The organism is Maritalea sp. YIW29, from assembly GCF_057219265.1.
In genome coordinates, this window is the sequence record NZ_JBXVVF010000002.1 from 905840 (window position 1) to 1260325 (window position 354486).

The following is a 354486-nucleotide window of genomic DNA, read 5'->3' on the forward strand; positions in this document are numbered from 1 at the left end:
CAATCTTTGCCAATGAGTCTGGTCAACGCCAAGTGTTGATGGATGCCACTCAGCGTGTGTTCCTTGAGAACCAGTCTCCTGAAGACGCTGTTGGTGTTGCTGCTGAAGAAGAGCAGAAGATCCTTGATGGATACTATAACTAAAATTTGAATGGAGCGGCCCCGATTGTGGGGCCGCTTTTTTTGCGCCATATGTCGCAAATGGGAGTTGCAAATGGGTTGGTATCAGTCCCTCACAATTAAGCAAAAGCAAGTGGTTTGGGCTTGGGCATTTCTTTCCCTCCCTGTCGTATTTTATTCTGTTATACGGTTTTATCCCACGTTCAACGCGATCACCTTGTCTTTTCAAGAGTGGAACCTTTTAGGTTCGCGGACCTGGGCGGGCTTGGACAATTATTTCAAATTGTTTGCCGACCCCGTGTTTTGGAAAGTCTTCAAAAACACCTTTGTCTATCTACTGATCGGCACACCAATCAGCTTGCTCATTTCGTTCATCGTCGCATACAATTTGGACAAAGTCCGGTTTATGCACGGCACGATTAGAGCGCTGTATTTCTTACCCTTTATGACGTCAACCGTCGCTATGGCATGGCTTTGGCGCTGGTTCTACCAGCCTGTGCCTATCGGCTTGTTCAACAACGCATTGGCAACAGTTGGCATTCCCCAGTTCCCGTTTTTAGGCTCAACAACTTGGGCGCTGCCTTCCATTTTGGCGCCGGCCGTTTGGGCGGGCCTCGGGTTTCAAATTATTATTTTTATGGCCGGTTTGCGTGCCATCCCCCAAACCTATTACGAAGCGGCGCGCATTGATGGCGTCGGCGCGTGGACAATTTTGTGGCGGATCACACTGCCTCTGTTGAAGCCGACAATTGTCTTTTTGGTTGTGCTCTCGTCAATCGGGTTCCTAAGGATTTTTGATCAGGTCTTTAACATGACCTCGAACAATCCGGGCGGGCCGCTCAACTCAACTAAGCCCCTCGTGCTGATGATCTATGAAACCGCGTTTAATGCGTTTGATATGGGCTATGCGGCCGCTCAAACCGTTGTGTTGTTTGCCGTGTTGCTGGTTGTCAGCCTGACCCAACTTTACATTATGAGGGACAAGTAAAATGGCCAATGTTTCGGAAATTAAAGCCTCCTCAAACTCCCTAGACGCCGTCAGCACATCCCACCGGCGCAAGAGCGGCGACCTTGGGCAAATGGCCCGATGGATCTTGCTCATGGCTGGTGGTGTGTTGATGGTGTTGCCCATCATTTACATGCTTTCGACGTCCCTAAAATGGCCGCACGAAATCTACAACCTGTCGATCATTCCGGATGAGCCGACTCTTGATAACTACATCTATGTGCTTGAGGATGGACGGTTTTATACGTGGTTCCTCAATTCACTGATCATTGCGATAGCGACGACAGTATCGGCAGTACTGTTCGATGCACTGGTTGGCTATGTGCTGTGTAAGTTTGAATTTCGCGGTCGTTTGATTGTGTTTGTCGCCATCCTTTCCACACTGATGATCCCAACGGAGATGTTGATTATTCCGTGGTATTTGATGGCCAAGAACTTTGGCTGGTTGGATAGCTATTGGGGCATCATGTTCCCAGGCATGATGACGGCGTTCGGCACCTTTTTGATGAAACAATTCTTTGAAAGCGTACCTGATGACTTCCTTGAAGCAGCGCGTATTGATGGTCTGAATGAACTTGAGATCTGGTGGCGCGTTGCCATGCCCATGGTGACGCCTGCACTCGCGGCCTTGGCGATCTTTGTTTTCTTGGGCAATTGGACTGCCTTTATCTGGCCGTTGATTGTGACCAACAGCCCAGAACTCTACACGTTGCCAGTTGGTCTAACGACTTTCAGTGTTGAACAGTCGGTTGAGTGGGAATTGATCATGACGGGTGCTGCGTTGGCGACCATTCCAACATTGGTCGTGTTCCTCGTGTTCCAACGTTACATCATTCGTGGTGTGGTCATGGCGGGCCTAAAAGGATGACGGATAACACAGTTTTTCCGGACCCTTATTATAAATCAACGGTGCTTGCGCCGTTGTTTGAAGGGGCCAAAGCACATTTCGTGGGTTCGATCCGTGCAATCAATCAATCGCATTTGCTGATGTTGGTAGAGACTGGCATTTTGGAAAAGGACGTTGCATCTGACATTGCCAACGCGCTTGTCGATATCGACAAGAATGTTGACGTGGATGCACTCACCTATACTGGCGAATATGAAGACTATTTCTTTCTGGTCGAAGCTGAGCTGAAGAAACGCGTCGGGCCTGATATTGCAGGGGCGTTGCATACAGCGCGCAGTCGTAATGACATGGATCACACAGTGTTCAAGTTGGTTCTGCAACAGCGATGCAATGACCTAATCAAACTTGGCACAGACCTGTGTTCAGCGATGATTGAAACGGCTAAGCGTGAGAGCGATACACTCATTGTGGCGTATACCCATGGGCAGCCTGCTCAGCCAAGCACTTTTGGGCACTATTTGGGTGCGGCGATTGAAGTGTTGTTGCGTGACCTTGACCGTTTAACCCGTGCTCGAGCTGCTTTGAATAAATGTCCCATGGGTGCGGCAGCGATTACCACAAGTGGGTTTGAAATCGACCGCCATGCGGTGGCGACATCACTGGGGTTTGAAGCGCCGCTTGAAAATAGCTATGGGTGCATCGCTTCGGTTGACTATGTCACGGGCCTATATTCAGCGATGAAGCTGACTTTTTTGCATTTAGGGCGTCTTGTTCAAGACTTTCAGTTCTGGAGCGCCTTTGAAGTCGGTCAGCTTTATGTGCCCAACAGTTTCGTCCAAATCAGTTCCATCATGCCACAAAAGCGCAATCCAGTTCCGATCGAGCATTTGCGGCTATTATCGTCCCTTACGGTGGGCCGCTGTGACATGATGGTCAACAACATGCACAACACGCCGTTTACCGACATGAATGATAGTGAAGGCGAAGTGCAGCAGGCCGGATATGCCGCCTTTGAAAGTGGCTCGCGGGTGTTGCAACTGCTTGGCGCATTTATTCCAGCTTTGAAGATTAACGCAGATCGCGTTCGCCAGAACACCGATGCCTCCTGCATCACAATTACCGAACTGGCGGATAGTTTGGTGCGCGAGGACGGCTTGTCATTCCGACAGGCGCATGAAGTTGCGGCTTCAACAGCAAAAGCGGTAATCGCTCAAGGGGCTGGTCTTGCAAGTGGATTTGAGGCGTTTCAATCAGCGTTTGAAAGCGATGTTGGGCATGTTTCTAAGCTTGACGAAAATGCATATCTGAAAGCTGTTTCACCTGAGCAATTCGTCGCGGTTCGAGATCGTTTCGGTGGACCTGCGCCACGTGCGCTGAATGCAGCGCTTTCTGGCTATCAAGAACAATTGGACCAACTTTTGGTTCAGCATAATCAAAATATTGAACGAACATCAAATGCGACGAAGGCTCGAAATTCGGCTTTCGCTCAGCTTACAAAACATAGGGAGAATTGAGGTGGCAACTGTCTCACTCAAAAACCTGACAAAGGTTTATGGCAAGGTCGAAGTTTTGCACGGGATCAATCTCGATGTTGAAGACGGCGAGTTTGTTGTTTTTGTAGGCCCATCGGGTTGTGGCAAATCCACCACCTTGCGCATGCTTGCGGGCTTGGAAGAAGTCAGTGCGGGCGACGTGCTTATCGGTGACAAGGTTGTCAATAATTTGGAACCAAAAGACCGCGATATCGCGATGGTTTTCCAAAATTACGCGATCTATCCGCACATGACCGTGCGCAAGAATATCGGGTTTGGATTGCACACGTCAGGTCTTTCGAAACCAGATAAAGAAAAACGCATCGACGAAGTCGCTCAGATCTTGAGTATGACTGAACTGCTTGATCGTAAACCGTCACAACTGTCTGGCGGTCAACGTCAGCGGGTCGCCATTGGGCGCGCGATGGTTCGCAATCCAGCGGTGTTTTTGTTTGATGAGCCACTCTCAAACTTGGATGCGCAATTGCGTACGCAAATGCGTTTAGAGATCAAAAAACTGCACCAACGTGTTGGCACAACCATTATTTTTGTGACCCACGACCAAGTTGAAGCCATGACATTGGCGGACCGCATTGTGATTATGAAGGATGGGCATATTCAGCAAGTGGGGACCCCATCAGAAGTATTCCAACGGCCCAAAAACATGTTTGTCGCCCAATTTATCGGTGCGCCCTCAATGAACATGCTGCCTGGTTCACAGGTGAAGGGCGGGGTTCAAGTTGATGGTGGGCCATTGCTGCCGGTTGTGGCGCAAAATGAAGCGGCTAAAATTACCGTTGGCATTCGCCCAAGCGATTTGCACATTGCCCAAGATGGACAGACAGTCTTGATGGAAGGGTCGGTAACGGTTGTCGAGCCACTTGGCACGGAAACATTGCTTTATGTGCAAGTGGGTGATCATGAAGTTATTGCGAGCGCGTCAGCACGTTACGAGGCAAGTCCGGGAGATAAAGTGAAGCTGACGGCTTCTACCGACGAAATTCATCTGTTTGATACAGCGACTGAAGAGGCTATTTAGTGACGCTTGAAACTAGCCTCAATGTCCTTTCAGTAGGCCGCGTATATAGTGATCTTGTGTTCGCGCAAATTCCCAAAATGCCGGTTTTGGGAGAGGAAATCTATGCGCAGGAGTTTGGCGCCCACGCGGGCGGTGGGGCGTTCATTACTGCATCACATTTCCGCTCTGTGGGTATGGATGCGGCTCTATGCGCCGTATTGCCGTCCGGCGCATTTGGTGAGTTGCTCAATGATGCATTTGTGAAATCTGGTGTTGATCTTTCGCCCAGCGTCAAAGCGGATGATAGTTGGGGGCATCAAATCACTGTTGCCATGGCCCATGATGATGACCGCGCTTTTTTGACAAAGCGAGGTGGGGAAGCAATCCCGCATAATTGTGAGCAGGTGATCCGCACCGGTCACTATAGGCATCTTCACATCGCAGAATTGGCAACGCTTTTAGAACGTCCACAATTGATCGAGTGGGCCCGTGCGGCAAGTATGAGCATATCACTTGATTGTTCTTGGGACGTGGACGCAATGCGGCATCCGGATGCGATCGGGTTGATTGCACAGACAGATGTCTTTTTGCCAAATCTCGCGGAAATTCAATTTGTGATGAATGGTAAGCTTGAGGATCAAGCCGAGTTGATTTCAAAACGGTTAGGCAATTGCGCAATTGTTGTAAAATGCGGTGCAGACGGTGCCAAGCAGATCAAAAATGGTGCAACCATTCACGTGTCGGCGGTGCCCGCAACTGTGGTCGACGCCACTGGCGCTGGGGATGCCTTTAATGCTGGATACCTAGCGGCGTGGCTGCAAGGTAAGACAGTTGAATTGTGTTTGCACGCAGGGCACGATCAAGCGCTTGGAGCCATTTCGCAAGTCGGCGGTGCCGCCAACAACTTGCATGGGGGCGAAGATTTTCGTCTGAAAGCGCAGGCAAACTAGACTTCGCTACAACCCAAGCTGCAGCGAGGTGTCGCGATATCTAGCCATTGGCCGTTGCTTGTTCATTCTCAAAATCACCGATTGCTTCAACATCAATTTGCTGCGCAAAGTTTTTCATAACGAAAGAGGCGAGCTCATCTTTGGGCATTGGCTTGCCATATAGATACCCTTGGAAATGGTCGCATTTAAGGTTTGCTAGTGCATTTGCCTGGGCAGTGGTCTCAATACCTTCTGCGGTTACCGTCATGTCCAGTTTGTGGCCGAGCATGATTATGGTGTCGAGAATTTCGTGTACCTTTTTCGGGTCAGCGTCTAGCCCGGCGATGAAAGATTTATCGATTTTGATTTTGTTGAAGCCAAACTGCCATAGGTAGGCAAGGCTAGAATATCCTGTGCCAAAATCATCCATCGCCAGAGAAATACCCGTTTCGCCAATTTGGGCGAGTTGGGCGGAAACGGACTCTGTATTTTCGATCAACAAACCTTCAGTTATCTCGAGTTCCAACCGAGATGGATCGACGCCAGTGCGGTCTAGCACGTCTTTGATTTGGCTAACGAGGGTGCCGTCGTCAAACTGGCGCGCTGATAAGTTCACCGCAACAAACACGCCGTCCGGCCATTGGCTTGCCGCAAGGGCAGCTTGTTCAATAACCCAATTGCCAATGTCTTTAATGGCACCCATTTTTTCAGCGATGGGGATGAACTCCAGTGGCGGAATGTTTTCACCGTTGCGGTCTTTCAGTCGTAAAAGCGCCTCAAAACCAGCAATCTGTTCGTTGTTGCGGTGCAAGAGCGGTTGGTAGTTGATCTGCATTCGACCCTCGTCGATCGCATTTGTGATCGCGATTTCGATTTTACGGCGGCGCTCAAGATGGCTTTCTAGTGACTTCTCATAAAATGTGCAGGTATTGCGACCATCCAATTTGGACTGATAAAGCGCAACATCCGCTTTTTGCAACCGCTCATCAAATCTGAGTGTGGGGTTGCATACGTCGTGATGGACACCAACTGAAATTGTGCCTTTGATCGTGGCGCCGTCGACAATAATTGGCTTATTGGCCTGATGGTGAATTTTTTCCACAACATCCCGCATGGCTTTGTGGCCGACTTTTTCGGCTACGGCAACGAATTCGTCACCGCCAATACGACCGACCATGCCATGCTCACCAATTTCATTTTCAATGGTTTCGCCTACATGCCTTAAATATGCATCGCCTGCTTTGTGGCCAAAAGTGTCATTTATCAATTTGAAATTATCGATATCAATGAACGCAACGCCCAATTGGCCGCGTTCAATATCACTTCTGATAAACCGGTCCTTGAATATTGCAAGCAAGCTGCTCCGTGTTAAAAGGCCTGTGGTGACATCATATTTGGATAAATATTCTGCCCGCTTGGTCGCGCTGCTCGCCTGCCCGGACTTTAGGATGAAAGCGATATAGGGGAAACCAAACGCGAAGGCCAACAATGCGGCCAACGTCATGATGACGGCGTTGAACGAGGCTTCTAGGGTCGAAGCTACGAATGTTTGGTTGAGGTAAATCTCAACGACACCAATTACTTCGTTATTCTGTCCAATGGCTGGCACATAGGCTTCGACATAAAGATCGGGGCGACCTTCTTTCTGCGTTCCGTCGTTCAATGAGATATTGGGGACCCTTGTTTCTAACACTTCAGCTGCGCTGCTGCTAAAATTGCCCAACAGGCTCATTTCGGGCTTAGCCGTTAGGTCGTCAGAAATTAGGATGAGATTGCCTTTCTCGTTGAAAAGCTTAAAGCGAAAAACATTGCCTACATTTGCAGCAAGTTCGATCCGTTCCAATTGCTCTGGCGTTAGCTGACCGTCATTGAGTAGCTTGGGAAGCCCTTCAGTGTTCGTGATGAAATAGTCAGCCCACAGTTCGGCTTTTCGTTTTGCGTCAACGGACACAAAATGATCAACCGCAGTACCGATTAGTATATGTGTGCACCCCACCAGTATAAATAGTGCGAAAATGGCGACAGCGGCCAAACCTGATTTTTTGAGCATGTAATCCCCGAATATTATATGCATCCATCAATGTATCGATCCAACATAAAGTAGGCGGTTTATGAAAATATTTATGCTCCTGTTGTTTCAGCGGTTTTGGTTTAACTGTCATGCTCTTGGGTTATGAACTATCGAATTTGGTGGGATGTGCATTGCCTAAGCATTTGAATTGGTTGGCGTTAATACTCTGTTGTGGATGTTTTGAAGTTTGTGGCGGAGTGAGGCAAATGCGTGTGCCAATGCGGTGGCTGTATCTTCAAAGACACCCGTGGATTAACAAGTTGGATCGCACAGTGCTTGACATAGTTGCATTTGAAACTAATCTACTTCCATCACATAACCAATCAGAATAACAAGTGATACGCGCTTGACGGTTGCAAATTTGGCGTGCCGAAAAGGTACGCAGCTTTGAGGTTGTATTATTTGTTTAAATGAAAAGGATAGCCACCCATGGCAAAGGCATTTGCGTCCACTGGTGATATGGCAGACAAAAAGATTTCTTTTACTGAAGTGGGGAAAGATCTTTACGCCTTTACCGCTGAGGGTGATCCAAATACCGGCGTTATTATTGGTGATGATAGCGTGATGATTGTTGATGCGCAGGCCACGCCGCGGCTTGCTGACATGGTGGTGGAAAAGGTCCGCACCGTTACCGACAAGCCGATCAAATATGTTGTGTTGACGCACTACCATGCAGTTCGGGTGTTGGGCGCTCAGGCCTATGGCGCGGAGCAAATTATAGGTTCTGAAAAATGCCGCTCGATGGTTGCCGAGCGCGGGCAAGAAGATTGGGACAGTGAGTTTGGACGTTTCCCTCGCCTGTTTCAGGGCCATGAATCTATTTCAGGGCTAACTTGGCCCACCATGACGTTTAAAGACAAGATGACTGTTTATCTTGGCAAACGTCGGGTGGACTTAATGCATCTTGGGCGTGCCCACACTGCAGGCGATATTGTCGCTTGGGTTGGTGACGAGGAAGTGATGTTCACTGGCGACATCGTTGAATATCATTCAGCTTGTTATTGCGGTGACGGTCATTTCAATGATTGGTCCGCAACGCTAGATCGCATCAAAGCCTATCAGCCAAGATCGATTGCGCCGGGTCGAGGGGACGCGCTAGTTGGCTCCAAAATGGTGAATGCGGCGATTGAGAACACCAGAGATTTTGTGTTGTCGACTTATCGCCCCGCAGCAGCTGTTGCAGCTCGAGGTGGCACCTTGAAAGAAGCATGGGATGCTGTGCGCGCAGAATGTGATCCAAAATTTGGCGAGTACGCGATTTACGAACATTGCCTGCCGTTCAATGTGGCGCGCGCATATGACGAAGCTTTGGGCATGGATACACCACGTATTTGGACCGCTGAGCGTGACATAGATATGTGGAACCAGTTGCAAGGCTAAACCAAGGCACTTTCATTCGCTGAGACGCAATCATTCTTTGAGGAGTAAGAATGACCAAGATTTTCGAAACACCGCTGTACCCCTACAAACGGTCAGCGGATCAGGATGCTGAGCAAACTGTCCGGCATCCGGTAATTGTGATTGGTGCAGGGCCAATCGGCTTGGGTGCCGCGATCGACCTTGCCATGCAAGATGTGCCGGTTGTTGTGATCGATGACAATGACAAGGTGAGTTGGGGTTCGCGCGCTGTTTGCTATGCCAAGCGGCCCCTGGAAATATTGGATCGTTTAGGGTGCGGCGACGAGTTCGTCGACAAGGGTGTGATCTGGAATTTGGGCAAAGTCTTCTTTGATGAACGGCAGGTCTATGACTTTGATCTGTTGCCAGAGGATGGCCATAAGCGGCCAGCGTTCATCAATTTGCAGCAATATTATTTTGAGCAATATCTGGTGGAACGTGCCTTCGAGCTGCAGCGCCAAGGCAAAGTGATTGAAATACGCGGATTGAACAAGGTCGTTGATGTTGAGCAAAAAGCGGATTGCGCACGCGTATCAATTGAAACGCCGGATGGCCCTTATCAGCTTGAAACGGACTGGTTGATTGTCTGCGACGGTGCGGGTTCTCCAGTTCGTCAAATGCTCAATCTAGATTTTGATGGGCGGGTCTTTGAAGATAACTTTCTGATTGCTGATGTCATTATGGAAGCTGACTTTCCTGTGGAACGTTGGTTTTGGTTTGATCCCCCGTTTAATCGCGGGCAGTCGGCTTTGTTGCATTCTCAGCCGGACAATGTTTGGCGCATTGATTTGCAGCTGGGTTGGGACATCGACAAAGCGGAAGAGAAAAAGCCGGAAAATGTCATCCCCCGTCTGAAGGCGATGTTGGGGGAAGATGCGAAGTTTGAACTCGAGTGGGTCTCGATTTACACGTTCCAATGTCGTCGGATGGAAAAGTTCCGGCATGGACATGTTTTGTTTGCCGGCGACGCGGCGCACCAAGTTTCGCCTTTTGGCGCACGTGGCGCGAATTCAGGCCTGCAGGATACGGACAATCTTTGTTGGAAACTCAAACTCGTGATGGACGGTGTCGCGCCAGAAAACCTGCTCGATAGTTATGATTGGGAACGGGTTTATGGTGCGAATGAAAACATTCTCAACTCAACCCGATCCACTGATTTCATCACCCCAAAATCTGATGTGAGCCGTTCATTCCGCAACGCGGTTTTAGACTTGGCCGAGCATTATGACTTTGCGCGTCCATTGGTCAATTCGGGTCGTTTATCGGTGCCTGCTGTTTATGATGGTTCGCCGCTTAATGGCGCGGATGATGCTAACTTGCCAACGCGTACCCGCCCGGGCGCGCCATTTGTTGATGCACCGATTGGTGACCAGTGGCTTGGTGACAAATTGGGTAATAAGTTCCAATTGTTGGCGATAAACGCGCAGGTTGATCCAATAAAGTTCGTTGAAAATGTTGAGGTTGAAATCCATTCAATCGACACGTCCAAATTGCCAGATAGTGCATTTAAAGAAAGGTATTTGGGCGATGAAAAATCGGCGATCTATCTGATGCGCCCGGACCAGCATGTGGCAGCGCGGTGGGCGACATATGACGCTGAGAAAGTCAAAAACGCGTTGCTCAAAGCAATCGGGCGAGGGTGAGGAAGCAGATGCTGAACACAAAACCAAATATTACCGGTGCTGATGATTTTTACGCGGAACTTCTGGCGTTGCACGACGGCAAAACGACAGAGCAAAGTGCGGATATCAATGCACGGCTGATCTTGCTGCTTGCCAACCATATTGGTGACCGAGATGTTTTACGCGAAGCAATTTCTATCGCGAGCGCTCCCGGAAGATAGTCAAATAAACGATTTGAGGAGATAGTTTTGTTGCGTCGCACGCATCAAACTTGACTCAATTCGCGAATCTATTCTAGTACTAGAATATGGATCGGAAAAACCTCACAGATGCTGAATTGTTGCTGCTTGGACTAACAGCGGAAATGCCGCGTCATGGGTATGAACTTGAGCAAATAATTGAGGAGCGCGGCATGCGAAATTGGACCTCAATTGGGTTTTCTTCAATTTATTTCGTGCTGGGCAAACTCGAAAAACGCGAACTTGTGAAAGCGGCAAAACCAAAGGGCGCGAAGGCCAAGAAGCTGTTTAGGCTTACAGCTGAGGGTCAACAATTGCTGATCGCCCAGTCTTTACACGCATTGGAAGTTATCGCGCCAGGTCAGTCTGGTTTGATGTTGGGCATGTTACATTGGCCGTTTTTGCCTAAACCTGCAGCGCTTAAGGCTTTAGCCCTCAGAAAGAAAAAGCTGACGGCAGAAATTTCCCGCTTAGAGGGCGAACGGTTTAAGCGCCAACCTTTGCCCGACTATGTGGATGCCATGTTTGATTATTCTGAAGCTCAATTAGCTGCTGAACAAATTTGGCTCGACAGAACATATCTCTATTTCGAAAATCGAATTGAACTTGAAGGAAAATAGAATGAAAGAGATTGATTGGAAAGAAAAGTTGAAGGAATTGTATTTGCCTGAAGCAACTGACTTTTCGAGCGTAATCGTGCCCAACTTGCCTTTCGCCATGATTGACGGCGCTGGCGACCCAACGGGCGAATCCTATCAAGCTGCCTTGAAATGGTTGTTTGCAGCGGTACAACCCATCCGGCGTTTGGGGCGAGAAAAAATGGGCAAGGATTTTGTTGAAGCGCCTCTGGAAACATTGTGGTGGGCGGACGATATGGGTGACCTAGTGGCGGGCAATCGCGACAAGTTTAAGTGGCGCTTGATGATCCACCTGCCGCACTGGCTTGAACAAACCCAGTTTGACGCAGCACTCGCCGAAGCGGCTAAAAAGCTGAAGGCAGAAGCGCCAAAAAATTTACGGTTTGAATGGTTTGAAGGGGGTGAAGTGGTGCAAATTATGCATATCGGCCCCAATGAAGAAGTTCGGCCAACCCTTGACCGTCTTTATCAAGAATATCTACCCCAAAACGGGTTGGAAGCTGCGGGCTATTATCACGAGATTTATCTCAATGATCCAAAGCGGGTCGCGCCTGAAAAGCGTAAAACGGTCCTTCGCCAGCCGGTGAAACGGGTCGACAGTTAAGTCCTTTCAACCGTCCCCTGATGAAATCTCATGACCCAATGATCGTCCGTTTTCTGCCAAATGGATGTTCGTTGGGTCCGACTTTCTCGAATGCGATAGTGGACGATCCAAGTGCTACCTTCCAAATTCGTTGCGGAAAAGTCTTCAATCGTGCGAGCGCCGTCAAATCCGGGTGCCTTAGCCAAATGTGCGATAATATCGGCAAGCGTAAACCGTCGCCCAGAGGCCCCAATTTCGATAAAATCTGGCGCAAGGCTGCGCGTTAGAAAATCCGCATCGGCACGATTGTTTGGATGCAAAAGTGCTTCTTCTTTTTGACGCAGAATTTGTGAAATTGAATCAGTCATAATCCTATTTATCACTCAAAGCAGGTGAATAAACCAGATGCAGATGAAAAGATTTGGCTTCGTGATTGACTAATCAGTCATTTGTGCCTAAATACACAAAATCGGAATTGAAATGACGGAAATGTTTACTTGCAATTGAGTGCCTTAGCGGGACATCAATTTGTGAATTCTTACGGAAACTGCTTGTGATAAATGTTCAAACCGCACATGGCGAAACAGCACTTGGCGAAAAGGCAGAGCCAACAAAACGAGACCTGTTGATTGAAGCAGCGATTGATCTGTTTGGGCGGCAGGGTTTTTGGAATACTTCAACCGCATCCGTGGCTAAACATGCTGGCGTTGCAACTGGGACTTTGTTCAATTATTTCGCGTCAAAAGAAGAACTCATCTCTGAGATTTTGATTTATCTGAAACGGGAAATGCTTTTGGCCGCGACGGTTGGATTTAACCCGAACGCTGGTTTGCGCGAACAGTTGAATTCGTTTTGGCACAATGGCTTGCGCTGGGTGATGCTTCATTGCGAGCGGTTCCACCTATTGGAGCAAATTAAAGTTTCTGAACGTATTTCGAAATATGATCTTGATGCGGTTGGCAGTGATTATGCTGAGTTTATGAGCTTACTAAAAGAGGGCGTAGATAGCGGTCAATTGCAACCGCTCGCCACCGAATTAATCGTCGAAATAATGTCTAGGCAGGGCCAAGCAACTGTTGAATATTTGCTGCAACACGAAAATCTAACTGACACCGAAATTGGTACGCATCTAGAAGCCGGGTTTATGGTTTTTTGGCGCGGCATCAGTTTGCATCAAACGTAAATCAAGGACACCAGTCAGTCTTTATCGTCTTGATTGTGACTGACTAATCAATCATTGAATTGGAGAAAACATGCCAGATTATGAATTGCCTTTTGGCTCACATGGTTGGGATTATGATCGGATGCCAGACCTCACCGGCAAGACAGCTATTGTCACCGGCGGAAACTCGGGCATCGGCTTTGAAGCGGCGAAGAAATTCGTGTCAAAAAATGCTCATGTCACTATTTTCTGCCGCAATGAAGAAAAAGCGAAAGCGGCGGTTGCAGACATTGCGACAGAGGCTGGCCCGACCGGTAAGGTCGACTATGTCTTAATGGACCTCTCGGACCTATCCAGCGTTCGCAAAGCTGCTGAGCAATATCTTGCTCAACATGAGAAGTTGGATATCTTGTTGAACAATGCGGGATTAATGATGATCCCAACGCGAACGCTGACCAAAGACGGTTTTGAAACCCAATTTGGCGTGAATCATCTTGGACACTTTGTGTTTGCACAGATGCTTTTCCCATTGGTTGAAAAAGCTGACGGCCGCATTATCGCCGTCTCTTCGATCGCCCATAACTGGGGCCTGAAGCGGATCAATTTTGAAGATCTGAATTTTGAAGAGGGCTACACATCCATGGTCAGCTATGGCCAAAGCAAATTGGCCAATATGTTGTTCATCCAGGAGCTGCAGCGTCGATTGCAGGCTGCGAATAGCAAGGTAAACGCCTATGTTGTTCACCCTGGCTACGCGGACACGAATTTGCAACGCACGGGGCCGGGTGGTCTTGAAAAATGGATGATGGTTGTGTTTGGTCGTTTCTTCTCGCACCCACCAATTCACGGTGCAAAGTCTTTGGTGCTGGCATCAACAGACCCAGAAGCAAAGCCAGCGACATTTTATGGCCCAGTAAAACGGGGCGGGCTTGGTGGCGCGGTCGGCATATCGCCCATTGCACCACATGGCAAAGACATGGAAGCTGCCGCAAAATTGTGGGATGTTTCTGAAGAATTGACCAAGGTGAAATGGTCTATCTAGGATATCGATGAACCTGAACGCGCGGTGCATGTGCGCCGCGCGTTTGACCAATTACTCTGCTTCAATCAGTTTTGTAAGTTCTCCAACTTTTTGACCAACCAAAGCCTTGTCGCCACGCGTTTCCACATTGACACGCAACAGCGGTTCGGTGTTTGACGAGCGCACGTTGAAGCGCCAATCGTCATATTCAACGCTTAAGCCATCAATATGTTCAACTTTGAGCGCGTTGGGCGCATAGGTTGCTTCAATGTTAGCGATGATTTTTGGCGCATCATTGACCGTAAAGTTGATCTCACCGGAACACGGGAATTTTTCAATCCGCTCTTGCACCATTTCCTTCAGCGTTTTGCCGCTTGCAGAAATCTCCGAGACGATGGCCAACCATGGCAACATGCCCGTATCGCAAAAACTGAAATCGTCGAAATAGTGATGGGCACTCATTTCGCCACCATATATGGCTTTTTCTTCGCGCATGATCTGCTTGAAGAAGGCGTGACCGGTGCGCGAAACCATTGGAATTCCGCCAGCGGCTTCCACCACATCGACTGTGTTCCAGGTCAGGCGTGGGTCATAGATGATTTTGCCGCCAGGGTTTGAGCGCAGCAATGTCTGCGCAATTAGGCCAACCAAATAGTAGCCTTCCACGAATTCACCGGTATGGTCATAGAAGAAACAGCGATCAAAATCCCCGTCCCATGCAATGCCCAAATCCGCACCATGTTCCTTCACAGCGTTCGCAGCTTTCGCCCGTTTGTCAGGCAGAAGCGGATTGGGAATGCCGTTTGGTAAATTGCCGTCAGCCTCGTGATCAATCTTGATGAAGGTGAAGGGCAAATGTTCTTCCAACGCGTCGATCACTGCACCCGCGCAACCGTTGCCTGCATGGCAAACAATTTTGAGTGGTTTCAGGTCGGCGTCTTTTACTTGATCTAAAAGTCGTGCAACATATTTGGAGCGATCAAGAGTAGCCAGCATTTTGCCGCGATTTTCATACGGAACATTTTTGAAAACGATATCGCTCATCACGGCGTCTTCCAGTGGCTTTAGCGCGTTGTCACGGGTCGCCGCTTGTGCGCCCTTTAACACCATTTTGATGCCATTATAGTTTTGTGGGTTGTGACTGGCCGTCACCATTAGCCCGCCATCCGCGCCGCTATTGTCGGTGTGGAAATAGACTTCCTCGGTGCCGCATTGTCCGACAGGCAAAACATTTACGCCGCTATCCAATAGGCCTTGAATAATCGCGCTGGCGAATGGTGCGCTATCTAGGCGCATATCATGGCCAACCACGATGGTTTTGGCGTTGAGGTGATGGGCAACAGCTTGGCCAAATCGATAGGCAAACGGCACATTGATTTGATCAGGAATGAGGCCACGAACGTCATAGGCCTTAAAAGGAGAATTCGACATTTCCACTCGCTTTGTTTTCTTGCGCTGTTGTTTTATGCACGATTTGGTTATTCGAACATAAAGGCCAAATAGTTTAGGTGCCAAATAGGGCAAAAAGGCTCGTCATGCAATGTTGGGCCTAGTCTGAAAATCGCCGTTCAATTGCATCAAGCGCCTTTAAGAGAAGCTGCGCGTCAGCGTCACCTATTGATTCAGTGAAACTTGTCTCAAACATCTTGGCTGTATTCACCAAATCTTTATAGGCGGTTTGGCCAACTGTGGTGAGTTCAAGATGCTCCAAGCGCCGGTCTTGTGGGTCTTGTGTGCGTTTGACCCATCGGCGTTTCTCGAGAGAGAAAACCGCACGCGATACCTTGGTTTTATGCATTGGTGAATGGTCGCAGATCTCTCTGGCGGTGATGACGCCAAATTGGCCAATGGTCGCAAATGTTCGCCATTCGGGTCTCGTCAGACCATACCGCCGCTTATATTCCTGTGCGAAGCGTTGGCTAACGCGTTCTGCTGCTCTATTCAGTCGATAGGGCAGGAATTTTTCCAGCGCTAGAATGTCAACTGGATTAGGTTTTTGATCGTTCATTTTGCTCTCCCCTGTTTGATAGTTACATAATGGATGGTTACATGTGCAACCACAATTTTGCCTTTGGAAAAAATAGATAGGGTCCAACGGTGTTCTTATGAGCAAAAACGATCTCGATTACATGCCGGGTTTCGGCAATGATTTTGAAACTGAGGCATTGCCGGGCGCGCTGCCTCAGGGGCAAAATAGTCCGCAAAAATGCGCCTATGGCCTATATGCAGAACAATTGTCTGGTTCGCCATTTACCGCGCCACGCGGCACGAATGAGCGGTCATGGCTTTACCGCATTCGCCCCAGCGTTCGGCATACGACGCGGTTCAAACCATTTGATTTGCCAATGTGGAAAACCGCCCCACACCAAATGGACGGCGAAATGCCAATTGGGCAAACGCGCTGGGATCCGGTGCCCATGCCAGAAGAAAGGACGGATTTCTTGGCTGGCGTTAAAACCATAACCACAGCCGGTGATGTTTTCACCCAAGTTGGCATGGCCAGCCACGTCTACGCGTTTAACGCGTCGATGGAAGACGATCATTTTTTCAACGCGGATGCAGAACTATTGCTGGTGCCAGAAATGGGCAGCCTTCACATCTTTACCGAGATGGGCAAGTTCGATGTCGCCCCGGGCGAGATCGTTGTCATCCCCCGTGGCATGGTTTTCAAAGTGAGCGTTGAAGGCCCATGTCGGGGTTATATGTGCGAGAATTATGGCGCGAAATTTACGCTGCCAGACCGGGGACCAATCGGCGCAAACTGTCTCGCCAATCCGCGTGATTTCAAAACACCTGTTGCCGCATTCGAAGAAAAAGACACGCCGTGCCGAGTGATCGTAAAGTGGTGTGGCAAGTTTTACGAAACGCAAATTCCGCATTCTCCCTTGGATGTGGTTGCGTGGCACGGCAATTACACGCCGTATAAATATGATTTGGCGACCTATTCGCCTGTTGGCTCAATTCTGTTTGATCATCCTGATCCGTCGATCTTTACGGTGTTGACCGCGCCGTCGGGCGAAGACGGCACGGCGAACATTGATTTTGTGATTTTCCCGCCGCGCTGGTTGGTGGCAGAGCATACGTTCCGCCCGCCATGGTATCATCGCAATATTATGTCTGAATTTATGGGGCTGATCCATGGGCAGTATGACGCGAAAGAAGAGGGCTTTGTGCCCGGCGGCATGAGCTTGCACAATATGATGTTGCCCCACGGTCCCGATTCTGGCGGCTTTTACAAAGCGTCAACAAATGAGTTGAAGCCGCACAAACTTAAGGACACAATGGCCTTTATGTTTGAAACGCGTTTCCCTCAGCTCTTGACTGAATATGCGGCGACGCTAGAAACACAACAGACAGATTATATCGATTGCTGGGCCGATCTAAAAAGCCACTTTGATGGCACCCCTGAAGGAAATTGGGACTGATTTATGAAACTTGCAACTCTTTCAAATGGTTCGCGCTATGGCGAACTTGTTGTCGTTAGCACCGATTTGAAGCGCTATGTTTCAGCGAGCGATGTGGCAAACACCATGCGGGACGCGATTGATAATTGGTCCATGGTTGAGGCTGGATTGCAGGCGCGTTCTGATAAAATCAATGGCGATGCAAGCGTCGGCGAAGCGTTTGATGTGAGCAAAGCCATGGCGCCGCTGCCGAACCCAAGCCAGTGGGCAGATGGGTCTGCCTATGTCAACCATGTGGAACTTGTGCGCAAAGCGCGTGGGGCTGAAATGCCCGCCAGTTTTTGGGAAGACCCATTAATGTATATGGGTGCGCCAGATGCGATGCTTGGCTGTAACCAGGATGTTGATGTTGGCTCTGAGAGTTGGGGCATCGACATGGAAGCCGAAATCGGCGTGATTTGTGATGATTTGCCCATGGGCATTTCGACAGAAGACGCCGCAGACAAGATCAAATTGATCGTGCTGCTCAACGATGTGAGCTATCGCGCATTGATCCCGGGCGAGCTTGCAAAAGGCTTTGGCTTTTTCCAATCAAAAGGCGCAACGGCCTTTGCCCCAGTGGCAATAACGCCGGACGAATTGGGTGAGCATTGGGCAGGCGGCAAAGTGCATCGGGACATGTTGGTGCACTATAATGGAGATGCATTTGGCAAGGCGAATGCCGGCGTCGACATGACCTTTAATTTCCCCAAACTCGTTTCCCATGCAGCCAAAACACGGCACATTGGAGCTGGCGCGATTATTGGCTCGGGCACAGTATCAAACAAGGATAGCGACGGCACACCGGGCAAGCCTGTCCGTGATGGTGGTTTAGGCTATTCTTGCATTGCTGAAATCCGCATGATTGAGACGATCAATGATGGTGCGCCGAAAACTGAATTTATGAAATTCGGTGATCAAGTGCGTATTGAAATGCTCAATGATGATGGGTCCACAATCTTTGGCGCTATTGACCAAGAAATCGTCAAATTCGGATAGGTGGATCGGGGCGCGAATATGACAAAGCCTGTGCTTTATGACTATTGGCGCTCATCCGCGTCCTACCGTGTGCGGATCGCTTTAGATCTTTGTGGCATTGAGTATGAGGCCGTCACCGTCAATTTGCTTGAAGGTGCGCATAAAGGGGAGTCATATAAGTCCCTCAACCCGCAAGGCTTGGTGCCAACCATTGAGCTGGATGGCATGTTGTTCACCCAATCCCTCGCGATTATCGAATATTTGGCCGAAAAACACCCCGAAGCAGGCCTAGTGCCCGGCGATGCCGTTGACCGCCAACGGGTGCGGGCACTTTCCCACGCAATTGCCATGGATATTCACCCGGTGTGCAATTTGGGTGTCGTGAAATATGCGATGGCATTGGGCGATGATGGCGATAAAATCCGTAAAGGTTGGTTCCATCACTTTATCGGCCAAGGCCTTGAAGCCTATGAAGGTATGCTGAGCCACCAAATGGAAAGCAAATTTTCTTTCGGCGATGCACCAACAATGGCCGACACATGCCTGATGCCGCAGCTCTACAATGCCCGACGCTGGGAAATGGACATTTCGCACTTGGAACGCATCTTGGTGATTGAAGAGAATTGCAACGCCTTGCCCGCATTCCAGGCTGCGCATCCGGATAATTTTGAGCCAAAGTAATGCCCGACCAAGCGGCTAGGCATCACTTTGAGATCAGCTCTGAATTCGGTGCGAGTTAAGCTGTTGTTGGTCGACCAAGGATCGTAGAAATTTGCTCGCGGTGCAGGTAAAGAATGGCTGTACACATCAAGCCGAGTACGATCGCTAGTACCGGCGATGCATTCATAGCGAACACATTCGCAAATGTAGCACCGACCATGGTGCCGCCAAGAACTGAGGCACCGATCACCTGACGGTTCGGCCACCAAAGAAGCGCTGCGCCTACGATTTCAATTGTACCGGTCATATATCGAAACCATTGGCCAAACCCAATGGTATCAAAACCTTCCACCATTGCTTCAACGCCTGCTAGTTTGGCGCCTCCGGCAGCAACAAATACAAGTGTGAGGAGTGCGCGTAGTCCGATAGATAGATAAGTCATTTCATTCATCCCAAATAACTGTTGTGATTGTTGCTCACCAACATGTATGCTGCAGAAAAGTAATTCAATGCGCTAATTTCAACATTGAGTGCGCGAAAAAAGAGCAGGTGTCTTATGGAGCGTTGGTCGGAGCTTCGAACCGCTTATCAGGTGGCCAAACTTGGCACAGTAAGTGCTGCAGCGCGAACACTTGGTGTGCATCGTGCCACCGTTAATCGTCATATTGATGCGCTTGAAGAGGAACTCGGTGCGCCGATATTTATCCGAAACCTCAAAGGCTACACCTTAACGGAGCTCGGGGAAGAACTTCTCAAAGTTGCTCGAAAAACGGATGAGCTCTTCAATGATTTACTCGGTCGCGCCATGGCGCGCGACGGATCGCATGAAGGTGAGATTAAAATCACCGCGATCCCAACATTTACCAATATGTTGATGCCGCCGATTGCGAACTTTCGCGCAAGAAACCCAATTTGTCAGGTTACGATCGTTTCGTCTGAAGGGTTGCAGCGCCTCGAATATGGCGAAGCGCATATTGCTCTGCGGGCTGGGCGAAAACCTGAGCACCCGGACTATGTCGTTCAGAGCTTTGGATATGTCTCCCTAAACCTTTATGCTCACGATAGTTACTTTTCAAATGGCGGCACAACCAATGGCGTAAAAGACTTGGAGATTGATCAGTTTCTCCGACCGCCAAGCCAAAACGACTATATGCAAGTTTGGAGGAACTCTTCAGAGCAAACGTCGGGGCTAAAAGTTGCCGTTGCCACTGAAGATCCAGTTGTTGCGCGCGAAGCGATTATGGCGGGACTGGGCCTAGGCATTCTAACCGAGTTTGAGGTTGCAGGGCGTGATGATGTTCGTGCGGTTTTGCCGCGCAATGAGGATTGGGATATCCCGCTTTGGTTGGTCACACATGTCGATTTGCATCACACTGAAAAGGTACAAGAGATGTTGGCACATATAAAGGCGCTCAGACCTTGAGGTGGCTTATACTCCGATAAGTTGGTGATCGGCGATTGATGCAGATCGAACAGAGGGCTACGGCAGTTGGGCTGCCTCATAGTTAGCCTCACCCTGAGCTTGTCGAAGGGCGAGCAATGGATAAGGAGCATTGTGGTTTTATCCTTCGACAAGCTCAGGATGAGGGTGGTGTAAATCCGAAAAATAATCCCCGCCCTTTCGACCCGCCTTATAATCCTCACCAACTTTCTTGAAGACCTTGCGGACAGCGGACGCGTTGTTGGGGTCGTGAAATGGGTCTTCTTGCGTGCCGCCGTTGCAGGCTTTGCCTGCTACCTCGGCATCCCCGCCGATTGGTGCAACACATATGCACCGAGCAAGCGAGGCACGAAAACACCTTCATAAAGAAAGTTGAGCCAAATGGAGGGCAAGACGTTTGCTTTTCGCTTGGTGACAACTTGTCCAGTCTGACACCGAAGGCAGGCATAAACCATCGAGCAGCATGTTGAAGCTGTTCAAGGAGTTTTTTTGCTCACGGTGCGCATCGCAATTCAGCGTGACGGACTAAAACCGTCCTACTTGAATTGCTGCACCTGCGAGGAGCGGCGGAAAAATCCGCCAGGGTCCTCGCCAGTGACTCGTCCGTCTTTGTCCTTGACTTGCTCAGTGCAGGTGTTGGACTTCAATCGGCGACGGAAAACCTCCTGATGACCGATCAATGGGTCATGATGTAGCTTAGGGGATAAAAGGGTTAAGCACCTCGGGGCAATTTGTTGACCATGCAGCGTTTGGTTGAGCGCGAGACGATGATTGTCTCTATTTTTTTAAGCGCAATTTCTGAGCCATTCTTTGTCTCGCGCTGTCGCAATTTGCTTCGCTTCGCACGGGAAACCGTGACGGAGAAGTTGGTGTTACTTTTTAGCCCAGTTCCAGTTCAACTCTGGGCATGACGCTTAGGCCGAGGCCACGGTATGGCGTTCGTCAGCACTTGATATGGAAACCAACGGACGTTGACATTTGATTTATCGTGAGGTGCATGCCCAAACGGCGACCCGGCAGTTGCGATCATTGGGTACGCAATATGCGATTGCGCTGCTTTGTGCTTCTTCGTTATCGACGTGCCATGCCCAGCCCCAGCCGCCATTGTCGCCTTGTGCAATGGCCCCGCAAGCATTGTAGAAGGTTTTGATGGTTGTGCAATTTCCACCGCATCGGCTTTGCACGCTGTTTGCCGCGGCATTTTGGCTGGGAAGGTCATATGCTGCTCCCCACGCGCCGTTTGCACCAACGCCAACTGCGCCCCAGCATCGACCATTTGCACATTCTGCAAGGGCAACATCCGACATGGCCGTGATAAGCATTGTAGCAAAGGCAACAATGTATCCCAATTTGCGCAAATTCATGATGTTCCACTCAAAAAAACCGTCATGTGCACGGTTCCAAAAGGAAAGGTGTGAGTCAAGCCGTCCGTCACTTTTGGGCAATGGGTGGAGCGGCCTTTAAGCGAAGAGTAACGTGTTCAAGGTCTATTGACATTAACATCCATGGATACTAAATACATGGATGTTAATTGAGTTTGGAGAAAATGCTTGGAAGAGCTTGCTTTAAAATTTTTGCGGACGGCGACACAACTTCAAGGGCAAGTTGATGCGAAACTTGGCGTGCACGATTTAAGCTTGCAACAGCTCAAAGTGCTTTCTGTTTTGCGGGCTAGCCACAAAAATCGAGCGCAAGTCAGTTACATTCGCAGCCAAATGATTGATCCAAATTCAAATGTCTCGCGCTTGCTGAACAAGCTCATGGAAAAAGGCTTGATTGAAAAACAACGTGATCGTGATGATCAGCGGGTTGTCCATATTCATCTGACCGAGCAGGGCATGAAGGCGATGGGGGCTGGTCGAGAGATCATGACCAAAGAATTCGAAGTTTTGAACACCCTTTCATCAGACCAGCGCGCGCAGTTGGCTGTGATTTTACAAAAGCTAAATAGCTAAAATTTATCAAAATATATTCCATGGATTATAAATCCATGAAGGAGAAATAACAATGCACCAAACAGCAATGATTACCGGGTCCTATTCAGGCATTGGCAACGAACTGGTCAATCTATTGGCCGCAGATGGTTTTGAACTGTTCTTGGTGAACAGAGATCATGTGAAAACAGAAATACAAAAGGTCCACCTTCAAACCAAGTTTCCCGATATTCGCATTCAAAGTTGGGTCTGCGACTTGGCAGACGAAGAGCAGGTAAAAAGCACAGCGATTGCCATAGCTGCGCAGCATAAGGAAATCCATCAGGCCTATTTCAACGCCGGTTGGATTGGCACAACGTTTCAGCGTTCGCCGCAAGGACACGACATGAATTTGCAGGTAAATGCGTTAGCAAACCTAATTTTCATCGCGTTGCTTGAGCCTAGCCTTAGGCGAGGTCAAGCACGTGTTGTTGCTTCAGGTTCTGGTGCGCGGCGAATGGTCAAGAAGACGGAAATTCAACATGTCATGAATGTTGATGAAAAGTCTGGAATGGCCGCATATGCGCAATCAAAACAGACATTGGCCGACCTGTTTATGGCTCTGGAGGCAGAGCGAACAGGCATAGCGTTCAAAGTTGTGGACCTGCCGCCAACCAAAACCGAGATGGCTAAAAACAAAGCAGTGCCGGGAATTATGCGCGCATTTTCATTTCTATTCGCAACGCCGAAGAAAGTAGCTAAGAAACTTTACGGTGCGGGGCAGTCAACAGAGGGGGCTACGGCCGATAGCCGAGCAAACCCAACGGATGCGCAGCTGGAATTATTGCAGCACGCCCGCGAATTGGTGTCGTTCAAGTTGGTTGATGATGTGCCATTAAAGCGGCAAGCTTGATGTGTCCTTCAATGTTTCCAAAACAATAGAGGTTTTCACGTTCTGCACGGACTCGTGGGGCAACAGCACATCATTGACGAATTCGCGCAGCCCGTTAAGGTCTTTGGCCACCACCTTGATGAAATAGTCCATCTCGCCAGTTAGGGCATGGGCTTCCTGCACTTCGGGCAAGTTTGAAATGAGGGCGGCGAAGCGTTTTGAATTGTTTGGATTGTGGGTGGCGAGGGTCACATTGATGATGGTGACAATGCCAAGTCCGACTTTTTCCCGGTTGAGCTTGGCGTGATAGCCCGCGATTAACCCATCATCTTCCAAACGTGATCGACGCCTTGAACATTGGGAGGCGGAAAGGTTCACTTTCTCGGATAATTCGTTGTTGGTTAGTCGCGCGTCGTTCTGCAGTAGCGCGAGGACTGCGCGGTCGAATTGATCAAGAGTGCTCATGGTGTGTATAGATTGCCTTAAAACTGCATGTATCGTGCATATAATTTCTGTTTAAGTGAAATTTTGCAAGCCTCTTGCATGTTTTTTGCGCGATACTTCTTCTCATACAATGATAGGGAGAGTTTGAAATGGGTCCATTTCCTCACGACGCACCGGTGGCAACAATTACGGAAAAAAATCCAGCAGGCACTGATGGGTTTGAATTTGTTGAGTTTGCGCATGACGAGCCAGAAAAGCTTGCAGAGCTATTCACAAAGATGGGTTATGTCGCGGTTGCTAGACATAAAACCAAGAATATTTCTTTGTGGCGTCAAGGCGACGTCAACTACATCCTAAACGGCGAAAAAGACAGCTTTGGCGGTCGTTTTGTTGGCCTTCATGGGCCTTGTGCACCTTCAATGGCTTGGCGTGTTGTGGATGCGCAGCATGCATTTGATCACGCGGTGAAAAATGGCGCAGAGCCGTATACTGGCGACGGTAAATGCATCGATGCGCCTGCGGTTTTGGGCATCGGCGGTTCACTTCTATATTTCGTTGATACATATGGTGAAAAAGGTTCCGCCTATGATGCGGACTTTGAGTGGGTCGGAGAAGTTAATCCAAGCCCCGAAGGCGTTGGCTTCTATTATCTTGATCACCTGACCCACAATGTTTTCCGTGGCAACATGGACAAATGGTGGCACTTTTATCGCGATCTGTTCAATTTCGAACAAATTCACTTCTTCGATATTGATGGCAAGTATACAGGGTTGGTTAGCCGTGCGATCACTTCGCCATGTGGTAAAATCCGTATTCCGTTGAACGAGTCGAAAGACGATACCAGCCAAATTGAAGAGTATTTGCGCAAGTATAAGGGCGAAGGCATTCAGCACATCGCAGTTGGATGCGATCATATTTATGACAGCACCGACAAATTGGCAGAGAACGAACTCAAGTTCATGCCGGGTCCACCAAAGACTTATTATGAAATGTCACATGACCGAGTTAACGGCCATGACGAGCCGCTTGATCGTATGATGAAGCACGGCATTTTGATTGACGGCGAAGGTGTCATCAATGGCGGCATGACGAAAATTTTGTTGCAAATCTTTTCTAAAACGGTCATCGGTCCGATCTTCTTTGAGTTTATTCAACGCAAAGGCGATGAAGGATTTGGCGAAGGCAATTTCCGTGCGCTGTTTGAATCGATCGAACGTGAGCAAGTGGAACGCGGCATCGTTGGAACAGACGCAGCCGAGTAAAAATAGCAGAACAAAATGCCTCCCATTTTGAACGGCTAATAGGGCATCTTTGGTTTTCCAAAGGTGCCCTTATTTTTGAGTATTTCAATTTTTTTGACTTTCTTGGGAATAAACCCCGCTGAATTTTGTTGTCTAAGTATCGAAGCAAGAATAACGGGAGACAATTATGTCAGTAATTTCAAAAATTTCAGTAGCCGCTCTTTTGGTCGCAAGCATTGGTGGCGCCGCAATCGCTGCAGGTCACATTCCAGTGCAAAAATACAAAACCGAGCTTGGCGAAGTGTTGGCCGACAAAAACAACATGACGCTTTATACGTTCGATAAAGACAGCGATGGTGTTTCAAACTGCTATGATCAGTGCGCTCAAAACTGGCCGCCTTTATTTGCTGATGAAGATGAGCATGAAGGCGACTACTCAGTTGTTGCGCGAACTGATGGCACCAAAGTTTGGGCCTATAAAGGTCAGCCGCTTTATTTGTGGGTCGGCGATAGCGAGCCAGGTGACGTTAGCGGTGACGGCGTTGGTGGCGTTTGGCACGTCGCGAAACCATCAATGTATTAATTGTCAGCATCCTTTATGATATGTTGGTAATAGATGCCTCGCCAATTTATGGCGGGGCATGTTTTAGCGAGGCTTGTTTAAGCAAGGCTTGTTTAAGCAAGGCATCGGAGATCAAAGTTTGAATTTTCGGCTGGAAGATCAGTTTGTGGTTCACATTCCTGCGCTGCAGAGATTTGCGCGGACTCTTACTGGTGCGCCGGAGCGGGCAGACGATTTGGTTCAAGATTGTCTTGAACGAGCGATCCGCAAAAAATCGCTGTTTCGCAAACCCAGCAATCCGCGCGCGTGGTTGTTTAAAATCATGCATAATGTCCATCGCAATCAGGTTGTGAAGGTTCGCCCTACGGCAGATGTTGACGAACTTGAAAATATTGCCGAAGCGCCGCGCCAAGAAAGCGCGGCTGAGCTGACAGATGTCCGCACGGCAATGCAATTGCTGTCCAAAGAACATCAAGAGATATTGATGTTGGTGGCCGTTGAAGGGCTTAGTTATGCTGAAGCGGCGGAAATTTTGAATGTACAAAAGGGTACAATCATGTCGCGGCTTGGCAGGGCTAGGGACCATCTTCGAGCGATTATGAATGGTGAGCGTCAACAAAAAGGTGAAGTGAAATGAACATTTCTGACGATATGTTGGTTGCCTATGTTGATGGGGAATTGCCAGACGGTGCGCGAAAACAAGTTGAAGCCTATTTGGCTGAAAACCCTGAAGCAAAGCAGCGGGTTGAAGAATGGCAACAAAATGATGCGGCCCTTCGGGATGCATTTGATTTGGGTGTAGATTCGTTCGACCCTGCGCCACCAAAGGCCCAGAATGACAATCAACGTTGGCAGCAGCTAACAAGATACGCGCTTGCCGCGTGCATTTTGTTGGCCATCGGGTTTGGGGGCGGGCTTTCGCTTTCTCAGCTGCCGTTTGTGCCAAAAGACAAATTTCAACTGCAAGTGGCGGCTTGGGCCAATGAAGCACATGACGTGTTTGCAATAGATGAAAATCGACCCGGTGAATTCGATGCTGGCAATACGGAGCAGGCGACAAATTGGTTGCGCAAACGCGTTGGCGTAGATGTGGCTATTCCCGACTTGAGCGCCAACAATTTGGCGTTTGTTGGGGCGAGGTTGGTCGGGCAAGGTGGCGCACCGGCGGCGTTGATGACCTATGAAAGCGCCGACGCAACGCGGGTATCTGTTTATGTGCAGGCACACGAACAAGAGCTCGACGAATTGGGCTACTGGTTTTTTCATTCAGAAGATAAAACGACGTGTGTTTGGCTTAATCAAAAGGTCGCTTTCTCTATCACCGGTGATCTGCCAGATGACGAGTTAAAGAACATTGCTGAGGAAATGGCTGGCCGCCTTGGCATGGCTTATAGCGGCAGAAACGTCTAGGCCTTGCCTCTGATCCGTCCATAGAACTTAGCTTTGTCTCTTTGTCATAGAACTGTCATCAAGGCGCATTAGAGCATCCCAAATTACGTGTTTTGGGTGTGATATGTATAACCGTTCTCAAACTATACTGGCAGAGTTCTTGGGCACTGCGTTTCTTCTGGCGACAGTGGTCGGTTCCAGCATCATGGCCGAGCGGTTGGCAGGTGGAAACATTGCGATTGCGTTGCTTGGAAATACCATTCCAACAGGGGCAATTCTATTTGTCCTGATCACCATATTTGGGCCGGTCTCTGGGGCACACTTCAACCCAGCGGTTAGTTTGGTGATGATGTTGAGCGGTGCGCTAAAGCGCGTTGAGGCGCTGGCATATATTGCTGTACAAATTGTTGGCGGGCTCGTCGGTGTGTGGTGCGCCCACATGATGTTTGACGAGCAATTGGTACAGATTTCGCTAAAGGCCCGGTTTGGGCAAGGGCAATGGTTTTCCGAATTTGTTGCAACGTTTGGACTTGTTCTGGTGATCCTTTTGGCCGTGAAGTTTAAAGAAGATGCGGTAGCCGCAAGCGTCGGTCTATACATCACCGCCGCCTATTGGTTCACGGCAAGTACTTCATTTGCTAATCCGGCTGTCACAATTGCCCGATCTGTTTCAGATAGTTTTGCTGGCATCGCGCCTATGTCTGTATTGCCATTCATTGCCTTTCAGCTCATCGGCGCGGTTATTGGGTGGTTGACGTTTAAGTTTCTTGCTTTTCCGACTAAGCAGGTGGTATCAAATAAAATCGTTAAATAACAACATCTTAACATGACAAGGTTAAATTCTCAGTTACACAATTGTAACAATCAGATGATCTAGTGCCCATCAATGAATTTTTGCGGGGTTTTATGAGTCGGTTCGGCTTTCTGGGTTCATTTGTACTGATTTTATCGGCATTTTTGATGTTGGTATTTGCCTCTGCATTTCTTGCACCATCCATTGTTCAAAATTTGTCGTCACTTGATGCAAGGCTACTTGCGCGCGAGTGGCTGGTGTCATTAGAAGCGCAATTTGACCTGCCCGGCGAACCTATCCCGTTTGAAGTGAGCGTTGCTGATACGGTTGCCGCGTCGATTTTGCAGCGGAATAATACTCAATCTGGCGAAGTGGATTTGTTTCGACCGGTGGAGTTTCAATCGCTAGATCATTTTGGGCAAATAAATGGCTATGTGGTTTTTACCAATTTCGGCGAGGTGTTTATTGCAGGCGGAAAACCTCGGCTTAGATCGCGCGAAAATGTGGATTTTGACGCTGCCGTTCAAGAGGCGATGCAGCATTCAAAAACAATAGTATTCACCCATGATCATGATGTTCTAGCCGGCCATTCGTCACTAATTGTCATTATTCCGATGACCAAGTTCGGCGCATCACGAGGGGTTGTCAGTATTGAGGTGGATCGCCATCAAATCGAGGGCATTATGGAGCGGGGTGTTCAGTTCACCAGCTTTGTTACCGCAATAATATTGGCATTGTTGGCACTGATCGTTATGGCAACGCTGTTCTATTGGGGTCGTCAACGGCGGTTGGCGGAAAAGGAAGCTGTCCAGCTTGCATTTTTTGATCCTTTGACCGGTTTTCCTAACCGTCGTCGCTTCCATTTGGATTTACCACAAATGATAAAAGCCGCCTCTGCGCAGGGGCGGGAACTTGGCTTGTTGAGCGTCGACGTGGACAAGTTTAAGCAGATTAACGATCTCTACGGACATAATGCAGGCGACGCCGTGTTAAAGCAGATCGGTGAGCGGCTCGTTGAACAGGTTGGTGCTGAAGATCGTGTTTATCGTCTGTCGGGGGATGAATTTGTCATCATTTTGCGCGACCAGTTTACCCGCGGGCGTCTCGACCATTTGTGTGCCAATTTAATCAGCACGATGGATGTTCCATTTTTGGTTGAGCAGAACAATATTATATCAAGCATTTCAATGGGGATCGCGGCTTTTCCATTTCATGCCTCGGATGGCGAGCATTTGCTCAAGCGAAGTCAGTTGGCGCTTGGCGCTGCCAAAGAAAACGGGCGGGGCGACTGGGTCGAGTTTTCACCAACATTGGAAAAAGACCAGAAGCACAAAACGCGGCTGGAACGCGATTTGCGCGCGGCAATAGCTGAAGGTGAATTGCAATTATATTTCCAACCTCAAGTCACAGCTCAAACCGGCGAACTAATGGGATTTGAGGCTTTGGCCCGATGGACACATGCAGAGTTGGGGCCCATCTCCCCAGAAGAGTTCATCACTATTGCGGAGCAAAGTGGGTTAATTCACCCACTTGGGGCATGGGCACTAGAGGCCGCATGTTTTGAAGCTGTGTGTTGGAGCGGGGATCTAACCATTGCGGTCAATCTGTCCCCTGTTCAGTTGCGAGATGCTCAGATCGTTGATTGTGTGCGCCAAGCACTCGAAAAAAGCGGGCTTGAACCGCATCGTTTGGAACTTGAGATTACTGAGAGCGTATTGATCTTGGACACAATAAAGGTCAGCGAAACGCTAAACGAGCTACGTCAACTAGGTGTTGGCATAGCAATGGATGATTTTGGTACGGGTTATTCTTCACTCAGTTATCTGACCCGCATGCCGTTGACCAAATTGAAAATTGACCGTTCGTTCATCACCAATTTTATGCTTGGCGAAGCTGACGACGCTGTGGTCCATTGTGTTATTGGTCTATCTAAATCACTCCAGCTCAAAGTCGTCGCCGAAGGCGTGGAAACAAAAGCGCACGTACAGGCATTACAATTGGCGGGATGTGATATTTTGCAGGGCTACCATTTTGGCCGGCCAACGGGATCTCCGTTGAAGGTCATTGACGAATTCGCGCAGCAGAAATTGCAAAAGCCAGCGTGAGCTAAACCCCGGACAACCCGTTGGCAATGACGTATCTGGTTAGTCCTGCCGTTGTTGAAATGCCGAGCTTCTTCTTGATGTTTTTGCGGTGGGTTTCAACCGTGCGGATGGAGATATCCAGCTTCACCGCAACATCTTTGTTGGCGAGCCCTTCGGCGACCAACAATAATACCGCTTGTTCGCGGGTCGTGAGGAGAGAACTGACACCTTGCGTTGCATCTTCGCCCATCAAGACTTGAGAAACCCCAGTTGAAAAATAGGTGCCGCCGGCGGCAACTTTTTCAATCGCGGTAACAATTTCTGACGTTGAGACGTCTTTAAGCACATAGCCCGATGCACCATACATGGTGGAGGTCGAAATATATTCGCGACTATCGTGCATTGAAAGCATGAGCAGTTTGGTGTTTGGAAGCTGATCTTTGAACAGTTCGATCGCGTCGATACCATTCATATCTGGCATATTGATATCCATCAGAACGACATCAGGTAATGTTTTTCGGGCCATTTCCAATCCGGTTTTGGCTGACGATTGTGCACCGACAACTTCAATATGGTCATAGGTTTCTAAAACCGAACGAATGCCTTCTAGCACCAGCGGATGGTCGTCAATCAGCATCACTTTAATTGGGGTGGTCATGCGTCTTGCATCTCCGAGTTTTCTTTCGTGGTGGTGAGATAGATGGAACGGGGCAAACGTGCAACGAGCCGCGTGCCCTTTGGCGTGCTTATTACATCAAGGTTGCCGCCAAAATGTTCCATCCGCTCTTGCATATTGCGCAATCCAAGACCGCCGGATGGCCCGACGGTTTTGTCTCTTGGGTTTAAGTGCGGGACAAATCCTCGACCATCGTCGATGATTTTCATTTCCAGCCCGGCATTGTTGCTTCTTAGCGTTAGTTTTACGTGGCCCGCGCCTGAATGCCGCTCGATGTTGCTCAGGGCTTCTTGGGCGATGCGATAGATGGCGGTTTTGGCGTCGAACGGAAGGACGTTTTTAAAGGCGACACTTTCAAAATCAACGACAGTATCGGTGCGCTCTTCAAAATTGCTTATCAGCGATTCCAATGCAGCACTGAGCCCCAAATCATCCAACTGTCCGGGGCGTAAATCATGGGAAATGCGGCGCACTTCCTTAATGGCGGTATTGAGTGCTCCCGCGCCACGTTCAATGGTTTCTAGGGCCGTGCTTTTGCCTTCCCTTACCTGTCGTTCTGCGAGGTCGAGCACATACCGAACACCAACCATATTTTGGCTAATACCGTCATGTAGTTCGCGGGCGATCCGGGAGCGTTCTTCTTCCTGGGTATCAACGATACGTTGGGTTAGTTCTTTGAGTTTGCTGTCGGCCAGCCGGCGCTCGCGCAAGTTCATGATAATGCCAGTGCCAAACACTGCGAAAACGGCAGGTACGGTAATGAGGGCCACCAGCCAAAATGTTTGATTGACGGTATTGCTTAGGGACTGGTTGGCAGCTTCGGTTTGAGCCAAAATATCATCAATATAGGCGCCTGTGCCGATCATCCATTGCCATTTTTCAAGCCCAACAGCATAGCCCAGCTTATCAGAACTTTCGTTGGATGAGGGTTTTTCCCAAACATAGCGGTGGTAGCCGCCGCCGTTGCGCGCATAATCTAGCAGCGCTGCAACATCTGGATGATCTGCCCAATTTTTACCAACACGGAAGGGCTGCCGAGGATGGACAACATTTGTGCCATCATAGTGATAGACATAAAAGTATCCGTCCTCACCAAAGCTCAGTCTCTTTAGAATAAGTTTGACTTGTTCCTTGGCAATTTCATCATTGGCGCCGGCATTCAAATATACAGGGTTAATCGCGGTTAGCGCCATTTCAATATAGTTTTGAAGCTCGACCTGTTTGGCGTTGAGCATAGATTGCTCAAACGTTTGAATGCCTTCTTTTGACAATTGGCTGGACTGCCATGTCACCAAAGTCGTAATGGCAAGAATAGCCAGCAAAAGCGGGATCGTTGTGAGCGCTAGAATTTGTTGCCGAAAGGTCATTTTGCATTCTTCTCAAGAACAGTTGGGTACCAATTTAGCACTTTTTGGCGCGGCGATCTCCGTATTTGTGGGTAATTTCCTGATCTTGGCGAATTCATCTACCCAGAAATCCGTAATAGGAGCCGTTTCTGCTTGAAAGTTGCACAAAATAGGATTGCACTAAGCATCAAGGTGCACGCGGAATGTGGCTGGGCCTTGTTTACCTTTGCGCGGGTCAAATACCGCAGCAACAAAATTGGATGATTTGGGAGGAACGAATGAAAAGACGTGAATTTTTCAAAAAGGCAGGTGCAAGTGTCGCCGGTGTGGCAGGTGCTGCAACATTGGCTTCACCAGCACTGTCGCAGGGTCGTCAGCAGTGGGTCGGTGTTTCGGCTTTCGGTAAAGCTGGCTTGTTGGGCGCGGCGCTTGAGAATTTCGGCAAGACAGTCAATACGCTCACAGAGGGCACTCTTGAGATCAAGATGTATCACTCTGGCGAACTAGTTGGGGGTCTTGAGGCTTTGGATGCTGTGCAGTCTGGCACCGCGCAAATGGGCTTTGGTGCACCATATTATTGGGGCGGTAAGTCTGACGCGATTTCATTCGTTGCGGCATTGCCATACGGTTTGAACGCACAAGAGCAAAATGCTTGGTTCTACTATGGCGGCGGCATCGAGATGGCTGACGAAACCAGCTATAATCCACTTGGTCTAAAGTTCTTGCCAATGGGCAATACTGGCAACCAAATGGGTGGCTGGTACGCAAAAGACATCAACAATGTTGGTGATTTGGACGGCCTTAAGTTCCGTATGCCGGGTCTTGGCGGCGAAGTGCTGAAAACATTTGGCGTGAACGTTGTTTTGCTACCAGGTTCTGATGTGCTTCCGGCGCTAACATCTGGCGCAATTGATGGCACAGAGTGGATCGGCCCTGCGGCTGATCTGGGTGCTGGCTTCTTTAAAGTTGTGAAGAACTATTATTACCCTGGTTGGCACGAGCCAGCTACTGTTCTTGACTCATTCTTTGATAAAGCGGCTTGGGATGGCCTTAGCGACACTCAACGTTCTGCGATTGAGCAAGCTGCAATGGCTACAAACTTGGGCATTCTGTCTCGCTTCCAAGCGGTGAACAATGCGTCATTGAAAAAACTTGTGAATGAGCATGGCGTTCAGTTGAAGCCATATTCTGACGAGTTGCTGCAAGCTATTGGCGAGCGTACACCAGAAGTTACGGCTGAATTGGCGAAGAAGTCACCAGAAGCAACAAAACTTTACAACTCAATCGTTGAGTGGCGTGAAGGCATGGTGCAATGGTCAGGCATTTCTGAAGGTAAATTCATGAATGCGCGAACTTCTGCGAACTTCAAAACCGTCTAATTTGTAACGGTTGAAACCTATTGGCGGGGTCGTTTGGCCCCGCCTTTATTATACCCTATAGTGGGGAAAATATCCTTTGGGGGGAGTGCAATGTCTGGGCTGATAAGTGGCATCAGATTTGTGGCTGGGTTCATTGATCGGATCAATGAGATGGTTGGCCAAGTGTTGTCTTGGCTGGCGCTGCTGCTGGTTATAAATGTCTTTTTAGTTGTTGTTTTGCGATATGTTTTTTCATATGGCGACGTGTGGATGCAGGAAACCTACATCTGGATGCACGCATTTGTTTTCATGTTGGGCGCTGGGTACACGCTTTTGCATGATGGGCATGTACGGATTGATTTGATCTATTCGGGTGCATCGGATCGCTACAAAGCATTCGTGAATTTTTTCGGTTCAATCTTTTTGGCCGCACCGGTTTTGTGGTTGATTTATGGCCGCGGGATGGACTTCTTTTATAGATCATTTTCTCGACTTGAGACATCACCAGAAGCGGGTGGATTGCCTGCACTTTACGTCTTGAAAGGTGCAATTCCGGCGTTGGCCATTCTCTTGAGCCTGCAGGTTTTGTCCATGGCGCTAAGATCGTTAGACACAATCATTACCGGCGAACGTGTTCGTTTGGTTGAAGATGAAGATGAGCCGTTAACATGACACCAGAAATTTTAGCTTTTGTAATGTTTGGGGTAACAATTTTTGTGTTGCTCCTTGGTTTTCCTGTGGCGTTGTCGCTTGCTGGAACGGCCATCATATTCGCCTTTATTGGCGATCAACTCGACTTGTTCCATTTCGCATTTTTGAATCTTTCGCCGACGCGGATTTTCTCATTGATGAAAAATGAGCCATTGGTCGCGGTGCCGCTATTTGTCTATATGGGCGTTATTTTGCAGCGATCAGATATTGCTGGCCAATTGCTTGAATCAATGGGCCAATTGTTTGGCAAGGTTCGCGGTGGTTTGGGATATTCCGTTATCATTGTTGGCGCACTGCTTGCCGCTTCAACAGGCATTGTTGGTGCAACTGTTGTGACCATGGGTCTGATGAGTTTGCCGGTGATGCTTAAGGCCGGATATAACCCAAAAGTTGCTGGCGGCATCATTTGCGCATCTGGCACTTTGGGGCAGATCATCCCGCCGTCAATCGTTCTGGTTTTGCTGGCTAGTATTTTGCAGGGGGTGAACGAAGAAGCGGCAGCGCTTACTGGCAATTTGGCACCCGAACCGGTAACCGCAATTGACTTGTTCGCAGGCGCGCTATTTCCCGGTTTAATGCTTGTCGGACTTTATTTGCTTTGGATATTCATCCTTACAATCGTCCGACCAAACGACGTGCCATCGATGAAGGATGAAAGTGTAACCGCACCAAGTGTCGGCACACTCATTCAAGCAGTAGCACCGCCACTTATTTTGATCATCTTGGTGCTTGGTTCAATCCTTGCAGGCATTGCAACGCCAACGGAATCTGCTGCCGTGGGTGCAGCCGGCGCTGCTGTATTGGCGTGGCGCGCGAAGAAATTTAACTTCAAGCTGTTTAAAGAAGTCGGCTTGGAAACGGTGAAGGTTTCGTCGATGGTCTTTTTGATCATCATCGGTGCGGGTCTGTTTTCAACAGTCTTTAAAGGCTTTGGCGGCGACGATGTTATTGCTGAATTCTTGCGCAATTTGCCAGGTGGTGCATTTACGGCGCTTCTGCTCGTTATGGTATTGATGTTCTTTCTAGGGTTTTTCCTAGACTTCATCGAGATCATTTATGTGGTTGTCCCGATCGTTGGACCCATTTTGATTGCCCTTGGATATGATCCATTATGGCTTGGGGTTATGATTGCGATTAACTTGCAAACAAGTTTCTTAACGCCGCCCTTTGGGTTTGCGCTGTTCTATTTGCGCGGGGTCGCCCCCGCCGATTTCAAGACCAGCGACCTTTATGCAGGGGTGATGCCGTTTATTCTCATCCAATTGATTGCATTGGCTTTGCTTTGGACGTTCCCAAACATCGTGACTTGGTTGCCAAGAACGCTTTTCTAACGAAAGTACAATTGATTTGATTTTGAGGCTGCGCGGAACTTCCGGGCAGTCTTTTTTGTTCACACGCTTGTGACCAATGGTTAGCAGCACCTATGGATTTGATGTTGTAAGAAAACATATATCGAATTGAAAGAGGATTGCAGTGCTGGACTTTGTGTTTGCCTATTTGGCGGGTTTGCTGACGCTGATCAATCCTTGCGTGCTGCCACTGTTGCCTATTGTGCTGGCGGGGTCCGTTTCCAAAAACCGGCTCGGGCCCGTTGCGATGGCGCTCGGCCTTGCCGTATCATTCACTGTTGTTGGCTTTCTCGTCTATACCGTCGCGCAATCCGTAGGTTTGGATCAAGATGCTATTTCGCGGTTTGGCGCTGGCATTATGATTGCGTTTGGGGTGATTTTGGTTGTGCCGCAATTTGAACGGCAGTTCTCAAAAGTGACCGGTGGCTTGGCGGCTGGTGGCAACAAGACAATCAATCAATTGGATGATAGCAATTTAACCGGGCAAGCCATCACTGGTGTGCTGCTGGGTGTCGCGTGGTCACCCTGTATCGGGCCAACTTTGGGTGGTGCGATTGGGTTGGCAAGCCAAGGCGAAAGCTATTTTTATGCGCTGGCTATTATGGCTGTGTTCTCCATGGGGGCTGCGACAATTGTGTTGGCGCTAAGCTATGGGTCTCGTGAGTTAATCGGTCAGCGCCGGGATGTACTCAATTCAATTTCCCAATATGCCAAACCTATTTTGGGCACCGCTTTATTGTTGGTTGGCTTGGCGATTTGGTTTCATCTTGATCGAGTTATCGAGATTTGGGCATTGGACAATTTGCCGCTTTGGTTGGTCAATTTGTCTGTAAGTTTGTAAAGTTAGGAGGTCGTGATGCGACAGATTTTGATTAAATGTTCGGTTGTTTTGGCACTTTTGTTTTCTACCATTGGTGGTGCGATTGCCGCCGACCATGTGGACTATTCTCCCTCTGTTTTGGCAAAGGCTGAGCAAAGTGGAAAACCTTATCTGCTCGACTTCTATGCTGCTTGGTGTAGTACCTGCCGGGCGCAAGATAGCGTGATTGGTCAATTGCAATCCGAGGATGCAAAATATCGCAGCATTCAAATCATTCGCGTGGATTGGGATGAAGCGGCATCGCGTGATGTGATCAAAGCCAACAAAATTCCCCGACGTTCAACGCTTGTGATCTTTAATGGAGGTCAAGAACTTGGCCGGGTTGTTGCGCAAACGAGCAAGTCAAAAATCCAAGCTCTGCTTGATAAAGGCCTTTAAGCAAATTTGACACCAACGCCGCCGCGTGAATAATCAACTCAAAGGGGAGATTATCATGCAGCGTCGGTTTTTGTTTCTAATCGCATTGGCCGTTATTGGCATTGGGGTCGCAGGTTATTTCCTGTGGCCGATAAATGGACCTGCACGAAATTTCAATCTCACCGGTGATGTCGTGCGCGGCAAATATGTGATGCGCACAGGTGGCTGCGTTGCCTGTCACACAGATATTGAAGGTGGGGGGGCGTATTTGGCTGGTGGATTACCGCTTAAGACGCCATTCGGTGATTTTGTTCCGCCTAACATCACCTCAGACACGCTCGCAGGCATCGGCAGTTGGAGCGTAGAAGAATTCTCCAACGCCATGAGCAACGGCGTTTCGCCGGGTGGTAAGCACCTTTATCCATCCTTCCCATTCGATAGTTATACAAGAATGTCAGATCAGGACATGGTGGACTTGTACGCGGCTTTGATGGCGAGCGAACCGGTATCCGAAAAGGCAGCAGATCACTCCATCGCCTTTCCGTTTAACATCCGGCTTTCAATGCAGGGTTGGAAACGCCTATTTTTTCAACCGGAACGGTTTACCCCAGACCCATCTAAATCCGGACTTTGGAACCGCGGCGCATATTTAGCAACTGGCCCAGCGCATTGTGGCGCATGCCATACGCCAAGAAATATTTTTGGCGCAGCGCAAACAGATCAACATTTCAAGGGCACACCAAGTGGATCAAAACCATTTTTCCCGGCGATCGACCCAGCAACGCTTAATGAACGCGGGTATGATGCTGAAACGCTTGTTGGTGCTTTAACTGGTGGGTTTGACCCGGACTTTGATACGTTGGGCGGGGCCATGGGTGAAGTAATCAATGAGAGTTTAAACCATTGGACGCCCGAAGATTTGGCAGCTCTTGCGGCCTATTTGCTTGATGAAGATTGATAGAGTTGGCGCCATCCCTTTTTTATGGGGTTGAGTTTGCACGTGGATATCTGCATTAGTTCTTCAAATTGAATTAGATAGGCGGAAAGATAAATGGAAAGTCTTCTCTCACTTGAGAATTGGTTTACGCTTTTAATGTTGTTTGGATTGCTGGCCGTTCTTGGTTTTGACAATCTTTTATACATTTCACTTGAGTCTCAACGGGTCGAAAAAAGCAAACAACAATATGTGCGTCGCATGGGCATTGGCCTTGCGATTGTCTTCCGGATTGTATTGCTGTTCTTGTTGCTGCAGTTGATCGAATTTTTTCAGGATCCATTCCTTATTTTGAATTGGACCGGTTTCATTGAGACTGAAATGAACGTGCATGCCTTTATCGTTTTAGTCGGCGGCGGGTTCATTATTTACACAGCCATTCAAGAGATTTTTCATATGATCTCGGTGCATGATTTGCACGACGCCAACGACAATAAGCGCAAGCGAAGCGTTGGCATGACGATTTTTTGGCTGGTGGCGATGAACTTGGTGTTCTCGTTTGACAGCGTTCTGTCTTCAATCGCGTTGACTGATCAATTCTGGGTGATGGCGGTGGCGATTGTGCTGTCCGGCATCATGATGATTGTGTTGAGCGATTATGTGTCTGAGTTTTTGCAACGCAATCGTATGTATCAGGTGCTTGGTCTGTTCATTTTGCTGCTGGTGGGTATTTTGCTGCTCAGCGAAGGCGGGCACCTTGCGCATCTGAAATTGTTCAGCTTCCCTGTTTTGCCAATGGCAAAATCAACATTCTACTTCGTCCTGTTTGTCATGGTCGCGGTAGATGTGGTGCAAAGCCGATATCAAAAGAAGCTCATGCTTGAGCGCGAGCATCGTGAAGGTCTCATCCGCGATGTGATCAAGAAAGAAGGCGCGGCTGAAGACCACGCCTAACTTGAAAATCAAAGTTAAGCCGACGCGCGAATTTTAAGCGCGTCGGTTAAGGTCATCGTTGTATGATCTTTAAATGCTGGGTCTTTTTCTGGGTAATCTGTTCTGAAATGCCCACCACGACTTTCCGTGCGTGTCAGCGCTGCTGCAGCCACTAGAGTTGCAGATGTGGTCATGTTGAGGAATGACCGCGTAACGTCTTTGGCTGTTTCTTCCAGAACCTTGATTTCGCGCAAAGCTTGTTTAAGCCCAGCCTCATTGCGTTCCACACCAACATGATTGGTCATAACGTGCCGCAGTTTTTGCACGGCGTCGAGATTGCGAAGGACCCGTTCTGCTTCTTCGCCCTCAGCTTCATCCCATTCAATGCCGAGATAAGGCGCCATGCTCGTGTTGATTGGCTCCAGACCTGAAATATCTTCAGCAATACGTGCGCCAAACACCACAGCTTCGAGCAAGGAGTTGGACGCCAAACGGTTGGCCCCATGCAGCCCGGTGCAGGAGGCTTCGCCGCAAACCCATAGACCAGCCAACGAAGAACGCCCGCGCTCATCAACCTTGACGCCACCCATATGGAAGTGTGTGGCCGGGGTGACGGGTATCATATCGGCAACCGGGTCGATGCCAGCTTCTTTGCAGTAATTTGCGACCGTTGGAAAAGCCGTTAAAATGCGCTCGCCCAGGACTTTTCTGGTGTCCAAAAAGATTTTGCGCCCAGCTTGTATTTGCCTGAAATTGGCGCGTGCGACCACGTCGCGCGGGGCCAGCTCTGCATCTTCATGCACATCCAGCATAAAGCGCTCGCCCAAATCATTTAGCAAAATGGCGCCTTCACCGCGCAGCGCTTCGGTTGCTAACGGGGCAGGGTCTTGCCCAACGGCCATGGCGGTTGGGTGAAATTGAACGAATTCGCTATCGGCGATTTGCGCGCCCGCACGGGCCGCCATGCCCATCGCGTGGCCACGAACGCCAGGCGGGTTGGTTGTAACCGCATAAAGGCCACCAAGCCCGCCAGCAGCCAACACAGTTGCGCGCGCGCGGATAAGCACTGGCTCTGCATAGCGATCGCCAAGTTTACGGGCATAGACACCAATTACGCGCCCATTTGAACGGGCCAAGTCTACAGCGGTAATGCCTTCGACAATTCGAATAGATGGGGTGTTGCGCACTTCTTCGATTAGGGCGGCCATAATTTCACGGCCAGCGCGGTCACCTGAAACCCGAACCACGCGATTTACAGAGTGGGCGGCTTCTTTGGACAGCACAAAACTACCATCCTCAGCGCGATCAAAGGGCGTGCCCCACTTGGCCAAATCGTCGATACGTTCTGCCGCCTCTGCGGCAACAGATTGGGCGACTTCAAAGTCAACAATGCCCGCGCCGGCAATATCAGTGTCTCGGGCATGCGCTTCGGCGCTATCGCCTTTGCCAACTGCCGCGGCAACGCCGCCCTGTGCCCATGTTGAAGAAGCGCCAAGACCCAAAGGTTTGGGCGACAATACGGTGACCGGACGCGGTGCCAATTTGAGTGCGCAGAACAACCCCGCAAGACCAGCACCGACAATCAGCGCGCCTTCTGCATTCAACACATTGTCATAAATGGTCATAGATATTTCTCAATCGCAATTTAGGGATGTTGGCAGGCCGTAGGCGCGCTTTGCTTGTCCAATTATTGGCAGATTCGTTTTGCTGGAGTGAAAGATACATATATTGCTAGATCAATGAAAGTGCTACCATACTGGCTTGTGAGGGATTTAACGGAGATGAGGGAACTATGATCAAAGTGTTGGGAGCCGCAATTGGCGGTTGGGTGAGTGTTTTCGCGTTTTCTGGGACGGCGTTCGCAATGAGCGAGGCGTTGCCCGCGGGAACGCTTTATGTTTGCGACGAGGGTACGCCTTATGTGCAGGTGCTTGTGCCGCACGACATGAATAAAAATGCAGTTTTGATGCTTGAAAATGAGCAAATTGAGATGGCACCCACACCGGTCGCTTCTGGGTTTGGCGCAGATGTTATTTTAGGACCCCATCATTGGATGGTGCAAGGCAAAGGCCCCGAGCAGCTGATGTTGTTTAAGGATGACGATGCGCCGAAAAATTGCACGGTCAGCAATGTCGATAAGGCAAATGACACAATGGCGAACGCGGGTTCGAATGACGGTGTTGTTTCGCTGATGGGCAATTATTCGCTCGGCGGCATTGTGCGGTCGGGGCCGGGTATGGACTATGACAGGATTGATAGCCTGCCCTATGGCGAGCCTGTTGTTCTAAGTGAGCGTTCGAACGTCATGATGAACGGATATGAATGGTTCAAAATTGAATATAGCGAAGGGCTGGTCGGCTATCAGTGGGGCGGCATTATGTGTTCCAACGCGCTGCACATTGTTGGCCTTTATGAAGAATGCCCAGCCGACCTAAACTAATTTCATTGGCAAAATTCAATTTGGTTGACGGCTTGTAATTCAAACCGTCACATCCCAATTTAAAGGCAATGAAACCAAATTGGGTTTGAAAGATGAAAAAGATTCTCGCCGCCATCGCTCTAACATGCGCATCCATATTTGTATTGCCAGCACATGCTGAAGAAGTGGGCAAAATCGGTGTCGATTGGGTCGGCAACGACATATTGGTTGAAGCCGTGCATGATCATGAAATTGAAGGGGTCACCTGCCACCTTGCGTATTTTGATCGGGGATTTTTCGATCGGCTTTCAAAGGGCAATTGGTTTGAAGACCCTTCAAATTCATCCATCGCTTGTCGTGTGACCGGTCCTGTAATTGTCGGCGATATCGAATTGGATAAAGATGGCGAGGAAGTCTTTAAAGAAGGCCGTTCGTTCCTTTGGAAGAAGCTTGTTGTTAAACGCATTTATGACAAGCAAAACGATACGTTGATTTATCTGTCGCACACCCGTGAAGTATCTGAAGGGTCCGCCAAAATGTCGATCTCGACCGTGCCGCTTTATAGTGCGGATGTATCTTGGAGCGACAAATATTGGCCCAATGGTCGTCCTGAATAGGAATTTGCGCGACAATATTGGATAAGTGGTTTATGCCTCGCTCAACATTTTGAGCGAGGTTTTTTGATGAGTGTACGTGATTGCAATGGCGCAGAACTTGAAGATGGCGACAATGTTCAGGTCAACAAAGACCTCAAGGTCAAAGGCATGTCCAAAACGCTGAAGCGCGGTACCGCGATCAAAAATATTCGCACAACCAACAAAGACACCGAAGTTGAATGCCGGATTGGTAAGGCGACCATTGTGCTCAAAACCGAGTTTTTGAAGAAATCTTAATCTATGGTTTTCAGATTGACCGATCTAGTTGCATTCACTTTCTTATCCAAGTCGGCAATTTTAGGCTTAGGGATGTAAGCGGCGCATAACAAGCGCTGCCCCAAAAGTGAAATTATTCACTTGTATTATGTAATGTTATAACATAGCAATCGGGGATGTTATAACTTAACAGGTGAAAATTGAATGAAACATATATTGGGTATTGGCATTTTGGGCGCCAGCCTTTTGACTGGATTGGGTGTTGCACAGGCGGACGAGACAGTGTGGCGATTCTTTGTTGCAGATCATGAAAAAGCTCAAATTAGTGTTGTTGAACGAGGGCATGAAACCATCGTTTGGGATCAGCTATCACAACCGGCTAGACTAACACTTAGTGAGGATGGTTCTCACTTGTTTGCGGTGCAACGTGATGAGGGTCGAATTGACTTTGCAAAAACGGGTTTCGTTTTTGAATCCCACGGTGACCATGACGATCTCGTAGTTGATGACCCTGAATGGCAGGGGCTTTTTTTAACGGGTGCCAAGCCAACACACTTTGTGGTTCATGGAGAACATATCGCCGCGTTTATGGACGGAACGGGTAGCGTTGCCCAAGTTAATTTAGATAATTTGGATAGGCCATATTCGGCTTCATATTTTGTCAGTGAAGAAGGACATCATGGTGTAGCGGTACCTTTGCATGATCACATGTTGATCACAGTGCCAGCTGTTGAAAGTGAAAGCAGTTTGCCCGACCATGTACAGGTTTTAAATGCTGACAAAGAACAAGTTGGTGAATTGCATCAATGTGCCGGTTTGCATGGCGAGGCTGCGTCTCAAAAGAAGATTGCATTCGCTTGTAAGGACGGCATTTTGGTTTTTGATGAAACGGACCTAATGACAACCAAATTCCTTCCGTATCCAATGGAACTAGGCGAGGGACGTTCGGGTCGTTTGGATGGTGGCCACAATTTCCAATATTTCGCAGGTAATTTTGGTCATGATCAAATGATTTTTGTTGATGTTGAAGGCGAAGGTAAATTTTCAACGCTCAAGTTTGATGACAAGTTAGTTAGTGGGTATTTTGATCCAAGCAACTCAGCTGTCGCTTTCGCTCACACGGCTGATGGCCAGTTACACAAAATTGATACCCTTGCTGCAAAGATCATCATGTCGGTAAAAGTGACTGGTCCGATTGACATGGATGCGCCTTGGCATTCTGCTCGACCGAACTTTACATTTGCGGGAGACCATATTGCGTTAGTTGACCCTCACAAAAGCAATCTATCTCTAATTACAAAAGCTGACCTATCGGTTGCAAACATTATTGAGGTGCCAGGAAAGCCTTTCTCAATTGTTGCGGTTGGCGGCGCCGTTGCTGATCACTAAAATAAGCCAAGTGCCGTGGTTTTTGCCTCGCTCAACATTTTGAGCGAGGCTTTTCGATGAGTGTACGTGATTGCAACGGTGCAGAACTTGAAAGATGGTGGTAATGTTCAGGTCAATAAAGACCTCAAAGTTAAGAGCATCCGCACAACGCATAAAGACAGCGAGGTTGAATGCTGGATCGGCAAAGTGACTATTGTGCTCAAGACCGAGTTTTTGAAAAAGGCTTAGGGCATTGACCTTAGTTTGCCTTGTCGATTATTGGAGCGGTGAGTAGCCCATATTGCTCGATCTCGTCGTCTGTCATTTCATGAATACCCTCGCCAGGAGCGGCGTAGATCGTGAACCAATAAAACTCGTCTTTGCCTAACATCTCTTCGATATATTTTCGGTTTTGCTCGTGTTCGGGCGCGTCCTTGGGATAATCAGCGGCATCTCTTGTGCCATCGCGCCAAGAATGTACACCAACAATGGCGCCCCGCTCCATAGTGCGTTCAACCCCAGCGAGAAACAGATCGACGCCACCAGAGAAAATCTCAGACGTTGAAAGTAGCTTGGTGTTCAAACCTTGTGCTCGAACATAATAGGCAAGCTTAATCATGGTATCGTCGTCAAGCGATCCGCCAACCGAGTGTTCAACCAACGTCTTTATATCAGGGTTGGCTTTATGCACGGCCACAAACTGATCATAGGTTTTTGAGTTGATCTCATTGTGCATATGCACTTCGTCGCCGATCACCTCAAATTTGGTGATTTCGGTCATGTTGAGCGCAATAATTTGCGCCATCTCGCACCCGGCAAGAAACAGGCCCGCACAAAAGGCTGCGCTGAGTTTCATTGAGGAGACGAGTTTGGATACGATCATGGCCGTAACTACTTTTTCTTGGTGGCTTTTTTGTCCTTTCCAAATTCAATCATACGTTCAACTGCGCCACGTGCCTTTTCGGCAATAGCAGGATCAACAGTCACTTCTTCGGTGCCGGTATGTAGCGACCAAAGAATGTTCTCCAAGTTGATGCGTTTCATGTGTGGGCAGATGTTACAGCCCTTTAGGAACTGAACACCCGGCGTTTCAGCCGCCACATTGTCTGACATGGAACACTCGGTGACCATGACCACATTTTTCGGCTTTTTGGTTTTTACCCAATTGATCATGCCTGCAGTTGAGCCAGAAAAGTCACATGCATCAATAACGTCGGTCGGGCATTCTGGGTGCGCGATAATTTTAGCTTTCGGGTAAGCTTCGCGCAGTTCAGCGATATCCGCAGCGGAAAATGTTTCATGCACTTCACATGCGCCAGCCCAAGTGATGATTTTCTTCTTGGTTTTCTTCGCGGTGTTTTGCGCCAGATATTGATCAGGGATCATGATGATCGTGTCGCTATCAAGCCCTTCGACAATGTCGAGAGCATTTGAAGACGTGCAACAAACATCCGTTACAGCTTTTACTTCAGCTGATGTATTCACATAGGTGACCACGGGTACGCCGGGATATTGTTCGCGCATGGCCAAAACGTCTTCAGCGGTTATGGAGGAAGCGAGAGAACAGCCAGCCCGTGCATCTGGGATAAGGACAGTTTTTTGCGGGTTCAGCAGTTTTGACGTTTCTGCCATGAAATGCACACCACATTGGATGATGGTGGACTGATCAACTTTTGTTGCTTCAATAGCCAGTTGCAAACTGTCGCCAACAACGTCCGCAACACCATGATAAATTTGTGGCGTTTGGTAGTTGTGCGCCAGAATGACCGCATCTTTTTCGCGCTTGAGCTGATTGATTTGGCGAATCAATGGGGCGTAGAACTGCCATTCAATCTCTGGGATTTGGCCTTTGATACGTTCATAGATCGGGGCGGTTTCTTTTTCGACAGCCTTGGTGAATTTAAGGTCAAACAGACCTTTCAAAACATCGCGTGCCTCATCAAGCTGAGTTACCGAGTTGATCAATTGCGCCATAAAATCGCCCTTTCAGAAGCATCATCGAAGCGGAACTTAGGTATTTTTGTTGTGTATTTCAATTGACCCTTTGTGCTAAAGCCCAAACCAATGTCGATTTTCCCGCAAATTATGTGCGGTGACCCTTTGGAGAAAGGCAGAATATGGCCCAGAATGTAGCTCAACTGACCCCCATCTTAACCGCAGCACCCGTAGTGCCGGTTATTGTTCTAGATGATCTAGAAGCAGCGTTGCCGCTTGCACAAGCATTGGTGAAAGGTGGGTTACCCGCTTTGGAGGTGACTTTGCGCACACCAAATGCCTTGGCCATTATCAAAGAAATGGCAAAAGTTGAGGGCGCGTTTGTCGGCTCTGGAACCGTGCGTGACAAAAACCATATCGAACAGTCAATCGAAGCGGGCGCTCAATTCATGGTTTCTCCAGGTGCGCCTACAAAACTGCTTGCAGATGCGCTTGAATATGACGTGCCCTTGCTTCCCGGCGTTTCAACAGCAACCGAAGCGATGGCCGCATCAGAGGCTGGATATTCTTACTTAAAATTGTTCCCAGCAGAAGCTGTGGGCGGCGCAAAATTGCTGAAGAGCTTTTCGTCGCCACTGCCAGATCTCAAATTCTGCCCAACAGGTGGCGTTAGTCCGCAAAATGCGATGGACTATTTGAGCTTGCCAAATGTGATTTGCGTTGGCGGTTCTTGGATTGTGCCAAGCGATGCGATCAAGGCGCGTGACTTTGACAAAATCGAAGCCTTGGCACGTGAAGCCTCTCAAATCGGCAAGTAATGAACATGTTGCGGCAATTGATATTTGGATTTTTGGTATGGGCGGTGTTTGTATCGCCCATCATGGCCAAATCCAATATCTTTGTCGCGGCAAGTTTAAGCGATGTTGTTCAAGCGTTGGTTGATGCCTCAAACGTTGACGGCTTGGTGGTCGTTACCGGGGGAAGCTCCAGTTTAGCGCGTCAGATCAAAGCAGGTGCTCCTGCTGAAATGTTCATTTCGGCCAACAAGGAGTGGGCCGAATTTGTCGCGGGCGATCAGAAATTGACCAGCTTGTTTTCGAACAGGCTTGTGCTGATTGCATCTGAGCAAAAAACGGTTGAAGATATTGAAGAATTGTCCTCAATATTCGGCAAAGGGCGGTTGGCGCTCGCCGATCCAAACCATGTGCCTGCGGGGATTTATGCCCAGCAGGCGTTGGCGCATTTTGGTTTATGGCATGCACTTTCAAATAGATTAGCGCCGACGGACAATGTGCGCTTGGCGGCGCGGCTGGTCCAAAGTGGTGCTGCGCCGTTCGGCATTGTTTATGCTTCGGATGCTCAGCTATTGGATTTGAACGTTGCCTTTGATTTTCCGGAGAAAAGCCACGCCGCAATTCGTTATTGGTCGGTGTCGTTAGGCTTAGATAAACCGGACATTGAAGCATTTGAGCAGTTCCTTGGCAGCGACGAAGCGCGTGCTATAGTTGTTCAATATGGGTTTGTTCCAAACAAGAATGTTCCAATTGAGGGTGAATAGTGTCGGCTGAGATTTGGGCAATCATCTTTCTTTCCCTCAAAGTTGCCTTTTTCGCACTGCTATGGGCTGTACCTGTGGCATTTTGCCTTGCCTATATTCTTGCGAGAAAACAGTTCTTTGGCCGTGAGTTGCTCAGTGCCGTTTTGATGCTGCCGCTGGTTATGCCGCCCGTGGTAACCGGGTTGGTACTCCTGTTTATTTTCGGACCAGCGGGGCCAATCGGTCGTTTGTTGGAACCGTTTGGTGTTTCTTTCGCTTTTAACGCTGCTGGGGCCAGTTTGGCTGCCGGTTTGGTGGCACTGCCGTTGATTGTGCGGCCGATACGACTGTCGCTAGAGGGCGTGAATGTGGAATTGGATGAAGCACTTGCCGTCGCTGGGAAAACGCGCTGGCAGCGGTTTACAATACTCTATTTACCCATGTCATTGCCCGGCGTCATTGCCGGCGGCATTCTAGGATTTGCGAAGGCCCTTGGGGAATTTGGCGCGACGATCACGTTCGTTGCGAACATTCCGGGTGAAACGCAGACCTTCTCGCTCGCAATCCATTCGGCCTTGCAACGTTTTGATGGTGGACAAACTGTTTTATTGTTGAGTGTGATTTCGATTGGCATTTCAGTGATTGCTGTATTGGCATCAGAATATTTGCTCAAATGGTTGCAGGTGCGTTTGATGGGCGAACGGAAGTTGGGCCATGCTTGAAGTTGATATTCAGGGCACGCGCGGCAATCCAAATGCGCGATATCATTTTGTTGCCAAGACGGGGATCACGGCAATTGTTGGTCCGTCTGGCGCAGGCAAGACATCTCTTTTGCGTGCGATAGCTGGTCTTGATGTGGTTGATGGCGGCGGGGTCAAATTGAACGGAGCCGCTCTTCCGCTCATGCCGGAAACGCGTCAACTTGGGATGGTGTTTCAAGAACCTCGTCTATTGCCGCACCTGAACATATTGCAGAATATCGAACTTGGTCGAAAGGGCGACAAGTCCGCAGCAGAGATTGCCGGTCAGCTTGGCATCAGCCAATTGGTGGACCGATCGCCTCGGCATCTTTCAGGCGGTGAGAAACAACGGGTGATGATTGCCCGTGCACTATTTGGTGCACCAAAAATAATATTATTTGATGAGCCCCTCAGTGCGATTGACCCGCATCTAAAAAGTGAGTTGGTTGATCTTATTCGGGATCAATTTGCCCTGGCCGATATGCCTGTTCTCTATGTCACGCACCAAATTGAAGAGGCCGCACAATTGGCCCACAGTTTGATTGCAATTGAGGATGCGCAAATTGTTGCACAGGGGCCACTGGCCGCGACAATGGCCAAACTGGACGGTCCTTCATTTTTTGAAAATGGCATCACTAGCATTTTGTCCGGTGTGGTTTCAGGCATCGACCCGCGGTTTGGTGTTGCGACCATTTCAGTGGGGCAACAGCATGTGGATGTGGCTCAAAGATCACTGCGGCTTGGTGATAAGATACAATTGCGAATTTGGGCGCGCGATATCCTGTTGGCCAAAGAACGGTTGGTTGGCGTGAGCGCGCGCAATCAGTTGGAAGGCGAAGTTTTGTCCATCGACAGAGTTGATGTCGCTCATTCGGATATTTTGGTTCGTGTCGAAGGCGAATTGGTGAGAGCGCGCATCATGAACAAGACCGCCGCAGAATTAGACGTGTCTGCGGGCCAGAAAATCTTTGTGGTCTTTAAATCCGTATCAATTGAATAAGGCGTAAGTTTCCCAAGAACTAGTATTCGCGCCCCTCACGGGGTTTGTAACGCGGAATTTGCCAGCCAAATTGAATGGCACCTGCGCGCAGTAAGAAGCCGAAAAACGTGCCTGCAAGCGCCGCGTAAAACGGATCAATGCCCAAATAGATGAGGGCGATATATCCTCCTGCTGCCAAAAGGGCCGCGGTTGCGTAAATTTCATCCTGCAAAATCAATGTGTTTTCATCGCAAACAACATCACGGATCATGCCGCCAAATGTTGCCGTCATCATGCCAAGGGCGATGGCGACGAAAAATCCGGTGCCATTTTGGTGGGCAATATGAGCGCCCAAAACGCCATAGGCAGCCAGCCCAACGGCATCTAGCCACAATAGGGCGACATATCGGCGTTGGATAAGGTGGGATGTGAAAAACGCAATGAAGGCGATGGCCAAACAGGTGGCAAGGTAGGTCTGATCCACAATCCAAAATACCGGTCGATCCAAAATCAAATCTCTCAGTGTGCCGCCGCCTACGCCGGTGAGGGTGGCCAATAATCCAAAGCTGATAATGTCTAGCTGCTTTCGGCTGGCCACCAACGCGCCAGTGGTCGCGAATATGGCGACGCCGAACAGGTCTAAATAGTAAATGGGCAGGCTGAACATGAAGGTCTCCACCAAATCAGTTGTTCAAGTCTAGCGCGTTGGCAAAGCCGGTAAAAGCATAATCATAATTTGCGTTGAGCCAGATTTGGGCTACCATAAAGTCAACATATTGGGGGATCCCTGAGCTAGGGGAGGGGCTATATTTGACATTTTCGCAGCGTTTCAGCGCTCACTTATTTCATCGATCAAATTGGTGGTTGTTGTGCTTTGTCGCTTGGATTTCCATCCTGTGGAAATTTGGCAGCGGGACAGGAATTTATGCGCAAGATGCAAATGGGTTCCCGACACTCGCGCTGATTTTTACCTACTTTGCCGTTTCTCCGGCGTTCTTTTTTGCGCTGGCTGGGGTCAACCCAAAGGTTGCGTCGCGCAGCTGGGGGTATTTGGTCGAGGCAACATGGCCGGTCTATGTGTTGGACCATATCGTAAATTTGACGACGATCTCGGTCCTTTACTGGCTTATAGGTGCGCCCATGGGTTGGGGTGTGTTCTTGCCGGTTACCCAATCAGTGTATTTGGCGTTCTATGCAGCTCGTGGCTATGTGCGGCGCGTTGGCTACAATCAGTTTGATGATGAAAAAGATGAAGTTTAGCGTGTCGTCCAGCTCAAAAACTGTCCGCTAATTTGTGCAAAGCTTTTTTGAGTTTTTTGCGTTTCTTTGTTGGAAGTTGGCCGCGCAGCTGTCGATCTAAGGTCCGCCAATGGTGATCAAGCGCTTCGACTAAACGAAGACCGCCGTCACTTAAAATGACGTCCAAATCTTCGCCTGATTGAGAAGGAGTACAATTGACGAGGCCGGCATTTTGAAAACGAAACAAAATGGTGCGCAGGGTTTCTTTGTCTAATCCCAATTCGAAGAGCATTTCAGAAAACTCAGTTTCCCGATTGCCATTTAGCCAAAGCAAAATCGCATCATCGCCGGGCACCAATCCAAGGTCGCGCAAAGGTGCTAACGCGGCCTGTCGGCTCAGGGCGCCTGTTTCTATCAGTGCAAAAAGCAATGTGTTTTCGGTTTTTTTGGCCATAACTTCTTTTAGCCCATTTGTTCAGGCATTGGAAAACTCAGGCTAAGACTATCGTTAATCGGTTAATTTGGACTGACCCGCTTTGCAAAGCGATGAAAATGCTGCAAAAAACGGACGAGTTGTGACCAAGGGACATCATATGCCATTTTTGCGTGCCGCTTTTCTAATGTTGTTGATGGGTGCTGGTATGGTCGTGCCGGCGGTGGCCCACCCGCACATATTCATCGACGCGCAAGTTGTCGTTGCCTTTAATGATGAGGGCAAAGTTTCAGGATTGCGCCAAGCATGGACGTTTGACGCGCTTTATTCGGCTTGGGCCATTCAAGGGCTGGACGAAAACGGTGATGGCCGAGTTTCAAGTGATGAATTGCAGCCGCTTGCTGACGACAATATGTTGGGGCTTAAGGACTTTAATTATTATTCGGTTGTTGGTCTTGCAGGCGGTGCTGACCAAGAATTTATGACCGGTTATGATGCACGTATGGAATATGATGGGACCAACCTGAAACTAGCATTTGCAGTTGATTTGGTTTCGCCCATTGCCCCGGAAGGGACCGTCGAAATTGAAGTTGCGGACCCCGAATACTATTCAGCATTTCAGTTTGCTCAAGGCGATGCGGTTTTCTTTGATAATGCGCCAGACACCTGCGCAGCCGAGATGAACGGCCCCAAGCCCATTGACCCGACAATTGAGGAACAATTGTTTGCGCTGGGCACGGATGTGCTCGAGTTGCCCGCCGAGTTGGCTCAAGCGGTTAAAGACCTTTCAAATGTGATTATTGTGCGCTGTGACGCAGAGGCGTTGGGTGAAATTGCAACGCCGACTGTTCAGGAGAAACCAAAAGGGTCTCCGTTTGTTGCCCCACCACAGGAGCCGAACTTGGGCGGTCAACAGTCTGGAATTTTGGGGTGGATCAACACACAACAAAAAGCTTTTTACCGTTCATTGACTGACACGATGGCGCGGATGCGCGAAGATGGCAGCGCCTTTTGGGTGCTGGGTGGGTTGAGCTTCCTTTATGGCATTTTTCATGCGGCAGGGCCGGGGCACGGCAAGGTCGTGATTTCTTCGTATATGTTGGCAAATGAAAGCGAGTTACGCCAAGGCATATTGCTCAGTTTCGCCACAGCGATGATGCAATCTGTTGTTGCAATTGTCTTTGTGTTGGTCGCGGCTAGCCTTTTGAGATTGACCAGTTTTGCCATGTCCGATGCGGCCCATTGGATGGCCGTCGGATCATATTTTTTGGTGATGTTGTTGGGCGCTTGGCTGATTTGGCGCAAATTGTTCAATAAAGGTCATAGCCACGGCCACTCTGGCCATCATCACCAGCATAGTCGTGATCACCATGAACACGATCACCATGAGCATGGTCCAGATTGTGGATGTAATCATGCACCAGATGTTGATCAGTTCCGTGGCCGCAACTTCAAAGAACAATTGGGGTTGATCGTTTCCGTCGGGCTGAGACCATGTTCTGGAGCACTTGTTGTATTGGCATTTGCACTTAGCCAGCAATTATTGTTGGCGGGGATTGTCGCCACATTTTTGATGGGTCTTGGCACGGCGATCACGGTTTCTGCCTTGGCTGCACTTGCTGTTTACGCAAAGGCATTTGCGCAAAAACAGGCGAGCGGTGGCGGTAAGTTTTGGGGCGAAATATTAGCAACCGGGGAGCTGGTAGGCGCTTTCGTTGTATTTGGCTTCGGCGCGCTTTTACTCTTTGCTTCAATTTAAAGAACAAATTTGTCCATTTGGTAAAATTTTTTGCTGGCCAGCGTCATAAATCTGTCATAAAGTTGACAGGATTGCCAGTGTCTGTGGGAGGAATGGCGCGCCAAAATTTGGTCGCATATTGTCAAAAATATGCAATAGAATGCGTTCTATAAGATACTGGTTTGGATTAATTTGGAGGCTCATAAAATGAAGAAAAAACTACTCGCGCTTGCGCTCGGTGCCGTGATGGCCAGCGCTTCAGTGCCAGCGTTTGCTGATTATACGCTCAGCATTCTACATATCAACGATGTGCATTCTCGCATTCAGCCAATTAACCGATTTGATTCCGGTTGTCGCCCTTCAGACAATGCAGCAGGCAAATGCTTTGGCGGCATGGCTCGCGTGGCCACCGCGATCGATACGCGCCGTTCTGCACTTGAAGGCGCTGGCAACAATGTTTTGACATTGGATGCAGGCGATCAGTTCCAAGGCTCACTTTTCTACACCACCTATAAAGGTGCGCTGGCAGTCAAATTGATGAATATGATCGGCTTTGACGCGATGGCTGTTGGAAATCATGAATTTGATGATGGCCCGCAAAAACTTGCTGACTTTGTTGATGCGGCAGAATTTCCAGTGCTATTTGCCAATGCAAACTTGGCCAATGAGCCAGCTTTGGCCGGCAAAATTCCGTCACATATCGTGAAGGAAATTGGCGGCGAGAAAGTTGCGATTATTGGTGTGTTGGCAGAAGACACCGCTGAAACTTCTTCTCCAGGCGATAATGTAGCTTTTGTGCAAGCTGAAGATGTCTTGAAAAAGCTTGTTACCCAACTTGAAGCAGATGGCGTGAATAAAATCATCTTGCTATCTCACGTGGGCATTAACCGCGATATGAGCATTGCGGCGGCCGTTGACGGCATCGACGTGATCGTAGGTGGTCACTCACATACATTGCTTGATGAATATCCAACAGTTGTAAATGCGCCAAATGGCAAGCCAGTTCAAATCGTTCAGGCTTATGCTTATTCAAAATATTTGGGTGAGCTTACTGTCACTTGGGATGACAATGGCGATGTGACCAGTGCTAAAGGTCAGCCATGGTTGTTGGATGCACGTGTGCCTGAAGACAAAGAAATGGTAGCTTTGATTGCAGAACAAGCTGCACCTTTGGAAGAGATTAAAGCCAAAGTTGTTGGCGAATCGACTGCAGCCATTGATGGTGACCGCAGCGTTTGCCGGGCTCAGGCTTGTGAGATGGGTGTGTTGGTCGCAGAAGCGATGCTTGATCGTGTAAAAGACCAAGGCGTTCAGATTGTCATCCAAAATGGTGGCGGATTGCGTGCGTCAATCGACGCGGGTGAGATCACCATGGGTGAAGTTCTAACTGTGTTGCCTTTCCAAAATACATTGGCAACATTTGAACTTAAGGGTGCTGACGTGATCGCGGCGCTTGAAAATGGCCTAAGCCAAGTTGAAGACGGCGCGGGCCGTTTCCCACAAGTTGCAGGTATCAAATATACTTGGAACGCGTCTGCTGATGCAGGTAGCCGAGTTGTTTCAGTTGAAGTGCAAGGCGCCGATGGCTCATTTGCACCGATCGACAATGAAGCGACTTATGGTCTTGCGTCTAACAACTATATGCGCGGCGGTGGTGACGGATACAAAGTATTCTCAACCAACGGCATGAACGCATATGATTATGGTCCAGGCCTTGAAGATGTTGTTGCAGCCTATATTGCCAAGCTTGGCGGCGCATACACACCAATGGTTGATGACCGGATTACTAAAGTCGAGTAGTCCATATTCATCAAAAAAATGAGTTGAGGGCGATCCAATGGGTCGCCCTTTTCGTATTTGCAATTACGAATGTACTCACTATGCTAATCGACTAAGGTTAGGGGACCCATGCGACAATTCGGACACTGCAATTTGTGGTGCCGATCTTTAAGTTGTGGCAATCCCTTGGATGTCGCAACTAGGGTCCATACCCAAAGAAAAATATCGAGGCAAAATGTCGTCGCATCTCCCTAAAGACCATCCCATGGTTTATACCAAGAAAATTGGTGTCCTGCTGCTCAATCTCGGCACACCTGATGCGACAGACTATTGGTCCATGCGTCGTTATTTGAAAGAATTCCTGTCCGATCAGCGGGTCATCGAAATCCCAAAGTGGAAATGGTGGCCGATTTTAAACGGCATTGTTTTGACTTTCCGTCCGAAAAAATCTGGCGCCGCGTATGACAAAATTTGGGATTATGAAAATGGGGACAGCCCGTTGCGGGTTATCTCTGAAGGGCAAGTGAAAGCGCTTCGTTCGGCATTGGCGGACCATGACAACATCGTGGTCGATTATGCGATGCGCTATGGCAATCCTTCGACCCAAATGAAACTTGAGGCCTTGCAAAAACAAGGGTGTGATAGGATTTTGCTTCTACCGCTTTACCCGCAATATTCTGCCGCTACCACGGCGACGGCCAACGACAAAGCGTTTGAAGCGTTTCAACAAATGCGTTGGCAACCCGCTGTGCGCACAGCGCCAGCATATTTTGAAACAGACGCCTATGTCAGTGCGATCGCACAATCCATTGAAGAGGGATTGGCAAAGCTGGATTTTGAGCCGGACTTGGTGATCACATCCTATCATGGAGTGCCCAAGAGCTACCTGGTGAAGGGCGACCCTTATCATTGCCAATGTATCAAATCGACCAGATTGGTGCGGGAGAAGCTTGGATGGGCGGATGACAAGTTGATGGTGACGTTCCAGTCGCGCTTTGGACCAGAAGAATGGTTGCAACCCTATACCGACAAAACACTTGAGGCGTTGCCCGAAAAAGGGATTAAGAAGATCGCTATCCTTACACCTGGCTTTTCTGTGGATTGCCTTGAGACGCTTGAAGAGATTGCGATGGAAGGCAAAGAAGAATTCATGGATGCTGGCGGCGAGCAGTTTGCCTATATCCCATGTCTTAATGACGGCGAATTGGGCATGAACGTGATCGAAGACGTTGTGCGTCGTGAGCTATCTGGCTGGGTCTAATCGCCAAGCGAATTCGTCTTTAACAATGTGACTTCGTTTCGCGAATTCGATTGAGTTTCTTGTTAATCCGGCCCATTGTCCCTACATATTTGTTAATTGTAGAATTTGGAGGGTGATATGGACGGATTTTCAATTTCCATCATCGTGGGCGCCGTTTTGGTTATTTTGGTGCTGTTGGCGGGTGTCAAAGTCGTGCCGCAAGGTTTCAACTTTACGGTTGAACGTTTTGGTCGTTACACAAGAACACTTAGGCCAGGGCTTAACTTGATCATCCCCTTTGTCGACGGTATTGGGCGCAAGCTCAATATGATGGAGCAGGTGCTAGATGTTGCCCACCAAGAAGTTATTACAAAAGACAATGCTTCGGTTACCGCAAACGGGGTGACGTTCTTCCAGGTCATGGATGCGCCCGCCGCGGCCTATGAAGTAAACAATCTAGAAAATGCTATCCTGAACCTCACCATGACCAATATTCGGACGGTGATGGGATCGATGGATCTGGATGAGCTTTTGTCCAACCGCGACGGCATTAACTCGCGGCTTTTAAGTGTGGTTGATGCAGCTGTATCGCCGTGGGGCGTGAAGATCACCCGCATTGAGATTAAAGATATCGATCCGCCAAAGGATTTGATTGAATCAATGGGCCGCCAGATGAAAGCTGAGCGGGAAAAGCGGGCCACCATTTTGGAATCAGAGGGCCGTCGCCAAAGCGCGATCCTTGAGGCAGAAGGTGAAAAAGAAGCACAGGTGCTTGAAGCCGAGGGCCGCAAAGAAGCTGCGTTTCGAGATGCGGAAGCACGTGAGCGTGCTGCGGAAGCTGAAGCGAAAGCGACGCAGATGGTTTCGGAGGCTATTGCCCAGGGTGACGTACAGGCAGTGAACTATTTCGTGGCCAACAACTACATCAAAGCGCTTGAAGCTATCGCGAAGTCGCCAAACCAAAAAGTCCTTATGATGCCACTTGAGGCCGCAAATGTTATTGGGGCTGTTGGCGGTATCGCTGAGATCGCCAAAGAAGCTTTCGGCGGGGATAAGCCGAAGCGTAAAACAGGGCGCGTTCCGAATTCGGAGGGTTAGAAAATGGATATAATTGGCCTCATTATTGAATATGGCGGCTGGTCATGGGTCATTGGCGGGTTCATTCTCTTAGGAATTGAACTCGCGGTACCTGGTGGCATATTTGTTTGGTTTGGAGTTTCTGCCGTTCTTGTCGGGATTGCTACATTAACGCAATCCTTCAACTGGCAACTGCAATGGATCCTGTTTGCGGTTCTTTCTGTATCAAGCGTTGCCATTTGGACGCGGTACTTTAAGGGGCGAAATGACGTTTCGGATCGACCATTTCTAAATGCCCGCAATCAAAAACTTGTTGGCGAAAGCTTTGTTCTTGATGAACCAATTGTCGGTGGGGCTGGCCGATTGAAGATCGACGATAGTTTTTGGCGGATTACAGGACCGGATGCGAGCAAAGGCCAAACGGTAAGTGTTACTTCTGTTGAGGCGACGATTCTGCATGTGGAATTGAAAGACTAGGGTCATTAAGTGATGCAGAACGCCTCTGTGCCGATAGGTGCAGCAACCAAAGCGTTGCTGCTAACTGCACACATCCAAGAAACAATAGCGCATGCCAAGGCGATATAGCGGCTGCGACCCAAGCGACGATCCCCAGTGCTGCCGTTTTAAGCGCCAACATTATTGTTTGATAAAACGACATTGTCCGCGAAATGTGGGACGCGGGGACTTCTTCCATCAGCCAGGCATTGCGGCCAACACGAATGGCCGAATTTGAAAATCCCGCTAAGCAGGCAAGCCAGATGACAGTGATGGTGCTGGGCCAAATGATCTGCGCCAACATCCAAAACGTGAAGATTAACATGGCGAAATTGATGATCAACGGCGCGCTGAACCTGTCCATGATTTTTGATGCTAGGACACCGACGAAAATCGCGCCGATGGCAAATGAAACTTCATAAACTGCCATATCCAAAATTGTGCCGCCAAGCATTTTAAGCACCAATACTGGCACCAAGAAGTTGCCGGTTTGGATGGCGATGTAGGGCCAGTAGCTTAAGGTGGAAATGGCGTTGAGTTTTGGTCTCGTCCTTAGATATTTCGCGCCGTCGATGATGGATTTCACGATTGATGTCGGGGCTGTTTCTGGCGTCAGTGTTGCTGTTTGAACCAGCAGCATGGCGATTGTTGAGACCGCAAACAAGGCGGCAAGACCCAACACGATTTGTATTAAGGATAGTTGGGTAACGACGATTGCGAGCAGCGCACCAACAAGCAAATGAGCGAATTGGGTTTGCATTTCCATTGCGGTGCTTAAGGCACGGTATTTCGACTTTGCGAACACGGCTTGGACATAAGCAGATCGTGCGGATTGATCCAATGTGACGAGCAGATTGGCGAGGGCAAAGACCCCAACAAGTACATAGCTGCTTTCAAATCCGACACCGGCCAAAATGGCCAAGCTGAACAGGCTCAGTGTGACGAACATTCGTAACACGATGAGCATAGATTTTCTGGAATGTTGATCCATCCACGCGCCAAGGGCGGGTGCAGCAAAGAATATGATGAGGTTTATGGTGAAAGATGCAACACCCAGAATTTGAGTGCCGCCTTCCTGTTTGAGCAGCAGCCACGGTATGCCGACAAACATAAAACCCTGACCAATCGACGTGATCAAAATTGAGAAAATGAGAAAGATGGCGGTTCGTTTGTTTGACTTTGACATACATGCTCCAATTGCATGTCGGTGATATAATTTCCTTTTTGGCTAGACAATTGTGCAATTTTGAACATTATTAGTGCCGTTAAGGAACTAATGGGGCTTTTATGTCTAGACGCACAGATCAAATGCAGCAAATGCGTGTTTTCTCGATGGTTGCAGCGCAAGGCAATTTTGCGCGTGCTGCCAATGCCCTTTCTTTGCCAGCCTCGTCTGTCAGCAAAACCATTGCTCAATTGGAAGCAAGGTTGGAAACCGTTCTTATTCGGCGCACGACAAGGGCAATTCAGCTAACTGATGACGGTAAAGAATATCTGCGGGCCGTCAAAATTGCGCTATTTGAAATTGACCGGGTTGAAGATCGTGTCCGTGCAGGAGACAAGCCAAAGGGCAAGTTGCATGTCACTGTGCCGGTGGCGTTTGGCGAGAGTTTCCTGAGCCCTAAGCTGCCGGAATTCTGCGCAAAATACCCAGATTTGTTGATTGATTTCGACACAGACAGGCGCTATTTGGATATGGTGAGCCACAACATTGATGTGGCGGTGCGCACCGTGAAACCTGAAGACGATTCTGCATTTATTGCGCTTAATCTGTTGCCCCATGTTAATTTTTTGGTTGCTTCGCCTGATTATCTCAACCGCTTTGGGATGCCAAAGACGATGGATGATTTGAACCATCATCGCTTGATGTATTTTGATTGGCCAAAGCGGCAGGGTCAGTGGCAAATGCAGGTGGACGGAAAACCTTTCACTATTCACAGCGAGGCGGTGTTTCGTACCAACAGCTATCACACCCTTAAACATGGCGCGGTTTCTGGCATGGGTATCGCAAACTTGCCGGCAGATTATGCTGTTGATCACCTTAAATCTGGTGAGTTGGTGCGCGTGCTGCCCGAATTTTTGGATGATCGCGGGCATCGTGTTGCGCTCTATCATGAACGCCGCGCGCAGTCGCCAAAGACCGATGTGTTTTTGGAATTCTTGGTTGAGGCGACGGCCAAGCACAAAAAGAACTTGGCCGAACTAGGGTTTGTCTAAGGCTGCAATTCAATCGGAACTGGCGGGCTTTCTTGCATCACCAAAATTGAAATGCGGCGATTGGCCGAAAGGTAAGGGTCGTTGGGGAATAAGGGTTCCACATCGCCCTTGCCAACCACCGAGAATATGCGTTCAGACGGCAGTCCATATTCTTCCATAAGACGGCGCACAACATTTGCGCGATCGGTAGACAGTTCCCACGCGCCATAAGATGCTGTTTGATAAGTCGCACCTGCGGCCGTGTGGCCCGTTACCCGAATTTGGTTTGGCAGCTTTTTAAGGATTGGCGCCATCACAGAAAGCGCTTCACGTGTCGCCTCGTATGGGTATTTTGACCCTTCAGGGAACATTGAGCGGCCTTCTTGGTCAACAATTTGAATGTGCAAACCTTCTTCGGTTTCCTCGATCAACAAATTATCAGCCACGAATGTGATTTCTGGCAATTCCTGCCATGCTTGGCGCAAGGTTGTTGTAGCTAAAGCAAACTGTCTTGGCGTTTCAACTTCAGACTTCTCAATATCGTGCGTATTTGCTTCTGGGCCTTGTTTGGTGCGTTCATTATGTTGCTCTTCAGCAAATTCAGTTTGGGTCGTTTCCTCTTCAAGCGATATTGATTTTACGAAGTCGCGCTGTGGGTTGCCATCGCGTTCAATAATACCGGCACGTGCTTCAACTTGAATAACCCCGAATGCGTCTTTCAAAGAACCGGCAACAACCTGCAGCTTCTCGTCATCTTGAATAGAAAATGACACGATGAGAACAAAGAACGCCACCAAGATGGACATGAGATCAGAAAAGGTGACAAGCCATTCTGGGATCTCACTTCCGCCTTGTTTTTTCTTTCTTGCCATATTGATCCCCGAACCTTGTTACTGGCTACGCAGCTTCATCAACAATTTCGCGTTGTTTTTCTGGTAGATAGGCGGTTAGCATTTCTTTGATCAGTGCCGGGCTTTTGCCATCACGAATGGACATAATGCCGTCGATAATCAACGTTTGATTGATGTCTTCAAGTTCAAGCTTGGACAGCAACTTGTCGGATAATGGCAGGCAAACAAGGTTGGCCAAAACCGCACCATACATGGTGGTCAAAAGCGCGACCGCCATCGCAGGACCAATCGCTGCTGGGTCTGACATGTTCGCCAACATTTGCACCAGACCAACCAACGTGCCAATCATTCCAAATGCTGGGGCCGCGTCACCTAGTGACTTAAAGACCCGTTGGCCTTCAGACAGACGCGTGATGAACTGGTCACGTTCCAGTTCCATGGTTTCACGAATGAAGGCAGCGTCATATCCATCAGCGATATATTGCGCGCCTTTTTTGAGATTCACATCTTGGGCTTCGACATTTTCAAGGCCAAGCGGGCCGTTCTTGCGTACAATGTCACCCATCTCCGCTAGCTGCTCGATGAGTTCTTTTGGATCGACCTTTTTGTGGGTAAACGCCACTTTTCCGCCGGTGGAAAAGGCGGTCAGCACGCCTGATAGTGGAAATCGAATGAGGGTAGCAGCCACACCACCTCCAACAACGATCATTATTGAGGGATAGTCGACAAACTGAGCAAATGACCCGCCCATAAAAATGGCAAGCGCAATAAATGCAGCACCAGCAATCATGCCGATAATTGTGGCTAAATCCATGTGACCTTACTCCTAACTGCAACCCAAAAACGCGGGTGCTAGGTCAATTTTCTTGGATGCAGTGTACCGCGTTAAGGCTAATCAGCTGTTAATATGAAGGTGGGATTTAACCCCCATTGTGGTTGCCGCCAATTCGTCAAGTCCTTGAATCATGATGATTTTTTGTAAAATGGCACTTGAAATATTATCGGTTCATTAACCATAATAAAGCATGTTCAAGTCAAAGGTTCCTTGAACAGACGGCGCAACAATTGTCAGCAAAACCTAGAGCATATTTGCAGTTTAGCGTTTGTATTGGCTTAGCGACATCGTTCGGCTTTTCGACGCTTCCTGCCTATGGCGAAGAAATATTTGGCGGCTGGGATCTGCAAAGTAGCGTTACTTTGCGCGGTGGATATGAGGACCAAGATGGCGCGCGGGCACACATTTTTGTTGTCGCGCCCGAGTTTAGTTTGCAGCGCCAAGAAGATGATTTGACTTTGGGCATAACGGGCGGAGCACAGCTCGACCAGTCGGGCACCAACCGGTTTACGCCACGTTCCGCAAACCTTGGCGCAAATGGAACATTGCAGCTTAGTCGAAGAGGTTCGGCCAATTTTGCGGCAGACTACACCATTGATCAACCACGCAGCACAGACCCCGAATTGGCGACAGACATAAAGACGCCAGGTCACACCCAGCAATTCGCAATAAGCGGGGGTTATAGCCATCAATTTGCCAAAACACAGATTGATCTACGCGGCAGTTTTGGTCGAAGCCAAACCGCCGATTCGATTTTGAATGATAAGAGCGTTCAATCTAATGCAGACCAGAACGCTTGGCGTGCAGGTGTTGGGGCGCGAGCAATTCGCGAGCTTGGCCCCACGGTAAGTGCATTTCTGGACGTTCAGGTAAATCGAGAGCTTTACGATAGTGCGTCAGCCGCTCTCAGCGCGAGCCGCAACAATTGGTCATACGAAGCGCAAGTGGGTGCTGTTGTTAATTTTAATGAACGGCTGCAAGGTGAAGTTGCGTTTGGACAATTGCGTCAAACATTTGACGATGCGAGCATAGATGCGGTTCAAACATTCACTTACAATGCGGGCTTGGCGTGGCAGGTCTCAGATTTGTCCACATTGCAGCTGGATGTTGGCACGAATGTGAGCCCAACAAGCGTTGCAGGCGAAGCAATGCGGATTGTTGATGTTGGGCGACTGACCTTCAATCAGCAAGTGAATAGCCAAATTTCGTTTTCAGCATTTGGCGAACTGTCGCGCGAACATTACCAAAATAGTGATGATGAGATAAAATCGAGCCAAGTCGGGTTTGGCGCGCAATATTTAATAAATGAGCAAATGTCGACCTTCGCTAATTACTCATTTTCTTTGCGCGAGCCAACGGGCAGCGATCCAGGTCGCCGCCATTTCATCGAAGCTGGTGTGCGTTTTAATCGGCAATAGAAACGTCGTTGAACAATTCCTTGGCAACACGGCGCAGTTCGCGGGTGAATTCGTCTGCAATGTCTTCTCTATCCATCGCAAATACTACATTTGCGGTTAGAAAGCCCACTTTAGAACCGCAATCAAAGCTCTGCCCGTCATACTTTACACCTGTAAAGCGGTCATGTTCCATTAGCTTGACCATAGCGTCAGTGATTTGAATTTCGCCGCCTGCGCCTTTTGACTGTTTGCTCAACAGATCAAAAATTTCTGGTTGTAAAATGTAGCGGCCAGAAATGATTAGGTTGGAAGGTGCTTTCTCAATTTCAGGCTTTTCAATCATCTCTGTGATGTTGAATGACTTATCATCCCCATCACCGCGGCCAACAACGCCGTAAGAGCTGATTTCTGCAGGATCGACTTCTTCTACAGCAATGACATTGCCGCCATGTTGGTTGTAGCTTTCCATCATTTGGCTCAAGACGCCGGGTTTTGAACGCATCAACATATCAGGCAAGAGCAACGCAAATGGCTCATTGCCCACAATATCACGAGCGCACCAAACGGCATGGCCCAAGCCTAACGGTTCTTGCTGACGGGTGAAGCTTGTTTGACCTGGTTTGGGCAGCCCCTCACTCAACATCTGCAACATGTCGTTTTTCTGGCGCTGATGTAGTGTAATCTCGAGTTCAACTTGACGGTCGAAATGGTCTTCAATCACGCCCTTGTTGCGTCCGGTTACGAAAACGAAATGTTCAATGCCAGCTTCGCGGGCTTCGTCGACTGCATATTGAATGAGTGGTCTATCAACCACAGGCAACATTTCCTTGGGCATGGCTTTGGTAGCAGGCAAAAAGCGAGTGCCTAGACCGGCGACGGGAAAAACGGCTGTGCGAACTTTTTTGGTCAACATGTCATCCTTTGGCAGCATCCCAAATTATATATTATTTGGCCTCAATTATGACGCCATAATTTGGAAATAATTCTATAACACCTAGTCATTGTGTAATGTAATCGCAACCCTTCAGGTGTTAGATGAGATTACGTTAAAATTGATTAAGGACGTGTGATGAGCATATTGGTAACAGGTGGCGCAGGCTATATTGGTGGACATACAGTTTTGCAATTGGCAGATGCTGGAGAAAAGGTCACCGTTCTTGATAACTTGACGACCGGATTTCAATGGTCAATTGACCAACGTGTTGACTTTGTTGAAGGAAATGCGGGTGACGTTGAATTTGTTACTGCACTTCTACAAGAACGTGGCATTAAATCCATAATGCATTTTGCAGGTTCGATCGTTGTGCCAGAATCGGTGGAAAATCCACTTAAATATTATCAGAATAACACCTCAACCACACGCAACTTGATAGAAGCGGCGGTGAATGCGGGTGTGAAACATTTCATATTCTCTTCAACCGCTGCAGTTTACGGGATGGCAGGTTCTGAGCCTGTGAGTGAAGATAATCCCCTCAATCCACAATCGCCTTATGGACGTTCGAAATTGATGAGCGAAATGATGCTTGAGGATGTGGCGGCAGCGCACGATATCAAATATGGGGTGCTGCGTTATTTCAATGTTGCTGGCGCAGACCCACAGGGGCGCACCGGGCAATCTACACCCTTGGCTACGCATTTGATCAAGGTGGCTTGTCAAACGGCGCTTGGGCAACGTGACAGAATGAAAATTTTCGGCACAGATTATGACACCCAAGACGGCACATGTGTGCGCGATTATATTCATGTGACGGATTTAGCCAAGGCTCATGCTTTATTGCTCGACTATTTGAAAAATGGCGGCGAGAGCACCACCATGAATTGTGGTTACGGACGTGGCTATAGCGTGCGCGAGGTGGTTTCTGCAGTGAAAAAAGTAACCGGCGTTGATTTCGCGGCAGACGAAACAGGCCGCCGTGCAGGCGACCCGGCAGCAATCGTTGCAAGTGCGGACCGTGTGCGCACTGTGCTTGGTTGGGAGCCAAAACATGACGATCTTCGTGGGATCATCGAGCATGCTTATAGCTGGGAGCAATATCTGCTGACCCGCAATGACCGCCCCGAAATGGGCCAACTTTAATGGCTCAATTTCCCTGTATTTCAAATTGGGGATAGCAATGCGAATATTTGCGGCAATTTTGATTGTTTTATTCTCTGCGATGTCTGGTTCGGCTATGGCCGCACCGCAGCAAAGTTTTGCCCAATTTTTGCGCTCGTTTGAAGCTAAGGCATTGGCCGCAGGGATTTCGAAATCAACGTATCGCAATGCGACAAAAGGGCTAGCCTCTGATCCGGCGATTAAAGTGGCCCAGGGCACCCAGCCTGAGTTTGAGCGACCAATTTGGGACTATCTTGAAAAGCGCGTCACCGCGGATCGCATAAAACGTGGTCGGCAGGCGTTTGCTAAAAACAAGGCTCTGTTTGAGCGTATCGGGCAGGCATATGGCGTTGACCCATACATGTTGGCGGCCATTTGGGGCGTTGAGACGGATTTTGGCGCGATCATGGGCAATAAGCGCTATTTCAAACCCGTATTGCGGTCTTTGTTCAGTTTGGTGCATCAAAGGCGTGGCCGTGTGGCGCTGGATGAAGCGGAACTGATTGCCGCGCTTCGGATCGTGCAGCAAAATGAAGCGCCAAAAGGAGGTCTGAAAGGGTCTTGGGCTGGCGCATTGGGGCATTTACAGATCATGCCTTCAGCGTTTTTGACCCATGGCACAGATTTTGATGGTGACGGGCGACGTGATCCACACAATTCCTTGGCTGATGCTTTGGCATCAAGTGCGAAATGGTTGTTGGGTGTGAACTACCAACCCGGTCATGATTGGGGATATGAAGTTCAACTGCCCGACGGGTTTGACTATCTGCTTGCGGGCAGAACCAAATTTCGACCTATTTCGTTTTTTGCTGGAAAAGGCGTCGTGCGCGTTAAGGGGCGTCAATTTGGCGATCCGAATGAGCAAGTATTTCTTTATGTGCCTGCTGGCGCAAGGGGCCCAAAATTCTTGATGACGCAGAATTATCTCGCCCTAAAGGGCTATAATTTTGCAGATTCTTATGCATTGGCAGTTGCGCACCTCACGGATCGGATTAAAGGCGCTGGCCCATTTGTTCAAAGTTGGCCCAAAAGCGCGAAGTTCTTAAACCGACAGCAGCGCGTCAATTTGCAGACCAAACTCAAAGCGCTTGGTTATTATGATGACAAGCTGGATGGTCGGTTTGGACCCATAAGCCAGGATGCATTGCGCGCATGGCAAGCCGCGAACAGCAAATTGGCAGATGGTTTTGCCACAATTGATGTTTATAATGCGGTTATGAAATCAAATTAGGCGCGATGAGCAAGATGCGACGTTGGACGACAAAAATATTGATGGCTGTGGTGTTGATGCTGGTGTTCGCGCCTGCAACAATCGTCAATGTTGGCTTCGCACAAGAACGTATTGAAATCGCGCAGGCTGAAAAGAAGAAGCGAACGCTGTTTGATGTTCTGTTTGGTCGGAATAAGCCGGAGAAAAAGGCGCCCGTAAAGAAGACGACAAAGCGTAAATCTTCCCTGAGTATTACCAACGTGCCGAAAATAAAAATGATTGAAAAGGCACCGGACGCACGTACACTTCTGGTGGTGGGCGACAGTTTAGCGATTGATTTGGCAAAGGCACTTGATCGTCATTATGCCAAAGACACCCAATTGGCTATCGTCAGTAAAGGTGTTGGCTCTTCCGGGTTTGTGCGTGACGATTATTTCGACTGGAACAAGGCGATTGAAACCTACCTCACCAGCGAAGAGTTTGACATGGTTGTTGTTGCGGTGGGCATCAATGACAGGCAAGAAATTAGAAGCAGTAATGGACGACACAAGGCACTAACCGACGAGTGGCGCACAGAATATGATCAGCGTTTGAATGCATTTTTGCAGGTATTAGCTGGCGCAGAGAAGCCAGTTGTTTGGATGGGCCTGCCTCCAATGAGCAAGAACTCATATTCAAAAGCAATGAGCCAAATAACCTCCATGCATCGCCTCGCGGCTTTTGCGAACGGCGCTGAATATGTCGATATTTATGAGCGCTTTGCCGATGAAGACGGGAACTACACGGCTTATGGGCCGGACTTGAATGGGCAAAACAAATTGATGCGCAAGGGCGACGGTATTCACCTTTCCTCAGCCGGTAGCGACAAGGCCGCGTTCTTTATTGATAAAGTGATCAAGCAGTTCTATCGCGGTGGCGAGATAACAGTCGCCATTGTTGACCCGCTCGCAGGAACAGATGTCGCTGGCATGCTGCGCCCGCCCTTTCAGGGCATTGCGCAAGTGAGAAAACTGGAACTTGCAGGCGCGGTGCGCGAATTGGGTGAAAAGGCTAAATCTTCTGGCGAATTGGTGTTAGCGCAAAAGCAAGACAAGCCCAACCTGTCGCTTACCCAATTGTTTGCTGTTCAACCCGGCCGCGCAGATGGATTTGGAATTGAACCGGTGGTGGTAGAAGCGGCAGAAACAGACCCCTTGGCCCGATAAATAAAGCCGACATCGATGATTTCATCGACGCCGGCTTTGCAAATCTAACGTGCAGATTGTGGGGTCAGCGCGGTAGACTTGTTTTTCCCATAAGATCGAAATCGATTGAACGAGCGGCTTGGCGGCCCTCGCGGATCGCCCAAACCACAAGTGATTGACCCCGCCGCATATCGCCTGCAGCATAAACGCCGTCAACACTGGTTTTGTAAGACATGGTGTCCGCAAATAGGTTTTTGCGCGGATCAAGATCCGCACCAAGTTCTTCCAGCATGCCCTCAAATGTCGGGTGGGCAAAGCCAATGGCCATCAGCACCAGATCAGCTTTGAGAACGAAATCTTCGCCGTCAATTGGGGTGCGGCTTTTATCCACACGTGAGCATTTCACGCCCTTTACATGACCGATTTTGTCGCTGATGATTTCAAGGGTCGCTGCTTGGAATTCGCGGTTCGCGCCTTCAGCCTGAGATGATGATGTGCGCATCTTAATGGCCCAGTTTGGCCATGATGTCAGCTTATCTTCTTTTTCCGGTGGTTGAGGGCGGATATCCATTTGCGTAACTGAAACAGCGCCTTGGCGGAACGCTGTGCCCACACAATCAGATGCAGTATCACCGCCGCCGATGACGACAACTTTTTTACCCGTTGCCAAGATCGGATCGGCATCGCCGATATCTTCGCCGCCATTGCGCTTATTTTGCTGCACCAGATAAGGCATTGCATAGTGAACGCCCGCAAATTCAGTGCCTTCGCAGCCCGGGTCACGAGGATGTTCTGAACCACCGGTTAGCAATACGGCATCATGGTTTTTTTGCAGGCTTTCAAGCTTGCGCGTTACGCCAATATTCTCATTGTAGTGGAAGGTAACGCCTTCGGCTTCCATCTGCTCAACACGGAAATCAATATGGCTTTTTTCCATTTTGAAATCAGGAATGCCATAGCGCAGCAAGCCGCCAGCTTTCGCTTCGCGTTCAAACACATGAACGTCATGCCCAGCGCGGGCTAATTGTTGTGCTGCTGCCAATCCAGCAGGGCCAGAGCCGACGATGGCGACTTTTTTGCCAGTCTTGTCATCATTTGGTTGGGGCGCAATCCAGCCATTTTTAATGGCACGGTCTGCAATGGTTTGTTCAACTGTTTTGATGGTGACCGGCTGATCTTCCAAATTCAGCGTACATGCTTCTTCGCAAGGGGCAGGGCAAATACGACCCGTGAATTCTGGGAAATTGTTTGTTGAATGAAGGTTGAGCGCCGCACGTTCCCAATCACGTTGATGAACAAGGTCGTTCCAATCTGGAATTTGGTTGTTCACCGGGCAACCTGTATCGCCATGGCAATAAGGAATACCGCAATCCATACAGCGTGAAGCTTGGCGAACAATCTCTCCTTCGGTCAGCGGCACCGTAAATTCATTATAGTGCCGGATGCGGTCCGAAGCTGGCTCGTAACGTGCTTCTTGGCGATCTACTTCGAGAAAACCTGTATGCTTACCCATCTTAGTTCTCCCTTACGCCTTGGCCGAAGATTGTTTGTTTTTTTGCTGTTCCATCTCAAGGATGGCGCGGCGATATTCAACCGGCATTACTTTTACGAATTTGCCTCGATGCTCTTCCCAATTGTCCAAGATTGTTTTGGCGCGGGTGGAACCCGTATAATGATGATGGTTCGAAATGAGCTGATACAAACGTTCGTCATCATGCTTGGTCATGTCGCCTGAAATATCCACACGGCCATGCCATTCGATGTCGCCACCATGGTGGTGATGTTCGCGCATCAATTCTTCTTCTTCAAGAACCGGCTCAATATCCACCATTGCAAGGTTACAGCGCGAGCGGAATGTTTGGTCTTCGTCCAACACATAAGCAACACCGCCGGACATGCCCGCAGCAAAGTTGCGGCCTGTTTCGCCGATCACGACGACGATACCGCCGGTCATATATTCGCAACCATGGTCGCCTGTGCCTTCAACAACAGCGACGGCCCCTGAATTGCGTACGGCGAAGCGTTCACCAGCAATTCCACGGAAATAGCATTCCCCAGACACCGCACCATAAAGCACTGTGTTGCCGACAATGATCGCGTTTTCTGGCACAATATTTGTGTTTTCTGGTGGGCGAACAACGATACGTCCGCCCGAGAGGCCTTTACCGACATAATCGTTGGCTTCACCAACCAGATCAAAGCTTACGCCATTCATCAAAAATGCGCCGAAGGCTTGACCCGCAATGCCCTTTAAGTTCACCGCGATTGAATCTTCAGGCAGGCCTTCAAGACCATATTTTTCCGCCACCTTGCCTGAAAGCATTGCGCCAGCAGAACGGTTCTTGGAGCGAATATCGATGTCAAACTTAACCGGCTCGCCGTTTTCCAATGCAGGTTTTGCATTTTTGATCAGGGTGCGGTCCAGCACTTCTTCAAGCTCATGGTTTTGAACTTGCGAGTGGAAATAAGTATCCTCGCCAATCAGTTCAGGCTTATGGAAGAGTTTGGTGACATCAACGCCCTGCGCTTTCCAATGATCGTCAGTGCGCTTTTGACCCAAAAGATCAGAGCGACCCACAAGTTCATTAAGTGTGCGTGCGCCCATTTCGGCCATCAGCTGACGAAGTTCTTCAGCCACATAGAAGAAATAGTTGATCACATGTTCTGGTGTGCCTTTAAAGCGCTTGCGCAAGACAGGGTCTTGGGTGGCAATGCCGACCGGGCAAGTGTTCAGGTGACATTTGCGCATCATCAAGCAGCCCGCAGCAATAAGTGGGGCAGTGGCAAAGGCAAATTCGTCAGCGCCCAATAGAGCGCCGATAAGAACATCCCGACCTGTCTTAAAGCCACCATCGACTTGCAGCGCTACGCGAGAACGCAGACGGTTGAGCACAAGGGTTTGGTGGGTTTCGGCTAGGCCGATTTCCCAAGGTGAACCTGCATGCTTAAGCGAAGTTAGCGGAGAAGCGCCTGTGCCACCGTCAAAACCGGATATGGTGATATGATCAGCATGGGCTTTCGCCACGCCTGCAGCAACCGTACCAACGCCCAATTCAGAAACCAGTTTGACTGAAATGTCCGCTTTTTCATTTACGTTTTTCAAATCGTAAATCAGCTGCGCCAAGTCTTCGATTGAATAGATGTCGTGGTGTGGTGGTGGTGAAATCAAACCTACGCCGGGTGTTGAGTGGCGGGTTTGCGCGATTACAGCGTCCACTTTGTGGCCAGGCAATTGTCCGCCTTCGCCGGGCTTTGCACCCTGCGCCACTTTAATTTGGATCATGTCCGCATTGACCAAATAGTCGGTCGTCACACCAAATCGGCCAGAAGCAACTTGTTTGATGGCAGAACGTTCAGGGTTGCGGGAGCCGTCTGGTAACGGGTTGTAGCGATCTGGTTCTTCGCCACCTTCACCCGTATTCGACTTGCCGCCAATTTGGTTCATGGCGATGGCCAATGATGTATGTGCTTCGCGGCTGATCGAACCATAAGACATGGCGCCCGTCGCAAATCGACGAACGATGTCTGTTGCCGGCTCGACCTTTGAAATGTCGATTGGTTTGCCAAGTGACTTAACTTCGAACAGCGAGCGGATGGTCAAAAGCTGGTCTGATGCGTCGTTCACCGCTTTGGCAAATGCATCATATTTTTGCTGAGCAAACGCTGGTGACGTCTCAGCGGTGCGAACGGCATGTTGCAAGTCTGCAATAGCGTTTGGTGACCACGCATGGGCTTCTCCGCGAATACGATATTGATATTCACCGCCCACATCCAATGAGTTGGTCAATGTTGCATCGTCGCCAAAAGCCAGTTCGTGACGGTCTACGGTTTCCCGAGCCACTTCACTAAGGCCCACACCTTCAATAGATGTGCCAGTGCCAAAGAAGAATTTTTCGACAAAGTCAGTTGAAAGACCAACCGCGTCAAAAATTTGTGCACCACAATAGGATTGGAATGTCGAAATGCCCATTTTGGACATGACTTTCAACAAGCCTTTACCGATTGATTTAATGTAGCGGTCCACACATTCTTGTTCGTCAACTTCTGGTGGGAACTGGCCTTCAGCTTGCAACGCAGCGATGGTTTCAAACGCTAGATAGGGGTTGATTGCCTCAGCGCCATAACCTGCCAAAACAGCAAAGTGATGTACTTCGCGTGCTTCGCCGGTTTCAACTACAAGGCCGCATGATGTGCGCAAGCCCTTGCGGATCAAGTGATGATGCACAGCCGCAGTCGCCAGAAGTGCTGGAATTGCAATCCGGTCGTGGCTCAGCAAGCGATCTGACAGAACAATAATGTTCATGCCCAAACGCACTGCACTTTCTGCGCGGTCACAGATGGCTTCCAACGCCACTTCCATCCAGTCGGCGCCTTTTTCAGCGGCGTAGGTGACGTCGATGGTTTCGGTGAGGAATTGGTTGTCCCCAATATTGCCGATGGTGCGGATTTTTTCCAAATCTTCATTGGTCAAAATCGGCTGGCGCACTTCAAGGCGTTTTTGGTTCGATAGGCCTTCAAGGTCGAACAGGTTTGGCCGTGGTCCAATAAAGGAAATCAAACTCATGACACTTTCCTCACGGATCGGATCGATCGGTGGGTTGGTCACTTGCGCGAAGTTCTGTTTGAAATAGCTATAGAGCAGCTTGGATTTATCGCTCAGGGCAGAAATTGGTGTGTCTGTACCCATGGAGCCAACAGCCTCTTGGCCGGTGGTTGCCATTGGCGTCATCAAAAACTTGATGTCTTCTGTTGTATAACCAAATGCCTGCTGGCGATCCAAAAGGCTCTCGGATGATTTGAGCGGATGGCGATCAACCGCTGGCACATCTTCAAGCACGATTTGGGTGCGGCCCAACCATTTTTGATATGGGTTTTTCTGTGCAAGTTTTGTTTTGATCTCGTCATCGGAAACGATTTTTCCAGCTTCAAGATCAACAAGCAGCATTTTGCCCGGTTGCAGACGCCATTTTTCCACGATCTGGTCTTCTGGGATATCCAGCACACCTGATTCTGAAGCCAAGATGATTTGGCCAGATTTTGTGACGCAATAGCGCGCGGGGCGCAAGCCGTTGCGGTCAAGGGTCGCGGCAATGCGACGACCATCTGTCATGGTTAGCGCAGCAGGGCCATCCCATGGCTCCATAATGGCAGCGTGATATTCATAGAACGCTTTGCGCTCCTCATTCATAAGTGGATTGCCCGCCCATGCTTGGGGCACCATCATCATGGCGGCGTGAGGCAGGTCGTATCCGCCGCGCACAAGGAATTCGAGCGCATTATCAAAACATGCAGTATCTGACTGGCCTTCATATGAAATTGGCCAGATTTTAGAGATGTCATCGCCAAAATTATCGGAGGACACAGAAGCTTGGCGCGCTGCCATCCAGTTCACGTTGCCCCGGATGGTGTTGATTTCCCCGTTATGCGCAACAAAGCGATAAGGGTGGGCCAATTTCCAAGACGGGAATGTGTTGGTTGAAAAGCGTTGGTGAACAAGCGCTAAAGCCGATGTGAAATCTTTGTCGCCCAGGTCAGGATAGAAAGGTCCCAACTGATTGGCGAGGAACATGCCTTTATAAACAATTGTTCTGGCAGACATGGAGACAACGTAAAAGCCATTGTCACTGTCGGCCTCTGGCAATGCGGCATAAATGGTGTTTGAAATCACCTTGCGGGTGATCAGCAATTTTGTTTCGAAGGTGTCCGTGTCCATGCCTTCTGGGCGGGCAACAAAGACTTGCTCGATAATGGGCTGCGTGCCGATAACGCCTTCAGAAAGACTTGAATTGTCGGTTGGCACTTCACGAGTGCCCAAAATCTCCAGGCCTTCACCTTGTGCGCATTCAGCAAGCTTTGCAGCGCATTTGGCTTTTAGGTCTTGGTTGTTTGGGTAAAACAACATTGCAACTGCATATTCGCCGGGGGCAGGCAATTCAAAATCAACCGATTTGGCAAAAAATGCGTGAGGCATCTGCACCAACATGCCTGCACCGTCACCCATCAAGGGGTCAGCGCCCACCGCACCACGGTGGGTGAGGTTGATCAAAATGTCCAAGCCATTTTGCACAATGTCATGGGTTTTTGTATTGTCGATATTGGCGATAAAGCCAAGGCCACAAGCATCATGCTCGTTGCTCGGGTCATAAAGGCCCTGTTTGGCGGGACGACCATTATAAGCGAAGGTTGCGCTTGTTGAAGCGCTCTCCATCAAGGTGTCGATGTGGTTGGCCATAAGCCCCTCCATAAAGTTCGCCCAATTGCCCAGAACGGGCAAAAATTTGGGTCAGGTCATCTGCTCGGGTCGCTCGTTGGAATACCACGAGCGGCTCGTTGCGACGTTGCGCAAACAATTTTCAAAAGAACGGTCAATTTGATTTGTTGCCGTTCAACTTGCGAGCTTGTTTTTCAAGCTCACCCCTAGCGCCTTACCAATGGCGTATGACACGCGTTCAACACCCATATCCAATATTAAGTTTGGAAGTGGGTATCGCGGTGTTTTTTAATGGACAATATTGCTGTCCTATTTTGAGAGGCACATTGCCAGAAAAAATCCATCTGGGCAAGATCCTAGGGCAAGTTTTTTTGTCGCAGGGCAACAGAATAGTTGGAATGTAAAATGCAATACGGGCGCAGTATTCATCAAATAACTGCGCCCGTCTAATGTATAAAACTTTAAACTATTAAAGCATCAATTGTGGTTACAATTTAGTTCTTTGCTTCAGTTTCGATAGACTTTGTTTCATTTGATGAAGTTGATCCAATCGCAATCTTGCGTGGTCGTTTGCTTTCTGGCAGTTCACGGGCCAGATCAATGTGCAACAGTCCATTTTCAAGATCAGCGCCGCGTACTTCTACGTGATCGGCCAGCTGGAAGCGACGTTCAAATGAGCGCTCGGCAATACCGCGATGGAGGAATTCGCGCTTTTGCTCTGTGCCTGAAGTTGATTTTCCACCTTTCACGCTGATTGAATTTTCTTTTGTCTCAATCACGATGTCATCAGATGAGAAACCAGCAACGGCCATGGAGATACGGTACGTATCTTCGCCGGTGCGTTCAATATTGTAAGGGGGGAATGCGTTTGCTTCTTGTGGTGAGTGATTGTCAAGAAGTGAGAAAAAGCGATCAAAGCCCACTGTTGAGCGGTAAAATGGTGAAAGGTCTAAATTTTGCATAACATATTCTCCGTTGAGCAACATGCGGTTTTAACGTTGTTGGTGCGGCCCGTTTCATTGACGGCGGCGCTCCAAGTTGGCCCCTTCATCGGCAACCAACGATTGATATGTTGTGCATAAATTTAATGTTTCAAGTCTTGTTCTTCATAAAAATCAAATTTGGCCTATTTGAAAAAAAGTTGCTGCCTGAACGGAATATGAATAGCCATTTCGGGGTTCGTTCAGTTCACCTTTGATAGACATTTACCTGTGGCGCCAAAAAGTCTGATCACTTCACAGTGTGTCACACAAATTTTGAGAAAAGGGACACCATCATCCGCCCCCCGCATGGTGTCTCTAACAAAGAACCAGCAATTCATTTTGGATTGCTGGTTTTTTTGTTGCGGTTGAACTAGGGTCTGATCAAAATTGAGCTGTTGAACAGATCATCTTCCAATTGTGTTCAGACCCTACTAAATGAAAAGCGAATTGATCGCTTAATGAGTAAAATGTGAGGCACTATGTCGTCAGTTGCAAAAGTGGATGGTCCACAGCTCGCCAATATTTCGTCTAATCCTGTGCCCGAAGGTGCGCGCGCTGGGTTCTTCAAGGCCCAAGATGGCGTGCATTTGCGATATGCCTTGTTTCCCTCAACCGGTAATAAGCAAAAGGGTACGATTTGTCTCGTGCATGGCCGTACCGAATATATTGAAAAATATTTCGAGACCATTGCAGATTTCCAAAGCCGTGGATTTAACGTGGCGACATTTGATTGGCGCGGGCAGGGTGGTTCTGAGCGCCTAATTGCCAATCCAAAACTTGGACATGTTGAAGATTTTCGGGATTACCTCACGGACCTCACAAGCTTCCACGTTGATATTTTGCTGCCCGATTGTCCGCCGCCCTATTATCTTGTTGGTCATTCTATGGGCGGTTTGGTTTCACTGATGGCGGCGACGCGCGACCAGCTTATGTTTGACCGGGTGTTTTTGACCGCACCAATGGTGGCGGTTGAAACCGGGTTTAGTCTATCCACGTCTGCGACCATATTGGGTGTTGGCAAATTTTTGGGGGCGGGAAAATTGCCGCTCAACCCTTGGGATTACAAACGATCGAGCGAGGCAACTTTCCCCGGCAACAATATAACGTCCGACCATGGCCGGTACATGCGGATGGTGAAAACGCTTGATCACCGACCAGATTTGGAAATTGGTGCGCCAACGGTGAGTTGGGGAGCGGCATCATTTAAGGCAATGATTGCGGCAAACAGTTCTGAATTTCCGTCTAGCGTGCGTATTCCGGTGCTGGTGATCGCCGCTGCGTCCGACACGGTGGTGTCAACGCCGGCCATTGAGCAATTGGGCATGAGCATGCGCATTGGGCGTCACGCGGTGTTGCCAAACTCGAGACACGAAATTTTTATGGAAACCGACGCCATCCGCGCCCAGGCTTTGGCCGCGTTTGATGCATTTATTACAGAGCCGACCAAAGGGTATTAGCGCCCTTCCAGCTCTCTAATCCGTCGCAACGGGGGCTAAGAATTCAATTGCTGCGGCGTGAATCTTTGCATTCGCTGCTGCGATGACTTGGCCGCCATTTGCAGCATTTTTGCCTGACCACGTTGTCACAACGCCGCCCGCTTCTTCAATGATTGGGATCAGCGCCGCGATATCAACATTTTTAAGGCCCTCTTCCACGGCCAGCTCCGCGTGGCCTGAGGCGACCATAGCGTATGCATAACAATCAAGACCATAGCGAGCGAGTTTTACATTGGCTTCCAACTGGTCGTAAGCTGCTAGCGATTTTTCTGAATAGAATATGCGTGGCGACGTTGTGAACATGGTTGCTTGAGCAAGTTCATCAATATCGCTGGTGGATAACAGGGTTTGGTCGCCTCCATGGTCCATGATTGCGCGGCCGGGAACGCCAATAAAGTCTTCCCCGATATGGGGCTGGCTCATCAGGCCCGCTATTGCTTTTCCCTCAAATGTAAGCGCGATGAGGGTTCCCCAAACAGGTAGGCCAGAAATGAAGGCTCGGGTACCATCAATTGGGTCAATGATCCATTGGAACGGACTGTCGGTTTCCTTGTTCTCCCATTCTTCGCCACATATGCTATGATCTGGGAAATGCTGTGCAATCACAGCGCGAATAGCAAGCTCTGCTTCCCGATCTGCAGCAGTTACGGGATCGAACCCTTGTTGTAGTTTGTTTTCAATATTCAGGTTTTTACGGAAGTATTTAAGCGTAACCTTTTTGGCTTCTTGGGCAGCTAGCTGTAAAATTCTGTGAATTTCTTCAAAATCCAAGTTGGTTTGAATTTTTCCGCTCATTTTATTTCCGTTCATTTTTCAACTTGCTGTTTTTATTTGAGAAAACGAGAAGTTTATAGAAAATTTACACTTTTCATTTACGATCTAATTAGAGTCATTTTAGCAACATCTTATTGGTTAGCGCCCTTAGTTGCTGGTACATGGCTTGCATTTGGGGGCAAATCAGTTCACCCCATAAGATGCATGATGCATTAGCGGCTCAGCCTATTGCTTGGAGCCTCTGACGTTTCCTCCCTTGACTTAGGGCCGCTTCGAGCGGCCCCCTTTTTGGCCAAATTCTCAATTTTTGATATGGTGGGTGGGCTATTCTGCGGCGAGTTGCAAGTCAATCAGTTCGCGCAAATCCAAACGGATCAGCAGTGAAATGAGTTTCTCAGTGAGTTGCTGCATGTGCGCGAAATTGGCATTTTTCTCTAATGTGGTTTCGTTCATATAGAGATGACGGCCTATTTCTATCTGTAAGGCATGTACATTGTTGCCCGGCTGTCCGTATGTCTTTGTGGTAAATCCACCGGCATAGGGGCGGTTTCGCGCGACCTTGAGACCCGCTGTTGTGAAAAGCGTGTCAGTAAGATCTGCAATCATTGGATGGCATGTGGAGCCAAATCTGTCGCCCAAGACAATATCGGGCGCGCTGGAATTGCCGCGTTTGTCCAAATTAGGCATCGAATGGCAATCGATCAGCACTGCAATACCAAAATTGGCCAAGGTTTCACTCAACAGGTTTTGCAGGGCAAAGTGATAGGGCTTGTAGATGCCTTCAATCCGCATCGTTGCATCAGCTAGCGAAAGTTTGGTGCGGTAAATTGATTTTTTCTCCGCGACAATTTTTGCAATAGTGCCCAGACCTGCTGCAACCCGAGGCGACTTTGTGTTGAAGTTATCGGGTAAACTGTCGCTGAACATGGATTGATCTAGTTCATAGGGTTCGCGATTTACGTCCAGATATGCCCGTGGGAAATGCGCCCGAAGCATCGGCGCGCCGAAATTTGGTGCCCGCCCGAACAGCTCGTCAACAAACGCATCTTCGGATTGGCGAATGCTGAGCTGATCAAGTCTTGTTTGCTCAATAAACCTATTGGGATAATCACGGCCAGAATGGGGAGAATTGAAGACAAATGGCGCGCGTTGAATACGTGGTCTTATCGTCTCAAATGCCGGGCGATCAAAGTAATCAGATTTCAACAGTTTCTCCGTGGATGACGGTGATTTTCTTGTGACCGCATAGTGGCGAATAAATGGCTTTAAGTCCACAGGTACAAGCGGATTTGATCAACCCGAATAAATAGTCGCAATGTTGACTTGAGTTTAAGTGCTGGGCAATGCAAAATCCGAATCAGATGATCGCTTTTTAAGGGGCTTTTCCAATGCGTCGGATCTTGTTGGCTGAAGATGATAATGATATGCGCAAATTCCTGACGCGTGCGTTGGGCAATGCGGGATACGATGTCGTGGCATTCGACAATGGTCGTTCCGCATATGAACGGTTACGCGAAGAGCCGTTCACGCTTTTGCTTTCTGACATTGTGATGCCCGAAATGGACGGCATCGAACTTGCCCGTCGAGCCACCGAATTGGACCCAGATTTGAAAGTGATGTTTATCACCGGGTTTGCGGCCGTTGCACTTAACCCCGATAGCGAAGCGCCTAAAGACGCTTCTGTGCTCTCAAAACCATTTCACCTAAAAGACCTGGTGGATGAAGTCGAGCGCCTGCTCGCGGCTTAAGACTTGGTAAGTCTAAGATTTGAAATAGGCCTCGATCTCTTTGTGGATCGGGGCCATTTCTTTGTCGGATGGCATGTGAGCGCTGTGGGTGAGGACAAATTCGTGCGCAATATTCAGTGTCGAGTGGGCATTTTGTCGAGTTTGCTCGTACGGGAATAATATGTCGTTCTTGGCGAACGTGATGAGCACTGGCTCCATTGCTTTAGGCATATCTGTTTTGAAAAATGGTCCTGCGGGCCGGTGGTTCCAAAATGCGGTTTGCCGAATGATAATATCCAAATACTCAAGATTGTCTGGTGTTAGATCTCGCGAAAGTGGCCGGGCAATTTTGGGTAACATCTCTTTGATCGGCACGAACCGGTAGGCTAGCCAAGTGAATAGAAGTTTTGCATAAATCTTGAGATAGGGCAGCTTGGGCGTAAGGCCTGCGGTGACAACAAGCGCATGTTTGCCGACCCGCTCTGGTATCAGTTTTAGCAATTCTAGACTGATAGAGCCGCCAAAACTGGCGGCGACGAAATCGACTTTTTGAACCTCCAGCCCGTCTAAAAGCTCGCCCAGCCATTTGCCGTAGGCATTGTTTTTTATTGAAAACGGCGTGTCTGCCGAACGGCCGGGCTGCCCGATAAGGTCGGGAGCGATTAGCCAGTGATCTTTTGCAAGATAGGCGAAGAACTCAAGCATGATTGGGCCGCAGATGGACATGCCAGGTAGCACCAAAATGGGCGACCCGTTTGGGTTCCCCATCATGGAAACGTGGGTACTGCCGTAACTTGTGGCAATCATTTTTGTTTGGACGGGATAGGGCAGCTTGGCAATTACTTTGTCGTAATAGGCTTGGAATTCAGCCCGCCCATCAATTGACCGAAATACTGAGTTTTTGGGCAGCGGCATGTGCAAAGCATCGTTGCGGAAGGCTATGTCTGACTGACTTAAACGTTGGTCCATCAGCTTGCATTTCTATCGGGTTTTTCGCCAAATGTTTGAATTTGAACGCCACTTTCTTTCAGGCTTTGCTTGGATTTCGCGAATAGTTCCTCATGTGTGTAGCACGGCAGTTTTGGATATTCATGGTGCAAGAAATGATGGTTGTTTAGCCAAAAGAACGGGCTGACAACCCATTCCCAGACACCTTGGCCACGTACAATTAGCGTTGTTTTTTTCCGGTCAGGTGTTTCTTCAATTGTGTGCAACATGCGATGGGAAACGGCGATTACCGACGAAGCAATGGAAGCCGGGGCTAGGCACAAAAAGAATGTCTCAACCGGCGCAATGATCAGCAATGCAACCAACACGGCCATCAGCGCGGCAATGCGCAAGAAGCTAAATGTCGACATGCGGGACGACACGGCGTTGGATTTCACAGCTAAAATGAACATGCGCAAATAATGCAGTGGTACGAACAGGCCGAGGAATAATCCGACAGGAATGGAGACATGTTGCAGCCAATAGTCGGGGTCTAGGTTCGGGTCATTTGTGTTTGCGTGGTGGCGCAAATGCAGGAACTTAAAAGTCGGAAAATCATAAAGCAAAAGCCACGAATGTACGGTGCCCAGCAATTGGTCGACCCAAGCATATTTGGCGTTGTTCATTATGGTTTTGTGCGTGGCTTCGTGGGCAACGGAAAAGCTGAGGTGAATTGCCACAAAAGCAAGCGGCGTAGCGATCCACAGGGAAAGTAATCCGGATAAATGACCGATCGTTGCAAAGGCAAACAACGACAATAGCCCAATTGAAGCCGCCAAAGTCGGCAAAGCAATCTTGTTGCGTTGAAGCTGCATCATTGACCTGGCGATTTCGGTCGTATTTTGCGGCATATGGGCCCTCAGTTTGGTGCTCTTGTTCAAATGAGTATGCAAACCGTGCGCTCCAATGTCTAGGATAGAAGTTGGAATATGATGAATTGGATTTTTGTTTGAATTGGCCTTGACCCACGTATTCATTTTATGGTCTATCAGCCCAGCAAATTGATTGCCTTGCAAAATAATCGCATTGCAGTTTAATTGCGCGGATGGGCGTATAGCTCAGCGGGAGAGCACTACATTGACATTGTAGGGGTCACTGGTTCAATCCCAGTTACGCCCACCATCCAAAATCTTCACAAATCTTGCGCTGCGGGCGACGGTAAGTTCGTTTGGGTCACAACACGACATCGAGTTGCGAAAGACTGCTAGCTGATCTTTACGGATTGCTGTTTGTCGCGCGAATGTCAAAATTCACCGTCACCAAACTGCCTACCAGCGGATCGTCTGAACCGATCTCGTAGTCATGGCGATTGATTTGTGCAGTTCCGTTGGCGGTTGCGACTTCGCCTTGAATGTCCAGCGTGAATGTTAGTGTAAGCGGGAGCTTGCTTCCTACCAACTCTAGCTGCCCGTTTGCTTCAAACTGTCCGTCGCCCTTTGGGTCAAAGCCTTGAGCGCCAAAGTGTGCGGTGGGGAATGTTGAGGCATTTAGAAAGCTTGCTGACTGCGCTTGTGTGCTAATGCTGCCGAGGTCGAGGCTAGTGATATCAATATCGACAGATAATTTGGCCGCTTCTGGGGCGGCGGGATCATAGTCGATATTTGCCACCCAGGCGCCAAAATGTCCTTGCACCGGGTTGCCGCTCTGAATGACTTCGATTGAAAGTTGGCTTTGGTCAGCATCAACGAGCCAGTCGCCGGAAGTGCTCTCGCTGGCCGCTTGAGGTGTTACCTCAGAATGTGGTTCAGAAGCCGGAGCTGTGAAAAACACGAAACCAGCGAAAACCAAAATTGCAGCGCCGGCCAAGATCTTTGGCAATTGATTTTGGTCATGGTCGGAAACGGCATCTGTTTTGCTGTTCGACTCCAACATCCGTTGCAACGTTCCATCTCGATCTATGATTGCGTGTTTTAGACTGCCTGCAATATGCAGCGCGATCAAGCCGCCCATGATCCAGGCAGTCACATAGTGTGCCCACCCCCAAAATGCCTCTACAGCTTCGTTTTGGGCGATGAACCAAATACGTTGCGGGAAGGGGCCCCAAATGGGGGCGAGGCCCTCGGTCGCAGAATGGTGCAGCCAACCGGTGAGCGGCATCGCAAAGATCATTGCGTAAAGCAGCCAATGGACAATTTGTGCAGTCAGAACTTCAATGGGTTTGTGGCTGGAAAGTGGTTTTGGATGAGGCTGCGTTAGAGCCCAAACAATTCTTAGGATGGCGAGGACAAGAACGGTTAAGCCGAGTGTTTTATGGATAGAAAACACATTGAAGGCGAAATCGACCTGCGCTTCACTATCAAAGGTGAGGCGGCTCATATAGAGCCCCAGACCAAATAGAATGAGAATAAGGACAGCGACGGCCCAATGTAGGCATTTTGCGACCAACCCGTATGAATGAGAAGTGTTGCGAATTTGCATATCCATAAATCCTCAAAAGGAGCAACCGGCAGTGGTTCTGCCGGTCGCGATCTTGCTTTTAGACAAGTGAACCAGAATGGTTCTTAGATTGGTGATTTCATTTCAGTCGTAATTTCGATGACAAGTTTGCCAACTGGAATGGTCATGCCCACACCATATTCAGCTGGGTCAATTTCTGCGCTTGCGGTAAATGCAGCCCAATCGCCTTTATAATAGTCAACAAACTGACCAAGCGGATGTTCGCCAAGGTGTGTCAAAGTTGCTGCAAGTGTTACCGGCTTAGTGGTGCCGTGCAATGTTAGATTGCCAGTAATGTCGGCTGTGTCGTCGCCGGTGCGGCTAACCGAAGTGCTTTCAAATGTGATTGTCGGATATGTCTCAACTTCGAGGAAATCGGCTGAACGGATGTGGTCATCCAATGGGCCGAAGCCCGATGAAACGCTGGCAGCGTCAACGGTGGCAGACAAGGTAGACGCTTCAATATTGTCTTTTTCTAATGAAAGCGTGCCTTCAGCTTTGGTGAACTCGCCGTTCTGCATGGAGACCCCGGCGTGGTTCCAAGTAATGCGGACTTCAGTGTGCCCTGGGTCAGTTTTATAGATGTCTGCTGCCAATGCAGGTGTGGCAATAGTTGCTGCCAATAGTCCAGCGGCTAGAATTTTTGAAATGCTCATTTCAATTCCTTTGATTTGTTGAACGGCAAAAAACTGTTAGATTTAGTTGACGTTAAATTTACATGATAACTTCATGTAAATGTCTTAGACTACAAGATCGAAAAAGAACACAAGCTTCACAGGAACGTGATGACAGATTACCTATCACCAAAAGAGACAGCGATCTGGGTCGCGTTAAACAGGGTACATCGACAGTGCCATGCAGAGATCAACGCTGCGCTCAAAAAGGCGGGCCTGCCTTCGATCAAATGGTATGACGTGCTCTGGGGAATTGAACGGGGTGGCGGCAGTGTGCGCCCATATGAGCTTGAAGAGCAATTGATTTTCGAACAGTCTAATCTGTCTCACCTCATCAGGCGGATTGTATCAAAAGGGTTGATCGATATTGAGCAATGTGACCAAGACAAGCGCGGCAAAGTCTTGAGGATTACATCTGAAGGTCGAAGCGTTCGGGCTCAAATGTGGGACATTTGGGGACCGTTGATTCACAAGCAGATGAGCGAACTAGAATCTATGCCTGAGGTTGTGAAGTTGCTTGAGGTTTGGCGTCAACATTAAGTCGATTAATGGGGTATGCACTGACGCATTTGGACGTTGGCTAGCTTTGCGCTAATTGCATGTGGAACCGTTTTACCATCCACCAGATAAGCGCGAGCTGTCCCAAAATCCCCACCAACAATGGCCAGACCCAATTCGCGTCTTGGCTGAGTGCCATCCAATAGGCTTTTGAAATCAGGAACGGCGGAAACAGCCCAAAAGCCCATTGCATTGGCTCCGGAACAAACCAGCCAATCAAGATGATCCAACCGGCAATGCCGACAAATTTGGCGATGGCAAAGCCTTGCAGTTTGTTTTCAGCAAAATTGGCATAGGTCAGGGTCGCTATCGGGCCTGTCAGTGATGCGCCGATGGCGATTGCTAGGGCGATATGGATTGGTACTTGCGCTAAACCGATAAATTGCAATTGAGCGAACACCACAATGCTGGCCAGAACTGCTGGGATATACATGCGTACGCTGATAAATTTTGCCGCTGAAACCGGTGTTACGCGCATGGCGGTGATGGTGTTGTCTTCTTTTTCGTCAAGCAGCAAAAATCCGTAAATTGCACCTGAAAGTAACGCCCCTTGGAAAACCACCAAGAAACCGACCAACATCGGATAGAAGTGGCTAAGCGCTTCAGAATGAAAGCTGCCGGGCATAATCCCAGCTTCAATCAGGTAGGTGTTGAGCGCAGGCAATGCGAAGCGCAAAAAAAGCGCGATCACAATTACAAATCCGCACATCATGAGCAGGAATTTGTCTCGACCAATGAGACGAAAATCGTTGCGGCCTATTTTTTGTGCGAGAGGAATGAGGTTCATAATTCTATCCCATCTTCATGGTGATGTGGGTGTGGAACGCGGCTTTTGCCCAATAGGTCAAAACAAGCAAGGTAAACCCCGAGTAGGTTAGCGAATAAAATGCTTCCCATTGTTCCAGTGGGCGGAACGCACCTTCCATGATCATGGTTGGTGCAGACGTAGGAATGAGCAATAGAGCTGGATGTTTGAATATGCCCCAAAAATAGATGAAAGGCAGTTGCATCAAAATGGCGATGCCGGACATTGGGATCAAAAAGTCGGTGATGCGTTGATAGCGCACCACAATGGCAACACCCACAAGGGTGAACAAAATCGACACTGACAATATGCCAACAATAAGCCAAAAAGGGTCTGGCCAGACGGCTTCTCCGCCAATCCAGTGGATGGCGATTGCGCCATAAATGGTGATCAAAGATTCCATGGTGGCGAGCAATACAAGCGAAGCGACCTTGGACAGCAAATATTCTGTATTAGTAAGCGGTGAAACAATAGTCGCGGCGATTGTGCCTTCGTCTTTTTCAAAGATCACCATGCCGGCGACATAAAGCATTGTTGAACCACCCACGATCAGCAAGATCGCGGCGGGGATGACATTGACCAATTGCGTTGGGCTCGCAAGCTGGGACAGGGCAATGGCGATAATGAGCGAGATGAAGATGCCCACATGATAGAGATTATTGCGGTACTGGACGGCTATGTCGGTTTTAATCGCTTGAAGGAGCCGTCTCATGCCGTCAGCTCCCGCCCTGTTACCTGAATGAATATTTTATCAAGTGTGGTTTCTTGGCTGTGGATACGTTCAATACGGTGAGCTGATTGAACAGCTTTCTGAAAATCGCCATTTGATTGCAATCCATCCAGTTCGAAGTGCGCGCTGGTCAGATCGCCATTTTCATTGGAAGTGTCTAGGCGAACCTTGCGCTGACCATATTGCTTTTTCAACGCGTCAGGTGCGTCGATTACTGAAATATTTCCGTCAGTTACAAAGGCGACGCGATCGCATAATTCATCTGCTAACGTCATGTTATGGGTCGTCACAAAAACTGTGGTACCAGCTTCCCGCAATTGGAGAATGAGATCTTTCACCCGTTTCCCGTTCACCGGATCAAGCCCACTTGTTGGCTCATCCAAAAAGAGAATTTTGGGTTGGTGGATTATGCTGCGCGCGACATTGAGGCGGATCTTCATGCCCTTAGAAAAGTCAGACACTTTTTTGTCTGCATCCTTGTGTAGATCAACCATTTCCAACACTTCGTCGGGGCTCAGCGTGGTGCCCTGATAGAACCCAGCGAAATGTTGTAAGTTCTCTCGTGCCGACAGTTTGAGATAGTGGTTGGGCAATTCAAAAGAGACACCAATTTGCTCGTAAAATTCGTTGCCCCAGCTTTTTAGGTCTTTGCCCAAAATCGAAATTTCCCCCCGATAGTCCTTCAAAAGGCCAATGAGGATTTTTTGCGTGGTGGATTTACCAGAGCCGGAAGGGCCGAGAAATCCGAAAATTTCCTTTTCCGCAATTTCAAAATCGATGCCGTGCAACGTGTCCGCTGTGGCGTTTGGATATGCGAATTTCAAGTTCTTTGCTGAGATCATAATATTCTCATTTCTGAGGTTTTGATTTATCAAATTCAGCGAGGCCAGCTTGAAATAGCTGCCGCAGGACTTGTTTGCCCGCATCGCTGTTTGCGCCTTCGTCCGGGGTTAGGGCGCGGTCCATCATGTCAGCGATACCCTTGATGACAGCGTCTGTCTCTGGAATGTCGTCTGGGTGCTTAAATTCTGAAATCACTACGAGGCCGTAGCTGAAAATATCCATCAAATGGGCGGTAACTGCTGGGTCTAGTTCTTTCCGCACCGCGCCTGCCGCCTGCATCATGGAAATGAATTCGTGGCGCATGCCGCCGTTTTGCTGACGCTCAAAAAAATTGCCAGGTTGTTTGATATAGTTGCCCAAGATCGTTGGGTCCTTGCGCATGATCACCGACATAAAAGGGTTGGTGTCGAACGCTTTGAGCATGTTGATATACATGTTTGCGATGCGCCCGCCTTCCGGGTCCGCTTCCACGGCCTCAAACCACGCAATTGAATATTTGTAGACCGAATCGATGAGCAAGGCTTCAAGCACTTCTTCCTTGGACTTGAAGTGAAGATAGATCGCGCCTTTGGAAATGCCTGCTGCTGTTGCGATATCTGCAACGGTGGTCTTGTTGTATCCAAATTTGGAAATCAGCTCCGCCGTGGCTTCAAGTATTCGGTTTTCTCGCTGTTTATCCTTGTCATTCACCGCAAATATCTCTCATGTTCGATCGCTTCCATGACTTTTTGACCGAAAATGCAAAAATAGTCAAATGGTATTTATCGCAAGGTTCTGCTTGGACGTCATCGATGACTTCCAATAATGGTCCCTCGTAAAATGGAAGAGGCACTTGGTTGGGAAAAGCTTCGCGCAAGTAATTAAGGTGGAGTAGGGGTATATACGTATAGAACTGAACATTTACGTAAAATTTATATGTACTTCTTATTATATCAGAATAACTTTTAAGTATTTGAATATGTTGAATCGATGTAGTGCGATAGTATTTTCGGATGATGTACATTGGTCGGATGCATTTTGCACCAGCCTGAAGACAGCTGGTTTTGCCAAAATTCATTGTGTTCGTGACTTTAATGCGCTCGAAGGCGTGATTTCCAAAAATCAAATCAACTTTTGCTTCTTCTCTCAGATGAAAGATGCAAATCAACTTCGTGCTGCAACAAAAACAGTACGGACTTTTGCGGATGAAATTCGATTTTCGCCACTGCTCTTGATGGCTAGTGAGATTTCACAGCAACAGCTCGCTGAATACTTGTCCATTGGGTTCGACGATATCATGCAATCATCCTGCACATCGGAGACCTTGAGCACCCGTGTGAAGCGCCAGATCAACACAGCGATCAGCTATTATGAGACAGCGCAGTATTTTGGCCCAGACCGACGCAAGAACAAGTCCAGTTCCGCTAAGGGCAATACGCGTAAAGGAATGCATCCTCATCGGCGCTATTTAATACGCCGCGATGTTTTTAAAGGGGTCGAAGTCTTGGGTGTTTTTGACCATAAGTCAGCTGATACAGCGACCGAATTGAGAGTTTAGGCGGTTTGCTTTTTTAGCTGATCGGTTGCATATTTATGCATTGCTTCAAGCTCTTGGATAGCAACCTCTAGGTCAGCTTTTTGTGCCCTTAGCATGTCCAGACGAGAATTTACGCGGTTTAGCAGGTGCTGGGTTTGCTTCGCCTGAGTTTGATCAACATCATAAAGCTCCAAATATTCAGAGATTTCCTTCAGGGTAAATCCAAGCCTCTTACCGCGCAAAATCAACAATAACCGTGTCCTGTCGCGCCGCCTAAACACCCTTGTTGTGCCAACCCGGTCAGGCATAATCAGGCCTTTTGCTTCATAAAACCTGATGGTGCGGGTCGAAATATCAAATTCGCTGGCCAGTTCGGCAATTGAAAACAGATCCTGCTTTGTGTCGACTGGTTTGGCCAAGATTTTATTCACGATTTTTGTACTCTTCACGAAGTTCTTTCTTAGACAGTTTGCCGATCAGCGTTTTTGGTAGCTCGTCTTTGAAGATGATTTCTCGCGGCATTTCAATCTTGGAAATGTAGGTTGAAATGAACGCCATTAGTTCATCTTGTGTTGCCGTTTCGCCGGTTTTGAGTTTTACATAGGCGACAGGTGCTTCGCCACGATAGGCGTCTGGAACACCAATCACGTTGCACTCGTCGACTTTTTCATGCTTGTAAAGCGCGTCTTCGATTGCGCGTGGGAACACATTATATCCAGAACAAATGATGGTGTCTTTGATCCGGTCAACAATATAAATGAAGCCGTCTTCATCGATATATCCGACATCGCCGGTACGAAAGTAGCCATTCACAAATGTTTGCGCGTTTGCCTCGTCATTGTCTAAATATCCAGGCATGACTTGCGGACCCCTTGCAACCAGTTCGCCACGTTCGCCCGGACCGACAAACCGTGTTGGGTCATCAATGTCGACAAATTGCACATCAGTACCGGGCAAGGGTTGGCCGATGGAATTATCTTTATTGGTGCCGTAAAGGGGTGAGCAACAAAGAACAGGTGCCGTTTCTGTCAACCCGTACCCTTCCGCGATCCTGCCACCGGTTGCATTTGCAAACGCAATTTTTGTGTCGTTAGGCAGTGCCGCGCCACCGGAGATGCCAACTTCAATGCTGGAAATGTCGTATTTGTCCAATTCATCCGCGGTCGCCAGCGCGTGGGAAAGCGTTGGAACGGCTGGGAAAATTGTGGGCTTCGTTCTGTCGATCATTTTAAGAAGCGGTAGCTTCTCATAACGAGGTAACATCACAACCTTCACGCCATTTACCAGTGGTGTGTTCATGCAAACCGTCATTGCAAAGATGTGGAAGAACGGGAGCACGGCGACCAGGCCTGCTGGCGGGCGAAACAAATCTAGACCCCAAAGGTCGATTTGGCTCAAATTGGCTGCAATGTTGGCGTGGGTGAGCACCGCGGCTTTGGGCAGTCCAGTTGTGCCACCAGTGAATTGGAGTACGGCCATGTCTTCGGGCTTAATTTTAACGGGATCTGCGATTGATCCAGAATTTTGCAAATCGTCCCAATAGACAACTTTGTCTGCCTGAGAAGATCGGTCGAGTTTGGACAGATCTTTGCTCTTAAGCAGTTTATAGAGCACTTTCTTCAATGTTGGCAGTGCGTTTGGGAAATGGGCAACTACGATTTTTTCACAAAGGCCTTGTTGAGCAAGGGCTTCTGCCTTCTCAAATGTCAGCGCCAAGTCCAGTGTGATGATAATCTTCGAATTTGAGCTTTTTAGAATATGGGTCAGCTCTGTGACCGTATAGAGCGGATTGCAGTTTACAACTGTTGCGCCAATTTTGAGGGCCGCATAATAGGCAACAGGAAAGAAATGGCTGTTTGGCATCAGAAGTGCGACGCGGTCGCCTTTTTTGATCCCCATATCCTTCTGGAACGCACCTGCCATTTGATCGATGGCGATGCCAAGTTCGGCATAGGTTGTTTCGCGACCTAAAAAGTCGAGCGCAACGCGTGCTGCATTTTCAACCACGGATTTATCAATGCGTTCAGTGATCGGTGTCGTGTCGATCGGCGCGTAATAATCAATCCCATCAGGATAATTGGTCAACCACGGTTGGTATAGTTGATGGCTTGGTGAACCCGTTACCATGTTGCTCTCTCCCTACTCAATTGATGGAAGTATTACATCAACTGACGTTAACGTCAATTGATCGACGTTCGATCAGATATTCTTCCATTTTTGCTGACGGTTTGTGGCAATTTGTTAGAAAACCGATGAAATACGGAGAGTTGCCTATATAGTAATCACGTTGACGTAAACGTCTATTTGTGACATTCTGCCGACGCTGAGCAAGCGCAGTCCAGATGCGCTGCTGTTGTGATTGCAGGAGGATTTGATGGCGCTTTTTCTGATTTTGGCAGGGTTGGTCGCGTTTTTCGCCCTCGCGTTTTTTGAGGCGCGGCTGGTTGTTTGGGGGATCGTGGCCCTTGGTTTCGCCGCCATTTGGCAATTGCTGATTGGTGGTGGTTTTAACCCATCTGGTTTTGGCATTCTTGCTTACATCCCGGGCATCATAATGCTCGTTTTGTCTGTACCACTGATTAGACGCCTGGCGCTGACGGCGCCGATTTATGGTGCCGTGAAAAAGATCCTTCCGCGCGTTTCCAGTACAGAACAAGAAGCACTTGATGCCGGAACAGTTGGGTGGGACGCGCAATTGTTCTCTGGTAAGCCAGATTGGCGTCAACTTTTAGATATTCGCAAACCAACACTTACGGCAGAAGAGCAAGCCTTTATGGATGGCCCGGTCGAAGAAGTCTGCGGGATGATTGATGATTGGGATACACGCCACAATCGCGCTGATATGCCAGACGAAGTGTGGACCTACCTAAAGGAAAATCGCTTCCTCGGCATGCTCATTTCTAAAGAGCATGGCGGATTGGGTTTTTCTGCCCAGGCGCAATCCATGATTGTTTCCAAAGTTGCCTGCCGCTCTATCGCCGCGGGAATTTCAGTGATGGTGCCAAACTCTTTGGGGCCGGGTGAACTGCTGGAAAAATATGGCACCGACGCCCAAAAAGATAAATATCTGGAACGGCTAGCGAACGGCAAAGAAGTGCCTTGTTTCGCGCTAACCGGCCCTCACGCTGGTTCAGACGCGGCTGGTATGCGCGACGCTGGCGTTGTTTGTTACGGCGAACATGAAGGCAAGGAAGTGCTTGGGGTTAAGCTGAATTGGGACAAGCGTTACATAACGCTTGGTCCGGTTGCGACGTTGCTTGGTTTGGCCTTTAATCTTTATGACCCAGAGAACTTGCTGGGCAAGGGCGAAGATGTGGGCATCACATTGGCGCTTATTCCAACCAAGCATAAAGGCGTCAATATTGGGCGTCGGCACTACCCATCTCGCTCAGCCTTTATGAATGGTCCCAATAGCGGCAAGGATGTTTTTATCCCGCTTGATTGGATTATCGGCGGCACTGATTATTGCGGTCAAGGCTGGCGCATGTTGATGGAATGCCTTTCAACTGGACGCGCTATTTCATTGCCTGCCATCGGCACTGTCTCCATCAAGCAAGCTTTGCGTGTGACTAGCGCTTATGCGCGAGTTCGTCGTCAGTTCTCAATTCCCGTTGGGATGATGGAAGGTGTAGCGGAGCCTTTATCGCGCATCGTTAAAGATGCCTATATGTATGAAGGTTCGCGTGCTGCCACCGCGGCGATGGTGGACGAAGGGCAAAAGCCGTCTGTTATTTCGGCGCTTTTAAAATATCGCACCACACAAGCCATGCGTGACCGTTTGGACGACGCGATGGATATTCATGGCGGTCGAGCGGTTTGCGATGGACCATCGAACTATTTGTTTTCTGCTTATCAGGCGGTGCCAGTGGCGATTACGGTTGAAGGCGCAAACATTCTCACCCGTACATTGATTACTTTTGCGCAAGGCGCACTTCGCGCTCACCCGTTCCTTTATGATGAGATTTCTGCGGCGCAAAATGAGAATAAATCTGAGGGATTGAAAGCGTTCGATAAAGCGTTTGCGGGCCACACGGCATTTATGTTGCGCAACATTTCAGCGTCGCTTTTCCACAATGTAACACTTGGCGCATTTGCGTCTTCTCCGAGCACCAGCCCGTTGAAAACACACTACCAGCAGCTTCATCGCTACGCGCAAAGCTTTGCGCTAGTCGGTGATTGGACTGTTGTTGTTTTGGGCGGTGACATCAAGCGCAAGCAAATGCTGTCTGGTCGCATGGCGGATATTTTGTCAGATCTATATTTGTGGTCCACGACCCTCAAGCGATATGAAGATGATGGCTCAATTGCCGAAGATTTGCCGATCGTTGAAGCAATTGTTGCGGACAGAAAAGCCGCAATTGAAAAGAGCTTGCTTGATGTGTTTGCGAATTTCCCCAACCCTTTAATGCGATTTGTAATGCGTCGTTTGGTGTTCCCGTTTGGCGCGCATGCGATAGCTTCGCCTGATCGTCATAATTATCGCTTAGCGAAAGCGGTACTGAAACATTCTGATCAACGTGATCGTTTGACCCGAGATCTTTATGTTAGCTTTGATCCAGAAGACCGCACCGGTGTGCTTGAAGATGCTTTGATCAAAGTTGAAGAAGCCGTTGACGCTGAGAAAAAGTTCATCCGTGCACTTAAAAAGGGCATTCTTAGCCGTCGTCTTGATCGTGACGCGATTGATGATGCGGTCGACCAAGACATTATCAGCCACAATGAAGCTGGCCTGTTGCGTGCGGCAGATGAAGCAACGGACAATGCAATCCGAGTTGATGATTTTGCGCCGGGCGAACTTGCTAAAATCAGCAAGAAGCCGCAAAAAGGAAAACATATTGCGGCTGAATAGTCATCTTGACCAATTGGCAAATGCGAATTGATATTAGTGGGGAGCAAAGACGTGGCACAACCCAAAATGCCTAAACTCAAATATTGGCGCTTTGAAGTCGATTTCGAAAAAATCGGCTGGCTGACCATCGATACACCAAAGTCGCCGGTGAATGTTCTGGGCACCCAATGTATGGCCGAGCTTGAAACGCTCACGTTGCGGTTTGAGGACCTAGTGGCATCGGATGAGTTGGCTGGTGTTGTGTTGCTATCCGCCAAAGATAATGGCTTTATCGCTGGCGCCGATGTGCGCGAGTTTGATGCGATGAGTGACCCTTCGATTTTACCAGAGGCGTTGAAAAAAGCGCATGCGATTTTCAATCGGATTGAAAATCTCAAAGTGCCAATCGTGGCCGGTATTCATGGGTTTTGCCTTGGTGGTGGGTTTGAGCTTGCGCTCGCCTGTCACTATCGGATTGCAGTGAATGACGACAAGACGCGCATTGGTTTCCCAGAAGTCAAACTTGGCATTTTTCCCGGATTTGGCGGAACAGGTCGCTCTATCCGACAAGCTGGTCCCGTCGCTGCGATGACGGCCATGTTGACGGGCAAGTTTTATCGCGCTGGTGCTGCAAAGAATTTGGGCTTTGTCGACAAATTGGTCAAGCATCGTGATCAATTGCGTTGGGAAGCCAGAAAAGCGGTGATGCAGCGTCGGAAAGCTGGGCCTGCAGGTCTAACCAAACGGATCATGGCAATGGGTCCACTTCGGGGCTTCACCACCAACAAAATGCGTCAGCAAGTGGCGAAGAAAGCGAACAAGAAACATTATCCTGCACCGCATAAGTTGATCGACATATACGAAAAGCATGGCGATGATCCAAAAGCGTTCATTAAAGCAGAGCTGGAACACTTCCCACCCTTGATGGCTACTGATACCGCCCGCAATCTGCGCCGTGTATTCTTCTTGTCTGAAGGGCTTAAAGCGCAAGGCGTGCAAAAGGGACCTAAGCCAAAATTCAACAGGGTACATGTCATAGGCGCTGGGGTGATGGGCGGTGATATTGCGGCGTGGAGCGCCTTACGCGGCATGGACGTGACGCTGCAAGATTTGGATATGGATCGTATTGCTCCAGCTCTAAAACGGGCAAAATCTCTGTTCAAAAAACGACTTCGCAAACCAGAATTGGTCGCGGCGGCGATGGCGCGGCTAACACCGGACCCCGATGCAAAAGGCGTCAGTCGAGCCGATGTGGTGATTGAAGCCATTGTTGAGAATTTGGAGATCAAACAGAAGCTATTTGCTTCACTTGAACCACAGCTGAAGCCCAATGCGATTTTGGCAACCAATACGTCCTCCATTCCGTTGGAAAATATTGCGTCGGTTCTTAAAGACCCATCGCGTTTGATCGGATTACATTTCTTTAATCCGGTTGCTCAACTGCCATTGGTCGAAGTGATTGAGCAAAAACATAATAGCGAAGAAATTGTGCGCATAGGTGCAAGCTTTGCCACTGCAATTGGCAAAAGCCCAGTAGTTGTGAAAAGCGCGCCGGGTTTCCTCGTTAATCGGGTATTGATGCCGTATATGTTGCAAGCCGTCATGCGGGTGGAAAATGGCGAAAACCGTGTAACGATCGACAAAGCAGCCGTCGCATTTGGTATGCCGATGGGGCCAATCGAACTGATGGATATGGTGGGCCTTGATGTGGGTAAGTCCGTGGCTCAAGAGCTCGGGCAAGAGGTCAAAGATGGCGGTATTTTTGCTGACTTGGTAATCGGCGGCCACTTGGGCCGCAAAACGGGCCAAGGTTTTTACAAATGGGAAAATGGCAAAGCGGTCAAGGGCGACGAAGAGCCGGTCGCTGACCTTGAAGCGCTTGGTCGCGAGCTGGTGAAGCCATTGGTTGATGAGTGCGAAATCTGCGTTAAAGACGGCATAGTTGCGAACGCAGAATTGGCGGACATTGGTGTGATTTTTGGGACGGGATTTGCTCCATTCCTTGGCGGGCCATTGCAGGCGCGCAACGACGGCAAAGCTTAGGAGAATATGATGGCGAAAAAGACAGTAAAGCGCGTAGCTATTGTTGGCAGTGCCCGCATTCCATTTTGCCGTGCCTATTCTGGCTATATGGGCGAAACCAATCTCTCTATGATGTCTGGCGTGCTATCCGGTTTGGTGGAAAAGTTTGATCTCAAAGGCCAGCATATTGATGAAGTTATGGGCGGAGTTGTGCTCAATCACTCTCGCGACTTTAATATCGCGCGGGAAGCTTCGCTAAACGCAGGGCTAGCTCCAACTACACCGGGAACGACCGTGCAAATCGCGTGCGGTACTTCATTGCAAGCTGCGATGATGATTGGTGCAAAAATAGCGAGTGGTGAAATTGAGAGCGGCATCGCATGCGGTTCTGATAGCGTGAGTGATAGCCCGATTGTGTTTGGGCCGAAATTCTCAAAACGGATGATTAAACTGAGCCGTGCGAAATCGCTTGGCCAAAAACTGGGTGTGTTTAAAGGATTTGGTTTTGGTGAAGTTATGCCAAATGCGCCGTCAACATCCGAGCCACGCACGGGCTTGTCCATGGGACAGCATTGCGAGTTAATGGCGCGTGAATGGGGAATTACTCGTGAAGCGCAGGATGAGTTAGCATTGCGTTCTCATTTGAATGCAGCAAAAGCCTATGAAGAAGGCTTTCACGATGACCTGGTTGTGCCCCATGCCGGTATTGTGCGCGATAATAATGTGCGTGCAGATTCTACATTGGAAAAAATGTCGACCCTTAAGCCGTCATTTGATCGCAAGTCTGGTCATGGCACCCTAACGGCCGCGAACTCCACGCCACTTACTGATGGCGCAGCTGCTGTTTTGCTGGCGAGCGAAGAATGGGCGAAAGAACGTGGGTTGCCCATATTGGGTTATTTGCGGGCAGGGGCTGTTTCCGCCAATGATTTTGCTGCAGGCGACGGACTGCTGATGGCGCCAACGATTGCGGTGTCCAATATGTTGCGCAAAGAGGAATTGAGTTTTGCGGACTTTGACTTGTTTGAATTGCATGAAGCATTCGCGGCGCAAGTTCTTTGCACCATTAAGTCATTTTCTGACCGCAGCTATAATCGCAAGGTTTTGGGACGCGACAAGGTGTTGGGCAAAATTGATCCTAAAAAGCTTAACATCAAAGGCTCAAGCGTTGCTTATGGTCATCCATTTGCTGCCACCGGTGCTCGTATTTTAGGACTAACAGCAAAGTTGCTTGATGATACGCAAAAACAACGCGCTCTTATTTCCGTTTGTACGGCAGGTGGCCAGGGTGTTGCCGCAATTGTAGAGCGAACTTAGGCTCTATTTTGCCTAAATTTTGATCATCCAAAGGTTAAATTGCGCCAGCATTTTGTGATTTTTGACGACAATTTGGCGTCAATATTTGCCATGATCTGGGGTACCCGTTGGTACACGTACAGGCATTCATATATATTGTCAGACAAATTTGCATATAGCCTTCAAGATTAAGGGATATTACCGCTCTGATTTTGTGACAATTTCATGAAAATTTTCCGCTTTCTACAATTTTTTTTAGTACTGGCTCACAAATTACGGTTTGCCTTAATTCATTGAAATATAAGGCAAAAAATAAAAACCGGCAGCTTTGATCGTCGATTTTGGCCTATTTGGGCAGGGTAAATCGGCGGAGCTGCTTCAAACAGTGCTTGCCAAAAGTGATTGATGAACGGTAGGTTCTAACCTCGCTTTTGGGCCTCCGGCTCAACTGCAATAACGACCTAAAGATTGTCCAAAAAAGTGGCAGTCGAGGTCGAAGGAAACGTCTACTAGGGAGAGTAGTTAATGAAGTTTACCTCAATTCTTAAGGCTGCATCAGCAGCGACCTTGATGGTCGCCGTAGCTGGCGGCGCTGCATTTGCAGACAAAATGCATCCGATGACCGGCGAAAAGCTGGCCGCGGATCAGACTTTTACATACCGTTTGCTTGATGGCATCCCAACACTTGATCCACAATTGAACGAAGATGTTTCTGGTTCAGACATTTTGCGTGACTTGTTTGAAGGTCTTACCAACCAAGACGCAGACGGCAACACCACTCCAGGTGTAGCTGAAAGCTGGGAAGCTTCAGAAGGCAACAAGGTTTATACCTTTAAGCTTCGTGATGCAAAATGGTCAAACGGTGACAAAATCACTGCTGGCGATTTCGTTTATGCTTGGCAACGTGCTGCAAACCCAGAAACTGCTTCACCATATGCATGGTACATGGAGTTGATGGCGATTGAGAACGTTTCTGAAGTTCTTGCTGGTGACAAAGAGCCATCTGAACTTGGCGTTGAAGCGCTTGATGATCACACATTGAAGGTGACATTGACTGCGCCATTGCCATATTTCGTGTCAATGACATCGCACACAACAACATTCCCAACACACAAAGCAACTATTGACGCCCATGGCGATCAGTGGACACGTCCAGAGAACATGGTTTCTAACGGCGCGTACAAGCTTACTGAGTGGGTTTTGAAAGAACGTACAACACGCGAGCGCAATGCAAATTACTGGAACAACGACAAGACTATTCTTGATAAAGTTGTGACAATGGTGATTAACGATGAGAACGTTGCGCTTACACGTTACCGCGCTGGCGAACTTGATCGTACAGAAGTGCCAACAGGTCAGTATCCTCGTCTTAAAGAAGAGTTGCCTGTTGAAACATTCTCGTTCCCACGTTTGTGTTCTTACTACTACACATTCAACCTAACAGACAGCGGTCACCCAGCGTTTAAAGATCAACGTGTTCGTCACGCGCTTTCATACGCAGTTGATCGTAATGTGATTGTTGAGAACGTGTTGCAAGCTGGTCAGTTCCCTGCTTACACATTTACACCTGGCGCAACTGCTGGTTTCGATGTTCCAGAAGTTCCATACGGTACTTGGACGCAAGCTGATCGTGACGCAAAAGCTAAAGAACTTTTGGCTGAAGCTGGCTACGGTGCGGACAATCCTTTGAAGTTCGACATGCTTTACAACACTTCTGAAGGCCACAAGAAAATTGCAACAGCGATGGCTGCAATGTGGAAACAGAAACTTGGTGTTGAAGCTGTTCTTGCGAACATGGAATGGAAAACATTCTTGGACGTTCGTGGTAAACAAGACTTCCAATTGGCACGTGGCGCATGGTGTGGTGACTACAACGAAGCATCAACATTCCTAGACCTTGTACAATCAGGTTCTGGTTATAACGATGGTAAGTATGTAAACGCTGAAGTTGACCAACTATTGGCAGATGCAAAAACATCTAGCGATGCTGCTCCACTTTACAAGCGTGTAGAAGAGATTATGGCTGCTGAAATGCCTGTGATCCCAGTATATCACTACACTGGTAACTTGATGCTCAAGCCGTCTCTTAAAGGCTGGCCTGTCAAGAACGTACAACAAAACTGGTATAGCCGTGACCTTTATAAGGTTGCTGCAGAATAACAGTTGAGAATTGGAGGCGCCGCGATTTAAATGTCGCGGTGCCTTCTTTAATTGGACCACCAACTAAGTTGGGGTCCATTTTTTAGTGAATGTCCTCTCAGATTGTTGACGATTTTGCGACTTGTTTCGCCGTTTCTGATGCGAGAAAAGAAGAGGCACGCTAAGGGAAGCAGGGTCAAAGCTTATGTTCAGCTTTATCGTTAAACGTATGATGTCGGCAATTCCGACAATTTTATTTCTAGTGCTCTTTTCATTTGTGTTGATGCGCTTGGCACCGGGTGGACCATTCACCTCTGAACGCCCGCTTCCACCACAGGTGCTGGCGAACATTGAGGCCAAATTTGGTCTGGACCAGCCATGGCACACTCAAATCTTTAGGTATGTCACGGGTATCGTGACCCAGTTCGATTTCGGGCCGTCTTTTAGATATAAAGACCGAAGCGTGAATGATATTCTTTCACAAGGGTTCTCTGTAACGCTTGTTTATGGATTTTGGTCATTCGTGGTGGCCGTTGTTTTTGGGCTGACGTTAGGCATTTGTGCTGCGATCAAACACAATAGTTGGTTGGATTATTTAGCTGTTGGCATATCCATCGGCGCGCAAGTTTTGCCAAACTTTGTTATGGCCCCAATTTTGGTGATTATTTTTACCCTTTGGTTGGGTTGGCTGCCCGGAGGCGGCTGGAACGGCGGGCAGGCTGAGTATATCATCATGCCGGTTATTGCGCTTTCCACCAGCTATATGGCTTCGATCGCGCGGATTGCTCGTTCATCTATGCTTGAAGTGTTGCATTCTAATTTCATTCGAACGGCCAAAGCCAAAGGCTTGCCGATGATGAGTATTATTATGCGTCACGCCATCAAGCCGGCACTGCTGCCGGTTGTGTCCTATCTTGGCCCAGCATTTGTGGGCATGATCACTGGATCTGTTATTATTGACGTCTATTTCTCCACAGGTGGGATGGGTCAGTATTTCGTCGATGCAGCATCAAACCGGGACTATTCACTTTTGATGGGTGCAACAATTATTTTTGGCTCACTCACAATCCTATTCAACATGATCGCCGACATTATCTATGCCTGGCTCGATCCGAAAATTCGGTTGCAGTAGGGGAGAATTGATATGCTGGTAAGTAAAGAAAAAATGGATGGTGTTGTTGACGCACTATCGACCCCTCAAGACATCAAAGGTCGATCACTTTGGCAAGATGCGTGGGAGCGGTTCTCACGCAACAAAGCCGCCGTGGTGAGTGTTGTCGTTCTGTCATTGATGGTCATCCTGTCATTTGCAGCACCTTTGTTTGCCCCTTGGTCATATGAGGAAATTGACTGGAACGTGATTGGTAATGCAGCCACAGCTGGATTTCCTTCAACCGAAAATGGTCATTTTTTCGGAACCGATGATCTGGGTCGCGATATCTTTGCCCGTACAATGCAGGGCACGCAAATCTCGCTTTTGGTTGGTCTGGTTGGTACAGCTGTTGCTGTTGTGGTTGGTGTGCTTTATGGCGCAATCGCTGGCTATGCAGGTGGACGTATTGACAACTATATGATGCGGTTTGTCGATGTTCTGATGTCGATCCCCTATATGTTCATCCTCATCATTTTGTTCGTGATGTTCGGTCGTTCGCTATGGCTTTTGTTCATAGGTTTGGGCTTGTTCTCTTGGATGGATATGGCGCGGATTGTTCGGGGTCAGACACTTTCAATTAAGAACAAAGAATATATTGAAGCGTCAGTTGCTTCGGGGGTTGATAGTTTTACAATTATCATTCGACATGTGCTGCCAAACTTGATGGGCATTGTTGCTGTCTACACGACACTCCTTATTCCTGGACTGATTTTGACGGAATCGTTTATTTCGTTCCTTGGGCTTGGTGTGCAAGAGCCATTGACCTCTTGGGGTGCGTTGATCAACGACGGCGCAAAAACCATCCAATATGGCACGCCATGGCAACTGGCATTCCCACTTGGCTTCTTTGTGGTTGGCTTGTTCTGTTTCTATTTTATAGGCGACGGCTTGCGCGATGCGCTTGATCCGAAAGATCGATAGGAGGATTTCTTGATGAATATTCAAATTTTCCAATTGTCGACCTGCAATATGCGTAAAGGATCAGTAGCGTGAGTGAACAGAAGAGAAATGTCTTGGAGGTCAACGATCTAGAAGTGACCTTCGACACCCCAGATGGCGATGTGAATGCTGTTAAAGGTGTTAGCCTGCATATAGAACCTGGTGAATGCCTTGGTATTGTGGGCGAAAGTGGATCGGGCAAAAGTCAGACTTTTATGACCACGATGGGCCTGTTGGCCAAGAATGGTCGCACAAAAGGCGAGATCATTTTTAATGGTACGTCTCTTTTGGGCCTGTCGACGTCAGAACTTAACCGTGTGCGTGGCCGCAATATGTCAATGATCTTCCAAGATCCGTTGACCTCGCTTACACCACACCTCACGGTTTATGAGCAGATGAGTGAAGTGTTGCAACTTCATACAGGCGAGCGCGGAAGTGCCGCTGAAAAGAAATGTCGTGAATGGCTAGATCGCGTTCGTATTCCAGAGTCTGAACGCCGTCTTCGCCAATATCCACACGAACTTTCTGGTGGCATGCGGCAGCGTGTGATGATTGCCATGTCCATGTTGTGTTCGCCTGATCTGTTAATTGCGGATGAGCCAACAACCGCTTTGGATGTGACCGTTCAAGCTGAAATTCTTGATTTGATGGATGAGTTGAAGCGGGAAAATAACACAGCGATCGCGTTGATTACCCATGATATGGGCGTGGTTGCGCGCATGTGTGACCGGATTCAAGTTATGCGTGAAGGTATTTATGTTGAGGAGGGTACCGCTGATGAGGTGTTCAACAACCCGCAACATGAATATACAAAAATGCTGCTTGAAGCGATGCCACGGATCGATCAACCTGACAAAGCCACAAACCGTAAGCTCAAAGAATATGACCTTAAGGGCCGGGATGAGAACTTCTTGAAAGTTGACGATGTACATGTGCATTTCAACATCAAAGTCCCAACCGGAATTTGGCATAAAAATGTGCCGCTTAAGGCCGTTGACGGTGTGAGCTTTGATCTAAAGCCCGGCGAGACTTTGGGCATTGTGGGTGAAAGCGGATGCGGTAAGTCAACGCTTGCCCGCGCTGTTCTGCAACTCATCCCGCCAACCCAAGGCAATGTGAGCTGGCTCGGAAAACCGCTAGATGCATCCAATAAGGCGGACCTGAAAGCTAAACGTGAAGATTTGCAGATTGTCTTCCAAGACCCTCTTGCAAGTCTTGATCCACGAATGACCATTTCAGATTCGATCATGGAGCCGTTGCAAACATTTAGCCCCGATCTCAGCCGGGACGAAATGAAGGTACGGGTCGCCAAAATCATGGAACGCGTTGGTCTTGATAAGAATATGATCAACCGTTATCCGCACGAACTATCTGGTGGGCAGAATCAGCGTGTCGGTATTGCCCGGGCCATGATCATGGAACCAAAACTGGTTGTGTGTGATGAGGCGGTGTCGGCGTTGGATGTGTCCATTCAAGCGCAGATTATCGAGTTGCTGATGGATTTGCAGGATGAGTTTGGGCTTTCGCTTCTGTTCATCTCCCACGATCTATCGGTCGTGCGGGAAGTTTCGCATCGGATCATGGTTCTTTATCTAGGGCGGATTGTGGAACTTGCGGATCGCAATGAGATTTATCTCAATCCGCAGCACCCTTACACGCAGCAACTAATTTCTGCGGTGCCAATTCCGGATCCCAATGTCGAGCGGTCGCGTGCACGGATCAGGTTCCCAGGAGAATTGCCTTCTCCAATGGACCCGACGGCTAAATTGCGTTTCTTGCAGTCCAAGCTCAAAGCTAATCAGCTGGATTATGTGCCAGAATTGCAAGAAATCCGTCCCGGACATTTCGTGGCTGAACATGATCCACTTGAAGAATTGCTCGTCAGCTAGGCTGATGCCGATTCTAATCGAATTAAAGAGGGGGCAGGTTTGCCCCCTTTGTATCTAAAATGACAATAGGTGGGTATTTGGAGCCTTGATGTGCAAACTTACGCGCTTTTGCGTTGAGATGCGTTGACAAGTGGGCCATTTGCTCATAAATAACCTCCAACGAATTCCCGGCGCCAGTGGCGCCTATTTTTATGAATGTGAAGGGTGACCGGAATGAAAATCAAAAATTCCATTAAAGCGCTGCGCACCCGGCATCGCGACAATAAGGTCGTTCGCCGTCGCGGTCGTATCTACATTATCAACAAAGTGAACAAGCGTTTCAAAGCCCGTCAGGGTTAAGTCGCATAATTCAGTTTGAAATTTTTAGGGCCGGTGACTTTGTCATCGGCCTTTTTTGTGTCTGAACCAATATTGCTGAAAAATCGAGCAGCTTTGACTTTTGCCTAAAAATAAGCAATAATGTGCAGTGCCTAAAATTTAGGCACTTTTGTGTTTTAGGGAGATGCCGAAGATGAATGGTGCAGATACGAGCTGGATTTTGACAGCGACCGCGCTCGTTTTACTCATGACAATGCCGGGCTTGGCGCTTTTTTATGCAGGCCTTGTGCAAGCAAAGAACATCTTGTCGGTGTTGATGCACTGCGTGGCGATTGCCTGTATCGCCTCGATCCTGTGGTTCATGTTCGGCTATTCACTTGCCTTTACCGAAGGCAATGGATTGATCGGCGGGATCAGCCGGATCGGCCTTGCGGGGGTGGAACGCGACAGTTTGAGTGGCACAATTCCTGAGAGCCTTTGGGTAATCTTTCAAATGACCTTCGCAGTCATCACGCCAGCCTTAATGGTCGGTGCGTTTGTTGAGCGGATTAAATTCTCGGCTGTTTTGTTGATCAGTGCCGTGTGGTTGATGCTGGTTTATGTACCTGTAACCCATTGGGTGTGGGGCGGCGGATGGCTTGCCCAGCTCGGGGTTATTGATTTTGCTGGTGGCATTGTTGTGCATGTTACCGCAGGTGTTTCCGCTGCGGTCATCGCCTTTATGCTTGGTGCGCGCAAAGGCTTTCCAAACGGCGTTCGTCCGCCCCATGCTCCTTGGATGGTGATGGTTGGTGCGTCGCTTTTGTGGGTAGGCTGGTTTGGCTTCAATGGTGGCAGTGCTGTTGCTGCAAATGGCGACGCGACGATGGCCATTTTGGTCACTCATTTGTCTGCGGCGACGGCTTCACTTGTGTGGATGACCATTGAATGGGTTAAGTTTGGCAAGCCAAGTGTTGTTGGCATTGTTACCGGGACCATTGCTGGCCTCGCAACGATCACGCCTGCTTCTGGCTCGGTTGGGCCAATGGGCGCGGTTGTGCTTGGCCTCGCTGGTGGCGTTATTTGTTTTTATGCCGTGGATTTGGTCAAAAACCGGTTCAATATTGACGACTCGTTGGACGTGTTGGCGGTGCACGGAATCGGCGGCGCAACGGGCACGATCTTGTTGGCGCTCCTTTTGACATTTGGGTCTGGCGCATCAGGTTACGCCGAAGGCATGAATGCCATAAGCCAATTTGGTGTGCAGGTACTTGGTGTTATTGTAACGGCCATTTGGTCGCTAGTGGCGACTATTGTCATTGTTTGGCTGACCAAACAGGCTGTTGGACTACGTGTTGGCCCAGAGGAAGAGACGACGGGCCTTGACCTAACGGTACATGGTGAGACAGGATATAGGCACTAGGTTTATGGGCATAATGTTTGGAAAGTTCTTATGAAACTGATTATTGCAATCATTAAGCCACATAAGCTGGACGATGTGCGAGACGCGATCGGCGCGTTAGACATATCGGGCATGACCGTTACAGAAGTGCGCGGTTATGGCCGTCAACGCGGCCATACCGAAATTTATCGCGGTGCGGAATATGAGATTTCGTATGTTCCAAAACTCAAGCTGGAAATCGCGGTGCCACAGGATAAGCTCGAACTTGCCATGGATGCCATTCGCGAAGCGGCTTCCGAGGGCAAGATCGGTGATGGCAAAATATTTGTGTTAGATCTTGAAGCAGCCATCCGTGTTCGCACGGGAGAGGCGGGTGAGAACGCACTATAAGTGCTTCTCGGTTTCAAGAGTGAACGCGTCAATCATGTGGGAGAGGTAAGCCCTTATTGTCTCTTCAACCGATTGGCGCGTCGTCGTTAGTGAAAAATATTTGCCCTCACTATAATTTTGTGTAGTGATGCTCGCCTAGGGGACAATCGAATTGGTGGGCATGTGTTTAGATATATAGTTCGGCGGCTCCTGATCGCCATCCCTACCATCTTTTTGATCATCGTTATTTCATTTCTCATTGTGCGGCTTGCGCCAGGCAACCCGTTTTCACGTGACAAAATGCCACCGCCCTATGTTATCGACAGCCTGAACGCTAAGTATGGGCTAGACGCGCCGCTCTTTGTGCAATTTTGGCGGTACTTATGGGGCATTGTATCCGCGTTTGATTTTGGGCCGTCAATCCGTTGGAAATCCGTGACCGTTAGCCAGCTAATTGTCCAAACGTTCCCAGTGACCTTTTATTACGGCGCCATATCGTTTCTGGTCGCCACATTTGGCGGCATGTCTTTGGGCATTTGCGCCGCGATTTGGCGCAATGGTTGGGTTGATTATCTAACCGTTAGTCTCGGGGCGATTGGGTATGTAATCCCAAATTTTGTGGTTGGTGTGCTCTCCATCTGGCTGTTTTCATATAAGCTTGGTTGGCTGCCGGGCGGGGGCTGGAATGGCGGCGATTGGCGCAATTTGGTGTTGCCAGTGCTAACGCTTAGCTCAGGCGCGATGATTGGCATTTTGCGCATGACACGCGCCTCGTTGTTGGAAGTGTTGGGCGAAGAATATATTCGCAGCGCGAAAGCGAGGGGCGTGCCCATGCCGCGCATTATTTGGCGGCATGCGATGAAACCCGCAATCACCCCGGTTGTGTCACAGCTTGGTCTGGTCTTTGTTGGCATGATCACGGGATCAGTTGTTGTTGACGTGATTTTTAACACCGGTGGTATGGGGCAATTCTTCGTCGACGCTGCTTTTAATCGCGATTATCCGCTGATTATGGGGCTCACCATTATGTCGGGTGCCTTGCTGATTGTTGCTAACCTATCGGTCGATATTCTTTATGCGTGGCTCAACCCAAAAGTTCGACTAGATATCTAAACGGCAGTTTTGAAATTCCGGCAAAAAAATACCCGCCTAGAATGACGGGTATTAACAGCTCTAACCAGAAGTTGGGATCTTATGAAGAACCAACACCATCTTGGCCGACAAATGCAATACGTAGCATGTTGGTTGCGCCTGGTGTGCCAAGGGGCACGCCTGCAGTAATCGCTACGCGGTCGCCAGGGCGCGCAAAGCCCTCACGGTAAGCAATAGAGCATGCACGGTCTACAACGTCGTCTAGGTTCACCGCATCGTCTGTACGTACACAGTGCAATCCCCAGACAAGAGATAGACGCCGAACTGTCGCCACTTTTGGTGAAAGGGCCACAATTGGTTTTTCGGGGCGTTCGCGCGCAGCACGAATGCCGGTTGAACCCGAAGACGTGTAGGTCACGATGGCGGCAAGATCGAGCGTCTCAGCAACTTGTCTTGCTGAGGCTGAAATAGCATCGGCAGCCGTTGCATCTGGCTCAACATTTTGGCGGCGGATAATGCCCTGATAAAGGCCGTCTTGTTCCACAGCAACCGCAATGCGGTTCATGGTGGATACGGCTTGCACGGGGAAGTCACCAGCCGCTGATTCTGCTGAAAGCATCACTGCGTCGGCGCCTTCATAAACGGCGGTCGCAACGTCAGAAACTTCGGCTCTTGTGGGCACAGGTGCTGTAATCATTGATTCAAGCATTTGTGTTGCAACAACAACAGGCTTGCCCTGTTGGCGGGCCATGCGGATCATGCGTTTTTGCAAACCCGGCACCGTCTCAAGTGGCATTTCAACACCAAGGTCACCGCGGGCAATCATAATCGCATCGGACAGTTTGATGATCTCTTCAAGGCGTTCGATTGCTTGTGGCTTTTCGATTTTGGCAAGAATGCCCGCACGGCCCTGAACGGTTTTGCGGACATCAATGATGTCTTCAGGGCGTTGGACGAATGACAGGGCGATCCAGTCGGCATTCACTTCAAGCGCGGCGAGTAAGTCAGCACGGTCCTTTTCCGTCAACGCGCCAACACCCAACAATGTGTCAGGCAGGCTTACGCCTTTGCGATCAGATAGCTTGCCGCCATGAATGACTTCACACTCAATTTTGTCAGCAGATTTGCCAATACAACGCAACTCTAGCTTGCCATCATCAAGCAGCAGCTTTTGGCCTTTTTCGATGGCTTCAAAGATTTCTGGGTGGGGCAGATGAACGCGAGTTTTGTTGCCTTCGGAAGTATCCGTGTCCAATGTGATGACATCGCCGGCGGCAAGGGAGACGGAGCCAGTGTTGAACTTGCCGACCCGTAGTTTAGGGCCTTGCAAATCAACAAGTACGCCAATTGGGCGTTTCACCGCTTTTTCGACATTGCGGATCGCATCCATGGTTTGGCCAAGCAGTTCGTGGCTTGCATGGCTCATATTGATGCGGAAAACGTCTGCGCCTGCCCGTGCCAGTTTCTCGATGGTTTCTTCGTCGTTCGATGCAGGGCCCAGGGTAGCGAGAATTTTGACTTTGCGTAGACGTCTCATTGGATCTCCAATTATTGCAGATCGGCGTCCGTTAGTTGGACAGTCCAATCCTTGTTTTTCTTGGTATCGACTTCCATGAAGCCGGTCCGTTCGTAACCGCGGGCTAGACAGTCCTTTTCACCGAAGATTGTGAAGGACTTATCACGGGTGCACATAAAAATGCGTCCATCCCAACGATTTCCGCCGATATCATCTACGGCGTGAATATAGAAAAATTGCGACCGCTGTTCGCTCAATGGTCCATTGAACACTACCGCGCAATTTTCCGGTTCTGCCATCCACCAGCCTTCAGATTGCCAGCCTTTTTCGCTGCGAAATCCTATGGCAATGGCCACCGGGTTTTGACTTTGATTGCATATCCGCAGATCGGCTGACGCTGGCGTTGCATAAAACAGGCTTAGCAATAGGATCAGTGGTGCAAATCTCATTGCGGCTTTTGTTATACTAAAGTCGATAAAAAACAAGGTCCGGACACTCCAAATGCGCTACAATTTGCGCCAAGGTCTTTGATTATAGTTGATTTTGGACGGTTCTGTGGCCAGTGATCGCATAAATCGATCTCAATTTCATAGTCAACATGCATTCCTTCGATAGTGTGGTGGATGAGCGATATTCGACCTTGCCATAATGACCTTAGATGGGCGAAAGATATAGCCCGGATTTTTGGCAAACATAAAAGAGAAATGATATGGGACAGTCCACAGTCGCCCGCGAACAGTTACGTGCCTTCATCGAGCGCATTGAGCGTTTGGAAGAAGAAAAGAAATCGATCTCTGAAGATATTCGCGATGTTTATGCTGAGGCCAAAGGCAATGGCTATGATGTCAAAGTGATGCGTGAAGTTGTGAAGTTGCGTAAGCAAGAATCACACGAGCGCCAAGAACATGAAGCGATCCTTGATCTTTATAAACACGCACTGGGCATGATCCCATCTGAGCCAGTGGACGGCGAGACGCTCTAACAAAAGCGTCTCCAAAAATGTGCGAATTGAGTTAGCCGTCGATCAATCCCGCGAGGACTTGGTTGGCGGCTTTTTCGTTGCCGATGGCGCGCATCGCGGTCGCGGCAATTGCATTGCGGTCTAGACCAGCTTGAGCGTACATTTTGTCTTGTGACGCGTGATCAAAATGCTCGTCAGGGATGAACATGGGGCGACATTTTAGCCCCCCATCCAAAAGACCGTTCAACGCGAGGTGGTTCAATACGAAACTACCAAAGCCGCCGATCGACCCTTCTTCAATGGTCACGAGTACTTCATGCTGTCGTGCTAAACGTTCCACCAAATCGACATCTAGTGGCTTTGCGAAACGGGCGTCCGCAACTGTTGTTGAAATACCGAAGGTGGACAAAAGTTCTGCCGCCGCAAGTGTTTCACTCAACCGACCGCCAAAGGACAATAGGGCGACAGAATTGCCTTCGCGCAAGATGCGGCCTTTACCGATCTCTAGGAAGCTTCCGCGGCTTGGCATTTCAACGCCAGCACCTTCGCCGCGTGGATAGCGGAAGGCGATTGGATGCTCGTCAAATTCGGCGGCAGTACGCACCATATGTTTAAGTTCAGCTTCGTCACCCGGTGCCATCAAGATCATGTTGGGGATTGCACCCAAATAGGCAGTGTCGAACGCGCCTGCATGGGTTGGGCCATCAGCGCCGACAAAACCAGCGCGGTCAATGGCGAAGCGGACGGGCAAATTTTGGATCGCCACATCATGCACCACTTGGTCGTAGCCACGTTGCAGGAATGTCGAATAAATTGCGCAAAATGGGCTAAGCCCTTCAGTCGCAAGACCGGCCGCAAAGGTCACCGCGTGTTGTTCGGCAATGCCGACATCAAAGCAGCGGTCGCCAAATTGTTTTGCGAACTTGTCTAGGCCCGTACCCGACGGCATGGCCGCATTAACGGCCACAATACGTTCGTCTAAATCAGCTTCTTGAATGAGGCTCTCAGCAAAAACACCGGTATATGACGGCGCATTGGAAACAGGTTTCGATTGAGCGCCAGTGATAACATTAAACTTGGATACACCGTGATATTTGTCAGCCGCATTTTCAGCGTGCTCGTAACCCTTGCCCTTTTGGGTGACGACATGAACTAGAATGGGTCCTGTTTCTGCATCACGAACATTGTCCAAAATAGGCAACAGATGATCTAGATTGTGCCCATCAATGGGTCCAACATAGTAAAATCCGAGCTCTTCAAACAGTGTGCCACCGGCCCAAAATCCGCGGGCATATTCTTCGGTTTTGCGCGCTTTGTCAGAAACGAATTTCGGCAAATGCTCGGTGATGCCCTTGGCGATCTCGCGAATGGAACGATAGGCTTTACCAGAAACAAGACGGGCAAGATAGGCGCTCATCGCGCCAGTTGGCGGTGCGATCGACATGTCATTATCGTTGAGAACAACGATCAGCCGTGCGTTCATCGCCCCAGCGTTGTTCATTGCTTCATATGCCATGCCCGCGGACATTGCACCGTCGCCGATAACAGCAATAATGTTGCGCTTCTCGTCTTTCAAGTCAGCGGCGACGGCCATGCCGAGCCCAGCTGAAATTGACGTTGAAGAGTGCCCAGCACCGAACGGGTCATGCTCGCTTTCCTTGCGCTTGGTGAAACCGGACAAGCCGTTTTCCTTGCGAAGGGTACGCATTTGACTGCGCCGACCTGTTAGAATTTTGTGGGGGTAGGCTTGGTGCCCAACATCCCAGATGATCTTGTCGTCTGGTGTGTTAAAGACATGATGAAGGGCGACGGATAGTTCAACGACTCCCAGCCCGGCACCCAAATGCCCACCAGTAACGGATACGGAATCGATCATTTCGGCGCGCACTTCATCCGCCAATTGTCGGATTTGATCTCGGGGCAATTCGCGCACGTCTTTGGTGCTGGCTATGCCATCAAGAATTGGGGTTTCAGGGCGTTTTGTCACTCATGCCTCGCTAAAAACAGTCAAGGCATTTCTTAATGCCCCATCTGGGTAACGCAGATTTAAACCTAGTTCAGGACCTACGCAACCAGTAGGCGGTGAATGGTCGCATTTTTCAAACAAAAAGAAGGGTTTTACAGTGAATTTGTGGGTTTGAAGCTGATGTTGCTCACAACGATCTGCTCAAATTTTGACGCAAATCCGAATTGGGATTTGTTGCCCATTACCACTGTTGGCGCCAAATCTGCCTCGTCTGGCTCAAACATCACGGCATATTGCGTGCTTTGGAACCTTGCTGGTTCTGTCATCAGATCAAGCACATGCTCAAGGTCTGGTGCATGAAGCTCGCCCGCACGTTGTTGCAGATCATATGCAGGTTTCACCATTGTTGACTTCGTGTTGCCAACTTTGGCTGTCTGCAAGATAGACGTGAAATCGTTGAAGTCTGGCTGCAAAGACGCGGTGGCAAGTGCAGCGCGGATGCCAGAGCCAAGATTTGCTTGTGAATTCGGATCAGAATTTTCATCAGCCTTGCCGAACGAGCTGCGCAACTCGGTCGCGCCATTCTGTCTATTCAGAATGATTTCGAGTGCTTTTTGTGCGTCTGGCGAAGGCTCTTGCTTTGTTGGTGCATAGGCGGCCAGAAGTGCTTCTGCCCGGTTTGGCAATTCAGGAATTATGCCAGCTTGCGCATTTGCATCTTGGATGAAGCGCGATGCGCTGGGTAGTTCATTGGGATCAATTGACGCAACGGCAAAGCGTGATGGCACTTCAATATTATTGTCGTCCTCAACCAAGGGCGTTTTTGCTGTCGCCAACAATATCGCTTCGGGCTTAACCGGTGGCGTGATCGAAAGGTCAGCAACCGCGACGGCGAGTTCAGCCTGTGCAGGTTCTGTGTTGAATGTGGGCGGCAGGAGCGCCGCGGGTCTGCTCGGCGGAAGTTGACCCAAAGCAGCGACCCGTATGGTTTGCGATTTAACCGAACGCTGCGCCGGGGTCTTCGCGACTTCAACATTGTCTTTGTTCCGGCCAAACAAAACGTCCATCAATGTGCGGCCTGATCCTGCATCATTATCGTCTTTTGGAAGGCTTGCAACGCGGGTTGCGCCACCACATGGGCTTTGCTTGCAACGTCTATAGTCAGCTTTGGCTTGCGCATATCCGGCTTTAGACAGCACCACACCGTTGGATGGTACGTGCATGGTTTTACCCTTTGGGAACAGCCTTTTGAGCTGCGCGGTTGTCATGCGTGGCCAAGCGCGAACACTGCCTGTATCAAGATGTACAAATGGACTACCTGACGTTGGATAATAGCCCACGCCACCCATTTGTTTTTTCATTGCGGCTTGGCGCAATTTGGAAATTGGTACGCCGGGGATGAAAAAATCCATGGCCAAACCACGGGTGTGGTTTGAGTTTTTCGCTACCGCGCTAGAGCGCGAACGCAACATCTCGTTGGTTTTGGGCGAGCGATAGGCGGACACAACATGCACTGGCTTTTTCGCGCCAACTTCTTGATAGACTTCCCAGATCAAATCGAAAAGACGGGGGTCCATTTTCGTTGGCTCGTTGCGCCGCCAGTCACGAAGAAACGTATTGAGCTGCGCTAATCCTTTGCGGTCATAGCGGCCATTGCGTTTGAAGGTAATTTTGGCGGTTTCTTTAGTGTGGGTGTAATAAAGATAGAGCGTCCGGTCGCGCGCAGCCATAGCCGGGCCAGATATACTGGTCACCGCAAGCACTGCCAAAGCTATCAAAAGAAACGCACGTTTCATGGCGTTTACCCGGATTTTGCCCAATATACCCAACACTTTTTGGACGCCTTTTACTCAAACAACTTCACGCATCTTAAACCACATAAGATGAGAATTTATTAACGATAAAAGGTGCGTCCTTGCCCCAATTTTATCTGCTCAGTTACTCAACTTACCTCTTTTATATGGGTGAGAAAAGAGGCTGAACCAAGGCATCTGCGTCAATCTGCCCTGCTGTGGAAAATGATTGGGTCAAGTTAGGCGGTTGTGGTCGGGACTATGAGCTTAAAAGCGCCATCAGTTTTTTGTGGTGGCCGTAAACATCGCCATAGCTGCGGACCGTACCATCCTCACCAATACGGAGGGTGAAATAGGCAAGGTGAACAGGAATATGGTCGCCAAGATTGTTCCACTTTTCCGTACCGCCCATCATGCCTTTGATCTTTTTCAGATTAAGCGATGGCTCGTATCGCAACAATGCGTTTGCGAAATCCAATGGGTTGTGAACCCGAACGCAACCGTGGGAAAATGCTCGATAGGTGCGTCCAAACAAAGACTTAGACGGCGTGTCGTGCAAATAAACGGAATGTTGATTTGGAAACAAGAACTTGATCGTGCCAAGCGCATTGCCGCGGCCGGGACGTTGTCGGATGCGGAAAGGCGGCTTTTTCGGGTTGATGTTCGCCCAATCAACAGACGAAGCATTGATGACCTTGCCGCCGGCCAAAAGCTCATAATTGCGGGAATTAAAATAGCCTGGGTTTCCGTTTGCACTCGGTAACAACTCTTTTGTGGCGATTGAGTGAGGGACATTCCAATATGGATTGACTACAACATGTTCAATCTCGTCAGAAAACACCGGCGTTTTGTGTTTGGGTTTGCCCACAACCACACGGGTCGCGTGCTGCACCACACCGGATTTATTCACTTGAAGGCGGAACTCAGGAATATTGACGAATACGTGGAAGTCGCCCAAATTCTTGGGCATCCAACGCCAGCGTTCCATGTTGGCAACAATGTCTTCAACACTTGCGCCATGTGCGCCATTTAGCGAAGCAACAGTTGCAGGGCCAACGACACCATCAGCGATGAGGCCAATTGATGTTTGAAATTCTTTCACCGCATCTACGGCAGCTTGATCATACACCAACTCATTGCTTGGATCAGTCAGTTCAATTTGCAACCGCTCACGCAATATCGGCATCCGCGCGTCTGTTTTGCCAAGTTTTAGCAGCTTGCCGTCTGGCATGATCACTTGTTCAATTTCTGGGCCAGCCATCTTTTTAGCCAACTCAGCGCGAAGCGCCTTAAACTCAACATGTGTGGGGTGCATTTTTTGCAGCAATTGAGCGGGGTCTTTAGCACTCACCAAATCGACACGTAGTTTAGTAAGGTCAACGCGCGTCGGTCGCAGCGTGATCGAACTCGAAACTGAGCTTGGGGCGATGCGGCCACCCGAAGCATGTTTGGCATAAAGAATAGCAGCGTCAGAAAATGCGGTTTCAACCTGAGCCAAAAGTTGCGGATCGTTTTGCGCGGCATCAATGTTCAACGCTGGCGTGATATAGTCAGAAGAGCGCAGGCCTTCCATCTCTGCTTTTTCAAACAGATTGAGAATGCTGATTGCTTTTTCTGAAAACGCGACTTTGTTGCCATCGTCTTCTAACCAAAGTGGTTCAAAATTGCGCGCGCCATAAAAATAGTAAAGGCCTTGGGCGTTCTTCCAAGTACGTGACCCGGCTTTTGCGCCGTAATATTCGTCGCGCAGACCAGACTTGATAATTTTTGCGAGTGGGGATGTGGCGGGGCCAATCACGACGCGTGTCGCTTCAACACCATTTACCAAAACCATTTCTTGGGCAGTAGCGCCAAGGGCTGTCAAACTGGCTAAGCTCAAGCCGAAAATTAGTGACCGAATTTTACAACGCATCTTGTTCCCTCAAAGTCCCCAAAATCAGCATCGGCCAACAAAAGCCGAAGTTTTTAGCTCGACGCCGCCAACTTAACGTATTCAACAATTGAAACTTGTTGGCGATTTATACGTTGAGATTATGACGAAGCCAAGTATTTCGCATAAATGTTACCGTAAAATGATTGATTTGTGAGAAAAGACGCTAAGCTGCGTTTTCTTCCAAATTGTATTCTTTGAGTTTTCGGTACAATGTTGAACGGCCAATGCCCAAGGCACGCGCCACTGCGCTCATTCTTCCCTGATGCTGATCCAGTGCAAAAACAATCAGATCTCTTTCGACTTCATTGAGCGGGGCGACGTCGCCATTGGTGGCCACAAACCGATCAGGCACTGGCTCTGATGCAAGTTGTTGGGTCGGATTAGGCGCGGTTAGATCATCGATATGTATCGGAGATATGAGTTGTGGTTTTTTTGCCAATTCAGCGCGGATGGCATCGGTGCCCTCAATCGAGGCGCGAATTTGCGGGAAGTCATCAGGCTGCAGAACGTTACTGCTGGCCAATACGACGGCGCGATAAACGGTGTTTTCCAATTGACGCACATTGCCGGGCCAAGCGAATTTTTTAAGCAATTCAATTGCTTGCTGGTCACATTGCATAATTTGGCGCCCCTCTTGGGCAGCAAATCGGTTGACGAAATGTTGGACAAGTGCGTCCAAATCGTTCATCCGCTCGCGCAAAGGCGGCAAATAAATGGGAAATACATTGAGGCGATAATAAAGGTCTTCGCGAAAATGACCCTCTTTGGTCAAATTCAGCAGCCGCTTGTTGGTGGCTGAGACAATTCGAACATCAACCTTTTCGACTTTCGTTGCGCCAATTGGCTCAACTTCGCCTTCTTGCAGCGCCCGCAGTAACTTCACTTGCATGTCGAGAGGAAGTTCCCCGATTTCGTCTAGGAACAGTGTGCCGCCGTCGGCTTCTTGAAACTTGCCTTTCTGGTCCGCAGTCGCGCCCGTAAAGGAACCCTTTTTGTGCCCAAAAAGAACAGATTCAACCAAATTTGGGGGGATTGCGCCACAATTGACCGTGACAAATGACTTGTTCGCTCGTTTTGAGGCGCTTTGAATGGCGCGCGCAATGAGCTCTTTACCTGTGCCGCTTTCCCCTTCGATTAGAACCGGAATATTGCTGGCACCGGCTTTTAGACCCAGCTGCTTTACCCGGTCCATAATTGGCGATTTGGTGATGATGTCATCGAACCCGAATTGACCAGAAAGTCGGTTCTGTTCAGTGCGCAGGCATGTTTCTAAGCTTTGCCGTTTGAGGGCATTTTGCAGGGAAATGATCAAGCGTTCGGGGGCCACAGGTTTGACGAAAAAGTCGACCGCGCCGTGCCGCATCGCTGTTACAATTGTTTCGATGGATGATGTGGCGGTTTGCACAATGACGGGATGGTTCATCCCGCGTTTTTTCATTTCGGCCATCACGCCCATACCGTCCATTTCGGGCATGACCAGGTCCAAAATGAGCGCGTCAATTTCGTCCTCGGCCAAAATTTCTAGGCCTTCCGCGCCGGATAAAACATCAACGGTATCATATCCATTTGCCTTTAGAATTTCGGCGCTAAGACGGCATTGTACGGGGTCATCATCGATAATCAGGACTTTGGCCATTAAACAAACTACTCGCAATCAAACCTGACCCTATCCGGCATCGCGTGGATACGAATCATCGAACTGTTCTATTTTGGGGCAGAGTAGGTTTGATTTGTTAACAGTGATTTAAGCATAAATTTTCAATTTGATTGGTCAGAATGTGCCGGCAAACTTGATTTTTGCCGTCCTTGCCCCACCTAATCGCCTAGTTATAGGAGCAAATCTGTGCGGACCCGATTGGCCGAAGATGGAAGTTGGATGCGACAGGCCGCCCAATTTGATTGGCGTGCCGAAGCGTTCATTTCCCAATTCCAATTCTCAAAACATCGCCACGATCGCTATGCAATCGGCGTTACCATGCGTGGTGTGCAACAGTTTGATTATCGGGGTGAAACCCGTAATTCGCTGCCCGGGCAGGTGGTTGTTCTTCACCCCGACGAAATGCATGACGGGCGCGCCGGGACCGAGGGTGGCTTTGCCTATAGAGCTCTTTATTTGGAACCCGAACTGGTGCGACAATATGCAGGGCAAAGTGGATTGCCGTTCATCGACGGTGGAATTTCCACCCATGCCGGGCTGAGTCACGCGGTTCAAAATCTATTGGATGATTTGGACGCACAGCCGTCAGGTTTGGAACTTGATGGATATTTGTCTGACCTTGCGATCGCGCTTTATGACGCGTCCACAACACCTGTTGGCACTCAGCGTTGCGACCGGCACCGTTTGGCGAAAGCGGCGCGTTATTTGCGAAAACATTATAGACAGGATGTGAGTTTGGACGAGCTGGCGATGGTTGCAGGCATGAACCGTTGGCAATTATGCAAAGAATTTCGCCAGTACTTTGGCACAAGTCCACATCGCTATTTGATTATGCGTCGGCTAGATGTTGCAGGTGGCTTGTTGAGCGCCGGGTATTCTAGTGCATCTATTGCGCATTTGGTTGGTTTTGCAGATCAAAGCCACTTTATTCGGCACTTTAAGCACGCTTTTGGCGTAACACCGTCAATATGGATGCAGCTTTCAGGTTGCAAGAACGTTCTATAACTTGGGCGTAAGGCGAATTAACTCATCTTCAGTGGTAAAAATTGAAGGTGGAAAACATGATTGGTGAAAATTTAGACCCTCGGTTACGCGCCGTGCTGGAACTGTTTGGGTTTGTGGCACTGGCGTTTGTAACAAAGCTCATTCTTGACCCGTTTATCTGGAAATTCTCAGGGCCGGTTTCGCTTCTTGTGGCGATATGCGCTCTAACCCTTTATCTTCGAAATAGGGGCGAAACATGGGGCCAACTTGGATTTGGTAAGTTTACAAAAACCCGTTCCTGGCTGTTGTTGGTGCCGCAAGCGTTGTTGGCCTTCATCGGAATTATGGGGATTAGCGTATTACTTTTCTACATAGGTGAAACATTTCAGATCAGTTTCCTAACCGAAGCACCGTCAGGTGTTGAAGACCGTTGGGGAGATGTAGAAGGAAACTTGCCGATATTTTTGATGTGGTTGGCCATTGTTTGGACAAGCGCGGCATTTGGCGAAGAAATGCTATTTCGCGCCTTTTTGATTGATCGTGCATTGAAGATATTTGCCAATGTGCGCTTCGGGAATTTCTTGGCGATTTTGGTGCCTGCCCTCATTTTTGGCGTTGCACACATGTATTATCAGGGCCTACGCGGGTTGATCAGCACGGGCTTAATTGGACTTTGGTTTGGCGCATTGTTCTTGGGCTACAAGCGCAATATTTGGCCGCTTGTTCTAGGGCACGGTTTGATCGATACGTTAACTTTCACAGCGATCTATCTCGACCTCGATATATAGCGAAGCTCACGTCCATTTGAGCGCAAAAGGGCGTCATACTTATATGTCGCCCTTCACATCATGTCTTTATGTGATAATCTCCGGGCAAAACATTCTCGGAGTTCTCGTTTTTCAATATGAATAAAGCAGTATTTGGTGCAACGGCTGAAAAAGCCGCTGGAGCGGAATTTGGCAATTTGCCTGAATGGGACCTTGATGATCTTTATCCAGGACCGGAAAGCAAAGAGCTTAAAGCCGATATAGAATTTTGCGAACAAGAGGCAAAAAGCTTTGCCGCTGACTATAAAGGCAATCTTGAAGAGTTGACTAAAAATGGCGGCCTGATCGATACGATCAACCGCTATGAAGCACTTTCAGATAAAATGGGTCGCATCGGCTCATTCGCCTATTTGCAGTATGCGCAAAATACGTCTGATCCTGATCGTTCAAAATTTATGGGCGATATGAATGAGAAACTGACAAGTTTTTCTACGCCGATGTTGTTCTTCTCCCTTGAGTTGAACCGGATCGATGATGCAATTCTTGCTGCGGCATTTGAAAAAGACGCAGCGCTTGCCCGCTACAAACCTTGGTTTGACGAGTTGCGCAAGGCCAAGCCTTATCAACTCGAAGATCGCGTGGAAGAATTGTTTCATGACAAGTCGGTTACGGGACGTTCTGCTTGGAACCGTTTGTTTGATGAAACAATGGCTAGCCTGAAATTTGACGTTGATGGTGAGGAGTTGGCGCTTGAGCCAACTTTGACCAAAATGACCGACAAAGACGGCACTGTTCGCGAAGCGGCGTTTAAAGGCCTTGTTGGTACTTTAGGCGAAAACCATCGTCTGTTTACCCACATCACCAATGTGCTGGCCAAAGATAAAGAGATATCTGATCGCTGGCGTGGGTACGAAGATGTGGCGGATAGCCGACATATGGCGAACTCGGTCGAACGAGAAGTTGTGGACGCGCTTGAAAGTGCTGTACGCGAAGCCTATCCAAAGCTTTCTCACCGCTATTACGCGATGAAAGCGAAGTGGTTCGGCATGGAAAAGCTGAATGCTTGGGATCGCAATGCCCCATTGCCTAACGATGATGACCGTTTGTTCAATTGGGATGAAGCCACCAATATGGTGATGTCAGCCTATGCTGATTTTTCACCCGAATTGGCCGATGTGGCTAAACCGTTTTTCGGTTCTGGTTGGATCGATGCGCCGGTGCGCGAAGGCAAATCCCCTGGTGCGTTTGCACACCCGACGGTGCCAAGTGCTCACCCTTATTTGATGCTCAACTATATGGGCAAGGCGCGTGACGTGATGACTTTGGCACACGAGTTGGGCCATGGTGTTCACCAAGTGTTGGCAGCGGATCAAGGCCCATTGATGGCATCGACGCCACTTACGCTGGCTGAAACGGCAAGTGTGTTTGGTGAAATGCTGACCTTTAGGTCTTTGCTTGAGGCGACAACAGACAAGAAGGCGCGTTTTGCCCTATTGTCCGGTAAAGTCGAAGACATGCTCAATACCGTTGTTCGCCAGATCTCATTCTATACGTTTGAGCGCAAGGTGCACACCGCACGCCGAAATGGCGAGTTGCGGTCTGAAGAGCTTAATCAAATGTGGTTGGACGTAAGCAAAGAGAGCCTGGGTCCATCTGTTGTTTTGAACGAGGGGTATGAGAGCTTTTGGTCTTACGTGCCGCATTTCATCCACGCACCGTTCTATGTTTACGCATATGCGTTCGGTGATTGCCTTGTTAATTCACTTTATGCGCAATATCAAAAATCGGAAGACGGATTTGCACAACGCTATCTTGACTTGTTGCGCGCTGGCGGGTCCAAACATCATTCAGAATTGTTGGCACCATTTGGTTTGGACGCCAAAGACCCGAATTTCTGGTCGCTTGGACTTTCAATGATCGAAGGTCTAATTGACGAGTTGGAAGAAATGGACGCCTGATCGGCGTTTGAAATTGATTTGTTAAACGGAGAAATAAATGGCTACCGAAGCTGAAAAGCTCTTTGAAGAGCAAACGAAGACATATAACGGCGTTATGAACGTTCTGAAATACTCAACCGTCGCCATCGTTGTGGTGCTTGTTTTGATGTATTTCTTCCTCGTAGCCTAACAGCTAACGAGCATTGTCGTGCCGCAAATGTGGGGGCGGCGCATTTTTGTTAATGCGTTTGGGCTTGAGTGAAAGCCCAGGGAGTAAGGCATGAAAATAGCGATAACACGCGAAACTGCCGCCAACGAAGCCCGTGTGGCGGCAACACCGGAAACGGTAAAAAAATATATCGGGCTCGGCGCTAAAGTTAGCGTCGAAAAAGGAGCCGGCGAAGGCTCCAAAATACCGGATGCAGAATATAAGGCAGCAGGGGCGACAATCTCTGCTACTGCATCTGCAACCATCAAGGGCGCAAATGTTGTGTTGACGGTTCGTCGACCAACTGCCAAAGCGCTTACCGGTGCCGCCAAAGGCGCGTTGGTTATTGGCCAAATGGACCCTTTCGGCAACGAAAAAGACATCGCCGTCCTCGCAAAAGCTGGGTTCGGTGTCTTTTCTATGGAATTTATGCCGCGGATTACCCGGGCGCAGGTGATGGACGTATTGTCCTCACAGGCCAACCTTGCTGGTTATCAAGCGGTGATTGAAGCTTCGGTGGCGTTTGACCGTGCTTTCCCAATGATGATGACAGCCGCGGGTACGGTTCGTCCGGCCAAAGCGTTTGTTATGGGCGCTGGTGTTGCTGGTCTTCAGGCCATTGCGACTGCAAAACGATTGGGTGCCGTTGTTTCAGCAACCGACGTGCGGCCAGCGGCGAAAGAACAAGTTGAATCTTTGGGCGGCAAGTTTGTTGCGGTTGAAGATGAAGAGTTCAAGCAAGCTGAGACCTCAGGCGGTTACGCTAAGGAAATGAGTAAAGAATATCAGGCCAAGCAAGCTGAGCTTGTGGCCGCTCATATTGCTAAGCAAGATGTGGTGATTACCACAGCACTTATTCCAGGCCGTCCAGCGCCGCGTTTGATCACGAAGAAGATGGTCGAATCCATGGCACCGGGCTCGGTGCTTGTTGATTTGGCTGTTGAACGTGGCGGCAACGTTGAAGGCGCAAAGGCCAACGAGATTGTTGACCATAAGGGCGTCAAAATCATTGGCTTTGAAAATATGGCTGGTCGTGTTGCCTCATCGGCATCTCAGCTCTACTCGAAAAACTTGGCCTCATTCCTTGAGACATTGATCGACAAGGAAGCAAAAACATTGGCGGTTGATCCAGAAGATGAATTGGTCGCCGCAACACAATTGACCCGTGATGGCGCAGTTGTGCATCCTGCCTTTAGTGGCGAGAAGGGAGCAAAATCATGATTGCATCATTGGATCAAATGTCTTCAGCTGCAGGTGCCGCAGCATCGGCTGCTAGTGGCGGCTCAATCGACCCGTTTGTATTTCGCTTGGCGATTTTCGTGCTTGCCATTTTTGTTGGCTATTTCGTTGTGTGGTCTGTAACCCCAGCGTTGCACACACCTTTGATGAGTGTGACCAACGCGATCTCTTCCGTGATCGTTGTGGGCGCGTTGCTCGCCGTTGGTGTGCATTTGGCGGCAGACGGAAATTGGATTTCCAAAGTCTTTGGTTTCCTCGCATTGGTTTTCGCCAGCGTCAATATTTTTGGCGGCTTCATGGTCACCCAACGCATGCTCGCCATGTATAAGAAGAAAGGGTAAGCGACATGATTTCTGCAAATATTGCTGCTGTTCTTTACCTCGTTTCTGGGGTTCTCTTCATCTTGGCGCTTCGGGGCCTTTCTTCTCCTGCAACCGCGCGTCGCGGTAATGCCTATGGTATTATCGGTATGGGCATTGCGGTGGTGACGACCCTATTGGTTGCCGCACCATCTGACATGCTTTCTTGGGCATTAATTATCGGTGGTATCGGTATTGGTGGCGTCATTGGCGGCGTCATGGCCCGTCGCATCGCGATGACCGATATGCCGCAACTTGTTGCGGCCTTCCACTCTTTGGTTGGCTTGGCTGCGGTGTTTGTGGCCGCGGCTGCGCTTTATGCGCCTGACGCGTTCGGCATCACAACCGACGGACATATCCATGCTCAAGCTCTGGTTGAAATGAGCCTTGGTGTTGCCATTGGTGCATTCACCTTTACCGGTTCTGTAATCGCTTTTGCGAAGCTCAACGGCAACATGTCTGGTAAGCCGATCATCCTACCGATGCGCCATCTGCTGCATATCGGCCTTGGTGTCTTGTTGGTCTATCTGATCTGGCAATTCACCATTACGGCTGATCCAATGCTGTTCTGGGCAATTACGGTCTTGGCGCTAGTTTTGGGTGGTCTGATGATCATTCCAATTGGTGGCGCTGATATGCCGGTTGTTGTCTCTATGCTGAATTCTTATTCAGGTTGGGCGGCTGCAGGTATCGGCTTTACGCTTGGCAATACCGCTTTGATCATCACCGGTGCGTTGGTGGGTTCTTCTGGTGCCATCCTTTCCTACATTATGTGTAAGGCAATGAACCGGTCATTTATCTCGGTGATCCTTGGTGGCTTTGGTGGCGATAGTGGCCCTGCAGCCGATGGCGAAGAAGAAACACGTCCGGTGAAGCAAGGTTCAGCGGACGATGCCGCCTTTATGATGAAAAATGCTGGTAAAGTGATCATCGTGCCGGGTTACGGTATGGCGGTTGCTCAAGCTCAGCATGCACTTCGCGAAATGTGCGATTTGCTTAAAGCTGAAGGCGTTGAAATCAAATATGCGATCCACCCCGTTGCTGGTCGTATGCCAGGCCACATGAATGTGTTGCTCGCCGAAGCCAATGTTCCTTATGACGAAGTGTTCGAACTTGAGGATATCAACTCTGAATTCTCTCAAGCCGATGTTGCTTTTGTTATCGGCGCGAACGATGTGACCAACCCATCTGCAAAAACAGATAAGGCATCGCCAATTTACGGTATGCCGGTTCTCGACGTTGAAAATGCAGGCACGGTGCTGTTCATCAAGCGGGGCATGTCAGCGGGTTATGCAGGCGTGCAGAACGAATTGTTCTTCCGCGATAACACCATGATGTTGTTTGGTGACGCCAAGAAAATGACCGAAGACATTGTGAAGGCTTTCGCCCACTGATTTGGAAAAGTTTGAACTGGAAAGGGGCGCTCTTTTGAGCGCCCCTTTTTGTTTGTTATTTTTTTGGTTCAGGCATCATCCGAGCGATCAAATTATCTTTGACGATGAACTGGTGATAGAGCGCGCCGGCGAGGTGCAGGACGAAGCTTGCGATGAACAGTTTTGCAAATAAGGCGTGCGCTTGGGCTGGTCCAACGATGGAAAGGTCAGGCCATGGGGCTGTTTGCCCAGATTGAAGAATTTCTCCTAAGCCGGACAGTGCCATCGTTCCTAAACCTGATGCGACGAGCGCGAAAGGAATGACATAAAGCGCGATATGGATGATCTTTGATCCCCATTTGACAGGCATTGACCAGTTCGGGTCTGGCGCAGGGCGGGCGTGCCGAAAAGCAAAGAATGTGCGGATGAGCAGCAAGATGCCGACCAGAATGCCCAAGGGTGCATGCAATTTGAGTATGGCAAATTTCGTCGCGTCATCGGCACTATTGTGCATAAGGGTCCCGGCGATCAATAAACCAATAATCAAAACTGCAATGGTCCAGTGAAGGATGCGGGCTGTACGCGAATATCTTTTGATCACAGGTTGTCTCATTTGGGTTCCTTTGACGATATTTCTCATTGCAATTTAGGTTCGTCGTGATAGTTTACATGTAACCTAATAAATGTTCCATGTAAACTAAAAAGAGCCAATGGCTGAAGACGAATTGACTCCACCACAAGATTCATTGGGCCGCCTGGTTTCGGCAACTGCTGCACGCGCCCAACAGATTTTGGCCCTAAAACTGGCACCCCATGATTTATCGCCACAACAGTGGGTTGTTTTAGGGGCCCTTTGGCGCAAGGATGGGGTGAGTATTGGCGAGCTTGCGCGCTATATGCATGCTGAAAAAGCGGCGGTGTCTCGTCTTATTGATCGCATGGAGAAAGCGGGATGGGTCAAAAAAAATGCGTCTCAGACAGATGCACGTTCAATTCTGGTTTATGCGACAGAAAAGGCTGATCGAAAGCGTCACCTAAAAGAACTCTACCATGAGATCAACGCGGTTTTGTTGGATGGGTTTTCTTCTGATGAGCATCAGGCATTGTTTGAGTTGTTGGATCGTGTCCACAAAATTGCCCAGCAGCATATTCGTTTGAGTGAGACCGAGTGAATCAAACCATTCGCGCAACAATTGGCATTTAGAACAGCTTGTTTCTTATGCCGAATTGAGCAAATGTAAGTGCATGGTTTAAGAGCAAGGCGTTGACCAATGGCAGGCGAAAAACAAGCAGTTGTTGTGGTTCACGGCATGGGCGAACAAAGGCCCATGGGCATGATGCGCCGAATTGTTGAGGCGCTCTGGACCACTGATGGCGATATGTTGCCACCAGGGGATCGAAACATTGGTCCAGACGGGAACAAAAGTTGGATCGTTCCCGATTGTAAAACCGGAAGTCATGATCTCCAACGCATCACGACGCCACCCGCGGCCGATGGAAAGCGCACAGACTTTTTTGAATTCTATTATGCTGATATTCTGGACGATGCGAAGCTGCGTAATCTTTGGCGTTGGCTATTGCGCATCGTTATGGTGCGACCCGAATATGTAACCAATCGAATGGTTTGGCCGTGGACCGCGCTTTGCTTTTTGATCGTTCTCATTGGACTTGTTGTATTTGGTATTGTGTTATTGGCTTTGGGCACATCCTTTCAGCTGGAATGGTGGAACCTTGATGGTGGATCAGCCCGCCTGAACGTCTGGGACGTTACGTTTGTCGGGTTCCTCAATCTTGGGCTGATGGTCTTTTTAGGCTGGTTGGTGCCAGCTTTGCGTTGGATATTGCGTTGGCCAGCATATGGGGTCATCACCGTCTTGGTCTATTACACGCTGTTTGGCATTGGCGGCGTGGAAGTGCGGTCTGTCGTTGTGGGCAGCACGTTGCTTATGGCCATCCTGACGGCGATGTTCTTTCTGCCGTATCTAGGTGATGTTGCCGGATATCTGGGGGCCCATCCAGACACTGTGAAACGCCGGCATGATGTGCGTGAGCGCGGACTACGCTTACTGCGCGACCTGCACAAAGACAAAACATATGATCGTATTGTTATTGTGGCCCACTCTTTGGGTTCGGTTGTCGCCTATGATATTTTGCATCTTTTGTGGGAGGAGTTGGGCCCCACCAATGAAAACCCGCCAAGTGACCGAGTGCGGCAAGCTCTTTATGAACACGATTTATTCGTTAAAAATCATACCAGCAAATATTGGAATGTGCTCACCGTTGAAGCCTATCAAAAGGCACAGGCAAATGTTGCCAAAGCGATCAGACTGTCTGGTCCGGTGGAGGACAGGAATGGCAAGAAATCCAAGTCCTATTGGAAAATCACAGATTTTGTTTGTTTCGGGTCGCCTTTAACGCACGCCCAGTTTTTGATGGCGCGGGGTCAAAAGAACTTTGAGAAGTTGAAAGAAGAACGTTTGTTCCCAGTCGCACCACCTCGAGCCTATAACGAGGATTTTGGTGCGCTTTATACACCAAACAAACTTGAATTCAGCGATGAATATGCCAACTTGCCGGTGCCGCGTTCAAGTGCGGAATGGGCGTTAAAAGCGCCGCAAGCCTATGCACACCATGGCGCAGTTTTCTCGTGCGTGCGGTGGACCAACATGTTTGACCAACATCATCCCTTGTTCTTTTGGCAAGGCGATGTTCTTGGCGGGCCAGTTGGAGGCTTTAATCATTTCGGTCGCGGCATTTTGGAACATAATGTGCGCATTCGATATTCAAAGCTGAGATTTGAAAATCTGCGCCTGATTACCCATACGCTATATTGGACCAATACGTTGAAAGACGGTGTTTCGGAAAATGTATTGAAATTTCGCAAGGCAGTTGGACTGCTGAAAACACCAAAATAATTTAAGGAATTTGTTTATGTCTCGATTTTTGTCAATTGTTAAATGGCTGGTCTTGCTGGCCCTTGTTTTGTACGCAGCGGTGCATGCATACTTTTATTTCTTCCAACGGTCCCTGCAATATGACGTGACGGGCAAGACACTTTCGTTGAATGAGGTTGGTCTCACAAGTGCCGAGGTGGTTCAAATTCCCACCGGCAATGGCACGTCTCTTTTAGGCTGGTATTCAGCCCCTAGAGGCGAAAATCCGACCGTGATTTATTTCCGGGGAAACACAGGCTCTTTCACACGGGAGCATGAGCGGTTTTCACAATTTGTGGCCGATGGATATGGCTTTTTGTCTTTTGATTATCGTGGCTTTCCCGGATCGCCCGGTGAGTTAAACCAAGACCATATTCTGCAAGATGGATTGGCGGCGTATGACTGGCTTGCCTCCCGTCAAAGCGAAATTCTTTTGTGGGGTCGCTCACTCGGTTCAGGCGTAGCGACATATGTTGCCTCAGAACGTGAGGCAGCGGCCTTGGTGCTTGAAACGCCTTATACAGCGACAATTGACGTGGCGAAGGAGCGCTATCCCGTATTGCTCGTGGACTTCGTAATGCTAGATAGATTTCCGTCTCGCGAATGGATCAAGGATGTTGAGGAACCCACATTCATTGGCCATGGGACTAAGGATAAAGTGATCAGTGTTGGCAATGGCGAGCGATTGTTTGCGCTTGCGCCAAACGGCAAAACCCTTTGGATCAAAGAGGGGGGTGACCATGGCAGCCTGTGGGCTGATGGCATTTGGAGTCAGGTGCAGCTATTTTACGCCGAATTTGCTCTTCAATAAGCTGTGATTTGAGCTGAGGGGGCAGTTTGCGCTAGTACTGCCCCCCACAGAAATAGGAGCATCAATTGACCGATTTACGTATCGACGTTTTCTCTGATCCCGTGTGTCCATGGTGCTTGGTTGGTATTCACCGCCTCAATCGCGCGATTGACGCTTTGCCCGACGACGTAAATGTCAGTATTTCTCACCATCCCTATTTGCTGGATGCAAATGCGGTGAAAGAAGGTGAGGAAGTGGAAGGCATGTTGCGGCGCAAATATGGCAAAGATCCTGCGCCAATGTGGGATCGCTTGGAAGAAGAGGCTAAAAAGTCTGGCTTAGAGTTGGATATGCGCAAGCAAAAAATGCGTTATCCCTCCCAAGCATCTCAAGTGTTGATCGCCGCAGCGGATGCCAAGGGCACTCAACATGAAATCGCCATGGCCATGAGCAATGCGTGTTATGTTGATGCTCGAAATATTTCAGACCCAGACGTTTTGGTCGATATCGGCACGGCCCATGGCTTTACGAAAGACGAAGTATTAGCGCTTGTGACCCGCGAAAATCTGCAAGAAGAAGTTGAGAAAGCGGCTGCCGACGCATCTGCGCAAGGCATTCAGGGCGTGCCGTTTTTCATCATGGGCGGTAAGTATGGGCTTTCTGGCGCTCAGCCAGATGAGGTGTTCAAGGAAGTTCTTGATACGGTGATTAAAGAAGCCGCTGCCTAGTCTAAATTCAATTGAACAAACAAAAACGCCGCTGAAAAATCAGCGGCGTTTTTTAATTCTTTGCGTTAAAGAGGGGCGCCTTAGCGACCACCACCTGAAACAAGACCTTCGCGCTGCATGCGCTTGCGAGCCAATTTACGGGCGCGACGCACAGCTTCTGCCTTTTGACGGGCACGCTTCTCAGAAGGCTTTTCATAGTAGTTACGCAACTTCATTTCACGAAATACACCTTCGCGTTGAAGTTTCTTTTTCAAAGCTCGAAGAGCTTGATCTACATTGTTATCGCGAACGACTACTTGCACGCGGCACACCACCTTCAAAAGAGTTAAACCAAAAATTCAATGCGCAATTGACAAAAAGCCAAAAGCGCTTCGGCCAGCAGAACCAGCCAAGCGTTGGGGGTGAATACCAAACATGGATTGGCTTGTCCAGCGTTTGGGGGCGAAAAATCGATGATTTAGAGGCAATTATGACCCGTTTTTGGGAAATACGCGATTGATGTGCCCCATTTTCCGACCCGGCCGGATTTCACCTTTGCCGTAATGGTGAACTTGCGCGTTCGATTCTGTAGTTGCCATTCCAGCAATGATTTCATCGCCAATGAGATTTTCCATCACGGCATTGCTGTGTCGTTCGGGGCTTCCCAAGTCCCACCCAGCAACCGCGCGAATGTGTTGTTCAAATTGATCAACAACACACGACGCTTCAGTCCAATGCCCAGAATTGTGAACCCGTGGTGCGATTTCATTGACAACCAATTTGATGTCGTTCTCGCCAGGAACAACAAAAAACTCCACGCCCATCACACCGACATAATCAAGTGCGATGATCAGTTGGGTTGCAATTGCTTTCGCGGCTTCACCAACATCGGTACCAATGTTACCCGGTACTGTCGACGTTTTTAGAATGTGGTTTTCATGCACGTTTTCTGCCGGATCATAAGCCGCAACATGTCCAGATTGATCACGGGCAATGATCACCGAAATCTCTTTTTCAAACGGAATAAAGCCTTCAAGGATTGCAGGCTGTTCGCCGATAACTTTAAGCGCTGTTACGAGGTCATCATTGGTTTTTAGAATAGTTTGGCCTTTGCCATCATATCCAAATCGTCTTGTCTTTAGGACAGCGGGCAGGTCAATCTTTTTTGCCGCGGCCTCCAGCTCATCTTGATTATCGATTTTGGCAAACGGTGCGACTTCAATGCCCACGGTTGAGATAAAGCGTTTTTCGACCAAACGATCTTGAGAAATTTCCAACGCTTTTGCCGAAGGAAAGAGGTTTGTTTGTGCCTGCGTGATGGCCGCTGCAGTTTCAGCAGGGACGTTTTCAAATTCATAGGTTACGCAATCAACGCTTTGTGCAAATGCAGTAAGGGCAGCCAAATCTTCGTATTTCGCAACGGTCTTGTTGGGCGTTACCGCAAAGGCGGGGCTTTGAGGGTCAGGGCAATAAATATGGGTGTTGAGGCCCAGCCGATGGGCGGCGAGGGCCATCATACGCCCCAATTGCCCACCACCCAAAATGCCAATGGTAGATCCGGTCGTCAGCTTATTCTTCATCAACTGGAAACTCTGTCACTTGGGCTGTGCGGTTTTTGCGATAGGCAATGAGTGCCTCGCGGGCGGTTTCGTCTGAAAGGGCGATAACAGCAGCGGCCAAAAGGGCCGCGTTGGTTGCGCCTGCTTTGCCGATCGCCAAGGTGCCCACGGGAATGCCAGCGGGCATCTGCACGATTGAGTAAAGGCTATCAAGACCTTTCATCGTGCGGCTTTCAACTGGTACGCCGAAAACGGGCAAATGGGTCAGTGCTGCGATCATACCCGGTAAGTGGGCGGCGCCGCCAGCGCCAGCGATGATGGTTTGAAACCCATCGTCCGCCGCAGATTTGGCAAAGTCATACATCCGGTCGGGCGTACGATGCGCAGAAACGATGCGCGCTTCATATGGAATTTCAAGTTGATCAAGGGTCTCAGCGGCATGGCGCATTGTGGCCCAGTCAGACTGAGAGCCCATGACGATGGCAATTGGCGGGTTTAAAGGCATGTTAGCCCTCTCGCATTACGTCAAAAAGGGCGTTTAGCCTACCTTGAGGCATTGGGCAAGGGGCCAGAAGTCTAATTTGGGCGAGTTGTCGGTGTAAACTGCCCAATTGGTGACATTGCATCCTCTAATTGGGCGGGTTATTGCCTTTATCATGAGCACAGAGCCTATTCTTGATCCGCACATATTAAAAACGCACAAATTGAGCAATGCGCACTTTGTTGAAAGTACGCCTTTTGGCAATGTTTGGTGCGTTCACGGGCAAGACGGTTCCCAATTGGCACTTAAGGTTTACGGACCTCGCGGCATGCGCAATGAAAGAGGGGGCTTTGACTTTCTTCGCTCCCGTAATGGGGTTGGCTGCGCAAAAGTGCATTTTGCAGATGAGAAAATTGCCCTTTTGGAATGGCTGGACGGGCCGTCCTTGGGTGATGTTGCCCGAAATGGTGATGACCAGTTGGCCAATTCGGAACTGGTTGAAGTCGCCAATACTATCCACTCAAAAAGCCCAAATGTTGAATTTGACCTGCCAACTGTTGAAACTTGGTTCGAGGCGTTATTGGGGCTAACGCTTTCACGAAATGCTGACCCGAAAGGCTTGGTAGCGATGGGCCGAGCCCAGGAGTTGGCGAGAATTGCGTTGGCCGATCAGGACGAACTTATACCGCTACATGGTGATTTGCATCACGAGAACATTCGATTTGGTACACGCGGATATTGTGCGTTTGATGCGAAAGGTGTGCTCGGGGAAAAGGCATTTGAATTGGCGAATGCATTTCGGAACCCGCGCGGCATTCGTGAGATTGTCTATGATCGGCACAGAGTTGAGGCCTTGGCCGATTTCTGGTCAACGGCATTTGCTGTTCCGCGTTTCAAGTTGGTCCGCTGGGCAGCGGCAAGGTCTGCATTGTCTATCTCATGGCGTTGCAAAGACCGCACATTCGTTGGTGATGATGAGATCGAATTGTTAGAAATATTGCTAGCCGCGACGGAGCAGCACTAAGCAATTATGTCGGGCAATAAGATATGCTCGAGCTCTATGATTGCATCTTTGAGCGCTAGCTTTTTCTTCTTTAAGCGTTGCACCAGCATCGGGTCGCTTTGCCCAGAATGGGTGAGCGCGTGAATAGCTGCGTCCAGATCTTTATGTTCTTGACGTTTGGACGCGAGTTTTAGTCCCAATCCTGCCCGTTGTTCGGCGGTAAGTGGCATCATGTGGCAATTGGCCTTCTGATTCTCTTTTGCGTCTGCTTGTTAAAAATACTCCATATTACAAATGTTTGCACAAAGATTTAATTGCATGTGCAATTTAGTTGAAAATTGGCTTCATTTCTTGATTGGACAGTGTGCTGTTTTTTTGCCAGACTGATCATTGTACATACAGAGAAAGGAAGACTTCATGACAACTACTTCCCACCTCAACGCGCTGGAGCGCCGTCATGCCACGCTTGACGATGAGATCCTCCACGAATTGCAGCGGCCGGCTCAAGATGAGCTGAAAATCGGCCTGCTCAAGCGCAAAAAACTCGAACTAAAGGACGAGATATCGCGACTGCAAGATCAGACGCGACAATAGGTGAGAATAGTAATTCTTTTTAGTATCAAACTTGCGTTAGGCCACGATAAATTTCGTGGCCTTATTTCTGGCTAAACGAAACTCAGCACGCCGTCATAGATTAGCTTTAACGCCAGGGTGAATGCTAAAATATAAGCAAGCTTGTAAAACAGGTCGGTCGAAATGCGCCGCACCAGGTAAACACCCAACAGCATGCCCAGAATACCGACAGGCACTAGGGTGGCCGAGCGTACAAGGTTTGACGGCGAAAGCTGTCCCAAAAACGCATAAGGTACCAGCTTTGTCGCATTAACGATGGAGAAGAATACGATCGAGGTCCCGGCATAAAGGGTAGGCTTTAGGCGCTGTGGCAACATGTAAATCTGATATGGTGGCCCGCCGGTGTGGCTGACAAAGCTCGTGAAACCCGCAAAGCTTCCCCAAAACCATCCCCATGGTCTGGAAGGTGGAAGCCCAGCTAACGTTTTGCGCAAAGGCAACCATTCATCAAGACAAAATATCAGTGTAATCACGCCGACCATTAAGCGAACTGCACCTTCTGAGATATATGCAAAGAACAGCCACCCCAACAATATGCCTATGATTGCGCCGGGGAGAAGAATTTTTAGGTTGGGCCAATGAACCTCACGTCGATATGCAACTAGGCCGACGACATCCATTGACAGCAAGACAGGCAGCATAATGCCCACAGCTTCGGTCACCGGCATGGTGAGCGACAATAAGGGAACGCCGACAAAACTTAGCGAACTCACCAAACCAGATTTCGACATGGCAACCAGAAAAATGGCCAAGAAGCTGATACCAACAACAAATGGATCAATGCTGGTGAAATCAAATGTCATAGGTGAAATTCGCTTTTGTCGGCTAGATTGACCCCAAAATAGAGCAATCCGGTTGCGTCACCAAGTATTTGGTGGCTAAATCCGTTCCGCAAGGAGGATGTTATGGGCAGCTCGGTTTCGCTGGTGGCGCGCAATAAGAGCGCCAGGGCGATTACACAATTATGGGATGATGTTTCGATGTTTGAAACATCACCATCCATGCCGACCCTCAAATATCCACCGCATTTCACCTTTGCCATGTTCGAAGACCTAACTGGTGCGGAGATTAAGCGCCAGCTTGGAGACATCTTTTTAAGGGCCCAACCGGTTCGCATTCGCTTTAGCAAAATTCGCTTTTTTGACGGTGACCCGATGGTGGTCTGGACCGCGCCCAACGATATTTCGCGGCTGCTTGCGCTGCATCACGCGGTGCACTCTAGAGTGGATGCGGCGTTGTGCCGATCGAACTATCTGCCCGGTAGTTGGACGCCACACTGCACGCTGGCCACACAAATCGATCCTGCAAAACGTGAAGAAGCCATCTCGTTTATCAATGCAGGCGTTGGCGAATTTGACGTTGTGTTCAATGCAATTGAAGTTATTGATTTCTCACCGATTGAACTTGTGCAGCAATGGCGGCTGGATCTTTAGATTTGCAAAACCCTACTTGAAAGATCAACCAATAGGTCCGCACAATCCGGCTGTATAGTGTCATTGGCCACGATGTTTTTCTTGATCTGATTGCACTTGGTGCATTGATGGATGATTTGCCAGCCTTTCTTTTTATGGCGGACAAGCCCAATCGGCTCCATCAAACCTTTGCAGGGGTTAGCGCGGTCGCCGGGCAGCCGATCGACATGTTTTGACCATAGGCACGCTGGGCAGTGATTGCGATAACTGCCATTTGTGAGTTTTTCAATTTGGTGAGCGCAGCGTTCGCATTTGAACGGCACGTTTTCTTGGTGCTTTGACATCCTGAATCCTTGTTTTCTTGGGGAAAATCAAGGATCAGGGTTCCGTTTACTCTTGGACTTGGATGGAAAGCACGCGGCATTCCATCAGTCGTTCAGGCTTGATAAAAGAGGGACATATTCACCACTTCGCTGTCGCGGCTACTTCCAATTCCTGCTTGCAGACGGCTTGCGAAATAACGCTTTCTGCTCGAAGTCTACCGCCACGGGTGCAATAGCCATCGGTAAGTGTCATTTTATCTCACTGACATTTAGGCGTCGTCCCCTGTCAGATGTCGTAATGGTGGTTTTCGTTCACAGTTCCTCCGGTATTCACTTTTCAGGCGCTGTTTTAACGCCATTCTTTTTGGCGTCAAGTTCAGCTTCTAGATCATCAAGATCTGATTGCATGACCTGCGCGAGCAATTCGCGGGCGGTTTTGACATGGCCGATCATCGCCTCGTCGTCACCGCGCAGCTGATATGCTTCATGCAACATTTCCACATCATGTTGGGCAAATGTATTGGCCAACATATTGGCTTTCTCTTTTGAATAGCCAAGCGACATGAGCGCTCGAATGCCAAGCTGCAAGGCCGAGTGAAATGTGTCGCGTTCAAATGCGTGTACGCCGATATCCATCAAATCATGAGCGTGATTGCGATCTCTGGCGCGCGCCAAAATTTTAATGTCCGGAAATTGCTGGCGCACCATGGTGGCGATCTCAGACACGATTTCGGGGTTGTGAATGGAGATGACCATAAGATCGGCTTTGTCCGCGCCAGCAGACTTGAGCACTTCAAGCCGTCGTGCGTCGCCGTAAAACACTTTGGCGTCGAACTTCTTCATCAATTCGATTTGTTCTGGATCATGGTCGATCAACGTTGCCTCAAACCCCTGTGCGGTGAGGAGGCGTGTAACGATTTGGCCAAAACGACCGTAACCCAAAACAATGACACGATTGCGCACATCAATGTCGTCATCTGCCCGTGTTGGTGTGGACTGAAGCGATTTCAGGTGGGGCGCGACGATCCGATCAAACACGATCAAGAGGATCGGTGTGATGATCATCGAAAGGGCAACAATCACGTTGAGCATGCTCGCGAGGTCTGGGCTTAACGCACCGGCGCCCAGGGCAAACTGGAACAGCACAAAGGCGAATTCACCACCTTGGGCAAGCAGCGTTGCAAACAGTAACCGATCGGCAATATGAAATTTAAAAATTGATGCAAGAGCGTAAAGCACGCCAAACTTCACGGCGGCCAGCGCTGCGACCAACAAAAGAATGAGCCACGCATTGTTGAGGAACACTGAAAACTCAATCGACATGCCCACTGAGATGAAGAACAGTCCGAGGAATAATCCTTTAAACGGATCGAGATTGCTTTCCAATTCATGTCGATATTCGCTGTCCGCCAGGATGACGCCGATCATAAAGGCCCCAAGCGCAGGGGAAAGATTAATCCAGTCCATCAACAGCGCGGCCGCGACCACCAGAAGCAATGAGAGGGCCGTGAAAATTTCTCGCACCCCCGTCTTGGCGATGAAGCGCAGAACGGGGCGTAGTAGGTAACGTCCAGCCAAATACATGGATGCAAATACAAGCGCAACGCGCGAACCGGACTGCCAACCTGATTCCGTCATCACGGGGTCGGCATGCGCGTCGGTCGGTGCCACGGCCGCGAGTTCTGGAATAATCAGAAGAGGGATGACCGCAAGAAACGGGATGACGGCGACATCTTGCACCAGCAAAACAGAAAAAGCGGATCGGCCAACGCTGCGTTCCATGATGGAACGCTCGTCGATGATTTTTAACACAATTGCGGTTGAGGATAGGGATAGGCCCAAACCTGTAACAATGGCTGATTGCCACTGCATGCCGAACGCGAAGCTAAGGGCTGCAATAAGAGCGGCGGTGATGGTTACCTGAGGCAAGCCCAACCCAACCAGTCGGACACGCATATGCCAGAATTCGCGGGGTTGAAGTTCCAAACCGATAAGGAACAACATCATCACGACGCCAAATTCTGAGAAATGCAGAATAGTTTCAGGGTCTGCGACCAGCCCTAAAGCATAGGGGCCGATCAAAACGCCAGCGAGCAAATAGCCCAACACCGGGCCAAGGCCGGTCACTTTTGCCAGCGGCACCACGATGACCGCTGCAGATAAGAAAATGAAACAGGCGACTAAAAAGCTGTGTTCCATCAGCGTTCGCCTATTGGCTTAAAAGTAGAATATGTGTTGGCAACATAAAAAAACGGACCCGCCATAATTCCTCCGATCGAGGCGATCATGGCAGATCCGTTTTAAGATCAACTAAACTTGTGTCGAATTTTATGCGTCGTCGTCATCATTTTTAATAGATGTCAGATCGGCGAAAACACTATCCGCATCATATTCAGGTTCAGCATTTTGATTATTGCCCAAAACAGATGGTTGTGGGTCCAAAAATGCTTCGTCGAAAATTGGTTTTGCAGGCACGGTTGCCATCGCTTCTTCGGCGGTTAGCAAACCAGAATCTTCTGCTCGTTGCTCTTCAGGCGGCAAGTTCTTAGCGGCCTTGCGCACTTCCATGTCCAATTCAACCTGGGTGCAAAGACCAAGGGTTACTGGGTCGGCAGGTGTTTGGTTGGCCGCGTTCCAGTGCGAACGCTCACGAACTGATTCAATTGTTGGCTTGGTGGTGCCAACAAGACGCATAATTTGTGCGTCTTTCAGTTCTGGGTGATTGCGCACGATCCAAAGAATTGCGTTTGGTTTTTCTTGGCGCTTGGATACTGGCGTGTAGCGAGGGCCGCGACGCTTAGGAACCGGCACAATTGTTTTCGGGCTTGAAAGAACCATGCGGTATGTGCTGTCAGCTTCAGCCTTCTCAATTTCTTCCTTGGTCAATTGATCGTTCTGAACAGGGTTCACACCCTTAATGCCGCCAGCAACATCGCCGTCTGCAATGCCTTGCACTTCGAGCGGGTGAAGGGCGCAAAATGCAGCGATCTGATCAAATGTAAGCCCTGTATTGTCCACCAACCAAACGGCTGTGGCTTTTGGCATAAGAAGTTGTGTGGCCATAATAATCTCTTTCCTCGGGTGCGAGGCTTTTAGTCACCTTGCACGCCCCTCAAAATTTAAAACTGATGGGGAATTTAGCTGTCATATAGCGCCCAATGCCCCAAAAAGCAATCTTAATTAATCTTTTCACACATTGGCGTTCGCCCGCGTGTGTAAAACGATTTTGCCGAAATGGTCGCCCGCATCCATATCAGCATGCGCGCTAGCCGCATCGTCTAACCTGTAAGTTGTAATCCGCGGCTTGATGAATGTGCCATTTTCAAGTGCGGGCCAAACCCGTGCCATTAAATTGTCAGCGATAACTTGTTTCACTTCATTGGATTGCGCGCGAAGGGTGGAGCCGAAAATGGTTAGACGTTTTGCCACGATTAATCCCATGGTGATGGTCGCTTCTCGACCACCCAAATTCGCTAATTGGATAATTGTCCCTTCAACGGCTGCGGCTCTAATATTTCGGTCAACATAATCAGCGCCGATAATATCAAGAATGACATTCGCGCCGTTCCCGTTTGTTGCTGCTTTGGTTCTCTCAACAAAATCTTCTGTGAGATAATTGATTGCCACATCCGCGCCAACTGAGCGAATATAGTCTAGCTTTTCCTCGCTTGAAGCGGTGGCGATCACAAAGCAATTCTTAAGCTTTGCCAATTGGATAGCCGCTGCGCCAATGCCACCTGCGCCGCCATGGATAAGAACGGTTTGACCATCTTGAAGCCCTGCGCGATCAATCATGGTTTGCTGAACAGTGAACAAAGTTTCAGGTAAAGAAGCACCTTCTGTCATGCTCCAACCGTTTGGCAATGGGAGCACTTGGCCGGCAGGGACGGCGACATATTCTGCATAGCCGCCACCATTGCAAAGAGCGATAACGGGGTCGCCAATTTTGAAGCGTGTTACGCCGCGGCCAACTTGGGCGATGGTGCCTGCGACCTCTAAACCCGGCAGTGGCGATGCATCCTTTGGGGGCGGATAGGCGCCCATACGTTGCAAAATATCTGGGCGATTGACGCCTGCGGCATGCACTTTGATCCCCACTTCACCCGGGTAAGCATATGGCAGCGGAATTTGAACAGGTTTGAGCACATCCGGCGGGCCGGGTTGTTCGATGGCGATCGCTTGCATTGGTTTTTCAGTCATCAAATGGCTCGATTTTTCAATGGTTCAACATTTAGCAAATGTGCTTTTTTACAATTTGGGTGTTGCCCAAACAATGATTCTTATCTCATTATTTTGTGGAACGCAGATAGAAGCAACCAAAGGAGCGCTCATTATGGATGGTGATGAGGTACGTAAATCGATCTCTCATGAGCTTGGCATGTCTCTTGATGCGATATCGGTTGATGAGCTGGCGGACAGAATTTTGTTGCTGGAGCGCGAAATTGAACGACTAAAGGCGGAGATTGTTGTAAAGGAAAAAAGCAAAAATGCTGCAGATGCTGTATTTAAGTTTTAGGCCTAGATGTTTGGCAGTAACCTTTGCGACGTACCAAAAATTTGGAAACAGATATGAATTCTAGACCTCACACCCATACGATTGGCATGCCGCTGGATGGTATGTCTGCTCTTGAGCTTGAAGAGCGGTTGGTGATCTTGTTCAATGAAATGCAACGGGTACGCTTGGCAGCGGACACACAGCAAAAAGCCGAAGGTAAGTTGCCAAGTAGCGGCATAAATGAAAAATTTCAGACCATGTTCCCCCGCTTGTCCAATCCAGATTTAGGCAAGTGAGTGACGGCATTCAACTGTTGGTAGATTTTTATGTCCCGGGTTGAATTGCACCGAAGCCAAGTTCAACGCGGGATGTTGATGATTGACCAGCATCTCCTAAAAGACCCGGTGGAAGTTCCTCGAATGGAGGAATTGGCGCGTGCATCGGGTGCATCTCAATTCCATTTTCACCGGATTTTCTTCGCCCAAACCGGCGAAAGCCCGCACGGATATTTCAATGCTAGGCGATTGCAAAAAGCAGTTGCTTCTCTTGTCGATAACCCAGATCAAAGACTGATTGATTTGGCGCTTTGGCTTGGATATGAAAGCCACGCCTCTTTCACAACAGCGTTCACCAAACGGTTTGGTATGGCGCCGCGCGAAGCTTTGAATGACCCAAATGCTGCCGCTCAATTGGTTGAAACGCCGAAAAAACAGGTGCGCGCAAAATCATTTGAATTGGACCACGCTGTTTCAACTGAAAGGGCATTTGAGTTCTTCTATCGATCTCAACGCGGGGTGATAGACGGGCAGTTTTTCGCCCATCAAAGTGTGGTGCAGCAGATTGGCGAATTCCTCGCCACACATCAGGGTGAAATGTTGCTGCCAACGGCCGCTTTCCCAAAATCGCCGCAGGGCATGAACGACCAATCTGTTGATGGGCATTTTGGGGCTATTTGTTTTTCACCAATGGATCAGAATTGGGCCCAGCACACGCGGCGGTTCGACGGCGGGCGTTGGCTAAAGTTCCCCCATATTGGCAAGTTTCAGTTCCTGCACCAAACTTGGAACCGAGCCTATCAGTTTGTGCTGAGCAAAAGTGAATTCGAATTGCGCGACGAATGGCCAATCGAGACTTACCTCCAATCGCCCCAGAATTATCGGCCGAAAGAAAAGAGCGCGGAAATCTGGTTGCCGATCAAATAAGCAGGATTGGAAAAGCGGGATCAATGTTGGCGCTGTAATTTGCGGCCAACAAAGGAGCAAGAAATGAGTTTTCTTCAAAAACACGATGTTGGTGCTGTGCATCAATTGCTGAAAAATGATCCGCAAAAAGTTGAGTTTGTGCTTGATGGTCTGAAAAAACACCATGGGCAAAAAGAGGGCGAAATCCACGCTTTTGCTCAGTATTTTCCAGACGAAAAGCCAAAGGGTGAAGGCTGGCTGAAGGGCCTGCCGGTAAGTGTAAAGGATCAGTTTCACCTATCGGGGAAATTGGCGCAATTTGGCTTAGGCGCTGCACCTAAATCGCCGTCCACGCAAACGTCGACATGCATTCAAAACCTGGTGGATAGCGGCGCGACCATCATCGGCAAAACAAACTTGCCACCGCTCGCAATGGACTTTCAGTGTTTAAGCGGCAATGGGGTAAGAGCTAACAACCCGCACAATGTTGAATATACAACAGGTGGTAGTTCCGGCGGCAGCGCAGCCGCCGTCGCGTCTGGCATGAGCCTGTTGGATATTGGCGCTGACCTTGCAGGGTCGCTGCGCATTCCAGCTGGGTTTTGTGGTGTCATGAGCCTGCTGCCATCAGAAGGTGCTTTGTCGACGGATGGTATGTTGGTTGACCCTGATCGCAAACTCGCTCATTTCGCTCGGCCCGGACCCATCGCATATTGTGCTGACGATCTATGGTTGGCGTTTTGCGCCCTACGTGGTGATAAAGAGGCACCTGAAGGCCTTTCAGCGACAAACGCAAAAGGAAAACGCATTGCGGTTTGGGACCAACGGTTTGAGGACCCCGTCGATCAAGACACGGCCACAATCTTTCAAACGATTGGCGCAAAACTGGAGGGATGCGACCTTCAGGTGGAAGGCCTTTCTCAGAACATGTTCAGCACTCAAAATGCACATCTTTTTGGTCGCATTATGGGGTTTGAAACCGGCGATTTGATGAGCTTCATTCAGCGCAAGTTGGCCCGGTTCTTTGGCAAGTCGGCCGAAGCGCGTTCGCCGCGCTTCCTAAAGCCGGTGCAAGATGGTTACAAACATGACCGTAAAGATTACGTCGACGCTTTAGCGACGCGGGAAAAGAAAATTGGCGAGTTGGAAGAGCAGTTGGCCCATGTGGATGCGGTTATTGCGCCCCTATGTCCGGTTGCGCCGTTTAAACACATTGAGCCGAATTCAGACCATAATGGCATAAGGGATTATCAACATCAGTTCGATGTGAGCGGACGCAAAATGAGCTACCTGGATTGCATTACCTACTACACCACGCCTATTTCGTTGCTTGGCTTGCCAGTGGTTACGATAAGAGTTGGCACATCAAGTGCTGGCCTTCCGATTGGGGCTCAGCTCATCGGAAAAGCCAATAAAGAGAAAGAATTACTTGAATTGGCAAAGCTGATTGAACAACAATTTGAAGCCTAGAATTTGGGGCGAAAAAAGGGGTGAAATCCAAAGACGGTTAAGAAAATGACTCTGGTTAAGGTTCCATTAAACGTTCTGGGTTAATCTTTCTTTATCCAACATATTTTGTTGGGTCTAACAGAGCGGTTTTCACTCTCTGTTCGACGCCTCCCTGTTAACTTCGAGAGCCGATTTATTCGGCTCTTTTTTTGGTTGCTCACGGGTTACCGAAAAGTTAAGTCTTCACACTCTCTTCATATCAATGCAGTTTCACAAAACGGCCGAATTTTGTTTGTTAAGTGTTTGCATGTAAGTTTGCTGTAACAGCGAGCACCAAATGCAGCAAATTGTGACCCATTCAATGCGTCACATACAGATAAGGACGGCAAGGACATTGACCCAATCCGATAATTCCAAGGATGCTCAATCTATTGGCCCTCGCATTGTCGCGACGGGCGGTTTTGATAATCTATATCGCGAGGGTATGCGGCTTGTCGAAGAAGCCGCGGCATATCTAGATGGTGATGGCCGAGCCGCCAGCAAAATGCTTGGGCGCGATGCGTCTATGCTCTATGCGTCTCAGTCTATGCAACTCACAACCCGCCTCATGCAATTGGCGAGTTGGCTTTTGTTGCAGCGTGCTGTGCGTGAAGGCGAGTTGACTGAACAAGAAGCATTGTCCGAAGATCGTCGTGTTGAACTCAACACCAAAATGGCAGATACCAATGTGCCCATGTGGAGCGAGTTGCCCGAACCCATGCGCTTAATGATCGACAAGGCAGATTCGCTGAATAAGCAGATACATGCGCTGGACGCAATGGAACGCGGTGGCGCGGTTGAGCAAGCAGAGCCGCAAAACCCGGTGAACTCACATCTTGCGCGACTTCGCAGTGCGTTTGACAATAAAGCTGAAAGCTAGGCCGTCGGGACTTGGAAGTTACGCAACAAAAAACCCGGCACATTGGCCGGGTTTTTTAATTCTCTAGCAAGAATGGTGCGGCGCTTAGCTGCCCAAAATGCCTTTATACTTGTCTTTAAAGCGAGAAACGCGGCCGCCACGGTCCATCAACTCGCCTGTGCCACCAGTCCAAGCCGGGTGAGTCTTAGGGTCAATGTCGAGTTGCATTGTTTCGCCTTCAGAACCCCAAGTCGAACGAGTTTCGAATTCTGTGCCGTCTGTCATAACCACTTTAATCGTGTGGTAATCTGGATGAATGTCTTTTTTCATCTGGTTGCGCCTTCAATTCAAATTTTGAGGATTGTCGACATAAAAGGCATAAGAAAACGCCAAGTTGTCCACCTCATGGAAACAGTTGGGCGGTTTCTAACCGATCTTTGCGCAAACTGCAAGCGTCCTGATGCTTGAATGGGTGATTCATGCAATAAGCGAACACGCCTATTGAGTTTGGTGTGCTCAATACCTATTTTAAGGCCTGTAATTTGCGATTGGATTTCAAATATGTCGGATATGTCCAGCAACCAAGCCAAGGACACGCTGTCGCGTGCTCAAAAAGCGCGCGTTGATAATAAGGCACGCTTAGAGAAGATTGTATTGACTGCGGACAGGGATAGCGGCGCGAGTTCATCTGAACCGCTCAAGGCGCTATTGCCATTCGTGCTGAAATATCCTTATCGGCTAACATTCACAGCGCTATTTTTGCTGCTTGCTGCATTTGCGGCGCTGGCGATTCCACTGTTTGCCGGCAACATCATTGATGAAGGCTTCGTGACCCAAAATCTGGATGCGGTGAATTCATATTCGCTTGGCATTGTTGCGATTGCGGGTATTTTGGCAGTCGCGTCTGCGGCGCGGTTTTATTTCATTTCGGTGATTGGCATGCGGGTTATCACCGATATTCGCCGCGCAGTTTTCGCTCACCTGATGAACATGGATGTGGTATTTTTTGACACCAACCGCACTGGTGAGTTGATTTCGCGCATAACTTCAGATGTCGGCATTGTGCGCGGTGCGCTTGATAGCGCGTTGCCTGTCGTGTTGCGGTCCGGGGTGATGTTAACCGGCGCTGTCATCATGATGTTCATCACATCATTCTATTTAGCTGCCGCGGTGGTGATTGTTATTCCAGTTTTGGTTTTCCCCGTTGTTTGGTTGGGTCGCTATATCCGCGGACTTTCACGCAAACAGCAGGATAAGATTGCGGACCTTGCGGCCTTGGCTAGCGAAACATTTGGCGCGATTAAAACCATTAAGGCCTTCACACGCGAAGGCCAACGCAATGAAGAATATGGCGAATATGCCGAAGCCAGCTATCAATCCGAAGTATCGCGATTGTTGGTGCGTGCCGGTATGATTGCATTTGTGATTTTCCTTACGGCAACCGGCATTGTTGGACTTGTTTGGTTGGGCACCCAACTCGTTTCAAACGGTCAAATCACCGTTGGTGAGTTGAGCCAGTTCCTCATTTACGCGATGATGGCCACAGCGACACTAACGGGCATCTCTGAAATTTTGGGCACGTTGCAAACCGTTGCGGGTGCCACAGAGCGGATCACTGAAATTCTGGGCACTGAGCCGAGCATTGATGCTGCACAAAACCCTGTTGCATTACCCGTGCCAAGCCCGGCCACGGTGTCATTTGATAATGTTGATTTTCAATATATGACGCGGGACGATGAGAGTGTTTTGAACGGCATTAGCTTTGAGGTGAATTCTGGTGAAACCGTTGCGCTGGTTGGCCCTTCGGGAGCAGGTAAGTCGACAGTATTCTCGTTGCTTCAGCGGTTCTACGATGTCACTGGCGGCCAATTGCGGGTTGACGGCGTGGATGTGCGCGAAGCGGACTTTAGCGAGCTGCGCAAACGCTTCGCCTATGTAGAGCAAGATGCGATCATGTTCTCTGGCACCATTGCCGACAATATCCGTTTCGGTAAACCCGACGCCAGCGATGAAGACGTGCACGAAGCCGCGAAGGTGGCGCTGGTCGATGATTTTGTTCAACGGCTTGAACACGGATATGAGAGCATTGTCGGCGAACGCGGCGTGATGCTGTCCGGCGGGCAAAAACAGCGCGTGGCTATCGCCCGTGCCCTGCTCAAAGACGCACCAATTCTGTTGCTGGATGAAGCCACAAGCGCGTTGGATGCCGAAAGCGAAACCAAGGTGCAACAAGCACTAGAACGCTTAATGGTTGGCCGCACAACCCTCGTCGTCGCCCACCGCCTCGCCACCATCAAAAACGCTGATCGTATTTTGGTGTTGGAAGACGGCAAAGTCATCGACCAAGGCACCCACGATCAGTTGATCGAAAAGGGTGGTCGCTACGCCGAATTGGCGAAGTTGCAGTTTCAGCAATAGGTGGTCACGATCCGCAATCTCCTCGTCATGCTCGGGCTCGACCCGAGTATCCGTGCTGAATTGAGCACCTGCTAGATGCTGATGTCCAGTCGAAAAATCTTTATTTGTTGATGGTTCTATGGACCCTCGGGTCAAGCCCGAGGGTGACGGGGTGGGATGTTCTTGACTCCCAGCAGCTCGATGAGATCGTTTCAACTCAGAAATTCTAGGACGTAGCAAGCTCTACGGCGGACGTCTGTATTGTCTGCCTGTGTATGCTCATTTAGTTCTGATTTGAATTGATCTGTTGCGATTTGAGGAAGCAGATTACATATCCGCCGAAATTCGCGCCGGCCCCCATTTTGGATGTGTTTGCGTATTAACGTTCGGATGATTTTGCACTCGTGTTCGTCAAGCTCGAGTGATTTGATCTGCTTTAACAACCATTCCTTTTGATAGCCGGACCGATGGTAAATGGGGTCGACATTAAGAAAATCGAAAATGAACTCTCTTTGTTCATCATTTTTGGACATTGCTCCAGTTGTTGCAGATTGCAGAGTTTCATCCATCTCAAACCAAAGTTTGTTGAATCTGGCGCACGCGTCGGTCCAAGCATTTTTGTCGACTTCAGAACGGTCTCTAAACTCAAGGGTACGACTGATTTCGTTGCAAAGGTCGTTCAATCGATTGCAGTGACGCTCAACAGTTCCGATAAAGCGGGGCATAAATTCACCCTAATCCGTCAGCTTAAACTCAATCCGCCGGTTGCGGCGATAGGCTTCGTCGGTATCACCAGTGTCGATGGGTTGGAACTCACCAAAACCGGCAGCCACCAAACGAGTTGGCGAGATGCCTTGGTTGACTAGATATTTGGCCACCGAAATCGCACGACTGGCTGATAGCTCCCAGTTTGAGGGGAAACGAGGGGTGTTAATAGGGCGTTTGTCTGTGTGCCCGTCAATCCGCAAAACCCATGGAATTTCGGGTGGAATTTGGGTTTCCAACTGTTTGATGGCGTTGGCGAGGGCGGTAAGGTCTTCTAGGCCTGCGCCTGCGATTTCTGCGTCACCTGCGCTAAACAGCACTTCGGACTGAAACACAAACCGATCGCCTTCAATGCGGATATCGTCACGTCCAGCAAGGATTTCGCGCAGCTGGCCAAAGAAGTCAGAGCGATAGCGCGATAGATCTTGCACGCGTTGGGCTAGTGCCAGATTGAGGCGTCGGCCCAAATCTGCGATGGCGGTCCGGCTTTCACTGTCGCGCAATTCAGATGCATCAAGGGCTGCTTCCAACGCGGCGATTTGCGAACGCAGGGCGGATAATTGCTGGTTGAGCAATGCGACCTGCGCGGCGGCTTCTGCGCTGAGTTCTTTTTCGTTTGTTAGGTCGCTCGACAGTTGTGCGATTTGGCTGTCTTTTTCATCCGTGCCCGAGCCCAAGCCCGCCAATTGCTGAAGTAGATTATCGCGCTGACTTTCTGTGCCCGAAAGGGTGGCTGAAAGCGAAGCGATGGTGCTTTCCAAATCCTCCGAACTCGCACGTTCGAGTTGCAAGAGTTCTGTCAATTCAGCGATTTGGCTGTTGAGGCGCGTGAGGGCACTATCTTTGCCCAAGATCTCTTGGCTGAGGAAAAACTGGGCTAACATAAACACAGATAAGAGGAAAATTATGACCAACAATAGGCTGGCCATGGCATCCACAAAGCCGGGCCAATAGTCTTGTCTTGCTTGCCGTCTTGCGCGCGCCATGGGCTATTTGCCCTCTTTGCCGTCGCCGGATTTTTGGCTGGCATCCTGCTCAACACTATTGAGCAGCGCGTCCACGAGTTCGCGCATTTTTTGGTTGTTCGCTCCCTGGTCAGTGATGTGGGTGCGTAAGTCGTCTTGCTGTTGGCGGATGATTTTGGTCAATCCATCTAGACCATGGGCCAATTCCGCCATTGCGCGGATCGCGTTTTGCGACGAAGACGAGTTTTGCATTGTCGCGCCCAATTGGGCGACCATTTCCTGCATGCCAGCGCCATCTGCGCCCATTTGATCAACCTGCATTTGGGTCATGGGGTGGTCAAGCTCGGTCATGGAAGACATCCAATCTTCCAAATCCGTATAAAACGCGTTTTGCGCTTGGCCTGCTTGCAGGTCCAAAAAGCCCAAGATCAGAGAGCCGGATAGACCAAATAGAGACGATGCAAACGCGGTGCCCATGCCAGACAAGGGTGCTTCAAGGCCATTTTTTAGGTTGGAGAATAGATTGCCGCTATCCCCCGCGGTGATGTCCAGCGACTTAATCACGTCGCCGACGGAACCAACGGTTTGTAACAAGCCGTAGAAGGTGCCCAAAAGGCCAAGAAACACTAAGAGACTGGTGAGATAGCGAGACGTATCTTTGGCTTCATCAAGTCTGTTGCCGACCGAATCAAGAATTGAGCGCAATGAAGCGGGGGTGATGATCGTCTCACCAAGATTGTCGCGCAGAATAACCGCGACGGGCAAAAGCATCACCGGCTGTCGGATATTAGCGTCGATATTGCCCGATTGCAGCGAATTCACCCATCGCACTTCCGGGAACAGACGCATGACTTGCAAGAAACTCAAAACGATCCCAACAGCCAAAGCGCCTAGAATAACCATGTTAATAAAGGGGTTAGCCCAAAAAGCTTCGATTAATTGCGGCGCGATGATTACAGCGACCATACCAACGATAATCAGGAAGATGATCATCTTCACAAGATATACGGTTGGACTTGCAAGATGATATGGGTCGTATGACTGCGCCATCAAATATTCTTCCCTGCGGATGTTTGTTCCGAATTGGATTCTAGTCAGAGTAGTTCTACCTGACAATATTTAAATGCGCTGATGTGCCCAAGTTGTGGCAACCGCCCAAATATCATCGAACTATTGAATGGGTGCTAAGCCAATTCTTTGTGTTTGGGATGCTCAAAGCGGCCCATAATGCGCGGCGTGGTCATGAGCGAACTTCGGCCTTATAGTTGAAAACCACTATATTTAGGCGAACCAAAATGCACAAAAATCCAATTCTAATTGCTGTTGTTGGTTGGATATTGCTGCCCGGCATGTATTTGGTGGCAGAGATGCTGGCCAGTGTTGGCCAAAACGTTCAGCTGTCATTTCTCATCGCTGCGCCATTGGGCGTATTGGGTCTTGCTTGTTGGGTTTATGCATTGATGTTGGGCACCTTGGCACTTGTTGGCCGCCGCAATATTGGGCGATCCTTGGCAGCTATTTTGTTGTGCCTTCCCCCAATTGTGTTTCTTGGGGTTGCTTTTTGGGCTGGCTTAAATGGCGCTTGAACGGCCCCGCAATTCCGAGAATGCTTTCCCTGCAGGTACGCAAATTGGGTTGCCAGGCTATTGGCTGCGAATTTTCGCCAATGTCAGTTTGGTTTTGCTTTGAAAGTTTAGGTGCTCATTATCATCTGCATGATGTTGCAAAAGTTCACGCATTTCCGCATCGAAACGCGCCCGCCGATCGCCCAATTTTGAAATGGCAAACGTGTCACGAGAATGTTGGCACAGAATGAAATCACCTATCGATTGCTGAATGGGAACTGAGACCAGTTCAAACTCTTGGAACACGTCAACATAGCTCAAATATTTGTCCCAAAACCCGCCACCTCCATTTTTGACGAATGGCTTCCCGGTTATTTCTGGGACCCATGTTGCCAAAAATTCCTGCTCGTCATCTTTCCATGGTGGATTGTTTGGGTGATCACCTTCAATTACCGCGAACAAGTGGTTGGGTTGGGCGTGTTTGAGCAGTTTGGGGAATAGTTTAGCATGATCCATCCAGTGGATGCTCAGGGCCGCGACAATAACATCATAGGTTGCTGGCAGGTGCGCGGTTTCGGCATAATCCTCAACCCAAGTAAGATTTTCGGCGTCGCCGTTTTCCAAAGATTTGCCCAATTCCATCATGCGGGCAGAGGGGTCAATTGCTCTGACGTTTTCAAAATGTGCGGTCAGCGGCCGTGCCACCTTGCCGTGCCCACAGCCCAAATCCAGCAGGTTTTCGTGGGCAGGCGCGTGCTCGACCAGTAGGTCGTATAACCGTTGCGGATAGGGTGGGCGGTGGAGGTAAAGATCAACTGTTTCGGCGTTTTGGAATGAGGTGCCAATGGGTGAATTCATGTTTTTGTTCATTCTTGCTGAAATTATTGTTGATGTTCAAATGACGGATAACGGTCACACATGCAGCGTGCACGAGTTCTAATGATGTTTTGTTCTGATAAACGCGCTGACACAAGGAGCAAACAATAGGACGGTCGGCCTGCTCGCAAAATAGAACATTTCACTCATATCGCCCGCTCTTGCACCACTTTCAAGTGTACGGCGATGAGTTCAATCGTTTCATGAAGTAAATTGCCTCGTATGTCGGTTCTCGTGGGCCTGATCTGTTCGGAAAATATGGTATTGACTTGAGGTAACTGATCAGTTACTTACACGAAGATAACTGATCGGTTACCTTAGTCCTGAAACGCAAAACAAAATGATGGAGACCAAAATGGCTGTTAATGAACTCGAAAAACAAAGTGATGATCACGTCAGTGACCCTTTGCTTATTGGCGATGAAATCAGCATCACCGGAAAATGGGTGCCCAAAACGCCCGGTGGCATATTCCATAAGTCAAAGGATGCCGAAGGTTTGCTGAAAGAATGGGAAGATATTCACGAAGAAGCCCGTGAAGATGAAGGGATTTTACATACGGAGATCAATCATGCTGTGGGCGAGGACGCTGTTTTGGTTCATCACGTTTTCCGCAATGCTCAAGCCGTTATCGACTATTTTGGAAACACGGCGTCAAACCACGCTCAGAATTTGATGAAAGTCGCAAAGCCTGAACTGCATTTCGTACACGGATTGGATGTGCCCCAAGCTGTTGTTGATGTCCTCAAAGAAAAAAATGTAGAAGTGGCGGTTGGCAATTTTAGTTATGGATTTTTACGGGACTATGCAGCACCAGATGCAAGCACGGCAATTGAAGTCACTGCAAAATGGGGCTGTAAGCCAGGCGGCTCGGCGCATGAATTTGCAGAACTGAAAAGCTTCTGGCGGCAGGTCGGCAATCAAGCTTTTGAAACCGAATTGGGCATGCAGCGATTTGAGATATATGAAGTCGCCGGGGAAAATGCCTTGATTACTCGGGAAACATTCAACTCAACTGACGAGCTCAAGTTTCACCTGACGAAAGGCACAGCTGCAAAATTCAAATCACAAATTGACGAAATCGCGGCGCCTGAGAACTATTATTTCCGTGGGCCTGTTGCGTGGCTCATTAGAACTTACTCCAAGTTCATGCATCTCCCAGCAACATATTCAAGCTTGGGCAGCCAACACATCAGCTTGGGCGGTAGCAAAAGCTCAGGCGTTACATCTTGAAATGGTATGACAGCCTTTCAATTCGGTGGGCTGTCTTGGCGCGACGGGGATAACATGCGGGTGATTAGTTCGCGCGGATGCTTACCTGTCGCTCTCCCCAGTTTTTCAAGCAATCCATAATTGGAATAACATCAATTATTCTTGTGTTGCATTGCGATGCTCCGTTGGACCAAAGTGCAGGTGAGTTAGTCGTGACCGTTCGGGAGCGATGACAAAGTTTGGGCTCCATACTTCGAAAAGGAAAATTGATGACATATACACCACCAAAGGTATGGAAATGGGATGCCGAAAATGGCGGCAGATTTGCAAGTACAAATCGGCCGATTGCTGGTCCGACCCATGAAAAAGCGCTGCAGACCGGCAAGCACCCGCTGCAACTTTATTCGTTGGCGACACCAAATGGCGTGAAAGTCACGGTCATGTTGGAAGAGCTATTGGCTCTCGGCCATAGCGGCGCAGAATATGATGCGTGGTTGATCAGTATTCAGGACGGCGATCAATTTGGCAGCGGTTTTGTTGACATAAATCCAAACTCGAAAATCCCCGCATTGGTTGATACGACAAATGGGTCTCGCGTTTTTGAAAGTGGCGCCATCTTGCTCTATTTGGCTGAAAAGTTCGACGCGTTGCTGCCTAAAGATTTGGCTGCCCGCACGGAGGCTCTAAATTGGTTGTTCTGGCTTCAAGGCTCAGCGCCTTATCTTGGTGGTGGGTTCGGCCATTTCTATGCTTATGCACCGGAAAAGTTCGAATATCCGATCAATCGATTTGCCATGGAAGCCAAACGTCAACTTGACGTTTTGGATCGAAACTTGGCAGATCGGCGCTACCTGTCGGGCAATGACTATACAATCGCGGATATTGCCACTGCGCCGTGGTATGGGGCTTTGGCCAAAGGCCTCACCTATGATGCCGCTGAGTTTTTGGATACGAAGAGTTACAAAAATTTAAACCGCTGGGCGAACGAAATTTTTGATCGACCTGCATTTAAACGCGGCAGGGCGGTTAATCGCACTTGGGGCGAGGAAAGTGAACAACTTGCCGAACGCCATGACGCGAGCGACTTTGATAATCTAGATCTCAAATAGTTGGGGGGAATTAGCCCGCAACCGCGCTCGCGCAATTCTAGTTGAATTTTCGCACAAACAAAAAAGCCTCGACGAAATGTCGAGGCTTTAATCTTTTTGGCAAAATTAATTGCGCTATACAGCTTTTAGCGCTTTGAGCAATTTGGCGTGTACTTTTTCGTTGCCGATTAAGACAGACCCGCTTTCCGGTGTCAGTTCTTTGCCGTTTACGTCCGTGGCGGTGCCGCCAGCTTCGCGGATCATGAGCATGCCAACAGCAATATCCCATGGCTTCAAGCCGGTTTCCCACATCAAGTCAAAGCGACCAGCGGCGACATAAGCCATGTCGAGCGCGGCAGAACCCGTGCGGCGAATTCCTGCAACTGACGGGTTAATTTTGGCCACTTGGGTGATTGTTTTGGTGTCTTCAGCCGTGCGGCCTGTGTGTTTGATGCCGGTTACAGCAACACAATCGGCTAGGTGCGTGCGGCCTGCAACGCGCAATCGGCGGTTGTTGACGTAAGCGCCAGAACCGCGTTCAGCCGAGAAAAGTTCTTCGGTGATCGGGTTATATGTTACGCCAGCGATCATCACCCCGTTGCGTTCCAAGCCGATTGAAACCGCGAACATGGGGATAGAGTGCAAGAAGTTTGTCGTACCGTCGAGCGGGTCAACAATCCAGCGGTGCTGGCCGTCAGTACCTTCGATCGCGCCGCGTTCTTCCATCAGGAAGCTGTAAGTTGGACGCGAACGGTGAAGTTCTTCATAAATGACGTCTTCAGCGCGTTGATCGGCAGCAGAAACAAAATCTGCGGGGCCTTTGCGCGCGACTTGCAAGTTTTCAATTTCACCGAAATCGCGTTTGAGCGAACGGGCAGCCTTGCGGGCTGTTGCGGTCATGATGGTCAAAAGGGCAGATTGTGCCATGACGTTTTAGCCTTAATTTGGTGCGGTTTGGGTCTCGACCCGCAGGGTCTAAATCCGTAGGGCCCAGACCCTAGTCTGCGCGTTTTGAATAGGTAACTTCGGTGGTGTCGACAACGATCTTCTCGCCTTCGCCAACAAATGGCGGCACCATAACTTTTACGCCATTTTCAAGCACGGCAGGCTTGAATGAATTTGCGGCGGTTTGGCCTTTTACAACAGGCTCTGTTTCTTTGACTTCCAATGTTACGAATTGGGGAATTTTTACGCCCAATGGTTTGCCTTCGTAGCTTTCAACTTCGATCATCATGCCGTCTTGCAAAAAGGAGGCGCGGTCGCCAACAAAGTCAGTTTGCAGTTCAAGCTGCTCGTAGCTTTCCATATCCATGAACACCAGCTCATCGCCTTGGGCATATAGGAATTGATATTCCTTTTGCTCAAGCTGAACGCGCTCGACCGTTTCAGTGGCGCGAAAACGCTCGTTAAGCTTGGTGCCGGACACGATGTCTTTAAGCTCGATCTGAGCAAATGCGCCGCCTTTGCCTGGCTTAACGCTTTGTGTTTTCACGGCAACCCAAAGGCTGTTTTTGTGCAGGATAACGTTGCCGGGGCGAATTTCGTTGCCATTCAGTTTCATCTTTAGGGTCTTTCCGGATTGCGCTCGTCGTGATCGTGGGTCTTGATCAAGCGCCTAGTCAATTGCTGTTGGGGTGCCTTTTGCCTCAATATTGGCTTTAACGCAAGGCTATTGGGGCTTTGCCGTCAGTGCTATTTCTGGTTTTGCTTAATTTGTTGGCGCCGTGTTTGCCCACGCGCGCGCCAGATCTTCGGCCTTTTGCAAGTCGCTTTCACTCAATTCCAGCAGCATTTGATTTAGCGCTTCATCAACAAGCCCTTGGCTTCGAGCAAGTGCGCGCCATTTGGCCGCTTCAACGAGGTCTTTTTCAACACCTGTGCCCAATGCCAGTGAACGCCCAAACCGTGCTTGCCCAACTGGATTGCCCGATTCTGCGGCTTTTTGATACCAAATGGTGGCCAGTTCGAAGTTTTTTGGAACGCCTTGGCCTTGCATCAGAAACGTCGCATATTCCACCATGGCGGCAATGTTTCCGTTGGCGGCGGCTTGGCCAATATAGAATACACCTTCATTCAGATTGGGTTGCACCCCAGCCCCGGCGATTAGGATGTTGCCATAATCATATTGGGCGTCTGAAATGTTGGCGTCCGCCGCTTCTTTATATAATTGCGCGGCCTTGCTTAGGTCAGGTTCGACATATCGGCCTTCGACATGCAATTGCGCGAGATTGTATTTTGCCGCGACAATGCCCCCATCTGCAGCTTTTTTCGTCAGTGCAGCCGCCTTCTCGCGGTTTTTAGGAACGCCCAAACCTTGTTGGTAAAGCAATGCCAATTGGAATGTCGCGTTTAGATCGCCATTTTTATCCGCTAGTGCATACCAGGAAGACGCACGTGCGTGGTTTAAGCCAACGCCCAATCCATTTGCATACAGTTCTGCGATAAGCGTTTGCGCGGTTGCATCGTCATTTTGTGCACGGGGCAGGGCAAGTGAAAGGGCGGTAAGGTAAGCGCCGCGTTGAAACGCGCCATAGGCTTCGTCGATTTGTTGGCGGGGCCCCAAAACAGATCGAGCAATATCGGTGGCTTGTTCTGCTTGGTTTGCACTGGCCGCAGTTTGGGAAAGGCCAATTTGTGAAGGTGCAACCACGAGCACAGCGCTGAGCAGTGCAAGTTTGATTAAACTGATGTTGCTCGCTTTTTTACCCATTGGACTATTCTGCACCCAAAGCTGCAATCGCTGCATTTGGGTTTTCGTCTGCCCAAATATGTTCGCGCAAAGCGCGGAATTCAAATGCCACATCCAAACCGGCATTTTCCGCATTAAAGCCCACTGCGGGTACTTCAAACGTTTCAGCCCACCATTCAGCCAATTGTTCGGAATTGAATTCGTCTTCTGTTTTGCTCGTCGAAAGATGCCCAAAGAAAACATAGTCTGTGCCAAGTTCTCCCTTGGTCATCGCATCATGTTTGGTGTGGATGCCGCCTGCGCCAACAATTGAATTGGGCACAAGGTTTTTAACAGCTTTCAGAATGGTATCTGGCGCGCCGGTCATATGAACGCCGTCGGCACCTAGTTTGCGAACGGCCTCTGGCATATTGTCCAATAGGGCCGCGCAGTTTGCGTTTTGCACGATGGGAATAAGCGCCTTGGCGATTTCAAGGTAATCCTTGTCCTCACGCTCCCCGCGCTGGATCAACAATGCGGCGACTTCATTGCCCGCAAGCGCATCTTGCAACGTTGAAGCAAAATCAACGCCGATATCGGGCGGGGTAATGAGAAAGAGTTGAGCGCGCATATGAACCTTTGAATTTGATGCCTAAAAATATCGGCTATCTCTAATTGCCTGCAATTTGGGCAGAAAATAGGTTATGTGCAAGTTTTTGCAATAGATAAACGAAAACGGCGTGCAGGACTTGTCAATTGACTTGCCCGCACGCCGTAAAAATTTCAAGAGCTTAGTTGTCGTTTAGCCCATTTGCGGATCAAGATGACCAGCGGCATAGCGGTTTGCCATGTCTGCCAGTGGGATGATTTTGCCAATTTTTGCGGCTTGGCCAGCTGTGTTGAATTGCTCTAGACGTTCAACACAAAGTTTGGTCATAGCTTCACGGGCAGGTTTTAGATATTTGCGCGGATCGAACTCACCAGGATTTTCTTGCAAGATGCGGCGGATTTGGCCAGTCATCGCCATGCGGTTGTCGGTGTCGATGTTGATTTTGCGCACACCATTTTTGATGCCGCGCTGGATTTCTTCAACCGGTACGCCCCAAGTTTGAGGCATATCGCCACCAAACTGATTGATGATGTCTTGCAACTCTTGGGGCACAGATGAAGAGCCGTGCATTACCAAATGGGTGCCGGGCAACCGGCGGTGAATTTCTTCGATCACGTGCATGGCCAAAATTTCGCCGTCTGGCTGGCGAGTAAATTTGTAAGCGCCGTGGGATGTGCCCATGGCAATGGCGAGGGCATCAACTTTTGTTTCTTGAACGAACTTCACCGCTTCTTCCGGGTCAGTCAAAAGCTGTTCGGTTGAAAGCTTGCCTTCAGCACCATGTCCGTCTTCCAAGTCGCCCATGCCTGTTTCAAGACTACCCAATACGCCGAGTTCACCTTCAACTGATATACCACCAAGGTGGGCCGTGTTGGTCACTGTTTGGGTAACCCCAACATTGTAATCCCAGTCAGCAGGTGTTTTGCCATCTTCTTCCAAGGAGCCGTCCATCATTACCGAAGTGAAGCCGCTTTGGATGGCCGTCATGCATGTTGCTGGGCCATTGCCATGGTCAAGGTGAATACAAACTGGGATGTGTGGGTAAATTTCAATCACCGCATCCATCATGCGCTTTAACATAACATCGTGTGCATATGAACGTGCGCCGCGTGATGCTTGAATGATCACTGGACTGTCAGTCTTGTCCGCAGCTTCAGCAATCGCCAACGCTTGTTCCATATTGTTGATGTTGAACGCAGGAACGCCATAATTATGCTCTGCAGCATGGTCTAGCAATTGACGAAGGGTGATGCGGGCCATTTGAATTTTCTCCAAAATGCATATGATTTTGTCCGGTTTCTGGCCCCTAAGTTCATTATTGTCGAGTTAGACTTTGGGGTGATGTTGGTATTATTTTGGTATCAATATGTAGCTTTAACAGTTTGAAATATATGTATTAATCCTTCTCTGTCGGCGCTAACCATAATTGGGGATTGTCTGTCTGGCGTCTGAGGCTAGTTAAGAAGGGGCCCATTTCAAGGGCTTGAATTTTTCCATTTTGATCCAACTTCCAACACACAGGGCAGTTGTGTAATTTGGGCGGCCGAGTTGCACAATCAGAATTGATGGGATGGGTTGAGCAAATTGAGCAATTTGATGAAAGCAATGACAAGTCGCACGTATGGCGGTCCAGAAGTGATGAAACTGGAGATGATTGAACGGCCCGTGCCAAAGCCGGATCAGGTGTTGATCAAAGTAATCGGCAGTTCGGTCAATCCGGCTGATTGGCATATGTTGCGGGGCAGTCCATTTTTCATTCGGCTTGCAGAAAGCGGGATGTTTAAACCCAAAAATCCGGTGTTGGGCGCCGATATTGCCGGTGTCGTGGAAGAAGTGGGTGCCAATGTCACCGCCTTCAAAGTCGGTGATGAAGTGTTTGGCGATCTGGGCACGTCTTCCTACGCTGAATATGCGGTGGCAGATGTTGATAAGATCGCCAAAAAACCCAAAGAGATTTCATTTGCCGAAGCCGGCGTCGTCGGGATTGCCGGCATAACCGCTCTGCAGGCCGTTCGAGACTGGGGGCAGGTGAAAGAGGGTCAGAAGGTGCTGATCAATGGGGCTTCAGGCGGTGTGGGCACCTATGCCGTGCAAATCGCAAAGGCATTTGGCGCTGAGGTAACCGGTATTTGCAGCACGGCCAATGTTCAATTGGTTCGCGATCTGGGTGCGGATCGGGTCATCGACTATAAAAAGGTGAATTTCGCTGATGAGTCCCACACCTACGATGTGATCATCGATGTTGCCGCGAACCGTTCCATAACGGACATCAAAAAGGTAATGTCGCCGAAAAGCGTTTGGGTTTTGGTTGGCTACAACCTTAAAAACATGCTGCTGATTGGGCTGTTTTCGCGTTGGCTATTTAGTGAGATGGCCAAATCAGCCACCGTCAATGTCGCCAAGGTTTCCACCGCCGATTTGACCGTGCTTGGCGATATGCTGGGGAGCGGAAAGGTCCGATCGGTCATTGATCGTCAATATGAACTGCAAGACACAGCGATTGCAGTGGAATATGTTGAAACGTCCCGCGCAAAAGGTAAAGTCGCCATCCGCGTTTGCTAATGTAAAGCCCGCCAAATATCGGCGGGCTTTGTTTGTTTAAGCGGCGGTATTCTTGACCTGCCATTTTTGGACATTGACGCCTTTAAAAAGAAGCCACAATCCAAGCCCAGCCTCGCCAATAGCTGCAATGCCTAAGAGAACATTGGTCACCATCGCATAGGCGGGAACATCCAACACATCATACATGCGGCCAAAACTATCGAATGCATAGCTTGATCCGCCGATTAGCATCGCAATTCCAAGGATGCGTGGCAAATAAGTTGAGCGGAGAACCAGATAACCCAACAGGGTCAAATGCAAGGCGAACAAGAGCTGCCACGCAATGGTGCCAAACATATGGGTCTGCATGAAAAACAACACCAATGTGTCCAATTGTTCGGGTGCAAATGTTCCTAAATAGGGTGCGCCACTCGCGGCTTCCGCCATCGACAAAAGGGGGATCAGGTTCACGGCCATAACAACCGTCATCGCAAGCCGTGCAAATGCGGCCATGATGGCGATGGATTGATTTGCTGATTTCAGCAAGACATACAATAAAGGCGTCAGCACAATTTCAGCGACGATAATGACGATCAGCGCCACCATTCCCAAGCGAAACAGGGATAGATTGTCGCGTACATTCTGTGCTGTTTGAGTTGGGTCACCGGCGACAAGAATTTGTTCGGGCACATAGAGCAAACCGATTGGACCGGTTATCATTAGGACGATGAAACAAAGACCTGCAGCAATCGTCATTGTTCGTGGGTTGATTGTGTGTTGTGTCATTTTGCGTTCCAATCCTGTGGTGAAATCACGATGCAACCAGCTTGGGTGTTGGTTTCATAGAGTTTAGCGGCTTCAACAACTTGGTCCATAGAAAAGCGCTTCGAAATAATGGGCTTGAGGGCACCGCTAGCGAGAAGCTCCCCGACCTTTTGCAGTTTGTCGTCTGAACTTGGTGCCAAAACACAAAGTTGCTCTTTGCCACCTTTGCCTTTTGTTTTGCGCTGCTGGAGCAAATGCGAAATATGAAACATTGCCAGCAAGTGTTTGCCTTTGGGTTTTAGAACTGGCTCAACCTTGCTCCATGGTAAGAACCCAGCGCAGTCGATAATCGCGTCATATTGTTTGTCCTGCCTTGTAAAATCCGTCTCGCGATAGTCGATGACTTCGTCTGCGCCCAGCGCCAAAACCAATTCTTTATTTTGAGACGAACAGGTGCCAGTAACTGTTGCGCCTTTATGTTTTGCCAATTGCAAAGCTACGCGACCGATGCCGCCTGACGCGCCGTTGATCAGCACTTCGTCACCAGGTTGGATGTTGGCGACATTTACAAAATGCGTTGCTGTTTGCGCATTTGACCCACCAATTGCAGCCGCCTCTTCAAATGAAACGCCGTCCGGGCAAATCGCGATTGGAGCGGTTTCTGGCAAGCAGACAAATTCTGCATGGGCACCAAATTGCATGTCGGTAAATCCAAATACCCGATCACCGGCCTTATATTTTGAAACAGCGCTGCCAACCCGTTCTACCGTGCCGGAAAATTCACCACCCAAAATGCGGTGTTTGGGAGAGAAAATGCCCATCATTATTCTGGCTGGAATGCGCATTAATGGCCAAGGTGACACACCAATACGTGCGAGCTGATCGCCATTGCAATAATGAGATCTCTCTACTTTGATCAGAACTTCATTGTCCTTTGGTTCAGGAATTGGCACGTCGCGAATTTGAAGTACTTCGGGTCCGCCAAACTTTTGATAGTAAAGGGCTTTCATGGTTTTATTTGTCATTTCAATATTCCTATTTGTTTGGTTTTTGTGCCGCAATTGATGCGCGGCTGTCTTGTTCGGGAGTGTTTTTTGCGCCAACAATGTTGAAGCCGTGCGCTTTAAGGGCGGCTTCTGGTTCTCCAAAATTGTAGGCATCGATAAAGGGGGCGAGGCCGATGGCGCTGAAAAGGCGAATGGCGTGTTTTTTCCACCACGGGAACTCGCCAAGGCATGGAATTTCGAGGAGGAGCAATCCACCTGGTTTTAAGAGTGCTTTAAGCCGTGAAATCACTTCGTCACGGTCTCCAACAAGGTGCATCACGTTAAGCGCGGTGATCACATCGTAGCTTTCGTGTTCCAGCCGCGAATCAAACAGTTGCGTTGCGATAAAGCTTACATTCTTGATGCCACGTTCAGATGCTTTTGATTGCGCGAGGCCAATCATCTTTTTGCTGACGTCAATACCTTCAACAGACTTTGCGTTGGCGGCGAGATCCAATGCAATTTCGCCACTGGCACAACCGAAGTCCAAAATATTATCTGTCGGTTTGATCAAGCTGCGAAGTTGGGCCAACCGTTGATCATATTGTTGATCATGGTCGGAAATGGCCTTGTCATATTGTTTGGCATGACCATCCCAAAAATGTGCACTTCGCTTGGTCAATTTGTTTGATTTAGACATAACGATATCGCTTTCAGGCTTGAGGTTTTCAAGTGAATTGAATGTTCGGTTGTTGTGGAAGACGCAGAACCTTGCGCCCAATTTCTATTTCGCTGGCGGTGTGTAGCTAAACACGTCTTCCAACGGCGTTTCAAAAACATTGGCTATTAGAAACGCCAGTTCCAGCGAAGGGGAGTATTTGGCTGCCTCGATTGCGACAATGGTTTGTCGGGAAACGCCGACAGCCTCGGCGAGTGCTTTTTGGCTCATTTCGTCATTGTCAAACCGCAAGCGACGAATGTTGTTTTCGAGCGTACCTTTGGGCTTAGCCATGATTAAAAGCCTCTGCGATAAAGAACTATCCGCGTGCTGCCTTCGACCATGCTTGCGATGAACATGGCGTAAACACTTGCGATCAGGACATAAGCCATTGGTGCGCCGAGCGCCAGCCAAATGATGGAACCAACGAAGAAGGTTGAAAAGACAATGAAACCGACCTTCATACCAATAAGATCAATCTGTTTGTCGCGCTCGTCTGCGGTATCCATTGCGGCTTCTCTTGAGATTATGCTGCTTATGATCGCAACGAGAATGCTGACCACAATGTTTACGATGATGGAGCCTGCAATCATTTTAAGTGTTGCCCAGCCGATGGCCGAACCTGCTTCTGGTCCATCAAAAATACCAGCTTGGTATTGGTCATACATGTGCAAAGAATAGATCGCCATCACAATGATGCCGGTGACTAGATAAGTTACAATATTTCGTTCTTGGAAGGACATTTTAACCTCGTGTATTAGTCGTGAATTTGTTACACATCGTCGTGTTTGTTAGACACTATGTATGAAATAACATCCATAATGTCAAATATATTTTACACTATGACATAAATTTACGACATGGCGAAGATGTTGTTGGCGAAGTTTCCAGCCCAACATTTCAGCTAAACATTTGAAATAACTCCACTTTCGGTGAGGTTTATGATCACTTTACCATGTGCGTGATGATCACCAACATATTGCACGGCATCGGGGATTTGGGCGAATGGATAGGAATTATCGCAATGGACCATGACTTTTTTCTCGACCACCAATTGAGCCAATGCACTAAGGTCGGTGCTGTTTACGCTCCAAGCGAGGATCTTGAACTTTTGCCCACCATCCTTGTTCTTGCGGCTCGCCAATAGGACTAACAAGATGGTTGAGAGTTTGCCGCCCATCATGACGAATGTGCCATTTGGGGCTAAAACCTTGCGATAGTGCTTGGGTTTGCGGCGCGCGACTGCATCAATGATCACATCAAATTTTTGATCAAACTTTGTGTAGTCAGTTTCCTGATAGTCAAAAACATGGTCGGCACCGAACTGGCGCATGCTTTCCAGCTTGTCGGCTCTGTCAATCGCCGTGACATCAGCGCCATCCAGTTTGGCGAGCTGTATGGCAAACATGCCCGCGCCACCGCCTCCGCCATTGATCAACACCTTATCGCCTGGCTTAACTTGGCCGTATTTGCGCACCCCTTGATAGCCCAGCAACCCGGCTTGGGGCAGGGTAGCGGCCTCTTCAAATGAGATGGCTTGGGGTTTCTTGGTGAAATGTTCTGCCTTGCCTGTCACAAATTCTGCAAATCCGCCCCAACCGCTGTCTGACACATCACCAAACACGTGGTCGCCGACATTGAAGTCGGTCACATCGGAGCCAATCGCTTCGACCACGCCTGAAAGATCAGCACCCATGATACGGTGCGGCGGCCTAAACGGCCCCATCATTCGGATGATCGGCACGCCGGAGAGCATTTCCCAATCCCAGCTATTGACAGATACCACCTTGACCTTGACCAGAATTTCATTGGGTTTGGGGCTTGGAATGGGGACATCAACCAGTTCAAGCTGATCCGCATTGCCGTATTTGTTGCAACTGAATGCCCGCATAATTTCCATCCACCTAAATTGTTCTTATGTGCAATATGTGGATTATGCGCCAAAAGTAAAATAGGGCTCTTGGGAAGAAATTGAACTTTTAAGGGCAACTGCGGCTACAGCGTTGCCTTTAACTTGTGCCCAACATTCACAATCGCCTCAATAGCTGGCACCAATTCTGCGCCTAAATCGGTGAGTTTGTACTCAACAGAGGGCGGTGATGTTGGTTGCACTTCGCGGTTGATCACACCCCGTGTCTGCAACTCTTTTAGCCGCGCCGACAGCACTTTTGCAGAAATTGGAGGAATATCTACCCGCAACTCGTTGAAGCGGCGTGGGCCTGCGCGCAAGTGCCAGATGACATTGGGTGCCCAAGCACCCGAAATCATCGCCATACATTCGGTAAGGGCACAGCCAACCGGAGGGTTGGGGCTTTTGTTCTTTGTGACTTTTAATGCCATCTCTGCCTGCCTAGTTGATCTTTGTGTCGAGCAGTTTGTCATGCCATTGGAAACATGAAACGCAACATCCCCCACAAGCTACATCACCCAACTAACTAACCCTGTGGTTACCCAATTCGTATGGTTACTTATGGAAACCTAGTTGTCAACAGAAAGCATGTTGATAGTTTGAGCGCGCAATTGAAGCAAATGTTTCAATCAATATTTAGAAAATGGAGTGGTCAAATGCGTAACGCCGCACAACAAAGCGCGAGTGAAGAGCTAGTCGGCGCTGAGAAATTTAAATTTGATGACGTCTGTAGCGTCATCAATGCCTATTTTGATGGCTTGTATCATTGTGATTTAGAAGTTTTCCGCCGGATCTTTCACCCCAAGGCGATTTATGCAACTGCCGATGAAAGCCCATTGCTGCATCGAAATATGGATGAGTATTTTGAAGTAATTGCCACGCGCCAATCCCCTGCGTCTCGCGGTGAGCGCCGTGCCGACGTGATCGATAATGTTCAATTTGCAGGGGACAATACCGCCTTCGTGCAGGCCCGCTGTTCAATCGGCCAAACTGACTTTGTTGATTTTCTCACATTAGTACGCGTCGATGGCGCATGGAAAATCATGGCGAAAATATTCCACATTAAGAAGGTGAGCTAGCATGCCCTATGTCAATATCAAGGTGACGGACGAAGGTGTCACAGACCAACAAAAAGCGGAACTGATTAAGGGCGTCACCGACCTGCTGGTGAAGGTGTTGAATAAAGACCCGGAAACCACATTTGTTGTGATTGATGAGGTCAGTTTGAAAAACTGGGGTATTGCAGGGCTGCAAACCGATGCTTTTCGGGCCATGAAGGCCGCGGGTGAATAACATTGGCTCCGGGGAAAATCCCCGGAGCATTCTTATTAACTGAGACCGACGCCTGATGGATCAGGTTAGATCTTGTGCCAACATCATGGCGTTGTTGTCCGGGTCATAAAATGTGGCGGTGCTGACCATGCCTTCAACGGTGTCCGTTTCCCCATCGAATTTAACCCCTGCCTTTTCAAGTGCAGCGCGGGCCGTGGCGATGTCCGCAATGCCAAATACGGGTACGCTATTGCCCGGTGTGGGTTCGGTTTGTTCACCTAGCCCAAGGGTGACGCCTTTAATCATTGTCGATAATTCGCTCCATCCCGCCTCATCGGCATGATAAATCAGCTCAAATCCCAGCATTTCCTTATACCAGTTCGCGCTGGCATGGCGGTCCTTGACGGAAATGGCGAACGTGATGGTGTTTTCCAGTGAAACGACGGACATAAATCTTTCCTTTTGCTAAAAAATATGTTAGCTATACTTTATGGACATAAATCAACTTGTCAAGCTTACATCGCGGGCATGGTCGCTTAATATTTTGGCATTGCTGTATGAGGGGGTGCCTGGACGGCAGGCTGTGCTGTTGTCAAAAGTGCCTGCTGGCCGAACAGCATTTGCCGCTAGCCTTGAGCATTTGATGGAATTGGGTTTCGTAAAGCGCAATGTTGGCCACGGGCACCCACTACGCCCCGAATTTGTGCTCACCGAGCAAGGCAAGATTGCGGGTAGTATGGCGAGCAGGCTCGTCGGTTTGTTGCCAAGTGACGATGAATTTTCAATATTGCGGCGAAACTGGTCATTGCCAATATTGTCGCTCACAGCACAACCAGTGCGCTTTTCAACTCTAAAATCCGGATTAGGTTCGATTACGGACAGGGCGCTGTCCCAATCTTTGGGGCGGTTGGAGGAAAGGGCGTGGCTTAAAAGAGAAATTGAAATCTCTGGCCGTCACCCGTTCCCCATCTATCATGCCGCCAATCAAGGCCTTGCGATTAACAAGGCCATTGGGTTTGAGCTTAGCCCTTAATCGCTTCAACGCCAGGCAATGGTTTGCCTTCCATCCATTCAAGGAACGCGCCGCCGGCGGTTGAAACATAAGTGAAGTCATTCACCACGTTGGCTTTGGCAAGCGCTGCAACTGTGTCACCGCCACCGGCAACCGAGACCAATTGGCCGTTTTGGGTGCGTTTGGCGGCATATTGAGCGATGTCCATTGTGCCTTTGCCGAACGGATCAAGTTCAAACGCGCCCAGCGGTCCGTTCCAGATCAGGGTTTTGGCTTCGTCAATTGCGCCTTTAATGCGCTCAATTGAGTGGTCACCCACATCAAGCATCATGCCAGTTTGGTCCATGGCCTCCACACCATAAGTGCGGTTGGGGGCGTTGGCCTCGAAGTGCCATGCGATCACCCCATCGATGGGCAATATGATGGCACAATTGGCGTCAGCTGCTTTGTCGTAAATGCGACGGGCGGTTTCGGCCAAATCCTTTTCGCAAAGCGATTTGCCCATATTTATGCCTTGGGCGTGCAAGAATGTGTTGGCCATGCCGCCACCGATGACTAAGGCTTCAACCTTTGTCACCAAGTTCTCAAGTAGATCGATTTTCGTTGAAACTTTTGCACCGCCGACAATGGCAATCACCGGCTGCTGTGGTTGGCCCAACCCTTTTTCAAGGGCTGACAATTCTGTTTCCATGGCGCGCCCTGCACCCGATGGCAGCAATTTTGCAATTGCGGCCGTTGAGGCATGGGCACGGTGGGCAGCTGAGAATGCATCATTTAGATATATATCACCAAGGCTTGCCATACGCGCTGCCAATTCAGCATCGTTTTGCAGTTCGCCCGGATGGAAACGCGTGTTTTCCATCACGTAGATGGTGCCATTGGCGCCGTTTTGGATTTTAGCGCTTGCCGCGCTGACATCCGTCCAATCGGTCTCAACGAACTCCACAGGTTGGCCAAAGGCAGATTTAACAGCGTCGACCACAAATCGAAGCGAGAAGTCTGGGTCAACTTTGCCCAATGGGCGACCAAAGTGAGAAAGCAAAATCGGTGTTCCGCCTTGCTCGATAATGTGGCTCATGGTTGGGCCGAGGCGCACGATGCGCGTATTGTCGGTCACTTCGCCATTAGCAACAGGCACATTAAGGTCGGCACGTACCAAGACACGTTTACCGTTAAAGTCGAAGTCTTCGAGTTTTTTAAAGGTGCTCATTTTTCAGCCCAGCTTTGGTTTAATCTAGTTTTCGTGTCCGCAACGGTTTATGGCGCATAAGCGCCCAAACGTCTTTTTTGGTTTCTGATCCGCGCGCGCCAACTTCAAACAACAGGCGTTTGGTTTCCTCTGGCGAGGCCCCAATAACTTTACTCAAAGTGTCCAAGTCGCGCCAGGGCTCGTCCTTAATGGACAGCATCTGGATCAGGATCGTTTTGCGCTGGCTATCCAGCTTAGTGTTTGGTCCAGTGTCGAGCCAATGTTTCAGCCAAACGCCGCCAAAACTGGCAAGCGCGCCAACAATTGCGCCACTGAAGCCGATCAAAAATTCGTAACTCATCATATCGCTCAAAAATAAGGGGCCGCTAGGACCCCTTATATTACATTCAAGCTAAGTTGTGCACTAAAGAGTTTTGCCAACAACCACGGCCACGTCGGCCATACGGTTGGAGAAGCCCCACTCATTGTCATACCAACTCATGACAGAAACGAAGTTGCCGCCCATGACTTTGGTTTGATCGACAGCATAGTTTGATGAATGTGGGTCATGGTTGAAGTCGATAGAAACTTTCGCTTCTGTATCGTAGTCAAGCACGCCCTTTAGTTCGCCTTCAGACGCTGCTTTAACAACTGCGTTTACTTCTTCAACTGTTGTGTCGCGGGTTGCGATAAATTTCAAATCCACAACAGAAACATTTGGAGTTGGCACGCGAACTGACATGCCATCCAACTTGCCATTAAGTTCTGGCAGAACAAGACCAACAGCTTTTGCAGCGCCGGTTGATGTTGGGATCATGGACATTGCCGCAGCACGAGCGCGGTACAAGTCTTTGTGCATTGTGTCCAAAGTTGGCTGATCACCTGTGTATGAGTGAATGGTGTTCATCATACCTTTCTCAATGCCGATTTCGCGGTGCAGCACTTTAGCCAATGGTGCAAGGCAGTTTGTTGTGCATGAAGCGTTTGAAATCACTTTATGCTCAGCGGTGATATCTTCGTGGTTCACGCCATAAACAGTGGTGATGTCTGCATTTGCACCCGGTGCAGAAATCAATACGCGTTTCGCGCCAGCGTCCAAATGGAACTGAGCTTTATCACGGGCGGTGAAAATGCCGGTACATTCCATTGCAATGTCGATATCCAATTCGCCCCAAGGCAATTCTTTTGGATCGCGGATCGCAAAAACTTTCATTGGGCCACGGCCAACGTCGATTGTGTCGCCGTCAACGGTTACTGTGCCCGGGAATTTGCCGTGCACGCTGTCATAGCGGATCAAATGTGCGTTTGTTTCAACTGGACCAAGATCGTTGATTGCCACAACTTCAATGTCGGTGCGGCCTGATTCAACAATTGCGCGCAAGATATTGCGGCCAATGCGACCAAAACCGTTAATTGCTACCCGTACTGCCATTTATCATCTCCAAGGGGTGAGAGGAATTGAAGAAGGGGCGTAAATGCCCCCTCGAATTTTTTTCTAACTTTAAGTCGAGACTTTAAAGTTGAGACTTAGCGGCTTCAACCACGACTTTCGCCGTAATCCCAAAGTGCTCGAACAATTGAGCACCCGGAGCAGAAGCGCCGAATGTGGACATGCCGACAAATTTGCCAGTTTGGCCAATATATTTTTGCCAACCCATCTCAATGCCAGCTTCTACTGCCACGTAAGACTTCGCGTCACCAATAACTTCTTTGCGATATGAGGCGTCTTGGCCTTCAAACAATTCCATACATGGAACAGAAACAACACGAACACTGTGCTTGTCTTTTTCAAGCGCTTTAGCCGCGTCCATCGCAACGCCAACTTCTGAACCAGAAGCAAACAAAACAACTTCAGCATCATTGTCGCCATAAAGCGTGTATGCACCCTTTGCAGAGCGGTTTTCCTCGTCATAGCTTGTGCGCAATGCAGGCACACCTTGACGGGTCAATGCTAGAATTGAAGGCGTTTTCTTTTGGTTGAGCGAAAGTTCCCAACATTCCAAAGTCTCTGTCGCGTCCGCTGGGCGGAATACGTTGAGGTTTGGAATGGCACGCAACGCTGCCAAATGTTCAACGGGCTGGTGGGTTGGGCCATCTTCGCCCAAGCCGATAGAATCGTGGGTCATCACATAAGTTGTGCGGATCCCCATCAGCGCTGACAAGCGGATCGCAGGGCGGCAATAGTCGGTAAAGACCATGAATGTACCGCCATATGGTGCAAGGCCACCGTGCAACGCGATACCGTTCATCGCCGCTGCCATACCGTGCTCACGAATGCCGTAATAAACATACGAACCAGAACGATCATCTGCGGTAAAAGCAACTTGCTCGCCAGATTTTGTGTTGTTTGAACCTGTTAGGTCAGCAGAGCCGCCGAACATTTCTGGTGCGACGCCATTGATGACGTTCAATGCTTTTTGCGAAGCAACGCGTGTTGCCCATTTTGGCTTCTCTTCAGCGATTTCGCGCTTAAAGTCCGCCACGGCTTTTTTGAAACCTGTTGGCAATGCGCCACTTTCGCGGCGGTCGAATTCGCCTTTGAACTCTTTGCCTTTAGCTTCAAGGCGTTCTTCCCAAGCAGTGCGGTGCTTGGTTGAGCGCAGACCAGCCAAGCGCCATGCATCAACAACATCGTCAGGCAATTCAAATGGACCATGGGTCCAGCCAAGTGCTTTGCGTGCGCCCGTGATTTCTTCTTCGCCAAGCGGCGCGCCGTGAGCGGCTGAAGTGCCCGCTTTTGTTGGAGCACCAAAACCGATGACAGTTTTTGCCGCGATTAGCGTTGGCTTGTCGCTTTTTTGTGCTTCAAGCAAAATAGCTTCGATCGCGTCTTGGTCGTGACCATCAACACTTAGTGTGTTCCAGCCAGAAGCGCGGAAACGCGCATGTTGGTCTGTGCTGTCCGATAGTGAAACCGCGCCATCGATGGTGATATCGTTGTCGTCCCAAATCACGATCAATTTGTTCAGCTTTAAGTGACCCGCCAAAGCAATCGCTTCTTGGCTAATGCCTTCCATCAAACAACCGTCGCCTGCAATGGCGTAGGTATAGTGGTCAACAAGGTCAGAACCGTAATCGGCCGCAAGCTTTGCTTCAGCCATGGCCATACCAACAGCGTTGGCGATGCCTTGGCCAAGTGGGCCTGTGGTTGTTTCGATGCCGGAAGCGTGGCCATATTCTGGGTGGCCAGCGGTTTTTGCGCCCAATTGGCGGAAATTTTTGATGTCGTCCATCGACATGTCTTCATAGCCGAGCAAGTGCAGCGCGGAATAAAGCAACATGGAGCCGTGACCGGCTGACAGGATGAAACGATCCCGGTCTGGCCAATTTGGCGCCTTTGGATCAAATTTCATGATTTTTGTGAAAAGCACGGTGGCAATATCTGCGGCACCCATTGGCATGCCCGGATGTCCAATATTTGCTTTTTGCACTGCGTCCATAGTCAAAGCGCGAATAGCATTGGCCATTGCGCTGGTTTTGGCTTGATCGTTCATCAAAGTCCTGCCCGATTTGATTGACCCGATATTTCGGATTTATTGGCGACAATTGCTGGCGATGTCATATCAGGTCCGGTTTTTGAGTCAATTCCCTCATTTTCGCCAAATTTATTATGACTTGCTGGTTGCAATTGGGGTAACGGATCAGGTTATCTGCATATATAACAGAGAATCAAAATGAAGTTGGCGTTGGGGGAGCCTGCGCAAAGAGGGACGTCTGGCTGATTTTATGGGTGAAAAAAAGTACGATTTGCAAAGCGCTAACGCACGTTTGGACGACGCGCTTGACCGTTTGGAACTACAATTGCGCGATACAAGGCAGCAATTGGGTGCCGCTCAAGATTTGGAAGTCAAAGTACAACATTTGGCCAAAGAGCGTACGCGATTGGCTGATGAGTTGGAAAAAACAAGCTCTCGCGCCAGCGAAATCGAATCGTCGGCCAAGCAGGTTTCTGTGCGTATAATGGGCGCAATGGAAAAAGTTCAGCTTGCGTTGAACGGCGAAAATGAGGCCGGATAGACCATCATGGCAGAAATCAACGTTGAAATTGACGGTCGAAAATATCGGATGGCCTGTGAAGATGGGCAAGAAGGTCACGTCACTGACCTCGCGACCCGGTTTTCTAATTACGTAGAAGGCCTAAAGGGCGAATTTGGTGAAGCGGGCGACACCCGCCTGACGGTTATGGCCGCGCTTACCGTAATGGATGATCTGTCCGCCGCGCAAAAAGAACTGATGCATGCGAAGAACGCGCTGGATCAACTCGCCTTGAAATCAAACAAGCTGGTTGAAGAACGCGACGCGCTGGAAGAAGATTTTGCCAAGCAAATTGTGATGGTCTCGGAACGGGTTGAATTGCTCGTTGCCCAACTGGCCAATGCAACTCAATCAAACAAAACATCTTCGGACGCAGACTAGCGCACGCTAAACCGCCGGCGATATTGGCGCGGCGCTACGTTTCTTAGTCTTTTGAAATGCCGATTAAAGTTAGCGAGCGAATTGTAACCCACATTATGGGCTATGGTTTGTATAGGCGCGTTGCTCGTGGCCAATTGCGCGCTCGCGTCCCCAATCCGCAAATTGATCAAATAGTCGCTGATGGTTGTTTTCGTGTGTTTTTGAAACAGCCGATCCAACCCAGATAAGCTGAGCGCCGCAATGTTTGCCAATTCACTCATTCGCAAGGGCTGGTTGTAATGAGTGTGAATATGGTTGAGCACCCGATCCAACTGGGCGCTGGAATTGGGCCCGTGATTGAACACCTGACTTGTCGCCAGGGTTTGCATGTCATGATCTTCGCTTAAGATCAGCATGATTTCTAAGAAGCCAAGCATCGCGGTTTGCGGCGACTGAGCGAAAACACGTTCAAAAATTGGTCGCACTTTCTTGCTGGTTTCGGATGAAAACTGAATGCCATTTTGCATCTTGTCGGCAAATTTCAAGATGGGCCGCAGTTCGGGACTGGAGGCGGCAATTTGCTCGAGCCAATGTTTTTCGAACCAGATCACAAGGGCCGTAAACGGACGTTCTGGATCAATTCTGTCTTTGGCGACCCAGCTATGGGGCAAGTTAGCGCCGACCAGCACCAAGTCGCCATCTTTGAAATCTTCTGCGCTGTCGCCAATGAACCGTTGGCCGCTGCAATTGAGCGTGAGGGTCAGTTCAAGCTCTGGATGATGATGCCAAACAAAGGGAATGCCATGCTCTAATCGTCGATTAAGCTTGTAAATTGAACTGCCGGCTTGCCGGGGTACATGCTCTAATACTGGTTGCATATTTTGTTTTTTCTAGCAATGAACGCGAGAATAGTATCAGAATTTGCCGGAATTGCACAACATCTTTTAGTCTCGCCGCATACTCTATGGGTAAGAAATGAGGAGGGTGATGATGCAAGAAGCTGATGTAAATGATAGCCACGCGACCTATGCAGGCGACGTGCCGCTGCACAAAATCCAAAAGAAGTTGGATCTTCGGGTTTTGTCTCAAGAGGATTGGGAACATTGGACCACCAAAGGCTATGTGATTGTGCGCCAAGTCGTGCCCGCAAGCAATGTTGAGCGGTTGGTTGAACTGTTGTGGGCATTTGACGAGAAAGACCCTAACGATCCTTCAACTTGGTACGCGCCCCAGCGCCGTGAACACAAAATGAAAGAGCTCAATAATGCGGGCATGCTGGAGATTTATAATCACCAATATCTTTGGGATAACCGGATGGAAAAACGGGTCTATGATGTCTTTGTCGACATTTGGGATCGGGAAGACCTTTGGGTCGCCATTGACCGGGCCAATCTAAATCCGCCGAAAAAAGTCAAAGGCAACCCAAACGGATTTATCCATTGGGACGTTGATACCTCACTCGACCCGTTGCCCATTAGCGTGCAAGCCGTTTTGAGCCTCAAGAAACAAGATAGCGAAACAGGCGGGTTCCAATGTGTGCCCTACTTGTTTGAGCATTTTGACGAATGGAAGAAAACTCAACCTGCAGATCGTGACCCGAAGCACCCTGATATGGGCGGCATCGACATTGAAAATATCGATCTGGAACCCGGCGATTTGCTGATCTTTAACGCACTTCTGGCCCATGGCGTGCGCCCCAACCATTCCGACGATAAAGTGCGCATGGCGCAATATATCTCCATGTATCCAGCGGACTACGACAATGTTGAAGAGCGCGAAGAACGCATTCGTTTGTGGCGCGAACAAGATAGTCCCAAGCGCGATGCTTTCCCGGGAGATCCCCGCGAATGGGAAAAGAAAAACGCCAAGCAAGCCGTTCTAACTGAACATGGCGAAAAGCTGCTGGGCTTACGGCGCTGGTAGGCCAATACTTGGCCTGAATTGTACCACGCGGCGGGCTCAACGCCGCGTGGTACTTTGTGCAAGACTGTCCATCTTTGGGCCCGACACAAGATTTCCCTTTTAACCAGCCCTTTTTAGCACTATATGTGGCCTTCGCTGCCCGGTTCGTGCCGGATATTTTGCATTCCCGGGGCCTTAACAATCCTTTAGGGAGCTGTCCCTGTTTAAGCTCGTGGGTTTTTACATACGGCGCCCACCTACGTAAGTAGGTTCCCAGGATCAATACTATTCCGACGGCCAGGGCGGCACTTTAGTTTTCGGCTGCAAAGCCAGGCATTTGAATTTTGGGTTAGAAAGCCAAGCACGTTGAGCGCACCGACTGAACTTCAATTGAAAAAAGCCGCCTTGCGCGAGCTCGCGCATCAAAAACGCGCCGCCCTGTCTCAAAGCTATCGCAAAGAAGCCGCCATCAGCGCCGCTGAAACATTTGCTGCCGCCGTTCCAATTAAACAAGATCAGGTGATCTCCCTTTATTGGGGCATTCGCGACGAGTTGAGCACGGAGCCTTTGCTGATCCAATTGATGGATGAGGGCCACCAAGTGTGTTTGCCTGTTGTTTTAGGACGTGACGTACCGCTTGAATTTCGGCTTTGGCAGGAAGGTCAACCGCTCGCGCCGTCTGGTTTTGGTACACTTGCACCGCCGGAAGGCGCACCAGTTGTTGTGCCAGACGTGATGGTTTTGCCCATGCTTGGGTTTGATGCCAAGGGCAATCGTTTGGGCTATGGTGCCGGACATTATGACCGCACAATTGCTGGCATTGATAAGCCATTGCAACTGGTCGGCTATGCATTTGCCGCCCAAGAGGTGGACGAGATGCCCGCCGAGCCACATGACAAACCATTTGAAATGGTGGTCACCGAAGCCGGTGTGCGTCGGTTCGGAGCACACAGCTAAAATGCAATTTTGGTCTGCAAATGGCGATATTCTGCGCTTCCGGTACTCAAATATGTTGAATATTTTCCGTTCCGGTTCTCGAACCTCACCATTTTCAGCGCAAACTTGCACTCTATCTGTGCACTCAACGGAAACGGGAGCAAATTCGTGAGGATATTGTTTTTAGGCGACGTAATGGGCCGTTGTGGTCGTGAAGGTGTTGCGCGATATCTGCCTAATCTTCGGCGCGATTATCAATTCGACTTTGTCATCGTCAACGGCGAAAACGCCTCCCATGGCCGCGGCATTACCGAAAAGCACTATCGTGAATTGCTGGAAGCTGGCGCCGATGTGGTCACCCTTGGGGATCACGCTTTTGATCAACGCGAAACGCTCGGCGTTATTGCGCGCGAAGAAACGTTGCTGCGCCCTATCAATATGAGCAGTGCCGCACCGGGCCGTGGTTCGATGATGTATGAAAGCCAAGGCGGACAACGGGTTTTGGTGATCAACGCGCTAGGTCGCGTGTTCATGAACCCGATCAATGATCCATTCGCTGCAGTTGATGATGCGCTAAATGGTTGCCCAATGGGCGACGTAGCAGACGCTGCGATCGTCGACTTCCACGCCGAAGCGACATCTGAGATGCAAGGCATGGGCCATTTTTGCGATGGCCGCGCCTCATTGGTTGTCGGCACCCACACCCACATTCCAACCGCTGACCATCGTATCCTGTCTGGGGGCACTGCCATCATGTCCGACGCTGGCATGTGCGGCGATTATGACAGCGTGATCGGCATGCAAGCCGAAGAACCGGTCAACCGCTTCACCACCGGCATCCCCAAAGACCGCTTTACCCCCGCCGAGGGTAACCCAAGCGTTTGCGGCGTGGCGATTGAAACGAATGGCGCGGGCTTGTGCACATATGTTGCACCGGTTCGGGTCGGTGGAAGTATTTCTGAGGCGTTGCCATTTTAAGAACTAGCAGTATACCGTCGTTTTGATTATGGACTGAATGAAATTACATGTGTCTGCTTTGAGCTCTTTCAAGACATTCTCCAGCCATCCACTAAGAGGCGCACTCGGCTCATAGTGGACGTTGGCCAAGTTCACCAAATGTAACCGCTTTCATCCCCAAAGAAGACGCCAACCGAAATTATGCCGAGTCTAGAACGACAGGCCGAACAGAATTTTCAAAATTTGCTCTATTGTATTCCTGTAGGAGATAATATCCTGATCTGTAACACCGACTGTTGCCCGCTCGTGGATCAGTTTATTGCGCATTTGATAGTAGTGACTGACCTTAGTAAGCAAAGTGCCATTTATAGTAACTTTTGAAGTAACGTGCCCAATAACTTCATTTCGATTCTTAAAAATTTGGGCGATTTTTGCGTCAGTATATGTTGATCTAGGAAATAAGTCGTCTCGGTGGACGATAAATTCTTTGAGGGAAATCTCAAAGTTGCTGTCCAGGACAATCAGAGCTATTCGGTTTTTGGTATCAAATCTTTGTTTAACAATGATATCCACCGCTCCCATTGATTCGATCAACCCAAGAGTCCAAGGTTGAGCGTCAATAATGTGCTTGTTTTTTTGCAGAAGCGTCTCTATGCGATTTCTTCTTATTTGAGGCAACTCTGGTTGCACAACTTTGCTTGATGGACCAAGTTGCTCGGCATCTACCACTACGACCTCACCATCCGTCTTACTGAAAACTGAGGTGTCCCACTCATTCTTCAATCGACGCGACAACTTACTATAAAAACCCATTTGACTGACAATTGTGGGCCTAAGTTTCAGGAATACTGGGTGATCAAAGTTGATTTCACTTTTACTACTGTTCCATGGCATCGCACGCGCTGGCCCATTTATTTCCACAATTACCCTGGCAAGTGAAGCATCCGGGTGAGGAACTCCCGATTCTTGGGAATTATAATAGCCTACTTCCCTGTGTTTAACCTCCTTCATTATAAGCCTACCGTTGCAGTAAAAGTAGGCCCCGTAGTTCTCAGATTCTGGATCGCGATCTGATATAAGACCTCCAGTGATTGCGACTGAAACGTCACCGTCCACGCCCTCCATATCTATGTCCAGGCGAGCACGTCTTGGGGGAAAGCCATCCGGAAATGTCCAATTGGAAAACTCCAGAGGTTCAAGAGGAATGCCATTTAAAGATATCAAGCACCCTGCCTTGATGAAATTTGCATATATCTCTCCAATGCTCGTTCTGATGTTCGACACTTGTTCTTCTGTGAAAACTCTTCGAACCTCTGAAATGTGGATAATTGTTGTACCAGCTTCAAGATCGTCGATTTCATATAAAGGCATTTCCCAATATTCAGATTCAAGCCACTCCTTTGATACATCCAACTGATAGGACTTTCCATTTTTATGACGGGTTTTGATTTTGATGGTTTCGCCAAGCGCTACCCCAGCACGTTTGCTCCCAACACCAAATACGCCTATAACTTCATCAGCAGGGTCATTTCCGCTTCCACCCGGCGCAACAAGCAGTCTCAATTTCTCTTTGCTGACCCCGCCTGCATTGTCCTCCACGCTGATTATTTGTCTGGCATCATCCAACACAATCTCAATTTTTAGCTGATTTTGCCTTTCATCCATGGTCCAAAAGTCAATAGCATTGTCAATTAATTCACACAGTGCGGTTCGCAGACCATAATCACTGATTATCGACCAGAACATACGTTTGTCGGGTGTCCCATCAATCTTACCAATTTCGTCTTTCACAATGTGCACCCCTAAAAACGTAGTGTTTTTTGATAAAAAATTATCAGTACAATAATTGATGAAAGTCAAACTTGAAAATGGCGAAGTATTTGCGATTAAGAATTTGGAGGCATTTTCTATAAGTGCAAATGGCGTATTTGTTCTGTGGCTGCACAAAAATGGGCGTCGCGGAATAGGGTCATTAGTGCAAGTAACCACTACTATATTATGTGCATTGCGGACTAAATGTTGACAACAAACTCAGGAATTCATTTTTTCAAAATGCGTTTTAACGTCGGCAAAGCCGCCATCAGACAGAGCAATCTTTGCAAAAATCTATCCCCGCCCCGAATCCTCATGCCATAATAGGTGCACTTTTTCTTGAAGCCGTGCAGGGCATTGACGAATGTTGTGCGGCGAGGATGTGGAATGCGGTAAATACCCATTCTGCGCGTCATGCTCGGGCTTGACCCGAGTATCCAGGTCTGAATTTCAATTAGATCTAAGCGCTCCGGCTCTTGGATAGTCCGGCCTGGATCCCCGCTTTCGCGAGGATGACAGTGGAAGGACTACGGGCCGACCTTCCTCAAGGAAAAGGGGATGGCCGAACGGCAAGACGTTTGTCGTTCGCTTGTGAATTGACTTGTCCAGCCTGACACCGAAGGCAGCTTGGAAGTCGTTTGGCGGGAACTGTTTTCCGTCTGTGCCGGTTGGCACTCATCATAGGTCCTAGGTGACCAAACAGTTTTGATGGAACGCAGTGCAAGGGGATAAAAGGGTTCAGCACCCCGGGGCAGTTCAATTGATATGCAAAAGCCATTTGCGCGAGGCGTTTAACGTCTCATTACAAAAATACACATGACGAGACCTTAAACGCCTCGCGTTACTGCACTTTACTTTTTTTTAACTCCGCCGGAAATCCGCGCGGAGCCAAAAATGCTTCTTTGTGATTAGGTGCTGGATATCACTGTTCGTCAGTTTTTGACGGCTGATCTGTTTCAGTTTCGGGCAAAAAGTTGAGCAACCACAACAGCCACAAAAGGCTGCTCAGATGCCATGACGGGCCGATAGCTTGAAAGCTTTCAATGACCCCCGGCAATTGATAAATGCCGATAAAACCCAAAGCCCCCAAATACCAGTGTTCTTGTACTTTCATAATATCTATCCATTTAATAATTAGAACGTTCGTTCTATTAATTAGGTGTTCAGCGTTCAAAATTCAAGCAGTGCTGTTCAAAATGGTTGATTTAGCGCAAGGAGCATCAGCAAAGATCAGGTTAGAAAGCGCATGATGAGGCTTTATTTTCGTCAGGCGACACAATATAAGGTGCACAATCAGTTCAACCAGATGGGGGGATGACCGAAGACATGGCCGGCCATTCACAATTTAGCAACATTATGCACCGCAAGGGGCGTCAGGATAAACTGCGCTCCAAAATGTTTTCCAAGTTCTCGAAGGAAATCACGGTTGCCGCCAAAAGCGGTTTGCCCGATCCGGATATGAATCCGCGACTGCGTTTGGCGATTCAGAATGCCAAGTCGCAATCTATGCCCAAAGACAATATCGAACGGGCGATCAAAAAAGCTGTCGGTGGCGATGCGGATTCATATGATGAAATTCGTTATGAAGGTTACGGCCCGGGCGGCGTTGCGGTGATCGTCGAAACATTGACCGACAATAAAAACCGTACCGCTTCTACAGTGCGTTCAACTTTCTCCAAGAATGGCGGTGCATTGGGCGAAACGGGCTCAGTTGGTTTCATGTTCGATCGGGTTGGCGAAATCACTTATGACGCCGAAGTTGGCGACGCCGATACAATCATGGAAGCCGCGATTGAAGCTGGCGCTGAGGATTGTGAAACAGGCGAAATGGGTCACACCATCATCTGCGCATTTGAAGATTTGAGCGAAGTTTCCACAGCGCTGGAAAAAGCTTTGGGCGTGCCAAAATCGGTAAACCCGATTTGGAAGCCGCAGAACAATGTTCCAGTGGATGCTGATAAGGGCGCGACCCTCATGAAGCTCATTGAAACACTGGAAGAAGATGATGACGTTCAAAATGTTTATGCAAACTTTGAAATGTCAGACGAAGTAATGGCGCAACTTTCCGAGTAGCGCCGCTACTTGGGTAGCACCGCTACTCGGGTAACGCCCTTTTTCAAAGGGATTGATTGATGTTGGGCAAAGGGCTCAAAATAGCGATAAAAATGTTCAAGCTGACGCGTGCGGAACGTGCGTTGACGCTTGGCATTTTCTTGCTGTTTCAGGCCATGTTGCCCAGTTATGCGGGTGTGTTGTCCTCATGGTCAGGTGATGACCGTTTGGTCATTTGCACAGCCCATGGGCTGGTTGAAATCAGCAATCCCGACAAGCCCAAAGATGTAGCGGATGAGGGCACGATTTGTATCGTCGCCCATGCCGCCGCTGCTGATTTTGGCTTTGGTTCAGACCTGCCAATGGTCACCCTGCCCATGCTGGGGTCAACGCCTGTCGTTGCCGTTCAGCTGCAAGATGATCAACGCAAGCTTCATTACGCGCCACAATCCCCAAGGGCACCGCCTTTTATTTCCTCATAATTCAATCAACACAATGGTTTTGATGTGTTTGGCCACGCGCCAATGCATGAATTTAATAGGAAATAAAATGACTAAATCTATCTTTCAAACAGCACTCGCTGCTGCCACATTCTCTGCAGCTCTTTCAACTGGCGCTGCATTTGCGCACGCAACATTGGAAACGCAAACTGCGCAGGCAGACAACTATTTCAAAGTTGTTTTGCGGGTGCCACATGGCTGTGACGGCGCGGCAACAAATGATGTGATCATTGAATTGCCCGAAGGGTTCTACAATGCCAAACCGATGTCGCATCATGGTTTTGAAATGAATGTTGAACGCGGCGCATATGAGAAACCACTGACTTTGCATGGCAGAGAAAAGACAGAAGGCGTTCGTAAAGTCACTTGGTCTGGCGGGGTTGTTGAAGACTGGGCTTATGACGAGTTCGTCGTGTTTGGCCGCATTGGCAATGTTGAAGCTGGCGAAACGCTTTACTTCAAAACCACACAATTGTGCGGTGCGAGCGGCAAAGTCGCCTGGGATGAAATTCCAGTTGAAGGCGAGGATCGCCCAAGACACCCAGCACCGGCACTAAAGATTGTTGAAAATCCAAACGCCCATGCTGGACATCATGGGGCTGCCAAAAAAGCCGAAATGCCAATGTCAAAAATGGTGATGGCCGGCGATTTGCATATCGACAAAGCATGGACACGGGCAACACCAAACGGTGCGCCTGCAGGTGGTGCGTTCTTTACGATTACGAACAATGGCGACAAGGCTGATCGGTTGATGAGTGCATCTTCTGACGTTTCAAAGGTGGTTGAAGTTCACGAAATGAGCGTCACTGATGGGGTGATGAGGATGGCCCAACTGGTTGATGGTTTGGTGATTGAGCCGGGTGCTACGGTTGAACTTAAACCTGGCAGCTTTCATTTGATGATGATCGGTTTGCATGATGCGATCAACAAAGATCAGATGGTCAAAATCACGCTCGAGTTTGAGCATGCAGGCCAAGTCGATGTGATGTTCCCAGCCGCGCAAATGGGTGCGCCATCCATGGATCATTCCAAGCACTAAGGGCCAACAAATATTGTTGGCTGTACTTGCGTACAGAACAAGAACATGTTCAAAGAAGAGGTGCGGACAACTGCACCTCTTTTTATTGGGCGCGGCATATATGAGCAATTCCACAACACGCATTCTGGGTATTGATCCTGGCCTTCGCAATACCGGCTGGGGCATAATCGACCAGACTGGAAATAGGCTGTCCTATGTGGCCTCAGGCGTTGTGAAACCACCTATAAAAGATGAGTTGCCGCAAAGGCTGCTCGGCCTGTTTGAAGGCATCAAAGAACTGATTGCTCGCCATTCCCCGGACGAAGCGGCGGTGGAAGAAACATTTGTAAATGCGGGCCCCCGTTCGGCGCTGTTGCTTGGGCAAGCTCGCGGTGTTTGTTTGATGACACCGGCTGCATGCGGGTTGCGAGTTGGGGAATATTCAGCCAACAAGATTAAGAAGACAGTTGTTGGTGCTGGGCACGCGGATAAAAACCAAGTGCAATTGATGATCAATATTTTGATGCCGACCGCAAAGTTTGAAAGCGCCGATGCAGCTGACGCGTTGGCCATCGCCATCACCCATGCGCATCATCGCAAATCTATTCAACATAAGGCACAGGCATAGCTATGATCGGAAAACTCAAAGGTTTGGTCGACGCGCTGGACGATGACAAAGTGCTGATTGATGTGAACGGCATTTGCTATGTTTGTCACTGTTCCGGGCGCACTTTGGGCAACTTGCCCTCCATTGGCGAAGCGACCACTTTGTTCATTGAGACATATGTGCGGGAAGATCAGCTCAAGCTGTTCGGCTTCGGCACTCAGCCCGAAAAACAATGGTTTTTGCTGTTGATGACGGTGCAGGGGGTTGGCGCGAAAGTGGCGTTAGCGATTTTATCGACGCTTTCGATTCCTGAAATTTCAAGCGCCATCGCGCTGCAAGATAAAGCAATGGTTGGCCGCGCACCGGGGGTGGGTCCCAAGGTTGCCCAGCGGATTGTTACCGAGCTAAAAGGCAAAATTCCTGCCGGGGCCGCAATCGATCCGGGTGTTCAGGGCTTGCAAGAAGCAATTGGCGAGGGCGCGGCTTCATCCAACGTCGCCGATGCGGCATCAGCGCTCACCAATTTGGGCTATTCGCAAATGCAGGCCTCTGCGGTGCTGGCCAAAATCGTTGGCAAAGAAGGCAACGATGTTTCAACCGAAAAACTCATTCGCATGGGACTGAAGGAGTTGAGTTCTTGAGTAAAATCCTAAAATTTGACCCATCGAAAAAGCGCAAACCGGAGCCAGAACCGGAAAAGCCGAAGCCGCAAAACCAAACGATGATGTTCGTGTGGAAGAGCGCGATTATTGGCCCTATGGGCAGCGCGTTGTTATTGGTGGTGTTATTCAGTTTTTCAGATATTTGGAACGCGATTACCAATCCGTTTGTTGGCGGCTATTGGTTGCAATTGGGTCGGGCATTTGGCTTTGCGGCGATTTTAGGATTGTTGGCCACGGGCTTTAGTTTGGCATTCCTTGCGCCATATGGCTTTGCGGTTGGTCGCGGAGCATTTTTGTCGCAATCGGGATTTGTGCGTCGGGCGATGATGGCGGGTGGTGCATTTGGCGTGGTTGCAGTATTGGCGCTGAATGTGGTGGTTGGTACATTTGTGTCGTCACAAGGGCTTGATTATAGCTCGCCAGATTTTTACGTCGGGCTTGGCGCAGGTGCACTTGCTGGGCTTTTGATCGCGTTCATCTGGGCGCATGTCTGTTGGATGCTGTTGCCCAGAACCAGTTCAAATAAACCGACGAACGGTGCAGGCACATTATGACGGACATTACCGACAGCACGATTGGCCGGGATGGCGAAGTGGATGTCAGCTTGCGTCCGTCCCTGTTCGACGATTTTGTGGGGCAGGAAAAAGCGCGCGGTAATTTGCAGGTATTCATTGACGCTGCGAAAAAACGCGGGTCAGCGCTGGACCATGTTTTGTTTGTTGGGCCTCCAGGTCTGGGTAAAACAACTTTAGCGCAGATTGTCGCCAAAGAGTTGGGCGTGGGCTTTCGCGCAACGTCTGGTCCGGTGATCACAAAGGCCGGGGATTTGGCGGCGTTGCTGACCAATCTTGAAGAACGCGATGTGCTGTTCATCGATGAAATTCATCGCCTCAACCCGCAAGTTGAGGAAGTGCTTTACCCGGCGATGGAAGATTTTCAACTCGATCTGATTATCGGCGAAGGCCCCGCCGCCCGGTCGGTGCGGATTGATTTGGCCAAGTTCACGCTGGTTGCAGCGACCACCCGCGCTGGGTTGTTGACGACGCCGCTCAGGGATCGTTTTGGAATTCCGGTACGGTTGCAATTCTATACACCCGAAGAATTGGTGAAAATCGTTCAACGTGGTGCCCGTTTGATGGGTGTTGGCATGACCCAAGATGGCGCGATGGAAATTGCCCGCCGCTCTCGGGGTACACCAAGGATTGCAGGCCGATTGCTGCGGCGGGTTGCGGACTTTGCGCAAGTTGATGATGTGGAACAAATCAATGCAGCAGTTGCGGACAAAGCGCTTGGTCGCTTGGACGTAGACAAAAAAGGCTTAGACCAAGTCGATCGGCGCTATTTGGGCACCATCGCGACGAACTATAGCGGCGGACCTGTCGGCATTGAAACGATTGCCGCCGCACTGTCGGAGCCCCGCGACGCGGTCGAAGAAATCATTGAGCCGTACCTTATTCAACAAGGCTTTATTCAACGCACACCGCGTGGCCGCATGCTAACGGCAATGGCGTTTCAGCATATGGACATGGGCGTTCCCCAAGGATTTCTGGGCGTACAAGCAAGCTTATTTGAAGAAGAACAGGTCGAAGATGAGTAATCTAACATTTGACGAGGGCAACCTTCGGGTCAATGTGCGATGCGCTGCGATAATTCGGCATGAGGGCCATGTGCTCGTGTGTCGGGAAAATGATGACGACTTTGTGTGTCTGCCCGGTGGTCGCGTGCAGCGGGGCGAAAGCTCTTTGCAGGCACTGCATCGTGAAATGGATGAAGAGTTAAGTGCGAAAGCCGAAAATCCGCAGCTTCGATATATTATCGAGAATTTCTTCTCGCGTTACGGCAAAAAATATCATGAGTTCGGCTTTTATTATGAAGTTGAACCGCCAGCGCATATCCCTTTCAACTTTGGCGAAATCTGCGCGACGGGTGAAGATGACGGCACAATATTGAGTTTTGAGTGGGCGCCGTTTAGCCCTGAAGGCTTGGCCTATATGAACCTCCATCCCCAATCGATGCGCACCCGATTGGTCGACTTGCCTGATACTTTTTTGCACCAAACAGTTGTTGATGCGGACTATTGAGAGATGGGTATCGACCTTACATTCAAAGCTGATGGACACGTGTTTAACGCGCGTGCAGCGGCGATTATCAAGCATGAAGATTATCTACTTTGTGCGCAGGAAGTTGAATTGGATTTTGTCTATCTGCCCGGCGGTCGCATAAAACGTGGTGAAACCAGCGCACAGACCTTTAGCCGCGAAATGGGTGAAGAGTTGGACTTGGATATTGCCGTTCAACGACCCTTGATCATTTCAGAGAGCTTTTATGACGGAATAGACGGGCGATATCACGAGTATTCGTTTTATTACCTCATTGATAAACCCAACTCTCTTCGATTTGCACCAGATGAAGTCTGTCACGTTCATCGTGAAGGTGACAAAGAAGTGAGCCACAAATGGGTGCGATGTACTGCAGATGGATTGTCTGCAGCGCAGGTTGAACCACGTCAAATCCATCATCATTTGGTTGATCTACCCAAAGCGCCAGTTCATGTTACCATCAGCGAATGACGCTTATGTTTGGGAGGACAAGATGAAAAAGCTATTTTTGGCATTGGCGATATTGGTGGGGCTTGTGCCCAGCGGCGCTGTTGCGCAAGACATGTCAGGGGTTCCGGATGTGTCGATGTTCAAAATGATGGTTGATGCAAATAAGCAATCTGGTTGGGTGGCGTTTCGTGAATATGATGGTCAGCAGCTGATCTACTTCACGGCTCTTGTGACCTCACGCTGTCGGCTTAAGGAAATTCGATATTCTGTAAACTCGGATGCGCTGGACCAGCAGTTTCCACTTGCGCCCTGTATTCCAGATTCTCCATTTTCTATTCCGAGTGATGCGGGGCTAGATGCCATTGCGATTGGCTTGCCGCCTCAAACTGCGAAAACAGTTTCCGTGCAAGTTGTGTTTGAAGATGACGTCGAAACAGATGTGATGACTTATCGCCCTTGTGAAGGCGTGGGTGACAGTACATGCGCAAAGGCAGTAAACTAGGTTGAATAATCAGCAATTTACATTTGGCGGTGAAGTCACCAATGATGGTGCGCATCTTTTTCCGGTGCGCATCTATTATGAAGACACGGATTTTTCCGGCAATGTTTATCACGCGGCCTATCTGAAGTTTTTCGAGCGGGCGCGCACGGAGTTTTTGCGTGCCTACGGCGTGCATCACCAGAAATTATTCGAAACCGAGGGGATCGCCTTTGCGGTGCGCTCCTTGAATATTGATTATATCCGCGCCGCTCATATTGATGATCTGTTGGAAGTCACAACTTCAGTGATCGAGCTCAAGGGGTCCCAAATGAAGCTCACTCAGATTTTGCGGCGGGATGGGGAAACCATCACGAAGGCTGAGGTGAGCGCTGTGGCGATCAATGCAAAGGGCCGACCAACACGGCTGCCACAAAATTTGAGAGATCGATTGGGCGGCGCATAATTGCTTGCTCGCCATTTTCGTTCATCTTAAATTCAGCAACGCTTTATTAACCATAAAATTACCGGATCAGCCTATGGGTCGCATATTGGGATTTTGCAGGTGGATTAAGCACTTGCGCTCTTAAATTTGACAAATTTTGGCGTCATGCACAACAACTCGACCGGTAGAACGGCAAATTAGCGCCTAAGACTGGCGTTTAAGGGGAAGATTAATGGAAGTAGAACTCGCCACCTCGGCCGCGGAAATTGACTTTTCGCTCTTCGCTTTGTTTTGGGCTGCGGACTGGGTCGTTAAGTTTGTGATGATCGGTTTGCTGGTGGCTTCGGTTTGGAGTTGGGGCATTATCGTCGACAAAAGCGTGCTTTACGGCCGTTCACGTCGGGAAATGAACAAGTTTGAAAAGAACTTTTGGTCGGGCCAGTCGCTTGAAGAGCTATATCAACAGCTCAGCGACACAGACACAAAGGGCATGGCTTCAATTTTCGTTGCCGCGATGAAGGAATGGAAGCGCAGCCACGAGCAGGGCGCATCTTCCTATCTTGGCGTGCAGCAGCGTTTGGACAAAGTGTTGGACCTCACGATTGGGCGCGAAAGCGATAAGCTGGAAGCGCGTTTGACATTTCTCGCGACGGTGGGTTCAGCCGCACCGTTTATCGGCCTGTTCGGCACGGTTTGGGGCATCATGAATTCGTTCCAATCAATTGCCGCTTCAAAAAGCACAAATTTGGCTGTGGTTGCACCGGGTATTGCGGAAGCTTTGTTTGCGACGGCGCTTGGCCTTTTGGCTGCGATCCCTGCGGTTATCGCTTACAACAAACTGTCGAGCGATGCGAATAAACTCAATGGTCGACTTGAAGGCTTTGCGGATGAATTTTCCGCCATTCTGACCCGTCAACTTGAAAGCCGAGGCCAGTAATGGGCATGAGTGCAAACCGCGGTTCACGCGGTGGTCGGCGCGGTGGACGGCGAGGCAAAAGCCAGCCGATGAGCGAGATCAACGTCACCCCGCTAGTGGACGTGATGTTGGTGTTGCTGATTGTGTTTATGGTGGCGGCGCCATTGCTCACCGTTGGTGTGCCGATTGATCTGCCACAAAGCGCTGCAAAATCGCTTAATACGGATAGCAAGCCCATAACGGTTTCTGTGACATCTGCAGGTGAAGTCTATGTGTTGGAAAACCGAGTTGATCCAGCGGATCTCATCGCCACGATTGAACAGGTCGCGGTAAACGGCACCGACGAGCGCATTTATGTACGCGGCGATACTGTTGCTGAATATGGTAATGTGATGAAAATCATGGGCCAATTGTCCGGTGCTGGATATACCAAAATTGGTTTGATTACCGAGCAGGAGCAAGGGCAGTAGCCACATGCGGATCGGTTTAGGCGTTTCATTGGTATCACATGCGGCTTTGTTGGCCGTCGGGCTTATGTCGCTCGGCGGGGCAGAACCGTTTGATCCAACCGAAATTGAAGCGATCCCCATCGAACTTGTGCCCATAGAGGCTGTGTCCAATATTCGCTTTGGCTCGCTAGACAGCAATGTGATCGAAACCGAAACGCCTTCGGCGGTTGACAGTGAGATCGAAGCGCAGATTGCTGAGCCGACTGGAAACACCGAAGAGAACCAAACAACGCCCGAGGATGCTGAAACGGTAACGCCAGCACCAACTCAAGAAAGTGCGCCGGAACCTGTTCCAGAGCCTGACCCAATTCCAGTTGAAAAGGTGCCAGAACCGCCGCGGCCCGAACCAACGCCAGAACCTGAACCCGAGCCTGAACCAGAGGTGACACCACCTGCGCCCGAGCCTGTACGAGAACCTACGCAGGAACCCGTGCAACCAACTGCTGAGCCTGTTGAGCAAGTTGTGGCGACTGAGGAAGCTACGGCAGAGCCAGAAGTGCAGGCACCGCGTCCGCCCGCTGCGAATTCGGCGGTTGAAAAAGCACGTGTTGCTTACGCTGAAAACGTGAAAAAGCAAGCAGCGAAAAAGGCGGCAGAGGACGCGAAGAAAGCCGACAAGATTTCCGACATTATCAATAAGGAAGATAGTCGTGGCGCAACAACTGGAAGTGGCGGAAAGAAAACGGCGGGCAAAACGACAGGCACTGCGGCACGGCTGACCCAGTCGGAAAAAGCCGCGCTCGCCGCGCAAATGCGTAAATGTTGGAACCCGCCAATTTCAGCGCTTGAAATGGACGGTTTGACTGTGCGTCTGTTGGTTGATTTGAACCGAGATGGTTCGGTTGGCGGCACGCCACAGGTTATCGATATTTCAATTCGCGGCAAAGTGGGTGAAGCAACGGCTGGCGCGGCGCAACGGGCTGTGCGTCGGTGTGGGCCTTACAAGCTTGCCTCGGGAAAATACGAGGATTGGCGGCAAGTGGATGTAACGTTTGACCCAAGAGACCTGCGTTAGAAATAAAAGACTTGCGCAGTATGCCGGAATAGCGCCGGACTTTGTTGGGCTTGCACAAAACAAAACATAGATGGATAGTCCTTCAATAAAGGAAGTTACCATGATTGAGATTACGCGCCGTCAGGCACTAAAATTTGGAACAGCTGGGCTCGGTTTAGCCGCATTAAGTTCCCCAGCAAGTGCGCTTGTGAAGATCGTTGTGTCCGGCGGGGATTTTGAGCCCATGCCCATTGGCATTCCAACATTTTCGTCGTCTGATCCACAATTGGCCTCTGAAATCACCTCAATTGTGGTGGCGGATCTTAAGCGCTCGGGCCTTTTTGCGCCGATACCTGCTGCGAGCATGCCAGTGCAACAAGGCGATGTGAATGCAAATCCAGATTTTGGCAAATGGGGCAATGCAAGCGCAGACGCTTTGGTCATGGGGTCCGTCAATCAGGTCGGTGGGCAAATTCAAGCCGATGTACGTTTGTGGGACGTTGTTGAAGGTAGCCAAGCATTTGGTGAGAGCTTTTCGGCAGATCGAAAAAATATCCGTCGGGTCGCGCATATTGTTGCTGACGCGATTTACGAAAAACTATCGGGCGAGGCCGGGTATTTTGATACCAGCATCGTTTATGTTGCGGAAAGTGGCCCAAAGGCCAATCGCACCAAGCGATTAGCGATTATGGATCAGGACGGGGCAAATGTTCAGTACCTCACCCGCGGGGATTCTATCGTCCTTACGCCCCGCTACTCGCCTCAAGGTAACTTGCTGTCTTACATGAATTTTGCGGGTGATGTGCCCCAGATTTATCTGCTTGATCTATCGACAGGCAGGCAACAACGTGTTGCTGACTTCGGCAAAATGACATTGTCGCCGCGCTTTTCTCCTGATGGGCAAAATATCGCGTTTAGTGTTACGTCAGGGGCGAACACAAACATCTATTCAATGAATTTGCAGCAACGCAAACCTGCGGCCCTAACAAGTGGTGCGGCGATTGATACCGGACCAACATTTTCCCCCGATGGATCGCGCATTGCATTTGAATCAGATCGTGGCGGCTCCCAGCAAATTTACGTAATGAGTGCAGGCGGTGGCGGCGCGCAACGGATTAGTTTTGGTGATGGCCGTTATTCGACGCCAGTTTGGTCACCAAAAGGCGATCTGATTGCCTTCACAAAGCAAAAAGATGGCCTGTTTCACATTGGTACCATCCGACCTGACGGCACGGGTGAGCGCATTCTTTCATCAAGCAACTTGATGGAGGGGCCGACTTGGGCGCCGAACGGCAGGGTCATCATGTTCTTTAAAGATCCGGGTGGGGATAGCGGACCGCAGCTTTACACAATTGATGTGTGGGGTCGCAACGAACAGCGCATTCCAACAGAGACATTTGCATCCGACCCAACTTGGTCGCCATTGCTGCGTTAGGTGAAAAACATGGCGTTATCGTTTGAGTTTGACACTGAGCGTTTAAACGCAATTGACGTAAATATCGTTGTTGGCCAACATGATTTGGCGAAGGTGTTTTATGAACGCTTGCCAGCGCTGCTGACACCGGATGTTCTGAAAACATTGCCGCCGCATTTTTCTCAGAATGTGAGTGCTGCGGGTGCTGAACAATGGACGGCAGACCGGTTGGCCGAATGCGAGTTGCTCGCGCTGCAGGAAAAACAAGGTGCCAAAGCGATCGGTCTTTTGTTTCTATTTGTTTTGCCCACAGACAATGAGACGTTTGACCTGCGGATTGGTTATCTGCTGCATCAAGATGTCTGGGGGCAGGGGCTTGCGTCTGAATTGGTCAAAGGGCTGGTGGCACATTGCAGGACAATGGCGAATATAAGTTCGATTGCTGGTGGGGTTGAGACTGGAAATGTCGCTTCGGCGCGGGTTTTAGAAAAAGCCGGGTTCAGTCTTGATGAGGCTCAATCCAGCCCCGACGTCGGCTATTATCAATTACAATTATAGGCCAGACATTACGGTATGGTTTTTGTGCGTACTTGAACCAGTGCCAAAGCGACCTTAGTTTCGATGACCCGCAATTGAAGGGGCAGTGAAGATTGAAGGATGGTGAATATGCCACAGGTCGTGAAGTTTGAGCATTTCTTGGAAACGCTAAAACCAAGCCCGAAAATGCCGATGGTGTTTCTGGGCCATGGCAATCCGATTTATGCGATCACTGATAATAGATTTGCCAAAAATTGGCGAACATTGGGTGATCGGCTGCCGCGCCCTCAGGCTATTTTGTGCATCTCAGCCCATTGGGAAACAAAGGGCACCACATTGGTGCATGTGGGCAAACAGCCCAAAACCATCCATGATTTTTATGGTTTTCCGCAAGCCTTGTTCGATGTTGAATATCCCGCGGCGGGTGCACCGGACACGGCCAAAGAAGTTGCGCGGTTGCTCAAAGATCACAATACTCATGAAACGGAAGAATGGGGTTTGGACCATGGCGCATGGGCCGTTCTAAGAAGCCTGTTTCCAAATGCGGATGTGCCGGTGTTTCAACTCTCGATAGATATGTCTTTATCCCTGGATGCCCAATATGAATTGGCGAGCAATCTAGCTCAGTTGCGGCACAAGGGCGTGATGATTATGGGTAGCGGTAATGTGGTGCACAATTTGCACCAAATCCCCAAAGACGGACAGGTTCAAGATTGGGCGCAGGAATTTGATCAGTTGGTGGAAGACCAGCTTATCGATGGTGATCATGCGCCGTTGTTCGATATGGATGGAAGACAGAAATTGTTTCAAATGGCGCACCCGACATGGGAACATTATTCGCCCATGTTGTATATTGCGGCAAACGCTGAGGCCGACGATCAATTGACATTTTTCAATGAAGAATTGGACATGGGAGCGCTTTCGATGCGCTCATTTGTCTATTTCTAGGCATCATTTGCGTTAAATGTTGTAGCTGTTGTCACAATCTAGCCAGATTAGGTGGGCATTAACCTTCTTTGAGAACCCGGTTTTAAGATAACAGGGCGTAAAGAGTTACAATTAAATTGTCCCTATTTTGGAGCTATTCAACATGCAGTTGAGTCATAAAATCGTCAGCCTTATGAAAGGCGTATTGATTGTTGCACTTGTTGCTGTTGTAGCTGCTTGCGCGCGCACACCAAATGGCGGTGTTGGCAATCTTGGCCCTGGCCAAGCAGCGCCGGGCACACAGCAGGAATTTTTGGTTACCGTTGGTGACCGGGTGTTTTTCACCACCGATAGTTCAGTTCTAACGAACGAAGCTAAGGTTACTTTGGATAAGCAAGCAACTTGGCTTGCACGCTATTCTAAATATCGTGTGCGGATTGAAGGCCATGCGGACGAACGCGGTACACGCGAATACAATATTGCGTTGGGCGCACGTCGTGGTTCGGCTGTTGTGAACTACCTTGTTAGCCGAGGCGTGAATTCAAATCGCATTACAACCAAATCGTTCGGTAAAGAGCGCCCGGTTGCCGTGTGTAACGACATTTCGTGCTGGTCACAGAACCGACGCGCCGTCACCGTATTGGTGCCTTAAGCCAACAAAATCCTCTACTGGAGGCGGACGCCGGGTTTTCGCTTTGCGAGCCCGGCGTTTTTTTGTCGTAATTTTGTTTTACCTGAGACAGGAAACAGATTTACAAAGGGTTGGGCCTTTAAACCAGACGAGTGAGGAGTGGCCGTGAGGAAGAAATTTAACGCAACCCGAATGGGATTGTTATTGGGGGCTGCGGCGCTTGGGACGCTGATGAGTGTCTCTGCGTTTGCGGGCAAAACCGATATGGCGTCGATGGATAGCCGGATTGAAACATTGAACAGCCAAGCCGATGCGCTTAGCCAAAACATCTTTCAATTGCAGCAGGGTCTAAACAGTGGGCTTGTTGAGCAAGCGCCTGTGCCCCGTATCCGCGTTGGCCAGAGCAGTCGACAAGTTGGCCAGATTAATGTGCGGCTTGATCAACTTGAGAACCAAATGCGTGTGCTCAATGGGCAAGTTGAAGGGCTACAGTTCCAGTTGACCCAAATGCAAACGCTTCTGGAGCGCATGCAAGAAGATTATGAGTTCCGGTTCCAAGATTTGGAAGGCGGCTCTTTGGGAAAAACTAGTGCGGCACCTCGAACAGACAGCGCGACGCCGTCTGAGAGGCTGCCGCAGAACCAAAATGAAACCCAAGATCAAAATCTGCAATCGACCGTGACATCATTGGGCACCATAACGATACAAGAGGGTGGACAACCGCTTGATTTAAGCTTTGGCTCTGGTGACGTGCTTGATAGCGCAGATGCCAACGCTCAGTATGAAGCAGGATATGAAGCGGTTGTGCGCGGGGACTATCAATTCGCGCGCGATCAGTTTTCCCAATTTGTTGCGCTTTACCCGTCCCATCGACAAACGGCTGACGCCTATCATTGGCTCGGCGAATCTTTGATGCAGCAAGGCGAATTCGAAGAGGCGGCGGAGGTGTTTTTGATTGGGTTTGAGAACTACCCCAATGCGACACGCGCTCCGGACATGGTGATGAAACTTGGGATTGTGCTTTCGCGCTCAGGTGAGCGGGAAACAGCTTGCCGTACCTTTGTTGAAGTGTTGCGCAAATTTCCTGATCAACCTGCTTCCTTTAAATCGCGGGTGAAAAAGGAACAAAGACAAGCGCAATGCTAAACAGCACGGCCTTAGACTTGAGTTTAGACGACCCGGATCGGCTGAACCTGCTTTTTGCACCGATTAGCAATGTAGATCAGGTAGGGCTGGCTGTTTCTGGCGGCGTGGATAGCCTTGCGCTGATGCTGTTGGTGGCCAAATGGCGACAGCAACACGAGAACCCGGTTACGGTCACCGTGTTCTGTGTTGATCATGGACTGCGTGCCGAGGCCAAGCAGGAAACACAATTTGTTGCAGAAACTGCACAAGAGTTGGGTCTAAAAACTCAAGTCTTGAGCGGCGTAATCGACGCACCCCAAAGCGCGTTGCAAGCCAAAGCCCGAACGCTTCGATATGGGTTGATCGGGCAGGCCATGGACCGACTGGGTATTTCCACCTTGTTAACGGGTCACCATATTGATGATCAAGCTGAAACGGTTTTCATGCGGTTGGCGCGCGGCAGCGGTGTTGGCGGGCTTGGCGGTATGTCCACGCAAAGCGTGCGCGATGACTTGTTTTTGTTTCGCCCTTTTCTAGACGTGACCCGCACTCAACTCGAGCAGTTTGTTGCAAGCCAAGATTTTCGCCCCGTTCAAGACCCGTCCAATGAAAGCCGAGATTTTGAGCGGGTACGGTGGCGCCAATTCATGCCTCAACTGCGTGATGCTGGCCTAACCAATGAAATGGTTGGATTGTCTGCTAAGCGATTGCGTCGGGCCGATGATGCACTGCGGCATTGGGCAGAGCGCGAATATGAGCAAACCTTTGCCATTGACCCGTTTGGATGTGTGTATTTTGACGTTGAGGCGTTGTTAAAGCAGCCTGTGGAATTGGGCGTTCGTTTGTTGTCTCGCGCACTGGATGATGCTGGCGGGGCAAGCCAAACGGCGAGCCTATCTCAGCTTGAAGCATTGTACGACCATCTCAATTCAGGCCTATACGCCTTTAAGGGTCTCACTCTTGGTGGGTGTGGGATAAAGGTCAAACAAAATATCGGCCAAATATTTCGTGAGGCAGGTCGCTTAGAACAAAAGCCAATAACCCTGGATGCGGGTCAGTCGGCAAAGTGGGACAATCGGTTCCAAATTATTGTGGCAGAAGATTTTCGCTCTCCAATTTGTGTTTCGCCTGCGATTGAAATTACCCGTAGTTTGTTGGACAATATGTTGCCCGATTTGCCATTTGTGCCCATTGAAGCTGTGCATGGCGCACCGTTGGTATCTTGTTCAGAACAGGTTTTGGCAATCGGCGAACATGTAATGGTTGAAGGCGTTGATGTTTTTCGGACATTTGGTCCAAACGCGCTGATCTAACGTTAATAAGTTTGGTGTTAGATTTAAATCTAGTTTCTGATAGGAAACTTTAGCAATCTGGTGTGAAACAGCCCTTGTAACACAAGGCTTTGATCCCTACATTTGCTACAACTTTTTTTATGACGAACTTCGCGTACGCGCGGGGTGCAAATCCAAGGCAGGATGAATGAACGGCAATTTTAGAAACTTCGCCATTTGGATCGTGATTTTGGTCTTATTGCTTGGCCTATTTCAGGTCTTCAATAGCTCGACCCAATCTGCGAGCGTGGGTAAACGCACATATTCAGAATTTGTGGCTGATGTGGATGCGGGTAATGTAACCAGTGTTATTATTACAAATAACGTGTTGCGCGGCACTTACCAAAATAGTGCAACCTTTGAAACCAATATTCCAGCTGGTGTTGATGTTGTTTCTCGGCTTGAAGCGCGCGGTGTCGCGATTGAAGCACGTGAACCAGATTCAAGCCCGTTCTGGACAATTCTCTTGTCTTCATGGCTTCCATTTATCGTCATCATTGGCGTGTGGTTCTTTTTCATTCGCCAAATGCAGGGCGGCGGCAAAGGCGGTGCGATGGGCTTCGGCAAATCGCGGGCTAAGATGCTGACGGAATCCCAAGGCAAAATCACATTTGAAGATGTGGCTGGTGTTGATGAAGCCAAGCAAGACCTTGAAGAGATCGTTGACTATTTGCGCGATCCGGGCAAATTCCAGCGCTTGGGTGGTAAAATCCCACGCGGCGTTTTGTTGGTGGGCCCTCCGGGTACAGGTAAAACATTGCTCGCCCGTTCCGTTGCGGGTGAAGCGAATGTGCCGTTTTTCACCATTTCAGGTTCTGACTTTGTTGAAATGTTCGTTGGTGTGGGCGCGAGCCGTGTGCGCGATATGTTTGAGCAAGCCAAGAAGAACGCGCCTTGTATCATCTTTATCGATGAGATTGATGCTGTTGGCCGCTCTCGTGGTGCAGGCATTGGCGGTGGCAATGATGAGCGTGAGCAAACATTGAACCAGTTGCTTGTGGAGATGGATGGCTTTGAAGAGAATGAAAGCATTATCCTGATTGCTGCAACCAACCGTCCTGACGTTTTGGACCCTGCGCTTATGCGTCCGGGTCGTTTTGACCGTCAAGTTGTTGTGCCAAACCCAGATGTTGGTGGTCGTGAGAAAATTCTAAAAGTTCACGTTCGTAAAGTGCCATTGGCACCAGATGTGGATTTGAAAGTTCTTGCACGTGGTACACCGGGTTTCTCGGGTGCTGAATTGATGAACCTAGTGAACGAATCTGCGTTGCTGGCGGCGCGCCGCAATAAGCGATTTGTGACCATGAGTGAGTTTGAAGACGCAAAAGATAAACTCATGATGGGTGCAGAGCGTCGCACCATGGCGATGAAAGAAGACGAAAAGAAAAACACGGCCTATCACGAAGCTGGCCATGCTTTGATTTCTCTTCTCATGCCAAAAGTGCTCGACCCTATTCACAAAGCGACCATTATCCCGCGCGGACGAGCGCTAGGTATGGTGGTGAGCTTGCCGGAAACGGATCAATATTCGTTCTCACGTGAAAAAGCCTTGGCCCAATTGGTCATGGCATTTGGTGGTCGTGAAGCTGAAATCTACAAATTTGGACCGGAGAAAGTGACCTCAGGTGCCGCTGGCGACATTCAGGGCGCTACCAAGTTGGCGACATCGATGGTGACCGAATGGGGCATGAGCGAGAAGCTTGGCCGCGTGTTGTTGAAATCAAGTCAGACTGGTTTTTATGGACCGTCAAATTCGGAGATTTCGGATGATACGGCGCGTTTGATTGATGAAGAAGTGCGTGGGTTGATCGAAGACGCTGAGACCCAAGCGCGCAACATGATCAAAGACAATAAGGACCTGTTTGAAAATATCGCCACTTCGCTGTTGGAGTTTGAAACCCTAACCGGTGACGAGCTGCGTGAACTGATGGACGGTAAGCGTCCGACGCGCAATGACGATAATGATGATGACAAGCCAAAGGCTTCTGCCGTGCCTAGCGCTGGTAAGGCGCCAGCCAAAAAGAAGGGCGATGACGTTGCCGATGGCGACGCGGAGCCGCAGCCTGAAGGCTAAGACTTAATCATAGCAATCGATTTTGAGGCCGCCCGTTGGGCGGCCTTTTTTCGTTCATAGCCTATGCTAGCCCCAGAAACGATGAAGGTCGTCCAACGTTTCACGTTGCTTCAAAATTGAGAATTCTTCACTGTTGTTGCGATAACCAATAATTTTGGGCATTTGCCGACTGTTGTAGCGAGACCACATGCTAAGGGTGTAAGCACCGACATCTTTGATGATCATTTTGTCACCGGCGCAGATTTCAGGAGGATCAATGTCTCGGGCAATAATGTCGCCTGCAAAACACAGTGGGCCCGCGACATTGTAGGGTTTGGCGGCAGTGTGCTCCTTAAGCGTTCCCGCAGGGTCCAAGATCGCGATATCATGGTGCCAGTCTTCAGGTCGGTAGCATTTGCGCAAGAACATGTCCGCGCCCAGATGGATCATCGCGGTGCTCAACTGGGTGCCGGTTTTTACATATTCTACATTGGAAACCGCCCATGCGGCATTGGCGTTGATGTGTCGACCAAATTCTGTGATGAGTTGCAGCCCATTGTCGATCAGTGGCGCGAGCAGATTGAGCGCGCCTGCAGCATAATCATCGATATTGGGGGCTGGTTGACTGTCTTTATACGTCACAGGCAGCCCACCACCCATATCCAGCTTCTTGATGCGACGAGACAGGTTGGCGTCGGCAAAAGCTGCGTTGATTTGATTGATCAACTCGACCATTTTTTCAATACCCCCAAGCAACATGGGGAGGTCGCAGCCTTGAGACCCGACATGTACATGGGCAGAATTGAGCCATGGATATTTCAGATAAGCCAAAATGATTTGCTCGGCGTTGTTGTTAAGCGCGACACCAAATTTTGAATATTCAGCAGCGACACTTGTGGATGCGATGGTGCCTGCACCGACTTGGGGGTTAATCCGCAAACCGATTGAGCAATCTGTGTCCCTTGTCGTATCGATCAGCATGTCGATTCGCTCAAGTTCCGCAAACGAATCTGCATTGATATGACAGCCCAATTTCAACGCCAGTTTTAATTCTTCAGTCGTTTTGCAGGGTGAATCAAAGATAATTTTTGAAGGCGGACAATTCGCCTTCTGTGCCAGATAAAGTTCAGGCAATGTCGCAACTTCCAACCCGGCCCCCTTATTCACCACGGCCTCTAGAACCTTGCCGAGCGGGTTTGCTTTGACCGCCATGGCGTGGACAGTTCCGGACGGGAACAAAAGGTCCAGTGCCTTTATTCGCGCGTCGATCATGTCCAAATCGAAAAACACCGCTGCGGTGTCCTCGGCCAACAACAGGCTCGGGTCGCTAAGCGCTTTTTGATAGATATTTGCAATAGTGAGATCGGTAATGCGCGTGTTTTGAGGTGAAGGCATGAGGTCGTTTCCGTTTGGTCTGGAGCTTTTAGACTAGTTGCCCAATTGTTTGCCAACAAGCTTCCAATTCGTGTCATGTGCGATATGCTTGTTCCTCTTGCCTTTGATTTGGAGCCAATTGATGCCTGCTGTTGAAATATTGATCGCCTTCTTCGTGACCACCGCGATGTTTGCTTATATGCCGGGACCAGCCATGATTTACGTTTCTGCCCAAACATTGGCACGCGGTCGTGCGGCTGGGTTGATGGCTTCATTGGGTGTTCATTTGGGTGGCTATTTTCACGTTGGGGCGGCGGCCTTCGGTTTGGCGGCATTGTTGGCGCTTATTCCGCAAGTGTATTTTTTGATCAAAGTTGCGGGCGCGCTGTATCTGATCTTTCTTGGCGTCATGATGATTGTGAAGCGGAACGAGCAAGTTGGCGAAAAAAACGGGGAGCAAAAGGATGCGAGCAAAGCATTTGTTGAGAGCATTGCCGTTGAAGTTCTAAACCCCAAAACCGCGATCTTCTTTGTGGCATTCTTACCGCAATTTGTTGACCTAGCGGTAGCGTGGCCGGTTTGGGTGCAAATGGTGGTATTGGGCACAATCGTAAATGTTATGTTTTCGTCGGCTGATTTGTTTTGTGTTTTGTTTGCGAGTTTGATGATCAAGAAACTGCGCAGCTCGAACAATGGCGCGAAATGGGCGAAGGTGGCAGGTGGCTCGTTTCTTATCACGCTTGGCGGCAAATTGGCATTGGATCGCTAATTTGTCTGGTTAGTGTTTCTTAACTACGCTTGCGTGAAATACGTAAAATTGGTCATATTTTAGCTATTGTTGGGGCATATTGAATGTGCACCAGCTGTATCAACTGCCAATTTTGTTGATTTCGCCTGCTGCACACTTAAGGTCATTCGGGGAACAATATGACACGGAAATTCTTTGGCACTGACGGTATTCGTGGTTTGGCGAATGGCAAAAAACTGACGTCTGAATTGGCGCTCAAGGTTGGCCAAGCCGCTGGTTCTGCATTCCAACGAGGTGACCATCGCCATCGCGTCGTCATTGGTAAAGACACGCGTCGCTCCGGATATATGATTGAATATGCGCTGACAGCAGGATTTAACTCTGTGGGCGCAGATGTGTTCCTGCTCGGGCCGATGCCCACGCCAGCAGTGGCGATGCTGACGCGATCCTTACGCGCCGATTTAGGTGTGATGATTTCCGCATCTCATAATCCATTTGATGATAATGGTATCAAGTTGTTTCAGCCAGATGGATATAAATTGACCGATCAGATGGAGCAGGAAATCGAAAACCTGCTTAATAGTGAATTGGCAGAAGAATTGGTGCGGGGCAGAGAAATTGGTCGTGCGCATAGAATTGAAGAAGCGCGTGGTCGCTATTCTGAATTTGCAAAACGCACCCTGCCGCGACTGACAGAATTTAGTGGATTGCGGGTTGTTTTGGATTGTGCAAATGGCGCGGCTTATAAGTCAGCGCCTGAGGTTCTTTGGGAACTTGGTGTTGATGTTATTCCAATCGGCGTTAATCCGGATGGATATAATATCAATGAAGGTTGCGGTTCGACCGCGCCAGAACTTTTGCAAGAGAAAGTGAAAGAGACGCGTGCTGATATCGGTATTGCCTTGGATGGCGACGCCGACCGCGTGGTGATTGTCGACGAAAAAGGCGACATCGTTGACGGTGACCAATTGATGGCAGCACTTGCCTTATATTGGCAAGAACAGGGCAGGTTGGCTGGTGGTGGCGTTGTTGCGACTGTGATGTCAAATCTGGGACTTGAGCGTTATCTCAATAGTCGTGATCTAACGTTAGAACGCACGAAAGTGGGTGATCGCTATGTGTTAGAGCGCATGCGGTCAGGCGGGTTTAATGTTGGTGGTGAACAGTCTGGGCATATCATTTTATCTGATCACACAACAACCGGTGACGGGCTGGTTTCAGCTTTGCAGATTATGGCTTTGGTTCAATCTAAAGACAAACCGGTTTCTGAAGTCTGCCGTCTGTTCGATACCGTGCCCCAGCTTCTAACGAATGTGCGATATGCAGCCGGTGAACCGCTTGAAAATGATTTGGTGAAAAAGGCGATCGCGGCTGGCGAGGAGAAACTTGGTAAAAACGGGCGTTTGGTTATCCGCGCGTCAGGTACTGAACCACTAATCAGGGTGATGGGTGAATGTGACGACAAGACATTGGTCACCAATGTTGTTGGTGACATTGCCGACGTCATCAAAGGCGTTGCAGCCTAAGCTATTCCGCAACGCTAAACTATCCAGGCGGCGTCGGTAAACGAGGCCGCCTTTTGCGTTTAATGACGCCTTCAGCGATTAACAACCCGAAAATGATGGCGAAGAAGCCAATGAATTGGAGCGGCGACAATTGCTCGCCGAACGCGATTGCGCCCAAAGCTATGGCAACGATAGGCACCAAATAATTTGACTGCGCGCAAAATGCTGCTGAGGTTTTGTCCACTAAGCGATAGTAAACAATTGTCGCTGCCCAAGTGGGGATGACCCCAAGATACACGGCAGCGGTCCAACCTTGCCAGTTGATGCTTTTGGGCATGGGTTCGAAGATTAAGGCGCAAATTACCGCAGTGCACGCCGCTACAACCAGCGTTCCATAAGATTTTGTCATTGCCGGCATTTCGATCATCCGGCGAGATATGATGCCGTTAGTCGCATATCCAGACGAAGCTAAAATCAGTAGGGCAAATGGGATGATTGAGATGGCGAAGCTTTCACTCGAATGGTCGCTACCAAGGATAACGGCCGCAACGCCGACAAAACCAATGGCCAAGCTTAGCAGCCGGACGATGGTTGCTTTTTCCTCAGGCAAGAATACTAAAGAGAACAAAAGGACCTGAAACGGTATTGTAGCCATCATAAGGCCAGCCACTGCAGAAGGCAGGTAGGGGATTGCATATGAAACCAAAATAAATGGAATTGCAGTGCCTAATGCACCTAAGAAAAGCATTGCTCGCCATTCATGCCAGTCGCTCGGTAGCCGAACATTTTGCCAACGTGCAAAGGCAATCATGCAACTCGCCGCGACAACAAGTCGAATGGCAACGAGCCACATGGGCCCCACATAATCAACGGCGATCTTGATGCTGAGAAAGGCGCTGCCCCACATAAATACAAGGCTAGCAAGACCGATCCAATCCGATGCAGTGCGCTGTTGTTGATCCATAATTTCCCTGAAACGCGGGCGGAAACCGCCCCAAATGTTGGCTTTTCTACTTAATGTGATTGTTGAATTATTAGGGTTAAAGAACGAGGTTAAGTGCCTTTTAACAAAAAGGCGCAATAATGCCCAGCGAGAAGTCACAGAAATTGGCTTGCGTAACAAGGATTAGAATGATGCTTAAATGGACGATGGCCGCATGTATGGCTGTTGCAACCATGTTCGGAAGCAGCGTATTGGCTGCCGACATGATTGTTCCAGAACCCGAATACCCCACATATCCTGAATTGCCAGAAGTAGATTATGGGCTAACCGGCTCATTCTATCTACGTGGTTCCCTTGGCGGTAATATGCTCTGGGCTCGAAATGTCGAGCTTTGTTGTACGAGCCACACCGTTGATGAAATGGGTTGGGGATACAGTGCTGGTGTTGGCGCTGGTTATGAGTTTGGTGATGGGTGGCGTGTGGACGCTACTGTTGACTATCTTGAGAACTTCGGCATGAAGGCCTCTGGTTACAATATCACTCTGCGCTCAACCGTTGCTTTGGCAAACGTATACTATGATTTCGATCTAGACGGCTTTGGCAAACATTCCGCTGAAGGCGGGTGGACCGGTTATGTAGGCGCTGGCGTAGGTAAGGCGTTTAGCTTGACCTCTGCTACACATGCGGTAAATCCGCATCTTCATGCGGGCTCCGCGCCAGCGACGTCTTGGGCTGCTGCCGGCATGGTTGGCGTTGGGTACGATATGGGTGCGTTGGTCGCCGATGTTGGATATCGAGCTTTGTGGATGAAGGGGTTCTCTACCTCCGGCGGTACAGACCTTTGGGCACAAGATGCCATTGCACACGAAATTCGCGCAAGCTTGCGGTATCGCTTTCACTAAGTAAGTCTTTGCTTAGGATTGTGAATTTTGAACCCCGCGTCGGAAATGACGCGGGGTTTTTGTTGCGAAACGGACGGTTGAATAGGTCGGACTCCGACGTTTAGCCACCACCAAATTCTGCGCGTCTAGAATATTTCATTTGCAATTCGGTCAAAAATCTATATCTCGGTCAGTGGGCCAGCTCTCCCCAACGAGAGTCGCCTATCTGAAAGGGTAGTCACATGACACAGATTTGGAAACCGGACCTTCGTCCGGTAAATCCGCGTTTTTCTAGCGGACCTTGCACTAAACGTCCGGGTTGGACGCCAAACTTCCTTGAAAACAAACATCTTGGGCGCTCGCATCGTGCGAAGCCGGCAAAAGCACGTATTCAGCTCGCGATTGATCTGACACGTGAATTGCTGAACGTGCCGGATGATTATCGGATCGGTATTGTGCCTGCATCTGACACTGGTGCCGTCGAGATGGCACTTTGGTCAATGCTGGGCGCGCGCGGAGTTGATATGCTCGCGTGGGAAAGCTTTGGCGCCGGTTGGGTCACCGATGTGGTGAAACAGCTTAAGCTTGATGATGTGCGGGTGCTGGACGCGGACTATGGCGCATTGCCAGATTTGAATGCCGTAAATTGGACACGAGATGTGGTGTTCACATGGAACGGAACGACATCCGGTGTTCGGGTTCCAAACGCGGATTGGATTGACGCGAACCGTGACGGCCTTGCCATTTGCGACGCGACATCTGCTGCATTTGCACAAGAATTGGATTTCCAAAAGCTCGATGTGGTGACTTTTTCTTGGCAAAAAGTGCTGGGTGGTGAGGGTGCTCACGGGGTGATCATCTTGTCCCCAAAAGCGGTTGAACGGCTTGAAACATTCACGCCAGACCGTCCTTTGCCAAAAATTTTCCGCCTAACTAAAGGTGGGAAATTGATCGAAGGTATCTTTAAAGCTGCAACCATCAATACACCGTCTTTGATGGTAATTGAGGATGCGATTGATGCGATGGAGTGGGCGAAATCGCTCGGACCAGACGCGTTGCGCAAGCGGGCTGATGCGAACTTTAAAGTGCTCAATGACTGGGTAGCAAAAACCGGTTGGGTTGCCAATTTGGCTCAAGATCCAGCGACATGTTCGAACACGTCGGTTTGTCTAAAAATCGTTGATGCGGATATCGCTGCGTTGGATGCAGATGGGCAAGCGGCTTTTGCCAAAGCGATTGCAACACGCTTGGACAATGAAGATATCGCCTACGACATTGGCGCGTATCGCGATGCGCCAGCGGGTTTGCGCATTTGGGCCGGTTCGACTGTTGAAGCTTCAGATCTTCAAGCGCTTACTGCGTGGCTAGATTGGGCTTTTGCAACAGAAAAAGCGGCGCTTTAGAGCGCATTTGATAAGTTTTGCTGGCGGTGAGCCGCCAGCGTTCCCCATATAGAATTGATGGAGGCTTTCATGCCTAAAGTACTTGTATCTGACAAGCTGAGCGAAACAGCTGTACAAATTTTCCGCGATAATGGTGTTGAAGTTGATTTCTTGCCGGATGTTGGCAAGGACAAAGAGAAATTGCTCGAGATTATCGGGCAATATGACGGTCTTGCGATCCGCTCTGCGACAAAGGTCACTGAAAAAGTTATCGCCGCTGCAGAAAATCTAAAGGTTGTTGGTCGCGCGGGTATCGGTGTTGATAATGTTGATATTCCTAAGGCGACGGCCAAGGGAATTATTGTGATGAATACGCCATTTGGCAATTCCATCACCACAGCTGAGCACGCGATTTCACTCCTCTTGTCTCTCGCACGTCAAATCCCGACGGCCGATGCTTCTACCCGCGCCAGCAAGTGGGAAAAATCTCGCTTTATGGGCGTTGAGGTAACCGCCAAGACATTGGGCATTATCGGATGCGGTAATATTGGTGCGATTGTTGCTGACCGCGCTCAAGGTTTGAAAATGAAAGTGATCGCGTTTGACCCGTTCCTAACGGCTGAACGTGCGCTTGATTTGGGTGTTGAAAAAGTTGAACTAGACGAACTTTTGGGTCGTGCGGATTTCATCTCCCTACACACACCACTTACGGACGCGACCAAAGGCATTTTGAGTGCAGAAGCGTTCGACAAGATGAAAGACGGCGTGCGCATTGTGAACTGTGCACGTGGCGGATTGATTGACGAAGCTGCATTAAAAGTGGCGTTGGAAAACGGCAAAGTTGCTGGAGCAGCACTTGATGTGTTCGAGGTTGAGCCGGCAAAAGAAAATCCAATTTTTGATGCACCGAATATCATTTGTACGCCGCACCTTGGTGCGTCTACGACAGAAGCGCAGGAAAATGTTGCGCTGCAAGTTGCTGAGCAAATGAGTGCCTATTTGATGCATGGCGCGATTTCAAATGCGTTGAACTTCCCGTCCATTTCTGCCGAAGAAGCACCTAAACTCATGCCATTTGTGAAATTGGCAGAGAGCTTGGGCAGTTTTGCCGGTCAATTGACCGAAACCAGCATCACTGGTGTTCGCATTGAGTTTGAGGGCGCGGTCGCGGACCTCAACACGAAGCCGATGGTTTCCGCATTGCTTACGGGTGTGCTTAAGCCATTGTTGGGCGACGTGAACATGGTGTCTGCACCAGTTTTGGCGAAAGACCGTGGCATGAATGTTGAAACGGTCAACCGTGAGCAGCAAGGCGTTTATGACAATTACATCCGCCTCACTATCATCACCGAGCGCCAAGAACGCTCTGTTGCGGGTACTGTTTTTGCTGACGGCAAGCCACGCCTCATTCAGGTGAAGGGCGTTAACATGGAAGCTGAAGTGACGCCTTCCATGCTCTATATCACCAATGAAGATAAGCCGGGCTTTGTTGGTCGGTTGGGTATGTTGTTGGGCGATGAAGGGGTCAATATCGCTAACTTCAATCTTGGACGTGTTGAAGAAGGTGGCGACGCTATCGCATTGATCAATATTGATGGCAAACTTGACGAGGGCCAATTGGAGCGGATTAGCGCGCTTGAAGGCGTGCAGCAAGCCAAGCCAATTTATTTCTCTGAGATGTAATTAAGTAGCGGGCTGCAGCCTGTTTTGTAAGAAGGCCGATCCAAGTATGGGTCGGCCTTTTTTTTCGCTCACGCTGGCGTATCGAATTTGCTATGACGCGCTAAAGCCGCGCTATAGCAAAGTCGGTCCCTGCGCGGGCACGGCCAAAAAGTTGGCCGGGCTCCTCGCTTGTTTAGACTTTGAGAAGTGCATCAATTGGCGGGGGTGCCGGGGAAGCGCTGAAGGCGCGACGGCGGCGTGAAAAGAGAGCGGGGGTGCCGGGGAAGCGCTGAAGGCGCGACGGCGGCGTGAAAAGAGAGCGGGGGTGCCGGGGAAGAACCGAAGGCGCGACGGCGGCGTGAATGAGAATTCATGGCTTGTCAGTCCGTTTTTGTGTCCGCGCTTGACGTCGGGGATTTGTAGTGATCCATTAAGTGAAATGAAATCGATTACATTTACCTGAATGTTTGGATCACACCATGAATGATAAAGTAAATTCAGTCCCATTTTCGCTGGCGGGCATAGACCATATTGTCTTCTTGGTGGACGACTTGGAAAAAGCGATGCGCTTCTACCTGGATGTGTTGGGTTGTCGGCCTGGATATTCATATCCTGAATTGGGCATGGAGCAGGTTTGGGCGGGTATATCGCTGATCGTTTTGTGGGATTACACCCATGAAGGTGGGCATGATGCTAAGCCGCCGGTGCTTGGTGGGCGAAATGTGGATCATGTCTGTTTAGCCGCTGGCCCATTTGATCATGACGAACTGCGTTCACATCTTAAGCAACATGGCGTTGAGATCGAGCGCGAAGCGTTTCACGGCGGCGCGCGCGGTGTGGGGCACTCGTTTTATTTCTGTGACCCGTTTGGTAACAAAATTGAACTGAAAGGCCCGCCGCCGCATCCAGACGAGAATTAGAACTTTTGGGCGTGCGTCGGCCTTTTCAATAATGAGGTGGGCGCTCGTCAGTTTCTCCAGCACCACCTGCATCGATTTGTTCCAGTTCCGCATGTAGTTTTGAGATGTCGCGTTGAAGCTTTTCAAACTGAGACCACTGCTCGGTGATCGCTTTGTTCAAATCTTCAATTGTTTGGTCTTGATGGGCGATGTGCGCCTCTAGTGCTTCGATGCGCGACAAAAGGTTCTTTGTGTCAGTCATTGGATTTTGTCTTTTTGTTTGTGCGTGCGGCAAATTCAGCCATCGTTATGCCAGCAATGATAAAGAGCGCTGCGACAAAATGATATTGGTGCAACTTTTCTGAAAGAATCAAGACCGAAAGGATTGCGCCGAATAAGGGGAGCGCATTGATGAACAGGCTTGCCCGGTTTGCGCCGATCAGTTCAACGCCCCTGGCGTAGAAGAGCTGGGAGATGATTGATGGGAACAGCCCAGCATAAAGCACCAGAAGCCACCCGGTGGTGGTGACTTGGGTAAAGTTAAACAACATGGTGGGAAGCCCGCCGGTCACCAACTCGAAAAGTATGGCGGATAGCGTGCCAAACAGAAAAGTCGTAGCGAGAAAACTCATCCAGTGAATTTGAGGTCGGTAGCGCAGCAATACCGAGTATGCCGCATAGATAATGCAGGCAATAAGGATCAGCCCGTCGCCTTGGTTGATATCAAAGGTTAGCAACCTGAGCGGTTCGCCTGCTGTTGCCACAAAGATGACGCCAAAGATGGTTGAAGCGACACCGACAATTTGCAGCCATGTGGTGCGAACCCCGTAAAAGGCGAAATTGGCGATCATCACCATCATCGGGATGGAGGCTTGTTCAATGGCGCCATTGACGGCCGTTGTATATTGCGCACCCAGATAGAGGAATAAGTTGAATCCAGCGAATCCAACACCGCCTGCAAACGCTAAAAACGGAATGCTGGTCCGAATTTTGGGCCAATCGGTCTTAAAATGCGGCAGGGCAAAAGGTAGGATGACAAGAAATCCGAGTAAAAACCGTCCGGCAACGAGGTTTGTTGGTGCGATTTCGCCAACGGCCATCTTGCCGGCCACCATATTTCCGCCCCAAAACAAGGCTGTAAGCACTAAAAGTAGGTAGGGCCGACTAAATAGTTGATGGACGAGATTTTTCGTACCATTTGCGGTCGATTGTGGTTTTGTCATGGGATCACTTTTGCTATACCAGCGACGCTTAACAGGTTTTGGCGTTGCCCGGAATACCCAAAGGTGGGGCGACGGTGACAGTTATGGGCGATTTGTCGGGGCGAAAATGGATCAGTTGATCTGATTAAAAGACAAATTGTTCGGTCTTTAGGAGAACATTTTAATGGCGAATGTGGTTGTTGTCGGCTCCCAGTGGGGAGACGAGGGTAAAGGCAAGATTGTGGATTGGCTGAGTGAACGCGCGGACGTTGTTGTGCGCTTCCAAGGTGGCCACAATGCCGGACACACATTGGTTATTAATGGCGTCACATACAAAACCGCGCTTTTGCCTTCTGGCGTTGTGCGGCCGGGTAAGTTTTCGGTTATCGGAAATGGCGTAGTTGTGGACCCGCACCACTTCGTCGAAGAGCTTGCTTTGTTGCGTGGCCAAGGCGTGGAAATCTCGCCTGACAATCTAATGATTGCTGATAATGCATGTCTAATTCTGTCGCTACACCGCGAACTGGATAGTTTCCGCGAGAGTTCAAATACAGGATTGAAAATCGGCACCACCAAACGTGGCATGGGCCCAGCTTATGAAGACAAAGTCGGCCGCCGCGCCATTCGGGTTTGCGATCTGGCGGATCCTGAAAGTTTGATGTCTAAAATTGAGCGTAATCTGCGTCATCACAATGCCTTACGCCGTGGGCTTGGTATTGATGAAGTGCAACCTCAGGCCATATATGACGAGTTGATGGCTGTGGCTGAAGAGATTTTGCCATTTGCGGGTCGTGTTTGGGAAAAACTGAATAATATGCGTCGGGATGGTAAACGCATTTTGTTTGAAGGTGCGCAGGGCGCATTGCTAGATATTGAACATGGCACATATCCGTTTGTGACATCGTCAAATACAATTGGTGGCCAAGCGGCAAACGGTTCTGGTTTGGGCCCGGGTGCGCTCGACTATGTTTTGGGCATCACCAAAGCCTACACAACCCGCGTCGGCGAGGGACCATTTCCAACTGAACAGCTTAATGAGATCGGTGAATATTTGGGTAAAACCGGCCATGAGTGGGGTGTGAACACCGGGCGCAAACGGCGCTGTGGTTGGTTCGATGCGGTGCTTGTGAAGCAAACAGCGCTGGTTTCTGGCATTAATGGCATCGCGTTGACAAAGCTTGATGTACTTGATGGGATGGAAGAAATTAAGGTTTGCGTGGCATATGAATTGGATGGCGAACGTATTGACTATCTGCCTTCAACCATGAAGGGGCAGGCAAACGTGAAACCGATATATGAAACGCTTGAGGGCTGGAAAGGCACAACCGCAGGGGCACGAAGCTGGGCCGAATTGCCAGCCGAGGCGGTGAAATATGTGCGGCGAATTGAAGAATTAATTGGGACACCTGTTGCAGTTCTATCCACATCTCCGGAGCGATTGGACAGCATTTTGGTGACAGACCCTTTCCAAGACTAAGTTTTTTTCGTTACATAGGTAACGGGGAGTGAGTTTGAGTAGCTAATGGCTGACTATAAAGAGCTTTTGCGTCGGGCGGTTGACGCCTTACCAGAAAATAACGGCATGTCTCGGCGTGCTGTGTATGAGAAGGCGCGTGAAGCGCTGGTTACGCAATTGCGGGCGATTGAGCCGGAGCTTCCTCCGCGTGAAATCACCCAGCATCGGCTTGCTTTGGAAGATTGCATTCGCCAAGTTGAGCAAGAAGCGACCGAGGCACTTCTAAAAGGGCTCAAGGAGGATACCGAAATTGCCGAGGTGCCGGCATTTGTGGCCCCGGCTGTTGAGCCTAGCCCGGCGCCAGTTGAGCCATCCGTTCCAGCTGAACCTGAGCAAATTGTTGAAACAGCGCCGGAGCCGGAACCGGAGGCTTCTCCCGAAGTTACCGTTGAGTTGCCAGCTGAAGCAGATGTGAAAGCAGATAAGCCAGTAGCAACTGAACCTGAGACACCTGTTCAAGATAAGAGCAGGGACAAAGACTCTAAGGATTCTAAACCCGACGCCGCTAACGAGTGTGCGCCTGAGACTGTCGAGCCGCCAGCACCTGCGATAGCTGCTGATGATGTTCCGGCAGCAGAACCGGAAACAAATGTGGTTGAGGAAACCGCACCAGTGGCTGTTGCTGAAGAGGCGAAAGACGCCGCTCCGGTAGAGGAAAAAAGCCCTAAGGCTGAGGAAAAAAGCCCTAAGGCTGAGGAAAAGAGCGCAAAGGTTGACGTTGAGCCAGAAACGGTTACAGCCGTTGCGCCTGACGTTGAAAATGTTGCTGAAACGCCGACTGCTGAAAATACAGTTGAGGCCCCGGTTGAGCCTGCACCAAAGCCTGATGCGGATGTGCCCGCACAGGAAGAGAAATCGCCTGAGCCTAAATTGAGCTCGGTTGACGAGGTTATTGCGGCGGCGCGTGCTGCTTCATCGCAAAAGCAAGTCGTGTCACCAAAAGTCGAGTTGGCGAGCAAAACCGCACCTAATGCAGCTGATAGCGTTAGCGTTGAGCCTGCGCTTTCAAGCGTCCGCGAAGTTGACGTTGATGAAACAGCGCAACAACCGGTTATAAATGTGGATGGGGAAGAACCGCAGGCCGCCATCGACCGCGCGATTAAAGCTTTGGATTTAGAAGCTGAAGGCAAAGACGGCGGTGATTTGGTTTCCAAACCCGCTGATGAGCCGAAGAATGACGATACGCCATCGCCGGTCCCTTCTGCGAAAAATTTGGGTAAGTCGACGACGTCCACCAAGACCGAAGACGACGCGCAAATCGTTGAAGACGAGACCACTGGTGGCAACGGATTGACAGTATTTTTGCTGTTGGTTGTTGTGTTGCTGGCAGGCGCCGGCGGCGGTGCTTATTGGGCTTGGAAAGAAGGGTTTGTTGATTTGAACCCGCTGATGGCCCAGTTGGGTTTGAACAGTCAAACCACAAATGAGCCATCGACCGCCGAAGCACCAAATGAAACGGCAACGCCCTCAGAAGAAACCGTGCCATCGGCCGTGAATGTGCGAGACGTTACGCCAACCACTACAAATGCTTCTGATGTGGTTGAAAATACACCAATTGCGACCACCGAAGAGCGTTTGACGGCAGAACCAGAGCCGATTGTTGAGCCAGAACCTCAAGTCGCCGAAACGGTGCCAGCCGACGCAACTGTCGAAACACCAACAGAAGAAATGCCAACGCCGCAAGATAATCCAGAACCTGCGGACGAGCGTTTGCAGGCCGAAGAAATTGTTACAGCGGATACTGAACAACCCACTTTGAATGTGGAAGATACGAACGTCACGCAAGTTGATGTCGGCTCGCGGTCGATGTTGATTGAAGAACAGGTCACGGGTTCGGGCGGCGCAGTGCCGTTTACGGGCTCAACCCAATGGTCGCGGGATGTTGATGAACTTGGTGCACCAGTGATCAAAGCTTCGGTTTCAGTGCCTGCGCGGAACTTGTCAGTTGACGTTCTTATTCGCAAAAATAGCGATAGTGCGCTGCCTGCGAGCCATTTGGTTGAAGTGAACTTCACGGTCACCCAAAGTTTCCTAGGCGGCGGCATTGCCAGTTTGCCGGGCATCTTGTTGAAAAATGAAGAGTTAGCGCAAGGTACGCCACTCGTTGGTGCATCGGCGCGGATATTCGACAATTCATTTCTGTTTGCGCTCAGCGCGGCAGATGCTGATCTCGTGAAAAATCTCGGCCTATTGTCTGAGCGCGGTTGGATTGATTTCCCGGTGGTTTATTCGACTGGGCGCAAAGCAATCGTGACCCTTGAAAAAGGGACCGAAGGATCAGAGATCTTTGAAGCCGTGTTGGCAGCTTGGGCCATTGAATAGCTAAATGTTTAAGGTGCGGCGCTTAGGGTGCCGTCCTTCAACGTCAGAACTTCGTCCGCTAGCAAGTCAAAATCTGCCTTGTGGTGACTGACAAGAACGGCATGCCATTGGTGCTGTTGCACGAGCTGTTTGACCAATTTCCGCATTTGATCAGCAGTTTTGTCGTCTAGCGCTGAAAAGGGCTCGTCGAGCAATAATATTGGTTGGTTGCGTGCCAGCGTGCGGGCCAAGGCGACCCGTTGTTGCTGCCCACCAGACATTGATGAACATCTTTGATTGACGAATTCAGAAAGCCCTACTTCGTCCAGTTTTTGTGCAATATCCACCTGTTTCTTTATCCCAAGTTGAACATTTTGCTTCGCTGTAAGATGGGGAAAAATATTGTCTTTCTGAAACAGGATCGAAACCGGTCGATCCTCTGGGGCAAGGTTGGATATCTCAGTATCGTTGAGCGATATGGCACCGCTAGATTGGATTTGAAAACCAGCGAGCAAATCCAGCAAGGTTGATTTTCCTGCGCCGCTTTCACCGGATATACCGATAATTTCGCCCGGCTTTACTGTGAAGGAAAATTGATATTGCTGGGCGTTTGGATATGAGAATTCAAGGTCATTAATGGTCAGCATGGTTGCGACCTCCCAATAGGCGAGGGAAAATGAAAAAGCTGAACACGGATATGACCAACAATATTGAGGCGAGCATGGCCGCGTCATTTGAGCGATAGGCACCCAATGCCCGATACATCAGCCAAGGCAAGGTGGTGAAATCGTCTGTGCCGAACAGGGCAATAACGCCGAGGTCGCCAAACGAAAAGCTGAAACCAAGTGCAAACACATAAGCGCATTCTCTGCGCACTAGCGGCAGTTCGATATAGCGGATGCGTTGCCAGCCTTTGATATTGAGGCTTCTGACCAGCCGTTGAGACTTGTTGGCGATCTTTTCGAGTGGTGGACCAAGGGTTGCGTTGGCAAGCGGTAGGGCCAGCAATGCGTTGGCGAGAATGACGACGAAAATGCCGATCTCCCCAGTATCCAATCTGGCGAACCGCGCCAGCAGAAAAAAGCCGAGGCCGAGCACAATGGCGGGTGTTGCGAGATAGGCAAAAACGGGAGCGCTGATCAGGGTGCGCAGAAATTTGGCTTTGGTGCCAATCTGGTTTTGATAGACCAATTCAGCTCGAGAGAAGGCCAGCAGCAAGGCAAGCGAAACTGAAATAATTGCGCTCGCTGTGGCGATCAAAACTGAGGTGAGCAGGGCGTTGATGAATTTTTGTGATGTGATCAGTTTTAACATATCCAAATCTAACCCGTTGACGATGATGATCACCAAGGGACTGGCATAGGCCAGCATCAGGACGGACAATATTACGCCTAAGATCAAATTTGCAGGGCCGCGCGCTGCCCACATATGATTGTCGGACTTGCCGATTAGGATTGAATTGCTTTTCAGGCCAGCTGTGGGGAGGATGATCAACAGACAAAAGATCAATTGTGCAGCGGCTAACAATGCCGCTCGGTTGAGGTCGAAATCTGCCTTAACCGCTTCAAAAATGGCGACTTCGAATGTTGAATTGTTTGGGCCACCGCCAAGCAATAGAACGACAGAAAACGACGTGAAACACATCAGAAAGATCGTGGCGCCAAGGCCAGGCATTGTGCTTTTTAGAACCGGCCAATCCAAAATCTTGAACCGCTGCCACTGGCTTAGGCCAAGTGATTGACCCAGCTTTAGGCTGGTTGTGGGCAGGCCTTGCAACCGATCATAAAAGATGCGCGCCGCAAACGATCCGTTGAGCACGGCATGGGCGGCAAGTATGCCGTGTAGACCAAAAATGGAAAATGGCAGGCGGGAGAACCCGAGGGCTTGGCCAACATCATTAATTAGACCTGCGCGTCCCCAAATGGCCAACAGGCCGAAAGCGACAACAAGCGTTGGCAAGACCAACCCGGCGGACAGGAAGGCCAGCGCCCAAGATTTGCCGACAAATTTCAGTCTGGTCAGCGCTATGGCGACAATACCGCCGGTTGCGAACGCCAGTATAACGGATAGGCCTGCCTGAATGGCGGACATGCGCAGCAGGTGAAAAAGATCAGTGCTGCTTTGGGCTCTGTCACCGAAAAGGCTAGCGGCTTGCCAAATGATGACAATGAGCGCGACGATTAACGCGCCGACACTTAACGCAATGGCAATGCCAAGCAAGAGGCGCGGCGAACGCCAAATCGGCCTTGTAATCTGTGGGAGATTGGCCCCGCCGATAGGGCGGGACCAATTTGAACTATTTGATATCGGCGAAGAACGCATCGATATAAGCTTTTGTGTTTGCGCCAACGGTTTCATCGTCAAGCAACAAAGTTTGTTCCGCTTTTAAAGGCTCAGCAAACCCTTCAGGCAACCCGCCTTCAAGTTCAATCACCGGGAACATCCAATTGGTGGTTGGGATGATTTTTTGCGCCTCTTGGCTCACCAAGAACTGCAAGAAGCCTTGCGCCAACTCTTTTTGCTTTGATGATTTTAGAACGCCTGCAAGTTCAACTTGGACATAGTGGCCTTCGTCAAAAATCGCAGCTGCATAGTTGTCATCTTCTTCGGCGATCTTGTGGTAAGATGGTGACGTGGTGTAGCTGAGCACCATGTCGGCTTCGCCATCAAGGAACAGGCCGTAGCTCTCTGACCAGCCCTTTGTGACGGTTAGAATGTGCGGCGCGAGATCATTCCACATTTCGTTGGTGTCGCCGCCATAAGCCGCCTTTGCCCACAGGACCAAACCAAGGCCGGGTGTTGAAGAACGTGGATCTTGGATAACGAATTTGAAATCTTCGCCCAAATCGGTCAATTGCTCAAAAGATGTAGGCGGCGTTGGGAAATCAGACTTCCGGTAAACAAGGGCGAAATAGCCATAATCGAATGGAACGAATTGATCTGATGAGTAATCGATTGGCAGTTTGACCGCAGAAAGATCCGCGTTGTGCGGTGCGAATAGATCGGTGCTTTTGGCTTCGGCGGCAACACTAGTGTCTAGGCCCAAAATGATGTCGGCCTTCGTGTTTTCGCCTTCCAATTGCGCTTTGCGTAAGGCGCCAATGGAATCTTCGGTGCCGACAAAATCAACGACGCAGCCACACGTTTTTTCAAATCCAGCCTTAAGACCCGGGCCGGGCCCCCAATCCGAAGCAAATCCGTCATAGGTGTAAATGGTGAGCGTTGGCTTTTCGTCCGCCATTGCGGCATGCGCAAATGGAAGTACAGAAAAGAGCGCCGCAATCGTAAGTTTTTTCAAAGACATAATCGTCCCTTTATATGCAAACAGTTGCGGTCGTGCGTAAAAGGGGAAATGACAAGGCTATGTCCCAAAAGGGGCTTGTCATCTCGAGCTCCCTCCGCCAGCATGACCTGGTTCAGGTTCAATGGGTAAAATCTCAGCTCCAATAAATGGAACACCCCAGCGAGACGGGAGCCAACTTAGTTGAAAAATTCACATTTGCAAGCCCCTCAATTGTCTAATCCTGACAATGTGCTTTTGCGCTTTGTCGACCCTGTGATTGTGTTGGGTGGCGGCAATTTTTGCGCCGAACAATTGCGGTCCTTTATCGCCAAGGGCTATCCGCTCATTGCGGCTGACGGTGCAGCAGACGCGGCGTTAGCGCTCGGTCTTGAGCTTGAAGCGGTGATCGGCGATCTTGATTCAGTTCAGGACAAAGGTGCATTTGGAGATGATGTGCGGGTTATCGAGCTGGCGGACCAAGAAACGACTGACTTTGAAAAATGCCTATATTCAATCGACGCGCCCTTGTTCATTTGTTTTGGCATGTTGGGCAAAAGGGTCGACCATACTTTGGCGGCTTTTCACACCATCGCGCGGCATGGGGCGAACAAGCATATTGTTCTGATGGATGATGTGGACGCTACGTTGGGCGTGGTTGGTGATTTCAAACTGGACTTGCCCGTGGGCACTCGTTTTTCTCTTTATCCGTTACAACCCGTTGCGTTTAAGCGTTCTACGGGGCTGAAATATCCGCTTGATGGTTTGACGCTGGATGTTGGAAAACGTATCGGAACGTCAAACGAGTTATGCGCCGCAGAAGTTGAATTGGTGCTAAATGGGCAACATGATGTTCCCTATTTGGTGATCTTGCCAAAAGAGCATTTTGGCGCGATCCTGAACCTCTATTCTTCATAAGATTGTCGGAAACATGATGTATCAGCCGCCCGCATTTCGTGAAACGCGTGAAAGTGTTCTGTTTGATTGTATTGCCCGGCATCCGTTGGCGACGCTGGTGTGCCAGACCTTGGGCGGGCTTGAAGCCAATCACCTTCCCATGCTTTTAGAACCTGACAGTAAGATGTTGCATGCGCACTTGTCGCGGGGTAACGATTTGATCGAGCAGTGCAAAGATGGCGAAGAAGCATTGGCGATTTTTCAAGGGCCAACCCATTATGTGTCCCCAAGCTGGTATCCGGGCAAAAAAGACCACGGCAAGGAAGTGCCAACTTACAATTATATGGTGGTGCACGCGCGGGGGCAGTTGCGGTTTAAGACTGATGTTACTTGGAAGCTGAACCATTTGAACGCGCTGACGGACAAGATGGAACAGGGACGGGCAGAGCCATGGTCTGTTTCCGATGCGCCGGACGATTATGTCGCGAAGCAGCTAAAGGGCCTATATGGGCTAGAACTGGAAATCACCGAATTGGTAGGCAAATGGAAAGTCAGCCAAAACCGGAAGGCTGTCGATAAGCTAGGGGTGATTGCGGGTCTGGATGCTGACGGCGATCAAGACGCGCATGAAATGGCGGCGTTTATCAAGGCTGGGCTTTAGATCAGTCCACCATTAATCTTTTGTTTACAATCATTTGCACGCGGGTTTTTGGTTCAGGTTCGTGCCATGTTGCTGCCCAATTTGGCGCATGAATTGGCATAAGGATATTTATTGAATTAATTTTTGGGACAATTTTGTGCACACTCGAACAATAGCCAGCGCTATGGCGTCTTTTTTCATGCTTTTTGCCGGCGCCTATGCCGCATTTTCGCAGGCAGACCCCATACAGTGCGACGTGCCGGTTTCGGAGAAGATTTGTTACACGCTGTCTCATAAATCGCGGGATTGTATCGAGCCGCCCAAGGAATTAGCGGTCTATAAGTTGGACAAACAACTTGAGTTGATTTTTGATGTTGCACCGCCAGCAATGCGACAGACCATGTGTGATTTAGATAAATTGTTCGTGGCAAAAGAATTTAAAGAGCACGCTTCTGGTTTCCAAAGAAGCACGGAAATGTACTTGAGCTGGCAAGCGTTGGGGAAGTTCCAGCGAAGTTATGCAAACCTGATTGAAAGCGCATTTTCTCGGTTTGCACGCGGTGCGACCTTTTACAAAACTGATGACGATGTTGAGCCGGGTCTGTGGCGGCTTGAAGACGCATATCAGCTTGAATATGAGGTTGAATACACAAAGCAACGTCATACGGAGCTAAATTATCCACTTGCCTATCTAATCTTTCATGAGCTCGCGCACCTGATGGAAAAACATCCAAGGTTAAACAACCTGTTTGGTTCGGACTATTTTGTCTGCAATTCGCAAATTCAATCCGCGCAAAAAGAGAAAATCTTGGCATCCGATAATGTGCTCAAGGGCTATGTTTCGGCATTGGATACTTATCCGCAGGCGGGACAAAATAGTTCTTTGCTTCGGGAACTAGAACAATCGAATTACACAACGACCTACGCTCTAGCCAATTCAGGCGAAGACTTTGCTGAAACAATGGCGGAGTACATCATGTTTGAACATCTCGGCGTCAATTTTCGCATTCGCAAGGGGGACGACGTGCTGTTTGACCGAGCGAAACAATTGCAAAATCAGAATATGAAAGCAAAGCTTGATGTCGTTAGAATGGTCCTGACTTGGCCATTGAAGTCGAAGAAGGAAAAACGCGCGTTGCGGTTGGACCGAAAGCTTTGTCGGGGCATGTTTGACCCGAAGCTCATGACGGCATTGAACTAAACTTTGAAGACAAGGCGCAGGCTTTGGAGCCTGCGCTAATCAAGGTTAAGCAGGTTGAGGGTCGTTCTCTAAGACCTGCTTTTTTACTTCAACTTGCACTTTTTCAAATGCACGCACCTCAATTTGGCGGATGCGTTCGCGGGAAACTTCGAACTTTTGGGCTAGCTCTTCCAAAGTCAAAGGCGGCTCGCGCAAACGACGGGCTTTGAAGATTTCTTGTTCGCGTTCGTTCAACACGCCCATGGCGTTCTTAAGCAGGCCCATGCGCTCGTCATATTCTTGCGCGTCACCCAGTTGGGTTTCTTGGTCGGGCTCTTCGTCTACCAACCAATCTTGCCATTGGGATGCACCTTCGTCCGAACGCATTGGCGCGTTTAGCGAAGCATCGCCGGTTAGGCGCTGGTTCATTGAAACAACGTCATCCTCAGACACTTTTAGGGTCGTGGCGATTTGTTTGATTTGATCAGGGTGTAATGCGCCATCATCAAGGGCAGCGATCTGACCTTTGATTTTGCGTAGATTGAAGAAGAGGCGTTTTTGCGCCGCAGTGGTGCCGATTTTCACAAGCGACCAAGAGCGCAAAACATATTCTTGGATTGACGCGCGGATCCACCACATGGCGTAGGTGGCGAGGCGGAAGCCTTTATCAGGCTCAAACCGTTTTACCGCCTGCATCAAGCCTACATTTCCCTCAGAAATAACTTCAGAAATCGGCAATCCATACCCGCGATATCCCATGGCGATTTTTGCCACGAGGCGCAGGTGTGACGTGATGAGTTTTTGGGCGGCTTGGGGGTCTTCGTGCTCTTTATAGCGTTTTGCGAGCATAAATTCCTCGTCATGCGGAAGCATGGGGAATTTGCGGATCTCTTGCAAATAGCGCGATAAACCATCGTCCGATGACAATGTGGGCAGATTTGTTTGGGCCATAAAGCACCCCCCGTTTGTTTGCGCGCCGCTATGTGCAGTTTAAGCCGGCGCATGCCAACACTCCCAAAGGGACGAGTTGGGCAGCAATGTTCTCAACCTAGGCCACTATATAGGACTGATATATGAAATTTCATCCCCAAAAGGAGAAAAATTGCATAAAGTTTGAAAAGAGATCAGAAGTTTTGCCTAAGAATCAGGGCTTTGCAGGCGTTTTAGCAATTGCGCCAAATCTTGAGGAAATGGTGAGGAAAAATGCATTTTCTTCCCTGTGGTTGGGTGAGCGATGGTTAGATCAACGGCATGTAGGGCTTGGCGGGCAAGGGCCTTTAGGGATTTTTGCAGGGGCATAGGCAGGTTGCGCTCGCGGCTTTCAAACCCGAAGCCATATGATGGATCGCCGAGTAGGGCGTGCCCAATATGGGCCAAATGCACACGAATTTGATGAGTGCGTCCGGTTTCTAACTGACAGGCAATTTGGGCAACTGTCCATTTGTCGCCACCAAAGGCATCAATGACTTTGTAATGGGTGACCGCGCTCCGGCCACCGCTTTCCACAATTGCTTGTTTGGTTCTGTTGTGGGGCGACCGACCGATCATGGCTTCGATCCGGCCTTGTTCTGGCGCTGGTACGCCCCAAACAAACGCATTATATGTGCGGCGCAGCGGGCCGTTTTTGCCGTGGTCGGCAAATTGGGCAGATAATGAATTATGGGCAATTTCAGTTTTTGCGGCGATCATGACGCCGGATGTGTCTTTATCCAAACGGTGGACAATGCCCGGGCGCTTGACCCCGCCAATGCCTTGCAGGCTTTGCCCGCAGTGAAACAGCAATGCGTTGACCAAGGTGCCATTTTGGGCGCCGGGAGCCGGGTGCACCACCATGCCGGCTGGTTTATCGATGACGATGATCGCATCATCTTCAAACAGCACATTGAGGGGGATATTTTCTGGTTCCGGTTCCGCGTCGACGGGCTCAGGTTCGATGAATATTAGTTGCTGTTCTTGTTTGACGCGGTATTTCGGCTCGCTTATGGTCGCGCCGTCAATGGTAAGCGTGCCAGAACGGATAAGGCTTTGGCATCTGGAACGGGAATGTCCGTCAAGATGTTTGGCCAACACCACGTCTAGTCGCTTGCCGTCATCTTCGGATGAAATAGAAAATTTAGTCAATTCGCCAGTGGAGCCATTGTGCATGAGTGCTGATAAACCTTTAGACGCGCAAGAAAAAGACCAAGATGGAACGAGCACGCTAACACCAGAAGCCGAAGCGGTGATCCATCGGGCACGCCGCTCATTTGGTATCAGTGTTCTTATCCTGATGTTGGGGTTTATGGCGGTTGCGGGCGCGCTTGTCTATCGTATGAACCAAAAGTCGAGCAATGACCAGTATCAGGCGCAAAGTGTGAGTGTGCCCCAAGGCGCGCAAATCATCTCTGTTGTTGCACAAGATGGTTTGATCACGCTGACCTTCAAGCTAGGCGAAGATACCACGATCCGCCTGGTTGATGCGCAATCCGGCGATGTTGTGCGTGATATCAGCATTGCGCCAGAGGCTCCCCTAAACTAGGGGTCGCCAACTAGTTCGACGAAACTTTTTTCAATGCATCCATGCGGTCGGCGACAAGACCGATCGCGTCCTCGTCGACTGGGTCTTGTCCCAGCATGGTTTCATCAACACCATCGTCAGCATATTTTCGCACCCGGTCGAATAGGCTTTCTTCGCCTTCAGCGCCACTACTGCTGTCTTGCGCATAAATCAAGTGGCTCACATCGATGGCGATATTTTCCATCCGTTGGCGCAAATCATCAACATCGCCTGTTTCCTGTGAGAAGCGAGCAAGAATGTCTTCTTCAAGGGCGAGGATGCGGCTGCCGACATCTTCCAATTCGTCTTCGACCCGCAATTCTTCGGCAAGGCTTTGGCCGGCGCTGACGAATTGTGGGGTGGCAACTTCGAGCTGTTCGGTATCTTCAATTTGCGTCTCAACAGGCGCAGCTTGATCATTGAGCATAGTGGTGAAGCGCTCAGCAGCAATGGCGATATGCGCTTCAGCATCGTCCAACAGATCGGGTATATTTTTGGTGAGGGTATCGTCAGCTGTTGAACGTGACTTGGATTTTAGTTCTTGAACGCGGCTCATTGAGGCACGCAATTGCTCTTCTAGGAAAGCGTTGCGTTTCTTTTCGGCGGTGAGGGCCTTTGCAAGTTTTTTGGCGTCGCCATCTAGTTCGCTGACAGCGATCTCCTCGTCAAAATTCTGCACAACTGCAGACGTGGCAATATTGGCTGCCGCGCGGGCTTGGTCTAGTTCTTCGATTTTTTGCGCCAAATCGCGTTCGCGATAGCGAAGCTTTTGAGAAATGTTGGTCAACTCGACTTCATAGCCACGCACTTGGTCTTGCAATTCTTGATTGCGGTCGATCAGCTCAGCAGAAACATTTTCTGTTGCTTCGCGCTCATGCACAGCCAAGTCTTGAGTTTGGCGCAGTTGAGTAAGCTCGCGCAGTTGGGCGGCACGCTTTTTGCGCAAATCGTCCAATTGCAATTCAAGTTTACGCAATTCAAGAGCATTCTTGGCGCGGAGTTGGTCTTTTTCCGCACGGAATTCTGAAAGCGTTACGGGGGTCGTCGCGGCGATGCGTTTTTTGGTGAGGCGGACGGCGCGGCGCCAAACGCTTGGCAGGATAAGCAATGCGAGAATGATGGCGCACAAAAATCCCAGTGCGTAAAACATCAAACTCTCAATGACCATCAAAAACTCCTGCAGTCTAGCTCCCTTATAGCTAATGGAGCTTGCATCAAATTGGAAGTCCCACACGCCAAAGTGTTGATCAATGGTTAATTTAGCACATTGTCGGAAATTGGGCCATGGCAGGAAAACTGATGATAAAAGGCAAAGAAAAAGCGCGGACGCCGCGCTTTCATGAATTCACCATATCAACTAGGCGTTTAGCCGATCAAAATGGGTTCCAAGTTGGGCTTTGCGTGAATTTTAGATAGCCAACATTGATGCCAAGCCGTGCGCCAACGCCAGAGCGGATTGGGACGAGATAGACATCCTTATATTTCATCACCGTCATGCCGACGCCACCAACAACATAGGCGGAACCCTCAACGCCGGGATATCGGCCATAAATGGAATCGACTGAAGGCAAGTTGTAGACCAACATCATGACCTGTGAGCCGTCGGCACCGAAATCAAATCCGAGTGTGGGGCCTTGCCAATAAAGAATGTGGTTGCCTGCATTTTTGGTGAAGAGTTCGCCGTCACCATAACGCACGCCGCCGAAAAAGGCGCCGGAGCCTTCTTGTCCTAAAATATAGCCATTGGGTAGACCATAATTTGAAATGGCCCGTTCCACGACGGAGGCCAGCCCTTGGGAAACTTTTCCGAAAAATTGCCCGCCCGCCTGCACAAGTTCGTCGCCCGTATATTTGTCTGAAACGGTGTCCGATTGAGCAAATGCTGCTGTAGATGTGGTGAGCACCACAGCTAAGGTGATGAGAAGAGTGCGAAATTTGGAAAACATTGGCCGCTTTTCCTTAAATGTTGCATGTCCGACAAATGGTATTTTTGCTGTTAACCTAGCGGATAGCTCTTTTTGCTAGGCTTCAACCATTCGCGAAATAAGTAGTGTGTAATCAAGGCGATGATGCGGCAATTGAGTAAACAAAGATTAACCATAAGGCGGCTAGCGGCCGTTTGTTTGTCTATAGGCATGTTTTTTTGCCTCGTGCCGCAATTGTCGGCAAATACACAGCGTCACTTTCTGGAAATGTATGTGACCAACCCTCTTTCAGGTTCTGCGATTGAGGGGATGGACCCGGTGAGTTATTTTACCGAGCCTGAACCACTAATGGGTAAGGCAGAGTTTGAAATCTCTTGGAAGGGTGTATCCTGGTTCTTCGCTACTGAAGCAAATAGAGAAGTCTTTCGTGCCGCGCCGGAAGCCTATGTACCGCAATTTGGCGGTTATGGTCTTGCTGGGGTCGCCCGCGGATATTTGTCCTCTGGTAATCCAAGGATCTATTCGATTTACAATCGTCGCCTTTATTTGTTCTATTCCTCGGGCAACCGAGAAGCTTTCATTCTCGAAAAGGCAGCTATGGTGAACTATGCCTTTGAAAACTGGGTGGAGTTGCGTGATCAACTCGCCCGGCGCTGATTGAACCTAAAACGTCCCTTCCTGAACCAGCTGGATTGTTGAATAGATCCCTTAAAGTTCGTGTCAGATGTTGCTCACCAAACGCGACCCGCTAAACTGACTAAAATTGATTCGGTTGGGGGTGCCATTTTGCGCAGCCTGACCTTTTACGCAGTTTAAGGGAATGCAATGGCTGATATTATTGAATTGGATGGGCCAGATTTGGCGGCGATGTTGTGTTCGCGGGTATGCCATGACTTGATCAGCCCAGTTGGGGCGATCGGCAATGGTTTGGAAGTATTGGCTGATCCTGAGCAAGCTGAAATGGCTGATTTCGCGCAAGAGCTGATCAATAATGCGGCCAAGCAAGCACGGGCAAAACTTGAATTTGCACGTCTAGCCTTTGGCGCCTCTTCAACACAGGGCACCGAGATTGACACGCGTGAAGCTGAAAAAGTCGCGCAAAACTTTATGGCTGGCGAAAAAGCTGATCTTGAATGGAATATTGAGCCGGTATTGCTGCCCAAAAACAAAGTAAAGATGTTGCTCAATCTATTGCTTATTGCAGCAGGGTCTGTGCCGCGCGGTGGCATGGTAACTGTTTCGTTGGATGGTGCGCCGTTGGGCGATGAAGGGGTTATTCTGAAGTCGACTGGCAAAAAGACACTTATCCCGCATTTGGTGGGCCCATTATTGGCGGGTAAGCCAGAAGATGGCCGAATTGATGCGCAGGTTATCCAGCCCTACTATGCCGGTCTGCTTGCCCGTGAAAGCGGGTTGGATGTGACCATTGAATTGGTGGATGATGTCGTGACGATTGCGGCGGTGAAATCCAGCTAATCTAGGCTAAGCGATGCCCCCTACGTGTGAATACTAGGAGGCGTTTTTTGAAATGAATCGTTAACTAAAATACCCGCAATCTGCGCCCATACTTAAAACCGGCGCGATTGCGGGTATTTTTTTGGGCGAGCCAATGGATGAATTGCTAAGCGATTTTTTGACTGAAACGACCGAAAGCTTGGAGTTGGTTGATACCCAACTTGTGGACTTCGAAAAGAACCCTGATGATAGTGAAATATTGCGGCGAATTTTTCGTCTTGTGCACACCATCAAGGGCACTTGTGGGTTTTTGGATCTACCACGACTTGAAGCATTAACCCACGCGGCTGAAAGCTTGATGGGGTGCTATCGGGATGGTGCACCTGTTGTGGGGGACGGTGTTGAAACGATCTTGTTGTCGATTGACCGGGTAAAAAGCCATCTAGATATATTGAGTGAAACTGGCGTGGAACCTGACGGCAACGACAATGATCTGATTGATGCGCTGTGCCGTCTGGCTGATGCATCAAGCAACGATGACCAGTTCACTGAACAGCCGCACGAAGGTGAATGCGCGCCACTTGATCCGCTAGAAGCTGCTTTTTTGGCAGCACCAGGGCCGGATGATCTTGCTGAGGCGTCGAACGCACCAACAGCGCCATCGACCGTAGAAAACGCGTCGGCAAATATAGATACAGAAGATGGGGCAAAAAAGCCAAAATCTTCGTCCACACAAGTCGGCAATCCGCCCGCTATTCGTGTGCAATTGCCTGTGCTTGAAGGCTTGATGACCATGGTATCTGAGTTGGTTCTTACCCGAAACCAGCTCATGGCAATCTCGAGAGATCGCGAGGAAAGTGAATTCCATGCACCATTGCACCGCTTGTGTTCAGTCACAGCGGAACTGCAAGACGGGGTGATGAAAACCCGCATGCAGCCAATTTCGGCCGCATGGCAAAAGATGCCGCGATTGATCCGCGACTTGTCTAAAGATTTGGGCAAAGACATCTCCCTTGAAATGTCCGGTGAAGATACAGAACTTGATCGGCAAATTCTTGAGCAAATCAAAGATCCATTGACCCATATGGTGCGCAATGCGGCGGACCATGGTTTGGAAACGAGCGCAGAGCGACGCGCTGCGGGCAAACCTGCAACCGGTGTTGTTCGGCTGAATGCATGCCATGAAGGCGGACAGATTGTTATCGAGATTTCAGATGATGGTCGCGGTCTTGATGTTGAACGTTTGAAGCAGAAAGCGCTGGAAAAGAAAGTCATCTCTGAAACCGAACTTGATGGCATGAGTGATGCGCAAGTTCAACAACTCATATTTCATCCGGGGTTTTCAACCGCCTCAGAAGTCACCAGCGTTTCTGGACGTGGGGTTGGCATGGATGTGGTGCGGTCCAATGTGGAATTGATCGGCGGGGCGATCGATCTTAAATCCGTTTTGGGCAAGGGTACGACGATCAGTCTAAAAATTCCGCTGACCCTGGCTATCGTTCCGGCGCTGGTTATCGCTGTTGGCGAGGAAAGATTTGCATTGCCGCAGCGTGCAGTTCGCGAACTCGTGCGTGTCAACAAACGCGCAAACCAAGTCGAGCATTTGAACGGCGCGTTGGTGCTTCAATTACGGGATCATTTGTTGCCGGTCGTAGGGCTAAGCGATTTGCTTGGTGTGCGCCCGGGTGAGGTTCCGGAAGAGGGCTATGTCGTTGTTACCGAAGTTGGTGCCTACAGTTTTGGTTTGCTGGTGGATGAAGTGTTCCACACCGAAGAAATTGTTGTGAAACCGATGATGGGTGCCTTGCAAGGTCTAACGCACTTCTCGGGCACAACTATATTGGGCGACGGCAGCGTGATTATGATCATGGACCCTTCAGGCTTGGCCAATTCAGTGGCTCATACAGATATTGGCGAGTTGGCTCAGCCCGTTCGCGTTGAAGACGTGGCGGAAGATATAGCATTCGCTGAATTGCTTGTGTTTGAAGCGGAAAATAATCAACGCCAAGCTGTGCCATTATCGCTTGTTAGCCGACTAGAAACACTGAACGTGGAAGAGCTTGAGCAGGTTAATGGCCGCCATCTATTGCAATATCGTGGCATCTTGATGCCCATCAGAATGTTGTGTGGCGAGCCTCCAACGTCTGGCAAAATGTCGATGTTGGTGTTTGAAGACCGTGGGTTCCGTTTGGGCATGGTTGTGGCGCAGGTTATCGACATTATTTCGGACAAAATGGATATCGATATCGAAACGCGACGTGATGGATATTTGGGCACCGCCATTATCAAGGAACGGGCAACGGAAATTTTGGACATGTCTCACTTTATGTCCGTGGAGCATCCAAAATCACTCGAACGCACTCCAATTGACGGAACAACAAACAGAAAACGCCTGCTCTATGCCGAAGACAGCGCTTTCTTCCGCAATATGTTGGTGCCGATTTTTAAAAGTGCTGGATTTGAAGTTACCGTATGCGAAGATGGTGAAACGGCTTTGGACGCGGCGGCAAAAAGCGAGCAATATGATCTGATTGTCACCGACATTGAAATGCCCGGCATGGATGGCTTTTCTCTCGCGCGTTCAATTGGTGAATTGCCTCATCAGGACAAAACACCGGTGATTGCTTTATCTGCTTGTGATGCGCCGAACGTTAAAACGCGCGCGCAAGAAGCAGGTCTGTTTGATTTTGTTCTTAAAGGGGACCGCGAGCACCTAGCAGATGCAGTTGGCCGAGCGGTGAAATCACAAGAATTGGAAGCAGCATGACCGACAAATCCATTAAAGCTGATGATATGATCCAAGTTGTGACATTGCGCATTGGCGGGCAGTTATTTGCTGTAAACCTAGAAGTGGTTGAAGATGTCTTCAAACCCGAGCAATTTACGCCAATCCCATCGGTGAAGCCTGAAATTGCAGGCATATTGAATTTGCGTGGACGCATAATTGTTGCCGTAAACACCGAATACTTGCTTGGCTTGCCCATTGGCGAAGGAACGTTGATTGGCAGGCAGATGGTGAATGTTAAATATTTAAACGAATCTTATGGACTTATGGCCGATAGTGTTGGTGATGTCATTGCGCTTTGTGCGACTGATATCAAACCAAACCCGATCAATCTTGGTGGGAATTTGGCGGTTTATAGTCAAGGAATTCTTCGGCTCAATGACGAGCTGATGGTGGTTCTGATGGCGGATCAATTGATCGCTAAAATTCTACATCAGGAGGCCGCCTAGATCTAAGAGCGTATTTTTGAAGGAGAAACGCGATGAAAACCTGTCTGGTTGTTGATGACAGTAGTGTTATTCGCAAAGTAGCCCGCCGCATTATCGAGGACATTGGCTATGAAGTCGATGAAGCAGAGGATGGCCGTGAGGCATTTGAAAAATGCGCAAAATCCATGCCAGATACTATATTTCTGGATTGGAACATGCCGGTTATGTCCGGCCTTGAGTTTTTAAAAGAACTACGCAGCTATGTTGGGGGTGAAACCCCGAAAATTATATTCTGCACCACTGAAAATGACGTGGGGCAAATCGCGATGGCGCTTAAGGCGGGTGCCAACGAATATATGATGAAGCCTTTTGATCGGGATATTCTGGAACAAAAATTCCTGCTGCTCGACCAAAAGTAATCACGGTCGAAAGGAGCGTCCATATGGAGGCGCGATTGATGCCCGGTGCGAAAGCGCCGCCGGCACGGGTTATGCTTGTCGACGATTCCGCGGTTATTCGCGGCATTATCCGACGATGGGTTGATGCTGAACCTGCGCTAGAAATCGTTGGCAGCGCCATCAATGGGCGTGAAGCGATTGCCGAAGCGGAATTGAGCCAGCCCGATCTTATTATTTTGGATCTCGAAATGCCCGTGATGTCGGGTATGGAAGCATTGCCTGAATTGTTGAAGGTTGTTCCCAACGCTAAGGTGTTGATCTCATCAACATTGACGACCAAAAATGCACGGGCGTCCTTAGGCGCGATCAGTGCAGGTGCTACCGATTATTTGGCAAAGCCAGACCGAGGTGTTTCCAAAGAAGCATATCGGGTTGAACTGTTGAGCAAGCTGCATGCATTGGCATCGATATTTGGCCAAGATGAACCATCGACGGAAAGCCAAATTTCACCTCCTAACAGCAAACGCGGATGGAATGGGCAGATGAAAGCGCTCGCCATCGGCGCTTCAACCGGTGGCCCGCAAGCCTTAATTGACCTGTTTACAGCACTTCGCGGCAAACTGAGCGATAGCGCAGTGTTTGTTACCCAACATATGCCAGCCCACTTTACCCGATTGCTCGGCGAAGATTTGGCCCGCAGTGCAAATCTGATGGGCGGTGAAGTTGTGGACGGCGTATTAATAAAGCCCGGAACTCTTTATGTTGCGCCGGGTGGGTTTCATTTGCGTGTCGAAAGGAGCAAAGGGCAATTGCGTGCCGTTCTTGGGTCTGACCCGACCATCAATTTCTGCCGGCCCTCGGTTGACCCAATGTTTCAATCAATCGCCAAGCAATATGGTTCTGACTGCGTCGGCGTGGTTCTCACTGGGATGGGCAGCGATGGCGCGGCGGGGGCGACATCAATCTATCAAGCCGGAGGGCTGGTTCTCGCGCAAGATCAGGCGACGAGCACCATTTGGGGGATGCCAGGCGCGGCCGTTGCGGCAGGCGCCGTGGATCGGATATTGCCATTGAATAAGATTGGGCCTGCCATTTTGGCGTCGAAAGAGGCGGCAATCGAAGGGGAAATGAGATGAATATTGATGAAGAAACTTTCGATAGAATTGCCCGGTATGTTGTGGCGGAAAGTGGCATCAAACTGGCAAGGAACAAGTCCTATATGATGGAAACACGCCTTGCTCCAATTTTGCAGCAGTTCGGCATTGCCACCTTTGAGAATTTGGCTATGCGATTGGTGGTCGCCACCGCGGAGTTGCGCGCAGCCGTTGTGGATGCGATGACCACCAATGAGAGTTTTTTCTTTAGGGACCATACGCCGTTTGAGTTGCTCAACAACATCATGCTGCCAAATGTTGTTGCCCGACAACGGGCATCTGGCCGGGGCTTAAATATTTGGTGTGCGGCGGCAGCAACTGGGCAAGAAGCATATTCGCTCGCCATCTCGGTATTGGAAAACGCCAAGGTGCTGGACGGGATCGACGTCAAAATATTGGCGACCGACATTTCTCAATCTGCGCTGGCGACCGCAAAAGATGGACTTTATACGCAGTTTGAAGCGCAACGTGGACTGAGCGCCCAACGATTGATCACCCATTTTGATCAGGAGGGCACGGCTTGGCGCATTAAACCGAAACTGCGCGAACTGGTTGAATTTAAAGAGCTTAACCTGCTGCAGTCACTTGGAGCGCTTGGGAAAATGGACATTGTGTTTTGTCGCAATGTGCTCATTTATTTCGATGTGGTGACAAAACAAAAGGTGTTGAGGAGCATTCGACAGCAGATGAGTTCGGATGGATATCTAATGCTGGGTGCTGCAGAAACATTAATTGGTGTTAGCGAGGATTTTTTGGCAACTGAGGAGCATCAAAACCTGTTTCGCCCCACAATAAATCCCTAGAATTTTCGCCTGCCGTTTTGATGTGGTATGCTTGGTCCATACTTTTTGGATAATGGGGAGGGGTCATGCCAATTCAAGTGGGCAATATATCTCTACATTTGGGACCAAAAAACATTGGCGGTCCTGACGATCTAGAGCAGGCAATTATTGAATTTGTCGCTGATGCGAAAAAGAGTCTGCATATCTCAGTGCAGGAGCTTGATCACCGCCCAATTGCAGATGCGATCATCGCAGCAAAGTTACGTGGCGTGCAGGTTCATATGGTTTTGGAACAGGACTATTTGCGCGAAAGTCATCCACCTGCAGCAGATTCTTTGGGCGAATTAGAGATCAACAGGGAATTATTAGTACGGGTTTTGCGTAGTGGGATTGACGCAAAGGCTGATTACAACCCGTCAATTTTTCACCAGAAGTTCATTATCCGGGACGGCGATGCGGTGTTAACCGGCTCGACCAATTTCACCACCACGGGTGTCAGCAAAAACCTCAACCATATTGTCGTCGTGAATGACAAGCTGGTGGCGCGCGAATATACGCGAGAATTTCGTTCAATACGCAAAGGCATATTTGGCAAACGAAGTTTGGATCGTGCCCGCAAACCGCTTGAAGATCATTATGTGGGTGACGTGCGCGTGAAGCCGCTGTTCGCGCCTGACCATATGCCGGAAATGGAGTTCATCAAACATATGAACAAAGCGCGGCAGCGGATCGATTTTGCAATTTTTACGTTCTCAAAATCATCAGGCATTGATGATGCGATGGTTTTGTCCCAACTGGCTGGGATAAAGGTGCAGGGGGTTTTAGACCGACGGGCTGCCAACCAGAAATGGGCGGCTAAAAGCACGTTGAAAGATGGTGGGATCACCCTGTTTCAAAACAAAACCGGCACAGGGGTCAGGAAAGTCCACCATAAATTGATGACCATTGATGATCAGCTCACGATTGTGGGCAGCTTCAACTATACCGGCCCGGCCAATCTGACCAATGACGAAAACATAATGGTGCTCGGGGACCTGGACGAAACCGACGCCGCAAAGCGAGATGCGCAGGCCCAATTGGCACAATATGCGAGGACGGAAATAAGTCGCATTATCGAGGAGCAGAGTGAGGAAATTTGATGGTTTGCAGTTTCAATTCGTCCTTTGGCCATATTTCCTGCGACAAAGGAAAATGATTAGTCCAGCTATGTAACCGATAGGTCCGCCGAATGCGTAAGCCGGAGCAAAAATGGCCGGAATTGAGATTATTGATACAGCAGTGATGGGATTTATGAGTGCTTTTGGTATTGCATTTGTGTAGATGCAAGAAATTGGTAATGCGTTGTGTTTGATTATCCCGCAATCATATATGAGCAGACCCTGCGCCAAGAATAATGGCAATAGGAACACTAAAACTAGCATTGATTTGCTGAATCCAATATTTTGAAACGCGCTGTTAGTCATCAATGTGGCTACAACTGTACCAACTACCGCAAACGCGAGTATAGCGAACCCGGAACTCATTTGTGGAAATATTGCTACAAGGGAAAACCCTAGAATCGAAATAGCTATTAGGCTCACGCTAGTGAGAACGGCAAGCCAAATACCTGATTTGGGCTTCATAAAACATCCTAAAAGTAAAAAACCCCGCCAAAATGGCAGGGTTTAATCATTTCGAATACGTCTGAATTAAGCGTTAAGCGCTTTCAGACAATTCGTTCTCGTCTGGTTCGCGTAGCACATAACCACGGCCCCACACGGTTTCGATGTAATTTTTCCCGCCGGTTGCGGTTGAAAGCTTTTTACGAAGCTTACAGATAAACACGTCGATAATTTTAAGCTCCGGCTCGTCCATGCCGCCATAAAGGTGGTTGAGGAACATTTCTTTGGTAAGGGTCGTGCCTTTACGCAAAGAGAGAAGCTCGAGCATTTGATATTCTTTGCCGGTAAGATGTACGCGTTGGCCGCCTACTTCTACGGTCTTTGTGTCCAGATTTACAGACAAGTCGCCGGTGTTGATGACCGACTGTGCGTGGCCTTTTGAACGACGAACAACCGCATGGATACGGGCGACCATTTCATCTTTATGGAATGGTTTTGTCATGTAGTCGTCTGCGCCAAAGCCTAGGCCGCGAACTTTGTCTTCAATACCAGCAAGGCCAGAAAGAATAAGGATCGGGGTTTGTACTTTCGCAACCCGCAATGTGCGCAATACTTCGTATCCGCTCATGTCAGGCAAATTCAAATCAAGCAAAATGATGTCATAATCATATAGCTTGCCAAGATCTACGCCTTCTTCGCCTAGATCGGTAGTGTACACATTGAAACTCTCAGATTTGAGCATAAGCTCAATACTCTGCGCGGTAGCGCTGTCGTCCTCAATTAGGAGTACCCGCATTTCGTTCCCCTTGTCCTTTTGTTCCGTCATGGAACCCAAGCGGTGCTGCCAATCAACGGCGCACCAGTTAATGAATCCTACTGGATATGAATCAACCCTAGTGAGAAATAGTTAACAAAGTTTAATTCACTTCTGCAATATGCATCTGTTAAGTTTTTGAAATTAACTTAAGTTATTGAAATATATAATAAAAATGATAGTTAGCAACTTAATAATTTAGTTTAAGAAAACGTTGCAAATGACTCTTTGGACTCAGTGAATTGGCAGTTGCTGACGATGTTAAGATTTGGGTGTGGGCGATAAATTATTTCGCTTGAACTGTCTTAATAGTGCGTTTTTGTAAAGGAATCGTTAGCATTAACCGAATCAAAAGGATTGGGCTCGAATTGGAATCTCTTATTGCCGACATTAACGGAATGGACGCGGTCGAAGTATTTGGCCGTGTGAAGACCGTGCAGGGATTGCTGGTTGAAGTGATCGGCCCGGTGCGTGAGTTGCGCGTGGGTGGCCGTGTCGCGATCGAGACCCGACTTGGCCACAATCTGATGTGCGAAATTGTTGGCTTTGAGGATGATTATGCATTGTGCTTGCCCTTTGGTGCGCTTGAGGGTGTGCGGTTGGGATGCAAAGCCATCTTTTATTCTCATGGTGGAACTGCTCAGCCTAGTGACAGTTGGCTCGGGCGTGTCATCAATGCCAATGGCGAACCCATTGATGGTGGTCCGTCCATATTGAAGGGCGCTGATCATTATCCATTGCGCGCATCCCCACCCGCTGCCCATGAACGCGCGCGGGTTGGCCCGCCAATTGATCTCGGGGTGAAGGTGCTCAACACCTTTACGACCTGTTGCGATGGCCAGCGTATGGGCATTTTTGCTGGATCCGGTGTTGGTAAGTCCGTTTTGATGTCGATGTTGGCGCGTAATACTGATGTGGATGTCGCCATTATCGGTCTGATCGGAGAACGCGGTCGCGAAGTTCAGGAATTTATTGAAGACAATTTGGGGGTCGAAGGCCTGAAACGTGCGGTTGTTGTTGTGGCAACGTCGGACGAACCGGCGCTGATGCGGCGACAGGCGGCCTATATGACGCTCACATTGGCCGAATATTTCCGCGATCAAGGTAAACGAGTTCTTTGCATGATGGATAGTTTGACCCGTTTTGCGATGGCCCAGCGTGAAATCGGCTTGGCAACTGGGGAACCGCCTACCGCAAAAGGTTATCCGCCTACTGTTTTCACTGAATTACCAAGATTATTGGAAAGAGCGGGTCCAGGATTAAAAAATTCTGGTTCTGTTACCGGACTTTTTACAGTTTTAGTAGAAGGTGATGATCACAATGAACCTATTGCTGATGCCGTTCGCGGTATTTTGGATGGGCACATTGTAATGGAAAGGGCGATTGCCGAGCGGGGAAGGTATCCGGCGGTAAACGTTTTAAGGTCCATTTCACGCACTATGCCGGGCTGTGTCCCGGATGAATATCGGCCGGTTTTGCTGAAAGCGCGTGAATACATGTCGGTATTTTCCGACATGGAGGAATTGATCCGTTTGGGGGCATATCGCTCAGGGTCAGATCCGAAAGTGGACACTGCCATTTCCATTGCGCCGCAATTGGACGCGTTTTTGTCTCAATTGCAGGACGAGCGGATTACCCTTGATGAGGGATATGTTCAGCTCGCCGAAATTGTCGCCAGTGTAGAAGGCGGCGGGGAATGAAGACTTGGTTGGGTAAGGAGTACAAGTCATGAAGTCACGGAATGAGAGCCTCATTCGTTTGAGGAAGTTCACAGTGGATGAAAAGCGTCGCGGTGTGACGCAAATCGAAATGATGGTTGCCGATTTTGAACGTATGGCAGCCGAATTGGATCAGCAGATCGAAATTGAACATCAAAAAACCGGCATCACAGATGTTGGCCATTTTGCTTATTCAACTTTTGCTAAAGCGGCAGCAACGCGCAGAGACAATCTGAATGCGTCAGCTGACGAAATGCGTGGCAAGCTAGAAGCAGCGCAAGATGAATTGGCGGAAGCGGTTGAAGAGCTGAAAAAGATCGAATTGCTCGATGCACGCGAAAATGCCCGAGAAGCGGCAGAAGAAACAAAGCGTGAGCAAGCTGAGATGGACGAAATTGCGCTGATGCGCCGCCATCGAAAATAGGTTTTGTTCAGCATCTAGCTGAAATTTACTTACCCGGAATCTAAAAAGGTTGCAGGCCCTTATGGCGTGCGACCTTTCTTGGGTTGTGTGGACAAAGCGAAGAACCGTGCAATTCAGTTTTATGCCGCTTTGTCCTTTTTGAATGGCTTATAAAAGAGCCTGTGCTAAGATCATCAGTGCCCCGCAGGCCACGATATAGCCAGCATCAATCAAAGTGGCTTTGCCCGACTTTTGACTAAATAGATCCATTGCTGCCACTGTTATGGCGACGGCAAGAATGGCGCAAATTGCAGTCACGATCGCTTCGTTCGTTTCCGTCATGCCAACAACCAAGGCCAAAACGCCAAGCCCGACGAGCATTAACACCATCGCTAGTATTGGTGGTGAGGAGGGCGGTTGTAAATCGTGGCTGCCCTTTGACCAGCTTTTGCCAAACATCATGGGGCTAAACCAAATCATGCCGAGGGCAAAGGCGGCAATTGTGCCGACAATGACCGCCGTCCAATTCATAAGTGCGATGTCCATTTTGTTCTCCTTTAGGTCGCGATCTTATGCGGCAAGTTTGGCTTCAAGGGCGCCAAGAATTCCCATCCAACCGCCTTCGTGGTTGGCACGAGACTCTTCATCGGTAAATCGCACATGCGTAAGGGTTACATGTGTGCCGCCATCGGTTGGCGCGAAAGACAAAGTCACTGTGCTATCATCTACAGAAAATGGACTTTCCCAGGTGAACACAAGGCGGTCATGCGGGCTGATTTCACGATAGGTGCCTGCGTGCGGGATTTGGTCGTCGCCAGCTTGCATTACAATTTCAAAACGCCCGCCTTCTTTAGGGTCGTTCGAGGCCTTTGGTACGGACATGCCAGGCGCTGGCGTCATGAATTTGGCCAACATTTCTGGGTTGAGCCATGCGTTAAAAACGTCTTCTGGTGCGGCTTTAATTGTGCGTTCTACCGTTAAATTTAGGTCATTCATCTTCGTCGTTTCCTTTTGTTATCAAACTATCAAGCGCTTCCAACCGGAGATCCCAGATGGAGCGTAATTCGGCGAACCAGTTGTCGATTTGCGACAGCGGTTCCATTTGCACTTCGATCAAATGCTCACGCCAATCTTGTCGTCTTTTGATAAGACCTGAGCGTTCCAGCACCTTGATGTGCTTGGAAATTGAGTTGAGGCTCATCTCAAACTGCTCATGAATATCCGACACCCGCATAGGGCCATGCTGGGCCAAAAGCGTGAGGATTGCGCGACGTGTTGGGTCACTTGCAGCTTTAAGCACTTCACTCAGTGCATTTGTATTTTCTCGTTCAACCATAAGGGTGAATAACACCAATTTTCTTATCAGTCAACCATTTGGATGAATGATTGATTTGATCAACGCACGCTGATGGGTGGGCAGACGATTGAATGACAATCGTTCACCAATTCCTGAAGCATCGTGATTTGAGATCGAGAAGTTTGCCGCCTTATGTTCAGATTATTGGCGTGTCCCATTGGTGCGTTGCCCTGCCCCAATTGCGCGCCAATTATCGCACAGGCCAATTCCATTGGCCTGTGCGATCAACAAGCAGGCACGCGAAAGGTTTATCCATGGCTTTGTTAATTGGCGCTCGGTCTCACATATTTTTCTTGTTGGTGTTGGTCGCACTCTTTTTAGTGGGGGCTGGACATGTCTATGCACAAGACCAAAAACCATTGCCCGAATATGTAATCGAAAAATTCGGTCAGCCGCCCGAAGTGCCTGAAGGGCCACTGTCTGCTGAATTGCAATCTGCGGTGAAAGTGGCGTTCTTTGACAGTATGGCGCAAACCAGATGGGGTGAAGAACAAGACGCCGCGTTGTTAAAAATTGGCGCGTCTGAAGACCCACGGCTTGTTTGGATCATCAGTGATTTGATGCGTTTTGCTACTGGCCCTGCATTGAACGCCAAGCTGGCGGACGCCGCGTCTGACTTATTTGGCAAGGATGTGCGGGGTGGCAACGGGTGGGGCACCGTAACGGACCACCTGATTGCTTGGAATATTCCCGCTCCGCCAGATTATTTAGCCGCAAAACGCGCAATTTTCACGTCGATTGTGCCGGGCTGGGAGAAGATTTTTGTTGAAGGCGACATTGATTGGCGGCTTGTCTCTTGGGGTGGCGTGCTTATTGATGACCGTCCTTACGATACGACTGATGAAGCGTGCAATTGTATTCCAGCTGCCGACAATCCTGAAGTGAGCAGTGCTAGCGAAGCAACATGGCTTAAGGATGATGACATTGTTTTCGGCATTGCGGTGAATGGTGAATATCGTGCCTATCCCCGTCGCATTATGGAAGTGCGCGAAATGGTCAATGACACATTGGGTGGTCGCGATCTTGGTATTCCTTATTGTACTTTATGTGGTGCGGCGCAGGCCTATTTCACTGACCAATTGCCAGAAGGCATTGCCCGGCCGATCTTGCGGACTTCCGGTTTGCTTATTCGCTCCAACAAGGTGATGTATGACATTGAAACCTACTCTGTGTTTGACACTTTTTTAGGCAAAGCCGTTACAGGACCGCTTGCGGAAAAGGGTTTGAAACTAAAGCAGGCGGCGGTCGTGACAACAGACTGGGGCACGTGGAAAAAAGAGCACCCTGAAACAACAGTTCTTGTGGAAAGCCTTGCACTTGGTCGTGACCCAGACTTCCGCAATGGTCGCGATGCTAATGGGCCGATCTTCCCCATCGGCAATGTCGATCCACGCCTGCCAGTGCATGAAGATGTGATTGGCATTGTCACCGCGTCGGGTCAGCCGGTGGCCTTTCAACGGTCTAAGGCATTTGTCGCGTTAAAGAATGGCGATGAAATCGCATTTGATAATGTACGTCTGAAACTTGATGCCGGTGGCATAAAGGCTGTGGACGTTGATGGTTCGGATCTTGGTAGCCACCAAGCGTTCTGGTTTGCTTGGTCGCAGTTCTACCCAGATACGGTGCTCTGGACGCAATAGCAAAGTGATGTATTTTGGTCGGCCGGCATTGCTTGAAATGCTGGCCGATCTTGCTATTGGCACTGATCTGCGGTTGAAGTGTTTCACTTGAACCACACAAAGGCTATGTCGTGCGCATTAACGACCAAATCACAATTGCTGATTGGGAGCTGTCCGAACAGTTCACCCGAGCCAGCGGCCCGGGCGGGCAAAATGTGAATAAGGTCAGCACCGCGGTTGAACTTCGCTTTGAAGCAGAGCGATCACCAAATCTAACGGACGCAGTGAAGCGTCGTTTGAAGCGGTTGGCCGGCAGGCGTTGGACACTTGAAGGGGCCATCGTGATCTTTGTGCAAGACACTAGATCGCAAGCCCGCAATCGAGAGATTGCACGTGAGCGGTTAGCTGAGCTGATCTTAAAAGCCACTGAGAAACCGAAATATCGCGTGGCGACCAAGCCAACCTATGGATCGGTTAAGCGCCGATTGGTCGCAAAGAAGGTACGCGGCGACGTGAAAAAACTGCGTGGTAAGGTTGAAGAATAAGCACGCCCGTCTTGAGGCGATTTAGGCTTTGCGGTTGGCCTTTAGAACAGCACGTAGAAACTTGGCAGCCGATCTAAAGTGGCTTGGCCCTGCGGCTTCTGCCCAACGACCTGATGTCCACTGATTGTTTGCGCCCTTCATTGGGTCGCCATAGAGCTCTTCGTCTGAATGGTTCTTTATGAAGGCATCCAATTTGGTTTTATTGGCGTGCAATAATTGTTTGGCCTCTTGCCAACTTAAAGCTTCTTGGCTTTCTCGTAGATCGGCATTGTAGCGTTTAAGGTCATTCCATTTATAGCCCTTTGCGGGGAAGAAAACTTCCTTACCTGCTTGGCCATCCGTGTACCAGCCCAAAAATAGATCAATCCAATGGGCGCGATGCCCAACCGTGTCTTTGATTGAAGCGCCGTCCGTTTCAAGAAGGGCGGTGGGTTCGTCAATTTCATCGATGAGTTTCTTTAGTTTGGCATATTCTTTTTGCGTGACCGCCGTTAGATCGGCCTTGTTTGTTGCAGCTGGCATGATTCACCTCACTTTTTCGCGTAAGGCTAGGGTGCTGGCGCTGCGTGTGCCATGACCAAAATCAAACGTTTTTGCAAATTCCCAGATCAGCCAAATTGGGCCCGGTGAAGTTCTGCATATGCGCCATTCTTTTCGATCAGTTCTTTATGGCTTCCTTGTTCAGCGATGCCCTTCTCATTGACCACAATAATGCGGTCGGCATTGCGAATGGTCGCCAAACGGTGGGCGACAACAAGGGTCGTGCGGCCTTTGGACAGTTCGGCCAACGCGCCTTGAATGGCGACCTCGGTCGCCGTGTCCAATGCGGACGTGGCTTCATCCAAAATTAGGATGGGTGGGTTCTTCAAAAAGATCCGTGCGATCGCTAAGCGTTGTTTTTGCCCACCAGATAGTTTTACCCCGCGTTCGCCGACCAAAGTGTCGAGTTGGTCAGGCAATGATTTGATGAACTGGGTGAGGGACGATTGTTCAATCGCTTGCCAAATCTCATCGTCATTTGCACCCAATCGGCCATAGGCGATGTTTTCGCGAATGGTGCCACCGAACAAGAATACATCCTGTGCCACAATGCCGATCTGGCTGCGGAGGGACCGCTGGGTGATGTCGCGGATATCAATGCCATCAATGGAGATGCTGCCACTTTGAACTTCATAAAAGCGCGGCAGTAGCGAACAGATGGTAGTTTTTCCAGATCCGGACGGCCCCACAAAAGCAACGGTTTCACCTGCCCCAATGTGCAAGTTGAGATCGTTGAAGATCTTGGCGCTTTCACCATAGGAAAAGCTGACATCTTTATATTGAATATTGCCTTTAAGGTGCTTCACATCTTTGGCGTTGGGTTCGTCCTTAATCGCTGGCTCTGTGTCGAGCAAAATCGTGAAGCGCTTAAAGCCAGCAATGCCTTTTGGATAGCTTTCCAACACCGACGTGATTTTGTCGATTGGGCGGAAAAACACATTGACCAAAAGCAGAAAGCCCACGAACCCACCATAGGTCAATTCCCCAATGACCACGAAATAGGTGCCAGCCAACATGACAATAAGTTGGATAAACCGCGTGCTAAAATAGGACATGGAAATGCTGGCGGTCATATAGGCATAGGCCTGCAACTTTGTCGCGCGATAGCCCTCATTGTTTTTGGCAAATCGCACCCGCTCATGCTCCTCATTGGCGAAGGCTTTGACCACGCGAATGCCGCCAACTGTTTCGCCAACGCGGGTGTTAAACTCTCCAACTTGGTGGAAAAGTTTGCGCCAATTTTGCGTCATGCGCGCGCCATAGCGGCTAACCAGCCAAGTGATGAACGGAACGATGATGGTTGTGGCCAACGCCAGTTTCCAATGGACCGTGAACATCAAAATGAACGCACCAATAAAGGTCATGATGGCGATGAAAAGGTCTTCGGGGCCGTGGTGTGCTACCTCGCCAACTTCTTCAAGATCTTTGGTGACGTTGGTAATCAGTTGGCCGGTTTTTGTGTTGTCAAAATAGCTAAAGCTGAGCTTTTGGATATGGTCGAATGCTTCGCGGCGCATATCTGTTTCAATGCTGATCCCCAATGCATGGCCCCAATAGTTCACGATGGCCATTAGCCCAGTATTGAGAGAATAAACCATCAATAGAAGGACAGCGACGCCAGCGATCAGGCCCCAATTTTGGCCGGGCAATAGCGTGTCGACAAACAGTTTTACCGCAAGCGGAAATGTGAGTTCCAAAAGACCGGCGACGACAGCACTGCCGAAGTCCAAAAAGAAGAGCTTTTTGTGTGGTCGATAATAGGAAAAGAAGCGGCGCAACATGAGTGTTCCAACTTGAATTTATGCTTGTAAATGTCCGTCAGGTGGGAGCGCAGAATTTCACATCTCTGGGTTGTCTGACAACAGTAAATGTCGTCGCTGAAGCGTTTGCACCTTAGCCGTGACAATTCTGCACCAAGGCAAGTTGACACAATCAACGATTCGATATATCTAGAATTATAGAATTAATAAATGAGGCAAATATGAGTGTAGATTTAACAACGGCGGCGCAGGCTTTTGCGGCCATGGGATCAGAACCTCGTTTGGAGGTTTTGATGTGTTTGGTGCGGGCGGGGAATGCGGGGCTATTGGTTGGCGACATCCAAGAACGCACCAATATTCCCGCATCCACGCTCAACCATCATCTCAAATTCATGACCGCTGCTGGATTGGTGGATCAAGAGAAACATGGGCGCACGATCATCAATCGCGCCAATTTCAAACAGATGGAAATATTGGCTGGGTTCATCCTCAAGCAATGTTGCATTGACGAAAAACAGGCCCATGCAAATACCAATATTGCCGCCGGGCAAAAGGATAAAAACAATGTCTGATGTGAGTGAAGGCCAAGGTTGGCGGCCAAATTTCCAACCCATGAAAATCCTTAAAAGCGTGCCATTTACGATTATCGTAATTTTGCTTTTGGTCGGCTTGCTGGATCCCGCACAATTCGGGGCAATTGTTGAGTTTGCCGCTTCTGCATTTATGCGCACTCTGCCCTTTATTCTGATCGCGGTTTTGCTGATCGGGTTTTTAAAGGCAACCGGTGCTGAGGCACTCATCGGCCGGGCATTTGAAGGCCGAGAGATGCAGGCGATCTTTTTGGCGGCACTGATCGGCGGGCTATCGCCCTTCTGTTCTTGTCAGGTTATTCCGTTTATTGCTGGGCTTTTGACCTTGGGCGCGCCGCTATCAGCGGTTATGGCATTTTGGCTTTCTTCGCCGCTTATCGATCCGCCTTCTTTCGTGATCACCGGTTCGGTGCTGGGATGGGAATTTGCAATTTCCAAAGCTGTGTTCGCCGTGTCGCTCGGACTGTTGGGCGGGTTTGCCATCAAACTTGTGGGCAATCGTGGTTCTATCCGTGATCCGCTTAGAGAGGATTACAAGGCTTCTACGTGCGGCGCTGGCAAATTCAAAGGCAAACCGAAATGGACATTTTGGCAGGAAAAAGACCGCATTGATGTATTCAAGAAAGAGGGGACATCAAATCTATTGTTCTTGGGCAAATGGTTGGCCTTTGCCTATGTGATGGAAGCCTTCTTGGTGACATATGTGCCCGCATCTTTCATTGCTCAATTTGTGGGTGGTGACGGGCTTGCACCTATAGCAATCGCGGCGGCAGTTGGCGCGCCGGCCTATCTTAATGGTTATGCAGCTATTCCTCTTGTCAGCGGATTGATCGACCAAGGCATGTCCGTTGGGGCCGCGATGTCCTTTATGATCGCGGGTTCTGTAAGTTCAATTCCGGCGATGACGGCTGTTTTTTCCCTCGTAAAGCGGCAAATATTCGCGCTCTATCTCGGATTTGGCATTTCTGGTGCGATGTTGTTTGGCGTGATTTATCAGTACTTGCTGGTGGGCTAGTTTCTCACTGAAACATGCCTAGGGTTGATCTGCATCAGGTACCTGCTTCGCAATTTGGTTAAACTAGACGGTAGAAAGGAGATTTGACATGTATCCTTCAACATATTTGGCGCAATTGTTAGGTCCAGTTTTGTTGGCCGTCGGCGTGGGGGCTCTTGTGAACCGCGCAAACTATATTGCGATGATCAAGTCTTTCCAGTCTGACCTGCCGTTGAAGTATTTCGGTGGAGCGGCATCGATGCTTGCCGGTACGGCAATGGTTTTGGCGCACAATCTTTGGGTATTGAATTGGCCAGTTGTGATCACGCTCTTTGCCTGGGGCACACTGATTAAAGGCATCTCATTGCTTACGTTTCCGGAAGCCTGGAACAATGTTTTCGTGTCGCCTTTTACCGAAAACAACAGCCTTTATGCAGGGGCGATGCTATTTGTAATCGCTCTTGGTGGATTCTTATGCTTTCAAGGCTTTTTAGGTTCTTGAACCTGAATTAAACAAAAGTTGAAAGGGGAAGTGCAGTTATTTCTTTGCACTTCCCCTTTTTCATCGCTAATCCTTTTGTCAGATCGGGGGCACGACCCCAAACAACGACACGCGGAGGAAGCAGGCCCAAAAAGAGGCTTGCGGCTTTGCAACAAGGGGATAGCGCATGTTTGTAAGCGTTTTTGAGGTTTTTAAGGTCTCTATCGGGCCGTCTTCGTCACATACGATGGGCCCAATGGTGGCGGCGAACCGTTTCATCGAGCATTTGGCCATTAATAAAGGCCGGTTCGACCGCGGCGACAAATGCAGTATCGAATGCAAGTTGCAAGGCTCATTGGCCTTCACCGGCAAAGGACATGCCACAGATCAGGCGGTCTTGTTTGGCCTTTGCGGCTTTTCGCCAGAAACATTCGATCGTGACGATTCCAGCGACCGTTTGGTCAAACTGAACATTGGCAAAACCATGGAAATAACCGACGGGTTCATCGCTGATTTGGATCCAACTTCCGGTATAATTTTCGACTACGACACCACCAAAATGCCGCACCCTAATACAATGGTTCTTTCGCTTATTGGCCCTGAAGGGGATGTGCGATTTGAAGAGACATATTTGTCCATTGGTGGCGGGTTTGTGTTGACAAAAGCCGAGCATGAAAATGTCGACAAGCTTGAGAAGAAAATTGAAGCTGTCGCCATACCTTTTCCGTTTCACAGCGCGGCAGAGATGCTGGAGATGGGCAAAAAGCACTCCAAAAGCATCGCCGAGATGAAGCGGGCGAACGAATTAACGCGCATGAGCGAAACCGATCTAACAATAGGGCTGAAAAAGCTCTGGGCAGTGATGGATGATTGTGTTGAACGGGGATTGGCAGGAACCGGCACTTTGCCCGGCGGCTTGAATGTTCGTCGCCGTGCGGCGGATGTCCGTGACAAACTAATCGAGCAGCGTGGCACCAACTTGCAAATGCCTCATGCAGCAAATGATTGGATTTCGCTTTACGCCATGGCCGTAAACGAGGAAAACGCTGCCGGTGGGCAGGTGGTGACGTCACCAACCAATGGCGCTGCCGGCGTGTTTCCCGCGGTGATCAAATACTATTTAAACCATGTGCCCGGCGCGACAATGGCCAAGGCCCATGACATGCTTTTGGTTGGCGCAGCCATTGGTGGTCTAATCAAACATAACGCGTCTATTTCAGGCGCTGAAGTTGGGTGTCAGGGTGAAATCGGTTCAGCTTCCGCAATGGCGGCAGGTGCATTTTGCGCGGTTTTGGGTGGCACCAATGAGCAAGTTGAAAATGCGGCAGAGATTGCACTCGAACATCATTTGGGCATGACCTGCGACCCGATTGCTGGGTTGGTACAAGTGCCGTGCATTGAACGCAACGGGATGGGCGCGATCAAAGCGATTGCAGCGGCGTCGCTCGCGCTTAATGGTGACGGCGACCACATCGTACCATTGGATGCTTGCATTAAGACCATGTACGAAACGGGCAAAGACATGGACAGCCGCTACAAAGAAACTTCGCTTGGGGGCCTTTCCGTCAATCATGCCGCCTGTTGAGTGAAGGAGGTTAGTTTGGGTGATCGCATATCCGAGATTGAGTGCAGTGAAACGCTGCTGCTTGTGCCGCAATTGGCCACCCATGCAGATGTGCTTTTTGCCGTGTTGCAGGATGCTAAAATCTATCCATTTTTGGATGAAGACGCGCCGACCGAAATCGCCGCGTTTACAGCGCGTCTGGAGCGTCTAGAAACGCGATGTTCTCCGGACGAGGATGAGCAATGGCTTAACTGGGTGGTTTTCTCTGGTGGCGAGATGGCGGGCTATATTCAAGCCACGATCTATCCGGATCTCACAGCGGAGATTGCCTATGTGCTCAACTCAGCTTTCTGGGGGCAAGGGATCGCGTCACAAGCCATTAGCGCGATGATGGAAAATCTGATCTCTCATCATTGTGTTACTTCATTCGTTGCAGAAATTGATCCGGAAAATGTACGTTCAATCGGGCTGGTGAAGCGGTTGGGGTTTGAACAAGTGCCCCACAATGCTGAAGAAGTGAAGTTCGAGAAGGTTGTGCTAGGCGAACAGGCCGTATGACTTGAATGCTTTGAATGGTTTCATTGAAAAACGCATCCCTTCGCGTATTGATTTGAAATATCCATCACCTTAAAAGTGTGGGATGGGACAAGCTCAAATATTGGATATGATCAATGCGAACATGGTTCGTATTGAGGGTGGTGTGGTCGATTTGCGCGACGATCGCGTTCAACGTCAATGGCAGGTTGAACTCAAGCCATTTTGTCTGTCCTCCGTTTTGGCGACCCAGCAAATTTATGCTTCAATTGTTGGTTCAAATCCAGCCACATTTATTGGTGAGCAGCAACCGGTTGAAAATGTATCTTGGTATGACGCTATAACGTTTTGCAATGGCCTGTCTGATGCCGCGGGGCTAGCGCGCTGCTATTCTGAGGGGGATAACCAAGACGATGTGTTGGTCGACCAAGATGCTGATGGCTATCGGTTGCCGACGGATGCTGAGTGGCAATTTGCAGCGCTTGCTGGCCAGACCAAAGCCCGACAGGGCGGGATTGATGATGCGGCGTGGTACAAAGCAAATTCAGCCGGACACCCGCACCCCGTAGGAACAAAACAGCCAAGTGCTTACGGTCTGTTCGATATGCTAGGTAATGTTTGGGAATGGTGTTTTGACGTCTACGATCCAGACGTTTATGGCACATATCGCGTCTTTCGTGGCGGTGGGTGGAATGATCCTGAGCGCGGGTGCTTAGCCACAAATAGACGCCGCAGCCACCCCACTTATGGCATTGATGATGTTGGCTTTCGGATTGCGCGGAATGGGTGCGGCTAAGTTTTTTCTTCGTAAAGATATTCCCATTTGGTCGGCGGTATCAGGCAGGCACCCATACTATTGATAACGGATTGAAAGTCCCCGCGGGCAACCGCATCATCCAAGAATTCAATGCGTTCGGGGGTGAATTTATGGTTGGGATGCACTGTATCTGGCGCATAAACTGTTTGTTGCCAGCTTTCCCACACGAAGCGTTTTTGGAAGTAATATTCAACATCTGGGTGCAAGATTACAGTTGGTCCACTATATGCAAATGCTGATAAGAACTCATGGGCCCAGCGGGGTTCGTTTAGCTGAACATAATGCAAAAATTTCTCGATTTTTTCAGCAAGCGCTTTGGTTTTTTCGCTTCTGTGACTGTTGATAAACTTACCACAATATAGAATTTGGTGGTCCCGATCCTCTGACAGGTCGATGGGCGACAATTGAAAGTCAAGAATCGCTTTTTCGACCAGTCTTTTCTCGAAAGAGACGAGGCAAAGTAAATCAATCTTCCGCGTCGTAGAATAAACGTGGTTTTTCCAGTCTTCAAGGCGCTGTTCATCACTTAGAACCTGCTCACCATAGTCAGGATAGTGCTCATTATAAATTTCAAATTGAACCCGGTTTCCGCTTAGGCAAGGAACGGTTTCGTCTGCGTAAATTGCTTTACTAAGACGGTCATTTTCCGCCGCGCTCTGTTCCTTTAAAGTTGGGTGCGGGTGGGTTTCAAAAGACCAGCCTGGGACATCAGCTATCCCCATTGAAGATGTGAATCCAAAAAGTAAAGCTGAAATAAAAACAAGTATCTGTCTTGACGATTGTCTTGGCAATTTGATCATTTATCAGAGCCTGCACCTGATTATTCATTCTTTTAAGTAAATTCAACCGAGTATTTAATGATCATAAACTAATGGGACAAAAATTGTAAAGAACTACGGGCATTTTACGATGATCTTAGGGAAGATCTGGTTGGAGGAAAAGTCCTCGTTAGTGCGGTTAATTGACCGATTGGAAAGGCTCAACGGATCAACATCGGGTAAAGTTTAATAAGTTGATCCGGGCCCGGGCAGCGGCAGATGTGGTTTCAATGGGAAGCAGTAGCGTTGGCCTAATAAAAGATCCTAGAGCGCAAGCATTGAGCGGCGCGGGTTCTATAGCAAGTGCGATGCTGGCAGCCGAAGTTCCGGAGTTGGAACGTGATGTTCAAATTCTTAAAAGAGATATTCAAAGTCAAAATGGTAAAGTGCGAACCAAGACCGCGCTTGTAGACAAATATGGTTTGCAATTGGACGATATTGGCAAACACATGGGTAAACTGGACTGCCCCGTAATTTACCGATAGGACTGCCTAGTCCAAAAACTTCCAACTATCAGCGCCGTCGAAATGGCGGATAGGAATTTCCTTGATCACGGGCAATTCAGCCATGTTCAGGTTGAGGGCCATGCGGCCTTCACCTGGGGTTGCCGTGCTTTGCCAAAGGATTGAAGTGCCGCAGGTTTTGCAGGTGCGAAAATCCAGTTGTTTATCGCCATGGCTGTAGCTCAGAGTTGTGGTGTTGTCTGTCCCGTTTAGCGTGATGTTGGATGCATCAGAATAAATCCACAAGGTGCCCAAGCGACGGCAGATGGAGCAATTGCAACGGACGGTGAATTCGGGTGTGTCTTTATATTCATAGCTTACTTTGCCGCAATGGCACTTGCCGTTGATACTCATCTCAAATGTCCCGGAACTTGGTTAGTGACTTTCTGGCACGCTATCACATGATTTAATCTGGTCTAGTACAAATGCGACATCTTTTCGGGCAATTGCTTGATCTAGTTCATCCCGCTCCGAAGTAGACAGATGATGTGCTAGGTAGAGTGCGTTGCGGCCCTCCGGATGAGCGTCTATTGGTGGGTTAAACGAATAGCGAAAGAAGTATTCGGCCTGGGGGGCAAAGCCGACATGTGTAACATTGAAATGTTGGGCATTGCTCAGAAGAAAATGCGCCGCTTGGACATTGTTGCTTGAGGCAAACTCGGCGAGAATTTTAATTTTGTTGTACCAGAATTTCTCGATTTCCGTTTCTGGCAGTCTCGAAAATACACCGCAAAATGCTAGGTCGCTCACTGGCCAGTTGTATTCCAAAGTACGCATGGAAAAATCAAGTTTGGCATTCTCAACAATGCAAAACACAAGTTTTGAATTATCGGGACCTGCAAAGTGAATTTGCCAATCAGTGAATGTATCATCCTTTTCATATGTGCTCGTAAAGTTTGGATATTGTTGTTGATAGACCTGATAATGGGCGTGCACATAATTGGTGCAGTCCAAGTCATCCTTGATTTCGCGCATCATCTTTTGAACATCTATTGGTGCAGTTTCGATTTCAGGATGTGGGTTTGCCAAAAACGACCAATCTGAATATGCAGGAGACCCATGAAATGCAAGCATAGCAGTAGTAACAACTGCTACAGTCATCATAATTATTTGACGAATTTGGCTTCCAAAAAAATAAAACTTATCCACGTCAGCAAATCCTGAAATATTATCAATCCCTCATTTTTAGAGGAATATTGATGGATAAACCAGAGCTTGATGCAGGGAAATGCCGCGCGATCCGTAACGCTGTTAGGGCGCATGAACGACAGTTGCGTCAAATTGGAGTTGAGCTTCGCGCTGCTCATGACGAACGCAGATCGAAGCAAACTGAAAAGAAGAGGAAAGAAGCCCGAAAAGAAGAGATCATCAGGGACGCGCTGGATGAAATTGCCTTGAATGCCCTCCCAGGGAAAGTTGGCAAACTGGCGAAACGCGTCGACCGAAGTTTTGAACGAACTTTAAGCGGCGCAGAGCAGGCGATGGTTGTTCTTGGCACGTTGGTTGAGTATCAGGTAATTGGAAGTTCCATCGCTGCTCTAGAGCAGGAGCTAAGAAATATCGAGTCCAAAATTGGGAAACTAATTAGAGCTCAAGTTTACCATACCAATAAAATGAGTGACGAGTCGGCTAGAGGTAAACCACTGAACTATGTGCCTGTATAGCGCTATCTAAATACTACCAATTGTCTTCAAACGAGCCCGTGGGTGAATTTCGTTTTGGCTCATCACGACGGTTTGTGGGCGGAAGCGTTCGATGATGGCGCGGACATGTGGGCGGATTGGAGGGGACGTGATCATCACCGGTAATTCGCCCATTTGTGCGGCGCTTTCAAAGGCGGTTTGTACTTCTTGAATAAATTCGTGCAACCGAGATGGTGCCATTGCCAGATGTCTGTCTGCCCCTTCACCGTGCAATGCCTCGGAGAAGTCACGCTCCCAATCTGGAGAAAGCGTTAGAATTGGCAATGTGCCGTCCGGCGCGGAATTTGCGGCACAGAGTTGGCGCGCAAGACGGGTACGGACATGTTCGGCAATCAGCTTCGCGCTGGTGATGTTACCCGCAACTTCGGCAATGCCCTCAAGGATGGAAGCCAAGTCTCGAATGGAAATACGTTCGGCCAGCAGGTTTTGCAGCACGCGTTGAATGCCCGAAACAGAGATTTGGTTCGGCACCATATCTTCAACCAGTTTTTGCTGCTCGGTGCTCAAGTTGTTCAACAGCTCTTGAACATTTGAATAGCTGAGCAAGTCAGAAATGTTGGTTTTCAGCACCTCTGTAAGGTGCGTCGAGATAACGGATGATGGGTCAACGATTGTGTAGCCCTTAACTTCCGCCTCGTCGCGCAAACCAGCATCAACCCAAGTGGCAGGAAGGCCAAATGTCGGTTCAATTGTGTGCTGGCCCGGCAAGTCGATCTGGCCACCCATTGGGTCCATCACCATATATTGGTCTGGGAACACATTGCCTTGGCCTGCTTCAACTTCCTTGATGCGGACCATATAATCATTGGGTGGCAATTGCATATTATCAAGAATGCGAACCGACGGCATGATGATACCCATATCGGTCGCCAATTGGCGACGTAGCGCTTTGATTTGCTCGGTTAGGCGGTCATTGCCGTTATCGTCTTCTTTCACCAACTGCAGCAAGCCATAGCCAAGTTCAAGCTTAAGCTCGTCCATTTTGAGCGCATCGGTGATCGGAGGCTCTTTCTCCGGTGCTTCTTTGGCGATTTTCTCAGCGGTCTTTTTCGCCAAAGCTTTGTCGGCGACTTTGCTTTGTTCTTTTGAGAACTTAATGGCTAAGAAACCAGCCCCTGCAGATAGGACCAAGAACGGCAAGATTGGCATGCCGGGCAACAGCGCCAGCATTAGCATAACGGCCGACGTCATCCCGAGTGCGCGAGGGGAACCCGAAAACTGTTCTGCAAGCGCTTGGTTGGCGGTGCCGGTTACACCCGCTTTTGAAACCAAAAGGCCCGCAGCAGTTGATACGATTAGCGCTGGAATTTGAGATACCAACCCATCGCCCACGGTCAACAATGTATAGTTGTTCGCCGCGTCGCCGATGGACATTTGCTGTTGTCCAACACCAATAATGATGCCAGCAGCGACGTTGATGAAAGTGATTAAAAGCCCAGCGATCGCATCGCCACGCACGAACTTTGATGCACCGTCCATCGCGCCAAAGAATGAGCTTTCATCTTCTAACGTTTTACGGCGAACTCGCGCAGTTTCTTCGTCAATCATGCCAGCGGAAAGGTCGGCGTCAATCGCCATTTGTTTGCCGGGCATCGCGTCCAACGTAAAGCGGGCCGCGACTTCTGCGATCCTGCCAGAACCTTTGGTGATCACGATGAAGTTCACAATGATCAGGATGGCAAATACGATAATCCCGATCACGAAATTACCCTGCATTACGAAGTTGCCAAAGGCTTGGATGACGTTGCCAGCAGCGTCAGTTCCAAGGTGCCCGTTCGCCAAAATAAGCCGTGTGGTGGCGAGGTTCAGCGCTAGCCGCATCATAGCAGCGATCAACAACACCGTTGGAAATGCTGAGAACTCAAGCGGCGTGCGGATGAACAATGTTGTCATCAAAATTAGTACAGAGAACACGATTGAGATGGCCAACAACATGTCCAAAATAACCGCAGGCATCGGCATGATCAGAACCATCAAAATAGTGATCACACCAACGGCCAAAGCGATATCGCCTTGGCGCAGCAAATCCAACGCTTTGTTCAAAGTTGGGAAGGCTGGACCTGCGGGTGTTGGCCGTGGCGTTGTGGTTTGGGACGTGTCGCTCATTTACGCGCTATGGCCTTTCATGCTGCACTTTATGCTACAGGTTACGCTGTGTTTGGCGAGCGATTTTCACCAGGTGCGGGGACATGTGCACCACTATCTGCATATAGGTTCAATTTGTTGCGCAAAGTGCGGATCGATATGCCCAAAATGTTGGATGCATGGGTGCGGTTTCCAAGACAATGATCAAGCGTGTCCAAAATGAGATCTTGTTCAACATCAGCGACAGTTCTGCCCACCATTGCGCGCGCGGCATTTTCGGCAACGGAGGCCGCTTGTGCGGCCAAAGACCCATCTTGGGGAATAGTGCTCATGCCAGAACCGTCTGGCAGGCTAATGGCCTCAGCGTCAATTTCATCGCCCGTTGCCAACAACACCGCACGGTGAAGCGTGTTTTCCAATTCGCGTACGTTGCCGGGCCATTGGGCCTGAACCAATTGCTGGCGCGCATCGTCACTCAAAGGACGAACCGGCACGCCATTCGCTTCAGCGTATTTTTTGATGAAATGTTCGGCCAGTGCCGCAATGTCGCCCGGGCGTTCCCGAAGCGCTGGGATTTTCAGGTTCACAACATTTAGGCGGAAGAGCAAATCTTCGCGAAACTCGCCGTTTTTTACGCTGTCTTGCAGGTCTCTGTTTGACGTCGCCAAAATGCGAATGTCGACCGGCACAGGTTTTGTGCCCCCAACGCGATCAATGATCCGTTCTTGAATGGCGCGGAGCAATTTAGCTTGCAGACGAACATCCATTTCCGAAATCTCGTCCAGCAATAGTGTGCCACCATTTGCTTCTTCGAATTTGCCAATTCTGCGGGCTACAGCCCCCGTAAAGGCACCTTTTTCGTGTCCAAAAAGTTCACTCTCAAGCAAATTATCTGGGATCGCAGCGCAGTTGATCGAAATGAACGGCTTGCCGGCACGTTTTGAGCGGCCATGCACATATTTTGCGATGACTTCTTTACCGCTGCCGCTTTCACCTGTGATCAGAACACTTGCTTCAGATGGCGCGATTTGGTCAGCAAGTTTGACCATTTTCGCCATCACCGTGTCCCGATACAAGAAGTCGCTAGACTCTCTTGCAACGGCCGCAATAATAGCGGCGATGAGTTCAGCATCCGGGGGGAGGGGGATATATTCTTTTGCCCCGGCGCGGATTGCATTGACCGCGGCTGCCGCATTGGTTTCTGTCCCGCAAGCAACTAGGGGGATGTGAATACGTTCAGCTTCCAGTGCAGCCAAAAGGCTTGGAATATCGGCCATCACGTCGGCTAAAAGCAGGTCTGCTCCGCGGCCAGCGCGAAGGCTTGCAAGTGCAACATCAATCGTGTCCGCATGCGCAACTTTTGCGCCGCCGTCCATTGCCAGTTTTGTGGCTTGGCTGAGTTGTCCTTCTAAGGCTCCGATAATCAGTAAACGCATATTATGTTCCTTGCTGGCTTTGGTTTAAGCGGCTTAGCCAGCCTTAATGATTTCTGTCATGGTGATGCCCAATTTGTCTTCCACCAGCACAATTTCTCCCCGGGCAACAAGGCGTGAATTCACGAATATATCGATGGCTTCGCCAACTTGGCGGTCCAGCTCAACAACGCTGCCCGCGTCCATTGCCATGAGTTGTGAAACAGGCATTTTTGTGCGTCCCAAAACGGCAGAGATCCGCACCGGGACATCAAATACCGCTTCAAGATCATCGGCTAGCTTCTCACCGTTTTTTTCCGCTAGCGGTTTCTCTTCAGCTTGCATTTCTTCAAGCCCCGCTAACATAGAATTGGCGTCGCCTTCTGGACTGTCGATTGTTGGGTCGTCGATGTCACTCATTGGATATCCTGTGAGGCTTCAATTGTTGTCGGGGTTTCGTCGATTTGTGGCAAATCCACTGGCGCGGCATCCGGTGCTTTTAGGGTCACAAATTGTTCTATCTTTTCGCTGATTTCTTCGGCTAGGTGATCGAAATTTCGTGCAATGCCGCCGTCGGACCATTCAACGCGGCAATCGCCCATTCCGATGTCCGGTTCGCCCATGATGATCAGTCGACCTTCAAAGCCTGCTTGGTGGGCGAATTGCTCGGCGATGGGCTTAACTTGATCGCTCAATTGGTCATTGCAGCGCACAACAAGGTGGGCAGTTTTACCAAGTGAAGAAAGGCAATCTTGGATCAGCGCGGAGATTTCTGGTGTTGGCGTTTGGTTGATTAAAGTGGATGCCAATTTATGCCCAATACTTGCCGCCAACTTAGTTGACTGCACCAAATGATGTTGTTGGGCTTGATCTAAGACCTGCAAAAACTGGGTGCCATTTGCCGCAACTTTCTCCGCAGCGGCGGCCACTTGTTGGCTGGTTTGGCTTTGTACAGAATTTTGGCCCTCTTGCAGGCCTTCGTTGTAGCCCTGTTCCCTTGCTTGAGCGATCAGAAGCTCAATATCGCGCTCTTCCATCAGTTTGGACTTTTGCGATGTTTTCGCGAGGTCTAGGTCAAATGTGAATTTGGCGTGCTGTGTCATCTAACCAATCATCTCCTCGTCGGAGCCATTTTTGGTGATCACGATTTCGCCCTTAGCTGCGAGATCTTTCGCAAGGTTGACCATTGCAGATTGCGCTTCGTCGACATCTTTCAAACGCACAGGGCCCATGGCTTCCATGTCGTCCTTCATCATCTTAGCCGCACGAGCTGACATGTTCTTGAGGAACAATTCTTTGGTTGCGTCGTTTGCGCCTTTAAGACCCAAAGTGAGCATTGGTTTTTCAACGGCTTGCAGCACGGTTTGGATGGCGGTTCCATCAAGCGCACCAAGATCATCGAATGTGAACATCAGTGCTTTAATGCGTTCAGCCGCTTCAATGTCACGTTCTTCAAGGTTGGTGAGAAAGCGTGCTTCGGTCTGACGGTCAAAGGCATTGAAGATATCTGCCATTTGTTCATGGCTATCGCGGCGTCTTGTATGGGACAGCGTCGACATGAATTCGTTGCGCAAAGTGTCTTCAATTTTTTCAACGATTTCTTTTTGCACAGGCTCAATCGCCAGCATCCGCTGTACAACGTCCATGGCCAGTTCTTCTGGCAGGCTGCCCAACACGCGCGATGCATGATCTGTTGCGAGTTTGGTCAAAACCACAGAGATGGTCTGGGGGTATTCGTTCTTTAAAAAGCTCGCCAAAACATCTTCTTGAACATTGGAAAGTTTTTCCCAAATGTTACGACCTGCGGGGCCGCGAATTTCTTCCATAATCATGTCCACCCGATCCTGTGGCATGAAGGAAAGCAACAAACGCTCGGTCGAATCAACGCCACCAGCGAGATCGCCATTTGTCGTTAGATTGGTCACAAATTTGGCAAACAGAGTATCGAGCATATCTTGGTTCACAGCGCCAATGTTGGACATGGCGCGTGAAAGCTGGCGGATTTCAATATCGTCTAGCTCTTCAAATATCGGTTTGCCAAAATCTGGGCCGAGGGCGAGCAGGAGGATCGCTGCGCGTTCGTCTCCTTTAAGTTCGCGGTTCTCTGCGGCATCTTCAACTGCGAGCTGCGTATTCGCAGCCTTTTCTATGACGTCGGTGGTGGCCATAATTTATGCGGCCTCCAATAACCAGTTTCGAATAATCATAGATGCCTGTTTTGGATTTTCTTGAACCAAGGTGCCAACCCGTTCGATTGCCTCAAATTGTGCCTTGCCTAAGCTGCGGGCTTCTTCGAGCCACTTTTCACGGGCCACGTCTTCTTCTGTTACTGGGCCAGTAGGTTCAACAGGATTTCCGGACGCATCCACAGCTTCTTGCGCGGTGACCAACATCGGCGCATCTTCGTCAGGCTCTAGAACCTTTTTGATCAAGGGGCGCATTACGAAAAACACAAGTGCGAGGGCGATAAGCAAGGTGACCAGCATTTCAATCGCCGAGAACATATCGTCGCGGGTAAAGTCGAACAGTCCAGCCTCAGTTGGCTCAAAGCTAAGGTCAGGGCGCTCTGCGAACTGCATATTGATGACCTCAACCAGATCGCCTCGGTTTTCGTCATAACCGATTGCTGAATTAACAAGGGAGCGAATTTGTGCCAACTCTTCAGCACTGCGTGGATCATATTGGGCGGAACCGTCATCATTGGTTGAATAAAGACCATCCACCACAACCGCTACAGAGAGGCGTTTGACGGCACCAGCCTCAATGACTTCGGTTTGGGTGGTTCTTGAGATTTCGTAATTGATGGTTTCTTCAGTGGTGCTTGATTGCTCGGTTGAACCACCGTTTTCGCCGCCATTGGCTGAAGCACCGGGCAACTCGTTGGCAACGCTAACCTGGCCGCCATTGGCTGCGCCTTGGGCTTGGTTGTTCAACTCGCGTGTTTGGGCAGAGCGAACCACTTGGCTATCTGGGTCGAAACTTTCTGATGTGCGGGTGAAACGGTTCATGTCCAATTCTGCGGTGACTTGAACCCGTGCACGGCCGGCACCAACAACGTTGGCGAGCAACTCTTCTAGACGAGTGCGAAGGCGGCTTTCGACAGCGAGTTTGCGCTCTTCGCTTTGGGTGGAAAGGGCACTATCTTCGCCGTCTGCACCTGAAGCTAACAATTGACCTGAGCTATCTACGATTGAAACCATGTTGGGAGAAAGGCTGTCCACAGCTGAAGCAACCAAATGTTGTACAGAACGAATTTCGCCGGTGGATAGCGCGCCGCGAACTTCAAGAACAATTGAGGCCGACGGCTGTTTAGCTTCACGGCGGAACAATTCACGTTCCGGCAATACGAGGTGAACACGTGCCGATTTTACGCGAGCCAAAGAGCTGATGGTGCGAGCAAGCTCGCCTTCAAGGGCGCGAAGGTGGTTGAGGTTTTGCACGAAGCTGGTCGCGCCGAGTGTGTTTTGTTGGTCGAAAATTTCATAACCAACTTGGCCTCTTGTGGGCAATCCACTTTCGGCCAATGACATACGAATGGTGGTGATTTGATCGCGGGGGACAAGAATGCTCTCGCCGTCGCCGCGCAATTCAAAGGGTACACCAAGTGTTCTGAGTTCTTTTACGATTGCTGCAGAATCTTCAAATTCCAACCCCGAGTAGACCGGGGCCATTTGCGGCGTCGTTACCCTGAAAATGAGGAATGCAAAAAAACCAACCATTAACACCGCGGTCACGGCCATGGCTGCAACGCGGGCTAATCCTAATCGCGTCAAAAACTCGCCTATTCCGTTCACTCTGCCACCCAACTCAAAAAAATTAAATCTCAATCGAAACTGCGAATAGTTTCGCTAGGCAAAATTTACCTAGGAGGTGGTAAAGATAATGTTAACCGGTGTGGCGAATTGGGAAAATAAATGGGAAAAATCTGCAGGGCACAAAAAAGCCCGCTCAAAAGGCGGGCTTCTTAGTCACATTTGAAAAATGCTTTAGGTTCAGCGATTTAGTGATCGCGATAATGTTGAACCCATGTTGTGCGCAGGCCAGCAAGGCCATGCTTGTCGATGGCCGCTTGCCAGTTCAGAAACTCATCAACGCTTAACGTGTATCGAGTGCAGGCCTCTTCTAGGCTCAACAATCCCCCACGAACGGCGGCGACGACCTCTGCCTTACGGCGGATCACCCATCTTCTTGTATTTGGTGGCGGCAGATCAGCAATCGTTAGAGGGCTGCCATCTGGGCCGATTACGTATTTAACACGTGGACGCATTTGTACGGTCATTTTACTCACTACTCAAAACCTGACCAATTATGTCTCTAACCTAGACCACTTGCCTTAAAATTTGACTAAGCTGTTGGTTAGAATTGGTTAAGGGTATTTGTAAAGAAACTGTACAGGTTTGGCCCAATGCCGGGCGGCGTTGGCTTGTTATTGACCGCTATTCTGTTTGTCCGCTCGGTCGATCGCTTGTTGAAGAACCCGCAAAATTGTTGGGTCTAGCGATTGGGCAACGTTAAAGCGCATATAGTCATTTGCGGTTTGTGAAATACTAAACGCATTGCCCGGCGCCAGCATGACATTGTTGGCAAGCGCATGCCTTGTGACGTCCACTGCGTTGATATTGTCCGGAAACTTGCACCATAAGAACATGCCACCCTTTGGCTCGATCCATGGTGTGATGCCGATTGATTTCAATTTTGCGCTCACCGTTTCCATTGTGGTTGCCAGTCGATCACGTAGACCATTTAGATGCCGTCGATAGCCGCCGTCTTTAAGCAGTGCCAGTACAAGTTCGGATGAAAATGAACCGCCGCCAAATGCTGTTGCCAGCTTTAGGTCGACAATTTGGTCCACCCATTCTGGCTTTGCCGCAATGAAGCCGCAACGGATGGAAGCCGAGAGCGTTTTGGAAAAGCTACCAATATGGATGACCCTGTTTAAACCATCAAAGGCTGCAAGTCGCGGCGCAGGTGCTTGTTCAAAATCTGCAAAAGTATCATCCTCGATGATGAGCAGGTCATGTCGCTCCGCCAAATTCAATAATTTATGGGCAACAACTGGCGTTAGGGTCGCGCCAGTTGGGTTCTGCAAAGCAGAATTTGTAATATAAAGGCGAGGTTTGTGCTCAATGAGCGTGCTCTCGAAGAGATCCAGGTCAGGTCCATTGTGGGTGAACGGCACACCGACAACTTTTACCCTATGTGCGCGAAGCATGGCGTGAAAATTAAAGTAACAAGGGTCATCGAGCATAACGACATCGCCTGGCTCAAGAAAAAACCGGCAGAGTAAATCAATTGCTTGGGTGCCAGATTCAGTCAGAATGATCTGTCGAGGCGGCGCTTCCACCGCGCGATCCGCCAGTCGGCGCGACAGCAATTGCCTTAAGGCAGGTAGACCCTGAGGGGTGCCGTAATCTGTTAGGCTTTCTAAGTCTGTGCGCGCGAGGGTTCTCAAGGCGCGCTGAATTTCGGTTTGCGGCATCCAGCTAGCAGGTAGCCATCCGCAACCAGGCCGCAACATGTTCGGTTCATTATCTAATGACTGTCTGGTGATCCACACGGGATCGACATTGTGATCAAGATTTGGCCCAGTTGCAGATAGCGATAATGGGGGCAGGTGACCCGCAATATAAAAACCGGAGCCTGGGCGTGACAAAATGGTGCCTTCCGCAACCAACCGATCAAACGCTTCGACCACGGTGGACTTTGAAACATTCATGCGCAGCGCGGTTTCTCGAATTGAGGGAAGTTTGACACCCGGTGCCGTCTGTCTGCTTGCAATTTGTTTGCGGATGGCGGCCATTACCTTTTCGACAAGTGTGCCATCTGCGTTTCTATCGATTTCATCTAGTTGCATTTGTATCGCCCGATGTACCAGTACAGTTCATATAAATTGTAATGGTTTGTATCTGCAAATACCAGACGGGATCCGCATAATGCTTTTTCCAAACAAAGGTGTAATAGATGGATGCGCGCAAGAGCGGTTGGATTTACGGATTTATTGGCATGGTTATCTTTAGCGGCTCTCTTGCCGCCACTCGGGTTGGCGTCGCGCAGTTTGATCCAATATTCTTAACCGCCATTCGGGCGGTTATTGCCGGAATTGTGGGTTGTTTGATGTTGGCTTTGCTCGCGAAGTCTAAACCAACCCGGGACGATCTGCCCGCATTGGCAATTGTTGCTTTCGGGGTCGTGGTGGGTTTTCCGCTTTTGACAGCTCTGGCGTTGCAACAGATCACTTCCGCCCATTCAGTTGTTTTTATTGGATTATTACCACTTTCAACTGCGATTTTTGGGGTGCTACGCGCTGGCGATAGTCCTCATCCGACATTTTGGTTGTTCTCAATTGTGGGCAGTGGGCTTGTGGTTGTGTTTGCGCTCACCAATGATTTTCAGTCGTCGCTTTACGGCGATCTGATGATGTTTTTGGCCATTGTGGTGTGTGGATTGGGCTATGCAGAAGGCGCAAAACTGTCGCGCAAACTTGGCGGCTGGCAAGTGATCTGCTGGGCGCTTTTGTTGTCGCTGCCGATAACAATTCCCTTGGCCCTATATTCTGCGCCGACAACGTTCGCCGATATCCGACTACCAGCTTGGCTGGCTCTTGGATACGTATCTTTGTTCAGTATGTTGATTGGGTTCGTGTTTTGGTATCGTGGCCTTGCTCAAGGCGGAATTGCCGCAGTTGGGCAATTGCAACTCATACAGCCCTTTTTAGGCTTGGCGTTAGCGGCGATATTGTTGAGTGAGCAAGTCAGCACAACAATGCTTGTTGTTAGTATCGCCGTTGTATTGTGTGTCGCGGGTGCGAGAAGATTTGCTTAGAATTTAAGGGGCTGCGCCTACCTTGCCGACAGATGAAAGCGGTACTTTAGCGCCATCAATGATTAGAATCGGCTCACTACCAGCGAAGTCTACGGTTTCAACGATGCCCTTTGTCATGGTGTAGGTGTTGATATTCTTTCCCTTGGCATCCTTAGCATCAATATGGATTGTATATTGGCCCTCTGGCAAGCTTGCGCCATCAGCACCCTTACCATCCCAAGTATAAGTGTGTTCGCCTTTTTCCAGTGCTTTGTCCTCTGTATAAACTACCGCGCCAGCATCATTTTTGATGGTGATTTTACTTTCAGGCGCGTCAGCCGTCAGGCCATAAGTCCACTCGGCACTATTGTCTTTCATTTGGGTTGTCGCGCCAAATGCTGTGACGGCCTTGCCGATGTAAGAAACTGCCTGAGAGGAGAATGAGTTCTCGTTGGATTTAATCAGCGCTTCCAGATATTCATTTGTTTTGAGTTGTTGTTCAACACCGGTAAATTGCACCATCTGTTGGGTGAACTGATTGGTGTCGAGCGGGTCGAGTGGGTTTTGATTTTTGAGCTGCGTGGTCAAGATGGTCAAAAACGTATCAAAGTTCTCGGCAATGGTCTTGCGCGAGGTCTTTAGTTCGTTACTTGCTGCGCCAATGCCACTAGCCGGTGCTGTACCTACCATAACCTGCTCCTAAACCCACACGTTCAGGCCGCCCGGACTTGCCGAACCCCTGTAAACTGTTGTTTCGCTCAATTTCGCTTGATCTTGTGCTGATGTGTCCTGATTGGCTGCAAGCTGTAGGTCTTGTTGACCATCTTGTGGCTGCCTAGAGCTGCCGCCTTGACCATCTTGCTTAAGCGAAAATTCCAAATTCGTCCGGTCTGCATTCAAACCAGCTTGCTGCAATGCACGTTCAAGGGCGCGTGCATCACGTTGTAAGAAGTCGAGAGTTTCGGCACGCTCCACGACCAATCTGGCCGTAACATTGTTGCCTTCCATCTCCATTTTAACGTCAATTCGGCCCATTTCTGGTGGGTCTAGACGAATTTCAAATTGCTGTGCACCTTGGCGAACTTGCCGCACAATTTCAAAGGCCACACCGGGTATGTTGACTTGCCGCGGTGAAGTGCGGGCCTGTGCAGCATCGACGTGATTGGTCTGCTGTTGGAAGCTTTCAATCTTGTGTTGTGCGAGTATTTTCTCGGTGCCCGTTTCGATAGCATCCAGATCTGTCGGCAACGGTGCTGGCGCAATGGTTTGTTGCGGTTTTGATGCGCCCGGATAGGTGGCCGCAGCTTGTAGATTTGCCTCACGCGAAACCTGACCGAATGTTTTGGGCCCTTCCGCATTGCCGTCAGGCTTAAGCGCATTCTCGATTAAGTTGGATTGCCCAGTTGGCTTTTCAAGTTTCTTGGTGTCGCCGTTTGCCTTTTGGCCAAGATTTGCCAATTGCGCAAGAATGTCAGGCTGTGCGTCCTTATTGGCTGCCCCAGAGATTACCTGAGACGTTTGGTTCGCTTGGTTTACTTGACTCGCTTGGGTATCAGACAGATTGGCTTGCGGGGTTACTGCTTTACCGACCTTTTTTTGTAAAAGAGATTGAAGCGCTGCGGCATCGCCGTTGCCTTCATTTGGCGACACGCCGCCAGCTCTGGCCGTATTTTCTTGACCCTGCTGCGCTTGCAGCGCGGCGTTGCCGAAATCGATTAGCTCTGAGGGCTTTGTTGCGAATTGGGCGGGTAGCTTGGGTAAGTCGCTGGCGAGCTGGGTGAGGCGCTCAATCATTTGATGAATGTTAAGCTGCGCTTTTTGACCATTGTGGCCTTGTTCCGGCGCTGCGCCGGGCACTTGGCTCAATATTTTGTCCAGCCGTTCAAGCAATTGCCCAACCTTGGCAAAGTCACTTGCGCCCAATTTCTCTAGATCGGCACCTGCCTGGCGCAATTGCGATAGTTGGCCTGCAAAGGCGCCAATTGGTCCGCGTGCGCCAATGTCAGCTCTGTTCGGGTGGCCATTGATGCTTTCAATGAGTTTGCCCAATGCGGCCCGCGCGCCGTCCAAATGTTCAGAAGTTGGAATTTGAAGGTTATCAAATGCCTTGGCCAACGGTTTAAGTGCTTCCGCCAACCCCGCTAGTGCCTCTGAGATTTCTGCAGTGTTGGCATCATTTTGAACCAACGCAATGCCTTCGACTTTTTGCTCGGTTGGAGCGTGCTCGCTACCTGCAATGAGGGCCGCCAAGAACGCTTCAAATCCGGTTCCGCCATCGCTTGCACTGTTTGCCTTGCCAGCAGATTGACCATTGCCCCCGTGAAGTTCGTCGGCGCGCACTTGCGCGGCCACTTCAAATCCGGGGATAGACGGTGCTGCTGATAAACCAAATTGCATACTTTAATTCCACTTAAACGAACAGTGACATGTGTCCACCCACTAAATAAGCAAGTTACGGGCCAGTTTTTGGATTTATGAAAACTTGTTTTAAATCAATGAGTTGCCTCGCCTAACTTGAATCGTTGCGCAAAGGAAAATCACAGAAGTGGACATTTTGGCTGGGTAAGGGGGCAGAACTTGCCTATTAGCTTATTTGTCCTTGTGGCAAAATCAGTTGAGTTTTCGTATTCAAATTGCTACATCGCCCCAATCCGTTGGCCCTTAACCCCAATTTGGATGGAGAGATAGATGAATTCGCTTGGAATTAATAAGCGTCCAGAAGATACACGCGTTGTTGTTGCGATGTCTGGTGGCGTAGACAGTTCGGTTGTGGCCGCACTTATGGCGCGTGAGGGATATGAAACCCTTGGCGTAACCCTTCAACTTTATGATCACGGCGAAGCAATGCACCGCAAGGGTGCCTGCTGCGCTGGCCAAGATATTCACGATGCGCGGCGTGTCGCAGCGGCGATCGGTATCCCGCATTATGTGTTGGATTATGAAAGTCGTTTCCGCGAAGCAGTGATCGACGATTTTGCCGACAGTTATGTGCGCGGTGAAACACCGATCCCTTGCGTGAAGTGCAATCAGACCGTCAAATTTGTCGATTTGATGCGGGTTTCAAAGGAGCTCGGCGCGGATGTTTTAGTTACTGGCCACTATATCCAATCTTTGGAGAAAGATGGTCGCTGGGGCATGTATCGACCGAACGATCATGGACGTGATCAGAGCTATTTTCTGTTTGCAACGGAGCAGGATCAACTCGACTATTTGCGCTTTCCGCTTGGCGGGATGACCAAGGACGAAGTTCGCGATATCGCTCGGGATATGGGTCTTGTCGTTGCGGAGAAGAGTGACAGCCAAGATATCTGTTTTGTGCCAAGTGGTAATTATGCGCAGATCATTGCTAAGCTGAAACCCGATGCCGTTAGTCCGGGCGACATTGTGCATGTGGATGGCCGCGTATTGGGCCAGCATAAGGGCATCATTCACTACACGATTGGCCAGCGAAAAGGTCTTGGTGTTTCTGCGCCTGACCCCCTTTATGTGCTAAAGCTTGAGCCGGAAACGAAGCGGGTTATTGTTGGCCCATATGAAGCGTTGGCCACCCGGGCGGTTCGTTTGAAGCAAGTGAACTGGTTGGGTGCAAAATCGCTCGCCGACATCGAGCGCGATGGTCCTATTCAGATCGAGGCCAAAGTGCGCTCAACTCGGCCACCGCAACCCGCGCGTTTGAGCGTGATTGATGGTGTGGTTGAAGTCGAGCTGGTTGGCGGTGAACATGGTGTTTCACCTGGGCAAGCTTGTGTGTTTTACGCGGATGACAGTGCCAACAGTGAAGTGCTTGGCGGCGGCTGGATCGCCGAGGCTGTGGGCGCGAAGGCTGCATAAAGCATTTTGAACTTAGTCATTGAAATCAAGTTGGCCCGCATTGCGCGGGCCATTTTTTTGAGCAGTTGAAGGTTAAATTAGGCCTGAAGTGAGTATCGCATAAAGGATATATACCACTGCAAGGTTGGTGATCAGGAAGCCAATTACGCGGACGAAAGGCAGTCCAATATAGTACAAGACGCTAAACAGAATACGCCCCACAATGACCAGCAAGGCGGCGGTTTGGGCCATGGGGTCCTGTAGGCCAATAATGGCAGCGAGGCCGAGCACAGGCACAACGTATGATGCCGCTTCGACCTGGTTTTTATATGTATTACTTATTCTGATCGCGAGTGGGGAATAGGTTACATTTGGGTCTCGGTTCGAGGAAAATCCATAGCCAAATCCTTGGGTTGCGTATGTGAACATGATCTGGGTGCCCAAGAGCAAAAGTGTTAGAATAGCGAATGATGCGAGTGCTAATGTGAATGTCATTTTGGTTCTCCATTTGGTGTGGCCAAAATACGCAGAACAGCCACTTTATATAAATCCCAAATATCAATCCTAGATGGTGCGCAAATGCACCACCTGTGGATTTTGGTGCAAATGTCTCGACCTGGTGCTTCAAGCCATCAAATTTCACTTGACGTATAAATGTAGCCTACACTTGACATATTAGAGTGACGTTCGTTATGTAATATGTAGATTACATAATGGAGAGTTGTGATGTTGAAGAAGGCAGTTTTGCTAGGTGGAATGTTGGTCGCGCAGCCCGCGGTTGCAGCCAATTTGGAACAGACGGTACATTTTAACGGGGCGAGTGCGGATGCCCTATTCGAGCTTTACACTACCTCTGAGGGCCATCAAAAAATAACTGGGCTTCCGGCGCAGTTCAAATCTGCCAACGGGGAAGCAACTGACACCGCGCAAGTTGGTGGCTCGCTTGACGCGTTTTGTTTTGAGCCGGGCATGTGCGGGTTGAATGCGCAAGTGCTTGATGTTTCGAGTGCAGCTGGCGTTCATACAATCACCATGTCCTGGTGGAACTTTGGTTGGGTTTCCGCAATTGACCCAGCGGACATGGCCGTTGAAGGGCGTGGTGCACCGGATTCTATTTTGGTCACAACGTTCCGCGATACGTTGCGCGGCGCTCAAATTGAAATGGTCCAGGTCAATGTGCCTGACTATAAAGTGTCCATTCCCAATCCAGATCAAACTGTTGAAGTTGGGCCATTGAGCACCATCGTCAACACTCATTGGAACACGCTTTATTGGGACAATATTCGCACTATCGTTGCTGCGAAATAGCGCCCGTTTCCGGTCTATTTATCCTGAAAGGTCATTCGTATGACATCTCAAACATCGTCTAACCCTGCTTTTGATGGCCATTGCGCTTTTGCATCGGTCGTTAAAAAGGGGCAATCTAACTTGCCAATGGGCAACCCCAATATTAAGGCCGTTGTTGATGGGCAGGTTTATCTGTTTTCAAATCCGGTTGCGCGTATATTATGGAAAATGTTTGCTGCGCCGTCTGGTAAGCTAATGCGATGGGTTACAACGCTCATTGTAATTGGTTTGTTAGCATGGGGGATTAGTTTCTTCTTAGGCGCAGGCTAATGTGAACCAAATTTCAGGGGACGGTGATTGACCTATCGGATGCAAGGCATTTTCAACGTTATTGCCGATCCACGACGCCGTGCCATGCTTGACTATTTGGCGCAAGGCGACCGAACCGCGGGCGAGTTGGCGGATAAGTTTGAAATTTCTCGCCCCGCTGTGGTCAATCATATCAAAATTTTGGAAGAAAATGACCTTGTGCGTATCGCAAAGGTGGGCCGCACACGGGTTCATCGGCTTAATGCGAAACCGTTGATGGAAGTGCGCGATTGGATCGATTCTTATGGCCGGTTCTGGGGCGACAAGTTGGATGATCTAAAACACCTCGTTGAAGCCGATGTGAAGGCAAGAAAAAAGAGTGAGAACCCATGAACCACATAATTCGTTCAACGCAAATTGAAGCGGAAATTAGCGATGTTTGGTCTTATTTTGTCGAGCCTGATAAAATTCAACAATGGCTGATGAAAAACACGTTTCAGGGTGAAGTTGGTGCCCAATTTACAATGGACTGCCCACCGGGGATTGGTTCTGGTGCGCCGATTGATTGTGAAGTTAAAGAGTTTTCGCCACCAAAGAATGGCAAAGCACGGCTTGTTTATACCTGGGTGATTGATCAACCTTTGACGGAGACATTGCTGGAAGTCGACCTGATCGAGGTTTCTGGCGTGACGAATGTGGATGTCGTTCATTCTGGTTGGGCGAGCGAAGAAGGTGATATGCGTCAGCGTCATGCTGAGGGCTGGACCCATTTGTTGGAAAACTTGTTGCCGGAGGCGATGAAAAGCTAAGTTTTTCTCTCGCAACACCAATATCTTCGCCACACTTTAGGAGGCGAAGTGACTAAAATTTGCGACGCGCGAGACAATGAATGGCTCTGAATAATGCGCTAGAAATATGTTGTAGAGACAAACAAATGTCTCGCGCTAGCCAAATTCTGCATGGACGATCAAGTGCCCCGAGGTGCTGAACCCTTCTATCCTCTTTACCTGCATCGAGCTTTCCTGCTGATGCGGGAAACCCCCGCGAAAACACTGGAACAAATGTTCCAATTGGGCGCAGGCCCAATGATGACTAACGGCTGCCTTCGGTGTCAAACTGGACAATTGTCGCCAAGCGAATGATTGCGGCCAATCATTCATTCGACCGAACTTTCTTTATGTGGCGCCATTTTCCGCCGTTGCAGCTGTGCGCCGACGACAAAATGAAACTCACACGGCCCCAAACAACGCGTCCGCTGTTCGCAAGGGGCATTCAAGAAAGCTGCAAACATTATGGCGCGGTTGGAAGTGCCGGGGATAAGATTGTTCATAGCCAGTATTCTTCTGGCGAGTGGAGCGGTCTGCTCCAATCAGCAGGGGCTCATTTTTCTCAAATGCTATGATGCTTGATTTGTGACACTTTGCCAATTGCCAGATGTTAATTCCTCAAGTCCTTCGTCGAAGCTAATGACGGGGGCGTAGTTTAGATCTCGTTGTGCCTTGCTGGTATCGAGTGAAACCTCAACTGCACTTGTCGCATATTCCTGAAAGCTAAGCGGCCCATGCTTACGGCCACCAGTTAGGTGATAGATGCCATCTCCTATTTTAGCGATCAGCTTGATCAGTGGGCGAGGGACGGAAGCGTCTTTTGCGGCCAATCCTTGGGTCGCCAGTAGGCCTGTAACTGTTTCACGAAATGGGCGGGCGGGACCGTCTGAAATATGATAAATCTCACCCGCTTTTCCCTTAGAAAATGCGAGGTCGATGGCATGACATAGATTGGCGATATGGGTCGTCGAACTTAGATACTTGCCTTCCGAAATCCATGCGAATTTACCATCCCGAACCGCCTTGGACAGTGTTGGTAGTGCGGTTCCATCATCGCGACCCCAAACCATGCGTGGGCGTAAAATGATAACCCGCATGCCATCGGTTGCCGCTTGGATTGCCACCTGCTCTGCATCCGCTTTGCCTGCTGAATATGCACCGGCAGGTTTGCGGGGCAGCGGATATGTTTCATTGACGTTTATCAGGGGACGTCCATCTTGCAGCACTGAGTCTGAACTGATGTGAATTGCATCTGCGATCCCTGCTTTTTGCGCTGCGCTGAACACACGCTGTGTGCCTGTCGCATTTTCATTTGCGGCGGTGTTCCCCGGTCCATGGTCAAGATTAGCGGCGGCGTGGACAAGCTGCTCAGCGCCTTGCATGAGGGGCGCAAGGTCGGCAGTGATCACGTCGCCAATTACCGGTTTTGCGCCTAACTGGGCAACCTGTTGAGCAGCTTGCGTGCTGCGGACGAGGCCAGTGACATTGTGCCCTTGTGCGACGAAATGACGAATGAGGTTGCGTCCGATAAAGCCGTTGGCACCTGTGATGAAGATATGTCGATTACTCATTTTCGTTTTTCCCTGGTATTGAGTTTTGCGTGGCCAGTTTTTCGATGTCGGCAAGGATTTCTGCGCGTTCGGTTGCCGTCCAATCGTGGAATTCCATGTGCTGTTGAAACTTCAACCCCTCCAACGCCAACCATGCCAATCGGGCGGCACGGGGGTGGGTGGCATCTTGAATGATCTGGTCGCGCAAAACATTCTGATTGTGGCGAAACGCGCCGCGCAGCTCTGCGTCTTGCATCAATGCTGTGATGAGGCTGAGCACAGCTGGGTTTCCACCGATGGGCGGGGGGCTCTGGTCGGCTGCTGAAATGCGACCGCGAAGTGTTGCATCTGGCTGGCCGATAAAGGGTGCCGCACAAGTCTGGTTGAACTTGTTATCGGCGCTGATCGCCCGGGCGACAACTGCTGCCACGAGTTCACGTTTGTTTTGATGATCATAAAGCACTGTGGCTTTTGACACGCCTGCTTCTTTGGCAACTGCGTCAACAGTCAATACGCCATCACGTGCGATGACATGTTCGACGGCATCAAGGATCAGGTTTTGGTCGTGTTTACGTGGGCGGGGCATAGTTAATCCTATTTATTTCCGAATGGTTGGAAATAAATGATTCCATCAAGTTCGTCAACAGCTCAGCATGCGGTTCATATCCATTTAACTTGCGTCGAATTCAATTTTGACAAGAGAAGTTCGGTCCGGCGTTCAAAAGGACGAAACAATTGTTCGCTTGATATCTATTTGGTGAAATTAGTTCAGCTTACAAAAATTTTTCTCGACTTGAACCACGTTCTCCTGAAAATATGACCTGACAGACCTAGGCGAAATGGGGAAAATTGTTGTGAGCAAAATAAAAGAGATGTTGGCTATCGGGCTCGCAAAAATTGGTTTTCCAGTCGTGGGAAATTCTGGGCCGTCAATCTATATGGTTACGATTCACACGGCGAACTTTGATGCCATGAAGGCCTTTTTCACACAAAAGATGAAAATGGAAGTCACTTCTGACGCCGGTGAGTTCATCGAATTATCGTCGAATGGAGTACGTCTTTCTTTGGCTAGCCATGAGATGCTCAGTTCGTTTTTGACTTCAAATGGTCTTAACGGTGAGCGCAAGGGGTCGGCGATCGGAATTGGATTTAAGTATGCGCACCCAGATCTGGTTGATGCGGCATATAATTCGTTAATGGCAAACGGCGTACAGGGTGTCGCATCACCTGCGCAACAATCGTGGGGTGAATATACGGCTTTCTTTGCGGATCCAGATGGAAACGTGCACGAATTGGTTGCAAATACCAGTTGAACGCTAACTCGTGTCTGCTTTACGCAGATATGTCCGGATGTCACCGGCTTGAACTGTCGCCAATCGGGGTGACGTCGTCTGCGAAGGGGACATATCGCCGCCGGAAATTTGTGTCTGGGACAATTTCTGGTTTGCTGATCCGGTCCATTCGGAAATGGCGGAAATTTTCGCGCGAAGGGTCCCACGCTACTAAATACCATAATGGCGGCAAAATAAGCATGGCTTGGGGTTCAACAGTTCGGCTGGATTTTGTCCTCTTAGCGTCACGATATTGAAATTGCAGATGTAGCCGTTGGAGAAAAGCTGTTTCGAACGCGGGCAGCAGAGTGGGGTCCATTGCACCCAAGTCGGATATGTCGACCAGCGGCGAAAGTTCGCCGACATATAGACAGTCCAGAAACTGACGTAGATCGCGAATTTTGTCCGATGGCAGGGATTTTTCGATTTTCGCAAGCCCGTCATCTGCAAGGGCTGAAAAGGGGAGGTTTCCCGCGGCACGCGTGGACGCCACGCTGATGAGCAGCGCAAAGACTTCGGAAACTGAAAGCCGGGCCGTGGTTTGGATGGATTGCGGATCAAGTTGCACCCCGCCGCCGCGCCCGGGTTCAGAATGAATAACAAATCCCTCATCACGTAGCGCAGAAATGTCGCGCAATAGGGTGCGTCTGGACGCACCAACTTCGGTCGCCAATTCGGCGATGGTCGAGGTTCCATTGCGGCGAAGGCTGCGCACAATAGCGTCATGTCGGCTGCGAGTATTCATTTTGCACATCTATCAATTAATGGTGCCAATATTTGTCACCGTATGGGTTTAGTCAATGCCTGTCGCGTCGGCAATGCGAATTAATGAGCGTTGCCTGACCACCCTTAAAGATAGAGAAGAAGCAAAATGTCCAACCCATCCAATTTTCCCAAGCCGACTATGATCTCCACCAATGGTGTGGAACTTGAAGTGTTTGAAGCGGGCCAAGAAAACAAGGGAAACCCGATCGTTCTGTGCCATGGCTGGCCAGAGCATGCCTATTCTTGGCGGCATCAGGTGCCGGCCCTTGTTGCGGCGGGCTATCACGTGATCGTTCCGAACCAACGCGGGTTTGGCAATTCGTCTTGCCCATCAGAAGTTACCGACTATGACATTGAACATTTGACCGGTGATCTGGTCGGCCTGTTGGATCATTACGGATATGATGATGCGGTTTTTGTTGGCCATGATTGGGGCGCGAACATTGTTTGGAGCTTGTCCATATTGCACCCAAAACGGGTGAGTAAAATCATCAATATGGCCCTGCCATATCAAGAGCGTTGGGAAAAACCGTGGATCGAAATGATGGAAGTGCTGTTTGGGCCGGATTTCTATTTCGTCCATTTTAACCGACAGCCGGGCGTTGCAGACGCAGTATTGGATGCAAATAAGCGTCAATTCTTGAACAATTTGTTCAGAAAGAACTTGCCGCCTGTTGCACCGGAACCGGGCATGATGATGATCAATCTCGCCAAGGCAGAAGCGCCGCTTGGCGAGGCAATTATGAGTGAAAACGATCTTGATGTTTTCGTTTCGGCATTTGAAGCATCAGGTTTTACAGGGGGGATCAATTGGTACAGGAATCTTGATCGTAACTGGCATATTTTGGCGGACGTGGATCCGATCATCCAGAAGCCTGCACTGATGATTTATGGTGAGCGTGACATGATCCCAAAGTCTGAAACGCTTACAAATTTCGTGCCGAATGTGGAGGTTGTCAGCCTTGATTGCGGTCATTGGATTCCGCAAGAAATGCCAGAAGAAACAACTGGGGCAATTCTTGAGTGGTTGCAAATTCAAGAAGCTGCATAGACTTGGATATATATTGAGACAAAGCTGCCCTCCGAGATAATCGGAGGGCAACTTTACGTGCGAACATATTGATTTGTTGGCCCACAAGCGGCGGAGTTTGAGTGATGGCAGAACTAATCTTCTTCGAATGCGAAGATGAATTTAGTGACTGGTTAGAACACAATTCGACTACTAGCGAAGTTTGGGTGGGCTATTATAAGAAGCATACAGGCCGCCCAAGCCTTACATGGCCATCTTCGGTTGATGTTGCGCTATGTTATGGCTGGATTGATGGCGTTCGCAAAACAATTGATGAGCAAAGCTATAAGATCCGATTTACGCCGCGCAAAAAGGGCAGCGTTTGGAGTGCGGTGAATGTCAAAAAGGTCGGCGCTTTAATTGAGCTTGGAAAAATGAAACCCGCCGGGCTGCTTTTGTTCAACAATAGAAGCGATGCGGTTGGTTATAGTTCCGAAGATAGAAACATTTCGCTTGCGCCAAAATACGAAGAACAGATCAGGTCAAATGAGCCAGCTTGGGCATTTTTATCCAATCTGGCACCATCCTACAAACGAGATTCCATCTGGTGGGTGATGAGCGCCAAGAGAGAAGAAACGCGGTTGAAGCGGCTTGATGTTCTCATTTCTTCATCCGCGGCGGGGTTGAAAATTCCGACTTTACGAAAGAAGGAATAGACCATCGGAAGGGGCATGCCAAACTGATCCTCAGGCGCTAGGCTCCACGCAGTTTGGCAATTGTCGTGGTTGGTGAAATCGCTTCCGGATCAATTCTGATGTGGATAATTGACGGTTTGCCTGAGGTGCGGGCACGTTCGAAGGCTGTTGGGAAGTCCTCAGTTTTTTCTACGGTTTCACCGTGGCCGCCATAGGCGCGGGCGAGGGCGGCGAAGTCTGGGTTTTCCAAATTGGTGGCTGAAATGCGGGCTGGGTAGTGCTTTTCTTGGTGCATGCGGATGGTGCCGTAAATGCCATTGTCAATCACCAATGTGATGATGTTCGCGCCCGATTGTGCCGCCGCGCCAAATTCATTACCTGTCATTTGAAAACAGCCGTCGCCTGCAAAACAGATCACGTCATTTTCTGGGTGACGCAATTTGCCAGCAATGGCGGCGGGTAGGCCATAACCCATGGAGCCGGACGTTGGGGCCAATTGGGTTCCATATTGTTTGAAACGCCAAAAACGGTGCAGCCAAATGGCGTAGTTGCCTGCGCCATTGGTGAGGATTGCATTGTCAGAAAGTGTGTTGCGAAGATGAGCCATGATCTCACCCATTTGCACTTCTCCGGGTGTTGTAGGCAGTTTATCTGTCCAATTGCGATAGTCGCCATTTGCCGCTTTTGCAGCGCCGGTTTCAGGGCGTGCCGGTATGTCCTCAACGGTGTCGAAGAACGCGCCGGGCGTGGCGTTGATGGCCAATGTTGGCGTGTAAATGCGGCCCAGCTCTTCAGCACCAGGATGAATTTGGATTAAGGTCTTACCCGGGTTTGGCATGCCCAACAATGAAAAGTTTTGGCTTGGGTTTTCTGAAAACCGCGCGCCGAGCAAGATGACGCAATCGCTGTTTTCTATACGGGATTTGAGCGCTGGGTTGATGCCAAGCCCAACATCGCCTGCATAGTTTTTGTGGCTGTGGTCGAACAATTGTTGGCGTCGGAAGGAGCAACCAACCGGCAAGTGATGCTTTTCGCTGAACGCTTTTAGTTGAGCAACAGAACTTTCGTCCCAACGGGAACCGCCAGCAATGATGATCGGGTCCGTGGCTGCGGCCAGCAGTTCAGCAAACTTGTTAGCTGCGTTTTTGGTTGGGGCTGGCTCGGCGACTTCAATGAACGTACAGGGTTCAACGTCTACGACGTCGCGCAGCATATCTTCGGGCAGCGCCAAAACCACAGGGCCGGGGCGACCGCTCATGGCAATATGGTATGCATGGGCGATAATTTCGGGAATGCGGGATGCGTCGTCAATTTCTTCTACCCACTTGGCGAGGTCGCCAAATGTTTGCCGATAATCAACTTCTTGGAAGGCTTCACGGCCTTTCATTTCACGACCGATTTGGCCGACAAACAGGATCATTGGCGTTGAGTCTTGTTTGGCGACATGCACACCAGCGGCGGCGTTTGTTGCGCCGGGGCCGCGGGTAACCATGCAGATGCCGGGGCGGCCGAGCATTTTGCCATCCGCTTCGGCCATAATCGCTGCACCGCCTTCATGGCGAGACGTGATCACGTCGATATTGCTGTCATGCAACCCGTCCAAGACGGCCAGATAGCTTTCGCCGGGCACGCAAAATACGCGATCTACGCGTTGCGCCTCTAGGCATTTCACCAAAATTTCGCCGCCAGTCATTTTAGCCATTTCAGCATGGTCCTATTAGTCGTTGAGTTCGTTTAGAATTTCTTGTGTGTGCTCGCCCACTTTAGGCGAGGCCTTATCTAGTGTCAGTTCAGCGTCGGAAAAGTTGATCGGCGTTCGCACGCCGGGCACGCCATCAAGATCGAGCTGCATGCCGCGGGCAATAACTTGGGGGTCAGCAAAGACTTCATCGATATTGTTGATGGGGCCTGCTGGCACGTTGCAATTATGTAGTGCTTCGAGCAGTTTCCACTTGCCCCATTTCGCAAAAGCATCGGATAGAATTTGCGTGAGGGCGTCTCGATTTTTCAGCCGTGCCGCGTTGGTTGCATATTGGGTGTCCTCGGCCAGATGGTCGAGTTCAAGCAAATGGCAAAGGCGTTGAAACTGCCCATCATTGCCAACAGCCAAGATGATGTGGCCATCTTCAACGGCAAGTACCTGATAGGGCACGATATTGGGATGGGCGTTGCCCATGCGGGTTGGCGGTTTGCCAGATACCAAATAGTTCATCGCTTGGTTGGCCAAAACTCCAACCATGCTGTCCATCAGTGACATGTCTACCTGCTGGCCAAGACCAGTGCGTTCGCGCTGCCAAAGGGCCGCTTGAATGCCGATAGATGCATAAAGCCCGGTGATGATGTCGGCCAATGCTGTGCCTATTTTTTGCGGCTCGCGTCCCGGTTCGCCCGTAATCGACATCATGCCGGACATTCCCTGCACTATGAAATCATAGCCCGGTTGGCTGGCGTATGGCCCAGTTTGGCCAAAGCCCGTGATGGAACAATAAATCAGGCGCGGATTGATCTTTTTAACGGTCTCAAAGTCCAAGCCGTATTTTTCTAGTCCGCCGAGTTTGAAGTTTTCTACCAGTACATCAGACTGCTTGATCAGTTTGATCACGGTTTCAAGGTCTGCTTCGTCCTTGAAATTTAAGGCAATAGAACGCTTTCCCCGATTGCAGGCGTGGAAATAGGCGGCAGACTTGTCATTCTCGCGTTCGACAAAGGGAGGGCCCCAGGTGCGGGTGTCGTCGCCTTTTGGGCTTTCGACTTTGATGACGTCAGCGCCAAGGTCTGCCAACGTTTGGCCAACCCAAGGGCCAGCCAAAACACGGGCAAGTTCGAGAACTTTAAGTCCTTCAAGCGGCTTTTCCATTAAAAGAAGGCCTGCAACCCGGTTTGAGCGCGCCCAAGAATGAGGGCGTGGACATCTGCAGTGCCCTCATAGGTGTTGACCGTTTCCAGATTGATCATGTGGCGCATGATTTCGAATTCGTCGGAAATGCCATTGCCGCCGTGCATGTCACGGGCCATCCGTGCAATGTCCAATGCTTTTACGCAGTTGTTGCGCTTCATCATGGAGATCATTTCCGGGGCTGCATTGGCCTCGTTCATCAAGCGACCAACGCGCAACGAGCCTTGAAGCCCGAGCGTGATGTCGGTTTGCATGTTCGCCAATTTCATTTGGAACAATTGCATTTGTGCCAATGGTTTGCCGAACTGTTTTCGTTCCATGCCATAGCGGTTTGCTGCGTGCCAGCAAGCTTCGGCAGCGCCCATTGCGCCCCAAGAAATGCCGTAGCGCGCGCGGTTCAAGCAACCGAATGGGCCTTTTAGCCCTTCAACATGGGGAAGAAGCGCATCTTCGCCCACTTCAACATTCTCCATGACGATTTCGCCAGTGATTGAAGCGCGAAGGGAAAGCTTACCGCCGATTTTGGGTGCTGAAAGGCCTTTCATGCCCTTATCCAAAACGAAGCCGCGGATTTTGCCATTGTGGGCGTCGGATTTTGCCCAGACAACAAATACGTCAGCGATTGGACTGTTGGAAATCCACATTTTCGTGCCGTTAAGCACGTAGCCGTTTTCGGTTTTGGTCGCACGGGTCAACATGCCGCCCGGGTCTGAACCAGCGTCAGGTTCTGTAAGGCCGAAACAGCCGATTAAGTCACCAGAAATCAAACCGGGAAGGTATTTTTGGCGCTGTTCTTCGGTGCCATAGGCATAGATGGGGTAGATAACCAATGAAGATTGAACAGACATCATCGAGCGATAGCCGCTATCGATGCGTTCGACTTCGCGGGCGATGAGGCCATAGGCAACATAGCCCATATCAACGCCGCCATATTCTTCAGGGATAGTGGAGCCCAAAAGGCCCATATCGCCCATTTCTTTGAATAGGGCTGGGTCTGTTGTTTCGTCATTATAAGCTTCGCGGACACGCGGGCGCAGTTTCTCTTCGGCAAACGCGCGGGCCGTTTCCTGCACCATACGTTCTTCTTCGGTTAGTTGGTCATCCAACCGAAATGGATCTTGCCACGTGAATGCCCCTAAGTCTGGGCGGTCTTTATCGCGAATGCTTGGGCGTTCAGTTGTCACAGCTCATGCCTATCGTTAGGTTGCCTATAGTTATTTTATGCTTCAAGTATTTTATCAGATCAAATCGGCCTAATCCAACGAAAGATGCGCATTTGTTCATGCGCAAAACGCATTTATGCGACCAAAGTGTAATTGTTGTCGTCGATGTGAAGAGAAATGAGGACCAACTTGCTTGTTATGCGGTTGCCAGTTTTCTAAGCTAAACCGGAAACTTGCAGCTCAACTTCAGCGCGTTTGGGGAAAAATTGGCATTTATCGCGGAAAATCAATTGTTTTTGCTCATCGGGTGCTTCCTGCTTGGAACCATTGGCACGTTGTTTCTTTTTAGGAAACCTGCAGGGCATATCTATTGGAAACTGGCGGATTTGAACTGGGTTGTGCTAGGTGGAATCGGTGCTTTGGTTGCCGTGTTTGCAGGCATCTACCAGGACGACAACTCGCAGATTAACCGACAGATTGATATTGCATACGCGGCGACCTCGTCATTTGACCAAGACGCATCTCGATTTCGCCTAAGATTTTGCGATCCTGTCGGTGATGATGGTGATGTGGCGATTGTGTGCGACAAGGTGGAGTATCTGTCCGCCTCTACTGCCACCAATTCTGCACTGCCATTATTCATATCGCTGACAGCAGAAATCGCACCCTTACGCGGCCTAAACTTTTTCGGCGGCAATCGGATGAGCACTAGCGAAGAGCAGGCGATGGTGCAAAAGGCCAATAATATCGATCTGGACAGTTTTCTTGTGTTCCAACCTGAAGATCAAAATACCCGCGTCGCGGTGGCAAATTTGCAGCAACGCAATTCGCCAATTGCTGGCGACTTTAAGGTTTTGGCTGGGGCCTATGCTGATCTGGTGTCTAAAGTTTCCACATTGCAGGCAGAGTGGCGGTATCTACAGAGCAACGCACACATTCTGGTCATCCGAGTTATCGCACTTTGCTTGGTCGGGTTCGCAGCGCCCTTCCGTCTGGGCAAGTCAATTGTGGAGCTGCGCAGCTAACAATTAGGTGTGGCTGGAACTTCACGGTGCACAAGGTGAGAACGCAGCTTGTAAAAAACTGTGTGCGTCATAAACTTAGCAGTAGGTTGATATTCCTGTTCAAATTGATCGGTATGCCTACGTGAGTTCGGCCAAATATAATTTTAGCGACCTAAGTATTTTGGTGGTCGATGACAATGAGTTCGCTCATACAATTTTGCGCGACATTTTGCTGTCGATGAAGGTAAAGAAAATCGGACACGCAACGAATGGCGCTGATGCATTTCGGGCGATCAAGGCCGAGTTACCGGACATTGTGATTGTTGATTTGTTGATGGCGCCGATCAATGGTTTTGACTTCATCAAGAGCATTCGCGCCCACAAAGACGACGATATTCGTCACCTTCCTTTGTTGGTTGTGACAGCATTTTCATCAATGGATCACGTCACGCGCGCGCGGGATGTTGGCGCTAGCGAAGTTCTGTGCAAGCCTATTTCGGTTGCGACTGTTTATGATCGATTTGTGCATATGCGGAATTCCCCACGACAATTCGTGCGCACGGAGGCCTATGTTGGCCCGGATCGTCGGCGCGCATTGCGTGGCTTTGGCGGAATGGACCGCCGCGCGGGTGGCGAGGCTGTAGATTTGCCGGAAGAGGGTTGAAATGACTGACAAGCCAAAGCCAAAAGGTACCGGCAAAGCCGAGACCTATTATCCTCCCAATCTATTGGCAAAAGCCATAAGCAAGGGCAGTGGACCTTCGATCCGGGAAATGGAAAGGGAGGCAGAAAAGCGACTAAAGGCTTCTCAAGGCAAATACCAAATTGTCCTAAAAGCCACAATCGAGCGCATGCAGGGTGTGGTCGCATCAGACGAGGAATTGACAGAAAAGCATCGCCTTCTGTTTGTTGATGCCCATGACATTAAAGGGCAGGCGTCGATTTTGGGTTATCCGCTTGTTGGTGAAATAGCTGTATGTATTTGCGTCGCGATCAAGGATGTGCCGGAAAAACTAAAGAATGAACCAGATCTTTTGATCCTGCATGTGAACGCTTTAGAATGGGCGTTTGTAAACGAGCATAATGAAGAACGGCATGCGGAAAGGTCCGCGCTGGTTCAATCTCTACGTGACGCGTTGTATAAAGATTAGATTTTATCTGATTGCTTTTCGTTCAGTATGTATGTGTCCGTGGGCAGGCCATGTTCGTCAACCCCGCTATCGACAAAGACGAAGTTGAACGATTTCAGGATTTTGATTGAAGCGAGATTCTGTGGGTCGACAGTGCCGACCAAGCTTTTAAAATCGTGGTTTGTTAGGCCGTCTTCAATGACAATCTGTGCAACTTCTTTGCCGTATCCGCGACCCCATGCGGCCTTCTCAAACCCATAAATTAGTTCAGGTGCAGAACCCTTGGGGTGAACAATTCCGCCCCAGCCGATCATCCGTTGCGTTGATTTCTCGATAATTGCGCCAGCACTTGTACCGTTTAGGGCCTTTGATTTGTGGGAAGCATCTATCCATTTTTGAGCATTTTCTTTGCTCAACGGTTTGCCGTCATCGACCCATTTAGCCACGTCATGGTCTGAAAACAACTCAACAAGGCGCGTGCAATCAGTTGATTGAAATTCGCGCCAATATAGTCTTTTGGATTCCATAGGACGAAGGACCTAGATTTGATGTTTAGTCTTTGCAGATTCTTTTAAGAATACTGGAAAACACCGTTGCGATTTCATCTAAGCGGTCGCCGTAAATGGCGTGCTTTCGGTCCATGAAGTTTGGATCGTCACAACTCTCGATTGAGCCATAGAAGAAATCGTTCTGTATGCTTGTTTTCGCACAATGTTCTAAAGCCATTGCACACCTTTTGGCAAGCATCCGTGCTTCTTCGCTGTCTAGGTCTAACCCCTTAAGCTCGTTTGTGGCTTTGCTCGCCACAAGGCCCATCTTGCCAATTTTTTGATTTATCTCTGAAAGGCGCGCCAAAGTTTCTTGACGGGTTAATGCAATAGGAGTTGCAAGTTTTTCCCCGTTTTCGTCGCGTGTCGTTAGTGCGAAAGGCTTGTTCGATCCCAGACCATGCGCCGCAAGACTTTCAGCAAAGTTTCTTTTTAGTGAACTGAACATAATCTTGACACGTCAAATATTCCAAATTTACGATACGAAAAAATACGACCGAATTAGATAATGAACTGTTAATTTTAAGAATACTTTATCTGTATATTGAGCGATCCCACTAAATCTAAGAGACATATGAGACAAAATTCGTGTAATAATTTTACCATTGGATCAATATTTAAACGATTACATGGAAAATTGATGTAAATTCAAGTATATATATGCATTGCGCTATATGTTGATTGTTGACGATTGATGGAATTCAAGCCCGGCCCATGGGTGGTTTACCGCACATTTGATATGGTGGGGCCAACATTGCCGCATGTCAGCGGCAATGTTTGTTGCATTTCTTTGCAAACTAGCAGTCCACTCTGCGGGGAGTGTTTTTACTTGCGATGATCTGGGTGCATTGAATGGCCCAGAATATGATCGGACTTGCCAATGACGTCATTACTTGAGCCAACAATGAGTGGATCGAGCCTATTGACCACATTATGGTCCTTGTTTGGGTAATCCAAAGTAGACAAGAAATGGCGCAAGCAATTTAAGCGGGCACGCTTCTTGTCGTTGGACTTTACAATAGTCCAGGGTGCATCAGCGGTGTCTGTATAAAAGAACATTGCTTCTTTGGCTTCAGTATAGTCGTCCCATTTATTGAGAGATGCTTTATCAATTGGGGAAAGTTTCCACTGTTTTAGCGGTTCGCGACTACGTGATTTAAAGCGCCGAAGTTGTTCTTCGCGGGTTACTGAGAACCAATATTTAAAAAGATGGGTCCCCGAGCGCACAATCATGCGCTCAAATTCTGGACATTGGCGCATGAACTCTAAATATTCGCCTGCTGAGCAAAATCCCATTACCCGCTCTACGCCTGCTCGGTTGTACCAAGATCTGTCGAACAGCACGATTTCCCCTGCGGAGGGCAAATGTTTAACGTAGCGTTGGAAATACCACTGGGACTTTTCGCGATCTGTCGGTTTTTCCAGGGCGACGACATGGGCACCACGTGGGTTTAGGTGTTCCATGAACCGTTTGATCGTGCCGCCTTTGCCCGCCGCGTCGCGTCCTTCAAACAATAGGACGAATTTTTGCCCTGTATCTCTTGCCCAGTCTTGTACTTTTAGCAATTCTATTTGAAGCTCGGCCTTGCGCTTCTCATAGGTTCTGCGTGCGATCTTGCTGGCATAGGGGTAATCGCCATTTTCGAAAGCATGACGGATGGCATCTGGATCGCGGCGCATTTGCGCCAGATGATGTCGTTTGTCGTCCAGATGAGATTGCGCGCTGATGTCGGTCTTTTTGACAGGAACGGCGTTTGCAATTAGGTTTTCTCGGATCGTCTCGATGGACATATACTCCCCCTTCTGTGTTTGCCAGAATAGGAGTATATGACAATTTTATGACACTCCGCATTGAGTGAGATCAAACAGAACTAGATCGTCAGAATGCTTTAAATGTCAGCGTTGTGAGCGACCGCGAAATACCTGGGATGTCCAGAATATTGTCGTTGAGATACATGCCGACATCTTTGTCGTCCGGGACATAAATCTTCATCAAGAGATCAAAATCACCACTCGTTGAATAGAGTTCAGATGTGATTTCGCGTTCATAAATTGCATCCGCAACGTCATATGTTTTGCCCGGAACGCACCGCAATTGAACAAATACACAAGTGGTCATAGCTCAGTCCTCACATGCCAAAGTTCGGGGAACAGTTCCACATCTAACATGCGACGTAAATATGATACGCCGCCAGTGCCACCTGTTCCTCGCTTGAACCCGATAATTCTTTCAACTGTTGTAACGTGATTAAAGCGCCAGCGGCGGAAATAATCTTCGAAATCAACAAGCTTTTCTGCCAGTTCATAGAGCGACCAATGATTGGCAGTATCTTGATAGACTTTCTTCCAAGCGAGCTGAACGTCTTCGTTCGCCTCGTGCTGATCTGTGACGTCCCGGTTTAGTACTTCGCTTGGAATTGCGATCCCGTTGCGGTTTAAAAGATGCAGCGCTTCATCATATAGGCTGGGCATTTCCAGCTCAGATTTCAGCAGTGCGTAAACTTCTTCTTTGTGCGCGTGGGGTTTGAGCATCGCCTTGTTGCGGTTGCCCAATATATATTCCACTTGGCGATATTGATGTGACTGAAAGCCTGATGACTGACCAAGTGTGTCGCGAAACTCTGTATATTCACTTGGCGTCATGGTGCGCAACACGTCCCATGCATTATTGAGCTGTTCAAAAATACGCGCCACCCGCGCCAGCATCTTGAAGGCCGTTGGTAGATTATCTGATTTCAGTGCTTCCCGCGCGGCATGAAGTTCATGGATGGCAAGGCGCATCCAAAGTTCTGAGGTTTGGTGTTGAATGATGAACAGCATTTCATCGTGAGCCGATGAAAGGGGGTGCTGCGCATTTAAGATTTTGTCGATTTGTAGATAGTCGCCATATGACATGCGGCCATCAAACGACATTTGAGCGCCTTCTTTGGCGGGGTCGTAAGGTTTGTTATTTTCACTCATTCTCATGTTCCAATTCAATTTCAGCCTGACCGGTAAGCGGCCATTTGGGTGCTAAAGTGAAATGGAAGCGGTGCCTCTTGGGATGCCAAAGCGGCTTTCATCGGTCACATACCAATCAGTGGCAACTGTGCAATGTTGCTTCCAATTGTTCGCGATGTGAGCAGAAGAAGATTGCATCGGTTAAGTTACCCGTGAGCGTTGATTATATTCTGGCTTATCCCAAAGCTTGTTGTCCAGCACATCCGCTAAAATCTTTACCGCTGCAACAACATCTTGTTCGTCAATGTAAAGAGGTGTGAAGCCAAATCGCATATTGTTTGGCGCACGGAAATCGCCGATGATCCCACGTGCAATCAATGCTTGCATTGCCGCATAGCCATGATCGAAACTAAACGTGACTTGGGAACCACGACTTTCACCATCGCGCGGGCTGTTTAAGGTTAGCGATGGGCAGTGGTTTTCAACTTCGACGATGAAGAGATTACAAAGTTCAATCGACTTCTCGCGGACCTGCTTCATTGTCACCATGTCCCAAATATCAAGGGATGCTTCAAGGGCGGTGAGGGCGATCACTGGGGGCGTGCCAACGCGCATACGCTCGATGCCGTCGCCGGCGCGGTAATCGAGGTCGAACGCAAATGGGGCTTCATGCCCCATCCAACCAGAAAGAGCTGGCCGGGCAGTTTCTTGATGGCGGGGCGCGACGTAAATGAAGGCCGGGGCGCCGGGGCCGCCATTAAGATACTTGTAGGTGCACCCGACAGCGAAGTCTGCATTGCATTCCGTCAGGTCAACCTCAACAGCACCAGCGGAGTGGGCCAAATCCCAGATCACGATTATGCCGAGGGCCTGGGCCTTTTTGGTCAGCGCCTTCATATCGTGTTTGCGACCAGTGCGATAATCAACTTCGGTCAGCATCAAAACGGCAATGTCTTCACTGAGCGCCGCTTCAACTTCTTCTGGATCGGCAAGGCGCAGTTCGTGACCATTGTCCAAAGATTTGAGCAATCCTTCGACCATATAGAGGTCGGTTGGGAAATTACCATTGTCGGATAACGCAACTTTGCGTTTTGGGTTCAGTTCGAGGGCCGAGGCAACTGCCTGATAGACTTTGATGGATAGGGTGTCACCCATCACCACGGAACCGGCTGGAGCGCCGATAAGATTGCCGATCCGGTCGCCAATGCGCGAAGGTTGGCCCATCCAGTCGGCCTTGTTCCAGCCTGTGATCAGCAAATCACCCCATTCTTTTGTGAGCATTTCACCTACATGGTTTGGTGTTGCCTTTGGCAACGGACCAAGGGAATTGCCATCCAAATAGATCACGCCTTCAGGCAGATGAAACATGGATTTGGTTTTTGCAAAAATGCTCATGGATTAGTTTGCCCTTAGTTGGAAGCGCTGAATTTTGCCGGTTTGGGTTTTGGGCAATTCATCGGTAAAGACGATTGAACGCGGATATTTGTAGGGGGCGATGGTGGCTTTGACATGATCTTGCAATCGCTTGATCGTATCTTCGTCCTTTGGTGCTTCATCAACCAAAACGACATGGGCTTGAACAATATGCCCACGCTCTTCGTCCGGTGATCCAATAACGGCACATTCTACAACATGGGGGTGAGACAAGAGTGCTGCCTCTACTTCTGGCCCTGCAATATTGTAACCGGACGAGATAATCATATCGTCATTGCGGGCTGCGAAGTGGAAATAGCCTTCTTCATCTTGCACGAATGTGTCACCCGTAATGTTCCAACCGTCGATCACATATTTTGTCTGGCGGTCATCCGCGAGGTATCGGCAACCTGTTGGGCCACGCACCGCGAGGCGACCAGGTTCGCCGCGGGGCATTTCGTCCATATTGTCGTCGACGACCTTTGCCTCGTAGCCCGCCACTGGCCTGCCGGTACACGCCGCTTTTGCATCTTCAAAGCGGTTGGAAATGAAGATGTGCAACATTTCGGTTGCCCCAATTCCATCGAGCATTGGTTTGCCTGTTTTTTCCCACCATTCTTCGAATACGGGGGCAGGCAAAGTTTCACCCGCGGAGACAGCGCAACGCAATGTCGATAAATCGGCACCTTCATCCATGGCTCTCATCATGGCGCGATAAGCGGTGGGGGCAGTAAAGCAGACTGTGGCTTTGTGGGTTTCGATAATTTCGATCATGTTGGCTGGGGACGCTGTTTCGAGCAGCGTGGCCGTCGCGCCAAATCGAAGCGGGAAAATTGCCAATCCGCCTAGCCCGAATGTAAAGGCTAGGGGCGGTGAGCCAACAAATACGTCATCTGGGGTGACGCCAAGAACCTCTTGGGCATATCCGTCTGCGATCATCAAAAGATCTCGGTGAAAATGCATGGTGGCTTTAGGCTCGCCAGTGGTGCCAGAGGTAAAACCGAGCAGCGCGACATCGTCTCGCCCGGTGCGGACTGCATCAAACTGAACCGACTTGCCCAAGGCAACGCGGTCAAGTTCTGCATCATGGTTGGCGGTGCCATCAAAGCTTACAATGGTCTGCAAGAATTTTGATGTTTTGCCGCAGGCAACGATCTCGTCCATCATGCGACTATCGCATAGAGCAATGGTGATCTCTGCTTTGTCGACGATCGATGATAGCTCGCCAGCACGCAGCATGGGCATGGTGTTGACGACCACCGCGCCCGCCTTGGTGGCAGCAAGCCAGCAGGCGACCATCGCGGGGTTGTTGGCTGAGCGCACGAGAACACGGTTGCCCGGTTTTACGCCATAGTCTTCAACCAGAGCATGGGCCAATCTGTTGGTCCAATCGGCCAATTCTTTATAGGTGCGTTGGCGGCCATTGCCGATCAAAGCAACATTGTCACCAAATCCCTTTTCCACCATCGCATCTGTTAGGATGCGACCGACATTCATATATTCTGGATAGGCAAAGTCTTCGGTGAGGAAGACCGGTTGTGCGTCGGCGGGCGGCAGATTGTCCCGCGCGAAATTATCACTATGTCCGGATGGTCCCAGCTTCATTTGATCTCCCCCAATGCTTGACGTGCGATAACGATTTTTTGGACGTCTGATGCGCCCTCATAAATGCGTAACGCGCGGATTTCGCGGTATAGGCTCTCCACAATGGAGCCCTTGCGCACTCCATCTCCCCCGTGAATTTGTACTGCCTTATCAATTACTTCTTGCGCTTTGTCGGTGGCGTAAAGTTTGGCCATAGCGGCTTCTCTCGTCACGCGGGCAGCGCCCATATCTTTGGTCCAAGCGGCGCGGTAGACCAGCAATGCGGCTGCGTCGACATCAAGCGCCATATCAGCGATGTGGCCTTGTACCATTTGCAGGTCAAAAAGCGGTGCGCCAAAAAGTTCGCGATTTGATGCGCGATCTAGTGTTTCGTCGAGCGCCCGACGCGCAAAGCCAAGGGCTGCTGCGCCAACCGTTGAACGAAAAACATCTAGCACGGACATGGCGATTTTAAAGCCTTGGCCAGGTTGACCGATCATGGCGGAAGGGGGCAATTGCATGTCAGCAAATTTAAGCCGCGCCAAAGGATGGGGCGCGACAACGTCGATACGTTCCGCGATCTCTAACCCCGTCGTGTCGGCGGGCACCAAAAATGCGGAAAGGCCTTTTGCCCCGGGCCCTTCGCCTGTACGGGCAAACAGCACATAGACATCAGCGATCCCGCCATTGGAAATCCAGGTCTTTTCGCCGTTTATGACATATTGGTTGCCGCGCAGTTCTGCACTGCATTCAATGTTGGCAACATCAGATCCAGATTTTGGTTCGCTCAATGCAAATGCTGAAAGGGCTTTCCCGGATCGAGTTTTTTTAAGCCATTCGCGCTGTTCCATGCTGCCAAAAAGGGAGACAGCGCCCATGCCAAGCCCTTGCATGGCGAAGGCAAAATCGGCGAGCCCATCGTGTCGGGCGAGGGTTTCGCGAATGAGGCAAAGGCTGCGCACATCTAACTTTTCACCTTCGTCGGCACCGGTGTGCTGAAGAAAACCAGCCGCACCCAATTCAGCGACGAGTTTTAGGCAGGCTTCATCCGTGTCGGTGTGATCAACGGGCAAGTTGGCCTCGCACCATGCCTCGAGTTCGGCGGAAAGGGCGTGGTGTTTGTCTTCAAAAAACGGCCAATTGAGGAAGCTCTTATCTGGCATTAGTCGCCCTCAAATATTGGTTTTTCTTTTTTCACAAAAGCGTTGTAAGCCCGTTCAAAATCTTTGGTTTGCATGCAGATGGCTTGGGCTTGAGCTTCAGACTCAATTGCTTGATCCAAGCTCATGTTCCATTCTTGGTTCAACTGGGTTTTGGTGATCCCGTGGGCAAAAGTTGGCCCCGATGCAATGCGCTGCGCCATTTTGATGGCGGCGGCTTCTAGGTCGTCGGCACTATGAAGGGCGTTGAAAAAGCCCCAGTTTGCGCCTTCTTCGGCGCTCATGGAACGGCCTGTATAAAGCAGTTCCGCCGCACGGCCTTGGCCAATGATGCGGGGCAACATGGCGCATGCGCCCATGTCGCAACCAGCAAGGCCGACGCGGGTAAACAGGAAGGCCGTTTTCGCCTCTGATGTTGCAAGGCGGAGATCTGACGCCATCGCAATGATTGCCCCGGCGCCAACGCAGACGCCGTCCACCGCTGAGATGATTGGTTTGGTGCAATGGATCATCGCTTTCACGAGATCGCCCGTCATACGGGTGAAGGCCAAGAGTTCTTTCATGTCCATTTTGACCAATGGACCAATAATGTCGTGAACATCGCCGCCTGAACAAAAATTGCCGCCATTTGAAGCGAAGACGACCGCGTCCACATCATCCGCGTAGATCATCTGGCGAAATGTGTCGCGCAGTTCTGCGTAGCTTTCAAAAGTAAGGGGGTTTTTGCGTGTCGGGCGGTTGAGATTGATCACCGCAACCCGGCCATCCATGCGCCATGCAAAATGTTCGGGTTTTAAGTCGCTTAGTTGCACGGGTTTCAATGTTCGTCCTCCCGCACTTTGGACAAAACGTCGATGAAGTGGCCGATCTCACTTTCATTAATTTCTTTTAGATGCTCGTTGAGCCATCGTTCGTGTTCTGCGGCCATTTCAGCAAATTTTTGGATGCCTGCGGGGGTGAGACGAACCAAGGTTGCGCGTTTGTCGCCTTTGACTTGTACACGGATGACAAAACCTTCTTGCACCAACCTGTCTATGATGCCCGTCACATTACCGTTGGAGACCATCAGTTGCTTGGAGAGTTGGCTCATGCGCAACCCGTCGCGGGTGCGGTCTAGCATCGCCATGACGTCAAAGCGCGGCAGGGTTGATTGAAACCCTAGTCGCAATTCTTCACGCAGTTCATTCTCGATGAAGCGGGTCGTTTTTAGCATTTGCAGCCAAAGGCGCAGTCGTTGCTTGCTTACGGGTTGGTCTTCTAGCTTTTCGTTTGCCAAACTCATATTTCGCCCCCTGAAATTGAAATGGCTTGTCCATTGATGCCCTCAGAGCCTTCGCCGCACAGCCAAAGCGCGGCTGCGCTGACCTCAGCTGGTTCGATGAGGCGTCCTTGTGGGTTGTTTTTAGCGATTGTTGCGCGAGCCTCGTTTTCGCCCATGCCAGTCTTTTCGACAATTGTTGCCACCGACCTGTCGGTCATTTCAGTGTTTAAAAAACCGGGACATAATGCGTTGACGGTGATGCCCTTTTTAGCAACCTCAAGCGCCATGGATTTGGTGAGCCCGATAACCCCGTGTTTCGCCGCAGTATAGGGAGCCACATAGGCATAGCCTTTAAGTCCGGCGGTTGAAGCAACTGAAATGAGGCGGCCCCATTCTTTATCCTTCATATTGATTAGTCCCTCTTTGAGGGTGAGGAACACACCAGTCAAATTGACGGCGATCATTTTGTTCCAACTGTCTAAATCGGTTTTGACGACCGGTGCGCTTTGTGCCGCGCCAGCATTTGCAATCACGATGTCCATTGGGCCAATTTGCTCGAACATGGCCTTAACCGCATTCTCGTTGGTGACGTCTGTGACAATTGTAGAGATCTGGTCGTGTTGCGCGGCGGTTTTTTCTAAGGAAGCAGCAGTGCGCCCCGAAATGAAAACGCGTGCGCCTCTGTTAGCGAAAGCCAATGCCATATCGGCACCTACGCCGGTGCCGCCACCTGTAATAAGAACTGATTTTTGGCTTAAACTCATGCTTTTGTCCCAATGCCTTCTGCACGCTCGGCCAGTCGCATCATTTGATCGCGGCCGGGGTGATATGGTTCTGGCCAATTGCTGGCTTTGTCGCCAAGTGCTGCCGCGGCGTGCAGGGTCCAGTATGGATTGGCAAGGTGTAGTCGTGCAAGGCAGACCAAATCTGCCCGGCCGGCCATGAGAATTGAGTTGGCATGATCGGTTTCATAAATGTTGCCAACCGCCATGGTTTTTAGGCCTGTTTCGTTTTTGATCCGGTCAGAAAATGGGGTTTGGAACATGCGTCCATATACGGGATTGGCGTTGATGGAGGTTTGGCCAGCGGATACGTCGATAATATCTATACCTACTTCAGAGAACATTTTAGCAATCTTCACAGCCTCTTCAGGCGTTACCCCGTCGTCGCCGACCCAATCGGTAGCTGAGATGCGCACGGACATTGGTTTTTCTTGTGGCCACGCCTCGCGCATGGCGCGGGCAATCTCGAGGGGATAGCGCATACGGTTTACTAGGCTGCCACCATATTCATCGTCTCGAATATTTGAAGTTGGCGAAATGAACGAAGAAATCAAATAGCCGTGGGCTGCGTGCAGTTCGATCATGTCAAACCCGGCACGGTTTGCCATTTTAACTGAAGACAAGAACTGGTTCTTGACCATGTCCATATCTGCGCGGTTCATTGCTTTGGGCACTGCATTATTGTCGGACCATGGAATGGCGGAAGCGGAAAGCAATGGCCAATTGTCGGCCTTTAGCGGCGCGTCCATTTCTTCCCAGCCAAGTTGGGTCGAGCCCTTGCGGCCGGAATGACCGATTTGGCAGCAGATTTTTGCGTCTGTTTCGGCGTGGACGAAGTCTGTCAGCCTTAGCCAAGCTGCCTCATGTTCTGGTGCATAAAGCCCGGGACAGCCTGGGGTGATGCGTCCTTCAGGGGAAATACATGTCATTTCGACATAAATAAGTCCCGCGCCGCCTTTGGCACGTTCTGCATAGTGAGAAAAATGCCAATCTGTGGGGCAGCCTCCTTCGGCCTTATATTGGGCCATTGGAGAAACGACGACGCGGTTTTTCAGTTCCATCTCGCGCAGTTTGAACGGGGCGAACATTGGCGCGCGATGGGAATTTGGGGCTCCAGCTTCTAATTGGAACCATGTTTCTGCCGACTTCACCCAATCAGGGTCTCGAAGGCGTAGATTTTCGTGGCTGATCCGTTGGGATCGGGTCAATAATGAATAGTTGAATTGGACGGGATCTAGATCCAGGTAGCGCTCAACTTGCTCGAACCATTCTAAAGAATTGCGGGCCGCTGATTGAAGACGCAAAACATCGAGACGGCGTTCGTCTTGATAGCGGTCGAACGCGGCTTCCATATTTGGTTCTGTGTGCAAAAGATTGGCGAGCGCGATGGCGCTATCAAAGGCGAGGCGGGTGCCAGAACCAATGGAGAAATGGGCGGTCGCAGACGCGTCGCCCAGAAGAACAACATTCTCATGGTGCCATTTTTCGCAAAGGACCCGAGGGAAATTCATAAAGACGGCAGAGCCACGCAAATGATCAGCGTTAGAGATCAATTTATGACCATCAAGATGGTCAGCAAACAGCTCTTCGCATTTCTCAATAATTTGCTGCTTTGACATATGTTCAAAGCCGATTTTGTCCCATGTATCTTGTTGGCATTCAACGATTACTGTGGCTGTTTCATCATCAAATTGATAGGCGTGAACCCATACCCAGCCATGCTCGGTTTTCTCAAAGATAAAGGTGAATGCATCGTCAAATTTTTGGTGGGTGCCAAGCCAGATGAACTTGCACTCTCTGACGTCGACATTTGGTTTGAAATGCTCGGCGTAATGTTCGCGAACAGCGGAATTGATGCCGTCACACGCGACAACCAGATCATAGTCTTTTTGATAGTCTTCAACCGACTGAACGTTGGTTTCAAATTTCAAATTTACACCAAGTTCACGAGCGCGTTCCTGCAAAATGAGCAACATTTTCATGCGACCAATGCCAGCAAATCCGTGGCCAGACGACACAGTTCTGTGTCCATCGTGAACGACTGCGATATCGTCCCAATAGGCGAAGTTTTCGCCGATCTTTTGTGCGGATACAGGATCGTTTGTGCGCAGATTGTCTAAGGCATCATCAGAAAGCACGACGCCCCAACCAAACGTGTCGTCGGCCTTGTTGCGCTCAAATATGGTGATGTCAGCTTCAGGCTGGCGAAGTTTCATCGAAATGGCAAAATATAGGCCAGCTGGGCCGCCACCAAGACATGCAATCTTCATCAAATCCTCCCACTTAAGTTGGCATATGATTGCACCGGAGAAAATATATTTCAAGCTCAAAATTTTATGCTTGAAGTATTTCTAAATTCGTGTCTGAATGTGTCTAGTTTTTGTGAGATGAGGCTTGATCAATTTGCAAGTGCGCAGAGATTGGGCGACCAATGGGCAAGAGATAGGAACAAGCGAGTTAATGGAAATGCCGGTAATTAGCGATTGGGATGATGCATATGCGAACGGCGCTTACATTGACGGCGCGGCGGCATATCCTGAGCGTTGGGCGGGTTTGGCCAAGGCGTTTCGTGACCAGCAGGTTGGGGACGGGCGCGCTCAGCTGGATGTCGAATATGGTCCAACTGATCGAGAAAAGTTCGACCTGTTTTTGCCCAAACAAAAGCCAAAAGGGTTGGCGGTGTTTGTGCATGGTGGCTATTGGATGGCGTTTGATAAATCCTCTTGGTCGCACCTTGCGCAAGGTGGAATAGACAATGGATGGGCTGTTGTTTTGCCCAGCTATACGCTTGCGCCAGAAGCGCATTTGACGCGCATGTCGATGCAGATCGCCAATGCCGTTACACTCGCGGCGCAACAGATTGACGGGCCAATTCGATTGGCTGGGCATTCGGCAGGGGGGCATCTCGTCACCCGTCAAGCTTGCGCACAATCGCCGCTAAGTTCCGCGGTTCAGGACCGGATTGAAAAGGTGGTTTCCATTTCTGGATTGCATGATCTGCGCCCATTGATGAAGACCGAAATGAATGAGAAATTGGTGCTTGATGAGGATGAGGCGATTGCCGAAAGCGCGGCGTTGCAAAGGCCAATTACGAACATAGAGTTGATGTGCTGGGTCGGGGCGGATGAGCGGCCTGAATTTTTGCGACAAAACAAATTACTCGCCAGTATTTGGGCAGGCTTTGGTGTGGGAACCGCTTGGCATGAAGCGACGCAAAAACACCATTTCAATGTCATTGATGATTTGGCTGATGGGCAATCTGAGTTGGCCCAGCAATTTACGCCATAGGCGAATTTTGCTCGATATTTTAATGTTGAAATATATTGAATATCGTGCAGACTAAATGAGGATGAGAGAGGAAGATAGGGGAGTTGAACGGGCAGAATTGCGTGAGTATTCTCAGGTGTTTCTGTATTAGATTTGCACATAAAGTTGGTCATTTGCGGCTACAAATAATCAATTGAAATCTGATGGTGTTCAAACAAGATGCTCTGCTTTTTTCTCGTTCTTTTAATGTTGCTCTTTTGGGCAATTCTAACGGGAGGAAAATATGAAACACTTGAAAACTTTGACCGCAAGCATGCTTGCTTTGTCGCTAGCAGCGACAAGCATGGCATATGCAGGCGGTGCGAAAATTGGCATGATTACGACGCTTTCTGGCGGCGGTTCCGGCCTTGGCATTGATGTGCGCGATGGCTTTATGTTGGCGATCAACCAGTCTGACAATAAAGACGTTGAAGTGGTAATTGAAGATGATGCGCGCAAGCCTGAATTGGCAGTGCAAATTGCAGACAAAATGATCCAAAGTGAAAAGGTCGATATTTTGACCGGCATCATTTGGTCGAACTTGGCGATGGCCGTTGTGCCGTCTGCGACAGCGCAAGGTAAATTCTATCTTTCACCGAATGCTGGTCCATCTCCTTTGGCGGGGAAAGGCTGTCACCCGAACTATTTCAACGTCGCTTGGCAAAATGATAATTTGCATGAAGCGATGGGCGCTTATGCCAATTTTGAAGGCTACAAAAACAGCTATATTCTCGCGCCAAATTACCCAGCGGGTAAAGACGCTCTAACAGGCTATAAGCGCTTTTATGAAGGCGAGTTGTCTGGTGAAGTTTATACCAAATTGGGTGCAACAGACTATGCGGCAGAAATCGCACAAATTCGCGCTTCCGGTGCGGACAGCGTGTTCTTCTTCCTGCCAGGTGGCATGGGCATTGCGTTTATGAAGCAATATGCGGCTTCCGGCGTTGATATTCCGGTGCTTGGCCCAGCATTCTCGTTTGACCAAGGTATTCTTGGTGCTGTCGGAGAAGCTGCACTTGGTGTGCGCAATTCATCGCAATGGTCGAAAGACATCGACAATCCAACAAACAATGCGTTTGTGGCCAGCTTCCAAGAAGAATATGGCCGTTTGCCATCGCTTTATGCAAGTCAGGGTTTTGACACAGCAAATCTTATCCTGTCTGCGCTAGAAGGCGCTGATGTGAACGACCAAGATGCGTTCCGCGCAGCATTGAAAGTTGCTGAGTTCGACTCCGTTCGGGGCGAATTTAGATTTGGCAACAACCATCACCCAATTCAGAACATTTATGTTCGTGAAGTGATCAAAGAAGGTGATGTTTTGACCAACAAGATCCTTGGTGTTGGCCTAAGCAACCACCAAGACGCCTATGCCGCTGAGTGCAGCATGTAATTTTGGTTGTGCGGGGCATTGCGCTCCGCACACACCCATTTTGAAAGCCGAAAAGAAACTTTCATGACAAGTGTGCTGTTTTTTGAACAACTGCTGAACGGGTTGCAATTTGGTGTAACGCTGTTTTTGATGGCTGCCGGGTTAACCCTCGTGTTCGGCGTGATGGGCCTGATCAATCTTGCCCATGGTTCGCTATATATGGTCGGCGCTTTCGCTTGCGCTGCTGTCGCGGCTGCAACCGGGTCGTTTTGGCTTGGTTTGATCGCTTCAATCGTCGCTGCCGCATTTGCCGGCGCGATCATTGAAATGACGATTATCCGTCGGCTCTACGATCGAGATCATCTTGATCAAGTGTTGGCGACATTTGCCCTGATCCTTATTTTTTCTGAGGGAACCCGTTTCTTATTTGGTTCGTTCCCTTTGTTCTTAGACGTGCCAGCAATTTTGGCGGGGCCTGTGATGTTGCCTGGGGGTTTGCCTTACCCAATTTATCGCCTTTCAATTATCGTCGTGGGTGGGTTGGTCGCGTTAGGTCTTTATCTGCTGATTGCAAAGACGCGGCTTGGTATTCGCATTCGGGCAGGTGAATCGGATCGCGAAATGATTGCCGCGCTCGGCGTTGACATTCGCACACTTTACACAATCGTTTTTGCGCTGGGTGCGGGACTTGCTGGCTTTGCAGGCGCACTTGTTGGTGCCCTGCAATCGGTGCAAGTGGGCATGGGCGAACCGGTTCTCATTCTGGCGTTCGTGGTCATTGTTATCGGTGGCATCGGGTCGATTAAGGGGGCGTTGATCGCGTCCATATTGGTCGGCGTTGTCGATACAATTGGGCGCATATCGCTACCGTCTTTGTTTGGTTTGTTCATGGAACCAAGTGCGGCAAGTTCGGTTGGCTCGTCGCTATCCTCCATGTTGATTTATGTGCTGATGGCGATTGTCTTGATCTTTAAACCTGAGGGATTGGTGTCAAAAAATGGCTAATCTCTCTCGTGAAATGCTGGTCAATATTGCGCTGACAATTGGGATGCTGATTTTCCCCTTTATCGCCATGGCCATTGATGAACCTTTTTACATTACGTTAGCGACGCGGGTTGCCATTTTGGGGCTGGCTGCGGTTGGCTTGAACTTCGCGCTGGGGACCGGCGGACTAATATCATTCGGGCATGCTGCCTTCTTTGGCATTGGCGGATATGCGGCTGGGATTTTGGCCAGCCATGCATTGAACTATACCCCCCTTATGGCAAGTCCGTTTTTGCTTGAGGGCACAAACCAGATGTTGATCATTTGGTTCGTGGCGATCGTATTCTCAGGCTTGGCGGCTTATCTGATCGGGCTTTTAAGCCTTCGAACGTCTGGCGTTTATTTCATTATGATCACCCTCGCGTTTGCGCAGATGATATATTATTTCGCCATTTCGTGGCCTGCATACGGCGGAGAAGATGGCCTTTCTATCTATGTCAGAAACGCGTTTCCGGGTGCGAATACGCTGGATCCGCAAAGCTTTTATTTCATCTGTCTCGGTTTGCTTTTGGGCGGCATTTGGCTTTCCGCTGTTTTGAAGAATTCCCGGTTTGGGGCGGCACTCCAATCCGCACGTCAGAATGAAGAGCGGTTGTGCGCTGTTGGGGTGAAGCCGTTTAACATCAAGCTCACCGCATTTGTGATTTCGGGCATGATGACAGGCTTGGCGGGTGCGCTGTTTGCTGACCTTAACCGCTTTGTTTCCCCTTCAATGTTGTCTTGGCACATGTCGGGCGAAATTATGATATTGGTGATCCTTGGTGGCGTTGGACGTCTTTATGGACCACTCGCAGGGGCAATCATCTTTATCCTGTTTGAATTTATCTTTGGCGGGATGACGGAGCATTGGCAGTTCTTCTTAGGATTGGTGTTGCTGGGTGTTGTGCTGTTTGCACGGGGTGGCATTATCGGCCTGATCGCTGGGAGGGCACGCCATGACTAGTCCGGTTCTGGAAATCAATAATCTCAATAAGAATTTTGGTGCACTGAAAGCGACGGACGGTGTTTCGCTGACGTTAAATGAAGGTGAAATTCATGCGCTGATTGGGCCTAACGGGGCGGGCAAATCAACGCTGATCAAGCAGATTTGCGGCGGCATTTCGTCGGACAGCGGGACAGTGAAGTTCTGCGGTCAAGATTTGGCCGGATTGGATGTCGCTGAACGGGCACAATTGGGACTTGGCAGAACGTTCCAAATCTCCTCGGTGATTTTGGAGTTCTCAGCGCTGCGCAATGTCATGTTGGCGGTGCAAGCCAATGCGGGCACCAGCTATCGTTTTTTCAAAAGCGTTCGAAAAGACAAGGTTCTGGTCGAGCGGGCCATGGACATATTGACCCAAGTTGAATTGGATGCCCGCGCAAATGTAAGCGCTGCTGAATTGTCCCACGGGGAACGACGGCAGCTGGAAATCGCACTGGCGCTTGCTTTGGAGCCGAAGGCGTTTTTGCTGGATGAACCAATGGCAGGCATGGGGCCGGAGGGCAGCAAACGGTTGATTGCGTTCCTCGATCAGTTGCGACATCAAGCGCCAATTTTGCTGATTGAGCACGATATGGACGCGGTGTTTGCATTGGCGGACCGCATTTCCGTTTTGGTTTACGGGCGTATTGTGGCTAGCGGTTCGGTAGATGAAATTCGCAACGACCCAGCGGTGCGGGAAGCCTATTTGGGAGAAACCGTATGACCCGTTTGCTGAAGATCGAAAATATCGAAACCTATTATGGTCCGTCTCAGGCTTTGTTCGGCGTTGATTTAGAAATGGGCGAGGGGGAAGTTGTTGCGCTTATGGGGCGCAATGGTATGGGCAAAACCACAACCATTCGCACCCTATGTCGGATGTCGCGGCAAAAGAGAGGGGACATCTTTTTTGCAGGGCGAGATATTGCCAACCTACCATCTCACAAGGTGGCGCAATTGGGTGTTGGCTTGGTGCCTGAGGGGCGTCGTTGTTTCCCGAACCTGACCGTTGAAGAAAACTTGGTAGCTGCGGCTCGTGGTGATGTCTGGACACTAGAAAAGGTCTATGAGTTGTTTCCTCGATTGGAGGAGCGCCACGTCCAACTCGCCAATACGCTTTCAGGTGGTGAACAACAAATGTTGGCCGTGGGCCGTGCATTGATGACCAATCCCAAGTTGCTGGTTTTGGATGAAGCGACGGAAGGCCTGGCCCCGGTTATTCGCACCGAGATTTGGGGGGCGGTCAAAACACTGAAGGCTGCTGGGCAATCGATTTTGATCGTTGACAAAACCCTTTCCGAATTGCTGCCATTGGCGGACAAATGCGTGATCTTGGAACGCGGTCGTACGGCCTGGACGGGCACACCGGACGAACTGACGGATGAGCTGGCGGATCGGTATTTGGGGGTCTAAGGCATGGCAACATACATATTTGATCAGCGTGTGATGTTTCAGCATTGTGACCCGGCGCAAATCGTCTTTTATCCGCGCTATTTTGAAATGGTGAATGCCACAATTGAAAATTGGTTCGAGCAGGTGGCTGACTATTCGTATGTTGAAATGTTCAACAGTGCGAACAGCGGCGTGCCGACTGCTGCAATCGAAGCACGGTTTTACGCACCAAGCCGACTGGGCGATTTGCTGCATTGGCATTTGGTGGTGAGCAAATTGGGCAACTCAAGCGTTTCGTTTGAAATTGAAGCAAATACAGACAGTGAGAAGCGCATGAGTGCGTCAACCACCCTTGTGCATATTGATGCCCAGACAGGCAAATCGTCGCCGTGGCCAGCAAATGCCCGCGCAAATATTACACAGTTTATGGAAGATCAGTGATGGCGAACATTATTCTACACCCTGAAGGTTGGAAACCGGCCAAAGGTTATGCAAACGGCGTGGTTGCTGAGGGTCGCACAATATATGTTGGCGGGCAGATCGGCTGGAACGGCGATCAGGTTTTTGAGACCGATGAGTTTATTGGCCAGATGAAGCAAGCCCTGCGCAACATTGTAGATGTGGTGGCAAAAGCGGGGGGCGAGCCCAAGGACATTGTTCGCATGACATGGTTTGTGGTCGACAAGAAAGAATATGTCGCGAAGCAAGCGGAAGTTGGCGCGGCCTATCGAGAAGTTATGGGCTATAACTTTCCAGCAATGACAATGGTTGTGGTTGCTGATTTGATTGAAGACCAAGCCAAGATTGAGATTGAGGCGACAGCTGTTTTGCCGAGCTGAGCCCTGTTCGTTGGTCAGTGAGGGCGGTTTTTGCCGCCACCCATGTGTTTAGAATTCAGATTTAAGGCCAACATTTGCGTTTATGTTGAATGCGTGAGCCGTGCCTGCGCTTATTTGTGCACCCACAAACAAGTGAGCATTGTTCGATATCTGATGATGTAGGTTTAACTTCGCGAATGCCGAAACAGAGCTGGTTGCGCCACCTGGGTCAAACGACAAATTTTCGCCAAGCATAGTTGCGTTGATAGCGTTCGCGCCCCAAACGAACCGTCCATCAACACCGGTTGTAAGGGTTGCTTTGGTTCGCTCTTTTTCCACTACATCCACCGCCAATTGAGCGCGTGCATCTATTGTATGGGTGTTGCGGGCGCCAACTGTCAGTGCAGCTTCACTATCAGTTTCGGTGTAACCATCCGTATGTTGGAATGTATAGCGGCCTCTAAAACTTGTACGGGCCTTCATGCCTGACAGCGAGAATTCGGGCGTGTGAAGGATGACTTCTGGCGCAACAAAATAGCCACTATAGTTGGCTTTCGCTGTTTCGATGCCGCCGTCGATAACGTTGTTTAAGACAGTGCGGCTGCTTGAGTGTTGGATAGCACCACCAGACATTGCGAAATTCATCACATCGTTGTAATCGGCATAAAGGCCGAGCATTTGTGTCATTGTATCAACAGTTTGGCCGTCGCCAGCTGTGGTCAATCTGTTGGTGCCGAAGCCAACAAAGCCACCCAGCAACCAATCAGCATTTGCCTGCGTGTCAAGACCGATTGTCGTGCCGCCAAATATATTGAGCGCGTCAGCTGATGAACCTGATGCCCTGTTTAGCTGCAAACCAGCAAAGCCATCTGCCCAGACAGTGTTTTGTACTGCTGGCTGTTGCCAATCGGCCCCCTCAGGCCAATCACTTTGTTTTGTCGGTGCGTAACCGAGTGCGGCTGCGGGCTGTGCGCTAGTGACAGAGCGGCGAGAAGTCAAAATATCAAATGTCCCACTGATCAAGCTGTCGATACTATTGTCCACATTGGCAAGTCCGGTTGTGTCCAGCACATCGACTGTCGTGCCCTGAACCACAACGGGTGAGCCGTTTGAATTGATGGTTTCTGGCTTTTTGTCGAACGTGTAGTGGATTGAGATCCCGTTCTCTACGTTCAACGTGTCGGTGCCGCCATTGAGTTTTATATTGCCTCTGATCAACGTGCCGACGCCAAGGGTCAAGGTGTTGTTAGCTGCCCCACCTGCAAATTCGATAGCATCGTCTGCCCCTGCAAGTATCTTGCCGCGGTTGACGAGGGTGGTGTCCAGTCCTGTAATCGAGATGCCTGTTCGCCCTGCCGATTGTGCATTGATGGTGCCAGTGTTCATCACTTCGTTGTTATTGCCATTTGCCACAATACCGCTAGCACCAACGCCCAAAACGTTAAGAAAGCCACTGTTGGCAATTTTCGAGTCTAGGGCTGTCAGCACAATGGCAGTATTAGCATTGCCGTTCACTGAAATGGTGCCGTTGTTAGTTAGTATGGACTTGTCGCCGGTCGCAACCATCGCGTTTGTGTTCGTGCTGCTAGTAATGATTGCGCCGTCGTTTCTTAGGGCGCTGCCAGTTCCACTTGCGCTAAATGCTTCGCTGTTGTCGCCTATCACGGTGATCTTGCCGGTAGAAGTTACGTGAGCGTCTGCCCCAGTGCCGCTCATGCCGACACCACGACTGCCGATACCTGTCGTCTTAATCGAGCCCGAGTTTGTTACTTTGTTATTGGCCCCTGTGGAAGAGATACCATTCGCATTGATTGCATTGCTCGCGAGCGTACCCGCGTTGTCGACCGAGGAGTCATTGTTTGTCAGCGAAACCGCGGAGGTTGCGGCCACTGTCGAATTGATCGCGCCGCCTGCCTCAATAACAACCTTGTCACCCACATTTGCTGCTGTGACACCAGCGTTCAATGTCTCACCATTTTTCACCGTAATGCTCTGTGCAGAGGCAGAGGACGCAACCAATATGCTAAAAACTGATACGCCTAATGTTAGTGCGTTTCTGACTTTGCTGAGGTCAGATTTTTGCGAAAAGTGAAACTTAAAGTACATTGCGCCCTCGATACTGAATTATGTATCTTCGTCATAGCCAAAATGTAGGTGGGTCGCGCCTGCCATTTGGGGGGCGTGTTCGGATCAATTTTGTAGGATTGCTCTGTGTGCAAATGGGTAGTTGTTGATGATTGAGTTAGAGAAGCTTTACGACTGTGCGGAAGCGCACCTGAGCGGTAACCAGGATTGGGTTGGTTTCGCAACCGCATTCAGCCAAATCTTTGGTGCAAGTTTTGCTTTGTATCGTGAGAAGAAAGTACGCGCTGAAAACCCCGAAAACGCTGTAGATGTTATCTCGACAAATGACCCTGATTGCTTAAGCGAATTCAACGAAATGCGTTTGCTTGGCCCTATGCCGATCGAGGAAGATAGCCTGCCACCGCTGGAACCGAACCGCCGCACCGATTTCCTTTCCGATGAGAAAGTCCGAAACCTTGGTGCTTATTATGACTTCATGAAACGGCATGAGGTTTTCTATCTGATGATCGTTCCAGCGTTGATGCCGGACGGAAAAGTCCTGTCGCTGACTTTGTGGCGGCCAGAAAATGGCGAGGATTTCAGTGAGATCGAAAAGCAAAGACTGGCGCTGTTTATGCGGCATCTATTGGCGCTCGTAAAAGAGCCAGAGCCGATAATTGATAGCCATACAGCGGCATTAGATTCTTTTGGGGAAAAGTACGAACTAACTTCGGCAGAATTGGATGTGTTGGCTGAGATGCTTTCTGGGCAATCATTGCGTGAAATTGCAAATCGAACTGACCGGAGCTATGGTACCGTGCGTTGGCACGTCCGCAACATATTGTCTAAATGTCAGGTTAGCAGTCAGCAAAACCTGCTTCGAGAATTCTATGCGTTGATTACGCGATAGAGGGGAGGGCGCAGCTCCCGCCGCGCCCAGAGTTCTTATGTTGTCTTATCCCAACAATAGGCTTGGCAACCACAGGACGATACCTGGGAAGGCAATCAGTACTGCGATGGTTATTGCATCGGCCACGAAGAATGGTGATGCACCGCGGAAAACGTCTTGAACGGAAATGTCCGAGCGCACCCCGGCAACAACAAAGCAGTTGAGGCCGATGGGTGGGGTGATCAAACAGAGTTCGGCCATTTTGACCACAATGATGCCGAACCAGATGGCGCAACCCCAGCCGCTCATGCCAAAAGCACTGTCCGCCGCGGTGACGTCCATGCCCCCATTTAGGGCCATGACCGCAGGGAATACGACGGGTAAAGTCAATAGCAACATGCCGATTGCGTCCATGAACATGCCCAGCACTGCATATGCCAATAGAATGCAGATGAGGGTGATCATTGGATTTTGCTCAAGCGTTACAATCCAATCGGAAAAAGCACCGGGCAGATCTGCAAAACCCAAGAAGCGAACAAAGATCAAAACGCCCCAAATGATGGTAAAAATCATCACCGCCAATTTGCCGGTTTCCATCAACGCGTCTTTAAACTGTGGCCAACGCATGCCGTGGATTAGAGCCATCACAAAGATAACAAATGCGCCGATGGCACCGCCTTCAGTTGGTGTGCCCCATGCGTCTCCACCGAACGGGTTGTAGATGAAGCAGATGATGATGATCACAACAAAGAAAATCGGAAATGCAGGTGGCAAAGACTTGAACCGCTCGCCCCAAGAATAGCCACGTACCGGTGGGCCGAGATTTTTGTTGAAGGTTGCCATCAAGACAACCAGACCGCCATAGATAAGTGCAGAAACGGCACCGGGTAGGAACCCGGCCAGCAACAAGGCACCCACATCTTGCTCCACAATAATGGCGTAAATCACCAAAATTGCGGACGGGGGAATGAGTGATGCCAAGGTGCCGCCTGCGGCAACAACACCCGCGGCAAAGCGTTTGTCGTAACCGATTTTCAGCATTTCGGGGATCGCGATCCGGGCGAAAACGGCAGATGTGGCAACTGACGCACCAGACACGGCGGCAAAGCCAGCGGTAGCGAAAACAGTGGCCACGCCCATGCCGCCGGGTAACCAACCGACCCATCTTTTTGCCGCTTCAAACAGCGCCTTGGTTAGGCCCGCATAATAGGCGAGATAGCCAATGAGGATAAAAGTTGGGATGAGTGACAGGGCTTGTGACGACACTTTTGAATGGGGCACTTGGCCTGCGGTTTTAGTGGCGACTTCGATGGCCCAAAAGAACTGGTTGGGGTCATACCCTTTTTTGGACCAGAAAATCCAAATGAGGCCTGTAAGTCCAGCGAGTGCTGCGGCAAAAGCAACGCGGACGCCAATTAAGACCATGATGAGAAGCAGGCCGGTGACAACGAGGCCAATATCAATCGAACTCATTTGACTTCCTCCTCGTTGTCAAAGCCGGAAACATGTTTTGCTTCGTTTGCGGCTTGGGTTGCGGCATCTTCGATCAGCGGCACGGCAACGGGCTCTAGCGTGCCGGTGCGCAGGGCACGGCCATAGCCCCAAAGCTGTAACGTTAGGCGAATTGAAAGCACGAAGAACGCAACGGGGGCGAGCAATTTGGCTGGCCAAAGCGGAATGCCGATATCCATGGAACTATCACGGCTCCACAAGGGGGCTGCAAAGTCAAACGAGCGGGCAAAGTGAGCCCAAGAACCCCACATCAGGAGGAGCATGAGAATAAGCATGACGAAGGTTGAGATAAACTCAGCCGACCATAATGCTCGGCCTTTCAGTCTACCGACCAAAATGTCCATGCGAATGTGGCCGCCAACACGTTGGGTGTAGGCGACGCCAATAAAGGCGATGAGCGGCATGGCTTGTTCGATCCAGTCGACATACCCTGGCAATGGGCGGTTGAAGAAGTTTCGACCACCTACCGAAAAAACGGCCATTAACATGAGTGAAAAGACGGCAAGGCCGCCCATGAATGCGAGGACACCCTCAAGTTTGAACAGCCCGCGATCAAAGCGCGAAAGCCAGCTATCGTCAGTTAGAACAGATGAAGCACCTGCCATTTTGTTTCCCCCCAAATTGAAACGTGCGTTCCAAATTAGATTAGATAAAAATCACCCGGCGTCACGCTTTTCAATTGGCGCGGCCGGGTGAAATTACTTCAGTTGCTTAGTTGGCGAGTGTTGAAAGCACCAAGTCTAGCAATTCTTGAGCAGGAAGACCTTTTGCAGAATTGTCTTCCACCCATGACTTAGCAATGCCACCAGCAGCAGAACGGAAAGCGGCGAGCTCTTCGTCTGAATAGGTCACGCGCTCAATGCCGCGCTCGTCAAGTGCTGGACCCCAAGCATCCATTGTTGCGCCATTATAGTTGGCGACATAATGACCCAAAGCTTCAGGAATTGAGCTCATTAGAGCTGCTTTATGGTCATCTGAAAGGCTGTTTAGCGCGTCAGTGTTGGCAACAACTGGGCAGTTAACGGTGCCCGGGTTTAGGTTTGTTGTCCACCATTTGCCGCTTTCGATTGTGCCGAATGACATGTGTGCGTGAGGCGCGAATGAAACGGCTTTCACAACGCCAGAATCTAGCGCTTGGCGTACTTCAGTTGCTGACATTGAGTTTGGAACTGCACTAACAGATTCCATTGCACGGCCAATGCCGCCCGTCGCCCGCACCGTCATGCCAGCAAAGTCGGCAACCGTGCGTGGCGCATCGCCTACACCCACAAAGTTATATTGTGGCAAAGGAGATGGCATCAACAATGTTGCGTTCCAACGGCCAAGGTCTTTTTGAACTGCTGGATGATTGTAAACGGCCAGCGAAACTGCAATTTCCTGTTCTAAAGAACCTACGCCAAGGAATGGCAATTCAAGAACAGTGATTGATGGGTTTTTGTCAGCGTGATAGCCCGCACAGAACTGCGCCATTTCAAACGCGCCGATTGAAATACCATCAAGGTTCTCGCGGTTTTTAGAAAGACCGCCATAAGATAGGTTTAGCGTGAAGTCGCCACCGGTTTTGGCTGAAACCAATTCGGCCAGCTTTTCAACGTGCTCTGTAAATGCACGACGCTTGCCCCAAACAGAAACGTTCCATTCTACGGCCATGGCCTCAGCGCCAAAACCAAACGTTAGGCCAGCCGCAATGGCTACCTTTACAAACTTATTCATAGTGTCCTCCCAAAAGAATCTTCAACGCGGTCAATTGACCTTGTTGAGAGCATCCTAATGGGTTGCCACAGTTTGCCTATGAGGAAAAATGCGCAAGGCATTGTACAGTGCCTTGCGGAAATCCGCAGGGTAATATTCGTTACAAAAGGTCAGATTTGTTGAGGTTGAGTTTGACGATTTTCTCGTTGAGCGTTCGACGACCAATGCCGAGCGCTTCTGCCACCGCGTCCATTTTTCCTTTATGGTTGCGGATCGCCTTCGCGATTAGAGAGCGTTCAAGTGCAGCAACCGCTTCGCGCAAGGTTTCGGGTACATCGCCCATGTCATTTTGAACGCGAAGTGCTTCTGAAACGGAACCTGCACCACGTCGCGAGGCCAACACCAGCCGCTCGGCTACATTGCGCAGTTCGCGCACATTGCCCGGCCATTCGTGGGCGATGAGGATGGCCATATCTTCTGTTGTCACGTCCGGCACTTGGGTTTCGTAAAGCTCCGCGTAATTTTGCAGGAAATGTTCGAAAAGCAGTGGAATATCGTCTTTGCGTGAACGCAGTGTCGGCAAGTCGATCACCACATTGTTGAGCCGAAAATAAAGGTCCGACCGGAAGCGGCCATCATTAATGGCTTGGTCTAGAGGTTCGTTGGATGCGGAGACGATGCGTACATTGACAGTGATTGGTTTGTCGGCTCCAACCGGCAAGATCTCGCGCAATTCAATTGCGCGCAACAGTTTTGCTTGAACGTCCATTGTGCAGGTGCCGATTTCGTCGAGGAACAATGTTCCCCCCTCAGCCTGACGGAACAAGCCTTGTGAATGTCCTGCTTCGCCAAAAACCCTCTTTTCAAAACCATCCGCTTCAATCGTCGCGCAGTTGATGGCGAGAAAGGGACCGTTCGCCCGGTCAGATAGATTGTGCAGGGCGCGGGCGACCAGTTCTTTGCCGGTACCGGTTTCGCCAAGAATGAGTGCGGCGGCGTGGGCGGAGCTGAAGTCTAAAACACTTTCACGCACCGATTGCAGCATTTCGGACTTGCCCAATAGGACCCGATCCAAGCCGGACAGGGTTGCCAATTGCTTGCGTAGGCGCTCGGCGTCTTTTGACAGGCGGTTCTTTTCAGCCGCATTGCGCAGGACGGACAAAAGACGTTGTGGATCGAACGGCTTTTCCAAAAAACTATAGGCCCCGTCGCGCATGGCTTGCACCGCTGTTGGAATGTCGCCGTGGGCGGAAATCAAAACGATGGGCAATTGCGCGACATTTGATTTTTCGCTCAAAAGGTCCAAGCCGGAGCTTTTGGGCATGCGGACATCTGAAAGGATGACATCGGGCAAAAAGGCGGTGACCTTTTCTTCGATTTGACCTGTATCAGCCAAGGCTTCAACTTCCCAACCTGCCGCTTCCAAGAGATGAACCAGCGAACGCCGCATCTCTTTGTCGTCGTCGATGACAATCACGCGGTGACCAGAGTTTTTTGATGGATTTGCCAATTTCTAGTCCTTGATTAGCGGGATCTCAATAATGAAATCCGCTCCGGTTTCATGGTCGATTGCGCGCAAGCTTCCGCGATGCTCTCGCACAATGGCGGCGGAAATGGCAAGCCCCAACCCCATGCCTTCGCCAGAAGGCTTGTTGGTATGAAACGGTTCCTGCAATTGCTCAATCGTTTGGCCGTTCAGCCCATGGCCGGTGTCCTGCACATTGATTTGTAGGTTCTCGTGGTCGGCAATTGCCGCAATTCTGAGTTCTTTTTTTGAGCTGTCTTTCATAGCTGCGAGTGCGTTGCGAATAAGGTTCACCAGCACCTGTTCAAGCCGTTGCCGATTGCCCTCAATGGAGGTCAAGTTCGGGGCAATGGAGAGGTCTACATTGATGTTTTGCGAAGTCAGATCGTGTTGGGTCAGTTCCAATGCCCCATCAATGATCTCCTTGACAGAAACCTGCTCAGTTCTCGCGTCGCCGGGAAGGGAGAAGAACTTCAGTTCCTTGGTGATGTTTTCCATTCGTTTTACCACACCAGTTAGGTGATCGATCAGCCCGCCGGGCTTGTGGCCATTGGCGATTTGCTCTGCAGCCAGGTAGTTTCGCATGGCGGAAATCGGTTGGCCAAGTTCGTGGGTAACGGACGCAGCGAGTTGCCCGAGCGCAGCAAGTTTGCTCGTGCGCGCGAGTTCGCTTTGAGTTTGCTCCAATCGAATTTCTGTCGCTTTGCGTTCTTCAATTTCTACCCTCAGCTTTTGCCGGTCCTCGTGGGACGCGCTGAGGGCGCGGCGCAGTTGATTGGATCGAATGGTGACGAAGGCAATGCCCATAATGGCGACAACAATGGTGGCCAAAATAATGACGAACCATGTGCGCTCAAAAATGCCCGATGTGGATTTGATGTACCATAGTGTCCAACCGCGTCGTTCAACATCTACGTTTGAATAGAGGTAGTTCGTGCCGTTCAATTGCACTTCGTTGTCGGTACCAAGTTGCCAATCAAGGGGGGAGAGTTCCTGTTTGCCAAATTGCTGCATGTTGTTAATTTCTAGCATCTGCGTTTCGCTCAAAAGCGACGTCGCTCGATATCGCCATTCGTCAGATGTCGCAAAAACGGTGATGCCCGATTTGTTGGTCACAAGGATGTCGTCGCCCGAAGCGGCCCAAGCGCCGGTGAGTTCGCTCAGCGCAACCTTCAGTGCCACGACGCCGATTGGCTCGCCCGCTTGGTCGCGAACTGTGTCGCTGACAAAGAAACCGGGCGTGAATGTCGTGGCACCGATGGCAAAAAACTCGCCGCGCCTGCCTGACATGGCGTCTTTGAAATAGGGCCTAAAGCCGTAGTTCTTACCTAGGAAATTGACTTCTTGAGCATAGTTAGAGGCTGCGATGGTCCACCCGTTTGGGTCCATCACATAGATCGCTTCGGCTTTGGAACGCTTGGCGAAATCTTCTAGTCTGGAATTTACATTTTCTAGACCGCCACCCGATAGGGCGCGAACAATTGCGGGGTCTTGCGCGACAATAAAAGGCAAATGTTCTAACCGTTCCAAGGCGCTGACGAGGGTTGAATGATAGAGTTTTGCTCGACCTTCGGCGCGTTCCAATTCAACTGTTTTGAAGACGGAAAGAGAGGCAAAAAATAGTGACAAAAACCCGATCAGGACGAGTGCGGCCAACCCAATCGCGTAGGTGATCAACTTAGCTGATTTTGTGAAAGCCTGGGTGTTCTGTGCCATTGCCTAAACAAGCGCCTCTGGTCAAAATTGTCAATTTTGGAAGTTTAGATGATCAAACTCGACAGGAGTTCGTTGTCGGTAATGTCCTGAAAACCGAAGTCACCTTCCACCAATTTTTCCTTCAATGCGTCAAAGTTCTTGGCGTCCTTGGTTTCAATGCCCATCAGCACGGTACCAAAGTTTCGGGCAGATTTTTTGAGGTACTCAAACCGCGCGATATCATCGTCTGGGCCCAGCATGTTCAAAAAGTCTTTTAGGGCCCCGGGGCGTTGGGGCATGCGCAGAATGAAATATTTCTTCAACCCTGAATATTTCAGCGCCTTTTCTTTGACTTCGGGCAGCCTTTCAAAGTCAAAATTGCCGCCCGATGTGACGCAGACGACGTTTTTGCCAGCAAGCATTTCGGCAGGTAGTGAGGAAAGTACGTCGATGGATAATGCGCCAGCAGGCTCGAGCACCATGCCCTCGATATTGAGCATTTCGATCATGGTAGCACACAACCGATTTTCGGGCACCAAGTGCACGATGTCCTCTGGCAAATGCTTCAACATTTCAAAGTTGAGTGCGCCCACTTGTGCCACGGCTGCGCCATCAACAAAATTGTCGATTTGGTCCAGTTTGATCCGCCGCTTGTCTTTTAGGCTAGACTTTAAACTTGGTGCACCTTCTGGCTCGACCAGCAAAATCTGTGTGTCTGGAGATGTTTCTGAAAGGTATTTCGAGACACCAGCGGCGAGCCCTCCACCGCCTACGGGCATGATGATAAGATCGATGTTTTCGCCGGAAAGTTGGGACGTGAGTTCGTGAGCAATTGTGGCTTGGCCTTCAACAATATCTGCATGGTCGAAGGGCGGCACCATGAGGGCGTTGTTTTGCGCCGCGAAGTCGAGAGCTGCGGTGTAGCATTGATCAAAAATATCGCCGACCAAAACGATTTCAACATTTGCGCCACCAAAAGCACGTGTCTTATCGATTTTTTGCTGAGGCGTTGTAACCGGCATGAATATGGTGCCGCGTGCACCAAAATGGGCGCAGCAATATGCAAATCCTTGCGCGTGATTTCCCGCAGAGGCGCAAACGAAATTTCTGCTCAACTCATCGTCGGCTCCGATTGCCTTTGAAATGAAGTTGTAGGCACCGCGCAACTTGTAGGATCGCACCGGGGTAAGGTCTTCACGTTTCAGGTGAATGTTGGCAGCAAATTTTTGCGACAGGTATGTGTTTTTTTGGCATGGGGTCGCGTGGATTATTTGCGCCATGTTGTTTTGTGCGGCAGCCACCTGCGTGGTGAATTTGGTCACTATTGCCTCTTTATGCCAGGAATATTGGTGAACGAATATTACCACTATACGCGAATTCTATGCATGACAAATTCCGTGGACTGCAATTGGTCGTACGACCAATTGTGCATCGACGCAGGGCTGGTATGACAAAATGCGCACTTGTCGAGTGGTCATGGTCACGCGATGCTTAATACGCGAGGGCAATGGGGTGACATGTAATGGATAACGAGCAAGACAATCGCGGCACGGACCAGATTGAGTTTACCGATCAGGAGTTCTTTGATCATGAATTGCGCGATCAAATTCAGGAAGAAATCCACGCACGATTAATTCCGCCTTTGCAAGCCGCGTTGCGGGCGAGGCGGATTGTGTTTTTGGTTGGTCGCCGGTCCGACCAGATGGATTATGCAGGTAATCAGCTGCGTGATTGGTGCGCGAAAACGCTTGGGTTCTCGCCAGACCTTGGATGGCGTCAATATACATTTTCCTCAGGCGGATACAAAGTTACTTGGGAAGCACATACTGAGTTTGTGACGCTGACATGGTATGGGCCAATTGAAGATCAAGTTGCACGGCCAAAGGGCATTGGCCTTGAGGTTCTAAAGCAATTCCCCATTATTGTGGCGACCCGAATTGACGTTGTTGAGCGCAAAGAAATCTCTCCCGCGGCATTGCTTGGTTTTGAACCAAAAAGCCTTTGCCTAACGCGGGTTGGTGCTGGAAATGCGCAGATTGGAACAGACTTTCAGGCAGATGTTCACGGCTTTACCAGGTTTGAAATTGCGGTCGACGGGCTGAGTTCCATTAAGACTGGGATTTTGGTGCGGCGGCTGTTGGAAGTTGATACCTACCGGACAATGGCGCTGCTGGGCTTGCCAGACGCGCGCATGCAATCGCGAATTATCGAGGCGCTTGAAACGGAACTATCTGCGCTGAATGAGGAAATTGGCGCGGTTTCGACAATTGAAGATAATAAACATATTTTGAGCAGTCTTCATTCTTTGTCGGTAAGGGCGGGGCAGAGTTTGGATGCAACAGCCTATAGATTTGCCGCGAGCAGCGCTTATGGCAACGTGTTGCAAATTCGGCTTGATCGCATTGAAGAAGAGCAGAGCGAAAAACACACAACGATCACTCGCTATCTCTCGAACCGTGTTGACCCGGCATTGGCCACCTGTCGGGCAATTGAAAAACGCCAACGCTCGCTGAACAACAAAATAGCGCGGTCAATTCAATTGTTGGATGCGCGGATCAATGTGGATATTCAATCGCAAAGCCGAGAGGTTTTGACTTCCATTTCGCAAACGGCGAAAAGCCAATATCGGTTGCAATCGACCGTTGAAGGCCTGTCGACAATTGCTATTTCCTACTATGCGCTCGGGATTTTGGGATATGTATTGAGTGGCGTTTCTGAATATTTGCCACTGTCAAAATCAATGACGCTGGCCCTACTTGCGCCATTGGTTTTGATAGCGAGTTGGTCGGCGATCCGAGCGATTAAAAATAGACATAGTGCAGACTAGTCGATTTGATGTGAGTCTGCCGCTGCCAAAACGGCATCCCAAGCGAGTTCAGATGCGACGGTGCCCAATGCAAAGGGCGGTAGACCAGGGTCGCTGATTTGTTCCGTGCTGACCGCAAAGAAAACATCACCGTCAAACTCTGTATGAAATGGTTGTATGGCGCGGGACATGGAACTATGCACCTGTTTTGCAACTTGCTGCAATGCGGTGCGGGAAAGTTTTTGGTTGGTGACCATCAGGGTCAACGTGGTGTTGCCTTTTCCTGCTTGTTCGATACCATTCACAAATTCATTCAGGTGGATGCGTTTGCCCGATTTTGGATCGAAGTTGCCGCGCACAACGCTGCCGGACCGATCGATGATTGCGCCAAATGGGTTGAGTATGGTGGCGATGAAGATCTTGGTTTTGCCAAGCTTTCTGAACGCAGCGCCTTGTCCTGTTAATTCGCCTTCATATCCAACTTCGGTGAGGCATTTACCGGCGCTTGCCGAATAGCCTGCACCGACGCGTCCCATCGAAAACTGACCTGCTTGCGCAGCGTTTAGGGCAGCACGGCCGAGTGCTTTATCTGGATAGACGGCGTTGTCGCGATAGCGGTAGTCATAAATGATGGCACCAGCGGCAAGGGCGATATCTTGCCATTCGGTGGAGTATTGAGCGCGTTTGTGTAGCTCGGCGCCAACCCCCAAAATAGCTTCTTGTCCATATGCCGATCCGCCCGCAAAACAGATCGCATCAACTTCTGGATAGTGGGTGCCAATGGCCCCAATTGCACCGCCCCTGCAATCGGTTACCATCATGCTTCTTTCAGCGAACTCAAATACCGTGCAGCCAGTTTTCGCGTCGACATAGTCTGCAGTGCCGATTTTGATTTCACCAAAGTCGAATGCGAGCGTGGTGCTGCCGGCTCGGTTGGTTTTAATGGATAAGGTGCTTAGGTCGTTGGTTATGGTCATATTATTCTTGAAGCCATTTTTTTATTTCGCTGATGAGATGGTGATGCCCATTGATGCTTTTGGGGACATCGCTTTTTGCTTCTAACACATGACCAAGCCCTGGAAGAGTACACATCGTCGTGCCGATCTCCGCGTATTTCTGCACCTGCTGTTCGTCGTAATATTTGTCTTCCGTGCCAATGGCGACGAAGGATTGCTTGGCCAATTGGATGATGGACTGGTCGACATTTGGTGTCGCGAGGGACGGGGTGAGCCATGCAAAGTGTGCCGTCGGGAACTGATTTTGTTGCACAAGATTGGCCATGATGATTGTGCCAAGGGATTTACCGACAAACACGGTGTCATTGTGGTTTGAAATCTCATTGAGCGCAGCTGCTATGGTGTTGGCGTCGGCGGCAAGGATTTCCATGATTTCAGAGAATTCCAAATCTCTAAAGCCATCCAACTTGTCATATTTGTAGTTCACTTGCGCCGATCGATAGCCGAGGTCTAAGAACAGTTTTTCTGCAAAATATAGGATTGGGTTTGAATTACGATATCCCAAGCCGGGCAAAAGCACGACGAGCTTATCGCTGTCGTTGTTTTCTTCGCTCAATCCAATATTGAACTGATGGTTTCGCCGTCCATTGACCGAAATGTGCATAGGTGAATCTCTTTCCACTACGTCAAATTCTAGTTGAGGGCAGAGCTTAAGAAAAGCGTTGAGTTTTAGCGGATTGTGAATTGGTCGGTGTCACTGGGTGACTTGTTGGCGAAGACATTTGCGGTTTTGGTTTTTGCATTCATTTGTTTGGCGTCAAAGCGAGGCAGTTGGGTCCTAGCGTGCGTGGTTTTCTCCCACGAAAAAGGCGTTGTGGCCAATTGTATGGCGGCGCGCAATGTGGCGAAACTGGTGAGCAGCCAATAGAACGGCAATATGGCCTGCCAGCCAAACAGATGGAGTTGGCGGGTGTGCCAAAGGCCCAAAAATGCGGTGCACATGGCGCTAAGATACCCTGTGATCAGAACCAATACATGCATGTTGAGTTCGAAATATTGAGTGAGGTGGATGCCTTTGTGAATAACCAGATCGTACATGAACTGGGCGACGAACAGGCCGTGCAGGGGCGCAGAAAAAATCAACCCGCCAACATAGATGTAAAAGATAAGTGCGTTGCGCCAGCCCAATTGAGCGACCATGGGCTTGTAATCTTGGCTGTGGACCAAAAGGGTTTGCATCCACCCTTTCATCCATCTGGTGCGTTGCTTGATCCATGGCCAAAGGCTGATTGGGGCTTCTTCGCGCGTATAGCTTGGCAAAACGGCGGACTTAAGTTTCCAACGTGAAAGTCGGATGCCTAAATCTGCGTCTTCGGTAACATTGAAACTGTCCCATGCACCTATATTTTTGAGTGTCTCTGTTCGGAAATGGTTGGACGTGCCGCCAAGGGGCATTGGCATGTCGAAATAGGCAAGAGCGGGCATGATCAGACCAAACTGGGCGGCATACTCGGTGGCAAAGAGCGCGGTGAGGGCATTTTCGCTTGCATTGTCGATCACCAACTCGGCTTGAAGACATTCAAGCTGTGCGTTTTTTGCAAAAACCGTTGCAGCAATACGGAGTTGGTTTGGCTCAGGTATGTCTTCAGCGTCAAAAATGACCACATGTTCGCCCCGCACGAACGGCAATGCGAAATTGACGGCCTTGGGCTTTGTTCTGGGTTCGCTGTCGGGCACCGGGATGAGATCAAAATGAATATCGTCCGCTAGTGCCTTTACTGCAGCGATTGTATCATTTGAAGTTGCTTCGACGACGAATTTTACGTCGAGCTTTTCCTTGGGATAGTGGAACTTGTTAATTGCATTGACGAGTTGTTCGACAAGAACAGCTTCATCTCTTAGTGGAATGATGACGCTATAGGTTGGCAATTGATCATCAGCGATCAATGTTTGTTTTGGAATGCGGGGGACCGTTCTACCGTTAAAGGCACAACTCAGGCGAAATACTGCAGGCACCAAAAACAGGATGGCTAGGAAAAATGTAGTGAAGGCCGAGAACCATCCCCAGGGGAAAAATACGCTAATGGCCACGCTGAGGACAACAGCGAGAAAACTAAACCTGATCCATTTAGGTAGGCCCAAATGGGCGCTGGCAAACGGCCATACCTTAGCTAAGCGGGTAATTGCACTGTCGTAAATGGTTTGATTTTGCAGTTGAATGAGCGTGCTTTGAAGCAATTTGGGAGAGACGACGCACAATCTTTCACGTAGCTCAGGCTTATAGCTTATGCTTTTTGCGAGCTCGACAAATCGCCAGAAATCAGGTGCCACAAAAAGCACGTCGCGGTCTAACAATTGGCCGCGCAGACTGCGGACATTTTTGAGTTGATCCACACGACCAACTGGTTTTTTTGAACAGGATTGGGTTTGGATTTCTTCAGTGAATGCGAGGTTGAGCACGTTTGCAGCGCGACGGTAAATTTCTTGCTCGGAAAGGGAAAATTCAACGGCACAATAGCGAAATGGTTCAACGTCAGCCTTTGCCGCTTGCCGCAAGACAAACAAGGCCGCCCAATCGCTTTGAAAATACTCCTTAAAAACACGCCGCAAAAGAGCTGCGCCCAACGGCTCATTAAGGTGCTCGTTCAATTCTTGCACAAAACTAGATCACTAAAAAATTGCATTAATAAATTTATGAAAGATAATGTGACCAAGTTTAATCGACGAGTCAAAGACCGAAGTTTGAATATGATGAAATTGAGATATCCGTTTGGTCTGACATCGTTGAGTGTTTTTCTGGTGATTGTTTTCGGCGCGCTCGCGAACGGGCAGAGCCTGCCTCGTCATGTCGACCCGTCGGCATTTGATGATGTGCTTGATCTCTCGCTGGTGCCTTCAATCCGATTTCTCACCACGTCTGACTTTCCTCCATTCAATTATCGTGGGAGCACTGGCGATGTAGTGGGCTTCAATGTGGAATTGGCAGAAGCGATTTGCACTGAAATTGGGGCCGAATGTACTTTGCAGAGTTGGCCATGGGATCAAGTCAGCAACGCTTTGGATGACGGGCTGGGCGATGCAATTATTGCTGGGTTGGGCGTGAACGAAGAAAATGCGGCGCGGTTCGAGTTTTCAAAGACCTATATGGCATTGCCGGGCCGGTTTGTGGTTAGGGCAGGTGATATGAATGCGCGCGGATTTGATCCGCACAAAATGGATAAAGCAATTGGGGTGCAACGGGGATCAGCGCATCATGCGTTTTTGAAGAAGCACTTTGCCAACAAGGTTGTTTTGCCATTTGAAGGCGAACTTGATGTGTTGGACGGCTTAAGCATCGGCACAATTGATATTGCCTTTGTTGATGGCATGCGCGCATCCTTTTGGCTCAACCAAAACCAATGTTGTTCCTTTGTTGGTGGTCCCTATTTCAGTGTTGAGGACTTTGGGGCGGGGCTTGCCATTGCAGTAAATCCAACAGCAAGCAATGTTAGGCGGGCAATTGATATTGGGCTAACGCGCCTATCCAATTCCGGCAAGTTGGATGAACTTTACCTCAAATGGTTCCCGGTGGGCTTTTACTAGTCCGTTTGGGTTTTCGCTGGGGATGGTTTTTTAACAAGTGTCTTTTTGCTGCGAAACGGGAATAGAATGGACCAGACAAATTCTTGTGGACCATCTTCTTGGTGTTCCTTCAGCCCGATGACCATGTTGTCATGCCCCAACGCGGGCTGATCAATATAGGTGCCGAACAAACGGTCCCAGACGCTTAAAGCAAAGCCATAATTTGAATTGGTTTCGCCGACTTCAATTGAATGGTGCACCCGATGCATATCTGGGGTGACAAGGACCGGGCGGATAATACGGTCTAGCCAGAGTGGGAGCTTTAGGTTCGCGTGGTTAAACAGGGCCGTGCCATTCACCACCCCTTCAAAAATGACCACCAAGACGGCTGGCGCACCGATGATGATGATCGCGGCGGCCTTTAAGAAAATAGAGAAGACGATCTCAAGCGGATGAAACCGAACGGCGCTGGACGCATCAAGATCATGATCTGAGTGGTGCACGCGATGCAGACGCCACAGCACTGGAATTTTGTGGGTTGCCCAATGTTGTGCCCAGATTACGAAATCTAGGATGACAAACGCCAAGAGCCATTCAAGCCAGATTGGCCAATCAACCCAGTTGAATAGGCCGATGCCCCACTGTTTTGCGTAAAGTGCTGCGATAAGCGCTGTCACAGGGGCAGCAATTGTGGTCAGAACAGCCATGACGACGGCGATTGTCACATAGCTTGAAAGCAAAATGCCGAAATTGGTCGCCCAACGCCGAATGCGGGTATGGCGACGTTTGCGCCGAGGCAAAACCGCTTCTAAAATCAACATTGTCACCAAGATGAAAACGAAGCTGCCGAAACGCCAAGCCCCTTCGTTGAACCCTAATTCTTCCATTTGTGCACTTCCTCATCTGAAGTCCACCTATAGCATTGAACACCTGTTGTGCCACTCACCTTGGGTGCAACACTTTGTGAGCACTTAGGCGAGGACACATGATTGTTTGTGGGTGTTCCTTTGTGATTAAGCGGTTTCGGCTTTGTATACTTCGAAATCAATGCTGTCCGTTGAAAAGGCACGCATGGTGTGACCAATGCCGAAGACAATGATGAGTTGAAAATAGACGCTTAGGAATAGCGGTTCGAACATGTCCAATTGGTATTGGTTGACCAGTTCCATGGCGGTCAAAAATATACTCATGCCAATGCTCGAGAGGAGATAAATTTGCACGATGGTGCGAATACGTCTCATTTGGTCAGGGTGAGACTGGTGTGGATCTAGTTTTTTGCCGTTGATGGACGCAAAAATGGCCAGCGCAAAGCCAATATTGACCGCACTCATGAGAGTTATCGTGAAATATTGGTTCCATTTCCAAGGGGCGTCGTTGTGGCTTAAGGCATAGAAGGCCAACCAACTGACAAACAGCAAAATGGCTAATGTCACAAGGGTGGGTGAAGCGAAGTTGAACAGCTTACGCGGTGCCAATTCGGCTGTTCTTTTTTTGTTGTTGGCGGCGGCGCGCACATGTTTGTACCAATTATAGGTGGAGAGCTCAGAATAAAAATAGGGCGTCATTTGTAGTGCTGCGTACATCAACACGAAGATTAGATGTTCGTTCTCTTTTATCTGATGCGGTGCATAGCCGGTTATTGGCATAGCGACTAAAATGGTGATGCCGAAAAGACCGATAGCGAAACTGGCAAACCTATACCGATTTAGAACCTTGCGCAGCACGGCTTCTGGGTTTGCGTAATAGTCATTTTCATAGAGTTTAGGGTATTGCGCGGGTGGGTGCGTATTTAGGACATGGGTGCTTCGTTTTTGCACTTTGTGTGGGTAGTAAAACGAGATCAAGATGACCTGCCCTAAAAGAACGATGTAGAATAAAATGTCTAACCACATATCAGTCTCCGCTGCGTTTGTTTATGTTGGTTTGATTGTCCATGCTTGCTTTGAAAGCGATGCGAATTTCAGAATCTGTGACGCCGGCAGCGCGCAATGTTTTCACCGCTTCTGCCAGAATTTCGTTTGCCCAGGGGCTTAGGTCTGCAGAGCTGTTTGATTTTGCGTCTGGGTGCACAAATGTGCCGCGATAGCCTTTTGTGACGATGACATTGTCGCGCTCGAGTAATTTATAGGCCTTAGCGACAGTCTTGTTGTTTACATCCAAATCGTTGGCCAATTGCCGGATTGAGGGCAATGGATCGCCTGGATTTAGAGCATCTTTCATCACCGCTTGCTTGATTTCAGAAATCAATTGGGCAAATAGCGGTTCTGGTTTTTCGATATCAATAGCAACTTTCATATGCTGTATATGTGTTATATGTACCCTTATGTCAAGTGGTACATATAAATCACTGTGAGGAATTCTGTTTTGTGTGTGATTGCCAATTCGTTAGTCAGTTTGTGGTGAAACGGGGATGTACGATTTGTGCGCCTACCGCTCGCTATCAGAAACAGCCAGTTTCACTTAAGGAGAAAACATGTCTGAGCCTATATATGCCATTGGCGACATACATGGGCAGCTTGAAGAGTTGCACAGAGTATTAGAGCGAATTGAAATGGATGGCGGCCGAGACGCGCGGATTATTTTCCTTGGGGACTATGTTGATCGGGGGCCAAACAGCAAACAAGTCGTTCAGTTGCTGGTCGATGGCGTTGAAGGCGGCAAGAACTGGAAATGTATCTTGGGTAATCACGATCGGATGTTTTCTATGTTCTTAGAGGATTATCCCCGCAACGATTCCCAGCTTTTGGTGGGGTACCATTGGCTGCATGAACGGATTGGCGGTGTTGAAACCTTGGCGTCTTACGGGGTTGAATTTGGTGAAAGAGAGCGAATTTACAAAGTGCATGAGGCTGCAAAGTCACTTGCTCCATCGGCGCATATTAAGTTCATCGATGCCCTACCTCACCACCATATTGAGGACGGTCTTTTGTTTGTGCATGCGGGCATTCGGCCTGGTGTACCAATTGAACAACAAGACAAAGAAGATTTGATTTGGATCCGCGAAGGATTTTTGGATGATCAGCGGCCTCATCCGTGGCTGGTTGTGCATGGTCACACTACCGTTCCTGCGGCAACGCACTATGGTAACCGGGTGAACTTAGATAGTGGTGCTGGATACGGCCATCCCTTGTCGGCAGCAGTATTTGAAGACCAACAATGTTGGCTGCTCACTGACGAGGGGCGGCAATTGTTAGCGCCCCAAGTTTAGCACTGCCAAAAGCTTCATCGCGCGGCATTACATTTAAGTGAAATGCCGCAATTATTGAGGTGTCGGATTAAACAGTGCGGTGACGTGCTTGTGCGGCAAGTTCGATGGCGGCGGATGTCAGTTTGTTGATTTTCAGGCGACCACGCAAAAGTTCCAAAATGCGGATTTCTTCTGGGCGAATGTCTAGATCTGCAGCGGCGATCTCTACGGCAACTGCATAGGCCGTGTCGCTCAATTTGGCAGGAATTGTATCAGCGATAATGTCCAACACGTTGTTCATGCCATTGTCGTCGTCCAAGATATCTGCGCATTGGCCGCAGACAAATGTCAGCGCGTCTTCAGAAAACTCTTTGAAGATTGGCAAGTTGCGCACTACGGAACCGATGCGGCCCAATTCTTCATCTGACATGCGACGGTCGGCTGCTGACACAACAACCATAATGTAAATTAGCGCTTCTTGAGGCGTAAGTGACATGAGAGCCCTCATTTGGTTCGAAATTTCAGGCCAAAAACTAGGGGTGTTCATGCCCAATTACAAGGCGCTGGCTAAACTATTTGAATTAGCCGCTTTACCTTAGAGCATTGACGATGTGGTTTAGGTATGCGAAATCGCCTCACGCGCTGGTTTAAACTCATTTGAACGTCGGCGCGATTTGATCATCCAATTCGTTTTCCAACCAAAGGGCAGCCAAATGGCAAACACCCCAACAATCTTTGACGCAGAGTTTTTCACAAACGCCGCAAATGCGCGCGCATGGCCTTTTGAAGAAGCGAAGAAGATTGTCAAACGGTTGGAGAAATCGCCCAAGGACGAGGTGCTGTTTCAAACCGGATATGGCCCATCTGGTTTGCCGCATATCGGCACGTTCGGCGAAGTTGCCCGCACATCGATGGTGCGCATGGCGTTTCGTTTGCTGACGGAAGACAAAATTCCAACAAAAATCATCTGCTTTTCGGATGATATGGACGGGTTCCGCAAAGTGCCAACGAATGTGCCAAATCGCGAGCATTTGGAGCAATATATCGGCATGCCGTTGACCAAAGTGCCAGATCCGTTTTCTGACGAATATCCAAGTTTTGCGCACCACAATAATGCACGGCTGCAGGCGTTTTTGGACGACTTTGGCTTTGAATATGAATTTGTGAGTTCGACCGATTATTATACATCTGGCGTTTTAGACAAAGCGCTCCTGCGCATGCTCGAAGTTTATGATGACGTCATGAAAGTCATCTTGCCAACATTGGGTGAAGAGCGCCAAAAGACATATTCGCCATTCCTGCCGATTTGTCCGCGGACCGGCAAAGTGTTGCAAGTGCCTATGATCGCGCGTGATGTTGAAGCGGGCACCGTGACTTACATTGATCCAGAAATGGGTGACGAAGTAACGGTGCCGGTGACGGGTGGCGCAGTTAAATGCCAATGGAAAGCCGACTGGGCGTTGCGTTGGTATGCGCTGGGCATCGACTATGAAATGTCAGGTAAAGACCTGATCGACAGTGTTCGTTTGTCATCTCGCATTGTGCGCGCTTTGGGTGGTACGCCACCTGAGAGCTTGAGCTATGAATTGTTCTTGGATGAAACCGGACAAAAAATTTCCAAGTCTAAGGGCAATGGTTTGTCCATGGAAGATTGGCTGACCTACGCTTCGCCGGAAAGCTTGGCTCTGTTCATGTTCCAAAAGCCAAAGACAGCGAAGAAGCTTTACTTTGACGTGATCCCCAAAGCGGTTGACGAGTTCTATGCGTTTTCTCGCGCGGCGGAAAAACAAACTGCAGCTGAATTGCTGGAAAACCCAGCGACCCATATTCGTGGTGAACTTCCGCCCGCTTATGATTTGCCGATCAGTTTTGCACTTTTGTTGAATTTGGTTTCTGCAGCCAATGCTGAGGACAGTGCGGTATTGTGGGGCTTTATTTCTCGGTATGCACCAGACGCGACGCCTCAAACGCATCCTGAATTGGATCGATTGGTTGGATATGCCATCCGTTATTTCGCGGACTTTGTGAAGCCAACTAAGAAGTTCCGGGCGGCCACCGAACAAGAGGCCGCAGCAATGGTTGAGCTTGCTACCCTGTTGGATGATGTTGAAGATGGAACCGATGCGGATGCAATCCAGACCTTGGTGTTTTCTGTTGGCAAAAAGTACGAATTTGATCCGTTGCGGAACTGGTTTAAAGCGCTTTATCAAGTGCTGTTGGGGCAGGACCAAGGTCCTCGATTTGGCTCTTTTATCGCCCTTTATGGCGTTGAAGAAACCAAGCAGCTGATCAAGGACGCGTTGAGCGGCAAGTTCGTTTAATAACATCGTCGTGTTGGAGAACTAACCTGCACCCCAATTGGGTGCAGGCGTGTCGATGCGTCTAGATCTAATTCAGTTTGCAGTTGTTCGCTTCGCAAAATTTTGGGTGATATTCCTTCAAAATAGGAAGAGCAAATTCCTCTCTATCCCACTTTGTTGAGAACTGGAAAGCGTTCAAACCATCATCGTTTAAAAATGCAGGATCAGCTCCGTTCTTTAGCAATGCGTGTACGACACGTTCGTTGCGTTGATAAATTGCGCCGTGTAGCGAAGGATCGCCGACTTTATCCGGCGCAATCAAATCAACGTTGTGCGCAATTAGGGCAAGGGCATTTTCTGTGCGATGATTAAGGATGGCAGTTTGCAAGGGCGTCATTACCCATTCGCCGCTGGTGAATTCGGTTTCAGCGCCGTTAGCGATCAATAAGTCAATCATCTTTGCACTGTTTCCGCCCGATTGCGCGGCGAGTGAAAGTGGACGTTCAGCATCTCGCATGGAGGCAGGTTGATTGACATCAGCACCAGCTTCAATCAGCAGTTTCGCTATGGGCGCGTTACCCTTCAGTACCGCAAGCGACAGTGCTGTAAACGCACCTTTTTTTGTGTAGTTCGGGTCAGCACCCTGTTCTAGTTCGCTTGCAACCAAATTTTGATCCCCCTCTTGAATGGCCGCCATCAAGGTTTCGGTGGCAAAAGCGGGTGGTGTGATTAAGCCGAGCAACAAGAAGAAGCGAATTGGCAGGCGAATGGATGGAATTTTGAACATAGACTGATTTCCCAAAACTGTTTTAATATCGCGCCCAACAATGCGCGGTTCCGTGCGTGTTTCAATTCAGGATGCACGAGTGACCAATCAAAATTCGGAAACAACCAATGGCTATAAACGACGTTTTTAAAGGCTATGATTTTGTCGATCCTCGGCGAACGTTAAGTCTGTGTCTTCTTGCAATTGCCATTTCAGTGACTGGCCCATTTGGGACCTACTATTTGTCGTTCCCAGTTCGTGCTTCCTATTGGACCGGTTGGTTGATCGCGATTTGGCTACCGACAATGCTCACTTTTTTATTCGCGCACAGAGCGGTTGGCTTTTTGAGTTCACATCCTGCGTTGAAGAGCTTGATTGTATTTTTGCTCTCTATCCCACTGGCCGCGATTTGCGCTGTAACATTGGCAAGCTTCTACTTCGCCGATTTTCCGCTGACCGTTCAAAACTTGTTCACTGAGGCGTCCGTTTTGTGGCCAGTGACGCTAGGGATCGTTGTGCTTTTGCATTTCACACATGACTTTGGGGAGATAACTGCAAATACAAGTATGAAGGCGGACGCGTTTTTCGCTCGGTTGCCGCAATATCTAGGGCAAAATATTGTTACAGTTTCGAGCGCTGACCATTATGTGCAGGTGCGCACAGAACGAGGAGAAGCGCTTATCTTGCTCAGTCTAAAACGAGCAGAGGAGGAGCTGAAGCATTATGACGGGATGCGCATTCATCGAGGCCACTGGGTTGCCATCGACGCGGTGGTGCAAAAGGTTTGGCGAGATACGCGACTGTTTTTGCGCCTAAAAGATGGTAGAGAATTGCCCGTTGGGCGGTCCTATCGGGCGCAGGTTCTCAAGCAAATTTAATGCCTATTGGCTGGCCCAGAGAATGCGGGCAATCCAATCCAAGTCTGTGGTTGCGAGACTTCTAGGCGGATGATCGGGGTTCAGCGAGTGCAGTTCCACATTGTTCGCGGTTTGACGGTGCAAAATTTTAGCCATCACTTCGCCGTCCAATGTGCGCACGACCACCCGATCGCCGCGACGGATCTGTTCGTCCGGGGAGACGATGATGACGTCACCATCTCGATAAAGCGGCAACATGCTATCGCCGCTCACTTCCAACGCATATGTGCTAGAATTCGGCCCAACTGGAATGCTGACTTCGTCCCAGCCCTGACCAGCGGGAAATCCACCACTATCGAAAAATCCACCAGCACCCGCCTGAGCAAACCCCAACAGTGGCACGGCCGCTTTGTGCGAATTTGTTTGTTCGTAAACACCGCCGCCGGACAGGAATTGGTCCATGCTTTCATCAACAGACGCCAATGTTTTTGCAATGCTCTCGGTGGAAGGCCACCGCTCTCGCCCGTCTTTTGAGATGCGTTTTGAGGGGTTGAAGGCTGTTGGGTCAAGCCCAGCCAGCCTGGCAAGTCCGGACACAGAAAGACCGCGGCGTTGTGCCAATGTATCGATGGCGGACCAAATTGCGCGGTGGGTAATCATATAAGTTCCAAATCATGCACAGGAATAGTTTCTGACCTAAAGGACAAAAATCCTATCCCTTTGTTAACTTTCATTAACTCGGATGTAAAGCAACAATGCTCAAATTCTCGGCTTTTCCTTGCACATTTGAGCAAATGGCCCTAAGTCCGAAGCAAATAATTCGTTAAAATTGTGGTGATCATGAAGATTTACAAAGTTTGTTCAGCAACGCATTGGCAAACGGCCAAAGCGAATGGCATTTTCACTGGTGTTTCGATTGATATCAGTGACGGATATATTCATTTTTCCACTGCTGATCAGCTCGCCAAAACGCTGAGTTTGCATTTTGCAGGGCAAACTGACCTCTTACTTTTAAGCGTTGAAACAGACAAAATTGGCACCGAAGTCAAGTGGGAGCCATCCCGTGGTGGCGTGCTGTTTCCGCACCTTTATGCGGATTTGCCGCTTGATGCAGTTGTTGGTGAACATGAGTTAAAGTTGGACACAGCTGGTGCCTTTATTTTGCCTGAGGGGTTATAAAATGGTGTTTTCCAAAATCTCTCGACTGCTCAGCAAACCGATGGTTCAAAATTTGAGCCGCGAAGCATTGCTTAAACTTGATCCAGAAACGGCCCATGGCCTAACGATCAATGCGATAAAACTGGGGGCGGTTTCGCCACAAGAATTGGCGGATCCTGGATTTTTTCGAACAGAAATTGCGGGTTTAACGCTGAAAAACCCAATTGGTATGGCAGCAGGTTTTGACAAAAACGCAGAAGTGCCAAACCAGCTTTGTGATATTGGTTTTGGGTTTGCTGAAGTGGGCACCATTACGCCACGGCCTCAAGACGGGAACCCAAAACCGCGATTATTTCGGGTGCCTGAAAAACAGGGCGTGATCAACCGCATGGGGTTCAATAATGAAGGGCATTTGGCCGCCTATGAGCGCCTGACGAGTGAGAAACAAGCTGGCACCACAATTGGCGTCAATGTGGGTGCCAACAAAGACAGTTCCGACTTTGTTGCGGACTATGTTGAGGGCGTGCGCCGGTTCGCGCCGGTGGCCGACTATCTTACGGTCAATATCTCGTCGCCAAATACACCCGGTCTGCGTGATCTGCAGTCCGGAGAAGCTTTGAAGCGATTGCTGGGTGAAGCGTTACACGCGCGGGCGCAAGCATCCATTCGCGTACCAGTGTTTTTGAAACTGGCGCCGGACTTGGATGAAAGCCAAATGGATGAAGTTGTTGAGGTGATCAAAACAGTCGATCTTGACGGGTTGATCATTTCCAACACCACTTTGGGTCGGGCGCAAATTGCGGGTTCTGAGCATGAAAATGAAGCAGGGGGCTTGAGCGGCAAACCGCTGTTCAATTTCTCAACGCAACGATTGGCGCAAATGCGGATGCGTGTTGGCAATGATATGCCGATTATAGGCGTTGGCGGTGTTCACAATGCGCAATCGGCGATCGCCAAATTTTCAGCAGGTGCAAACGCAATTCAACTCTATAGTGCGCTGGTGTTTGGCGGCATGGAAATGCTGCGGGACATCAAAGACGGTATGGCGCAAATGATCCGCCGCGACCGTTTGAAAAGCGTTGCGGATTTAACATCGACGGATGTTGAAGGCTGGGCAAACGGCACGCTGAACATTTGAGATCATACCTCTCGAATATAAAATAAAAGGCCGCCCTGTTTAACGACAAGGCGGCCTTTTTGATGATTAACGCTTGCGCTTTAAGTTAGTGGCGCAATTTGAATTTCTACACGACGGTTGGCTGCTTTGCCCGCTTCAGTTGAGTTGGAAGCGATTGGTTGGCTTTCGCCATAACCGGTCACATAAACCCGCCTTGGATCAACGCCGACGCCTGAAACATAGTTGGCCACAGAAAGTGCTCTGCGGTTAGACAGTTCCATATTGTACTGGTCAGAACCTGAAGAATCCGTGTGGCCGTAAATGTCCACCAGCGTTTTCGGATAGCGCTGCAACACTGTTGCAACCGAAGTGAGAACTTTGTGGAACTGTGGCTGCACCTGATCTTGGTTGACAGCAAAGGTAATGTTGGACGGCATGTTCAGGACGATATTGTCGCCTTGTCGGGTGACTGTGACGCCTGAATCTGCAAGGCCCGCACGAAGCTCTTCTTCTTGCTTGTCCATATAAATGCCAACGCCAGCGCCGGTGAGGGCACCAAGGCCCGCGCCAATTAGCGCCGCGCTACGTGCATCTTTGTTGGCAACGCCTGCATAAACAAGGCCCGCAAGCGCCCCAGCCGCCGCGCCAGCTGCGCCGCCTTTTACCGAGTTACGCAGGTTGCCGCTGTCATTGTTGAGCCAAGTGGGGCTACATCCACTCAGCACCAACGCGGTCATTGCCGCGATCATAATTGGTTTTTTCATTATACGTCCCTTTGCCGCCGAAATATGGGGCAATGATACATGACTTTGCGGCCAGAAAAAGATCAATAATTCGCCCGGAAGCTTAATATTTTCATATCCTTGGGCATAATGGGCAAACACAGTTGCGGTTTTGCTTGACAAGATTTGCTCGCCCGCATTATATCGCGCACGAACAGTTCAATCGATGTAACGATTTGCTAGTTCAAGTTTGGTTCACACGATCCAAAACACCCTGTGGCGGGGTAGCTCAGCTGGTTAGAGCAGCGGAATCATAATCCGCGTGTCGGGGGTTCAAGTCCCTCTCCCGCTACCAAAAATCCTTATACATTGTAGTATGTTAGGCGAGAGTAGCTCGACGCGTGTTTGCGTGTGGATTGGCTTGGGTCGCATTTGGGATTTTTTTGATGTTTATCACATCCACCGAAATCTCATTTGCTTTTCCAACCAAATTGCGCTTTGTCATTCATCAACGTGGTTCTTGCGTCGTCGACCAACTTGGATGTTTCTAGTTCCAGTTGCTCGGGTGTAGGGAGTGGAAGGCTCATCCTCTTACACATTTCCTCAAATGGCGCACGAAGATCACTGTCCAGATTTCTTATGTCGTCATTCAGTTTTTTAAATTCAAATAGTAGCTGCCAACACCCTTCATCGCTCATATAAATTGGAACTTCTTCGCGAAAAAAGTGGTGCGCGAAATAGTTGCGCTGCCGTTTTGCTTCATCAAGACGATCTGATAACGAAGTAAACTCTGCGATATCGATGATGTTCTTTACAAGGTTCCCAAATGTCAGTTTCGTCGCACGTTCGTACCCGGTATCGTGTGTGGTTTCCCATTGTTTTTTGTTGCGTATTTTGCCTGCACTGAATCGTACACCAACATGATGATACGTAAGTGAATTTATCATTGAGTGCTCTATCAAAGAATACCCAAAGAATAGCAATCCAAAATGTGCGTAGAGTTCCTTTTGGAGAATAATGTCTTTAGCGCGCAGCTCAGGAAAAGCGTCAAGCAACTCTATTTTTTGATTTTCGTCCAACACTCTACACTATCTCACAAACAGCGAACTGTGATGCGTTTCGATTGCTATGAGAATGCTTCAAGCATGTCTTTTTCAATTTCTTTGACTTCCTTTGTCATGCATTGTCGAAAGAGTTTATCGAGCTCGTTCGAGTTAAGTAAGTCAAGCTGCGTTACTCTTCGTGGAGGTAACAGTATTCTGATTTGCGCTCTTTTTTGCTCGTCATCAAACTGGTCAAAATTTGGAAAGTAATTAGAGTTCCTGAAATTGTATTTTGCCTCGTGGAATGACTTGTTGAATGACTTAATTCGCTTTATTTCCTCATCATCCAACAATTTGCTTACTTGGTTTTTGACGAACGCGTCCAACTGCATCAATTGCCTTTTATTTTCAGATTGGGAGAAAAAGAAAACCCACCCAATTTTCTTTTCTAGATACAGACAACCCGAAATTCTTAAGTTCAATCGCCAAATCAACGGAGCTTTGTTTGTCTTGTATTTCATTGACGTGAATATCTTCATTAGATTTGAGAACATCTTTTTGTACGATGAAGCCCGAACCTCGATTTCGTTACCTCGAAAATGGTATCCTAGATAGTCAATCCCGTTTTCTAGCTTGATTAAGGTACTTTTGCTGCTTTCTCCCACCTTGTGACAAAATACCTTTCGCTTCTGTTTTATTAGTTTTGGAAGTTCTACAGATAGAGATTTTGCCCTGCTTTTTTCGCTTATGATGAGGATGTCATCGACAAATCTAGAATACTCGATGGTATTGTCTTCCATCATCTGTTTGTCGATGTCTTCTAAATACAGCTTTGCCAAAATGTTCGAGATGCTTAGTCCTTGTGGGATACCCAACGTATTTTGCGTGGCGTCACTTTTCCTCACGCCTGTCGGTGTCTTGATTGCATTTTCAACTAAATGGAGAAGTGCTTTGTGCCGTATCTTGCGGCGTAAAATGCGCATCAGAATTTTATGATCTATTGAGGGATAGTAATTCTGGATGTCTAGTCGCAAATAACAATAGCTGGATGGTGCGCTGGACGACGTTTTGTGAATGCGCTTGACGAATTCGTGTGGGGGCCTTGATACATGTTCAGGGTAAATCTTTGCGAGCACTTCTGATAGGAATTTAAGTACTAGCTTGTCTCTTACAGTGGGAACTGAAATCTGCCTAGGGAAGCTATCGGCACCCTTTGAAATTAGTTTCTCTTTGTATGACGTGAAATCGAAAGTAATGTTTTGAATTTTGCGCAAAGCAGTTTCAATTTCACTATCAAGCATAGTCTGAAACTGCGAGGTGGTAACACCGTCGCGGCCGACGCCACTGCGTTCATGTACATATTCCTCATACAGTTTTTGAAATGTGGGTTTAGTTAAATAGGACTGAAACCAATTCGCTGCTGACCTTTCATTTTTCTTCACTGAAATTCTACCAAATCCAAAACAGCGACCCGATGCTGCCTATCAGTATCAGTAGCGGAACCGACCACAACAAGAGAGAATTGAATAGATACCGGGCAAGCATAGGGAACGTCCATTTTAATGACTTCCCATGTGAGTCCGTAATTCCAGCTTTGCTGAAAAGCGTACGATCAAGAATTAGCTTCTCGTAATCTAAGCTAGAATGATTTGGATAGGCTGATAGAATTTCATGGTATTCTTTTTGAAGTTCATCCGCGCCAGCGCCGCTGTCACGAATACGATCTAGGCGCAGGTAGCATTCTCTTTGTAGGACAGCGCTCTGACCGAACCTGAACCCGAATACTATTACGGAGAAAACAAGAACAAGAATAGACAGAATTATTGTGTATTTTGTGACTGGAACGTTGGCTGGAAGTTGGTCCGCGAACACTGAAATTCCAACGACGATTGTTGATAGCAGCGTAAGCGAGATGTGGGTGACAGTATCAATCTGTCTAAGCCGCTTTTCGGCTGTAATACGTGATTTTGCTGTAATCCATACTCTGTCTTTTATTTCTTTAAGTGCTTCTTGATTTTCCAACTTTACCCCCAAAAAAGTGTGTGAGCGCAAAAGTTCAAGAGCATTAATTCCTCCGAAGAAGATAGCGGTACAGATTGTAATCGCTCAGGCAAAATGCCTGTGTCTATAAGTATAACCCAAACATGAGCTGATGGCGATGTCGCCATCCCGCTCACACACATTGATAGACTGCACAATCTAACGTAATATGTCGATAGTCATTTCTGCTTTGCATTGGTTGTTTTGCAATTCAAGGACTCCTGTGCCTCTTTCTCGCCATCAGATCCATTCACCCATTGCCAAGGTGTGCGTGGCTTATGTGCAGCCAGCGCTGGATAGTTCTTTTTGTCGCGTGCTGCTGTGCGTAGCTTTTCACGCGCTTCGCGTGGATCGATTTTCAGTTCTTCGCAGATTTGCTTGAGTGTGATGATTTCAGTCATGATCGTCTCCATGTTTTGACGATCAATTGATAAGACAGCCCATCTCGCCTTGTCAGGGACAAACTCCATTTGGATCGCTGGGAAAATAAGGCCTCAGGTTGTGCAATTGTTGCCTTTCAATCTCCATTTATCGTCGCAGGCCAATGGCAAATCCCAACCCAATCGCTATGTCGGCCAGCCCTGCACTTTATCCACTGTCATAAAACATTCACGCGTTCGTCAAGAATCTGCAACTCGGCGCGAATAGTTTCCGCCCCTGAACAAAGGGGGCATTATGCTGCGCATTACCAACGTCACGAAGAAGTTCCGTAACAAATCGGCTGTCGACAATGTCAGTTTCGAAATCAAGGAACCGGCTTTTATCGGCATCATCGGAAGGTCAGGTGCGGGCAAGTCGACATTGTTGCGCACGATCAACAGGCTTACTGATGTAACAGATGGCGAAATTCATTTTGACGGCAAGTGCGTTTCTAATTTGAAGCGAGCTGAGCGACGTCGCTGGCAATCTGAATGCGCGATGATCTTTCAGCAATTCAATCTGGTGCCGCGTATGGACGTTGTTTCAAACGTCCTGCACGGCACGTTGAATGAACGCTCGACTTTGGCGTCGGTTTTCAACCTTTATCCAACTCAAGATATTCATCGGGCCGTCGAGCTTTTGGATCGGTTGGGCATTGCTGAGCATGCGCCAAAACGTGCCGACGCACTTTCTGGCGGCCAGCAACAGCGCGTCGCCATTGCGCGGGCCTTAATGCAAGACCCTAAGATCATTTTGGCGGATGAACCAATTGCCAGCCTTGACCCCATGAATGCGCAAATTGTGATGGATGCTTTGCGTCGCATACATGAGGAAGATGGCCGCCTGGTTGTTGCCAACCTGCACACGCTCGACACTGCCCGTCGCTATTGCGATCGGGTTATCGGTATGCGTGATGGTGCTGTTGTTTTTGACGGCCCGCCATCGGAGCTGACGACTTACGCCGCACGCGAAATTTACGGTGCAGGCGAAGACTTTTCTGAGGAAGCAACCTCAACACAAATCGATGCGCTTGATCGCAGCGAAGAACTGGTCGCGGCAATTGCCTGACCAAAGACATGGAGCGTGGAGTCTGCCGCGTTCATAATGGAGAAAACAATGAAATCGACTTTTACTGCAGCCCTTCTGGCTCTATCTACACTGACGACCGGTGCTGTGGCATCTGATTCAATTAGCGAATTCCGCATTGGCATTCTTGGCGGTGAAAACGCTCAAGACCGCATGAACAGCTATAGCTGTTTGCAAGGATATGCCTCAGACGAACTTGGCGTACCTGTGAAATTGTTTGCGCCTGCTGACTATAATGGCGTGATCCAAGGTTTGCTTGGTGGCACATTGGATATGGCTTGGATGGGTGCATCATCTTACGCAGCTGTTTACTTGCAAGATTCTGATGCGGTTGAGCCGGTTTTGGTAAAGATCAATCTCGACGGATCTTACGGTTACCATTCCATTGGTTTCGCCCGCAAAGATGCTGGTGTGACAGAACTTGAAGACCTTAAAGGTAAGGTGTTCGGCTTTGGCGATCCTAACTCAACAAGCGGGTACTTGATTCCATCAATCGAAATTCCACAAGCTACGGGTTCTACAATGGAATCTGGAGCGTATTTCGGCGAAGTGAAATTCACCGGTGGCCACGAGCAGACAATCGTTGCTGTGTTTAACGGCGATATTGATGGTGGCGTGACTTGGGCTGACGCACAAGGCAACTGGGAAGACGGCTACAATTCTGGCGCTTTGCGTAAAGCGGTTGATGCAGGTCTTGTGGATATGAATGAGCTTGTTCAAATCTGGAAGTCGAACGTCATTCCTGAAGGACCTGTTGTTCTACGCAAATCGCTTCCAGCAGATGTTAAAGCCAAAATGACAGCGTTGGTTGATGGTCTATATGAAAAAGATCAAGACTGTGCATACGGTGTTGCAGCAGGCGATACACTTGGTTTCGATCCGATTACGCATGATGCTTACACATCAGTGATCGAAGCACGAAAAGCCAAAATCGGCGGCTAATTCAAGACATCCAAACAACATCCAGTCGGGGCTCTTTTCGGGCCCCGACTTTTCACATCAGGAAGTGGCAAATGGTAACTCAATTTCCAAAAGGCCCCGGCACACGCAACGCCAAATCATCCAACACCCGCAACATACAGGCCAGTTATCTGGCAATGGTTCAACGCAAACGGCTGTATGGCGGAGTTGTGTTGTTGATCTTCATCATGTTGATGGTGTCCGGCTTTGTGGTCGCTGATGGCCGTAATGCAGGTGGATTTTGGGCAGGCCTAAAAAATGTAGGTGATTATCCGGCGGATGTCTTATCCGAGGCTTGGGCGCATCGTGCTGAAATACCTGGATATTTGCTCAAGTTCTTGCCCGCGTTGATTGAGACCATCAATATTGCGGCGGTTTCCACGCTGGTTGGCGTGATCGCTGGGTTTCTGTTGGCAATGCATGGCACCAGAGGACTGGCTTTCTTTCCGTGGGCCGTGCCGTTCGTGCGCCGGGCGACAGATATTATGCGGGCTATCCCTGAAATTGTTATTGCCCTTTTGCTCATCTTTGTGCTTGGCGGCGGGCCTGTGCCTGCGGTCATTGCCATTGCAATTCACACTGCTGGCGCTATTGGCAAGCTGTTCTCTGAAGTGGCGGAAAATGTGGACTTGAAGCCTGTTGAGGGTCTGAGCTCAGTTGGGGCAAACTGGTCCCAACGCATTCTTCTTGGGGTGCTGCCACAGGTGGCACCAAACTTCTTGAGTTACAGTTTGCTGCGATTTGAGATCAATATTCGCGCGTCTGCCATTCTCGGTTTTGTTGGGGCTGGCGGGCTTGGCTATGAGTTGCGCAATGCCATGTCTTGGGGGCCGGGCCTTTTCGATGAGGCGGCGGCTATTTTCATCCTGTTGTTCGCAACAATAATATTCTTTGATCAAGTCTCCAGCCGCTATCGAAATGAACTTAGCGAAGGAAAATCGGCATGATTAATGCGAGCATCAGCAGCGCACAATTCCAAGCGGTTGCGCTAATCCAACGAAAAAAACAAATTGCATTTGTTGTCCCAATAATTGCCTTGGCCTACTTAATCTATGTGGCGATTGCCTTTGATGTTGTGGGCTTGGCGGAGCGGGCGCGGTTGGACAATGCGATTACTTTCGCATCTGACAGTTGGAGCCATAAGGTTCATGTTACGAAATCTCATCGTTCTGGTGAAATTGACTATGCGATTGAAGGTGAGCGCAAAGGGCGCTATCCCGACGGTACGCGTCCCGAATGGGTCACCGGCACTAATGTTACAAAAGTCGATTTGGGCGACGGGTATGTTATCCGCCTGATGGCCGACAATGAGATGGACTTTGTCATTCCCGGCTACGGAACGTTTGAGGCGAAGTTCAATGGGCGCACCGTTGAAACCAACCTTGGGGAAGGCGCTCCAGATTGGATTAATGCCAGTGACCGCAGGGTTGCGCTAAGCACGCCAAACGGGCGCGTCACCATTACCCGGTCGAAAACAGAGATTTTTCGGTATTTCCCGGGGTGGGAATTGTTCTTTTATACCTTGGATAGTCCATATTACGGCCAGTCACTATTCAGCATTGTGTTTGGACCCCAATTGGATGAAAGCCGGAATAACATTTCAGGGGCGTGGTCTGACTTTTGGGGGAACCCGATGTGGCGACACTCAGATGTTTTGTGGGCCATTGGCGAGACAATTCTGATGGCGTTTCTTGGTACTTTTGGTGCCGCTGTCATCACACTTCCTTTGGCGTTTCTCGCTGCGAAGAAATTCACTCCATTTAATGCCCTAAGACTTGCAATGCGCCGGGTATTTGACTTCTTACGTGGCGTGGACGCTTTGATTTGGACAATCGTTCTGAGCCGTGCATTTGGCCCCGGGCCTTTAACCGGTGCCCTCGCGATTTTGATCACCGACACGGGTACGTTTGGGAAAATATTCTCTGAGGCCCTTGAAAATGTCGATGACAAGCAAATCGAAGGGGTCGCCTCGACGGGTGCCAATCCGGTGCAAGGATATCGCTTTGGTGTCATTCCACAGGTGGTGCCGGTTTTGCTTAGCCAAATCCTTTATTTCTTTGAATCAAACACCCGCAGCGCAACGATTATTGGTGCGATTACAGGTGGTGGAATTGGCTTGATGTTGACGCAGGCAATCCAGACACAAAAGGATTGGGAGGAGGTGGGTTACTACATGATCCTCATCATCCTAATGGTGATTTTCATGGATTGGGCTTCAGGACTATTGAGACGTAAATTGATCAACGGGGACGAAAGCTAATGGCCAAACTTAAACCTGATATGCCGGTCATAGGCGAAGACTGCACGATCGTTGATAGTACCTTTGGTGATTATGTTTCCATCGGGCGTGGGTCGCGCTTGAATAAAGTTGAATTGGGCGACTACTCATATTGTGATCGTTATGCGGATATTGCAAATGCGGTGATCGGCAAATTTTCCAACATCGCATCTTCAAGCCGCATTGGCGCGACTGACCATCCCATGGGGGGCGCGTCTTTACATCATTTCATGTATCGCTCAAATGAATATTGGGATGATGCCCAAGATGATGCTGCGTTTTTTGAGCACCGTGCGTCGCGCAAAGCCTATATTGGCAATGATACTTGGATCGGCCATGGCGCTATGATCAAGCCTGAAATAAAAGTTGGTCATGGGGCAATCGTTGCGGCGGGTGCGCTGGTCACGAAAGACGTACCGCCATTTATGATCGTTGCGGGGGTTCCAGCCAAACCATTGCGTGAACGCCAACCTCAAGAAATTGCTGAGCGTTTGATTGCGCTGGCGTGGTGGGATTGGGACCACCAGAAAATCAGGGCGTCGCTCAACGATTTCAGAAAGCTTTCTGCGCTTGAGTTTTTGGAAAAGTATGAGGCTTGATATGCGTTAGCTTGCGCTGTTGTTCAGCACAAGCGTAACGCGTTCGCTGGCAAACCAAGTTTGCCCAAACTCAACTGGCATCCCATCAACATCAACATTAATTGAGGTTGTGTATAATAGGGGGGCTCCTTCTTGCACGCGCAGGTGCAAAGCCTGTGTGGCATTTGCAGTTTGCGCGTTGATGCGCGTTGAGTGACGAACATAGTCGGCGACGCCACATTCTTTGAGTGCGACGGTAATTGATCCTTGTGCGGCCAGGGCATCTTCAATGTTGGGTAATCTCGTGACGGGGAAGTGGCTTTCGCTGATGGATAGCGGCACGCTGTCGGAAAAGCTGATCGCGTGACACACGCAAATGGGCTCGCCCTCTTTAACCTTTAAGCGCAACAGATCTTCTTGAGTGGCTTGCCGTGTTTCAATTGAAAGTGCTTCTCGTTTTGGTGTGTGCCCAGCGTCGATAAGGTTGCTGTGAAATCGTACGCGATGGCCGATTGGATATTCTAAGGGTTGATTGAGGACGAAATATCCCGCGCCGCGCCTGCTGTGCACCAATCCCTCGTCGACTAAATGCGACATTGCGTGACGAATTGTGTGGCGATTTACGCCAAATCTCTTCGCATATATTGCCTCGGTTGGCAGCTTTTGCCCTTCACCATATTCGCCGTTGGCGACCGACTGACGAATGGCACCGGCTATCGACTGCCAGACAGGTGTTTTTGCACTTCGTTTCATTAGCTGTCACCAAAAATTCATAAAACTAGATTTGCGGTTCACGGTGAAATCAACCATAATGTGTATAGTTGTATAGTATGAATCTCATTTGTCTAGATGGCGAAAGACACCAAATGATAGAACATGACAGAAAAGCGTGGTTAGGGCTGTTGGCGAGGGCGCCGAAGGGCCGCGTTGCCTCGCTCGTTGCGAAAACCAATCCCGCGAGCAATTTTGAATGGCTCCGCAAACCAGAAATCGGAAGCGTTATGGTGCGGGGGCGCGCTGGCGCAGTGGGTGCACCGTTTAATTTGGGCGAATTGACGGTCACCCGCTGTTCCTTGCGTCTGCCCAGCGGAGAAGTGGGGCATGGATACGTCCAGGGTCGCGACAAAGAATCCGCTCAATTTGCGGCGCTTGCTGACGCGTTGTTGCAGACGGAAGCGGCGAACGAAATCGCCCAACAAGTGCTGTCACCTTTGCAAGCCGCAGAGAATGAAAAAAAGCAGGTACGCGCGGAAAAAGCGGCTTCAACAAAGGTGGAGTTTTTCACGATTGCACGGGGAGAAGACAATTGAATTCATCATCTCTTGATGGCGGTTTTACCGATCATGCTACGCAGGCAGCATTTGCTTTTCGGGCGTTGCTTAATGTGATGGCAAAGCCGGGCGCAATCGAAGAAATTGGGGGTGCGTCTGCACCTGCGCCAATGTCCAACGCTGCGAGCACTTCGCTGCTGACTTTGTGTGATGCGGATACGCCAATCTATTTGGCAGGCAGTTACGATTGCAGAGATATAAAGGACTGGATTGCGTTTCACATCGGTGCGCCAATTTGTTCTCGCCAAGATGCCCAATATGCGATTGGCACTTGGGATAATTTGATGCCGATTGATGATTTTCCGATTGGCACTTCTGAATATCCGGACCGTTCAACAACATTGATTGTGGAGTTGGCGAACTTGGGTGCAACTGGGGCAACGCTTTCTGGTCCAGGCATTAAAGAAACCGCGAACTTCTCTCTGCCGGACAATGTTGCGCTATTTCAGTCCAACAATGCGCGGTTCCCACTTGGTGTTGATTTTATGTTCACCGCTGGCAGCAAAATCGCTGCTCTGCCCCGAAGCACGAAGGTAGTTTGACTTATGTATGTTGCTGTTAAAGGTGGTGAGCGCGCCATCGAAAATGCACATTCGTGGCTGGCCGAGGAGCGGCGCGGAGACAAGAATGTGCCAGAACTTGGTGTCGACCAAATCAAGGAGCAGATGTCGCTCGCGGTAAATCGCGTTATGGCTGAAGGCTCGCTCTATGATCCCGACCTCGCGGCGCTCGCCATCAAACAATCTAGAGGCGATTTGATCGAAGCGATTTTCCTTATTCGGGCCTATCGCACAACGCTGCCTAGGTTTGGCTATTCTGAGCCAATTGATACGCAAGCTATGGCGTGTGACCGTCGGATTTCAGCGACGTTTAAAGATCTTCCGGGTGGACAAGTTTTGGGCCCGACATTTGATTACACACACAGGCTGTTGGATTTTAAGCTTGCCGCAGATGGCGAAGTGCCTGACGCGCCGCAAAAAGAAGTTGTGCAAGAAACGGTTCCACATGTTGCTGCGTTTTTGAATAAAGAGGGTTTGATCCAGCAAGAGGCAGTTTCAAATGAAACGCCGCCAGACCTGACCCGAGAGCCGCTTGAGTTGCCTGCCGACCGGCCATTGCGGTTGCAGGCGCTAACGCGCGCCGACGAAGGATTTACATTGGGCATGGCCTATTCAAGCCAGCGCGGTTATGCGCGTAACCACGCCTTTGTTGGCGAACTTCGCATTGGTGCGGTTGCGGTTGAAATGGACATTCCAGAGCTTGGATTTGCGATTGAGATTGGCGAGATCACCGTTACGGAATGCGAAACGGTAAATCAGTTTCAGGGGTCAAAAACAGAACCGGCCCAGTTCACCAGAGGCTATGGGCTTGTGTTTGGTCAAACTGAGCGCAAGGCTATTTCCATGGCATTGGTCGATAGGGCATTGCGGTGGGAAGAGCTTGGTGAGGACAATTTAGGTGCACCAGTACAAGATGCAGAATTTGTCCTTTATCACGGTGACAATGTTCAAGCGACGGGTTTCTTGGAGCATATAAAATTGCCCCATTATGTTGACTTTCAGTCAGAGCTAGAATTGATCCGCCGGATGCGTGAAACAGCATTAGAAACTCAAATTCCGGAGGCAGCAGAATGACCGATCAAGCCTATAATTTCGCGTATTTGGATGAACAAACCAAACGTATGATCCGACGGGCATTGCTCAAAGGGCTAGCAATCCCGGGATATCAAGTGCCATTCGCAAGTCGCGAAATGCCCATGCCATATGGTTGGGGAACTGGCGGTGTCCAGGTAAGTGCGGCAACGATGACGCCTGACGATGTTTTCAAAGTGATTGATCAGGGGGCTGACGACACGACGAACGCTGTGTCCATTCGTCAGTTTTTTGAAAAAACGGCTGGTGTTGAAACAACAACCAGCACGAAGGACGCCACGCTCATTCAAACGCGCCACCGCATTCCCGAGGAAACATTGGGTGACAATCAAATTCTTGTCTATCAGGTGCCCATTCCAGAACCCTTGCGGTTCTTGGAACCGCGTGAAACCGAAACACGCAAGATGCACGCTTTGGAAGAGTACGGCCTAATGCACGTCAAACTTTATGAGGACATCTCTAAAAACGGCCGCATAGCAACGTCTTATGCGTATCCCGTAAAAGTTGAGAACCGATACGTTATGGACCCGTCGCCAATTCCAAAATTTGACAATCCAAAAATGGAAATGTCAGCCATACAATTGTTTGGTGCTGGTCGCGAACAGCGTATTTACGCATTGCCGCCCTATACGAAAGTGGTCAGCCTTGATTTTGAAGACCATCCTTTCGACCCTTCAAAGGCGCCGCACAACTGCTCAATATGTGGTGCGGACAATAGCTATTTGGACGAAGTTATCGTCAATGATGACGGGGGGCGGACATTTGTGTGCTCTGACACCGATTTTTGTGAAAAACGTGTTGAGGCGGGGCATACAGGAATGCAGTTTACAGGAGACGCAGCATGACACCTTTATTAAGCGTGGATAGCCTCTCCAAACATTATGGCAATAATATCGGATGCTCGGATGTTTCGTTTAACCTTTATCCCGGTGAAGTTATGGGGATTGTGGGCGAAAGTGGTTCTGGGAAATCAACCTTGCTCAATTGCATGGCCGGTCACATTACCCCCGAACAGGGCAAAGTGATTTTTGACACACGGGTTGAAGGCCCAAAGGACACATTGGCCATGTCGGAGCCAGAACGTCGGATGCTTTCGCGCACCGATTGGGCTTTTGTGCACCAACATGCCCGTGAAGGTTTGCGCATGAATGTGAGTGCTGGCGGTAATGTTGGCGAACGGTTGATGGCTGTTGGTGGCCGCAATTATGCAAACATTCGCAACAAAGCCGTTGATTGGCTTGGTCGCGTTGAGATTAGCGAAAACCGAATTGACGATCGCCCGAGTACATTTTCAGGTGGTATGCAACAGCGCTTGCAAATTGCTAGAAACCTTGTGACCAATCCTCGGCTTGTGTTTATGGACGAGCCAACTGGCGGGCTGGATGTGAGTGTTCAAGCGCGTCTTTTGGACCTACTTCGCGGGCTTGTGCGCGATATGGGTCTTTCAGCAATCATCGTCACACACGATTTAGCTGTTGTGCGATTGCTGGCGGATAGGTTGATGGTGATGAAAGATGGGCACGTGGTCGAAACCGGCCTCACAGATCAGGTCTTAGATGATCCACAACATGCGTATAGCCAGTTGCTGGTTAGCTCAGTTTTGCAGGTGTAAACATGATTAATATATCAAATCTTTCAAAGAAATTCACGCTTCACAATCAAAATAGCGCTGAGATTTTGGTTTTGTCAGAAGCGAACCTGAGTGTTTCAAAAGGCGAATGCGTTGCGCTAACTGGTGTTTCAGGCTCGGGAAAATCAACGTTGATGCGAATGATTTATGGCAATTATCTCGCTGCGTCGGGCGCCATTCAAGTGGGTGATATTGATGTTGCAAAAGCTGAGCCACGTGAAATTTTGGATTTGCGCAGATATACGCTTGGCTATGTAAGCCAGTTTTTGGGCGTTGTGCCGCGTGTGCCAACAATCGACGTGGTTGCAGAGCCATTATTGCAAGTTGGTGTAGATGTTGACGAAGCAAGAGACCGCGCTGCTATTCTGTTGTCGAAAGTGAATTTGCCAGAGCGTTTATGGCAACTTTCACCAACAACCTTTTCAGGCGGAGAACAGCAACGAGTGAACGTGGCCCGCGGCTTCGTTCATCACTATCCAGCGTTGCTCTTGGACGAACCTACGGCCAGTCTGGACGGGAAAAACCGAGAAGTTGTTCTGGAGTTAATCGAAGAAGCCAAACAACGCGGTGCCGCAATCATTGGAATATTCCATGACGAGCCGGCCAGAAACCAAGTTTGTGATCGTTTTGTCGATGTCGCTGAATTTACTCCGGGTCTAGCAGCATGACCGGTCGACTGATCGGCGTGGTTGGCCCCTCTGGCGTGGGAAAAGATAGCGTGATGGCGGGCATTGCCCGTGCTCGCCCAGATCTGTCGCTCGTTGAACGGGTCATAACCCGGTCGCCAGATCTTGGCGGTGAAGCGTATATATCGGCAACAGAAGGTGAATTTGAGAACAAAGTCGCCAATGGCGAATTTTGTCTGCATTGGCGTGCGCATGATCTACACTATGGCATTCCAACCACTTTGTTGGATGAAGTGAAGGCGGGCAAGCAACTGCTTGTGAACCTTTCCCGATCGGTGTTGCTTGAAGCAAATGAAAAGTTCGGGCGGTTCGATGTCTTAAACATAAGAGCCGAAGAGCAAACCGTGCGCGAAAGACTGCGCGCGCGGGGACGCGAAAACGAAGCTGAGATAGAAAAGCGCTTGAGCCGCCTTAAGTTTCCGCTGCCCAATGGAATTGACGCAATCACAATCAACAATGACGGTACGATTGAGGATGCTGTTCACACGGCGCTGAACGCGCTTTACCCGGATAGGGCGTAATGTTTGATCAGTTCGAAATATCCGTCATTTCGTTCACCCATAAGTGCGATTTTGTCGATCGTAAATGGATTTGGAAGCGTTGGAAGCGCCGATTTCAGATATGGTTCGACAAAGCCGAGGAGCTCTTTATCCAACTTTCCCGTCAAAGTTATGTGAAACCGAAATTCGTCAAAAACATAAGGATAGCCCCAGTTGGTCAGCATTTTTTCCTGATTTGGGGCCAACCCATTTGCGCGGCGCTTTTCAAGTTCTGCTGCGCTGGCAGGGGCTCGAAATAGGTCGAACTCTTTGACGCATGCAGCGGCGAGTGCGTTGAGACTAGCAATATTGCCATGCGGGACCAACGCCAAAAATCGGCCGATGGATTTGATATGCAATCCATCCGCTTCAACAATCGAGTGGTGTGCCGCGAATTCAGCACAGGCTTCTTTCAGGTTGCCAACAGACTTCTCAGTGTCCAAGTGAAACGGCGGTTTCAACGTAGCGTGCAACCCATATTTTCTTGGTGCCGCTGTCACATCATCGACATGAAATTGCGGCAAACCATCCAAACGTCGCGTTTCTTGTTTCGCATGAACCGCATCCCAACCCAGCCAACGTGCGCCGAATTCGGCCAATGGATCATCGCTTGGCATATAGTAAATCGCAAACCGTCGGAAATTTGACATGAATTCTCCTGCTTTCTTACAGCAACTGCCAGAAAAATATGACGCCCATATGTCAGGTCAAGTGACATTGGCAAATGCAAAGATCGTGCTTAGCGATCAAATTCTTACTGGCTCAATCGAGGTTGAAGATGGTGTCATCACGGCCATAAGTGAAGGTGATCAGGTGCCCCGTGATGCAATCGATTTGGCTGGTGACTATGTTATCCCAGGGCTGGTTGAATTGCATACAGACAACCTTGAACGACATATTGAACCGCGGCCTGGTGTTCAGTTTCCGCACAAAACGGCAATTCTTGCACATGATGGTGAACTGGCTTCTGTTGGTATTACGACGGTATTTGATGCACTTCGTGTGGGCTCAATAACTAACTCGAAAACCAATTACGGCAAATATGCGCGACAGGTTGCGAGTGAGATATTGAGCTTGCGCGAGGAGGGGATTCTGCGCATCAGACACATGCTGCATCTGCGTGCGGAAGTCTGCTCTGACACACTGATTGAAGAGCTCGCCGAATTCGGATCAGATGACAGGGTTCGGCTGGTTAGCTTGATGGACCACACCCCGGGTCAGAGACAGTTTCGTGAAGTGAGCAAGCTAAAGAACTATATTGTTGGCAAATATGGCTACACCGACCAGCAATTTGAAAAGCATGTTCTTGAGCAACAAGCGCGGGGAAATCGTAACCGAACGAAGCACGAAAACGCGGTTATAGAACAAGCAAATCTATTCGGCGCGACGCTTGCTAGCCACGATGATACAACAACCGCGCAGGTGGAGAAATCAAAGTCGATCGGAATAAACCTAGCGGAATTTCCAACGACATTAGAAGCAGCTCAATCGTGCTCTGATCAAGGGATTAAGATCATCATGGGCGCGCCAAATGTTTTGCGCGGCGGTTCGCACTCTGGCAATGTAGCGGCGGCTGAATTGGCGGAAAACGGCCTTTTGGACATATTGTCCTCCGACTATGTGCCTTCAGCACTTCTGGTAGGGGCGTTCCAACTGGCCGAAATTTGGCAGGATCTGCCGCGGGCGATCAAAACCGTTACACAGAACCCAGCGGATGCAACTCAACTTGCTGATCGCGGACGCATACAAGTTGGATGTTACGGTGACCTCGTACGAATTAAAGTTCACAAGAACTCACCAGTTGTCGGTGGCGTATGGCGTGGTGGCGTGCAAGTTGGCTGATCAGCTTTGACTTGGGTAGTTTCGTGGTGCTTGGAGCAATTGGGTACGAAATGCCGTTATTTCATTGGGGGCGTTTGCGCCCCAACCTTCCTAAGCCCGCGGAAAGCCATTCCATCATCATAGAGCAGAAAATTGTCTGGGTATCGTAACCAACTGGTATTCGCTCATACTTCAAAATTCGAAATGTGCTTCAAATTTTGCGAGGGCACGCAAACGAGCGGTGACGTGGCTTTTGTTGTGAAGTTTTTGGGTCAACTTGCTCCAATTGATCTAGCTGATCTCAATTAGTTCGGATGGTTGGATAAGGCCACTTACTTGCAATGCGATGAAATTGCCGATTGTGGTTGCGTACTCAGCAGGGAGCTATGAGCCATTGGGTCGGTAACGATTGAAGTGACGTATGATCGAGTTGAAGCGAACTAGTTTTGTCGTTCGGATTTTGGGCTGTTGCCAAATTTTTCTTTGAAGAGTTTGGAGAAATGCGAGGCATTTGTGAATCCGGTGGCAATGGCAATTTCTAGAATTGAGCTGGTTGATTGAATGAGCAGTTCTCTGGCTTTTTTAAGCCGCAAGTCGCGGTAAAATGTCATTGTTGATTTCCCAATTTTTTCTTGAAAGAGACGCTGTAGTTGCCGCGCGCTGACATTGCACAACATGGCGAGCTGTTCCAATGACAAAGGGTCCGCCAGGTGATTGGTCATCAATTCAATAGCTGCGACGAGTGCAGGTTGATGGACATTATATTGCGCACCCAGACCAACTCTTTGTGGGTCACTATGCGGACGAATGTTGGTGTGTATGAACCAGTCGCTCACCCGGTGGGCGAGGTCTGCGCCATAGTTGCTGGTGATAATTGCCAACATCATATCGAGCGGAGCAACGCCACCCGCGCAAGTGTAACGGTCTCGATCAATGACGTATAGGCGCTGTTCAACAAGGTGATCAGGGTAATGCTCCTTTAGCGCATCAACGTGTTGCCAGTGGATTGTGAAGCGCCGGTTACGGAGCAGGTTGGCCTTCGCTAAAATGGCGCTGCCCCCGGAGATGCCACCAAGTGAGACGCCTTTTGCGTTTAGTGTGCGCAGCCATGAAAAAACAGAAGTATCTTCAAAGAGTAAAGGGTTGCCGCCGGCTACCACAAAGACGAGATCAAATTCTAAATCTAAATTATCAAGAGACTGTGTTTCAATCCCAAATTCGGCTGAGGAATTGACTGTTCCGCCGCCCGCGGAAACATACTGAATGTCAAAAAGGTTCTGACCTGCCAACAGGTTTGCTGCCCGCATTGGCTCAACTGCTGAGGCGGTGGACATAAGCGCATATTGGTCAACCAAAAGTACGCCCACTCTGGTTGATTCAGTTTTGAGTTGTTCCATGAAAGTTCGTCCAATCCGTTAAAAGTACAGGTTTTGACTAATTTATCATATTTTTTGTCATTTTTAGAACAATTTTATCAAAGGTGAGATGCCATACTCCTCATGCGCAGCTGTGGGGTGTCATGATGCATTATTCTGGGTTTAAGGTTTTGCTTGAAGGTCTTCGTGGGCACACGGGCTGGAAACCGGTATGGAAAAACCCAGATCCGAAACCCGAATATGATTTTGTTATCATCGGTGGTGGTGGCCATGGTTTGGCTACAGCCTACTATCTTGCCAAGACCTTTGGAAAAGCCAAAGTCGCCGTGCTTGAAAAAGGCTGGCTTGGCGGCGGTAATGTTGGGCGGAATACCACAATTGTTCGCTCGAATTATTTGCTTGATGGCAATCAGCCATTTTACGAGTTCTCGTTGAAGCTCTGGGAAAATCTTGAGCAAGATTTCAACTACAACGCAATGGTCAGTCAGCGCGGTATTTTGAACCTGTGCCATACGGATGCGCAGCGTGATGCGTTCCGGCGTCGGGGCAATGCAATGTTGTTACACGGCGCTGATGCGGAACTGTTGGACAATGCAGCCGTGCGCGACATGGTGCCGTTTTTAGATTTTGACAATGCCCGATTCCCGATTGTTGGTGGGCTGTTGCAACGACGGGCAGGCACCGTGCGTCATGATGCGGTTGCATGGGGATATGCAAGAGGTGCTGATCTGCATGGCGTTGACATCATTCAAAATTGCGAAGTGACGAGCATTGATATTCAAGATGGTGTGGTGCAGGGAGTGCAGACCAGTCGCGGCGCAATCAGGGCGAAGAAAGTAGCGTCGGTTGTTGCGGGCAGTTCATCACGCATTATGGCAATGGCGGGTATGCGATTGCCCATTGAAAGCCATGTTTTGCAAGCCTTTGTGTCTGAGGGGTTAAAGCCGCTTATTCCCGGCGTTGTCACTTTTGGGGCTGGGCATTTTTACGTCAGCCAATCGGACAAGGGCGGGTTGGTGTTTGGCGGTGATCTTGATGGTTATAACAGCTATGCCCAACGGGGTAACTTGCCGGTTGTTGAAGATGTAATCGAAGGCGGGATGGCATTGATGCCAATGCTTGGCCGGGCGCGATTGCTGCGGTCTTGGGGCGGCATTATGGATATGTCGATGGACGGTTCGCCCATCATCGACAAGACACCAATTGACGGGCTCTATTTTAACGGTGGGTGGTGCTATGGCGGCTTTAAAGCAACGCCTGCTTCAGGCTATGCGCTCGCGCACCTATTGGCCACGGATAAGCCCCACGAAACAGCTCAAGCCTATCGCCTAGATCGTTTCAGAAGCGGTGCGGTTATTGACGAAAAGGGCGTTGGCGCCCAACCGAATTTGCATTGAGGTCAATATGATTATTCAGCATCCACTACTTGGCCCGCGAGACGCACAGGAATTTGTCTATCTTGGTGATGCGAGCTTGATTGATCGCCCTGATGGCATGAATGAAGATGTGCAAAGCAGCTTCTATGAATATCTTTATCAGCGCACTAATCCTGCGGGTGAACACCAAGAATTATGGTTCCACGAACAGGGGGATCGTTCGTGGTTGGTGGTGACACGTAACACACTGACCCATGAAATAACCAATGTGGAATTGGCGAAAAATGTCGCCCGTGAGCGGGGGCGTTCGAAATGAGTGGTGTAAACCGACTAGGCGGTGGATTGATTGACCGTTCGAATACCATCAATTTCAGTTTCGATGGCAAAAGCTTTCAGGGACATCCCGGTGATACTCTTTCTTCAGCACTAACCGCAAATGGCGTTCGCTTGCTGGGGCGTAGTTTTAAATATCACCGTCCACGCGGATTGCGGAGCGCTGGGTCTGAAGAGCCGAATGGGTTGGTTCAATTGCGCAAAGGAGCGTTCAACGAACCCAACACCCGGGCCACGACAGTTGAGCTGTTTGAGGGCTTGGAAGCCGAGAGCCAAAATCGTGGTTTCAACGTAAAATTTGATCCAATGGCGATCAATGATTTTATGTCGCCATTTTTGGCGGCAGGCTTTTACTACAAGACATTTATGTGGCCCAAGGCGTTTTGGGAAAAGCTGTATGAACCGGTCATTCGTAAAGCTGCGGGACTTGGCCATTTATCGATGTTGGAAGACCCAGACCAGTATGACAAGGGCTCGTTGCATTGCGACTTGCTCATCATTGGCGCAGGTCCATCGGGGCTTGCGGCGGCGTTAGCCGCGGGACGCGCAGGTCTTGATGTAGTGCTTTGTGACGAAGATTTCCGAATGGGTGGACGGCTGCTTGCGGACAAGCATTTGCTCAAAGATCAATTGGGTTCTGACTGGGCGTCGAGCGCAAGTGACGAACTTCAATCATTGCCTAATGTTCGCTTGATGACCCGCACGACTGTATTTGGCACGTATGATCACGGTGTCTATGGCGCAGTTGAGCGCAACCATGATCATGTTGGGGTTGTCCCCGCCGGTAAACCGCGCCAAACTGTATGGCGGATTTATTCAAAAAGCGCGCTTTTGTGCGCTGGTGCAACTGAACGCCCGATCACATTTAACAATAATGATCGGCCCGGCATTATGATGGCGGGTTCAATGCGGGCCTATATAAATCGATGGGCGGCAACACCGGGAAAAAGGGTTGTTGTTTTTGCATCTCATGATGACGCTCACCAAACCGCCCGCGATTTGCGCAATCAAGGTGTCGACGTTGTCGCGGTGGTTGATCCACGAGCCCATGCGCCGCAATTTGGTGATTATAACTTGATTGCTGGCGCACAGCTTATTGATAGTGCGGGTCGCCTGGGCGTCAAATCGGTGAAAATCCGTAAAAGCGATGGCTCAATTGAAACCATAGATTGCGACGCGGTTGCTGTTTCTGGGGGGTGGAACCCGAACGTACATCTCACCTGTCATCAGCGCGGCAGACCGAAATGGCAGGATGATATTGCGGCATTTGTGCCGGGTGGTGAATTGCCGGTTGGTATGCAGGTTGCGGGCGCAGCGGCGGGAGCGTTTTCGACAAGCCGTGTGATGCAAAGCGGTGTCGATCAGGTCAAAGACGTGCTCGAGCAATTCGGTAAGAAACTGCCTGAATTGAAGTTGCCGGACGCAGAAGGTGAACGGGTTCAGATTGATCCATTTTGGCATGTTGATGGTGCATTGAACCGCGCGTGGCTCGATCAGCAGAATGATGTCACCGTTAAAGATGTGAAGCTCGCCCACCAAGAGGGCTTTAAGTCGGTTGAATTGCTGAAGCGTTACACAACGCTGGGTATGGCCACAGATCAAGGCAAAACGGCTAATCTTGGCGCAATGGCAATCTTGTCTGAACTTGATGACCGTCCAATTCATGAAATTGGCACGACAATGTTCCGCCCGCCATATACGCCAGTTTCATTGGGTGCGCTTGCGGGCCGGTCCCGTGGTAAGAACTTTCGCCCAACGCGGCTGACACCAAGTCATTTGTGGGCTGAAGAAAATTGCGCTGAATTTGTCGAAGTTGGCAATTGGCTCAGAGCACAATGGTTTGTACGGCCAGGCGAAAACAATTGGCGTCAATCGGTTGATCGCGAAGTGCTCGGCGTGCGCAAATCGGTTGGCGTTTGTGATGTAACCACACTTGGCAAAGTTGATGTGCAGGGGCCAGATGCGGCGACATTTCTCAATCGCATTTATTGCAATCCATTCGCCAAGGTCGCTGTTGGGAAAGTGCGATATGGCTTGATGCTGCGCGAAGATGGATTCGCGATGGATGACGGTACTGCTGCGCGGCTAAGTGAAGATCATTTTGTGGTAACGACAACAACTGCAAACGCCGTTCCTGTTTTCCGTCACATGGAATTTTGTCGGCAATGTTTGTGGCCAGAACTTGATGTTCAGCTGATTTCAACAACCGAAGCTTGGGCGCAATTTGCTGTTGCTGGTCCAAACTCTCGCAATCTATTGCGCAAAATTGTTGATCCCGAACATGACATCTCAAATGAGGGCTTTCCCTATATGGGCTGCAAAGACATCAGTGTTTGCGGTGGGTTGCGGGCAAGGCTTTTCCGGATTTCGTTTTCGGGCGAATTGGCCTTTGAAATTGCAGTGCCAACCCGATATGGCGACGCGTTGATGCGGCGATTGATGGAAGCTGGTGACGAATTTGACGTAATGCCATATGGCACTGAGGCTTTGGGTGTGTTGCGGATCGAAAAAGGCCACGCGGCAGGCAATGAGTTAAATGGGCAAACCACCGCGGCTATGCTGGGGTTAGGGCGCATGGTTTCGGCGAAGAAAGACAGTATTGGCCGTATCCTTTCAGAGCGTGATGCAATGCAAAAAGAAGGCGACCTTCGACAAGTTGGGCTGGTGCCAGTTGATGCGGATAAGCAAATTCTGGCCGGTGCGCATTTGATGAATGATGAAGGCGAAACATCGGCACAAAATGACCAAGGTTGGGTAAGCTCTGCGGCCTATTCGCCCCATATTGGCAGTTCAATTGGGCTAGCATTCCTTAGAGGTGGCGATCAACGACAAGATGAAATTGTGCGCGTCGTCAATCCACTGGAAGGAACAGCGTTTAACGCAAAGGTTGTGAGTTCACATTTTGTGGACCCGGATGGGGAGCGGTTGCGTGACTGATCAATTTAGAATGCCACTACAAGCAAAAACGCCTTTGGGAGCGGGTGTTGTTGCTTCTGTTCAAATTGGACAGATCAGAATTGAAGAGAAAACTGATTATGCGCTCGCTTCGTTTGCTGCGTTCGACGGTTCAGAAACAGCGCTGGAAAAGGTGCTGGTTGATCAATTTGATTTGAAATTGCCAGCGACGGAACAAATTGCAACATCTGATGAGCATTCTGCATTTTGGATGGGCCCAGGACAATGGATGCTACGTGCGCCATATGATGTGAACATGGACTTGGCGGCGAAACTGGTACATTTGGCTGATGGGAAAGCTGCGGTGAGCGAGCAAACAGATGGATGGTGCGTGTTTTCCATAGAAGGAGAAACGCGTAACGCGCTGATGGAACGTCTTTGCAATGTGGATTTGCGTCGACTGGATGCGGGGTTGGCGACCAGAACTGTTATCGAGCATCTGGGCTGTTTTGTTCTTTGTGAAGGCCGTAAAAGACCAATAGAAATTATGGGCCCGCGTTCTTCTGCACAATCGCTCTACCATGCAATTACTTCAATGGCGAAAAGCATCGCCTAACCAACTAATCGCAGTCTTGGACTGTGCCTTCAATCAGGAACTAAGATGATGAATAGCTTTGCGCTGACCGTTCAATGTGAAACCCGTAAGGGCATTGTGGCGGCAATATCTGCTTTTCTTGCGGATAATGATTTCAATATTACCGATGCTTCTCAATTTGATGATGTAGAAACGGGCTTTTTTTTCATGCGCGTGAGTTTTGTCGCGGACGTGGCACAAGATGAAACGCAGCTAAATGCAAGTTTTTCAAAAACCGCCGAGAAGTTTGGCATGAAATTTAAGTTTCATGACGAAAAGGAAAAGATGAAAGTCGTCATCATGGTCTCGCGCTTTGGCCATTGTTTGAACGACATTCTTTATCGTTGGCAGATCGGGTCGTTGCCGATTGATATTGTTGGGGTGATTTCGAACCACCATGATTACCAAAAAGTGGTGGTCAACCACGACATTCCCTTTCACCGGATTAAGGTGACTAAAGAAAACAAGGTTGATGCCGAAGCCCGGCAAATGGCCATTATTGAAGAAACTGGTGCGGAGCTGATTGTTTTGGCGCGGTATATGCAGGTTCTGTCCGATGAGATGTGTCAAAAAATGTCGGGGCGGATTATCAATATTCACCACTCATTTTTGCCAAGCTTTAAGGGCGCAAACCCTTATAAACAAGCATTTGCGCGCGGGGTGAAGCTGATTGGGGCAACGTCGCATTATGTAACCGCTGATTTGGATGAGGGACCCATTATCGAGCAAGATATTGTGTCCGTTACTCACGCCCAATCCGCGAGCGATTATGTGTCGCTGGGTCGCGATGTTGAAAGCCAAGTATTGGCCCGCGCCATTCACGCGCACATTCATCATCGGGCTTTTATCAATGGCAACAAAACCGTGGTTTTCCCGGCAAGTCCGGGCAGTTATGCGTCTGAACGTATGGGATAGCACCGCTGTGACTGATGTTTCTTGATCGACGTGCTCGCTAAAGTCAGCAAGCGCGACGAAATTATATTTCAATTTTTCTGAAATATGATTCATATGTTTGACTTTGACTGTAATTAAGCTGTGAGTGCATATTGATGGCTAAGACTCAAAAGTAAGTGCTTAGGGAATTTCGTGCGCGCAAAAAAACAACAAAGAATAATCGGTCGAGCACTTCACAATTCAGTTCAAGTTAATTCGGTCGGATATGGGGCAGGTAAATGATTAAAACAGAAAATCTGTCTTTGGCCGAAATCGAAGAATTGGCCTTTAAAGCGCTGGTCTTAGCTGGCACGAGCGAAGAAAACGCGCGACCATTGGCAGTTGCGACGGCTGCGACAGAAGCAGACGGTATTGCTTCGCACGGATTAGCCTATATCCCGATATATTGTGAGCACGTTCAGTGTGGAAAAGTTGATGGAAAAGCAACGCCCACACTAACGTCGCCCAAGCCGGCAGTAGTGAAAGTTGATGCCGCTACAGGGTTTGCCCATTCAGCGATCGATATTGGGTTTGGAAAGCTTGTGCCGTTAGCGAAGGAACTAGGCGTGGCCGTTTTGGCGATCAACAATTCCTACAATTGTGGCGTGTTGGGATATCATACGCTTCGGTTGGCGCAACAAGGACTGATGGGTATTGGATTTACCAATGCACCAGCTTCAATCGCACCGTCTGGTGGGAATAAGCCCGTCGTGGGCACAAACCCATTTTCCGTCGCTGCGCCTGACGACGAAGGTGGCGCTTTTATTATGGTGGACCAAAGCGCGAGCACAATTGCGAAGAGCGAAGTGATGAAACGTGCTCGCGAGGGCGAAGATGTGCCCCTCGGTTGGGTTTTGGATAAAGATGGAGAGCCAACAACTGACCCGGCTGAAGGTCTAAAGGGCTCGATGGCACCTTCGGGTGGTTATAAGGGTGTTGGCATTGCCCTTTTGGTTGAGATGATGGCCGCTGCAATGAGCGGCGCGAGCCTTGGCATTCACGCTACCCCATTTTCTGGAACGGTTGGCGGGCCGCCAAAAACTGGACAGTTCTTCATCGCGATTGATCCATCAGCGACCTCGGATGGCGGATTTGCAGAACGCATGCAGCATTTGGTTGATGCCATTCATGGTCAAGATTCGGCACGTTTGCCCGGAGACGGTCGTGGAGCGAAACGCGTTGCAGCGGCAAAAGATGGCGTTGATGTTAATGTTGCAATTCTAGACAAAATCCGAGCGATTTTAAACGGATAATTCCGGTACGCGTCTTGAGCCGATGAAGCTTTATCGCGCGGGTTTGCCTTTTGGTTTGGCGCGTGTCGTCGCTTTTGCATTGGCCGGATTATCTGGCCAATAGTGGCGCGGATATCGCCCCTTCAAGTCTTTAGCGACATCCACCCAAGAGCCGCGCCAAAAACCGGGCAAGTCTTGCGTCGTTTGAATTGGCCGTTGTGCGGGCGACAAGAGCACGATCAGCAGGGGAATTTTGCCGTTGGCAATTGTGGGATGTTTGGATATGCCAAACAGTTCTTGCACCCGGGCTTTAATTGCTGGCGCTGTTTCATGGGCATAATTGATGACAAATAGTGAGCCCGTTGGGGCTTGAAAGTGGGACGGCAAAAGCTCGTCCATTTGAGCGCGTAAATTCCACGGCAAAAGCGCCGATAGTGCATTTTCCAATATTTGCGTGGTAATTTGTGAAATGGACGTTGCGCCGGACAGATAGGGCTGCAGCCATTCCGCACTGCGTTTATGCAGGGCAGCGTCACTTAAGTTCGGCCACGGCTCGCCGAGTGTTTCGTGCAAATATGTGGCTCGGGCGCGTAGTGCCAATTGTGGTTTCGACCAAGGTAAAACGTGAAGTCCCAAATCCTTCACACCGGCATAAAGCGCGGCAGACGCGGCCTCAAAATCGGTAATTTTTGTTGGGGCATCGGCCAAATTCAGTTGGTTGATCGCGCGGACCTTGCGTGCCCGGACGCTGCGTGATGTAGGGTCAAATTCTACGCGTGTTTCTTCAACAATATGGGATGCGAATATGTTTTCGATCTCTGCAATGTCTATTCGAGCGGCGGCGCGAATGCGGCCATTTGCGGCTTGCCCAGTAATATCGGTCACGACCAAGTATTTTTCCGCCGCGAGCGCATCGGTTGTGGGCAAATTTGCGACGCGCCCGTTTGCGAGGCGGAAACGGCCGGGGCGACCTGCCGCCTGTGCGATGCGATCAGGATAGGCATAGGCTAATAATTGTCCGATGCTGATTCGGCTCTGCTGAGAATTTGGATTTCCGGCCATCTTGGCCCAACGTTTTGCGAGGTCTTTTGCGTTTTTTGACTTGTGTGATTTGTCGCTGAGGAATTGGCGTAAGCGTGTCTCTAGGTCAACAGCATTGCCGCCAAGCCCGTGTTCTGACATTAGCGCCGCGAGGTTTGCAGCTTGAGGCACACAGTCAAGCTCTTTGGCGCTGACAATCATGTGGGCGACCCTGGGGTGAATAGGAAAAGCGGCGAGAGCGTGTCCCTGTGGGGTGACCCGCCCGTCTGCATCGACGGCATCTAGTTGCTTGAGTAGTGACACAGCTTCAGACCAATTGGCAGCGGGCGGTTGGTCAACAAATTGCATTTGTTTTGGATCACTGACACCCCATGCAGCCAGGCTTAGGGCGAGATCTGTGAGATCTGCCGCCAAAATTTCAGGCGTATCAAATTCTGGACGGGCGGCATTTTGCCCCTTGTTCCAAAGCCGATAACAAACACCATCTTGGGTTCGGCCCGCGCGGCCTTGCCTTTGTGTCGCTGCCGCTTGAGATATGTTTCTAGTTTCTAGCCGCGTTAGGGCTGTTGCGGGTTCAAATACAGGCACCCGCGCTAAACCACTATCCACAACAATCCTTATGCCTTCGATGGTTAGGGAAGTTTGTGCAATCGACGTGGCCAGCACAATCTTGCGTCTCCCTTCAGCCGACGGCGAAATCGCTAAGTCTTGCTGTTCTGGCGTTAGGCGGCCATATAGGGGAGCGATGTCTGTCGACTTCGGCGCCAACGTGGACAACCTTTCGGCGGTACGATGGATTTCTGCTTGGCCGGGCAAAAACACTAATAATGAGCCGTGCTCTTCTTCGTGTGCCGTCAAAACTGTCGATACAAGGTGCTCGTCAAATCGGGCATTTGGCTTAGCTGGCGCATAGCGGGTTTCAACGGGAAAGGCGCGCCCTTCACTCACAATAACCGGCGCGTCAGACAGTATTTTGGACATTTGCCCACTGTCCAATGTGGCTGACATGATTAAGATGCGAAGATCGGGATTGATGATTGCAGTGTCTAGCGCCAGCGCAAGGCTTAGATCGCTATCAAGGCTTCGTTCGTGGAACTCATCAAAAATGATCGCGGCGACGCCATTGAGCTCGGGGTCATTCAGGATCATGCGTGAAAAGACGCCTTCGGTGACCACTTCAATGCGTGTTTTGGCGCTGATCTTGGTGTCGAAGCGAACTCGATAACCAACGGTTTCGCCGACATTTTGATTGAGCAACTTGGCCATTCGATGTGCTGCGGCGCGGGCGGCTATGCGGCGCGGTTCGAGCATGATGATGCGGCCATCTGCACGCCATTTTGCGTCGAGCAACGCAAGGGGAACGCGGGTGGTTTTACCTGCCCCCGGAGCCGCGACCAAAATTGCAAATGAGTTTTGATTTAGCGTATCGGTGAGCTCGGGCAGTACTGTGTCGATGGGTAGGGGCGCGCTCGCATTCTTCATAAGTCCTACTTATGCGAAACAGTCGCCCCTGCAAAGCATAGTTTGTTTGTGGGTGAACAGTCGACTGATTTACGAGGTGGATTTAAAGGTGATGAAACTTTGCCAAGCCGCAACAAGCGTGGCGAACAATCCGCCAACTAGTCCCATAAATCCGATATACCAAACCCGGCCAGCGAAAGCACTCTCTGCGTAAGAAGCTGCGAATTCGGCTTTGCCGTACAATAGAGTAACTGCCGCAATGACGCCGGTTAGCGCGAGAAGCACGATGGGTAGCAAGATTGATTTTGTGCCAAGTTTTTGCGCCACGAACATTGCGCCAATAGAAATTGCTGTGCCGATTGCAATGCCGATATAGGTGACTTTCGTCGCCCAAAATGGATGGGCACCTAGCGTGATGACGAACCCAATTCGTTCAAGAATGAGAAAAAGCGCTCCGACGACGATAATTGGGATGATGGCTTTGATATTCATGAGTAGTTTCCTCGAAGGATGCGTCTGGTAAAAGCGTTAGCAAAAAGCCAGCACACGTCCCAATCACAATTGCGCGTTCGCGTTTTGCGCCGTCATTTGTTGATTATGGATTGCCATGCTGATTGATGTGGACAGTTTTGGCGAACAGCAATATCCATTGTGCATCCTTTGCTTTCCTTAACGACGATTGTTCATGACCAATAAAACGCCACTTTCAATATTGCATGACTTTTATGGTTATGATGCCTTTAGGGGATCGCAGGCCGAGATTATCGATCATGTGATTGGTGGTGGTGATGCATTTGTTTTGATGCCAACCGGGGGTGGGAAGTCCCTTTGCTATCAAATACCGGCAATGTGTCGCGATGGTTTGGCAATTGTTGTTTCGCCCTTGATCGCGTTGATGCACGATCAAATTATGGCGCTTGAACAAATGAACATCAAGGCTGCTGCGATAAACTCATCGATGAGCCCGGAAGAACTCGCCGCCACACGCAAACAAATCCGCGAAGGTACGCTGGATATGTTGTATGTCGCGCCAGAGCGTTTGGTTATGCCTGAGTTTTTGGGTTTGCTGGAGCATTGCAACTTGGCGCTTTTTGCAATTGATGAGGCGCATTGTGTGTCCCAATGGGGGCACGATTTTCGGCCTGATTATGCGGCTTTGTCCCTATTGGCTGAGTTGTTCCCCCACGTTCCAAGAATTGCACTGACGGCAACGGCAGACGCGCCAACACGCAAGGATATTGTGGAGCGACTTGCGCTGAGCGATGGCCGAACATTTGTCAGTGGATTTGACCGACCCAACATCCATTACACAATTGCGCTGCGCAATTCTCCCAAGCCGCAAGTTTGGAAGTTCATCCAAGAAAAACATCCCAATGACAGCGGCATCGTTTATTGTATTTCGCGCAAAAAAGTCGATGAGATGGCCGCTTGGTTATGCGAGCAGGGGGTGAATGCGAGGCCCTACCATGCGGGACTTTCAAGCGAAGTGCGGGCCGAAAATCAAAGGGCTTTTTTGCGGGGCGAGCAGATAATCATGGTTGCGACGATTGCCTTTGGGATGGGCATCGACAAGCCAGATGTTCGTTTCGTTGTGCATATGAATATCCCGAAAAATATTGAGGCCTATTATCAGGAAACCGGTCGGGCAGGGCGCGATGGTTTGCCTTCAAATGCGTTTATGATTTACGGCATGGAAGATGCTGCAATGCAGCGGCAATGGATTGAAGCATCCGACGCGCCGATGGAGCAAAAACGCATTCAGCACCAAAAACTTGGTGCATTGCTGGGCCTATGTGAGACCGCAACCTGTCGCCGTCAGGTGTTGCTCAACTATTTTGATGATGCGTGCGAGCCCTGCAACTATTGCGATACATGCGCGCAGCCACCCGAGACATTTGATGCCTCGATTCCGGCGCAAAAAGCGATTTCGTGCGCTTATCGGACAGGTGAGCGATTTGGTGTGTCTTATCTCATTGAGGTGCTTGTCGGCGCTGAGAATGATCGGATCACCAATTTCGGTCATGATCAGATTTCAACCTATGGCATAGGCAAAGATTTGACGAAACAAGAATGGCAAAACATCTTTAGGCAGCTTGTTGCTGGCAATCTCTTGGTGCCGAACAGCGAAGGATATAGTGGGTTGCTGATCACATCAAAGGGCCGCCAGTTTTTGAAGGAACGATCAGCGCTTCCCATGCGCCACCACGTTAAGACAGTGACAACGGAGCGGCTTAAAGTTGGTCGCAAAGGTTCAACGCCAATTATTGTCGACCCGGCCGATCAAGCGCTTTACGAAAGCCTTAAGGCCGCTCGTGGCGCGCTTGCGAAAGATCAAAGTGTGCCCGCGTACTTTATCTTCCAAGACAAGACGCTGGTTGAGCTAGCGCAGCAAAAACCAAACTCTCTGGATGCGATGTTGGACATTAGTGGTATCGGTGAAGCAAAGTTGAAGCGCTATGGGAAGTCCTTGTTGGATGTCATAACCCAACATGAAGATGCAGCGTAGTGCAAACCGAACAGAAAAGGGCGCCCTGTGGGGCGCCCTAATTTGTTGAATTAGAATTGGTATTACTTTGAAATGGTAACATCTTTAAAATATGGCACACCAAGAACTGAGCGCCAGAAGCCATCAACATGCGTGCCCATCATCATATAGCTATTGCGATGGTACATTGGCAGGATCACGTGATCGTTCATTATGATGCCCTCAGCCTTTGCCATTTCTGCTAATGAAACAGCAGGGTCGTTTGCTGATTTTGATGCTGCAATTGCAGCGTCATAGTCTGCATTAGCCCATTTGGCCAAGTTGTTTGGGCTATCAGATACAAAGTTATCCAAGAAAGTCATTGGGTGAGGATAGTCAGCGCCCCAACCCATTTGTGCAATTTGATATTCAACTTTTTGCACTTCTGGATAGTAAACTTTCCATTCGCTCACATCGATTGTCACATCGATATTGAGGTTCTTTTTCCACATTTGCTGGATAGCTTCGAGTAGCTTTTGGATCGGTGGTGAAGCATAGGTTGCAAATACAGTGTCAGGGAAGCCTTCGCCGTTTGGATAGCCAGCTTCAGCCAACAAGGCTTTTGCTTCTTCCATTCTTGCGGCTTCGCCCAAACCATAGTCACCGGCTGCGTCGCGGAAGTCCTGGCCTGCAACATTCATACCGTATGGCACAAGGGCAACCGCAGGAACGTCTGCAGACTGAAGAACAAATTCAACAATCTCTTCACGGTCAATCGCCATTGAAAGCGCTTTACGAACACGAACGTCATCCAATGGTTTTGCAGCAGGGTTGAAGAACGCATATGTAGTGCCCAGTGATGGGATCACCAAGAAAGCATCGCTTTCAACTGATAGGCGGGGAATTTCAGAGGCTGGCACAGATTCAATGCCGTCAACGTCGCCAGATTCCATAGCCGCAAGTGCAGTTGATTGCTGCGCGATCAGACGGAATGTGAGTTTATCCAAGCTAACGCTATCGGCGTCATAATAGTTCGGGTTCTTTTCGAACACGACGCTTTCGCCGATATTGAACTCGGTGACGCGGAATGCGCCGGTGCCGATGTAAGTTTCGGCATTGCGTGTCCAGCCATCTGGGTCTGCATCAACAATGTCCTGACGCACGGGGAAGTACGTTGCGTAAGGCAATAGCTGCATCATATATGGAACACGTTGGTGCAGGGTAAAAGTGAATGTGTGATCGTCAGTCGCTGTGATCTTTGGATCAGTTCCTGACCCTTCGAAAAACTCTTTGGCGCCATCAATGTGGTACAAAAGGGCAGTGTTTTTCGCGCCGCTTGCTGGCGTAAGAACACGCTTCCAAGCATAAACAAAGTCACTTGCAGTTACCGGCTTGCCATCTGACCATTTCGCGTCTTGGCGAAGGTTAAATGTGTAGGTTAGACCATCGTCGGAGATGTTCCAGCTTTCAGCTAAAGCAGGCACGACCGCACCGTTTGAGGCGTGCTTGACCAAGCCTTCGAATGTGTTGCCGATGATCGGGGCTGCAAATGTTTCGTTGGTTGTGCCCGGATCGAAGCTGTCAGACTCGTTGTTCACCACATAGGTGAGGGACGTTTCGGCGTAAGCCGCGCCGCCAAGCATCAAGCTTGCAGCAGCGAAAAGCGGTAGTATGTGCTTTCTCATAGCGTTTCCTCCTGTGTCCAGCTTTTGCTGGACGTTTTGTTTTACGAGGTTGGGTGCCCCGTTTGTATGTGATCCAACTCGGATTGGATCACGGCTCTGCGTAATGACAGGCGGCAAAGTGACCACTCGTCAATTCGTTCAATTTTGGTTCTTCATCAGCGCATTTGGGGGTCGCCAATGGACAACGTGATCGGAAGCGACAACCTGAAGGCATATCGATTGGGCTTGGGATTTCGCCTTGCATTTCTTCCATGACGCGCTTGCGGGCTTCAACGGGATCAGCAATTGGAATGGAAGCAAGAAGCGCGCGCGTGTAGGGATGCTTTGGATTTTCGTATAGTTCATCATTGTCAGCAAGTTCGACAATTTTACCCAAATACATCACACCGATACGGTCGGAAATGTGCCGCACCATCGAAAGATCGTGGGTGATAAATAAGTATGTTAGGCCAAACTTCTTTTGCAGGTCCTCGAGCATGTTCACAACTTGGGCCTGAATGGACACATCAAGGGCTGAAATGGGTTCGTCGCAAATCACAAGCTCTGGGTTGAGGGCGATTGCCCGCGCAATGCCGATACGTTGGCGCTGACCGCCGGAAAACTCATGGGCGAACCGACTTGCATGGTCCTTGTTTAACCCGACAATTTCGAGTAATTCGTGGACGCGTTTTGTCCGGGAGTTGTCGTCGCCAACTTGCGCAATTTCCAATGGTTCGGCGATCAAGTCGCGCACAGTCATTCGCCCGTTTAACGACGCGTAGGGATCTTGAAAGATCATCTGCATGCGCTTGCGAAATGGCATGAGTTGTTTCTGGTCGAGACCAGAAATCTCGTCACCGTCAAACGCAATTTCACCTGAGCTTGGGTCATAAAGCCTGATTAGGGTTCTTGCGAGGGTACTTTTCCCACAACCGCTTTCGCCGACCAAGCCCAATGTCTCGCCACGATTTATGATGAGGTCAACGCCGTCAACGGCTTTCAGATATTTGGGATTTCGGCCCAAAAATCCGTCGCCGACATTGAAGTGTTTTTTGAGATTTCGGATTTCAATAAGGGGTGTTTCAGTCATGTAGTTTCCCCTTTTGCTTTCGGCGCCCCAGGGTGACGTAACCAGCATCGCGATTTATGGATTTGGTCGCCCGCTAGTTCAAACGATGGTGGCACTTCATCAACGCAGATCTCCATTGCGTGTTGACATCTTGGCGCAAACGGACATCCGGTTGGTGGCCGCAGCATGTCCGGGGGTGAGCCGGGAATGGGCAATAGTTTTTGTCGATTGGCGTTGTTTACTTTGGGCACGCTCGTCAACAGACCTTGCGTGTATGGATGCTCAGGTTTTGCAAACACTGTGTCTGCATTGCCGGTTTCCATCACCATGCCGCCATACATAACGAGCAAGCGGTCTGCCGCTTCCGCAATCACGCCAAGGTCATGGGTAATCAAAATAATCGCCATGCCTAATCGAGATTGGATTTCCTTCAGCAACAATAGAATTTGACGTTGAATGGTTACGTCCAACGCCGTCGTTGGTTCGTCAGCGACTAGCAGCTTTGGGTCGCAGCTTAACGCCATCGCGATCATGACCCGTTGGCGCATGCCGCCAGAAAACTCATGCGGGTAGGAATTAAGGCGCGACGCGGCCTCAGGTATTTTGACCAATTCAAAAAGTTCAATTACCCGTTGCCGCGCCGCTTTCCGGGAGGAATTTTTGTGGGTGATTATGGTTTCGATGATCTGTTCACCAACTGTCAGCGTTGGGTTGAGGCTGGTCATCGGATCTTGGAAGATCATCGCAATGTCGTTGCCGCGAAGCTTGCGCATGTCAGGCTCGACAAGGTCCAATAGATTTTGGCCCTCAAAATTCGCAGACCCTTTTATCACTCGGCCGTTGTTTTTAAGCAAACGAAGGATCGACATGCAGGTGATGGATTTGCCGGAGCCGCTTTCGCCAACAATGCCCAGAATTTCACCGGGAAAAACTTTGAAGTCGACGCCACGTACAGCCTGTACTTCGCCGCGTGAGGTGAAGAAGCTGGTTGTAAGGTCTTTGACTTCCAATAGGGGCTGAATGCTCATGTGCGCAACCTCGGATCAAGCGCATCACGCAGACCATCTCCCAAAAAGTTGAAGGCGAACATGGTCATGCTGATGGCAGCGGCGGGGAAGAACAATTGATATGGGTAGGCGCGCAATGTTTCCACAGCTTCGCTGGTCAGCGTGCCCCAACTGGCCATTGGGACACTAACGCCAAGTCCGATGAAACTCATAAAACTTTCAATGAAAATGGCGCTTGGAATGAGTAGCGTTAGGGTGACCAAAATTGGGCCAATTGTGTTGGGCAGCAAGTGTCGCGTTAGAATACGCCAAGTGCCGGCACCCATTGTTTTGGCTGCGTCGACATAATCTTGGTTTTTAAGGGTCAACATTTGACCACGCACAATACGGGCCATATCGACCCAAAACACCGTGCCGATGGCTACAATGATGGAGATGAAGCCAGACTGTAAAACAACCATCATCAGGATGACGTAGAGCGTCAGGGGAATTGTCGCGATAACTTCCACAATGCGCATCATAACATTGTCGACATTGCCGCCGAAATAGCCGGATATGCCGCCATAAAAAATGCCGATAAAAAAGTTCACTAATGTCGCGATGAAGGCAACTGTTAGCGAAATGCGGGCACCGTACAATTGGCGCACAAGCACATCGCGTCCGAGGCTGTCTGTGCCAAACCAGTAGGTCTGGTTCCACCGCGTTCCAAACTTTTCAATTTGGTTTTCATCCGCGTCAAGAATGCGTGCTGGCAGTTGGCTATAGTCGACATAGACGCGGTCTTCGCCAAACTGATAAATGTGCCGCTTCTTGATCAGGTCTTTGCGTTTGGCACGTAGAATTGACTTTAGAACACCATGCTCGTCAGTCGCATAGAGTTTGAAGTTTCCACTATTAAGGAAGAAGTAGGTCGGCTCTTCTGTATCCGCACCGACCTCGTAAAGTTCCAATATGGGCGGGATGTTGGATAGTTTTAGATCTTGTTCAAAATAGGTGTGTCGCGACAACATCGGGCCGAAAATGGCTGCGCTGATGAGCAAGATGATGAAGGTTAGACCAAACATCGCGGGGCGGTTTTTCCAAAGTCGCGACCGTACATCTTGCCAATATGTAAGGCTCGGGGCGGCGATGTATTCGGCTTGGTCTGTTGAGATTTTTGCCGGTGCCCACTTGTCGGCCGAAACGTTTTTTGTTGGGGAACTCATCGTGATTTCCCCGCAAGTTTAATGCGCGGATCAAGCAGCATATAGAGCATGTCGACGATCAAAATCATGACCATCAAAAAGGCAGCGTAAAAGATCGTAATGCCCATGATTGTTGTGTAGTCCCGGTTGGATATTGAAAGAACGAAATGTCGACCGATGCCGGGCAGCGCAAAAATTTGTTCGATGACGAAAGAGCCGGTCAACAAGTTTGCGACCACCGGCCCAAGAACAGTAACAATTGGAATGAGCGCGTTTCGAAGGCCATGCTTAAACAGCACCGTAAGTGGGTGCAGTCCTTTTGCTTTGGCCGTGACCATATAGTCTTGTCCCAGGACTTCGAGAAGGCTTGAGCGTGAAAGGCGGGCAATGAATGAAAGCCAAAACCCGGACAGCGCAGCGACCGGCAATATATAGCCGCGCCAGTCGTCCAGTCCGAATGTTGGGACCAAATTGAGCTTTAGTGCAAATATGTAAAGAGCGACGGTTGCGACGACGTAGGAAGGGATTGCGACGCCGACTGTGGCGAACAGCATAACAGCGGTGTCTTGCCACTTGTTCTGGTTCAACGCAGCCAAAACGCCCAGGGGAATTCCAAGTGCAGCAACGCATAATAGCGCAAGAAATCCAGTTTTTGCGGTAACTGGAAGACCATCCATGATGAGGTCATTCACACGAACGCCCGGATACTTAAAAGACGGACCAAGGTCGAATGTGAGAATGCCTTTTAGATAGTTCAAATATTGAACCCAAATTGGATCATTCAAGCCAAATTTGGCATTTAAGGCAGCCTCGATTTCAGGCGCCAGCATCTTCTCTGATGTGAATGGTCCGCCTGGAATGGCATGCATAAGGAAGAACGTTAGCGTGATGATCAAGAACAAAGTGATGATCATCATTCCAATGCGTTTGGCTAGATATGCCAGCATTACGTCATTTCCTTGTGTTCGCAGGACAATTTTGGCCGGGTTCGCCGCGAGGGTGGCCTTTGCCGTACAAACAAGTTTGCATCAAAGTGTGGGTTGGTAAAGTTTTTTTTATAGAAGTATAATTTTTGTGTTTGCGATTTTCTCAAGGAGAATTGCGGCCAATCCCCGTCAACCAGCAGCAAGGGCTTTGTGACTTAGAGATCAACAAGGCGAGTACAAATCAGTGGATAGAGTAAAGAGGGGAAGGGCGACGGCAAAATAGTAACGCCGTTTGGCGGTTTGGGTATGAGTTGCAGGATTTTGGAGGAGGGCAGAAAGAGATAAGCCGCGAGGAAAAACTCCCCGCGGCTCAGTTTGTTTGATTAGTTTACTGTTACCCAACGCAGGATGAAGAAGTTATCCGTACGTTGCGTCAATGCGATATTGTCTTTTGTCGCCCAGATGAGTGGCTGCACATACATTGGTACGTAAGCAACTTCATCTTGAAGGGTTTTGGTGACTTCATCGACCATCGCTTGGCGTTTGCCTTCGTCCAACTCTGTTTGGATTTGGGGCAGAAGCTCATCAACGCGAGCGTTTGAATAACCACCAAAGTTCCAAGAACCGAGTTTCTTTTCAGTATTTGGCGTTGAAGCAAGGAAGCGGATTGGGTGCTCAGCGTCAAACGTGCCTGGTGACCAACCTAGAAGATACATGTCGAAATTGTCTTCACGTAGCTCTGGCCAGTAGTTTCGCACTGGCATGGATGTCAGTTTCGCGTTTACGCCGATTTTGGCCAACATGGCTGCTGCTGCGCGGCAAATGGATTCATCGTTGATGTAACGATCATTTGGACACATCATGCCGAATGAGAAACCATTTGGGTATCCAGCTTCAGCTAACAATGCTTTAGCGCCTTCTGGGTCGAAGTCCAAACGAGCGGCTAGGCTTTCTGAATAACCATGCATTTCTTTTGACACGAGTTGGGACACTGACTCGGCAGTGCCACGCATAACTTTGCTCGTTAATGCATCAACGTCGATGGCTTGATAGACTGCTTGGCGTACTCGTACATCATGGAACGGGTTTTTGTCGCTAGTTTCGTCTGAGTATTTAAGTGTGTCTGCCTCATGGGCGAAGCCAAACATGATCACGCGAGCTTCAACGCCCTCATGAACTGTAAAGCCTTCACGTTCTTTCAGCCGCGGCACATCTTGCAATGGAATTGGCGCAATGAAGTCAATTTCGCCAGATAGCAAAGCTGCCATTCCGGTTGATGCTTCGCCAATTGGGGTGAATGTGGCTGTTGTGATGTTGCTTTCCAGCTCATCCCACCAATTTGCAAACGGGGTCAAAACTGTTTTTACACCTGGGTCGCGGGAAGCCAGTGTAAAGGCACCGGTACCGTTGACCGCGCGTGTTGCGGCATTTTCAGCATCGCGAGCAGGGCGCTCACTGCCATTTGCTTCAGCCCAACCTTTGTCCATGATCATGAAGTTGGCAATAGAATCTGGGAACAATGGGTTTGGCGCGTTGGTCAGGAAGTCGATCGTGTAATCATCCTGAACGACAACGTCAGAAATTGGCGCAAACCAAGAACGAACGTCTGATTCTTCAGACGACGCACGCTGATAAGAGAACAACACGTCCTCTGCGGTAAATGCAGCACCATCGTGGAATGTCACATCTTTGCGCAGGTTGAAACGCCAACCATTGTCGCCAAGCTGTTCCCAGCTTTGTGCCAATGCGGGTTCAATTTTCATGCCTTTATTCCGGCGTACAAGACCTTCATAAACATTGTTTAGAAACCCTAGTACAGGCGCCGAGTTAGCAGCGTGCGGATCCATTGTTTGTGGGTCTGTTGTGCCGGCCCAGTTAAAGGTTTCAGCGGATGCTGCACCTGCGCTTAGGCACATTGCAACAACTGCAAGCGCTGCGCCGTGGCGTAATTTTTCAAATGGTTTCACGGATAATATCTCCCTTGTGAACGCGTGGGATGTCGTTTGTTTCTTTGCTGGGGCGGCAAATTCGCGAACCCTGCTTCAGCACCCACTTGTTGATCTCTCCATAAGATTAGGAACAAGTGCAACCAAAGTCTAACGAACACGCCTTTGCATTAATCACAAAAACGTTATCGGAAAACGTGAAGTCAGTCGTTTTGACAAACTGGTCAAAGGTGTTGAAGACTGCCAGAATAAGAAAAAATCTTTTCAAGATCGCGAGTGCCATGTTTAGTTTCATCCTTCGTCGCCTCGTCCAATCCATCTTTGTCATGCTGGCGGTTAGCCTTATTGCGTTTGCCATCTTTCGTTATGTGGGTGATCCCATTGCGGTGATGGTGGGGCAGGAGACCTCTATCGAAGATCAGGAAAGGCTGCGACAGGAGCTTGGGCTAAACGATTCCCCGTTGGTGCAATATTGGCGATTTCTTGGAAACCTTGCGAGTGGGGATTTTGGATTTTCCTATCGTACACGCCAGCCGATTGGTGAAATGATCTTGGCGCGGATGCCCGCAACGATTGAACTTGGGTTCATTTCATTGCTGATTTCGCTAATCGTGGGTATTCCGGCAGGCATTTATACAGCGCTAAAGAATGATACTGTGGCGGCTAATGTCATCTTGATGACAACGCTTATCGGTATTTCAATCCCGACATTCGTTATCGGCATTTTCCTAATTTATGTATTTGGTGTGCATCTCGGATGGTTGCCAACTTTTGGCCGAGGGCAAACGGTGGATATTGGTTGGTGGCGATCAAACATTTTGTCGCCGGGCGGCTGGAAATCTTTGATATTGCCTGCGCTGACATTGGGCATTTATCAGCTCACCCTGACTATGCGCTTGGTGCGTTCTGAAATGCAAAATGTGATGAATACGGACTTCATTAAGTTTGCCGTTGCACGCGGTATTGATTACCGCTCAGTACACTATAAACATGCGCTGCGGAACTCGATGGTGCCGGTGATTACTATTATCGGTTTGCAATTTGGCGGCGTGATTGCCTTTTCCATTGTGACGGAAAGCGTATTTCAGTGGCCGGGCATGGGACTATTATTTTTGGATAGTATTAAGTTTGTCGATGTGCCGGTCATGTCGGTTTATCTGGTGATCATTGCGTTGATCTTTGTGATCATTAATCTACTGGTTGATATCTCCTACTTCATTATCGATCCGCGTCTGCGGATTAAGTCGGAGGCGGCGTAATGTTAAAACAGTTCACAACAAGCATGAAACGCCTCTCGGTCGAAAACGAATTCGTCTATTTGTTCTTGCGCAATCCTTTGGCGCAAATCGCAGCACTGGTGGCGTTCTTGTCGGTGTTTGCGGCATTGTTTGCGCCACTATTGGCACCTACCAATCCATTCGATTTGTCGACCTTTTCGATCCTTGATAGTTTCTTGCCACCTGCCTTTAGTGAAGGTGGGGAACCTCAGTTCTTCATTGGTACCGATGATCAAGGGCGCGATCTATTGTCGTCCATCATGTATGGAACAAGACTGTCATTGCTTGTCGGGCTATCGGCGGTTTTGTTTGCAGCGGTGTTAGGCACCGGTCTCGGTTTGGTGGCGGGATATGTTGGTGGTCGATTTGATGCGATCATCATGCGCATCGCTGATGTTCAACTTTCTTTGCCTGCAATTTTGACTGCGCTTCTGGTTGATGGCATCGCCCGTGGGGTGCTGCCTCGTGAGCAGCACGATCAGTTGCTGCCCGTTGTTTTGGTGGTGGCGATTGGCCTCTCGCTGTGGGTGAACTTTGCCCGTGCGGCGCGTGCCTCCACGTTGGTTGAGCGGAACAAAGAATATGTGCAGGCTGATGAGATTATGGGCTTCCACCCCGCCCGTATTATGTTGGTTTCTGTGCTGCCCAACATAACGGGGCCATTGCTGGTTATTGGTACGATCGATCTGGCCGTAGCCATTTTGCTGGAAGCGACATTGTCGTTTTTGGGGGTCGGTGTGCCGCCAAATCAGCCCTCGCTTGGCACACTCATCCGCATTGGAACTGAATATATATTCTCAGGCGAATGGTGGATCGTTTTGTTCCCGTCCATGACGCTGATTATCATGATTATCGCCGTGAACATATTGGGCGATTTCTTGCGCGACGTTTTTAACCCGAGATTGAGATAATGACAGCACTTTTAGACGTCTCCAACTTGCGGGTTGAATATCCGACACGATTTGGCATTTTCACCGCCCTTGATGGGGTGAGTTTAACGCTTGAGCCGGGCGAAATTCATGGGCTAGTCGGCGAATCTGGGGCGGGTAAGTCAACGCTTGGGGCGGCGATTATTGGGCTTCTGTCTTCTCCCGGCTATATCGCCAATGGCGATGTGAAATTGAACGGTAAAGACCTAAGTCAGCTCGATAACGCGGCATATCATAAGCTACGTGGTGCCGAGATTTCCATGATTTTTCAGGACCCTCAAACCTCGCTCAATCCACTGCTAACGATTGAAGACCAGATGGTGGAAACGATCCGCCAGCACTCTGATGTCGATTACGAAGAAGCACGTAAGCAGGCACTTGACTTGTTGGTTGAGACCGGTTTGGAAAACGCTGAATCTCGTATGGGTGAATATCCTCATCAGTTCTCCGGCGGTATGCGACAACGGGTGGTGATTGCTTTGGCGCTTTGTACCAATCCTGAAGTTATCATTGCCGATGAGCCAACGACTGCGCTTGATGTTGCGATTCAAAAACAAGTGCTTCAACTGATTAAAGATTTGGCGAAGAAACGCGGTGTTGGCATTATTCTCATTACCCACGACATTGGTGTAATTGCTGAAATTACAGACAATGTAACTGTATTGCGCCATGGCAAATTGATGGAAAATGGCCCCACCCAAAAGGTGCTCAGCAAGCCTGAGCATGAATATACCAAGGCATTGATGGCCGCTGTTCCACGGCTTGGCAAACGTCTTGATCGCTTTACCAACATTATGAGCGATGATGAAGATCAAGACGGTTATGACTGGAGTGTGCCTGGCGCGTCTGCTGAGTTTGCTAGCGAATGGTTGTTGGCCGGTGAAAATGCCGACAAGGCTGAAAGTGATGATATTCTTGCGGTCCGTGATCTTGATGTCGTGTTTAATGCGCGTCGTGCATTTGGCTTTGGCAGCGGTCCGGGGTTTCAAGCGCTCGATGACGTCTCGCTTGAAGTTCGGCGCGGAGAAGTGCTCGGCATAATTGGTGAGAGTGGTTCAGGGAAATCGACCTTAGCGAAGTCCATTGTTGGCTTGGTGACGCCAACCGATGGGACCATTTCATTTGAAGGAAATGACTTGCCGCTTGGTTCCTCCCGGCCAAGAAAGCACTATTCCCGACGTGAAATTCAGATGGTGTTTCAAGATCCATATTCATCGCTCAACAACCGCCGCTTGGTTGCAGATCTGATAGGCGATCCGATTAAGTTTTATGGCTTGGCGAAGGATGATGAAGAAGTCAAAAAGATCGTCGCGTCAGTGTTAGAGTTGGTTGAAATGCCACAACGGGCCATGCTGCGCTATCCCCACCAATTTTCTGGCGGGCAACGTCAGCGCATTGCCGTTGCACGTGCGTTGGTTTCTCATCCGAAATTCTTGATTTGTGATGAACCAACTTCAGCGCTCGATGTGTCCATTCAGGCTCAAATTCTTAACCTGCTGAAAGATCTGCAGCAAAAGCTTGGCCTGTCGATCCTGTTCATCAGCCACAATTTGGCGGTCATCCGGCAAATGTCTGATCGAGTTGCGGTGCTTAAAAATGGGAAGATTGTGGAGTGCGCAGAGGCGGAGACCTTTTTTGCGCACCCCACGGCGGACTATAGCCGCCAGCTGCTTGCAGATACACCTTCGTTGGATCTGCTTTCTCCGGCTTAACTGCGCCCTAGAACTCTTTCCACTCAGCATCTGTATCAATAGCTGCATTGCCTTGGCTTAGATATGCCCCTGCTGC

General features: G+C 49.5%; 357 protein-coding genes, 2 tRNA genes, 1 other RNA gene, 1 pseudogene and 1 riboswitch (1 of these 362 running past the window's edge). Of the genes and pseudogenes, 207 read left to right on the top strand and 154 right to left on the bottom strand.

Translation table 11 applies throughout. The annotated features are described in order from the left end of the window. The 6 genes from AC2D8L_RS13695 to AC2D8L_RS13720 form a co-directional block, all read left to right on the top strand. Positions 1 to 143 carry the final stretch of an extracellular solute-binding protein gene (locus tag AC2D8L_RS13695; RefSeq protein WP_484686406.1) on the top strand. Its footprint begins 1108 nt before the window's first position, so the window shows 143 of its 1251 coding nt (coding positions 1109-1251); its start codon lies beyond the left edge, outside the window; its stop codon occupies positions 141 to 143. Positions 144 to 213: 70 nt separating this feature from the next. After that, the gene (locus AC2D8L_RS13700; protein ID WP_484686035.1) at positions 214 to 1107 is read left to right on the top strand and encodes a carbohydrate ABC transporter permease; all 894 of its coding nucleotides are present in this window, start codon (positions 214 to 216) and stop codon (positions 1105 to 1107) included. A 91-nt stretch (positions 1108 to 1198) separates the two neighbouring features. Further along, positions 1199 to 1993 (top strand): carbohydrate ABC transporter permease, encoded by a 795-nt coding sequence (locus tag AC2D8L_RS13705; protein ID WP_484686407.1) that lies wholly within the window; start codon positions 1199 to 1201, stop codon positions 1991 to 1993. Further along, on the top strand, positions 1990 to 3486 hold the full coding sequence (gene argH / locus AC2D8L_RS13710; protein WP_484686036.1) for an argininosuccinate lyase: 1497 nt from the start codon (positions 1990 to 1992) through the stop codon (positions 3484 to 3486). Before AC2D8L_RS13705 ends, argH begins: the two co-directional genes overlap by 4 nt. 1 nt (position 3487) lies before the next feature. Continuing rightward, positions 3488 to 4543 (top strand): ABC transporter ATP-binding protein, encoded by a 1056-nt coding sequence (locus AC2D8L_RS13715; protein ID WP_484686037.1) that lies wholly within the window; start codon positions 3488 to 3490, stop codon positions 4541 to 4543. Beyond that, positions 4543 to 5472: a carbohydrate kinase family protein gene (locus tag AC2D8L_RS13720; RefSeq protein WP_484686038.1), complete on the top strand. Its 930-nt coding sequence runs from the start codon at positions 4543 to 4545 to the stop codon at positions 5470 to 5472. The genes AC2D8L_RS13715 and AC2D8L_RS13720 overlap by 1 nt, the downstream gene beginning before the upstream one ends. A 40-nt stretch (positions 5473 to 5512) precedes the next feature. Here AC2D8L_RS13720 and AC2D8L_RS13725 read toward each other — a convergent pair whose 3' ends face one another. After that, the gene (locus AC2D8L_RS13725) at positions 5513 to 7501 is read right to left on the bottom strand and encodes a putative bifunctional diguanylate cyclase/phosphodiesterase (RefSeq protein WP_484686039.1); all 1989 of its coding nucleotides are present in this window, start codon (positions 7499 to 7501) and stop codon (positions 5513 to 5515) included. Positions 7502 to 7951: 450 nt separating this feature from the next. Here AC2D8L_RS13725 and AC2D8L_RS13730 point away from each other — a divergent pair, with 450 nt between their 5' ends. From AC2D8L_RS13730 to AC2D8L_RS13750, 5 genes are all read left to right on the top strand, one after another. Next, positions 7952 to 8902, top strand: coding sequence for an MBL fold metallo-hydrolase (locus AC2D8L_RS13730; protein WP_484686040.1), 951 nt, complete (start codon positions 7952 to 7954; stop codon positions 8900 to 8902). A 50-nt stretch (positions 8903 to 8952) separates the two neighbouring features. Continuing rightward, positions 8953 to 10563 carry an FAD-dependent oxidoreductase gene (locus tag AC2D8L_RS13735; RefSeq protein WP_484686041.1) on the top strand — a complete coding sequence of 537 codons (1611 nt, stop codon included), beginning with the start codon at positions 8953 to 8955 and terminating at the stop codon, positions 10561 to 10563. Positions 10564 to 10571: 8 nt separating this feature from the next. After that, the gene (locus tag AC2D8L_RS13740; RefSeq protein WP_484686042.1) at positions 10572 to 10763 is read left to right on the top strand and encodes a DUF2783 domain-containing protein; all 192 of its coding nucleotides are present in this window, start codon (positions 10572 to 10574) and stop codon (positions 10761 to 10763) included. An 86-nt stretch (positions 10764 to 10849) separates the two neighbouring features. Then, positions 10850 to 11401 carry a PadR family transcriptional regulator gene (locus tag AC2D8L_RS13745; protein WP_484686043.1) on the top strand — a complete coding sequence of 184 codons (552 nt, stop codon included), beginning with the start codon at positions 10850 to 10852 and terminating at the stop codon, positions 11399 to 11401. A gap of 1 nt (position 11402) precedes the next feature. Beyond that, positions 11403 to 12023, top strand: a complete 621-nt coding sequence (locus tag AC2D8L_RS13750; RefSeq protein ID WP_484686044.1) for a GyrI-like domain-containing protein — start codon at positions 11403 to 11405, stop codon at positions 12021 to 12023. On the opposite strand, the gene AC2D8L_RS13755 is transcribed toward AC2D8L_RS13750, so the two are convergent. Next, positions 12020 to 12370 carry a nuclear transport factor 2 family protein gene (locus tag AC2D8L_RS13755; RefSeq protein WP_484686045.1) on the bottom strand — a complete coding sequence of 117 codons (351 nt, stop codon included), beginning with the start codon at positions 12368 to 12370 and terminating at the stop codon, positions 12020 to 12022. The genes AC2D8L_RS13750 and AC2D8L_RS13755 overlap by 4 nt on opposite strands. Positions 12371 to 12555: 185 nt before the next feature. Here AC2D8L_RS13755 and AC2D8L_RS13760 point away from each other — a divergent pair, with 185 nt between their 5' ends. After that, the gene (locus AC2D8L_RS13760; protein ID WP_484686046.1) at positions 12556 to 13185 is read left to right on the top strand and encodes a TetR/AcrR family transcriptional regulator; all 630 of its coding nucleotides are present in this window, start codon (positions 12556 to 12558) and stop codon (positions 13183 to 13185) included. 70 nt (positions 13186 to 13255) lie between these two features. Further along, positions 13256 to 14206: an oxidoreductase gene (locus tag AC2D8L_RS13765; RefSeq protein ID WP_484686047.1), complete on the top strand. Its 951-nt coding sequence runs from the start codon at positions 13256 to 13258 to the stop codon at positions 14204 to 14206. A gap of 51 nt (positions 14207 to 14257) precedes the next feature. On the opposite strand, the gene AC2D8L_RS13770 is transcribed toward AC2D8L_RS13765, so the two are convergent. Both AC2D8L_RS13770 and AC2D8L_RS13775 read right to left on the bottom strand, forming a co-directional pair. Next, positions 14258 to 15616 carry a phosphohexomutase domain-containing protein gene (locus AC2D8L_RS13770; RefSeq protein ID WP_484686048.1) on the bottom strand — a complete coding sequence of 453 codons (1359 nt, stop codon included), beginning with the start codon at positions 15614 to 15616 and terminating at the stop codon, positions 14258 to 14260. A gap of 118 nt (positions 15617 to 15734) precedes the next feature. Next, entirely contained in the window at positions 15735 to 16193 is a 459-nt protein-coding gene (locus AC2D8L_RS13775; protein ID WP_484686049.1) for a MarR family winged helix-turn-helix transcriptional regulator, read from the bottom strand. A gap of 97 nt (positions 16194 to 16290) precedes the next feature. Between AC2D8L_RS13775 and hmgA the strand changes: the two genes are divergently transcribed. The 3 genes from hmgA to maiA are packed head-to-tail and all read left to right on the top strand — an operon-like array spanning position 16291 to position 19287. Next, entirely contained in the window at positions 16291 to 17610 is a 1320-nt protein-coding gene (gene hmgA / locus AC2D8L_RS13780) for a homogentisate 1,2-dioxygenase (protein ID WP_484686050.1), read from the top strand. Positions 17611 to 17613: 3 nt separating this feature from the next. Beyond that, the gene (locus tag AC2D8L_RS13785) at positions 17614 to 18627 is read left to right on the top strand and encodes a fumarylacetoacetate hydrolase family protein (protein ID WP_484686051.1); all 1014 of its coding nucleotides are present in this window, start codon (positions 17614 to 17616) and stop codon (positions 18625 to 18627) included. A gap of 18 nt (positions 18628 to 18645) precedes the next feature. Next, positions 18646 to 19287, top strand: a complete 642-nt coding sequence (gene maiA, locus AC2D8L_RS13790; RefSeq protein ID WP_484686052.1) for a maleylacetoacetate isomerase — start codon at positions 18646 to 18648, stop codon at positions 19285 to 19287. Between the two features lie 55 nt (positions 19288 to 19342). On the opposite strand, the gene AC2D8L_RS13795 is transcribed toward maiA, so the two are convergent. Continuing rightward, a complete protein-coding gene (locus AC2D8L_RS13795) occupies positions 19343 to 19708 on the bottom strand; it encodes a DoxX family protein (protein ID WP_484686053.1) in 366 nt (121 codons plus the stop codon). A 114-nt stretch (positions 19709 to 19822) separates the two neighbouring features. Between AC2D8L_RS13795 and AC2D8L_RS13800 the strand changes: the two genes are divergently transcribed. Continuing rightward, a complete protein-coding gene (locus AC2D8L_RS13800) occupies positions 19823 to 20689 on the top strand; it encodes a LysR family transcriptional regulator (RefSeq protein WP_484686054.1) in 867 nt (288 codons plus the stop codon). 1001 nt (positions 20690 to 21690) lie between these two features. Here AC2D8L_RS13800 and AC2D8L_RS13805 read toward each other — a convergent pair. Then, the gene (locus tag AC2D8L_RS13805) at positions 21691 to 22071 is read right to left on the bottom strand and encodes a DUF4189 domain-containing protein (protein WP_484686055.1); all 381 of its coding nucleotides are present in this window, start codon (positions 22069 to 22071) and stop codon (positions 21691 to 21693) included. Positions 22072 to 22257: 186 nt separating this feature from the next. On the opposite strand from AC2D8L_RS13805, the gene AC2D8L_RS13810 reads away from it, so the two are divergent. Both AC2D8L_RS13810 and AC2D8L_RS13815 read left to right on the top strand, forming a co-directional pair. Next, on the top strand, positions 22258 to 22662 hold the full coding sequence (locus AC2D8L_RS13810; protein ID WP_484686056.1) for a MarR family winged helix-turn-helix transcriptional regulator: 405 nt from the start codon (positions 22258 to 22260) through the stop codon (positions 22660 to 22662). A gap of 52 nt (positions 22663 to 22714) precedes the next feature. Continuing rightward, positions 22715 to 23533 carry an SDR family NAD(P)-dependent oxidoreductase gene (locus tag AC2D8L_RS13815; protein WP_484686057.1) on the top strand — a complete coding sequence of 273 codons (819 nt, stop codon included), beginning with the start codon at positions 22715 to 22717 and terminating at the stop codon, positions 23531 to 23533. Here AC2D8L_RS13815 and AC2D8L_RS13820 read toward each other — a convergent pair. Beyond that, positions 23516 to 23977, bottom strand: a complete 462-nt coding sequence (locus AC2D8L_RS13820; protein WP_484686058.1) for an Lrp/AsnC family transcriptional regulator — start codon at positions 23975 to 23977, stop codon at positions 23516 to 23518. The genes AC2D8L_RS13815 and AC2D8L_RS13820 overlap by 18 nt on opposite strands. 128 nt (positions 23978 to 24105) lie before the next feature. Here AC2D8L_RS13820 and hppD point away from each other — a divergent pair, with 128 nt between their 5' ends. The 6 genes from hppD (at position 24106) to AC2D8L_RS13850 (ending at position 30046) form a co-directional block, all read left to right on the top strand. Beyond that, positions 24106 to 25218 carry a 4-hydroxyphenylpyruvate dioxygenase gene (gene hppD / locus AC2D8L_RS13825; RefSeq protein ID WP_484686059.1) on the top strand — a complete coding sequence of 371 codons (1113 nt, stop codon included), beginning with the start codon at positions 24106 to 24108 and terminating at the stop codon, positions 25216 to 25218. Positions 25219 to 25384: 166 nt separating this feature from the next. Further along, complete coding sequence (locus tag AC2D8L_RS13830; protein ID WP_484686060.1) at positions 25385 to 25780, top strand: COG4315 family predicted lipoprotein; 396 nt, start codon at positions 25385 to 25387, stop codon at positions 25778 to 25780. Positions 25781 to 25898: 118 nt separating this feature from the next. Next, a complete protein-coding gene (locus AC2D8L_RS13835; protein ID WP_484686061.1) occupies positions 25899 to 26396 on the top strand; it encodes a sigma-70 family RNA polymerase sigma factor in 498 nt (165 codons plus the stop codon). Further along, entirely contained in the window at positions 26393 to 27169 is a 777-nt protein-coding gene (locus AC2D8L_RS13840; protein WP_484686062.1) for an anti-sigma factor family protein, read from the top strand. Before AC2D8L_RS13835 ends, AC2D8L_RS13840 begins: the two co-directional genes overlap by 4 nt. Before the next feature lie 103 nt (positions 27170 to 27272). Beyond that, complete coding sequence (locus tag AC2D8L_RS13845) at positions 27273 to 27962, top strand: aquaporin (protein ID WP_484686063.1); 690 nt, start codon at positions 27273 to 27275, stop codon at positions 27960 to 27962. Between the two features lie 92 nt (positions 27963 to 28054). Continuing rightward, on the top strand, positions 28055 to 30046 hold the full coding sequence (locus AC2D8L_RS13850) for a putative bifunctional diguanylate cyclase/phosphodiesterase (protein WP_484686064.1): 1992 nt from the start codon (positions 28055 to 28057) through the stop codon (positions 30044 to 30046). Position 30047: 1 nt separating this feature from the next. Here the strand turns inward: AC2D8L_RS13850 and mctR are convergent, their stop codons facing one another. Then, positions 30048 to 30683, bottom strand: coding sequence for a two-component system response regulator MctR (gene mctR, locus AC2D8L_RS13855; RefSeq protein ID WP_484686065.1), 636 nt, complete (start codon positions 30681 to 30683; stop codon positions 30048 to 30050). After that, positions 30680 to 32068, bottom strand: coding sequence for a cache domain-containing protein (locus AC2D8L_RS13860; RefSeq protein ID WP_484686066.1), 1389 nt, complete (start codon positions 32066 to 32068; stop codon positions 30680 to 30682). The genes mctR and AC2D8L_RS13860 overlap by 4 nt, the downstream gene beginning before the upstream one ends. A 257-nt stretch (positions 32069 to 32325) precedes the next feature. Here AC2D8L_RS13860 and AC2D8L_RS13865 point away from each other — a divergent pair, with 257 nt between their 5' ends. From AC2D8L_RS13865 to AC2D8L_RS13895, 7 genes are all read left to right on the top strand, one after another. Further along, positions 32326 to 33426 carry a TRAP transporter substrate-binding protein gene (locus tag AC2D8L_RS13865; protein ID WP_484686067.1) on the top strand — a complete coding sequence of 367 codons (1101 nt, stop codon included), beginning with the start codon at positions 32326 to 32328 and terminating at the stop codon, positions 33424 to 33426. 90 nt (positions 33427 to 33516) lie between these two features. Next, a complete protein-coding gene (locus tag AC2D8L_RS13870) occupies positions 33517 to 34077 on the top strand; it encodes a TRAP transporter small permease subunit (RefSeq protein ID WP_484686068.1) in 561 nt (186 codons plus the stop codon). Next, positions 34074 to 35447, top strand: coding sequence for a TRAP transporter large permease (locus AC2D8L_RS13875; protein ID WP_484686069.1), 1374 nt, complete (start codon positions 34074 to 34076; stop codon positions 35445 to 35447). The genes AC2D8L_RS13870 and AC2D8L_RS13875 overlap by 4 nt, the downstream gene beginning before the upstream one ends. A 142-nt stretch (positions 35448 to 35589) precedes the next feature. Beyond that, positions 35590 to 36306 (top strand): cytochrome c biogenesis CcdA family protein, encoded by a 717-nt coding sequence (locus AC2D8L_RS13880; RefSeq protein ID WP_484686070.1) that lies wholly within the window; start codon positions 35590 to 35592, stop codon positions 36304 to 36306. A 15-nt stretch (positions 36307 to 36321) separates the two neighbouring features. Beyond that, positions 36322 to 36723, top strand: coding sequence for a thioredoxin family protein (locus AC2D8L_RS13885; RefSeq protein WP_484686071.1), 402 nt, complete (start codon positions 36322 to 36324; stop codon positions 36721 to 36723). 55 nt (positions 36724 to 36778) lie between these two features. Continuing rightward, complete coding sequence (locus AC2D8L_RS13890) at positions 36779 to 37660, top strand: c-type cytochrome (protein WP_484686072.1); 882 nt, start codon at positions 36779 to 36781, stop codon at positions 37658 to 37660. 93 nt (positions 37661 to 37753) lie between these two features. Next, positions 37754 to 38590 carry a TerC family protein gene (locus AC2D8L_RS13895; protein ID WP_484686073.1) on the top strand — a complete coding sequence of 279 codons (837 nt, stop codon included), beginning with the start codon at positions 37754 to 37756 and terminating at the stop codon, positions 38588 to 38590. Between the two features lie 14 nt (positions 38591 to 38604). On the opposite strand, the gene AC2D8L_RS13900 is transcribed toward AC2D8L_RS13895, so the two are convergent. Beyond that, positions 38605 to 40194: an L-aspartate oxidase gene (locus AC2D8L_RS13900; RefSeq protein WP_484686074.1), complete on the bottom strand. Its 1590-nt coding sequence runs from the start codon at positions 40192 to 40194 to the stop codon at positions 38605 to 38607. Between the two features lie 167 nt (positions 40195 to 40361). On the opposite strand from AC2D8L_RS13900, the gene AC2D8L_RS13905 reads away from it, so the two are divergent. The 5 genes and pseudogenes from AC2D8L_RS13905 to AC2D8L_RS13925 all read left to right on the top strand — a co-directional run bounded on the left by AC2D8L_RS13905 (position 40362) and on the right by AC2D8L_RS13925 (position 43477). Next, complete coding sequence (locus AC2D8L_RS13905) at positions 40362 to 41009, top strand: SH3 domain-containing protein (protein ID WP_484686075.1); 648 nt, start codon at positions 40362 to 40364, stop codon at positions 41007 to 41009. Positions 41010 to 41101: 92 nt separating this feature from the next. Continuing rightward, the gene (locus tag AC2D8L_RS13910; RefSeq protein ID WP_484686076.1) at positions 41102 to 41605 is read left to right on the top strand and encodes a CreA family protein; all 504 of its coding nucleotides are present in this window, start codon (positions 41102 to 41104) and stop codon (positions 41603 to 41605) included. Positions 41606 to 41671: 66 nt separating this feature from the next. Next, positions 41672 to 41881 (top strand): PhnA domain-containing protein, encoded by a 210-nt coding sequence (locus AC2D8L_RS13915; RefSeq protein ID WP_484686077.1) that lies wholly within the window; start codon positions 41672 to 41674, stop codon positions 41879 to 41881. 183 nt (positions 41882 to 42064) lie between these two features. Further along, the gene (locus tag AC2D8L_RS13920) at positions 42065 to 43249 is read left to right on the top strand and encodes a hypothetical protein (RefSeq protein WP_484686078.1); all 1185 of its coding nucleotides are present in this window, start codon (positions 42065 to 42067) and stop codon (positions 43247 to 43249) included. A gap of 56 nt (positions 43250 to 43305) precedes the next feature. After that, a pseudogene (locus AC2D8L_RS13925) lies at positions 43306 to 43477 on the top strand (PhnA domain-containing protein). 10 nt (positions 43478 to 43487) lie between these two features. Here the strand turns inward: AC2D8L_RS13925 and AC2D8L_RS13930 are convergent. Beyond that, positions 43488 to 44111, bottom strand: a complete 624-nt coding sequence (locus AC2D8L_RS13930; protein ID WP_484686079.1) for a COG3904 family protein — start codon at positions 44109 to 44111, stop codon at positions 43488 to 43490. An 8-nt stretch (positions 44112 to 44119) separates the two neighbouring features. After that, on the bottom strand, positions 44120 to 45202 hold the full coding sequence (gene nadA / locus AC2D8L_RS13935) for a quinolinate synthase NadA (protein WP_484686080.1): 1083 nt from the start codon (positions 45200 to 45202) through the stop codon (positions 44120 to 44122). A gap of 143 nt (positions 45203 to 45345) precedes the next feature. Here nadA and eda point away from each other — a divergent pair, with 143 nt between their 5' ends. The 4 genes from eda to AC2D8L_RS13955 are packed head-to-tail and all read left to right on the top strand — an operon-like array spanning position 45346 to position 48440. Next, positions 45346 to 45981: a bifunctional 4-hydroxy-2-oxoglutarate aldolase/2-dehydro-3-deoxy-phosphogluconate aldolase gene (eda, locus tag AC2D8L_RS13940; protein ID WP_484686081.1), complete on the top strand. Its 636-nt coding sequence runs from the start codon at positions 45346 to 45348 to the stop codon at positions 45979 to 45981. 5 nt (positions 45982 to 45986) lie between these two features. Next, a complete protein-coding gene (gene modA / locus AC2D8L_RS13945; RefSeq protein WP_484686082.1) occupies positions 45987 to 46721 on the top strand; it encodes a molybdate ABC transporter substrate-binding protein in 735 nt (244 codons plus the stop codon). After that, positions 46718 to 47422: a molybdate ABC transporter permease subunit gene (modB, locus tag AC2D8L_RS13950; RefSeq protein WP_484686408.1), complete on the top strand. Its 705-nt coding sequence runs from the start codon at positions 46718 to 46720 to the stop codon at positions 47420 to 47422. Before modA ends, modB begins: the two co-directional genes overlap by 4 nt. After that, the gene (locus AC2D8L_RS13955) at positions 47415 to 48440 is read left to right on the top strand and encodes a molybdenum ABC transporter ATP-binding protein (protein WP_484686083.1); all 1026 of its coding nucleotides are present in this window, start codon (positions 47415 to 47417) and stop codon (positions 48438 to 48440) included. The genes modB and AC2D8L_RS13955 overlap by 8 nt, the downstream gene beginning before the upstream one ends. 19 nt (positions 48441 to 48459) lie before the next feature. Here the strand turns inward: AC2D8L_RS13955 and AC2D8L_RS13960 are convergent, their stop codons facing one another. Further along, positions 48460 to 49086 carry a trimeric intracellular cation channel family protein gene (locus AC2D8L_RS13960; RefSeq protein WP_484686084.1) on the bottom strand — a complete coding sequence of 209 codons (627 nt, stop codon included), beginning with the start codon at positions 49084 to 49086 and terminating at the stop codon, positions 48460 to 48462. A gap of 143 nt (positions 49087 to 49229) precedes the next feature. On the opposite strand from AC2D8L_RS13960, the gene AC2D8L_RS13965 reads away from it, so the two are divergent. Then, positions 49230 to 49679 (top strand): hypothetical protein, encoded by a 450-nt coding sequence (locus AC2D8L_RS13965; RefSeq protein WP_484686085.1) that lies wholly within the window; start codon positions 49230 to 49232, stop codon positions 49677 to 49679. A gap of 13 nt (positions 49680 to 49692) precedes the next feature. Here AC2D8L_RS13965 and AC2D8L_RS13970 read toward each other — a convergent pair whose 3' ends face one another. After that, positions 49693 to 50112 carry a hypothetical protein gene (locus AC2D8L_RS13970; protein ID WP_484686086.1) on the bottom strand — a complete coding sequence of 140 codons (420 nt, stop codon included), beginning with the start codon at positions 50110 to 50112 and terminating at the stop codon, positions 49693 to 49695. Between the two features lie 139 nt (positions 50113 to 50251). Between AC2D8L_RS13970 and AC2D8L_RS13975 the strand changes: the two genes are divergently transcribed. The 5 genes from AC2D8L_RS13975 (at position 50252) to AC2D8L_RS13995 (ending at position 56402) form a co-directional block, all read left to right on the top strand. Then, positions 50252 to 51850 (top strand): HoxN/HupN/NixA family nickel/cobalt transporter, encoded by a 1599-nt coding sequence (locus AC2D8L_RS13975; RefSeq protein WP_484686087.1) that lies wholly within the window; start codon positions 50252 to 50254, stop codon positions 51848 to 51850. Positions 51851 to 52036: 186 nt separating this feature from the next. Beyond that, complete coding sequence (locus AC2D8L_RS13980) at positions 52037 to 53629, top strand: bifunctional metallophosphatase/5'-nucleotidase (protein WP_484686088.1); 1593 nt, start codon at positions 52037 to 52039, stop codon at positions 53627 to 53629. 214 nt (positions 53630 to 53843) lie between these two features. Beyond that, positions 53844 to 54869 (top strand): ferrochelatase, encoded by a 1026-nt coding sequence (hemH, locus tag AC2D8L_RS13985; protein WP_484686089.1) that lies wholly within the window; start codon positions 53844 to 53846, stop codon positions 54867 to 54869. Positions 54870 to 54986: 117 nt separating this feature from the next. Further along, positions 54987 to 55946, top strand: a complete 960-nt coding sequence (locus tag AC2D8L_RS13990) for an SPFH domain-containing protein (RefSeq protein WP_484686090.1) — start codon at positions 54987 to 54989, stop codon at positions 55944 to 55946. Positions 55947 to 55949: 3 nt separating this feature from the next. Continuing rightward, positions 55950 to 56402: an NfeD family protein gene (locus tag AC2D8L_RS13995; protein ID WP_484686091.1), complete on the top strand. Its 453-nt coding sequence runs from the start codon at positions 55950 to 55952 to the stop codon at positions 56400 to 56402. On the opposite strand, the gene AC2D8L_RS14000 is transcribed toward AC2D8L_RS13995, so the two are convergent. Beyond that, positions 56356 to 57606, bottom strand: a complete 1251-nt coding sequence (locus tag AC2D8L_RS14000) for an MFS transporter (RefSeq protein ID WP_484686092.1) — start codon at positions 57604 to 57606, stop codon at positions 56356 to 56358. The two genes, AC2D8L_RS13995 and AC2D8L_RS14000, sit on opposite strands and share 47 nt — an antisense overlap. Before the next feature lie 101 nt (positions 57607 to 57707). On the opposite strand from AC2D8L_RS14000, the gene AC2D8L_RS14005 reads away from it, so the two are divergent. Then, on the top strand, positions 57708 to 58637 hold the full coding sequence (locus tag AC2D8L_RS14005; protein ID WP_484686093.1) for a LysR family transcriptional regulator: 930 nt from the start codon (positions 57708 to 57710) through the stop codon (positions 58635 to 58637). Here AC2D8L_RS14005 and AC2D8L_RS14010 read toward each other — a convergent pair. Further along, on the bottom strand, positions 58634 to 59488 hold the full coding sequence (locus tag AC2D8L_RS14010) for a flagellar motor protein MotB (protein ID WP_484686094.1): 855 nt from the start codon (positions 59486 to 59488) through the stop codon (positions 58634 to 58636). The two genes, AC2D8L_RS14005 and AC2D8L_RS14010, sit on opposite strands and share 4 nt — an antisense overlap. Positions 59489 to 59513: 25 nt before the next feature. Continuing rightward, positions 59514 to 60281: a motility protein A gene (locus AC2D8L_RS14015; protein ID WP_484686095.1), complete on the bottom strand. Its 768-nt coding sequence runs from the start codon at positions 60279 to 60281 to the stop codon at positions 59514 to 59516. A 251-nt stretch (positions 60282 to 60532) separates the two neighbouring features. On the opposite strand from AC2D8L_RS14015, the gene AC2D8L_RS14020 reads away from it, so the two are divergent. Further along, the gene (locus AC2D8L_RS14020) at positions 60533 to 61720 is read left to right on the top strand and encodes an outer membrane beta-barrel protein (RefSeq protein ID WP_484686096.1); all 1188 of its coding nucleotides are present in this window, start codon (positions 60533 to 60535) and stop codon (positions 61718 to 61720) included. Here AC2D8L_RS14020 and galU read toward each other — a convergent pair. Beyond that, on the bottom strand, positions 61707 to 62609 hold the full coding sequence (gene galU / locus AC2D8L_RS14025; RefSeq protein ID WP_484686097.1) for a UTP--glucose-1-phosphate uridylyltransferase GalU: 903 nt from the start codon (positions 62607 to 62609) through the stop codon (positions 61707 to 61709). The two genes, AC2D8L_RS14020 and galU, sit on opposite strands and share 14 nt — an antisense overlap. A 159-nt stretch (positions 62610 to 62768) precedes the next feature. On the opposite strand from galU, the gene galE reads away from it, so the two are divergent. From galE to AC2D8L_RS14040, 3 genes are read left to right on the top strand one after another with little or no spacing between them, the layout of a single operon-like run. Beyond that, entirely contained in the window at positions 62769 to 63776 is a 1008-nt protein-coding gene (gene galE / locus AC2D8L_RS14030) for a UDP-glucose 4-epimerase GalE (RefSeq protein ID WP_484686098.1), read from the top strand. Between the two features lie 37 nt (positions 63777 to 63813). Then, complete coding sequence (locus AC2D8L_RS14035; RefSeq protein ID WP_484686099.1) at positions 63814 to 65025, top strand: lytic murein transglycosylase; 1212 nt, start codon at positions 63814 to 63816, stop codon at positions 65023 to 65025. Positions 65026 to 65039: 14 nt separating this feature from the next. Next, the gene (locus AC2D8L_RS14040) at positions 65040 to 66209 is read left to right on the top strand and encodes an SGNH/GDSL hydrolase family protein (protein WP_484686100.1); all 1170 of its coding nucleotides are present in this window, start codon (positions 65040 to 65042) and stop codon (positions 66207 to 66209) included. Positions 66210 to 66273: 64 nt separating this feature from the next. Here the strand turns inward: AC2D8L_RS14040 and AC2D8L_RS14045 are convergent, their stop codons facing one another. The 3 genes from AC2D8L_RS14045 to AC2D8L_RS14055 form a co-directional block, all read right to left on the bottom strand. Further along, a complete protein-coding gene (locus AC2D8L_RS14045) occupies positions 66274 to 67701 on the bottom strand; it encodes a glutamate synthase subunit beta (protein ID WP_484686101.1) in 1428 nt (475 codons plus the stop codon). Between the two features lie 12 nt (positions 67702 to 67713). Beyond that, complete coding sequence (gltB, locus tag AC2D8L_RS14050; protein WP_484686102.1) at positions 67714 to 72420, bottom strand: glutamate synthase large subunit; 4707 nt, start codon at positions 72418 to 72420, stop codon at positions 67714 to 67716. Between the two features lie 473 nt (positions 72421 to 72893). Next, a complete protein-coding gene (locus AC2D8L_RS14055) occupies positions 72894 to 73361 on the bottom strand; it encodes an Hsp20 family protein (protein ID WP_484686103.1) in 468 nt (155 codons plus the stop codon). A gap of 500 nt (positions 73362 to 73861) precedes the next feature. Between AC2D8L_RS14055 and AC2D8L_RS14060 the strand changes: the two genes are divergently transcribed. Further along, entirely contained in the window at positions 73862 to 74839 is a 978-nt protein-coding gene (locus AC2D8L_RS14060) for an alpha/beta fold hydrolase (protein WP_484686104.1), read from the top strand. 15 nt (positions 74840 to 74854) lie between these two features. On the opposite strand, the gene hisN is transcribed toward AC2D8L_RS14060, so the two are convergent. Together hisN and AC2D8L_RS14070 are read right to left on the bottom strand one after the other, a co-directional pair. Beyond that, entirely contained in the window at positions 74855 to 75673 is an 819-nt protein-coding gene (gene hisN, locus AC2D8L_RS14065; protein WP_484686105.1) for a histidinol-phosphatase, read from the bottom strand. Positions 75674 to 75976: 303 nt separating this feature from the next. Continuing rightward, positions 75977 to 76858 (bottom strand): N-formylglutamate amidohydrolase, encoded by an 882-nt coding sequence (locus AC2D8L_RS14070; protein ID WP_484686106.1) that lies wholly within the window; start codon positions 76856 to 76858, stop codon positions 75977 to 75979. Positions 76859 to 77040: 182 nt separating this feature from the next. Between AC2D8L_RS14070 and cpdR the strand changes: the two genes are divergently transcribed. Continuing rightward, positions 77041 to 77400 (top strand): cell cycle two-component system response regulator CpdR, encoded by a 360-nt coding sequence (gene cpdR / locus AC2D8L_RS14075; protein WP_435667228.1) that lies wholly within the window; start codon positions 77041 to 77043, stop codon positions 77398 to 77400. A 12-nt stretch (positions 77401 to 77412) separates the two neighbouring features. On the opposite strand, the gene AC2D8L_RS14080 is transcribed toward cpdR, so the two are convergent. Next, positions 77413 to 78348, bottom strand: a complete 936-nt coding sequence (locus AC2D8L_RS14080) for an alpha/beta fold hydrolase (protein WP_484686107.1) — start codon at positions 78346 to 78348, stop codon at positions 77413 to 77415. Continuing rightward, the gene (locus tag AC2D8L_RS14085; RefSeq protein ID WP_484686108.1) at positions 78348 to 79217 is read right to left on the bottom strand and encodes a fatty acid desaturase family protein; all 870 of its coding nucleotides are present in this window, start codon (positions 79215 to 79217) and stop codon (positions 78348 to 78350) included. Before AC2D8L_RS14085 ends, AC2D8L_RS14080 begins: the two co-directional genes overlap by 1 nt. A gap of 196 nt (positions 79218 to 79413) precedes the next feature. On the opposite strand from AC2D8L_RS14085, the gene AC2D8L_RS14090 reads away from it, so the two are divergent. Beyond that, positions 79414 to 79488, top strand: a tRNA-Val gene (locus tag AC2D8L_RS14090). A gap of 93 nt (positions 79489 to 79581) precedes the next feature. On the opposite strand, the gene AC2D8L_RS14095 is transcribed toward AC2D8L_RS14090, so the two are convergent. Both AC2D8L_RS14095 and AC2D8L_RS14100 read right to left on the bottom strand, forming a co-directional pair. Next, positions 79582 to 80790: a cytochrome b/b6 domain-containing protein gene (locus tag AC2D8L_RS14095; RefSeq protein ID WP_484686109.1), complete on the bottom strand. Its 1209-nt coding sequence runs from the start codon at positions 80788 to 80790 to the stop codon at positions 79582 to 79584. A 77-nt stretch (positions 80791 to 80867) separates the two neighbouring features. Beyond that, entirely contained in the window at positions 80868 to 81458 is a 591-nt protein-coding gene (locus AC2D8L_RS14100; RefSeq protein WP_484686110.1) for a YceI family protein, read from the bottom strand. A 129-nt stretch (positions 81459 to 81587) separates the two neighbouring features. Between AC2D8L_RS14100 and AC2D8L_RS14105 the strand changes: the two genes are divergently transcribed. Beyond that, entirely contained in the window at positions 81588 to 82016 is a 429-nt protein-coding gene (locus tag AC2D8L_RS14105; RefSeq protein ID WP_484686111.1) for a MarR family winged helix-turn-helix transcriptional regulator, read from the top strand. 40 nt (positions 82017 to 82056) lie between these two features. Here the strand turns inward: AC2D8L_RS14105 and AC2D8L_RS14110 are convergent, their stop codons facing one another. The 4 genes from AC2D8L_RS14110 to AC2D8L_RS14125 are packed head-to-tail and all read right to left on the bottom strand — an operon-like array spanning position 82057 to position 85102. Next, positions 82057 to 82821, bottom strand: a complete 765-nt coding sequence (locus AC2D8L_RS14110; RefSeq protein WP_484686112.1) for a hypothetical protein — start codon at positions 82819 to 82821, stop codon at positions 82057 to 82059. A gap of 4 nt (positions 82822 to 82825) precedes the next feature. Further along, entirely contained in the window at positions 82826 to 83551 is a 726-nt protein-coding gene (locus AC2D8L_RS14115; RefSeq protein ID WP_484686113.1) for a fluoroquinolone export ABC transporter permease subunit, read from the bottom strand. After that, positions 83548 to 84411: an ABC transporter ATP-binding protein gene (locus AC2D8L_RS14120; protein WP_484686114.1), complete on the bottom strand. Its 864-nt coding sequence runs from the start codon at positions 84409 to 84411 to the stop codon at positions 83548 to 83550. Before AC2D8L_RS14120 ends, AC2D8L_RS14115 begins: the two co-directional genes overlap by 4 nt. Positions 84412 to 84418: 7 nt before the next feature. Continuing rightward, a complete protein-coding gene (locus tag AC2D8L_RS14125; RefSeq protein ID WP_484686115.1) occupies positions 84419 to 85102 on the bottom strand; it encodes a TetR/AcrR family transcriptional regulator in 684 nt (227 codons plus the stop codon). Between the two features lie 268 nt (positions 85103 to 85370). Between AC2D8L_RS14125 and AC2D8L_RS14130 the strand changes: the two genes are divergently transcribed. Further along, positions 85371 to 85949 (top strand): hypothetical protein, encoded by a 579-nt coding sequence (locus AC2D8L_RS14130; protein ID WP_484686116.1) that lies wholly within the window; start codon positions 85371 to 85373, stop codon positions 85947 to 85949. On the opposite strand, the gene AC2D8L_RS14135 is transcribed toward AC2D8L_RS14130, so the two are convergent. Together AC2D8L_RS14135 and AC2D8L_RS14140 are read right to left on the bottom strand one after the other, a co-directional pair. Continuing rightward, positions 85946 to 86359: a MerR family transcriptional regulator gene (locus AC2D8L_RS14135; protein WP_484686117.1), complete on the bottom strand. Its 414-nt coding sequence runs from the start codon at positions 86357 to 86359 to the stop codon at positions 85946 to 85948. The genes AC2D8L_RS14130 and AC2D8L_RS14135 overlap by 4 nt on opposite strands. Continuing rightward, the gene (locus AC2D8L_RS14140) at positions 86352 to 88055 is read right to left on the bottom strand and encodes a long-chain-fatty-acid--CoA ligase (RefSeq protein ID WP_484686118.1); all 1704 of its coding nucleotides are present in this window, start codon (positions 88053 to 88055) and stop codon (positions 86352 to 86354) included. The genes AC2D8L_RS14135 and AC2D8L_RS14140 overlap by 8 nt, the downstream gene beginning before the upstream one ends. 247 nt (positions 88056 to 88302) lie before the next feature. Between AC2D8L_RS14140 and AC2D8L_RS14145 the strand changes: the two genes are divergently transcribed. From AC2D8L_RS14145 to AC2D8L_RS14195, 11 genes are all read left to right on the top strand, one after another. Further along, the gene (locus AC2D8L_RS14145) at positions 88303 to 90777 is read left to right on the top strand and encodes an acyl-CoA dehydrogenase (RefSeq protein ID WP_484686119.1); all 2475 of its coding nucleotides are present in this window, start codon (positions 88303 to 88305) and stop codon (positions 90775 to 90777) included. Between the two features lie 51 nt (positions 90778 to 90828). After that, on the top strand, positions 90829 to 92799 hold the full coding sequence (locus tag AC2D8L_RS14150; RefSeq protein WP_484686120.1) for a 3-hydroxyacyl-CoA dehydrogenase NAD-binding domain-containing protein: 1971 nt from the start codon (positions 90829 to 90831) through the stop codon (positions 92797 to 92799). Positions 92800 to 92808: 9 nt separating this feature from the next. After that, positions 92809 to 94095 carry an acetyl-CoA C-acetyltransferase gene (locus AC2D8L_RS14155; RefSeq protein WP_484686121.1) on the top strand — a complete coding sequence of 429 codons (1287 nt, stop codon included), beginning with the start codon at positions 92809 to 92811 and terminating at the stop codon, positions 94093 to 94095. A gap of 504 nt (positions 94096 to 94599) precedes the next feature. Then, positions 94600 to 96234: a peptide ABC transporter substrate-binding protein gene (locus tag AC2D8L_RS14160; protein ID WP_484686122.1), complete on the top strand. Its 1635-nt coding sequence runs from the start codon at positions 94600 to 94602 to the stop codon at positions 96232 to 96234. A gap of 184 nt (positions 96235 to 96418) precedes the next feature. Further along, entirely contained in the window at positions 96419 to 97345 is a 927-nt protein-coding gene (oppB, locus tag AC2D8L_RS14165; protein ID WP_484686123.1) for an oligopeptide ABC transporter permease OppB, read from the top strand. 12 nt (positions 97346 to 97357) lie between these two features. Continuing rightward, a complete protein-coding gene (locus tag AC2D8L_RS14170) occupies positions 97358 to 98287 on the top strand; it encodes an ABC transporter permease subunit (protein WP_484686124.1) in 930 nt (309 codons plus the stop codon). A gap of 68 nt (positions 98288 to 98355) precedes the next feature. Continuing rightward, a complete protein-coding gene (locus AC2D8L_RS14175) occupies positions 98356 to 100194 on the top strand; it encodes an ABC transporter ATP-binding protein (RefSeq protein WP_484686125.1) in 1839 nt (612 codons plus the stop codon). Between the two features lie 213 nt (positions 100195 to 100407). Further along, positions 100408 to 100533 (top strand): type B 50S ribosomal protein L36, encoded by a 126-nt coding sequence (gene ykgO, locus AC2D8L_RS14180; protein ID WP_027835018.1) that lies wholly within the window; start codon positions 100408 to 100410, stop codon positions 100531 to 100533. 172 nt (positions 100534 to 100705) lie between these two features. Beyond that, positions 100706 to 101914 (top strand): ammonium transporter, encoded by a 1209-nt coding sequence (locus AC2D8L_RS14185; RefSeq protein ID WP_484686126.1) that lies wholly within the window; start codon positions 100706 to 100708, stop codon positions 101912 to 101914. Positions 101915 to 101944: 30 nt separating this feature from the next. Then, positions 101945 to 102283: a P-II family nitrogen regulator gene (locus AC2D8L_RS14190; RefSeq protein ID WP_484686127.1), complete on the top strand. Its 339-nt coding sequence runs from the start codon at positions 101945 to 101947 to the stop codon at positions 102281 to 102283. Positions 102284 to 102445: 162 nt separating this feature from the next. Then, positions 102446 to 103375, top strand: coding sequence for an ABC transporter permease (locus AC2D8L_RS14195; protein ID WP_484686128.1), 930 nt, complete (start codon positions 102446 to 102448; stop codon positions 103373 to 103375). A 79-nt stretch (positions 103376 to 103454) separates the two neighbouring features. Here AC2D8L_RS14195 and pyk read toward each other — a convergent pair whose 3' ends face one another. Next, the gene (gene pyk / locus AC2D8L_RS14200) at positions 103455 to 104891 is read right to left on the bottom strand and encodes a pyruvate kinase (RefSeq protein WP_484686129.1); all 1437 of its coding nucleotides are present in this window, start codon (positions 104889 to 104891) and stop codon (positions 103455 to 103457) included. Positions 104892 to 104902: 11 nt separating this feature from the next. Continuing rightward, on the bottom strand, positions 104903 to 105319 hold the full coding sequence (locus tag AC2D8L_RS14205) for a DUF1036 domain-containing protein (protein WP_484686130.1): 417 nt from the start codon (positions 105317 to 105319) through the stop codon (positions 104903 to 104905). A gap of 260 nt (positions 105320 to 105579) precedes the next feature. Here AC2D8L_RS14205 and AC2D8L_RS14210 point away from each other — a divergent pair, with 260 nt between their 5' ends. After that, on the top strand, positions 105580 to 105852 hold the full coding sequence (locus tag AC2D8L_RS14210; RefSeq protein WP_484686131.1) for a DUF2312 domain-containing protein: 273 nt from the start codon (positions 105580 to 105582) through the stop codon (positions 105850 to 105852). A 31-nt stretch (positions 105853 to 105883) separates the two neighbouring features. On the opposite strand, the gene dxs is transcribed toward AC2D8L_RS14210, so the two are convergent. The 4 genes from dxs to AC2D8L_RS14230 form a co-directional block, all read right to left on the bottom strand. Further along, entirely contained in the window at positions 105884 to 107818 is a 1935-nt protein-coding gene (dxs, locus tag AC2D8L_RS14215; protein WP_484686132.1) for a 1-deoxy-D-xylulose-5-phosphate synthase, read from the bottom strand. Between the two features lie 131 nt (positions 107819 to 107949). After that, on the bottom strand, positions 107950 to 109593 hold the full coding sequence (mepK, locus tag AC2D8L_RS14220) for a peptidoglycan L,D-endopeptidase MepK (RefSeq protein ID WP_484686133.1): 1644 nt from the start codon (positions 109591 to 109593) through the stop codon (positions 107950 to 107952). Between the two features lie 256 nt (positions 109594 to 109849). Further along, on the bottom strand, positions 109850 to 111502 hold the full coding sequence (locus AC2D8L_RS14225) for a L,D-transpeptidase family protein (RefSeq protein WP_484686134.1): 1653 nt from the start codon (positions 111500 to 111502) through the stop codon (positions 109850 to 109852). A gap of 184 nt (positions 111503 to 111686) precedes the next feature. After that, positions 111687 to 113159: a sigma 54-interacting transcriptional regulator gene (locus tag AC2D8L_RS14230; protein ID WP_484686135.1), complete on the bottom strand. Its 1473-nt coding sequence runs from the start codon at positions 113157 to 113159 to the stop codon at positions 111687 to 111689. Between the two features lie 207 nt (positions 113160 to 113366). Here AC2D8L_RS14230 and AC2D8L_RS14235 point away from each other — a divergent pair, with 207 nt between their 5' ends. The 7 genes from AC2D8L_RS14235 (at position 113367) to AC2D8L_RS14265 (ending at position 120068) form a co-directional block, all read left to right on the top strand. Beyond that, positions 113367 to 114185, top strand: coding sequence for an AraC family transcriptional regulator (locus AC2D8L_RS14235; protein ID WP_484686136.1), 819 nt, complete (start codon positions 113367 to 113369; stop codon positions 114183 to 114185). A 56-nt stretch (positions 114186 to 114241) separates the two neighbouring features. Beyond that, positions 114242 to 114952, top strand: coding sequence for a CPBP family intramembrane glutamic endopeptidase (locus tag AC2D8L_RS14240; protein ID WP_484686137.1), 711 nt, complete (start codon positions 114242 to 114244; stop codon positions 114950 to 114952). Positions 114953 to 115068: 116 nt separating this feature from the next. Further along, positions 115069 to 116889, top strand: a complete 1821-nt coding sequence (locus AC2D8L_RS14245; protein ID WP_484686138.1) for a M3 family oligoendopeptidase — start codon at positions 115069 to 115071, stop codon at positions 116887 to 116889. Between the two features lie 37 nt (positions 116890 to 116926). After that, entirely contained in the window at positions 116927 to 117058 is a 132-nt protein-coding gene (locus AC2D8L_RS14250) for an aa3-type cytochrome c oxidase subunit IV (RefSeq protein ID WP_484686139.1), read from the top strand. Positions 117059 to 117148: 90 nt separating this feature from the next. Continuing rightward, positions 117149 to 118297, top strand: coding sequence for a Re/Si-specific NAD(P)(+) transhydrogenase subunit alpha (locus AC2D8L_RS14255; protein WP_484686140.1), 1149 nt, complete (start codon positions 117149 to 117151; stop codon positions 118295 to 118297). Beyond that, positions 118294 to 118656 (top strand): proton-translocating transhydrogenase family protein, encoded by a 363-nt coding sequence (locus tag AC2D8L_RS14260; RefSeq protein WP_484686141.1) that lies wholly within the window; start codon positions 118294 to 118296, stop codon positions 118654 to 118656. The genes AC2D8L_RS14255 and AC2D8L_RS14260 overlap by 4 nt, the downstream gene beginning before the upstream one ends. A gap of 8 nt (positions 118657 to 118664) precedes the next feature. Beyond that, entirely contained in the window at positions 118665 to 120068 is a 1404-nt protein-coding gene (locus AC2D8L_RS14265) for an NAD(P)(+) transhydrogenase (Re/Si-specific) subunit beta (protein WP_484686409.1), read from the top strand. A 55-nt stretch (positions 120069 to 120123) separates the two neighbouring features. Here the strand turns inward: AC2D8L_RS14265 and AC2D8L_RS14270 are convergent, their stop codons facing one another. Further along, a complete protein-coding gene (locus tag AC2D8L_RS14270; RefSeq protein WP_484686142.1) occupies positions 120124 to 120660 on the bottom strand; it encodes a cytochrome b in 537 nt (178 codons plus the stop codon). Between the two features lie 97 nt (positions 120661 to 120757). Between AC2D8L_RS14270 and AC2D8L_RS14275 the strand changes: the two genes are divergently transcribed. The 4 genes from AC2D8L_RS14275 to AC2D8L_RS14290 all read left to right on the top strand — a co-directional run bounded on the left by AC2D8L_RS14275 (position 120758) and on the right by AC2D8L_RS14290 (position 124498). Continuing rightward, complete coding sequence (locus AC2D8L_RS14275; RefSeq protein ID WP_484686143.1) at positions 120758 to 121219, top strand: MarR family winged helix-turn-helix transcriptional regulator; 462 nt, start codon at positions 120758 to 120760, stop codon at positions 121217 to 121219. 99 nt (positions 121220 to 121318) lie between these two features. Beyond that, the gene (locus AC2D8L_RS14280; RefSeq protein ID WP_484686144.1) at positions 121319 to 122962 is read left to right on the top strand and encodes a hypothetical protein; all 1644 of its coding nucleotides are present in this window, start codon (positions 121319 to 121321) and stop codon (positions 122960 to 122962) included. A gap of 16 nt (positions 122963 to 122978) precedes the next feature. After that, positions 122979 to 123791, top strand: a complete 813-nt coding sequence (locus AC2D8L_RS14285) for an alpha/beta hydrolase (RefSeq protein ID WP_484686145.1) — start codon at positions 122979 to 122981, stop codon at positions 123789 to 123791. A gap of 65 nt (positions 123792 to 123856) precedes the next feature. Further along, positions 123857 to 124498 (top strand): DsbA family oxidoreductase, encoded by a 642-nt coding sequence (locus AC2D8L_RS14290; protein WP_484686146.1) that lies wholly within the window; start codon positions 123857 to 123859, stop codon positions 124496 to 124498. A gap of 80 nt (positions 124499 to 124578) precedes the next feature. On the opposite strand, the gene rpsU is transcribed toward AC2D8L_RS14290, so the two are convergent. The 3 genes from rpsU to purE all read right to left on the bottom strand — a co-directional run bounded on the left by rpsU (position 124579) and on the right by purE (position 126541). Beyond that, positions 124579 to 124800, bottom strand: a complete 222-nt coding sequence (rpsU, locus tag AC2D8L_RS14295; RefSeq protein ID WP_435667191.1) for a 30S ribosomal protein S21 — start codon at positions 124798 to 124800, stop codon at positions 124579 to 124581. Between the two features lie 165 nt (positions 124801 to 124965). Beyond that, positions 124966 to 126057, bottom strand: coding sequence for a 5-(carboxyamino)imidazole ribonucleotide synthase (locus AC2D8L_RS14300; protein WP_484686147.1), 1092 nt, complete (start codon positions 126055 to 126057; stop codon positions 124966 to 124968). After that, a complete protein-coding gene (gene purE, locus AC2D8L_RS14305; protein WP_484686148.1) occupies positions 126047 to 126541 on the bottom strand; it encodes a 5-(carboxyamino)imidazole ribonucleotide mutase in 495 nt (164 codons plus the stop codon). Before purE ends, AC2D8L_RS14300 begins: the two co-directional genes overlap by 11 nt. Before the next feature lie 199 nt (positions 126542 to 126740). Between purE and AC2D8L_RS14310 the strand changes: the two genes are divergently transcribed. After that, positions 126741 to 127541 carry an aminoglycoside phosphotransferase family protein gene (locus AC2D8L_RS14310; RefSeq protein ID WP_484686149.1) on the top strand — a complete coding sequence of 267 codons (801 nt, stop codon included), beginning with the start codon at positions 126741 to 126743 and terminating at the stop codon, positions 127539 to 127541. Here the strand turns inward: AC2D8L_RS14310 and AC2D8L_RS14315 are convergent. Further along, positions 127538 to 127753 (bottom strand): YdcH family protein, encoded by a 216-nt coding sequence (locus AC2D8L_RS14315; RefSeq protein WP_484686150.1) that lies wholly within the window; start codon positions 127751 to 127753, stop codon positions 127538 to 127540. The genes AC2D8L_RS14310 and AC2D8L_RS14315 overlap by 4 nt on opposite strands. 184 nt (positions 127754 to 127937) lie before the next feature. Here AC2D8L_RS14315 and AC2D8L_RS14320 point away from each other — a divergent pair, with 184 nt between their 5' ends. After that, positions 127938 to 128114 carry a YdcH family protein gene (locus AC2D8L_RS14320; protein ID WP_484686151.1) on the top strand — a complete coding sequence of 59 codons (177 nt, stop codon included), beginning with the start codon at positions 127938 to 127940 and terminating at the stop codon, positions 128112 to 128114. Between the two features lie 71 nt (positions 128115 to 128185). Here AC2D8L_RS14320 and AC2D8L_RS14325 read toward each other — a convergent pair whose 3' ends face one another. Beyond that, positions 128186 to 128956 carry a sulfite exporter TauE/SafE family protein gene (locus AC2D8L_RS14325; protein ID WP_484686152.1) on the bottom strand — a complete coding sequence of 257 codons (771 nt, stop codon included), beginning with the start codon at positions 128954 to 128956 and terminating at the stop codon, positions 128186 to 128188. Positions 128957 to 129058: 102 nt separating this feature from the next. Between AC2D8L_RS14325 and AC2D8L_RS14330 the strand changes: the two genes are divergently transcribed. Then, positions 129059 to 129586: a 2'-5' RNA ligase family protein gene (locus AC2D8L_RS14330; RefSeq protein WP_484686153.1), complete on the top strand. Its 528-nt coding sequence runs from the start codon at positions 129059 to 129061 to the stop codon at positions 129584 to 129586. Here the strand turns inward: AC2D8L_RS14330 and AC2D8L_RS14335 are convergent. From AC2D8L_RS14335 to AC2D8L_RS14350, 4 genes are all read right to left on the bottom strand, one after another. Then, the gene (locus AC2D8L_RS14335) at positions 129583 to 129909 is read right to left on the bottom strand and encodes an RNHCP domain-containing protein (protein ID WP_484686154.1); all 327 of its coding nucleotides are present in this window, start codon (positions 129907 to 129909) and stop codon (positions 129583 to 129585) included. The genes AC2D8L_RS14330 and AC2D8L_RS14335 overlap by 4 nt on opposite strands. 309 nt (positions 129910 to 130218) lie before the next feature. Next, positions 130219 to 132087, bottom strand: a complete 1869-nt coding sequence (locus AC2D8L_RS14340; RefSeq protein ID WP_484686155.1) for a monovalent cation:proton antiporter-2 (CPA2) family protein — start codon at positions 132085 to 132087, stop codon at positions 130219 to 130221. Positions 132088 to 132216: 129 nt separating this feature from the next. Then, positions 132217 to 132951: a DUF1013 domain-containing protein gene (locus AC2D8L_RS14345; RefSeq protein WP_484686156.1), complete on the bottom strand. Its 735-nt coding sequence runs from the start codon at positions 132949 to 132951 to the stop codon at positions 132217 to 132219. A gap of 126 nt (positions 132952 to 133077) precedes the next feature. Then, complete coding sequence (locus tag AC2D8L_RS14350; RefSeq protein WP_484686157.1) at positions 133078 to 134088, bottom strand: NAD(P)H-quinone oxidoreductase; 1011 nt, start codon at positions 134086 to 134088, stop codon at positions 133078 to 133080. 133 nt (positions 134089 to 134221) lie between these two features. On the opposite strand from AC2D8L_RS14350, the gene AC2D8L_RS14355 reads away from it, so the two are divergent. The 5 genes from AC2D8L_RS14355 to rcdA all read left to right on the top strand — a co-directional run bounded on the left by AC2D8L_RS14355 (position 134222) and on the right by rcdA (position 137932). Then, positions 134222 to 134404 (top strand): DUF1192 domain-containing protein, encoded by a 183-nt coding sequence (locus tag AC2D8L_RS14355; RefSeq protein WP_484686158.1) that lies wholly within the window; start codon positions 134222 to 134224, stop codon positions 134402 to 134404. A 53-nt stretch (positions 134405 to 134457) separates the two neighbouring features. Further along, entirely contained in the window at positions 134458 to 134679 is a 222-nt protein-coding gene (locus tag AC2D8L_RS14360; RefSeq protein WP_484686159.1) for a hypothetical protein, read from the top strand. A 30-nt stretch (positions 134680 to 134709) separates the two neighbouring features. After that, positions 134710 to 135585, top strand: a complete 876-nt coding sequence (locus tag AC2D8L_RS14365; protein WP_484686160.1) for an AraC family transcriptional regulator — start codon at positions 134710 to 134712, stop codon at positions 135583 to 135585. 63 nt (positions 135586 to 135648) lie between these two features. After that, positions 135649 to 137034, top strand: a complete 1386-nt coding sequence (locus AC2D8L_RS14370; RefSeq protein ID WP_484686161.1) for an amidase family protein — start codon at positions 135649 to 135651, stop codon at positions 137032 to 137034. 373 nt (positions 137035 to 137407) lie between these two features. Then, entirely contained in the window at positions 137408 to 137932 is a 525-nt protein-coding gene (gene rcdA / locus AC2D8L_RS14375) for a protease adaptor protein RcdA (protein ID WP_484686162.1), read from the top strand. An 84-nt stretch (positions 137933 to 138016) separates the two neighbouring features. On the opposite strand, the gene rpmE is transcribed toward rcdA, so the two are convergent. Next, entirely contained in the window at positions 138017 to 138241 is a 225-nt protein-coding gene (gene rpmE / locus AC2D8L_RS14380; RefSeq protein WP_484686163.1) for a 50S ribosomal protein L31, read from the bottom strand. 231 nt (positions 138242 to 138472) lie between these two features. On the opposite strand from rpmE, the gene AC2D8L_RS14385 reads away from it, so the two are divergent. Continuing rightward, the gene (locus AC2D8L_RS14385; protein WP_484686164.1) at positions 138473 to 140329 is read left to right on the top strand and encodes an ABC transporter transmembrane domain-containing protein; all 1857 of its coding nucleotides are present in this window, start codon (positions 138473 to 138475) and stop codon (positions 140327 to 140329) included. A gap of 713 nt (positions 140330 to 141042) precedes the next feature. Here the strand turns inward: AC2D8L_RS14385 and AC2D8L_RS14390 are convergent. Both AC2D8L_RS14390 and AC2D8L_RS14395 read right to left on the bottom strand, forming a co-directional pair. Further along, positions 141043 to 142059, bottom strand: a complete 1017-nt coding sequence (locus AC2D8L_RS14390) for a peptidoglycan -binding protein (RefSeq protein WP_484686165.1) — start codon at positions 142057 to 142059, stop codon at positions 141043 to 141045. Between the two features lie 3 nt (positions 142060 to 142062). Then, positions 142063 to 143088, bottom strand: coding sequence for a flagellar motor protein MotA (locus AC2D8L_RS14395; protein ID WP_484686166.1), 1026 nt, complete (start codon positions 143086 to 143088; stop codon positions 142063 to 142065). 245 nt (positions 143089 to 143333) lie between these two features. On the opposite strand from AC2D8L_RS14395, the gene AC2D8L_RS14400 reads away from it, so the two are divergent. Further along, the gene (locus AC2D8L_RS14400) at positions 143334 to 143624 is read left to right on the top strand and encodes a hypothetical protein (protein WP_484686167.1); all 291 of its coding nucleotides are present in this window, start codon (positions 143334 to 143336) and stop codon (positions 143622 to 143624) included. A gap of 57 nt (positions 143625 to 143681) precedes the next feature. On the opposite strand, the gene AC2D8L_RS14405 is transcribed toward AC2D8L_RS14400, so the two are convergent. Then, positions 143682 to 144461 (bottom strand): class I SAM-dependent methyltransferase, encoded by a 780-nt coding sequence (locus AC2D8L_RS14405; RefSeq protein ID WP_484686168.1) that lies wholly within the window; start codon positions 144459 to 144461, stop codon positions 143682 to 143684. A 373-nt stretch (positions 144462 to 144834) separates the two neighbouring features. On the opposite strand from AC2D8L_RS14405, the gene AC2D8L_RS14410 reads away from it, so the two are divergent. Beyond that, positions 144835 to 145710 (top strand): hypothetical protein, encoded by an 876-nt coding sequence (locus tag AC2D8L_RS14410; RefSeq protein WP_484686169.1) that lies wholly within the window; start codon positions 144835 to 144837, stop codon positions 145708 to 145710. A 248-nt stretch (positions 145711 to 145958) separates the two neighbouring features. Continuing rightward, complete coding sequence (yghU, locus tag AC2D8L_RS14415; RefSeq protein ID WP_484686170.1) at positions 145959 to 146798, top strand: glutathione-dependent disulfide-bond oxidoreductase; 840 nt, start codon at positions 145959 to 145961, stop codon at positions 146796 to 146798. Between the two features lie 114 nt (positions 146799 to 146912). Here yghU and AC2D8L_RS14420 read toward each other — a convergent pair whose 3' ends face one another. The 5 genes from AC2D8L_RS14420 to fba form a co-directional block, all read right to left on the bottom strand. After that, positions 146913 to 147704: an inositol monophosphatase family protein gene (locus tag AC2D8L_RS14420; protein WP_484686171.1), complete on the bottom strand. Its 792-nt coding sequence runs from the start codon at positions 147702 to 147704 to the stop codon at positions 146913 to 146915. 70 nt (positions 147705 to 147774) lie between these two features. Next, positions 147775 to 148338 (bottom strand): elongation factor P, encoded by a 564-nt coding sequence (efp, locus tag AC2D8L_RS14425; protein ID WP_484686172.1) that lies wholly within the window; start codon positions 148336 to 148338, stop codon positions 147775 to 147777. A 147-nt stretch (positions 148339 to 148485) separates the two neighbouring features. Then, positions 148486 to 149487: a tetratricopeptide repeat protein gene (locus tag AC2D8L_RS14430; protein WP_484686173.1), complete on the bottom strand. Its 1002-nt coding sequence runs from the start codon at positions 149485 to 149487 to the stop codon at positions 148486 to 148488. 4 nt (positions 149488 to 149491) lie between these two features. Continuing rightward, positions 149492 to 150076, bottom strand: coding sequence for a thiamine phosphate synthase (locus AC2D8L_RS14435; protein WP_484686174.1), 585 nt, complete (start codon positions 150074 to 150076; stop codon positions 149492 to 149494). 171 nt (positions 150077 to 150247) lie between these two features. Next, on the bottom strand, positions 150248 to 151315 hold the full coding sequence (gene fba / locus AC2D8L_RS14440; RefSeq protein WP_484686175.1) for a class II fructose-bisphosphate aldolase: 1068 nt from the start codon (positions 151313 to 151315) through the stop codon (positions 150248 to 150250). 345 nt (positions 151316 to 151660) lie between these two features. On the opposite strand from fba, the gene AC2D8L_RS14445 reads away from it, so the two are divergent. Beyond that, positions 151661 to 152617, top strand: a complete 957-nt coding sequence (locus AC2D8L_RS14445; RefSeq protein WP_484686176.1) for an NAD(P)-dependent alcohol dehydrogenase — start codon at positions 151661 to 151663, stop codon at positions 152615 to 152617. Positions 152618 to 152653: 36 nt separating this feature from the next. Here AC2D8L_RS14445 and AC2D8L_RS14450 read toward each other — a convergent pair whose 3' ends face one another. The 7 genes from AC2D8L_RS14450 to AC2D8L_RS14480 all read right to left on the bottom strand — a co-directional run bounded on the left by AC2D8L_RS14450 (position 152654) and on the right by AC2D8L_RS14480 (position 157405). After that, complete coding sequence (locus AC2D8L_RS14450) at positions 152654 to 153382, bottom strand: DUF4386 domain-containing protein (protein ID WP_484686177.1); 729 nt, start codon at positions 153380 to 153382, stop codon at positions 152654 to 152656. After that, positions 153379 to 154386, bottom strand: coding sequence for an NAD(P)-dependent alcohol dehydrogenase (locus AC2D8L_RS14455; RefSeq protein ID WP_484686178.1), 1008 nt, complete (start codon positions 154384 to 154386; stop codon positions 153379 to 153381). The genes AC2D8L_RS14450 and AC2D8L_RS14455 overlap by 4 nt, the downstream gene beginning before the upstream one ends. A 10-nt stretch (positions 154387 to 154396) precedes the next feature. Then, the gene (locus AC2D8L_RS14460; protein ID WP_484686179.1) at positions 154397 to 155047 is read right to left on the bottom strand and encodes a class I SAM-dependent methyltransferase; all 651 of its coding nucleotides are present in this window, start codon (positions 155045 to 155047) and stop codon (positions 154397 to 154399) included. An 84-nt stretch (positions 155048 to 155131) separates the two neighbouring features. Further along, positions 155132 to 155359 (bottom strand): helix-turn-helix transcriptional regulator, encoded by a 228-nt coding sequence (locus AC2D8L_RS14465; RefSeq protein WP_484686180.1) that lies wholly within the window; start codon positions 155357 to 155359, stop codon positions 155132 to 155134. Positions 155360 to 155361: 2 nt separating this feature from the next. After that, positions 155362 to 155808, bottom strand: a complete 447-nt coding sequence (locus AC2D8L_RS14470; protein ID WP_484686181.1) for a hypothetical protein — start codon at positions 155806 to 155808, stop codon at positions 155362 to 155364. Positions 155809 to 155969: 161 nt separating this feature from the next. Continuing rightward, positions 155970 to 156956, bottom strand: a complete 987-nt coding sequence (locus AC2D8L_RS14475; RefSeq protein ID WP_484686182.1) for an NAD(P)-dependent alcohol dehydrogenase — start codon at positions 156954 to 156956, stop codon at positions 155970 to 155972. Between the two features lie 104 nt (positions 156957 to 157060). After that, on the bottom strand, positions 157061 to 157405 hold the full coding sequence (locus AC2D8L_RS14480; protein WP_484686183.1) for a winged helix-turn-helix transcriptional regulator: 345 nt from the start codon (positions 157403 to 157405) through the stop codon (positions 157061 to 157063). A gap of 225 nt (positions 157406 to 157630) precedes the next feature. Here AC2D8L_RS14480 and AC2D8L_RS14485 point away from each other — a divergent pair, with 225 nt between their 5' ends. Together AC2D8L_RS14485 and AC2D8L_RS14490 are read left to right on the top strand one after the other, a co-directional pair. Continuing rightward, a complete protein-coding gene (locus AC2D8L_RS14485) occupies positions 157631 to 158053 on the top strand; it encodes a nuclear transport factor 2 family protein (RefSeq protein ID WP_484686184.1) in 423 nt (140 codons plus the stop codon). 1 nt (position 158054) lies between these two features. After that, positions 158055 to 158267, top strand: coding sequence for a tautomerase family protein (locus tag AC2D8L_RS14490; RefSeq protein WP_484686185.1), 213 nt, complete (start codon positions 158055 to 158057; stop codon positions 158265 to 158267). A gap of 60 nt (positions 158268 to 158327) precedes the next feature. On the opposite strand, the gene AC2D8L_RS14495 is transcribed toward AC2D8L_RS14490, so the two are convergent. Next, positions 158328 to 158696, bottom strand: a complete 369-nt coding sequence (locus AC2D8L_RS14495) for a VOC family protein (RefSeq protein ID WP_484686186.1) — start codon at positions 158694 to 158696, stop codon at positions 158328 to 158330. Between the two features lie 40 nt (positions 158697 to 158736). Here AC2D8L_RS14495 and AC2D8L_RS14500 point away from each other — a divergent pair, with 40 nt between their 5' ends. Next, a complete protein-coding gene (locus tag AC2D8L_RS14500) occupies positions 158737 to 159279 on the top strand; it encodes a winged helix-turn-helix transcriptional regulator (RefSeq protein ID WP_484686187.1) in 543 nt (180 codons plus the stop codon). Here AC2D8L_RS14500 and AC2D8L_RS14505 read toward each other — a convergent pair. The 4 genes from AC2D8L_RS14505 to tkt form a co-directional block, all read right to left on the bottom strand. Further along, the gene (locus AC2D8L_RS14505) at positions 159269 to 160468 is read right to left on the bottom strand and encodes a phosphoglycerate kinase (protein ID WP_484686188.1); all 1200 of its coding nucleotides are present in this window, start codon (positions 160466 to 160468) and stop codon (positions 159269 to 159271) included. The two genes, AC2D8L_RS14500 and AC2D8L_RS14505, sit on opposite strands and share 11 nt — an antisense overlap. A gap of 19 nt (positions 160469 to 160487) precedes the next feature. Further along, entirely contained in the window at positions 160488 to 160808 is a 321-nt protein-coding gene (locus AC2D8L_RS14510) for a hypothetical protein (protein WP_484686189.1), read from the bottom strand. A 63-nt stretch (positions 160809 to 160871) separates the two neighbouring features. Continuing rightward, entirely contained in the window at positions 160872 to 161879 is a 1008-nt protein-coding gene (gene gap, locus AC2D8L_RS14515) for a type I glyceraldehyde-3-phosphate dehydrogenase (protein WP_484686190.1), read from the bottom strand. A gap of 82 nt (positions 161880 to 161961) precedes the next feature. After that, entirely contained in the window at positions 161962 to 163941 is a 1980-nt protein-coding gene (gene tkt / locus AC2D8L_RS14520; protein WP_484686191.1) for a transketolase, read from the bottom strand. A 232-nt stretch (positions 163942 to 164173) separates the two neighbouring features. On the opposite strand from tkt, the gene AC2D8L_RS14525 reads away from it, so the two are divergent. Beyond that, entirely contained in the window at positions 164174 to 164464 is a 291-nt protein-coding gene (locus tag AC2D8L_RS14525) for a DUF4164 family protein (RefSeq protein ID WP_484686192.1), read from the top strand. Between the two features lie 6 nt (positions 164465 to 164470). Beyond that, the gene (locus AC2D8L_RS14530) at positions 164471 to 164863 is read left to right on the top strand and encodes a cell division protein ZapA (protein WP_484686193.1); all 393 of its coding nucleotides are present in this window, start codon (positions 164471 to 164473) and stop codon (positions 164861 to 164863) included. Here the strand turns inward: AC2D8L_RS14530 and AC2D8L_RS14535 are convergent. Continuing rightward, entirely contained in the window at positions 164860 to 165720 is an 861-nt protein-coding gene (locus AC2D8L_RS14535) for a helix-turn-helix domain-containing protein (RefSeq protein ID WP_484686194.1), read from the bottom strand. The genes AC2D8L_RS14530 and AC2D8L_RS14535 overlap by 4 nt on opposite strands. A gap of 112 nt (positions 165721 to 165832) precedes the next feature. Here AC2D8L_RS14535 and AC2D8L_RS14540 point away from each other — a divergent pair, with 112 nt between their 5' ends. From AC2D8L_RS14540 to AC2D8L_RS14555, 4 genes are all read left to right on the top strand, one after another. Further along, positions 165833 to 166765 carry a phytanoyl-CoA dioxygenase family protein gene (locus AC2D8L_RS14540; protein WP_484686195.1) on the top strand — a complete coding sequence of 311 codons (933 nt, stop codon included), beginning with the start codon at positions 165833 to 165835 and terminating at the stop codon, positions 166763 to 166765. Between the two features lie 129 nt (positions 166766 to 166894). After that, positions 166895 to 167057: non-coding RNA, 6S RNA (ssrS, locus tag AC2D8L_RS14545), on the top strand. 53 nt (positions 167058 to 167110) lie between these two features. Further along, positions 167111 to 167701, top strand: a complete 591-nt coding sequence (locus tag AC2D8L_RS14550) for a 5-formyltetrahydrofolate cyclo-ligase (protein ID WP_484686196.1) — start codon at positions 167111 to 167113, stop codon at positions 167699 to 167701. Between the two features lie 147 nt (positions 167702 to 167848). Further along, positions 167849 to 168658: a TIGR00282 family metallophosphoesterase gene (locus tag AC2D8L_RS14555; RefSeq protein WP_484686197.1), complete on the top strand. Its 810-nt coding sequence runs from the start codon at positions 167849 to 167851 to the stop codon at positions 168656 to 168658. A gap of 189 nt (positions 168659 to 168847) precedes the next feature. Here AC2D8L_RS14555 and AC2D8L_RS14560 read toward each other — a convergent pair whose 3' ends face one another. Continuing rightward, positions 168848 to 170428 carry an ATP-binding protein gene (locus tag AC2D8L_RS14560; RefSeq protein ID WP_484686198.1) on the bottom strand — a complete coding sequence of 527 codons (1581 nt, stop codon included), beginning with the start codon at positions 170426 to 170428 and terminating at the stop codon, positions 168848 to 168850. Between the two features lie 943 nt (positions 170429 to 171371). Then, on the bottom strand, positions 171372 to 171563 hold the full coding sequence (locus AC2D8L_RS14565) for a hypothetical protein (protein WP_484686199.1): 192 nt from the start codon (positions 171561 to 171563) through the stop codon (positions 171372 to 171374). Positions 171564 to 171775: 212 nt separating this feature from the next. Here AC2D8L_RS14565 and AC2D8L_RS14570 point away from each other — a divergent pair, with 212 nt between their 5' ends. The 21 genes from AC2D8L_RS14570 to ftsH all read left to right on the top strand — a co-directional run bounded on the left by AC2D8L_RS14570 (position 171776) and on the right by ftsH (position 189218). Continuing rightward, positions 171776 to 172522, top strand: a complete 747-nt coding sequence (locus AC2D8L_RS14570) for a YebC/PmpR family DNA-binding transcriptional regulator (RefSeq protein ID WP_484686410.1) — start codon at positions 171776 to 171778, stop codon at positions 172520 to 172522. A 59-nt stretch (positions 172523 to 172581) separates the two neighbouring features. After that, entirely contained in the window at positions 172582 to 172983 is a 402-nt protein-coding gene (locus tag AC2D8L_RS14575; RefSeq protein WP_484686200.1) for a hypothetical protein, read from the top strand. Positions 172984 to 173050: 67 nt separating this feature from the next. Continuing rightward, the gene (locus tag AC2D8L_RS14580) at positions 173051 to 174040 is read left to right on the top strand and encodes a DUF1775 domain-containing protein (RefSeq protein ID WP_484686201.1); all 990 of its coding nucleotides are present in this window, start codon (positions 173051 to 173053) and stop codon (positions 174038 to 174040) included. A gap of 100 nt (positions 174041 to 174140) precedes the next feature. After that, on the top strand, positions 174141 to 174647 hold the full coding sequence (ruvC, locus tag AC2D8L_RS14585; RefSeq protein ID WP_484686202.1) for a crossover junction endodeoxyribonuclease RuvC: 507 nt from the start codon (positions 174141 to 174143) through the stop codon (positions 174645 to 174647). Between the two features lie 2 nt (positions 174648 to 174649). Then, positions 174650 to 175267: a Holliday junction branch migration protein RuvA gene (gene ruvA / locus AC2D8L_RS14590; protein ID WP_484686203.1), complete on the top strand. Its 618-nt coding sequence runs from the start codon at positions 174650 to 174652 to the stop codon at positions 175265 to 175267. Further along, positions 175264 to 175842 carry a hypothetical protein gene (locus AC2D8L_RS14595; RefSeq protein ID WP_484686204.1) on the top strand — a complete coding sequence of 193 codons (579 nt, stop codon included), beginning with the start codon at positions 175264 to 175266 and terminating at the stop codon, positions 175840 to 175842. Before ruvA ends, AC2D8L_RS14595 begins: the two co-directional genes overlap by 4 nt. Further along, a complete protein-coding gene (ruvB, locus tag AC2D8L_RS14600; RefSeq protein WP_484686205.1) occupies positions 175839 to 176885 on the top strand; it encodes a Holliday junction branch migration DNA helicase RuvB in 1047 nt (348 codons plus the stop codon). Before AC2D8L_RS14595 ends, ruvB begins: the two co-directional genes overlap by 4 nt. Then, positions 176878 to 177369, top strand: a complete 492-nt coding sequence (locus AC2D8L_RS14605; RefSeq protein WP_484686206.1) for an NUDIX hydrolase — start codon at positions 176878 to 176880, stop codon at positions 177367 to 177369. The genes ruvB and AC2D8L_RS14605 overlap by 8 nt, the downstream gene beginning before the upstream one ends. A 3-nt stretch (positions 177370 to 177372) precedes the next feature. Next, positions 177373 to 177858 (top strand): NUDIX hydrolase, encoded by a 486-nt coding sequence (locus tag AC2D8L_RS14610; protein ID WP_484686207.1) that lies wholly within the window; start codon positions 177373 to 177375, stop codon positions 177856 to 177858. Positions 177859 to 177880: 22 nt separating this feature from the next. Then, on the top strand, positions 177881 to 178339 hold the full coding sequence (locus AC2D8L_RS14615; RefSeq protein ID WP_484686208.1) for a hypothetical protein: 459 nt from the start codon (positions 177881 to 177883) through the stop codon (positions 178337 to 178339). A gap of 1 nt (position 178340) precedes the next feature. After that, positions 178341 to 178781 (top strand): tol-pal system-associated acyl-CoA thioesterase, encoded by a 441-nt coding sequence (ybgC, locus tag AC2D8L_RS14620; protein ID WP_484686209.1) that lies wholly within the window; start codon positions 178341 to 178343, stop codon positions 178779 to 178781. A 211-nt stretch (positions 178782 to 178992) separates the two neighbouring features. Continuing rightward, entirely contained in the window at positions 178993 to 179697 is a 705-nt protein-coding gene (tolQ, locus tag AC2D8L_RS14625; protein ID WP_484686210.1) for a protein TolQ, read from the top strand. After that, complete coding sequence (gene tolR, locus AC2D8L_RS14630) at positions 179697 to 180146, top strand: protein TolR (RefSeq protein ID WP_484686211.1); 450 nt, start codon at positions 179697 to 179699, stop codon at positions 180144 to 180146. The genes tolQ and tolR overlap by 1 nt, the downstream gene beginning before the upstream one ends. A 4-nt stretch (positions 180147 to 180150) precedes the next feature. Next, on the top strand, positions 180151 to 181200 hold the full coding sequence (locus AC2D8L_RS14635) for a hypothetical protein (RefSeq protein ID WP_484686212.1): 1050 nt from the start codon (positions 180151 to 180153) through the stop codon (positions 181198 to 181200). Positions 181201 to 181300: 100 nt separating this feature from the next. Further along, a complete protein-coding gene (gene tolB, locus AC2D8L_RS14640) occupies positions 181301 to 182614 on the top strand; it encodes a Tol-Pal system beta propeller repeat protein TolB (protein WP_484686213.1) in 1314 nt (437 codons plus the stop codon). Between the two features lie 9 nt (positions 182615 to 182623). Further along, entirely contained in the window at positions 182624 to 183151 is a 528-nt protein-coding gene (locus tag AC2D8L_RS14645; protein WP_484686214.1) for a GNAT family N-acetyltransferase, read from the top strand. A gap of 108 nt (positions 183152 to 183259) precedes the next feature. Further along, positions 183260 to 184078, top strand: a complete 819-nt coding sequence (gene ygiD, locus AC2D8L_RS14650; RefSeq protein WP_484686215.1) for a 4,5-DOPA-extradiol-dioxygenase — start codon at positions 183260 to 183262, stop codon at positions 184076 to 184078. Positions 184079 to 184205: 127 nt separating this feature from the next. After that, positions 184206 to 184709 (top strand): peptidoglycan-associated lipoprotein Pal, encoded by a 504-nt coding sequence (pal, locus tag AC2D8L_RS14655; RefSeq protein ID WP_484686216.1) that lies wholly within the window; start codon positions 184206 to 184208, stop codon positions 184707 to 184709. 144 nt (positions 184710 to 184853) lie between these two features. Then, entirely contained in the window at positions 184854 to 185834 is a 981-nt protein-coding gene (ybgF, locus tag AC2D8L_RS14660; RefSeq protein WP_484686217.1) for a tol-pal system protein YbgF, read from the top strand. After that, positions 185828 to 187126, top strand: coding sequence for a tRNA lysidine(34) synthetase TilS (gene tilS, locus AC2D8L_RS14665; protein ID WP_484686218.1), 1299 nt, complete (start codon positions 185828 to 185830; stop codon positions 187124 to 187126). The genes ybgF and tilS overlap by 7 nt, the downstream gene beginning before the upstream one ends. 166 nt (positions 187127 to 187292) lie before the next feature. After that, positions 187293 to 189218 carry an ATP-dependent zinc metalloprotease FtsH gene (gene ftsH / locus AC2D8L_RS14670; protein ID WP_484686219.1) on the top strand — a complete coding sequence of 642 codons (1926 nt, stop codon included), beginning with the start codon at positions 187293 to 187295 and terminating at the stop codon, positions 189216 to 189218. A gap of 66 nt (positions 189219 to 189284) precedes the next feature. On the opposite strand, the gene AC2D8L_RS14675 is transcribed toward ftsH, so the two are convergent. Next, positions 189285 to 190592: a type III PLP-dependent enzyme domain-containing protein gene (locus tag AC2D8L_RS14675; protein WP_484686220.1), complete on the bottom strand. Its 1308-nt coding sequence runs from the start codon at positions 190590 to 190592 to the stop codon at positions 189285 to 189287. 121 nt (positions 190593 to 190713) lie between these two features. Here AC2D8L_RS14675 and AC2D8L_RS14680 point away from each other — a divergent pair, with 121 nt between their 5' ends. Next, positions 190714 to 191340 carry a LysE family translocator gene (locus tag AC2D8L_RS14680; protein ID WP_484686221.1) on the top strand — a complete coding sequence of 209 codons (627 nt, stop codon included), beginning with the start codon at positions 190714 to 190716 and terminating at the stop codon, positions 191338 to 191340. 158 nt (positions 191341 to 191498) lie between these two features. After that, positions 191499 to 192845: a phosphoglucosamine mutase gene (glmM, locus tag AC2D8L_RS14685; RefSeq protein ID WP_484686222.1), complete on the top strand. Its 1347-nt coding sequence runs from the start codon at positions 191499 to 191501 to the stop codon at positions 192843 to 192845. A 19-nt stretch (positions 192846 to 192864) separates the two neighbouring features. On the opposite strand, the gene AC2D8L_RS14690 is transcribed toward glmM, so the two are convergent. Next, positions 192865 to 193788: a DMT family transporter gene (locus AC2D8L_RS14690; RefSeq protein ID WP_484686223.1), complete on the bottom strand. Its 924-nt coding sequence runs from the start codon at positions 193786 to 193788 to the stop codon at positions 192865 to 192867. Positions 193789 to 193958: 170 nt separating this feature from the next. Between AC2D8L_RS14690 and AC2D8L_RS14695 the strand changes: the two genes are divergently transcribed. The 4 genes from AC2D8L_RS14695 (at position 193959) to AC2D8L_RS14710 (ending at position 198612) form a co-directional block, all read left to right on the top strand. Beyond that, positions 193959 to 194669 (top strand): outer membrane protein, encoded by a 711-nt coding sequence (locus AC2D8L_RS14695; RefSeq protein ID WP_484686224.1) that lies wholly within the window; start codon positions 193959 to 193961, stop codon positions 194667 to 194669. Between the two features lie 221 nt (positions 194670 to 194890). Then, on the top strand, positions 194891 to 196051 hold the full coding sequence (locus AC2D8L_RS14700) for a phosphoserine transaminase (RefSeq protein WP_484686225.1): 1161 nt from the start codon (positions 194891 to 194893) through the stop codon (positions 196049 to 196051). Positions 196052 to 196120: 69 nt separating this feature from the next. Next, positions 196121 to 197713, top strand: a complete 1593-nt coding sequence (gene serA, locus AC2D8L_RS14705; protein WP_484686226.1) for a phosphoglycerate dehydrogenase — start codon at positions 196121 to 196123, stop codon at positions 197711 to 197713. 458 nt (positions 197714 to 198171) lie between these two features. Next, complete coding sequence (locus AC2D8L_RS14710; RefSeq protein WP_484686227.1) at positions 198172 to 198612, top strand: VOC family protein; 441 nt, start codon at positions 198172 to 198174, stop codon at positions 198610 to 198612. 25 nt (positions 198613 to 198637) lie between these two features. On the opposite strand, the gene AC2D8L_RS14715 is transcribed toward AC2D8L_RS14710, so the two are convergent. Together AC2D8L_RS14715 and AC2D8L_RS14720 are read right to left on the bottom strand one after the other, a co-directional pair. Beyond that, positions 198638 to 198853 carry a SlyX family protein gene (locus AC2D8L_RS14715; protein WP_484686228.1) on the bottom strand — a complete coding sequence of 72 codons (216 nt, stop codon included), beginning with the start codon at positions 198851 to 198853 and terminating at the stop codon, positions 198638 to 198640. Next, positions 198846 to 199814: a DMT family transporter gene (locus AC2D8L_RS14720; RefSeq protein WP_484686229.1), complete on the bottom strand. Its 969-nt coding sequence runs from the start codon at positions 199812 to 199814 to the stop codon at positions 198846 to 198848. Before AC2D8L_RS14720 ends, AC2D8L_RS14715 begins: the two co-directional genes overlap by 8 nt. Positions 199815 to 199977: 163 nt before the next feature. Here AC2D8L_RS14720 and AC2D8L_RS14725 point away from each other — a divergent pair, with 163 nt between their 5' ends. Beyond that, on the top strand, positions 199978 to 201270 hold the full coding sequence (locus AC2D8L_RS14725; RefSeq protein WP_484686230.1) for an adenylosuccinate synthase: 1293 nt from the start codon (positions 199978 to 199980) through the stop codon (positions 201268 to 201270). 45 nt (positions 201271 to 201315) lie between these two features. Beyond that, on the top strand, positions 201316 to 203631 hold the full coding sequence (locus AC2D8L_RS14730) for a DNA polymerase III subunit gamma/tau domain-containing protein (protein ID WP_484686231.1): 2316 nt from the start codon (positions 201316 to 201318) through the stop codon (positions 203629 to 203631). An 8-nt stretch (positions 203632 to 203639) separates the two neighbouring features. Here AC2D8L_RS14730 and AC2D8L_RS14735 read toward each other — a convergent pair whose 3' ends face one another. From AC2D8L_RS14735 to thiB, 3 genes are read right to left on the bottom strand one after another with little or no spacing between them, the layout of a single operon-like run. After that, the gene (locus AC2D8L_RS14735; RefSeq protein ID WP_484686232.1) at positions 203640 to 204257 is read right to left on the bottom strand and encodes an ATP-binding cassette domain-containing protein; all 618 of its coding nucleotides are present in this window, start codon (positions 204255 to 204257) and stop codon (positions 203640 to 203642) included. Then, positions 204244 to 205959: an ABC transporter permease family protein gene (locus tag AC2D8L_RS14740; protein ID WP_484686233.1), complete on the bottom strand. Its 1716-nt coding sequence runs from the start codon at positions 205957 to 205959 to the stop codon at positions 204244 to 204246. Before AC2D8L_RS14740 ends, AC2D8L_RS14735 begins: the two co-directional genes overlap by 14 nt. Beyond that, on the bottom strand, positions 205907 to 206914 hold the full coding sequence (thiB, locus tag AC2D8L_RS14745) for a thiamine ABC transporter substrate binding subunit (RefSeq protein WP_484686234.1): 1008 nt from the start codon (positions 206912 to 206914) through the stop codon (positions 205907 to 205909). Before thiB ends, AC2D8L_RS14740 begins: the two co-directional genes overlap by 53 nt. A 72-nt stretch (positions 206915 to 206986) precedes the next feature. Further along, positions 206987 to 207083: riboswitch (TPP riboswitch) on the bottom strand. A gap of 11 nt (positions 207084 to 207094) precedes the next feature. On the opposite strand from thiB, the gene AC2D8L_RS14750 reads away from it, so the two are divergent. The 3 genes from AC2D8L_RS14750 (at position 207095) to AC2D8L_RS14760 (ending at position 209628) form a co-directional block, all read left to right on the top strand. Then, positions 207095 to 207808, top strand: a complete 714-nt coding sequence (locus tag AC2D8L_RS14750) for a thiamine diphosphokinase (protein ID WP_484686235.1) — start codon at positions 207095 to 207097, stop codon at positions 207806 to 207808. Between the two features lie 16 nt (positions 207809 to 207824). Then, positions 207825 to 208448 (top strand): FMN-binding negative transcriptional regulator, encoded by a 624-nt coding sequence (locus tag AC2D8L_RS14755; RefSeq protein ID WP_484686236.1) that lies wholly within the window; start codon positions 207825 to 207827, stop codon positions 208446 to 208448. 136 nt (positions 208449 to 208584) lie between these two features. Beyond that, positions 208585 to 209628, top strand: a complete 1044-nt coding sequence (locus AC2D8L_RS14760) for a hypothetical protein (RefSeq protein ID WP_484686237.1) — start codon at positions 208585 to 208587, stop codon at positions 209626 to 209628. 45 nt (positions 209629 to 209673) lie between these two features. Here AC2D8L_RS14760 and rpoH read toward each other — a convergent pair whose 3' ends face one another. Together rpoH and AC2D8L_RS14770 are read right to left on the bottom strand one after the other, a co-directional pair. Then, a complete protein-coding gene (rpoH, locus tag AC2D8L_RS14765; RefSeq protein WP_484686238.1) occupies positions 209674 to 210558 on the bottom strand; it encodes an RNA polymerase sigma factor RpoH in 885 nt (294 codons plus the stop codon). Positions 210559 to 210744: 186 nt separating this feature from the next. After that, entirely contained in the window at positions 210745 to 211752 is a 1008-nt protein-coding gene (locus AC2D8L_RS14770; RefSeq protein WP_484686239.1) for an RluA family pseudouridine synthase, read from the bottom strand. Here AC2D8L_RS14770 and AC2D8L_RS14775 point away from each other — a divergent pair. Then, a complete protein-coding gene (locus AC2D8L_RS14775; protein ID WP_484686240.1) occupies positions 211751 to 212125 on the top strand; it encodes a hypothetical protein in 375 nt (124 codons plus the stop codon). The genes AC2D8L_RS14770 and AC2D8L_RS14775 overlap by 2 nt on opposite strands. A 10-nt stretch (positions 212126 to 212135) precedes the next feature. Here the strand turns inward: AC2D8L_RS14775 and AC2D8L_RS14780 are convergent, their stop codons facing one another. Continuing rightward, positions 212136 to 213311 carry a hypothetical protein gene (locus tag AC2D8L_RS14780; RefSeq protein WP_484686241.1) on the bottom strand — a complete coding sequence of 392 codons (1176 nt, stop codon included), beginning with the start codon at positions 213309 to 213311 and terminating at the stop codon, positions 212136 to 212138. 205 nt (positions 213312 to 213516) lie between these two features. Next, a complete protein-coding gene (locus AC2D8L_RS14785; RefSeq protein ID WP_484686242.1) occupies positions 213517 to 214089 on the bottom strand; it encodes a DUF1134 domain-containing protein in 573 nt (190 codons plus the stop codon). 252 nt (positions 214090 to 214341) lie between these two features. On the opposite strand from AC2D8L_RS14785, the gene AC2D8L_RS14790 reads away from it, so the two are divergent. The 8 genes from AC2D8L_RS14790 (at position 214342) to AC2D8L_RS14825 (ending at position 222209) form a co-directional block, all read left to right on the top strand. After that, positions 214342 to 214725, top strand: coding sequence for a YHS domain-containing (seleno)protein (locus AC2D8L_RS14790; RefSeq protein WP_484686243.1), 384 nt, complete (start codon positions 214342 to 214344; stop codon positions 214723 to 214725). A 168-nt stretch (positions 214726 to 214893) separates the two neighbouring features. Then, a complete protein-coding gene (gene chpT, locus AC2D8L_RS14795) occupies positions 214894 to 215544 on the top strand; it encodes a histidine phosphotransferase ChpT (RefSeq protein WP_484686244.1) in 651 nt (216 codons plus the stop codon). A gap of 133 nt (positions 215545 to 215677) precedes the next feature. Then, positions 215678 to 218290, top strand: a complete 2613-nt coding sequence (locus tag AC2D8L_RS14800; protein WP_484686245.1) for a hybrid sensor histidine kinase/response regulator — start codon at positions 215678 to 215680, stop codon at positions 218288 to 218290. Beyond that, positions 218287 to 218757: a chemotaxis protein CheW gene (locus AC2D8L_RS14805; RefSeq protein ID WP_484686246.1), complete on the top strand. Its 471-nt coding sequence runs from the start codon at positions 218287 to 218289 to the stop codon at positions 218755 to 218757. The genes AC2D8L_RS14800 and AC2D8L_RS14805 overlap by 4 nt, the downstream gene beginning before the upstream one ends. Positions 218758 to 218789: 32 nt before the next feature. Further along, positions 218790 to 219155 carry a response regulator gene (locus AC2D8L_RS14810; protein WP_484686247.1) on the top strand — a complete coding sequence of 122 codons (366 nt, stop codon included), beginning with the start codon at positions 218790 to 218792 and terminating at the stop codon, positions 219153 to 219155. A 23-nt stretch (positions 219156 to 219178) separates the two neighbouring features. Then, the gene (cheB, locus tag AC2D8L_RS14815; protein WP_484686248.1) at positions 219179 to 220270 is read left to right on the top strand and encodes a chemotaxis-specific protein-glutamate methyltransferase CheB; all 1092 of its coding nucleotides are present in this window, start codon (positions 219179 to 219181) and stop codon (positions 220268 to 220270) included. Further along, positions 220267 to 221091 (top strand): CheR family methyltransferase, encoded by an 825-nt coding sequence (locus AC2D8L_RS14820; RefSeq protein WP_484686249.1) that lies wholly within the window; start codon positions 220267 to 220269, stop codon positions 221089 to 221091. Before cheB ends, AC2D8L_RS14820 begins: the two co-directional genes overlap by 4 nt. Positions 221092 to 221156: 65 nt before the next feature. Next, on the top strand, positions 221157 to 222209 hold the full coding sequence (locus AC2D8L_RS14825) for a phospholipase D-like domain-containing protein (protein ID WP_484686250.1): 1053 nt from the start codon (positions 221157 to 221159) through the stop codon (positions 222207 to 222209). A 556-nt stretch (positions 222210 to 222765) separates the two neighbouring features. Here AC2D8L_RS14825 and ctrA read toward each other — a convergent pair. Continuing rightward, positions 222766 to 223467, bottom strand: coding sequence for a response regulator transcription factor CtrA (ctrA, locus tag AC2D8L_RS14830; protein ID WP_435668329.1), 702 nt, complete (start codon positions 223465 to 223467; stop codon positions 222766 to 222768). Positions 223468 to 223853: 386 nt separating this feature from the next. Between ctrA and fliI the strand changes: the two genes are divergently transcribed. Both fliI and fliJ read left to right on the top strand, forming a co-directional pair. Next, positions 223854 to 225185 (top strand): flagellar protein export ATPase FliI, encoded by a 1332-nt coding sequence (gene fliI / locus AC2D8L_RS14835; protein WP_484686251.1) that lies wholly within the window; start codon positions 223854 to 223856, stop codon positions 225183 to 225185. A 28-nt stretch (positions 225186 to 225213) separates the two neighbouring features. Then, entirely contained in the window at positions 225214 to 225627 is a 414-nt protein-coding gene (gene fliJ / locus AC2D8L_RS14840; RefSeq protein ID WP_484686252.1) for a flagellar export protein FliJ, read from the top strand. A 147-nt stretch (positions 225628 to 225774) separates the two neighbouring features. Here the strand turns inward: fliJ and AC2D8L_RS14845 are convergent, their stop codons facing one another. The 3 genes from AC2D8L_RS14845 to AC2D8L_RS14855 are packed head-to-tail and all read right to left on the bottom strand — an operon-like array spanning position 225775 to position 226957. After that, the gene (locus AC2D8L_RS14845; RefSeq protein ID WP_484686253.1) at positions 225775 to 226152 is read right to left on the bottom strand and encodes a DUF1761 domain-containing protein; all 378 of its coding nucleotides are present in this window, start codon (positions 226150 to 226152) and stop codon (positions 225775 to 225777) included. Positions 226153 to 226176: 24 nt separating this feature from the next. Further along, a complete protein-coding gene (locus AC2D8L_RS14850; protein ID WP_484686254.1) occupies positions 226177 to 226602 on the bottom strand; it encodes an SRPBCC family protein in 426 nt (141 codons plus the stop codon). Next, on the bottom strand, positions 226595 to 226957 hold the full coding sequence (locus AC2D8L_RS14855) for an ArsR/SmtB family transcription factor (protein ID WP_484686255.1): 363 nt from the start codon (positions 226955 to 226957) through the stop codon (positions 226595 to 226597). Before AC2D8L_RS14855 ends, AC2D8L_RS14850 begins: the two co-directional genes overlap by 8 nt. A 260-nt stretch (positions 226958 to 227217) precedes the next feature. Between AC2D8L_RS14855 and AC2D8L_RS14860 the strand changes: the two genes are divergently transcribed. Both AC2D8L_RS14860 and arfB read left to right on the top strand, forming a co-directional pair. Beyond that, positions 227218 to 228603: a DUF3179 domain-containing (seleno)protein gene (locus AC2D8L_RS14860; RefSeq protein ID WP_484686256.1), complete on the top strand. Its 1386-nt coding sequence runs from the start codon at positions 227218 to 227220 to the stop codon at positions 228601 to 228603. Positions 228604 to 228713: 110 nt separating this feature from the next. Further along, positions 228714 to 229127, top strand: coding sequence for an alternative ribosome rescue aminoacyl-tRNA hydrolase ArfB (arfB, locus tag AC2D8L_RS14865; RefSeq protein WP_484686257.1), 414 nt, complete (start codon positions 228714 to 228716; stop codon positions 229125 to 229127). A gap of 21 nt (positions 229128 to 229148) precedes the next feature. Here arfB and AC2D8L_RS14870 read toward each other — a convergent pair whose 3' ends face one another. Beyond that, on the bottom strand, positions 229149 to 229649 hold the full coding sequence (locus AC2D8L_RS14870; protein ID WP_484686258.1) for a ClbS/DfsB family four-helix bundle protein: 501 nt from the start codon (positions 229647 to 229649) through the stop codon (positions 229149 to 229151). Between the two features lie 86 nt (positions 229650 to 229735). Then, the gene (locus AC2D8L_RS14875; RefSeq protein ID WP_484686259.1) at positions 229736 to 231448 is read right to left on the bottom strand and encodes an ABC transporter ATP-binding protein; all 1713 of its coding nucleotides are present in this window, start codon (positions 231446 to 231448) and stop codon (positions 229736 to 229738) included. Positions 231449 to 231648: 200 nt separating this feature from the next. Between AC2D8L_RS14875 and AC2D8L_RS14880 the strand changes: the two genes are divergently transcribed. The 6 genes from AC2D8L_RS14880 (at position 231649) to AC2D8L_RS14905 (ending at position 236386) form a co-directional block, all read left to right on the top strand. Continuing rightward, positions 231649 to 231999: an ArsR/SmtB family transcription factor gene (locus AC2D8L_RS14880; protein ID WP_484686260.1), complete on the top strand. Its 351-nt coding sequence runs from the start codon at positions 231649 to 231651 to the stop codon at positions 231997 to 231999. Continuing rightward, a complete protein-coding gene (locus tag AC2D8L_RS14885) occupies positions 231992 to 233032 on the top strand; it encodes a permease (protein ID WP_484686261.1) in 1041 nt (346 codons plus the stop codon). Before AC2D8L_RS14880 ends, AC2D8L_RS14885 begins: the two co-directional genes overlap by 8 nt. An 88-nt stretch (positions 233033 to 233120) precedes the next feature. Then, positions 233121 to 233513 (top strand): hypothetical protein, encoded by a 393-nt coding sequence (locus tag AC2D8L_RS14890; protein WP_484686262.1) that lies wholly within the window; start codon positions 233121 to 233123, stop codon positions 233511 to 233513. A 166-nt stretch (positions 233514 to 233679) separates the two neighbouring features. Further along, positions 233680 to 235077: an L-serine ammonia-lyase gene (locus tag AC2D8L_RS14895; protein ID WP_484686263.1), complete on the top strand. Its 1398-nt coding sequence runs from the start codon at positions 233680 to 233682 to the stop codon at positions 235075 to 235077. A gap of 15 nt (positions 235078 to 235092) precedes the next feature. Then, the gene (locus tag AC2D8L_RS14900; protein WP_484686264.1) at positions 235093 to 235614 is read left to right on the top strand and encodes a GNAT family N-acetyltransferase; all 522 of its coding nucleotides are present in this window, start codon (positions 235093 to 235095) and stop codon (positions 235612 to 235614) included. A gap of 82 nt (positions 235615 to 235696) precedes the next feature. Next, positions 235697 to 236386, top strand: coding sequence for a formylglycine-generating enzyme family protein (locus AC2D8L_RS14905; RefSeq protein ID WP_484686265.1), 690 nt, complete (start codon positions 235697 to 235699; stop codon positions 236384 to 236386). Here AC2D8L_RS14905 and AC2D8L_RS14910 read toward each other — a convergent pair. Then, positions 236383 to 237207 carry a hypothetical protein gene (locus AC2D8L_RS14910; protein ID WP_484686266.1) on the bottom strand — a complete coding sequence of 275 codons (825 nt, stop codon included), beginning with the start codon at positions 237205 to 237207 and terminating at the stop codon, positions 236383 to 236385. The genes AC2D8L_RS14905 and AC2D8L_RS14910 overlap by 4 nt on opposite strands. A 161-nt stretch (positions 237208 to 237368) precedes the next feature. Here AC2D8L_RS14910 and AC2D8L_RS14915 point away from each other — a divergent pair, with 161 nt between their 5' ends. Continuing rightward, a complete protein-coding gene (locus AC2D8L_RS14915) occupies positions 237369 to 237710 on the top strand; it encodes a hypothetical protein (protein WP_484686267.1) in 342 nt (113 codons plus the stop codon). Between the two features lie 6 nt (positions 237711 to 237716). Here AC2D8L_RS14915 and AC2D8L_RS14920 read toward each other — a convergent pair whose 3' ends face one another. Both AC2D8L_RS14920 and AC2D8L_RS14925 read right to left on the bottom strand, forming a co-directional pair. Next, entirely contained in the window at positions 237717 to 238082 is a 366-nt protein-coding gene (locus AC2D8L_RS14920; RefSeq protein ID WP_484686268.1) for a GFA family protein, read from the bottom strand. Positions 238083 to 238103: 21 nt separating this feature from the next. Continuing rightward, complete coding sequence (locus tag AC2D8L_RS14925) at positions 238104 to 238832, bottom strand: hypothetical protein (protein ID WP_484686269.1); 729 nt, start codon at positions 238830 to 238832, stop codon at positions 238104 to 238106. A gap of 95 nt (positions 238833 to 238927) precedes the next feature. Between AC2D8L_RS14925 and AC2D8L_RS14930 the strand changes: the two genes are divergently transcribed. Beyond that, a complete protein-coding gene (locus tag AC2D8L_RS14930) occupies positions 238928 to 239392 on the top strand; it encodes a hypothetical protein (RefSeq protein WP_484686270.1) in 465 nt (154 codons plus the stop codon). Positions 239393 to 239398: 6 nt separating this feature from the next. Here AC2D8L_RS14930 and flhA read toward each other — a convergent pair whose 3' ends face one another. From flhA to AC2D8L_RS14970, 8 genes are all read right to left on the bottom strand, one after another. Beyond that, the gene (gene flhA / locus AC2D8L_RS14935) at positions 239399 to 241537 is read right to left on the bottom strand and encodes a flagellar biosynthesis protein FlhA (protein ID WP_484686271.1); all 2139 of its coding nucleotides are present in this window, start codon (positions 241535 to 241537) and stop codon (positions 239399 to 239401) included. 41 nt (positions 241538 to 241578) lie between these two features. Next, complete coding sequence (gene flbD, locus AC2D8L_RS14940) at positions 241579 to 242952, bottom strand: sigma-54-dependent transcriptional regulator FlbD (RefSeq protein ID WP_484686272.1); 1374 nt, start codon at positions 242950 to 242952, stop codon at positions 241579 to 241581. A gap of 33 nt (positions 242953 to 242985) precedes the next feature. Continuing rightward, positions 242986 to 243348, bottom strand: coding sequence for a flagellar motor switch protein FliN (gene fliN, locus AC2D8L_RS14945; RefSeq protein ID WP_484686273.1), 363 nt, complete (start codon positions 243346 to 243348; stop codon positions 242986 to 242988). Then, on the bottom strand, positions 243345 to 244031 hold the full coding sequence (locus tag AC2D8L_RS14950) for a FliH/SctL family protein (RefSeq protein ID WP_484686274.1): 687 nt from the start codon (positions 244029 to 244031) through the stop codon (positions 243345 to 243347). Before AC2D8L_RS14950 ends, fliN begins: the two co-directional genes overlap by 4 nt. Then, a complete protein-coding gene (fliG, locus tag AC2D8L_RS14955) occupies positions 244032 to 245096 on the bottom strand; it encodes a flagellar motor switch protein FliG (RefSeq protein WP_484686275.1) in 1065 nt (354 codons plus the stop codon). Between the two features lie 3 nt (positions 245097 to 245099). After that, the gene (gene fliF / locus AC2D8L_RS14960; RefSeq protein ID WP_484686276.1) at positions 245100 to 246722 is read right to left on the bottom strand and encodes a flagellar basal-body MS-ring/collar protein FliF; all 1623 of its coding nucleotides are present in this window, start codon (positions 246720 to 246722) and stop codon (positions 245100 to 245102) included. Between the two features lie 206 nt (positions 246723 to 246928). Beyond that, positions 246929 to 247207, bottom strand: a complete 279-nt coding sequence (gene sciP / locus AC2D8L_RS14965) for a CtrA inhibitor SciP (RefSeq protein WP_484686277.1) — start codon at positions 247205 to 247207, stop codon at positions 246929 to 246931. A 147-nt stretch (positions 247208 to 247354) separates the two neighbouring features. After that, positions 247355 to 248782, bottom strand: a complete 1428-nt coding sequence (locus tag AC2D8L_RS14970; protein ID WP_484686278.1) for an aminotransferase-like domain-containing protein — start codon at positions 248780 to 248782, stop codon at positions 247355 to 247357. A gap of 107 nt (positions 248783 to 248889) precedes the next feature. Between AC2D8L_RS14970 and AC2D8L_RS14975 the strand changes: the two genes are divergently transcribed. Continuing rightward, the gene (locus AC2D8L_RS14975) at positions 248890 to 249750 is read left to right on the top strand and encodes a DMT family transporter (protein ID WP_484686279.1); all 861 of its coding nucleotides are present in this window, start codon (positions 248890 to 248892) and stop codon (positions 249748 to 249750) included. A 3-nt stretch (positions 249751 to 249753) separates the two neighbouring features. Here the strand turns inward: AC2D8L_RS14975 and AC2D8L_RS14980 are convergent, their stop codons facing one another. Further along, on the bottom strand, positions 249754 to 250419 hold the full coding sequence (locus tag AC2D8L_RS14980) for a flagellar hook assembly protein FlgD (protein ID WP_484686280.1): 666 nt from the start codon (positions 250417 to 250419) through the stop codon (positions 249754 to 249756). Positions 250420 to 250428: 9 nt separating this feature from the next. Beyond that, entirely contained in the window at positions 250429 to 252126 is a 1698-nt protein-coding gene (locus tag AC2D8L_RS14985; protein WP_484686281.1) for a flagellar hook-length control protein FliK, read from the bottom strand. 291 nt (positions 252127 to 252417) lie between these two features. On the opposite strand from AC2D8L_RS14985, the gene mnmA reads away from it, so the two are divergent. Then, entirely contained in the window at positions 252418 to 253560 is a 1143-nt protein-coding gene (mnmA, locus tag AC2D8L_RS14990) for a tRNA 2-thiouridine(34) synthase MnmA (protein WP_484686282.1), read from the top strand. A 72-nt stretch (positions 253561 to 253632) separates the two neighbouring features. Here mnmA and AC2D8L_RS14995 read toward each other — a convergent pair whose 3' ends face one another. After that, on the bottom strand, positions 253633 to 254034 hold the full coding sequence (locus AC2D8L_RS14995) for an MAPEG family protein (RefSeq protein ID WP_484686283.1): 402 nt from the start codon (positions 254032 to 254034) through the stop codon (positions 253633 to 253635). A gap of 231 nt (positions 254035 to 254265) precedes the next feature. Between AC2D8L_RS14995 and AC2D8L_RS15000 the strand changes: the two genes are divergently transcribed. From AC2D8L_RS15000 to AC2D8L_RS15015, 4 genes are read left to right on the top strand one after another with little or no spacing between them, the layout of a single operon-like run. Then, a complete protein-coding gene (locus tag AC2D8L_RS15000) occupies positions 254266 to 254847 on the top strand; it encodes a hypothetical protein (protein ID WP_484686284.1) in 582 nt (193 codons plus the stop codon). A gap of 39 nt (positions 254848 to 254886) precedes the next feature. Beyond that, positions 254887 to 255156 carry a hypothetical protein gene (locus AC2D8L_RS15005; protein WP_484686285.1) on the top strand — a complete coding sequence of 90 codons (270 nt, stop codon included), beginning with the start codon at positions 254887 to 254889 and terminating at the stop codon, positions 255154 to 255156. Positions 255157 to 255183: 27 nt separating this feature from the next. Next, positions 255184 to 255528, top strand: coding sequence for an ArsR/SmtB family transcription factor (locus AC2D8L_RS15010; protein WP_484686286.1), 345 nt, complete (start codon positions 255184 to 255186; stop codon positions 255526 to 255528). Then, positions 255525 to 255944 (top strand): SRPBCC family protein, encoded by a 420-nt coding sequence (locus AC2D8L_RS15015; protein ID WP_484686287.1) that lies wholly within the window; start codon positions 255525 to 255527, stop codon positions 255942 to 255944. Before AC2D8L_RS15010 ends, AC2D8L_RS15015 begins: the two co-directional genes overlap by 4 nt. A gap of 587 nt (positions 255945 to 256531) precedes the next feature. Here the strand turns inward: AC2D8L_RS15015 and AC2D8L_RS15020 are convergent. Continuing rightward, positions 256532 to 257533 (bottom strand): NAD-dependent epimerase/dehydratase family protein, encoded by a 1002-nt coding sequence (locus tag AC2D8L_RS15020; RefSeq protein WP_484686288.1) that lies wholly within the window; start codon positions 257531 to 257533, stop codon positions 256532 to 256534. Then, entirely contained in the window at positions 257526 to 258098 is a 573-nt protein-coding gene (locus tag AC2D8L_RS15025; RefSeq protein ID WP_484686289.1) for a TetR family transcriptional regulator, read from the bottom strand. Before AC2D8L_RS15025 ends, AC2D8L_RS15020 begins: the two co-directional genes overlap by 8 nt. Before the next feature lie 268 nt (positions 258099 to 258366). Between AC2D8L_RS15025 and AC2D8L_RS15030 the strand changes: the two genes are divergently transcribed. Continuing rightward, on the top strand, positions 258367 to 258825 hold the full coding sequence (locus tag AC2D8L_RS15030; RefSeq protein WP_484686290.1) for a VOC family protein: 459 nt from the start codon (positions 258367 to 258369) through the stop codon (positions 258823 to 258825). Between the two features lie 40 nt (positions 258826 to 258865). Here AC2D8L_RS15030 and AC2D8L_RS15035 read toward each other — a convergent pair whose 3' ends face one another. Continuing rightward, positions 258866 to 259588, bottom strand: coding sequence for a helix-turn-helix transcriptional regulator (locus AC2D8L_RS15035; RefSeq protein ID WP_484686291.1), 723 nt, complete (start codon positions 259586 to 259588; stop codon positions 258866 to 258868). A gap of 126 nt (positions 259589 to 259714) precedes the next feature. On the opposite strand from AC2D8L_RS15035, the gene AC2D8L_RS15040 reads away from it, so the two are divergent. Both AC2D8L_RS15040 and AC2D8L_RS15045 read left to right on the top strand, forming a co-directional pair. Continuing rightward, entirely contained in the window at positions 259715 to 260659 is a 945-nt protein-coding gene (locus AC2D8L_RS15040) for an alpha/beta fold hydrolase (RefSeq protein WP_484686292.1), read from the top strand. Positions 260660 to 260763: 104 nt separating this feature from the next. Continuing rightward, a complete protein-coding gene (locus tag AC2D8L_RS15045; protein WP_484686293.1) occupies positions 260764 to 261333 on the top strand; it encodes a YdeI/OmpD-associated family protein in 570 nt (189 codons plus the stop codon). A 37-nt stretch (positions 261334 to 261370) separates the two neighbouring features. Here AC2D8L_RS15045 and AC2D8L_RS15050 read toward each other — a convergent pair whose 3' ends face one another. Genes AC2D8L_RS15050 through AC2D8L_RS15060 form a run of 3 tightly spaced genes read right to left on the bottom strand, consistent with a single transcriptional unit; the run spans position 261371 to position 265392 of the window. After that, on the bottom strand, positions 261371 to 263014 hold the full coding sequence (locus AC2D8L_RS15050) for a thiamine pyrophosphate-binding protein (protein ID WP_484686294.1): 1644 nt from the start codon (positions 263012 to 263014) through the stop codon (positions 261371 to 261373). 15 nt (positions 263015 to 263029) lie between these two features. After that, positions 263030 to 264169, bottom strand: coding sequence for a CaiB/BaiF CoA transferase family protein (locus AC2D8L_RS15055; protein ID WP_484686295.1), 1140 nt, complete (start codon positions 264167 to 264169; stop codon positions 263030 to 263032). Continuing rightward, a complete protein-coding gene (locus AC2D8L_RS15060; protein ID WP_484686296.1) occupies positions 264169 to 265392 on the bottom strand; it encodes an acyl-CoA dehydrogenase in 1224 nt (407 codons plus the stop codon). Before AC2D8L_RS15060 ends, AC2D8L_RS15055 begins: the two co-directional genes overlap by 1 nt. A 245-nt stretch (positions 265393 to 265637) precedes the next feature. Between AC2D8L_RS15060 and AC2D8L_RS15065 the strand changes: the two genes are divergently transcribed. The 3 genes from AC2D8L_RS15065 (at position 265638) to AC2D8L_RS15075 (ending at position 267526) form a co-directional block, all read left to right on the top strand. Then, entirely contained in the window at positions 265638 to 266396 is a 759-nt protein-coding gene (locus AC2D8L_RS15065) for a hypothetical protein (RefSeq protein ID WP_484686297.1), read from the top strand. 121 nt (positions 266397 to 266517) lie between these two features. Next, entirely contained in the window at positions 266518 to 267039 is a 522-nt protein-coding gene (locus AC2D8L_RS15070) for a response regulator (RefSeq protein WP_484686298.1), read from the top strand. A 1-nt stretch (position 267040) separates the two neighbouring features. After that, positions 267041 to 267526, top strand: coding sequence for a hypothetical protein (locus AC2D8L_RS15075; RefSeq protein WP_484686299.1), 486 nt, complete (start codon positions 267041 to 267043; stop codon positions 267524 to 267526). Here the strand turns inward: AC2D8L_RS15075 and AC2D8L_RS15080 are convergent. The 12 genes from AC2D8L_RS15080 to AC2D8L_RS15135 form a co-directional block, all read right to left on the bottom strand. Next, complete coding sequence (locus AC2D8L_RS15080) at positions 267523 to 268032, bottom strand: GNAT family N-acetyltransferase (RefSeq protein ID WP_484686300.1); 510 nt, start codon at positions 268030 to 268032, stop codon at positions 267523 to 267525. The two genes, AC2D8L_RS15075 and AC2D8L_RS15080, sit on opposite strands and share 4 nt — an antisense overlap. 25 nt (positions 268033 to 268057) lie before the next feature. Further along, entirely contained in the window at positions 268058 to 268501 is a 444-nt protein-coding gene (locus AC2D8L_RS15085) for a hypothetical protein (protein WP_484686301.1), read from the bottom strand. 377 nt (positions 268502 to 268878) lie between these two features. Then, positions 268879 to 269844 (bottom strand): polyphosphate kinase 2, encoded by a 966-nt coding sequence (ppk2, locus tag AC2D8L_RS15090; RefSeq protein ID WP_484686302.1) that lies wholly within the window; start codon positions 269842 to 269844, stop codon positions 268879 to 268881. A gap of 88 nt (positions 269845 to 269932) precedes the next feature. Further along, positions 269933 to 270172, bottom strand: coding sequence for an Lrp/AsnC ligand binding domain-containing protein (locus AC2D8L_RS15095; RefSeq protein WP_484686303.1), 240 nt, complete (start codon positions 270170 to 270172; stop codon positions 269933 to 269935). After that, entirely contained in the window at positions 270169 to 271014 is an 846-nt protein-coding gene (kynA, locus tag AC2D8L_RS15100) for a tryptophan 2,3-dioxygenase (RefSeq protein ID WP_484686304.1), read from the bottom strand. The genes AC2D8L_RS15095 and kynA overlap by 4 nt, the downstream gene beginning before the upstream one ends. 180 nt (positions 271015 to 271194) lie before the next feature. Then, positions 271195 to 272388, bottom strand: a complete 1194-nt coding sequence (gene kynU, locus AC2D8L_RS15105; protein ID WP_484686305.1) for a kynureninase — start codon at positions 272386 to 272388, stop codon at positions 271195 to 271197. Between the two features lie 3 nt (positions 272389 to 272391). After that, the gene (locus AC2D8L_RS15110) at positions 272392 to 274011 is read right to left on the bottom strand and encodes an AMP-binding protein (RefSeq protein ID WP_484686306.1); all 1620 of its coding nucleotides are present in this window, start codon (positions 274009 to 274011) and stop codon (positions 272392 to 272394) included. Beyond that, positions 274008 to 275153 (bottom strand): acyl-CoA dehydrogenase family protein, encoded by a 1146-nt coding sequence (locus AC2D8L_RS15115; protein ID WP_484686307.1) that lies wholly within the window; start codon positions 275151 to 275153, stop codon positions 274008 to 274010. The genes AC2D8L_RS15110 and AC2D8L_RS15115 overlap by 4 nt, the downstream gene beginning before the upstream one ends. Continuing rightward, positions 275153 to 275971 (bottom strand): enoyl-CoA hydratase family protein, encoded by an 819-nt coding sequence (locus tag AC2D8L_RS15120; protein ID WP_484686308.1) that lies wholly within the window; start codon positions 275969 to 275971, stop codon positions 275153 to 275155. The genes AC2D8L_RS15115 and AC2D8L_RS15120 overlap by 1 nt, the downstream gene beginning before the upstream one ends. Further along, positions 275968 to 276432, bottom strand: a complete 465-nt coding sequence (locus tag AC2D8L_RS15125) for a MarR family winged helix-turn-helix transcriptional regulator (protein ID WP_484686309.1) — start codon at positions 276430 to 276432, stop codon at positions 275968 to 275970. Before AC2D8L_RS15125 ends, AC2D8L_RS15120 begins: the two co-directional genes overlap by 4 nt. Beyond that, the gene (locus tag AC2D8L_RS15130) at positions 276429 to 277175 is read right to left on the bottom strand and encodes an SDR family NAD(P)-dependent oxidoreductase (RefSeq protein WP_484686310.1); all 747 of its coding nucleotides are present in this window, start codon (positions 277173 to 277175) and stop codon (positions 276429 to 276431) included. The genes AC2D8L_RS15125 and AC2D8L_RS15130 overlap by 4 nt, the downstream gene beginning before the upstream one ends. Further along, entirely contained in the window at positions 277172 to 279463 is a 2292-nt protein-coding gene (locus AC2D8L_RS15135) for a bifunctional salicylyl-CoA 5-hydroxylase/oxidoreductase (RefSeq protein WP_484686311.1), read from the bottom strand. Before AC2D8L_RS15135 ends, AC2D8L_RS15130 begins: the two co-directional genes overlap by 4 nt. A gap of 124 nt (positions 279464 to 279587) precedes the next feature. On the opposite strand from AC2D8L_RS15135, the gene AC2D8L_RS15140 reads away from it, so the two are divergent. The 8 genes from AC2D8L_RS15140 to AC2D8L_RS15175 all read left to right on the top strand — a co-directional run bounded on the left by AC2D8L_RS15140 (position 279588) and on the right by AC2D8L_RS15175 (position 286101). Next, entirely contained in the window at positions 279588 to 280481 is an 894-nt protein-coding gene (locus AC2D8L_RS15140; RefSeq protein WP_484686312.1) for an alpha/beta hydrolase, read from the top strand. 262 nt (positions 280482 to 280743) lie between these two features. Continuing rightward, positions 280744 to 281889, top strand: a complete 1146-nt coding sequence (locus AC2D8L_RS15145; protein ID WP_484686313.1) for an ABC transporter substrate-binding protein — start codon at positions 280744 to 280746, stop codon at positions 281887 to 281889. Between the two features lie 63 nt (positions 281890 to 281952). Then, complete coding sequence (locus AC2D8L_RS15150) at positions 281953 to 282873, top strand: branched-chain amino acid ABC transporter permease (protein WP_484686314.1); 921 nt, start codon at positions 281953 to 281955, stop codon at positions 282871 to 282873. Then, positions 282866 to 283855, top strand: coding sequence for a branched-chain amino acid ABC transporter permease (locus AC2D8L_RS15155; protein ID WP_484686315.1), 990 nt, complete (start codon positions 282866 to 282868; stop codon positions 283853 to 283855). Before AC2D8L_RS15150 ends, AC2D8L_RS15155 begins: the two co-directional genes overlap by 8 nt. Next, on the top strand, positions 283848 to 284597 hold the full coding sequence (locus tag AC2D8L_RS15160; RefSeq protein WP_484686316.1) for an ABC transporter ATP-binding protein: 750 nt from the start codon (positions 283848 to 283850) through the stop codon (positions 284595 to 284597). The genes AC2D8L_RS15155 and AC2D8L_RS15160 overlap by 8 nt, the downstream gene beginning before the upstream one ends. After that, the gene (locus AC2D8L_RS15165) at positions 284594 to 285283 is read left to right on the top strand and encodes an ABC transporter ATP-binding protein (protein ID WP_484686317.1); all 690 of its coding nucleotides are present in this window, start codon (positions 284594 to 284596) and stop codon (positions 285281 to 285283) included. Before AC2D8L_RS15160 ends, AC2D8L_RS15165 begins: the two co-directional genes overlap by 4 nt. Before the next feature lie 3 nt (positions 285284 to 285286). Continuing rightward, positions 285287 to 285703 carry an acyl-CoA thioesterase gene (locus tag AC2D8L_RS15170; protein ID WP_484686318.1) on the top strand — a complete coding sequence of 139 codons (417 nt, stop codon included), beginning with the start codon at positions 285287 to 285289 and terminating at the stop codon, positions 285701 to 285703. Further along, positions 285703 to 286101: a RidA family protein gene (locus tag AC2D8L_RS15175; RefSeq protein WP_484686319.1), complete on the top strand. Its 399-nt coding sequence runs from the start codon at positions 285703 to 285705 to the stop codon at positions 286099 to 286101. Before AC2D8L_RS15170 ends, AC2D8L_RS15175 begins: the two co-directional genes overlap by 1 nt. A gap of 48 nt (positions 286102 to 286149) precedes the next feature. Here the strand turns inward: AC2D8L_RS15175 and AC2D8L_RS15180 are convergent, their stop codons facing one another. Beyond that, positions 286150 to 288186 (bottom strand): autotransporter outer membrane beta-barrel domain-containing protein, encoded by a 2037-nt coding sequence (locus AC2D8L_RS15180; RefSeq protein WP_484686320.1) that lies wholly within the window; start codon positions 288184 to 288186, stop codon positions 286150 to 286152. 127 nt (positions 288187 to 288313) lie between these two features. Between AC2D8L_RS15180 and AC2D8L_RS15185 the strand changes: the two genes are divergently transcribed. After that, positions 288314 to 289054: a helix-turn-helix transcriptional regulator gene (locus AC2D8L_RS15185; protein ID WP_484686321.1), complete on the top strand. Its 741-nt coding sequence runs from the start codon at positions 288314 to 288316 to the stop codon at positions 289052 to 289054. A 45-nt stretch (positions 289055 to 289099) separates the two neighbouring features. Here AC2D8L_RS15185 and AC2D8L_RS15190 read toward each other — a convergent pair whose 3' ends face one another. The 6 genes from AC2D8L_RS15190 to ilvA form a co-directional block, all read right to left on the bottom strand. Continuing rightward, positions 289100 to 290506, bottom strand: coding sequence for a TRAP transporter large permease (locus AC2D8L_RS15190; protein ID WP_484686322.1), 1407 nt, complete (start codon positions 290504 to 290506; stop codon positions 289100 to 289102). Beyond that, positions 290503 to 291150 (bottom strand): TRAP transporter small permease subunit, encoded by a 648-nt coding sequence (locus AC2D8L_RS15195; protein WP_484686323.1) that lies wholly within the window; start codon positions 291148 to 291150, stop codon positions 290503 to 290505. The genes AC2D8L_RS15190 and AC2D8L_RS15195 overlap by 4 nt, the downstream gene beginning before the upstream one ends. A 106-nt stretch (positions 291151 to 291256) precedes the next feature. Beyond that, on the bottom strand, positions 291257 to 292258 hold the full coding sequence (locus tag AC2D8L_RS15200) for a C4-dicarboxylate TRAP transporter substrate-binding protein (RefSeq protein ID WP_484686324.1): 1002 nt from the start codon (positions 292256 to 292258) through the stop codon (positions 291257 to 291259). A gap of 139 nt (positions 292259 to 292397) precedes the next feature. Continuing rightward, complete coding sequence (locus AC2D8L_RS15205) at positions 292398 to 293747, bottom strand: sigma-54-dependent transcriptional regulator (protein ID WP_484686325.1); 1350 nt, start codon at positions 293745 to 293747, stop codon at positions 292398 to 292400. Positions 293748 to 293750: 3 nt separating this feature from the next. After that, entirely contained in the window at positions 293751 to 295478 is a 1728-nt protein-coding gene (locus AC2D8L_RS15210; protein ID WP_484686326.1) for an ATP-binding protein, read from the bottom strand. Between the two features lie 44 nt (positions 295479 to 295522). Beyond that, positions 295523 to 296779 (bottom strand): threonine ammonia-lyase IlvA, encoded by a 1257-nt coding sequence (ilvA, locus tag AC2D8L_RS15215; protein ID WP_484686327.1) that lies wholly within the window; start codon positions 296777 to 296779, stop codon positions 295523 to 295525. A 200-nt stretch (positions 296780 to 296979) separates the two neighbouring features. Between ilvA and AC2D8L_RS15220 the strand changes: the two genes are divergently transcribed. Beyond that, on the top strand, positions 296980 to 298284 hold the full coding sequence (locus AC2D8L_RS15220; protein WP_484686328.1) for a DUF3422 family protein: 1305 nt from the start codon (positions 296980 to 296982) through the stop codon (positions 298282 to 298284). Here AC2D8L_RS15220 and AC2D8L_RS15225 read toward each other — a convergent pair. From AC2D8L_RS15225 to AC2D8L_RS15235, 3 genes are all read right to left on the bottom strand, one after another. After that, positions 298281 to 299240 carry a P1 family peptidase gene (locus AC2D8L_RS15225; RefSeq protein ID WP_484686329.1) on the bottom strand — a complete coding sequence of 320 codons (960 nt, stop codon included), beginning with the start codon at positions 299238 to 299240 and terminating at the stop codon, positions 298281 to 298283. The two genes, AC2D8L_RS15220 and AC2D8L_RS15225, sit on opposite strands and share 4 nt — an antisense overlap. Position 299241: 1 nt before the next feature. After that, complete coding sequence (locus AC2D8L_RS15230; protein ID WP_484686330.1) at positions 299242 to 299883, bottom strand: hypothetical protein; 642 nt, start codon at positions 299881 to 299883, stop codon at positions 299242 to 299244. A 65-nt stretch (positions 299884 to 299948) separates the two neighbouring features. Next, the gene (locus AC2D8L_RS15235) at positions 299949 to 301877 is read right to left on the bottom strand and encodes a glycosyltransferase (RefSeq protein WP_484686331.1); all 1929 of its coding nucleotides are present in this window, start codon (positions 301875 to 301877) and stop codon (positions 299949 to 299951) included. 93 nt (positions 301878 to 301970) lie between these two features. Here AC2D8L_RS15235 and AC2D8L_RS15240 point away from each other — a divergent pair, with 93 nt between their 5' ends. After that, positions 301971 to 302801: a transporter substrate-binding domain-containing protein gene (locus tag AC2D8L_RS15240; RefSeq protein WP_484686332.1), complete on the top strand. Its 831-nt coding sequence runs from the start codon at positions 301971 to 301973 to the stop codon at positions 302799 to 302801. Here the strand turns inward: AC2D8L_RS15240 and AC2D8L_RS15245 are convergent. The 3 genes from AC2D8L_RS15245 to AC2D8L_RS15255 all read right to left on the bottom strand — a co-directional run bounded on the left by AC2D8L_RS15245 (position 302798) and on the right by AC2D8L_RS15255 (position 305075). Next, a complete protein-coding gene (locus tag AC2D8L_RS15245; RefSeq protein WP_484686333.1) occupies positions 302798 to 303667 on the bottom strand; it encodes a sterol desaturase family protein in 870 nt (289 codons plus the stop codon). The genes AC2D8L_RS15240 and AC2D8L_RS15245 overlap by 4 nt on opposite strands. Before the next feature lie 126 nt (positions 303668 to 303793). Continuing rightward, positions 303794 to 304672: a hypothetical protein gene (locus AC2D8L_RS15250; protein WP_484686334.1), complete on the bottom strand. Its 879-nt coding sequence runs from the start codon at positions 304670 to 304672 to the stop codon at positions 303794 to 303796. A gap of 1 nt (position 304673) precedes the next feature. Next, positions 304674 to 305075, bottom strand: a complete 402-nt coding sequence (locus tag AC2D8L_RS15255; RefSeq protein ID WP_484686335.1) for a GntR family transcriptional regulator — start codon at positions 305073 to 305075, stop codon at positions 304674 to 304676. Positions 305076 to 305253: 178 nt separating this feature from the next. Here AC2D8L_RS15255 and AC2D8L_RS15260 point away from each other — a divergent pair, with 178 nt between their 5' ends. Continuing rightward, a complete protein-coding gene (locus AC2D8L_RS15260; RefSeq protein ID WP_484686336.1) occupies positions 305254 to 305988 on the top strand; it encodes a metallophosphoesterase family protein in 735 nt (244 codons plus the stop codon). A 67-nt stretch (positions 305989 to 306055) separates the two neighbouring features. Here the strand turns inward: AC2D8L_RS15260 and AC2D8L_RS15265 are convergent, their stop codons facing one another. After that, positions 306056 to 306463, bottom strand: coding sequence for a tellurite resistance TerB family protein (locus AC2D8L_RS15265; RefSeq protein WP_484686337.1), 408 nt, complete (start codon positions 306461 to 306463; stop codon positions 306056 to 306058). Positions 306464 to 306680: 217 nt separating this feature from the next. On the opposite strand from AC2D8L_RS15265, the gene AC2D8L_RS15270 reads away from it, so the two are divergent. Next, positions 306681 to 308288 (top strand): lysine--tRNA ligase, encoded by a 1608-nt coding sequence (locus AC2D8L_RS15270; RefSeq protein ID WP_484686338.1) that lies wholly within the window; start codon positions 306681 to 306683, stop codon positions 308286 to 308288. Between the two features lie 67 nt (positions 308289 to 308355). Here AC2D8L_RS15270 and AC2D8L_RS15275 read toward each other — a convergent pair whose 3' ends face one another. Further along, a complete protein-coding gene (locus tag AC2D8L_RS15275; RefSeq protein ID WP_484686339.1) occupies positions 308356 to 309054 on the bottom strand; it encodes an ankyrin repeat domain-containing protein in 699 nt (232 codons plus the stop codon). Positions 309055 to 309161: 107 nt separating this feature from the next. Here AC2D8L_RS15275 and AC2D8L_RS15280 point away from each other — a divergent pair, with 107 nt between their 5' ends. Beyond that, a complete protein-coding gene (locus AC2D8L_RS15280) occupies positions 309162 to 309911 on the top strand; it encodes a LytTR family DNA-binding domain-containing protein (protein ID WP_484686340.1) in 750 nt (249 codons plus the stop codon). A gap of 3 nt (positions 309912 to 309914) precedes the next feature. Here AC2D8L_RS15280 and AC2D8L_RS15285 read toward each other — a convergent pair whose 3' ends face one another. Next, positions 309915 to 310550: a S24 family peptidase gene (locus AC2D8L_RS15285; RefSeq protein WP_484686341.1), complete on the bottom strand. Its 636-nt coding sequence runs from the start codon at positions 310548 to 310550 to the stop codon at positions 309915 to 309917. Positions 310551 to 310730: 180 nt separating this feature from the next. On the opposite strand from AC2D8L_RS15285, the gene AC2D8L_RS15290 reads away from it, so the two are divergent. Continuing rightward, a complete protein-coding gene (locus AC2D8L_RS15290; protein WP_484686342.1) occupies positions 310731 to 311069 on the top strand; it encodes a DUF952 domain-containing protein in 339 nt (112 codons plus the stop codon). A 1-nt stretch (position 311070) separates the two neighbouring features. Next, positions 311071 to 312186 carry a quinone-dependent dihydroorotate dehydrogenase gene (locus tag AC2D8L_RS15295; protein ID WP_484686343.1) on the top strand — a complete coding sequence of 372 codons (1116 nt, stop codon included), beginning with the start codon at positions 311071 to 311073 and terminating at the stop codon, positions 312184 to 312186. A gap of 80 nt (positions 312187 to 312266) precedes the next feature. Here the strand turns inward: AC2D8L_RS15295 and AC2D8L_RS15300 are convergent, their stop codons facing one another. Further along, positions 312267 to 312929, bottom strand: coding sequence for a YiaD family glycine zipper/OmpA-like lipoprotein (locus tag AC2D8L_RS15300; protein WP_484686344.1), 663 nt, complete (start codon positions 312927 to 312929; stop codon positions 312267 to 312269). Between the two features lie 236 nt (positions 312930 to 313165). Between AC2D8L_RS15300 and AC2D8L_RS15305 the strand changes: the two genes are divergently transcribed. After that, positions 313166 to 313242 (top strand) — tRNA-Met (locus AC2D8L_RS15305). A gap of 115 nt (positions 313243 to 313357) precedes the next feature. Here the strand turns inward: AC2D8L_RS15305 and AC2D8L_RS15310 are convergent. The 4 genes from AC2D8L_RS15310 to AC2D8L_RS15325 all read right to left on the bottom strand — a co-directional run bounded on the left by AC2D8L_RS15310 (position 313358) and on the right by AC2D8L_RS15325 (position 316371). Continuing rightward, on the bottom strand, positions 313358 to 313966 hold the full coding sequence (locus AC2D8L_RS15310) for a hypothetical protein (protein WP_484686345.1): 609 nt from the start codon (positions 313964 to 313966) through the stop codon (positions 313358 to 313360). 47 nt (positions 313967 to 314013) lie between these two features. Continuing rightward, on the bottom strand, positions 314014 to 315372 hold the full coding sequence (locus AC2D8L_RS15315) for a reverse transcriptase domain-containing protein (protein ID WP_484686346.1): 1359 nt from the start codon (positions 315370 to 315372) through the stop codon (positions 314014 to 314016). 7 nt (positions 315373 to 315379) lie between these two features. Beyond that, positions 315380 to 315952, bottom strand: coding sequence for an SLATT domain-containing protein (locus AC2D8L_RS15320; RefSeq protein WP_484686347.1), 573 nt, complete (start codon positions 315950 to 315952; stop codon positions 315380 to 315382). Between the two features lie 197 nt (positions 315953 to 316149). Next, positions 316150 to 316371, bottom strand: a complete 222-nt coding sequence (locus tag AC2D8L_RS15325) for a hypothetical protein (RefSeq protein ID WP_484686348.1) — start codon at positions 316369 to 316371, stop codon at positions 316150 to 316152. A 274-nt stretch (positions 316372 to 316645) separates the two neighbouring features. On the opposite strand from AC2D8L_RS15325, the gene phnC reads away from it, so the two are divergent. The 5 genes from phnC (at position 316646) to AC2D8L_RS15350 (ending at position 321313) form a co-directional block, all read left to right on the top strand. Next, positions 316646 to 317458 carry a phosphonate ABC transporter ATP-binding protein gene (phnC, locus tag AC2D8L_RS15330; RefSeq protein WP_484686349.1) on the top strand — a complete coding sequence of 271 codons (813 nt, stop codon included), beginning with the start codon at positions 316646 to 316648 and terminating at the stop codon, positions 317456 to 317458. 48 nt (positions 317459 to 317506) lie between these two features. Further along, a complete protein-coding gene (phnD, locus tag AC2D8L_RS15335) occupies positions 317507 to 318418 on the top strand; it encodes a phosphonate ABC transporter substrate-binding protein (RefSeq protein ID WP_484686350.1) in 912 nt (303 codons plus the stop codon). 71 nt (positions 318419 to 318489) lie between these two features. Further along, positions 318490 to 319383 carry a phosphonate ABC transporter, permease protein PhnE gene (gene phnE, locus AC2D8L_RS15340; protein WP_484686351.1) on the top strand — a complete coding sequence of 298 codons (894 nt, stop codon included), beginning with the start codon at positions 318490 to 318492 and terminating at the stop codon, positions 319381 to 319383. Beyond that, entirely contained in the window at positions 319380 to 320696 is a 1317-nt protein-coding gene (gene phnE, locus AC2D8L_RS15345) for a phosphonate ABC transporter, permease protein PhnE (RefSeq protein WP_484686352.1), read from the top strand. Before phnE (AC2D8L_RS15340) ends, phnE (AC2D8L_RS15345) begins: the two co-directional genes overlap by 4 nt. Continuing rightward, positions 320696 to 321313 carry an LbetaH domain-containing protein gene (locus AC2D8L_RS15350; protein ID WP_484686353.1) on the top strand — a complete coding sequence of 206 codons (618 nt, stop codon included), beginning with the start codon at positions 320696 to 320698 and terminating at the stop codon, positions 321311 to 321313. Before phnE (AC2D8L_RS15345) ends, AC2D8L_RS15350 begins: the two co-directional genes overlap by 1 nt. Before the next feature lie 6 nt (positions 321314 to 321319). Here the strand turns inward: AC2D8L_RS15350 and phnF are convergent, their stop codons facing one another. Further along, complete coding sequence (gene phnF, locus AC2D8L_RS15355) at positions 321320 to 322045, bottom strand: phosphonate metabolism transcriptional regulator PhnF (protein ID WP_484686354.1); 726 nt, start codon at positions 322043 to 322045, stop codon at positions 321320 to 321322. A gap of 113 nt (positions 322046 to 322158) precedes the next feature. On the opposite strand from phnF, the gene phnG reads away from it, so the two are divergent. The 7 genes from phnG to phnN are packed head-to-tail and all read left to right on the top strand — an operon-like array spanning position 322159 to position 327112. Further along, positions 322159 to 322602: a phosphonate C-P lyase system protein PhnG gene (phnG, locus tag AC2D8L_RS15360; RefSeq protein WP_484686355.1), complete on the top strand. Its 444-nt coding sequence runs from the start codon at positions 322159 to 322161 to the stop codon at positions 322600 to 322602. Further along, positions 322599 to 323165 (top strand): phosphonate C-P lyase system protein PhnH, encoded by a 567-nt coding sequence (phnH, locus tag AC2D8L_RS15365; protein ID WP_484686356.1) that lies wholly within the window; start codon positions 322599 to 322601, stop codon positions 323163 to 323165. Before phnG ends, phnH begins: the two co-directional genes overlap by 4 nt. A gap of 3 nt (positions 323166 to 323168) precedes the next feature. Further along, a complete protein-coding gene (locus tag AC2D8L_RS15370; RefSeq protein ID WP_484686357.1) occupies positions 323169 to 324257 on the top strand; it encodes a carbon-phosphorus lyase complex subunit in 1089 nt (362 codons plus the stop codon). Then, positions 324254 to 325120 (top strand): alpha-D-ribose 1-methylphosphonate 5-phosphate C-P-lyase PhnJ, encoded by an 867-nt coding sequence (locus AC2D8L_RS15375; protein ID WP_484686358.1) that lies wholly within the window; start codon positions 324254 to 324256, stop codon positions 325118 to 325120. Before AC2D8L_RS15370 ends, AC2D8L_RS15375 begins: the two co-directional genes overlap by 4 nt. Next, positions 325117 to 325887 (top strand): phosphonate C-P lyase system protein PhnK, encoded by a 771-nt coding sequence (phnK, locus tag AC2D8L_RS15380; RefSeq protein ID WP_484686359.1) that lies wholly within the window; start codon positions 325117 to 325119, stop codon positions 325885 to 325887. Before AC2D8L_RS15375 ends, phnK begins: the two co-directional genes overlap by 4 nt. 2 nt (positions 325888 to 325889) lie before the next feature. After that, positions 325890 to 326573 carry a phosphonate C-P lyase system protein PhnL gene (phnL, locus tag AC2D8L_RS15385; RefSeq protein WP_484686360.1) on the top strand — a complete coding sequence of 228 codons (684 nt, stop codon included), beginning with the start codon at positions 325890 to 325892 and terminating at the stop codon, positions 326571 to 326573. Further along, positions 326570 to 327112, top strand: a complete 543-nt coding sequence (gene phnN, locus AC2D8L_RS15390; RefSeq protein ID WP_484686361.1) for a phosphonate metabolism protein/1,5-bisphosphokinase (PRPP-forming) PhnN — start codon at positions 326570 to 326572, stop codon at positions 327110 to 327112. Before phnL ends, phnN begins: the two co-directional genes overlap by 4 nt. Here phnN and AC2D8L_RS15395 read toward each other — a convergent pair. Continuing rightward, entirely contained in the window at positions 327094 to 327780 is a 687-nt protein-coding gene (locus AC2D8L_RS15395) for a DUF1045 domain-containing protein (RefSeq protein WP_484686362.1), read from the bottom strand. The two genes, phnN and AC2D8L_RS15395, sit on opposite strands and share 19 nt — an antisense overlap. Here AC2D8L_RS15395 and AC2D8L_RS15400 point away from each other — a divergent pair. Further along, positions 327779 to 328972, top strand: coding sequence for an alpha-D-ribose 1-methylphosphonate 5-triphosphate diphosphatase (locus AC2D8L_RS15400; protein ID WP_484686363.1), 1194 nt, complete (start codon positions 327779 to 327781; stop codon positions 328970 to 328972). The genes AC2D8L_RS15395 and AC2D8L_RS15400 overlap by 2 nt on opposite strands. A 419-nt stretch (positions 328973 to 329391) precedes the next feature. Here AC2D8L_RS15400 and AC2D8L_RS15405 read toward each other — a convergent pair whose 3' ends face one another. Next, complete coding sequence (locus tag AC2D8L_RS15405; protein WP_484686364.1) at positions 329392 to 330348, bottom strand: GlxA family transcriptional regulator; 957 nt, start codon at positions 330346 to 330348, stop codon at positions 329392 to 329394. Between the two features lie 125 nt (positions 330349 to 330473). On the opposite strand from AC2D8L_RS15405, the gene AC2D8L_RS15410 reads away from it, so the two are divergent. The 6 genes from AC2D8L_RS15410 to AC2D8L_RS15435 all read left to right on the top strand — a co-directional run bounded on the left by AC2D8L_RS15410 (position 330474) and on the right by AC2D8L_RS15435 (position 337751). Then, entirely contained in the window at positions 330474 to 331724 is a 1251-nt protein-coding gene (locus AC2D8L_RS15410; RefSeq protein ID WP_484686411.1) for a sarcosine oxidase subunit beta family protein, read from the top strand. A 7-nt stretch (positions 331725 to 331731) separates the two neighbouring features. After that, positions 331732 to 332019, top strand: coding sequence for a sarcosine oxidase subunit delta (locus tag AC2D8L_RS15415; protein ID WP_484686365.1), 288 nt, complete (start codon positions 331732 to 331734; stop codon positions 332017 to 332019). Then, the gene (locus AC2D8L_RS15420; protein ID WP_484686366.1) at positions 332016 to 334973 is read left to right on the top strand and encodes a sarcosine oxidase subunit alpha family protein; all 2958 of its coding nucleotides are present in this window, start codon (positions 332016 to 332018) and stop codon (positions 334971 to 334973) included. Before AC2D8L_RS15415 ends, AC2D8L_RS15420 begins: the two co-directional genes overlap by 4 nt. Continuing rightward, positions 334966 to 335547, top strand: a complete 582-nt coding sequence (locus tag AC2D8L_RS15425; RefSeq protein ID WP_484686367.1) for a sarcosine oxidase subunit gamma — start codon at positions 334966 to 334968, stop codon at positions 335545 to 335547. The genes AC2D8L_RS15420 and AC2D8L_RS15425 overlap by 8 nt, the downstream gene beginning before the upstream one ends. A 48-nt stretch (positions 335548 to 335595) precedes the next feature. Then, complete coding sequence (gene purU / locus AC2D8L_RS15430; RefSeq protein WP_484686412.1) at positions 335596 to 336480, top strand: formyltetrahydrofolate deformylase; 885 nt, start codon at positions 335596 to 335598, stop codon at positions 336478 to 336480. Positions 336481 to 336737: 257 nt separating this feature from the next. Then, positions 336738 to 337751, top strand: coding sequence for an Ldh family oxidoreductase (locus AC2D8L_RS15435; RefSeq protein ID WP_484686368.1), 1014 nt, complete (start codon positions 336738 to 336740; stop codon positions 337749 to 337751). A gap of 30 nt (positions 337752 to 337781) precedes the next feature. Here AC2D8L_RS15435 and hrpB read toward each other — a convergent pair whose 3' ends face one another. Both hrpB and AC2D8L_RS15445 read right to left on the bottom strand, forming a co-directional pair. Then, positions 337782 to 340253, bottom strand: a complete 2472-nt coding sequence (gene hrpB / locus AC2D8L_RS15440; RefSeq protein ID WP_484686369.1) for an ATP-dependent helicase HrpB — start codon at positions 340251 to 340253, stop codon at positions 337782 to 337784. Positions 340254 to 340322: 69 nt separating this feature from the next. After that, a complete protein-coding gene (locus AC2D8L_RS15445) occupies positions 340323 to 340724 on the bottom strand; it encodes a hypothetical protein (RefSeq protein WP_484686370.1) in 402 nt (133 codons plus the stop codon). Between the two features lie 193 nt (positions 340725 to 340917). Between AC2D8L_RS15445 and recQ the strand changes: the two genes are divergently transcribed. After that, positions 340918 to 342738, top strand: coding sequence for a DNA helicase RecQ (recQ, locus tag AC2D8L_RS15450; protein WP_484686371.1), 1821 nt, complete (start codon positions 340918 to 340920; stop codon positions 342736 to 342738). 62 nt (positions 342739 to 342800) lie between these two features. On the opposite strand, the gene AC2D8L_RS15455 is transcribed toward recQ, so the two are convergent. The 6 genes from AC2D8L_RS15455 to AC2D8L_RS15480 form a co-directional block, all read right to left on the bottom strand. After that, complete coding sequence (locus AC2D8L_RS15455; RefSeq protein WP_484686372.1) at positions 342801 to 344381, bottom strand: peptide ABC transporter substrate-binding protein; 1581 nt, start codon at positions 344379 to 344381, stop codon at positions 342801 to 342803. A gap of 88 nt (positions 344382 to 344469) precedes the next feature. After that, positions 344470 to 345450 carry an ABC transporter ATP-binding protein gene (locus AC2D8L_RS15460; RefSeq protein ID WP_484686373.1) on the bottom strand — a complete coding sequence of 327 codons (981 nt, stop codon included), beginning with the start codon at positions 345448 to 345450 and terminating at the stop codon, positions 344470 to 344472. Next, positions 345447 to 346457 carry an ABC transporter ATP-binding protein gene (locus AC2D8L_RS15465; RefSeq protein ID WP_484686374.1) on the bottom strand — a complete coding sequence of 337 codons (1011 nt, stop codon included), beginning with the start codon at positions 346455 to 346457 and terminating at the stop codon, positions 345447 to 345449. Before AC2D8L_RS15465 ends, AC2D8L_RS15460 begins: the two co-directional genes overlap by 4 nt. Further along, positions 346454 to 347641 carry an ABC transporter permease gene (locus AC2D8L_RS15470; protein WP_484686375.1) on the bottom strand — a complete coding sequence of 396 codons (1188 nt, stop codon included), beginning with the start codon at positions 347639 to 347641 and terminating at the stop codon, positions 346454 to 346456. The genes AC2D8L_RS15465 and AC2D8L_RS15470 overlap by 4 nt, the downstream gene beginning before the upstream one ends. Beyond that, positions 347638 to 348567, bottom strand: a complete 930-nt coding sequence (locus AC2D8L_RS15475) for an ABC transporter permease (RefSeq protein ID WP_484686376.1) — start codon at positions 348565 to 348567, stop codon at positions 347638 to 347640. Before AC2D8L_RS15475 ends, AC2D8L_RS15470 begins: the two co-directional genes overlap by 4 nt. A gap of 362 nt (positions 348568 to 348929) precedes the next feature. Then, positions 348930 to 350513, bottom strand: coding sequence for an ABC transporter substrate-binding protein (locus AC2D8L_RS15480; protein WP_484686377.1), 1584 nt, complete (start codon positions 350511 to 350513; stop codon positions 348930 to 348932). A gap of 260 nt (positions 350514 to 350773) precedes the next feature. On the opposite strand from AC2D8L_RS15480, the gene AC2D8L_RS15485 reads away from it, so the two are divergent. The 3 genes from AC2D8L_RS15485 to AC2D8L_RS15495 are packed head-to-tail and all read left to right on the top strand — an operon-like array spanning position 350774 to position 354410. Then, positions 350774 to 351751, top strand: a complete 978-nt coding sequence (locus tag AC2D8L_RS15485) for an ABC transporter permease (protein ID WP_484686378.1) — start codon at positions 350774 to 350776, stop codon at positions 351749 to 351751. Beyond that, positions 351751 to 352680: an ABC transporter permease gene (locus AC2D8L_RS15490; protein WP_484686379.1), complete on the top strand. Its 930-nt coding sequence runs from the start codon at positions 351751 to 351753 to the stop codon at positions 352678 to 352680. The genes AC2D8L_RS15485 and AC2D8L_RS15490 overlap by 1 nt, the downstream gene beginning before the upstream one ends. Beyond that, a complete protein-coding gene (locus AC2D8L_RS15495) occupies positions 352680 to 354410 on the top strand; it encodes a dipeptide ABC transporter ATP-binding protein (RefSeq protein ID WP_484686380.1) in 1731 nt (576 codons plus the stop codon). Before AC2D8L_RS15490 ends, AC2D8L_RS15495 begins: the two co-directional genes overlap by 1 nt. Positions 354411 to 354486 lie beyond the last annotated feature (76 nt).

What these genes read in the sequence shown, in the direction of transcription:
- AC2D8L_RS13700 (WP_484686035.1), top strand. Translation starts at nt 214, where the DNA reads ATGGGTTGGTATCAGTCCCTCACAATTAAGCAAAAGCAAGTGGTTTGG.
- AC2D8L_RS13705 (WP_484686407.1), top strand. Translation starts at nt 1,199, where the DNA reads ATGGCCCGATGGATCTTGCTCATGGCTGGTGGTGTGTTGATGGTGTTG.
- argH (WP_484686036.1), top strand. Translation starts at nt 1,990, where the DNA reads ATGACGGATAACACAGTTTTTCCGGACCCTTATTATAAATCAACGGTG.
- AC2D8L_RS13725 (WP_484686039.1), bottom strand. Translation starts at nt 7,501, where the DNA reads ATGCTCAAAAAATCAGGTTTGGCCGCTGTCGCCATTTTCGCACTATTT.
- AC2D8L_RS13730 (WP_484686040.1), top strand. Translation starts at nt 7,952, where the DNA reads ATGGCAAAGGCATTTGCGTCCACTGGTGATATGGCAGACAAAAAGATT.
- AC2D8L_RS13735 (WP_484686041.1), top strand. Translation starts at nt 8,953, where the DNA reads ATGACCAAGATTTTCGAAACACCGCTGTACCCCTACAAACGGTCAGCG.
- AC2D8L_RS13740 (WP_484686042.1), top strand. Translation starts at nt 10,572, where the DNA reads ATGCTGAACACAAAACCAAATATTACCGGTGCTGATGATTTTTACGCG.
- AC2D8L_RS13745 (WP_484686043.1), top strand. Translation starts at nt 10,850, where the DNA reads ATGGATCGGAAAAACCTCACAGATGCTGAATTGTTGCTGCTTGGACTA.
- AC2D8L_RS13750 (WP_484686044.1), top strand. Translation starts at nt 11,403, where the DNA reads ATGAAAGAGATTGATTGGAAAGAAAAGTTGAAGGAATTGTATTTGCCT.
- AC2D8L_RS13755 (WP_484686045.1), bottom strand. Translation starts at nt 12,370, where the DNA reads ATGACTGATTCAATTTCACAAATTCTGCGTCAAAAAGAAGAAGCACTT.
- AC2D8L_RS13765 (WP_484686047.1), top strand. Translation starts at nt 13,256, where the DNA reads ATGCCAGATTATGAATTGCCTTTTGGCTCACATGGTTGGGATTATGAT.
- AC2D8L_RS13770 (WP_484686048.1), bottom strand. Translation starts at nt 15,616, where the DNA reads ATGTCGAATTCTCCTTTTAAGGCCTATGACGTTCGTGGCCTCATTCCT.
- AC2D8L_RS13775 (WP_484686049.1), bottom strand. Translation starts at nt 16,193, where the DNA reads ATGAACGATCAAAAACCTAATCCAGTTGACATTCTAGCGCTGGAAAAA.
- hmgA (WP_484686050.1), top strand. Translation starts at nt 16,291, where the DNA reads ATGAGCAAAAACGATCTCGATTACATGCCGGGTTTCGGCAATGATTTT.
- AC2D8L_RS13785 (WP_484686051.1), top strand. Translation starts at nt 17,614, where the DNA reads ATGAAACTTGCAACTCTTTCAAATGGTTCGCGCTATGGCGAACTTGTT.
- maiA (WP_484686052.1), top strand. Translation starts at nt 18,646, where the DNA reads ATGACAAAGCCTGTGCTTTATGACTATTGGCGCTCATCCGCGTCCTAC.
- AC2D8L_RS13795 (WP_484686053.1), bottom strand. Translation starts at nt 19,708, where the DNA reads ATGACTTATCTATCTATCGGACTACGCGCACTCCTCACACTTGTATTT.
- AC2D8L_RS13800 (WP_484686054.1), top strand. Translation starts at nt 19,823, where the DNA reads ATGGAGCGTTGGTCGGAGCTTCGAACCGCTTATCAGGTGGCCAAACTT.
- AC2D8L_RS13805 (WP_484686055.1), bottom strand. Translation starts at nt 22,071, where the DNA reads ATGAATTTGCGCAAATTGGGATACATTGTTGCCTTTGCTACAATGCTT.
- AC2D8L_RS13815 (WP_484686057.1), top strand. Translation starts at nt 22,715, where the DNA reads ATGCACCAAACAGCAATGATTACCGGGTCCTATTCAGGCATTGGCAAC.
- AC2D8L_RS13820 (WP_484686058.1), bottom strand. Translation starts at nt 23,977, where the DNA reads ATGAGCACTCTTGATCAATTCGACCGCGCAGTCCTCGCGCTACTGCAG.
- hppD (WP_484686059.1), top strand. Translation starts at nt 24,106, where the DNA reads ATGGGTCCATTTCCTCACGACGCACCGGTGGCAACAATTACGGAAAAA.
- AC2D8L_RS13830 (WP_484686060.1), top strand. Translation starts at nt 25,385, where the DNA reads ATGTCAGTAATTTCAAAAATTTCAGTAGCCGCTCTTTTGGTCGCAAGC.
- AC2D8L_RS13840 (WP_484686062.1), top strand. Translation starts at nt 26,393, where the DNA reads ATGAACATTTCTGACGATATGTTGGTTGCCTATGTTGATGGGGAATTG.
- AC2D8L_RS13845 (WP_484686063.1), top strand. Translation starts at nt 27,273, where the DNA reads ATGTATAACCGTTCTCAAACTATACTGGCAGAGTTCTTGGGCACTGCG.
- AC2D8L_RS13850 (WP_484686064.1), top strand. Translation starts at nt 28,055, where the DNA reads ATGAGTCGGTTCGGCTTTCTGGGTTCATTTGTACTGATTTTATCGGCA.
- mctR (WP_484686065.1), bottom strand. Translation starts at nt 30,683, where the DNA reads ATGACCACCCCAATTAAAGTGATGCTGATTGACGACCATCCGCTGGTG.
- AC2D8L_RS13860 (WP_484686066.1), bottom strand. Translation starts at nt 32,068, where the DNA reads ATGACCTTTCGGCAACAAATTCTAGCGCTCACAACGATCCCGCTTTTG.
- AC2D8L_RS13865 (WP_484686067.1), top strand. Translation starts at nt 32,326, where the DNA reads ATGAAAAGACGTGAATTTTTCAAAAAGGCAGGTGCAAGTGTCGCCGGT.
- AC2D8L_RS13870 (WP_484686068.1), top strand. Translation starts at nt 33,517, where the DNA reads ATGTCTGGGCTGATAAGTGGCATCAGATTTGTGGCTGGGTTCATTGAT.
- AC2D8L_RS13875 (WP_484686069.1), top strand. Translation starts at nt 34,074, where the DNA reads ATGACACCAGAAATTTTAGCTTTTGTAATGTTTGGGGTAACAATTTTT.
- AC2D8L_RS13885 (WP_484686071.1), top strand. Translation starts at nt 36,322, where the DNA reads ATGCGACAGATTTTGATTAAATGTTCGGTTGTTTTGGCACTTTTGTTT.
- AC2D8L_RS13890 (WP_484686072.1), top strand. Translation starts at nt 36,779, where the DNA reads ATGCAGCGTCGGTTTTTGTTTCTAATCGCATTGGCCGTTATTGGCATT.
- AC2D8L_RS13895 (WP_484686073.1), top strand. Translation starts at nt 37,754, where the DNA reads ATGGAAAGTCTTCTCTCACTTGAGAATTGGTTTACGCTTTTAATGTTG.
- AC2D8L_RS13900 (WP_484686074.1), bottom strand. Translation starts at nt 40,194, where the DNA reads ATGACCATTTATGACAATGTGTTGAATGCAGAAGGCGCGCTGATTGTC.
- AC2D8L_RS13905 (WP_484686075.1), top strand. Translation starts at nt 40,362, where the DNA reads ATGATCAAAGTGTTGGGAGCCGCAATTGGCGGTTGGGTGAGTGTTTTC.
- AC2D8L_RS13910 (WP_484686076.1), top strand. Translation starts at nt 41,102, where the DNA reads ATGAAAAAGATTCTCGCCGCCATCGCTCTAACATGCGCATCCATATTT.
- AC2D8L_RS13915 (WP_484686077.1), top strand. Translation starts at nt 41,672, where the DNA reads ATGAGTGTACGTGATTGCAATGGCGCAGAACTTGAAGATGGCGACAAT.
- AC2D8L_RS13920 (WP_484686078.1), top strand. Translation starts at nt 42,065, where the DNA reads ATGAAACATATATTGGGTATTGGCATTTTGGGCGCCAGCCTTTTGACT.
- AC2D8L_RS13930 (WP_484686079.1), bottom strand. Translation starts at nt 44,111, where the DNA reads ATGATCGTATCCAAACTCGTCTCCTCAATGAAACTCAGCGCAGCCTTT.
- nadA (WP_484686080.1), bottom strand. Translation starts at nt 45,202, where the DNA reads ATGGCGCAATTGATCAACTCGGTAACTCAGCTTGATGAGGCACGCGAT.
- eda (WP_484686081.1), top strand. Translation starts at nt 45,346, where the DNA reads ATGGCCCAGAATGTAGCTCAACTGACCCCCATCTTAACCGCAGCACCC.
- modA (WP_484686082.1), top strand. Translation starts at nt 45,987, where the DNA reads ATGTTGCGGCAATTGATATTTGGATTTTTGGTATGGGCGGTGTTTGTA.
- AC2D8L_RS13955 (WP_484686083.1), top strand. Translation starts at nt 47,415, where the DNA reads ATGCTTGAAGTTGATATTCAGGGCACGCGCGGCAATCCAAATGCGCGA.
- AC2D8L_RS13960 (WP_484686084.1), bottom strand. Translation starts at nt 49,086, where the DNA reads ATGTTCAGCCTGCCCATTTACTATTTAGACCTGTTCGGCGTCGCCATA.
- AC2D8L_RS13970 (WP_484686086.1), bottom strand. Translation starts at nt 50,112, where the DNA reads ATGGCCAAAAAAACCGAAAACACATTGCTTTTTGCACTGATAGAAACA.
- AC2D8L_RS13975 (WP_484686087.1), top strand. Translation starts at nt 50,252, where the DNA reads ATGCCATTTTTGCGTGCCGCTTTTCTAATGTTGTTGATGGGTGCTGGT.
- AC2D8L_RS13980 (WP_484686088.1), top strand. Translation starts at nt 52,037, where the DNA reads ATGAAGAAAAAACTACTCGCGCTTGCGCTCGGTGCCGTGATGGCCAGC.
- hemH (WP_484686089.1), top strand. Translation starts at nt 53,844, where the DNA reads ATGTCGTCGCATCTCCCTAAAGACCATCCCATGGTTTATACCAAGAAA.
- AC2D8L_RS13990 (WP_484686090.1), top strand. Translation starts at nt 54,987, where the DNA reads ATGGACGGATTTTCAATTTCCATCATCGTGGGCGCCGTTTTGGTTATT.
- AC2D8L_RS13995 (WP_484686091.1), top strand. Translation starts at nt 55,950, where the DNA reads ATGGATATAATTGGCCTCATTATTGAATATGGCGGCTGGTCATGGGTC.
- AC2D8L_RS14000 (WP_484686092.1), bottom strand. Translation starts at nt 57,606, where the DNA reads ATGTCAAAGTCAAACAAACGAACCGCCATCTTTCTCATTTTCTCAATT.
- AC2D8L_RS14005 (WP_484686093.1), top strand. Translation starts at nt 57,708, where the DNA reads ATGTCTAGACGCACAGATCAAATGCAGCAAATGCGTGTTTTCTCGATG.
- AC2D8L_RS14010 (WP_484686094.1), bottom strand. Translation starts at nt 59,488, where the DNA reads ATGGCAAGAAAGAAAAAACAAGGCGGAAGTGAGATCCCAGAATGGCTT.
- AC2D8L_RS14015 (WP_484686095.1), bottom strand. Translation starts at nt 60,281, where the DNA reads ATGGATTTAGCCACAATTATCGGCATGATTGCTGGTGCTGCATTTATT.
- galE (WP_484686098.1), top strand. Translation starts at nt 62,769, where the DNA reads ATGAGCATATTGGTAACAGGTGGCGCAGGCTATATTGGTGGACATACA.
- AC2D8L_RS14035 (WP_484686099.1), top strand. Translation starts at nt 63,814, where the DNA reads ATGCGAATATTTGCGGCAATTTTGATTGTTTTATTCTCTGCGATGTCT.
- AC2D8L_RS14040 (WP_484686100.1), top strand. Translation starts at nt 65,040, where the DNA reads ATGCGACGTTGGACGACAAAAATATTGATGGCTGTGGTGTTGATGCTG.
- AC2D8L_RS14045 (WP_484686101.1), bottom strand. Translation starts at nt 67,701, where the DNA reads ATGGGTAAGCATACAGGTTTTCTCGAAGTAGATCGCCAAGAAGCACGT.
- gltB (WP_484686102.1), bottom strand. Translation starts at nt 72,420, where the DNA reads ATGGCCAACCACATCGACACCTTGATGGAGAGCGCTTCAACAAGCGCA.
- AC2D8L_RS14055 (WP_484686103.1), bottom strand. Translation starts at nt 73,361, where the DNA reads ATGCAAAATTTAGACCTTTCACCATTTTACCGCTCAACAGTGGGCTTT.
- AC2D8L_RS14060 (WP_484686104.1), top strand. Translation starts at nt 73,862, where the DNA reads ATGTCGTCAGTTGCAAAAGTGGATGGTCCACAGCTCGCCAATATTTCG.
- hisN (WP_484686105.1), bottom strand. Translation starts at nt 75,673, where the DNA reads ATGAGCGGAAAAATTCAAACCAACTTGGATTTTGAAGAAATTCACAGA.
- cpdR (WP_435667228.1), top strand. Translation starts at nt 77,041, where the DNA reads ATGCGTCGGATCTTGTTGGCTGAAGATGATAATGATATGCGCAAATTC.
- AC2D8L_RS14080 (WP_484686107.1), bottom strand. Translation starts at nt 78,348, where the DNA reads ATGGACCAACGTTTAAGTCAGTCAGACATAGCCTTCCGCAACGATGCT.
- AC2D8L_RS14085 (WP_484686108.1), bottom strand. Translation starts at nt 79,217, where the DNA reads ATGCCGCAAAATACGACCGAAATCGCCAGGTCAATGATGCAGCTTCAA.
- AC2D8L_RS14095 (WP_484686109.1), bottom strand. Translation starts at nt 80,790, where the DNA reads ATGGATATGCAAATTCGCAACACTTCTCATTCATACGGGTTGGTCGCA.
- AC2D8L_RS14100 (WP_484686110.1), bottom strand. Translation starts at nt 81,458, where the DNA reads ATGAGCATTTCAAAAATTCTAGCCGCTGGACTATTGGCAGCAACTATT.
- AC2D8L_RS14105 (WP_484686111.1), top strand. Translation starts at nt 81,588, where the DNA reads ATGACAGATTACCTATCACCAAAAGAGACAGCGATCTGGGTCGCGTTA.
- AC2D8L_RS14110 (WP_484686112.1), bottom strand. Translation starts at nt 82,821, where the DNA reads ATGAACCTCATTCCTCTCGCACAAAAAATAGGCCGCAACGATTTTCGT.
- AC2D8L_RS14115 (WP_484686113.1), bottom strand. Translation starts at nt 83,551, where the DNA reads ATGAGACGGCTCCTTCAAGCGATTAAAACCGACATAGCCGTCCAGTAC.
- AC2D8L_RS14120 (WP_484686114.1), bottom strand. Translation starts at nt 84,411, where the DNA reads ATGATCTCAGCAAAGAACTTGAAATTCGCATATCCAAACGCCACAGCG.
- AC2D8L_RS14130 (WP_484686116.1), top strand. Translation starts at nt 85,371, where the DNA reads ATGTTGAATCGATGTAGTGCGATAGTATTTTCGGATGATGTACATTGG.
- AC2D8L_RS14140 (WP_484686118.1), bottom strand. Translation starts at nt 88,055, where the DNA reads ATGGTAACGGGTTCACCAAGCCATCAACTATACCAACCGTGGTTGACC.
- AC2D8L_RS14145 (WP_484686119.1), top strand. Translation starts at nt 88,303, where the DNA reads ATGGCGCTTTTTCTGATTTTGGCAGGGTTGGTCGCGTTTTTCGCCCTC.
- AC2D8L_RS14155 (WP_484686121.1), top strand. Translation starts at nt 92,809, where the DNA reads ATGGCGAAAAAGACAGTAAAGCGCGTAGCTATTGTTGGCAGTGCCCGC.
- AC2D8L_RS14160 (WP_484686122.1), top strand. Translation starts at nt 94,600, where the DNA reads ATGAAGTTTACCTCAATTCTTAAGGCTGCATCAGCAGCGACCTTGATG.
- oppB (WP_484686123.1), top strand. Translation starts at nt 96,419, where the DNA reads ATGTTCAGCTTTATCGTTAAACGTATGATGTCGGCAATTCCGACAATT.
- AC2D8L_RS14170 (WP_484686124.1), top strand. Translation starts at nt 97,358, where the DNA reads ATGCTGGTAAGTAAAGAAAAAATGGATGGTGTTGTTGACGCACTATCG.
- ykgO (WP_027835018.1), top strand. Translation starts at nt 100,408, where the DNA reads ATGAAAATCAAAAATTCCATTAAAGCGCTGCGCACCCGGCATCGCGAC.
- AC2D8L_RS14185 (WP_484686126.1), top strand. Translation starts at nt 100,706, where the DNA reads ATGAATGGTGCAGATACGAGCTGGATTTTGACAGCGACCGCGCTCGTT.
- AC2D8L_RS14190 (WP_484686127.1), top strand. Translation starts at nt 101,945, where the DNA reads ATGAAACTGATTATTGCAATCATTAAGCCACATAAGCTGGACGATGTG.
- pyk (WP_484686129.1), bottom strand. Translation starts at nt 104,891, where the DNA reads ATGAGACGTCTACGCAAAGTCAAAATTCTCGCTACCCTGGGCCCTGCA.
- AC2D8L_RS14205 (WP_484686130.1), bottom strand. Translation starts at nt 105,319, where the DNA reads ATGAGATTTGCACCACTGATCCTATTGCTAAGCCTGTTTTATGCAACG.
- AC2D8L_RS14210 (WP_484686131.1), top strand. Translation starts at nt 105,580, where the DNA reads ATGGGACAGTCCACAGTCGCCCGCGAACAGTTACGTGCCTTCATCGAG.
- mepK (WP_484686133.1), bottom strand. Translation starts at nt 109,593, where the DNA reads ATGAAACGTGCGTTTCTTTTGATAGCTTTGGCAGTGCTTGCGGTGACC.
- AC2D8L_RS14225 (WP_484686134.1), bottom strand. Translation starts at nt 111,502, where the DNA reads ATGCGTTGTAAAATTCGGTCACTAATTTTCGGCTTGAGCTTAGCCAGT.
- AC2D8L_RS14230 (WP_484686135.1), bottom strand. Translation starts at nt 113,159, where the DNA reads ATGGCCAAAGTCCTGATTATCGATGATGACCCCGTACAATGCCGTCTT.
- AC2D8L_RS14240 (WP_484686137.1), top strand. Translation starts at nt 114,242, where the DNA reads ATGATTGGTGAAAATTTAGACCCTCGGTTACGCGCCGTGCTGGAACTG.
- AC2D8L_RS14245 (WP_484686138.1), top strand. Translation starts at nt 115,069, where the DNA reads ATGAATAAAGCAGTATTTGGTGCAACGGCTGAAAAAGCCGCTGGAGCG.
- AC2D8L_RS14250 (WP_484686139.1), top strand. Translation starts at nt 116,927, where the DNA reads ATGGCTACCGAAGCTGAAAAGCTCTTTGAAGAGCAAACGAAGACATAT.
- AC2D8L_RS14255 (WP_484686140.1), top strand. Translation starts at nt 117,149, where the DNA reads ATGAAAATAGCGATAACACGCGAAACTGCCGCCAACGAAGCCCGTGTG.
- AC2D8L_RS14260 (WP_484686141.1), top strand. Translation starts at nt 118,294, where the DNA reads ATGATTGCATCATTGGATCAAATGTCTTCAGCTGCAGGTGCCGCAGCA.
- AC2D8L_RS14270 (WP_484686142.1), bottom strand. Translation starts at nt 120,660, where the DNA reads ATGAGACAACCTGTGATCAAAAGATATTCGCGTACAGCCCGCATCCTT.
- AC2D8L_RS14275 (WP_484686143.1), top strand. Translation starts at nt 120,758, where the DNA reads ATGGCTGAAGACGAATTGACTCCACCACAAGATTCATTGGGCCGCCTG.
- AC2D8L_RS14280 (WP_484686144.1), top strand. Translation starts at nt 121,319, where the DNA reads ATGGCAGGCGAAAAACAAGCAGTTGTTGTGGTTCACGGCATGGGCGAA.
- AC2D8L_RS14285 (WP_484686145.1), top strand. Translation starts at nt 122,979, where the DNA reads ATGTCTCGATTTTTGTCAATTGTTAAATGGCTGGTCTTGCTGGCCCTT.
- AC2D8L_RS14300 (WP_484686147.1), bottom strand. Translation starts at nt 126,057, where the DNA reads ATGAAGAATAAGCTGACGACCGGATCTACCATTGGCATTTTGGGTGGT.
- purE (WP_484686148.1), bottom strand. Translation starts at nt 126,541, where the DNA reads ATGCCTTTAAACCCGCCAATTGCCATCGTCATGGGCTCTCAGTCTGAC.
- AC2D8L_RS14315 (WP_484686150.1), bottom strand. Translation starts at nt 127,753, where the DNA reads ATGATGCCACTTACCGCCGAACAACGGGCAGGATTGGGACTAAAACTC.
- AC2D8L_RS14320 (WP_484686151.1), top strand. Translation starts at nt 127,938, where the DNA reads ATGACAACTACTTCCCACCTCAACGCGCTGGAGCGCCGTCATGCCACG.
- AC2D8L_RS14325 (WP_484686152.1), bottom strand. Translation starts at nt 128,956, where the DNA reads ATGACATTTGATTTCACCAGCATTGATCCATTTGTTGTTGGTATCAGC.
- AC2D8L_RS14330 (WP_484686153.1), top strand. Translation starts at nt 129,059, where the DNA reads ATGGGCAGCTCGGTTTCGCTGGTGGCGCGCAATAAGAGCGCCAGGGCG.
- AC2D8L_RS14335 (WP_484686154.1), bottom strand. Translation starts at nt 129,909, where the DNA reads ATGTCAAAGCACCAAGAAAACGTGCCGTTCAAATGCGAACGCTGCGCT.
- AC2D8L_RS14340 (WP_484686155.1), bottom strand. Translation starts at nt 132,087, where the DNA reads ATGGAACACAGCTTTTTAGTCGCCTGTTTCATTTTCTTATCTGCAGCG.
- AC2D8L_RS14345 (WP_484686156.1), bottom strand. Translation starts at nt 132,951, where the DNA reads ATGGCCACACAACTTCTTATGCCAAAAGCCACAGCCGTTTGGTTGGTG.
- AC2D8L_RS14350 (WP_484686157.1), bottom strand. Translation starts at nt 134,088, where the DNA reads ATGACTGAAAAACCAATGCAAGCGATCGCCATCGAACAACCCGGCCCG.
- AC2D8L_RS14355 (WP_484686158.1), top strand. Translation starts at nt 134,222, where the DNA reads ATGGATGGTGATGAGGTACGTAAATCGATCTCTCATGAGCTTGGCATG.
- AC2D8L_RS14360 (WP_484686159.1), top strand. Translation starts at nt 134,458, where the DNA reads ATGAATTCTAGACCTCACACCCATACGATTGGCATGCCGCTGGATGGT.
- AC2D8L_RS14365 (WP_484686160.1), top strand. Translation starts at nt 134,710, where the DNA reads ATGTCCCGGGTTGAATTGCACCGAAGCCAAGTTCAACGCGGGATGTTG.
- AC2D8L_RS14370 (WP_484686161.1), top strand. Translation starts at nt 135,649, where the DNA reads ATGAGTTTTCTTCAAAAACACGATGTTGGTGCTGTGCATCAATTGCTG.
- rpmE (WP_484686163.1), bottom strand. Translation starts at nt 138,241, where the DNA reads ATGAAAAAAGACATTCATCCAGATTACCACACGATTAAAGTGGTTATG.
- AC2D8L_RS14385 (WP_484686164.1), top strand. Translation starts at nt 138,473, where the DNA reads ATGTCGGATATGTCCAGCAACCAAGCCAAGGACACGCTGTCGCGTGCT.
- AC2D8L_RS14390 (WP_484686165.1), bottom strand. Translation starts at nt 142,059, where the DNA reads ATGGCGCGCGCAAGACGGCAAGCAAGACAAGACTATTGGCCCGGCTTT.
- AC2D8L_RS14395 (WP_484686166.1), bottom strand. Translation starts at nt 143,088, where the DNA reads ATGGCGCAGTCATACGACCCATATCATCTTGCAAGTCCAACCGTATAT.
- AC2D8L_RS14400 (WP_484686167.1), top strand. Translation starts at nt 143,334, where the DNA reads ATGCACAAAAATCCAATTCTAATTGCTGTTGTTGGTTGGATATTGCTG.
- AC2D8L_RS14405 (WP_484686168.1), bottom strand. Translation starts at nt 144,461, where the DNA reads ATGAATTCACCCATTGGCACCTCATTCCAAAACGCCGAAACAGTTGAT.
- AC2D8L_RS14410 (WP_484686169.1), top strand. Translation starts at nt 144,835, where the DNA reads ATGGCTGTTAATGAACTCGAAAAACAAAGTGATGATCACGTCAGTGAC.
- yghU (WP_484686170.1), top strand. Translation starts at nt 145,959, where the DNA reads ATGACATATACACCACCAAAGGTATGGAAATGGGATGCCGAAAATGGC.
- AC2D8L_RS14420 (WP_484686171.1), bottom strand. Translation starts at nt 147,704, where the DNA reads ATGGCACAATCTGCCCTTTTGACCATCATGACCGCAACAGCCCGCAAG.
- efp (WP_484686172.1), bottom strand. Translation starts at nt 148,338, where the DNA reads ATGAAACTGAATGGCAACGAAATTCGCCCCGGCAACGTTATCCTGCAC.
- AC2D8L_RS14430 (WP_484686173.1), bottom strand. Translation starts at nt 149,487, where the DNA reads ATGGGTAAAAAAGCGAGCAACATCAGTTTAATCAAACTTGCACTGCTC.
- AC2D8L_RS14435 (WP_484686174.1), bottom strand. Translation starts at nt 150,076, where the DNA reads ATGCGCGCTCAACTCTTTCTCATTACCCCGCCCGATATCGGCGTTGAT.
- fba (WP_484686175.1), bottom strand. Translation starts at nt 151,315, where the DNA reads ATGGCCCGCATCACCCTTCGTCAATTGCTAGACCATGCTGCAGAGCAT.
- AC2D8L_RS14445 (WP_484686176.1), top strand. Translation starts at nt 151,661, where the DNA reads ATGACAAGTCGCACGTATGGCGGTCCAGAAGTGATGAAACTGGAGATG.
- AC2D8L_RS14450 (WP_484686177.1), bottom strand. Translation starts at nt 153,382, where the DNA reads ATGACACAACACACAATCAACCCACGAACAATGACGATTGCTGCAGGT.
- AC2D8L_RS14455 (WP_484686178.1), bottom strand. Translation starts at nt 154,386, where the DNA reads ATGACAAATAAAACCATGAAAGCCCTTTACTATCAAAAGTTTGGCGGA.
- AC2D8L_RS14460 (WP_484686179.1), bottom strand. Translation starts at nt 155,047, where the DNA reads ATGTCTAAATCAAACAAATTGACCAAGCGAAGTGCACATTTTTGGGAT.
- AC2D8L_RS14465 (WP_484686180.1), bottom strand. Translation starts at nt 155,359, where the DNA reads ATGGCTAAGCCCAAAGGTACGCTCGAAAACAACATTCGTCGCTTGCGG.
- AC2D8L_RS14470 (WP_484686181.1), bottom strand. Translation starts at nt 155,808, where the DNA reads ATGTCCTTCCAAGAACGAAATATTGTAACTTATCTAGTCACCGGCATC.
- AC2D8L_RS14475 (WP_484686182.1), bottom strand. Translation starts at nt 156,956, where the DNA reads ATGCGGGCATTCAGTTGCAACAAATACGGCAATGCGGATCAGCTTGAA.
- AC2D8L_RS14480 (WP_484686183.1), bottom strand. Translation starts at nt 157,405, where the DNA reads ATGGCATTAAAAGTCACAAAGAACAAAAGCCCCAACCCTCCGGTTGGC.
- AC2D8L_RS14485 (WP_484686184.1), top strand. Translation starts at nt 157,631, where the DNA reads ATGCGTAACGCCGCACAACAAAGCGCGAGTGAAGAGCTAGTCGGCGCT.
- AC2D8L_RS14490 (WP_484686185.1), top strand. Translation starts at nt 158,055, where the DNA reads ATGCCCTATGTCAATATCAAGGTGACGGACGAAGGTGTCACAGACCAA.
- AC2D8L_RS14495 (WP_484686186.1), bottom strand. Translation starts at nt 158,696, where the DNA reads ATGTCCGTCGTTTCACTGGAAAACACCATCACGTTCGCCATTTCCGTC.
- AC2D8L_RS14500 (WP_484686187.1), top strand. Translation starts at nt 158,737, where the DNA reads ATGGACATAAATCAACTTGTCAAGCTTACATCGCGGGCATGGTCGCTT.
- AC2D8L_RS14505 (WP_484686188.1), bottom strand. Translation starts at nt 160,468, where the DNA reads ATGAGCACCTTTAAAAAACTCGAAGACTTCGACTTTAACGGTAAACGT.
- AC2D8L_RS14510 (WP_484686189.1), bottom strand. Translation starts at nt 160,808, where the DNA reads ATGAGTTACGAATTTTTGATCGGCTTCAGTGGCGCAATTGTTGGCGCG.
- gap (WP_484686190.1), bottom strand. Translation starts at nt 161,879, where the DNA reads ATGGCAGTACGGGTAGCAATTAACGGTTTTGGTCGCATTGGCCGCAAT.
- tkt (WP_484686191.1), bottom strand. Translation starts at nt 163,941, where the DNA reads ATGAACGATCAAGCCAAAACCAGCGCAATGGCCAATGCTATTCGCGCT.
- AC2D8L_RS14525 (WP_484686192.1), top strand. Translation starts at nt 164,174, where the DNA reads ATGGGTGAAAAAAAGTACGATTTGCAAAGCGCTAACGCACGTTTGGAC.
- AC2D8L_RS14530 (WP_484686193.1), top strand. Translation starts at nt 164,471, where the DNA reads ATGGCAGAAATCAACGTTGAAATTGACGGTCGAAAATATCGGATGGCC.
- AC2D8L_RS14535 (WP_484686194.1), bottom strand. Translation starts at nt 165,720, where the DNA reads ATGCAACCAGTATTAGAGCATGTACCCCGGCAAGCCGGCAGTTCAATT.
- AC2D8L_RS14540 (WP_484686195.1), top strand. Translation starts at nt 165,833, where the DNA reads ATGCAAGAAGCTGATGTAAATGATAGCCACGCGACCTATGCAGGCGAC.
- AC2D8L_RS14565 (WP_484686199.1), bottom strand. Translation starts at nt 171,563, where the DNA reads ATGAAAGTACAAGAACACTGGTATTTGGGGGCTTTGGGTTTTATCGGC.
- AC2D8L_RS14570 (WP_484686410.1), top strand. Translation starts at nt 171,776, where the DNA reads ATGGCCGGCCATTCACAATTTAGCAACATTATGCACCGCAAGGGGCGT.
- AC2D8L_RS14575 (WP_484686200.1), top strand. Translation starts at nt 172,582, where the DNA reads ATGTTGGGCAAAGGGCTCAAAATAGCGATAAAAATGTTCAAGCTGACG.
- AC2D8L_RS14580 (WP_484686201.1), top strand. Translation starts at nt 173,051, where the DNA reads ATGACTAAATCTATCTTTCAAACAGCACTCGCTGCTGCCACATTCTCT.
- ruvC (WP_484686202.1), top strand. Translation starts at nt 174,141, where the DNA reads ATGAGCAATTCCACAACACGCATTCTGGGTATTGATCCTGGCCTTCGC.
- ruvA (WP_484686203.1), top strand. Translation starts at nt 174,650, where the DNA reads ATGATCGGAAAACTCAAAGGTTTGGTCGACGCGCTGGACGATGACAAA.
- ruvB (WP_484686205.1), top strand. Translation starts at nt 175,839, where the DNA reads ATGACGGACATTACCGACAGCACGATTGGCCGGGATGGCGAAGTGGAT.
- AC2D8L_RS14605 (WP_484686206.1), top strand. Translation starts at nt 176,878, where the DNA reads ATGAGTAATCTAACATTTGACGAGGGCAACCTTCGGGTCAATGTGCGA.
- AC2D8L_RS14610 (WP_484686207.1), top strand. Translation starts at nt 177,373, where the DNA reads ATGGGTATCGACCTTACATTCAAAGCTGATGGACACGTGTTTAACGCG.
- AC2D8L_RS14615 (WP_484686208.1), top strand. Translation starts at nt 177,881, where the DNA reads ATGAAAAAGCTATTTTTGGCATTGGCGATATTGGTGGGGCTTGTGCCC.
- tolQ (WP_484686210.1), top strand. Translation starts at nt 178,993, where the DNA reads ATGGAAGTAGAACTCGCCACCTCGGCCGCGGAAATTGACTTTTCGCTC.
- tolR (WP_484686211.1), top strand. Translation starts at nt 179,697, where the DNA reads ATGGGCATGAGTGCAAACCGCGGTTCACGCGGTGGTCGGCGCGGTGGA.
- AC2D8L_RS14635 (WP_484686212.1), top strand. Translation starts at nt 180,151, where the DNA reads ATGCGGATCGGTTTAGGCGTTTCATTGGTATCACATGCGGCTTTGTTG.
- tolB (WP_484686213.1), top strand. Translation starts at nt 181,301, where the DNA reads ATGATTGAGATTACGCGCCGTCAGGCACTAAAATTTGGAACAGCTGGG.
- AC2D8L_RS14645 (WP_484686214.1), top strand. Translation starts at nt 182,624, where the DNA reads ATGGCGTTATCGTTTGAGTTTGACACTGAGCGTTTAAACGCAATTGAC.
- ygiD (WP_484686215.1), top strand. Translation starts at nt 183,260, where the DNA reads ATGCCACAGGTCGTGAAGTTTGAGCATTTCTTGGAAACGCTAAAACCA.
- tilS (WP_484686218.1), top strand. Translation starts at nt 185,828, where the DNA reads ATGCTAAACAGCACGGCCTTAGACTTGAGTTTAGACGACCCGGATCGG.
- ftsH (WP_484686219.1), top strand. Translation starts at nt 187,293, where the DNA reads ATGAACGGCAATTTTAGAAACTTCGCCATTTGGATCGTGATTTTGGTC.
- AC2D8L_RS14675 (WP_484686220.1), bottom strand. Translation starts at nt 190,592, where the DNA reads ATGCCTTCACCTCAAAACACGCGCATTACCGATCTCACTATTGCAAAT.
- AC2D8L_RS14680 (WP_484686221.1), top strand. Translation starts at nt 190,714, where the DNA reads ATGCCTGCTGTTGAAATATTGATCGCCTTCTTCGTGACCACCGCGATG.
- glmM (WP_484686222.1), top strand. Translation starts at nt 191,499, where the DNA reads ATGACACGGAAATTCTTTGGCACTGACGGTATTCGTGGTTTGGCGAAT.
- AC2D8L_RS14690 (WP_484686223.1), bottom strand. Translation starts at nt 193,788, where the DNA reads ATGGATCAACAACAGCGCACTGCATCGGATTGGATCGGTCTTGCTAGC.
- AC2D8L_RS14695 (WP_484686224.1), top strand. Translation starts at nt 193,959, where the DNA reads ATGCTTAAATGGACGATGGCCGCATGTATGGCTGTTGCAACCATGTTC.
- AC2D8L_RS14700 (WP_484686225.1), top strand. Translation starts at nt 194,891, where the DNA reads ATGACACAGATTTGGAAACCGGACCTTCGTCCGGTAAATCCGCGTTTT.
- serA (WP_484686226.1), top strand. Translation starts at nt 196,121, where the DNA reads ATGCCTAAAGTACTTGTATCTGACAAGCTGAGCGAAACAGCTGTACAA.
- AC2D8L_RS14710 (WP_484686227.1), top strand. Translation starts at nt 198,172, where the DNA reads ATGAATGATAAAGTAAATTCAGTCCCATTTTCGCTGGCGGGCATAGAC.
- AC2D8L_RS14715 (WP_484686228.1), bottom strand. Translation starts at nt 198,853, where the DNA reads ATGACTGACACAAAGAACCTTTTGTCGCGCATCGAAGCACTAGAGGCG.
- AC2D8L_RS14720 (WP_484686229.1), bottom strand. Translation starts at nt 199,814, where the DNA reads ATGACAAAACCACAATCGACCGCAAATGGTACGAAAAATCTCGTCCAT.
- AC2D8L_RS14725 (WP_484686230.1), top strand. Translation starts at nt 199,978, where the DNA reads ATGGCGAATGTGGTTGTTGTCGGCTCCCAGTGGGGAGACGAGGGTAAA.
- AC2D8L_RS14730 (WP_484686231.1), top strand. Translation starts at nt 201,316, where the DNA reads ATGGCTGACTATAAAGAGCTTTTGCGTCGGGCGGTTGACGCCTTACCA.
- AC2D8L_RS14735 (WP_484686232.1), bottom strand. Translation starts at nt 204,257, where the DNA reads ATGCTGACCATTAATGACCTTGAATTCTCATATCCAAACGCCCAGCAA.
- thiB (WP_484686234.1), bottom strand. Translation starts at nt 206,914, where the DNA reads ATGTCTTTGAAAAAACTTACGATTGCGGCGCTCTTTTCTGTACTTCCA.
- AC2D8L_RS14755 (WP_484686236.1), top strand. Translation starts at nt 207,825, where the DNA reads ATGTATCAGCCGCCCGCATTTCGTGAAACGCGTGAAAGTGTTCTGTTT.
- rpoH (WP_484686238.1), bottom strand. Translation starts at nt 210,558, where the DNA reads ATGGCCCAAACAAATCTGCCCACATTGTCATCGGACGATGGTTTATCG.
- AC2D8L_RS14775 (WP_484686240.1), top strand. Translation starts at nt 211,751, where the DNA reads ATGAGTGCTGATAAACCTTTAGACGCGCAAGAAAAAGACCAAGATGGA.
- AC2D8L_RS14770 (WP_484686239.1), bottom strand. Translation starts at nt 211,752, where the DNA reads ATGCACAATGGCTCCACTGGCGAATTGACTAAATTTTCTATTTCATCC.
- AC2D8L_RS14780 (WP_484686241.1), bottom strand. Translation starts at nt 213,311, where the DNA reads ATGGTCATTGAGAGTTTGATGTTTTACGCACTGGGATTTTTGTGCGCC.
- AC2D8L_RS14785 (WP_484686242.1), bottom strand. Translation starts at nt 214,089, where the DNA reads ATGTTTTCCAAATTTCGCACTCTTCTCATCACCTTAGCTGTGGTGCTC.
- chpT (WP_484686244.1), top strand. Translation starts at nt 214,894, where the DNA reads ATGGCTGATATTATTGAATTGGATGGGCCAGATTTGGCGGCGATGTTG.
- AC2D8L_RS14800 (WP_484686245.1), top strand. Translation starts at nt 215,678, where the DNA reads ATGGATGAATTGCTAAGCGATTTTTTGACTGAAACGACCGAAAGCTTG.
- AC2D8L_RS14805 (WP_484686246.1), top strand. Translation starts at nt 218,287, where the DNA reads ATGACCGACAAATCCATTAAAGCTGATGATATGATCCAAGTTGTGACA.
- AC2D8L_RS14810 (WP_484686247.1), top strand. Translation starts at nt 218,790, where the DNA reads ATGAAAACCTGTCTGGTTGTTGATGACAGTAGTGTTATTCGCAAAGTA.
- cheB (WP_484686248.1), top strand. Translation starts at nt 219,179, where the DNA reads ATGGAGGCGCGATTGATGCCCGGTGCGAAAGCGCCGCCGGCACGGGTT.
- AC2D8L_RS14820 (WP_484686249.1), top strand. Translation starts at nt 220,267, where the DNA reads ATGAATATTGATGAAGAAACTTTCGATAGAATTGCCCGGTATGTTGTG.
- AC2D8L_RS14825 (WP_484686250.1), top strand. Translation starts at nt 221,157, where the DNA reads ATGCCAATTCAAGTGGGCAATATATCTCTACATTTGGGACCAAAAAAC.
- ctrA (WP_435668329.1), bottom strand. Translation starts at nt 223,467, where the DNA reads ATGCGGGTACTCCTAATTGAGGACGACAGCGCTACCGCGCAGAGTATT.
- fliJ (WP_484686252.1), top strand. Translation starts at nt 225,214, where the DNA reads ATGAAGTCACGGAATGAGAGCCTCATTCGTTTGAGGAAGTTCACAGTG.
- AC2D8L_RS14845 (WP_484686253.1), bottom strand. Translation starts at nt 226,152, where the DNA reads ATGGACATCGCACTTATGAATTGGACGGCGGTCATTGTCGGCACAATT.
- AC2D8L_RS14850 (WP_484686254.1), bottom strand. Translation starts at nt 226,602, where the DNA reads ATGAATGACCTAAATTTAACGGTAGAACGCACAATTAAAGCCGCACCA.
- AC2D8L_RS14860 (WP_484686256.1), top strand. Translation starts at nt 227,218, where the DNA reads ATGGCTTTGTTAATTGGCGCTCGGTCTCACATATTTTTCTTGTTGGTG.
- AC2D8L_RS14870 (WP_484686258.1), bottom strand. Translation starts at nt 229,649, where the DNA reads ATGCCAGCTGCAACAAACAAGGCCGATCTAACGGCGGTCACGCAAAAA.
- AC2D8L_RS14875 (WP_484686259.1), bottom strand. Translation starts at nt 231,448, where the DNA reads ATGTTGCGCCGCTTCTTTTCCTATTATCGACCACACAAAAAGCTCTTC.
- AC2D8L_RS14880 (WP_484686260.1), top strand. Translation starts at nt 231,649, where the DNA reads ATGAGTGTAGATTTAACAACGGCGGCGCAGGCTTTTGCGGCCATGGGA.
- AC2D8L_RS14885 (WP_484686261.1), top strand. Translation starts at nt 231,992, where the DNA reads ATGTCTGATGTGAGTGAAGGCCAAGGTTGGCGGCCAAATTTCCAACCC.
- AC2D8L_RS14890 (WP_484686262.1), top strand. Translation starts at nt 233,121, where the DNA reads ATGTATCCTTCAACATATTTGGCGCAATTGTTAGGTCCAGTTTTGTTG.
- AC2D8L_RS14895 (WP_484686263.1), top strand. Translation starts at nt 233,680, where the DNA reads ATGTTTGTAAGCGTTTTTGAGGTTTTTAAGGTCTCTATCGGGCCGTCT.
- AC2D8L_RS14905 (WP_484686265.1), top strand. Translation starts at nt 235,697, where the DNA reads ATGGGACAAGCTCAAATATTGGATATGATCAATGCGAACATGGTTCGT.
- AC2D8L_RS14910 (WP_484686266.1), bottom strand. Translation starts at nt 237,207, where the DNA reads ATGATCAAATTGCCAAGACAATCGTCAAGACAGATACTTGTTTTTATT.
- AC2D8L_RS14920 (WP_484686268.1), bottom strand. Translation starts at nt 238,082, where the DNA reads ATGAGTATCAACGGCAAGTGCCATTGCGGCAAAGTAAGCTATGAATAT.
- AC2D8L_RS14925 (WP_484686269.1), bottom strand. Translation starts at nt 238,832, where the DNA reads ATGATGACTGTAGCAGTTGTTACTACTGCTATGCTTGCATTTCATGGG.
- AC2D8L_RS14930 (WP_484686270.1), top strand. Translation starts at nt 238,928, where the DNA reads ATGGATAAACCAGAGCTTGATGCAGGGAAATGCCGCGCGATCCGTAAC.
- flhA (WP_484686271.1), bottom strand. Translation starts at nt 241,537, where the DNA reads ATGAGCGACACGTCCCAAACCACAACGCCACGGCCAACACCCGCAGGT.
- flbD (WP_484686272.1), bottom strand. Translation starts at nt 242,952, where the DNA reads ATGCGTTTACTGATTATCGGAGCCTTAGAAGGACAACTCAGCCAAGCC.
- fliN (WP_484686273.1), bottom strand. Translation starts at nt 243,348, where the DNA reads ATGAGTGACATCGACGACCCAACAATCGACAGTCCAGAAGGCGACGCC.
- AC2D8L_RS14950 (WP_484686274.1), bottom strand. Translation starts at nt 244,031, where the DNA reads ATGACACAGCACGCCAAATTCACATTTGACCTAGACCTCGCGAAAACA.
- fliG (WP_484686275.1), bottom strand. Translation starts at nt 245,096, where the DNA reads ATGGCCACCACCGACGTCATAGAAAAGGCTGCGAATACGCAGCTCGCA.
- sciP (WP_484686277.1), bottom strand. Translation starts at nt 247,207, where the DNA reads ATGACCGTACAAATGCGTCCACGTGTTAAATACGTAATCGGCCCAGAT.
- AC2D8L_RS14970 (WP_484686278.1), bottom strand. Translation starts at nt 248,782, where the DNA reads ATGCAACTAGATGAAATCGATAGAAACGCAGATGGCACACTTGTCGAA.
- AC2D8L_RS14975 (WP_484686279.1), top strand. Translation starts at nt 248,890, where the DNA reads ATGGATGCGCGCAAGAGCGGTTGGATTTACGGATTTATTGGCATGGTT.
- AC2D8L_RS14980 (WP_484686280.1), bottom strand. Translation starts at nt 250,419, where the DNA reads ATGGTAGGTACAGCACCGGCTAGTGGCATTGGCGCAGCAAGTAACGAA.
- AC2D8L_RS14985 (WP_484686281.1), bottom strand. Translation starts at nt 252,126, where the DNA reads ATGCAATTTGGTTTATCAGCAGCACCGTCTATCCCCGGATTTGAAGTG.
- mnmA (WP_484686282.1), top strand. Translation starts at nt 252,418, where the DNA reads ATGAATTCGCTTGGAATTAATAAGCGTCCAGAAGATACACGCGTTGTT.
- AC2D8L_RS14995 (WP_484686283.1), bottom strand. Translation starts at nt 254,034, where the DNA reads ATGACATTCACATTAGCACTCGCATCATTCGCTATTCTAACACTTTTG.
- AC2D8L_RS15000 (WP_484686284.1), top strand. Translation starts at nt 254,266, where the DNA reads ATGTTGAAGAAGGCAGTTTTGCTAGGTGGAATGTTGGTCGCGCAGCCC.
- AC2D8L_RS15005 (WP_484686285.1), top strand. Translation starts at nt 254,887, where the DNA reads ATGACATCTCAAACATCGTCTAACCCTGCTTTTGATGGCCATTGCGCT.
- AC2D8L_RS15015 (WP_484686287.1), top strand. Translation starts at nt 255,525, where the DNA reads ATGAACCACATAATTCGTTCAACGCAAATTGAAGCGGAAATTAGCGAT.
- AC2D8L_RS15020 (WP_484686288.1), bottom strand. Translation starts at nt 257,533, where the DNA reads ATGAGTAATCGACATATCTTCATCACAGGTGCCAACGGCTTTATCGGA.
- AC2D8L_RS15025 (WP_484686289.1), bottom strand. Translation starts at nt 258,098, where the DNA reads ATGCCCCGCCCACGTAAACACGACCAAAACCTGATCCTTGATGCCGTC.
- AC2D8L_RS15035 (WP_484686291.1), bottom strand. Translation starts at nt 259,588, where the DNA reads ATGAATACTCGCAGCCGACATGACGCTATTGTGCGCAGCCTTCGCCGC.
- AC2D8L_RS15040 (WP_484686292.1), top strand. Translation starts at nt 259,715, where the DNA reads ATGTCCAACCCATCCAATTTTCCCAAGCCGACTATGATCTCCACCAAT.
- AC2D8L_RS15045 (WP_484686293.1), top strand. Translation starts at nt 260,764, where the DNA reads ATGGCAGAACTAATCTTCTTCGAATGCGAAGATGAATTTAGTGACTGG.
- AC2D8L_RS15050 (WP_484686294.1), bottom strand. Translation starts at nt 263,014, where the DNA reads ATGGCTAAAATGACTGGCGGCGAAATTTTGGTGAAATGCCTAGAGGCG.
- AC2D8L_RS15055 (WP_484686295.1), bottom strand. Translation starts at nt 264,169, where the DNA reads ATGGAAAAGCCGCTTGAAGGACTTAAAGTTCTCGAACTTGCCCGTGTT.
- AC2D8L_RS15075 (WP_484686299.1), top strand. Translation starts at nt 267,041, where the DNA reads ATGACTGACAAGCCAAAGCCAAAAGGTACCGGCAAAGCCGAGACCTAT.
- AC2D8L_RS15080 (WP_484686300.1), bottom strand. Translation starts at nt 268,032, where the DNA reads ATGGAATCCAAAAGACTATATTGGCGCGAATTTCAATCAACTGATTGC.
- AC2D8L_RS15085 (WP_484686301.1), bottom strand. Translation starts at nt 268,501, where the DNA reads ATGTTCAGTTCACTAAAAAGAAACTTTGCTGAAAGTCTTGCGGCGCAT.
- ppk2 (WP_484686302.1), bottom strand. Translation starts at nt 269,844, where the DNA reads ATGTCCATCGAGACGATCCGAGAAAACCTAATTGCAAACGCCGTTCCT.
- AC2D8L_RS15095 (WP_484686303.1), bottom strand. Translation starts at nt 270,172, where the DNA reads ATGACCACTTGTGTATTTGTTCAATTGCGGTGCGTTCCGGGCAAAACA.
- kynA (WP_484686304.1), bottom strand. Translation starts at nt 271,014, where the DNA reads ATGAGTGAAAATAACAAACCTTACGACCCCGCCAAAGAAGGCGCTCAA.
- kynU (WP_484686305.1), bottom strand. Translation starts at nt 272,388, where the DNA reads ATGAGCATTTTTGCAAAAACCAAATCCATGTTTCATCTGCCTGAAGGC.
- AC2D8L_RS15110 (WP_484686306.1), bottom strand. Translation starts at nt 274,011, where the DNA reads ATGAAGCTGGGACCATCCGGACATAGTGATAATTTCGCGCGGGACAAT.
- AC2D8L_RS15115 (WP_484686307.1), bottom strand. Translation starts at nt 275,153, where the DNA reads ATGCCAGATAAGAGCTTCCTCAATTGGCCGTTTTTTGAAGACAAACAC.
- AC2D8L_RS15125 (WP_484686309.1), bottom strand. Translation starts at nt 276,432, where the DNA reads ATGAGTTTGGCAAACGAAAAGCTAGAAGACCAACCCGTAAGCAAGCAA.
- AC2D8L_RS15130 (WP_484686310.1), bottom strand. Translation starts at nt 277,175, where the DNA reads ATGAGTTTAAGCCAAAAATCAGTTCTTATTACAGGTGGCGGCACCGGC.
- AC2D8L_RS15135 (WP_484686311.1), bottom strand. Translation starts at nt 279,463, where the DNA reads ATGAAGATTGCATGTCTTGGTGGCGGCCCAGCTGGCCTATATTTTGCC.
- AC2D8L_RS15145 (WP_484686313.1), top strand. Translation starts at nt 280,744, where the DNA reads ATGAAACACTTGAAAACTTTGACCGCAAGCATGCTTGCTTTGTCGCTA.
- AC2D8L_RS15150 (WP_484686314.1), top strand. Translation starts at nt 281,953, where the DNA reads ATGACAAGTGTGCTGTTTTTTGAACAACTGCTGAACGGGTTGCAATTT.
- AC2D8L_RS15155 (WP_484686315.1), top strand. Translation starts at nt 282,866, where the DNA reads ATGGCTAATCTCTCTCGTGAAATGCTGGTCAATATTGCGCTGACAATT.
- AC2D8L_RS15160 (WP_484686316.1), top strand. Translation starts at nt 283,848, where the DNA reads ATGACTAGTCCGGTTCTGGAAATCAATAATCTCAATAAGAATTTTGGT.
- AC2D8L_RS15165 (WP_484686317.1), top strand. Translation starts at nt 284,594, where the DNA reads ATGACCCGTTTGCTGAAGATCGAAAATATCGAAACCTATTATGGTCCG.
- AC2D8L_RS15170 (WP_484686318.1), top strand. Translation starts at nt 285,287, where the DNA reads ATGGCAACATACATATTTGATCAGCGTGTGATGTTTCAGCATTGTGAC.
- AC2D8L_RS15175 (WP_484686319.1), top strand. Translation starts at nt 285,703, where the DNA reads ATGGCGAACATTATTCTACACCCTGAAGGTTGGAAACCGGCCAAAGGT.
- AC2D8L_RS15180 (WP_484686320.1), bottom strand. Translation starts at nt 288,186, where the DNA reads ATGTACTTTAAGTTTCACTTTTCGCAAAAATCTGACCTCAGCAAAGTC.
- AC2D8L_RS15185 (WP_484686321.1), top strand. Translation starts at nt 288,314, where the DNA reads ATGATTGAGTTAGAGAAGCTTTACGACTGTGCGGAAGCGCACCTGAGC.
- AC2D8L_RS15190 (WP_484686322.1), bottom strand. Translation starts at nt 290,506, where the DNA reads ATGAGTTCGATTGATATTGGCCTCGTTGTCACCGGCCTGCTTCTCATC.
- AC2D8L_RS15195 (WP_484686323.1), bottom strand. Translation starts at nt 291,150, where the DNA reads ATGGCAGGTGCTTCATCTGTTCTAACTGACGATAGCTGGCTTTCGCGC.
- AC2D8L_RS15200 (WP_484686324.1), bottom strand. Translation starts at nt 292,258, where the DNA reads ATGAATAAGTTTGTAAAGGTAGCCATTGCGGCTGGCCTAACGTTTGGT.
- AC2D8L_RS15210 (WP_484686326.1), bottom strand. Translation starts at nt 295,478, where the DNA reads ATGGCACAGAACACCCAGGCTTTCACAAAATCAGCTAAGTTGATCACC.
- AC2D8L_RS15220 (WP_484686328.1), top strand. Translation starts at nt 296,980, where the DNA reads ATGGATAACGAGCAAGACAATCGCGGCACGGACCAGATTGAGTTTACC.
- AC2D8L_RS15225 (WP_484686329.1), bottom strand. Translation starts at nt 299,240, where the DNA reads ATGACCATAACCAACGACCTAAGCACCTTATCCATTAAAACCAACCGA.
- AC2D8L_RS15230 (WP_484686330.1), bottom strand. Translation starts at nt 299,883, where the DNA reads ATGCACATTTCGGTCAATGGACGGCGAAACCATCAGTTCAATATTGGA.
- AC2D8L_RS15240 (WP_484686332.1), top strand. Translation starts at nt 301,971, where the DNA reads ATGAAATTGAGATATCCGTTTGGTCTGACATCGTTGAGTGTTTTTCTG.
- AC2D8L_RS15245 (WP_484686333.1), bottom strand. Translation starts at nt 303,667, where the DNA reads ATGGAAGAATTAGGGTTCAACGAAGGGGCTTGGCGTTTCGGCAGCTTC.
- AC2D8L_RS15250 (WP_484686334.1), bottom strand. Translation starts at nt 304,672, where the DNA reads ATGTGGTTAGACATTTTATTCTACATCGTTCTTTTAGGGCAGGTCATC.
- AC2D8L_RS15255 (WP_484686335.1), bottom strand. Translation starts at nt 305,075, where the DNA reads ATGAAAGTTGCTATTGATATCGAAAAACCAGAACCGCTATTTGCCCAA.
- AC2D8L_RS15260 (WP_484686336.1), top strand. Translation starts at nt 305,254, where the DNA reads ATGTCTGAGCCTATATATGCCATTGGCGACATACATGGGCAGCTTGAA.
- AC2D8L_RS15265 (WP_484686337.1), bottom strand. Translation starts at nt 306,463, where the DNA reads ATGTCACTTACGCCTCAAGAAGCGCTAATTTACATTATGGTTGTTGTG.
- AC2D8L_RS15270 (WP_484686338.1), top strand. Translation starts at nt 306,681, where the DNA reads ATGGCAAACACCCCAACAATCTTTGACGCAGAGTTTTTCACAAACGCC.
- AC2D8L_RS15275 (WP_484686339.1), bottom strand. Translation starts at nt 309,054, where the DNA reads ATGTTCAAAATTCCATCCATTCGCCTGCCAATTCGCTTCTTCTTGTTG.
- AC2D8L_RS15280 (WP_484686340.1), top strand. Translation starts at nt 309,162, where the DNA reads ATGGCTATAAACGACGTTTTTAAAGGCTATGATTTTGTCGATCCTCGG.
- AC2D8L_RS15285 (WP_484686341.1), bottom strand. Translation starts at nt 310,550, where the DNA reads ATGATTACCCACCGCGCAATTTGGTCCGCCATCGATACATTGGCACAA.
- AC2D8L_RS15290 (WP_484686342.1), top strand. Translation starts at nt 310,731, where the DNA reads ATGAAGATTTACAAAGTTTGTTCAGCAACGCATTGGCAAACGGCCAAA.
- AC2D8L_RS15295 (WP_484686343.1), top strand. Translation starts at nt 311,071, where the DNA reads ATGGTGTTTTCCAAAATCTCTCGACTGCTCAGCAAACCGATGGTTCAA.
- AC2D8L_RS15300 (WP_484686344.1), bottom strand. Translation starts at nt 312,929, where the DNA reads ATGAAAAAACCAATTATGATCGCGGCAATGACCGCGTTGGTGCTGAGT.
- AC2D8L_RS15325 (WP_484686348.1), bottom strand. Translation starts at nt 316,371, where the DNA reads ATGACTGAAATCATCACACTCAAGCAAATCTGCGAAGAACTGAAAATC.
- phnC (WP_484686349.1), top strand. Translation starts at nt 316,646, where the DNA reads ATGCTGCGCATTACCAACGTCACGAAGAAGTTCCGTAACAAATCGGCT.
- phnD (WP_484686350.1), top strand. Translation starts at nt 317,507, where the DNA reads ATGAAATCGACTTTTACTGCAGCCCTTCTGGCTCTATCTACACTGACG.
- phnE (WP_484686351.1), top strand. Translation starts at nt 318,490, where the DNA reads ATGGTAACTCAATTTCCAAAAGGCCCCGGCACACGCAACGCCAAATCA.
- phnE (WP_484686352.1), top strand. Translation starts at nt 319,380, where the DNA reads ATGATTAATGCGAGCATCAGCAGCGCACAATTCCAAGCGGTTGCGCTA.
- AC2D8L_RS15350 (WP_484686353.1), top strand. Translation starts at nt 320,696, where the DNA reads ATGGCCAAACTTAAACCTGATATGCCGGTCATAGGCGAAGACTGCACG.
- phnF (WP_484686354.1), bottom strand. Translation starts at nt 322,045, where the DNA reads ATGAAACGAAGTGCAAAAACACCTGTCTGGCAGTCGATAGCCGGTGCC.
- phnG (WP_484686355.1), top strand. Translation starts at nt 322,159, where the DNA reads ATGATAGAACATGACAGAAAAGCGTGGTTAGGGCTGTTGGCGAGGGCG.
- AC2D8L_RS15370 (WP_484686357.1), top strand. Translation starts at nt 323,169, where the DNA reads ATGTATGTTGCTGTTAAAGGTGGTGAGCGCGCCATCGAAAATGCACAT.
- AC2D8L_RS15375 (WP_484686358.1), top strand. Translation starts at nt 324,254, where the DNA reads ATGACCGATCAAGCCTATAATTTCGCGTATTTGGATGAACAAACCAAA.
- phnK (WP_484686359.1), top strand. Translation starts at nt 325,117, where the DNA reads ATGACACCTTTATTAAGCGTGGATAGCCTCTCCAAACATTATGGCAAT.
- phnL (WP_484686360.1), top strand. Translation starts at nt 325,890, where the DNA reads ATGATTAATATATCAAATCTTTCAAAGAAATTCACGCTTCACAATCAA.
- phnN (WP_484686361.1), top strand. Translation starts at nt 326,570, where the DNA reads ATGACCGGTCGACTGATCGGCGTGGTTGGCCCCTCTGGCGTGGGAAAA.
- AC2D8L_RS15400 (WP_484686363.1), top strand. Translation starts at nt 327,779, where the DNA reads ATGAATTCTCCTGCTTTCTTACAGCAACTGCCAGAAAAATATGACGCC.
- AC2D8L_RS15395 (WP_484686362.1), bottom strand. Translation starts at nt 327,780, where the DNA reads ATGTCAAATTTCCGACGGTTTGCGATTTACTATATGCCAAGCGATGAT.
- AC2D8L_RS15405 (WP_484686364.1), bottom strand. Translation starts at nt 330,348, where the DNA reads ATGGAACAACTCAAAACTGAATCAACCAGAGTGGGCGTACTTTTGGTT.
- AC2D8L_RS15410 (WP_484686411.1), top strand. Translation starts at nt 330,474, where the DNA reads ATGCATTATTCTGGGTTTAAGGTTTTGCTTGAAGGTCTTCGTGGGCAC.
- AC2D8L_RS15415 (WP_484686365.1), top strand. Translation starts at nt 331,732, where the DNA reads ATGATTATTCAGCATCCACTACTTGGCCCGCGAGACGCACAGGAATTT.
- AC2D8L_RS15420 (WP_484686366.1), top strand. Translation starts at nt 332,016, where the DNA reads ATGAGTGGTGTAAACCGACTAGGCGGTGGATTGATTGACCGTTCGAAT.
- purU (WP_484686412.1), top strand. Translation starts at nt 335,596, where the DNA reads ATGAATAGCTTTGCGCTGACCGTTCAATGTGAAACCCGTAAGGGCATT.
- AC2D8L_RS15435 (WP_484686368.1), top strand. Translation starts at nt 336,738, where the DNA reads ATGATTAAAACAGAAAATCTGTCTTTGGCCGAAATCGAAGAATTGGCC.
- hrpB (WP_484686369.1), bottom strand. Translation starts at nt 340,253, where the DNA reads ATGAAGAATGCGAGCGCGCCCCTACCCATCGACACAGTACTGCCCGAG.
- AC2D8L_RS15445 (WP_484686370.1), bottom strand. Translation starts at nt 340,724, where the DNA reads ATGAATATCAAAGCCATCATCCCAATTATCGTCGTCGGAGCGCTTTTT.
- recQ (WP_484686371.1), top strand. Translation starts at nt 340,918, where the DNA reads ATGACCAATAAAACGCCACTTTCAATATTGCATGACTTTTATGGTTAT.
- AC2D8L_RS15455 (WP_484686372.1), bottom strand. Translation starts at nt 344,381, where the DNA reads ATGAGAAAGCACATACTACCGCTTTTCGCTGCTGCAAGCTTGATGCTT.
- AC2D8L_RS15460 (WP_484686373.1), bottom strand. Translation starts at nt 345,450, where the DNA reads ATGACTGAAACACCCCTTATTGAAATCCGAAATCTCAAAAAACACTTC.
- AC2D8L_RS15465 (WP_484686374.1), bottom strand. Translation starts at nt 346,457, where the DNA reads ATGAGCATTCAGCCCCTATTGGAAGTCAAAGACCTTACAACCAGCTTC.
- AC2D8L_RS15470 (WP_484686375.1), bottom strand. Translation starts at nt 347,641, where the DNA reads ATGAGTTCCCCAACAAAAAACGTTTCGGCCGACAAGTGGGCACCGGCA.
- AC2D8L_RS15475 (WP_484686376.1), bottom strand. Translation starts at nt 348,567, where the DNA reads ATGCTGGCATATCTAGCCAAACGCATTGGAATGATGATCATCACTTTG.
- AC2D8L_RS15485 (WP_484686378.1), top strand. Translation starts at nt 350,774, where the DNA reads ATGTTTAGTTTCATCCTTCGTCGCCTCGTCCAATCCATCTTTGTCATG.
- AC2D8L_RS15490 (WP_484686379.1), top strand. Translation starts at nt 351,751, where the DNA reads ATGTTAAAACAGTTCACAACAAGCATGAAACGCCTCTCGGTCGAAAAC.
- AC2D8L_RS15495 (WP_484686380.1), top strand. Translation starts at nt 352,680, where the DNA reads ATGACAGCACTTTTAGACGTCTCCAACTTGCGGGTTGAATATCCGACA.